Origin of the sequence: Arthrobacter sp. AZCC_0090, from assembly GCF_014207375.1 — a bacterium.
Lineage (GTDB): Bacteria > Actinomycetota > Actinomycetes > Actinomycetales > Micrococcaceae > Arthrobacter.
On record NZ_JACHEE010000004.1, the window covers coordinates 1 to 403,291 of the forward strand.

Genomic DNA, 403,291 nt, shown 5'->3' on the forward strand with positions numbered 1-403,291 from the left:
ACGATGACGCAGTTGCCATTGGCTAGAAGTTAAACCACCTTCTCCTTCAGAGGACTTTCACCTCCAAGCAAATGCCCATGCTGGGCATACCAAAAAAGCAGGGCCGGTCAATGGACCGGCCCTGCTTTTTGAAATCCGAAGCTTAGAGAGCCTGGATGTTTACTGCCTGGGGACCCTTGGGGCCCTGCTCGACGTCGAAGGAAACCTTCTGGTTCTCTTCGAGGGAGCGGTAGCCGCCCGAGTTAATTGCAGAGTAGTGAGCGAAAACGTCCTGGCTGCCATCTTCCGGGGAGATGAAGCCAAAGCCCTTTTCGGAGTTGAACCACTTGACGATACCTGTAGCCATTTTTTCAGTTTCCTTACTGAAGGTGGAGGTTGTCCCGACTGTCGGGCCTCCGGTGTGGGGTGTTCTCCACCGTTACTTCAGAAGGTCGCGGTTGATGAACCGCGGGAACTGCCTGAACTACCAAATGCCAAACACAACAACAGCTACAAGCATACAGGGGTTTGAGCAGATGGCTACTATTTGTCAAAATTCTTCGTCTGCTGCCCGCCTCCCACCGGGCGAGCGCTGACGTGGATCAATTGAGTGGCATGCCAAAATTCGGGAGTGCTACGATTGCTACGGAGGCAATGATGACTACGATCCCGCACCGCGAACTACGCAACAACAGCAGCAAAATTCTCGAGCGCGTCAAAAACGGCGAAGTCATCGACGTGACCAACAACGGGGAAATTGCGGCCACACTCATACCGCCGTCGGCGTCACCCTTCGAACGGTTGCTGCAGTCGGGCGCCGTCCGCCCCGCTACCGGGAGTCCTGTCGACTTCAGGCTTGTGCCCCGCATGAAGAGCGAGAAGAGCACGTCGGACATGCTGGCCGATCTGCGTGGTGATCGGTGATCACCTATGTGGACACCTCTGCCGTCCTCAAGCTTCTGGTCGAGGAATCGGAATCAGCTCGCCTCGCCGAGCATCTTTCTACTACTGCCGCAGCAACAGGGCATCGCCTTGTCGCATCAATGCTGCTCTACACCGAACTCCATTGCGCGGCGCGTCGGCGAGGCTTGGACGCGGAAGCGGTGAATACCGTGCTCGGCGGCATCAATCTGGTCGATGTTACTCGCTCTGACCTGATGTACGCGGCCGCCCTTCCTGGCCGCTTGCGGAGTGCTGACGCGATCCATCTCGCAACAGCCATCAGGCTCCAGGCGGATCTGATGATCGCTTACGACGTCGAACTCCTTGCCGCGGCTGTCGATGCCGGTGTCGCTGTCCTGTCGGCCGGAAAATAGCCCGCCTCCCCCTCCTTTGGCGCACCAACCGGCGTAGAGTTCCGCCATGGAGCCGATTCGGGTGGTCCTTCTTCCAGGGAGCGTTCTTCCAGCCCAACCCGCTTATGGCGCGCTGATCGAGGCGTTGGGGCCCGACGTCGACGCCGTCGCGAAGGACCTGGAGCTGTACGACGGCGATGATCCGCCGCCGGACTGGAGCCTTGACACCGAGATCGACGGCGTGCTCCGCGAGGCGGACGCGCGTGGGTGGGACACGTTCCATCTGCTCGGTTATTCGGGAGGCGGAGCCGCCTCTTTGGCGTTCACCGCCAAGCACCCCGAGCGCCTGCTTAGCCTTACGCTTCTGGAGCCCGCCTGGGCCGGCAGTTGGGACTGGAGTCCGGCGCACGCCCAGCTCTGGAAGGAATATGAAGCGCTGGAGGCGCTGCCACCTGCGCAGTTCATGGCCGCGTTCATGAAGCTGTCAGTGAAGCCCGACGTCGTCCTTCCGCCTCCGCCCGAAGGCGGACCGCCGCCGTGGATGGCCAAGCGGCCCGGCGGGATCAGGGCGTTCTTGCGGGACTTCAAGATTTACGATCTGGACCGGGCTCGGCTGGCCGCGTTTAATCGGCCGGTGTTCTTCGTCCTCGGCGGCCTGAGCAATCCAGATGACTACGGCGAGGTTGCCGAGCGACTGTCCACGGTATTCCCGGACTTCCGACTTGAGGTGTTCCCGGACCGCCACCACTTCGACCCCCCGCACCGGATCGAGCCCGACCGGCTGGGCGCGTTGCTGCGCGAGCACTGGGAACACGCGGATCGCGTCGTTTGACGTGGTCGGGCCGCGGCCAAGCAAGCTATCCCTGGGCTTGTTACACTGGATGATGAATCCATAAAACAGTCAAGCAATGGCTTGTTGTGTTGGGCAGGGAGGCAGGCATGGAAGAGTTCTCGGATTTCCGGGCACCGCTGTACGAGGTGAAGGCCAATCTGTTCAAAGGACTGGCCCACCCGGTGCGGATCCGGGTACTGGAGCTGCTGTCGGCGGCGCCCGAAGTGTCGGTGACGGAGCTTCTGGCCGCGACGGGGCTGGAGGCCTCGCATCTGTCCCAGCACTTGGCGGTGCTGCGCCGGTATCACCTTGTCAAGGGAGAGCGGCGGGCGCTCCAGATGTTCTACACGCTGGCGTACCCGCAGGTTGCGGAGCTCCTTTCCGTGGCGAGACTGCTGCTCAAAGAGATACTGCATACCACCAGGGAACAGCTTGAGTCCTCAGAGACGGCCCTTCCAGCAGCAACAACGGCAAGCACACGGTGAAAATCCTGGTCGCGGCCCGGGCATTCTTGCCAGGTCGGCAGGACTACGTGCTTTTGCCGCGTACCTGGAAAGGGGATCTAGTTGCCGGTGTCACCGTCGGCATCGTCGCGCTGCCGTTGGCTCTGGCGTTCGGGGTCAGCTCGGGCGCCGGTGCGGCAAGCGGGCTGATCACCGCCGTTATCGCCGGCGTCATCGCGGCCGTATTCGGCGGCTCCAACATCCAGGTTTCGGGACCCACGGGAGCCATGGTGGTGGTTCTGGGGCCGGTGATCGCCGCCCACGGGCTCGGTGCGCTGGCCGCGGTCTCGGTCCTTGCCGGGGTGATCGTGGTTGCCGCGGGGCTGCTCAAACTCGGGCGGGTGGTGACGTTCCTGCCGTGGCCGGTAATTGAGGGCTTCACCGTCGGAATCGCGGTGATCATCTTCCTGCAACAGGTTCCTGCCGCGTTCGGCGTCAAGCCGGGACCAAGCAGTAATGCTGTCGTCTCAGCCGTGCAGGCCCTCGGAACCGCGTCCCTGACCTCGATTCTTGCCCCGTTTGCCGTGGTGGGATTGGTGGCGGTGATCATGATTGCTGCGCCGCGGATCCACCCCCGGCTCCCGGGCTCGCTCATCGCGATCATCATCGCCAGTGTGGCCGCGCAGCTGCTGGATCTACCTGTCGCCAGGATCGGGGCCCTGCCCGATTCCCTGCCTGCCCCGCTGATGCCTGCCCTGGACCTGCCGACGATCACGGCGCTGGCCGGGTCTGCGGGCACGATCGCGGCCCTTGCAGCGATCGAGTCGCTGCTCTCGGCACGCGTCGCGGCGTCGATCTCCGATACCGGCCCCTATGACGCGGATCGTGAACTCCTGGGCCAGGGCTTGGCATCCGTTGCTTCCGGATTCTTCGGCGGCATGCCAGCCACAGGGGCCATCGCCCGCACCGCAGTGAATATCCGCTCGGGGGGCAGGACCCGTTTAGCCGCCATCACCCATGCACTGGTCCTCCTGGCCGTGGTGTACCTGGCCACGGGCCCGGTTTCCCGCATCCCGCTTGCCGCCCTGGCCGGTGTGCTGATGGTCACCGCGACACGCATGGTTTCCATCAGGACTCTGCGCAGCGTAATCGGTTCAACCCGGGCGGACACGGTCGTCTTCTTCGTTACCGCTCTCATCACTGTGTCCTTCGACCTGATCGAAGCCGTGGAAATCGGGATTGCCGTCGCCGCGTTCTTCGCCCTGCGCGCCTTGGTCCGGTCCAGCGGCGTTCACCGGGAAGAAATTCCCGGCCCGGTCCACGAAGGAGATGAGCACATCGCCGTCTTCCGGCTGGACGGGGCACTGTTCTTCGCCGCGGCCGAGCGCGTCCTGGAGCGGGTCAGCGCCATCCGGAACGTCGACGTCGTGATCATCCGCATGTCACAGCTGCAGATCCTGGACGCAACCGGAGCCAGAACCATCACAGACATCATCCAGGCCCTGGAACGCCGAGGAATCACCGTACTGATCAAAGGAATCCAGGACCGCCACCTTCGACTCGTCACCCAAGTGGGGGTCCTGGACTCCCTTCGCCACCACAAGCACCTCTTCACCGAACTTGACCCCGCCGTGGAACACGCCCGCAGCCACGTGGCCCGCGCAGCCACCGCGCGGGCTGGAAGAGGTCCCGAGCTAAACCGGGCCCCACGTCCGGCCATCGGTTACGACACCACCGAGGAATGAATCTGATGGAACCTCTGAGAACCACCCGCGTCCCGTTGACCGATCCCCGCGCTTGAAAGAAAACAAATGCCTTCCTTGAATGAAACCTTCGCCCGGATCCGGGCCGCCCACCTGCTCGTGCGCTCCATCGAGGAATGGGACACCCTCTCTGATGAGTTGCTCCGCGCTTACGACCTCAAAGACAATGAGAAATTCGAAATGCTCCGCGAATCTTTCGTTGCCGCCTGGAAGTCGGTCACTCGCAACCTCCTCACCGACACGATGAACGCCATCGGCATTACAGTCTCCCCCGCGAACCATCCGTGGGGCGTCGCCACCTTGGAACTAGACGGGCGCAGCTGCGAGCCGCTCTTGTGCTCCCCCGAAGAACTGGCTGCTCCCTCCGAGGCAGGCGACCTTTACGGCTGGCCGCGCTTACGGAGCTTCGAGGCGGTCATGGCCGGCTACGACCGGTGCCTGATTTCACTGCTCTGGCAGTCCGAGCCTGACTTCAATTCGGCGTATGAAACCAACAAGTGGTCCTAGCTGGGACTTTGATGCGTTGCGCCGATCGGCAGGTGCCGAATGGACATGACTCGATCCTGCCCCGGTGGACATGCTTGCCAGCAAAAAGGCCGAACTTTGCGTCATGCGGGTGAGTGGTAAATGTAAGCAAACTGAGTGCTCATCCGGCTAGTTTTAGGTGGCAAATGGCCGTTGCCGTGCACGCCTGCGGACTCTCACGAAAGATCAAGCTCCCGCATATAGACTCGTCGCAACGGTGCCCTGCCATGTGGCGGGCTCGGCCACCCTGAGGGGGATGCGGTCTCGATGAGTGAAGTGAATATGCCGGCACAACCGCCGGTCTTGGACATCAGCGGCTTGCGCGTCGCCTATGGCGAGCGGACCGTCGTCGACGGCGTGAGTTTTCAGATTCACCGCGGTGAGATCTTCGGCCTGCTTGGCCCCAACGGTGCAGGGAAAACGAGCACACTCAGTGCCATCGAGGGGCTGGTTAGCCCGAAGTCCGGGCAGCTGCTGGTGGACGGACTCGATGTTCGACAAGAGCCTTTGGAAGCGAAAGCGCGTCTCGGAGTCCAATTGCAGTCTTCCAGCTTCCAGGCCGAGCTCACTATTCAGCAGATCGCAAGACTCTATGGCGGCCTCTATGGGGTGAAGCTCTCGCGGGAGCAGATCCGCGAGAGCATGCGGACAATCGGGCTTGAGCAAGAACTGGGCAAGAGGTTCAAACAGTTGTCGGGCGGCCAGCAGCAACGGCTCGCGTTGTTCATCGCCACCATTCACAACCCCCTTCTTTTGCTCCTGGACGAGCCGACGGCGGGGCTGGACCCGCAGTCGCGCCGCGGACTGTGGCGTCGCATCGAAGAGCTTCGCGGTGAGGGCAACAGCATCCTCCTTACAACCCACTCAATGGAGGAAGCGCAGGCCGTGTGTGACCGGGTGGCGATCATCGACCACGGGGTGCTCCTCACGATCGGAAGACCATCGGAGCTGATCGACAAACACCGCGACGATCCACGCGTGCTTTCAGTCGCTCACGGTGCGCCCACCCTGGAAGACGTCTTCATAGGACTGACAGGAAGTGAGATCCGTGACTAACACCGGCGTCAACACTGCCCGCCCACCGCGCGGCCTTGCCATGAGCTCGCTGCTTCGCGCGGACTCCATCGTCATGCTGAACAGCAAGACCTCGCTCGTCTTGAGCGCCCTCCTGCCGATCGTCATCCTCGTGGTCACAAGCTTCGGCAAGGGACAATCACGGCTCGGTGGATCGAGCCTCCTCGTCAGCTTGGCCTTGACACTGGGCCTTCTCACCTCGTGCCTCCTCGGATACACCTTGGCCCTCGCCCACGACCGTGAGATCGGTGTGCTGCAAAGGCTCCGGGTCACGCCAGCTCCCAACTGGATGATCATAACCAGCCGCCTCGTCGTGCAGGTGGCCACCAACCTGCTCGCTTCCATCATTGTGGTCATCGTCGGCGCTATCGTTCACGGGCTGGCGCTCAACGTCGGCCAGTACCTTTTGGTGATCGCCATCGCGGTCATCGGAGCAGCCATGTTCCTGGCCATCGGGCAAGCCTTGGTCGGCTTGGTTCAGTCCACCAACGCCATCAGTGCGATCGGCCGGCTGCTCATGATCTTCCTGCTGCTCCTCGGCCTCCTCGGAGGCAGCGGCATCCTCGGCGACACGATGAAAACCATCGCCGACTGGTCCCCCGTCGGGGCCCTCCTCACACTCTTCTCCGACCTTCTGAACCAGTCTGCCTGGAGCGGTCAGGACACCAGCTCACTTCTGGCGTGCGTCGGATACATCGTCGTGTTCACCTCCATCGGAATCCGCTGGTTCCGATGGAACTCGCGTTAACGCCCGACGGCGGTTCTGCCCGGCCAGGGGTCCGCGGCACCGCTTCGGCACCTAGCCGCAGGAACGGAGCGCACTCACCGAGGCCGCGAGCGCTACCCAATTTCTCCCCCGCACCACCTACTCGCTCTTCCGGCAGCGGAGCACTGGAAAACAGTACGTAGACTCCTAAGCTGCCCGCACTCGACTGGCTGCGGCACCCTGTCCTAGGCACCGCACGGGAGCTATGCTCTGACCATTGGGGGGCGCAGGTGCTCCTGCACACCAGAAGGAGCGCTTCGGATGAGTGACTACCAGCGGCCCGACTACCAGCCCGACCAACGCCCGTGGCCGCCCCAGCCAACCGCGCACTACGAGACACAGCCAAGCCCCTGGCCCGATCTGCGGCCGGCCTATCCCCCACCGACTCGGCGCACCGAACCGCTGGCCATCGCCTCCCTCGTGTGCTCTTTCGTGATCAGCCTGCTAGGCATTGTCTTCGGGCACATCGCCCTCGCGCGAATCAGGCGGAGTGGCGACGGCGGCCGAGGCCTCGCCGTCGCCGGGTTGGTGGTCGGATACGCAGGCCTTGCGGGCGGTGTACTCGCGGCCGTACTCGCACTGACGCTCTTGTCCTCGGGAATGATCACCATGACCGCCCGGCAGTGGATCGGAAGCGGCCCGATCGAAATCAGTCCGTCGCCTACTCCACTCTTTCGGCTCCCCGACCGGGGACCGAGCCCGGCGAACATGAACGCAAACGGCGGGATCACCCTCACCGCAGGCCGACAGGTAGTGCCCGTTCCGGCGTCGAACGTCGACGCCACCACCCTCCCGTCGCCGGACCCCGCCGCCCCGACGTTCGGCAACCCGCATGCGCCAGGAATCGAGCCCGCGGCAAAGGGGCAGCCTGCCAAGGTGGTGGTGTACATGGACTTCATGTGCCCGGCCTGCGGCGCCTTCCACAGCTCCTACGTGCCCACTCTTGACCGGTTGCGCAATGAGGGGAAGATCACCGTCGAATACCGCCCCATCACCATCCTCGACAGCGAGTCGACCACCAGGTACTCTTCACGCGCGGCTGCCGCGGCCGCATGCGTCGCCGATGCGCACCCGGACAGGTATGCGGACTTCCTTTCCCAGTTGTGTGCCCACCAACCAGCCCAAGGATCGGCGGGCCTGAGCGACCAGGAGCTGAAGTCCCTTGTGGCGGCGGCCGGCGCCGATGCGTCGACGTGCATCGACAGCGGGAGGTTCCTTGCGTGGGCACGGTACTCCAACAGGCTCGCCTTGGATAGCGGGATCAATGGCGTCCCGTCCGCGTTCGTCGACGGCAAGCAGTGGGGCGGCGGCACCTCCACGGGTTTGGATTTCATCCGGTTCCTCCAGGCCGGCCTCAGCGCCCGCGAAGGCTCCGGAACATAGCGGGCGCGCGCTGACCTCCCGCCCAGATCAGGCCAATGCGGCCTCCCACGCGAACCCATCCGGATCGGTGAACGGACCGGCGTCGCTGCCGATCGCGAGTCGGTGCGATCCGGTGCCGTCGGGAGAGACTCCGGCGTCCTTGGCTAGGGCGCGTCGTGCGTAGAGGCCCAGCTTGACGGGACTCGACGGCATGGCGAACTCGACGTACTTACCGAAGCTCTTCCGTACGGCGAGGCCGCGGTCAACGTAGAAGCGTTTGCTCGCAGCGACATCCGCGGCCGCCATCAGGAGCACGATCTTGTCGACCTCCCGGGTAGCTGAACCGGTGTCCTTCTTCGCCGACGTCGCGACCTTCCAGATCGCGCCATCCGGAGCCTGCACGACGCCGCCGTAGCCCCACAACGACTTTTCGACCGGCTTCAGCGTCGTCGCGCCGGCTTCCACAGCGGAGTCGATCAGGCTGCTGACGGTGGACGGCTGCGCTACTACGAGCGAGAGTGTGAACCCACGGAACCCGGTAGTAGGCGCATCCGAGGCCCGCACGCGCACCCGCGGGCCCAATCCGAAGGCGGCGTCGTAGAAGGCGGTGGCGGCCGCGGGGTCAGGAACTTCGAGGGTGACTGATTCGATGGAGGTCATGGCAGGTCCTTCAGTGAGTTGGGTAGCTTCGTGCTTTTGACTTTATTCCGCGGCCTCCGGGATCGCTTCTCCGATCCTGACCGATGTGTTCCGTACCTAAAGACGGCGACGGCGACGACGGGTGGCGGACACCACCCCGGTGATCGCAATCGCGACGACGGCGAGGATCCCAAACCCGGACACTCCCTGTTCCCCCCAGCCGGCCCAGAGAGCAGCGCTCGGCAGCATGGCCACCGCAGGGATGGCGGCGGCGGCCAGCGCCGCGACGTTGACCGCCAGCCGAGCCCGTCTTCCCGTCCTCTGTTCACGTCGGGCGGTCCTGCGCCTCCAGTCATCCGCGATGACCTTAGGTACCCGTGCCGCATAGACGGTGACATGCACGATGATGAGCGCCAGCCAGGCCAGGAAGCTGATGACATGGATCCGCAGCAGGACCGCAGGAGCCGGCCCGGTGCCTGCGAGGGCGATGCCGCTTGCGATCACGGCCAAAGTGGAGGCCAGCAGGAGCGGTGAGAGAACCCGCATCGCCGGGCGGGGCGGTCCCTTGCGCCGGTACACCGGATCGCGGGCGTAGTAGCGCAGGAACCGCCAGCCTGTGCTGGCGGTTTTGACTGCCATGGGGCCGATGAGCAGCACGCCGACGAAAAAGTGGACAGGCATCAGGCCACGCAGCAGGACCACAGTGACGATCTCCGCCGCGAACAACACCAGCAGTACGGCACCCGTCAGCGCAGTGAGGCGCTCGTTGCCAGCCACGCCGGAGTCGCCGCGGGCTTGGGCTTCCGGGTCCTCACCGGGCGAGAGGGAATCCATTGGCATGACGGTTCCTCCTGCCTCTCACGCGTTGATGTCCTGTCACGCTTTGATGTCCTGCCGCGGGAGGACGAGGGCGCTGGCTGCGGCAAAGCCGGCAATCCACAGCACACTCGCGAGCAGGGCCGCCGGATACCCCTGGGCAGGGGCGGGGCCAACCAACGGCACCGTGGCTCCGACGATGGTGTTGAACACCCGGCCGGGGAACCATTGGGACACCTGCGGCGCCACCACGGCAATGATCCCCTCGATCACCAGGATGTAGGCGAGGGCAATCCCCACGGCGGCAACGACCGAACGGGTCAGCACTGCGATGAGCATTCCCAGGGCGCTGACGCCGATGAGGCAGAGCACCTCGTTACCGAGGAACTCCAGGAAGATGCGCAGCCCTTCGGCTGAGGTCCAGGCCGCGGTCTGGATGCCCTGTCCCTGGGCGAGGATGAGGACGAAGGCGCCGCCGACGATCAGGGTGAGCAGCATCGAGAGCAGAACGAAGAGCACGACGGCGAGCATCTTTCCCGCCAGCCACCGCAGGCGATGCGGCTCACGCACCAGCAGGTTGCGCAGCGTCCCCTGGGTCCATTCCGCCGCGAGGTTTGCGCTGACCAGAACGAGCGCAATGGCGATGATCAGGGATCGGGCCTGGCCCATGATGGCGACCAGTCCTTGGGGTGTGTGGAATGCCGCAATGAGGCCGGCCATCTCCTTGCCCGTGGCTCCGGAAGCGATCTGGTGAAAGGTCAGGTAGGCGATGAAAGTGCTCACCGCCACCATCGCCCCGGCACCGGCGAGGACACTCCAGCGCCGGAATTTCAGGACTTCGCTGAGGAACGCTCGGATGACGGAGGTCATGGACGGTCTCCTTTCACGAGAGCGAGGAACAGTTCTTCGAGACTGCCCTCTTTGACCCGGATGGCCAGATCGGTCACGCCGGCTTCGCTGGCCTTCCGATTCAGAGTCTCGGCGAAGCTTGCGGGGCAGGCGATGCGCAAGGCCCGCTCGTCCCTGGTGACCGCATAGCCGGCGCCCTCTGCGATCTGGACCACCAGCTCACGTCGGACAGCGTCTTCGGCTTCGACCGCGATCTCGACGCGCTGGGCCAGCAGGTCCCGGGCCGGGCCGCAGAACAGCGCTTTCCCCTCGTGGAGGATGACCAACCAGTCCGCGACCTGTTCCAGTTCTCCGAGCAGGTGGCTGCTGAGCAGGATGGTCTTCCCTTGGTCGCGCAGGTGGCGCAGCAGGTCACGTATCCAGATGACGCCCAGGGGATCAAGGCCATTGGCGGGCTCGTCGAGAAAGAGCAGATCCGGATCGGGCAGCAGGGCCATCGCCACACCGAGCCGCTGCTTCATTCCCAACGAATACGTTCCGACCCGATCGCGCGCCCGATCGGAGAGTCCCACCATCTCCAGCATTTCGCCGACGCGGGAACGGGAATAGCCGCCGAGGCGGGCGAGCACCCCCAGGTTGGTGCGCCCCGACAGGCTCGGGTAGAAGGCCGGGGCCTCGACTAACGCCCCTACGCGTGCAAGGTAACCGTCAGGCTCAGTCAGGGGCGAGCCCAGGATAGCCGCGCTGCCCGCATCGGCCCGCACGAGTCCCAGGAGAAGACGGAGGGTGGTGGTCTTCCCAGCCCCGTTGGGGCCGATGAAGCCCGCGATGGACCCTGCAGGAGTGGACATGGTCAGGCCATCGACGGCGGCACGCTTGCCGAAGTGCTTGCTCAGGCCCTGCGTCTCGATGGCATTCATGGGACATCTCTTCTTTCCGGACGATTGGCGATCCCGTCGAAGAAGATGCTGACCAGAGAGACTGCCCGATCGGGCGTCTGCAAGCCCTTCGCCCCCCGCATCATGCCCATGTAGAGGCCGACCAGAACGTTGACCGGCAGATCAGGGCGCACCTCGCCCGCCTCCTGCGCTTCTTCAAAGAGACCGGTGACGCGTCGCTTGATCCGGTCGAGCAAGGACAGGATCACCTGCTGGTGCTCCGGGTCTTTGAGATGTTCCCTGGCGTCGCGCAGCAGCACACTCAAACGATCATCCAGAGGCAGGGCGAGGAGTGCGGTGGTGAGCTTGGTCAGCCGTTCCCGGGCGCCTTGAGCCCCGGCAAGGGCCTGATCAATCCCGCCCACGCCCTCGTCCACGAACACCGTCCGGATCATCGTGATGAAGAGCTCTTCCTTCCCTTTGGGAAAGTGGTAATACAAGGCCGCGGACGTGACCTCGACCGCTTCGGCAAGCAGTTTCATGGACACCCCCTTGTAGCCCCTTGCCAGGAAGAGATCCGCCGCTTTGCTCAGGATCTGGCGCCGCATCTTCTGGTCCCCCGGATAAGCAGGATGATGCGTCTCCTGCTGCAATGCGCCCGCCATGATGCCCGATTCACCGCTGTTTACTAATCGATCAGTAAGTACGCGCAGAGTAACACGCGTGGACGGGGCGGGGAAGGCCCGCAAAGGGATCCTCCGGCGAGCGCAGCTACGGGTCCCGGGGAAAGTAGCGCACCAAGTGGCGCATGCCGCTGGGACCATCGAGCACACCTATACCGGCTTCTCGGTATCTCGTAAACTCAGGGGAATCGAGGGGGTGGGGCGATGAAGCTGAGGGTTCTGATGGCGGAGAGTGTCGAGGAAGCGGCCCAGCACACCATCACGGACAAGTTCACCACCGGCGAGTGATCTCTCGCCTGAGCGATGGTGAAGGGGAGAAGGGATCGAATCATGGAGACTGACCCGCTCGGACCCGCACCGGACAACCACGCGCGAAAAGTCGACACCCTTATAGTCGGCGGAGGCCAAGCGGGACTGGCCACGAGCTACTTCCTCAGCCGGGCCGGCGTCGGGCATTATGTCCTTGAACGGCGAGCCGCGCTGGGCGGCGCGTGGCAGGATCGCTGGGACGCGTTCGTGATGAACACCCCGAACTTCTCGCTGGACTTGCCCGGCATGCCGTACGCCGGCGCGGAGCCGGGGGCGTTCATGGCGCGGGACGACGTCGTGGACTATTTCCGGGATTACGCACAGAGGATCGAAGCCCCTGTCCGGACCGACATGGATGTCACGCGGATTTCGACGTCGGACGGCGGTTTCAGCGTTGAAACGTCAGGCGGTAGCTGGCGGGCACGCAATGTGGTGCTGGCGACCGGCGCGTATCAGGAACCGAAAATCCCGGCCCTTGCCGCCGGGCTTCCAAAGAGCGTCCTGCAGCTTCACACTCACGACTACCGCAATCCGGAGCAACTGCCGGACGGCGCGGTGTTGATTGTCGGGACCGGGCAGTCGGGCGGGCAGATCGCGGAGGACCTGCTCGCTGCCGGCCGTGAGGTACACCTTGCGGTGGCCACCTGTCCGGAGGCGCCGCGCCGCTACCGCGGGCACGACATCATCTACTGGATCCTGCGGGCCGGCATCCACGGACCGGAGTACGGGCTCAACACCCTGACGGTGGGGCAGTTGCCCTCCCCCGCGGCCCGGTTCGCCTGCAACCCCCTGCTCTCGGGCACCGACGGCGGCCACACCATCCACCTCCGCGAACTCGGCCGCCAGGGCATCCGGCTGCACGGGCACCTGGAGGCAGCCGACGACGGCGAACTCACGTTCACGGACGACCTCGCCGAACGCCTGGCAGCAGTCGAGGCCGGGTTCGGCCAGCGCATGGGTCGGGCGCTCGACGCCTACATCGCTGCCGCGGGGATCGACGCACCTGAACACCAGCCGGCACCGGCGGACGACTGGCTCCCCGTTTCCCCGCCCCGGGTCAACCTGGCCGCCGAGAACATCACCTCGGTGCTTTGGGCCACCGGCTACAAGCTGGACCTCAGCTTTGTGGACATCCCCGTTCTGGACGCATGGAGCTATCCACGCCACGTCCGCGGGGTCACCGAGCAGCCGGGGCTGTATGTGGTCGGGCTGCCGTGGTTGACGGGACACTACTCGTCGATCCTCGGCGGCGTGGGCGTGGATGCGGAGTATGTCGCGGGGTGCGTCGCGAGGTGCGTAGCGGGGCGGTGAGCCTGCCATACCCGAAGGTCTTTGGCCAGTATTCCACCGGCGAGCACATCGAGATTGAACGAGAAGTCTGAACTCACTTGGCGCCTGCAGGCACCTAGTATCGTCCTTTTCGACACTCATTTTCAGTCTTTTGGCACTCATTTTACGACTTTCACCACCTAGCTGCCGATTCTGGTCATAGCATTTGCCCACGGAAACTGTGGGTCTCGCTGGGACTTGTCACTGCGAGCCGGTCGCCGTGTGACAGCAAGGAAAATGACACGGCACGAGAGCGCCTTCTGAGTATCGTGCCCACGTCTGAACCTAAACCACTCATAGGGGGATTGAATGCAAGGAAAGACAAAAGCCGGACGAGCAGTCGCAGCCGGCATTATTGCACTTGGGTTGTGCCTCGCCCAGCCCACCGGTGCATTTGCAGCTTCACCCACATTGGAAGACGCTAACAACCGTGAAGCAGGGCAACGCCAAGGACTCGGCGGCCAATGTCGTCCCCACGACATTGGAAATTAGCTCTACTACCATCACCCAAAAGGCACAGCCGACGAGTGCAACGGTGTATCCGCTCGTCATGGCCGCTCCGTCGTGGGTGTACAACTTCGAGTTCCCGCTAGGCCACGGCAACAATGTAGAGCCATTTAATCTGCTCCGAACCTGTTTCAATTGCTATTTCCCGATCAACGGCGCAACATCAACCTACCCCTATGTCGGACAGGTCTTGAATCTAAAAATCCTGGTTGCCGGCGCAATTGAAGTCCCAGCACCGGTGAAGATTGGGTATGCGGGAGACTTTTATTTCCAATTCACGGCACTGGCAGGACATTTCGACGGCGAAGGATCCGTCATCAACTTCGCATCGATCCCCAAGCCCAACGGCGAGAGGGCATTGAACGTCAACGCGGCCATCGTCATTGACCGCGGGGTGTGGAACGCCGGGAACCAACTCGCCGCGCATGGCCAGTGGTACCAATTTGCCAGCAACATGTGCATGGGGCTTTGGAGGACGAATGCGTCAGCCTGCAACTGGCCTGCATTCTATCCGCCCTACTAACTAATAGGCCGTGGTTGGGGAGCCTATCGGGACTCCCCAACCACTGTCCTCTCCCGAGGCCACGCCAGTCCACCAATAACAGCTGCAACACCCGCCGGAACAAGATGCGTCCACCATGGCCACTTTGAATCCGAAACCGACGCCAAAGCCACAAGGATCAGCAAAGTCGAAGCCCCGGCAATCAAGGCCGCAATGGCCTTTTCACGGTCACGTCGAATTCTGGTCAGCCGACCGATGCCAAGGGCCAACGCAGCGATGATACAACCTGACACGGCACCGACCAGCGCGCCACCTAGCCCGCTGAGTATCGCCAAGCCCGGGCCACTGGACCCGCCCAAGAGAAGAACCACCAGCGCGTAGGCGCATCCGAACCCGGCCCCGAAGAATAACCCCCTGCTTACTGGACTGTTCAACGTTTTCTCCATCTCTGGCGGGTGTTCTGAATGCGGCAATAGTCAAAGTCTATTGCTGGCGCCACCCAAGTCGGCGCTGCACGATATCGGAATGGCAGACTCTGAAATAGTTGGGCTCTTCCCCGGCGTGGTGACGGGCGGCCCGTGCTGCGATGTGGACAAGACCGGGATTAGACAATTGTCGATCAAATCCCAGTTGGTGGCCCCGAGGACTCCGTGGGGATGGTTGTGCTTTTTTCGTGGCGTTGGTGTCACGTCGGCGGACAAAGAAGCGGTCGGGACTAGCCCGACGGGCGTCGAGGACTTCCCCCGAAACGCTCAGGGCACAACGCCCTGACGCTGGCAGCCCACATCCCGCCGTCGTATGCTTCAGGCAGTCTAGGCTTTCGATCCCCTACCCCGGAGCAGGCACATGCAGATCCCCAAACCGTCCGACGCCGACAAAGACCGCTTCCGCGCGGTGGTGCCAGACAACCCCGAAGTGGCCGTCAAGCCGATGTTCGGCAACCTGGGCGCCTTCGTGAACGGGAACATGTTCGCCGGGCTGTTCGGCCCGATGATCGGCGTCAGGCTTTCCGACGCCGACAAAGCGGCGCTGGAGGCCGAGCACCAAACGCTTCCGTTCGGCCCGGAAGGTCGTGCCATGGGCGGCTACGTCGGCCTGCCCGAGGCCTGGAGCGACAACGAAGAGCAAACGGCGGAATGGGTCGAGAAGGCCTTCGAATACGTCGCAACTCTTCCTCCGAAAGCCGCGAAACCGCGCTCGTCGAAGAAGTGATCGCCACGTTCGGCGGCCGTCAGGTACATCCGGCGCTGCCCCAGTGAACGATCAGTTCGCCAGCACGCTCAGCGGATTGGCGATGCGGAGCTGCCCGCGTTCGATCAGCCAGGTGATGGATTCCCGGACAGCTTGTTCGGGCTCGTACCGGGGAGCGTAGCCCAACAGGGACTTGGCCTTTTCGATCGTGAAGCAATGGCTGCGGTTGAGGTGGTCCCAGCTCGACTCGGCATACTCCGGTGTGGTCGATTCCCGGAAGTGTTCCCACGTGACCGTCTCCAAGGTGGCGGACTGGCCGAACCAAGCGGCGGCGATGTCGGCGTATCCGCGGACGTTGAGGGCAGTGGGGGCGACGATGTTGAAGTCCTCGCCGGCTGCCGCGTCGCGGTTCTGGATGGCTTTCTCGAACGCCTGGGCGACGTCGTCCGCGTGCACGTGGTGCATCAGTTCAGCGCCGCTTCCGGGGACTTGCAGCGGCTGGCCGGCAGAGAGTGTGTACCAAACGGCGGGGTCGAGGTTCCCGAGCGGACTGATCGGGTGCCAACCGGGCCCGACGATATGGCCAGGGTGCACGGACGTGGTGACCAGACCGCCGTCGTCGGTCTCCTCTTTCAGCATCCGTGCGATCCGGTCCTTCTGAATGCCGTACTCGCCGAACGGGGCTGCCGCCGATCCGGAACCCTCGGCGATCGGCAGCTTGAGGCTCTGGCCGTACCGCCACACCGAGCCGCAGTGCAGCAGGTGCCCGGCCTCCCCGCGGAGCCGGTTGACTAGCGAGCTCGCCGATTCGAACGTGAAACAGACCAGATCGACGACGACGTCGGCCTGCAGCGCCGCGACCCTGTCACCGAAGGTGCCGTCCCGGTCTTCCTGTTGCCGGTCGGCGACGACCTGGCGCACCTGCTGCCACTCAGGCGCGTCGCCATAGCTTTGGTGGGTGCCACGGCTGATGTTGATGACTTCATGACCGGCGCGCACCAGCCGGGGGACGAGGAAGGATCCGATGTGACCGCTGCCGCCGATGACGATGACCTTCATTGCTCTCCAGTGCTTCGTGATGATTTGGCGGTAAGCGTTTGGTTCTGGGCGGGGTGACCGGACGACGGCGGCGAGGGCCTTCGCGCGGCAAGCTGGTCGTTAGTGGCGGCCCAGCTGGCGAGGAGCGCCAACTTCTCCGCGGATTCGCTGCCCTCCTCGACGCTGTAGATCCCGATCCAGAGCCCCTTCTCCCCCGGCATCTCAAAGACGTCGTAGGTGACGTCCACGACCCCCACCACCGGGTGGTTGAACAGCTTCCGACCGGTGCGGTGCTCGTGCACGTCGCGCTCAGCCCAGTTCGAACGGAACTCCGGGCTGCGGGTGGAGAGCTCCCCGATCAATGCGGTCAGCTCGGCGTTCAGCGGATCGCGTCCCGCTTCCATGCGTAGCATTGCCGCTGTCATCTGCTTGGCCAGCGGCCAGTCCACGTAATAGTCCTTCGCCCGGGGGTCTAGGAAGATAAACCTCGCGAGGTTTGGACTGTCGGATTCGAACTGCGGTGAGTACAGCGCCCGCCCCATGAGGTTCGAGGCGACGAGGTCATGTTGACGGTTCCACACCACGGCCGGAACACTCATGCTGTCCAAAACTCGTTGCACCGATTCGCGCACTACCGGCTTCTTCTGCCCTGCCCGGGCAGGGGCGGCGGTCGTGGCGGTGCGGGCGAGTCCGAAGAGGTATTCCCGTTCGAGATCGTTGAGTTGCAGGGCATTGGCGAGGGCGTTGAGTACGTGTTCTGATGCCCCGCGGAGGTTTCCGCGCTCAAGGCGGGTGTAGTAGTCGAGGCTAACCCCTGCGAGCATGGCCACCTCCGAGCGCCGGAGGCCGGGTACGCGGCGCTGACCACCGAAATTCTGCAGATCGGTCTGGTCTGGGGTGATGTTTGCGCGGCGGGACATCAGAAAAGCCCGCACTTCATCTTTCGAACTCATACCTTCCACGGTAGGGGTTGGACCGGCAACAGTGGGAGGCCCTGCCGGGGCCCCCTTTTGGGCCTGGGTGGGGGGTCCTCAGGGGGCCTCTCAGTGTGCGCCTCGATTCGGATACCGTGAATTTGGGCCCGATGCTCGGATCGCCTCAGCGGCGCTCAGCCGTTCCGCGGTACCGCAGAGACGCGGCCCTCCCAATTCCTCAGCACGCCTCGGGCGTTGCCTTCTGTGTTCCCCAAGAAAGTGGTGCCTCAAAGCATGTCATCAACGGATCTGAAAACGGCCGGGTTGAAAAGGGCCGGGCATTCACGCGGTGGACTGCCTCCGGTGGTGTTCGTTCTCACTGCCGGGACGTTTCTGATGCAGACAACCGAGTTCTTCATTGCCGGTCTGCTGCCAGAGCTGGCGAGCGACCTCGGGGTCAGTGTTCCTCATGCGGGCCTCCTCATCACCATCTTCGCCGTGGGGATGATCATCGGTTCCCCGGCGATGATCATTCTGACCCTGCGCCTCCAACGTCGGCTGACCTTGATGCTCTCGCTACTTCTGTTCGCGGTCGGCCACGTCCTGGTCGCCGTGAGCCCGAGCTTCGAGGTCATTTTCGCGGCACGTTTTGTCACGGCCTGTGCCACGGGCGCTTTCTGGTCCGTCGCCGTCGTGGTGGCGACCCGCGCGGCAGGCCCCGCGGCCGGATCGCGCGCGCTCGGCGTCGTCATGGGTGGAGGTAGCCTGGCGACGGTGGTTGGCGTCCCGCTCGGGGCGTTCGCGGGGCAGATCGCAGGCTGGCGGGCTCCTTTCTGGGCGTTGGCCATCCTCGCGGCCGCCGCCGCGGTATTTATCATCCGCTTCGTCCCGCACGAAGGGCCTACCGGGGCGACGCCGTCCCTGAGCTCGGAGTTCGCGGCGCTCCGGTCGGGTCGATTGTGGTTGGCCCTGGCCTCCTGCGCCTTGATCATGGGAGGCGTCTTGGCGACCTACAGCTACATCGCGCCGCTGTTGACGGACCGCGCCGGCGTCCCGGCTGCGATGCTGCCGTGGGTGCTGTGCTGCTTCGGCGTCGGCGCGCTCCTCGGCAACTACACGGGAGGCAGGCTCGGAGACCACCGGCCGTACGCCACCACGATCACAGCCGCCGTTGCGGCCACGGTTTTCCTGCTCGCATTGTGTGTGTTTTCCGCGCAGGCCGTGCTTGTGGTTGTTTTGATCACGCTCGCGGGCTTTGCAGGCTTTGTGGTGAATCCCGTGGCATTCGCACTGGCGGTCAAGTTCGCGGGGAAGGCCCCGACGCTTGCGTCCGCGCTGACCACCGCCTCGTTCAACTTCGGCATTGCCGCTGGCTCGTGGGCGGCAGGCCTCGCCCTCAGCTCCGCGGCAGGCGAGACCGGGCCACCGGCAGTTGGAGCGGCGATTGCGTCTTTGACCATCGTTTCGCTCGGGGTGCTGGCGGCGAAGCAGCGACCTTCGGCATCGCTGTCCGGCGGGAACGCTGGCAGCGAGCCATCCGAGGAAACGCCGGAAGCTGTTGGCTCGTCGCGGTAATCATCCGGGCCACCGAACTCACCTTTCACGGACGACTTCCCAGAACGTCTGGCATCAGTCGAGGCCGGGTTCGGCCAGCGCAGGGGGCGGGAGCGCAAACCTAACCGACAACGTGTACGTGACGTCTACACTGAATGCAGCCGACTGCACAGTTGGCGGCCCAGCGCAAGCGGGAATTGCTTTCTCTTACGAGGCAAATCGTGGTGGAAGTATCGCTAACGTGTCTGTTGGTTGGGGTTTCTTGAACATTGGATACAACAACCAGGGCGATGTCCGGCGAAAGTCTCTCAACCAATCTATGGAGCTCTCTAACTTGGATCTTACTCTGACGCTATTCGTGCCGATGATCTTTGCTGCGATATTCCTGTACGTCCTATATGGTGTCATTTATCGTGCCGTAAAGAATGCAATCAGGGACGCTCGACGCGAACTTGATCAAACAGAACTGCCCGGTCATGATTCCGGCGGTAACGAATTGTAGGGTCTAGTGAGAAACGCATGAGTAGCAGTAATAGCAATGGCGATTCTGGCTTTGCCCCTTGTAGGCGCAGTCACCTGGATCGCTTACTGGCTGATCCGGCGGCGTAATACGGTAAAGCGCGAATCCCGAGCCCAAAGCCTTCGGTGAAGTTCGCACAGCCAGGAAGCGCCTTAGTTCATCCGAACGCTACGCCGCTACCTTCCGTCGCCTGCGGGCTGGAAGCCTTGGACGCACCGGACGCCCCGGGACAACCGCGACAACAGGCGCGCTGAAGCGGGAGGCGCGGCGGGAGATGTGGTGCGTATCCGGCCGACGACGGACAGGTGTGGGAATCTCCGGCAGCTGCTGTGCGGCCCGGGCGAAGAACCACTGCTTGGCGAATTCCACCATGACCATGTAGACAACGATCATTCCCAGTACGGCCAGAAAGAACGGGACCGGCAACGGGTCGAAGCCGAGCACGCCCGCCAGCGGTGACAACGGCAGGAAGATCCCCGCGGCGACGACGCCCAGGGATGCACTCAACAGGCCGGCCGAGGGACGGCTGCGGAAGAAGGGAACACGTCGGGTCCTGATGGCGAAAATGATGAGGGTCTGCGTGGCGATGGATTCGATGAACCAGCCTGCGCGGAACTCCCCCGGGACGGCGTTGAAGACGAACAGCATCAAGGCGAAGGTCGCAAAATCGAAGATCGAGCTGATCGGCCCGAAGAGGAACATGAACCGCCTGATGAATGCGATGTTCCAGTGCGACGGTGCCAGCAGCTGTTCCTTGTCCACGCGGTCACCGGGGATGGCCAGCTGGCCGCTGTCGTAGAGCAGGTTGTTGAGCAGGATCTGCCCCGGCAGCATGGGCAGGAAGCTCAGGACCACCGACGCCGTGGCCGCGCTGAACATGTTGCCGAAGTTGCTGGACGTTCCCATCAGCACGTATTTGATGGTGTTCGCGAAGATTCTCCGGCCCTCCATCACGCCTTCGGCCAGGACGCCCAGGTCCTTTTCCAAAAGCACCACATCGGCAGCATCCTTGGCGACGTCGGTTGCGCTGTCCACTGAGATCCCGATGTCCGCTTTGTGAAGAGCCAAGGCGTCGTTGACGCCGTCGCCCATGAAACCCACCGCCCCGCCGCTTTGGCGGAGCAAGGTGATGATGCGCGCTTTCTGCTCGGGCGAGACGCGGGCAAAGATGGTGGCTTCCCGGGCGGTGGCGGCCAGTTCGGTATCGGAGAGGGCGTCCACGTCCGCGCCGGTGAGGGTTCCGCCGGAGAGTACGCCGAGCTCGGAGCATACTTTTTCGGCGACTTTGGCGTTGTCCCCGGTGGCGATTTTCACGGAGATGCCTAGCGTGGCCAGCCGTTCGAGGGACTCTTTCGCGTTTGCCTTGGGCCGGTCGAGGAAGACGAGGAAGCCGGCCAGGACCAGGTCCTTTTCGTCATCGGGAGTGATGCGGCTCAGCCCGGCGGCTGGGCGGGTGGCCACCGCGACGACGCGCGATCCGGCGTCGAACTGTTCATCCAACATGGCCTGCACGGCGGGCGACGTCGGCCCGCAGAGGGCGAGGACATCCTCGGGGGCACCTTTGGTGACCAGGCGCGCCGGGCCGCCGGCCTCCCGCACCAGGACACTGGTGCGACGTCGCTGGTGGTCGAAGTCGATCAGGTCGAGGCGCTCGAAACGGGCGGGATCGAAAGCGTTCGCACCCGCGCTTTCCCAGAGTGCGGCATCCAGCGGGTTTTGCCCGGCGGCGGATTGTTTGGCCTCGGAGTAGTCGGTTTCGGTGGCCAGCAGACCCAAGGTGAGGAGTTCGACGTCGGACACTTCCGGTGAGGCGGGCAGCGCGCCGGTGAAGCTGATCCGCCCCTCCGTAAGGGTGCCGGTCTTGTCGGTGACCAGGATGTCCATGTCGCCCAGGTCCTCGATGCAGACCAGTCGTTTCACGAGGACTTTCCGCCGGGCGAGCTGACGCGTGCCGGTGGCGAGGCTGGTGCTCACGACGGCGGGCAGCAGCTGCGGCGTGATGCCGACGGCGATTGCCAGGGAGAACAGCAGCGACTCGATGAGCGGGCGGTGCAGCAGCAGGTTGGCGATGAAGATCAGCGTGGTGAGCCCGATGGCCACCTGCAGAAGAAGGAACGAGAACCGCTTCAGCCCGAGCTGGAATTCGGTTTGGGGCTGCCGTTCTCCCAGGCCCAGCGCGATCCGGCCGAATTCGGCGCGGCCGCCGGTAGCGACCACCACGCCGGTGCAGCCGCCGGACTGGATGACGGTTCCCATGAACACGCAGGATGCGAGGTCGCCCAGGGACGAGCCGGTCGCCACCGCGGCCGGATCCTTGCCGGCCGGGAGGGACTCCCCCGTCAAGATGCTTTCGTCGCAGAGGAGGTTCTTGGTGCTGAGGAGTCGGATGTCGGCGGGGATGATGGCGCCCAGACTCAGGTGCACGACGTCGCCCGGCACCAGGGCGGTCACGTCCACGTCCTGCGTGGTTCCGTCGCGGAGCACGACGGCGCGGTGGGTCACCCGGGAGTGCAGGGCTTCGGAGGCGCGTTCGGCGCGGAATTCGTTGGTGAAGCCCAAGCCCACGCTGACCAGGAGGATCACGCCGATCACGATCGAATTCGTGGCATCGCCCAGGAAGAGGGACAGCCCGGCCGTGATGATCAGCAGGATCAGGATGGGGCTGGCGAACTGCCGGCCCAACACCGCCCACCCGTTGGCCCGGTGGGTCCGCACGGCGTTCGGGCCGAGTTCTTCCAGGCGTTCCGCGGCTTCTTGGTTTGTCAGGCCCGCCGGGCTGGAGCCGAGGTGTTCGAGCACTTGGTCCGGTTGGAGGCATGCGGCTTCGGTGATCGGCAGCTGTGTGGAGTGCCGCTCCTGGACGTTGAGATCTGACATGCCGTATCCGTTCGAATGCAAGCCTGAGGGAGTCGCCCTTGGGATAAGGGTACGGCTTGGGGGTGGGTGGTTGGGGTGGGGCGGGAGAGTGTTGTGGGTTGGGTTGAGTGAGCGGTTGGAAGTGGGGGCGACGGCGGACGCGCGTTCACTGACAAGCGCGCCTAGGACCACGGAGTTTCTTTCGTCCAGCACTCAATTTCGATGGAAATGACACCTAAATCGGACCGGGTCCACACCTAACGGGGGCGAGGGCGCCTTATCTTGCTCTTGATGAAATTTCTCACTCTCTCCGCGGCGGTCGTGTTCCTGATCGCTGCGGTCATTGCGTTCTTCAACAACCTGGCCATGGCGGTCTTATCCCTGGCCGCGGCGGGGGCAAGCCTTGCGACGTGGTTTGTCTACAAGAAGCAATCAAAGTGAGTCTCCGTCGCAGCATCCAGGTAAAGATTGGAGCCGGACCATTGTCGGTCAAATCCAAGTTGCTAACCCCAAGGACCGTGCGGGGACGGCTGTACGTTCTTGTGGCCTCGGCGGGAGGGCTATGGGCAGCGCAATGGCTCGTTTTTTGGGTCACGTCTAGTTGGACACCCAAGCCGACAGTCGCGAGCCTGGTGATGTTCAGCATCATCTTCTTGTTCTTCGTCCTTACGCTCAAGCCGGGCGTTCCTTGGTTCCCGCCGAGAAGGGACTAGGCAGGGCATGTCGCAGCACCAACCCAGCCCGTCCGTTACGATTCCCCACAGAAAATTGCCGTGCGAATCTGCTGTGTAGCAGGGCGTTTTGGGGTTACGATCTGTCTGACCGGCACGTCGCATGCGGCACCAACTGAGCCGCGTTCCTTGGGGGCACGATGTTGGAACTGAAGCGCATCTATTGGACCCGCAAGTCGCTCCACCTCGCCATGCTCGCCTCAGTCATATGGCTCTTGGCCGCCGCCATCCTTGCCGCCACCCATTCTGCGATTAGCCAGCGACCCACCTCACTTATCGACGTCCTGCGTCCGCTGTTCGACGCCGTCCTTGCTGCGGATACCGCGCCGGGCCTGCTCATCATCGTCCTCGTTGTCGCTGCCGCCGTCATTCGCGGCAGTGACGTGCGACGTCGCGACCCGCTCCGTCGCTTCACCCGCCAGCAACGCCGGGAAGGCATGGCACGCGCCGACTGGCAGTGCGAAATGGAGGCTGGCTTTCACCGGCGCTGTTCGCGCCCTGTGGAACACGGCGATCATTTCTACCCGTGGTCAAAGGGCGGAGCAACCTCGCTACAAAACTTCGTTGCAGCGTGCAGCAGGTGCAACCGCGCAAAAGGGGCCCGGATCCCGTCCCCGGGCCAGCAGAAGAGATTGGAACGGCGGAGGTTGGTGTACGTCGACGCCCACGAACTCGTTGCGGTCGGCGAACGCAGGGAGTTGACCTAGCGGATTCTACCTTTTAGCCCCAAAATGTCCGATCTCCAAAGCAACAGATCCAGGAAGTGCGAGAGCGGGTCACCCCCTGACACTGATTGGATGAAGTCCGAGACGGGACCAGAATTTCAAGAAACGCCTCCGACGCTGCCGATGGTCAAAGTGCGGCTCCGACAAAGAGGCGACGGGGCATCCAAGAGACCGAGATAAAGCTCGAAGGCACGGATACGGGGCCGTCGAGGAATGCGTTTGCAAAGCTGCCGGGACCATTGGCAAGCGGACGAGAGCCCGTGTTGGCGGATTCCTGTCTGTGGTCCCGCGTATTCTTTCACCATGCCGCTATCAACCTGTGCCAACCCTCGCAAGAGACGAAGTCTGGCACCCTCGCTGTCATGGCGGTCACGGTTGTCCCAGCTGACAAAAGCTTGCCCGCCGTCTACGATAAAGCAATGACTCTTGAAGCGATCGACATCTACGTACCCAGCAGGATTCCCAGCACGCATCCCCTGCATGAACCGCAGATGTTGACCGCAGCTCGGAGGGAAGAGTTCCGTCGCATGGCCCGGGATTCAAGAGAAGCGAAGAACGCCGCGATGAGCGGAACGGGGCCGAAGTCGCTCCATCCCCTTTACACTCCCCGACTAGATCCGAACAGCTTGATGCCCAAGAAAAATCGATCCGGGTTAGTTTCGTTGTCTCTCTTCAGTGGTGGAGGCGGGCTTGACCTAGGATTCGAAAGGGCGGGTTTCCATCATTCAGCCTCATACGAGTGGCTTGATTTTGCCGGTGACACGCTACAAGCGAACCGTCCAGAGTGGAGCGTTTATAAGGGAGAAGCCGGGGACGTTCGAGGCGTCGACTGGACGCCCTACCGGCGTCAGGTTGACGTCCTTCATGGTGGGCCGCCTTGCCAGCCGTTTTCAATGGCAGGCAAGCAGCGCGGCGCCCTTGACCCTCGGGACATGTGGCCCGAGTTCGTTCGCGCAGTAATGTCTGTGAAACCACGCGCATTCGTCGGGGAAAACGTGGCAGCTCTGTCATCGGCGCGATTCGCCGAGTACGTCGACCAAGTGATCTTGAGCCCGTTAGCCTCTGAATACTCGATTCAAAAGGTCACGCTCTTCGCCCACGAGTTTGGCGTCCCCCAGTTGCGCAAGCGGGTATTTTTCGTTGGCTTCAGGACGAAAAGGGACGCAGCGGCCTGGGCGCCGCCCGCTGCATCGCACTTCCGCCCGGGCGGAAAGCCAGAAGAGGGCTTGCAGCCAACTATGGGAATCAGGGAGGCCCTAGGCCTTCCCGACATTGGACATGATGAACTGTCGCCGACCATCAGAAGCGGATTGTCTGGGCCAAGGCACACGACATCGATCATCAACAGTGTTTCGGCACAGAAGCGTTTCCGCGCCCTCCAGATCTGGGGGAACGGAGTAGCTGCAACAAGAGAAGCGGCGCAAGCATTCGTGGCGAAGCACGATGACTACAGACTAGCTGTGCCTGAGGTGGGCATCGTTCAAGGATTCCCGGAGGATTGGAGGTTTTCCGGAGCGACGTACATGCAGCTCGGACAGATTGGCAACGCCGTCCCACCCGCCTTGGGCTACGCGGTGGCTTCTTCGATCTCATCTGTTTTGGCGAGGTAATCCCTGACCAGTCGGCGCAACGTGGCCGCATGGTCGCTGGTAATCTTCTCAAACCTTTCGAAGTAGCTTGCTTCGATATGAGGATTATTGAGAGTCGCACCCCGGCGAATCACATATTCGCATCGCTGCTGGAGGATTTCCGTCATCCGGGCCAGAGAGTATCCGCCATGATTCTTCTTCGGGCGACCGGACGCGGTCACTTTCGGAAAGGCGGGGTCAACAACGACGTCGGCATGGTCTTGGTACTGCTGAGAGCTCCACTGTCTCTTCATGATCCGGAAGGCATCGAGCAGTGAATAGACCTCTTTTTCGCCCAGAATCTCGATAACCATCTCGGGAGTTACGAAAGCTGGAACGGTGTCGGCCAGGTACGCATCTGATTTGATGTATGCTTCTTTCCCCTCGATCCACTCCTCCATGTCCCTGGGCGATGCGTAGTAGCAGTGAAGGAGCTTCGATCCGTCCTTGTTGTAGAAGGCGAATATCCAGTGGAGCCCATCCCTCCATTTCCGAATGTGATCCGGGCCGAAGTCTCGCACCGTCGAAACGTTGCCGCTAGTCGACGACTTGAGCTCAAACGGGAGCAGAAGCCCATCGATGTCGAGATATGCATCAATGTCGGCCCGCTTTCGGTCGTCGGCCTGCGTCAGGTTAAAGCGCTGAATCGCTTCGGTTTCTCGTTGATCATCTTGGACTGCCACACGCTGATAATTGCATTAAAGTGGGAGTCGTCAAATTCGGGCCAGACATAGCCGGTGAACGCGACGACATATCCACCGGTCTCGACAGCTCTGGGCTAATAGTCCTTACCGTCTCCAAGCCCGACGCACGCTAGCTCTTCTCGAGCGCGAACGCACTCTGCCTTTCTTAGTCACGTCGCCGAGGGATAAACACGGTTTCGACGTATCCCGCGCGACTTCACTCCGCCCAAATGAGGTTAGATGTATGGCTTGACCAATGGGAAATGAAGGTACGGGCACTCCCGCATCAGGACAGCCTTCATCGGCTTTGACGATGCCTCGATTTTGTCGTGGTCCTTCCGATATCAGCCCTACGAAGCGTTGAGTCCGGAAGAACGTGAGCGGCAATTACCCGAAAAGTCCAGAGCACCCGCAAGATCATCCCGTAGCCATCGATGACCCCGACGTATCTGCTCCGCTAAGGCACCTCCTCGGGGTGTCGGGAAGAATGCAGAGGGTGGAAGCAGCTACGGCGTTCGATGAACGAAGCACGTCCTGGCCGAACAAGGCAAGGTCCACGCTAGCCGTTACTCCGGTAGGCGTCCCGGCTCTCAGGCACCACGGTCTCACGTCCATCGTCAACGCCCAGATGCAGAACTTATCGGGATTTGTACGTGCTGACCCTGAACTGAACTTGGCGGTGCTGAAGTCATTCCCGGCGCAAGAGCTACCGAAGGGGCGGAAAGTATGGGCGGACCGCGGTTGTCCAGCGGGCTTCCCGTTCGTCCGCGCGTCACGTGCAATAGCAGCAGGCTCGCGACTTCTATGACGCGCGGCTAAGAGCCCCATGCGGTCATCCACAATTTTCATGTGGCAACGATTGCTTCATGGTTTTGAGATCATCCCCGAGTGACGGCGAGCCCGCTTCGATAGCAGGCCTACCGCCTGCAAGAATCAATACGTGCTGCAGACTGACGCCCTTACTACTGTCCCATTTGCCCAGCTCGAAGCCGGAGACTGGGATTAGACCGCACTCGGAACGATCGCTACTGCCCTCGCGGCATTGGTCACGGCGATAACCATCGTCTTTGTAGCAAAACAAACCAGCGCCACTAGAATAGCCTCCCAGGAAGCCGAAAGGAGCGCTTGACGCGGCCAATCAGGCGCTTCAGCATTCACAAAGGCAACTTGAATCGACACCTAAATCCGGCTGGCGGCTAACCAGCCACTGATTCCTTGCCCAGCACCACGTTCACCAGCGCCTCGCCGGCGAGCAGCAACGAAATCTGCTTCTTGATCAGCCGGACCATCCGAGGGAACATCGCCGAGCTCGCCCCGCCCACGTGGGGTGTGATCAGCACACCAGGGACCGTCCACAAAGGATGGTCGGCCGGCAGCGGCTCCGGGTCGGTCACGTCCAAGGCAGCACGTAGACGTCCCGAAGAAGTCTCCCGCAGCAAGGCTTCCGTGTCGGCCACGGGACCCCGCGCCACGTTCACCAACAACGCTCCGTCCGGCATGGCGGCGAGGAACCGAGCATCCACCAGCCCGCGGGTTTGCTCGGACAGAGGTACGCTGACCACCACGATCTCGTTCAGCGGCAATTGTTCGTACAGTGAGTCGATGCCGTAGATCCGGCCATGTTCATCGTCCCGTTCGCGGCTGGCCATCCGCATCACCAGCGTTTCGAACGGCAACAGCCTGGCTTCGATGGCTTTCCCCACTCCCCCGTAGCCAACCAGGAGCACGCGGCGGTCCGCCAGGCTGGGACGCTGGCCAGCACCCCACGCACCGGTCGCTTGGTTTCGCACAAAGTCCGGAATACCGCGCTGGCTGGCGATCATCATTCCCAAGGCGAGTTCCGCCGTCGACGTCTCATGGACTCCTGCCGCGTTGGCGAAAACGCAACCCGACGGCAAGACGTCAGCGACGCCGTCGTACCCGATCGACTGGCTCTGCACCAACCGGACCGTCACGCCGTCCAGCGCCGCGAGCGCGTCCGGCCGGCCCATGTAGGGCGGCACCAGCAGGTCAAAACGGTCCGCAGGCTCGGGCCCCGTCAGGTCCCACACCACGAACTCGACGTCGGCGGACGGCTCCATGGCTTCGAGGAGCTTCTGATCAGGCAGGCAGACCCGCAGCCGGGCGGTCATCGTGCCACCACTCTGATGTTCGCGGCACGTAGCGCGGCATCGCTCATTTTCCTTTTCCTGCTTCCTTAGCCGGGCCAATTAGTCAGACGGCATGTTGTAGTTCCAGCACAAATCTACTGAGTGCCTTGCGCAAACGGTTCGTGATCAGGCCGGCGCACCAAAGCCCGCTACCCCAAACGTGTCCTGCGTCGACACCTAAATCGACGCTTCCTGGGGTAGCGGACTCCGCTGGACTAACTATTCGGCGGCGGGCTCGCCCTGCTTGACCAGGGCAGCCTCAAGGTTGATCTTCACCTTGTCGCTCACCAGGAAACCGCCTGTCTCCAGGGCTGCGTTCCACGTCAGTCCGAAGTCCTTGCGGCTGATGTCGGTTTCGGCGGAGAACCCGGCGCGTGTGGCGCCGAAAGGATCAACAGCGACGCCGGTGAACTCCACTTCCAGCTCCACTGGCTTGGTGATCCCGCGGATGGTGAGATCGCCCGTGAGAGTGTAGTCCTCGCCGTCGCCCTCCACACTGGTGGCCCGGAAGGTCATCTCCGGGAACTTCTCGACGTCGAAGAAGTCGGCGCCACGGACGTGGGCGTCGCGGTTGGCATCACCGGAGTCGAAGCTCGCGGTCTGGACCGTTGCGTGGAGGGAGGCGTCGGCCAGGGACTCGCGTATGCGGGCCTCGGCGCTCGCTTCCGTGAAACGGCCGCGGACCTTGCTGATGCCAGCGTGCCGCACGCTGAAACCAATTTCGCTGTGGGACATGTCCAGCAACCAGACGCCGGAAGTCAGACCTGAGGGAAGAGTCATGGTGGATCTCCTGATTCGCAAGAATTTCGCTTGGATCGGTCCTCTCCACCCTTGTAGAGCCACTCGATGAAGTCAAGGATTCCAGCGCTGGCCTCGGGGAACTCTCAGTTGTCGGAGGTTCGCGGACGCCGTGGTGATGGTGCGTTCAAACGGTGTATGCACGGAGTCACCCTTCGCGGCAGCGCAGGCGGGTAGGCTGAGGACCGCCAAGCCATTCGGGATGGGCGGCTTCCACGGCCGCCCAGACGCAGCCGTCGAACGCAGGCGTCGCCACGAGAACTGGAGACTGCACCATGCCACATGTGCGACGCTTCGACCACGTCGGCATCACCGTCGCAGACCTCGACAGGGCAACGGCGTTCTTCGTCGGGCTGGGTCTGGAGGTCGAGGGCCGGATGTTCATGGAGGGCGAGTTCGTGGACACCGTCATCGGCATCCCCGATTCCCGCAGCGAGATCGTCATGCTGCGGCCCCCTGACGGGGGCGCTGGTTTGGAGCTGTCAAGCTTCATCCGCCCCGCCCACGAACCCGGGTCTCCCGCCGCGATGTCCACCGAACTAGGGCTGCGCAACGTCGCCTTCGAGGTGGACGACCTTCAAGCAGCCGTCGACCGGCTGGCCGCCGACGGCTACGGCCTGGTCGGCGGTGTGGGCCAATACGAGCACGTCTGGCGCATGGCCTACGTGCGCGGACCGGAAGGAATCATCGTGGCCCTGGCCGAGCGGATCGGTTGACACCGCCGTCGGCGAGTGAGACCACTTTTCGCCTCGAGCCCACCCCACTGCCCCGCCATCAATTTCCAACGAAAGAACCGCGACATGGAATATTGTTGACCGATGTTTGAATCGCGCCAACTTAGTGAAAGCGTCAGCATGCGTGTGCTGCGCCCGAGTGATGCGGCAGCGCTTGCCACCGCATATGTGCGCAACCGCGCTTACCTTTCACCGTGGGAGCCAGTACGCCCCGAGGAGTACTACACCGAGGCATGGCAGGCCGCCGACATTTCCAACCGCCTCGTTGCGCATGAAGCTAAGGAGGGATATCCCTTTGCCCTGTTTGCTGGCGATATGCTCGTTGGCCGATTCAACCTGGCGGGGATCGTGCGCGGCCCCTTTCAGAGCGCCGGGCTGGGTTACTGGGTGGATAGCAAGTATGCGGGCCGCGGGGTGGCGACTGCTGCGGTCCAAGCGATCGTCGAAATCGCACGCGACGAGCTCGGACTGCACCGCATCGAAGCGAGCACTCTGCTGCACAATGGTGGCTCGCAGCGGGTGCTGCTGAAGTCCGGGTTCCGGCAGATTGGCATGGCACCGAGATACCTGCAGATTGCGGGGAAATGGCAAGACCACAACCTCTATCAAATAGTCCTGCACGACTAAAGCAGCCAGTTCATCCCGAACCGAGCACGGAATGCGCGGCGCCCGTCCCCTTGACTGACAACGCCCGCGGCCCGAGAGTGTCACATGTGAGGCGTGATGCCGTTCGGGAGTATCTGGCGAGTGCACTGTGGGCAATGCCGACGTGCGCTGTCGTCCTCGCGATCATCGCGGGGGCGAGCCTCTCCGCGGTGCAGCTCGACACGGCGTCGCCCTTCGCCGTCCTCCTCTTCCAAGGGACATCCGACGACGCGCGGAACCTGCTCATCGGGATCGCGAGCACCATGGTGACGGTCATCGCCGTCGTACTCGGCCTGACTGTGGTGGCACTGCAGCTCGCGTCGACGCAGTTCAGCCCGCGGCTCCTGCGGAACTTCCTCCGCGACATCCCCAACCAAGTGACGCTCAGCGCGTTCGTGGCCACGTTCGCATACAGCACGGCAGGGCTCTACACAGTGGGAATCGCAGCCGGTCAGCGCACCGAGAACTACCCCCGCCTCGCCGTCAGCGGTGCCCTGCTGCTCCTCTTCGTGAGCATGGTCATGCTCGTCTTCTTCGTCCACCACCTCTCGCATTCGATCCAGGTGGACCAAGTCATGAAGGGCGTCGAGCGGGCGACGCTCAAGGTGATCGAGCGATCGTTCGTCCCGGGCGATCCCGGTATTCGCATGCCAAACCCGCCGCCCGGCGCCACGGCGTTGCTGGCACCCCGATCAGGGTATGTCCAGGCCTTCCATGTCGAGGCGTTCGTCGAGGTGCTCGCGAGCCGCGGCCTCCGTGCCCGCATGGTGCCCATGGTCGGCCGACACGTCATCGCCGGGTCCCCGCTCGCTTGGGTGTGGGAAAACGCGGACGACGGCGGCCGTCCCCTTGCGCCCGACGGCGGCGCTGAACTTCGGCGCGCACTCGCACAAAGCGTGCGGATCGGCTACGAACGGACACTCGAGCAGGACGTCGCCTTCGGGATCAGGCAACTCGCCGACGTCGCGTCCAAAGCTCTCTCCCCCGCCATCAACGATCCCTACACCGCGAACCAAGCGGTGGACCATCTCGGCTCGATCCTCGCGGCACTCTCGCTCCGGCAGCACGGCCCGCAGGCCGTGGCGGACGCGCAAGGCACCGTGAGGCTGCACGTGCCGGCCCGCGATTTTGCCTATCTGGTGGATCTGGCCCTCGGACAGGTGCGGCGGTACGGCGCGAACGAACCTCGCGTGGTCCGGGCCCTTTTGCGAGTGTGCGGCGATCTCGCGTGGTTCGGCGATGAGGCCCACCGCGCCGTCGTACGGCAGTACGTCGAGACCCTCCTGAGCGATGCGACCAGGCTGGTCGCCCAGCCAGCCGATCGCGAACCCCTCCTCGCGGAGGGCGCGGCGGTGCTTGAAGCCTTCAACGCCTCGCACAAAAGGGGCGGCACGAGCGACTCCGTCTAGTTGAGGCGGTGGGTGCGTCATTCGGTTTCTGCTTCCGCTTCTGCGTTGCGGATGCCGCGCGGGCGTCCTGTTTTGGTCCAAGCCCGGTAGAGGACGCCTGCGATGGCGAGGGTAGCGACGAGACTGACGATCGGGAAACCGCGGGAGAGGTTGGCAATGAGAGTGAAGGCCACGACGAGGGCTCCGACGGTGTTCAGGATGAGGAATCCCGGTCGGTGGTGCTTGCGGGCAAACAGTGCCATGGAGACCATACCGGCGAGGAAGCTGAGGAAGATCGCGACCGCGTAGAACAGGACAAGCTCCTGGTCGTTGCCACCGGCAACGGCGGTGATGGCTCCGGCCAGGAACGTGAACAGGGCGACGCCCCAATAGGGCGTGTGATGGGTGTTGGTGCGGCCCAGGGCGGAAGGAAGGATGCCGACAGTCTCACCTTCGCGGTTGATGTGGCGTGCCAGAGCCTTGAGTAGGCCCGGTCCGGCCTGGAAGCCCGAGGAAGCCGCCGAGAGCAGCAGTAGGGCAGTGACGAGCTGGAAGGCGGCGAACACGGGTGCCGGGGCAGTGAGGCGGGCGAGTTCGGCGATCTGCGTGCTGTTTTCCGGAGGTATGCCTATTTGGAGTTGCGCGGCCTCAAGAGCGAGGCCCAGCGTGATGGTGCCGACGATGGCGAGAGTCAGCCAGAGGGTGAGCTGCCCGAAGCGGCGCTTCCCGTCATTGTCGAGCTGCCCGAGCTGGCCAACCGCCGAAGTCGCCGCTTCCACACCGGTGGCCATGGCCATGGCGACCGGGAAGGCAAGGACCACGGCAAGGACCGGTGGATGCCTAGGGAGGATTGTCGTCGTGACGGGCTGTTGAGGTGTTCCGCCGAGACCGTAGAGGAGGACTACGGCGGAAACGACGATGAAGGCCGCGGTCATCGCCGCGAAGACCAGGCGACCCAGGTGTCCGAACCAGCTCGCTGCACCGACAAGGACCACCAAGCCCAGCCCCAACAGCAGCCGCCACGGGGCAAGGGCAGGGAAATAGGCGATCACCGCCGAGGACCCCGCCGAAACGCTAATCGCGATGGTGAGCACGAAATCTACCACCAGCGCACCGATCGGGATGAAGGACCAACCATCTCCGAATGCCTCACCCACAGCGGCGGAAGCCCCGCCCCCTTGCGGATAGCGGGAGACTAGTTGCCGGTAGTTCACGATGACCAAGCCAACGATCGCCACCACCAGGACCATCGTCGGGACCAGCAACGCCAAGTCACCGTTCAGGGCGCGCAGGGCGGCTTCGATGGCGTATGCGACAGAGGAGACCGGGTCTGCCATGACCGCGAAGGCAAACGCCAACAGCAGCGCGGCGCGCGAGCGCAAGCCCCTCCCCAGGCCTCTCCGAGTGGACGTTCCGCGCAGGATCTTCACGGGGATCTCCGGTTCCATGACAGACTTATCGACCTGCCGACCAGACTTCCCGGCTCACCTGGGACAAACTCTACCGCCGACGCCATCCTCGGCGGAGGTCGAGTGGCACCTGTGAACCGGTGCCACTCCAAGTGCCTCCCGCCCGCAGGCTAGGAGCGCGGGCGGGAGACGCTATTGGGGAATCGCGCCGATCTGCTGCATGAGGCTGAGATTGTCCGTGGATCCCCAATGCTCAGCGACTTTGCCGTCTTCGACGCGGATGATGTCGGTGCTGCCGAACTCGACGCTATTGCCGGTCGCCGGAATGCCTGCCATTTCCCCACTGTGGGTGCCCGTGAGAACGACGTAGCACGCTTCCAGGTTTCCGTCAGTCAGTGCCGGCTCGATCGTCTTGACCTTGATATCCGGGAACGCAGCTCGGATGGCGTTGACGAAGAACCGTGCACCCTCCTTGCCGGGCGGTTGCCCAGGAAGAGCCCGTTCGTGATCGACGAGGTCCTCCGTTGCCAACTCATCAATGAGATCGAGATTTCCACCCTCGAGGATCTCCTTGTAAAAACGCTCAATCAGTTTACTGCCAGCCATTTCCGACTCCTTAAAGATTGAGACCGTCCCATTTTTCCCCCACGTGAACCTGGCGCTTCGGCGGAATCCCGGAGCCGCCGTCGCGCTCACCGCCGCGCCGAAACGCTCCGCATTTACATCCCAACTCCAGGCACCATCCCCGGCGCAAAGGCGACGGACACGGCGATCAGGCCCAGCGCCACCGCGACCGAGCGATTAGCGAGCCGTTTCCACGGGAGCATCTTCTCCAAAGCAATGAACACCCCGACCAATGCCATCCAGCCGACGCTCATCACGCCGAGCGCGAAGAGCGCCAACATCAGTGCCCAGCAGCACGCGACGCACCACGTGCCGTGCTCCACGCCCATACGCAATGCACCGAAGTAGGTCATTCGACTAGCGGAGCTCCCCCAGAGGCAGCGCCGAAAACACTCACAACGAGACCACGAACCTCGTAAGGCCGACGATATTCCGGCGCGAAATGGGTGTCAATATGATCTGCAAACCGGAAGAGCAAGCGCCGCGATGAAGCACTTAAGGTGACCGACCCCTCAATAAAGCCGCAGGTCAAAGGCGCAATCCCCTGGATCGGCCCGAGCCGCCGGTGACACAAACGTTGGCCAAGCCGCGCAGGCTTATCCCGGCCGTGCGGATTCCGTAGGCGAAGTCCTCCCCGCTCTCGGCGAGCCGGACGGCACAGACGGCCTCAAGCATCCTTCGACCAGATCCAGCAGCCTGGACATTGCCGGGGTCGTGGCCGACGGTCCTCCCGTGCGGCATCGAACAAGGAGGTCATCGGGACTGAAGCTGACCCCACGCTTCGACCTAGCTCCCGTCCCGGACAGGAGGCAGATGGCGGCACCTCTGGATTGCATTGTTTTTTGGCCACACGCAGGATTTCCCCCAGTCGACGATACAAATAGACAGAGGCTTCGCTTTGCCGCATTTGAATACAACATTGATCGACCCTACCTGAAGTACACAGCCACGACCCGCGTCAACACTCAATTTGCATTCCAGCACCACTCAAATTTGAGGTTTTAAATACTCAAAATCGCCCTTTCGCCACTCAATGGAAAGGAAGTGTGATAAATGGATGACGCTCGTTCGAGCGGTGATCGCGACACCAGTCGTTTGATTATCGAGACCGGACGGCCATCGCGAGGTGATAAAACCGACCGCGCCGCATGTCCTCGCATCAACAGAGGTGACAGACAGCGCAACAGGGGCCCGCCACATGCGAGCCCCTGTCTAGTGCATACGACAGCTTGTCAGCTTGTCGTGCCGTTCGCATAAACGCTCCCCCAGTGCGAAACCGTGTAGGAAAGTCCGAAGTAAGGCGGCCCCCAAGGCCAGGTAACTTGCCATTGAAAGTAGAAGTCGCGCTCGTAGTCGTTACCGACCTCATAGCAGTCCTGGGTACTGATCGCGACCACTACGGCGTAATTTACGAAACAATGATGCGAACCTTGGTACCCCGCATGGGACGAGGTTGCCCAAGCCTTTGAACCGTTGTAGTAGAAGGTGCCGTTGTGCGTGACGGTGTAACCACCACCCGTCGTAAACCAAGAGAAGTGCTTGGAATAGATGGTTGCGTACGCGGTTGCCAAAGTAAGCTCAGCGCGGTCAGCTGCGCTCAGCGACGCGTCGGCTTTGATGTCAGCGATCGAGACGACGCTGGCGCGGCTCGTCTTGGAAGTAGCATTAGACCGACCGCGACAAAAATCGAAGCTAATGCATGACGAAATCTCATTTCTCCCCCAATATCTGTTTGATGCCAAGTAAATTCGGTATCGAACAGCCTTCACGCTGATCCTTTCGCTTGTCAACACTCAATGTGCATTAATTTCGTCGCACAATCCGAGCCTTCGCGAAAATTAACCCTTGTGCAACGAGGAGCCGATGGTACGCTAATTAGAACAAGCGAGCTCGAGGGGGGCGACATGGAAGCTTGGCAATGGGTATTGGCCGTATTCGGCGGACTATCCGCGGTTTTCATAATGGGATCGGTTATCTGGGGAGTCTTCGACGTTATCCGGGAGGACCGATTAGATCAAACAGCTAAGGCTTTGTGGCTGCTCCTCTTGTTCGTCCTTCCCCTGTTCGGTATCGCGGCGTGGCTGTACGCGAAACCCCGGTTGGCAAACTCGGATAACAGCCTTCGCCTACGCAACACCCTTTAGCGAAGTCTGGGCGCCACCAATGACGGGACGGACGGTATTCTTCACCTTGGCGGCCACCGCGGCCCTCGTCCTTCTAGTCCCCTACATTTTGGCCGCATTCAAAATGGCGCCCGACGGGACCGAGACCTTGTTAGCTGTTGCCCTGCTGTGGACTGTTGTGTGGACGGTTAGCAGGATCCGTTCCAAAGCTAGCCATTGGCAGTTCCATCCTGGCGCCGAGGGACGCTGAAGAGCCGGACGTTGAGATATCGGTCCGGCTCTTCACTCCTCAATCCACAGCCCCCGGCTTCCGCCACATCACTGCCAACACAAACACCGCCGCGCTCAAGCCCAGCATGACCAGCACCATCAACCCCCAGTTCGGCTGATTCACTCCGGACCCATACAACACGCCAATGAGCACCGTCGCCGTGATGGCCCCGAGGTATCTGCACGTTTGGAAAATCCCGGCCGCCACTCCCCTGTCCTCGGGCCGTGCCGACACATACAAACCTTGGTTCGACGCCGTGCTGACCACGCCATATGGAACACCCATGAGCGCCGTAAGCACCAGAACCAGGGGAGGCCAGAAGGACAGCGTGAGTAAGCCCAGCGCCCCGGACGCGAGGGCCAAAAGCAAGACCCCGACGATCATCACGGAACGCACGCCGAACCGCTCAATGAACCGCACCGCCACCGGCGTCATGAAAACTGACATGGCGGCAAGGGGCAGCATCAGCAGGCCGACCACGCCGGCGTCGTACTTTCCCGCCTGCTGAAGCAACTGCGGAAGCCCGAAGAAGGCAAAATAGTAGACCGCGCTGAACACCGCAAAACCCAAGTACAACAGCAGCAGCGGCCGGTTCCGGCCGAGCAACCGCAGGTCCAGGAACGGCGGACTGAACCGCAACTCGCGCCACGCGAACAGCCCCGCCAAGACAACCGCGACGGCGATGAACCACCAACGGTAGGCCGGCATCACGTTGAGCAGAGCCATCATCGCCAACGTGAGCGAGGCGATGAAAGCAAGGATGCCCGGAATGTCGGAATCGCGCAGGAGGACGGAGAGCTTGCCGCTCTCGCGTCCGACGTCGGGCGGCGCCACCTGCCGCACCACAATCAGCGCCAGGAGCGAGATCGGCACGTTGATCGCGAACAGCGCCTGCCAGCCGACCAGACTCACCAAAAGGCCGCCGACGACGGGTCCCACCGCAGCGGCCGAGGTGTTCGCCATCTGGATGCGCCCCAGGGGGCGGGTGGAGCTGATGTTCGCCTGCCGGCTGAGCGTCGAGACCATGACGACGGCGCACGGGTACGCCGTCGCTGTCCCCACCGCCATGAGCGCCCGGGCCACGCAGACCAGCGCGAAGTTCGGCGAGAACGGCGCCAGAGCGCAGGCAATGGCCACGACCGCCATGCCGAAGGTGAACAGTCGCCGCGGACCGAAACGGTCAGCGAGCCTGCCCATCAGCGGCTGGCCCGCCGCAGAGGCGAGGTAGAAGGACGTGATCACCCAGGTGACAGTGGCGACGTCGAGCGCAAAGTCCTCGCGCAGCACCACCAGGGCGACCGCGATCATGGACGAGTTGAGCGGATTCAACGCCGTCCCGAGACTGAGTGCAGCGATCGCTAGGCCGGGGCGTGGTTTATTGCTCACGCCCCTAAGTCTGGTCCATGGTTGCCTTGGGTCACGAAACGCGGCGCGACACGGGCGTTTCAGCCCTGCGGCTGCAGCCGCAGCGGCTTCCGCTTCCCGTTAACATCCGTCGTTAGAGTCGGCACGGGCGGCTTCGGCGGGGCCACAACCGGTGCAGGCGGCGGGGGCGGTGGTGGTGCAGGCGGAATGCACGAGTAGTTGTAGTCGAAGTCCGTGGTGAACTGGGTGAGCGCAACGACACCGCCGGCCGTCAGCGGAGGGGCCGAGCAAAGTTCCACTGCGGACTCCGGTGACGTCGCTCCGGCAAGCCAGCTCTTCAACCCGTTCAGCCTGCTGCCTGCCAAAAGCTGACCGGCAATGATTCCGAACTGATACGAGGTGGAATAGATGCCCACCTGGGCACCGATGCTTTGCAGATATGCAGTCATGCCTTCGAGGTCGGCCTCGTTCGCAACCTGGTCAGAGGACCAGGCGTTCCCGGTCTCCACGTCCAGCCACCACAGGCGCTTGGCGGGGTCGCTGACGCCACTATAGTTCATGTCGTTAAAGGCCATGACGTAACCGTAGATGTAAGCGCAGGCCGCGGCGGCGCTCCCGTCACAGATCCCATAAGGATTGGGAACGTCCGCACCCCCGACCACGTTGGATGCCGGCCACCACGCGGACCCAGATTCCGCGGGATTGGCGGTATTGACATACAACGCGGCCGGGGGTTGGCTTGTCCCTCCCACCGAGCTGGCAGCCCACTGGAGCTGCTCGGCCAGGCAGGGGTTTGCATTGTCCGGCCGTCCGCCGTTCACCCCGACGATCCCGAACGCTTGGCCGCCAGGAAGCCCGCCCCCACATTGGGGCCAGGAAACGTCGTTGCCCAGCACGATGCCCGAGGCCTCCATGGGTGCGGCATTCGCGGCGGAGACCGGTGTTGCTGTCCAAGCAAAAAGGAAGCAAGCGAGAGCCACGAGCTTTGCAGTTTTCATGATGTGCATCCTCGGCAGGGTCAGGACCCAGACGGGTTGGTACTGCCGCACATTGCTTCCCGAAGCAATGGCAGTGAGCCCATTTCCGGCTCACTTTGGATGCTACGGAGCCCTTTCCGGGCAGCCGTGAGTGATTTCTACTGGAGTTAGTTAACGAGTTTGCGAGTAAGTGGTGCGTTGCACTTGGAGTACAGCTCGGACGCAGGAGTACTCAGCGGCCCCTTGTGCCGAGCGCGAAACGAGGGGCAACTTATGGTCGGGGTGAAGGGAGTCGATCTTCGCAGGATCGCGCTCCATGACAGGATCAAACAATCTCCTGCAGTCGGTTCAGTGACGGATTGCGAAGATGTTCTTCATGCGATCCCAAGCGTCTGCGCGGACAAACACCGGGATTCGGTTCAAGGGAGCGGGCGCATCTACTGTCTGTTTTCCCGCGTAGCTGTCCCCGGTCCACGCGTCGATCCAGTCCCCGGATGGCAGGTAGGTTGTCCAAGACCTGATCCCCTCCTGGGTTACGGGTGCAACCAGTAGGTCATCGCCGAGCATCCATTGCAGCGGGTGGTCCCAGACCACCTGGTCTTCGGCATAGTCGAAGTAGAGGGGCCGCATGAGCGGCGCCCCGGTGGCTATTGTCTTTCGGGCTTGCTCTGACAGATACGGGATGAGGCGTTCGCGAAGCTCGGTCAGTTCGCGGAATATCGGAACCACGGTTTCGTCGCCGCTTCTTTCCTGGATATTCCATGGCGTGCGGTCACGCGATGGCGTGCGGTGATGGTTGAATTCGGAGTGGTACTGCATGATGGGGACGAATACAGCCGCCGCTGCCGAGCGCAGATACAGTTCGGAAGTCGGCACATCACCGGAGAACCCTGCAAAATCCCAACCCCAGTAGACGATGCCACTCGCGGCGGCGGACAGGCCGGCAAACATTGACCAGCGGAATGCATCCCAGGTGGAGTCCTCATCACCCGCCCAAAAGGCCCCATGGGCCTGGGATCCAGTGAAACCGGCCCTGCTGAAAGTGACCGGAGCCTTGCCGGCAGACTCGAGCAGATCGCCATAGGCTTTGGCGTACGCGACCGGGAACAGGTTGTTCCCTTCGTCCCCCTTCATCCCATTGAGATAGTGAAGATCCTCGCCCCAGGCATGCTCCCCTCCATCAGTTTTGAATCCGTCGATGCCAAGTTCCTCGACCAAATATCGTCGTTTCTCCGTCCACCAGCGTGCCGCCTCCGGATCGGTCAGGTCCGGCATCAGTCCAAGGGGGAACCACCATCCACGGTTCCGGTAGGGCCGCAGGCTGCCATCCGGAGCCTCCTCACGAATGAGCCTGCCTTCACGGATCGCGGCATCGGCATCGTTCCGTGCCTGCCCTTGGGGGTGCGGTCGCATCTTGATGAGCGGGATCTGCCACAGGACAACACGAATGTCCCGGCGATGCAGCTCGTCAACCATCGCTTTCGGGTCCGGCCATGCTCCCTCTTCGGGGAAAGTGAAGTCATTGAGCCGGAGCGGGCCCCCATCGGGGCTGGGGTCATAGACGGCGTCACGGAACGCAGTGAAGGTTGCCTCGTCACTCCATGCCTCAATGACCACGGATCCCACAGGGATTCCAGTTTCGCGGTGCAGATCCATCTGCCGCATGACTTCTTCCTGGGTGTTCCATTCATTCCCGCTCGCCCAGAGCTTGAAGACCCAATCGGGAAGCGCTTTGGGTCCCCCTATTTTCGAGAGGCAGGATTGCAGGACCTCGGCGGGCGTTCCATCGAAGATCTGCACGCCCAGGAGGGCGTCACCGTGCACGGCGTCAGGGCCGACTTCGGCTTCAACGATGAGGCGGTTTTGGTCGGCTGCGCCGATGTCGTACCAAGTGCGCCGGGAAGTATCGAGGTGGAATCCCCAGCCGTCTCCGCCGACCACGTGGGCGAAGGGCATAGGCAAGTAAGTTTTCCGATGCGCGCCCTGGCTCTTGTACTGCTCGAAGACGACCGCATCCAACGTGGTACCCCGGTGGTCGAGGGCATCAAATCGTTCACCGAAGCCGGTCACCCGTTCGTTCGGGGCAAGGGGCAGCGCGAACCGGACCCGAAGAGGCCGGGAACCGTCACGCAGCACTTCGACGGAACCGCTGATCACCCGGTCGGTACCAATAATGTGCAGGGCACGTTTCGCAGGTTCCCACGTTGCCACTTGATAACTGAACCAGCGGGTACGTTCCTTCCTGCCCGCCGGGTTGTCGGCACTGAAACGATACTTGTAGCTTGTCAGAGGGTCGGCCGGCCCGAGGGTGGTCTGCCAGCCGCTGGCCGCACGGGCCAACTTGGCCTGGGCTGAGGCGAGATGGCCGCCGTCGACCACTTGTCCACGCGAGGCCGCGGGAACCCGGGTGAGCGGCACGGTTGAGTTGGTAACCGAACCGTCCCCGTGGATTTCCGCCAATTCACAGACCACATTTGTCAGCTCAGGCGAGGTTCGTACCCCCAAGGTGACGGACTCGCCAGCTTGGGGGCGGACTGGGCTGCGCTGATCGGTGTCGTTGACGTAGGGGTGTCCTGAGCCGAATGGTTTGTGGCGGATCAATTCAGAGTCCTTTTTCGTTCGTCTGGAGGCCGGATTCCGACCGGTCAATGGGGTGGACGGTCTCGAGTGCTATCGCGAGTCGGATGAACATGGCGTGGCTCCACAGCAGCGGACTGGCCGAGGGCCCCCACCGATCAATCCAGGGCTGCAGGTATTCGGCGTCGAGGAGGTTGTCTTCGACCTGTTCGGGGAGCTCGGTGCCGTCCCGTGCAACGGAAGCAGCCCAGAGAAGCAGTTCACGTGCCCGCGATCGGTTGCCGGCTGCTTCCTGCGCCAGTCCGAGGAAACAGCTGAGGAGGGGCCATTGGCCACCGCCGTAGTAGCTGTCTGCCAGATAACGGTGAACACCGTTGCGGACGGTGAGCTGCTCTTCGACGGCGGAGATGGTCCCTTTGCCTAGAGGACTGACCGGTTCAAAGAAGTTCATCGGAGCGATGAGCGCCAAGAGACTGGCGTCGACGGCTTCGGTTCCGAGCCATTTGGTGAGGTGCCCGTTCCTGACTCCGTCGTTCTGGACGCGACGTCGGATCAGTTTGACAGTCTTGGTGGCCCGCCGGGCTCTTGCTTCCTCCAGGTTCCCGCTCGCAACAATGCTGGCCAATCCTGAGGAAATGCAGCCAAGAGTGCTGACGTGCACTTGCTGGGCGGCTTCTTCCCACCAGTCGTAGCAGGGCCGGTCCCAGAAGCAGGTCAGATAGTCGACTGTGAGGGCAATGGCCTCGGCCCAGCGTTCCATCGACCGGCCATGGCGGACGCTGTGTTCAGCCAAGGCCCAAAGCCAGGTACCGTAACCGTCGAGCTGAAAGTCCCACCACTCGTCGTTTCCGTCGTCCCCTTCGACGGTGAATCGGGTTGGCAGCATTTGCTCATCGGCTGAAGGCCTGCCGGCCAGGCTTTCAGCCACGATGTACCGAATTTTTCCGGAGCGGGAAGTCAACACTTTCGAGCACCAGTCGAAGAACAGCTCGGCGGATTCGATATGCCCGGCGGCGGACATAGCGTCAGCGATGAACGAGCCGTCACGAAACCAGCAGTATCCGGCGTAGGCGGAAAACGATGGGCTCGCGGGGTATGCGCCACCCGAGGTCTGCTGTTCCAAAATGAGCTCCGTGCTTGCCCGGACTATCGAGCGGACAGTGGCATCGCCAATGGACGTCACAGTTGAACCTGGCATGGACTTGTCGATCATGTTTTTCTCTCTCAGCCGATGGGCCTTCAGGCAATGAGCGGGTCGCGGTGCCAGCAGTCAGGGTGACACCGCGACCCGTACGCCGTGCGTGTTCAGTTAAGCCCGGCCTATTTCAAGAGAGCGTTGATTTGGTCTGCGGCACCCTTCAGGGCATCAGAAGCGGTGGAGCGCTTCGCTTCGACTTCGCCAAGAGCGTTGGTGATGATGTCGACCATCTTTTGCTGGTTGTCGCCGATGACTGGCGTGAGAGCGACGTGGTCGAGTGCATCGAATATGGCCTTGCGGTTTGCCGGCTTGTCCTTTGCGAGATAGGGCTTCAGGAAGGACTCATCGGAAGTAGCAGGCAGTTCCCATCCGGCGCTGATGCGCGTCTGTGCCATGACATCTGAACTGGTCATGTATTCGGCCCATTTCTGGGCGGCAGCCTTGTTCTTGGAGTTGGCAGCTATCGCGATGGCGTTGGAGAACTCCGCACTTGCCTTCTGCGTGTCTCCCGGCTCAACGACAATGTCCCAGTTTTTGGGTGAGTCGGCGAAGCTGCTTGCCACCCAGATGCCGCTGTGGAGCATGCCAAGTTTGCCGTCCTTGAATAGCTTTGTGTCGAAGTCCGGGGTTCCTGCGCCCTGGGCGGGTGTAGGCATAGTCGTTCCGCTCTTGCCCGCCAGCCACTCGGCTGCCTTGATTCCCTGCGGCGAGTTGAACGCAACGGATTTGCCATCGTCGTTGAGGAACTTGCCGCCGGTCTGGGCCAGTGCTTTGTAGAACTCGTAGAAGCTCACGTTTTGGAAGTCTCCAAAGACGCCCGCGGCGCTGTCCGTGATCTTCTTCGCGGCAGCAGTCTCATCTGCCCATGTCCAGCTGGACGTGGGGTACGCGACCTTCGCGGCGTCGAAGAGCGCCTTGTTGTAGTACAGGACAACATCGGAGAAGGAACTGGGCAGCGCATACTGCTTGCCATCTGATTGGTAGGACTGAAGCAGAGACTGCTTGTACTTGGAACTATCAACTCCTTCGAGAGGAGCTACTGCCCCATTCGACACATAGGAGCGCAGGTTCGCATATTCGATATCGAAAGTATCGGCTTGGGTCCCAGCGGCCAGATCAGTCTGGAGTGCCGTGGCGTAGTCCTTGTAGGGCAAAGTGGTGACCTGGACCGTGATGTTGGGGTTGGCTTTTTGGAAGGCCTGAACAATGGTGTCCAAGTTCTTCTCGTTTCCCCCGTTGGACGTGAAGTTTGAATACCTGATGGTCACTTTTTCATTGCTTGAAGCTTCAGGACTTCCTGCGGAGCCGCAGCCGGTCGTTGCCAGGATTGCGGCCAGGGCGATGCCCAGAGCGGCCAAGGGCTTCTTGTTCATGTCTATCTCCATTGATAAGGGGGGAAGCAGGGCGGCCTATTTGAGTCCGGTTCCCGCAACCCCTTGGATGATGTACTTCTGGGTGAAGATATAGAGGGCAAGCATTGGCAGGACGCTGACCACGGATCCGGCCATGACGATGTCCCACTGGGTTGTGTACTGGCCCTGGAGTCCTGCCAGCGCAACGGGAAGGGTCTTCATCCCGGGAGTGCGCAGGATAATCAGGGGCCATAGGAAGCTGTTCCAGCTGTTCAGGAATGCGAACACGGTCAGCGTTGCCAGGGCTGGGCGGACCAAGGGCAGAACGATAAGCCCGAAGATCCGGAAGTGGCCCGCACCATCCAGCGTTGCTGCCTGATCGAGGTCCGTGGGAACGGAGTTCATGGCTTGGCGCAGCAGGAACACCCCGAATGCGCTGGCAATGCCCGGTAGGAGGACGCCCAAGTAGGTGTTGATGAGGCCAAGGCTTTTCATCTCAACGAACAAAGGAACAACGAGGACCTGCAAGGGAACCATCATGGTGGCCAGATAGACGGCGAACACGGCATTGCGCCCTTTGAAGGGCATCCGTGAAAAGACATAAGCGGCCAGGGAGCTCGTAGCGAGCTGGAACACCGTGGTGAGGACGGCGAGGATCAGGCTGTTAAGGACGATCTGAACGAACGGGAGCCGCTGGAGCAACTCAGCGTAGGCGGACAGTGAAGGGTTCTCCGGGACCAGCTGCGGGGTGGCGGACAGGCCAGCCCCTGGGCTGATGGACGTTACGAGCGCCCACAGGAAGGGAAACACCATCACAGCGGCGCCGACGACCACAAGGATGTTCAGGGCGATCAAGCGCGGGAACTTACGCATAGTTCACCCACTTCTTTTGGCCCCGCACCTGAATCAAAGTGATCACCAGAATGAAGAGGAATAGTAGCCATGACAGGGCGGATGCTTCGCCTGCCTTGCCGTAGCGGAACGTGAGGTCATAGATCTGCTGCACTACCACCTGGGATGAATTGTTCGGCCCGCCTCCGGTCATGGCATACACCTGGTCAAACACTTGAAAACCATTAATTAGTGACAGGACGATGACAAAGAACGTTGATGGAGACAGCATCGGGAGAGTAATGCTGAACAGGCGCCGCCAGGGGCCCGCGCCGTCCACCGTCGCCGCCTCATAAAGTTCTTCCGGAATGGCCTGCAGCCCGGCGAGCAGAATCACCATGACGAACCCAAGATCTTTCCACGCCGAGGCAAGGATGATCGCGGGCATCGACCAAGCCGGGTCTGTCCACCACCCCGGGCCGGCAATGCCGATCAGCCCAAGCAGCCAGTTCACGATGCCCGTACTGGGGTTCAGCAGCCAGCGCCAGACGAGCGCTACGACGATCCAGCTAGTTACCACCGGAAGGAAATAGAGGCCCCGAAGCATGCTGCGCCCTTTGATCCGTGTGTTCAGCGCCAGGGCGATGGCGAGGCCACCGCTATACACCAAGGGCAGGTAGCCGACGATGTAATAGACGGTGTGAAGGAACGCGCCCTGTGTGCCTGGGTCCGTGACGAGCCTGGCGTAGTTGTCCAGACCCACCCACTTCATCGGGCCCACCAAGTTCCACTGGTTCAGGCTGATCCAGAACGCGGACACCATGGGAACGATCGTGAAGAACAGCAGTGGCAGCGCGCTCGGCAGCAGGAACAACCCAACGGTCAGTGCGTACCGAAGACGCGGGGCCGCCTTCCGCCGGATGGGTGCAGGATTGAGTTTGCGAGCGTTGGTAACGCTGAGAATGCCTGGTTTGGAATTTCCAACAGTTGTCATGACCCGATGGCCTCCACTGCGGGCGTGCTGAGCCGTGCCCGCACCCTACGTCCTTGTTCGCCGGAGCTTTCACCGCTGTAGAACGGGGTGGATGCCACCAAGGCCGCGGCACCACGAGCCCAGCCTTCGTCGTCCCAGGACTCGACGATCACGGGAACGCTCCTTCGGTCGGAGGTCAGCGCAGAACGGAATGCCTGCTCAAAACCTTCCTTCCAATGGCTCCAGGCCATGGTGCCCTCACCGCTGACAATCACGATCTCCGGGTCAAGAACCTGTACTAGACCCGAAACGATCCGTCCCAGTGGCTGGCCCGCTTCGCTGAAAATGTCCTGTGCCATGGGGTTGCCCCTATCCGCTTCGGCTTGCAAGTCAGCCACCGTACCTGCGGGCTGAATCACGCCAGACCGGCGTGCCTGAGCGACGAGCGCCGCTTCACCTATCAATGCCTCGATGCAGCCACGGTTGCCGCAAGTGCACAGTGGTCCTCCCGTCACCGCAGCGATATGTCCGATTTCACCGGCACCGCCACGGCTCCCGCGGACAACTGTGCCTCCGGTCACAAATCCGGCACCGACGCCCTCACCGATGGTCACGACGAGAAAGTCAGCATGATCGCGACCGGGCCCGTAAAGCCGCTCGGCAACAGCGAGGGCGTTGACGTTGTTTTCGACCAACACCGGCACACCGAGCTCACGGCTCAGCATGGCCCCGAGAGGAACTTGCCGCCAACCAAGGAGGCTCGAATCGACCACGCCGCTTCCCTGGGCGTCGACGGAACCAGGCACGCCCACCCCAACGCCCAGAATTGGAACGACACCGCCGGAATCCCGGAACTCACGCACGAGTTCGACCAAGGCAGAGAGGAATGTGACCGAGGAGGCGTTGAACGGCCGGCTCTCGGCGCGCAACACCTGTCCCCCAAGCTCAGTTTCCACCAGAGCAACGTGGTCGTTGGCAACTTTCATGCCGATCACCCGCCCTGCCGAAGCCGCCAATCCCAGAAGGCGGGCAGGACGCCCGCCGTTGGATGGCGACATCGCCAACTCCCTCACGAGACCATCCGAGATGAGGTCTTTCACAAGCTGGGTCATGAGCGCCGGCGAGACCCCTAGCCCCCGCGCAAGGTCGGCGCGGGATGCGCCGCCAGAGGTGCCCAGGAATGCCAAGATCGCAGAGCGGGTAACGTCAGCGTTGCCACTCGGTCGCGACATGTGAACTCCTTTGTTTAGGACTAAATAAAGATTAGAACTATGTTGTAGGTCACGTCAAGAGATCAGTGAAAATCTGGAGCGTTCTGCGTGCCGCCGCGTCCAGGCCGTACGCCACGCCGTGCGCATCCGAGGTGAGGACGCCGCGGCCAAAGGCACCAAAAGTGCAGGAGGGTCGCCCGAAAAGGCACCAAAAGTGCAGGAGGATCGCCCCAAAAAGCACCAAAAGCGCAGGAGGATCGGGGGCGAGCTTGAACGCTCCCCCACGGCCGTCAGGAAGTGAGCAGTCCGTCCGCGACGATCTCGAGCATCGAGGCCGCTGCGTCGCCGGGAAGCTCGCTGTTGTCTACGACTGCGGCCACGCCGCCGACGAGACGGCTGATTTGCATCGCCTCAACCCCCGGACGCAGAGCCGAGTCCAACGCGTCGATCACTCGCTGGTTGGCACCGAGATAGGTCTGGCACTTCGCTGCAAACGGGGATCCTGGGTCGCCCAGCGCAGCGGTGATCCGCGCGGCGGCGCCTTTATGTTCTGTCAGCATCGCCGCATAGTCGGTCAACCACGTGACCAGCTGCTCCCGCGCCGGGGCGTCGAGGGTAAGCGCACGCTCGACGGCGGCGTTGACTTTCTCCGCCCATGCCTCGAGCACGGCGTCGTACAGCGACTCTTTGGTCGGGAAATGCCGGTAAAGCGTGCCAGGGCCTACCCCCGCCGCCTTGGCGACCTCGTCCATTGAAACGGATTCGAAGCCTTTGACGCGGAAGAGGGCACGTGCAACCTCCACGATTCGATCGCGGTTACGTTGAGCGTCGGCGCGCACGGAAACCAGCCTTCCAAATACATCCAAAACAAAACCGTTGCAAAACGGAGAGTGTCTCCGTATAGTACTAAACGGAGCATCGCTCCTATTAGTGTACGTCAGCCCCTCCGGCTAGAACAGGACACCTCCCATGACATCAACAACCGCCACACGCGCACCCGCCGGGATCGCCCGGAGAAGCGGTAATCCGCGCAGCCGCGCCGCTAGCATTGGCCTCTGGCTCGTCATGCTGGCCCAACTCATGCTTGTCCTCGACGCGACGGTCGTGAACGTCGCGCTCCCCCACATCGCCACGGACCTCCACTTCGATCGGGCCGAGCTCAGCTGGGTCTTGAACGGCTACGCCGTTGCTTTCGGCGGCCTCTTGCTGCTCGGCGGACGGATTGGAGACGTCTTCGGCCGTCGCCGCACCTTCCTCCTTGGCGTTGCAGCCTTCACGCTCTTCTCACTGCTCGGCGGGCTGGCCACCTCCCCGCTTCTCCTTGTCATTGCACGCGCGCTCCAGGGCCTCGGCGCCGCGTTCGCCGCGCCGAGCGTGCTCGCGCTCATCACCACGAGCGCACGGGACGACGGCGCGCGGAACCGAGCGCTCGCATTGTTCTCCGCCATTGCCTCGATGGGTGGCGCGCTCGGGCTCATCCTCGGGGGCTTGCTCACCGACACCACCAGCTGGCGGTGGACCCTCTTCATTAACGTGCCCATCGGCGTCGTGGTCCTCATTGCGGTGCCGCGCCTCGTCGCCGAAACTCCCCGCAGGCCTGGTCGTTTCGACATCCTCGGAGCGGTGACCGCCACGGGCGGCGCCGTCGCCATTGTCTGGGCCCTTATTCAAGCGGGCGACGTCGGCTGGTCCAGCCCGCGCACTATCGGCGGCCTCGTTGTCGGTGCGGCGCTGATCGCAGTGCTTGCCGTCACCGAACGCCGCGTCGCGCATCCGCTGCTCCGCCCCCAGCTGCTGCGCAGCCCCAGCCGCGTGGCCGCGCTGGCCGCGATGGCGGCGACCTACGGCGGGATGCTGGCGATGTTCTTCCTCATGGTCCAGTACCTCGAAGACGATCTGCATCTCACGCCCATGGTGACCGGGTTGGCGTTCCTGCCGATGCCGCTAAGCATCTTCGCGATGTCGAGGATCGTCCCGCGACTGCTTGAGCGGGTAGGTGCGGTCCGCCTGGTCATCTTTGGCACCGCCCTTCGGGTTGTTGCTTTCTTGCCGCTGACGCAGCTCAACGCGAACACTCCCTTCGCCCTTGTTGTACTGGCCCTTCTGGGTACCGGAATTTCTGCCGGCCTGACGTTCATGCCGCTCACGACTCTCGCGCTTCGCAACGTCCAACCCGAGCACGCGGGATCCGCCTCCGGGCTATTCCAGACAATGCAGCAACTTGGTGGCGCCATCGGCCTGGCCATCGTGGCTTCGACCTACGCGGCCTTCGCCATCCCCGGCGACTTCCTGATCGGCGGGCGTGCCGGGTTCTGGTCCGCAACCGTTCTCTCCGCGCTCGCGCTGGCGGCCGTCGTCGGACTGGTCTTCAAACCCCGGACGGTGGCTGAGTCAGCAATCAGCGCTTCCTCGCCGGAGGCATGACGTGGCAGACTTCGTCCCTAACCGCCCGAGTGCTTCAGGCCTTTGGCGTACGCCGCCTGCCCCACGTGCTGAAGGCAATCGGCAATAGTGCTGACCAGCCGCACCCCTAGAGTGACGGGCGGGTTCCAACGGGTGTCCACGATGCGATCGAGGTCCCCATCGCCGAGGGTGTCCAGGAACCCGACCGTCTGCCGGTGAACGGCGTCGTAGTATTCGAGCAACAGCTGCGGAGAGGCCTGCACCGCGTCGACCTTATCGCTCGAGTGGCCGTAGCCGGTATCGCGTTGGGGCAGTGGCAGGTTGAAACGGCCGGCAAACTCCTGCGAGGTCCAGACCTGTACCAGGCCGGCAGCGGAAGCGAGCTGCGCGTCCTCTACCCGGCTGAGGTGCCAGATCAACCACGCAATCGAGTTTCCCCTTCCTGCGGGGCGGCGGAGCAAGGATTCGTCGTCGAGCCCCTCAAGAGTGACCTCAACGATGTCACGGATCCTGCCAAAGGCATCCAGCAGCAGTTCGTTGGATTTCATGGAGTCCCCTCACTGTGCGTTCTCGGTGAGCCCCATGCTTCCATGATCTGCCGGCGCTCGCTATCGCGGCGACGGCCACGATCGTTAGAGCGGTGGTGCAGCCGTGACGGATCAGAGGCGGTCCGCGCGTCCTTGCAGGTAGCGGCGTTCCGGTGAACTCAGCGTCGCGCGGGCCGCCGCCTGGTAAGCCTTCCGGGCGGCACGAAAATCTCCCGACAACTCCAGGAGGTGTGCTCGCACCGAGGTCAGGCGATAGTGCCCGGCGATTATCGGTTCCTTCTCGAGTCGGTCGAGCAGCCTGAGCGCCGCTTCGGGGCCATCGACCATCGCCAGTGCGACGGCACGGTTCAAGGTCACCATCGGGTTGGACACCATGTGATCGAGGAGGCTGTAGAGCTGGAGGATCTCCTCCCAATCGGTGGTCTCGGTCGAGGACGAATCGGCATGGATGGCCGCGATCGCCGCCTGAATCAGGTATGGGCCTGCCGTCGAAGACTTCAATGCGGGGATCAAGAGTTCCTTGGCCTCCGTGATGGCCTGCCGGTTCCACAGGGAGCGATCCTGTTCATCGAGGGGGACCAAGTCGCCGTCGGGCGTGGTTCGCGCGGGTCGTCTCGCGTCCGTCAGAAGCATCAGGCAGAGCATTCCGATGCTTTCGCCGTCGCCCGGCTGAAGTCGCACGAGTTGCCTTGTGAGCCGGATCGCCTCGGCCGAGAGATCCACCCGCGTCAACTCGTTACCGGCAGCCGCGGTGTATCCCTCGTTGAACATCAAATAGAGAACCCGCTTCACGGCATCGGAACGCTCCTGCCTCTGTGTGGGAGAGAGCCGTCCGAACGCCGCGCCGACCGCTTTGATGGTTTGCTTCGCCCGGCTGATGCGTTGAGCCATAGTCGATTCCGGCACGAGGTAGGCAACGCTATCTCGCCGGTGGTCAGGCCACCTACTGCGCGCAAGGTCAACGCGATTTGAGATGAAGCGGTCAACGCGTCATGACAACACAGGAACAACAGGTCCAGGGTGTCGTCTTGGTTTGCTGCCGCCTCGTTGACCCCTTCGACTGCCGCGGGATCGTCCCTGACGTACTCCTCTTCCCTGCTCCGACGCGCAGCCTCACTCCGCACCACGTCGATAAGCCGGTTGGAGGCAACCGTGTACAACCAAGCAGCGGGGTTGTCCGGGACGCCCTGTTCCGGCCATATGGTCACAGCTTTGATCAGGGCGTCCTGCACCGCGTCCTCAGCGGTGTCGAATTGGTGGTATCGGCGGATCAACCGCCCGAGAACCTGCGGCGCAAGCTCGCGCAGCAGGCCCTCCACCGGGGTTGGCGTGCTCAGAAATCGGCCGCCTTCGAGAACATGATCGGCCGGACCTCGATGGCCAGGCCGTCGATCTTCGCGTCGGGGATCAACTTGGCCAGCTCGAGCGCGCGCTCCTTCGAGTCGACATCGACAAGGTAGAACCCACCCAAAAACTCCTTTGCTTCCAGGAAGGGGCCGTCGTGGATTTCCGGTACCCCACCCGAACTGCGAACAACGCTGCTTTTCGAAGGGTCGCCGAGCGCCTGGGTCAGAATGAACTCGCCGGATGCCGTGATCTCATCAATGAAGGCACCGTGGCCTTTCCCGATCTCCTCGCTCTGGCTGGCAGACAGCGACGCCAATACATCAGGATCGACCTGCATCATCAGGAGGTACTTCATGGTTTCCTCGTTTCATTAATCGCTGGTTCATCGTGCCGGAGAGGCGCGATCACCAAAGAGACGTAACGGAGCGCGGGACTTCGACACCACCCTACAGATTCTTCTGTCTCACCTGGTTTCTTTCTGTCTCACATGGCGAACCGCAGGCATAAACTACAAGCAGAACGCCTCTTCCGACGCCGGGGAGCTCATCATCATCATGGACACTGAATTCGCCGATGTCATTGGTCATGACGTCACCACCATCACGTGCTTGTGCGGTAACACCGTGAGCAAAGAGGGACTGATTCAGGCCAACTCAAACGGCATGCCCGTTCATATAGGTGGAAGCACCCCTGTCCCCGCCGGCCTGGCCGCATGGCCCGAAGATGAGGATCTCTACACCCTGTGTCCGTCATGCGGCCGGGTTTACCATGACACGGTCATTGAAGCGACAGGAACCGCGCCCGTGGCCTTCCAGGTCGACGTCACCACTGGCCCGATCGCCGAGGCGATCCGGATCCATTGGGACCTCAGCACCTAGTCCGCGGGGTTCGGCTTGTCCCACAGCCTTCGGCTTGTCCCACAGAGTTTGGTCGACCGGAATCGCGAGGCAACAATCGCGAGAGGGCTAATAATGTCCGACCCTCCTGACAGGGTTGGTTCATGGAAGGCATCGGTCAATTGGTGGCACGTCGGGCAGCCTCGCCCGATGGTGGGATGGCAGGGCTGGGACGTCTTTCCCGGCGCCTGAAGCCCGTCGCTGCCAGCCACGCCGGGCGTCAAAACCGGGCCACGGCCGTGCCGCCGCCCTCAAATGGCCTTGATCAGGCGGTGGCCGCTGTGGATGCGCTGCGTTCAGCCGCTGTCTCCGAGGCCCGCTTGTTTGGTTTCGCCGATGCCGCTGATTTCGCCGGCAAGGTCGAAGAGATCTCACGGACGGTGGAGTTTTTGCAGATCGTAGCAGCCGAGGCCGTGGAGCGGACGCGGCACGAAGCCCGGGCGGCACGGCAGTCATCCTCGACGCCCGCGTGGAGGACCGGCTGGACCGAGCCCACTGCAACCGACCCGGACGTCGCGGAAGTGCCGGGCGTCCCGGTGCCGGCACCGGCCGTATCCAGCCTCACGGCGGCAGCCGACGCGGTCGACGACGGTTACCGGAACGCGGCCGAATTCCTCCGGGCCAGCCTGCGGATCGGTATCGGCGAGGCGAGGCGCCGGCTTGCGCTGGCCGCCGGCACGCTCCCGCAGGCAGGAATCACCGGGCAGCACGTACCCGCACACCACCAGGTCCTCGCCGCCGCCCTCTCCTCCGCAGCCGTGCCCTCCCGTTCGGCCACGGTGATCAGCGCGGCCCTGGATCAGGTACGACACCTCGCCGACGAGGAAACAGCCCTGAAGATGGAACAGTCACTGACCAACACCGCGGCGCAGAGCGATCCCGATTTCGTGTCCCGGATGGCGAAGCGCTGGGTGGACGCCATCGACCAGGACGGATTCGAACCCAGCGAGGAGGAACTGCTCCAACGCCAAGGAGCATTCATCCGCAAACCCCGCCGCGGCCTGCACCACCTGGAAATCTTCGCCACCGCGGAACAATTCGAGACTCTCGCCACCGTCATGAACACCGCCACCAACCCGCGCTTGCGCCACGACACCGACGGACCACACGAGACGGATTCAGGCGACAACACCGGCGGCGGCTCCGCAGGGTTTTCGGAGCACGACGCCGTCGCCCGCCCGCCGCTGGACCGCCGCCCGCTGCTGGACCGCCGCTCGCTGCTGGATCGCCGCTCGCGCCCGCAGAAGCTGCTTGACGGGCTCATCGGGGCCTGCGCCGTGGCCCTGTCCACCGGTGACCTGCCGGCCACGGGTGGACTCCGGCCGCAGGTGATGGTGACCATCGACTACCGCGAGCTGCTCGAGCGCGTCGAACAGCAAACCACGGCTCCCGCAACCCCCGGTCCGGGCACCGGCGCGGCCACGTTCCAGGGCCCGATCCACCCCTCCGTCATCCGCAAAATCGCCTGCGACGCGGACATCATCCCCGTCCTGCTCGGCAGCGACAGCCGTATCCTGGACATCGGCCGCTCCACCAGGGTGTTCCCGCCCCACATCCGCAAAGCCATCACCGCCCGAGACCAAGGCTGCGCCTTCCCCGACTGCACCATCCCCGCACCGTGGTGCGAAGCCCACCACATCACCTACTGGTCCCATGGAGGCACCACCGGAACCGACAACGGCACGCTCCTGTGCAGCCACCATCACCACCTCATCCACCAAGAACGCTGGACCATCACCATGGACACCGGCGTGGCATGGTTCAAACCCCCATCCCATGTCGATCCCCGCCAAACACCCCGACGCAACCAGCACTTCAGACCCACCAGGACATGAACCCGCCCGGACATGAGCCTGCAGCGACGAAACGCGCATGGACGCGAACTAGTTCGCCGCGCCTTTCGGCCCTCGAACCATTGACATGTGACTAAATGGTCACCTATCCTGAATCCATGGACGCCGTCTTCAAGGCACTCTCCGACCCCACCCGCAGGGACCTGCTCGATGAGCTCTTCCGCGAGGACGGGCAGACGCTGAGCGCGCTTGAAGGACGGTTCGATATGACCCGTTTCGGGATCATGAAGCACCTCAAGATTCTTGAGGAGGCCGGGCTGGTTGTGACCCGCCGTCGTGGTCGCGAAAAGCTCCATTTCCTGAATCCGGTACCCATCAGGCTCGTCCACGACCGCTGGGTGAGCAAATATGCAGAACCATGGGCCGCTGCGTTGAGCGACCTCAAAACCAGATTGGAAAGTCCTGTGGAAAAGATCTTCGAAATCTACATCAAGACCACTCCTGAACGGCTGTGGGAAGCCATCACGGACAGCGACATCCGCAGCAAGTACCAGTTCGGAAACACCCACACCGCGGACTGGACACCGGGCGGCCACTACGAGATGCATAATCCCAAGGCTAATGGAATGGTCCTCGGCGAGGGCGAAAACGTGGAGGTCGATCCCCCACGCCGGCTCGTGCAGACCATGCGTGCACTGTGGGGCGAGGACGTAAAGGCCGAGGGCACCTCGCGCGTCACCTGGGAGATCGAACCGGTGGGCGATTCCTGCCACCTGACCGTCACCCACAGCGATCTGCGCGAAGGCGGCAACGACCAGATCTACGGCGGTTGGCCGATGATCCTCTCCGGCCTGAAGACCTGGCTGGAGACCGGCGATGTCCTCACCACGCCGGGCTCGCTCATGTACTTGTGAAGAGCCGACGACGGCGCGTGCCTCCGGCGGTCAGCGTCCGCCAAGGTCGAATGGCACTTCTTCGGAGCTTACGACGGCGAGATATCCCCCGGAAGCGAGCGTGGTGGGGAAGGTGATGGATCGTTTGGTCTTCGATTCGGACGTGGCGATCTGACTGATGACACCTTCGCCGCCTCTGGATACAAAGACCGTTTCCCCGTCTTTCGTGGCGGCGACAAAGCGGGTTTCGGCCGCCTTGCTGTCTTGTCCGGGCTTGGGTCCCGCCTTCAGGGGTTCAAGGGCAATTGCAGCCTTCCCGCCGTCGTAAAGCCCGGTTTCCTCATTGCGGTCAATCAAGATCAAGTTGTCGCCCCCGGCTTGAGTGAGCACGACGGCTGCGAAACGTGAACTCACTGCCGCCCTTGTTGCGATTCCCGCACCCAGCGGCACGGACGCAATCTTTCCCTGCGTCATGGAGCCGGACATCAAGAAAGCAGGAATGCTGTTCCAGGCCGCGCCCTTCTCGACCCGCGCGGCCTGGGCCCCCACGAAAGTGGTGCCGTCAGGCGCCATTCGCGGACGGTAACTCTGCCCGATTCCTGCCTGGTAGTCGGCCGAGACCGGCGTCCCGAATCCGTCCTTGGTGACGGGAACAGTTTCGACTCCGGCGTTCAAGGTAGATCCAATGGAATCGCCGGCATTGCTCATGACGGGTCCGTGGGGGTAGGCACCCAAGACCGTGGAACTATGGGGCGCGGGAGCGGCATTCCCGGAGGAGATGTCAGTGACAAGATAGGCATCGAGTTTCCCGCCGGAGGAGACGACGAGCCTCAGGGGATCGCCCGCGAGGAAGGTATGCATTTCCTCGGTGCCGGCCTTGCCCGTGGTGGCCAGGGTTACCTCGTTCGTGTGCAGCGAGACGGTCCACAGGCCGTTGTTTTCGAGGTCGACGAGAGTCACTTGCTGCTCGGTCGAGCCATCGAAGTCGGAACCGACAGCCACGTACCGCTTGGTCGCGTCGGTGGTTATCCATCCGGCGCGCTCCCATTTTCCTTTTGGATCAGGAATGTTGAAACTGCGCTCAATCTTCGGCTTGCCTTGCTTATCGATTTCAAGGATGTCGAGGCTCGGCTTCGACTCGTCGACGAAGGCCACCCTCCCGCGACCAAGCTGGATCGTGCCAGCATGAACACCGAGCTCTACGCCTCCGATTGAGCCTGTCGGATTCCCGTCGGACACGTCGTTGACGTAAAGCGTGCGCTCCTTGGGATCAGCAGTGAGGAGCCACTGACGATTCGCCGTCGCGTCAGGGCTCGAAGGAATCGACGGGGATCCTCCGGCCGCGCAACCTCCTAGAAGGAGGGTCATTGGAAGCAATATTGAAAGCGCTAGGCGGGGAACAGGCATGGGACTCCAATTGAGAAGGATCAGGGAGTCCGAGCCTATCAATAATCATTCTCATTAAGAATTGCAGGGCCCGTCAGCGGTTCTCCTCCCCTGCGCGGCCGGCCGCTGTTAGGCCCTGGCGGCCGGAACGAGCGCCGTCTTGAGATACTCCAGGTGCGCAGGCGTCGGGGCAGCCGTGTTCGCCGCATATTCCGGGTGCTTGGTGAGAAACTTCTTGATGAAGGGACACACGGGCACAATGCGCAGCCCCTCACTCACCGTTTCATTCAGGGCCACTTCGGCGAGCCGTCCGGCGAGCCCTTGTCCCCCGTACTCCTCATTGATCACGGTGTGGTAGAAAATCCGCTGCGGCGACCCGCCGTCGTCGTGCGTTTTGTACGCCGCCTTGCCGATAACACGTCCGTCAGCGAGCACTTCAAAGCGCTCGCGGTCAACGTTGTGGCGGATGGTGACATCAGTCATCGCTAGCTCCTTGGTTGAGGCCTTTGACATACCCTAACCTCGAAGCCGGGACGCTTTGTTCCCGGCGGCAGGCTTGTCCAGGCGGCCATCCACCAACCGGATGTGGTACCGAAGGCGCCTAGCTCCCTGCTCTCTCCAGCAATCCCGAATTGTTCCGTGACCACAAGTTGTTCTGCGCGTCCCGGAACGCGAGATGCGTTACGCACCAGTTCTCTTTGCGGGTGATCGGCCGGGTAAAGCCGGCCAGGGCGCTCGTATGCTCCGCCAGCGCCCAGCCGCTGCGGTCCTTGTGCGACTCGACGAAATACTGCCCGGGCGGGAGCAGCCTTAGAGTCAGTGGCCGGAGTTTGCCTGGGACGTCCTGCGCTTCCAGAACAACGTCAAAGATCGGCGTAGTCGAGCCATTGTTCACCACCACCCCGTAGGCCAAGGCCGATCCCTTTGCGTCAAGGTGGACCGCGCTCCAAGCCGCTACTCTGCCGGCTTGGGCCTTGAGCTTGTCCTCGTCAGCTTTGACGTCCCTGTCTCGTTCAATCTTGTGAACGCGGGCCGCAGTTAAAGCGGCCCACGCGGCCGCAACCAAGGCAAACAAACTGCAAAACGCCGAAATCCATTCAGGCATACGTATCCCCCTACGTGTAACAAATCCACGAGGAAGATTAGGGACTGGCGTGCTGCTTGTCGAGTCAAGTGGCGGGCGTTACACGCGAAAGCGGCTTCGCACGTCCAAGTTTCCTCCAAGTCCAAAGTTGGACTTGGAGGAAACTTGGAAAGCAGTTACGCCGTGACGATGTCGCGCGTGGCGTGATCGTACGTGAAGGTGACCTTGCCGCCGTCGTGCTTTAGCTCGTGGTTGGCGCCGTCACGCACGCCGAACGCGCCATAGTTCTCGTCCCACGAGCGGTTCAGCGCAATCTTGTAGGTGTAGAAACCGGCGGGCAGCGTTGCGGCGAGGGTCCAGACCTTGCGGCGTGCATTGAACTTCATCTGCACCTCGTCGTACTGCGGGGCCCAATCTTCCGCGGCACCAAGGATCGTGTTGAAGTCGCCAGCGATCGCGACGGCGGACGGCTGCTCGAGCTTCTCGACGGCGGCACGCGCTTTGGGTGCGGCAGCTTTCTTGGGAGCCGCCTTGGCAACCGGGATCTTTTCAGCCGCGGGGGCTTTCTTGGCCGCCGGCTTCCTGGCGGGAGCCTTCTTAACGGGGGCTGCCGGGAGCGGCGTATCCGCCGGGACAGGGGTTCCCTCAGCTAGGGCCGTGACGAACTCATCCGGCTTGGCGAAAGCGACCGTGGCACGAAGCCCGTCGTCGGTGATGGTCCAGCCCGAGCGGCCCTTGACCAGCCAGCCGGCCTTGACCAGCTTCGCGGTCTCGGACGTCAGGCTCTTGTGACCGCGTGGAATGCCTCCGCTGAGGAGCTCACTTTCGCGCTCATCCAGCGGGACACGGACAATCGCCTCTGCCAGGATCTCGCCGGCATTCAACGACTTCTCGGACCACGTTCCCTCAGCCAAGACGTCCAGAACGGTCTTGAGACGGGCACTGCTTTTTTCGACGGTGGACTTGGCCACTGGGTCTCCTTCAACGGCGAACATTCCTTCAGCAGTCTGCCAATGTTCTGTAAATTCTGGCGACTGTTCTTGGTAAACACCGTGTGTCGTGACCCACTATTACGCCCAAACGGGAACAAGTGATGGAGGGGTCTCGGATACCGGTCAGTAGCCAACGGATTGGGTATGCTGGACGGCCTTCGGCACGATAGCGAACCAAAGACAGTTCTGGCCTTGATTCGTGTGATCGGACAAACTGGCCTCATGGCCACTGTGGATCTTCGGATTTCTGATTTGGCGCAAGATTCGATTGAACGCAGCCGTCCGCATTTGGATCCGGACAGGGTGCGTTACTACCGCGAGCATCTGGACGAAGCCACCCCGATTGTGGTGTTCGACGTCGACGGAGTCTTGCTGCTCGCCGACGGTCATCATCGGGTTGCAGCGGCAGAACTGCTGGGACGGTCAACCGTCCGGGCCGATGTCCGGAAAGGCCATCGACATGATGCCCTGAAATACGCAGTGGAACACGGCAAAAACCAGCGCGGACTTACCGATCAGCAAATCATCGAGGCAATCGCGCGGCGCGGCCAGCGGCCCGAGCGGACTAATTGACGGAAGCCTTCTCCCATTCCGAAACCTCGGCCAACAGTTCAGCCTTTCGTACCTCGTCCGCGAACGATGAACGCACCGAATTCGCCGCCAAGCGGGCCCGATCCCCAACGGACAGCCCGTGCACTGCGACGAGTTGCTCGAAGTTGTCGTCCACGTAGCCGCCGAAGTACGCAGGATCGTCCGAATTCACGCTGACATTCAGCCCAGCAGCCAGCATCGCTGGAAGTGGGTGATCCGCCAGGGTATCGACCGCCCGCAGCCGTACATTGGACAACGGGCACACGGTCAACGGAATCTGCTCGGCCACCAACCGCTCCACAAGCGCGGCGTCCTCCATGCAGCGGATGCCATGATCGATCCTCTCAGCGCCAAGCAAATCGAGGGCCTCGTAAACATAGGAAGCCGGCCCCTCCTCGCCGGCGTGGGCTATCCGTCGCAGTCCGGCCCCCGCCGCGCGGCGGTACAGTCGTTCGAACTTCGACGGCGGATTGCCCACCTCAGCGGAGTCCAAGCCGATGCCGGCAATTGGCGCGTTCATGGCAAGAAGCTGTTCCAGAACCTCCAGCGCAGATTCCTCGGACATGTCCCTCAGGAAGGCGGCAATCAGGAGCGTCGAGACGCCGAATTCCTCCACCGACGTCGTGAGCGCAGACGCTACACCATTTACGCACGTCTCCAACGCCACCCCTCGGGAGATGTGCGCCTGTGGATCCATCATGATCTCCACGTGCCGCACGCCACCGGTCGCTGCCCGGGCCAAATATGCCCGGGTCATGTCCGCGAAGTCTTGCTCGGTCCGCAGCACGGCCATATTGGCATAGTACAAATCCAGGAACGACTGCAGATCCGTGAACTCGTACCGCGCGCGCAGCTCGTCCAAATCCGCGTACGGAAGCTCAATCCCGTTTCGCGCCGCGAGAGCAAAAATCAGCTCGGGCTGAAGCGTCCCCTCGATGTGCAGATGCAGTTCGGCAACCGGGGGTGCCGCCGTCGTCGTCGTTTCGCCAAAAGTTTCCACCCGACAAGAGTAGGACGGATACCCAAGCAAGCAGCGGCAGGACGGCCCGCAAAGCGGAGTTCAGGGCAAGAATCGGTTGATCCAGCGCAAAAGGAATCCGAAGATGGGGTGGTGCTGCAACCGGCGCTTCATGACCGCGGCCCGAGCGCGGTCGACCGCACTGAGAACCGTCCGCCCAGGCCATTTCGCGGCCCGAGGCTCCCGGCGACGGGCCGCGCTCCGAAGGGAAACAGTGCATGAAAGGCACACGCCCGCCTCCGGGCGTGCTCCAAGCCGGATGATGCGGGCCTCCGGGTACTCGGTTCCACAGCACCAGCATGCAAAACCGTTCTGTCCGATTCTGACTTCAGACGACGCATCCATGGGACAAGTATCCCTGCCCGTGGCGATCATCAGGCCCCGTTAGCACCCCGAGGGGAAGACCACACCGCGCCAACTTGGTTCTGCGCCCTCCGGCCCTCAAACTGAAAGGATGCAGACCTTCCTCCCGTTCCCCGATTTCAAGCAAAGTGCTGCCGTCTTGGACACCGCCAGGCTTGGCAAGCAGCGTGTCGAAGCACTGCAGATCCTCCGCGCACTGGTGATCCCCGAGTTCGGCCGACCCTCCCACCCCGCTATCCGCATGTGGATGGGCTACGTCCCCGCACTCACCCTCTACGGCCTGGCCATGGTGGACGAATGGGTAGCGCGCGGCAACCCGGACAACACCCGCGCCAGCATCACCGAGTTCGCTCCCCAGGCGGCCCACCCGGACTATGCCTCCAAGATTCCGATGCCGCCGTGGCTCGGCGACGCCGATTTCCACTTGAGCCACCGCTCCAAGCTGCTCCAGAAAGAGCCCCGCTTCTACGCCGAGCTCTTTCCCGACACTCCGACGGATCTGGAGTACCTCTGGCCCGAGCCCAGCCACGAGTTCATTCCCGAAGACCCCTACGAGGACTTTGTCTGGGTGCTTCGCGCCCCCTTGGGCGACGTGGAACCCGAGAAGATCGACAAAGTGGGGATGCCCGCGGCAGGCAAGGCCAAGGCTGCCAACAGCGACGGCGACGGCTACCAATTCGTCTACGAGTCCGAGAAGTCCCGCCGCCCCGGCAAGACCGCCCGCAAGGCACCCAAACAACTGGTGAAGAAGCCCACCCGCAACCGCCAGCGCCAAGACGATGCCTTCAGGACGCTTCCCGGGAACACCCCCGTCCTTGTCCCGGTGGAGGGCGGCGCCAAGTTCGCCCTGGGCAAGATCCACGGACGGCCGATCACCCTGGAAGACGGGCGTTTCGGCCGCAACTTCGAGGTCACCAAGATCATCGACCGCTCGGACTTCGACTACCCAGCACTGTTGCAGGATCCGCGGGCGTTCTTCCCGATTCCCGCGCCCTAACGGGTCGCTTTAAACGCGCACGACGGCGGCGCTCCGGTTCCTGATGAAAGGAACCGGAGCGCCGCCGTCGTTATCTGTTACTTGTTCTGCCGACTTACTTGTTCTCCCGACGGACCAGCGCCCGGATAACCAAAACCTCATACGCTACCAAGGCAACGATCCAAATGTAGTCGTACCAGCGAGCGTCGAATCGAACGAGCAACGCCAGTAGCCCGAGCGCCGCAACCAGCTGGGTTGTGATGATGGCCTGCCACGGCGTGGTTTTCATTTTATCCACGATATGTAGCCTCCTCACGCATCTTGAGGACCACCATAAGCGCATCGATGACGCGGCGGTTCAGAATAGGTGCTCCGACGTCCGTATTGAGTGTTGGTTGGCGGCAAATGAGTGCCGGCACCGCTTAACCCCTAGGGTCGCAAATCAGCGGCCCTCGGATTCATCAAGGTCCCCGCCTCGTCCCACCAGCGCTTCGTCAGGCTGCGGCTCGCCCCATTGCGCCCAATCCCCCGGTTCTACAGAGGGCCGCCCAAGGAGGTAGCCCTGCCCTGCGGTCATACCGAGCCTGGAGACGGCGGTCAGCTCCGCTTCGGTTTCGATCCCTTCGGCCACCAAGCCGGCTCCGATCTCCCGGGAGAACCCGACCATCGCAGCTCCCAAGGCGCGTTGGCCGGGGTCCGTGTCGATCCCGGCGATGATATCCCGGTCCAGTTTGATCAGCTCCGGCTTGAGCAAAAGTATGTGGCGCATGGACGCGAAGCCCGCTCCTGCATCATCTACGGCAATCCTCAGGCCGCTGTGCCGTAAGGGTGCAAGCGCAGCTGCGAGGGGGCCGTAATCAATAACCTGGTGCCGTTCCGTCACCTCAAGCACGATCCGCTCTGTCGAAATGCCGGAGTTCGCAAGAATGTCGGGAAGCCGTGCATCAAGGCATGCCCGGGGTGAAAGATTTATGGAAACAGACAACGTGGACGGCAGCCCGATCGCAGTCGCGAGTGCGGTCTCAAGGGCAAGGATCTCAAGATCAACGTCCAGCCCCACCGCCGCGGCCTCAACGAACCACGCCTCCGGCGAAAGGCCCGGAGAGTCCAGAAACCGGGTCAAGGCTTCGGTCCCAATGATTGAGCCTGTCTCCAGGGAGCATATGGGTTGGAAGGCTGTCAGCAAGGAACGCTCAGCCAGTACTTCTTCGATCCGGCTCTTGATCTCCCCGGCAGCAAGCGCGTCGGTCATACCGGGATCAAGGATCCTGCTGGTTCCTTCGAAACCATTGGGTCGCCCGGAAGCGTCGCTAAGTGACCTTCCCGATACGTCAACCAGGACCCTGCTGCCGTCCTTGCGGCGGCACACGGCGTGAAGTCCAGACCAGCCGGCATCTGCGTCCTGATTGGAATTTCTCAGCTCAAGGGCGTCGGCCAGATCATCAGGATCGATGATCAGACCGACATGTCTGCCCAGCAGTTCGGAAGGCTCGTATCCGGTCAGCTCCACGCATGCCGGGCTGGAGAAGGTGAAGCGTCCGTCGGGTCCTATGGCCCATAACCACTCCCGGCTGGTGGTCAGCACCGTATCCATCAGGCGTTTCGCCTGGGACGCCTGAGCCCGCTCCCGGAGCTGCTGCCGTACCAAGGAAAACGACGCATAAACCACGATAGGAACCACCAGCAAAGCAGTAACATCCGGAATCCAGACGGGCCAGCCGAAGGCGTCCCAAGGTTCCTCGCCGATGACGATGGGAAGGCCGACTGCCAACGCAACACCGGTCTCCATGACAATGATGACGAGCAGCCACCATTTGGGCATGGACGCCTGAATACTTCTCTCCGGCCTGCGCATTTGAATCATGCCTCCCCCTGGCACATAAACTAAGGATGCTGATCTTCTACATGATGCCACTCGTAGTTCGAGAATCAGCAGCCGTTCTTCGAATCATCGGGCCTCGGGCGTCGCGGCTACTTCCCCAGCCCGGCCCGGCGGAGCGCTTCCGCCATGGCCGTGGTGACCGGCGCCTTGAGCGCAGCCTTCGCCGGCGCCCCCTCTGCCGGAACCGCGTTGCGACCCGACGAACCCTGCCCAGCCTGCGGCACCGAACGCCGCTGGCCGCCGCCACGCTCGCCTCCACGCTCGCCGCGGTCACGTCCGCCGCCACGCGAACCGGAGCCGCCCGCGGTGCCGGGTTCGTCGTCGAGCCTTAGCGTGAGCGAAATCCGCTTCCGCTCCGGATCCGCCTCCAGGACCTTCACGCGCACTACCTGTCCGGATTTCACGATCTCGCGGGGATCGGACACGAACTTATTGGCAAGCGCGGACACGTGGACCAAGCCGTCTTGGTGCACGCCAACATCAATAAACGCGCCGAATGCCGCCACGTTGGTGACAGTACCCTCGAGGATCATGCCCGGCTTGAGGTCCGAGATCTTCTCGATGCCCTCGGAGAAGGTGGCCGCGGCGAAGGCAGGGCGGGGGTCGCGTCCGGGCTTTTCGAGCTCGGACATGATGTCGCGCACGGTGGGCAGGCCGAACGACCCATCCACGAACGCCTGCGGATCGAGCGAAGACACGGCAGCCCCGCGGGAAGCAGCCACGATCTTCCGGGCCACCGAATACGCCTCCGGGTGGACGCTGGACGCGTCGAGCGGTTCTGCTCCCCCGGTGATCCGCAAGAAGCCGGCACACTGTTCAAACGCCTTGGCACCGAGCCGCGGCACCTTCTTGAGGTCGGCTCGCTTGGCGAACGGACCGTTCTCGTTGCGGTACGCCACAATATTTTCGCTCAGGAGCGGTCCGACGCCAGCCACCCGCGCCAGCAGCGCGGGCGACGCCGTGTTCACGTCCACGCCCACCGCATTCACGCAGTCTTCGACGACGGCGTCCAGGGAACGGTCCAGCTTCGCCGCCGTGACATCGTGCTGGTACTGCCCCACACCGATCGACTTGGGCTCGATCTTGACCAGTTCCGCCAGCGGGTCCTGCAGGCGCCGAGCGATAGAAACAGCTCCGCGCAGCGACACGTCCATTCCCGGTAGTTCCGCAGCCGCGAGCGCAGACGCCGAGTACACGGAAGCACCGGCCTCGGACACCACGAGTTTCTGCAAAGTAGGACCGCCGGATGCTGCCAGCGCTTTGATGAGTTGAACGGCGAGCTTGTCCGTTTCGCGCGACGCCGTGCCGTTGCCGATCGCTACGAGCTCGACGCCGTGCTGCCGCGCCAGGCGCTCCAGCGTTACCAAGGCCTCGTCCCACTTCTTGGCCGGGGCATGCGGATAAACAGTATCGGTGGCCACGACTTTGCCAGTGCCATCGACGACGGCCACTTTCACACCCGTGCGCAATCCCGGGTCCAGGCCCAGGGTGGCACGGTTTCCAGCTGGCGCGGCGAGGAGCACGTCGCGGAGGTTGGCTGCGAAGACCCGGACGGCTTCGTCCTCGGCCTGTGCGAACATGCGGCTACGCAGATCGTTACTCAGGCGGTCCAGGATCCTCGAGCGCCATGCGATCTGTGCGGTCTGCACAAGCCAAGCATCGGCGGGCCGGCCACGCTCGGCGACCCCAAGGCACTTGGCCACAGCGTTCTCGTACCGGCCGCGCGCGGCGGCCAGGGCGTCGTCGTCGGCTGGTTCTGCCTCGGCGAGATCCAGCTCGAGGACGCCGTCGTTCTCGCCCCGCAAGAGCGCGAGCACGCGGTGGCCGGGCATGCCGGAAGGCACCTGAGAGAACTCGAAGTAGTCCTTGAACTTCTGCCCCTCGACTTCTTGGCCCTTCTTCACCCGCGAAACCATGCGGCCCTGCGTCCACAAGCGTTCGCGCAGCGTCTCGGCGAGGTCGGGGTCCTGGGAGACCCGCTCCACAAGGATCGAGCGCGCACCGGCGAGCGCCGCGGAGGCATCGTCGATGGAGTGCTCGGCGTTGAGGTACTTGGCGGCCTCGCGCTCAGGTTCGAGCTGCGGGTTCGCGAGAAGCGCGTCGGCGAGCGGCTCGAGGCCGGCTTCGCGGGCGATCTGCGCTTTGGTGCGGCGCTTGGATTTGAAGGGAAGGTAGATGTCTTCCAGCCGGGACTTGGTTTCCGCGCCGACGACGGCGGCCTCCAGTTCCGGAGTCAGCTTTCCTTGCGCGGCAATCGCCTCCAGGACCGTTCGACGCCGGTCCTCCAAGTCCCGCAGGTACCGGAGCCGTTCATCGAGCTCGCGCAACTGGGTGTCATCGAGCGTCCCGGTGGCCTCCTTGCGGTACCGGGCGATGAACGGGACGGTGGATCCGGCGTCGAGCAGTTCAACCGCGGCTTTGACCTGCCAGGACTTCACGCCGAGTTCTTGGGCGATCAGGGCGTGGATGGCGGCGTCTGCTGACTGGTGCTGTGGAAGATGAGTCACCCTGACATTTTGCCCTACCTAAAGACGGCGCGGAGTGCTGTAGTGGAAGAGCCCCCGTTGATCCGGTCAGGAATGCTACTCAAGGAAGAGGCGCATCATGCAAGAACTGCTCATCATCCTGCAGGACGGCTTTGACGCAGACGACGTAGAAGTCACCGTCAACCACAAAGAGGCCCATCACGAGCGCGATGTGTCCACCAGGACGATGCTGGGAATGGCGGCGGAGATCTCCGTGGAGTTGCCCGCGAAAGGGTCCACCGTGGGCGTCGAGGTCACCAGCCGCAAGCTAAGCGCGAGCAAGAAGCTCCATGGAAAAGCAAAGAGCCTATTGGTTTCCATTGAGGACGGGGAACTGGTGCTGCGCGAAGGCACCGGCCGGGAGGCATTTCTTTAGCCTGGTGTTCTAGGTGCGTCGGTCTCCACCTGCAGGTCTTGGCCTGCAGGTGGAAGCGCCACGGCTTGAGAGCCGTGGCGCTTGATAGTACGGAAGTTGCAGTTAGCCCAGTTGCGCCATAGGAGTCTTGGCCGAGATGTGCTCCACCAATTCACCCACACGCTCCTCGGTGTAGTTGCGGGCGATGTCGCCCTGGCTAATGATGCCCACCAGCTTGTGGTCGGTGATGACCGGAAGGCGCCGGACCTGGTGCTTCTCCATCAGGTCGATGGCGGCGTCGATGCTGGCATCAGCATCAATCCAGATTGGCGTGCCTTGGGCGAGGTCGGCCGCTGTCTTCTGGCCGGCATCCCATCCCTCGGCAACGCATCTGACCACGATGTCGCGGTCAGTGATGAATCCCTTGAGTCTTCCATCGCTGCCGCAGATCGGCAGGGAACCGACGTCCAGATCGCGCATCAGGACAGCCGCGTCACGCAACGACTGTTCTTCCTTGACGCACTGGGCATTGGTGGTCATGAATTCGCGCACAACACTCATGAGTCCTCCTTCATCGATTGGGTATCGACGCGGACCCCCCGGCACCGACGCCGATGCTGTCAGCCTACGCTTGGGGTTTGGCTGTGGCCAGATGTTGTTTGCTTCCCCACGCCGCCCGCCGCCAGCTATTCGGCGATGTCCTCCGCCCACAGCTCCGGATTCTCTTCCTGGAAGGTGCGCATCATGTCCACGCACCGCTGGTCATCGAGGACCACCACCTCCACGCCGCGGGACCGGAGGAGCTCGAATTCGCCGTCGAACGTTCGGGCCTCCCCCACCACCACGCGCGGGATCTTGAACTGAATGATGGTTCCTGTGCACATCGCACACGGCGCGAGGGTCGTATAGAGGGTTGTGTCCCGGTAGCTCTTCTGCCGACCGGCGGCGCGGAGGGCCGCCATTTCCCCGTGCGCGATGGGATCGCCGTTTTGGACGCGTTCGTTGTGCCCGCTCGCGATGACCACCCCATCACGCGCAAGCGCTGCACCGATAGGAATGCCACCTTCGCCAAAGCTCTTCCGGGCTGCCTGGTACGCGGCTTCGAAGGCCGGATCTGGTGAAGGTTGCGCGTCGGGCTGGGTCATTCGTCTGGACCTCATCTCAGTGTCGAACGACACCTGCGCGGAACGGATCTTCGCCAGCTCGTCGTGGTCTCCGAAGGCGGCCTGCATCTCGGATGGAGAGACGTCCCGCTGGTGGGTTTGCACCCACCAGACGTTGCCGATCGGGTCGCGGAGGCGACCGCCGCGATCGCCGGTGATTGCGGACTCCATTACTTCGGTGACAATGCTGGCTCCCGCGCTGACCGCGCGATCGATGGTGGCGTCCACATCGTCTACATACACGCTCAGAAAACTTGGCGTAGGAGGCCAGTCCGGTGATGCGTCGAAAGTCATCAGTACCGACGACCCGATCTTTGCTTCGGCGTGCCCGATGCTCCCATCTGGGTTGGGGACCCGGAGGTAGACGTCGGCGTCGAACGCCTTCTCAATGAACGCAAGGAAGGCATCGGCACCGTGCGCCACGACATAAGGGGTCACGGTGGCCTTGCCACCAGGAATACTTGGCACCAGAATCTCCATTCAGCGGAATCCGAGTTGTTTCGCCCACACTATGCGGCAAATAGGTCAACTATTGTCCTAATTGAACGTGGCGACTACGCAGCCTTCGCGGGGTGCTATCTTGTCGTTCCCCACTGATAGCTTGGCTTCATCAGCTCAACGGTCTGGGGGCACGGTGTTTTTTCTCGATTCAGAAGTTGCAGGGCACGCGCAGGACCTGGTGTTTTCCGCCAGCGACCTCGTCACGGCTTCCACCTGCGAGTACCAGTTGCTGCGCAAGTTGGACGAGAAGATGGGCCGATCCCCGAAGCCGGCCTTCGACGTCGACGAGATGCTGGAGCGGACCGCCGCGCTCGGCGACGTTCACGAGCACAGGGTGCTCGACCGTTTCGTGGCCGAGTTCGGCACCTGGGATCCGCTTACCGGGAAGGGGGTGTTCGACGTCGTTCCCGCCGAAGCGATGGACCGCGCCACCCTGCGAGCGAAGCATGCGGAGTCCATCGAGGCGTTGCGCTCCGGCGCGGATGTGGTCTTCCAAGCGGCGTTCTTCGACGGTCAGTTCCACGGACGGTCCGATTTCCTCGTCAAGCAACCCAACGGAAGCTACGCGGTTTTCGACACCAAGCTCGCCCGCCATGCCAAGGTCACGGCCCTGCTGCAACTGGCTGCCTACGGCGACCAACTGCTCAAGGCGGGGATTGCTCCCGCGCCGGATCTGGCCTTGGTCCTCGGGGCTACCATTCAGCGGGACGTTCCCGGCCCTAACGCTGGCGTGCCGGACGGCCGGGCCGGCTTCGACTATGTGCACAGCAACCACCGGCTCGCCGATGTCCTGCCGGTGTTCCGTGAACGCCGGGACCGCTTCCTGGCGTTGACTGACCGACACCGCTCGCAGCTTGAGCCTATCCAATGGGGTTCGCCCGGAGTCACCGCTTGCGGCCGCTGCGACTACTGCAAGGAACAAGTTCGCCTGCACCAGGATCTGCTCATGGTGGCGGGGATGAGAATCACCCGCCGCAAGAAGCTCATGGAAGGGGGCATCTTCACGATCGACGCGCTTGCTCGGATGCCCGACGCCGCCGATTCCGCTACGCGGCGCTTGCAGGAACAAGCCCGGCTGCAGACCGGAACTGCCACACCTGATGGCACCGTCAATTACACCGACAAATCCGGCGAGGCCAAGAGCATCAGCTATTCCGTTCTGGAATCCAACTCCCTGGCCCGGCTGCCCCGGCCCGACGCCGGAGACATCTTCTTCGACTTCGAAGGAGACCCGCTGTGGCAAGACCCCGTGACCGGCCGCTGGGGATTGGAGTACTTGTTCGGGGTGGTCGAAAATCCCACGGAACCGGGCGGAGAGCCTGTTTTCAAACCGTTCTGGGCACACTCCCGGGCTGAGGAGCGGCAGGCGTTCGTCGACTTTCTCGACTACGTGGAAGAACGCCGCATGAAGTATCCGGACATGCGGATCTACCACTACGCCGCCTACGAGAAGACCGCACTGCGCAATTTGTCGGTCTTACACACCGTGGGCGAAGCCGCCGTGGACAACCTCCTTCGCGAAGGCGTCTTGGTCGACCTCTACGACACGGTGCGGCACAGCATCCGCATCTCCGAAGACTCCTACAGCATCAAGAAACTCGAGCCTCTGTATATGGGCGAGCATTTGCGTTCGGGTGACGTGACCGACGCCGGGGCCTCCGTGGTTGCCTACGCCAATTACTGCACGGCCCGGGACGCGAACCGCGAGGATGAAGCGGCAGCAATCCTGGCGGGGATTTCCGACTACAACGAATACGACTGTCTTTCCACGCTGGAACTGCGGAATTGGCTGCTGGGCTTGGCCGCGGAGCGCTCGATTGAGCCCGGGCTGGTGAGTGCTTCAGGACCGGAATTGCACACGGAGACCGAACCTGCCAAATATGAGGCGGCGCCCGAGGAGACGGCGCTCCTCGACTACCTCGCGGAATTGCCGGACGACTCCGTTCCCTCCGATGACAAGCGTGCGGTGGCCATGGTGGCGGCCGCGGTCGGCTTCCACAGGCGGGAGGACAAGCAGTTTTGGTGGAGCCACTTCGATCGGCTCGACCGGCCAGTTTCCGAATGGGAGGACACCCGGGACTGCTTCATCGTGGAGCACGGCGAAGTATTGCAGGACTGGGCCAAGCCGACTCCCCGCAGCAACCCGGCGCGGAAAGTGCTGCTCTTCGGACACGCCGCAGACGGCTCGGGTTTCGCGCCCGGTAAGAAGTACTTCCGGATGTACGAGCCTCCGCTCCCCGACGCCTTCCTGGGCAAGAACGAAAGCGCTCTCGGCAGATCGGGAATGTCCGGCACGGATGTGATCGAGGCCGGTGTCATCGATGTCCTCGATGAAGGCATCACCCTGGCTGAACCCGACGACGTTTCGGATGTCGTGACCATTTCGGAACGATTGCCCAAGGGTGCGGCCGGATACTCCCAGCTACCCATGGCCTTGACGCCCGATGCTCCGGTCAACACAGATGGGCAGAGAAAAGCCTTGAGCGAACTGGCCGTCAAAGTGCGTTCCAGCCTGCCAAGGTGGCCGAAGGAGCCGGCCCTGGACCTGCTGCGCCGCGTGCCGCCGAGGCTTGCCACACTCGCGGCGTTGCCCGCCGTCGGACCTGGCGACGACGGTTATGTGGATGCGATCACCGCGGCCGTGACGGATCTGGACCAGTCATACCTAGCCGTCCAAGGGCCACCAGGGACGGGTAAGACCCACGTGGGCTCGCACGTCGTCGCCCGGCTGGTGCTCGAGGGCTGGAAGGTGGGCGTTGTTGCGCAGTCCCATGCCGTGGTGGAGAACATGCTCCATGCCGCGGTGAAGGCCGGGGTCGATACGGATGTCATTGCCAAGGAAATGAAACACGATGACCCCGTCCCGTGGAGCCAGCAGACGAAGGACGACATTGAGCTCCTGCTCGGATCCACGGGAGGCTGCCTCATCGGCGGCACGGCGTGGACCATGACGGGCCGAACAGTCTCCGCGGGATCCCTGGATCTGCTGGTCATCGACGAGGCCGGGCAGTTCTCGCTCGCCAACACCCTCGCCGTGAGCCGCGCAACGAAGAGGCTGCTGCTCCTCGGCGATCCCCAACAACTGCCCCAAGTCACGCAGGGCAAACACCCCGAACCGGTGGATGAGTCTGCCCTCGGCTGGCTGGTCCACGGGCTGCACACCCTCCCCCTGGAACTCGGGTATTTCCTGGCGACCTCGTGGCGGATGCACCCGGATTTGCGCTCCGCGGTGTCTGAGCTCTCCTATGACGGCCGGCTGCATTCGGCACCAGCTGCCTCCACGCGGAAGCTGTCCGGAGTTGGAGCCGGCGTCGAATGTGTCTACGTTCCACACAGCGGCAACTCCACCCAGTCGCCCGAAGAAGCAGCGGAGGTAGTCCGGCAAGTCAAGGAACACCTCGGCTTGGCGTGGCTGGACCCTCGTGAATCGCAGGAGGAACGGCCGCTACTCGAAAAGGACATCCTCGTGGTGGCGGCGTATAACGCCCAGGTTCAGCTCATTCAGCGCGAACTGAGAGCGGCCGGACTCCGCGGTGTGCGGGTCGGCACCGTAGACAAGTTCCAAGGCCAGGAAGCTCCGGTAGTGATCGTTTCCATGGCCGCGTCCGCTGCAGCCGAGGTGCCTCGCGGTATGGAGTTCCTTCTTTCGCGCAACCGGATCAACGTGGCGATATCGCGCGGTCAGTGGCGGGCCGTCGTCGTACGCTCGCCGGAGCTGACCAACTACCTGCCGACCCAGCCGGAAGGGCTGGAACAGCTGGGCGGTTTTGTGGGACTGTGCCAGCGTGGCGGCCCCAACTGACTCGCATTAGTTGTCGCTCTGAGGGCTGAAAACGACAACAACTGCGGGGGCCCACGCCGCCAGGGTTCCCTGGCCGAGCTTGCGAGGCGAGGGCGGCGGTGGGGATCAGTTGGGCAAGCTCAGCGCTTCGTCCAAGACCGCCCCGAAGTTCGCGGGGTCGTGGGCGAAGCGGCCCAGGAAGAGTCCGGACACGCCCCGCAGTTCAGGCAGGAGCCCCGGTTTGGCCGAGCCACCGTAAATGATCGGCAGCCCGGCGAGGCCATGCTCGGCGAGCGATTCGCGGAGATGAGCGACGACGTCGGACACGTAGGCTACGCCGGCCGGCTCGGCAGCGCCAATAGCCCACACCGGTTCGTACGCGATAACCAAACGGGCCGCCGTCGTCCAGTCGTCCCGGACGGCGGCCAAGATCTGCCGGAACACGAACGACGCCGACACCGCCGGATCGGCGACGGCTTCCTCGCCGACACACAGCAGCGGGGTCAACCCTGCGTCCACCGCGGCCCGGACCTTCAATGCGACCACTGCGTCGTCCTCGGCGAAGTGCCGGCGTCGTTCCGCGTGTCCGATCTCCACGAGCCGCGCACCGAGCTCCGCCAGCAAGGACGGTGACACTTCCCCGGTCCACGGGCCCTCGGCCCACCCACAGTTCTGCGCGCCCAGGATCAGCGGAGAGCCTTCCAGTATCCGGGCCGCGTCGGGCAACATGGGGAACGACGGGATCACAAACGGGACCACCCGCCCGGCCATCAGGGCCGGACGGGCGTCCACTTCACCTCGCAATTGCTCCAGCCAAGACATGCTGTGCCGGTAGCCCATGTACATCTTGGTGCTGACTCCGACGTGCAACGGACTACTTGCCCAGGAGATCGTCGGCCTTGTTCCTGAATACCCGGGGTGCCGTACATCATGGCCGCCGCCAGGAAGGGAAGGATTCCCAGTGCATAGACGCCAGCCGATCCCGTGGGGTCGGCGGTGGCGCTGTTGACAGCGGTCCGCAGGATCGGGGCCACGAAACCACCCAGGTTGCCCAACGAGTTGATCAGACCAATACCGGCCGCAGCAGCCGAGCCGGCGAGGAACGCCGTCGGGTAGGCCCAAACGACCGGCCCGACGGCCAGGAAGCTGCACACCGCGAGTGTGATGAAGATCAGCCCGAGCACCGGCTGGTGGTTAGTTCCGGCCCAAGCCGAACCGAGGATGCAGACACCCGTGGACACGAACAGCACCGTGCCGAACATGCGGCGCTTGGCGACGGTGTTGGCTGCCCGGCCGATCAGGTAGCAGGAGAAGATACCGAAGAACCACGGAACCGCGATCAGCAGGCCGACGGCGAGGCCCACCTTCTGGCCGGTCAGCGAGGAAACCTGCTGTGGCAAGAAGAACGTGACACCGTAGACGGCGATCTGCAGGCAGAAGTAGATGAGGGTGAAGTACCACACGCGGCCGTTGCGCATCGCGGCGAACACGCCCCGCGGCCCGGTTTCATCCTTGACGGTGTCCTCCTGCGCCATGATCTCCTTGAGCGCGAACTTCTCGTCTGAGTTGAGGAACTTGGCCTTCTCCGGGCCGTTGATCAGGAAGAAGAACGCCGCAACGCCAGCGAGCACTGCCAGGATGCCCTCGGTGAAGAACATGACCTGCCAGCCACGGACGCCGGGAATCTGGTCGCCGATGTTGATGAGCCAGCCGGAGAGCGGGTTGCCGATCATCTGGGAGAACGGCTGGGCAAGGTAGAAGATCGCGAACATCTGCACTCGCACCTTGTTCGGGAACCACTCAGCCAAGTACATGATGACGCCTGGGAACAGCCCCGCCTCGGTCACACCGAGCAGGAACCGCAGGATCACGAAGGACGTCTCACCCTGCACGAAGGCAAAGCAGGCCGAGACGAGTCCCCAGGTGATCGCGATGCGGGCAAGCCAGATCTTGGCGCCAACCTTCTTGAGCAACAGGTTGCTGGGGATTTCAAAGATCGCGTAGCCGATGAAGAAAATGCCGGCACCGAGCGCGAACGCGCCGGCCGAGACGCCTTTGTCCGCGCCGAGGGCGGCTTCAGCGAAACCGACATTGGTGCGGTCGAGGAAGGAGACCACATAGAGGATGACCAGCATCGGCATGAGCCGGGTGGCAGCCTTGCGGATTGCCGATTTCAGAACCGGCGAATCCAGCATCTCCTTCGTGGATGAAGTGGCAAGGGACATCGAAACTCCTCTTTGAGTAAAGACTGTTGAGTAATGACTGTTGAGTAATCAGAGCTGAGTAGTCAGGGGTTGGGGCATTTCAAAGGGTGATGCGGTCCCGGTTTAGTGCATGTAGAGTCCGCCGTCCACATTCAGCGTCTGGCCGGAAATGTAGCCGGAGTCCTCGCTGATGAGGAAGGCGATGGCGGCGGCGATGTCCCGCGTGGAACCCACGCGGTTCACCACGAGGTCCTTGGTCAGTTCGTCCTTGCGTTCCTCGCTGAGGGTGCCGCCCATGATGTCGGTGTCGATGGGGCCGGGAGAAATAGCGTTGACGGTGATGTCGAACTCACCCAGTTCGCGGGCAGTGGCGCGGGTCAGGCCGATGACACCGGCCTTGGCCACCGAGTACGGGGTCTTGGAGAACGTGCCACCGCCGCGTTGGGCGGAAACCGAAGAGATGTTCACGATGCGTCCGATCCGGTTCTTGACCATCGATTCGGCAACGCGGCGGGTGGCGTAGTGGACTCCGTTGAGGTTGATGTTCAGGACACGGTTCCACTCGGCGGGCTCGAGTTCCAGGTACGGAATCGGTGAGCTGACGCCGGCAACGTTGGCCAGGGCGACGATCTGCGGCAACTCGGCCTCGAGCGTGTCGATCGCGGAGCGTACGGATGCTTCATCGGCCACATTGGCGCCCACACCGTAGGCCTTGACGCCATATTCGGCGACGATTTCCTTGGCGGTGGACTTGCAGAGGGCGTCGTCGAGGTCGATGATGCCGATGTTCCAGCCTTGCGCGGCCAGGTAGTTGACGGTGGCTCTGCCGATGCCGCGCTCGGAGACGGCGCCGGTGACAATCGCGGTTCGTTCTGCGGGGAAGGTGCTCATGTGTATTCTCCTGTGAATGGTGGTGCTAGTTGATGGGTGCCGGGCCGAGCTCGTCGAGGAGCTTCTGCATGGCCACGTAGGCCTTGTTCCGGTAGGCGATGAGTTCGGGCGTGCGTTCGGCAGGGACGTTAAGGAAGCCCGCCCCGGTCTTGGTCCCGAGCTTTCCTGCCTCCACGAGGTCACTCAGGATCTTCGGCGTTGCAAACCGTTCCGGGAATCCGGTCTGCAGGGATTTGTAGCAGAAGTTGTAGACGTCCAGTCCAGCCATGTCGGCGATCGCGAATGGACCAAAGAACGGCAAGCGGAAGCCAAACGTCGTGCGGACCAGGGTGTCGACGTCGTCGGCTGTTGCGATCCCCTGCTCCACCAGCTGCGCGGCCTCGTGGAAAAGGGCGTACTGGAGCCGGTTGAGCACGAAGCCGGTGACGTCCTTGACGACGGCGGTCTGCTTGCCTGCCGCGTGGACCAGTTCGCGGGAAGCAGCCACCGTCTCGGCAGTGGTGCCAGCGTGGGGAATGATCTCGACGCCCGGAATGAACGGGGACGGGTTGGAGAAGTGGACGCCGAGGAACCGCTCAGGACGTGCCACGGCCTCGGCGAGATCGGCGATGGAAATCGTGGAGGTGTTGGAGCCGATCAGCGCGTCCGGACGGGCGGCCGCGCTGATCCGGGCGAGGGTCTGCTGCTTGATGTCGAGCACCTCAGGGACGGCTTCTTCAATGAAATCGGCGTCCGCCACGGCCTCTTCGATGTCCTTGGCCGCCCACAGATTGGCCTTCAGGATTGCCGTGGAGCCTTCAGGAAAGAGGCCTGCGGCCACGAATTCGTCCGACTCCACCAGCAGGCGGTCGTAGTTCTTCTGTGCGATTTCCGCGGACACATCCGCCAACGCCACGCGGGCCCCGCCAAGGGCGAGGACCTGCGCGATCCCGCCGCCCATGTAACCGGAGCCGACGACGGCGATCTTCCGGGCCGCCGTCGTACCGACGGAGCTCTTCTGTGATTCAGTCATGTCACACTGCCTTTGTGTAATCGGGCTCGTAGGAGCAGATGGCGTCCACCTTGGCGGCGGAGGATGATGTTTCGTCGAAGTGGTGGCCCAGCCATTCGCCCACGAGTTTCTTGGCCAGTTCCAAGCCAATCACCCGCTGGCCCATCGTCAGGACCTGGGCGTTGTTGCTCAGAACCGAGCGCTCCACGGAGTAGCTGTCGTGTGCGGTGACGGCACGGATTCCGGGGACTTTGTTGGCGGCGATGGCCACGCCCAGGCCCGTTCCGCAGATCAACAGGGCGCGGTCTGCCTCGCCTTCGGCCACTTTGCGCGCCGCGTCCACGGCAACGTGCGGGTAGGCCGTTGAGTCGTTGGCGCCCACGCCGACATCCTGGACGGACGTCACCCGAGGATCGGCCTCAAGCAGCGCCATCAGGGCCTGCTTGTATTCCACGCCGGCTTCGTCATTGCCGACGACGATCCGCCAGCCCGCTGAACTGCTCATGCTCGTGCTCCGTTTCCTGCCGGTACAGCTTGTGAACCGCCCAGCCGTGAATCGATATGTTGTGAGATCCTCGCCGTGATCAGGCCGAAGGAGACCGCGCCAGGATCAGGGTGGCCCATGCTCTTCTCGGCGAGCGGACGGGCGCGTCCCTTGAGCGGACGCAAACGCGCCGTCTCAGCCGCCGCGGACTCCGCCGCCGCAGCAGCGGCCGCAAGGGCCCGGTCAACCGGCGCTCCGGCGTCGAACTCTGTCAGGAAGGCATCCCGGAACGGAAGCAGCGCGTCCACCATGGTCTTGTCGCCAGGATCGGCTTTGCCGAGTTCCGTGATGGCCGAAACGAAGGCAGTGACGGCGGCCGCCGCGTCCTCGCCCGAGTAACCCGCCTTGTTGCCGAGCGCCTGCCCGGCCGCAATGATCGCCGAGCCCCACAGAGCGCCCGAGGTACCGCCGGCGCGTTCGCTCCAGGCTTCCCCCGCCGTCGTCAGGATCCGCCCGACTGATGCTCCGCGTGCCGTCCCGGCGGCGGCGAAAGCCGCGTCAACGCCGCGGCGCATGCCGATGCCGTGGTCGCCGTCGCCGGCAATCGCGTCCAGTTTGCCGAGTTCCTCTTCATGCTCGACGACGACGTCCCGCACCTGGGCGAGCACGGCCACGGCCTGCCGCCCGAGTTCGGCAGCAGCTTCCGTGGGCTGCTCGACGTCGGACTCGTCCGTCGCGGTGACGCTCGCTTGGTTGCGGGGCGGGCGGGGCGCGAGGTTGCCCTTGCGGAAGGCGGGGGTGTCCGCGGGCGCCGCCCAATACTGTTCGAGTTCCTCGTCCAGCCACAGCAGCGTCAGCGAGAGACCGGACATGTCCAGGCTTGTCACGAGCTCACCGCACTCGGGTTCCACCACCGTGAGTCCTGCTTTGCCGAGGAGCTTCTCGATCTTGCCGAAGAGCAGGAAGAGCTCGTCGTACTTGACAGTGCCGAGGCCGTTGACGATGGCCACCACGCGGTTACCAGCGTCGTCGGGCTTGTCATTGAGGAGCTTCGAAACGAGCAGTTCGGCGAGCTCGGAAGCGGTGGGCATTTTGTGCTCGGAAATGCCCGGCTCGCCGTGGATGCCCAGGCCGAGGGACATTTGGCCCGCCGGAACGTGGAACAGCGGGTCCTTGGCGCCCGGAAGAGTGCAGCCGTCGAAGGCCACTCCCAGCGAGCGTGTGCGGTGGTTCGTCTTGATCGCCAAGCGCTCGACGGCGTCGAGGTCCAGTCCCGCTTCGGCCGCGGCGCCGGCGATCTTGAAGACCGTCAGGTCTCCCGCGATTCCCCGCCGCTTTTCGATCTGGTCCAGCGGAGCGCTGGCGATGTCGTCGGTCACGGTCACAGTGCGCGTTTCGATGCCTTCGGCGTTGAGGCGCAACTGGGCCTGGCCGAAGTGCAGCACGTCGCCGGCGTAGTTGCCGTAGCTGAGCAGGACGCCGCCGCCGGCGTTGGCTGCTTTTGCCACGCGATAAACCTGGCCGGCAGCAGGGGACGCGAACATGTTGCCGCACGCCGAGGCTGTTGCCAGTCCGGGGCCGACCAGCCCGGCGAAAGCAGGGTAGTGTCCCGATCCGCCGCCCACCACGAGGGCAACCTGCCCGGCGGGGACTTCAGTGGAGCGGACTACTCCGCCGTCCACCCGGGCAACATACCCGCGGTTCGCGGCGACAAATCCGTCCAGCGCATCGTCAGCAAAGTCTGCGGGGTTATCGAAAATCCTTGTCATGGTCTACACGCCAGCCAGTTGGGAGGCTTCGGCCTGGGCGTGGCCGGGCTGGGTGCGGCCGGAGGGCTGGGTGCGGCCGGAGGGCTGCTGCCGCCCCTGGGCGACCTGGCTCTGGCCCAAGGCGTAGTTCTCCGTCTTCGGGAGGACCTGGCGACGCAGGTATTTCTGGTTGCTCGCCGTAACGCTGAGCCCGTCGCCTCCGTAGTGCTCGGTGCACAGGATGCCCTGGAAACCCACCGACAATGCGACCTTGAAGGCTTCGCGGTAGTTGATGAGGCCGCTCTCCATCGGAGCCGGCATGGTGATGTAGCTGTCGCGGGCCACGTCTTCGTCGCGGATGTAGTTCTTCATGTGCCAGTAGTTGGAGTACGGCAGGGTCTTGGCCACCATCTCGCGCCAGTCCTCGATGGGCCGGTGGAGACGGATCAGGTTTCCGAGGTCCGGATTGAGGCCCACGTTGTCGAGCCCGATGTCCTGGACCAACTGCACCGAGGAGTCGGCGGTGCCCAGGAACGTGTCCTCGTACATTTCAAGGGACAGGAGGATCCCGACTTCCGCGGCGTGCTCACCGAGTTCCCGCAAGCGTGCGACCGCGTTGCTCCAGGCTTCTTTGTCCCCCGCCGGGTCCTTGTAGCCCTCCACGGTCCAGAACCACAACTGCTTTTGCTGTTCGGCGGTGATCGCCTGGTGGAGTCCGAAGGAGACAACCTCGCAGCCCAGCTCGGCCGCGGCGTCAATGGTGCGGTGGCTGTACGCCAGATTGTCGGCCCAGTCCTGGGCGTGAATGACGCTGCGGCGAATGGCAGAGATGACCGGGGTGCCAACGCCAACGTGGTCTGCGGTCTGTTTGAACTCGGCGAGGCGGGCCTTGTTCAAGTCTCCCGGGCGGACCCAGCTGTCCGTGAGATCGGCGTTAGAAAATCCTGCGTCCTTGACTTCCTGTAGGACATCGGCCCAAGCGGAGGCATCGGCGTCGTTGATGTGCCGTCCCGTGGCGTCGGTACCGGGGAACTGCAGCAGGGCCGCGGTGATGGGCCAGTTTTCGGCGGTGTACGCCATAATCGTCACTCCTTCGTGGATCCTGTTTCCTATAGGATTTACTATCTGCGCGAGGCTGTCAACATATTTGTGTGGAGTTTCTGTTGACCGGCCCCGGTTCTCCGCGTCATCGAAGATCCTATATGTCTTACATATGTTTGTGAAGTGGGTCACCAGGCACGGGCTGCAAGAGGCACGCAAAAGGCCCGCCTATCGACGGGCTTTGTGGTTCTGGTGGCTTCGAGGCGCTGTCTTGGATCGACGTCGGGCGCGTGGCCTGACGGCGACGGCTCAGTCGGCAGGCGCGTCGGCGATGGCCCGGGCGCGGACCTTCTGCACGTGATCCTCCATGGCAGCCGCGGCTTGCTCCGGGTCCCCGCTCGCCAGTGCTTCGAACACGGCTTGGTGTTCGGCGATGGCCTGCTCTGCGTCTGTGATGCCCACTCCACCGAAAAGCCGGAACCGCTGGACCTGTCCCCCGAGGGCGTTGTAGGCGGAAAGCATGAATTGGTTGCCAGACTGCTCGGCGATCAACTTGTGGAAGCGCTCATCGGCCTCGAGATAGTCCCGGAATTCGGCGAAGGACGGGCCTCGAGGAGCCGTCTCCAGATCCTTTACGGCCCCGCGAAGGTCCGCCAATCCCTCGGGCGTCATCCGGCTGCACGCCAATCGTGCATTGACCGGCTCAATCGCCAACCGGGCCTCCATGAGTTCGGCGAAGTCTTCACGCGTAAAAACCGGCGCCACGCGGTAGCCCTTCAACGCCACCCGACGGACCATGCCAGTGTGTTCAAGCCGCGCCAACGCCTCGCGCACGGGAGTGGGCGAAACGTCCAGTTCGCGCGCCGTCCCGTCGATGCTGACTGCGGCTCCGGGTTCCAATCGGCCGTCCATCAGCCAGGCAAGCAGTTCCTCGTAGACGTGGTCGGCGAGAACCTGGCGGCTGACGGGTCGGCCGGGGGCGCGGTCCCGTGAGGAAGCGAGTTTCATAGACAAATCCTATAGGAATGGGGCCTCCGCGGCGGCTTTTGGGGTCTTGGGCCGACTCGGAGGCCTCATACGCAAGGGAGAGCGATACATTCTGCTGGATCATTCCACTCGCTCGAGGTGAATTCCCCGGGATTCCGGCGCTCCGAAGCATGCCAGCTCGAATGATCCAGCAGAATCCGTCGCCATGGCAGGTGGAACTCCATCGCCAAGGCGTTAAACTGCGACGGCGGCACCTCCGCAGGTGCCGCCGACGCAGTTCGGGGTTCTAGTTGGCGTAGAACGGGTAGTCGGTGTATCCCTTGGCGCCTTCACCGTAGAACGTGGAGGGATCCGGCTCGTTGAGCGGGAGGCTCTCACGCCACCGGCGCGCCAGGTCCGGGTTGGCAATGGCCGGACGGCCAACCACCACGGCGTCGGCGTGTCCATCAGCCACGAGTGCCAGGGCTTCGTCCCGCGTGGTTACTTCGCCGAAGCCAGTGTTCACCAGGAATGTGCCTTTGAAGCGCTCGCGCAGGTCTTGGACAAGTGTGGCCTTGGGATCGTGGTGGAGGATGCTGAGGTAGGCCAGGTTGAGCGAGGCGATGGTGTCCACCAAGACCTCGTACGTTGCCCGAACATCGGCGGGATCGGTTTCGGCGATTCCCTGGACCGAGTGCTCCGGGGAAATCCGGATGCCCACCCGGTTGGCGCCCAAAGCTTCAACCACCGCGTTGACGGTCTCGATCACGAAGTGGGCGCGGTTTTCCGGAGAGCCACCGTAGCTGTCGGTGCGGACATTGGTGTTAGGGGCAAGGAACTCGTGCAGCAGGTAGCCGTTGGCCGAGTGCAGTTCAACGCCATCGAATCCTGCCTCGATGGCGTTCCGGGATGCCGTGACGATTTCCTGGATCACTGCAGGAAGTTCATCGGTGCTCAGTTCGCGCGGCACGGGGTAGGGCTTCTTACCGTTCGGTGTGCGGACTTCACCGTCGATGGCCACGGCGCTTGGTGCCACGATCTCGCGACCTCCGGTGATGTCCGAGTGAGAAACGCGCCCGCCGTGCATGATCTGGGCAAACATCCGGCCGCCTTCGGCATGGACGGCGTCGGTCACCTTCTTCCAGCCCGCGATCTGTTCATCCGTGACCAGACCGGGCTGGCCCGGATAGGACTGGCCTGCCGGCGTCGGGTAGGTGCCCTCGCTGACAATCAGCCCGAGGGAGGCACGCTGCCGGTAGTGTTCCACAACCAGCGGGCCGGGAATGCCTTCGGCGCCCGACCGGACACGGGTCAGGGGCGCCATGACCAAGCGGTTAGGAAGTTCAAGTTCGCCGAGCGTCAATGGGGAAAACAACATGAGCAGTGCCTTTCAAACGGGAACGGATCCACTGGCGGCAACTGCCCCGCGCCTGCAACTATTCCTGTTGAGACGGGGATCACACGATAATGGCGGTGCCCCGCCTTCCGCATTCGCCCCAGCGAGGCACGGTTCGAACTTGTACGGACTCGAAATGGACCGGATCGGCGGGGAAATTCGGAGTATTCACTCCTGGCTATTTCTCGGGGACGCCCGGGCAGCCCTCGCCTTGTGGATTCACGATGCAGTTGTCTGCGTAATTACGCGTGATGGACCGCCAGACGCTCACGTTCTGTGGCGGCGAGCCAAACTGACCCGTGCCCGGAATCGGCAGGCTCGGACCGCCGTTCACGGAGTAGGTACCTCGGAAGGTGGTGGTCAACACAACACGGTAGTCAGATGTCCCGGTGTAGACATGGCTTGTGCGCGTCTTTTCGCCCCATCTTTCTTCTGGAAGTGGACCACCCATAGTTTGCACTGGCCCGAACTTAGTGCCGTCGCCGTAGTCCCATTGGTATTCGACTGGCTCGGCATTTATCACCACTTTTTGCCCGAGCATGTTAACAGTGAACGTCTGCTCCGATGCCTCAGCGAAGAAGTTTGTTTCTGCTCCCTTGAGTGTGTGCGGAAATGGCTGAATACCTGATGCAGCAGGAGAGACTGGCAGTTGCTGGAATTTTGACCGGATCTGGGCAGCAATTTGCTCCAAGACATCAGTCGGCTTTTCCGAATACATACAGCGGTCCGGCCGCATGGCAGTCCATGCCGGTGGATCAAAAGCCTTGAGCGACTCGAACCAGCGGACTGGCCTCCCGTTCTCTCCGTCCTTGCATTCCGCTGCCCCCGCTAGACACGCTTTGTCGAAATTGTTTTGACCGCTGTCGAGGCATAACAGCTCGAACTTGTACTGTTTGGGATCCTCAGCTCCAGCCGCTGGCAAGTCCACCCACGACCCGCTGCCGGCGTCATATCTCCAAACACCAATGCCGCGTTGACTCCACGAAATATCTGAGTCACCCTGCTGAGCATTTGAAGGCGAGGCGATGAACAGACCACCCACAACAAGGCACAAGCTGACCAGACTTCGGGTTGCAGTTCGGACCCAGACGGTCACTAGCTACCCAAGCGGTCAACGTTTGAAGCGAACCATCTGCCATCCACGTATCTGGCGATGACTAGATCACCGAGAACGCCGGAGGCCGCGACACTCTGCCCGACACTCCCATCGGCATTGTGCAAGGTTCCAGCTGATTGTTGGGACTGTACGGCCACTTGGTACTCCCCGCTAACCGTGGCCGCGAATTTCGATGTGACAGCCTGAACCTGGATTTCGCTTCCGACGATCCATCGACCGTTGGAGCTCCACTTCTCGATCCCAGGAAAGACCTTGCCACACATCGCGCAGGTCGAGTTTGTGACTTCTCTAATGGGTCCCAACTGGCCAGTCTCAAACCCGTAGTTCAGCAGGTCATACCAGTACCTAGCAAACGCCTCCACCCCCTCCTTGCTATTCGCCTTCGCGGCCTCCGGCAGCACCGGGACGGGCACATTCTGCGCTTTTCCCTTGGAGTCGGCCGGTTTGTAGGCAGCAGTCGGACTGGGTGTAGCTGTGGCACTGGCAGAAGCAGTTGGCGACGCCGATTGTTCGGCCTGCGACTGGCCACTGTTCCCGCAGGCAGTCAGCGTCAACCCTGCCGCAAGGGTGGCAATGAGGATGAGTCGGGCGCGGGCGAAAATGGAAGTGCGTGGAGTCATGGTTTGCTATCCCCCAGATAGTTTCAAGACTGAGCATTTCCCAAAAGGGTAACCCAATTGCCAACTTTGCCTTAAAAGTTATCCACAGCCCGGACTCGCTCCCCCACCGGAGCGCAGCAGCACAGCCGAAGCGCAGCAGCAGAAACGACAAACCAAAGGCCTCGACGACGGGACCGCGGCCAGGCCGCCCATCCGTCGTCGAGGCCCATGGGGCCTTTTACCTTTGCGCCTTACCTCTGCGCCGGCAGCACCAACTCCCCCGACTTATCCGTCGACAAAGCGAGCGAAGAGATGTACTGCGGCTCGCCGTCGGGCCCGTCCTGGGCGGAACGGACCATGTCCGGTCGTTCGAACTCCAGTCTTGTCACGTGGCACGGAAGCTTGGCGTCGCTGGGGTTGCCGTCGGCGTCGAACATTGGCAGATCGATGCCGTCGTCGGAACGGCGCAGGTAGTACTTCCCCCGGGTCAACACAGCCAGCGCGGGCGGCAGGACAAGGGCCAGCCCGACGGCGAAGATCGGCGAGTACGGCTGAACAGCAGCACCGAAAGCACCGAAGAACACGGCAATCGAGACAACAGCTGATACCAGCATCGAGATAAAGCCGACCGGGTTGACCGCATAAAGCATGCCGCGCCGGAACTCGGGAACTTTGGGTGAAATCTTGAGCAGGTATTTGTTGATGGCGATATCGGACGCGACGGTGACAACCCATGCCATGGCACAGTTCGCGTAGAAACCAAGGATGGTGTTGAGGAATTCGAACATATTCGCTTCCATCAGCACCAGGGCAATCACCAGGTTGACCACCACAAACACCATCCGGCCCGGGTAGCTTTTGGTCATGCGGGTGAAGCTGTTGGTCCAGGCTAGGGAGCCGGAGTAGGCGTTGGTCACGTTGATCTTGATCTGTGAAATGACCACCAGCACCACGGCCAAGGTCATCGCCAGCCAGGCCGGCATCATTTCCTGGTACACGCCAAGGAACTGGTGCACGGGCTCGTTCGCGTGGACGGAGGCCGCCGGATCCAGCGTAGCGATCAGGTAGATGGCGATGAACATTCCGACGATCTGCTTGATCGCGCCGAAGATCACCCAACCCGGACCGGCCAGGATCACGGCGCGCCACCATGCACCGCGGTTCTCTGCGGTCTTGGGCGGCATGAAGCGCAAGTAATCAATCTGTTCCGCGATCTGCGCCATGAGTGACAGGCAGACACCTGCGGCCAGCATCACGGAGGCCAAGTTGGTCCCTTCAGCCCCCGATTTGCCCGTGAACGCGAAGAAATCCCCGATGCTGTCGGGGTGCGAAATCACCAAATACCCCACCGGCACCACCATGAGCAGGAGCCACAAAGGCGTGGTCCACACCTGCAACTTGGACAGGGCTTTCATCCCGTAAATCACCAGCGGAATGACAATAAGCGTAGACGCCGCATAGCCAAGCCACTGCGGAATACCCAGGCCAAGTTCCAGGCCTTGAGCCATGATGGAACCCTCGAGTGCGAAGAAAATGAACGTGAAGGTCGCAAAAATAACGTTGGTGACCACCGAACCGTAGTAGCCGAAACCGGAGCCCCGGGTTATGAGGTCAAGGTCGATGTTGTACCGGGCGGCGTAATAAGCCAAAGGAAATCCCGTGGCAAAAATGACTACGGCCGCCACCACAATTCCCAGAATCGCATTCACGGTGCCATACGAAATACCGATATTCGCGCCGATGGAGAAATCCGCCAAATAGGCGATTCCACCGAGGGCACTCGTCGCCACCACGCCCGCGCCCCATTTGCGGTAGGACCGCGGCGCGAACCTGAGGGTGTAGTCCTCCAGGCTCTCCTTCGCTGCGCTCATCGCATCGGCGTTGCCCGCCGCGCGGCTCCCAGCCGTCCGGTTGCCCGCCGCGCGGCTCCCGGCCGTCCGGTTGCCCGCCGTTCGGCTCCCGGCGCCTAGCGCCCCGGAAGGTTCGACGACGGCGACCCCCTCTGGGGAGCGGCCCGCCGTCGGGAGTTCAAGCACTTGTGTTGTCTTCGAATCGTCAGTCATCCCCGCAACTTTCCTCGTCTGGACATGCGCTCGACGCTATCGACCGGAAGGCACCACGGAGTCACCACGATGTTTCCGCGCTGTAACTTATCCAGCGAGTCGGCCGCCAAGATTGCGGCTCCGGGTTTGTGGACGTCCAACAAAATCACGATCCCACAGGCCCATTACCGTCGAGAAGGAACGCACCATCCCCTGCAAGTAGCGGCCGAGGAGCACCATGACCACCCAGCCAAACCCAAGGCGTACGTCCACCTATCAGATTCTGGAAACAGCCCGCGAGCAAGTCCTCGCGAAGGGCGAAGGCCTCAGAGAATCCCAGTTGCTCGAGATCCTGGAGCTCCCGGACGAGGCCATTCCCGAGGCCCTCCAGCTTGCCCACGAAGTCCGTTTGGAGCACTGCGGCGAAGAGGTCGAGGTGGAAGGCATCATCTCCATCAAGACCGGAGGATGCCCGGAAGACTGCCATTTCTGCAGCCAATCGGGCCTGTTTGACAGCCCGGTCCGCGGCGTCTGGCTCGACATCCCCGAGCTCGTCAAAGCCGCCAAAGAAACCGCCGCCACCGGGGCAACGGAGTTCTGCATCGTAGCTGCCGTCCGTGGCCCGGACATCAAGCTGATGAACCAGATCAAGTTCGCGATCGACCGCATCAACGCAGAAGTGAACATCAACATCGCCTGTTCCTTGGGCATGCTCACCCAGCGCCAAGTGGACCAGCTCGCCGAATGGGGCGTCCACCGCTACAACCACAACCTCGAAACAGCTCGCAGCTACTTCCCCGAGGTCGTCACCACCCACAGCTACGAGGAACGCCTGGACACCTGCAATATGGTCAAGGCCGCCGGCATGGAACTTTGCTGCGGCGCCCTGATCGGGATGGGCGAAACCACCGCCCAGCGGGCCGAGCTCGCGAGCCAACTCGCAGCCCTCGAACCCCACGAAGTCCCACTCAACTTCCTCAATCCGCGCCCGGGAACACCTCTCGAAAACCAGGGAATCATGGACGGCAAAGACGCCCTCCGAGCGATCGCGGCGTTCCGTCTCGCCATGCCGCGGACCGTCCTGCGCTACGCCGGCGGGCGGGAATTGACCCTGGGCGATCTCGGCACCCGCGAAGGCCTCATGGGCGGCATCAACGCCGTGATCGTCGGTAACTACCTCACCACGCTGGGGCGTCCGGCCGACGCGGACCTCAACCTCCTCGTGGAGCTGAACATGCCCATCAAGGAACTCCAGAAGTCGCTGTGAGCACGACTGAGACGGCAAGCTTCTGCGGGCACTGCGGCGAGCCCGCCGCGCAACGCGAGCCCGCCGCGCAGCGCGAGCCCGCCGCGAAAGGCGACCCGGTAACCCAAGGTGAGCGCCCGACGTCGGACGCTCACCAAAGCTGTCGGCAGCGCCTCGCGATGGAGCCTCCCCGCTATTGCGCCGCGTGCCGGCGGCGCATGAAAGTCCAGGTCACGCCGCTCGGCTGGACCGCCGAGTGCTCGCGTCACGGACGGCTCACGCCATGAGCGTCATCCAGCGAGACCTCATCCAGCGAGACCGCGCAAGCCTTTGGCATCCGTACGCTCCTGCGTCGGGGACGCTGCCATTGTGGGAAGTCGAAGACGCCGACGGCGTGATGCTGCGGCTACGTGACGAAGCCGGCGGCGGGCATGAGGTGCTCGATGCCATGTCCTCGTGGTGGTCCGTCATCCACGGTTACCGGAACCCCGTCCTCGACGCCGCGGCGAAGCGCCAACTAGACACATTCAGCCATGTGATGTTCGGCGGCCTCACGCACGAACCAGCTGTGCAATTGGCTGAACGGCTCGTGGCCATGGCTCCTTTCGCCGCAGATCGTCCACGGTTGGAGCGGGTTTTCCTTGCGGATTCGGGGTCGGTGTCCGTGGAGGTGGCGCTCAAGCTGGCGGTGCAGTTCCAGACCGCATCGGGGTTCCCCAAGCGGCAACGTTTCCTCAGCATCCGCGGCGGTTACCACGGCGACACCTTCGCGGCAATGGGGGTCTGCGACCCCGTGGAGGGCATGCATTCGGCCTTCCCGGGCCTGCTCGCTCCCAATGTGTTCGCCGCGAGGCCACCCGCAGTGGGCTCACCGCCGGAGGAGATCGCGGAGTGGCAGGCCCAGGTTGAAGGCCTCGCAGCGGAACACGCCGATGAACTGGCGGCGATCATCGTAGAGCCCGTGCTTCAGGGCGCCGGCGGCATGTTCATCTACGCCGCCGAATGCCTGCGCATCCTCCGCGACATCGCCGATCGGCACGGGATCCTCCTGATCCTCGACGAGATCGCCACGGGTTTCGGCCGCACGGGAGAGCTGTTCGCCGCGGAACATGTGGGCGTGGTTCCGGACATCATGTGCGTCGGCAAGGCGCTCACCGGCGGCTACCTTACGCTGGCGGCAACGCTGTGCACGGGCGACGTGGCGGCCCGGGTTTCGGGCGGCAGCGCGGGCGCCTTGCTGCACGGCCCCACGTTCATGGGCAATCCGCTCGCGTGTGCCGTGGCCAATGCGAGCCTGGGAATTCTCGACGGCGGCGCGTGGCGCACCGATGTGGCCCGGATCGGCACGGGCCTGGCCGCTGGTCTCGAAGCCGCTCATGCGCTCGACGCCGTCAAAGAGGTCCGCACGATCGGCGCCGTGGGCGTCATCGAGCTGAACACGGAAGTGGACGTCGCCGACGTGACGAGTGCCGCCGTCGGGCACGGGGTCTGGGTGCGGCCATTCCGGAACCTTGTCTACGCGATGCCGCCATATGTCAGCACCGCGGAAGAGGTCCGGCGGATGGCCGACGGCATGGTTGCGGCTGTCGCCGAGGTGTACGGCCCATGAGCACGTCCATGACCGCATGGTTGGAACAACAGGCTGCGGTCCGCGAGCGCCGGGGCTTGGTCCGGACTCCTGTGACGCGAGGTGCGGCAGACACCTCCGTAGATCTGGCGAGCAACGACTATCTTGGCCTCGCGACGGACCCGAGGCTGGCAGAGGCTGCCCGGGAAGCGATCGGTCGTTGGGGAACCGGTGCCACCTCCTCGCGACTGGTTGCCGGAACCACGGCGTTGCACCTGGAACTCGAAAACGAGCTTGCGAAGCTGACAGCCATGGAATCCGCGTTGGTCTTCTCGTCCGGGTACTTGGCCAATCTGGGGGTTACTACGGCACTCGGCGGCCCTGGAACACTCATTGTGGCCGACGAACATTGCCACGCTTCGCTGATTGACGGTTTTCGCCTGAGCCGTTCGAGGGTGGAAACGGTCCCCCACAACGATCTCCTCGCAACCGAGCACCACCTGCGCAAGCGCACGGAACCTCGAGCCCTGATCGCGGTCGAGTCCATCTACAGCGTCTTCGGCGACGCCGCCCCGCTCTCCCAGCTGTTGGCACTGGCCGAAGAGTACGACGCGATGCTGCTCGTGGACGAAGCCCATAGCCTCGGCGTTGCGGGACAAGGAGCGTTTCAGGGGTTCGGCGCGGTAGCGGGAACGGATCTCTCAGGCCACCCCAACGTGGTCCTGACGGCGACGCTCTCCAAGTCGCTCGGCAGCCAGGGCGGTGCCGTGCTGGGCAGTGCCCTGCTTCGCGAACACCTCGTCAACAGGGCACGCAGCTTCATCTTCGACACCGGGCTCGCGCCGTCTTCGGCCGCAGCCGCGCTGGCCGCCGTCGGGATCATCCGCACGGAACCCTGGCGGGCTGCCGCCGTCCACCGGAATGCTGCCAGCCTTGCGGCGGGTCTGGCGCCGGCGGTCGAGGCGCCGGTGCTGCACGGGCGGGGCATCGCCGTCGCGCCCGTTCAGCCAGCCGGCGCCGTGCAATCGATACCCACGCCGTCGGCCGCTGCCGCACTTGCGGCAAGCCAGGCCGCGCACCGGGCGGGTGTCAGGGTCGGCTGCTTCCGGCCGCCGTCAGTCACCGACGGCGTCTCGCGCCTCCGGCTGACCGCCCGCGCCACCCTGACACCTCACGACATTGACTACGCGTGCGCAACGTTGCGCAGCATCTTGGAGGAAACTCAGTGAAACTACCCCAAATTGTGCTGGTCACCGGAACGGACACCGGCGTCGGCAAGACGGTCACGACGGCGGCACTTGCCTCTGCGCTGCAAGCTGAGGGCTGCTCGGTGGCCGTGTACAAGCCGTGCCAAAGCGGCGCTGCAAAAGGTGACTCTGACTGCGCGGAAATCACCCGTCTGGCCGGACCGCTGACTGTCGAGGCCGGCGTCGTGCTTCAAGAACCCCTCGCCCCGGTTCCCGCGGCCGCGTTGGATGGAGTCAAGCTGCCGCCGCTCGCGGCACATGCCAGACGCGTCCGCAAACTCGCCAGCGCCCATGACCATGTCCTCGTGGAGGGCTCCGGCGGTCTCCTCGTGGAGCTAGATCACGACGGCGGCACGCTGGCAGATCTGGGCGAGCACCTTGGGCGGGACGCGACTTTTGTGGTGGTTGCGCGTCCCGCATTGGGAACCTTGAACCACACAGCACTGACGCTCGAGGCCTTGGATCGCAGGGAACTGGCCGTCCTGGGTGTGGTCCTGGGAACGTGGCCGGATGAACCGGGCGTCCTGGAACACGGCAACCGGGCAACCCTGGGCTCGCTGCGGCCGCTTCTCGGGGTGTTGCCCGAGCGTGCCGCCGACCTTCCATCAGTGACGTTCAGGGCAGCGAGCACACACTGGTTGAGCGGAGTCTGGTCATGAACGCCACTTCTGCCAGCGCCCGGACATGTCCCTATCTGGTGCTGCGCGAGCCGGCGGCGGTGCGGGAGGTCCTGCATCGGCCGGAGGACTTCAGCCCGGCGAATGCCCTGATCGCTGTGACGCCGCTGTCCGGACCTTCGTTGCGCGTGCTGCAGTGTGCCCGCTTCGCCTTGCCGCCGGTGCTGGCCAGCAACGATACCTCTTCCCATGCGGGCATCCGCAAGGTGGTGGCGGGGTTCTTCACCCCGGCAACAGTGGGGGCTTTCGAGCCACGGATTCGCGAGATCGCGCAGGATGCTGGTGCCTCGGCGGTCGGGCTGCTGGAGACGACTGGGCGGGTGGATCTGGTGCAAGTCGTGGCCGCCTACCCGCCGGCAATCGTGATGTTGGAGCTTCTAGGTCTTCCGGTGCGCGATCTTCCTGAGTTGAAAGCCTGGAGCCTGGACTCCTTGGAGCTTTTCTGGGGTTGGCCGGATCCTGAGCGTCAACTGGAACTGGCCCACAGCGCCGCCAAGTTCTATGGCTGGCTGCGCGAGCTTGTCTTTGAGGCTGTGGCATCTTCCGGACGGAACCTCTTCAAGTCGTTGGCGGAGCACGGTCTCAGCACTCCCGAGATCTGTTCCTTGGGCTACTTCCTGCTCATCGCGGGGCAGGAAACCACCACCCAACTCATCAGCACGGCGTTGTTCCGGCTCGCCGAGGGATCAGCGGGCATTTCTTGGGATGACGCCGCGTCCGGCTCCACGGCCCGGGACCTCATCCGCCACGTCCTCGCCACCGAGTCTTCAGTCCCCACCTGGCGCCGGATTGCCACCCAGGACACCATGCTCGACGGCGAGCGCATCCCCGCAGGCGCCGAAATCCTGCTGAAGCTCACGGGGAACCACGCGCTGTCGGAGCAGGGTTCGACAGCCCGCGGGCTCGGCCCAACGGCCTTCGGGCTCGGCCCAACGGCCTTCGGGCCCTGTCCAACGGCCTACGGTCTGGCCTTCGGCTCAGGGATTCACCGCTGCCTCGGTGCGAAACTCGCGGAACTGGAGGCCGCCGTCGTTGTGCAGGAAACCGCGGCAGCGCTACGAGGCGTTCGCTTGGCGGACGCGGAACCCGAATGGATCCGTTTGTTGTCCTTCCAGGCGCCGCGGACGGTCAGCGTCGAGTTCTGACGAAATCCGTGGCTTCGTTCACGGCCGGAGCGTCCGGGTGGATGCTCCGGGTCTCCGATCGCTGGTTCCGGGTACGAATCCAGTCGCCCGGGTGCACCTTCGGCAAAATTTTTGCGATGGCCAACGCGCCATACATCAAGGTATTGATCGCAACGAAAGTCGCCAAAATGGCGAACCACTCGGAATGTAAGATTTCCTCGGGAAAAAGGATTCCGGCGGGAAGGGAAGTGGAAATAGCCATGGTTACGCCGCCTTCGAAAATTCGCCCGCCGGCGAATGGTTGAGGTGTTTCCACTTGGCTTGCCGGCCTAGGGAGATGTCGATTATTCCTTTGACATAAACCACGTTGAGGAACATATCGAAGAACAACTCCGGAAAGAGCGTGACGGCCAAAAGACGTGCCCGCCAACCACCCTTCCACACTGTGACAACCCGCTCGATCGAGAAGACGGTCCCGAGTCCCAGCCAGAACGGGAACCAAACCCAGCTATCCAGCGACAACACCATCAAGAGGATCAGGAGAAGGTAAGCGCTAAGGGCAATGACCCCATACCCGATGCCGAATTGCTGCGCCCAGTAGCGAAGTGTCTGCGGCGTGGCGCCATAAGCGCCGAGGTTTTCCAAGGCCCCCCGCTGCCAACGTAGTCGCTGTGCCCACAGCATACGGAAATTAGGCATCAATTCGGTGACCACTGTGCACTGCATGGGGGAAATCATGAGGCCGCCGAGGGACTTCAAGGAAATCGTCAGCTCATTGTCTTCGGTCAGCGACGCAGTGTCATAAACGTCGCCGTGAATTCCCGGGATCGACTCACCACGGCTTTGCGCAACAGTGCGCAATGCACGGGGGCGGAAGATCGAAGCCGTGCCCGTCAATACAAAAACACGGCCGCGCCTGCGTCCGATTTCACGGGAGTACCGTATGTATTCGTTGCGTTGGAACTGGCCGACAATTCCATGTCCTTCTTCCCCGTAGAAAAGACCTCCGACAGCCATCAATGCCCTGTCATTGCTCATGCGCGAAACCGCGGCCTCCAGGAATCCATCGTCGAGCCTGGTATCAGCGTCCATCACCATGACGACGTCGTTGTCCCCCTGGTCCGGGAGCAGCCACTTCAGCGTTTGGTTAAGGGCGCCGGCCTTCTTCTTCGTGTTGTTCATGGATTCAAAGACCTCAACCCCGGCCTCACGGGCGAGGGCGACAGTTGCGTCCGTGCAGTTGTCGGCAACGACGATCACGCGTTCCGGGCGATGCGATTGGGACAAAAGGGAAGCAATAGTGAGCGGCAGCGAAGCTTCTTCGTTGTGCGCCGGGATCAAGACCGTCACCGTTACCGGGCCGGCGTACACGCCGCGGGTTTCCGCCATGACAATTTTCGGAGCCAGCGGTGTCTGCGGATTCGCGGAGCGACGTGATCTGTTGGCGATGCGCCGCTCCAATAAAGCCACGCCAGCGGAAAGCAGAAGCGCAAAAGCGATAGCCATGAGAATCACTCGTGGTTCCGGCGCCACCGAATCGTAAAGAACCCTCCAAACACCAATAACGATGCCCTCGGCCCGCGACCCCGCCGCTGAATTTCCCGTTGAGGCTACAGCCAACCACAAAAGGGCCGCCGCACCGCTAACGGTTACCGCGATAACAATGCCGACCAGACGCTGAAATATTCCTCGACCCACCGGCGAATGTTATCAGTCGCCCGCCACATGAAGAACTTTTACGATTTTCCCGGAGCCAGACGATAGCCCACCCCGCGTACTGTTTGGAGCCAGCGCGGATTCTGTGCGTCGTCACCGAGTTTGCGGCGAAGATTTCCGATATGTACTTCCACGGACCGTTCGTCAGCATCGCTCGTGTAAATCCCGACGTCGTAGGGTTCATTCCGGAGGCGACGTACAAGGTCCGCTTTACTCAAAACAGTCCGGCCTGCTTCAAGGAACGAGTGCAAAAGGTCGAACTCCGTCGGGGTTAAGCTGACGTCTTCGCCGTCGATGGAAACGGTCCGGGTCGCGTAACTGAATTCGAGACCGTTGTGCCGAAAAGTTCGGGATGACAGGGCCTCGTCCGGGTGGACTGCCGTTGCCAAAACTCCCGAGCGCGGGCGGCGCATCATGGCCGCCACCCGGGCACGAAGCTCCCGGGGGCGGAAAGGCTTGGTCAAGTAGTCATCAGCACCGGATTCCAAGCCCAGGAGGGTGTCCAACTCTTCGGCCTTGGCCGTCAGCATGACGATATATGCGTCCGAAAATTCCCGGACCTGGCGTGCCACTTCGAAGCCGTCGATATCCGGCAGGCCCAAGTCCAGGGTGATGACATGGGGCTGTAAATCACGCGCCGCCTGGATACCGGCTGTCCCGTTCGTAGCCACATGAACCTCGAAGCCGGCTTGGCCCAAGACAACGCGGACCAGTTCTCGGATGTCGTGGTCGTCTTCTACGACAAGTCCAACCCGCAGTTCAGTCATCCCAGCCCTCTCAGCCCTGCTACGGATGGAAGTATATCGGGCGACCGGTATCCTTCAGGCATGCGACGTGACCTCGAGCAGATGCGAACTTCAGCAGCATGAAACGTCCATTTGAATGGGACGCCAAGAGCGGCCGGGTGATGTTCTTTCAGCACGCCTTCCATGAGTATTCGCTCACGGACCGTGTTGCCCTCAGTCAGTTGCCCCTCACTGTGACGGTGTGCCTCACGGCGGCCCTTGTTGCCCTGCATTTCCCCGCAACCCTGGGCAATCCATTCTTCGTCGTCTTCCTGGCAACCCAAGCTGCTGCCTGGGTCCTCTGCCACGCGGTTCCGTGGGACAAACTCCCTTTTCCCACCTTCCTCGCGATCCCGCTCCTGGATATGGTGTCCATCAGTTTGGGGCGTGAAGGCGGCCAGGACAGCCCCATCGGTATCAGCCTCCTGACCGTGTTTCCCGTCATCTGGCTGTGCGCCTCGGGGTTGTTCCGGCGCTCTGCCATGGTTATTTCATTCCTAGGGCCGCTCGCCATGATCTGGGTCCCGCAATTCCTGCATGGAACGTACACGCCGCAGGATCTGATGCGCGGTTTGCTGCTGCCCATCATGATGTTTGGCATCGGAGTGTCCATCAGCGTCATGACCCAGAGCATGGTCCTGCAGCAAAAGAGCCTCGAGGAAAGAGACGCCGCGCTGCACCGGGCCCTGGCGGATAGCCAACAGAAGGAGCGTTTGCTCAACACAGTTCTGGAAACCGTCCATCTTGGGGTTGTCGCCATCGACGCTGACGGCCGCGAAATGATGATGAACCGCAAACAGCGGAAAAACCATGTGCTTGGAACGCCTGGAGGTACAGGCGGCCACGGTGAATCGCAGCTTTTGGTTTTCGACGCGGACCGCACCACCCCCACGGCGGCGGATCGCAGGCCGATACGCCGCGCTGCCCTGGGACAGGAGTTCACCGACTACCTCATCTGGGTCGGGACGGGCAGTGAACAGCGCGCTTTCACCACCAGTGCACGCTCCATGAAGGACGACGACGGCAGCTACTCGGGTTCAGTGATCGTTTTCAGCGATGTCACGGTCCTGATGCACGCTTTAGCCGCGAAGGACGATTTCGTGTCGAACGTGTCGCATGAGTTCCGTACCCCGCTGACGTCCATCACCGGGTACGTGGAGCTTGTCCTGGAGGATGCCGAGGACTTGCCGCAGTGGGTAGTACAGCAACTCGAGATTGTTCAGCGAAACGCCGAGCGGCTCCTCTCCCTGGTCTCGGACCTGTTGGCTGTCCGCTCGGGACACATGATCGTTCTGCCCCACGCGGTGGACCTCTCCGAACTGGTCAAGACGAGTGTTGCCTCCGCCGAGCCAAAAGCCAACGACGGCGGCGTGCGGCTTCACGTCGACGCCCCCGAACGCTTGGAGGCACATGTCGACGCCAACCGTATTTCCCAAGTCCTGGACAACCTCATTTCCAATGCCATCAAATACTCCCCCGACGGCGGCGACGTACACGTCACGCTGTTGCAGGAGGAAAACGCAGTAGTGTGCCACGTCAAAGACACCGGTATGGGCATGGGCAAACAGGACCAGACGGATGCCTTCACCCGGTACTTCAGGGCCGAAAACGTTCGCAATACGGCCATTCACGGCGTCGGTTTGGGACTTTCCATCTGCAAGTCAATCGTCGACGCCCACGGCGGGACCATCGGCCTGGAGAGCGTTCCCGGCGAAGGAACAACGTTCACGTTCCGCGTTCCGACCTGACCCCAGCCGACCCCCGCTCACCTATGGGCCACGTCCGGCAAACGCTCGTTCACGTTTGGCGGGTTTCGGGCCGACCCGCGCTCACCTATGGGGCACGTCCGGCAAACGCTCCTCCAGATGAATAAGTGCCCGAGCGTCCGCCATAAACCCAACATAAGTGCCCGAGCGTCCGTCAAAAACCCAATATAAGTGAGCGAGCATCGCTGGGGAGGGCCTGCGTAGACTGAGGATATGGGCGAGAGCCGTGATCTGCTGACGCCTGAGCAACGCAGCCTGAACATGTCCAAGATCCGGGGCAAGAATACCAAGCCCGAGCTCTTGGTCCGTCGGCTCCTGCATGCCAAGGGGTACCGCTACCGGCTCCACGGGCGAACCGCGGGCGGGAAGTTGCCCGGCAGTCCGGATCTCGTATTTGCAGGCCGGCACAAGGTGATTTTCGTCAACGGATGCTTCTGGCACTTCCACGATTGCAGGGCCGGCCAGCACGCGCCAACGGCCAACGCGGACTTCTGGGAAGCAAAGCGGAACCGCACCCGGGAGCGCGACGCCGCGCAACGGGAACTGCTGAGAGCCTCAGGTTGGGAGGTTCTCACCGTGTGGGAGTGCGAACTGCGGGACAGTTCGGCTTTGGAGAATCAGCTCACGCAGTTCCTCGACGGCGGCCGAACAGGAAGTAGCTCAGCGGCCCAAAGAAGTTGATGAAACTCGCTGCCCTCCACAGGGCTTTACTCCCTCGGATTTGGGCCGCGGGGGTCCTGGAGATGCTGCGTTGTGCCGCCACTAGGAGCGCCAATTGCCCTGCGCCCACCACGACCACGCCAGCGCGTTGCCCTGGGGTCATGTCTTTCCAGGATTTCTTCTTCCTGCCGTGCATATTCTTGCCGCGCATGATGCCTCCGTCTGCAAATGACTGCCCTCTCAGGCTAGTCCGACAGCCGCCTTGACGGAACAGGTCCCCACCACCTCCCTAACCTCGCTGCGCTCGGCCAGGGAACCCGGGCGGAGGCCCCTCACAGACGAGCCTGGCGGACCACTTCTCCCCAAGACTGCTGGGCCAGGTCCGTGACAGAGGCAAGGATCTCCGCCGGTGGCCGCGACAAGTCAAGCGGATACTCCACAATGTCGATGTCCGTGTTGAGGATCCTCCGCAGCTTCATCTCGCCCTTGCCCGCGTAGACCAGCCATGCAGTGGGCACCTGCAGGGCAGTGCAGTAAGCCAGCATTTGGTAATGGTCCGCGTTGAGCGAAGCCCCGGAATCCGTCGCAGCCTTGTATTTGGAGCCGTACGCCACCACGGGCCTGCCACCCAGGAAATGCACAGCGTCCGGGCGCACCGTGAGCCGATCCGAATCCCGCACGGCCTCATTAAGGGTGGCACCATATTGAAGCCGCATTTCGCCCGGATGTGCACGCATGGCCTGGCGTAGCGCAACGCCCACGAATTCCTCAAACACAGTGGACATGTCCACTACGAACGAGGCTGTCTGCTGCTTCCCCTCACCCGCTTCGGCCGAGGCATTCCGCAGGATCAACTCAGCCAAACGGAGCACAGGATGGTAGCGGAGATTCATCCGGTTGGCCTGCCACTTCGGGAGGGGCGCCCCGGACTGTAGCCGCGTGACGGCGTCGAGCTTTCCCTTAAGCTGCCTCAAGCGGCTGAGGACGTTCTGCCGTACGCCAGGCACCTTGCCCATCCGCTCAAGCGCGGCACGCAGAATACGGTTTTCGGCAATGTCCTCGGTGAATTCATCGTAGGAAACTTCCAGCGGAACCAGCATCCCGGGGCGGCGTGAGATCTGGTCCGAGATCCGGATTCGGCCTTTGACCGTCCGGAGGGACTCGTCCACGGTCAGGTATCCCTGCAACGGACCACGGCTGAGGGCCCGCTCCGCCAGTTGGGCGAGTGATTCCGCGAGCGCGCTCCACAAGTCCTGATGTTCGACGGCGGCCACCGCGTCCTCGCGGAAGCCTTGATCCCCGGCGTAGCTGAGCAGGAACAGGAGCCGGCTCAAGCCGAGGCGGTCCTTGGGCCGTACCTCGAACTGGGTGGTCGGCGTCCGCACGGAACCGACCTTGCCCACGGGCTCGATCCGGTAGAGACCCATCCCCATGGGTGAGGCCTTCGCGAGCCCGCTGGAGTTGAGCAGCGCGGCGGTGTCCGGATCAAGCTTGTCCACGATGCCGCCGGAGAGCTCGTCCATGACGATGTGCCGAACAGCCGGGACCTTTGTGGAAGCGCGGGCGGCGGGCCGTCCGATACCCGGTGCGCGGGCGGGCCGGGGTGGAGCTGCCTTAGCGGGCCGCAAGTCGACCCAACAACTGGTCCAGGCCGAAGCGCTCCTCCAGCTGGGCTCGGTTCAACTGACCGTGGTAGTGCTCCTCCAAGAGCGGCATGAGCTCGTACTTCCAGATCCGGCGCAGCCCGGCGGGGTTCTGGGCCGCGTTCTTCATGAAATAGGAGGGTCCGATCATCAGGTCCCGGTCCCAGTCGTCAATGGAGTCGTTCAAGGCATCAAGCAGGTCCGCGTTGAGGGTATCCAGGCCGCGGGCAGCGAGGAAGCGACGAAGCGAGCCGCGGATCGGTTCCACCTTCGGGTGCAATTCGACGAAAGCGAAACGGCGGCGGATGGCCGCATCCATCATGGCGATGGAGCGGTCTGCCGTGTTCATGGTGCCGATGATGTAAAGGTTGTCCGGCAGGCTGAACGGCTCGTTGGGGCTGTACTGGAGATAGATGCGGTCGTCGCGGTACTCCAACAGGAAGTACAGCTCACCGAACACCTTGGCCAGGTTTGCCCGGTTCATTTCGTCGATGATGAGGAAGTAGGGCTTGTTGGAATTCCCGGGTTTCGCGGCTTCTTCCGCGAGGCGTCGCAGCGGTCCGGCCACGAGCTTGAACGAAACCTGGCCGTCGTCGGTCTTGTCCGGCCGGTAGCCCTCGAAGAAGTCCTCGTACGCGTATGACGGGTGGAACTGCACCAGCTTGACACGTTCGTCGGTGCTATCCCCCGCGAGCTCGGCAGCCAAGTGCTTGGCGAGGTAGGTCTTGCCTGTCCCCGGCGGCCCATAGAGCACCAGTTGGCGGTTCTCCTCCAGAAGCTCGGCGATCTCCTTGAGCGGCTCGAGTTCCATGTGCAAGGAGGCAGCGAACTCGTCCGTGAGGGGGCGGAACCCTTCCAAGACGGGCTCGACGACGGTGTCCGGGGCGGCGGTGTCCTCGCCGTCGGATTCGGCTTCGGCAGGCAGGAGCGACTGCAGCGACTGGATAACCTTGGTGACGTCCACGACAATCCCCGGCGTGGAGAGCTGGCGTTGGACGTGCCGTGGAGCCTCCGCGATGGGGTGGGTCTCGTCAAACCAGCGCACTTTGCGGCGCAGCCGGCGGTTATCTCCGTTGTGTTCAGGTTCTCCCAGGACCACGCCGATCCTGACGGCTCCGGAGCTCTGGAACAGGGCGAGATCGCCCGGCTTCATCACGGTCAGGAATGCGAAGACCGCGGTCTTGGTATCTTCACGCTCCACATAGCCGAGATGTTTGTAATCTTCGTCCACCGCATGCTGGACCACACCAGCTGTGACGCCGGGGTTGAGTTCGCGGAGGTGTTCGACGTCGAGGGTTGACTTTTCTTCGTCCTGCCACCCGGCGAGGAGCTCGGCGGAGTCTTGGTGCGTGCGTAGCAGCCATGCACGGCGGCCGGGATCTCCCACTTTGCGCCATTGGCTGACGAGCTGCCGATCGTACCAATCGATGCGCTGGCCCGCCTGTTCGTCCAGGTGCAGCCGGATCCGGTGGACGTCCGCGGTGATGTCGTTTTCGGTTTCGCCGTGGGCGCCGCCTACGAGAGAAGCGAATGCGTCCCGGATTTCGCGCCGCTCCACATCAGCCACCACGGGCTCGAAGTAGCTGGGCCATGCCAGGTATTCGATGCTTCGCCGGATGGCTGGCTGGTCCTCGGGTGTTGCCGCGGCGAGTTCGTGGAATTTCAATGGGTCTTTGAGGGCTTTGGTGATGCTCGCGTTGGACTGGCCGTCCACGTGCGCCACGAAACGGCATAGCCAGGTGAGGTGGTCCCAGATGGTCCAGTTGAACTCTGCGGTCCGGTCACGGATGACGCCGTGATCCGTCATGCCTTGGTACAGCTCCTTGGGCAGCTCGAGCTCGGGATCGAGCCAAGACGCAGCCTCGGCAACGCGGGCACGCTTCACCTTGAGCGACTTGACCTCATGGGCCAGTGGCAGGGATTGGAGGAAGAGGAGCTCCACGGCGAGCAACTTGGCTTCCCGCGATGCCCCTTCCAGGTTTTGGCGCAGGTTGGTCATCATGGGCGCTTTGGAGTCCGCGACGCCGCGCTCCAACCGCTCCAGGAGCTCGGCGGCGGCGTCCACGGTCCAGGTACGGGTACCGGAGTCGAGCGCAGAAGCCTTGCCTTGCAGCCCCGGCCCCAGCACGAACCACGCCGCATCTTCGATCTCCTTGGAGATACCGGGGGCACGGGTCAGCGGGGTTTTGGTGGAGGGAGTCACCCTGCCAACTTACATGGTTTGGCAGGGTGACGGCATCAGGAAAGCTGGCGTCCCCGCCTCATGCGCCCCACCTCATGTCTTCTGCCACATGCGTCCCGTCTCTTGCCTTCTGCCGCACGCGTGCCGCGCCGGTGCACTCAGCAAATCAGTGCATTCCGAACCGATAGCTGGCAGGCACGGGCTCGCCTGGGCACACTTTCTGCCAGAGGTCCGCGATCCCGTCCTCTCCTTCGCGGATGTCCGGTATCTCGACGCCGTCCCGCAACATCCCCGCTGCTTCCAGGCCCCTGCCGACGCCCGCAAGGGCGAGTGCCGTCAAGAAACGAACGCGTCCGACGTCGGACATTCCGGCAGGTGCCTCGCTCGCCAACGCGAGTGCTTGGGCGGGGTTTCCGTGCCGGATGTTGAGGGTCATGGCTTCGCTGAGCAGGGGGATGCTGCTCAGCTCCAGCCGGCTTGCGGCGGCCAGTTCAGCCAAGCCTTCGTCAATGTTGTTGGTGGCGAGCAGCGCAGTGGCCCGGCCCCGGTGGGCGAGGACTGTGGAACGAGGCGAAAGCGAGGCGGTTCCGAGGGCGTCACCATACCCGGTGATCGCGCCGGCGAGGTCTTGGCGGGCGTGCTTCATGGTGGCCAGGTGGAACTGGGCCTCTGCTCCCCCATCCTTCGCGAGGAGTTCTTCCCAATCGGTTCCAGCCACGAAACTCTTGGCGCCAAGGAAACTCGCTCCATCCAACAGGCTGTGCCAAGGACCTGTTTCCTCGATGGCCTCCGGGGTTGCATCATCGGCGAAGGGTGTACCGATTTCGTCCAGCCACCCGCGGCCTGAGCGTCGCCGTCGGGCACTTTCCAAAGCACCCCAGGCGCTGCCGCGCACCAGCATCTCGTCCGGAGGCAGCCCGTAGTTCCGCGTGGCTTCGGCGAGCGCGTCTTCAAGCTCCGCGTCCGGGACGAGGTCTTCGAGCCGGGCGCTGGCGTGGGCCACAGCCCCATCCCAATCCTGTCCATGGGAGGTTCCGGGATCCAGTTTGGCGTTGCCGTAGGCCTCCACCCAGCTCCACTCGGCGCCGGCAGGCATGACGAGGTGCTCGAACTGGGTTTGCGCCAGCCCAGCCTGGATCTCCGCGTACGGGCCGGCTCCGGGGCTGAGCCATTCCTGCCAGCGCTTCCCGCCGTCGCCCTGGCCCCAGACGAACAGCTTCTTCCCCCGCAGGAGGCTTGTGGACAGCATGGCCAGGCCGTCGCCGTCGCGGTCTACCGCGGCTATCCAATGCCGATGTCCCGGCTGGATGTCGAAGAAGAAGTCCGCCGCGTGCGGGCTGTTGACGAGCCACGTGGCATCCGTTCCTTGGTGCTCCGTGGGCCGGACGCGGGCGATGTCCGTGGTGTAGTCACTGCCGAAGGCCTCGGAGGCGGGCGCAATCACCCGTGTTTCCGGCGTCTCCGGAACGGCGGCGTTGCTCCACCAGTACATGGGGACGTCGTGGTCATGGGGGTTGCGGATCCGGACCGCGGTGAGGAGAACGTCCGAGTCCTCCGGAAGCCACATGTCGACCTGGAAAACCACTTCCCGGAGGCGTTCGAACTCCCACATCCGCAGCACGTCGTGCCCCTCGGGCGTTTTGACGATGGCGGTGTGCAAAGGATCGCACGTGGTGGGCGAGTGCCCGCGGGTGCCAATGTTCCATTCGAGGCCGCCGGCGAACCAGGCTTTGCGGAGCGCGATGTTGGCGAACTGCAGGGTTCCGTGGGTGTGAAGAAGCTGTTTACCCGAGGCTTTGTCGAGGAGCTCCCAGAGCCTGCCGCCCAAGGTCGGGAGGACAACTGCCCGCAGCTTGCTGTTTTCGAGCACGACGGCGGGCACCTCGTGGGCGGTCCGCTCACGCGAGTAGCCGTCCTGCATCAGGTACGGGAACATGTTCGGCACTTGCCCATAGCGGGCGGCGGCCTGCAATTCCTCCGGGACGCCGTCGCCGATCCTGTAGGGCTGGTCCAGTTCTGCCATGACCACCGGCAGCGGGCTGTTGGGACCCAACTCCGCCATGTTCAGGGTGACGGTGGAGAAGCCCAGGGTGCTTGCCTTGTCCGTCTTCTCGGTATTTTCGAACATCAGTGTTTTCCAATCGTCAACAGAAGCCCGCGCTTCGGCTCAAGGGTGATGGGCTGGCCGGACCCGTAGCTCGCAGCCGTTTGAAATCCTTCGATGGGCTGCACCGTCACCGGGCTCGCGGCGAGGCCCGCAGCCCCATCAGCCGACAGCGCTGAGGCCGCTCCGCCGTCGAACACCAATGACACGTCCACCGGTTCAGCCGCCCACGACGCGAGCGCCACTACCGCTGAGCCATCCGACGTCAGCCAGGTGGTGGTCAAAACCTCCGGGTTGCTGCTCCGGATCGGGGCGTCGCTGGCCCAATGGCCGATCATGGTGGCTTCCTCCAGGCCGTTGTCCGCCCAGAATCGCCACAACGGCCGGTTGTCGATGGCGGGTGCCCGGCCTGTCATGGCGAACACCATGCCGCGCCAGGGATTGCCGCCACCTTCCAACATCTCCCCCATCAGGCCAAAGGGAATCCCGGAAAGCTCCACGAGCCAGTATTCGGGAGAGGTATTTTCGTAGTCGAAGTACTCCCCGAACCACAGCCTGTCCACATAGGGCATGTGCTCCATGTACAGGTTCGCCGAAGAAGCGAACCCGTCCCGAGCGGTGAACTGATTGGCCGAATGCAGGTCGATGTCCGGTCCCGATGTTTCCCCGCAATTTCGCTCCAAGACTTTGCGGACGCGGAGCATGCTGTGGCGGTCGTAGGCGATGTCATCGAGGTAGATGCCGTCTATGCCGGTGCGACGGACCAGCTCGGCCAGGCTTTTCACGTAGAAGTTCTCCCAACGCGATTCCCCGCTGGTGACCACCGCGATGTCATCCACGTCGGGGGCGAACCACGCGGACACATAGCCGCTGCCAACGTGTTCCTGCAACCAGATGTGGCCGAGGCCCGGTCCGTCGCTGAACACTTCGTGTCCCAGGGAGAGCAACGGCAGCAGCTCGGGGCTATGGAAGGTCAGTTCCCGGACGGTGTTGTAGACCTTGGCCTTGAGACCGCTCCGGTGAGCTTCCTCGACGTAGTTGGCCAATCTTCCGGCCGTGAGAAGGGGATCGTTGATGTACGGGGCCGGTGCCGTGGCGTGATGGACATTGACCATGGTGGCGCCAGACGCAGCGATGGCCTCCGGCTCGGCAGGGGCGTGGAAGAAGCGATGAGCCAAATGCTTGGCAGGGGTAATGGGCTTGAAAGGAGTGAGCAAGAGCCGGAAGTCGAAGTCCAGCGTCTGCCCCGCGGCCAAGCTGCGGCTGCCGCTGAAGGCAGAGAGCGTGACTGTTTCGCCTGCAGTCCGCAGCGCCACACCACCCTGCACCGAGGCGCCTTGCCGGTTGGCCCACGACGCCGGTTCCACCAGCGGCTTCTCTCGGTAAAAGTTGGTGTTGAGTGGCCGTTGATAATTGCCGTCGCGCAGGGCAAGTTGCAGGCCTGCGTTTACGCTGCCCAGCCAGAAGGAGTCCTGGTTGTGATCTGCCACGTCCCAGGTCCAATCAAGGATTTCGGGTCGGCGGCCGCCGGGAACGCCGAGCCCCATGGCGAGCGGAACAACGGCCTCGTGGAAGTCGAGCCGCAAGCCGGCGTCGTCCACCTCCAGCGGTTGCCCGCCGGTGAGGCGCAGCGAAATGGTACACGCGCCGTCGGCCTCCAAGGTGCCGCGCAGCTCTGCTGAGAGCCCGACGTCGGTCGGCTCGCCGGCTGTCCACTGCGAGCGCCACGACACTTGGGCGGGGCCGTCGACCGTGAACTCCAGGGTCGAGTAGCTCCATCGCAACGGCCCTTTCCCGCCAGGGAGGTCGGCAAGGGTGATGTCGAAATGGAAAGGCGCGGCGAGCAGTTCGACGGCGGGGCCATCACACGCGGTGACCGCAGGAGTGAAGGTCGAGGTCAGCTGGGCCGGGAGGCCGGACTCCGCAAGCTGCACCTGGCGGCCGAGGATGCTGAGCCTGCGGCCCGGTTCGTCAAGAAGCACAGACGTGAACGGGGCGACGAGTTCGCGATCCTGGGCTGCCGCCGAATCCAGCCAAGCAAGGCGGCGAAGGTACTCAGGCCTTCCAAAGCCGCCTTCGAGAATGTCCGGATCAGCGTCGTCGAGCGTCAGGACGTCCAAAGAGATAACCACGGTACTGGCCGCGCCGCCATCCGCCGTCACGATGACGCTTGCCGTGAGGGTGGTTCCGGCGGCGTCGAACGGGATGGACAGCACGGTGTACAGGGCCTGCACGCTGCCGCGCGGAACGGTCAACGTGCGGGACATGGGCTTCCCCAAACGGTCCGCGCCACCGGTGTTGATGCAATGTCCAGCCGTGGGCGGCTGCACTTCCACCGTGACACCCGCGAGGTCCTGGATGGCGTAGAGGCCCAGCTGAATAATGTAGTCCTCGCCGGGCTGCGCAGTGTCGTTGAATTCCGTGCATGGACCATCGATGGCCCAGTGCGCCGGGAGGGCGTCCCGCATGGAGATAGGGGTGAGCCGGTTCTCCGGGAAGAGCAGGAAGGGTTCCGCAGGGTGCCGTTCGTGCAACGCGGCCACTTCGTCCGGGGTGGCGGTGAAATTCATGGGAGCGAAGGAATCCCGGGCACTTGCGGCCTCATAGCGGATCACCCGCGCGTTCCGGATCTGTTGTGATGGCTCGCCACCTAGCGCTTTCAGACGCCGGGCGGACTGCTCGACGGCGGCGGCCCACTGCGGTTCCGCGGACGGCCTTCGAGGCAGGTACTGAGCCTGGGGGTAGTGGGGCTTTCCAAGCATCGCGTACGGAAGGTAGTAGAAGTAGTAGTCGCCGGGTCCATCCACTGGTTCGAAGACGATCTGGCCGGACTCCCGCTCAGCGCGCTCCACCACCACATTGCGGACCCGGCGACCGCTCTCCGCAGAGACCACCACGATCTCCACGCTCGCTGGTTCATCGTCATGGCGCCGCCAAGGCAGGATCACCCGGCTCGCGGCAACTCCCGCGGTAGGGGGTGCCCCATGCGCGCGCCCGCCTCCCCCGCCGACGAGCTCGGCCTCCCCGTCCACGATGGCCACCCGCACGACGAAGCGGTGGTTGCCATAGAGCAGCTTGTCCCACGCTCCTGTGCCACACTCCACCTCCGGATGGCCCGAAAGGTCCGAGCGGATAGCAGTATGGCCGAATTGCATCTTTATGACTCCTGAGTGGCATTTTCAATCGGAATGTTGCAACTATCCTTGACCCCACAGGGCGTCATGTAAAGGGTCATTGCGAAGCGCAATCGGAGTCATAGCGGCCAGAGCGTTCAGAATTGCCCAGGGGCATGCTGGTGCGGTTCCTCCCGCACCTATTCAGCGGTGTGTTCAGCGGATCTCATCCGACAGCTGCGCGAGCTGCCTTCACCACATCGCGGTCGGTGACCATGTATGCGGTCGGGTCTAACGGATCCGGCGTCTCGACGGAATTGTCCCGGCTGTTAAGGGTGGAAACCGTGGACTTGGCTGAAAAGTGGACCGCGCTCAGTCCTGCGGCGTGCAGAGCCGGAATATCGTCTAGGGCGAGTCCACCGCCTGCCATGACCTCAAGCCGCCCCGCTGCCCGCTGGGCCATGCGTCCAAGAGTGGCAAGTCCCGCTCCCACGGTAGGGGCACCCCCGGAAGTGAGCACTCGGGTGAATCCGAGTTCCACGAGCTGCTCGACGGCGGCCACAGGGTCCGGTGTCTGATCGATGGCCCGGTGGAATGTCAGCTGGGCTTTGGGGTTGGTCACCAGGGCCGCGTCCGCAAGCCTCCGCGTGGCTTGGACGTCGATGTCGCCGATGGCGGTCAGAACCCCGACCACTACCCCGTCCGCTCCTTGCGTGAGCAGGAATCGGATCTCGCGGGCCATGGTGTCCAGTTCGGCAGCCGAGTACAGGAAATCACCTGGACGGCTGCGGACGAGCGGGTGTATCTCCAGCCTTCCCGCTACAGCTTCCTGCGCCGCATCCATGAGGCCTTGGCTTGGGGTCAGTCCGCCAAGTTCCAAGGCGCTGCAGAGTTCAATCCGGTCCGCGCCCTCTTCGGCAGCAACGGTGGCACCTTGGACACCGACGGCGACGATCTCGAGTTTCATGGGGAAACTCTACGGCTACCCGGCGCCGAGACCGCGGGTGTGGACCGTGGGCTGCGTTCCGGAACGCAGCCAACGGTCCACACCCGCGCATTCGAACGGGCGGAGAGGAATAGACAGCAGCTAGGCCCGGTAGGGTTCCAACTGGTGCTTTTGCTCCGGCGTGAGCCTGCGGACCCGGCCGGTGGACTCATCCACAAAGGCAAGGTGCGTGCTGGCTTTGACGCAGTCCTCGCCGGTCACCGGATCCTTGATGACGTAGTGGAGGTCAAAGCTGGCACCCTTCACGGCACCCACCCAGATCTCAACCACTGCCGGTACGTTCCGGTACTCCAAGGTGCGGACGTACCGGACCTTGTGCTCCACCACAAGGGTCATGACCCCATCCTCAACATTGTTGAAAACGGAGACCGGCGGTTCAACGCCAGGCAAACCGGCACCGCGGGGCGGACCGAAGGCCGCGATACGGGCTTCCTCCAACATCCGGACAATCTGGACGTTGTTGATGTGCCCGTAAGCGTCCATATCGCCCCAACGCATAGGGACTTGGACGGTGATTGGCTGGGCGTGATGCGGGCTCAGCTGTGCACCGCCGTCGAATCATCCACGGCGACTTCCTCGGCATCCTCACCGGCAAACTGCGACATGTACAGGCGGTAGTACGCTCCCTGCAATGCGAGCAGTTCGTTGTGGTTGCCCTGCTCCACGATGCTCCCGTTTTCCATCACCAGGATGGTGTCGGCATCGCGGATGGTGGATAGCCGGTGGGCGATGACGAAGCTGGTGCGATCCGTGCGGAGGGCAGCCATGGCCTTCTGCAGCAACAGCTCGGTACGGGTGTCAACAGAGCTGGTGGCCTCGTCCAGGATCAGCAGCGAGGGATCGGAAACGAAGGCCCGGGCGATGGTGATGAGCTGTTTCTCGCCCGCACTGACGTTGTTGCCTTCCTCGTCGATGATGGTCTGGTAGCCGTCCGGCAGGGCACGCACGAAACGGTCCACGTAGGTAGCCTTGGCCGCCTCCATGATCTGTTCCTCGGTGGCGTCGAGGTTGCCGTACTTGATGTTGTCGTAGATGGTCCCGCCGAACAGCCAAGCGTCCTGGAGAACCATTCCCACCTTGGAGCGAAGCTCGGAACGGCTCAGCTCCTTGATGTCCACCCCGTCCAGGGTGATACGGCCTGAGTTGAGCTCGTAGAACCGCATGACGAGGTTGACCAGGGTGGTCTTGCCGGCACCCGTGGGCCCGACAATCGCCACAGTGTGTCCGGGCTCCGCGCTGAGCGAAAGGTTCTCGATCAGCGGTTTGTCGGCAACGTAGCTGAAGGACACGTTCTCGAATTCAACGTGGCCGTCCGTGCGCGGGGGCAGGTGACGGGCCGCGTTTTCCGGCATTTCCTCATCGGCATCCAAGAACTCGAAAACACGTTCAGCCGAGGCGACACCGGACTGCAGCATGTTCGCCATGCCTGCGATCTGGCCGAGGGGCTGGGTGAATTCACGCGAGTACTGGATGAATGCCGTGGCGTCGCCAAGGCTCATGGAACCGGAGGCCACACGCAAACCGCCGACGACGGCGATGCCCACGTAGCTGAGGTAGGAAACGAAGTTCATGGCCGGGAAGATGATGCCGGAAACAAACTGCGCCCCGAACGAGGCCTTGTAGAGGGCTTCGTTGCGCTCGTCGAAGCGTTCCAGCATGTCCGCGTCACGCCCGAAGACCTTGACGAGCTCGTGGCCGGAGAACGATTCCTCGATCTGGCCGTTGAGTGAGCCCGTGTTCTTCCACTGGGCGGCGAAGAGCTTCTGGCTGCGCGCGCCGATCACGCCGGCAAGCACACCGGAGAGCGGCAAGGCAACCAGGGCGATCAGGGCCAACTGCCAGGACACGATGAACATCATCACGGTGATGCCCAAGACCGTCAGCACCGAGCTGACAAGCTGAGCGAACGCCTGCTGGAGCCCTTGCTGGACGTTGTCGACGTCGTTGGTCACGCGGGAGAGGATGTCGCCGCGCTGACGGGTGTCGAAGTAGTTCAGGGGCAAGCGGTTGAGCTTGGCCTGGACGTCATTGCGGAGACGGTTGATGACCTTCATGACGATCTTGTTCAGGATGTAGCCCTGTGCCCACAAGAAGATGTTGGCCACGAAGTACATCAAGAGCACGATCGAGATCAGGAACGTGAGCTTGGAGAAGTTGATCCCGTTGGTGAGCTCCATCTTGGAGACCATGTCAGCGAAATTGTTCTGGCCCGCTTGGCGCAGTCCTTCAGCGAAAACCGCTTGGCTCACGCCGGGAGGCAACTGCTTGCCCATGACACCGCCGAAGATGACGTCCATGGCGCTGCCAAGGATCTTCGGGGCGATGACGTTCAGGACAACGGAGACCACCACCAGGCCGATCACGAAGACTACTCCGGCGGCCTCGGGCTTGAGCAGCCCCAGGAGTCGCTTCGCCGACGGTCCGAAGGCCTTGGCCTTCTTCGCCGGAAGGTTGCCGAACATGCCGCCGTCGGCTTCTCCTGGCGTATATTCGGTTTCTTCGAGGTCGTCATCGTCCACCGCGACGGCACCGACTGCGGCTGCATCCTTCTCTTCCGCAGCTTCGCGCGCTGCTTTCGCGGCTTCGGCTTTCGCGGCCCAGCCGCGCTTTTGCTGATTCTGTTCGCTCATGCCACTTCCTCCGCGCTCAGCTGGGATTCGACGATTTCCTGGTACGTGGGTGACGTCTCCAGTAGTTCGTCGTGGGTGCCCCGGTCAACGATTCTGCCGTTGTCCAGGACGAGGATCTGGTCCGCGTCCGCGATGGTTGAGACGCGTTGGGCCACGATGATGACCGTGGCATCCTGCGTCTTTTCCTTGAGCGCCCTGCGAAGCCGGGCGTCCGTGGCCACATCCAAGGCGGAGAAGGAGTCGTCAAAGAGGTAGACCTTGGGTTGTGTCACCAGGGCCCGGGCGATACAGAGGCGCTGCCTCTGGCCGCCGGACACGTTGGTGCCGCCCTGTGCCACCCGCCTGTTAAGGCCGGAAGACTTTTCCATCACGAAGTCCTTGGCCTGTGCAGTTTCCAAGGCATCCCAGAGTTCCTGGTCCGTGGCATCTGTCTTCCCGAAACGCAGATTGTGCTCGATAGTTCCGGAGAATAGGTAGGGCTTCTGCGGCACGGTGGCCACCCGGCTGGTGATTTCGTCGCGGTCCAGGCTGGTGACCGGAACGCCGTCGAGCAATACATCGCCGGACGCGACGTCGTACAGGCGCGGCAACAGCGACACCAAGGTGGTCTTGCCCGCGCCGGTGGAGCCGATGATGGCGAGGGTCTGGCCCGGCTCCGCGGTGAAGGAAATGTTGCTCAACACGGGAGCTTCGGCGCCGGGGTATTTGAACGTGACATCGCGGAATTCGACGCGACCCTTCTTTTCCGCGGGCGCTACGGGCGCCTCCGGATCGTGGATGGAGGGTTCGACGTCGAGAACCTCGCCGATGCGGTCCGCACACACGGAGGCCCGCGGGATCATCATGGCCATGAAGGTTCCCATCATGACGGCCATCAGGATCTGCAGGAGGTACTGCAGGAACGCCGTCAACGAGCCCACCTGCATGTTGCCCGCGTCCACTCTTTGGCCGCCGAACCACAGTACTGCCGCCGTGGAAAGGTGCAGGATCATTCCGATAGCCGGGAACATCAAGACAAACAGATTGCCGATCTTGACCGACACCAAGGTGAGATCCTTGTTGGCGTCGCCGAAGCGCTTGGCCTCGTACGGTTCACGAACGAAGGCCCGCACCACGCGGATACCGATGATCTGTTCGCGCAGCACGCCGTTAATGGCGTCGATCTTCTTCTGCATGGAGCGGAAGAGCGGCATGAGCCTGACCACGAGGTAACCAACAACGGCCACGAGGACCGGCACCGAAACCCAGACCAGCCAAGAGAGGCTGAGGTCCTCGCGCAAGGCCATGATGATGCCGCCAACACACATGATGGGCGTGGACACCATGAAGTTGAGGCCCATCAGCATGAGCATCTGGACTTGCTGGACATCGTTGGTGCCGCGGGTGATCAATGTGGGTGCGCCGAAGCTGTTGACGTCCTTGGCCGAGAAGCTGCTGACCTTGCGGAAGACATCCCTGCGCAAGTCGCGGCCCATGGCCATGGCCACACGGGAACCGAAATAGACGCCTGCGATGGCCGCAACAACCTGGCCAAGCGCGACAGTGAGCATCAGGGCACCGGTCTGCCAAATGTAATTGGTATCTCCCCGGGATACCCCTTCATCGATGATCTTGGCGTTGAGGCTTGGAAGGTAGAGCGTTGCAATGGTGGATGCCAACTGGAAGATGATGACGGCCAGTATCTGCGGCGAATACGGCTTGGAGTAGCGCCGTATCAGGGTGACAAGCATGCCCACGGATCCTTAATGAGAGAGTGCGCGAATGAGTGAGTACCAATGAGTAATACAAATAGCGGCAGGCGCTGACAGTATTAGTCCCTCAACTCTACGAAATCCGTTGCCTCAGCGAAATATCGATAGCTCAATATCATCCTTGCGGCGTATCTTGGCCGTCGCAGCGCTTCCAAGGTCGCTGCGACGCGCTCCTAGCCCGCGTGGCGCCCGGTTTCCCCTGCCCTCGAAGCGTCGCCCGTAAGGAGCAGGAGGGCTGCCCTTTCCTGGCGGCGACGCTCGCGCTTGAGTTCCTTGCGCAGCGCAGCCAACTCCTGAGCGGTCCGTGACTGCTCGACGGCGGTGGCCTGCTGTTCGTGCACGCGCGCCTGGAGCTCGCGCTGTGCTTGGCTCAGCTGAAGCTGTTGCTCAGCCAGCAGCCTCTGGGTCCGGGCAAGCTGGTCTTGGACCTCGCGCAGGCCAGCGGCCGGGTCTGGCCTTTCCTGCGTCAGGATCCGCGCGAACTCGAGGTCCAGGTCATCGTGCTCTTTCTCGGCCGCCGCACGGGCGCGGCTGGCACCCAAGGGGGTGCCGCCGTCGTCGGCTGGCTGGGGAAGCTCATCGGCTACCTCGATAACGGGCAGCGCGGAGGTGTCCAGTGTCATGGCGGCCTCGCCGGAAGCGTTTGCCAGTAGTTCCTTATCCGGCGAAGCGTCCACGGTCTTCCGCAGCGGAACTTCCTTGATGAAGAGGACCGCGAGGAAAGCGACCACGGCAATGGCCGCTGAGATGAGGAAGATCTGGGCGGTTGCATCGCCATACGCGGCGCGCATGATGTCCCGGATCGGGGCAGGCATGTCGGCAAGATCCATGCTTCCACCGCTGGATCCGCCGCTCACCGGAATGTGGGCTGCGGCGAGGCCTTGGGTTGCAAGGTCCTTGACGTGAGTGGCCATGATGGCGCCAAGCACCGAGACGCCGATCGCACCGCCGAAGGAGCGGAAGAATGCGACGGACGCGCTGGCCGTACCGATGTCCTGGGCGCGGACGGTGTTCTGGACTGCGAGGACCAGGTTCTGCATCAGCAGGCCGAGGCCCAGGCCAAAGATAGCCGTGTAGCAGCAGGTAATCCAGAGTTCGGTGGTGTGGTCGATCGTGCCCGTGAACGCAAGTCCGCCAGCGAGCAGTACGGTGCCTGCCAGGAGGAACCGCTTCCATTTGCCGTAGCGGCTGATGAGCTGGCCAGATGCGACGGAGCCCAAGAGGTTGCCGGCAATCATGGGGAGTGTCAGCAGGCCTGCCTCGGTGGGCGTCGCGCCGCGGGCCACCTGGAAGTACTGGCCCAGGAACGTCGAGGAGCTGAACATCGCGATGCCGACAACCACGGATGCGAGGATCGCCAAGGCTGTGGTGCGCTCGGAGATGATCTTCAAGGGGATGATGGGCTGGGCAACTTTGGATTCAACCAGCACCAACAGGGCGAGCAGAAGCACGCCGCCGCCCACCATGAGGGCCGACTGCCAAGAGACCCAGTCGTAGTAGTCAGGGTTGCCGGCGAAGGAAACCCAGATGAGGAGCAGGCTCACGCCCGAGGTCAGCAGGATGGAGCCGAGCCAGTCGATCTTGGCGGGGCGCTTGATGTGCTGGATCTTGAGGGTCACCTGGAGCAGGATGAGCGCAACGACGGCGAGCGGCACGCAGACGAAGAACGTCCAGCGCCAGCCGAGCGGGCTGTCAACGATGAATCCGCCAAGGAGCGGTCCGCCGGCGGTACCCACGGCCATGACGGCGCCCATGTAACCCGAGTACCTGCCGCGGTCCCGCGGCGGAATCATGGTGCCGATGATCGCCTGGGCCAAGGCGGTGAGCCCACCCAAGGCGACGCCCTGGATGACGCGGGCGGTCAAAAGGAACGGAATGCTCTGGGAGAAGCCGGCCATGACCGAGCCGGCTACGAAGATCACGATGCTCAGCTGGACCAACAGCTTCTTGTCGAAGAGGTCCGCGAGCTTGCCCCAGATGGGCGTGGTGGCGGCGTTGGCCAACAGTGCGGCCGTGATGACCCAGGCGAAGTCGGTCTGGGTGCCGTGCAGGTCCGACATGATGGTCGGAAGGGCGTTGGCCACGATGGTGCTGCTCAGGATAGCGGTGAAGAATGCCGCGAGGAGGCCCGTCAAAGCCTCCATGATCTGGCGGTGCGTCATCGGTGCGGATGACGCCGGCACCGCCGTCGAACGTTCTTGTATTCGGGTTGCCATTGCTGCTGCTCCTAAGCTTTGTGGTTCAAGTGGTGGGAGCCGGCCGCCGTTGCCCGGACTGAGTGGTTGAGTGATGCGGTCAATTTCTCCAGGACGTGACCGGCTTCAAGGGCGTCTTCCTCGCTCCACTCTTCGAGGTAGGCCCGCAAATTGAGGCTGCGCTGTTCTTCGAAATCCCGGACCTTTTCAATGCCGGTCTCGGACAAGGCCACCAACTGGGCGCGTCCGTCCGCGGGATCGGGACGTCGGACTACCAGACCGAGTTCTTCCAATTCGGCGATGTGCCGGCTGAGGACAGGCGGGCTGACACCGAGGCGCGAAGCGAGCTTCGTGGCCCGGGACTCCCCCTCGCCGATGAAGCGCAGGACTCCTTGCAGGGCGAAACCGACGTCCCCGTCCTTTCCCATGCTCGTGGTCACGATGCAACGCAGGACCCGCTGGAGATCGAAGATCTGATGGACGAGCTCGGTTGCGGTGCTGGATGCGACAGCCATGAAAGACACCTCACTTTTGTTTGCCTAAAGCAACTATACGCCTAAATGATTGCTTTGGGAAACTAATGATGTGTGAGCTGCGTTAAACACCAAGCGCGAGCTGGCAGCTAACGCCCTTATTTTTCGAAAAAAGGGTCATTAGCTGCCAGCTCGCGCTGGGGTGTGGGGTGTCTGGGGGTGCGAAGCGTCTGGAGGGTCAGTCGCCGAGGTGCGTGGGACCGAACATCTTCAGGAGGGTTTCAACCACGACGACGTTGGGGCCGTCCGCGGCGAAGCCTTCCCTGAGCGCGTCCCCGACGTTCTCAGGGGCAACGCGGCGGGCCGGGACGCCAAACGCCTCGGCGAGCTTGACGAAGTCCGGGCGCGACAACTCGGTGGCGGTGGCCTTGCCGAAGGCGCCCACCATGTATTCGCGCAGGATGCCGTAGCCGCCGTCGTCCACGATCAGCCAGGTGACCGGGATGTTGTGCTGCTTGGCGGTGGCCAGTTCCGAGATCGAGTACATGGAGGAACCGTCGCCGGAGACTGCCAGCACGCGGCCGGGTTTGCCCACGGTTTCCAGTCCCACGGCACCGCCGATGGCTGCCGGGAAGCCGTAGCCGAGCCCGCCGGCGCCTTGGGCCGAGTGGAACTGGCCCTCGCGGGAATCCCAGCAACTCCATCCCCAGTAAGCGGAGATGGTCATGTCCCAGAAGGTCTGCATGTCCGCCGGAACGGCCTCGCGAATATCGGCCATGAACTTCAGTTCCTTGCCGAGGTCCTGCGCTTCAAGGCGCGCCGTGACCTTGGCCAGGGACTCCTTGACGAGGTCCTCGGGCGTGGTGCCATGCCAGTCCGGTGCCGCCGCGGTCGGAGCCAGCGCCTCGTCGAGGGCTGCAAGGGCTTGGCCGGCATCGGCGCGGATGCCCAGGCCGGGCCGGTTGGACTCAAGGACCCGGGGTTCGGCGTCGATCTGGATGATGCGTCCGCGCGGCTCGAAGGTGAAGTAGTTGGACGTCACCTCGCCCAGGGATGAGCCGATGACGATCAGCACGTCGGCGTCCTCGAGGACGTCGGTCATGTAGCGGTCTTCAATCCAGGACTGCAGGGACAGCTCGTGAGTCCATGGGAAAGCGCCATTGCCGCCCGGGGTACAGATGACCGGGGCGCGGAGTTTCTCGGCGATCGATAGGAGCGATTTTTCCGCCCGGCCACGGCGCGTTCCGCCGCCGGCGATGATCGCGGGGCGTTCCGCCGTCGAGAGCCATTTGACGGCTTCGCGGATCAGTTCCACGCGCGGCGGGTTGTCGGCCGCTTCGGCGAGGGCATCCTCCACGGGCGGGACCATGATGGGGTCCAGGAGCACATTCTGTGGAATCTCGATCCACACTGGCCCTTGCGGGGAGGAAATGGCCTCGGTCCAGGCATCCTGGATGGCCGAGGGGATCCCGGACGCATGCTGGATGAGGCGCTGGCTCTTGGTGACATTCGCGGCAGAGGCCTTCTGGTCATCGAGCTGGTGCAGCATGCCCTTGCGGCGGGCGCCCAAGCCCTCCAAGGGAATCTGGCTGGCCACCACAACCATCGGCACACCGGTGGCATAAGCCTCCTGGAGCCCAGCCAGGGACGTCAACGCGCCCGGACCGGTGGACAGGAACAGCACCCCCACCTCGCCGGTGGCACGGGAATACCCGTCCGCAGCGAAGGCGGAGTTGTTCTCCACACGGGAGGATACGAAGTGCAGATTGCCGCGGCCCATCGCGTCGAACAGGCCCAGGGCGTGCTGGCCGGGGATTCCGAAGACCGTCTTCGCGCCGAGCGCTTCAAGGGTCTCGACGACGAGGTCCCCGCCGTTGCGCTGGTCCGTCACTTCGTGACCGCCGGGGCGAAACCGGCCGGGCGCCGGGATTCCTGGCCAAGGGCCTGGGCAGCGTAGCCGTTCGCGGCGCCCTGGCGGTTGCCTTCGACAGCGTTGTCGGCCATGAGGGTGACGAGCTCGTAGGCAACGTGGCTGCCTGCGACGCCGGTTATTTCGGCGTGGTCGTAGGCCGGGGCGACCTCGACGATGTCTGCGCCCACCAGGTTCATGCCACGGAAACCGCGGATGATTTCAAGGAGTTCGCGGCTCGTGATGCCGCCGGCTTCCGGCGTGCCAGTGCCCGGCGCGTGGGCCGGATCCAGGACGTCGATGTCCACGGAAATGTACAGCGGGCGGTTGCCGATCCGGTCGCGGATCTTCGCCACAGTTTCCAAGACGCCCTGGTAATAGACGTCCGCCGAGGTGACGATGCCGAAGCCGAAGCGGTGATCGTCGTCGAGGTCTTTCTTGCCGTAAAGCGGTCCGCGGGTACCGACGTGGCTGATGGCCTCGGTATCCAGGATGCCTTCTTCGACGGCGCGGCGGAACGGAGTGCCGTGCGTGTACTCGGCGCCGAAGTAGGTGTCCCAGGTGTCCAGGTGGGCATCGAAATGCAGCATGGCGACGGGCTCGCCGGCGCGTTCGGCGGCCGCGCGGAGCAGCGGGAGGGCGATGGTGTGGTCGCCACCGAGCGTCACGAGCTTGCTTCCGTTGGCGGTGAGGTCCAGCGCGTTCTGCTGGATGGTCTCGATGGCCTCGTTGATGTTGAACGGGTTCACAGCCATGTCGCCGGCGTCGGCAACCTGGATGTTCTCGAAGGGGCTGACGTCCCACGCGGGGTTGTACGGGCGGAGCAAACGGCTGGCTTCACGCACGTGGTTTGCGCCAAAACGGGCGCCGGGGCGGTACGAAACACCGGAGTCGAAAGGGACGCCAACGACGGTGACGTCGGCCTTGGACACCTGGTCCAGCCGGGGCAGGCGGGCATAGGTGGCAGCACCGGCGTAGCGCGGGATTCGGGCCGAATCAATGGGACCAAGGTTGCCATTGGCCTCAATACGAAGCTCTTCCAAAATGCGCCACTCCTTTAGTGAATAGGTGAGATCGGGGTGATGACTGTGACACCAATCATACACTCAAAGTTGCCCTATATGCATCGCCTGTTTACAAACAAGTTCCGCCGATCCTTCCGACTAAGACCGGAACATGGGACGTTCTCTACGCTACGTGACGCTCATCACACCACAAGTGCTTGAATGTGTCGCGCCCAAAGGTGACCACCATCACAAGAGGCGTAAAGATTCCATAAAAACCGGCCTCCCCTCCCCCAACGCGCCCGTACGCTCCATCTGGAGCAGCTTCCAGGCTGCGCGAAAGGACCATGTGACAACGCTGACCAGGCCGCCCGCCGACCCCACTGACAGGCGCAAACCCGCAGGGCAATTCAAGCGATGGCTGCTCGATGGAATGCCCGAGACGTCGGGAAAGCGGCAAGGTCCGCACGGAAAACCGGACGAGGACCACACGCCCCAGTCTTGGTGGAAGGTCATGTGCCTCACCGGCGTCGACTACTTCTCCACGCTCGGCTACCAGCCAGCCATTGCGGCGCTTGCCGCGGGCATCGTCTCACCGCTGGCCACGATCGTCCTCGTGGCCGTCACCCTCCTCGGCGCCTTGCCGGTCTACCGCCGGGTCGCTTCCGAGAGCCCCCGCGGCGAAGGCTCCATCGCAATGCTCGAACGGCTTCTCCCCCGCTGGGGCGGCAAACTCTTCGTCCTGGCGCTGCTGGGCTTCGCCGCCACGGACTTCATGATCACCATGACCCTCTCCGCCGCGGACGCGAGCGCCCACGCGATCGAAAACCCGTTCGCGCCGGAATGGCTCCACGGACAAGAAATCGCCATCACCTTGGCGCTCATCGCAGGCCTAGGCGTCGTGTTCCTGCGTGGCTTCAAGGAGGCCATCAACGTCGCCGTCGTACTGGTGGGCATCTATCTGGTGTTGAACGCCGTCGTCGTCGTTTTCGGCCTGACGCACGTGGTGACCGAGGCGCATGTGGTGACCGACTGGTGGGCCGCCCTAAACCAGCAGCACGGCAACCCGTTGATCATGGTGGGAATCGCCCTCCTGGTCTTCCCGAAACTTGCCCTGGGCCTCTCAGGCTTCGAGACCGGCGTCGCGGTGATGCCGCAGATCAAGGGCAGCCCGAGCGACACGGAAGAGAATCCCGCGGGCCGCATCCGCGGCACCCACAAACTGCTCACGACGGCGGCGCTCATCATGAGTGCCTTCCTGGTGGCCTCGAGCTTCATCACGACGTTCTTGATCCCGGCCGCCGAATTCCAGCCGGACGGGAAGGCCAACGGGCGCGCCCTCGCATTCCTCGCCCACGAATACCTCGGCGACGGGTTCGGCACCGTCTATGACATCAGCACCATCGCCATCCTGTGGTTTGCCGGCGCCTCCGCAATGGCCGGCCTGCTGAACCTGGTTCCCCGCTACCTGCCGCGCTTCGGCATGGCCCCGGCCTGGACCAAGGCCGTCCGGCCACTGGTCCTGGTCTTCACTGCTGTTGCCTTCATCATCACGCTGGTCTTCGAAGCCAATGTGGAAGCCCAAGGCGGCGCCTATGCCACTGGCGTGCTGGTCCTCATGACCTCGGCTTCGATCGCCGTCACTCTGTCCGCCCGCAGGAAGATGCAGAAGGGCAAGACCGTCGCTTTTGGCGCGGTGGCCGTCGTTTTCGCCTATACCACGGTGGCCAATGTGGTGGAGCGACCGGATGGCATCAGGATCGCGGCGCTGTTCATCCTTGGCATTGTCCTGGTGAGCTTCGCGTCGCGGGTACGCCGTTCCTTCGAACTGCGCGCCACGCACATCAAGATGGACCAGACGGCGCTCGAATTCACTGCCGCGAATGAGGAAGGTCCCATCCGGATCATCGCGCACGAGCCCAAGCGGCTGAGCGCCGACCGGTACCAGCTGAAGCTGCAGCACGCCCAGAAGGCCAACCACCTGCCGGAAGACAGCGACGCGATCTTCATCGAAATCATCGTGGATGATAGTTCCGACTTTGAGCAGGAACTCCTGGTGGAAGGCAAGCGCCGGCACGGCTTCAAGATCCTCGAGATCCACAGCAACAACGTGCCCAATACGTTGGCCGCGGTGCTGCTCCACATCCGCGACGTCACGGGTCTCATGCCGCACATCTATTTCCGCTGGACCGAAGGCAATCCGATTGCCAACCTGAGCAAATTCCTGTTCTTCGGCGAGGGCGAGATTGCCCCGGTGACGCGCGAAGTGCTGCGTGAGGCCGAACCGGACATCACGCGCAGGCCATGGGTGCACGTGGGCTAGACATGGCAGTGTTGGTGCCGCACCTTCCGGTGCGGCACCAACACAGTCTTTCTGGCTGATCGCCTAGCTGATCGCGGAGGCGCCACGCTCCCCGGTCCGGACGCGCACCGCCTGGGACACTTCGACGGTCCAGATCTTGCCGTCCCCAAACTGGCCTGTACTGGCTCCGGAGATGATGGCGTCCACGATTCCGTCCACCAGATCGTCGGTGGCCAGGACCTCCACCCGGATTTTCGGGAGGAGATCGGAGTTGTACTCCGCGCCGCGGTAGACCTCGATGTGTCCGCGCTGTTGGCCGTAGCCGTTCGCTTGGCTCACCGTCATCCCGTTGACCCCAAAACGTTCCAAGGCGTCACGGACCTCGTCGATCCTCTCCGGCCGCACTATGGCGGTAACGAGCTTCACGTGGAGGCCCTGCTGCGGGTCCGCTCCGTTTCCTCGACTCTTTCCTCGGCGGTGCCCGCCGTCACGGGCGTTTTGCCATTCGATTCACCCGGGTGGAATGTTCCGCCGACCATGGCCAGCTCGTAGGCGGTTTCCGCGTGCTCAGTGATATCGATGCCCGCCAGTTCTTCGTGCTCCTTGACGCGCATGCCCACTGTCTTGTGGATGGCCAGCCCAATGAGCGTGGTCATGATCGCCGTCCACGCGGTGACCACCAGAGCCGTCAATATCTGGGGCCAGAACTGGGTCAAGCCGCCACCGTAGAAAAGGCCACCTTCAGTCTTGGCCGAGGGTACGGCGAAGAATCCGAGGGACAGGGTCCCCCACAGGCCTCCGACGAAGTGAACGGCAACCACGTCCAGGGAATCGTCCAGGCCGATCTTGAACTTCAGGCCGATGGCCAGCGCGCAGACGGCGCCGGCGATCACGCCGATGACGATTGCGCCCACGGGGTCCACGAATCCGCACGCCGGGGTGACTGCTACCAAGCCCGCGACGGCGCCGGATGCGGCACCGAGGGATGTCGCGTGGCCATCGCGGAGCCTCTCGACGAGGAGCCAGCCCAGGAGCGCGGCACTGGTGGCCAGGAGGGTGTTTGTCCAGGCGAGCGCGGCAATTCCATCAGCAGCCAGTTCCGAACCAGCGTTGAAGCCGAACCAACCGAACCAGAGCAGTCCCGCCCCGAGCATCACGAAGGGTAGGTTATGCGGCCTGATGTTGGGATCTTTCATGAATCCGAGCCGCTTGCCGAGCACTACCGCAAGCATCAGCCCGGCCATGCCTGCGTTCATGTGCACTACGGTGCCACCGGCAAAGTCGAGGGCCGAGATCTTGCTGCCGATGATCCCGGTGGATCCGAAGAGGCCACCGCCCCAGACCCAGTGGGCAATGGGCGCGTAGACGAGAGTGACCCAGAGGCCGGCAAACAACAGCCACGGACCAAACTTCACGCGTTCAGCCACCGCGCCGCTGATGAGGGCGACCGTGATGATGGCGAAAGTGGCCTGGAATCCGATGAAGACCATGTCCGGCAGCCCGGGGGCTTTCCCGCCGATGACACTGGCCAAACCGCTGAGTCCGAAGTTTGCGAACGGGTCCCCAATGAAGCCGCCCAAGGTATCCGGGCCGAACGCGAGTCCGTAGCCCCACAGGGCCCAGACCACCGCGACCACGCCAATGGCGCCAAAGCTCATCATCATGATGTTGAGGACGGATTTCATCCTGACCAGGCCGCCGTAGAAGAACGCCAAACCTGGCGTCATGAGAAGTACGAGGGCGGAAGCTGCAAGCATCCAGGCTGTGGCGCCGGGATCCAGGGTCTGGGGATTCACATCCAGCCCTACGCTAAGAAATGCTGAGTCCATTTTGGGAGCCTTCCTGCATATACGGCGCTCCATGGCGCCTGCACGGCGAGACCATTTTTAAAACGAACAGGTCCTGATACCTGACGAGGTACCGACCTTGACGAGTTGCGTTGACTCGAAGGTACAGCCGCCCTGTTTCGGCATCCGGCACGAATCATTTCAAGCACGTAACACAGAACGTCCGTGGGTTAACTTCTGAAGTCAGCCAGGTTTCCGGCTTGTTACGCGCCGGGCGCCGTAAGGAGCCAGCATCAATGGCCGCAGCCAGCGTCAGCGGCTACGGCGTCAGCGGCTTGCTGCAGGCACCAGGATCCAGAGCACCTCGACAGGCTCGTCTGTGGGGTTGACCCAGGTGTGGGGTTCGCGCCCCGGGAAGGACAGGGTGTCTCCCTCTTCGAGGTCATACTCCTCGTTGGTGAGGATCAGCTTGATGCGTCCCTTGACCACATGCAGGACATCGACATCGCAATCAACGGCGTAAAGCTCGGCTTCTCCCCGGCCGCGGGGCTCGATGGAGGCCTGCAGAATCTGCAAGCGCCGCTCCGAGCGGGCCGTCAAGAGCCGTTCCACGATCCCTTGCCCGCCAAGTGAAATCCGCGGACCGTCGTCGCGCCTGGTCAAATGTGTTTCCGGCGCGGCAAAAAGCTCGCCGATGGATACCGAAAGGACTTGGCAAAGCGTCACAAGCGAAGCAACCGACGGCGATGTCAGGTCCCGCTCGACGCGGCTCAGGAAACCCTTGGTCAAGCCGGTGGCATCCGCAACCTGTTCGATGGTGAGCCGCTGCGATTGGCGGGCGGCACGGATTCTGGAACCGATGGCAACGGGTACGTTGCTCGGTTCAACGGGGAGAGCCTTCATTCACGAACCTTTCAGGCCGTTGCTGCGGCCCTGTCATTGCAGCAATAGTAGCCGGATCGCCGGCGGGGCGGGTCTTTTTTGGAGAGAGTCGGCAATGCTGGAGCATCTCGTGGGAACGCCGGCGTCTTGACTGTTACTCGCATCACTACGTATCCTCATAGGCAACAAGTGTTGTTTGTAAGGCACACTTCACAGACTACTCTCCCCAATCACCAGCGCAGAGGCCTTCCGCAAACCCGCAACAATACCCAGCGGGACCGGCGTCGGAATCCCCAAGAACTCTCTGTGCATCACTTTCAGGAGCCAACCATGGACTTCATCAATATTGCGATCGTGGTGGTGTATTTGCTTGCCATGCTGGCCTTCGGCTGGTGGGGCAAGTCGCGCACCAAGAACAACAGCGACTTCCTGGTGGCAGGACGCCGCCTCGGTCCGATGCTCTACACCGGCACCATGGCCGCCGTCGTCCTCGGCGGTGCATCGACGGTTGGCGGCGTCGGCCTCGGCTACAAGTTCGGCATCTCGGGCATGTGGCTCGTAGTGGCCATCGGCTCGGGCGTGCTCCTCCTGAGCCTGCTTTTCGCCGGCACGATCCAACGGCTGAAGATCTACACGGTCTCCCAGATGCTGAGCCTGCGCTACGGCCAGCGTGCCACGCAGACCTCGGGCATCGTCATGCTCGCCTACACCCTCATGCTGTGTGCCACGTCCACCGGCGCCTACGCCACCATCTTCGTTGTCCTCTTCGGCTGGGAGCGCTGGCTGGCCATCGCCGTCGGCGGCGCGATCGTCCTGGTCTACTCCACCATCGGCGGCATGTGGTCCATCACCCTCGCCGACCAGGTGCAGTTCATCATCAAGACGGTGGGCATCTTCTTCCTCATGCTCCCGTTCGTCCTCAACGCCGCAGGCGGCCTCGACGGGATCCGTGCCCGTGTTGACGCCAGCTTCTTCCAACTGGATGGCATCGGAGCGCAGACCATCATCACGTACTTTGTGGTCTACACCCTTGGCCTGCTGATCGGCCAGGACATCTGGCAGCGCGTCTTCACCGCCAAGACCCCGAAGGTGGCCCGTTGGGGCGGCGCCACTGCCGGCATCTACTGCGTCCTCTACGGCGTCGCCGGCGCCCTGATCGGCCTGGCCGCCCGCGTGGCCCTGCCCAACATCGACGTCAAGGCACTCGGCAAGGACGTCGTCTACGCCGAGGTGGCAACGCACATCCTGCCCATCGGCATCGGCGGCCTCGTCATGGCCGCGGCAGTCGCCGCCATGATGTCCACCGCCTCCGGCGCCCTCATCGCAGCAGCCACCGTGGCCCGCGCCGACGTGGTCCCGTTCGTGGCCAGCTGGTTTGGCAAGACGATCAACACCGATGACACCGAAAACCCCGAGCACGACGTCAAGGCCAACCGCTACTGGGTACTCGGCCTGGGCATCGTGGCCGTGTTGATCTCCATGGCGGCGCAAGACGTCGTGGTAGCCCTGACCATCGCCTACGACATCCTGGTGGGCGGCCTCCTGATCGCCATCCTGGGTGGCCTGGTCTGGAAGCGCGGCACGGGCATCGCCGCTGCGTGGTCCATGGCCGTCGGCTCTGTCCTGACTCTGGGCTTGCTCATCGGCTACGCCACGGGAATCATCCCCAGCGAAGACGGCGTCTACGCCAACGATCCCATCTACTGGGGCCTCGGCGCCTCGTTTGTCATCTACGTGGTCGTCTCCCTCCTGACGCCCCCCACCGAGCCCGAGGTCCGCGAAGCCTGGGACCGCCGTGTTGCCGGAGCGGTTACCGAGGAACTCCCCCTGGAGGCCCACCCGGTGGCCACGCACTAGCTTCCAAAGAGTTAATCACGACGGCGGCGCCGCACCTTCTTTCGGGAGGGCTGCGGCGCCGCTGCTGTGTTTGGAGTCCTTAATAGAGAGGCGCAGGGGGCTTTAATACAGAGGCGCCGAGGGCTGGCATGCCTGTACAGTAGGAACAGCTTCAAGAGATGTGGCGCCAAGCTCCGACTTGCCATACGCCAACCCCATGTTCACGGGTGGTTCGGATGAAGAAGCGGCCCGACCCGGACCAGAGACAACCGAGCGGGCAAGAGCAACTCCACCAGGAGAAGGCAATGCCTTTGGAAACCGGCGCTACCGCCAGAGCCAACCACACCGCACAGCCAAGCGCCTTTGCCGCGCCCCGCGCCAGGCGGGTTGACGAATTCGTCCGGGTGATTCCGGGCGTCGATCTCTCCCAAGGTTCCATCACGTTCGTGGTGGACGGCCGGCTAGAACGCCACTGGCACCACGAGCCGCGGCTCATCACCCAAGCCCTCTCACAAGCAGTCCAGCCTGCCCGCTGGTTCCCGGCCACGCGGAAACTCACGCTCACAGTGGCCGCCACCGGGCACCGGGCGGGCGTAGAGCGTCACTTCATCCTGAGCGCGTTTTAGCAAGCCCCAAGGCTCCGGGCTAACCGGTACTATTCGAGCTCTTCGTCCTCACGGTGTTCGTCGACGTCGAGCGGAACGGGCCGTTCGTCGTCGTCGAGGACCTCGGATTGTTCTTCCCAGTCCTCGTCCACCTCCAGGTCCTCGCTGTAGTCGTAGGCGGGATCGGCCTCGACCGTGGGACGGTCAGGGTGGCGGGCGTGGGTCTCGGTGCTGTCCATGGTGCAACCTCCGTTCGACGTGCCGCTGAGCCCATCGCCAGGCAGATCAGGCAGCCAGTCACCACGCCACCCCGCCAATTCGTGGACCCTGTTCATCCATCCCAGCACTGCCCCATCCGGTGGTCAAGGCCTCGCGGGGGCCCCTCCGTTTTTGAGGCGTACCTAAAACGTCGAGTAAGGATTACCGGCCGAAAAACCGCGGAAATTGGCGATAAAGTGGACGTGCAATGAGGCGATGAAGCCCGCCCCAGCAACCCAGGAGTCCCGGTGCACCCGCACGCAAAAACCCCGCATTCAGACAGTCCGTTGGACTCAAGCAGTCCATCGCGAGACGCAGCAGCCACCAAGTCTCCCCCGTCGTCGTCGGACATCAAGCGCTGGCGGCAGTACTTGGCCGACGAACGCGCCGAGGCCGCCGTATACCGCGAACTGGCTCAGCGCCGCGAGGGTGAAGAACGCGAGATCCTTCTGGCCCTCGCAGAGGCCGAAGGCCGCCACGAGGCACACTGGCTCAAGCTCCTCGGCGAACACGCAGGCATGCCGAAAGCTGCCTCCACCCGTAGCCAGATGCTTGGCTTCCTGGCACGGAATTTCGGTTCTGTGTTCGTCTTGGCCCTCGCGCAAAGGGCGGAAGGCCGCTCCCCTTACGCGAAGGATCCCGCTGCAACCCGCGCCATGGCGGCCGACGAACAGATCCATGAAGAGGTAGTCCGCGGCTTGGCGACACGCGGCCGCAACCGATTGTCCGGCACCTTCCGGGCCGCGGTATTCGGTGCCAACGATGGCCTGGTCAGCAACCTTTCCCTCGTCATGGGCATGGCCGCCACCGGTGTGCCCGCCACGGTGGTCCTCTTCAGCGGCATTGCGGGCCTCTTGGCAGGCGCCCTGTCCATGGGCGCCGGCGAATATGTCTCGGTCCGCTCGCAACTGGAGCTCCTCAAGGCCACCCGTCCCACCCAGGCCACGTTGACTGCAGCCCCGTCCCTGGACATCGAACACAATGAGCTGGTCCTGGTGTATCTCGCACGGGGCATGTCGCATGAAGCCGCCGAACACCGGGCTGCCGAACGCATGGGACTCTACAGCTGCGATTGCGATCCCAGCCTCTCGCTCCACCCAGAAGTGGAGGAAACGGTGAATGAGCACGAGGCCGTCGGCTCCGCCTGGGGTGCTGCCATCTCCAGCTTCTGCTTCTTCGCCTCGGGCGCCATTGTGCCGATCCTGCCGTTCCTCTTCGGCATGACGGGCTTCGCTGCGCTGGCTGTGGCCGGTACGCTGGTGGGCATCGCGCTTCTGTCGACTGGCGCCGTCGTCGGCCTGTTGTCCGGAACTTCACCGCTGACCCGCGGCCTCCGGCAGCTCGCCATCGGACTCGGTGCGGCCGCGGCCACATATGGGCTGGGCCTCGTCTTCGGCGCTGTCATCGGTTAGTAGCGCTTGCCCGCTTGGGGCGCGGGGATCAGGGACTTGGGGGAAGGCTTGCATTCGAACTACGGGTACGACGGCGGTCCGACGCCTCCCAAGCGGCGGTCCAGTACCGCCGTCGCGCTCTTCCGAAACTTGATGGTGGTGGCGATCGTCGCGGCCGTGGCCGTGCTTGTGAGCGGTTTCCTCCGGGGCGATCCCCGCATCCTGGGCCTGCTTCCGAACCTGGGTTCCTCGGCACAGCCACCAAGCACTGACTCCGCCCGGGGCGCCGATCCAGGGCAGAGCACAGCTCCCGGGCAGGGCGTTGTTCCCGGGCAAGGGGCGCGAAAAGCCGCGCGTGCCCCGGACACCCCGCCACCTGGCTTGGAGGAAGCCGGCCACGCGCTCGGCTCCCCCGCCAAGCCAGCCGTGGCAAGCACCTCCTACAAATTCTTGGCCACCAACGCCGATGGCACACCCGTGGGCTATTCACCGTGCCGGCCCTTGCACTACGTGGTCAACGCGGCCCTCGCCCCTGCCGGGTCCGAGGGGCTCATTGCCGACGCCATCGCCAAGATCGCCGCAGCTACGGGCCTCAAATTCGTCGACGACGGCGCCAGCACGGAAAGCCCTTCCGAGAAGCGCAAGCCATACCAGGCAGCGCTCTACGGGGATCGATGGGCGCCCCTGCTGATTTCCTGGACCACTCCCGAAGCCGCCCCGGCATTGGCTGGATCCGTCATAGGCACCGGCGGCAGCACCATGTACAGCTTTGGCTCCGGTCCCAAGAGCTACGTGACGGGAAGCCTGGACCTGGACGCTCCGCAAATCACGGAACTCCTGGGCGTCCCCGGCGGTGCCCACTATGTCTCGGCGGTGGTTCAGCATGAACTGGGCCATGTGGTGGGCCTTGACCACGTAGAGGATCCAGTCCAGCTCATGTACCCGGAAATCGGGGCTCCTGACGGCTTGGCGGCCGGAGACCTGAACGGCCTCTACAAGCTCGCATCCGCGCCATGTCGGAGCGACCTCTAGCCCTCCAGCCCACCAGCCCAAATCTGCCCAGCCCACCAGCCCAAATCTGCCCCGCCCACCACTGGACATGCCCAGCCCACCAGCCCAAATCTGCCCAGCCCACCACTGGACATGCCCAGCCTTAGGTTCGAGCAGTGGACATATGAGTACTATGTCCACTGCTTGAGGCCAAGGCTGGGCATGCTCAACGGACCCCAAGCATTATGTCCAGTGCAACTCGCCAAGGCTGGGCATGCTCAACGGACGTATAGGCATTATGTCCGTTGCTGTTGGTCAAGGCTGGACATGCTCAAAGGGAGTGCGCGCGTGCACGCTGGACATGTCCCTAGTTCAGGGCGGTTTCCCGCACCCGGACGGGCCTGAAGCTGGCCCCCGCGCCTGGATAGGACGGGACCTCGATCCGGGCGTGGCTGTGGATCTCGCTCAGGGTGCCATTGGTGTGTTCGGCAATCTGTTCCAGGGTGGTCACCCACATCCGGTCCATGGCTTTGACTCGTTCGATCAGTTGCTCCAAGGCCAGCCTTGGAGGGGCGGCCGGAGATGAACGGGTGGTTGGTCAAGACGAAGCAACTACCTTGGGCGTGGTGGGCCTCGGCTTCCAGGGTCCACATCTCCAGGACCTTGGCCGGGCTTTCGATGACGCCACTACCTGTCACTCCGGGGTAGAACGCGTATTGTTCCCAATCGTCCAATGCCCGGTCCACGGGGATCTCCACGACGTCCCGTGAATCGATGTCCCGTGAATCACTGTCCCGTGAACCGCCCGAGGCAACCGCGATGCCGTAGGGGGCATCGCCGTCGAGCAGGCTCGAATCGTAGAGGAAACCACGGTCCGCGAGCAGCGCAGGCGAATCCCAGTTCAGCTCCCACCACGGTGCCCTGTAGCCCCGCGGCCGGACCCCGGCCACCTTCGCGAGGGCTTCGAGCCCGCGGTCCAGGTAGCTGGCCTCGGTGGCGGCGCCGATTCCTTGCATGGGCTCGTGCAGGTGGGCGACTTCATGGCCGCCGTCGACGATCCGGCGGACCACGTCCGGGTAGCTTTCCGCCGTGAACCCCGGGATAAAGAAGGTTCCCTGGACCTCTTGTCGCTCGAGGATCTTCAGGAGCCGCGGGACGGCGATTCTGGGTCCGTAGGACTGGTGGCTCATGAGGGACATGCGCCGCGTGCTCGTCGGATCGTGGGCGATGGTGCAGGATTCGTAGTCGCCGTCGTGGTGAGTTCCTCAGCGGCCGGCAGCTCCGGGCACAGTTGGACAGCATCCTGCAGGCCTCCGTTCAACAAAGTGCGAGCTATGCGGACAACGCCGAGTTGATCGCGCTTGCGGCACTCCCCCAGGCCGCGGCAGCTCGGCGCCGTCGTCGAGCATGACGAACAGCGGCGCTCGGAACTGATGCGGACCTTGGCGGTATGGCTGGATACCGGGTGCAATACCGCGCAAGCGGCACGGGAACTGCACTTGGAACGGCAGTCGATGCACCACCGGCTCCAACGGATTTTCGAGTTGTGCGGCGGAGACCCGCGCGGAACGGGCCGGCTGGTAGCGTTTCACCTGGCAACCCGCCTGGCGCGCCTCTACTCTGCGCGCCCGATCACGGCCTTTTCCACCGGATCCCGGGGTGCTTCACTGGAAAGAACGACGGCGGCCACGTCGCCTTTCGCCGCAACGGGAGGTACTCGAATGCGCAAGATCATCCTGATGATGTCGGCGTCTTTGGACGGATTCTTCGAGACGCTCGACCGGGACATCAGCTGGCACCTCGTCGATGACGAACTCCTCGGTTTCTTGAACGAGCAGTTCCGAGGGATGGGGGCCTTCATGTTCGGGCGCATCACTTACGATGTGATGGCCGATTACTGGAACACGGCCGCGCCGGATCCGGACATCTCGGCGCACATGTTCGAGTTCGCGGGGATCTGGCGCGAGATGCCCAAGTTCGTGTTTTCGCGGACCCTCACCCAGGCAGGCTCGAACACCACGGTGATTCACGACGTCGTGCCCGAACAAATAGCGGAACTGAAGGCGCAGCCCGGCGGCGACATCGTCCTGAGCGGCGCAAATTTGGCTTCCGCGCTAATGCAGCACGGCTTGATCGACGAATTCCGGATTCGCGTAAATCCCATAGTCCTCGGGCAGGGCCGGCCGCTGTTCGAGGACCCTGGTGTGCGGATGGGCCTCAGGCTGGAGGGGACACGCACCTTCCGCAACGGCGTGGTTTTGCTTCACTACTCGCGAAACGGCGCCTGAACGGCCCACCGTTTGGTGGGCCGTTCAAACCCTACTTCAGCACCACGGTCCTGCTCCCTTGCAGGATCACACGGCCTTCGCAGTGCCAGCGCACGGCGTTGCTGAGTGCTTTGCACTCGGTGTCGCGTCCGGCCGCGACCAGTTCGTCCGGCCCGAAGGTGTGGTCCACCTCCACCACTTGCTGGGCGATGATGGGTCCTTCGTCCAATTCCCCGTTGACGTAGTGGGCGGTGGCCCCTACCGTCTTGACGCCCCTGGCATGCGCTTGGTGGTACGGCTTGGCACCTTTAAAGCTGGGCAGGAACGAATGGTGGATGTTGATGGCACGGCCGTCCAGCTTCCGCGCGAGATCGTCGCTGAGGACCTGCATGTAGCGGGCCAGGACCACCAGTTCGACGTCCAAGCGATCGATGAGATCAAGGAGTTGCCCCTCGGCCGCTGCCTTGGTGTCCGGGGTGACGGGCACATGGAAGAACGGAATGCCGTGCCATTCGACGGTCCGCCTGTGGTCCGGGTGGTTGGAGACTACCCCGACAATCTCGACGGGCAGTTCCCCGACGCGAGCCCGGAACAGGAGGTCGTTGAGGCAATGCTCGAATTTGGAGACCATGATCAGCACCCGCCGTTTGGCCCCGTGGCGATTCAGCTGCCAGCGCATGCCGAACTTCTCGGCAACAGGGGCGAAGGCTTCCCGCAGCGCGTCAATCGTCGATTCGTCCCCTTCCGAGGCGAAATGGACCCGCATGAAGAAGTGGCGGTCCAGCTGGGAGTCGAATTGCTTGCTGTCGATGATGTCGCAGCCGTGCTCCAGGAGGAAGCCGGAAACGGCGTGCACGATCCCCCGTGTCTCCGGGCAATCGAGCGTCAGGACATGCTCAACGGTGGTAGCCGGCAGCGCCGCTTCATGTCGCGGGGCGGTTTCATTTTGGGTCACAGTCATGGCTAGCACTCCACTACGTTGACGGCGAGGCCTCCGCGGGAGGTCTCCTTGTATTTGATTTTCATGTCCGCTCCTGTCTCTCGCATGGTTTTGATGGCTTTATCGAGGGATACTTTGTGGCTGCCGTCGCCGTGCAGGGCAAGGCGGGCGGCGTTGATGGCCTTCACGCTGGCGATCGCGTTGCGCTCGATGCACGGAATCTGCACCAGCCCGCCCACGGGATCGCAGGTGAGGCCGAGATTGTGTTCAATTCCTACTTCAGCGGCATTCTCCACTTGCTCGGGAGTGCCTCCGAGGACCTCGCAAAGGCCCGCGGCGGCCATCGAGCAGGCCGAGCCCACCTCACCTTGGCAACCGACTTCGGCACCCGAAATGGACGCATTGATCTTGAACAGGATCCCGACGGCGGCCGCGGCGAGCAAGAAGCGGACCACACCGTCGTCGTCGGCTCCTTGCACGAATTTCGTGTAGTAGTGCAGCACCGCCGGCACAATGCCGGCCGCACCGTTGGTCGGTGCCGTGACGATGCGGCCGCCCGCGGCGTTTTCCTCGTTCACGGCCAGCGCGAACAGGTTCACCCATTCCATGGCGAGCAGTGGGTCTGCCGAGCTTGAGCCCTGCAGTCCGGCGTCGGTGGCGGCGAGCGTCTTGAACAACGACGGCGCCCGTCGCCTCACGTTCAAGCCTCCTGGAAGGATGCCTTCCGCGGCGCAGCCATTGTCCACGCATTCGCGCATGACGGCCCAGATTTGCAGCAATCGCTCGCGAAGTTCGGCCTCGCTCCTCCACACGAGCTCGTTGCCGAGCATGACGTCCGAAATGGACATGTCCTCCCGTGCACAGATCGCAAGGAGCTCGTCCGCGGTGCTGAAGGGGTATGGCAGCACGGTGTCGTCAGCAACCACTTTGTCGCTTCCAGACGCATCGCCGTCCACCACGAAACCGCCGCCGATCGAGTAGTAACTGCGCTCGCGCAGGACTTTCCCGGTGTGGTCCAAGGCGCGGAAAGTCATGCCGTTAGGGTGGGCAGGCAAAGATTTGCGCCGGTGAAGGACCACGTCTTCGTCCCAGTTGAAGTCCACGCGGTGGTGTCCGGCTATCCGCAATTCGGCGTCCAGGGCGGCCGCGGCAACCTGATCGTCGGCAGTGGACGTGTCCACCGTTTCCGGCGATTGGCCCTGCAGCCCGAGTACCACGGCCTTGTCCGAGCCGTGGCCGCGGCCGGTGGCGCCCAGCGAGCCGAAAAGCTCTGCCTGGACGCGCACCGTTGCCGCGAGTTGCCCGGAGGATTCCAGGCCGTCGGTGAACTGCTTTGCCGCCCGCATCGGGCCGACCGTGTGCGAAGACGACGGCCCGATGCCAATGGAAAACAGGTCAAGCACGCTCAGTGCCATCAGGGGACCTCAGGAGAGGCGAATTCCCTCATGCCGTCAAGCAGCCAACGGCCCAGGAAATCGGCGAACGAAGCCCTCGGGAAGATCCGGAAGCTGTCCTCCCCGGTCTTCAACAGCATCGCCGGGATGTTTCCGATTTCCGTGGCCAGGGCCGTCCCGGTGCGGAAGGCGCGGGGGTGCAAGTCCAGCGAGCACCCCTTCTCCAGGACGTCCCGGGCACGGATGCCGGAAAGCTCGAAGGTGGTGCGGTTGGCGGACAAGTCCACCACCTGGCCCGGGTCGTCGCCCAAAGCCTCGACCAATGCGCGGACAAGGTCTCCGCCCAGGGAATCGTGGGCCGATTCCGGTGCGACCACCAGGAATTCGTCCGGCCCAAGCCACAAGGTGGTGGCCCTCTCGTCCCCACTGACCTCACCGCATGCCGCCGGCAGGCCGCCGGTCACGGACGCGAGGCGGGCTCCGGCGTCGGACGCCCGGTCAACCCGGACACCCACCATGGTCTGGAACGGGATCTCCTTCAACGCGACGGTTCCGGCCACGGAACCGGACTCGAAGGTCGGTGCCAGGTGCGACGCGGGGCTGCGGCGTGCCGCACGGAGCGTCTCGGGGTTTGCGGGTGTTGCTGTTTCAGCCATCTTTACGGGTCCCTTCAGCGTCGAAAAGTACGGTTTCTCCCACAACGACGTCCAGCAACTGGTCGCCGACGGAGGCCACCAGGGTCTCGCCGATCCGGTTGCGGCCGTTGGTGATGAGTGCCAGGCCGAAGGACCGGCCCAAAGCGGCACTGTGGTAGCTCGAGGTCACGAAGCCCTGCATCGGCACGGGGCCGTAAGCCGGGTTGACGGGGATTCCCTTTTCCACGAGCTGGGTGCCTTCCGGAAGACGGAACGAACCGTCCGCCGGAAGGACGCTGACCAGGTGCTTGCGGTCAGTGCGAACAGCATCCTCGCGGCTGTAAGAACGCTTGCCGATGAAGTCCTTGGCCTTGGAAACGATCCACTCCATCCCGGCATCCTGCGGGGTGACTGTACCGTCCGTGTCCTGCCCGACAATCGGGTAGCCCTTCTCGGCACGAAGAACGTGCATGGTCTCCGTGCCGTACGGGGTGATGTTGAACTCGGCACCTGCGGCAGCAACAGCTTCCCAGGTGTTGAGCCCATACCAGGACGGAACGTTGATTTCGTAGGCAAGCTCACCGGAGAACGAAATCCGGCAAACCCGTGCCTGAACTCCGGAGGCCAGCGTGGTCTCGCGGAACGTCATGAACGGGAACGCTTCGGCGTCCAGCCCGCCGTCGGCCGCCAGTTGCGGCGCAACTTTGGCGATCACGGCGCGGGATTTGGGTCCGACGACGGCAATCGTCGTCCACTGTTCGGTCACCGACGTGCACACCACATCGAGTTCCGGCCACTCGGTCTGGTGCCACTCCTCGAGCCAGTCAAGGACCTTCGCGGCGCCGCCGGTGGTGGTGGTCATGAAGTAGCGGCCCTCGTCGAGGCGCAAGGTCACACCGTCGTCGAAGATCATGCCGTCCGGGGTGCACATGACCCCGTAGCGGGCAGAGCCCGGAGCGAGCTTCTTGAACGCGTTGGTGTAGATGCGGTTCAGGAATTCACCGGCATCCTTGCCACGGATCTCGATCTTGCCCAAGGTGGTAGCGTCCATGAAGCCCACGGATTCCCGGACTGCCGCGCATTCGCGGAGCACGGCGGCGTCCATGTCCTCGCCCGCTTGCGGGTAGTACCACGGCCGCTTCCACTGGCCAACGTCCTCGAAGAGCGCTCCCTGGGCGACATGCCAGGGGTGGATGGAGGTCACTCGGGCGGGATCGAAAAGCTCGCCGCGCTGGCGTCCGGCCAACGCCGCGAAAGCCACCGGCGTGAAGGGTGCGCGGTAGGTGGTGGTGCCGATCTCGCCGATGCCGCGTTCAGCCTCGCCGGCCTGCTTGAGGGCCGCCGCGATCACGCCGATGGCGTTGACGCCGGAGGTCTTGCCCTGGTCGTTGGCGGTGCTGATGGAGGTGTACCGCTTGATGTGTTCCACCGAGCGCATGCCTGCCCCGGTGGAACGGAGCACGTCCGCCACGGACTGGTCGCGCTGGAAGTCTACGAAGTGGTGGTGCCATTCCCCCGCGTTTCCGCTCTGGCCCGGCACCAGCCACAACTGGCGGGTCGGGGCGGAGGCGACGGGCTCCTTGATCTCCGCGGGCACCGTCTGGGTGCTGAACCCCGCGGCGACCGCTGCGGCGGCTCCAGCGGAGATGCCATCGCCGAGGCAGTCCCCGAGCTCGTAGCTTCCGCGTCCTGCGCCGGCCACGTGCTGGTCCTTGACGACGGAGCTCGGCACGAAGCCAGCCAGGTCTTCGTCCCAACGCAACTTCCCCTGGCGCTGGCTGTGGAGGTGAACTACAGGACTCCAGCCGCCGGAAACCGCCAGCAGATCGCAAGCGAGCCGTTCGACGCCGGAGGTGACTTCGCCGTCGTCGTTGAGGCTGCGGATGGTGACGCCGTCGATCCGGCCGTTCTCCCCCGCGCCAGAGGTATCGGCGACGGCGCTGCCGACGAGGACGCGGATGCCGCTTTCAACGGCGGCTGCCGCTTCGTCGCTGAGCTTCGGACGGGCGTCGACGACGGCGGCGACCTTGATGCCCGCGGCCAGCAGATCGGCGGCCAAAAGGTAGGCGGAATCGTTCGTGGTGCCGATGACGACCCGGCGCCCGGCAGCGACGGCGTAGCGGTTGAGGTAGCTCCGCACGGCGGAGGCCAGCATGATGCCCGGGCGATCGTTGTTTTCGAAGACGAGCGGACGCTCGTGCGCGCCGGGGGCCAGGATTACCTGCTTAGCACGGATGTGCCAAATACGCTGGCGGGAGACACCGTCCGCGGCCGGGCTGCTGAGGTGGTCCGTACGGTTCTGTGCCGCGATCACATAGTTCGCGTCATAGGAGCCGAATGCCGTGGTGCGGTTGAGGACGGTACATTCGGCGGCGGAAACGAGCTCGGCCTCCACGTCCGCGATCCACTCCAGTGCCGGCTTGCCTTCAATCACTTCGGCGAGATCCGGCGCAGTGGAACCGGACAGCAGCGAGCCGCCGAGCTCGGGCTGGTCATCGATCAGGATGACCCTGGCGCCGGTGCGGACCGCCTCACGGGCTGCCGCGAGGCCGGAAACGCCGCCGCCAACCACCAGGACGTCGGTGTGGACGTATTTCTTATCGTACTCGGCGCGGTCCTCGTTGGGATCGAGCTTGCCCAGGCCGTTCAGGAACTCAACGCTGAGCCCGTCCACGAGGGACACGGCGGTCGCGGGAAGCATCGACTCGGCGACGTGGCCGGGGAAGCGGGCAGCCACCTTGACCAAGGCGTTGGATTCTTCCACTCCGGCGGACATGATGCCGCGGGGGCGATTCTCATAGAGCGAGTTGCCGACGCTGATGCGGCCGTTGGCAAGCAGTGCCGAGGCAATGGTGTCTCCCGGGTGTCCGGTGTATTCCTGGCCATCGACGGTGAACTGCCAGGCGATGCTGCGGTCGATGCGGCCGCCGGTGGCGAGGCGGGCGTTCTGCGGGGTCACTTTGTCGCTCCTTCCGAAGTGGTGGCTGCTGTGGTGTTCGCATCAGGGCGCGGCTCGCCCATTTTGTAGATGGCCTGGATGTCATAGCTGACGGTGTCGCGGAGCATGTTGAACCATTGGCGGCAACCGGTGCTGTGGACCCAGCGTTCGGCGAAGGCACCTTTCGTGTTGTCGCGGTAGAACAGGTACTCGGCCCATTGGCGGTCCGTCAGCGCGTCCGGGTTCTCCGGGTACGCCACGTGGGCCTGGCCGCCGTAGTGGAATTCTGTTTCGTCTCGTGGCCCGCAATTGGGGCAGCTGATGAGCAGCATGGTTGGTCTCCTAAAGGGCTGCGGCTAGTGGGCTGCGGCTAGTGGGCGACGGCGGCGGCGCCGTGTTCGTCGATCAGGGCACCGGTCTCGAAGCGTTCCAGCGAAAAAGGCTTGTTGAGCTCGTGCGGAGTGCCGGTGGCGATGGTGTGGGCGAAGGTCAAGCCGGCAGCGGGCGTGCCCTTGAAGCCGCCCGTTCCCCAACCACAGTTGACGAACATGTTCTCCACCGGGGTGGTGCCGATAATCGGCGAGGCATCCATGGTGGTGTCCACGATTCCGCCCCAGGTCCGGAGCACGTGGGCGCGGGCAAAGATCGGGAAGAGTTCGACGCCGGCGGCCATCTGGTGCTCGATCACGTGGAAGGAGCCGCGCTGGCCGTAGCCGTTGTAGGAGTCGACCCCGGCGCCCATGACCAGTTCGCCCTTGTGTGCCTGGGAAACGTAGACATGCACGTGGTTGGACATGACCACCGTGGGGTGGACGGGCTCGTGCAATTCGGACACCAACGCCTGGAGGGGGTGCGACTGGATCGGGAGGCGGAAACCGGCCATTTCGGCGAGGACCGAACTGTGGCCCGCGGCGGCGAGGCCAACTTTTTCGGTGTGGATGGTGCCTTGGTTGGTCTGGACGCCCACCACGCGGTTGCCGTCCTTGAGGAAGCCCGTCACTTCGCAGTTCTGGATGATGTCCACGCCGAGTTCATCGCACTTGCGGGCGAAAGCCCAAGCGACGTGATCGTGCTTAGCGATGCCGGCCCGGGGCTGGTACGTGGCACCCATGACCGGGTAGCGGATGTTGTCGCTGATGTTCAGGATGGGGCAGAGTTCCTTCACCTGCTGCGGGTCCAGCCATTCGGCGTCGACGCCGTTGAGCTTGTTCGCGCCGACGCGGCGGACGCTTTCGCGGACGTCACCCAAGGTGTGGGCGAGGTTCATGACGCCACGCTGGCTGAAGAGGAAATCGTATTCGAGCTCCTCGGGCAGGATCTCCCAGAGCTTGAGGGCGTGCTCGTAGATCGCGGCGCTCTCGTCCCAAAGGTAGTTGGAACGGATGATGGTGGTGTTGCGGGCCATGTTGCCACCGGCCAGCCAGCCCTTCTCAAGAACGGCGATGTTAGTCATTCCGTGGTTCTTCGCAAGGAAGTACGCGGTGGCCAGGCCGTGGCCGCCGCCGCCCACGATCACGGCGTCATAGGAGGACTTGGGCTCCGGGTTACGCCACAGGAAATCCGGGTGTTCGGGGAGGTGGTCTGCGCTCACTGGGCTGCTCCAATCATTTCTGCTTCAAGTTCAGTGGCTGCGGCGTCGTTGCCGGTCTGGGAAAGATGCGGGTAAAGGGGGAACTTCTCCGCCAGCGCGGTAACCCTCGCACGGAGTTCGACGGCGGTGTGGTCACCCAGGGTGCCGCTGGTTGCCGCGGCGATGAGCGCCGTCGCAATGATGTCTGCCACCTCGGCGAATTCCTCGGCCCCGAAGCCGCGGGCGGCGAGTGCCGGGGTTCCGATCCGGAGTCCGGATGAGACCATTGGCGGGCGGGGGTCGAACGGGACAGCGTTGCGGTTGACAGTGATGCCGATACGGTGAAGCGTGTCCTCGGCCTGCTGGCCGTCGAGTTCCGAGTGGCGCAAGTCCACGAGGATCAGGTGCACGTCGGTGCCGCCGTTGACCACGGAAATTCCTGCCGCGGCGACGTCTTCTTTCAGTAGCCGCTCCGCGAGGAGCTTGGCGCCTTCCAGCACACGTACTTGACGTTCCCGGAATTCGGGCTCTGCCGCCATCTTGAACGCGACAGCCTTGGCCGCGATCACGTGTTCCAGAGGCCCACCCTGCTGGCCCGGGAAGACTGCGCTGTTGATCTTGCGAGCGTACTGCTCCTTGGAGAGGATCACCCCACCGCGGGGGCCGCCGAGGGTCTTGTGGGTCGTGGTAGTCACGACGTCCGCGTACGGCACCGGGTTGGGGTGCAGGCCCGCGGCGACGAGGCCGGCGAAGTGCGCCATATCCACCATGAGGTAGGCGCCCACGAGGTCGGCGATGCGGCGGAATTCGGCGAAATCCAAGTGGCGCGAGTACGCGGACCAGCCGGCAACGATCAGCTTCGGGCGGTGTTCCAGGGCCAGGGCTTCAACTTCCGCCATGTCCACCCGGAGGTCGGATTCGCTGACGTGGTACGGGATGACCTTGTACAGCTTTCCGGAGAAGTTGATGCGCATGCCGTGGGTCAGGTGGCCGCCGTGTGCGAGGTCGAGGCCCATGATGGTGTCCCCCGGCTCGAGGAGCGCGAACATGGCCGCGGCGTTGGCCTGGGCGCCGGAGTGCGGCTGGACGTTTGCGGCTTCTGCACCGAAGAGGGTCTTCACGCGGTCGATGGCCAACTGTTCGATGACGTCCACGTGCTCGCAGCCGCCGTAGTAGCGCTTGCCCGGGTAGCCTTCGGCGTACTTGTTGGTCAGAACCGAGCCCTGTGCCTGCATGACGGCTGCAGGGGCGAAGTTTTCGGAGGCGATCATTTCCAGCGTGGACTGCTGCCGGATGAGTTCCTGGGCGATCGCCTGCTCAACCTCCGGGTCCGCCTCAGCGAGCGGGCGGATCAGCGGTTCAACCATCATGTTCTCCTTTTGAGATACTTATATTTACTGACTAATCAGCAACTGATATATTAGAACTATTGCCATAGTATGTTGAAGATCACAGAACCGTCAACAGCCCGGCAGCAACTGATCCGCCAGACTTGAAAGTGCGGCAAACGGGAGAGAGCACATGAGCACAGCATTGGAAGCACTGGACACGGGCACACAGGGAGCGTCCTTGGCGGAAAACGCCTACCTGCTCCTCCGCGACCGGCTCATCATGCTGGACATCAAACCCGGCGATCCCATCAACGACGGGCAGATTGCCGCCGAGCTCGGCATCGGACGGACACCCGTGCGCGAAGCCATCAAGCGCCTCGAAAGCGACCACTTGGTGGTGTCATACCCCCGCCGCGGAACCTTTGCCACCGGCGTCGACATCACCCAACTAGCGGACGTCTCCGAAATCCGGGAGCTGCTTGAGCCCCTGGCCTCACGTCGGGCAGCCCGCATGGCCAGCCCCAAGCTGCGGGAAGAACTGCGCGAGGTCGCCGCCGCCATCAGCGGCCTGGAAGCACACGACGCCGGCCAGCAGGAACTCATGCGCTACGACATCCAGGTGCACCGGCTCATCTACAAGGCCGCGGCCAATCCGCACCTTGAGGACGTGCTGATCCGCTACGACAACCTCGCAACACGCATCTGGTGCCACATGCTGGACAAGATGCCCTCCGTGACGGGCCACGTCGCAGAGCACGCGGAATTGCTCACCGCGATCGCCGACGGCGACGAAGACCGCGCGGCCGCGCTCGCCCTGCACCACGTGGTGAGTTTCGAAGAGACGATCCGCAAGGTGCTTTAGGTTCGGCGGGTGCTTTAGGTTCGGCGGGTGCTTTAGGTTCGGGGCATACCCCTGTCTAGCCGTTTCTCTTCCAGTGCTTGGGCCACTTCACGTTCAACAGCAGCAACCCCAGCAAGAGCGAGTCGACTGTCATTACTCCCGCCATGAAGTATGCCCAACCGGCCATCATGGCTCCTTCACCACCAGTCGGCCCGAGGTGCGGGGTTGCATCAGAATACGCATACCAATCTCCTGACTTGGATCCCCCAGTCAATCGATAGTCCACCAAGTGTGGCACGACGGCGCCTAAGAAGGAACGGTTTTAAGCGATCGACGGCGGGCCGCACTGAAAGGTGTGGGCCGCCGTCGTGCGGGTCTAAGGGTTGAATATGTGCGGTCGATGGGGCCGGCCAGCCTCACGCGTCAGGGGCCAGGCCAGGAAGTCGGGATTGTTGCCGCCGGAATTCAGTGGGCGCAACGCCGACATGCTGGGTGAACAACCGCGTGAAATACGCGGGATCTTCATAACCAACGCGGCTGGCCACCTTCCCAACGGGCAACGAACCCTTCGGCCAGCAGTGACTGCGCCTGAGAGATCCGTGTCCCAAGGATGTAGTTCAAGGGGCTCAGGCCGGTCGATGCACGGACGATGCACCTCAACTCGGTGAGCGAGACCCCGGCCGCCCTGGCACGGTCGGCCATGGCCATGGGCCGGAAAGCTGTGCTTTTCAAAGTGGCCAGTACCTGACGGTCCCGGCCCATGGTTGCAGCATCCGCAACTCCCGAGGCCAGAAAGGCGAGGAGCAGACGCTGGGTGGCAACCGACGCTTCGACGCTCCCACGCAGCCCCACCGTGGACAGGGCGGCGTGAAGTTCAGCAAACACGGCCGCAACCCGCTCCGGCATTGCCCGCAGCCCAGTGACTGGCCGACCCGGGTCAAGAATTCCCAGATCTCGGTAAAGCTGGACACCTGCACCAGTGAACAAAACCCAGTGTTCGGTCCACCCATCCTTGTCGGGACCATAGGTGTGGGGAACGCCTGGAGGCACTGAGATCAAGGCCGGAGCACGTACCGCCTTTTTGGGCTCTCGCGGCCCCCCCGACGTACCAGCCCGTCCCCGATGAAATGTAGACCACCGCGTGGCAGGGGAGCTTCCTGTCCCTCGGGGATGGGGCCGTGGCAACCTGCTCTCCCGCCCCGAGACAGCCGACAGCCGCGTGGCCCAACGTTAATGGCGACGTCGAATAGAGCGCCCAATGTTGCGAATAATCCAAGGCGTGGTCCTGACCCGCGAAAATCCAACGATTTCTGACAATAGTCCATGGAGTATTGTCCAAGCCTGAACGAGGCCATCAGCATGGTCACATCAAACGGATACGAATTGGACGATTCACCGGTACGCCTCGGCTACCTTAATCCGGTCCCCACAGCGGAACGCGACGATAGGGGTTCCCTGTGGTCCAGGCTTCGCCGGGACGGCTACCTCTATCTCACCAACCATCTTGACCCGAGCATGGTCGAATCGTTCCGGGAGTACTACTTTTCACAGATGGTCGGCACGGGGCTGCTCGAACCCGGAACCGATCCGGCCACCGGGGTCGGCGCGAGCGGCGCCGTCAACCTCGGGAAGGTGCGGGAAATCCTCTTCGGCGAGATCGTCCCCGGTGCCGTTTACGCGGCGTTGACCAGCCATCCGGCCATCCGCGGATGGTTCGAATGGTTCCTGGAAGGTGAAGTCCACCTTCACAAGCGCAAGATTATCCGCCACATCCGTCCGGGAGAGGCCGGCATCGGTACGGCAACCCAGGCACACTACGACTTGATCTATCTACGCGAAGGCAGCGAACGTGTTCTTTCCATGTGGATCCCGCTTGGTGACTGCCCCGTCGAGATGGGCGGGCTGACCTATCTGGAAGGAAGCCACCACTGGGCGATGGCCGACGAACGTGAGCGTGGACTGCAGCGTCCAGCTGCCTCAATGACCGCGGACCTGCCAGCGCTGGCCAACGAGCACGACGGCCGCTGGCTACTCGCCAACTACCGCGCTGGCGACGTTATGGTCCATTCCTCGTACATGGTGCACGCAGGGAGCGACAACGTCGACTCAGCCAACCGGATCCGCCTCTCCACCGACATTCGCTACCAGCGGGCTTCGGAACCGATCGATTGGCGTTGGCAGGAGCACTGGAACTACGACGATGGCCTCTAGGCTCCACAGTCACCCAGGGCGCTGCCTCAGCCCGGGGTGAGGACGCAGAACTCGTTGCCCTCAGGGTCGGCGAGGCACACCCACGGCACATCGCCCTGGCCGACGTCGGCGTCCGTGGCGCCCAGGGTCCGCAGCCGGGCCACCTCCGATGCTTGATCGTCGCCGGGGTACGGCCTCAGGTCCAGATGGACACGGCCATACACGGAGTTCACGGTGGGTGTGCGAACGAACTCCAGATACGGCCCGACACCCTTGGCCGAACGGAGCCTCGCAAGATCGTCGGTCACCTCGTGCAGGGTCCAGTCCATCGCCTCGCCCCAGAACCGGGCCATGGCCCGCGGATCCGCACAATTGACTACCACCGCGGCGATCGGCCCGGTGTCCCCGTAGATCGATCGAGGTTCCAGCACGCAGAACAGGTTGCCCTCCGGATCGGCCAGAACCCTCCAAGGCACATCCCCCTGGCCGACGTCGGCGGGTGTTGCACCGAGCTCCACAAGGCGCGCAACCAGCTCCGCCTGATGGGCCTCAGAGGTGGTGGCGAGATCGAGGTGCGCGCGGTACCTCACCGTCTTGGGGTCCGGGACGGTGACGACATCGACGCAGACGGCAACGGGATCCGGCAAGACGACGCCCACGGGTTCAACATTTGTCACACCGGGTCCTTCGCTGGAAACACCCCAGCCGAGGGCGTCCGCCCAAAACCGGCCGAGCGCCGAGTCATCCCGAGCCTTGAAATTCACCTGAACAAGTCTCAACGCCATACCGCCCGATCCTATAGCCACGAAAATCCCGATATGGGAGGCACGCCAGCGACACGAGACACGCAGCCCAGAGTGGCCGCCCACTTGACCGCGTTTGAGACGATGAACCACATGGACGCTGACTCACTGCTTGCCAACGACCCCGACACCGATTCCGCCGGCGCGCACCATGCCGGTGTGCAGTCCGTGGACCGGGCCATCACCGTGCTCGAAATCCTGGCCCGAAACGGTGACGCCGGCGTGAGTGAGATCGCGGAGGAAATGGGCGTCCACAAATCAACGGCGTCGCGACTGCTGAGCGCCCTGGATGCCCGCGGCATGGTGCAGCAGAACCACGAGCGCGGAAAATACCAACTCGGTTTCAACATACTGCGCTTGGCTAGTGCCATCCCGGCCCGCCTCAGCCTGGTCAGGGAGGCCCGGGAAGATCTCGAAGCCCTCGCCGAAAAGTTCGCTGAGACCGCGAACTTGGCCGTGCTGCGGTCAAACTTCGCGGTCAACGTGGACCAGGCCATTGGCCCCAACACGCTCGGCACGCAGGACTGGATCGGCGGCCTCACCCCGCTTCACGCCACATCCAGCGGCAAGGTCATGCTTGCCGCCCTGCCACCCGCGACGCGCGACCGTGTCCTCAGGGAGGCCGGCCAGGCCCAATACACGGCACAGACCATCACGGACCGCGACGAGTTGGAGCAGCAAATGCCAGTCATTGCGGAAGCCGGGTACGCCGTCACCTACGAAGAACTCGAACGCGGTCTCAACGCCGTCGCCGTTCCCATCCGCAACCACAGCGGCACCGTGATCGGGGCGATCAGCCTTTCCGGCCCCGCGTTCCGTTTCGAACCCGAAAAAATACCCGGCCTCCTTGATGCGCTCAAGCAGGCCGGGCATTCAATCAGCGTGAAGATGGGTTACACCGCAGCCAGCGGCGGCTAGCCCTCCACCGGGACGTCCGCGATCTTGCTGGTGACCCAGCTGTGGAACGCCTCAATGTGGTGCTCGCTGGGCACCAGGACGCCGCCCTTGGCATAGATCTTGGAGCCCATGGCCGGCTGGCAGCGTTCGCAGGCGTCGAAGTCCTGCTCGTTGACCCGGTGGAACAGCTCAACCGATGCCGAGACGTCCTTACCTGATTCCACCACGCTGGGCAGGTACAGCCAGTCGCACTCGACGATCGTGTGGTCCGCCGCCAGCGGAAACATGCGGTGGATGATGACGTGGTCCGGGACCAGGTTGACGAAGACGTTCGGCTTGATGGTCACTGCGTAGTAGCGGCGATCCTGGTCATCGCCGACTCCGGGAATGCGGTCCAGGCCCTCGGAGCCGTCAATCGTGAAGCCCTTGATGTCCTCGCCGAACTCGGCGCCGTGGCCCACAAAGTACTGGGCCGCCAGCCCGTCGGCGAACTCCGGCAGCACTTCGGTCAGCTCGGGGTGGATCGTGGCGCAGTGGTAGCACTCCATGAAGTTCTCAATGATGAGCTTCCAGTTGGCCTTGACGTCATACTTGATGCGGCGGCCCAGGCTCAGGTTGGCGATGTCGTAGTCGTCAACGGCCCGCAGGTCCCCGAGGCGCTCCTCGATGGCACCCATCACGTCTTCTTCGAACGACGGCGGCTCATCCGCGAGGCAAACCCAGACGTAGCCCATGTATTCACGGGCGTGGACCTTGACGAGTCCGTATTCGTTGCGGTCGATGTCCGGCATCTTGGTCAGGTTGGGGGCGGCGATGAGCTTCCCCTCGAGGTCGTAGGTCCAGGCGTGGTAGGGGCACTGGAACGAACGGTTGGCTTCGCCGGATTCCTCCATGCACAGCTTCACGCCGCGGTGCCGGCAGATGTTGTAGAACGCGCGGATCTCTCCCTTGCGGGTGCGGTTGATGAGCACGCTCTCGCGGCCGATCTGCACGGTTTTGAACGAGCCGGCTTTTTCCAGGTCCGCGGTCCGCACTGCGCAGAACCACATTTGTTCAAAGATGTGTTCCTGCTCGGCACGGAAGATGTCTTCGCTGACATACGTGTGGCCGGGGAGAGTGGGGATCAGGCTGGGGGAAACAACTTCAGTGGTCATGCTGACTCCTATTCAGTGATGAACGTGGTTGAGGCTTGGAAATGCTTATGGGGTTGCCAGGACGGTCTGGGCAGTGCGCGCGTTGTGCGCATTGAGTTGCCGGCGCCAACGGGTGAACAGACGCGGCTGGTTCACCCCGAGGACGCCCACCGGTTCATCTCCCCGGTAGTACACGGCGAGGAAGCTGTGGTTCTCGAGCTCCCCTGCCTCGATCTGGACGCGTTCGGCGTCCCGGGCGTGGCCGGCGAACTGAAGCGTCACCCCGTACTGGTCGGACCAGAAGTACGGCAGGTTGAGCGGTTGGGCTGCGGCTGAGTGGTCCAGGAGGCCGGCGACGGCAATGGCTGCGCGTTCCTGGGCACCGCTCCAATGCTCCACGCGGTGGTGCCGGCCACTGCGTTCGTCGAACCAGGCCGCACAGTCCCCCACGGCAACCACCCCGGGCACATTGGTTCGGCCCATCGAATCGCACGTGACGCCGTCGTCGATCGCCAGGCCCGAACCGGCCAGCCACCCGACATTGGGGACGGCCCCGATTCCGAGGAGTACGACGTCGGCGGAACGGTACTGTCCGTCGCTCAGCCGGACGCCTGTCACATTTCCTTCGCAGCTGTAATACGAGTCGATTCCAGTGTCACAAATCAGTTCCACACCATTCATTCCGTGGAGCGTGGCCAAGGCGGCAGCCATCTCCGCGCCGAGCGGAGCGCTCAGGGGCATCGGGCTTTTGCAGATGATGGTCACGTCCATTCCAAGGCCCTTGGCTGTTGATGCAACCTCCGCGCCGATGAATCCGGCGCCCACTACCAACAGGCGGCTACCAGGAACGAGTTCCGGAGCCAGATCTTGGGCATCCTCGAGGGTCCGCAGCGTAAAGACATTGGACAGGCCCGCAAGTTCGGGCAGCGTGCGGGCAGACGCTCCCGTGGCAATCACGACGCCGTCAGCCACCACCGCGCGTCCGTCTCCGAGGGTGATGGTCCTGGTGGCTGCGTCAAAGCTCCGCGCAGGCGTGCCCAGCAGCCATTCAGCCTGCAGGGGATCATCCGCTCCGGGTTCTTCCGCTTCCAACATCAAGTGGTTGACACCGATTTTTCCTGCCAGGAATTCCTTCGACAGGGGCGGTCGGTCATAGGGCCGCTGCTGTTCATCGCCAATGATGAGCAGCCGGCCACAAAAGCCTTGCGCCCTGGCTGCGCGGGCAGCGGAAAGACCCGCCAATGATGCCCCCACAATCGCCAATGTCTCCATGGCTTCCTCCTCGCCGAGCCGTTCGAAAATTCATTGCGCATTACGCAACAAACTTCATTATGCGAAACAGCGTGACGGACTTCACAACGCGTGTCAAGGAATCGGCCGGGAAAGTTCAACCTCTTGACAAGCCCCTGTGAGGTCAATCACTCTGTTGCGTATTGTGATCAGCGTTGATCATGAGACAACCGCCCCACAGGCTTCGACCCCGCCCGGTGAAAGAGGTTCTTGAGATGCACAGTGCTTGCCCGCTCAGCTCGTTGGCCCCGGGGGACGCAATTCGACTCGAGACGTCCCCGCCCATTGCCGTATTTCACACAGAAGAGGGCGAACTCTTCGCCCTCGACGACACGTGCACGCACCAAGACGCCTCACTCGCCGACGGCTGGGTTGAGGACTGCTGGGTAGAGTGCCCCCTCCACGCTTCCAAGTTCAACCTCCGCACGGGAGCCGCCGATGCGCCTCCCGCCAAGCTGCCCGTCCGGGTCCACGAAGTCTTGGTGGTGGACGGCCAGATCATGGTCAAGGAATCCGAGGACGCCCCCAACCTGCCGCCCGGGCTCACTGTGGACGGTCACGTCTAGGTTCCGCCACGCTCGTTCCACCGAACTTCCAGACCCCGCACTTCAACTTCAGGAGCTTCCCGCATGTCCACAACACCCCGCGTCGTTATCATCGGAGCCGGCATAGTCGGCGCGAATCTCGCGGATGAGCTGTCCTCCCGCGGCTGGACCAACATCACCGTCGTCGAGCAGGGCCCGCTGAAGCTGGCAGGCGGCTCTACCTCGCACGCCCCCGGACTGGTGTTCCAGACCAACGCTTCGAAGACCATGACCCAATTCGCGGCCTACACCGTGGAGAAGCTGCTCTCACTCAACGAATCCGGTGTCTCCTGCTTCAACCAGGTGGGCGGCCTCGAAGTGGCAACGACTCCGGAACGCTTGGCGGACCTCAAGCGCAAGCTGGGCTACGCGACGTCGTGGGGTGTGGAAGGCCGGCTCATCGATCCGGACGAGTGCGCCAAGCACTACCCGCTGCTCAACCAGGAAAAGGTGCTCGGCGGACTCTACGTCCCCTCTGACGGTCTAGCGTCCGCGGCCCGCGCCGTTGGCCTGCTCATCGCTAAGGCTAGCGCGGCGGGAGTCACATTCCGCGGTTCCACCCCCGTCACCGGCATCGAACAGTACGGCGGCAAGGTCACCGGCGTCGAAACGCCCGACGGCGTGATCCCGGCAGACATCGTGGTCTCCTGCGCCGGGTTCTGGGGTCCCAAGGTCGGCGCCATGGTGGGCATGTCCGTACCGCTCCTTCCCCTGGCCCACCAATACGTCAAGACCACCTCCGTGCCGGAGCTCGTGGGCCGAAACGATACCTCGCGGCTCCTGGACCCCGCCAACGGCGCCTGGATGCCCATCCTCCGCCACCAGGACAAGGACCTCTACTACCGCGAGCACGGGGACCGGATGGGCATCGGCTCCTATGCGCACAAGCCCATGCCCGTGGACCTCCGCGAGCTGCCCGAGGTTGCTGCGGCTGACATGTCCGAACACCGCATGCCGTCCCGCTTGCCGTTCACCGAAGAGGACTTCCTGCCCTGCTGGGAAGACTCCAAGGAACTCCTTCCGGCACTCGCAGGCGCCCAAATTGCCGACGGTTTCAACGGGATTTTCTCGTTCACACCGGACGGCGGTCCCCTCGTCGGCGAATCCAAGGACGTCGCAGGCTTCTTCGTGGCCGAGGCCGTGTGGGTGACGCATTCCGCCGGCGTGGCCCGTGCCCTGGCGGAGCGCCTCATTGAGGGCCAGTCCCACATTCCGCTCCACGAATGCGAGGTCTCCCGCTTCGAGGAAATCCAGACCGCCGAGAGCTACGTCAACGAGACGTCCCAGCAGAACTTCGTGGAAATCTACGACGTCCTGCACCCGCTGCAGCCGCGGGTCTCCCCTCGTGAGCTGCGGGTCAGCCCTTTCAATGCACGCCAGAAGGAGCTCGGGGCGTTCTTCCTCGAAGCCCACGGCTGGGAGCGCCCGCACTGGTTCGAGGCCAACCGCGAGCTACTGAACGAGCTCCCGGAAGAATGGCAGGCGCCGGAGCGCGAGCCCTGGGCAGCGATGTTCCACTCCCCCATTTCCGCCGCCGAAGCGTGGAAGACGCGCACCGCCGTCGCGCTCTATGACATGACGCCGCTCAAGCGGCTGGAGGTTTCCGGCCCGGGCGCCGTAACCCTCTTGCAGCGCCTCAGCGCCGGAAAAGTCGACAAGAAGCCGGGTGCGGTGACGTACTGCCTGCTCCTCAACGACGACGGCGGCATCCGCAGCGACATCACGGTGGCCCGCCTCGACGAGACCACCTTCCAGGTGGGCGCCAACGGCAACATCGACTTCGATTACTTCACCACGGAGGCCCGTAAGCAGACCGCCGAGGACGTCACCCAGTGGGTCCAGATCCGGGACATCACCGGTTCCACGTGCTGTGTGGGGCTCTGGGGACCGCTGGCCCGCGAGGTCATCGCGAAAGTCAGCGACGACGACTTCAGCAACGACGGATTGAAGTACTTCCGCACCAAGAAGGTCCGGATCGGCGGGATCCCGGTCACCGCGATGCGGCTGTCCTACGTGGGCGAGCTGGGCTGGGAGCTGTACACGACGGCGGAAAACGGCCAAAGGCTCTGGGACCTGCTGTTCGAGGCTGGGCAGGAGCAAGGAATCATCGCGGCCGGCCGTGGCGCGTTCAACAGCCTGCGCCTTGAGAAGGGCTACCGGCTGTGGGGCACAGACGTGACCCCGGAGCACGAGCCTTTCCAATCCGGCTTGGGCTTCTCCGTCAGCAAGGACAAGGAAGGATATGTCGGCGCCGAGGCCCTCAAGGCCCGCAGAGAATTGCCCGTCAACCGCCGGCTGCGTTGTTTGACGGTCGACGACGGCACGTCAGTGGTGTTGGGCAAGGAACCTGTCTATTTCAGGGGCGAGCCTTCCGGTTACGTCACGAGCGCCGCGTACGGCTACACCGTCCGGAAGCCCATCGCCTACGCTTGGCTACCCGCCGAAGCGGGCGAGGGTGACGCCGTCGAGATCGAATACTTCGGCAAGCGTATCCCGGCCACCATCTCCGCCGATCCCCTCGTGGATCCAAACATGGAAAAGCTGCGGGGCTGACGCCTCCCTGGCTACTGGACAAAGCAATGGGGATCACTTCAAAGGAGTTCAACTAATGGCCAACGAAAAGTTCGACTACGTCATTGTGGGTGGGGGCAGTGCCGGATCGGTCCTGGCGGACAGGCTCAGCGCCGATCGCACCAAGACCGTCCTGGTCCTGGAGGCCGGCCGCAGCGACTACCCCTGGGACCTGTTCATCCAGATGCCCGCGGCGCTCACCTTCCCCAGCGGGAACAGGTTCTACGACTGGCGCTACCAATCCGACCCCGAGCCGCACATGCACGGACGCCGGATCGCGCACACCCGCGGCAAGGTTTTGGGTGGCTCCAGCTCCATCAACGGCATGATCTTCCAGCGCGGCAACCCCTTGGACTACGAACGCTGGGGAGCCGACGCCGGCATGGAGACCTGGGACTTCGCCCATTGCCTCCCGTACTTCAACCGCATGGAGACGGCCCTCGCGGCGGATCCCAGCGATGAACTGCGGGGACACAGCGGACCGCTGGTCCTGGAACGCGGTCCCGCCCGCAATCCCCTCTTCCAAGCCTTCTTCCGCGCCGCTCAACAAGCCGGTTTTGCGCGGACCGACGATGTCAACGGGTACCGGCAGGAGGGCTTCGGCCCCTTCGACCGCAACGTGCACAAGGGCCAGCGGCTCTCCGCGTCGCGGGCTTACTTGCGGCCAAACCTCAACAGGCCAAACCTCACGGTCAGGACCCGGGCGCTCGTCTCGAAAATCAACTTCGACACCACTGGTACTTCCGGAGTCAGGGCCACGGGCGTCAGCTACCGACGGAACGGCAAGAATCACAGCGTCGATGCCCAGGAAGTCATTCTGTGCGGCGGTGCCATCAACACTCCGCAGCTCCTGCAGTTGTCCGGCGTCGGGGACTCCACGCACCTCAAGTCCCTGGGGATCAAGCCTGTGGTGGACTTGCCGGGCGTGGGCGAAAACCTGCAGGACCACCTGGAGGTCTACATCCAGCACGCCTGCACCCAGCCGGTGTCCATGCAGCCGAGCCTGAGCCTGTGGCGCTATCCGTGGATTGGCTTGCAGTGGCTGTTCGGGCGCAAGGGACCTGCGGCCACCAACCACTTCGAAGGCGGCGGCTTTGTGCGCTCCAACGAAGACGTGGCCTACCCCAACCTCATGTTCCACTTCTTGCCGGTCGCCGTCCGCTATGACGGCCAGAAGGCCGATGCCAAGCATGGCTACCAAGTGCACATCGGGCCCATGTACTCGGATGCGCGGGGCAGCCTGAAGATCACTTCCACGGATCCAACCGTCCACCCGTCCATGAAATTCAACTACCTTTCCACGGAGCAGGACCGGCGCGAGTGGGTCGAAGCCATCCGGATTTCCCGGCACATCCTGGAGCAGCAGGCCATGGCGCCTTTCAACGGCGGTGAGCTCTCCCCCGGCCCAGCCGTCCAGACCGACGAGGAGATCCTGGACTGGGTGGCCCGGGATGCCGAGACCGCCCTGCACCCGTCCTGCACAGCCAAGATGGGCCCAGCCACGGATCCCATGGCCGTGGTGGACCCGCTCAGCATGAGAGTGCACGGCACCTCGGGCCTGCGGGTGGCTGACGCTTCGGCAATGCCCTACGTGACCAACGGCAACATCTACGCGCCGGTCATGATGCTGGCCGAGAAAGCGGCGGACTTGATTCAGGGCCGCAAGCCGCTCGAGCCGATCGCCGCCGAGTTCTACCGGCACGGCGCGGTTCCGGGGGGCGCGGAGAGCCTGGACAACCAGCCCGAAGCCACCTCGGCGCGGAACTAAGGAGCGGAATGAACAGCCCACAACTCACGCCAACGCGCACTATCCGCGGCAGCTACGTTGACGGCGGCTGGCGACAGTCCGCCGGAGGAATCCGCAGCATCAGCTGCCCGGCGGACGGCACGCATGTTGCCGACGTCGCCGAGTGCACCTCGGCCGACGCCGAAGCCGCTGTGGCGAGTGCCAGGAAAGCGTTCGACGACGGCCGCTGGCCGAGCACGCCGGAACTGGAACGCGGCGCAATCCTCCTTCGCGTGGCCGGGCTGCTCCAGCGGGACAAAGCCGACTACGCCGCGGCCGAAGCCCTCGACACCGGCAAGCGCCTGATCGAGGCCGAGTACGACATCGACGACGTCATTGCCTGCTTCCGCTACTACGGCAGCGTGGCAGGCACGGACGCGGGCCGCGTGATCGATACCGGCCGGCCCGGAGCCATCAGCCGGGTCGTCCATGCACCCGTGGGCGTCTGCGGCCTCATCACTCCGTGGAACTATCCGCTCCTGCAGGCTTCGTGGAAGGTTGCACCAGCGCTGTTGGCCGGGAACACCTTTGTCCTCAAGCCCAGTGAGCTGACGCCTTCGACGTCCATCCTGCTCATGGACACGCTGCACGAAGCAGGCGTGCCCGACGGCGTCGCGAACCTCGTGACGGGAACGGGACCCGAAGTGGGGGCCGTCCTTAGCTCGGATCCGCGGGTCGATCTGGTCTCCTTCACGGGCGGACTGGAAACAGGCAAGCGGATCATGGTGGTTGCGGCGGAGACGGTCAAGCGCGTGGCCCTCGAGCTCGGCGGCAAGAACCCGAACGTGGTATTCGCGGACGCCGACCGGGAGGCCGCGATTGACAACGCCTTGACGGCCGTCTTCCTGAATTCCGGCCAGGTCTGCTCGGCCGGCGCGCGCCTTATTGTCGAAGAATCCATCCACGAGGAATTCGTGGCCGAAGTGGTCCGCCGTGCACAACAGATCCGGCTGGGCGGCCCCTTCGACCAGGAAGCACAGACAGGTCCGCTGATCTCCACAGCCCACCGGAACAAGGTCCACGCTTACGTCCACGCCGGGATTGCGGAGGGCGCCCGGTTGCTGTGTGGGGGCTTCATTCCGGACAGCCCGCAGCTGGCCGGTGGCAGCTTCTACCCGCCCACCGTATTGGACGGGTGCACGACCTCGATGCGCGTGGTCCAGGAGGAGTCCTTCGGTCCCGTCATGACCGTGGAAACGTTCACCACCGAAGAGGAGGCCATCCGGCTGGCCAACGACACTGTTTACGGACTGGCCGGCGCAGTGTGGACAGCCGACGCTTCGAAGGCCCAGCGGGTCTCCGAAGCCCTGCGCCACGGGACCGTCTGGATCAACGACTACCACCCGTACGTTCCGCAGGCCGAATGGGGCGGCTTCGGACAGTCCGGCAACGGCCGCGAATTGGGGCTCGCAGGCTTGGCCGAATACCGAGAAACAAAACACATCTGGCAAAACATCAGCCCCGGGCCTAGCCATTGGTTCGAGCCGCCACAGGCAGGAGTACAGCAATGAATAGTCCTGACATATCAGTGCGCAACCTCTGGAAGGTCTTCGGACCGGGAGGTGAAAAGATCCCCAAGGATCCCGAACTGTCGAGTTTGGGCTCCGCCGAATTGCTTGAACGCACCGGATGCAATGCTGCCGTGCGGGACATGAACTTCGACGTCGCCAAAGGCGAGGTGTTCGTGGTGATGGGCCTGTCCGGATCCGGAAAGTCCACCTTGATCCGGTGCCTCACCCGCCTGATCGAACCGACATCGGGGCGCGTCCTGGTGGACGGCAAGGACGTGTTGGAGGCGGGAACCGGCGAGCTTCGCGAGCTGCGACGGCGGAAAATGTCCATGGTCTTCCAGCATTTCGGCCTCCTGCCGCACCGAACGGTCCTGGACAACGTGTCCTACGGGCTGCAGATCCGCGGCACCGCGAAGAATGAGCGCTACGCCAGGTCCCGCGAAATCATCGACCTCGTGGGGCTGAAGGGCTACGAGCAGCATTTTCCCGATCAGCTCTCCGGTGGAATGCAGCAACGTGTCGGACTGGGCCGCGCCTTGGCCGGCGACCCGGACACCATTCTCTTTGACGAACCGTTCTCGGCCCTGGACCCGCTCATCCGGCGCGACATGCAGGCAGAGGTCATCCGGCTGCACAAAGAGATGGGCAAGACGATGGTGTTCGTCACCCATGACTTGTCCGAAGCGCTCAAACTCGGGGACCGCATCCTGATCATGCGCAACGGCGAGATGGTCCAGTGCGGCACCGGCGATGACCTCGTCGGATCGCCCGCGGACAAGTACATCGCCGATTTCGTCTCCGAAGTACCCCGCGCAGATGTCCTGACGCTCAAGTGGATCACCGATCCCGTGGCTTTGGGCACTCCCGGGGATGCTCCTGTCCTGAGCGCAGGCATGATCATCCGCGACGCCATTCCCACCGTCATGAACTCATCGTGTCCTGTCCTGGTGGAAGACTCCGGCAAGATCACCGGCCAGATCGACCGCGACAGCATCTTGTCGGTCATCCGCAGCACGGAAGTTGCGGCGTGATGTCCACTCTCGTTCGCGATCGCGCCCCGGTTCAGACCGGTCTCGTTTCCGTCCGCCCACCGCGCAAACGGCTCAGCCGCCGCACCCTGCTTCTGGGCGGGGCCGGCGTCGTCTGGCTTGTTGGATTCCTGTTCCTCCACGGCACATCCACCCTCACGCTGCCGGCGTCGGAATTGACTGACCTGCACCGTTCGCTCAACCAATTCAACGCCTGGGTCGCATCGAACCGAGCAGACAATCCGGTCTTCCAATACGTCTTCACTCCCTTCCGCTCCGCCGTCGATTCAGTCGCAAATCTGTTCGCCAGCACATTTGCTGCCAGCTCTACCGGGCTTCGCCTACCGGAAATCGGCTGGCTGGGAACTGTCGGCCTGCTCAGCTGGATCGCCTTTGCGGTCGGCAATGCCCGGGTGGGATTGCTGACGGCAGCCGCATTCACGTTCTTCGGCCTCCAGGGTCTGTTTACGGAAGCGGCTTACACCTTCGCCCTCGTCCTCACAGCCGTGCTGTTCAGCCTCCTGATTGGCATCCCGCTCGGAGTCTTGTCCGGGATCTCGGGCCGGGTTTCCCAAGTGATCACTCCGGTGCTCGACTTCATGCAAATCCTCCCCACGTTCGTCTATTTGGCTCCTTTGGCCCTCATCTTCCTGATCGGCCCGGCCTCCGCGGTCATCGCCACGGTGATCTACGCGGTGCCTCCACTCATCCGACTGACGGCACACGGAATCCGGAACATCCCGGAGAACACCAGGGAAGCCTCCGACTCCTTGGGCACCACGGGGTTGCAGCGGCTTCTGACCCTGCAACTCCCCCTGGCACGGCGCACCATCGTGATGGGGATCAACCAAAGCACCATGGCTGCTTTGTCCATGGTCACCATCGCAGCGCTGATTGCGGCGCCGGGGCTGGGACAAGTTGTTGTCCGTGCCCTGCAATCCCTCGACGTCGGGACGGCGGTCAACGCCGGCCTGTCGATCGTCCTCTTGGCCATTGTGCTGGACCGGGTCACCACGGCTGCCAGCCGCCGGGCCGAGCCCGGGGCAGCCCGCAAGCGCCGGATATCGCGGAGAAGCAGGTACATCCTGCTCGCTGTCAGCCTCGTTGTTGTCCTTGTCATGGTCCAGCTTTCCCGGACGATGCTCTGGGCCGCAGCCTTTCCGAAGAACCTCAACTTTGGCCCGGACATCGTCAGCGGAGTCGGCGCTGCCAGCGAATGGCTGCAGACAAATCTCTCCCTGTTTACGGTGTCCTTCCGCGAGGCCCTGACCAACGGGATCCTCAACCCGTTCCAATCCCTTCTGACCGAGACCCCCTTCTACCTCCTGGTCGCGGTTGTCCTCGTGGCGGCTTACGCACTCGGTGGTTGGAAGCTGGCACTGGTCACCGCCTCATGCCTGGCCGCGATCATTTACCTCGGCCTGTGGAGCGATGCCATGGTCACCCTGGCGAGCACACTTGTTGCCACGGCCGTGGTCATGGTGCTGGGCATCATCTTCGGTGTGGCGATGGGCAGGTCCAACAAAGTGGACCAGATCATGCGGCCCATGCTGGATGCGGGCCAGACCATGCCTGCTTTCGTCTACTTGGTTCCATTCCTAGGCCTCTTCGGCGCAACGAGGTTCACGGCCATCGTCGCCGGAATTATCTACGCAGCGCCTGTGGCCATCAAGATTACGGCCGACGGCATCGCAGCGATCTCCCCCACCGTCATGGAGGCTGCGGTATCCAGCGGGTCAACCCCGTGGCAGGTCATCACCAAGGTCCAGCTCCCCATGGCAAGGAAATCCCTGGCCCTCGCCGCAAACCAAGGCTTGATCTACGTCTTGGCCATGGTGGTCGTCGGAGCACTGGTCGGTGCAGGCGGCCTGGGGTACGACGTCGTCGCTGGCTTTGTCCAGAGCTCGCTGTTCGGCAAGGGCCTTGCCGCCGGTCTGGCCATCGTCTTCCTCGGCATCCTGCTGGACCGCATGACCCAGGCTGCGGCAGCCGACCCCGTCCGTAAAATCCGCTCAGCAAGATCGAGCGCGCACTAATTTCCTCCCGTTCACCGCCCCAACAAGGAGACCCCAACCATGAGTAGAACCAGACAGCTTTTGAAACGAACAATTCCCGTACTCGCCGGAACCGCTGCTGCAGCCCTTTTGCTAGCCGGCTGCGGAGGCGCTTCCGTGAACCAAGCCGCAGCCGCAGGCTCCTCGGATACGCCCTGCGGAACCGTCAATGTCGCCCTCAACGCGTGGGTCGGCTACACGGCAAATGCGGCCGTCTACAGCTACGTAGCCCAAAACAAGCTCGGTTGCACGGTAGTCCAGAAGGACCTGTCGGAGCAGATCTCCTGGCAGGGCTTTGGTTCCGGTGAAGTCGATGTCATCCTCGAGAACTGGGGTCACGCGGACCTCACGAAGCAGTACATCACGGACCAGAAAGTGGCTGTGGACGCCGGCCCGACGGGCAACGAAGGGCACATCGGCTGGTACGTACCACCATGGATGGTCCAGAAGTACCCGGACATCCTGGACAGCAAGAACCTGAACAAGTACGCCTCACTCTTTGCCACCTCCGAATCAGGCGGCAAAGGCCAGGTCCTGGACGGCGACCCCGCCTTCGTGACCAACGACGAAGCCTTGGTCAAGAACCTTGGCCTCGACTACAAAGTGGTCTTCTCGGGCTCGGAAGCAGCTCTGATCCAGTCGTTCCGTACGGCCGAAAAGAACAAGACACCCCTGCTGGGCTACTTCTACGAACCGCAATGGTTCCTCTCCGAGGTCCCCCTCAAGAAGGTCAGCCTGCCCGCCTACACGCCGGGCTGCGATGCCGACGCCGAAAAGGTGGCCTGCGACTACCCCGATTACAAACTGAACAAAGTGATGGCCAAGAAGTTCGCGGACAGCGGTTCTCCCGCAGCGAAGCTGCTCAAGGCCTTCTCGTGGACCAACGCTGACCAGAACTCGGTCGCAACGGACATCCAGGGCGGCATGAAGCCAGACGCCGCCGCAAAGAAATGGGTGGATGCCCACCCCGATGTAGTGGCCGCCTGGCTCAAGTAGCACTTCAATCCATCTCGCTTTGAAGCTCCCCGGATCAATCGATCCGGGGAGCTTCTTTGTGTTCCAGGGCGGAATTTTACTCACACTACGCAACAGAGTTGCAGTGAATGTGCCACCCTCCCGACTAGCTCGCACTTGTTGTCGTTGAGGACGCCTCATACGACATCTACTGCACGTGAGTTGGGACGCGCCTATGGACCCTTGACGGTGACGTGCAACACACATCGATTTTGGTGCAACAGCGTTGCATTGAATGCAACCCCAAATTTCTTGGTGGATTCCTACGGCCACTCGTTCGGCGTGCTCAGCCACTACTACGGCCGCGAAGCCGGACTGGAGTTGCGCGAGGACATCGACACGGTGCTGGAGCCGGGCATGGTGGTCTCCATGGAACCGATGATCACGGTCCTCGACGGCCAGCCGGGTGCCGGCGGGTACCGGGAACACGACATCCTGGTGGTCGGTGAAGACGGTGCCGAGAACATCACCAAGTTCCCGTTCGGCCCGGAATACAACATCATCGGCGCCTAGCACCACGTCCTCCACTGGACATGCCCAGCCTTGAATCTGAGTGATGGACATATGCTGCATATGCTCATTGCCGAAGACCAAGGTTGGGCATGTCCCCCTTAAAAGGGCCATATAGTGACCATCATGACCTCAGTGAACACCAACGAAACCGCGGCTAACGGCGATTCCAAAGGCGCTTCGGTCCTCGAGAACGCCATTGCTGTGCTCCGGAGCTTCACCGCCGAGGAACCCCTGCTGGGAGTCACCGAGATCGCCGGCAGGATCGGCCTCCACAAGAGCACAGTGTCGCGCATTCTGGCGACCTTTGAACAGGAACACCTGGTGGAGCGCGACTCCGATTCCCGGCGCTTCCGGCTGGGCCTGGGAATGATTGCCTTGGCTGGTCCGCTCCTTGCCGAGTTGGAAGAGCGGCGGGTGGCCTACCCCGTGCTGCGCGAGCTGAGCGAACGGACGGGCGAGACAAGCGCGCTCATGGTGTGGAACGGGAACGAGTCCATGTGCGTGGAGCAAATCGCGAGCCGTCACCAGGTCAAGCATCTTGCCCCGTTGGGTGCCCGCTACAACGAGGCACTCAGCTCCTCGGTGCAGGTCTTCCTTGCCGCCGAAGACGCCGACCGCGTGCGCAAGCTCCTGCGAAGCGGCTCCATTACCTTGCCTGGTCTCGACGAGGAAGCCCTCGAGGCTTACCTGCTCCGCCTCCAGGAGTCGGTGAAGCGCGGCTGGGCCGTCAATTTCGGCGAAACCTCCATCGAAGAAGTGGGCGTGGCTTCGCCTGTGTATGATCACCGCGGAGACATCGTGGCCTCGGTCCTGATTCCCGCGCCCAAGTTCCGTGTCTCCCAGGACACGCTGGCCAGCCTCGGCGAGGCCTGCCAGGATGCGGCCCGGAAGATCACGACGCGCTTGGGTGGCCGAGCCCCGCACTAGCCCAAGCACTGGACATGTACACCCTTACCCCACCGGACATGCCCAGCTCCAACCCCTAGCAGTGGACATGTCCACCTCTATTCCACGGGACATGCCCAGCCTTGGAGTCGAGGGGTGGACATATTCGCAATATGTCCCTTGGTCCAAGCCAAGGCCGGGCATGTCCCTTGGTCCAAGCCAAGGCCGGGCATGTCCCTTGCTCCCGGGCCGGGGAGAGGCGGCTCGAAAGCCAAGGCCGCGAGAACGTTAGTCCGCGACCACGGCGAGCGCCTCCTCCACCGTGTCAACCAAGAAGATCCGTCCTTCCATCACCTTCCCTGCTGCCAGCCTCTGCAACATCGGCCATGCCGGATATTTGTGCTCCCAGTGCTCGCGTCCCACGAGGACCATGGGCTTGACGGTTTCCGGGGCGCCGTAGAAGTTCTCGCACGCGTCCTGGAAGATTTCCTGCACGGTGCCGGCGGAGCCCGGAAGGAACACGATGCCACCGTTGCACAGTTCCAGCAGGATCGCTTCGCGCATGGAATTGGCGAAATACTTGGCGATGTGGGTGGCGAAGAGGTTGGGCGGCTCGTGTCCGTAGAACCAGGTGGGGATGCCCAACGACGTCGTCCCGCGCGGATTGTGCCCGACGACGGCGGCCGCCGCCCGCGCCCAAGCGGTCACCGAGGGACGGAAACCCGGCACCGCCGCGAGCGCTTCGAGCGCGGCCGCGAAGTCGCCGTCGGGCAAGCCGCTCAAGTAGGCACCGAAGTTGGCGGCTTCCATGGCACCCGGCCCTCCACCTGTAGCAACCGTGAAGCCGGACAGGGCCAAGAGCCGCCTCAGGCGCGCGGCGTCGTCGAAGTCTTGTGTTCCGCGTTGCGCGGCATGCCCGCCCATGACTCCCACGATCTTGTTCCCGGCGAAATCCCCGTTGCCCAGGAGTTCGTCCAGGGCGTCCCCGATGGCGTGATCATGCAGAGCGGCAGCCAGGGTGGCATCCAGGCTGGTCCGTTGCCCCGGCATGATGCTCCATTGATAGACCTGGGCATCCAGGGTGGCCTCGTACTCCGTGGAATCAATGTCCTCGTAGAGTTCGGCGGCACTGTAGAGCCTGCCCCGGTAAGGGTTGAACGGCACGCCACGCAGCTTCGGAAAGATGAGCGCACCCCGGCTGCGCAGGGAGTCCTCCACGCCGTCGTCGAAGGTGCAACCCAAGAAAATAGCGCCTTGGGGATCCAGCCTCTGCAGGTCCGCGCCCCGACCCCTTAGGTCCAGCGACTGGGCGTGCCATCCGTGCATTGTTGCCGCGCCGGAACTGAGCAGCCGGTCGAAATGGGCCACGCTCTCAATGTCGAGCGTTCGGGGGCTGGGAGTCAGGGCGCGGGACGGATTCATGGCATCAGCGTAAGCCCGCGGTTATGTTGCGCAGGAGTCATCCGGCCGGTGCATCATGGAGCATGCAGACTTCCGAACAGCACAACAGCGTCCGGCCCCGGATCGGCATTCCGGTCCGCCTCAGCAGCTCCGAAGCGGCCGATGCCCGCGTGGGAGAGGCGAATGAACTCTTCGATTTCATCGTCGAACTCGTGCGCGACGCCGGTGCGGAGCCGGTACTCCTGGACGCCTCCTTTACCGATGAAGCCGGGCGCTTGTCGGCCGAGCTCCGTTCCCTCAACGGGGTCCTGCTGCCGGGCGGCGGGGATCTGGATCCGCGCCTTTACGGCGAGGAAGCGATTGAAGCCTGCTACGACGTCAACCCGGAACAGGACCGCCTGGACTTGGCGGTCGCCCGCGAATCGCTCGACGCCGGTTTGCCCACCTTCGGCATCTGCCGCGGCCACCAGCTCCTGAATGTGGTCTATGGCGGTTCCCTCATCCAGGACATGCACCCGTCGTCGGTGGATCACAACGGCCTGACTCCGACGGAGGGCGAGTTGAGCGCCTGGGCGTGGCACGACGTCGAACTTTCACCGGATTCCAAAGTGGCCGGACTCTATGGTTCACGGAACTCGGTGCGGATCGCTTCAGGGCATCACCAGGCTGTTGCCCGGGTAGGCGATGGCTTGGTGGTGACGGCGGTCGCTGAGGACGGGACGGTGGAGGCCCTTGAGGATCCGCAGCGCTGGGTGGCATCGGTGCAGTGGCATCCCGAGGCCTCGCAGCTGCCTGAGGAGGAACGGCTCGCCCCGTTCAAGGCTTTCGTGGAGGTCTGCAGGACGCTGCGTCCCGTGGGGTGATCGGGTGAGACGCTACCCGCCGGAGGCAAATTCCTTTTCCGGTGAACCTGACCTCGCCGGAATTCGTCTCATCAATGTGGCAAGCAATTTCCGCCCGCCGGATTGAGAAGTCAGGAACCAATCATGAGACAGAACCCCAAGGCCATGATGGTCATCGTTGCGGCGGCCGCCCTCATCGCTGTAAGCGGGTGCGGAAGTCCCGGAACCGACGGCTATGGCGCATCATCGAGCCCACCTTCCGGCGCGTCGTCCAGCGCTCCGCAGTCCGGCACCGCCACCATCACCATCACCATCACCATCAAGGATTTTGGCTATCAAGGACCCGTCTCGGTCAGTCCGGGTGCCAAGATCACCGTAAAGAACCAAGACGCCCAGGCCCACACAGTCACTTCAGACGATGGCAAGGCCTTCGACGCCGCGGCCGATGGAGGGGGCGGAACAGCCACATTCACCGCACCAACCACCCCAGGCAGCTATCCCTACCATTGCGCCTATCACTCGAACATGCATGGAACGCTGGTCGTGAAATGAGCGCAGTCAAATGAGCGCCAGCCTAGCGACACGCCGCAGGCCCAGGGACATCGTGCTGCGGCTGCTTGTCGTGACAGCCTTGGTCATCGACGCGGTGGTGCATTGGCAGCTTGCCCCCGGCTACCAGTTGGCTGCCCCGGCCGGAATCGGGCAAGGCAACTTGTTTCGCCTTGAAGCGGTCGCCGCGGTTCTCGTTGGCCTGTACGTCCTGGTGCGCGGCAGCCGACCGGCCTACGCGGCCGCCCTGCTCGTCGCCGGGAGCGCCTTCATAGCCGTCCTCCTGTACCGGTATGTCGACATACCGGCCCTAGGTCCGATCCCGTCCATGTACGAGCCCGTATGGTTTTTCGAGAAGGCCCTCAGCGCCGTCGCCGAAGGACTCGGCGCGGCCCTGGCAGGTGTCGGCTTCCTCAGGCAACGCGGTAGCGCCCGGCGTCGCCGGCGCTGAGACACAAGGTTCTGATGACTGGACATGTCCCCAAAGTGCGCCCGTAAGCGGCGCAAAACACCCAGCTCCGGCACCCTTGACCAGCCCAAGGCTCCTGCTATCATCGATAAAGCAGTATGTCCTATCAAGCGAACATGAGCGGACATGCTGCCACGTTCGGGATAGTCCCGGAACACGAGGGAGCATGCAATGGCGAATCAACTTGGCCTCACTATCGACCGCTCTTCCCCCGTGCCCTTGTACCACCAGGTGGTCCAGGGCATCGAGGCCGCCATCCACAGCGGAGTGTTGGAGCCCGGCAGCCGTTTGGACAACGAGATAGACCTCGCCGCCCAGCTCAACCTCTCCCGGCCCACCATGCGCAAGGCCATGGATGAACTCGTCCGCTCGGGCCTGTTGGTCCGCAAGCGTGGCGTCGGCACGCAGGTGGTGTCGAGCCAGGTCCGCCGGCCCCTGGAGCTCTCCAGCCTCTACGACGATCTGACCAACAACGGCAAGAAGCCCACCACGGAGGTCCTCAGCTTCTCGCACATGGAGGCAGACGCGGCCACGCTGACCGCCCTCCAACTGCCGGCCGGCTCCAAGGTTTACCACTTCACCCGCCTCCGCAAAGTGGGAGGCAAGCCGCTCGCGCTCATGGAGAACTGGGTCCGGGACGACATCGCCACCATGGACGAGTCCATGCTCGCAGCGGAAGGCCTCTACGCTATCCTGCGCCGCGGCGGCGTCAACTTCCGCCTCGCCTCGCAGCGAATCGGCGCCATGATCGCCAACGACTACCAGGCCCCGCTCTTGGAGGCGGAGGTCGGTTCGGCTTTGGTCACCATGGAGCGCACCGCCGTCGACGACACCGGACGCATGGTCGAGACCGGCCACCACGTGTACCGGGCGGATTCCTACAGCTTTGAAATGACACTCGTACAGCGCTAACGCAAGGACTTTAACTCCATGGCCAATTGGGTCTATCCATTGGGAACCGCCAACGACGGCGATTGGGACATTTCGCTCGGAACCTCCGATTCCGCCTTGGCCGTGGATGGTTGGGCCCACACCGGGATCAAGGTCGCCACGCTCGCCGCGGGCACCGCCGTCGAGCTCCCCGCCGCTGCGGAGGAGCGGATCGTTGTGCCGCTCAACGGCGCCTTCACGGTGACGGTCGACGACGTCGAGTATCCCCTCGCGGGGCGGGCGTCGGTTTTCCACGGACCCAGCGACGTCCTGTATTCCGGCACGAACACTGCTGTCACTATCAGTTCGCCCGACGGCGGCCGCGTCGCCGTCGCAACCGCCCCCGCCCACGCTTCGTATCCCACCCGGCTGGTCACCGCCGCGGAAACCCCTGTTGAGCTGCGTGGCGCAGGCAATTGCTCGCGCCAGGTCCACAACTTCGGCACTCCTGCCGCCCTCGAGGCGGACCGTTTCATCGTCTGCGAAGTGCTCACCCCCGCGGGCAACTGGTCCTCCTATCCCCCGCACAAGCATGATGAGGAAAAGGACGGCGAGACGGAACTCGAGGAGATCTACTATTTCGAGACCCGGGTGGCCGAAGGCTCCGGCGCCCCTGCTGACGCCGATGCGATCGGCTACCAGCGCGTCTACGCTTCCGATGACCGTCCGATCGACGTTGCGGCGGAGGTTCGCACAGGCGACGTCGTGCTGGTTCCCTATGGTTGGCACGGTCCCGCCATGGCTGCTCCCGGCTACGACCTGTACTACCTGAACGTCATGGCCGGCCCGGGCCCGGTGCGTGAATGGCTCATCAGCGACGACCCCCACCACGGGTGGGTGCGGCAGAGCTGGGATGGACAGGACATCGACCCCCGCTTGCCGTTCGGCGCCTGAGGCAACTCGGCGGCACGCGCCATTGGAACTCATCGCAAAAACGCTCTTCCGGAACGAAAGTTTCGGAAGAGCGTTTTTGTGATGGATGGTTTCTCGAAAGGGGCTCGTATCTGCAGAAGCGTTCGTCGAAAGGCGTGTGTTTCTGCAGGAGGGTCGGGGGAATTTAGCTCATTTGTGGAGGAGCGTTCCTGCCGGTGCTACCTTGCCCAGGGCCACCTTGACCGGAACCCCGCGTGCCAGGGACTCCTGCGCGGCATCGGCCACGCGGGAAGCCGCGACAGCGTCCTCCGGTGTGCACGGATTCTTCCGTAGACCCAGGACCAGCTCAACGAATGCTGCCATTTCCGAGCGGTAGGCCTGGTCGAAGCGTTCGGCGAAGGTCTTGTGGGGTTCTCCGGACGGGAAGGCGATCCCGGCTTCGGCCGATTCCATGGCTGTTTTTTCGTCGAGGCCAACCATGAGGGAACGCTTGGAGCCCTGAATTTCGAGGCGGACGTCGTGCCCAGCACCGTTGTATCGGGTGGCGGACACCGTGCCAACCGTCCCGTCGTCGAACGTGATCAAAGCCAAGGCCGTGTCCACATCGCCAACCTCGCCAATGGCGGGGTCTCCGTTGTTGGAGCCCTTGGCGTAGACCTCCACGATTTCGCGGCCGGTCAGCCAGCGCAGGATGTCGAAATCATGCACTGAGCAATCACGGAACAGCCCGCCGGACGTTGCCAGAAATTCCACCGGCGGCGGAGTCATGTCGCACGTCACGGCCCGCAGCGAGTGGATCCAGCCGAGCTCCCCGGCCTGGTAGGCGCGCTTGGCCTCGAGGTAGCCGGCATCGAAGCGACGCTGGTGGCCGATCTGCACCACGCCGTCGTTGGCACGGATGTGCTCCAGGACGGGCAGCGAATCGGCCACATTCATGGCCACGGGCTTCTCGCAGAAGACCGGGATGCCGGCGTCCACTCCCGCCCGGATCAGTTCCGGGTGCGTGCCCGTTCCGGTCGCGATAACCAGTCCATCCACTCCGGAAGCAATCAAAGCCTCCACCGACGGCAGGAATTCGGCGCCGAGCCCGGCCGCCACCGCGCGGGCGTGCTCTTCGGCGACGTCCGTGAGCCGTAACTCCACGTTGATGCCCTGCGCATTCAGTTCCCCGTTGAGTGCCGCGATGTTGCTGGCATGCATGACCCCGATTCGCCCCACGCCAACCAGTCCGAGAACGACGTCCTTCACAGTGCTACCTCCGTTGAAAAAGCAGTTGCGTTCTGGGATGTAACGCCCTCAACCGTGAACGCCCTACGGAACGCCTCAAGCGCCTCCATGTCGTCTCCGCTGGCCCATGCCTCCATGCCGACGGTACCTTCATAGCCCACAGCAACGAGCGCCCGGGCCACAGCCGAGTAGTTGATTTCGCCGGTACCGGGCTCGCAGCGACCGGGGACGTCCGCCACCTGGATCTCGCCGATGTGTGGCAAGGCAGAACGGACCAGTTCGATGAGGTTCCCCTCCCCTAACTGTGCGTGGTACAGGTCGAGCATCGTTTTCACGTTGGGATGTCCTGCCGCTTCCACCAGCGCCAAAGTGTCCTTGGCACGGGCCAGCGGAATTCCGGGGTGGTCCAGCACGGTGTTGAGGTTTTCGAGGCAGAACGTCAGTCCGTGCTTTTCCCCGAGCTCGCCAAGGCGCTCCAAGGTCCGGGCCCCCGTGATCCACATGCTCCCGTTGGACCGGTAGATGGGGCGGGCTGCTTTTCCGTCGATCAGTTCCGCCGAGTGAACCACCATGCGGCTGACGCCGAGTTCCAACGCGGTCGTAATCAGCGTTTCGGCCGTCCTCACCACCTCATCGGCCGTGTCCGGGTCCACCAGGCTCCCGGAGGTGTATCCGGTCATGGAGGAAAAGACCGCGCCACTCGCCTTGAGAGCCGCAATGTCCTTGTTCCTCGAGTCCCAGAGTTCGACGTCGAATCCGGCTTCGTGGATCCGCCGCACCCGTTCGGTGAACGGCAGCTCCGTAAAAACCATTTCCGCGCAAACAGCCAGCCGCATCAGACACCGGCCTTGCTGTCGCTCGACACGGCGGGTACGGCCACCGGGGCGCCTTGCTGGACCGACTCGATGCAGGCCAAAGCCATCGCGAGGGCGCGGCGCGCGTCAGCGGCTCCCGGGGTGAGGGTGAAAGCGCCCGACGGCGGCTGCGTGCCGTCGCGGCGCGCGCGGACTGCCGCCGCGAAGTCCACGAGTTCATCGGTGTAGGCATCGCGGAACAGTTCGACGTTGAGCCTCGGGGTTTCGGCGGAAAGACCCTCTGCCGTGTACCTCAGGGCAGCCGTTTCAGTGGGTCGTCCGGCTTGAACCATGCCCTTGGAGCCGAAGACTTCGCCCCTGACGTCGTAGCCGTAAAGGGCGCTGAAGTTTGCTTCGGCCACCGCCAAGGCTCCATTGCTGTAGCGGATGGTGACCACGGCGGTATCCAGGAATCCCTGGTCACGCAGGCTCGGTTCCACCAGGGCGTCCGCGACCGCGTAGACCTCCACTGGCTCGGCGCCTTCGTTGAACCAGTTCAGGGTGTCGAAGTCGTGGATGAGGGTTTCCAGGAAGATCGTCCAGGCCGGAATCCTGGCCGCATGTCCGATGCTCCCGGTGCCCGGATCCCTCGTCAACGAGCGCAAGAGCTGCGGCTCCCCCACAATTCCTTCGGCCAGGTCCTTCTTCGCGGCCTGGAAGTCGGTGGCGTAGCGGCGGTTGAAGCCAATCTGGAAATGCACCCCTGCCGTTTCGACGGCGAGGAGAGCGGCGTCAAGCTCTTCAAGGCTCTGCGCGGCAGGCTTCTCGCAAAACACGTGCTTGCCGGCGGCAGCGGCCTGGGCAATCAAGGATGCATGGAACCGTGCCGGGCTGGCGATGATCACTGCGTCGATGTCCGGATCGGCCATGATGTCCGCGGCGTCAGCGGTGACCTTTGCCGTTCCAAGCCGGGCTGCCACCGACGCTGCCGAGTCAACGTTGGGATCGGCGACGGCGGCCAGGACCGCACCGGGAACCCGGCGGGCTATGCTTTCGCCGTGGAACGCTCCCATCCAGCCGGAGCCGATGAGCCCCAGCCGCACGGGGGTGGGGAGCTTGGCTGAATGCTGTTCGATGTAGGCCATGGGCCCGTCCTTTCGATAGTCAGTACAACAAAAATTGCTCAGGCAGGCGCGTTGCCTTCGCCCGGGAATTCAATGCCCACTTGGCGGCGGATTTCATCGGCAACGTCCATCGTCCGGATGGAGGAGGCCAGGGGCCGCTGTTGGGTTTCCATCTCACCGACAGCGATGGCGCGGGCCACCGCTGCGGCTTCGTAGTGCAAGCCTTCCAAATGCCCGCCCGCAGCCTCGTCGTGTCGAAGTCGCGTACCGTCCGGGAACCGGATCTCGAAACCGCCGGGCATGTTGAAGGGTCCGTCGATGGTCAACGTGGCCTCGGACCCGACGATCGTTGCCGCGGTGGGAGTGAAATTATGCAGGTGCGTATTCATCACGGCCTGGCTTCCGCCGGGGAATTGCATGATCGCGGAGAGCTGCGCGTTGACACCCGATTCGTGGTGCTGGCCGAAAGCGCTCAAGCGTTCCGGCGCCCCCAGGACTTCGGTGATGAGGGCCAGCGGGTAGGTGCCCAGGTCCAGCAGCGGTCCTCCGGCCAATTCAGGATCGAAGATGCGGTGGTTGCGCTCGAAGCGCTCGCCGTATTCCGCCAGGACCGTTGTCACGGTACCCAGCATCCCGGCGTCGAGCACTTGCCGGATCACGTCGAACTTCGGAAGGAAGAAGCTCCACATCGCCTCGGCGGCGAAAACGCCAGCCGCCTCGGCCCGCGTGGTGATGTCCTGCGCCTGCGCCGCGTTGAGCCCGATCGGTTTCTCGATCAGGACGTGTTTGCCGGCGTCGATGGCCAGCACGGCAGCCGCGTGGTGGAAGTTGTGCGGCGTGCACACGTACACGATGTCTATATCCGGAGCCGCGGCCAGCTCTTCGTAGCTCCCATAGGCGGCGGGGACGCCGAAAGCGTCCGCGAATGCCTTCGACCGGTCCAAAGAGCGGGAGCCGACGGCGGCGATCACCTGCCGTGAGTAGGCCTGCACAGATTCCGTGAACTTTTCGGCAATCCACCCCGGACCCATGATGCCCCAGCGCAGCGCGGGAGCGTCACGGGAATCCGGCACGCGGGACCCCGGCAGGCCGGATATCGCAAGCCCAGATGCTGGCAGACCGGATGCAACCATCAGTAGATCACCTTCGTGTAGGCTCCGTCGCTGTGGAGCGAACGGATCATGGCTTGTGCAAGCTGCGATGCCCGGAGGCCATCCTCCCCCGTGGCGAGCGGCGCAGGCTCCCCCTTTTCGAGGGCTGAAATCCAGGCCTGAAGTTGCAAGCGGTAGGCGTCGGCAAACCGCGGGCGCCAGTCAGCGGGGATTTCGGAACTGCGCCGCCCTTCCTGCTGTATCGCCAAGGCAGCCGGTTCCGGGAGTGCTGTGGTGCCAAACTCTGAAACGACCTCACACTGGGTGGTGTAGCCGTACTGCGCATTGAGGAAAAGTTCGAGGGTGGCCAGGGTGCCGTCAGCAGCGCGCAAGAGCATGAAGGCGGGGTCCCTCAGGTCACCGGTGCTATGCCGGGAACTCCGCCCCGCTTGCCACGACACCTCAGTGATGGGTGAGTCCAGCAGCCAAGGAATGATGTCGAGCTCGTGGATGGCCGAATTGGTGATGGCGGATTCCGAGCTCGCGCCCGGTCCCGCGGATGCTGTCCGGCTAGTGCAGTGCACCTGCAAAGGCTCGCCTTGGATGCGTGCCCGGGTGGATTCGCGAAGGGCGACATAGCCGGGGTCGAACCGCCTCATGAAGCCCATCGACAGCAGCCGGGCACCCGTTGCGGCCAAAAGGTCGGCTTCGGCCTCCACTACTCCGCGGCTTTCCAGGAGCGTGGGCGCCAGCGGTTTTTCGCACAGTACCGGGGTCATCGCTTCGAAGCATTCCAGCACTAGTCCCGCATGGGTGGAGTCATGGGAAGCGACGACGACGGCGTCAACCTCGCTGGAGTTGATCAGCTCGGAAGGATCGGTGGTGATGCGTGCGGACGGCGGCGCCGCGGCTGCCGCCCGTCCGGCGTCGAGGTCTGCCACGAAGGTGACTTCGGCCCCGCTGATGGTGGTGGAGAGGTTCCTGATGTGGTCTGCGCCCATAACACCGGCGCCGATAACGCCAACCCGGATCGGCATGCTGTCTTCCCATCTGCTTCGTTAACGTTCCCGCGGTGGCACGGCGAGCGGGGGGCCCGTCCGGACTTCCGGCGGACCCCCGTCTCCCGTCCGCGCTGTCTCCCTGCGCGCTAGGCGTGCCTCGGGCTGTTTTCCCTCGAAGCGTCGGAAGTGTCAGCGGAGTCGGCAGCGTCGGCTACCCCGGCGACTTCGGCCTGGACTTCCTTGAGGGCCTCCGTGTGTCCGCCGAGCTGCTCGAGTTCGTGGGCGAGTTCCGCGAGCTCGGCGCCGCCGGCCATCTGGGCGGTGAGTTCGTCCAGGGTGATGTCTTTCTTGTCGTAGTAGCCGATCGACTTGCCGCGCTTGAGCAGCAGGAACCGGTCACCCACGGGGAAGGCGTGGTGCGGGTTGTGCGTGATGAAAATGACCCCCAGCCCGCGGTCGCGGGCCTGCAGGATGTAGCGGAGCACGACGCCGGACTGCTTCACACCCAGCGCGGCCGTCGGTTCGTCCAGGATCAGCACCTTCGCCCCGAAATACACGGCCCGGGCGATCGCCACGCACTGGCGCTCACCGCCGGAGAGCTGGCCGATGGGCTGTTCCACATCGCGCAGGTCGATGCCCATCTCGGCCAGTTCCTTCAGCGTGATGTCCTTCATCTTCTGGACATCCATGGACTTGAACGGCCCCCAGCCGGTGGTCAGTTCCGAGCCGAGGAAGAAGTTCCGCCAGATCGGCATCAACGGGACCACGGCCAGGTCCTGGTACACGGTGGCAATGCCGACGTCGAGGGCGTCCCTGGGCGAGTTGAACTTCCGCTCCTCGCCCATGATGTGCAGCACGCCTTCATCATGCTGGTGCAAGCCCGCGATGATCTTGATCAGCGTGGACTTGCCTGCACCGTTGTCCCCCAGGACACAGGTGACCCTGCCGTTGTCCACGGCCATGGTCACATCGCGCAAGGCGATGATGTTCCCGTAGTGCTTTCCGATCTTGTCCAGGGACAGCAGGTGCACGGGGGTGTGGGTCAGCGGATCCTTTTCATCCTTGAGCAGTGTCTGTTGGTCGATCTGTTTGGCATTCATTGGTCCGCCCCTTACTTGAGATCTGCGCGGCGCTTGACGATGAGGTTGACGATGGTGGCCAGCAGCAGCATCAGGCCCAGGAAGAACTTGAACCAGTCCGGGTTCCACTGCGCGTACACGATGCCCTTGTTGGCCATGCCGAAGATGAACGCACCGATCGCACCGCCCACCGCCGAACCGTAGCCGCCCGTGAGGAGGCAGCCGCCGATGACCGCCGCGATGATGTAGAGGAACTCGTTGCCCACGCCCTCACCGGACTGAACGGCGTCGAAGGCGAACAGGTTGTGCATGCCCAAGATCCAGCCACAGAAACCCACCGCCATGAACAAGCCGATCTTGGTCTTGGTCACCGGCACACCCACCGCACGGGCAGCGTTCGCGTCGCCGCCGACGGCGAAGATCCAGTTGCCCACCTTGGTGCGCAGCAGGACCCAAGACGCAATGGCAACGAGGATGATCCAGAAGAACACCGTGATCTTGACCTCGACGCCGCCGATGCTGATGGACGAGGCGAATACCGCGTGCGCGGAATCGAATCCGTCGAGCTTGGAGATGGACGGCGAGGACACGCTGCCGCCGATGAGGCGGGTCAGGGCCAGGTTGAGGCCCGTCAGCATGAGGAAGGTCGCGAGCGTGACGATGAAGCTGGGAAGTTTCGTCTTGACGAGGATCCAGCCGTTGATGAAACCGATGCTGAGGGAGACCACAAGCGCCAGCACAACGCCGACCCATGCGTTCAGCGAGAAGTTCCAGCTGAATAGGGAGGCAGTCAGTGCGGACGAGATCACGGCCACACCGGTGGAAAGGTCAAACTCTCCGCCGATCATCAACAGCGACACCCCCACCGCCATGATCCCGATCGTCGAGGAACCATACAGGACCGTAGCCAAAGCATTCGGCTGCGTGAAGGTCTGGGACACCGAGGCGAAGAAAATGAACAGGACAACGGCCCCTACCAGGGCACCGACTTCGGGCCTCGCCAAAAACTTCTGGACCGGGCTGCGTCTGCCGATCCGCTCATCGCCGGGCGTCGAAGCCGGCGCCGGCGGCAGGGTTGCTGTGTTTGCCATAGGAAGAACTCCTTGTTGGTCAGGCCGCGCGGCGGTCACCCGCCGCGCGGCCAGAATCCTGGATCTAGCGGACGCCCTGCTGGGCGAATTTGAGGACATCGGAAGCGTTGGACTTGTCCACGATGGTGGGACCGGTCAGGACAGGCTGGCCACCGCCGAGCTTGAATCCTCCGCGCTTGGCCTGCCAAAGGGAGTCAACCGACATGTAGCCCTGAAGCCACGGCTGCTGGTCCACAGTAAAGATCACCGCGCCATCCACGATCTTTTGGGCGAGTTCCGCGTTCAGGTCGAAGCTGGCCACCTTCGCAGAACTGCTGGCGTCCGTGACCGATTTGAGGAGAGTGAGGGTGATCGGCGCGCCCAGACCGATGATGACATCTGCATCCTTGGCTGCCTGGAGCTTCGCGGTGGCGGTGGACTGGACCGCGGTCATGTCCTTGCCGTCGACGTACAGGATCTCCGTTCCGGGCACCTTCTCCTTGACGCCGGCACACCGTGCTTCGAGGCCGACGTGGCCCTGCTGCTGGATCACGCAGACTGGGTGCTTGAAGCCCTGGGAAGCGAGCCTGGTACCCACTGCCTCGCCAGCGAGCTTCTCATTCGAACCGAAGTGAGTGAAGGCCCCGAGCTGCGCGGAGACACCCTCACCGGCGTTGAGGCTCACCACCGGGATACCGGCATCGACGGCCTTCTTGAGGACGTCCTTGAGGGCATCCGGAGTGGCGAGGGTGACGGCGATGCCGTCAACTTTCTGGTCGATGGCCTGCTGGACGAGCTGCGCCTGGCGCCCGGCTTCAGGGTCGCTTGTGTAGAGGAGGTCAACATTGTCCTTCGCGGATGCTTCCTCTGCGCCTTTGCGGACGATGTCCCAGAACGTGTCTCCCGCGGCGGCGTGGGTGATGAGGGCCACCTTCATGCGCGGAGTGCTCACGGCCTGTCCACCACCGGCGGCGTTGCCGCTGTCAGCCGGCTTCCCGCCTTGGCTGGAACAAGCACTAAGAGCCATCATCGGAACGACGGCCGCCACAAGTGCCGCCTTCCGCCAGGAAAACTTCTTCACGATTTATCTCCTTTGATAGGGGTTGCGGCCCTGCCACTCTGCAGGAGCTCAAAGCCCTCTACACAGATCATGGTGACTCGGCTCACAGATGTCAATACTTTGTCCTGACATTAGGATGTTTTTACGTGAGATAGTCATGCGAGCTCCCGCGAACAGCGCCGAATGGGAGCTAGCGGGTCACCCGGGCCGTGGTACTTCGCAGCACCAGAACGGGTTCGATCAAGGTCTTCTGGGGCTCAATGGCCGGATCCTCGATTCTGGCGAGCAGCCTGTGCGCGACATCAATCCCGACAAGGTCGCTGCGGTTGTCCACTGAGGTGAGGTCCAGGTACCTCGACTTGGCCAACGGCGAGTTGTCATAGCCGATCACGGAAACGTCGCTCGGCACGCGAAGGCCCCGGGCCTTGAGGACGGCAAAGGCGCCCATGGCCATGGTGTCGTTGGCCGCGAAGATCGCGGTAATGTCCGGATAGCGTTCCAGGAGCCAGGAGGCGCCAGCGTAGCCATCTTCCTCGGAAGTGCCTTGGGACTCGGCAATCAGAAGCTCGACGCCGGCGGCCCGGATCTCCCGCCGGAAACCGGCGCGCCGGTGGGCTGACGCGCCGTCGGCCCCTGACAGATGGCCGATGCGGGTATGGCCCAGCCCCAGCAGATGGTTGGCAGCCATGCCGCCCCCGCCGTCGTCGTCGTTGGTTATCAGGTCGGCGCCGATCGGCACCCCCTTGCGCCACCCGGCCACCACCGTAGGAACCCCCGTCCCGTCAAGCATGGACTCACTCGGCTCCGCGGCAATGACAAGCGCGTCAACATGCAGAGCGAGGAGGCCGTCCGTGGCATCCTTGATGCGGTTCTCGCCAGGCCGGGAGTCGGCCAGCATGACGTGGTAGCCCAGGTCAGAGAGGACGGACTCCATGCCCCTCAGGAGGTCCACGAACCACAGGTTTCGGTAGTCGTCGATCAACAGCCCGATACTCTTCGTCCGGTTGCTCGCCAATGCAGTCGCGGCACGGCTGGGACGGTAGCCGAGCTCCGAAATTGCCGCCTGGACGGCTTCACGGCGCTTGTCGCTAACCCTCTCCGGCGACTGCAACACCAAGGACACCAACGACGGCGAGACGCCGGCATGTTTGGCAACGTCATAGATGGTCGGGCGGCGGGTTTTGGGACGTGTCGCGCTCATGTTCGGGGAACCTTTCTTCTCTTCTGCCTAGACTATCCATCGGACATTGACAGGACATACTCACATGGTTAGGCTTTGAGTCCAGTGCTAAATTGTAGCGCTCCAAAATGCCAGAGGGGTGTTCGGCACCCAGGCTGAATTTCGAAGGAGAAATCAATGGCTGAGAGCCTAGGGGTCGCCGTCATCGGCGCAGGAATGGCCGGCAAGGCACACGCGGCGGCGTACCGCACAGCGTCTACCCTTTACAGCCCGGCGCTTCCGCCGGTGCGCCTCGTATCGATCGGCGACGTGAACGCGGAGTTCGGATCCCTCGCTGCCCGCCGATTCGGCTACGAACGCAATGACACCTCGTGGCAGGCGATCGCAGAAGCGGACGACATCGACGTCGTGAGCGTGGTCATCGCGAACTCCCTCCACCGCGAGGTGGTCGAGGGTCTCCTCGCCGCAGGTAAGCATGTCCTCTGCGAGAAGCCACTGAGCGACTCCCTCGAGGACGCCCGTGCCATGGCGGAGGCCGCCCGCAACTCTTCAAGCATCGCGCGCATTGGCTTCACCTTCCGCCGCACGCCCGGCATCGCCTACATCCGCGACCTCATCCACAACGGGGTACTCGGAAACGTCCTGCACTTCAGCGGCCGCTACTGGACGGACTACGGATTCAGCCCCTCGGCTCCCATGAGCTGGCGCTACAAAGGCGGCCCCGGCTCAGGTGCGCTGGCCGACGTCGGAAGCCACCTGGCGTACGTCTCCGAGTTCCTTTGCGGCGACATCAAGTCCATCACCGGTGGCCGCCTCAGCACCGTGATCGGCAAGCGCCCGCTGCCGCTCGGCGCTGTCATGGGACACGACCACGCAGCGGTGAGCGACACCTTTGAGGCTGTTGAGAACGACGACTACGCGGCCTTCAACGCGGAGTTCGAAAGCGGAGCGGGAAGCTTCGAGGTCTCCCGCGTTGCCGCCGGGCACGCCAACAGCCTCAACTTCGAAGTGTTCTGCGAGAACGGCGCCGCCAAGTTCGACCAGCGCCGCCCCTCCGAAATCCAGCTGTTCCTCAACGATGGCTCGGGCAACGAGAACGGCTACCGCCAGGTCATCCTCGGCCCGGGCCATCCCTACATCGCCGGCGGCCTCGCCATGGACGCTCCCGAGGTCGGATTCGGCCAGAACGACGCCTTCGGCTACCAGGCCCGGGCGTTCCTCGAAGAGGTTGCCGGCCTTCCGGAGGCCGAGTCCCTCCCGCGCTGCGCGACGTTCGACGAGGGCGTGCGCAACATGGAGCTGCTCGGCGCCGTCACCGAATCCGCGCTCAACAACGGAAAGAAAATCACGCTATGAAACTCGGCGTCTACAACGCAATCCTGCACGACCGGCCGCTTCCCGAGGCCCTCAAAGTCATTGCCGACCTCGGGCTGACGGGCATCGAGATCAACACGGGCGGATTCCTGCCCGCCGTCCACGTGCCCACCATGGACCAGATCCTCGTCTCGGATGCCGCGCGGGATGACTACCTCGGCATCTTCGAAGGCACCGGCGTCTCGATCGCGGGCCTCAACTGCAACGGCAACCCGCTGCACCCCAAGCCCGAGATCGGTGAGAAGCACGCCGAGGACATCCGCCGCTCCATCCGACTCGCAGAGCGCCTCGGCCAGAACCGGGTAGTGACCATGTCTGGCCTGCCCGGCGGTGAGCCCGGCGCGACCGTGACGAACTGGATCGTGAACGCGTGGAACTCTGCTGCGCTCGATGTCCTTGACTACCAGTGGGGCGTCGCAGCGAAATTCTGGCGCGAGACCGACCGCCTGGCCGCGGACCACGGCGTCAAGGTGGCCCTCGAACTGCACCCGCAGAACATCGTGTTCAACACCGCCGACGTCCGCAAGCTCATCGAACTCACGGAAGCCACGCATGTGGGCGTCGAACTGGACGCATCGCACCTGTTCTGGCAGCAGATGGATCCCGTCGCGGTGGTCCGCGAACTCGGCCCGCTGGTTTTCCAGGCAGCCGCGAAAGACGTCCGCGTGAACACGGAGAACGCCGCCCTCTACGGTGTCCTCGACAACAGCTTCCGCCGGCTCTCGCCGGAGGAAAACCGCACCAACCTCGGCGGCGACGAGTGGGCCAACGAGTGGCCCAAGAACTCCGCGTGGGACTTCGTTGCCCTCGGCCGCGGCCACGACACCGCCTACTGGACCGAGTTCCTGCGCGCCCTGCACGAAGTGGATCCCGGCATGCTCGTTAACATCGAGCATGAAGACACCTCACTCGGCCGAATCGAAGGTCTCGAGGTCGCCGCCAAAGTCCTGCAGGACGCCGACGCAGCGCTCACCGAGTCGCTGAACGTCACGGCTTAGCAACTCAGCGAAACCAGCCAGCGCCAGTGGGGGCTCCATCCGATGTTCGGATGGAGCCCCCACGAGTTTTGGTACACGACGGCGGCCCGGGTGACCGCGATTCTGCCAAGAGATCGAGAGCGAGCGTCGCTCAAAAGGGCGTCAAAGGTGAGCGAGCGTCGGTCGATGCAACGCTCGCTCACATATCCGGCCTTAAACACCAACGCTCGCTCACATATCCGGCCTTAAACACGAAAGGGGGCGGCGAGAAAATCGCCGCCCCCTTTCCGTGTCCCCTCTACTGGACCTTGGCGATGTACTTGCCCATCGCCTCCAACTGGTATCGGGACACCTCGTTGGCGTTGTCGTCCTCGGCGAAGACGCTGGACACCATGACCGTGTTGTCCTTGTCCAGGAAGCCGATTTCCTTGAGTCCGCCGAAGAACTCGTCCCAGTTGACGTCGCCGTCGCCGATCTTGAGGTGCTGGTGCACGCGCACGGCGTTGCCGGGCGGGTTGGTGATGTAGCGCAGCCCGTGGGAGGCGTGGTGATCCATAGTGTCGGACACGTGGACCAGGCGCAGCTTGTCCCCCGCGGCCCGCATGATGTCGAGCGGCTTGTTGCCCATGTGGAAGGTGTGCGAGGCAACGTAGACCATGCCAATATTGGGCGAGTTCACGCCACGTATGACACGGAGGGCTGCAAGTCCATCCTCCACGAAGTCGTCCGGGTGCGGGTCAATGAGGACGTCCAGGCCCTCGCGTTCGATGATCGGAAGGAGCTCTTCCATAGAGCGGTAAAAGGCCCTCTCGGACTCCTCGGCCTTTTCCGGGCGCCCGCTGAATTCGGTGTTCACGGTCTGCACGCCAAGATCGACCGTGATCTGGATGGCACGCTTCCAGTAGCGCACAGCGGCCTCGCGAGCGTCTTCGTCAGGCCCGGACCAACGCAGCACAGGAAGCACCGAGGCGATCTGGACGTCGGCGTCCTTGCAGGCCTTCTTCAACTGGCCCACCAGTTCATCGTCGGCCTTGGGGTGGTTGAAGAACGGGATGAAGTCAGCGTGCGGGGTCAGCTGGAGGTATTTGTAGCCGAGATCGGCGGCCAGCCTCGGGAACTCCAGCAGGCCGTGGCTGTGGTGGAACGGCGTCGGGTCAAGGGCAATCTTCATGGTCACTCCTACTTGTACAGCTCAGGCTTGGCATTGAGCTGTACTGCGACCTTTTCGCCCGACTTCTGGGCTTCGACGCCGGCTTCGCAGCAAGCAGCGGTGGCGTAGCCGTCCCAGGCGGTAGGGCCGCCGATTTCGCCGCGGCGGGCGGCGTCAACCCAAGACTGGACCTCGACGTCGTACGCGGCACCAAAGCGCTCTTCGAAACCTGGGGTGACCTTGCCGCCCCAACGGCCGGCGCTGCGGACGTAAGGACCGCCATCGCCGCCGATGTTCACGATGCCGTCCTCGAAGGACGCCTGGGTGGCGACTTCGTAGCCGAACTTCGCGTTCACGTAGATTTCGACGTCGGCCAGGACGCCGGACTCGGTCTCAATCAGGACGTGCTGGGGGTCGTGCTGGCCGTTCGGGGCGTTGCGTGTTGCCTTGCCCAGGCGGACCTGCACGGAGGTGATTTCCTCGCCGGTGAAGAAACGGATGGCGTCGAACTCGTGGACCACGGAGTCGTTGATGAGCATCGCGTTGGTGAAGCCCTCGGGGGTGTTCGGGTTGCGGTGCTGGTGGTGCAGCATGAGCAACTCGCCGAGTTCACGGTCGCGGATCACGGAGCCCAAAGCCGCGTATTCGGCGTCGAAGCGGCGCATGAAGCCCACCTGGATGCGCTTATGGCCGAGGGCGGTTTCGGCCTGCACAACTTTCCAGGCGCTCTCGGCATCCGGAGTAAGGGGCTTTTCGCAGAGGATCGGGAAGCCCTTCTCCAGCGACTTGTAGAGGATTTCCTCGTGAAGGAATCCGGGGGTGGCAATCAGCACGGCGTTGACGTCGCCGTTGTTGAGGGCCTCGTCGGCGCTGGCGAGGGCCACCGCGCCGTCGATCCCTTCGATGGCGGCCTGCGCGCGGGCGAGGTCGACGTCGACGACGGCGGCCACTTCGGCGCCGTGGATGCGGGTGCTGAGCCGCTTGATGTGGTCGGCGCCCATGCGGCCTGCGCCGATGACGGCCACGCGGAGAATGTCAGTCAATGTTCTGTCCTTAGGTGTCTGGGCTGCTGTGCTACTGCACAGTGGTGCGGGAACCGCACGAGAGCAGGTAGTTGCGGGTGCGCTTGGCGATAGGCATAGGGACGTCGAAGGCCACGGGGTACATGTCCTGTTCCACAATGCCAAAGATTGGTCGGTTGAGTCCTTCAACGGCTTCGATGACAGCGCGGAGATCCGGGAGGCCGTTCGGCGGTTCGGTCATGACGCCGGCCAGGTTGGCTGCGGCCCAGGTCATGTTCTCCTCGTTAACTTGTCTCAGGACGTCCGGGTTGATCTGCTTCAGGTGCAGGTAGCCGATGCGGTCCGGGTAGTTCTTAATCAGTTCCAGGCTCGACGCGCCGCAGTATTCGGCGTGTCCGGTGTCCAGGCAGAGGTTCAAGTACTGGGGATCGGTCTCGGCGAGCAGGTGCTCGATATCCGCTTGGGCGCCGACGTGGGAATCGGCGTGGGAGTGGAATTGCTGCTTCAAGCCGAAGTCTTCGAGCAGCACCTTGCCCATGCGGTTGTGGCCGGCGAACAGGTCATCCCACTGCTGCTGAGACAATTCGCCGCTCTCCACAGCCTCGCCCGTGACGTCGTCGCGCCACATGGCCGGTATGACGACGATGTGCTCACCACCCATGGCCGCGGTCAGCTCGGCAACCTTGCGTGCAGGCTCCCAGGCTTCCTCGTATTGTGCGGCACCACGGTGGAACGCCGTGAAGACCGTTCCCGCCGTCACCTTGAGGTCGCGCTGCTTGAGTTCCTCGGCCAGGCGGGCGGGATCGTTGGGCAAGTAGCCATAGGGGCCAAGTTCGATCCACTTGTAGCCGGACTCGGCCACTTCATCCAGGAAACGCTCCCACGGGGTCTGCTGGGGGTCATCCGCGAACCAGACGCCCCAGGAGTCTGGCGCTGTACCGATGATGAGTTTGTTCTCTGTCACTGCGGACTCCTCAGTTGGACGGGAAGTTGTAGGAGGCGCCGGAGGCGTGGGTGGGCTCGGGCCAGCGGGAGGTGATGACCTTGCCACGTGTGTAGAAGGAGACGCCCTCGGGTCCGTAGATGTGCTTGTCGCCGAACAGCGAAGCTTTCCAGCCACCGAAGGAGTGGTAGGCCACCGGTACCGGCAGGGGCACGTTGATGCCCACCATGCCTACTGTGACTGCGCGCTGGAACTTGCGGGCGTTCGCGCCAGAGGACGTGAAGATCGCGGTGCCGTTGCCGTAGGGGTTGGCGTTGATCAGCTTGATGCCTGCGTCCAGGTCCTCCACCCGGACCACCACGAGGACGGGGCCGAAGATTTCCTCCGTGTAGGCGGTCATTTCGGTCTTGACGTGGTCGATCACGGTGGGGCCGACCCAGAAACCTTCCTCGTGGCCTGGGACCACGAGGTCGCGGCCGTCCACTACCATCGCAGCTCCCGCGGCTTCGGCCTCGGTGACGATCCGCACGATGCGTTCCTTGGAGGCCGGGGTGATGACCGGGCCCATCTCGGCGTCGGGCTCGGTGCCGTTCTTGACCTTCACGGCCAGGGCGCGCTCTTCGACCTTCTTGACGAGCAGATCGGCGGCATCGCCGACGGCGACCGCAACGGAGATGGCCATGCAGCGTTCCCCGGCGGAACCGAACGCGGCAGCGGCCAGGTGGTCGGCAGCGTTGTCCAGATCGGCGTCGGGCATGATGATCGCGTGGTTCTTCGCGCCGCCCAAGGCCTGGACCCGCTTGCCGTGCGCCGTCGCGGTCTCGTGGACGTACTTGGCGATCGGGGTGGAGCCGACGAAGGAAATGCCGTCCACGTCCGGGTGGGTCAGGAGGCCGTCCACGGTTTCCTTGTCGCCGTGCAGAACCTGGAACACGCCGTCGGGCAGGCCGGCCTGCTTCCACAGCTTCGCGAGCAGCATGGACGCGGAGGGGTCGCGTTCGGAGGGCTTGAGGATGAACGCGTTGCCGGTGGCGATAGCCATCGGGGCCATCCACAGCGGCACCATGACGGGGAAGTTGAACGGGGTGATGCCGGCCACGACGCCGAGCGGCTCGCGGAAGGAGAACACGTCGATCCCGGTGGAGACCTGGTCCGAGTAGTCGCCCTTGAGCAGTTGCGGGATGCCACAGGCGAACTCGATGACCTCCAGGCCGCGTCCGATCTCGCCCTTGGCGTCGGAGATGACCTTGCCGTGCTCTGCCGTGATCAGGGCTGCGAGTTCGTCCACGTGCGAGGCGACGAGTTCGCGGAACTTGAACAGGACCGCGGTGCGCTTGGCCAGGGAGAAATCACCCCACTTTTCGCTGGCGGCCTTGGCTGCGGCAACGGTGGCGTCCAAATCGGCCCGGTTCGCCAAGCGCAGCTCCGCGGAAACTGCGCCGGTGGCCGGGTTGTAGACCGGCTGGCTGCGATCGCCTGCGCCGGCAGTTTCAACACCGTTGATGAAATGCTTGATAGTGGTCAGGGTGGTCGTCGACATGTGCGGACTTCCTTGTCTGTAGCTTGAAGGGAGCTTGAGGGGTTAGCCGAGCAGCTTGCGCTGGCGGTTCTTGTGGCCTGTGTACGTCTGGTAGGCCTGCTGGGTGGATTCGAGTTCGGAGACCTGCGAGACGGGAACGTCCCACCAGGATTCGGAGCTCGGGGCGTCCAGCAAGGGGTCCGATTCGACGTGGATGACGATCGGCCCGCTGTCTTCCGGTGCCGCTTTCGCGTCGCGGATTGCCTCTTCCAGTTCGGCGATGACCTTCTCGCCCGGCTCGATCCGGATCACCTTGGCACCGAGGCTTTCGGCGTTGAGGGCAAGGTCGATGGGCAGGTTCGCGCCGGCGTCGAACGAGTGCTGTTCCTTGTCCAGGACCCGGTACTGCGTCCCGAAGCGTTGCGAACCCAGCGACTCCGAGAGCGAGCCGATGGAGGCGTATCCGTGGTTCTGGATCAGGACCACGATCAGCTTGATGCGTTCAGCGACGGCGGTGACCAGTTCGGTATGCATCATCAGGTAGGAGCCGTCCCCCACCATCACGACGACGTCGCGATCCTTGCCGCCCGCGGCGGCCTCGGCCAACGCGGCGCGCTTGACGCCCAGGCCACCGGGGATTTCGTAGCCCATGCAGGAGTAGGCATATTCGACGTGGTAGCCGAACGGATCCCGGACGCGCCACATTTTGTGCAGGTCACCCGGCAAGGACCCGGCGGCGCAGATGACTACGTCTTGCTCATCCATGGCCCGGTTGGTGGCGCCGATGATCTCGTTCTGGGCCGGCAGCGGGGTGTGGCGGGTATCGAAGGCCTCGTCCACGATGCCGTCCCAGCGCTTCTTCTCCGCCGCGATCTTCCGCTCGAGGTCCGCGCCAACGCGGTAGCCGCCCAGCGCCTGGTTCAGCTTGACGAGCGCCTTGCGGGCGTCGGCGACGATCGGCAGCACGGTGCCGTGCTTGTAGGCGTCGATCGCGGCCACGTTGATGTTCACGAACGTCACGTCGGGGTTCTGGAAGGCAGTGCGCGACGCCGTCGTGAAGTCCTCGTAACGGGTACCGATGCCGATGATCAAGTCAGCCTCGGCAGCGATCGCGTTCGCCGCCGTCGTGCCCGTGGAGCCGATGGCTCCGAGGGAGAACTGGTGGTCCCACGGCAGGACGCCGACGCCGGCCTGGGTGTTGCCCACCGGGATGCCGGTCAGCTCGGCGAACTTGGCCAGTTCCTCGTTGGCGAAGGCGTAGAGGACACCACCGCCCGCAATGATCAATGGCCGTTTAGCTGCACGGATGGCCTCGGCGGCGCGGCGGATATCGTCGTCGTCGGCTTCGGGGCGGCGGATCCGCCACTCACGCTCAGCCAGGAATTCCTCGGGTACGTCCAATGCCTCGGCCTGGACGTCCTGCGGCAGCGAAATGGTCACCGCACCGGTCTCGGCCGGGTCCGTCAGGACGCGCAGGCCGTGGTGGAACGCGGAGAACAACTGCTCCGGGCGGGACACCCGGTCGAAGAACTTCGAGAGCGGACGGAAGGCGTCGTTGACCGTGATGTCGTAGGCGTAGGGCAGCTCGAGCTGCTGCAGCACCGGGTCCGCCGCGCGGGTGGCGAAGGTGTCGCTGGGCAGCAGCAGGACCGGCAGCCGGTTGGTGGTGGCCAGCGCCGCACCGGTCAGCAGGTTCGACGAGCCGGGACCGATCGAGGTACTGATGGCGAAGGTCTGACGGCGGCGCGTGTGCCGGGCGTAGCCAACGGCCTGGTGCGCCTGGGCCTGCTCGTTGCGGCCTTGGTAGTACGGCATGATGCTCGGGTCTGCGGCCTGGTACTGCTTGAGCGCCTGGCCCACACCAGCAACATTGCCGTGGCCGAAGATCCCAAAGGTGCCCGGGATCAGGCGCTCCCGGTACTCGTTCCCGCCCACGGTATCAACCGTGTACTGCTTGGACAGGAACTCGACAACCGCCTGGGCGACCGTCATTCTGCGCGTTGACATTACTCTTACTCCGATACTTTCGCAGGTGTCTTCAGCAGCTCCGCCGTCTTCAAGAGCGAGGCGGCGGTGGCCACGGCCCCGGCAACGTCTCCGTCGGCCGGATACAGAAGGGTCCGTCCCACAGTCAATCCCTGGACTCCCGGCAGGGCAAGGGCTGCCTGCCAGCTGGCAAAGACCTCATCCTGGCCCGCATCCGGATCCCCGCCCAACAGGACCGTGGGCAGCGTGGTAGCGGCCATGACTCGCTCCATCTCCGCCACAACCGGGAGCTTCATCCAGGTGTAAGCGCTCGTGGAACCCAGGCCCTCGGCGATGGCCACGGACTTGATCACGGCGTCCGGGGAAAGGTCATTGCGGACCTTGCCGTTTGCCTCGCGGACCGACAGGAACGGTTCCACCATGGCGATCAGCTTGCGCGCCGCGAGGGAGTCCACCGCCTTCGCCGTGGCCTCCAGGATCTTCGCCGTGTCCGGGTCCCCGAGGCAGATGCGAGTGAGCATCTTGCCGCCATCGGCGCCCAGGGCGTCCAGGGCAGCTGCGGTGTGGCCAGTGAAGCGGTCATCGATTTCGTTGACCAGGCCGGCCAAGCCGCCGCGGTTCATTGAACCGAAGACGAGCTTGCCCTCGAGGGCGCCGAGGAGGAGCAGGTCATCCATGATGTCGGGTGACGCCAGGACACCGTCGACGGCGGGATTCGCCAAAGCGATCTGCAAGCGGTCCAGGAGCTCGCGGCGGTCGGCCATGGCCACCGGATCCGAACCGACGCTCAGGGCGCCGCGGGCAGGGTGGTCGGCGGCCACGATGAAGTTCTGGGTCCCGTACTTCAGGCCGGGGTGGCGGCGGCGCGCGGCGGCGGCGCGGGCAACGGCGTCGGGATCTTCAAGCCGGATGGCGCTCAGGTGCTCGTAACGGCGGGGATCATCATTGAAGCTCAACGTGTTGCTCCTTCGGAAACTGCTGCGTGCGAAGCCGCGGCATTGGGGCCGGCCGGCGTCAGGCGGCCGCGTTCGACGAGCAATGAGGTGACTTCTTCCGGCGTCGGCATCGCGTCCGCGCAGGAGACGCGGGAGGCGACGATCGCGCCGGAGGCGTTGGCGTAGTCCAGGATCTGGGCCAACGGCCAGCCGGAAAGCAGTCCGTGGCAGAAGGCTCCGCCGAATGAGTCGCCCGCGCCCAGGCCGTTGACGGTCTCCACAGGGACCGGTGCGGAGACGACGCGCTCGGTGCGGGTCTTGGCCATGACGCCTTCGGGGCCGAGCTTCACGACGGCTATCTCGACGCCGGCGGCCAGAAGGCGGTCGGCCTGTTCGTCCGGGGTTCCTTCACCGACGGCGACGGCGCATTCCTTGTCATTGCCGATGGCCACCGTGACGTGCGGAAGGATCTTGGCGACCTCCGCCCGGGCCTCGTCCTCGGAAGCCCAGAACATGGGGCGGTAGTCGAGGTCCAGGATGGTGTACTGGCCCTCGTTCAGGCCGGTGCGCGGCCGGGCTTCGTGCGCCGCGAGGTGGGCGGAACGGCTGGGCTCCTGGCAGAGGCCGGTCACGGTCGACCAGAAGATGCCGGCGTCCTTGATGGCGTCCAGGTCCAGTTCCTCGGCCTTGATCTGCAGGTCCGGTGCCGTGGGGAAACGGCCGTAGAAGTAGAGCGGGAAGTCGTGCGGTGGCTGGATCGCGCAGAAGGTGGCCGGCGTTTGAAGGCCCGGCACCGGGGTGACGAAAGCGTCGTCGACCTTGAACTTGCGCAGTTCGCGGTGCAGGTAGATACCAAAAGGGTCATCGCCAGTGCGCGTGATGACGCCGCTGCGGCGGCCGTGGCGGGCGGCAGCGACGGCAACGTTGGACGGCGAGCCGCCAAGATACTTGCCAAAGGACTGCACGTCCTCCAGTCCCACACCGATGTCGTTCGGGTAGATATCAACGCTGATGCGCCCGATGGTGAGCAGTTCGTGGGTCACGGTGATCGCGGACCTTTCTGTAGTGAACTCTTCTTGCGGGACGGTGAGAGCTCCGGTGCTTTTGCCGGCCCGCAGTGAGCGGGGCCACAAGCACTACTTTGCACCAGAATTCATGTCCTGTCAAAGGTTTGTACTGACATATTTACAACGAAACGTAATGACTGGGATTGCGTCTTGATTTGGGCGTGAATCCGCGCCAAACCCCGGAGTTAGCGGGCGGGAACGGCGAGCTCGCCCGTGACATACTGTGCGCGACCGAACCCAAAGGACCAGTCATCAGCGGTGTTTTCGACGTAACCCAGGAAGACGTCCTCGCCGGCAACACCAATCTCACCAAGCTCGGCGGCAATGGCGGCGAAGAGGGACTGCTTTGCCTCGCGACTACGGCCACCCTGGGTGAAGATCTGGATCATGATCACGCCGGAACTTCGCTCGAAGCCGAGCCCGGCATCTTGGGCGAAGATCTGGCCTTGGGGGTGTTCGGTGATGATGTGGAAGTAGTCCCGCTCGGGGATGCCGTACTCGGCGAGGATTGCGTCATGGATCCGGCGGCTCAGTTCGGCGAGCCGCTCCGGGGTGCGGCCTTGGTTGACGTCGATGCGAACGAGGGGCATATGCTCTCCTTGAGTAGTTTGTCCTGACATACTAACAAACTCTCTCAGGAGCTCACAAGGGAGGGTTAGTCGCGCCACTCTCTCCTCGGGCGGGGCACCACCGACGCCGGATCACATATCCGGCCTTAAACAACGACGCTCGATCACATGATGTGATCGAGCGTCGTTGAAACGACCGCCAGATGTGAGCGAGCGTCAGCGGGAAACACCCCAAAAGTGAGCGAGCGTGTGTGCTTAAACGACGACGGCGCCTGTCACCTTCACGTGGAAGGTGACAGGCGCCGTCGGGCGTGTTTTGGGGATTACCCCGGAACTAGAGGGCTGCGAAGACCTCACGGAGCAGCTTGGCGGTCTCGGACGGCGTCTTGCCGACCTTCACGCCTGCAGCTTCGAGAGCTTCCTTCTTGGCCTGTGCCGTACCCGCAGAGCCGGAGACGATGGCGCCTGCGTGGCCCATGGTCTTGCCCTCGGGGGCGGTGAAGCCCGCAACGTAGCCGACAACCGGCTTGGTGACGTTGGCCTTGATGAAGTCGGCTGCGCGCTCTTCAGCGTCGCCACCGATTTCGCCGATCATGACGATTGCCTTGGTCTCCGGGTCAGCTTCGAACGCAGCCAAGGCGTCGATGTGGGTGGTACCGATGACGGGGTCGCCACCGATGCCAATGGCCGTGGAGAAGCCGAGGTCGCGCAGTTCGTACATCATCTGGTAGGTCAGGGTACCGGACTTGGAGACCAAGCCGATGGGGCCCTTGCCCGTGATGTTTGCCGGGGTGATGCCAACCAGTGCTTCGCCCGGGGTGATGATGCCGGGGCAGTTCGGCCCGATGATGCGGGTGATCTGCTTGCCGTCAGCGTCCACGGTGGCCTGGGCGAGCGCCCAGAACTCGGCGGAGTCCTGGACCGGCACGCCTTCAGTGATGACAACAACCAGGCCGATGCCTGCTTCGATGGCTTCAACCACGGCGGACTTGGTGAATGCCGGCGGAACGAAGACGATCGAAACGTCGGCACCGGTTTCCGCAATGGCTTCCTTGACGGTGCCGAAGACGGTGATTTCCTTGTCGCCGTGCAGCACCGTGGTGCCTGCCTTGCGGGCGTTGACGCCACCGACGATGTTGGTGCCGGCCTTGAGCATCAGGGCCGTGTGCTTGGTGCCTTCGCCGCCGGTGATGCCCTGGACGATGACCTTGGAGTCCTTGTTCAGATAAATAGACATAATTTAAGTCGCCTTACTTCCCGGTGCTTATTTGGAGTTGGCGAGCTCGGCGGCCTTGTCGGCGCCCTCGTCCATGGTGGCTGCCAGGGTAACCAGCGGGTGGTTGGCCTCGGCCAGGATGCGGCGGCCCTCTTCGACGTTGTTGCCATCGAGACGGACGACCAGCGGCTTGTTGGCGTTGGAACCAAGCTCGGCCAGTGCGCCGACGATGCCCTTTGCCACAGCGTCACACGCGGTGATGCCACCGAAGACGTTCACGAAAACGCTCTTGACCTGCTCGTCGCCAAGGATGACGTCCAAGCCGGCGGCCATGACCTCAGCGGAAGCTCCACCGCCGATGTCCAGGAAGTTGGCCGGCTTCACGTTGCCGTGGTTTTCGCCTGCGTACGCAACGACGTCGAGGGTGGACATGACAAGACCGGCGCCATTGCCGATGATGCCCACTTCGCCGTCCAGCTTCACGTAGTTGAGGTCCTGCGCCTTGGCCTTGGCCTCGAGCGGGTCAGCGGCGTCCTTGTCCTCGAGCTCGGAGTGGTGGACGTGGCGGAAGTCAGCGTTCTCGTCCAGAGAGACCTTGCCATCAAGGGCAACGATGTCGCCGGCGCCGGTCTTGACCAAGGGGTTGACCTCAACCAGGGTTGCGTCTTCCTTCTTGAAGACGTCCCACAGCTTCAGGATGACGGAAGCAACCTTGCCACGCAGTTCCTCGGAGAAACCGGCAGCGGCAACGATTTCGTCAGCCTTGGCCTGGTCGATGCCGACTGCGGGGTCGATGGCAACCTTGGCGAGTGCCTCGGGGCGCTCAACAGCAAGCTGCTCGATTTCCATGCCGCCTTCAACCGAGCACATGGCCAGGTAGTTGCGGTTGGCCCGGTCCAGCAGGACGGAGAAGTAGTATTCCTCAGCAATGTCGGCGCCCTGGGCGATCATGACCTTGTTGACGGTGTGGCCCTTGATGTCCATGCCAAGGATGTTGGTGGCGTGCTCAAGCGCTTCGTCAGCGGACTTTGCGACCTTGACACCGCCAGCCTTGCCACGGCCACCGACCTTTACCTGCGCCTTGACGACGGTCACGCCGCCGATGTTCTCGGCTGCAGCCTTTGCTTCTTCAGGAGTGTGCGCCACGATGCCGGCGAGCACGGGTACACCGTGCGCTTCGAACATATCGCGCGCCTGATATTCAAACAGGTCCACGGTTTAGTGTCCTTCTACGTCGAAGTAGTTTCTGTACAGCCGGAAACCACGGTGACCGCGAAAACCGGCTGCGGATAGGTGCGCATCGAACGGCCGTCAGGCAGCCGGTCACATTGCGCAAGTTCCTCTCGAACTTTAGCCCCCCGGGGAGGCCAGCCGGTTCTACAGTACCCGTTAAGTGAGTAACCACACACTTCTATCGGCCGTAGAAAAACCGCTATATGACGCGGTTTTCCGGACCATCCGGCCCGCGTTGTGTTAGGACGGCCTTGTGTAGGACGGCTGTGGCGAGGACGACGGACCCGGACCCCCGGCGGGCTTTCCGCCGTCGGAAATCAGCTGGTAGTCGGTTCGGCTGACGAAGAATGCCACGCCAGCGGAAACGTTGCCGCAAGCGACGCCGCCGTTGTACGCAGAACAACGCAGGCCGTTACGCTCAATGTTCTGCCCGTCTTCCAAGACGGGCAGCCGCGAAATGGGCCCATTGCGGCTTCCTTTGGGTCCGAATTCGGATTCCATGTGGGTCACCCCGGAACGGCACGCACCGTATACGGCTTTGTCTGGGCGCAGGAGTACCGTTCCGCCAAGGTAACCCAGCCCCGTCCCGCCGCAGTCATCCTTGATGTCCGCCGCCTGCGGCTTGGGGTAGACGGCCAGCTCGCATTGCACCACCGGCACGATCGCGAGCTTATTGTTGGCGTTGTCCGCGTAGGAGTTGGGCTCGTAGGGAAGGTCCAGGTGCTCGCCGCGGGCCGACGTCATGGCGCACACCACGTTGTGATCGGCCGTGACAAACGCCAGCGTTCCATCGGTGGACGCCAGCGTGCTGGGCTGCGAAACGGGTACCTGGCGGAGCTGCTCCAAGGGAGGCAACGGCGCCGGAGGAACATAGTTCGGGTCCTTGGTGGACACGGAGCAAGCCGTTGCCAACAACACCAAACAGGCGGCCAGAATCCCCAAGACAGTCCGTCGCATGGCTCCCATTATGCCCTGCGGGCGGAACTGGCCTTAGGAGTCCAGTTTGGTCAACGGCGCGTAACGCAACAGCAGCCGTTTCTCGCCGACGTCGAACTTCACCTTCGCCACAGTCTTGTCACCGGCGCCCTCGACGCCGATCACGGTGCCGTTGCCGAAACTGGTGTGGTTCACCTTGTCCCCCACCACGACCGCCACCACTTCCTTCTGCGGCTGCACACGATTGCGTACGACGGCGGCCGGCACGTCGGCGTCGAACCCTGCGGTAGCGCTGGCGGCGGCCCCTCGGGAGGTGCCAGCGCCCCAGAAGGACCCGCCGTAACGGTTGGAACCAATGGGCGCGTTTCCCCAGCCGCCCCCTTGGCGGGACATGCCTTCTCGCTTCCACTCGACGAGATCGGTGGGGATCTCCTCAAGGAATTGGCTGGCGGGGTTGTATTGACTCTGGCCCCACATGCTGCGGACTTCCGAGCGGGTCACATACAGGCGCTTCCTTGCACGGGTGAGTCCCACATAGGCCAGGCGGCGTTCTTCCGCCAATTCCTTGGGATCCGTAGCGGAGCGCTGATGCGGGAAGAGCCCGTGTTCCATGCCGGTCAGGAAAACCACGGGGAATTCCAGGCCTTTGGCCGTGTGGAGGGTCATGAGCGTGACCACGCCCATCCGCTTCGCCTCTGCCACCGCGGCGGCTGCGTCCTCGGAGGATCCCTCCGGGGCGTCGGGGATCTGGTCGGCATCGGCCACGAGCGAGACTTGCTCCAGGAACTCGCCCAGCGAGCCTTCGGGGTTGTCTCGCTCGTATTCCCGGACCACGGCCACCAACTCGGCCAGGTTTTCCACCCGCGATTCGTCTTGCGGATCGGTGCTGGCCCGAAGCCCGGCAAGGTAACCGGTCTGTTCGAGGACAGCCTCAAGGGCGGCCGCAGCACCTGAGCCGGTCGCCACCTCCGCCAGGTCATCCAGGAGCTTCACGAAGCCCAGAACCGCGTTCACGGAGCGGGTGGCCATGCCGGGAGCCTGGTCCGCCTTGCGTGCCGCGGACATGAACGACGTACGCTCGCGCTCGGCGAGGGCGGCCACTGCGCCCTCGGCACGATCGCCGATACCGCGCTTGGGTTCGTTGAGGACGCGACGCAAATTGACGTCGTCGTCCGGGTTCACCAGGACGCGAAGGTACGCGAGGGCGTCCTTGATTTCCTTGCGCTCGTAGAAGCGGGTGCCACCCACCACCTTGTACGGAAGGCCCACGCGGACCAGCACGTCTTCAATGGAACGCGACTGTGCGTTGGTGCGATAGAAGATGGCGACATCGCCGGGACGCAGGCCGTCCTCGTCCTGGAGCCGGTCGATTTCCTTGGCGATGAACTGGGCTTCGTCGTGCTCGTTCTCGCCCACGTAGCCGATGATCTTCTCGCCGTCGCCCTCGGCCGTCCAGAGTTTCTTGTCCGGCCGGTTCGGGTTGCGCGAAATGACGGAGTTGGCGGCGCTCAGGATGTTCTGCGTGGAGCGATAGTTCTGCTCCAGCTTGATGGTGCGGGCGTCCGGGTAATCATTCTCGAATTCGACAATGTTGCGGATGTCCGCACCACGGAAGGCGTAGATGGACTGGTCTGAATCGCCGACGACGGTGAGCTCGCTCGCGTGGGGACCTTCACCGACGATTTCGTGGACCAAAGCGTACTGGGCGTGGTTGGTGTCCTGGTATTCGTCCACGAGGACATGCCGGAAACGACGGCGGTAGGACTCTGCGAGCGCCGGGAAGGCCCGGAACATATAGACCGTTTGCGCGATGAGGTCGTCGAAGTCCATGGCGTTGGCCTGGCGCAGCCGCTGGGTGTAGCCCTTGAAGACGTCCGCGACAGCGCTTTCGAACGGCTCGTTATGGTTGGCGGTTGCCGCGAAGGCATCATCGTCGATGAGCTCGTTCTTCAGGGCGGAGATCTTGTGCTGGATGGCCTTCGGCGCGAACCTCTTGGGGTCCAGGTCCAGGTTCTTGGCCACGAGCGTGATCAACCGCAGGGAGTCCGCGGAATCGTAGATGGAGAAGTTGGAGTTCAGCCCCACGTTGGCGGCCTCGCGGCGCAGGATGCGCACGCAGGAGGAGTGGAAGGTGGAGATCCACATGGACTTGGCGCGGCCGCCCACCAAGGCCTCGATGCGTTCCCGCATTTCCGCGGCCGCCTTGTTGGTGAAGGTAATGGCCAGGATCTCGCCGTGATGGGCCCGTCCGGTAGCGATCAAGTAGGCAATGCGGTTTGATAGCACGCGGGTTTTACCCGAACCTGCGCCAGCCACGATCAGCAAAGGGCTGCCGGCATGTTTGACGGCTTCCTCCTGCTGCGGGTTCAGTCCTTGGAGCAAAGCCTCGGCAGAGGGCAAGCCCGAGTGGCCCCGACCGTGCCCACCACTGGATGCGTCGCCGTCGGGAGTCCCGCCCCAGGACGCACCGCTACCGCCACCGGCCGCACCGGGTTCGGCTTGACGCCCAAGCTGCGCGCCGGCGTCGGGCAAGCCTCGCTCGAAGTCCGGCAGGCCACCGCCGGCGCGCGAAAGCATGGCTGGAGCGGCCTTGGTGGCAGCTCCGCTGGCAGCTTTGAAGGGGCCATCTGCGTACGGGTCAAACAACATATCCATGGTGTTTACCAGTCTAGGCGGTGGCTCTGACACTGGATGTCCGGATACCGTTCCCGAGCGCGAAACGCCTGAAGCGTGCCCTGGCGGGGAAGACATTGACGCAAGACCTGCTGATCTTTCGCAATGTCCCGTCAAATAGCAGCTCTGCCGGGGAATAACGAGGTTCGGGTGGCCTCCCCCACTTATGCTTCTTAGAAGCCACAAGTTCACAGGCTTAGGGACACATCCGGGGGAACGGCATGCGCAGAAAACGAGGGATTTGGCGTACGCGCCGGCCCGGGGTGGTGTCGAAATTCGGCACCACCCTGGGATTGTGCATCGCCACGGTGGCAAGTTTGTTCATGGCTGCGACCAACCGGCTCCAGCCTTGGGAATTCGTGGCCTCATACCTCGTCTTGGCCGCGCTCTTCTTTTGCTTTGCACTGATGCTCCACTCGGATGCGTGGCCCCAGCGCGTGGGGATTCTCGTCGGCCTGATCCTGCTCGCTGAACTGTTGGGCTCCTCGGAACAACGCGACGAGCTCAACCCCACTTTCCTCCCCTACAGCCTGGTCCTCGCGGCAAGTTCCGTGCTCGTCTTTTCGATGCGCAAAACCTGGCGCTCGGTGATGTTCACAGCCATGACGTTCTTGCTCGTCCTTGGATACACCGTCCTGTCCGCCTTGGTGATAGGCGTCCGCCCGGCGAGCGCTTTCATTCTGGCAGCGGCGTGGGTTATCACCTTGGCAATGCGGCTTGGCGGACCACGCGCTTTGGCCCAGTACTGGGGCGATTTCGCCGTGCGCCAAGAGTCCGTGGCGGCCCACATCGTCGCACAGAACCGGCGCAGTTCCGCAGCCTGGAACGCGAGGCATCTGCACGACACCGCCTTGCGCACGCTCACCGTGATCGGTCGCCAAGGGGCCGGGGCTTCCTCGAAGGAGCTGAGGGAAATGCTCGACGGCGGCGCCTCCGCAGAAATCGCGGCGCGGCGTGCGTCCCCCTCCCCGGGCACAGCCGGCGCCAGTTTTGCAGCAATGTCGCCGCCCAAGGTGACCGAACCCGGCGACCTCGCCGCTCGACTGCGGCTAATCGCCGAGAAGCGGGCACGGGACGGTTTCAGCGTCGAGATCCATGGGATGACCGGACCACTGACCGCGACTGTCCAGGCTGCCTTGCTGGCGGCCGTGGATGAATGCATCCTGAACGCCGACAGGCACGCTGGCGCAGGGCATGTGGATGTGCTTCTGTCCCGGACTTCGGACCACGTGTCAGTGGTAGTCAGCGACTCCGGTTGTGGATTTGATCCTTCGAAGCTCCCCACCGACAGGTTGGGCGTCAAGGAATCCGTCCTCGCACGGATGCGCGATGCCGGGGGCCGCGCGCGGGTCTTTTCCGCCCCTGGGCGAGGAACCACGATCCTGTTGGAAGCGGTGAACGCATGACGATGCCGGCTATGTCGCGGACCAGCGTGGAGGGACCACTTTTCGTGTCCCGGGAGATTTTGGCGACAGCCTGTTTCGTGCTGTGGATCCTCAACTTCTATCTCGCACTAGGAACCGGCAACAAAGGCGGCGCTGCCCCTTGGCACGTCTTTGCTTCCGGTTTGGACCTTTTAGGGCTCCTCGTCGCCGTGCGCGCATCCGATGCCGGCACCCAGCGGGACCGGCTGACCACTCTTCGTGCCACGTGGCTGGTCCTGATTCTGGGCGCCAGTTGGTGCGCAATGTTGGCTACCACGCCGGACACGGGTCTGGCGCTGATCGGAGCGAACGCGCTCTTCTCCGCGGTCTCTGTTCTTCTTGTCTCCCATCTCTGGAACCTTCGTGGATTCATCGCCCTCACTGTCGCGATTGGAATTATCAGCACAGGCCTCTACACCGTCACTCCTGGCGCCGACCCGCGGGCAGCATGGAACATCCTCTTCCTGTCGCTCCTTCCCGGTTTCGTCGGATCGGTGAGCGTGTTGCTGCGCAGGGACGCTATCCAACGGAAGGGTGCTGGCTGCCTGAGTGAGCGGCTGGACGCTTTGACAGAGGCCATCGACGCCACGACTTCAGTGCGCGAGCTTGAGCTGGCCAGCACCAAGGCGCAGATCGATGAGCTGTTTGCCAAAGTGGCGCAGGCACCGTCCGTGCCCTTGGACCCGGAAGTGGCCCGGGAAGCGCGGGAACTTGCGGGTAATTTGCGCCAGTTATTGATGGAGGAATGGTCCGACAATTGGCTCACAGAAGCATTGGAACTGGAGGGCCTCGGCGGCGGTGCGATTTTTGCCCAGGCCGCTGACATTGTGGAAGAGCTGCCGGAGAGCTCACGCCCGGCCATCCTGGCCGCCACCATGCTGATGACTGCGGGCACCACGTTGCGCGGCACACACCTAGGCGGCATGTACCGGCCAGGCACCGCTCCACGGCCAACGGCGGCACACCGTATCCATTTCTTCGCCGAGAAGTCCGGCCAGGACGGGTTTCGCCTGACATGGCGCATCAGCGGAGTTCACAAGAGCCATCTCTCCCCTTTGTTGTGGACCGAGCTGGCTTCGCTAGGCCGTCCAGCAGTGCGCAATGACCGTGGGGGCTGCAGCATCGTGGTTGAGACGGCAGGGTGGCGACGTTGAGCACTATTGAGTTCGGACCTGTTGAGTTCAGCACTGTTGAGTCGGCCGCGGTACAGTCCGGCTCCGTCCCAGCAACCGAACCGGTTCCGGGCATCCGGGTTCTCATCATCGACCCCCATCGGCTCTTGATCGACTCTTTGTCGCAATGGTTGCTCGTGAACGCTCCCGGGATCACCGTGTTGGCCGGGACCACTGCCTGGCCACTTGGAGGCCAGGTGCCCGGCGGCGCTGGAGCCAGCGCGGATGTCGCCGTCGTCGGTGAACTGCGCGGGGGCGAGCCCGGCAGTATTGCCGATGTTGTGACTTCGCTGCGGGAATCGGGAATGCAGGTGGTCCTTCTGGCGGACCAGCAGCCTGCGATGGCCATCAGTTCAGCCCTCGACGCCGGTGCTCTGGCCATTGTGCCTAAGTCGGCTGATCCCAGCCACACCGCTGCCGCAATCCGCGCCGCGGCAGCCGGCCGCCGATACTTGCACCCGGACGTCGAGGGCATGCTTGAGTCGACTGCCCATACGAGGGTGGAGCTGTCGGCCAGGGAGCGGCGGCTCGTGGAGCTGTACCTTGGACCCATGCCTCGAGGCACAAGGGAAGTCGCGGAACATTTGGGGATCAGCGAGCAGACGGTCAAGTCCCACTTGCATCGGGTCCGCCAGCGCTATGGCGCCGCAGGCTTCAGCGTGGGGAACATCATCAGCCTCCAGGATCAGCTTCGCAAAGACGGCTGGCTTGGCTAACTGACCTGCGGCTGGGGCCGGGAGGTCGACGCAAGGATGCTCACCAGGGCAACCAAGAGCGGAACGCACAATGCCGACATGAACCCGGCCACAATCATCTGGCTGTGGATTCCCGGCTGTCCTTCCATCATCAGGACAACCCAGAATTGCGCCCAGCAGCCGGTGACCATCACCACGGCAAGGCGTCCGATTCCCGAGCTGCGTCGAGCACTCACGGCGAACCCCAGCAGCAAGGTCAAAAAGTGGAGGCCCACCAACGCAACTGGCGCCGCCTTCATGGCCGTGTACAGGCCCAGGACCAGGGGCACGCGGCGTTCTTTGACGCCCGGTCCTTGGCCCGAATCCGCCAGGTACGATCCCGCATAGCTGAATTCGGGCGTGAGCAGAGCGCTGATCCCCCGCTCTCCCAGGCCGATCAGTCGTTCTGGGTGCGTGACAAAAAACGCGGCGACCTTGCCGAGGTTGATCTGTTCCCCAAACTGCGGATAGCGGGGGTTGTACACCGCAGAATTGATGGAGTCCATGCTGCTGCCTGCGGCCGTCAGAAAACTCCGGTCCAGTCCCAGCCACTCCAGATCCTCGGCGGGATCCGGGCTGCTGGGCAGGATCGTCGCGAAGACAGTGTTGTAGAGGTTTACTTCCGTGGCGCGTTTGGGCTGCTCCGCGAGGAACGCCAGGGCAACCGCCGCGATGGCAACCACGGCAGCCGCAGGCACCACGAACGCCCGCCACCGTCGGGGAGCCCGCCCGGGCGGCGCAAGCCCGACGGCAGGTGCCTCTCCGACGGCGGTTGCCGGACCGCCGTCGGGCCCTTCCCGAAGCGACCCTTCCGGAAGCGCACGTTCGGCTTCCGCGCGCCTCCGGGCGCCCACCGGCAGCCAAAGGAGCGCGAAGGCAACCACCGGCAGCCAAGACACCATCTCCGGCTTGGCCCAGACCGTGAACGCGGCTGCAAAGACCACCATCAGCGCCGATGCCCATCGCGGCCCGCGGCCGTTCCAATAGTGCAGCAGGGCCACGGACAGGGCAAGTGTCCCGAGGAATGCAGCTGGCTCGGCGTAGGGCGACACGAAGAAATCCGAGAAGACCCCGTCCGCCATGACCAGAGTGACTAGCGCAGCGATCAGCACGCGAAACAGAGTCCGCCCCGGCAACGCCACCACGAGCCCGGCAACGAGGGCGCCGAAAATAACGCAGCAAACAATCCCCACGGCGCGCGTATCAAGGCCGGATCCCCAACCAAACACCGGCGTGAGCCACTTGCCGAGCCACAAGAGCAGCAATTGCGAGGAATAGACGGGTTCTCCGGATCCAGGGAAACCGCAACCCTCACCGTAGTACTGTTGCGGCACCCAGCCCGGATGGATGAACTGGGCGAAGTCCTGGTAGCCCCACGGCCTGACGTTCCGAAGGCCCAGTGAACAAACGAGCTGATGACCGGATCCTTGGTCAGCCATGCCAACGGGTTCGGGAAGGAACAGGCGGAGGATCATTGCGAGCGCCGCAACTGTGCCGGACAACCCGGCAACTCCGCGAACGCGGGGTGAGCCCAGCTCACCAGGCCCGAACATCCTGGCCAGATAGGCGGCAGCGGAGCGTAGCGCCTCAACAGTCCCGCTCTTCCGGCGGACCGGTTCCGGTGCGAACGTTGTTGCTCGCGCGCGGGTCTCTGAAGCATCCGGCCTGGCTTCAACCATGTTTCTGCCCTCCTGCCGGCGCGAGCGTGCCGGTGATGGTGCTTGGACTGGACTGGGACTGCAAGGGCCCGACGGCGCACCGGACCGTGTACGCGTTGCCCACCGTCCGGATGACCGGACGCAGCACGATTCCGGCGGGCAGTACGTCCGCGCCGAGGAACTGCAAGGCATACGGCAGGCAACGCGCGTTTCGCGCGGCCGGTGTGGTCATGCTGCCATCGAGGTTGAACCACGCGCTGATGTCTTCGCCGGTGTGGGGCTCCGTGCAGGGAACATCGACGCCGTCGTCGCTCAACCCGCTGCCCACGGGTTCCTGCCGATAGCACAGGCGCAATGTGGCCGAGTCAGGGCCAGCCATAACGCCCCTCAAATCCAGGGTGGTGGCGAGCGGGGTGCCGTCTTTCGCGGCCACGAGCACGTCGCAGCGCACCGCCCGAGCGCCGCGCTCCCAGTCGTCGCGGCTCGGGGCGTACGCGGCGATGACCAGGCCCGTTGTACCGTCGCGTTCACCGGCGGCCAAGTACTTCCGGAGCGAGGCAACATCGCACAGCCGGGCGGTGACCGTCTTAAGCTCTTGTTGTCCGGGCCGTGTTCCCCGTCCAGCCAAGGGAGTCGGAACCTGCGTGATCTTGAATGTCTGGGCCGTGTGCGCATCCCCACAGGCAACAGGCGGGCTGGGTTCGCTGACGGCGTCAAACTGTTCCGGGGACACAATCAGGTGGCAGTCGCCCACCGCGGGGTTCCCGGTCGATGCTCCGGGCAGGGTCTGGTTGCATCCGCTGAGGACCCCGGCAAGCAGTAACGCTGCTACCGAAAACCTTCCCCATCCCGCTAAGCTACGCGGCACGCCGCCCCCGGCTGGTCTTGCCTGCGCGGACCAGGACGAGGATGGCCGCCACAAACCCGATGATCACCACAAACGAACCGAAGAAATGGTGCATGATGCTGAACCCTTGCTCGCCCCACGCCTGCTGCGCGCCGGCAATCATGAAATACCTCAAGGCGTTGCTGAAAACCACAATCAGCAACGACGCAAAGGCAGCACGGGCCAATCGTGGCACCGCGATGCGGCCCATGAGGAACAAGACGCCAGACAAGGCCAGGATGGGAGCTATCAGGACCGAGCTGGAACACAATCCCGTCACCATCAGGGCGAACGGGTGACCGCCGCCGATGTTGTGGAAGATGATGTCGCGAACGCTGTAGGACGAGCCGCCGAGCGCCCGGTCGAACACCCAGGCCATGGCCCACGCTTCGAAACTACGGATGTGCTCTTGTTGCAACATGGCCAGGACGGCCGCCGCCAAACACGCCACGCCCGGGAGGAGACCGCCCTGGCCCGTCTGGAGCCTTGCGGAACGTGGTCCCTGCGGGATCCCCGCGGAGTAATCGGCACTCGTGGACACTAGGCTTCCTTCGCTAGCAACTGGGCGTCATTCTCATTGTTGCGGCGGGTTTTTGCCCAGCCGTGCCGTCCGGTGACCAAGCGATATGTTGCCCTCAACACGGATACGTAGTTTTGGTACATGTAGAGCCAATAGCCCACTCCCCAGAGGATTCCCACTGCCCAGTTCCTGTCCGGGGCTGCCTGCAGGCGGTAGACGGGACCCCACAGGGCGAAAGGCGCAATGCCCGTGACGACGATGAGCGGGATAATGAACCAGGACGCGGCCAGCCAAGCCTGGAAGCCGCCCATCGTGAGGGAGCCTTGGGCCACCATGCTGACGAACAGAGTGGGCCACAAGACCAGGCCCAACATCTGAATGAACGGTTGGACCAGGAAATAGCTCGACTCGATGGCCCCGATGTTGCTGAAGTATGGAGAATCGAAAATCCGCCCGAGATAGCTGCTGCACTGCATCCCTCCGTGGCACCAACGGGTCCTCTGCGTCACCAGACGGCGTAGCCCAGGGAGCGCTTCCTGGGCCACATGCGTGTCATGCATGTACACGGTTTTGTAGCCGCTCAGCATCACGTGTATCGCCAGCTCGTAATCTTCCAGGAGGGCACCGTGCCACGGCTGCCCGGAAGTCCTGGCAATCGTGTCGAGGGCCGAAAGCCGGGTGAACTGGCCATTCCCACCCAGGCCAACCGTCAGGGTGTGGCGGCGGAGGGACTGCATAGCGGCGATGGTGGTGCGGAACTCCATGTCCTGCATGAGGATGAGGTACCGGGCGAATCCCTGCTTCACGCGAGCCAATCCGGTGGCCGTCTTCAGTGACGGGTCATCCACGTTGGACATCCACACGGCGGTCTGCGCGGCTCCCACTTCAGGATCACCGAAAGCGAGTGGTCCTGCCGCCTGCCGGAACGCATTCCCCGCCATCAGCCCGTCGGCGTCGAGCACCAGGACGATCACCGAGGCGCGGTCGGTTTCGGATGGCAGCCACGAGTCGAGGGCCCGATATGCGGTGTTCAGTGCATCGCCTTTGCCGGTGCGGGCCATGGGCCGGAAGCGGCGCGCCAGATGGATCAACGGATCCGCCTCCGATGCATCCTGCACGATCCGGGCCGTGTTGTCGTCGCTCGCGTCGTCCACTACCCAGACGTGGGCCTCGGGAAATTGTCCCCTGAGCTTCTCAAGGGTGTGTCCGATGACCGTTTCCTCGTCCCGGCACGGAATGAACACGTGCCAGGCGAAGCTGCCCGGTGCGCCCTCCGGATCCGGCTTGCGGCGTAGGAACGGAACCAGGATCACGCTGATGTAGGCGAGGAAAACCACCAACAGCACGAACGCCAAAGCTTGCGCGGACTCGAGTACTGACATATCTCCCCGATGGTGCTTTGCGGCTGTTTGGGCCGTTTCAAGAAATGGTGAAGCGGGGCGGCCCCTGGTGTGGGGCCGCCCCGCGTTTGCCGTACTAGGAGTGCTTGCGGCCGGCAGACCGTTGTGCGGTCTTGAGCCTGCTGTTGCGCAGGATCACGAAACCGGTCACCAGCAACGCGACGCCCAGAAGGATGGCCCAGCCGAGGACCGGTGCACCGGTGAGGGCCAACGTTCCGCCGCCTGCCACCGCTCCCCCTGTCGTCAAGCTATTTCCGTACATGTGGGAAGTCCCTTCCGTTGTTCTTGGCTGATGCTGCAGATGCAATCAGGCAGCCACAACGGCGGTCCGACGGCGTGCACGGAAGAACAGCCAGGCAAAGAGCGCGAGCAGTGCCGCAGCACCGCTGATGGCCAGGGTGTCCTTGTTGACCACCGGGATGGCTGCTGCATCCAGGTTCGGACCGACGACGGCGTTGGCCAGGTTGACCGTGGCGATGTTGCCGCCAGCCACGCCTACCTGCAGGGCGCGCTGCGTGAAGACGCCTCCGTTGCTTTCCTTGATGTTGACCTTTGCCGAGACCAAGGCGGTCAAGGCGTTGGACAGCGGGGTGACGATGGTTCCGGACACTCCCGAGACCACGCCGTTCAGGGCGGTAGTCAGGACAGCCAGTGCGGGGCCGGCAGTAATCTGCGCGATCGGTCCAAGAGCGTTGACTGCAGTGGTCGCGCTAGCCAGCGTGGAGTTGACCAGGCTGGTGATCTTGTTGGCAACAGCCTGCGGCAGGAACGAAATGAGGTCCGTTCCAGGGGGTAGCGCGTTCAGGTTCGGCACACCCGCAACAGCCAGGAGGTCTGCCTCGGTGATGGAGATGGTGCCGCCTGCAAGCGGGTTCGCGACGGTGACGCCCAAGGGAGTCAGAACGAGGTTGGCGGTGCTAATGGCGGTACCAACCGTGCCGGCAACTCCGCCAATGACCGTTCCGCCCAGATCCGCGGAAACACCCGCGATTGCTGATTCGCCGACAGCGGCCGAGCCCTGGTCCTTCTTGGCTGCGGCGGCCAGCGTGGTGATCTTGAGATCGACATTGACGAGGTCCGCACCACCAAGGATGTTAGCGGTGCCTAGTTTGACCTCGGCGGCAGGGATTCCGGTGGTTCCCGACGTCGGCAAGCCGCCAGGCAGGGAGACGAGTCCGGGTGCTCCGGAGACGGTGCCGGAGAACGCCGCCGAGGATCCGTCGTTGACGGCCTTGCCGTACTGGCTGACGGCCCCTACGGTGATGACGCCGTTGTTCTGCAACAGCGGAACATTGCCCGAACCGACGTTCACGACGCCGAAGACGGAGGAAAGATCCAGCGGTGTGCTGTTTTCAATGACCGCCGGGCCGGACGGGGGTGTGCCAATCTGCTGGGCCGTTGCTGCCCCATTTGATGCCAGGCTGGCAAAGTTCGGCATCGCGAGGACGCTGCCGTCGATGATCTGTCCACTGCCTGAGGAAATAACGTCGGTCGGTGCTGCGGTAGCTGCGGGTGCCGCCACCAAGCCGAGAGCCAGCGCTGTGACGGCGCTGACGCCCACCGCGGCAGACCATGTTTTGTGTCTGGTATTCAAGTATTGCCCCCTTGTGAGAGTCGCAGGCACGCGAGGAGTGCTGCAACTGAAACCTGGGAGGACAATTTCCCCCCAACGTGAAAGTTAACAAGGCCCGTGGCAAGCGCCCGCGGAAGGTACCCGAATGGGTTAAGCCACGAAGTCAGGGCGTCGCTGGCCCATCCCCAGCATGGAGTCGATGGCCGTCACTGCGCGGTCGGCCGCCCCGCCGTCGATTTCGGGCAGGACAGCCTCCCGGACAGCCGGATTCCGGTGCAGGGGAAGGACGATCTCCACTGCCGTCCGGAGATTAGCAGCCGTCCGCCGCGCCGCGCGGGGTACTCCCTAATAGGGTCAATCCACCCGAGTGGACATGCCCCCTCCTCGCTTGAACCACTGGACATAACAGCACTATGTCCAGTCCTCACACCAAGGACAGCGCATGCTCAGAGAAACCGCGGCACTATGTCCACCCCTCACACCATGGACAGCGCATGCTCAGGCAAGCCCAACGCGGAATGACCACCGCAACCCGAACTCCGCACCTCCCCCAAGGGACATGCCCCCTCCTCGCTTGAACCACTGGACATATCAGCACTATGTCCACCCCTCGCACCAAGGAGAGCGCATGCTCAGAGAAACCGCGGCACTATGTCCACCCCTCACACCAAGGAGAGCGCATGCTCAGAGAAACCGCGGCACTATGTCCACCCCTCACACCAAGGACAGCGCATGCTCAGGCGAATTGCGGCACCGAGGTGAGCGCCGCGCGCAACTCGCGGACCGCCGTCGGGCCTCCCGCAATGAACCAATCCAGTCCGTTGACGCGCACGACGCCGGTGTCCCCGCCCGCCGCGCGGACAATCGCCTTTCCGGGGAGCCAGTCCCACTCGGGGCAGCTGTGTTGGAACCAGCAGCCCAGCTCACCGTCGGCCACCCTGCCGAGATCGCAGGAGCCGGATCCGAACATGCGCAGCGAGGCCGCGGACACCGCGGCGGCGTGCCAGGGCATGGCCGCGCGAGGATCGGCCAGCCAGGTGGGGTGGATGTAGGTGGCGGCGCCGAGTTCGCTCAGGGCCGCACCCGATGGTCCGGAGATCCGCTCATCGTTGAGCGTCGCGGGGTGGCCTTCCCCGCCGATCCAGAGCTTGTCCAGTTCCGGCTGGTAGATGGCGCCGAGGATGACGTCGGGATCGGAGACGACGCCGTGCGGTGCCAGCTGCTCGTGCTTCAAGGCGATTGCCGAGCACCAGTATGTAGAGCCGTGCAGGAAATTGTAGGTACCGTCCACGGGGTCGATCACCCAGGTACGCCCGCTGCTTCCTACCACCGAGCTTCCTTCTTCGCCAAGGATGCCGTCCGCCGGGCGGCAGCGGCGCAGCTGCTCAAGGACATAGGCCTCCGCCGCGTGGTCCGCCGCGGTCACCACGTCCGAAACTGAGGTCTTGCGTTCCCCCTGCAACCCACCCATCCGCATCAGCAGGGCAAGTTGCCCGGCCTCCCGGACCAGGGCGGCAGCCAGTTCGTAGTCGTCGAGCGAAGGATCAAGTTCTGTGGCGGAGTGCCTGCCAGTGGTCATGGGTCCAGCTTATGTGGCGGGATAATGATTCATATGGCCAAGACCCCAGCCCAACGCATCAAGAAGCACGGCGCGAATGCTGCCGTCCCGCAGCACCACCTGCCGTCGGTGGTCAATCCGACCACCCAGCGATCTCCCGAGAAGGCGCAAAGCAATGCAAAACTCGTGGTGATCGCCGGCATTGTGGCCAGCCTTTTCCTGTTCTGGTACGTGCATCTCCTGACCCTGAACCAGATGACCCAGTTGTCCGGCGGCATGGCCATGCCCGATTCCCTCATTGGCGGATTTTCCACGGACTACGTCCAACAACTCCACGGCGCCATGACTGATGATGCCCGCGGACAACTCAGCTACATCCACAAGACCGCCGGAACCCTGTTTCCCCTGATCTTCGGCTTCACGTGGCTCCTGCTGATCGGCACCAATGTTGCGGGCAAGGCACTGCGCTGGGTTCTGTGGGCCCCTCCCCTGCTGTTCGCAGTGGTCCGTTTGTGGGGCAACGTCGCGGTCGACGCCGCGTTGGGAGCCGCAGAGCCCGACGCCGGACAGGTGGCTTTGGCGTCCACGCTCACCGTCTTGGGCTGGGTGCTTTTCCTGTTGAGCCTTGTGGTTGGCGGCGCGGCTGTGTTTATGGGGCGTCGGCGTTCAAAGAGCGCCTGACGAGCTTCCGCTCCTGAGGCGGGGGAAGGCCCAGGCTCGCCGGGAAAGAAGACGCGCCGCAACGAAGGGACCCGCGGTCAGGGACGCTATTCCGGTTCTGGCTGGGTTCCCGGAGCGAGCATCTCCCGCGCTTGGAGCGCACGCTGGTGGGCGCCGGCTTTGTCGAAGCGGTCAGCCGCTTCGAGCAGGCTTTCCTTTGCCGACTGATTGCTTCCAGTATCGGCTTGGGCACGCGCCATCAAGAGGAATATTTCGCCTGCGATCTGGGGAGGCAACTGATCAGCCCGGCCCTTGATTTCGTCCAGCAGTTCAAGTGCCGCCCCGGCGTCTCCTGCCAGATAATTCCAATGCGCGCGGTTGAGCCGAAGTAGGAGGATATCCTCTTCGCTGCCTCCCACCACGTCCGTGGCAAGCTCGGCCCTCTCTATGCACCGCAGGGTGGCGGCATCTGCTACTTCAGCGGCCAGCCTCATCGCGGCCGACGCCTTATTGAATTTGGCCCAGACATCGAGGTTCCGGGAAGGGGAGAAGGTTTCCGCGGCGAGCTCGTGATAGTGAAGCCCCTCATCCACCTTGTCGCAAAGGAAAGCCACATTGCCGATGACCCAGTAGGCTTTGCCAGCGAGTTGGTCATCCATTTCATCAGAGATTCTTTCCGAGAGGGACAGGCACTCCTCCCATGCCTCCTCCAGCTTGCCGGACTCGGCAAACGCGGCGATCAGGGCCTGCCGGGCATGGACGTCGATTTCCATGTCCGCATCATCATCGACCAATCCGACTGCCGATGCCGCGGCCTCGATGGCCATCTCCAGGAGCCCTTCACCGCGGAGGGAATTCGCCATCAAGATGAGTGCCTGAGCCCGGTATTGGGGTGAAGCCGCAGCCAACGATGCCTCGGAAAGGGATTTCGCCAGGGCCGTGGCCTCAGCGAAATCACCGGCGTCGAGAAGGTTCTCCGCCTGAAGGAAAGTCATGTTCCACCACCCCGTGGAATCACCCTCATCACGGGCAATATCAGCGGCCGAGCGTGCACCATCGGCGGCCTTGGTGAAGTCATGGCTGGCCCGGTGCCCCCTTGCCTGCAGTTCCGCGGCGGCGTACGACGGGGCAACCTTCTTTTCTCCCATAGCTCCATTATGTCTCTGAGACACTCCGCCGATGATTCAGGCGAGCGTTTAGCATGTTTCTGCACCGTGTGGACGAACTGATGACACGGCGTGTCGTTGCTCTTTATAATGAGCATGCTTCACTTCGTTCACTCCAGTCGCATCAGTCACTCTTATCAGGAGCTTCCGCATGAAAAGAACCATCGCCGCTCTCCTCGCGGCCGCAGCAATCTTGTTTGCCGGAATTTCCGGCTCAGCAGCCGTTTCCGCCAGCAGCGAGCGTCCCTCGCAGGACTCGTCCGTAGCCACCGGCTGGTGGCCGAACTTCGCCCAGGACGCGGCTCAGGCTACCGGCTGGTGGCCGAACTTCGCCCAGGACGCGGCTCAGGCTACGGGCTGGTGGCCGAACTCCACCACCCAGGGTTCGGCTGAAGCCACCGGTTGGTGGCCAAACTCCACCACGACTTCCACCACCAACTAGCAATACGTGAAGGGCACCGGACCGAGGTCCGGTGCCCTTCACACATCCTCAACGGGGCCTCAGGCGCCGCGCAGCAGTTTCGCGAATTTCTCCGGCGGCATGGGTCGTCCGAAGTAGTACCCCTGACCACTCGCGCAACCCAAGCGGGAGAGCTCAGCCGCTTGCTCTGCTGTTTCGATGCCTTCCGCGACGGCCTGCATTCCGCACGCATGGATGAGCTGAAGAACCGCCGCCACAAAGTCCCGTTCTTTGTCGTCCGTACCCAGTCCTTGGATCAGGGACCGGTCAATCTTGACCACGTTGACGGGGAGGTTGCGTAGATAGCTGATGGACGAATAGCCTGTGCCGAAATCGTCGATCTCCAAGCGGATTCCCAAGCGCCGGAGGCCTGTCAGCGAGTATTTGTCGATGTCGCTGCCATTCACCGCCATCGACTCCGTGAGTTCGATAACAAGGCTGGATGCTTCCACTCCGGTTTCGGCGAGCACTTCCCGCACATGCTCAATCAATTCCAGGCTTTGAAGTTCGGTGGTCGAAATGTTGACCCGCATGCTGAAGTCGTCGTCCACGCCCGGGCCATCCTGCCACTCGCGCAGTTGCCACATCGCTTGGCGAAGAACCCAATAGCCGAGATCGATGATGATGCCCGTTTCCTCGGCCAACGGTATGAACGCATCCGGCATCAGCAATCCCCTGTCGGGGTGGTTCCACCGCACCAGCGCCTCGGCGCCTTCAATCCTGCCCGAGCTCAATTCAACAACAGGCTGGAAGTGGAGGACCAACTGATCTGTCCGGATCGCTTCACGCAGCTCCGAGATCATGAGGCCTTGGAGTCGGCGTGCATACAACAATGCCGGCTCGAAGACCCTGACAGTGCTTCGCTGTTCGGCTTTTGCCGCATACATGGCCGTATCGGCTTCCATCACGAGGTCGTCCACTGACTGCCCTGGTTCGCCAACCGTGAGCCCGATGCTGGTTCCGCAGATGATTCGAACTTCACCGATCTCGATGCTCTCGCCCACCGCCCGGAGGATCCGTTTGGCCACTCCGCGCGCGTGCGCCGCATTGGATTTGGGCAGCATGACGGCAAACTCATCCCCGCCCAACCTGGCCACCGTGTCGCCGTCGCGGACTGCGGCAAGCAAGCGTTTGGCGGTGACCTGCAGGACAGTATCGCCAGCCCCGTGTCCCAGGGTGTCGTTGATCCCCTTGAACGAATTCAGGTCCAAAACGAGCAGCGCGGGGGGAAGTTCTCCGCGCTCCGCCTCCAGGAGTTCGTGGCTCAGGGCCCGGTTGAGCGCAGTGCGGTTGGCCAACTGTGTCAGGGGATCGGTGAGTGCCATCCGTTCAAGTTCGATTTGGGCCTCGCGCAGCATGGCGGTGCGGCTTTCGACCCGCTCCTCGAGCTCCTGGTAGATGGCCTGGAGATCGTCCGCCATGAGATTGATACCGGTGATGACGGCGGCCACTTCGTCTCGCGGGCCAGAGACTGGAATCCGCGTGCTGAGGTCGCCGTCCGCAATCCGGACCACCCCTTCAACCAGGGCGAGGAGTCGTGGATCCTGGGGCTCATGATCCACGGTGGTGCTCTCTCAACCAGTCGCGGGCTTCTGCCTCGGAGGTGAAGAACCGGGCCGGAACCGAGTCCGACTTTGCGCGCAGGAGGTAATGCGCGATCACCCGATCCACGGGGCTCTCCCCCAGCAAGGCACATGCCGAAACAACCGTGGAATTCGTGTAGGCGAGGCGCGCGTCGTTCGTCACTGACAGGACTCCGGTCACTGTCAGCAACAGCGGCACCCTTCGTCCTTCCGCAAAAGCGCGGACAGCGGCTGCGCAGCCCGCGCTTCAGGCGAGCGGACCACCGTGTTGGGCGGCAGGATGACCTCAACGATGCCGTCGTCCGACAAGTCGACGGCGATCCGTTCCGCAGCGGCGAAGACCACTTCCGCAGCGGCGTGCAGGGCGTCATCAGGAAGCCGGGATTCCTGGGCGGGCAGTGTCTGGGCGCTCATCGCTATGTGGCCTGCCGCCGTCGGGCGATCGGCCCACGAACGTCCCGAAAGGCACAAACCGAGAGGTAGGACGTTGCCTTTATGCGGAATATGAAGCCTGCGTGTCCCGGACGACGCAGAACAAGCTGATGAGTCATGGGTCCTATGTTCTGCTGTGTCGATCAATCTAGTCGGCGCCAAGACTGCGTGGAACCCTCAGCCCGGCGCCATTCCGGTGAGTGCACTCATGATACACAGACTGCCCGCTCACAGACATGAGGGTACCCCCGAAAGCTCAGCGTCATGCAACCCGCGCCGCCGTCCGTCGTACTTCACGGACGCGCTGCGCCACCACCAGCCCCGCAGCGCAAAATCCGACGGTGATCGGATATGCCATCAGGCGTTCCAAGGTTCCGGGTTCGGGGACGTCCATCCGGGTCAGTCCACCTACCACGAGGGCTCCCAGCGACACCGTTCCACACACCAGAATGAACCAACTCATAGGCGTATGCGGCAGCCAGAGCAGCCCGAGGAGCACCAGGGCGAATGCCCCGCCGATGAAGAACATGAGGGCGCCAACAAGATGCAGAGGAGAGCGGAGGTCTTCCGGCACAAATCCGACAACCACGGTTCCCAGCCCGGAGATGCCTGTCAGAATGCGGACCACGACGGCGGAGTTCCACGCTTTGCGATAGGCGGCGCCTTGCTGGATCCGCACGCCGGGACGGGCAGCAATACACAGGAGCGCGGAGCTGAGCAGCAGTGCCCCGAACAGCATTCCGAGGCCCTGCACCACGAAGGACGCGTTCATGAGCAGATGGAGCGGCGAACAGATGTCGCGGTGCTCGTAGATCCCGCAGTTGATCGCGCCAAGGTCGCTGATGAAACCGGTCCGGCGATCATAGGCCTCGAGCCCGTGCCAGGCTTCGATCACTGCCGATTCGGCCACGAAATACTGCACCACGCTCAATTGCGCCCAGCCGCCAATGAACGAGCGGGTCGAGGCCAGGTCCGGCAGGTAGTCGCCGGGGGCGGCCGGCACGGTCATCTGCTCTCTCATGCCCGCCAGCCTAGCGGCAGTGCACCGACGTGCCGGGCTGTCGGTGTTGCCGACGCTCGGTGTTCGGGGGCTGCCCCGGCAGCTTGTATGCTTGTATGCGTGCCCAGCCAGCGGCTCCCCGGAGCGTTCAGGACGTGCACAGGCCCTCGTAGCTCAGTGGATAGAGCACGGCTCTCCTAAAGCCGGTGTCGTTGGTTCGATTCCAATCGAGGGCACGTGAAAGACCAGCCGTGCAATTCGTCTCCGACGCAGGACCTGCGGGCCTACTTGCTGGGCGGCTGGACCGTGGAACGGTCCCTGTGGGACCGGGCGAGCGGCACCCGCGGTACGTTCACCGGCGTCGTGCGCTATTCAGGTACCCCCGACGGCGGGCTCCTCCTTCGCGAGGACGGCACCATGACCTGGCCTACCCACACCGGCCCCGCCTTCCGCGAATACCTCCTGCGCCCCTCGGACTCCCCGGCCGCAATGGACGTCTACTTCCCGGATGGCAAACCTTTCCACCGCATGAGCTTCATCGGCCGTGCCAACGAAGACCGGCACTGGTGCGATCCCGATGACTACAAGGTCAACTACTTCTGGGGCGGACCCGATGCCTTTAGCTACGCCTGGGACGTGCAGGGACCAGCCAAGGATCTGCTGCTGGAATCGCAGTTGAGGAGAGAGCGATGAGCCAAAACAGCCCGGCCAAGGATCTGCTCGTGGTCAGCGCGGTCTGCGTCTACGACGACGCCGGGCGGCTGCTGACGGTCCGAAAGCGCGGTACGGACAAATTCATGCACCCTGGAGGCAAGCCGGAACCCGGAGAAACCGCGGCCGAGGCGGCATCCCGCGAGCTGGCCGAGGAAGTGGGAATCACCATCGGCTCCGCGGACTTGGAGCCCCTGGGCAGCTGGCTCGCCGTCGCCGCCAATGAGGCCGCCACGGACATCCAGGCCACCGTCTTCACCGCTCCGGGCACCTGGGAGGCCCACCCCTCGGCCGAAATCGCGGAGATCCGTTGGCTAGACCTCGTGGCTGAACTTCCGGACGATCTGGCCCCGCTCCTGACGGACCATGTGCTGCCTTTTCTCTCGCGAAAGCAAGGCCTTTCCGCTCCGCGATAATTCTCCTTCTGGTTGGGCGTAAACTTCACCGTTTTCCCATGAAAATACGGTGGGAACTGGCTATAGTGGTCGCACAGTTTGTTTTAACTTGATACAGGCTGCATTGTCAGATCCAGCTGGGGGATCGCATGCAATCTCTTGAACAACGCCGACGCGCCCGGGGAACCGTCGGTGGAGAAGTCGGCGGAGAGGCCGGTGGAGAACGGACACCGTTCCGTGACACTCCGCTGGAGGTCAAGACCTTCTCGACGGCGGGAATCGCAGCTTGGGCAGCGCAGCTGGGTTCGCCCGCGCCCGAGGCTCCGCGTTCCCGCAGAATGGCCAGGACCGGCGGGATAGCTTCGATCGCGGCCTTGTTGCTCTACCTGACCTGGCGCATAGCGTTCACCATGCCGCTTGGAGGCTGGGATCATGCCATCGCCTGGACGCTGGTGGCGTTTGAGGCCCTCCCGCTTGTGGGGCTGGTCCTGAAGTCCATCACGCTGTGGAACATCGACTGTCATGCGCCGGAGCCGGTTGCCGAACCGCCCAATGGCATGAGGGTCGCCGTGTTGATCCCCACCTACAACGAGCCGGTGGAGGTTCTTGCCCCCACCATCGCGGCGGCCTGTGCCCTCCAACCGAGCCACGAAACATGGGTGTTGGATGACGGATCCCGCCCGTGGGTTGCCGAGATGTGCGCATCTTTCGGCGCGAGCTTTGTCACCCGCGCGGAGCATGACCATGCCAAGGCGGGCAACATGAACCACGCACTGGATCTGATGGCTGCGGAGGAAGCAGCCGGCAAAGACCCAATCGACATCATTGCCGTGCTGGACTGCGACCATGTCCCCCTGCCTACATTCCTGACGGCCACCTTGGGATGGTTCGCCGACGAGGAAATCGCCCTCATCCAGGGGCCACAGGCTTTCTATAACTCGGGAGCCTTCGACGACGACGGAATCTCCGGCGAGCAAGGGTTGTTCTTCAACGTCCTCATGCCCTCACGCAACATTCCCGGCGCGGGGCCGTTCTGGTGCGGGTCAACCTCGCTGCTCCGGGTCAAAGCGCTGCGTGAGGTAGGCGGAGTAGCCACGGAAACCATCACCGAGGACATGCACACCACCCTCAAGCTCATCCGGATCGGATGGAAGACCGTGTACCACCATCAAACACTGGCAGTGGGCCTGGCCCCGGCAACGGCCGATCAGTACCTGCTGCAACGCCGCCGTTGGGGTATGGGCGCTATGCAGATCCTGACTTACGAGCGCCTTTGTTCCGCCAAGAGCTGGATGACTTGGCGGAACTTCCATGAATACCTCAACGGAACTTTATGGTGGCTGGAAGGCATTGCCACCTTGGTTGCGTTCTTTATTCCGATGGCGGTCATGATCTCGGGAGCCCAGACTTCCACCGCCGGTCCCGTGGAGTTCACCCTCGTTTTTGGAGCAATGTTCTGGATCCGTTTGTGGGGCGCCAAAAGACTCATGCGCCACCAGATCCATTGGCCGACGGCGTTCGCCCTGAGGATCTTCCGGGTCCCCGTGGGCATGGCTTGCCTCTGGTGGCTCGTCTCCCGCAAGACCTTGGAGTTTCAAGTCACTCCCAAAGGCGCCGCGGAACTTCGACTCCGCGGGCGGGCCCCGCGAATCCTTCTTGTGTTGATCTTCATCGTTGCCGCGATCATTCTCTACGCAACCGCGGGAGTCCTGGGATGGGTGCCCTGGCGGACAAGTCCCGGCTCCACGATTGCCGCCGGCGTCTGGCTGGTGTTGGCCGGAGCAGTCCTGGTGCTGGGAACACTCCGGATCCGTGCCGCCGAATTTGCCACGTCACGAAGGAGCGCCCACCGGGTCACCGTCAACCTACCCGTCACTGTTGAGGGGGTTCCAGGAGAACTGCTTGATATCTCCATGGGTGGTGCCGCCGTCCGGGTGGAGGCCGACGCACTGCCAGAGGCCGGCCGCGTTCATGTGGCGCTGCCGGGGGCCGAACCGATTGCCCTGGACATCGTTCGGGTCTGGTCCACGTCAAGGGACAGCCGCACGGCGTCGCTGCGGGTTCGCGACGGCGACTGGGCCGCGTATCGAGGCCTCGCACTCTGGCTGTTCCACACTCCGGACAACGTGCTTCCCGGTTTTCCCGCAGGTGTTCCCGCCATTGCAACACGGGAGTCGGCATGAGCGGGCACGGGAGGCGAAAGCCCGCCCTATCCTGGATGGTCATTGGCATCAGCATGGCGGTGGTCATCCTGGCTGTTGTCCTTGGAGCAAATCCGGGGACGTCGGCCGCACAGTCAGCGGGTGACCTCGCTATACTGGCAGCCGCACTGACCGCTTTAGCCAGTTGCGCACGCGCAGCACGGCGCAAGGACGAAAGCGCACGTGCTTGGTGGGTCATGGCCCTTGCGATACTCGTCTGGACCATCGGTCAATCAATTTGGTCCTTCTACGGGCTCACGCTGGACCACGACTACCCCTACCCTTCCATAGCCGACGCCGCTTTCGTCGGCTATTCGATCCCGGCCGCGATCGCCCTTTACTTGTTCCCGCGTCCCCGCGTTTCCCGGGTAGCCTTCCTCCGCGGACTGTTGGATGCGGCAGTAATCGCCTCCGCCGTGCTTTTCATGAGCTGGGCCACGGTGCTCGGTTCCATGTACAAGGCCGAAGGGCAGGACATCCTCGTCCATCTCACCGGCCTCGCCTATCCTGTTGCCGATTTCGTCATGGTCTCCATCGTCCTCGTACTGACCATGCGGAGGGCACCTGGAGAGCGCCTCAGGTGGGTCTGCCTGGGCGGCGGACTCCTGGTCCTGGCGTTCACCGACAGCACCTATGTGAAGATGACCTTTGACGGCGTCACCGGATTGACTGGAACACCCTTGGCCGCGGGCTGGATCGCAGCGTTCCTGCTGATCGCCCTCGCCCCGCTGGTCCCCTACTCGGCACGTTCCCGGAAAGACCGGCGCTTCTACACCTTGGCGTTGGAGCTACTCCCCTACGTGCCTGTTTTCGGAGCGGTCATGGTGGCGCCCATACGGGTCGGGCGTCCCAGCGACCCGTTCCTCCAGTCCGTAGGCCTTACCGTGTTGGCCCTGGCCATCACCCGCCAGACCCTCATCATCCTGGAGAACATCGCGCTGACGCGGGACCTGGAATCCAAGGTTGCCCAGCGCACGGCGGAACTCGAAGGCCTGGGGGCGATCGTCAACTCCTCGGCGGACGCCATTGTGGGCAAGACCTTGGAAGGTGTCATCACCAGCTGGAATCCGGGGGCGGAGCGCATCTACGGTTATAGCGCAGCCGAGGCCATCGGCACGCATGTTTCCTTCCTCATCCCGGATGAACTCCAAGGTGAAGAAAAATCGCTGCTCGCCGCCATTAGGGCCGGCGGGGAGAGGCATAGCTACGAAACGTCACGGATCCGCAGTGACGGTTCCATCTTTCCTGTCTCCGTTACGATGTCCCCCATCCGCGGCACGGACGGCATCCACGGAGTCGCCACAATATCCCGCGACATCACCGAACGCCGCCAGGCCCAGTCCGAGCTGGTTGCGGCCCGCGAGGCCGCCGAGGAAGCCAGCCGCTTGAAGTCGGAGTTCCTGGCGACGATGAGCCACGAAATCCGCACACCGATGAACGGCGTGATCGGATTGACCGGATTGCTGCTGGACACCCCCTTGGAGGAAACCCAGCGGCAATATGCGGAAGGAGTCAAAGGGGCGGGCGAAGCCTTGCTGACCCTGATCAACGACATTTTGGACTTCTCGAAACTCGAAGCGGGCAAGGTCGACCTGGACCCCGCCCCCTTCAACCCACGCACCCTCGTGGAGGAGCTCGCGGCCCTCTTGGCCGAAGCCGCCCAGGCAAAAGGCCTGGAACTGATCGCGTACTGCCGGCCGGAAGTTCCCGCGATGCTCGTCGGCGACGCCGGTCGCATCCGGCAGATTCTCCTCAACCTGGCCTCAAACGCCGTGAAGTTCACTCCTTCCGGGGAAGTCGTCATCAGCGTGAAGGTCATGAAGCAGGACGCCGCAAACGTTCGGGTGCGCTTCGAAGTCCGGGACACCGGGATCGGGATCGAAGCAGCCGATCACCTCAGGCTCTTCGAGTCCTTCTCCCAGGCCGACGCCTCCACCACTCGGCGCTATGGCGGAACCGGCCTGGGACTGGCGATCTCGCGGAGGCTCACAGAAGTGATGGGTGGCGAGATCGGAGTGGACAGCTCCCTGGGGAACGGCAGCACCTTCTGGGCCACCCTTCCATTAGGAGTGACAAGCCCAGCCGCAGCTCCGCCGTCGATCTCTCCCGACCAACTGACCGGACTCCGGGTCCTGGTGGTGGACGACAACGCGACCAACCGCTTGGTGCTCGAGGGGCAGTTGGCGGGCTGGCGGATGAATCCTGAGGCTGTAAGCAACGCCCAAGAGGGCCTGGACCGTTGCCGCGAGGAAGCCGCCGCCGGACGTCCCTTCGACATTGCGGTGCTCGATATGTGCATGCCCCACATGAACGGCCTGGAATTGGCCCACACACTGAGTACCGACGTCGAACTGGAATCCACCCGGATCATCATGCTGACATCCACCATGAACGTGGACAAAGCCGAACTCGTAGCGGCCGGGGTCCAGGAGTGGCTCACGAAGCCCGTGCGCAGTTCCGAACTCTACGATCGGCTCATACGCCTTGTGGCGACCCATCCAATCGGCGCTCCCAGCGTTTCTCCCGCAGTCCCCGTGAGCATCAGCCAGCCTTCCCGCGGCCTGATCTTGATCGTCGAGGACAATGAGGTCAATCAGCTCGTGGCCCGGAGCATGGTCGCAAAGCTAGGGTACGAAGCAGACGTCGTTGCCGACGGAAGTGAAGCAGTCGCCGCCACCGCGGCGAGCAAGTACGCGGCGGTCCTGATGGACTGCCACATGCCCGTCATGGACGGATTCGAGGCCACCAAGGCCATTCGGGAACGGCAAAATGGCCACCGCAGGCTCCCCGTCATTGCCATGACCGCCGGGGCCCTGGATGAGGACCGTGACCGGTGCCTTGCCGCCGGGATGGATGACTACCTCACCAAACCGGTGGACATGGACAAATTGGACCAAGTTCTCTCGCGGTGGATTCCCGAGGCACCGAAGGAGAGCACAGAACCTGCCCTCGACCCCGCAAGGCTGGAAACATTGCGCGACCTCGGCCCGGCGGGCGGGCTGGGGCTGCTGCCCGCCGCGGCACGTGCCTTCCGGAAGGACATTCAACCAACCTTGGAAGCACTCCGGCACGCTTTGGACAACGGGGGCGGAGACGCTTTCCGCCAGATAGCCCATAAATTGAAAGGCTCGGCAGCGAACATTGGAGCCGCACGCGCGGCCCGGATGTGCGAGGAAATGGAACACAGCTCGTCGGACGGAGCGCCTGTTGATCGCGCCCTCCTCGCCAGTCTTGAGGCCGAGCTGCTCCTTGTTGACAAAGCACTGGACGACGCCCTGTCGGTGGCCCCATGAAGGTGCTGGTCGCGGACGACGACTTCGGTTCGCGTCTGGTAGCCAAGGCGGCAGTGGAGCAGTCCGGCCACGAGTGCATCGTGGCCGCGGACGGCAGCTCTGCCTGGGAACTGTATAGGAAGCACCGCCCGCAGGTGGTCGTGACTGACCTGATGATGCCTGGACTCGACGGTCTGGACCTCTGCCGGGCCATCCGCTCCGCGGAAGAAGATTCCTACACCTACCTTGTCCTTGTCACCTCGAAGGACTCACGGGAGGACGTCGTCGCCGGCATGAAGGCCGGCGCCGACGACTACGTCGCCAAGCCACTTGATCCGTTCACGCTGCATACCCGCCTCCTAGTGGCGCAAAGGGTTACTTCGCTGCATGCGGACCTTGCGCGCTACCGCGCTGCGCTCGCGGAGCAAGCCCGGACCGATCCCCTCACAAAGCTGCATAACCGTCTGAAGCTCTCGGAAGACCTGGAACAGTTGCACCACAAATGCGCACGCTACGGGACGGACTACAGCCTGGCCATCTGCGACGTGGACAATTTCAAGAGTTACAACGACATCTACGGCCACCAAGCGGGGGACCTGGCGCTGCAAGCCGTCGCGGCTTCCCTCGCAGGCCAAGGGCGTCAAAGCGATGGAATCTACCGGTTCGGCGGGGAGGAATTCCTTTTCCTGCTGCCGGACCAGACTGTGTCCGGGGCAGAAACGAGGCTGGAGCGCGCCCTGGCGGCAGTGCACAGCCTGGGCATTGCGCATTCCGGGAATCCCTCGGGGACCCTCACGGTGAGCGCTGGGGTTTCGGCCTACGTTCCCGACCACCGGGTCAGTAGCGAACGGCTCCTCAAAGAGGCCGACATGGCACTGTATGCAGCCAAGTCTGCTGGCAGAAACCGCGTGGAAGTTGCGCCGGAGGTTCGTCAACACACCCAAAGCTGAAGCAGCCGCACTAGCGTCACTTGGCGCAGGTTTTTGGCCGTGACCGACTCCCGAACCCCCGAGTTTCCAGGGTTGGCTCCGGCGCTGGGCGCCAAAAACTGGCTCAGCGTGACACCGTCGAGGCCGGTCGAACCAGCCAGCCCCGGCCAGGTGGAGACGCCCCGCTCCTACAGCTTCGGAAGAGCCTCTTGGGCCACGGCTGTGGCCTCGGCGAACTGCGTGTTGTACAGCTCTGCGTAACGACCGTCCGCCGAGAGAAGCTCTGCGTGCGTGCCTCGCTCAACGATGGACCCGTCCTCCACCACCAGAATGACGTCAGCGGCCCGGATGGTCGAGAGCCTGTGAGCGATCACGACGGCGGTGCGTCCCTGTAGTGCCTCGCCCAGGGCCGCTTGGACAGCGGCTTCACTCGTGGAGTCCAAGGCCGCCGTGGCTTCGTCCAGGATGACAACCCGCGGTTGCGCAATCAACAGGCGTGCGATGGTGAGCCGCTGGCGTTCCCCGCCGGAAAGGCGGTAGCCGCGCTCCCCCACCACGGTTTCCAAGCCGTCCGGCAGCGAGCGGACCATGGCTTCGAGCCGCGCCCGCCCGAGCACATCCCACATTTCTTCATCCGTGGCCCCGGGCCTGGCGAGTCGCAGGTTGGAGGCGATGCTTTCATGGAACAGGTGCCCGTCCTGCGTGACCATGCCCAGGGTCGCGCGAAGGGAGTCAAAGGTAGCGTCACGGATGTCCAGGCCGGTCCCCTGCCCGTGCCCGCCCAGGCGCACGGTGCCGGAGTCGACGTCGTAAAGGCGGGACAGCAACTGGGCCACCGTGGACTTGCCCGCGCCCGAGGACCCCACCAGCGCCACAGTCTGCCCGGGCTCCACACGGAAGCTGATTCCGTGGAGGACTTCCTCACCGCCGCGGGTATCCAGCGTGGCGACGTCTTCCAGCGACGCGAGGGAGACTTTGTCCGCGGACGGGTAGGCAAAGCGGACGTCGTCGAACTCCACCGCAACAGGTCCCGGCGGCACCGCGACGGCGTCGGGCTTTTCCTGGATGAGCGGCTCCAGGTCCAGGATTTCGAAGACCCGCTCGAAGCTGACCAGCGCGCTCATGATTTCCACACGCGCGTTGGACAGCGCGGTGAGCGGCGCATAAAGGCGCGTGAGCAAGAGCGCCAGGACGACGACGTCGCCGGCTGCCAGCTGACCGCCCAGCGCAAGCCAGCCGCCCAGTCCGTAGACGAGCGCGAGGGCGAGGGCCGAAACGAGTGTCAGCGCCGTGATGAACGTGAACTGCAGCATGGCGGTGCGGACGCCGATGTCCCGCACGCGGCCGGCGCGCAGGGCGAACTCCGCGGACTCCTCGTCGGGGCGGCCGAACAGTTTGACGAGCGTGGCGCCAGGGGCCGAGAAGCGCTCGGTCATCTGGGTTCCCATGGCGGCGTTGTGTGACGCGGCTTCGCGGCGCAGGTCGGCCAGCTTGGAGCCCATGCGGCGGGCGGGGATGAGGAAGATCGGCAGCAGCACCATCGCCAGCACCGTGACAAGCCAGGACGTGTTGAGCATGACCACGAGCGTCAGGGCCAAGGACACGATGTTGCTGACCACTCCGGAGAGGGTGCCTGCGAAAGCCGACTGGGCTCCGATGACGTCGTTGTTGAGCCGGCTGACCAAGGCTCCGGTGCGGGTCCTGGTGAAGAAGGCGATGGGCATGCGCTGCACGTGGTCGAACACACGTGTCCGCAGATCCACGATCACGCCTTCGCCGATCACTGAAGACAACCAGCGGGTCAATAAGCCAAGCCCGGCATCGGCGACGGCCACAGCGGCGATGAGCGCGGCCAGCCCTATCACCACGTCCACTCCGGAGCGGGCAATGATCGCATCGACCACCCGGCCAGCGAGCACCGGGGTGGCCACCGCAAGGACTGCGCCCACAATGGAGGCCAGCACGAACGCTATCAACTTGTTGCGGTGCGGCTTAGCGAACGCCAGCACGCGTTTGATGGTCTCCCGGGAGAACGGCTGGGAGCCGCTCTTGGCCCGGGTCATGTTGTAGAGCGAGCGCCAGGCGACGCCATCCATGCTCATGACTTGTGATTCCCCATTCCGGAAGTGTGCTGCAGTTCAGTCACGGTGCCGTTGTCAATGTGCCAACGGGAATCGAGCCGGACGTTTTCGAGCAAGCGGCGATCGTGCGTGACCAGTAGGAGTGCGCCGTCGTAGCTGTCCAGTGCATCCTCCAGCTGTTCGATGGCCGGCAAATCGAGGTGGTTGGTGGGTTCGTCCAGGACCAACAGATTGACACCGCGAGCCTGGAGCAGCGCGAGCGCCGCCCGGGTGCGCTCGCCCGGGGACAAGGAATCCACGGTCCTGGACGTGTGGTCCGCCTTGAGGCCGAATTTCGCCAAGAGAGTACGGACGTCGGCTGAGTTCCATTCGACCAGGACGGATTCGACGGCGTCTGCCAGGGTGAGGTGCCCCGCCAGCAGTCCGCGAGTTTGGTCGATCTCGCCGATCGCCACGGACACGCCCATGGAGGCGTCCCCGGCGTCGGGCTGTTGAAGCCCTAGCAGGAGCCGCAGGAGGGTGGACTTTCCTGCACCGTTGGGTCCGGTGATGCCGATGCGTTCGCCCGCGTTGAGCTGGAGATTGACGGGTCCCAGCGTGAAATCGCCCTGATGCGCGACGACGTCGCGCAAGGTTGCGACGACGGAACTGGAGCGCGGAGCTTGGCCGATGCTGAACTGCAGCTGCCATTCCTTCCGCGGTTCTTCCACCTCGTCAAGCCGGGCGATACGCGACTCCATCTGCCGGACTTTCTGGGCCTGCTTTTCCGAAGACTCAACGCTGGCAGCGCGGCGGATCTTGTCGTTGTCCGGGTTCTTCTTCATGGCGTTGCGGACGCCCTGCGAACTCCATTCGCGCTGGGTCCGGGCCCGGGACACAAGGTCTGCCTTGGTGTTGGCGAATTCCTCGTACCGTTCGCGGGCGTGCCGCTTTGCTACTGCCCGCTCTTCGAGGAAGGAATCGTAACCGCCGTCGTAGACCGCCACACTGTTCTGGGCCAGGTCCAGTTCCAGCACCTTGGTGATGCAACGTGCCAGGAACTCGCGGTCATGCGAAACCAGCACAGCGCCGCCCCTCAGGCCTTGGACGAAAGACTCGAGCCGGGCGAGTCCGTCGAGGTCCAGGTCATTGGTGGGTTCGTCGAGAAGCACCACATCGAAGCGGCTCAGCAGGAGCGCGGCCAAGGCAACGCGGGCAGCCTGCCCACCGGACAGTCCCGTCATGGGGGCGTCCGGACCTGATTCCAGGCCCAGTTCCGCCAACACCCCGGGGATCCGGTCCTCCAGGTCGGCGGCACCCGATGCCATCCAGCGGTCGAAAGCCAGGGAGTAGGCGTCATCGGCCTCCGGGGTCCCGGCGGCGAGACCGTCGGCGCCAGCCTCCATGTCCGCCGTGGCTTGGGCGCAACCCGTGCGGCGGGCAATGTAGCCGGCAACCGTTTCGCCTGGAGTGCGTTCGTGTTCCTGAGGTAGCCATCCCACAAAGGCGTCAGCGGGAGCGAGGCTGACTGTGCCCTCTTGGGGACGGTCAGCTCCGGCAAGAATGCGCAAGAGCGTGGATTTCCCGGCACCGTTGGCGCCGACGACACCCACGACGTCTCCGGGCGCGACTGTGAGGGAGAGCTTCGAGAACAAGGTGCGGTGACCGTGGCCGCCGGAGAGCTCTTTGGCGACAAGCGTTGCAGTCATTGGTCTATCCTCTCACTGCTCCGCCCCTCAGCGGAAAGGGCCAGCACGGAAAGGGCCAGCGCAGAAAGGAAGGCCGGAGCATGGAAGAACCCGCTGGTCCGTACTTGGGGGGTGTGCGGACCAGCGGGTTCGAGAATCAAGCATAATTCAATGTGCCCGCATCGTAAAATCGACCTCTCTCCTGTCAGAAACTGCCCACCGAAAACCGTCTATCAGAAAGTGGTTCATGTCCCTCCCTTCCAAGGCATTCCAGCGCTGGTTGCACGGGATCGCCCCGAACACCAGCACGGCCGATGTCTGCCGTTTCTCGGGAGTGAAACGCACTACTTTGGCCCAGCAACTGGTGCGCGGCAAGGTTGCGGAGACATCGCTCGTGAGCATCAGCCGGGCCTTCGACGTGAATCCATTCGATGCCTTGGCGCAATTCGAAGCCTACGCGGCGCTTCGCGGGACTCCGGTTCCGCCCACTGCCGCGGAACTCATCAGCCAGGTCTCCACCATGGATCTATTGCGGGCCGTCGTGGAACGTTCCGAACCCCAGGACGGCCGCCCGCCCCTGATCCTGGCAGACACACCGCACGCGACGTCAGTCAGGAACTGGGTGGATGCGATCGACGGCGGCGAGCTGCGTCACCGGGTCAGCGACGCTACGGGAATCGCGCCACAGAACTTCTCCGCTCATCTGACAGCTAACCGGCTGCCCCCGGAACTGGCCTTGGCAACCTCGCGCGCCGCCGGCGTCGGACCGGCGGGAGGCCTCGTGGCCAGCGGCCTCGTCACGGAGTCTGAAGCTGGCTGGCCCCCCGGAGCGCGGCGGGAGGCCCTGGACCGGCTGAGTGAAGGCGAACTGGCTTTGTTGGCCAGCGAGCGGCTACAGGCCCGTGGCAAGACCTTGCGCCGCCAAGAGCAAGAAGCTGACCACACCAACAGAATCTGGGAGAACCTGGGATGATCGCCGTCCTGCAGTGGACCACGCTCTCCGTTTGCCTCGCGTTGACGGCCCTCCGCATTCCCAGCGCCATACGGGGCGAGAACCGGATGATGTTGGTCCTGTTCGCGCTGATTTCACTTGACATCCTGCTCAGCATCGAGGGTCCCTACTTGCTGATCGATGCGTGGCTCGGCAATGTCAATGTCTGTAACCTGCTTCTCCGGTTCCTGCTCTACGGGACGTTACTTCTCATGGGCATCAAGGTGGCCAAGGCCTTTGCTTCGCCCGGCGGCGAACGCGCCATCAGGGGGCCAGTAGGCTTGGCCGTTTTGGGAGCCACCGCGGTCCTCACGGCGTCCTTTTTCTTCTCGATGGACACGAGGGACTCCACTGTTGGCCTGAATGATCTGGACCCAGGACCCGCCGTTGATATCTATGCGGCCTTGGGCAGGTTCTATCCGGGCTACGTTGCCGCATGCCTCGTCCCGGGCATGTGGCGTTCCGTGCGGCGCTCCGGCCCTGCCCTACTGCGGGCCGCCTCGGCCACACTGCTCTTGGGCCTCGGATTGCTGATCGTCTCGCAGGTCTTCCCGCTCATCCCGGCGGCGTTCGCGTGGCTGCGGCCGCTCATCAACTACTCGGCTGCGTTGGCGAGCGCGCTCGGTTTGGGAGGCATCTGGCTTTCCAAGGTCATTGCGCGCCGGGCTAGCCGCGCGGTAATGTCAACGCAATAGTAAAAACATACCGCGTAACCTCTTTCACAAATCTATTATATCGTGACATAATCATGGATGTGTGAAGGCGACGCAGCCTGACCTTTGAATCAATGAACGGGTTTCCAAGGTTCGTGGCGCGTGCGGGAGCACATTTGGGGGGATGAGTGGTGGCGGGCTGTTGGGGACCGCCCCCACTCAGCCTTTTTAAGCGTCCATTTCGGAACAGGAGCCGGAAGGGGCCCCTGCAGACGAGACCCATGAAGTCCAGGCCCGTGACTAAGATGGCTTTCATGAAGAGCCTGCCCACTCGCCGCACAGCACTGTCCGCAACCCTTGCCGCCGTCGCGCTGGCGCTGTCCGCTTGCGGCGGCGGGCCATCGCCGTCGTCGACGTCGGGCGGAGACACGTCGCTGTCCGCCATCAAGTCCAAGGGCGAGATCGTTATCGCCACTGAGGGCACGTACCGTCCATTCAGCTTCCACGAGAACGGTGCAGGTCCGCTCACGGGCTTCGACGTCGAAATCGCACAGGCCGTGGCCGGGAAGCTCGGAGTCAAAGCGACCTTCCAGGAAACCCAGTTCGATGGCATCTTCGCGGGCCTTGATTCCAAGCGCTTCGACACTATCGCCAACCAGATCTCCATCAACCCCGAGCGCACGGCCAAGTACGATTTCTCGGCGCCATACACGGTGTCTACCGGAGTTGTGGTGACCAAGTCGGACAACACGTCCATCAACAGCTTCGCCGATCTCAAGGGCAAGACCACCGCCCAGTCGCTCACCAGCAACTTCTACAAGATGGCAGTTGGCGCAGGAGCCAACGTCCAGGCCGTCGAGGGCTGGGCGCAGGCCGCAACCCTGGTCCGCCAAGGACGCGTGGATGCAACCGTGAACGACAAACTGACCTACCTCGACTACGCCAAGACCACCCCGGACTCCGGCTTGAAGATCGCGGCGGAGACAAGCGACAAGACCCAAAGCGCTTTGGTCTTCCGCAAGGGATCCACCGAGCTCAAGGCCGCCGTGGACAAGGCCCTGGCGGATCTCCAAGCCGACGGCACCCTGGCCAAGATCTCCCAGAAGTACTTCGGCGCAGACGTCACCAAGTAGCCGGCGGCCACACAGATGACCTTCAACTGGGATCTCGTCTGGAGCTCCTTCGGGCCAATCATCGGCGGCGCCGTCACGGGCACCATCCCCCTGACCCTGGCGTCGTTCGCCCTGGGCCTGGCGCTGGCACTCCTTGTTGCACTCTTGCGCTTGAGTCCCAACCGGGTGTTCTCCGGCGTCGCACGCTTCTACGTCTCCGTGATCCGCGGCACTCCCCTGCTGGTGCAGCTGTTCGTGATCTTCTATGGCCTTCCGAGCATCGGCGTGAAGCTGGAACCGTGGCCCAGCGCCATCATCGCGTTTTCCCTCAATGTGGGCGGCTACGCGGCGGAGGTCATCCGCGCCGCGATCCTCTCCGTGCCCAAGGGCCAATGGGAGGCAGGGCACACCATCGGAATGTCCCGGCCGCAAACGCTAGTGCGGATTATCCTCCCGCAGGCGGCCAGGGTCTCGGTGCCCCCGCTCTCCAACACCTTCATTTCCCTCGTGAAGGACACCTCTCTGGCTTCGCTCATCCTGGTCACCGAGCTCTTCCGCAATGCCCAGCAGATCGCGGCGTTCAGCCAGGAATTCATGATCCTGTACCTCGAAGCCGCTTTGGTCTACTGGGTTATTTGCCTCGTCCTCTCCACGGGCCAGTCCGCCCTGGAGCGCAGATTGGACCGATATGTCGCCCACTGAGCCCAGCTACGCCTCCCCAGCAGGCACCGGGCTGGTTTTGTCCGCCCGCAGCCTCGCCAAAGCATTCGGCAGCAACGTGGTGCTGCGCGGCATCGACATCGATGTCCTGCGTGGCCAGGTGGTTGCACTGATCGGGCCTTCCGGTTCGGGGAAGACCACCGTTTTGCGCTCGCTCAACGGCCTCGAAGTGCCCGACGCCGGGACCGTCACCTTCGGGGACGCCGACGCCGGTACGGTGCGGGGGTCCGGCGCGGGACTGACCCTCGATTTCGCCGGCACGGTGGGCAAGCGGGAGATCGCTGCCCTGCGTGACCGCAGTGCCATGGTGTTCCAGCACTACAACCTTTTCCCGCACATGACGGTGCTGAAGAACATCATCGAGGGACCTGTCCAAGTCCAGAAACGGCCGCGGGCGGAAGTGGTGGCCGAGGCGGAGCGGCTCCTGGCCCGGGTAGGGCTCGCGGACAAGCGCGATGCCTACCCCTTCGAGTTGTCAGGCGGGCAACAACAACGTGTGGGAATCGTGCGCGCGCTGGCCCTCAAACCCCAGTTGTTGCTCTTCGACGAGCCCACCTCGGCCCTGGATCCAGAGCTCGTGGGTGAGGTACTTGGTGTCATCAAGGAACTTGCCGACGAGGGGTGGACCATGGTGATCGTGACCCACGAACTCGCCTTCGCACGTCAAGTGGCCGACGAAGTCATCTTCATGGACGGCGGCGTAGTGGTGGAACGCGGGCCCGCCGCGGAGGTCCTGAGGGCCCCGCGGCAGGAACGCACCCAGCAATTCGTCAAGCGGCTGCAGCACGACGTCTGAGGCCCAACTAGCTCGCATTTGTTGTCGTTTTTGGCCCCCAAAGCGACATTAACTGCGAGTTAGTTGGGTGGGTGAGCACGGCTCAGCTGCTGAAGCGCAAGGTCACCAACTGGAACGGACGTAGGGTGAGTTCGGCGGCACCAGCTCCGGGCGTCACGCCGGGAGCTTCGACCGGGCGCTCCAGGAGGTCCACGGCGCGCACCTCCTTGGAATCGAAGTTGGCCGTGATCATGCCTATGGAGCGTTCTCCCAGCGATTCGTAGAGCCGCACGATCACGTCTCCGGAGCCATCCTCGGCCAGTTTGACTGCCTCGACCACCAACGCCTGGTTGAACACGGTGAAGAGCGGTTCCACAGACTTCGCGCCCGCCAGCAGCCTCGGCTTGAGATTGGTCCGGTATCCCTCTTCCACGGCATCGCCAATGCTGGCGCCCGGCCGGATGCTCAGTTCCAGGACGTGCACACCGAGGTCGGACTGCGGGTCCGGAAACTTGGGTGCCCGCAGCAAGGACAAGCGGACGTTGGTGGTGGTTCCGCCGTCGTCGCGGATGGTCCGGGTGACATCATGCCCGTAGCTTGATGAGTTGGTGATGGCCACACCGTAGCCGGGTTCAGCCACATGGATCCAGCGGTGGGCGCAGAATTCGAACTTGGCTGCCTCCCACGACGTGTTGGTGTGGGTGGGCCTGAAAACGTGTCCGAACTGGGTCTCGGAAGCGGAACGGTCCGCACGGACGTCCAGCGGGAACCCGATCTTCAGCAGTTTCTCGCGTTCCTGCCAGTCCACAGTGGTGGAGATTCCGAGGGACTCCGCGCCCGCTTCGAGGGAAATGCGCTGTGTGATGGTGGAGGAACCGACAGTCCGCTCCACCACGACGACGGCGTCCCAGCCTGCGCGCTCCAGCGTCACCGAACGCGCCTCGACTACAGAGACGACGTTCCGGCGGTAGAATTCGTCGATGTCCCACGCGTCCCACTCGTTGGGCGTATCCCGGTGGAGTTCAAGGTGGTTGCCGAACTGACCGGGAGCGATGGCTTCCCGGCCGCTTGCGTAGTCCACGAGGGAAATCAGCAGTCCGTTGGCGTCGAGCACGGCGCGGATGATGCCGTTGTCCAAAACGTAGCCACCGGCCCGTTCCGTGACATTGACGGGGCTATCCGAGTGAACCGCTTCGGCGGCGGCGAGTGGGGGTACGCCGTTTCGCTCATGTGGGGCCGCATTGAGGAGGAACATTGTGTCCCCCTTACCCAACAGGGCAGCGGCGGCGGTCGCGATGATGGCTTCCAGTTCCCGGGCGATCGCGGCATAGTTCCGCTCGGCGTCCTGGTGCACCCACGCAATGGCGCTGCCCGGCAGGATGTCGTGGAACTGCTGCAAAAGCACAAGTCGCCACAAGCGCTTGAGGTCCGCTGCCGGGTAGGTGAACGAGCCGGCTGTCCGCACGGCCGCCGTCGAGCACCAAAGCTCTGCTTCCCGCAGCAGGTGCTCCGAGCGGCGGTTGCCCTGCTTGGTGTTTGCCTGGCTGGTGTAGGTGCCCCGATGCAGCTCGAGGTACATCTCCCCCACCCAGACCGGAAGATTGTGGTATTCGGCCTCGGCCTGTGTGAAGAACTCCTTCGCGGTTCCCATGCGTACCTTCGGCGAGCCTTCCAGATCAGCCGTGCGGTGAGCTGCGGCGACCATTTCGCGCGTGGGTCCGCCACCGCCGTCGCCATAGCCGAACGGGACCAAGGAAATGGTGCCCCGGCCATGCTCCCGATAGTTGCGCTGGGCGTGCGCGAGTTCGCGTCCATGAAGCTCGGCGTTGTAGGTGTCCACGGGGGGAAAGTGAGTGAAAAGCCGCGTGCCGTCGATGCCCTCCCAGTTGAAGGTGTGGTGGGGCATCTTGTTGACCTGGTTCCAGGAGATCTTCTGGGTCAGGAACCATCGGGATCCCGCGGATTTGACGATCTGGGGCAAGGCCCCGGAATATCCGAAGGAGTCAGGCAGCCAAGCTTCCTGACAGTCGATGCCGAACTCCTGGAGGAAGAAGCTCTTGCCCTCGACGAACTGGCGGGCCATGGCCTCGCCGCCGGGCATGTTGGTGTCCGATTCCACCCACATGCCGCCCACCGGCATGAATTGCCCGGCCTTCACTTTCTCGCGGATCCGGATGAACAGTTCAGGATAGAACTCCTTCATCCACGCCAGTTGTTGCGCCGAGGAGCAGGAAAAGACGAAGTCTGGGTTCTCATCCATGAGGGCGACAACGTTGGAGAAGGTGCGGGCGCACTTGCGGATGGTTTCACGGACCGGCCACAGCCAGGCTGAATCAATGTGGGCGTGGCCAGTGGCCAGCAGTTCGTGGGCCGAGGCGTACGCGGGCCGGCTCAAAACCTCGGCGAGGGCTTCCCTGCCGGCGGCCGCGGTACCCGCAACGTCATCAGGATCCATGACATCCAGCATGCGTTCGAAGGCGCGGAGGATTTCGTGCCGCCGTGGCAATTCGAAGGGCAGTTCGTGCATGAGTCCGCTGAGGGTCCAGACATCTTGGTAGAGCTCCCAGACCATCTCGTTGAGTTCGGCTATGGCTATGCGTCCCAGCCGATACCGAGGCTCGTCCCCGGACGTGGACTTGTCCCCCAGAGGTGTTGCCGCGAAACTCCATCCTTGGGTGAGATCAGGATTGGCGGCGGCTTCGACGTAAAAGTCCACCGAGAGGCCACCACCGAGGAGCTTCAGCGGGACGTGCTGGTTGCGGGGAGAGATTGCCTTGATGATGGTGCCGTCTGGTCGCCAGGCAATGCCTTCGCATTGGAATCCGGGGGCATCGTTGCTGAAGCCGAGATCCACCACAATCTCCACCGTGGTGCCTTCGGCCACTCCCCAGCCCTCGGGAACCTCGCCCCGGAGCCGTAGCCACTTGGTGCTCCATGCCTTGCCCCACGCAGCGCCGTGCGCCTGGGGTTCAAAGACCTGGTGGAGGGCCTCGGAAACCGGAACCGGTTCCCCCGGCACATCCCAGCTACTCAATTCCAAAGGCAACGCGCGGCCATAAATGGCGGGGGCTATCCGCTCCCGGACAAAACGTTCGAGCCGCTTCTCAGTGATCAGGCGGTCGTCGTGCAATTCAGGTCCCCTTTAGCGCTGGGCTGGGTTGAGATGCTTCCATACCGTTACAAGCAGCCTACTAAGCAAGGTTACTGTTCGGGGAAACAACGATTCCATTCGATGGATAAAATCTACGTTGTTCCGGAGCAATTACCAAGTGATTGACGACTATCCGTACAAGTCCCTAGATGTTTGCTGGAACGCCCACCCGTCCACTTCCTGTGTACACGTTCAGGCTGGTCCCCCGGCTGAAACCCACCAGCGTCAGTCCGGTCTCCTGGGCGAGTTCCGCGGCGAGGCTGGAGGGTGCGCTCACGGCGGCAAGGACCGGGATTCCGGCGAGGGCAGCCTTCTGGACGAGCTCGAAGGACGCCCTTCCGGAGACCTGAAGGACCGTGCCGCTCAGGGGCAACAGTCCTTCGCGCAACGCCCAGCCCACCACTTTGTCCACGGCATTGTGCCTGCCCACGTCTTCGCGCAGGCACAACAGCTCAGGCTCGCCGTCGTCGTGGATTTTGAAGAGACCGGCAGCATGGACCCCCCCGGTCTTGTCAAAGACCGCTTGCGCCTCACGGAGACGGTCAGGCAGCGAGGCGAGAACCTCCACCGGCACGCGCAGGGCATCGTCCGCCGGGCTGAAGTGCGAGGACTTGCGCACTGCCTCGATGGAGTCGGTGCCACAGATCCCGCACGAGCTGGAGGTGTAGACGTTGCGGCCCGTCTCCGGCAGGACGACGTCGGGCCGCAACTGGGCCTCCACCACATTGAAGGTCTGCACGCCGTTCTCGTCCTCGCCGGCACAGAAGCGCAGCGAAATCAGCTGGGCCGGGTCCCAGATGACGCCCTCGGAGACCAGGAAGCCCGCCACGAGGTCAAAGTCGTCGCCAGGGGTCCTCATGGTCACGGAGAAGGACATGTGCCCCAGGCGTACCTCGAGCGGTTCTTCGACAGCCAGGAAGTCCTCGCGGTAACGGACCGGGTGCTCCAACGCCTGGGCTGAACCGTCCAGGACAAACTTGTGCACCTTGCGGCGCTGGGTCACCCGTCCCATCTCAGATACCCACCGTCTCGGCGGCTTCCCCGTGCTTGACGGCTTCCCCGTGCTTGACGAAGCGCACCGTCATGGCCTTGTAGCCGGGCGTATTGGATTCACGTGCCACGAGCTCCCGGTGCACCAAGGCGTTGGCCTCCGGGAAGTACGCGGCCGCGCAACCCTTGGCCGTGGGGTAGGCGACCAGCCGGAACTTGTCCGCCCGGCGTTCGGTTCCACCGAAGGTGGAGATCACGTCCACCAGGTCCCTGTCTTCGAAGCCGAGTTCGCCGAGGTCGTCCTCGTGGACCAGGATGACCCTGCGGCCTTCGGAAATGCCCCGGTAGCGGTCGTCGAGCCCGTAGAACGTGGTGTTGTACTGGTCGTGGCTGCGGACCGTCTGGAGGATCAGGTGGCCTGCCGGGGCTTCAAGATATTCCAGCGGGCTCACGGTGAAGCGCGCCTTGCCGATATCCGTGGCGAATGTCCGGGTGTCGCGCGGTGGATTGGGAAGCACAAAGCCGTTCTTGGTGCGGACACGCGCGTTGAAGTCCTCGAAGCCGGGGATCACCCGGGAGATGTGGTCCCGGATGACGTCGTAGTCCTCGGCCATCTCCCGCCAGTTCACCGCATGATCATCGCCGAGGACTGCCTGGGCCATCCGTGCGACGATGACGGGTTCACTGAGCAAGTGCTCCGAGACCGGGGTCAGCCGGCCCTGGGTGGAGTGGATGACGGACATGGAGTCTTCCACGGAAAGGAACTGTTTTCCACCGGGGTGCTTGTCGTCCGTGTCCGTTCGGCCCAGGGTAGGCAGGATCAGGGACGTCTTGCCGTGCACCGCGTGGGCGCGGTTGGGCTTGGTGGAGATGTGCACCGTCAGCCCGGCCCTCTTGAGCCCTTCCTCTAGAGCGACGGTATCCGAACCCGCCGCCGCGAAGTTGCCGCCCATGGAGACGAACACATCAACGTCGCCCTTCTCCAAGGCGTGTTGGGTTTCCACGGAGTCGTAGCCGTGTTCCCGCGGCATCGCGAATCCGAACTCCTTGTCCAAGGCTGCGAGGAATCCCTCCGAGGGCTTCTCCCAGATGCCCATGGTGCGGTCGCCCTGCACGTTGGAGTGCCCGCGGACGGGGCAAGCTCCAGCTCCACGCTTGCCGAAGTTTCCCTGCAGGAGCAGCAGGTTGATGATTTCCCGCAAGGTGTCCACGGAGTGCGGCTGCTGGGTCAGGCCCAGCGCCCAGCAAATGATGGTGCCCTTCGAAGCGGCCAGCATGCCGGCCACCTTGGTGATTTCGATGCGGCTCAGGCCCGTCGCGCGTTCCGTCTCGGCCCAATCCAGCGTGGACCGGGCTTCGGCGTAGGCTTCGAAGCCGTCGGTCTGTGCTTCGATGAAAGCGCGATCGACCACCGTGCCCGGCTGCCGCTTCTCTTCCTCCAGCAGGAGGTGGCCCAATGCCTGGAACAGGGCGAGGTCGCCGCCGACCTTGATCTGCAGGAACTCATCGGCGATGTCCGTGCCACCGCCAACCACGCCATTGAGCGACTGGGGATCCTTGAAATTCAGCAGCCCGGCTTCCGGCAAAGGATTGACTGCGACAACCTTGCCGCCATTGTTCTTGCAATCGCGCAGGGCGGAGAGCATGCGCGGATGGTTCGTGCCCGGGTTCTGGCCCACAACAAGCACCAGTTGCGCTTCGTGGATGTCCTCCAGGGAGACAGTGCCCTTGCCGATGCCGATGGTCGGGTTGAGCGCGCTGCCGGACGACTCGTGGCACATGTTCGAGCAGTCAGGGAGGTTGTTGGTGCCGAGGCTCCGTGCGAAGAGCTGGTACATGAACGCGGTCTCGTTGGCCGTGCGCCCCGAGGTGTAGAACACGCAGCGGTCCGGCGTAGTGGCATTGACGTGCTCGCCGATCAGGCTGAAAGCATCCGTCCAGCTGATCGGCGAATAGTGGGTGTCGCCGGAGCGGATGACAACGGGTTCGGCGATGCGGCCTTGGCTGCCTAGCCAGTATTCGGTCTTGCCTTCAAGCTCGGCCAGGGAGTGCTGGGCCCAGAACGCCGCATCGACCACGCGGGTTGTGCTTTCCTCGGCGATGGCCTTGGCCCCGTTTTCGCAGAACTCGGCGGGGCTGCGTTTTCCAGTAATGGACTCCGGCCAGGCGCAACCTGGACAGTCGAAACCGTCCCGCTGGTTGACGCGCAGCATCGACTTGACGGTCCGGCTCACACCGGCTTGGGCCCAACCCCTTTCCAATGCCACGGTGACAGCCTTGACACCGGCGGCGGAGCGCTTGGGCGGGTGGATCTGAAGGTCATCTTCATTGATGTCCTGCTCGGGAGCATGCCTGTTCATGTCCCCATCATTGCAAGGCGTGACTCACGATTCCACCCGTGTCCATTTGGCGCCCGAAATTCTCAACCGGTCAGGGCACTCCAGTCCACCGGTCCAGACGGAACTTTGCGCGCTGGCCTGGCAGGAGGCTTCTTGGCTATGTCCTCCGGAGACTTAGGCTGGGGAAGCGGCGGCCCCCAGGGCAAGGGGAAAGCGGGCACTGCCTCGCCCAGTTGCACACCGTGAGGCGGTACCACCATGACTCCGTCCGCACTCGCGAGGCCACGCATCATCCCCGGCCCGGCGTGTTGTGCCGGTGAGGCCAATCCGTACACGAATCGGAAAGGAAGCAAGCGCGTCCGGCCGGGGTCGGCGTCGAGCATTGCACCGCAAGGCACCTCCCCCACCTCGGGCAGCTTTCCGTGCCCCAGCCGCGCGAGCAGCGGAGCGCCGATCGTGAAGAGAACCATCATTGCCGCGAGCGGGTTGCCGGGGAGCCCCAGCACAAAACGCCCGTCCGGCAATTCGGCCAAGACGGCGGGATGTCCCGGCCGCATCGCAATGCCATCAATCAGCAAGCGGCCGCCGAGCTCCGCAATGGCCCGCCGGAAGTGGTCCGTCCCCGAACGGCCCGTTCCCCCGGTGGTGATGACGACGTCGGCGGGTGGCGTGTCCGGAGACAACTCGCCTTCCTCGAGACCCGCGAGCCATTCGTCGTAAGAGTCGCCCACTTTGAGCTGCCCGCCGCGGATCCCGCCAAGGAGTTCGACGACGGCGCCAAGCTGGGGACCGAAGGTATCCCGCACTCGGCCGGGGGCCGGGACACCCGCGGTCACCACTTCGGAGCCGGTCAAGAGCAGTTTGACGACGGGCTTGCCCAGGACGTCCAGTTCATCCCGGCCGGCGAGGGCTGCCAGCGCGAGGTGGGCCGGGTTCAAGACAACGCCGGATTTGATGAGCAGCTCGCCCGCCCCGGCTTCTTCTCCGGCATTCCGGATGTGTTGCCCGTTCCGCGGCTCGCCAGGCTTTGCGTTGCCGCCGAGCGCGAGGACCGGTAAGCCATCTTCGTCCGTAGTCAGGACCCCGCTCTCGCTGCGGAGCACGGCCTTGGCCCCCGGCGGGATCAGGCCGCCGGTGACGATGGGACTCGCCTGGTGTGGGGCCAGCCGGTGGCCCGGCTCGGCGAGGATCCAAGGGCCGCCGCCATTGACAGCCCAGCCATCCATCGCCGAAGACGCGTAGTGCGGCAGGTCCTGCAGGGCGTGGACATCTTCGGCCAGCGTCCTGCCGACCGCGTCTTTCAGGGCAACGGGTGCGGCGGGAATGGGCGCGGCACAGTCGAAGGCAAGCTGCCGGGCTTCCGCCCACAAGTGGTCAGCGTGCGGGACATGCTCAACGTTCGGGCCCGGTTCGGTCACGGAGGGAGGGTGCTGGTTCTCGGCGCGCAGTTCCTCGCCGCCCTGGTTCTCGGCGCCCTGTTCGGGGGCATCGGTCATCCGGCGACGGTTCCCGGGTTCGTATAGTCCTTGGCGAGTGTGCGTGCCAGGCCCATCGCCGCATCCATCGACGCGGTTTCGCTCGCTTGGCCCGAACCCGCTGCAAGTCCGGCAGCGAAGCCGGCAATGAAGGTGGTCAAAGGAGCTGCCGGGCGAACGACTGAATGCGCCGCGACGCCGGCCAAGGACAAGATCTCATTGATGTCGATTTCGACGCCTTCAAGCTCAAATGCTTGCATCAGGCTCCTGCACCACTCCTCAAGCGTTTCTTCCTGGGTCTTCACGATCCGCCTCCACAGTCCGGTACAGCTTTTGTCACGGCAGGTCGCCGTCCACTCCAAGCGCCGCGGCATCGTCCCAGGTATCCACATCATCGGTGGAGCCAGCAGGAACAGGTACGGCCAGCAGATCAAGCCTAGCAAGCAGGCGGAACACCGCGGCGTTGGCCAGGCCACCCTGTTCTGCCGCGGCCAGCACTTCCCGTTGCAAAGCAGAGAGCCGGTAGATTCCGAGCAGTGGCTGCTTCCGTCCATCGGCGGACACAGCCATGGCTCCTTCCGCGTTCTGGCGACCGGCAAGTTCCCGGAGGAGAACCGGAACAGCCACGCCGGCGAGGGGCATATCGCACGCCATGACGAGGATCCAGGGCGCGTGCTTCGTGGACGGGCTCTGGCGGTCTTGCGCCTCTAGCGCGGCGAGTCCGGCTTCGATCGCTGCTGCCGGTCCGGCGAACGGCGGGTCCTCGCGGGCGGTCAATGTGCCTTCCGGTAAACCGCCGGGATCCGGCCCGACGACGACGACACACCCGGCCCCGTACGCGGCCGCGAGGGCGCGCTCAAGGAGCGTGGCGCCGTCGTACGTCAACTGGGCTTTTGGCACGCCACCGAGGCGGGAGGACTTGCCACCCGCCAAGATCACCGCATCAAAGTCCACCAGCCCAGATTACCCGGGAAGCAGTCTCAGTTCCGGTTCAGGCCGCCGATTCGGGCAGGAGGAAGGGATCCCATGCGGGCGCAGGTTTCTCAAGCTCCTTGATTTGCCAGATAGTCCCGGTGGGCGCCGCCGGAGTGAACCTCAGTTTCCAACCCATCTCGGCCGGTGTGTGGTCACTCTTGGCGTTGTTACAGCGTAGGCACGCCGCCACCAGGTTTTCCCAGGAATCCGCGCCGCCCCTGGATTTGGGGTGGACGTGGTCAATAGTGTGGGCTGCTTTCCCGCAGTAGGCGCAACGGTGACCGTCGCGGCGCAAGACGCCGCGGCGTGTAACCGCCGTGATCGTGTTGTACCTCGGCCGGATGTAGCGATTGAGCAGAATCACGGAGGGACGTCCGAGAATCTCCTGTGGCCCGACGACAGGCTCGTCGCCTTCGGCCACTACGCTCGCTTTTCCGGTGAGCACAAGGACCAGCGCCCGGCGGAAGGTGACTACCGCCAGCGGTTCATATCCAGCATTCAGAACGAGTGTGCGCATGCACGTACCTCTTCACGGCCGCACCCGTCAGGGGCGCGAGGGCCGGCTGCCCTCTGCATGTACGGGCTGTGGATCGACACCACAAGAGTAAACACGGAGAGGCCAGATCAACGAATCCGTGGGTGGGTTCAGGCGCTGTGTCGGGCAAAGTTCATGTGCCGGACATGTGGCGGGAACCTCCAAACACCCAAGGACAGCGCGCCCGGACTCGCCCCGGCAGACCCCTGGGGACGTGATGTAGGGCGACGTGAGGTAGCGCATGCTGGCTAAAACAGAACATCCCCGCGGGCTGACCAGCGGGGATGTTCCAGTAAGACTATTCAGACGAAGCTATTAGCCACCAACGCGGATGAAGACCGGGCCGGAGCCGATGTTGACGCTGTACAGGGCAGTGGTGCCACCGTTCCAGCCGCCGTGGACCGCCATGCCATTGCCGACGTAAACGGCGATGTGGGCCATGCCCATGCCACCGTTCTGGTAGTAAACCAAGTCACCCGGCTGCGCTTCAGCAGCGCTGACCGTGCGGCCAAGGGAGAGGTAGTCTGCCGGCCAGCCGTGGAAGTTGATGCCAACAGCGGCCAGGGAGTTCGAAGCCAGGGCGGTGCAGTCCTGGGCAACGCCGAGCTGCGCATAAGCTGCGGCAGCAATTGCTGCGCCCTTGCCGCTGGCAACCTTCGTGGCGGGGGATACAGCGGCGGAAACAGAAAGCGTTGCGGTGCCCGCAGCGGTTCCGGTCTTGGGAGCGGCGACAGCCTCCTGAACGGCAACCGGAGCTTCGACAACCGGAGCAGCTTCAGTGGAAACCACCGGGCGCTCGTACTTGATGGCGACCGAGGAATCGGCCGCAATACTGGCTTGGGCGATGGACTGGACTTCCAAGGTGGACGTCGCAGTGGACTCGCGGGGAACGTTGGTTTCGGCAGCGTTGGCTGCGATACCGCTAGTGAGGACCAGTCCGGACGCAGCAGCGATAACTGCTGCCTGACGGCCTACGCCACCGGCATTGCTGCCGACGGTCTTAGCGATGACGGCAAGCGAGTTGGTCTTGGTGACCGCGGCGCGGTGGCGCGCAAGAGTAGAGCGTGAAGACACGTTAAAAGGCCTCTCCCTATGCCCGCGAGGTAAGCTGTCGGATTCGGATGGGAGTCATCCGGCCGCAATGCTTCCCGTGGGAAACAAGTGCGACTTAACCCCAAGGCCATCGGTGAAGATGACCAAAAGTGGGTCCCCCGCCTCTGCCAGACGATGTTTTGCGAACGGAACCTCGGGCAGTGGCAGAGCTAGGCAATCCACCCGAGTGCATCAACTCTCTAAAAGTTGATGCGAGTTAGACGGTACATGAGTTTTGGCTGAATGTCACATTCAGGTCACGGAGCGTGACAAGCATGCGAGAGACGGCCATCGGATTGGCTTACAGCCAGCCCAGGGGATCAACGACATCGCCGTTGACCATGACTTCAAAATGGAGGTGGCAGCCGGTCGAGGCGCCAGTTGTGCCGCTCAATGCGATGACGTCGCCACGGTTGACCGTTTGGCCCACCTGGACGTTGAACGAGGACAAGTGGTTATACGTGGTTTCCAGGCCGTTGCCGTGGTCCACCACAATGCGGTTTCCACCGCCATATGGGTGCCAGCCCGCGAAAGTAACCTTGCCGGCGGCAGCCGCGTGCACCTGGGTGCCACATTGGGCCACAAAGTCCTGGCCACGGTGGAACTCCCCCAAGCCTCCCGTAATGGGGTTCACGCGGTAACCGAACGGCGAGGCCGTAGTCAGAGTGTCCAACGGAGCCCCGAGGGTCCCTTTGGAGGACGACGTCTTGATGCTGCCGACGGACTGCGCGCTCAAGAGCTGCTTGAGCTTGCTATCAGGATCCGCCGTGGTGGATACCGCAGCGCGGCTGAAATCGATCGTGGCACTGGCCGCAGCCGGAATCTCGGGCTGCGTCCCCGTCAAAGCAGCCGAAGCCTGATTCGATTCCGCAGTGGCCGTCAATGCGCCCGTACCAGGCATCGCAACCGTCAGGATGAGGCCCGTGGCGGCGAGGGCGACACCAGCCTTCTGTCCCGCACCGCTCGCGGCGGCGAAATCGGCCATTTGCCGCAAGGGGCCTTTGCGGCGGCGCACTTCGCGATGCGGATCGCGGGGTCGGTCGTGCGCAACGACTTGCGTGGTCCGCAGCTCAGCAGTAGGACCGGACGCGCGTCTGCGGCCCCTAGTGTTCTGCGTGGTCAAAGTTTTCCTCTCTGGCAAGCCTGCGAAGTTAGCTGTCGGATTCGGGTCAGAGAGTTCTTGGACCCGGTCCGCACGAAGTCCTCGAAGCACAGAAGAGTCCCCGGAAAGGGTTCTGCGCTTTGTGCACTTCCGCTGCGGACTTCACCCCAAGGCCGTCTTTCGACCGCCGCTGGTGGTTCCCCCGCTTCTGCCAATGAATGGACTAATCCACCCGATCCGTTGGCAGAACTAGGCTTCGGATCAGGTAACGCTTTGGTATCGGCGCCAGTAGTCAACTATAGGGGATTAACCCCCGCAGTAATAATTTCGTTATCTCGGCCAGGAGCCTGGCAGAAGAGCTAAGCGACGGTGACGAACACGTGCGACGCAACCTCAGGCGGCAGCTCCAGCGCACCGTCAATATTGGGCACGCGAACGGAGATGTACTCCCCCACCCGCTCCAGGGAAACCCTGGCTCCGGGCCGAATTCCACCCTCGTCCAGCTGCACCAGAAGCTCCGGTTCCACCTGGATCGGTTCAGCCAACCGGCTGACAGTGACCCTGTTATCCGGTGAGTATCCGTTCATCGCTTCAAGAAGGTTGACCACACCATCCGTAAAGGCGTGGGACGGGACTCCGCCCAATGCTTCGAGTCCCGGGATGGGGTTGCCATAGGGAGATTCCGTGGGGTGGTCCAGGAGCTCGTAGAGCCGCCGTTCCACGCGCTCGCTCATAACGTGTTCCCAACGGCATGCTTCGTCGTGGACATAGGCCCAGTCCAGTCCGATGACGTCGGCCAGGAGCCGCTCGGCGAGACGGTGCTTGCGCATGACCTCGGTGGCACGTTTCCGCCCGGTTTCGGTCAGCTCAAGGTGCCGATCGTTGGAAACAATCACCAGGCCGTCGCGCTCCATCCGCCCGATCGTCTGGGAAACGGTGGGACCAGAGTGCCGCAGGCGCTCGGCGATGCGTGCGCGAAGAGCCACAATGTTCTCTTCTTCAAGCTCCAAAATGGTCCGAAGATACATCTCAGTGGTATCGATCAGATCCGTCATCCAGCTCAGCTCCTCGAGCGCAGTATCTTGCGTATTTTCCACCGTACCGCAGCCGGCCAGGCGGTCGACCCGCCGGTCGTCCTGGGCCGGGCGCCAGCTCCAAGCTTAGCTTATTTAGAATTACTCTGGATAATTCTTGGGCCCACCCTCGCGTCCCGGTCCTGCCCACCGGACGAACGCTTTCCACGTGGCGGACTATGAAGCGTTCAGTTCTGTCCCCGCCCGCAGAGTCAGGCAGAATTGGGGAGTCGAAGGGGGCAGCTTGCCACCTGCCACGACCCATCTAGGCCGCTACTTCACCATTGGAGCATCCCGTGAGCGACAACAGCATCACTATCCCCGCCGATTTGCTGCCCAAGGACGGCCGCTTCGGCGCCGGGCCCTCCAAGGTCCGCCCGGAGCAGATCGAAGCACTGTCCGCTGCCTCAACAACAATCCTCGGCACCTCCCACCGCCAGGCCCCAGTCAAGAACCTGGTGGGATCCGTCCGCGAGGGACTCAGCCAGTTCTTCCGTGCGCCCGAGGGGTACGAGGTGATTCTCGGCGTCGGAGGCTCCACCGCGTTCTGGGACGTCGCCAGTTTCGGCCTGGTGGAGAAGAAGGCACAGCACCTCTCCTTTGGTGAGTTCGGCTCCAAGTTCGCCTCGGCCACCAACAAAGCGCCTTTCCTGGAAGCCTCCTCCATCATCAAGTCCGAGCCCGGCACGCGCCCGGTTTCCCATGCCGAGACCGGCGTGGACGTTTACGCATGGCCGCAAAACGAAACCTCAACTGGTGTGGCTGCTCCGGTCAAGCGCGTTGAGGGTGCCGACGAGGGTTCACTTGTCTTGGTGGACGCGACCTCGGCCGCCGGCGGCCTGGATGTGGACGTTGCCGAGGCTGATGTCTACTACTTCGCACCGCAGAAGAACTTTGCCTCCGACGGTGGCCTGTGGCTTGGCCTCTTCTCCCCTGCCGCCCTTGAGCGCGCCGCACGCGTCAAGGCAAGTGGCCGCTGGATCCCCGATTTCCTTGATCTGCAGACGGCTATCGACAACTCGAAGCTCAACCAGACCTACAACACGCCGTCTCTGACGACCCTGGTGACGCTTGACGCCCAGGTCCAGTGGCTCAACAAGAGCGGTGGCTTGGACTTCGCAAGCAAGCGCACTGCGGACTCCGCAGGCCGCATCTACAACTGGGCCGAGGCTTCCGAGTACGCCACCCCGTTCGTGGCAAAGACTGAAGACCGCTCCAACGTCATTGCCACGATCGACTTCGATGATTCAATCGACGCCGCGGCCATCGCGAAGGTGCTGCGCGCCAATGGGATCGTGGACACGGAGCCGTACCGCAAGCTGGGCCGCAACCAGCTCCGCATCGCTACCTTCGTTGCCATCGAACCGGACGATGTTTCGGCCCTGCTCGCCAGCATCGACTTCGTAGTGGGTGAACTGAAGAAGTAGGAGCCCACCGCGGCGTTCCCGCGGTCAGGAGTTGTCGGCGTCGTCCGGGTGAGGATCCTGGGCGACGCCAGCCCTCTTAACGGCGCCGTTCCCTTTAACACCATTGGCACCTTGGGACTCGATACGGAAGAACCGCATCCCGCGGGCGCTCCTGTCGAAACGGAGCCGCAACTGGCGTGCGCGGATGATCCAGATGATGCCGACGACGGCGGTGCTGGCACCGGCAGCCGCTGCCACGCCAACGGCCCAGCGGGCTCCGGCCACGTTGGACACCCAGCCGACGAAGGGTGCCCCGATGGGCGTTCCTCCCATGAAAATGGCCATGTACAGCGCCATGACCCTGCCGCGCATGACAGGTTCGGTAGTGGACTGCACATAGCCGTTGGCGCTGGTGATCATGGTCAAAGCGAACAGGCCGCACGGAATCAGGGCCAAGGCAAACATGGTGTAATTCGGCGCCAGGGCGGCAAATCCGCTAGCGATGCCGAACCCGCCGGACGCGGCGAAGATGAGCCGCATCCGTGGCCTGCCGCGCCGGGCGGCCAGCAACGCTCCCGCGACTGAGCCGATTGCCATGACCGAGTTGAGGAGCCCGAATGCACCTGCGTCCATGCCGAATTCCGTGCCGACCATCGCCGCGATGAAGAGGACGAAGTTCAGGCCGAACGTGCCCATGATGAAGATCGCGACGAGGACCACCATGATGTCCGGGCGGTTGCGCACATAGCGGAGCCCTTCACGGATCCGTCCTTTGCCCGCGGCCGCCCGGGGCTGGACGCGGAGAGAGGAGAGGGGGATCGCGCGAATCGCGCCAAGCATCGCCACAAAGGTCAGCGTATTGATCATGAACACCCAGCCCGGCCCCACGGCGACGGTCAACATGCCGGCCACGGCTGGACCGATCATGCGGGCAACGTTGAACGATGCACTGTTCAACGCAACGGCGTTGGAGAGGTAGTCGTCCTTGACCAGCTCCGAAACGAACGTCTGGCGAACCGGGGCGTCTAGCGCCGAGACGACGCCGAGCACCAAGGCGAACACGTAGACATGCCACAACTGCGCTGCGCCACTCAGCACCAGGATTCCCAAGCCAGCGCTCAGGACTGCCATGGCCGATTGCGTCATGAGCAGGAGCCTGCGCCGGCTGTAGCGGTCGGCGAGCAGTCCGGCCCACGGAGCCAGGAACAGCTGCGGGCCCAGTTGGAGCGCCAGGGTAATGCCCATTGCACCGGCGTCGTGGTTGCTCAGATGGGCAAAGACCAGCCGGTCCTGGGCGGTTCGCTGCATCCATGTGCCGATGTTGGAAATAAGGGCGCCAAGGAACCAAATGCGGTAATTAAGGACACCCAGCGATTTGAAGGTGGACATCAGGTTCCACCTTCAAACGAGTCACTCGCTGGGTCCGCCAAGGGCTAGTCAGCCTCGACTTCGTCGTCCTCGTCGTCGTCGGAGGGCGCCTCGTCGTCGTCGGAGGGCGCGTCGTCGTCAGCGGAACTGTCCGCGATCGAGAAGTCTTCCTCTGCCAGCTCCTCGGGAACCGCTTCGTCCTCCGGACGGACGCGCTTTGCCCAAGGCACCCATTCAGGGGCGAGGATGGAATCCTCGGACGGCAGCAGGCCGAGCTCGCTGACCGTGACCACTTTGGAGCGCGAGTTGCGGGTCACGACCGCGTACCACTGCCAACCGCCGTAGCCGGCCAGCCGCGATTCGAACAGGTGCGTGACGACGCGTTCGCCTTCGGAGCGCGTGCCAATGTGCGGTCCGATTTCACCCGGTTTGGCAATGGTCTCCACTGCATTGCGGGCGACGTCGACGGCGGCCGCCAGGAAGGCGTCAGGCTTGCCGACGCGCCACACGGGAATGCCGGCGCGAGGTTTCGCCGTGGCCGGCTTCCGCCCAGCACCGGTATCAGCCGTTCCTGCCGTTTCAGCCGTTACAGCAGCGGCATCATTTCCGGCCACTTCAGGACTGGCTTCAGCGGATTCCGATGTCATGGCTGGTTTAGGCTTCCAGCTCGTCGGCAACCTTGCGCAGCGCTGCCGCGATGGCCTTGCCTTTGGCGCCTTCAGGGTATTTACCGGCCGACAACGTCCCCGAAAGGTTGTCCAGGACGGACACAAGATCCTGGACCACGGGCGCGAGCTCGCGAGCGTTCATGCGCTTGGCCTTGGCGATGGACGGCAACTTATCCAGCACGCGGAGGCCCAGTGCCTGGGCGCCACGCCGACCGTCGGCAACGCCGAACTCAACCCGGGTGCCTGCTTTGAGATCCGCTACGCCTTCGGGCAGGGCGGATTTGGGCAGAAATACTTCCTGGCCGTCCTCTGCAGCGAGGAATCCGAAGCCTTTGTCCTTGTCATACCACTTGACCTTGCCGGTGGGCACGTAATCAACCTTCTTCGTTCTTGCTTGGGAGACACAGCCGGCGCGCCACCGCATCCGCAGAATACTGCGGGAATAGGGGTAACTGCCTGGTCCGTGTTGGTCTATTGCTTCAAGGTTATCCTGCCCGGCCGCGGATTCGCGCTTTGAGACCACGCGGAGCAGCTCCCGTCGCCTTATGTTCCTGCGCAGACCCGGCAACAGCGCATGCGGTGCGGACTGTTAGCGTTGCTTCTATGATTCCCCACGGCTACCGCCGCCCGCTCATGATTGTCGCCGCCGTCGTCGCCGTGCTGTCCCTGGCCGCCGTAGGCACCGTCATGGCTGTTGCTTTTGCCCAGGGCGTGGCACCGGTTTGGGTGACATCCACGGCCCTTTATGGCCTGCCGCTCGCCTTCATTTTGATGGCCGCGTTGGTGGTGGACGCCGCATGGGCTCGACGTCGCCAATGAGCCACCAGAAAGCCCTACGGCGGGCCCGGCTGGCGGTAACGTTGAACTGATGTCCCTTATTCGCGCGCTCAGCAAGGAACTGGAAGCGCGCAGCGATGATTCGCTGCGGGCCCTGTTTGCCGCGCGGCCGGACCTTATTTCCCCCGTCGCCCCGGACTTCGCGGCACTGGCCGCGAGGGCGAGCGCACGCGTCAGCGTGCAACGCGCCCTCGAACGTCTCAACAAGCCCGAAATGCAGGTACTGGAGACACTCCATCTCTGCACCAACGCGGACACGGGCCACAGCGTCTCTGCGGCGGGATTGAAAAAGTGCATCAACGGCTCCACGCTTGCCGCGCTTGAGCCGATCTTGAACAAGCTCCAAGAACTGGCCCTCATACACCGAGCCGACCCACCGGCCACGGTACACATCCCCGGTCGGCAGCGCTTCTACTTGCCGGTGGGCAGCCTCAAGGACGTCATCGGTATCTACCCCGCCGGCTTGGGCCGGAGCTACACGGAGCTGGTACGGCTGCAACCGGCCTTCGCCCAGCGCGTGGTGCAACTCGTTGCCGAACTTCACCAGAGCGGCGCCAATGTCCTGGCTGCCACCACGCCCATGGACGCGGCGTTGGCCCTTCAGCGATGGACCTCGACCCCCGAGAATTTGCAGCACATCTTGTCCGAGGCACCCATACGGACCCGTCCCCTTTTGAACAAGTTTGGTAGCTGGGCCATGGGCGCCGTTCCGCAGGCCCAGCGCAAAGCCTCCGTGCTCCATGAAGGCCGCGACGTCGGTCCGGTGGACTGGCTTTTGGCTCGTGGATTGCTTGTCCCCCTCGACGCCGGACACGTAGAGCTGCCCCACAGCGTGGGTTTGTCACTGCGCGGCGGCGCAATCGTGGACCACTTCACTTTGAGGCCGCCCGTGCCGGAGCTCGGCCAGACAAGTGCCGCCTTGCGCCGGAATGCCGCCATGGGTGCCATTGCCGAAGTACTCCGTCTGGTGGGCGAACTGCTGCATGCGGTCCGGGAGCAGCCGGTGGTTACCCTGCGCAGCGGCGGAGTGGGCGTGCGTGAGCTCAGACGCCTCGCCGATAGCCTCCGATTGGAGTTGCCTGAGACTGCGCTGATCCTTGAGCTCAGCGCCCTGTCCGGATTGTTGCGCCTCGATGTGGACAGTTCCATGTGGGTCCAGCCGCCCACGGTGGAGTGGCTCACCCTCCCCCGCCAGGAACAGTGGCTCTGGCTGGTCAACGCTTGGCTGGCCAGCGAGCGCGCTCCGTCACTCGTGGGCCTGACGCTCCCCGGTCCTGCCACGACGGGATCGCGGCCTGGTTCTGCGGGAACTTCCATCAACGCGTTGTCGGCCGAAGCCCAACGCCCTGACGCCCCGCTGGTGCGCAAGCGGATCCTGGAGATCCTTGACGAGCTCACCCGCGAAGTCGAGGCACCGGACGGCAAGGCCCCCGTGCTCAACGCGGAGGCTGTCATGGAACGGGCGGAATGGACCCAGCCCCGCATGTCTCGTCGGTTCAGCTCCCTGGTCCGCGGCATCCTGCATGAGGCGGAAATCCTGGGGCTCATGGGTTCAGGCGCCCTCACCCAGCTAGGCTCCGCCATCGCCACCGAACAGCCCGATCTTGCCCTGAGCATCCTCGGCGAACACCTGCCTGCCGCAGTCAACCACGTCCTGCTCCAAGCAGACCTGACCGCCGTCGCCCCGGGATACTTGGCACCTGAACTGAGCGAAAAACTGCTCCTGATAGCTGAGGCCGAAGGCCAAGGCCCCGCCACCATCTTCCGCTTCTCCGGAGATTCAATCCGGCGTGCGCTCGACGCCGGCCAAGACGCGGAGGCCATCCTCGCGTTCCTGCGCACCATCTCCGCCACTGACGTTCCCCAACCGCTCCAGTACTTGATCAAGGACATCGCCTCGCGGCACGGCCGGCTCCGCGTCGCCAGCAGCGCCAGCTTTATCCAAAGCGACGACGAGGCCGCCATTGCCGAACTCCTTCACGAGCCCGGGGCCGCGAGCCTGGGCCTCGTCAGGATCGCACCCACGGTACTGACCTCCGCGGCGAGCCCGCGGGAGACCGCGAGGGTGCTGCGCGAGCTGGGACTCTCGCCGGCCATGCAGGAGGCCGAGCCCGCCGTCGTGCGCTATAAGAGGACGACGGCGGTGGCCGGCAATGCCCGCCCCGTTTACACGGCGCCCCGCACTGCCCCGCCGGACGACGACGTCGACGCCCAACTTGAGGTCCTGAGGCGCCATCGCGGGGTCTCGGGCGGGATGACCGGCGAAGCGGCAACGCAACTGGGTCTCGAAACGCTGCAGAGGGCCATCCGGCTGAAGCAAGCGGTCACCATGAACGTGGTGGACGGCTTGGGGAATTCCAACACGGAGACTGTTGTTCCCGTATCGGTGTCCGGTGGGCGGGTCCGGGTGTTCGACGCGGCCAGGGACACCGAAAGAGTCTTGTCCATCCACCGCATCATCGATGTGGAACCTGCGGGGGATCCGCACAAGTGAGGAAGCAATAGTGAGCGACGGTCCGCTGATCGTACAGAGCGACAAAACCATCCTGCTGGAAGTCGACCACGAGCTCGCCACCGAGGCACGGCATGCGATTGCGGCATTCGCCGAGCTGGAGCGCGCCCCCGAACACGTCCATAGCTACCGGCTCACTCCTTTGGGTTTGTGGAATGCCCGCGCCGCTGGGCTCGACGCCGAAAAGGTCCTCGATACGCTCCTGCGGTACTCCCGTTTCCCGGTGCCGCATTCGTTGCTGATCGACATCGAAGAGACGATGTCGCGTTACGGCCGGCTGCGCCTGGAAAAGGACCCGCAGCACGGATTGGTCATGCGGACCACCGACTACCCCGTGCTTGAGGAAGTCATCCGGGCCAAGAAGATCGCACCACTGCTGGGGCCGAGGATCGACGGCGAAACCGTGGTGGTGCATTCCTCCCAACGCGGGCAGCTCAAGCAGTTGCTGCTCAAGCTCGGGTGGCCGGCCGAGGACCTCGCAGGCTATGTGGACGGCACTCCGCACCTGATCGCCTTGAACGAGGACGGGTGGCACCTGCGGCCCTACCAAAAACTTGCTACGGAAAACTTTTGGGCGGGCGGCAGCGGCGTCGTCGTGCTTCCTTGCGGTGCGGGCAAGACCTTGGTGGGCGCGGCAGCCATGGCTACCAGCTCCACCACCACCCTGATCCTGGTGACCAACACAGTGGCCGCCCGGCAATGGAAAGACGAACTCCTCAAGCGGACCTCGTTGACCGAGGAGGAGATCGGCGAGTATTCGGGCGCGGTCAAGGAAGTCCGGCCAGTCACGATCGCCACCTACCAGGTGCTGACCACCAAGCGTGGGGGCCTCTACCCGCATCTCGAGCTCGTGGACGGGCACGATTGGGGTCTCATCATTTACGACGAGGTCCACCTCTTGCCGGCGCCCATCTTCCGGATGACGGCGGACCTGCAAGCCCGGCGGCGGCTCGGACTGACGGCGACCTTGGTGCGCGAAGACGGGCGGGAGGGCGAGGTCTTCAGCTTGATCGGCCCCAAGCGCTACGACGCACCGTGGAAGGACATTGAGGCCCAGGGCTATATTGCGCCCGCAGACTGCGTAGAGGTCCGGGTGGACCTGCCGAGGGACGAACGCGTGGCCTACGCGATGGCGGAGGATGCGGACAAGTACCGATTGTGCGCGACGTCGGAGACCAAGACCCACTTGGTGGAGCAGCTGGTTGCGCTGCACCAAGGCGAGCAACTGCTGGTGATAGGCCAGTACATCGATCAACTGGACGAGATCGGCGAGCGCTTGGACGCTCCCGTGATCAAAGGCGATACAACCGTCAAGGTGCGGCAGAAGCTGTTCGACGCCTTCCGTGCCGGTGACATCAAGACCCTCGTGGTGTCCAAAGTGGCCAACTTCTCGATCGACCTACCGGAGGCCTCCGTGGCAATCCAGGTATCAGGTTCCTTCGGTTCCCGGCAGGAAGAGGCGCAGAGGTTGGGGCGCCTGCTTCGCCCCAAGCAAGACGGCCGTGCGGCGCGCTTCTATTCCTTGGTGGCCAGGGACACCCTCGACCAGGACTTTGCCGCCAAACGGCAGCGCTTCCTCGCCGAGCAGGGCTACGCGTACCGGATCATGGACGCCAAGGACGTACCCGCCGGGTAGGGGCTAGGCAACTTAGGCGCTAGGCAACTTAGGCGCTAGGCAACCAACTGTTGCGCGCGCTCCTGTTGCCGCGCCGGTTGCAGCGCAACGACGTCGACGACGGCCCAGGCCTCCTCGTCATTGAGCTGCGCGTCGGCGAAGCGCTCAGCGGAAGCCCTATCGCTGAACTCCTCATGCCCGATACGCCCGGACTCCCCGTCCAGATAGCTGACATGGAATTCGATGTGCTGAGGTTCCGGTGCTTGTTCGTTCTTCATGGCTTGTTCGTTCTTCATGGCTCCAGTGTGAAACGGGGCTCCGACAATTTAGGACTGTGCCGGCGGCGTGTTGGGTTTTGGCCGGCCGAGTTGCCGAAGCGCGCTTCAGCGCAGCACTTCCGCGGCGGTGCTGCGGACCGCTTCAGTCACTGCGTCGAGTATTCGCGACGGCGTCCTCCACCGTTGCCAGTACAAGGGCACGTCCAACGGCCGCTCCGGCGCGAGTTCCACCAAGTCTGCTTTGGCTATGTCCGGGCCGCACTGCGCCTCAGGCAAGAGTCCCCATCCGAGCCCCAAGCGAATGGCCTCGGCGAATTCCTGGCTGGACGGAACGTAGTGGCGCGGTCCCGCCGGTTCCGTCCCACGTGCCGCCCCGCCCATGAGTTCCAGGAAACGGTGCTGGTATTCATCCTTGCGATCAAAGTCCACGGCCGGGGCTGTACGCAGAGTGGCGGCGTCCACACCGTCGGAAAGCCACCGTGCCCTGAATCCCGGAGTGGTGACGGCGCAGTATCGCATGCTCCCGAGCGCTTCCACCCGGCAGCCCTGTACCGGCTCGGGGGTCGCCGTCACCGCGGCCATCACCGTTCCTGCGCGCAGCATGGACGTGGAATACTGCTCGTCGTCCCGGTGGAGGTCGAAGACAGCGTTCAGCTCTGCAGGGACCCGGGTGAGGGCCTTGAGGAACCAGACGGACAGGGAATCGGCGTTGACCACAATCGGAACCGAGACCATCGGCGATTCGCCTGGCAGGCCTAGCTCGAGTTCGGCGTCGGCCTCCAGCTGGGCGAGCTGTCGCGCCAGCCTGAGCACTACTTGTCCCGATTCTGTGGCCTGGACCGGATTGCTGCGCTGCAGCAATACCCTGCCAGATGCTTGTTCCAGCGCCTTGAGGCGCTGGGAGACCGCCGACGGCGTGATGTTCAGCAATCGGGCAGCTGCGTCGAGCGTACCTTCCGTAAGCACGGCGGCGAAGGTGTGCAACTGCTCAGAAGAAAATCTAGACATAAGAGAATCTTACGATGCCTAAGAATGTTTAGCTGGACTAATGCCTGCGGCGAAACCTAGCCTCGAAGTATGAACTTCCCCGACGTCTTTCATGCTGCTGGCCTTGGCCTCGGCACTGGTCTGGCCCTCATTGTCGCCATCGGCGCGCAAAATGCCTTCGTCCTCCGGCAAGGGATCCGTGGAGAGCACGTTGGGCCAATCGTTGCCGTGTGCGCCATTTCCGACGCCGTGCTCATCGCAGCGGGGGTGCTTGGCACAGGCGCCCTGCTCGCCGCGGCGCCTGCCGCCGTCGTCGTTCTCCGCTATGTCGGTGCGGCATTCCTGGTCACGTACGGTGTGATGGCGGCACGGCGAATCCTCAAGCCGAAAGCGCTCGTGTCCGCGGAGCCTGGGCCTTCGGGCGCCGGTCGAAGCGGACTGGCGCCAGCGTTGGTCACCGTCCTGGCACTTACCTGGCTCAATCCCCATGTCTATCTGGATACGGTGCTGCTTCTGGGGTCCGTGGCGAACGCGCAAGCCGACGGCTTGCAATGGTGGTTCGGCGCCGGAGCCATGCTGGGTAGCATTCTGTGGTTCTGTTCGCTCGGGTTCGGCGCGAAACTGTTGCGCGGCTTCTTCGCGCGCCCGGCGTCATGGCGGATCCTGGACGGCGGGATCGCCCTCACCATGGTGGGACTCGGCGTCGGGCTGGCTCTCGGCAGCTAGCCAGGACCACGACACCCCGGTAATTCTCACAACAAGCATCCAGTAAACTCCCAGAAACTGAGAGCATCATGAATGCATGAAAAAGAACGGCCCCGAAGCCAAGCTCCTCGTCGTCGACGACGAACCCAACATCCGTGAGCTGCTCTCGACCTCGCTGCGCTTTGCTGGCTTTGAGGTCGTTGCGGCATCGAACGGCCGTGAAGCCCTCGCAGCCGCGGATCTCCACTCCCCGGACCTCGCGGTCTTGGACGTCATGCTCCCCGACATGGACGGGTTCACTGTCACCCGCCGCCTCCGTGCCGCGGGTAAGCACTTCCCTGTCCTGTTCCTCACCGCCAAGGACGACACGGAAGACAAGGTTACAGGCCTGACCGTGGGAGGCGACGACTACGTCACCAAGCCTTTCAGCCTGGATGAAGTGGTGGCGCGTATCCGCGCCGTGCTGCGCCGCACCCAGCCCATGGAAGACGACGACGCGGTCATCCGGGTCGATGACCTGGAGCTCGACGACGACGCCCACGAGGTCCGCCGCGGCGGCACCATCATCGAGCTGTCGCCCACCGAGTTCAAGCTGCTGCGCTACCTCATGCTGAACCCCAACCGGGTGCTCTCGAAGGCACAGATCCTTGACCACGTCTGGGAGTACGACTTCAACGGCGACGCCTCCATCGTGGAGTCCTACATTTCCTATCTCCGCCGCAAGGTGGACATTGACCCGGACGCCGCCGCCTTGATCCAGACCAAGCGTGGCGTGGGTTACGTACTGCGGACGGCCGAGAAGCGCTGACCTTGTTTAACCGTTGGAAGTCGGCCTCCCTCAGGTCGCAGCTGGTCGCCATCATCATGGGGCTGTTGCTCCTTGCCCTGGCCGCCACGGGCGCGGGGACGCTGACGCTCGTCAAGAGCTACCTCCAAGGGCAAGTGGATGACAAACTCAAGGCCGCCGTCCAGATCGCCCAGCAGCAGCAATCGTTCGCCAACCTGTCAGAGGGCAGCCCCGCCGTGCCCACTGACTACTCACTGACGCTGTACGTGCAGGGTCAGCCACCCTATCCGTTCGGCGGCAGCAAGAGCGACCGGCCGAGCATCGCCAATATCACGCCCGTCGAGGCCAAGGACCGCAACTACGCACCCTTCCAGGTGGGCGGCACGGCCGGCGGCAATTGGCGTGTCGTAGCGGTCAATGTGGTCGACAACCGGACGGGGCAAAACGCTGTGGTGATCGTGGGGCTGCCCCTGTCTCCCGTGGATAAGGTCATGGAACACGCCACCCTCGTGGTGGTCGGCGTCGGACTCTTGACCCTGGTGCTCGCGTTCTTCATCGCCACTTGGACCGTTGCGCGTTCCTTCCGTCCCCTCGCCCGTGTGGAAAAGACGGCCGCCGCCATCGCGGCGGGTGATCTCTCCCGCCGCGTCGAGATCGAAAACCCGGTTACCGAAGTCGGACGCCTGGGTGGCTCCCTCAACGCCATGCTCGCCCACATCGAGTCCTCCTTCGCGGCACGGGCAGCTTCCGAGGCCAGGATGCGGCGATTTGCCGCCGACGCCTCACACGAACTGCGAACCCCTTTGGTCACTATCCGCGGCTTCTCCGAGCTCTACCGGCACGGAGCCCTTGCGACGCCGGAAGATGTGGGCACCGCCATGGGCAGGATCGAGAGCGAAGCGAAGCGCATGGGATCCATGGTGGAAGACCTCCTCTTACTTGCCCGCCTGGACGAACAAAGGCCTCTCCAGCTCAAACCTGTGGACCTGCAGCTGTTGGCGAACGACGCCGTCGTAGACTCCCTTGCGACGTCCGGCGAGCGGAAGATCTCGCTGACAGGGCTCGACGGCGGGGCGGCGGCGCCTGCCCCGGTCCAGGGTGACGAGGCCAAGCTTCGGCAGGTCCTGGGAAACCTGGTGGGCAATGCCTTGCGATACACACCCGAAGGAACGCCGATTGAGCTCGCCGTCGGAGTTCGGAACACTCCGACCGGTCTGTTCTCTGTTCTTGAGGTGCGGGACCACGGCAGTGGCATTCCGGCCGAGGAACTGCCCCGGATTTTCGAGCGCTTCTACAGGGCGGATACCTCGCGCACTCGGGAGACCGGCGGCAGCGGCCTCGGGCTCGCCATTGTGGCCGCCATCGTGGGCTCCCATGGCGGTACGGTCCGGGTCGAAGAGACCGACGGCGGCGGGGCCACCCTGGTTGTCAGCCTCCCATTCCAAAACGACGTGTCCGAGGTGCCTGAGGACGCGAGCGTTACTGAGGTGGAAATCTCCGACTAGCGCTCGTTGGGCGCAGCATTCAGGGTGGGGGCATTGTGGGCTGCCGCGGATTCTGGGCTGCCGTGGCGAGTTGTCCACATAGGCAGGTTCGGCTCTGGCAGGGCCGTTTGGCGGATTCTAGGCTCACTGTGTGGACCACAAAAGCCAGCCGCACCTGCGGACCCCCTTTAGTTGAAAGGCAACGCCCCATGAGCGTTATCTCCGTCGATACCGAACTGCTCCAGCTCAAGTCCGCCAACGTCAAGGCCACCGTGGATCGCATCAGCGCCGACGTCCAGGCGATGAAACGTGGCCTGGACGAGCTCCAGGCCACATGGAAGGGATCGGCGGCCAACAATTTCCAGGCCCTGGTCTCGGAGTGGACGTTGACCCAGAACAAGGTCGAGGCCTCGCTCGCTTCCATCAACCTGGCGCTGTCCTCCGCCGCGTCGACTTACCTGCAGGCCGAACAAGGCAACACCCAGCGGTTCACCTACTAGGCGCCGTGCCGGTGTCCGGTGGGGCGGCGCCTGCGCTTCCCCGCCGGATTCCGGACCGACAACCACCCAGCGCTGGGGGTGATTCTTCGGCGCCGATTCTCCGGCGCTATTTCTCCGGCGTCGACTGGTGGAACCGCAAGCGCCACCGGCCCTCGTCGAACAACCAGATCGAAGTCCTCAGTGCCGAGCCGGTTCGCCCATGGCTCCTATAACTGAGCAGCATGGTGTTGCTTGAGATACGATCCGCGGAAATGACCTCTACGTCGGCGGTTTCCCCTGGGTTATCTTCCAACGCCATCATGAGCTCGTCGCGGGACCAAACACGCCCGGAGCTACCAATCTCCGTGAAATCCGGGTGAAGCAGCATCCCCGTACGTCCAAGATCCCCCCTGACATCAGGCCTCAGGAGCTCCTTCTCAAGGAGAACAACGGTGTCCTCGTCTGAGCGCCCGCCACTCTGTCCAAGGCTTGCAGTCTCTTCATACTCTGCGAACAGCGTGGGCTCGATGAAGGTGTCTTGTTCTGTGAACGCCTCCCGCCCAGTACTTGGCGCGGGCTCGCTGGAAAGGTCCTGACCGCCAAACAGCGTGAGGTCTTCGTCCGAGGCATCAGCGTCTTCGTTGGCATTAGCATCTTCGTCGGCATCGTCAAAAAGGAAGGGCGGTTCCACGGGTACTGCGCGAGCCGAGGGCCCGGTCTGGCGGGCAGCGCCGTCAAGGGGCATGGGCCGTGCGGCTTCGCCGGCTCCCGGATAACCTGGTCCGCCGGGAGCGGCAGTTCCTTGCTGAAATGCCGTGGCGACGGCGCGGGCGCGATCGTCGGCAGCCTCGTTGAGGTCGTGGCCCGCATGGCCCTTGACCCACTCAAACGTGTACTTGCGGCCGATGATGGCTTGGTCGATCTCCTTAAGCAGATCGACATTCAAGACGGGCTTTCCGTCGGCTTTTCGCCATCCCTTGCGCTTCCAACCCGGCATCCACTTGGTGATGCAGTTGATGACGTACTGACTGTCGCAGAGGATCTTCAGCTCTTCGTGGGGGACGTGTGCCGTGGATCGGAAGAGGTCCAGCACCGCCATGAGTTCGCCCTGGTTGTTGGTTCCGTGCGGCCACCCGCCAGCCCTCCAACAAGAGTCGTTCACGTACCAGGCCCAACCAGCGGGCCCGGGATTGCCGAGGGCAGAACCATCGGCGGCAGCAATAATCGTCATGGTTTCCATCCTGCCAGACCACCCCGACACTCCAGACCTCAAAGCTCTCAGGCCCCCGCGTCCAAGTCACACCCCTCCCCAACGACGCTCGCTCACATATGGGCCCAAAACTCCAAACCCTCCTGCAGGTTTAGCGCCCAATTCCCAAACCCTCCTGCGACATAAGTGAGCGAGCGACCGCCCAAAACCCGACAAACGTGAGCGAGCGACCGCCCAAAACCCGACAAACGTGAGCGAGCGACCGTCCAAAACCCGACAAAAGTGAGCGAGCGTCGGCCCAAAACCCGACAAACGTGAGCGAGCGTGTTAAACGCCGACGGCGGCCCCCACCTGAGGTGGGAACCGCCGTCGTACGTGTGGCTACTGAGCTAGCGCGGGTGCTTAGAAGCCGCCCATGCCGCCCATGTCGTCGCCGCCACCCATGGCCGGAGCGTTCTTCTCCGGCTTGTCGGCAACAACGGCCTCGGTGGTCAGGAACAGACCAGCGATGGAGGCAGCGTTCTGGAGAGCCGAGCGGGTGACCTTTACGGGGTCGTTGACGCCGGCAGCCAGCAGGTCCTCGTAAACGCCGGTTGCAGCGTTCAGGCCGTGGCCCGACGGCAAGCCGCGGACCTTGTCGATGACAACGCCCGGCTCAAGGCCAGCATTGTAAGCGATCTGCTTGAGCGGAGCGTCGATGGCAACGCGGACGATGTTGGCGCCCGTTGCTTCGTCGCCTTCGAGCTGCAGGTTGGCAAATGCCTTGGCACCGGCCTGGATGAGGGCAACGCCACCACCGGCGACAATGCCTTCTTCAACAGCAGCCTTCGCGTTGCGGACTGCGTCCTCAATGCGGTGCTTGCGTTCCTTGAGCTCAACTTCGGTTGCGGCACCGGCCTTGATGACTGCAACGCCGCCGGCGAGCTTGGCCAGGCGTTCCTGCAGCTTCTCGCGGTCGTAGTCGGAGTCGGAGTTCTCGATCTCGGCACGGATCTGTGCAACACGACCGGCGATGGCGTCGGCGTCGCCGGCACCTTCGACGATGGTGGTCTCGTCCTTGGTGACAACAACCTTGCGGGCGTTGCCGAGCAGTTCGAGGGTTGCGTTCTCGAGGCTGAGGCCGACCTCAGAGGAGATGACCTGGCCGCCGGTGAGGATGGCAATGTCGGCGAGCTGTGCCTTGCGGCGGTCACCGAAGCCCGGAGCCTTGACGGCAACGGACTTGAAGGTGCCACGGATCTTGTTGACGATCAGGGTGGCCAGGGCCTCGCCCTCGATGTCTTCGGCGATGATCAGCAGCGGCTTGTTGGACTGCATGACCTTCTCCAGGACCGCAACGAGTTCCTTCACGTTGGAGATCTTGGAGTTGACGATCAGGATGTACGGGTCTTCGAGGACCGTTTCCTGGCGCTCTGCGTCGGTGACGAAGTAAGCGGAAATGTAACCCTTGTCGAAGCGCATGCCTTCGGTGAGCTCAAGCTCGAGGCCGAAGGTGTTGGACTCCTCGACCGTGATGACGCCTTCCTTGCCGACCTTGTCCAGGGCTTCAGCAATGAGGTTACCGATTTCGGAGTCGCCGGCGGAGATGGAAGCCGTGGCCGCGATCTCTTCCTTGGTCTCGATTTCCTTGGCGGAGGCGAGCAGCTCGCGGATGACTGCCTCAACAGCCTTCTCGATGCCGCGCTTGAGGGACAGCGGGTCGGCGCCGGCAGCTACGTTGCGCAGGCCTTCCTTGACCAGGGCTTGGGCCAGAACGGTGGCTGTGGTGGTGCCGTCGCCAGCGACGTCATCCGTCTTCTTGGCAACTTCCTTGACCAGCTCGGCGCCGATCTTCTCGAACGGGTCGTCCAGTTCGATCTCCTTGGCGATGGAAACACCATCGTTGGTGATCGTGGGGGCGCCCCACTTCTTTTCGAGGACGACGTTGCGTCCACGCGGGCCGAGGGTGACCTTGACGGCGTCGGCGAGGATGTTAAGACCCCGCTCGAGACCGCGGCGTGCCTCTTCATCAAATGCAATGATCTTGGCCATAACGGCGGTAGTCCTTTCGGGACAGTCGTTAAGAAGGTGCCTTCACTGCGGTGCCCGCGACGGACGATCCTTTACATTCGGCCTCTGTACGCCGCGTGCTCCGGACCTCACCCCAGCAAGGTTTTCTTTGTTCCCCCAGGCACCGCCCCTACTTCCATACGGCCGGAGCCGCGAAGAATTAGCAGTCAGTGCTTGAGAGTGCTAATCAATAATTAGCACTCACCCGAGGAGAGTGCAAGCAGGAAGAGCCGGAAACTGCTCGCCACGCCAAGGGAATTCGCTGTGGGCACAGCCCATCACGGAGTCCGTGAGGCCGTTTCCTTGCCACTCACCCGCGCCGTGTTGTCCGCACCGTACGTGAAGACCATGTAATTGGATGAAGTAACGTCCCCGTTGGCGTCGAATCCGATGGTGCCGGACTCACCGTCGTAGTCCGGGAGCTTGGCCCCCTTCAGCACCTCCACGCAATCCTTGTATGACGCACAGGACGTGCGCTCTTTCGACGCCGCATCACCCGACGTCGGACGGACCCCGCCGGACACGGTGGTGAGCCAAGCGGCGATCGAGGCCCCGGCGTCGTCGTTCGCGGCCGCCGCGGCAAGCGCCGCGAGAGTGACGGCGTCGTACGTTTCGGCTGCGTACGTCGTGTCCTTGAGTTTGGGGTCGATCCCCGTCAGACCGGCTTGGAACTCCACACTCGGGAAGACGCCTGGAAGAATTCCGCGCGCACCGTCGAGGCCACCGGCACCGAGCGCGGTTCCGTATTGGCGAATGGCGCCGTCGCTCAAGAGCAGCTTCTTGCCACTCAGCCCCGCGTTGAGAAGCTCTGCCAGGGCACCTTGGGCACCGCCACGGGCAACCACGACGACGGCGTCCGGCGTGCCGGACTTGATGCTCGCCGCAGCCGGAGCTGCTTTGCCGGCCGCGAATTCCACGTTGGACACGGCATCCATTCCGAGGTTGCGGGCAGCGTCCATGACCGCTCCGGAGACGCGTATGCCGTAGTCCCCGGCTTCGTGCAGGACCGAAAGCCTTTTGGCGCCGGCATCGTGGGCCAGCTTCGCCAGGACGCTGCCTTGCGCGGCGTCGGTGGCCGAGGTGCGGAAGTAGAATCCGCCACTCCTGTAGCTGCTGAGTCCGGAGGCGGTGTTGGCCGGCGAGATAAGCGGAATCCGGGCGGGAGCCATCACATCGATAGCGGCGGGCGCATGGCTGGAATCGGTGGGCCCCACCACGACGTCGGCGTGTGCAGCAAGCAACGCCTTGGCTTGCGCCGCAGTGTCGGCAGTGAAGGCCGCTGCGCTGGCCCCTTGGCTAGCGCTGCTGCCTTCATTGACCGCCGACGCCGGAAGCAACTCGACGGGGTGGCCCTTGTATCCACCTGCGTCGTTGATTTGTTTGACAGCCAACTTGGCGGCTGCCAACTCGGACTCGTTGAGGAAGGCGGAACTGCCGGCATTGTCCAGGATCACGCCGATGCGCAGGACGCCGTCGCCGCCCGGGGTAACGGAGCTGAGCCTGGCGTTGCCGATGGGGGCGGAGCATCCGGCGAGGCCCAGGGCCAAGGCTGCACAGCCTGCGAAAAGTGGCGCCGCCAGCGAAATTAGCCGAAACCAGCGCCCTTCAAGGGGCTCTGCTTCAAAGGGCTTCGCTCGAAAGGGCCGGGACAGCCTTGTTGCCGCAACACCCACTAGATAAGCCGCACGCTTTCTGCCTGCGGGCCTTTCTGGCCCTCGCCCAGTTCGAAGTCGACCCGTTGTCCTTCTTCGAGCGCACGGAAGCCATCCATCTGGATAGCGGACCAATGCACAAAGATGTCGTCACCGGACTCATCCACGGTAATGAATCCGTAGCCCTTTTCGGCGTTGAACCATTTGACGGTTCCCAAAGCCATGATCCCCACACTTTCAACTAGCAGTGGCCGGCTTCCGGGATCTCCGGGCCAGCTCACAACTACTGTAACCACAGTCACGTTGCAGTAGCGCAACCTGGGGTATGGGTGGCTGCAATGTTATTGAGGCGTAACCGAGTTCTACTTGTATCCCGGCCCCAGGATGACAACCACGGGCTGCTGGAATTCGGCACTGTCCACAAGGTTTGCGATGCCCAACAGCTTGCCGAGAGCTTCAGCGTTACCCTTCTGGGCGGGGCCCTTGTAGAAGACCGACGACGTCTGCTGGGGCATGCCGCCCCAGTTTGCGACGGTGGACAACGGCCAGCCCCCGCCTTGCACCACGCCGGCCACGCGGGCAGCCAGGCCGCTGGTGGTGGTGCCATTGTAGACCGCTACTACGGCAGTCTTGTCCAACGGCGCAGTGGTGGGCGTCGGCGTGCTGGAAGGAGTGTCGCTGGGGCTCGGCTGGCCGGCGGCCGGGCTGCTCGCAGAAGCACTTGCCGACTGTGCCGGAGCGGACGCCGAGGGGCTTTGCTTGGAAGTGTCCGCGATGACGGCAGCTTGCGGCGTCGTCGAGGAGGTGAACCCCAGCTTGGGGAGGATAAGGAACGCAACGAGGCCTACAGCCAGCGCAATCCCACCCAAGAGAAGCACCGGCCACAGGGCGGGACGGGAAGCGGAGGCGACGAGCCGGTGGACACCCTGCCGCGATGAGCTCTGCGGGACGCGGTCGAATTCATCCCGGGCAAATTTGGTCATGGTGGGGCCTTGTCCTTGCTGCTTGCTTGCTGGGGGATCAGCGTGTGCTTTACGCGTCAGAACCAAGGCGGCGCGCCGTGCGTGCCCTCTGACGTGACATACGTAGTCTACGCAATCTCTTGACCAGCATGGGATCGTGCGCCAGTGCTTCCTCGGTATCGATGAGAGCATTGAGGAGCTGGTAGTAGTGGGTCGCCGAGAGATCGAAGAGCTCCCTGACGGCTTGTTCCTTGGCCCCGGCGTACTTCCACCATTGCCTCTCCAAGGCGAGCATCTGCTGCTCACGCTCGCCCAAAGGCGAGTCACTGCGGAGCCCGGTGGACAGGTCTTCCAGCACCAATCCAGTTGCTTCGGACGCCATGGGTTCCCGTGCGGGTTCTGCCACGACACACTCCTTCGACGCATTGCCTGAAAATTGTCCCACCCCCATGGTAACGGGCGAATAACATCGATGTCATTTGCCTCGCCGCCTTCCCGTGGAGTCACAGCCGTCCCGCGGAATCGCTTTCCTACAAACCCCAAGTGCAGGGACAATGGCTGGGTGGTAGGCGAAGAAGCGTTGTTCCAGCTTGAATCCGAGGATCACTCCCCCGAATTCGAGGCACTTCCGGGAAAGGCCCTGGAGGATCTGATGGCCCCGGACTGGGCCGAAGCGCTTTCCGGCGTCGAGGGCGAATTGCGTTCCGTGCTGGCCTTTGTGGCGGGCGAGGCTACTCGCGGCACCCACGTGCTGCCCGCGGCGTCGAATATCCTCCGCGCCTTCCGGCAGCCGCTTGCCGACGTCAAGGTGCTGATCCTGGGGCAGGACCCCTACCCAACGCCGGGACACGCCGTCGGGCTCTCTTTCGCGGTTTCCGGCCAAACCCGGCCCATCCCCCGCAGCCTTGCAAACATCTACCGGGAGATGGAATCCGATCTCGGCCTGCCGCCCCGGGTGCACGGCGATCTTTCCGCATGGACAGACCAAGGGGTACTTCTGCTGAACAGGGTGCTGAGCGTCGCGGCCGGCGCCGCCGGCTCACACCGCGGCAAAGGCTGGGAGGCCATCACGACGGCGGCAGTCACCGCCGTCGCCCGTCGCCGCACGGCTGCCGGGCAGCAGAGTCCGCTCGTAGCGATCCTGTGGGGCAAGGACGCCGAAGCGGTGCAGCCGTTGCTTGAAGGTGCCCCCGCAATCACCTCCGCGCACCCCAGTCCTTTGTCCGCATCGCGGGGTTTCTTCGGCTCGCGCCCGTTCAGCCGGGCCAACGCCCTGCTACACCAGCAAGGCGCGGATCCCGTCATCTGGGAACTACCGCCACTGCCTAGCTTAGGCTTGCCTACATGACATCTTTGCCCGCCACGTCGTCCGCTTCCCGCAATACCCGCCCCCAGGTGAACCTGACGGTACTGCGCACGGAACAGCTTTCGCCCCACATGGTGCGCGTCATCGCAGGCGGACCCGGGTTTGCCGGTTACGCGAACAACGACTTCGTGGACCGGTACGTGAAGATCGTGTTCCCGCAGCCGGGCGTCGACTACGAGTTGCCGCTGGATCTCTGGGCCATCCGCGAGACCATGCCGCGCGAACTGTGGCCCTACACGCGCACGTACACCATCCGCTGGGTGAACGAAGCCGCGCAGGAGCTGGCAATCGACTTTGTGGTCCACGGCGACGAGGGCCTTGCAGGTCCATGGGCCCTGGCTGCCCGGCCCGGCGACGCGCTGGTCTTCACGGGCCCGGGCGGCGCTTACAACCCGGCGCCCGACGCCGACTGGTACCTTTTCGCGGGCGACGACGCCGCGCTGCCGGCGATTGCCGCCTCGATCGAAGCCCTTCCGGCCGACGCGAAAGGCCTTGCTTACCTTGAAGTCAACAACGACGCCGACATCCTTGATATCGCGGCGCCCGACGGCCTCGAGCTGCGCTGGCTCCTCCGCTCCGGCGTCCCGGCAGGATCAAGCCACATCCTGCTCGACGCCTTGAGCGAAGCAGAGTGGCTGCCGGGACGGGTCGATGTGTTTGCACACGGTGAACGCGGCTACATGAAGGGCCTGCGGGATATCTTCTTCAAACAGCGTGGGCTGGAGCGTTCCCAAGTATCGCTCTCCGGATACTGGGCCCAGGGCCGCGTGGAGGACGATTTCCAGGCCGAAAAGAAACTTCCGATCGGGCAGATCTAGCTTCGGACATTTCCAGGCGGGCACAAAAACCGGGGCTTGTTTCTCATTCCGTTGCTTCAGGCCTCGGGTTCGGAAACAAGCTCCGGTTTTGTTCTGCTAGCGCCTGCGGACGCGGCGTTACCGCCTGCGCACGCGGCGGCGCTCGTTGCTGGCCAGCCCCTTGGTCAACGGCCGGGCGAGATTGTCGCCCAGCACAATTCCCGCTGCCACGCCCAGCACGATTGCTGCCGCATTGAGCATGCCACCCGAGCCGAGCAGGATGTCCGCTTCCTGCACCGTCAACACATACATGGAACGGAATATCTTCAACCCGGGGAGCAGGATGAGGGCCGCGGGGACGGCGACCACCAGTTGCGGTGCCCCGAGTCTGAGTGCCACCATGCGGGCCAGCAGGCCGATGACCACAGCGGAAATCGCGGGCGAGAGCCGGTCTCCGAGGCCGAGGTTGGAGGCCCCCCACAAGACGAAGTAACCCACCAAACCGACTGCCGCCGTCGGGAGTAGAAGTTTGAGCAGGGTCTGCTCCGTGATGCCGATGGCAATCACGGCAACGGCGATCAGGATCGCCTGGCCCCACAATGGATACGCCTCGGGGAATGTTTGGGTGACGTCGATCGCGACGCTGCCGATGAGGTCACCCACGACCACCGCGACGGCGATGCCCGCAACGATCGCGCCGAAGGTCAGGATGGTGGACAGGAAACGTCCTGCCGCAGTGACGGGGAATCCGTTGATCGCGTCTTGCACCGAGGAGACGAGCCGCCCAGTCGGCAACAGCAGGAGGATACCGCCCGCCACCACAATGGACGGCGGGATATCTGCCCCGGCCCAGCGGAGCATGAGCGCGATGAAGGTGACCAGGAAGGAGCAGGCCGCCGTCACGAAGAAGTCCGGCGTGCGCCATTTGCCCAGTTGCCGGGCCACGAGGTTGATGAGCATGTTGGATACGAAAGCGAGAGCGGATGCGCCCAGTCCCCCGCCGAGTACTCCGACGAAAACAGCGGAGAAGACACCGAACGCCACGGTGACCATCCACCGCGGGTAGGGCTTGCTGCTGCGGATGATGTCATCCAGCCGGCGCACGGCTTCCGCCCTGCCCACCCCGCCGGCCACAATGTCGGTGACGAGTTGGTGGACCTGGGCCAGGCCTGCGTAGTTGTTGGTCCAGGAGCGGACTACCCGGAGCAGGGTGAGCGGGGTCTGGTCCTTGGGCGCATAGTTGATCTGGACCGACTGGTTGGTGATGTCGACTTCAATGTTCTTCAAGCCGAGGGCGGCCGTGACGGCGATAATGCTGGTTTCGACTTCCAGTGCACCGGCTCCGTAACGGAACATCGATTCGGCCATGTGCAGCGCGAAGTCGATGGTCTTGCGGGCCGAAGCATCAACACCGCCCACTTGGATGGTGGGGTTGGCGTAGGGGCTCCCGGCTAGGCGGTCCACGATGCTCAAGGGGGCGGTAGGAGGATTCTCGCCCTGCACGAGCCTGCGGAGCATGCGTTTGGCATTGACGTTCTGGCGCACCTGGGATGGCTTGAGCGGCTGTGTCTTGGGCAAGCCGTCCGTGCTGGGCCTATTGTCGGGGCGGTCAGTCACGCGGGTATTCCTCCAAAGAGCGGGGTTCCTCCAAATACGGTATTTTCCACCGGCGGTAGACGGCGCAGAGCTGCGATTCTAGTAGAACTGCTGGCCCGTGCGGCGGGTGTAGAGCTGCCGTGCGATGCGTTCTCCGGCGGCGGTCCAGAGCTTGTACTTCAGCGGGCTGATGACCTGGTCGTAGCAGCCCACGAAGTCGGTCACGGTCTTGCTGAAACTGGTCTTGAACAGGCCGAGTCCGTGGAACGGGTGCGAGGTGTCCTTGAGCCGGTCCGCAGGCGGAGTGCCACAGAAATCGTATTCCGTGCAGCCCAGTTCCTTGACTTGGTTGATGGCCGTCCACTGGACCAGGTGCGAATCACCGTACTGTGAGCGCTTCTGCAATGATCCACCGTCCTTGTACGTGCCTTTTCGGCCGTAGTTGATGACGAAAGCCCCCACCGAAGGAACACCGTTTTCGAAGACAAACAGGAGCCGGCCCTGGCCGCGCTCGATGAAATTGGTCCAGAATTGGCGGTAGTACCCGAATTCGCGGACCCGCACTTGGGATTTCGCTTCGACGGTGTTGGTCATCAGCGCGTACATGGAACGGAAGTTCTCTTCCGTAGGTTCCATGGTGTGGACTTCGACACCTTCGCGGATGGCCCGGCGGACGGCGTTGCGGCCGCGGGAATGGAGGTTGCGGAGAAGCTGGTTCTCCTCCGGGGAAATATCCAACAGGGCGGTGGAGTCGTTCGGCTGCAGGTTGGGCGTCTTGATCACTCCAGTGGCCTCGATCGCGTCCCGGGCCTCGTCACTGAGGACGATGTCAGGTTCGATCTTGACGGCGAATACCCCTAGCTTGCCCCGCTTAACGAATTCCTCGTTAGCCTTGATGATCCCCGGGATGTCCTCGACTCCGGCAACATCCGGGCCTTTGATGAGGTACCAGAGCTTGCCGAGCATCGGGAAGGACTTCTCCAGGACAAGGTTGTAGCTGCTGTAGTCCGGGGTTTCATAGACGAGATGCAACGGCTTCCAGCCGAAGTGCTGTTTCACGTCTGCGAAAGCCTCGGATTGGAGGAGGTTGCCGCCGTTGGGATTGGCCGTGACGTGTTTGTCCCAGTGTTCGATTTCCTCGGCGGTGGCGAAGCGTGCGGTAAATTCTCGCAAGGGGGCCGTGTCCAATCAGTTGCGTACTTGAGGCAGCAGGCACCGCTGTGCGGCGCAGGCGTTCAGCCTCAAGTCTATCGGCCCCCAGGGAGCGCTACAGCCTGATCTGTTCCAACGCCTCCAAGTGGATGGCCTTCGGTTTCTCGCCAAGCTCCCTCTGGCCCCGTGCGAGGCGATCGGCCTTGACGAGGACTTCGAGCGGCAGCCCTGTGATGTCCTCGATGTCCTGGATTGGCACCTGGAACGTTCGGAACGGCCCCAGTGGCGGCGGTTCTTCCGCGAGAAGGCGTTCCTTGGTGACCTTCTCCATTTCCACCTCATCGAGGAGCGGGGTCTGATCCACGACGAAGCCGGCGGCACCGAGTTCGGCGTCGTTGGTCCACGCAGCAATCTTCCAGAACTTCCGCGGCACGTGCACACCGCGGTAGGGAGGATCGTCATTCCGGAAGACCGGCCCCGTAAACACGCTCATCCTGGCGCCAAAGGCGCCGGCATGGCCAAGAACGTGGTCCTCGAGTCCCGACCACAATTGCTTACCCTGGTTGAATTTATCGATCTGCGGTGCCGCGTTGGTGAAGACGAATGTTTCCTGGTTGGCGGTCTTGGCCGTAGCGGGATCCCCCCATACGGGGTCCAACCGGCGCACAAGATGCCCACGGTCGAAGGCATTGTTCGCATAGACGTCCGGACCGGCCTGCTGTTCTTCGGGAACCCTGGAATCGAAATGCCACGTCCCTTCGCGTGCCAGAGGGTCGAGCTGGCTGCCTTCGATGTTGACGGCCACAATCGCGGCCAGCTTTCGGTCCGGACGGAACCGCACCGAAAAGTGGGTGTAATCAAGAAGAATCGTCGTCTCCGACGGACTGGGCAGCTCAAGGCCTGCCCGCAAAAATTCACTGCTGTATCCCCCGCTCATGGATACATGATGGCACTGGGGTCCGACACCTCATAGGCCGAATCCGTTCCATGCCAAGAGAAATCCGGGCCTCGCGGCCCCTCAGCACTCCACGACGTTGACGGCGAGGCCTCCCATGGCGGTTTCCTTGTATTTGGAGGACATGTCCTTGCCGGTCTCCCGCATGGTCACGATGACCTCGTCGAGGGACACCCGGTGCGTGCCGTCGCCCCAGAGCGCCATTTTCGCGGCGTTGATAGCTTTGGCCGCGGCGATCGCGTTGCGTTCGATGCAGGGGATCTGCACGAGCCCGCCGATCGGATCGCAGGTCAGGCCCAGGTTGTGTTCCATCGCGATCTCGGCCGCGTTCTCCACCTGTGCCGGGGAGCCGCCCATGACTTCGGCCAGGCCCGCGGCGGCCATCGAGGACGCGGACCCGACCTCGCCCTGGCAGCCGACCTCGGCGCCGGAGATCGAGGCCTGTTCCTTGTAGAGCACTCCGACCGCGCCCGCGGCAAGCAGGAACTTCACCACGACGTCGTCGCGGTCGGCCTGGGTGGCCTTATCCATGCCCGGGGCGAAGTGCAGGGCGTAGTAGAGCACGGCGGGGATGATCCCGGCGGCACCGTTCGTGGGGGCGGTGACCACGCGCCCGCCCGAGGCGTTTTCCTCGTTCACGGCCAGCGCGATCAGGTTCACCCACTCCTGCCAGTACTTCGGGTCCCGGTAGTCGGGGTCCTGGTCCTTGGTTTCCTTCAACAGGCGTTCGTGCCAGTCGGGGGCCCGACGGCGGACCTTCAGTCCGCCGGGCAGCACGCCTTCGCGCTTGAGGGACGTTTCGACGCAGGCTTCCATGACGGACCAGATGTGCAGCAGGCCTTCGCGGATTTCCTCTTCGCTCCGGGAGGCGCGCTCGTTGATGAACATGATGTCCGAAATGCCGAGTCCCTTGGAGGCGCAGCGGCCCATCAGTTCGGCGGCGGTGCGGAAGGGCAGCGGGAGTTCCTTCTTGGACTCCTCCAGTTCCTTCCGGGCCGCGTCCTCCTCGCCCTCGCGGACAATGAACCCGCCGCCCACGGAGAAGAACGTGGCCTCATGAAGCACCTCGCCGTCGGCGCCGGAGACGGAGAACTTCATCCCGTTCGTATGCCGGGGCAGAACCGTGAGGGGGTGCAGGATCATGTCCGACTCCCCGTACGGCAGGGCCACCCCGGACTCCGGGCCGGCGCCGGGATCGACGGCGCCGGCCAGGTTCAGGGTGCCGGTTCCGGCGATCGAGGCGAGCCGTTCCTCCACTTCCTCGGGGAGGATGACCTCGGGGTGGTAACCCTCCAGACCGAGCAGCACCGCGGTCATGGTGCCGTGGCCCCGGCCGGTAGCCGCCAACGAACCGTACAGATCAACGCGCAGGGAAGCCACACGGTCCAAGGCACCGGACTCCTTCAGCTCGCCCGCGAACACCGCCGCGGCACGCATCGGCCCCACGGTATGCGAACTCGAAGGACCAATCCCAATGGAAAAAAGATCGAAGACGCCAACAGCCATTGTCGGTTCCTAACTAGATAGTAATGGTGAGGTGACCAGCAGGCCCCTTCGGGCCCGGCCTCCGGCAGCATGCGTCTAAGGGAGCGTCACGTCCGCCCAGCGGGCGTCTACGCGACCGAGCATGCAGAGGAGGTCGGACCCGACGGGCTTACCGATCCGAACCCGGACTACGCTAGGTTCGCAACGCCCGGGTAGAGCGGGTGCGCGGCGGCGAGGGCCTCCACGCGATGACGCAGACCGGAGAGCTCGGCGTCGGCGTCGGCGATCAATGCCTCGGCGATGATGTCCGCAACTTCACGGAACGCCGCTTCACCGAAGCCGCGCGTGGCCAGTGCCGGGGTGCCGATCCGCAGACCGGACGTCACCATCGGCGGGCGCGGGTCGAACGGAACGGCGTTGCGGTTGACGGTGATGTCGATCGCAGCGAGGCGGTCTTCGGCCTGCTGGCCGTCGAGCTCGCAGTTGCGCAGGTCCACCAGCACCAGGTGCACGTCCGTGCCGCCCGAGATCACGGAGATCCCCTTGGCCGTGACGTCGGGCTGGACCAGGCGCTCGGCCAAGATCCGTGCACCGGCCAGCACGCGCTCCTGGCGCTCCTTGAACTCTTCCGAGGCGGCGATCTTGAAGGCCACGGCCTTACCGGCAATCACGTGCTCCAGCGGGCCACCCTGCTGGCCCGGGAAGACCGCGGAGTTGATCTTCTTGGCGACGTCGGCGTCGTTGGTGAGGATGATGCCGCCGCGCGGACCGGCGAGGGTCTTGTGCGTCGTCGACGTCGTCACGTGTGCGTGCGGTACCGGGGACGGGTGCAGCCCCGCGGCCACCAGGCCGGCGAAGTGCGCCATGTCCACCATGAGGTACGCGCCCACCAGGTCGGCGATCCGGCGGAACTCAGCGAAGTCCAGCTGGCGCGCATAGGCGGACCAGCCAGCAACGATCAGTGCGGGCTTGTGCTCGAGCGCGAGGCGCTCCACCTCGGCCATGTCGATCCTGTGGTCCTCTTCGCGAACCTGGTACGGGATCACGTTGTACAGGCGGCCGGAGAAGTTGATCCGCATGCCGTGGGTCAGGTGCCCGCCGTGGGCCAGGTTCAGGCCCATGATGGTGTCGCCCGGCTTGATGAGTGCGTGCATGACCGAAGCGTTCGCCTGGGCGCCCGAGTGCGGCTGCACGTTCGCGTACTCGGCGCCGAAGAGGGCCTTCACCCGGTCGATCGCGAGCTGCTCGATGACATCCACGTGCTCGCAGCCACCGTAGTAGCGCTTGCCCGGGTAACCCTCGGCATACTTGTTCGTCAGGACCGAGCCCTGCGCCTGCATGACAGCCACGGCAGTGTGGTTCTCCGAGGCGATCATTTCCAGGCCCGATCGCTGACGGTTCAGCTCGTCGTCGATCTTCGCCGCGATCTCCGGATCCAGCTCGGAGAGCAAGGTGTCCAGGCTCGGCGACACAACCTGCTCGAATACAGCGTTCTCGGTGCCTGCGGCCCCGGTTGCGGCGCTCACAGCTCGCCGCCGTTCTTGGAAGCGTATTCCTCAGCAGAAAGCAGCGGGCCGTCGGACTCGGCGGCCACCTTGAAAAGCCAACCCGCACCGTACGGATCGTTGTTGATCAGGGCAGGATCGTCGACGACGGCGGAGTTCACTTCCGTGACCTCGCCAGTCACCGGGGAGTACAAGTCCGAAACGGACTTCGTGGATTCAACCTCGCCGCACGTCTCACCAGCGGTCACAGCAGAACCGACCCCGGGCAAGTCAACGTACACGATGTCGCCGAGGGCATCGGTGGCCACGGCGGAGATACCGACAGACACGAGGTTGCCGGCCTCCCGGGCAACCCACTCGTGCTCGTCGGAGTACTGCAGTTCAGGTGCAACTTTTGCCATGTGTTTTTCCTTTGCGTTTGAAACTCTTGGTCAATCAATTGTGGTCGGTTACGCGGCGCGAGTGCGCCATCCTCTGCATGCTCGCTCGTTCCTCGCTTAGACGCATGCTGCCGGATACCTCACTCCCGCCGCTAGAAGTCAGTTCAGTTTTCGGGGCCCACAGTTGCGGAAAGAAACATGGGCCTTTCGGTTTGGCTGTTGACCCGTGGTTCTCGTGGGCCTGTCGGTCCAACCTGCGGCAGGTGGCTCATTATCCAGCACCTTTGGCTTTCGAAAGCGAGAGCCAAAGGTGCCGGACTGAAGCTGAACCTAAGGCGAGCTACCGAGCCCCTTCGGGTGCCGGCATCCGGCAGCATGCGTCTAAGGGAGCGACACGTCCGCTCAGCGGGCGTCTTCGCGACCGAGCATGCAGAGGATTGGACCCGACGGGCTAAACGCAACCACGGCCACTCGCCCAGCGGATCCGACGGGCTTAAGGCGAGACGACTTACTTAGCTCGCTTGTAGAAAGGCAGTGCCACGACTTCGAAGGGCTCCGACTTGCCGCGCAGGTCTACGTCCAGGGCCGTGCCGAGTTCTGCGTGTTCGACGTCGACGTAAGCCAGCGCGACAGGGTAGCCGAGGGTGGGGCTGGGCTGGCCGGAGGTGACCTCGCCGACCACCACGCCGTCCTTGAGGACCGGGTAGTGGCTGCGCCCGGCACGGCGTCCCAGGCCTTTGAGGCCCACGAGCTTGCGGCCGCTGGTGGAACCAGCGCCCTCAGCCTTAAGGGTTTCCAGGGCGGCGCGGCCCACGAAGTCGCTTTCCTTGGCGAGCGATACCACCGGGCCCAGGCCTGCTGCGAAGGGGTTGCCTTCGCGGGAGAGCTCGTTGCCGTAGAGCGGCATGCCGGCCTCCAGGCGGAGGGAGTCGCGCGACGCCAGGCCGGCGGGGATCAGTTCGCCGTCTTCGGCGGCGGCTGCGATTGCTTGCCACAGGGCCGCGGCGACGTCGTTGTCCACGAAGATCTCGAAGCCGTCCTCGCCGGTGTAACCCGTGCGGGCGAGCAGCAGGTCCGCAGTGTTCCCGGCAAAGGTGAAGGGCACCTCGACGGCGGCGTAGTACTTCAGCTCGGTGACCAGGGAGTGCTGGGCGGCAGGGACCAAGCGGAGGAGGATCTCCTCCGCTTGGGGGCCCTGGACTGCGATCAGCGAAGTTGCCGCGGAGGCATCCTGGACGACGACGTCGAAGTTGGCGGCGCGCTCGGCGAGAGCGGCCGCAACCACGGGAGCGTTGCCGGCGTTCGGAACCACGAGGAACTTGGAATCGCCACGGCGGTACGTGATGAGGTCGTCGATGATGCCGCCGTCTTCCTGGCAGATCAGGGAGTACTTGGCCTTGCCCACGGACATCGCGGAGATTTTGCCGACCAGCGCATAGTCGAGGAAAGCGGCGGCGTCGGGGCCGGTGACCCAGACTTCGCCCATGTGGGAAAGGTCGAACAGGCCTGCGGACTGGCGGACGGCGTGGTGTTCGGCCAGCTCGGAGGAATACTTCAGGGGCATCTGCCAGCCACCGAAATCAGTGAAGGAAGCGCCGAGTTTCTTGTGCTCTTCGTAGAGCGCAGTGTAGTTCTCAGTCATCGTGGGGGTCCTGGTTCTCGAAGTCTTCGATCGGAGGGCAGGAGCAGACCAGGTTGCGGTCGCCTGCGGCGCCGTCGATGCGGCCTACGGGCGGGAAGTACTTGTCCTGCTTGAGGTGGTGGACCGGGAAGACGGCCTGCTCGCGGGAGTATTCACGGTTCCAGTCAGAGCTCACGACGGCGGCAGCGGTGTGCGGTGCGTGGCGCAGCGGACTGTTCTCCACCGTGAAGTCGCCGTTGGCAACCTGGTCGATTTCTTTGCGGATGGTGATCATGGCTTCGATGAAGCGGTCGATCTCGCCAAGGTCCTCGGACTCCGTGGGCTCCACCATGAGCGTGCCCGCGACGGGGAACGCCAGGGTTGGGGCGTGGAAGCCGTAGTCGATGAGGCGCTTGGCGACGTCCTCCGCCGTGACTCCGGTTCGAGCGGTCAATTCGCGCAGGTCCAGGATGCACTCGTGGGCCACAAGTCCGCCTTCGCCGGTGTAGAGAACCGGGAAGTACTCGTTGAGGCGGGAAGCGATGTAGTTCGCGGCCAGCAGCGCGGACTTGGTGGCCTCGGTCAGGCCTTCGCCACCCATGAGCTTCACGTAGGCCCAGGAGATCGGAAGGACACCCGCCGAACCGTAACGCGACGCGGAAATCGCAACGCCATGTCCGTCTTCGTGTGCTGCCTTATTGGCGTCGCCGGGCATGAACGGTGCGAGGTGGGCCTTGGCCGCGACCGGGCCTACGCCCGGTCCGCCTCCGCCGTGCGGGATGCAGAACGTCTTGTGCAGGTTCAGGTGGGACACGTCGCCGCCGAACTTGCCTGGCTGGGCCAAACCCACCAGTGCGTTCAGGTTGGCGCCGTCTACGTACACCTGGCCACCGGCCGCGTGCACGGAGTCGCAGATTTCGCGCACGTCGGCATCGTACACGCCGTGCGTGGACGGGTAGGTGATCATGATGGCCGAGAGGACGTCCTTGTTCGCGTCGATCTTGGCCTGCAGGTCCGCGTGGTCGATCGTGCCGTCGGCCGCGGTGGCCACCACAACCACTTTCATGCCGGCCAGCACGGCCGAGGCGGCGTTGGTGCCGTGGGCCGAGGCCGGGATGAGGCAGACGTTGCGCTGGAGGTCGCCGCGGGAGTGGTGGTAACCGCGGATGGCCAGCAGGCCCGCGAGCTCGCCCTGGGACCCGGCGTTGGGCTGGATGGAGACCTGGTCGTAGCCCGTGATCTCGGTGAGGTCAGCTTCCAAACCCTCGATCAGTTCACGCCAGCCCTCGGTCTGGGAATCCGGGGCGAACGGGTGGATCGAGGCGAACTCCGGCCAGGAGATCGCTTCCATCTCGGCCGTGGCGTTCAGCTTCATGGTGCACGAGCCGAGCGGGATCATAGTGCGGTCCAGCGCCAGGTCGCGGTCCGAAAGCTTGCGAATGTAGCGCAGCAGCTGTGTTTCGGAACGGTGGGTGTTGAACACCGGGTGCTGGAGGTAGTCGGAAGAGCGCTCGACGGCGGCCTCCAGCCCGAAGTCCTCTTCCGCGTCGGCGAGCGAAGCGCCGAAGACACCGACGACGTCGGCGAGGATCGCCGTCGTGGTGGTCTCGTCGACCGAGACGCCAACAGTGTCGGCGTCGATGCCGCGCAGGTTGATGCCCTTGGCCTCGGCAGCGGCAATGATCCCGGCAGCCTTGCCCGGGACGCGGACGGTGACGGTGTCGAAGAAGCTGCCGTGCAGGACCTCAAGGCCGGCGGCCTTCAGGGAAGCAGCGAGGGTACGGGCGTGGTTGTGCGCAGTCTCGGCGATCGCCTTCAGGCCATCGGGGCCGTGGTAGACGGCGTACATCGAGGACACGATCGCCAACAGGGCCTGCGCGGTGCAGATGTTGGACGTGGCCTTTTCGCGGCGGATGTGCTGCTCGCGGGTCTGGAGGGCGAGGCGGTAGGCGGGAGTGCCGGCGTCGTCCTTGGAAACGCCCACCAAGCGGCCCGGCATCGAGCGCTCGAGGCCCTTCTGGACAGCCATGTAGGCGGCGTGCGGGCCGCCGAAGAACAGCGGCACGCCGAAGCGCTGGGTGGAGCCGACGGCGATGTCGGCGCCCTGCTCGCCCGGAGGCGTGATCAGGGTCAGGGCGAGCAGGTCCGCGGCGACGGTGACGAGGGCGCCGCGTTCCTTGGCGGCGGCGATCACGGCGGAGTGGTCGAATACCCGGCCGGAAACGCCCGGCTGCTGCAGCACGATGCCGTTGATGTCGCCGTCGGGCAGGCCCTGGGACAGATCGGCGATCTCCACCTCGAAGCCCAGCGCCTCGGCGCGGCCCTTCACGATCGCGATGGTCTGAGGAAGGCAGTCGGCGTCAAGGACGGTCTTGCCGTCGTGGGCCGTCTTGTCCTTGTTGGCGCGGCGCATCATGAGGACGGCTTCGGCAACGGCCGTGGCTTCGTCCAGCAGGGACGCGTTGGCGATCGGCAGGCCCACGAGGTCCTGGACCATGGTCTGGAAGTTGAGCAGTGCTTCGAGGCGGCCCTGGGAAATTTCCGGCTGGTACGGGGTGTAGGCCGTGTACCAGGCCGGGGATTCGAGGATGTTGCGGCGGATCACCGGCGGCGTGACGGTGTCGTAGTAGCCCTGGCCGATCATCTGCACGGCCGTCTTGTTCTTCGCCGCCAGCTTGCGAAGTTCAGCGAGAACTTCCACCTCGCTGAGGGCGTTCTGGAGCGTCAGTGCGACGTCCTGGCGGATGTCATTGGGAACCGCGGTGTCCACGAGCGAATCGACGCTGTCGTAGCCGACAGACTTGAGCATGATGTCAATGTCGGCCTGGCGACGGGCGCCTATATGCCGATCTACGAACGTAGTGGAGGTTGAACTAACCGTCACGAAGGAACTCCATTAATAAGGCGGCGCAGGGTACGCCACAGCTAATTGGGTTCCTCCCCGCTCTGTATTGGACCTGAGAGTTTCCGCGAATCCGTGCTTGTGGCACTGCTTCGCTTGCACCGTCGGTGAGCACAGCGTGGTCGGGTGTCAGGGACACCCGTGGACAGCTTGCTGCTTTCCAGAGTTGCCTTGCCGCGGCGGTACATGGGCCTGAGAGATTCCTGGGGAGGGTTTGCTCCTACGGCGCCTGCATCACATGCCTGCAGGACTCTCCCGCCGCAGATCAAAGGCGTATTCAGTTATGTGAATCAAGAGTGGTTGCCGGTGACGGCTGCCACAACTGTCAATTGTCCTATGGACTGCTCGCGTCCGCAAATGTTCCGCGCCGCCTCAGTCACGGAGGCGCTCGACGGCGGCCAGCAGCGCGCCGACGTCGGCGTTCCTCTCGCTCGCATTGGCTCCCGGGCCGCCTTCAAGCATTGCGTTGAAATAGAGTCCGTCGCCCATATACCGGACCGCCCTGGCCATCTCCGGACCCACTTCCTCGGCGAGCACATCCAGCCATTGCTGCTGAATCCCCGCAAAGCGCCTGCGGGTTTCCTCGTGCGCTACTTCCGCGAGTCTCGTGGCGGCCACGAACACCCGGTCCATGGGGGTATCGGCCCAAAGGGAGGACTTGATGAAGAACGCCGAGGCGCCCTCGGGAGCCGCCTTCATGGCCTCGATGTCCAGTGCCGCGAGCGCGTCCATGCGTTCGAGCAGGGCGCTGATCATGGCTTCCTTGTTGGGGAAGTGATAGAGCAAGCCACCTTTGGAGACTCCTGCGCGTTTGGCGACGGCGTCGAGCGTGGCAGCCCGCTCCCCCACCTCGATCAGCAAGGCTTCAAAGGCATCCAGGACGGCGTCCCGGGCAATAGGTTTTCGCGGCATGGTGTCCATCATCCCCTAGTTGGATACGTCGGTTCGATATCGAAGTCGATACAGCAAGTTGAAACTATACCGTCCAGACGGTACAGTTATGTTCATGTTCAGCCCATCCACAACCCAGTACCCCCGCATCCCGACCACCCAATCCGCACCGTGGCGCGATTGGGCTGCCCTGGCACTCTTGATGTTCCCAGTGCTGCTGGTGGCTGTGGACAATACCGCGCTGACATTTGCCTTGCCGGAAATTGCCCGGACACTGGACGTCGGGGGCGTTCAGCTGCTGTGGATCGTAGACGTCTACGCACTGGTGCTCGCCGCACTGTTGGTGTCCATGGGAAGCCTGGGAGACAGGATCGGCCGCCGCCGCTTGCTGTTGATCGGCAGCACGGGCTTCGCCGCCGTTTCCGCGGCTACCGCCTTCGCTCCGTCGCCCGAATGGCTGATTGCTGGACGCGCCGGCATGGGCATCTTCGGAGCCATGCTCATGCCGTCCACGCTGTCCCTGATCCGCAACATCTTCCCGGACCCCAACCGTCGCCGGCTTGCTGTCGCCGTGTGGGCCGCGGGATTCTCCGGCGGAGCCGCGCTCGGGCCGATCTTCGGCGGCTGGCTCGTGGAGCACTTCTGGTGGGGAGCCGTGTTCCTGGTTGCGGTGCCCTTGTTGCTGCCGCTGCTCGCCTTCGGCCCATTCCTCATTCCTGAGTCCAAGGACCGCAATCCGGGCAAGCCGGACGTCCCGAGCATCGTGCTGTCCATCCTCACCATGGCGCCAGTGGTCTATGGCATCAAGGAAGTCGCAGTACACGGCTTCGGCCCTGCCCCCGCAGCCTTCATCGCGTTTGGCCTGGCCATGGGAATCGTCTTTGTCCGCAGGCAGCGCACTTTGGCGTCGCCCATGTTGGACGTGGGGCTTTTTGGGAACAAGGTGTTCAGCACGGCCATCATTGCCAACGTCCTGTCCCTGTTTTCCATGACGGGCTTCATCTACTTCTTCGCGCAACACTTGCAGCTCGTGGAGGGCCAGTCCCCCATGGAGGCAGGAATCGCCATGGTTCCGGCACTGCTCGCCACCATCGTGGCGGGCCTGGTGGTGGTTCCACTCGTCAAGCGGATCCGCCCAGGGCTGGTGGTGGCATCCGGCCTGACGTTGAGCGCCGTGGGGTATCTCGTGGCGGCACTGGGCAACCATGGCCAGGGTCCGGGTTATCTTTTGACGGCACTCTTGCTGCTGGCCATCGGGGTTGGATCGGCGGAGACCATCTCCAACGACCTCATCCTGGGGGCCGTTCCTGCCGACAAGGCCGGCGCGGCCTCGGCGATCTCCGAGACAGGCTACGAGCTCGGTTCGCTGCTGGGCACTGCCGTGCTTGGCTCGATCCTGACTGCGTCCTATCAGCACCACCTGCTGCTTCCTGTTGAGTTGTCCGGCCATGCTGCCGAACGCTCACGGGAGACGCTCGCCGGAGCCGTGGATACCGCCGCGACACTTCCCCAGCCGCTGGCGGGGGCCCTGACCGCCGCGGCACGTGCCGCCTTTGAATCGGGTGTCCACATCACCGCGGCGATCGGGCTGGTACTGATGGCAGGCGCGGCAGTCCTTGCCGCCGTCGTGCTCCGTCGCGTGCCGACCGCAAAGTAGGCCGCCAGTTGCCTTCGGCGAAGGCTTTGAGGGCATCGAGGAGTCCCTCGGTGCCCTCTTTGCGGCCTTCAACGGTCCTCCGCAGTGAAGTAGGCATCTTGCTCGGTCCGGGTGAGGCGGCACCCACAAGGTTCCACAGGGAAGCACCGCTAGGCTGGGCACCATGAGCACAGCCGAACAAAAGTCCACGTGGCACGCCGAACACAAGGCGACCTTGAGTTCGGGTCAGCGGGCCGCCGATGTCATGCGCAATGGAATGGGCAGCTGGCCGTTTGTTGGCGGCTTCATCCTCTTCATGCTGGTGTGGGCGGCCATCAATACGTGGGTCCTGCAAGGCCACGCCTGGGACCCCTACCCGTTCATCCTGCTGAACCTGTTCCTGTCCATGCTGGCCGGGCTTCAGGGAGCGATCCTCTTGATCGCCGCCAAACGACAGGATGCGATTGCGGCCGCTATGGCCCAACACGACTACGACACAGACGTCGCTGCGCGGTCGGACATTGGCCTGCTGTTGAAGATTAACGAACAACAGCTGGAGATCCTGCGTGAGCTTCGCAGGATCACTCCCGATTCGGTTTCCGTCCCGCCGACGGCGCGCTGAGGTTAGACGGCGCTGAGGTTACCCGGCCCCCAACTAGACAGCACGGTTCAATGCGGGATCATGCGAACTGAACCCCCGGGTAATTCCGCCCAAAGTCGCCGTGGCGAGCGTCGAGAGGTAGTCGTGCCGGCGTCGGGCAGTAATCCGCGACTGTGGCTCGAAGACTTGCTCGGGGTCGTCTGCGTAATGGGCTGAGAGTCCATCGCGCATGAGCCGGATACCCTCGGCGCGCTGCTGGGACACTGCAGCGTGGGTGGAACCAAGCTCTTCGGCGAGCTCCTTGACGGACCTCCCGGCGAAGTAGATCTCTTCGACGACGTAGCGCATCTTTTCCGGCAGGGCCTCGACGGCGGCGCGAAGGTACTTGAGGCGTTCATCGGCCAGGACGGAGTGTTCAGGGGAGACGGTGTCCGCGGCGACCGTGTCTACGACGACGTCGTCCAGCGGCGACAGCGTCCGGGCGGCATCCGCGAGGGCGGCCTCCACTACGCTGCGCTCGACGCCGAGGGCTGACGCCGTTTCCGCCACCGTAGGCGTACGGCCAAGGATGCCGGACAGCGTTTCCTGGACCGACATGGTCTCCTTGATGCGTTTTCGCGCCGAGCGGGTAGCCCAATCGCTAGCCCGCATCTCGTCCGCAAACGCTCCGACGATCCGGCGGCGAGCAAATGCTCCGAAGGGAACTCCGAGATTCGGATCGAAGGAATCGGCGGACGTTATCAACGCCACGGACCCTACCGACGCGAAATCGTCGCGCGACAAATGAGAAGCTCTCGCACAGAGCTCAGACACCAAGTAGCCAACGAGCGGTAAATGCTGCAGCACCAACTCGTTGCGTTCTTCGCGATTCAAAATTAGTCCCCCCATGAGACCGGATTATTGAGTTGCAAAAGCCTGATTCCAGGGATCCTCCGGCGAGCTGCTGAGACGAGGCAGCAGGCCAAAGAATACCTGGAACAGACACGTATTCAGTGAACATACCATCTGCCATATAACAATGCGTGTACGCTCGTGAAAAAGATGCAAAACGGGCCGCGGGATCACGTTCCGCAGGCCAAACGGGAATGGGGAACCGTGGGGGCGGAAGAGCTATCGGCGATGCTGTGGCGGGAGCGGAGGCAGCTGGAACTGCTGTTGTTCCGGCTCGAAACACAACTCGTGCACATTCGGGCCGGCAATTGGCATTGGCTGAAATTCACCGCGTCCGACGTGGAAAAGGTCCTGGAAAACCTTCGGTTCGACACCCTTGCCCGGAACATCGAGTCGTCGGCCGTGGCCATCGAATGGCGTGCTTCGGCGAACGCAACCCTGCCTAGGATCGCGTCGGTGGCGCCACCCGGAATCTGGGCGGAACTGCTTCAGGAACACCACCACGCCTTGGTGCGTCTGCTTAAGCAAGTAGACGCTGCCGTCGCCGCCAACATCGAGGCGCTCCTGCAGGGGCCAAGCGGGGACGTGCCCCTTGGGTCCGGGCAGCCCGGGGACGTTGTGGCCCCGGCTGCATCCGGAACCCCGGGTGCATGCGGAACAGAGGCACCGACAGACACGGCCAACACTGCGGATGACGTGATGCTGCTAGCGGAAAACGCCAATATCGAGCGCGCCTTGGCCGTGACGAGGGATTGTTCGCTGCCACTCCTTGAGGAATTCCTGGGCCCTGCCTAGCGATTCTCACCTCGCCGCCCTAGGACGCTCGCTCACCTTTGACAAATTTTCGACCGACTCTCCTGCACATATAGCAGTACGTGGGCCGACGCTCCTTCACCTTTGGGGGTCGAATGGCGAACCCTCCTGCACATCCGCCGCGACGCCGTCGTAAATGTGCAGGAGGATCGGCGGTTTTTGCCTTAAAGGTGAGCGAGCGTCTGAAGAAAACCCGACAAAGGTGAGCGAGCGTCGGGACTATGGTGCGGCCCGCCGTCGAGCCCCACCGCCTTCCTGACCCCGGCTAGTCAGGCTTTCGTCGTGATGCAGGCGGCCGCAGCCCGGCAAGGAGTTCCTCGGCCTCGGGCCCGGCCTTAGCTGCCGCGAGATTGGCAGCGGCGATCGCTTCAACCACTTCGCGACGCTGGATGGACACTCCGCGAGGCGCCTCGATCCCAATCCGCACACCGTCGCCGCGGCCCTCCATGACGGTGATGACAATGTCATCGCCAATCATGATTTGTTCGCCCGGCTTGCGTGTCAGTACCAGCATGCTCTCAATCTACCTTTCCAAACACCGCGACGCGGGCGGGCTTGCCGTCCACCCAGCCGATGGGAAGGCCGAGTCCGTTGACCGTCTCCGGACTCGCGGTCTCCGCCGCACCGAAAACGGCGAGGGCATCGAGAGTGACACGCTCGGCGGCCAGCGCGGCCGAGAGTGCCCGCACCCAGGCCTCCGTGTCTTCCGCTTTCCGCCCGGCGTCGGCGACCAGCCACAGCTGATCTGCGGCGAGGCCGGCGATGTGCGCCGCCTGCGGCGCGGCTTCGCTTGGCCTCCCGAGTCCATACGCCACGAGCACCGTTTGGCCGGTGAGCACGGCTTGGGCGCGGGCCGCCGTCGCGCCCTGGCGCCCTGCCACGTGGAGGTGCCCGAACGCAGTCAACTCCCCCGCTGTCCGGACGTCGGATCCACCCTCCGCGATGGACATCTCCAGCGCCGGACCCAAGGCGTCGTCGCCGAGGCCCAGCAGGATGATGAGGTTGCCGCTGCCGGCTAGCAGCACGGGTACCGGCACGGACGCGGGTGCCGGTACCGGGACAGCGTGCCCGACGGCGGCGGCCGGCAATGCGGTCAGCACACCTTGGGGCCTCGGTTCAGTTGCAGGCGGCTGGAACTCCCTGCCTAACTGTTCCAAGAGCCCGGCGAAATCCGGCGAGTCGGTCGAAACAGCCGCCGCGGGTCGGTGAAGGTCCACTTCAGCCGCATCGGCCTGCTCAAGCAGCGCGGCGATGGCAGGCCCCTGCAGCGCGTGCGCCGCGGCGCCAAGGTGGGCCACCGCCGTCGTGTCCCCTTCGCTCTTGTCCGAGACGACGAGGGGAGCTGGAACGACGGCCGGAACTTCGATAGTGGCCTCGTAGCGATTAGCGGCGAAGAGCCCGGCGATCCCCGGATTGGTGACTTTCTCGGCGGAGACGATCCGTGCCCCCGGACCGTACTGCTGCTCGGCTTTCTGCCGGATGACGTCCAGGGACGTGCCCTTAAGCTTGTATTGCTTCGGCATGGCGGACCACCCCCACGGTTTCGATCTGGATGTTGGCCGACGTCACTTCACGGTAGGACAGCACGGTAACGCCGCCGTCGGGAGCCGCCACAAGCCGCCGCACGGCTGGCCGCAAAGCCGGCGCACAGACCAAAACGGCCTGTCGTCCGGCGGCGGCCGCGGCGTCCACCGAAGCCTGTACGGAAGCCAGAACGGAGTCCAGGCGCGCTTGGCCCATGACGATCTGGGTGCCTCCTTCGGCCGGGCGCATGTCCTCGAGCATGGATTGTTCCAGGAGCGGATCGATCATGATCACATTGAGCACCGTTCCGTCCAGGAACTTGGCTGCGAGCGCTGGTCCCAGGGATTGCCGGGCGGCTTCCACCAACGCCTCGGGTTCGGTGGAAACCTTGGCGCGCAGGGCGAGTGCCTCGTAAATGCGCGGAAGATCGTTGATGGGAACCTGTTCTTCGAGGAGGCCTTGCAGCACCCGCTGCACTTCGGCAAGGGACATGAGCCCGGGGATGAGTTCCTCGACGGCGGCAGGGCTCTGCTTGCGCACACCTTCCGTCAGCACGCGGACGTCCTCGCGGGTAAGGAGCCTTGCGGCGTTGGCGGAAACGATCGATGACAAATGCGTCACCAGCACGGAAACCCGGTCGATCACGGTTGCCCCGGTCATTTCGGCACTGTGCCGCATTTCCGTGGGAATCCATTTTCCCGCCAGCCCGAAGACCGGTTCCACGGTGGAGGTGCCGGGGAGCGCGTCAAGGTAGTCGCCGAGGGCGAGCAACTTGCCCGACGGCGCCGTGCCGCGTCCTGCTTCGACGCCGGCAATGCGGATGGCGTAGTTCGCCGGTGGCAGCTCCACGTTGTCGCGCGTGCGGACGGGCGGGATCACGATCCCCAACTCCATGGCGATCTTGTGTCGCAGTGAACGAACACGGGCCAGGAGATCGTCCGATGCGCCGGAGACCATGTCCACAAGGCCCGGGGCCAACAGGATCTCCACAGGGTGGACACGCATGTCCTGCATGAGCCGTTCGTTGGGGTCTTCTTCGGAGCTCAGGGTGGCTGCTTCCTCGGCGTCCTGCTCCTTGAGCTGCTTCTTCTGCTGCGCCGCCAAACGCCGGGAAGCGAACAGAAGGAAGGCGCCCACCAGCAGGAACGGCAGGATGGGCATACCGGGGATCAGCGCCATGGCCACTGCGGCCAGTCCGGCGATGAGCATTGCGTTGGGTGACTGCATGAGCTGCGAGGACGCCGTGCGGCCCATGTCCTCCTCGGCATTGGACCGGGTCACGATCATGCCCGTGGACACGGCCATGAGGAGGGCCGGGATCTGGGTGACGAGCCCGTCGCCCATGGTCAGCAGGCCGTAGGAGTTCAGCGCGTCGCCTACGTTCATGCCGCGTTGCAGCACGCCGATGGCGATGCCGCCCACGAAGTTGATGATGATAATGATGATGCCCGCGATGGCATCGCCCTTGACGAACTTCGAAGCGCCGTCCATGGCACCGTAGAAGTCGGCCTCGGCGGACACCTCGGCGCGGCGCTTACGGGCCTGCGCATCAGTGATGAGGCCGGCGTTGAGATCCGCGTCAATGGCCATCTGCTTGCCCGGCATAGCGTCCAAGGTGAATCGCGCACCCACCTCGGCCACGCGTTCGGCACCTTTGGTGACCACCACGAACTGGATGACCACCAGGATCAGGAACACGACGGCGCCGATGATCATGGAACCACCCACGGTGACCTTGCCGAAGGCGTCGATCACTTGTCCGGCGAAGCCCTGGCCCAGCACCAGCCGGGTGGAGGCGACGTTGAGCCCCAGCCGGAACAGCGTGGCCACCAGCAGCAAGGACGGGAACACCGAGAAGTCCAGCGGCTTCTTCACGAACATGCTGGTGAGCAGGATCAGCAGGGCCAACAGGATGTTGCAGACGATCAGGAAGTCCAGGAGCGGCGCCGGCACGGGAACCACCAGCAGCAGCACGATGCCCACGATTCCCACCGGCACGGTGAGCCTGGCGAATCTGTTGTTCATTGCTTTGTCCTGTCCGGGGTGGAGGGGCTGCTGGGTGCGATCTGCGAGCTACGGCTCATGCGGGGGCTCCTGCGGTGGCTGGTGCGGGGATTCCCGCAACGCCTGGCATACGATGCATTCCCCGTGCAGCGCCCCTGGCCTTGAGCGACATCACGAACGCCAGGACTCCCGCCACGGCCCGGTACAGTTCCACCGGGATTTCCTGGCCTAGCTCGCAGGCCGAGTGCAGCGCCCTAGCCAGCGGGATGTCCTGCACCATCGGAACCGATTTCGCCTCGGCTTCTTCCCTGATGCGGGCAGCGATGACCCCCGCTCCCTTGGCCACAACGCGCGGTGCCGCTTTGCCGGCGTCGTACTTCAGCGCAACGGCGACGTGCGTCGGGTTGACGAGAACGACGTCGGCGTCGGCGATGGCGCCGATCATGCGGTTCCGGCTCATGGTCAGTTGGCGCGAGCGGCGCTGCGACTTGATGAGGGGATCGCCGTCGCTGTTCTTGTTTTCGTCCTGGATTTCCTTCTTGGACATACGCGTCTTCTTGCGGTTCCGGCGCATGACCACAAAGATGTCCGCGGCGGCCAGGACCAAGCCCGCCAGCACGGCGAACTGGATGAGCGAACCGATGCCGCCTGCCGCGGCGGAAAGGACGCCGGACACCGGCAGGCCCCCGGCGGTGAGCAGCACCGGGATGAGGCCCTCCACCACCGTGTACAGGACAAGCCCGACGACGGCGGTCTTCAGCAGCGCTTTGAGGCCGCCCCACAGCGCTTGCCCACCGAAGATCCGTTTGATGCCGCTGACCAGGTTGAAGTGCTCAAACTCAGCCCGGAACTTCTTGAAATGGATGCCGCCCTGCAGCGCGGATCCTGCCAGGACCACCACCATGACCACCACGAACAAAGGCCCCAACACCTGGGCCAAGGAACCCAGCCCGGCTTCAAGCGCTGCGACGGCCTTGGCGGGCTCGGGGTGGGCAATCACGCTGCGGACGCTGAACAGTTGGTCCGCCGCCGTGTTGGACGCCCGCTCAATGGTCGAAGGAATCATGGCAGCCGCGGAACCGACGGCGAGCCAGGCGGTGAGGTCCTGCGAACGGGAAAGCTGCCCCTTGGAACGGACTTCCCGCATTCGTTTGTCAGTGGCTAGCTCGGTTTTTTCCTGTGAATCCGACATCAGCCCACCCCCATCAGCGTGTTTGCCGTTTGTTCGGCGAGCATAGCGACGAGCCGTGGCAGGGCGAGGAAGAGGAACCCGGCAAGCGCCAGGGTAATGAAGATCTTGAGCGGGAAGCCCAGAGCGAAAGCATTCAAAGCCGGTGCAACGCGGGTGAGGAGTCCTAGTCCGATGTCGGCGAGCACCAGGACCACCAAAAGCGGCCCTGCGATTTGCACCGCCGAAAGGAACATTCCGGTGACGGCGGAGACCATCGCTTGCACAGGCTGTGCCAGGTCCAGTCCTCCGGCCAGCGGCAACGCGGTGAAGCTCCCGGTCAGGCCGCCGATCACCAATTGGTAGCCGTCGGAGGCAAAGAGGAGGGCGAGCGCGGCCATTTGCATCAACCTGGTGAATTGGGCGCCGTTGACCATCATTTGAGGATCGAAGCCCTGGGCCATCTGGAAGCCGCTGAAGAGGTCCAGCAGGCTGCCCGCCGATTGGATGGCCGCGAACACCAAGGAAACGAGGAAGCCCAGGACAAGTCCAGTCACGAGCTCAAGGACAACGGCCGTCATGAAGCCGGCGGTGTCCTTGGGGGTATAACCCACCGAGAGCCGCTGCGACACGGCCAGTCCCAGGCCGAGGCCCAGCATGGCCTTGATGCGCGCTGGTATGGCGTGGTGGGAGAAGGGAGGAGCCACCATGAGGAAAGCAATCATCCGGATGGAGGCCAACAGGAGGACCTCCAGCCCCGATTGGGTGATGGGGAGCTCCACTTCACGCTCCCCCGATCAGCCCGGGGATCCGGGCGAAGAGCTCGTTGGTGAAGGAGACCATCTCCGTGATCATCCAGTGCCCGCACACCACCAGGGCAACGGCCACGGCCACGGCTTTGGGCACGAAGGACAGGGTGGCTTCCTGTAGCTGGGTGATGGACTGCAAGAGGGAAATGGCCAGTCCCACTACCAGCGCGGTGACCAGGGCTGGCGCCGCAAGCTTGGCGGCCACGATCATGGCCTGGAGGCAGATGTCCAGGACTGCGTTGGTATCCATCAGCCGCTCGAATAGCTCTGGATCAGGGCTGTAATCACCAGGCCCCAACCGTCCACCAGGATGAACAGCAGGATTTTGAAGGGCAGCGAGATCATCACCGGCGGAAGCATCATCATGCCCATGGACATCAGCGCAGCCGAGACCACGAGGTCGATCACGAGGAACGGGATGAAGATGACGAAGCCGATGATGAACGCGGCGCGGAGCTCGGAGATCATGAACGCCGGGATGAGGGTTTGCAGCGGGACGGATTCCGGGTTGGCCGGATTGGCTAGTTTGGCCGCTCGGGTCATCAGGGCAATGTCCTCTTGCCGAGTGTGGGCCACCATGAAGTGCTGAAGCGGGGCGGATCCGGCAGAAACGGCGCCGTTGAAGTCCAACGTCCCGTTCAGGTAAGGCTGGATTCCGACGTTGTTGATCTCCGAAACCACGGGCCACATGACAAAGAGGGACAGGAAGAGCGCCAACCCGGCCAGGACCTGGTTGGGCGGGATGGATGGCAGGGACAAGGCATTGCGGGTCATTGCCAGCACCACGAAGATCTTGGTGAACGAGGTCATCATCAGCAGCAGGGCAGGAGCGACGGAGAGCAGCGTGATCCCGATCAGCGTCACTACTGCGGTGGAAGGCTTACCGTCCAGCCCGTTGATGTCGATGCTGACGTTGCCGCTGGACGGCTGGGCCGGCGCGCTCGGCACCGCGGGAGCGGTGGGTGGCGTCGGGGCGATCGGGGCCGCATGTCCGGCGGACATGCCCAGCCAAAGGAACAGGGCCGTGAGCAGCAGCACACAGAGCACCGCGGGCAGCGGCATGCGCACTGCGAGCAGCACTTTGGCCATGCGGCGGCCATCGACAGTCCCAAAAGTCAGGATCAACTGCGGCGTCCCCTGATGGCCTCGGCGGCCTGCCGCCACGTTGAGCCGGCGAGGATGGATCCGTGCAAGGCTTGCCCTTGCTTGTCCAGCTCGCTGCGGCGGTGGATCTCGCTGCGGCGCGTGAGCCTACCGGCTTGGGGTTCAGTGGCTTCGGGCCAATTTTCCGCCAGCGGTGTACTGCTGGCGTCGCGGAAGATGTCGGCAAAGCTTTCCGGTGCCGGATAGCTCTGCCGCACCAGTTCCTGGCGCTCTGCAGGAACCCGCGCCGCCCCCGGAACCCGGGCCTCCGCCGTCGTGGTTTCCGGAAGCTCCACGGGGACGTCGCTGGTGTGCAGGACATTGATCGCGTGCTCTGTGACGCCCAAGAGGAATCGTTTGTCCCCCGCGTCGACCACCACTACCGAGGCCTTTTGGCCGACGGTCTGCCGGCTCACCACCGCCAGGGTGGTACTGGCCCGGCGCCGGCCTTTGCCTTTGCCCTTGAGAAGGCGGCGTTGCAGGAACCATATGAGGCCCAGCACCGCACCCAGGGCCACGAGCACACGCAGCCCGAGGATAAGCGAATCCATCTAGTAGATTCCCTCGGCGACGTCGAGGATGCGGGTGATGCGCACCGCGTAGTCCTGGTCCACCACAACAACTTCGCCGTGGGCGATCAATCGGCCATTCAGCAGGACATCCGCGGGCGCACCGGCCGAGCGGTCCAGTTCGATCACTTTGCCCGGTTCCAGGGCGAGGGCGTCGCGCACGGACATGCGGGTGCGTCCGATCTCCACTGTGAGGGCCATTTCGACGTTGCTGATCAGTCCGAGGCGGGAAGAAACGGCGCTGGCCTGGCTGGCACGAGCGGCCGGAGTATCCTGCACGGTTCCGTGTTCTCGGACCCGGACGGCGAACCAGCCGAATGCCTGTCCGCCACCTGCCGGGGACTGGCGAAGTTCAAAAACAGCGGTTTCGGGGTCGGAGAGCAGCCCCGCGGCGTCTTCCTCGCGCAACTCGCCCAGCACGCCGGCGTCGAACGCCTCAGCTGCTTGTTCCATCGCGGGGCGCAGCACGTCGACGGCGGAGACTGCGCCACCGGGCAGGGCCCCTTGAAGGGCGCCACCTGCAGCGGCCAGGAAGGAACGGTCCGTGAGGATGAGCGCGAAGTCCGCCGTCAGGGCGCCCACGAAGGTGGCCGTGATCGCCAGGGGTGCGCACGGCGCAGCCCCCTGGGAGGGGACGATGCCGGCGACGTGCAGCGCGGCAGGAGTCGGCAACTGGGCGGCCAACCGCTCGGCCGCGGACTCGTGCAGGGTCAGGGTGATGCTCATCGCTGGTTCTCCTCGATTGTGACGATGACTGCGGCTGCACGCGAGCCGTTGCGGGCGGGGGCGGCGGTAGCCAGCCGGGTGCCGCTGATGGCGACGTCGAACGGCCGGTTCTCCAGGTGCGGCAGCGGGATGACGTCCCCGACGGCGAGGCCCAGGATCTGTGCCGGCGTCACCGGTGTGGGGCTCAACTGGATGGCGACATCCACCGGCACCTGGGCGACCTGGGCGCGGACCAACGCCTCGGCGTCGCGGCTGTGGACCGTGGGATTTACGTCGCCGAGCCCGGAAAGGAGGACGTCGGCGGGAATCGCGAGACTAGCTGCGGCAAGGCTTTCGCCCACTTTGACGGTGAATGATGCCACGATCATCAGTTGCGCCGGAGCCGCTGCCTGGGCGAACTGGGAGTTGTACTGGATGACGTCCATGCGCACAGGAGTAGTCAGAAGGGCGCCGAGCGAATAGCTCAGGTCTTCCAGCCCGTCTTCTACCATGCGGCTGATGAGGGCCTGCTCGATCTGGGTGAACTTTCGATCCGGGACAGCCATCTCGGTGCCTCCGCCCAACATGCGGGTCACCCAGGACAGGGCTGCCGTGGCGGGAAACTGCATGACGAGCCGCGACTCGCTGCCCTCAATACGGCACAGCACCATCGAGGTGACGGAAGGCAGGGAAGCCGCGTATTCGTCATAGCTCTGCATGATGAGCTGTTCCAAGGTGGCGGTGGATTTCACGCGAACCTTGGCCGTGAGCTGTGTCCCCCATTGGCGCGCGAAGGTCTCGAAAGCGACCTCCAGGACGCGGCTGTGCTGGCGCGGCAAAGTGGTGGGCCTGCGGAAGTCATAGACGTCCACGGTGCGCTGCCGTCCCGCCAACTGATCTTCCTGTTCACTCACGGTTGCCACTATCGGCAAGGAAAGGGCGGGCGTAAGGGACTACTTATTGGGCGGACGCGAGTCACCTATGTTCGTTGGCGACACGGGTAAATGCTGGCGACACTGAAAATCACTGGCTGACACACAGGGCGTCTCCGCGTCGCAGGCAATACAGGGTGTCGAAAACGCGACGGAGGTCCCGCTCCGGATGTGAAACGAGACCTCCGATAGTAATGAATGGCTGGCCTAGGCCGCCGGTGCTTGGTTGATCCTCACCATGTTGCCCGAGGGATCGCGGAAGGCGCAGTCGCGGGGACCCCACGGCTGGTCGATGGGTTCCTGCATGACCTCCGCGCCGGACGCTCTGACCTTCTCGAAGAGAGTGTCGACGTCGTCGGAGCGGAAGACGATGGGCCCCAGGACTCCCTTGGTGAGCAACTCCTGGAGGGAATCGCCGTCGGCCTTGGAACGGCCGGCGTGCGGTTCGGAAAGCACGATTTCAACACCCGGCTGGTCCGAGCTGCCGAGCGTGACCCAACGGAAGCCGCCCTGCGCGACGTCGTTGAGCACCTCGAGGCCGAGGGCGTCCCGGTAGAAGGTGAGAGCTTCGTCGGGGTCGTTGACAGTGATGTGTGAGTACTGAAGTGAAATGGTCATGACAATGACGTTAGTCCGCGGCGATAACGAGCGCTTCTTGAATCCTGCTCTCTTCTTTTCGGCTGGACCGTTCGTGTTTACTGGGCCGGGTGCGGATCTTCGCCACGCAGGCAGGCATGGCTGCCACTGCGAGGTGCTCGCGCGTGCGGTAGATGCTGGGCGTCACTCCCACGAGTTCGGTGAACCGCGAGCTGAAGGAGCCGAGGGACGTACAACCGACTTCCATGCAGGCGTCGGTGACGCTCATTCCGCCGCGCAGGAGTGCCATGGCGCGCTCGATCCGGCGGGTCATGAGGTAGTTGTAGGGGGTCTCGCCATAAGCCGCCCGGAACTGCCGCGAGAAGTGTGCCGGTGACATGAAGGCATGGCTGGCCATGGTCGGCACGTCGAGGGGCTTGGCGTACTCGCGGTCGATCAGGTCACGGGCCCGGCGCAAGTAGGTGAGCCTGGCAAGATCCTCCGGGGTCATGCCACGAGCGTACCTCGGCACGCTGGGCTTTACCACGGAGTCCGACGCCGTCCCGCACCGGCCGCTCGCGCGTGCGGGCCCGCTACTGGCCCGCCCTCGCCTTGAGCGCCTCGGGGATCAGCGCGCGGACCACTTCTGGTTTGTCCGAGAGCACGACGACGTCGACGCGCCGGTTGAGCTCCATCAGCGCCTCGGTGGAATCGTCATTCACCTGCCGGGCCGAGCCGAATGCGACCGCACCTATGTGGGCTGCTGGAATGCCTCCATGGTCCACGAGGTACCTGAGGACGTTGACGGAACGCGCTGAAGAAAGCTCCCAGGTAGAGGGGTAGGAGGTGATTCCGTTGGCGGCGTGACCTTCCACCATGACTTCAAGACCCGCACTGACCATAGCGGGGGAAATAGTGCCAAGGACCTGGCTTGCGCGGGCAGTGAGCTCCGGCCGGTCGGGTTCGAAGAAGGTCTGTGATCCTACGAGTTTCACGGTGAGTCCGCGTTCGCCGATCTGGAACTGCACGTTGGCCCCTAGCCCCGCGGCGTCGAGCTTTGACTTCATGTCGTCACGCAAAGCGGTGAGCCGGTCCACTTCCTTGAGCGCGAGGTCCAAGGAAGAGAATCCTTGGGCGTCGGCGTGGGTGAACTCCGGCGGAACCACCGTGCCGGTGGCCGTGTCCACCTTCTGGCTGGCGACGGTCCCGAAGCCGGTCGCGAGCGAATTGCGGAGTTTGTCGAATTTGGCCTGGTCCACCGTGGACATCGCGAACAGGACGATGAACATGCACATTAGGACAGTGACCATGTCCATATACGAAGCCATCCAGCGTTCGTCGACGTGCTCCTCCGCCGGAGGTGAGCCACGGCGGCGCCGGGACCTCATGCGGCCTTGGACGAAGCGAATTTGCCGGGGCGGCCTTCGTCGTCGTTGCTCTTCTTTGCGGACTTCTCCTTGCCGAGCTTCTCAGCGGGGACCATGGCGCGGAGCCGCTCGGCGAGCAGCAGCGGTTGGGTCCCATTCTGCACTGCAAGCATGCCCTCCATCAGGAGCGTCATGCGTTCGATTTCCAACTCGGACAGGCGCTTGAGCCGGGAACTGAACGGCAGCCAGATGAAGTTGGCCGACAACAAACCCCACAGGGTAGCCACGAATGCCGAGGCGATCATGGGTCCCAAGTGGTCCGGCGAGGAAAGGTTCTCAAGGACGTGGGTCAGCGATACCACCGTGCCAATGATGCCGATGGTGGGTGCGTAGCCGCCCAGGCTGGCGAAGAATTTGGCAGAGACGTGATCGCTGCGCATCTTGGTGTCGATCTCGTCTTCCATGAGGATGCGCAACTCCTCGGCATCCGTTCCGTCGGCGATGTTCTGGAGGGCCCGGGCCAGGAAGGGATCCTTTTCCTGGGTAGCTGCCTCTTCAAGGGTCAGCAGTCCCTCGCTGCGGGCCTTCTCGGCAAATCCGATCAGCTGATCGATGCTGTCCTGGGGCTTATCCGTCTTCCCCTTGAAGGCCTTGGGCAAGTCCTTGAATGCCCGGATGGTGTCGCGGAAAGTGTTCCCAGCCAGGCCTACGGCCAAGGTGGCACCGAAAACCAGGACCATCGGCGCGGGAAGCAGGAGTGCCATGAGGTTGGCGTCTTCGAGGGTCACCATGGCGACCACGGAGCCGAAGGCCAGGAACAGGCCAATGATTGTTGAGGGATCCACGGCTTACCTTCCGTCCGGGTCCGGTGTTCGAACGAGGCTCAAGGGGTAGCCCGTCACGGTGGGGAGATCCTGTGCCCGCCGAAGGATATATGCCCGGTAATTCGCAATCAGTTCCACGACGTCGGCGAGGCTCTCCTGCACAACGTAAGCAGCGCCGTCGAGGGTCACCAGATGGGTGTCCGGACTTTCGTGGATCCGTTCAATGATGTCCGGATTCACGGCAAAGCGGGTGCCGTTCAGGCGGGTGACAACGATCATGGGCCGTTTCTGCTTTAGGTAGGAAGGCACTGTGGGGAGGGCGGTTCAGTTCCTACTGTCGGCCGGAGGCTCGCTCGCGTTAGCTTGCCGCAGATCCGCGTCGCTCCAGTCATCGAACGCCGTCCATGATTTATCGGTCCGCGATCAGCGCATTTTCATACAGAATTGCGTGAATACATCGAACAATGTACTTTGAGGACATGGAGACCATGACTCATGCTTCCGTGCTGGCACGCTTCGGTTATGCGGTGTCAGATCCGACCCGGGCACGCATCCTTCTGGCTTTGGCGGAAGCAGCCGCTTACCCGTCCGATCTCGCCGAGTCCTTGGGCGTCTCGAGGCAGAGCATGTCCAATCACCTGACCTGCCTGCGGGGCTGCGGGCTCGTGGTCGCCGTCCCGGACGGGCGGCGCAGCCTCTATGAGTTGGCCGATCAACGCCTGGGCCACGCGATCAAGGATCTGATCGGCGTCGTACTCGCAGTCGATCCGTCATGCTGCGCCCCGGACGGCCGGTGCCTCACGTGACGGTTCTCATGCACGCTCCGACGCCGGAGCGCAAGGCCGTCCTGAGCCGGAGGATCCAGCTTTTCGCAGCGGCCACCATCACCTACAACGTCGTTGAAGCCGGGGCGGCGCTCTGGGCAGGCGATGTCGCCGATTCCTCGGCGCTCATCGGATTTGGGTTGGACTCGGTGATCGAGGTGGCCTCTGCGCTGGCGCTTTCCTGGCAGTTCTCCGCGAAGGATCCGGAACGGCGCGAACACCTGACCCTGAGAATCATCGCCATATCTTTCTTCGCCCTCGCAGCATTTGTGTCAGTCGAGGCGGTACGTTCCCTCACTGGCGCGGGTGAAGCCCGGCACTCCACGGCTGGGATCATCATCGCCGGCTTGAGCCTGCTCATCATGCCTGTCCTATCTTGGGCTCAACGGCGGGCCGGCCGGGAGCTTGGCTCCAACACCGCCGTCGCCGACTCCAAGCAGACCCTCTTGTGCACGTACCTCTCTGCGGTCCTGCTCGCGGGCCTTGTCCTGAACAGTCTGCTGGGCTGGTGGTGGGCCGACGCCGGCTCGGCCTTGGTGATCGCAGCAATCGCAGTCCGGGTGGGCTTCAGCGCATGGCGCGGAGACGTCTGCTGCGCCGTGCCGGGCGTTCCCGCAGTTCAAGGATCCGGAGCCGACGACGGCTGCTGCGTTGAGTGCGGAACCGGTCCTGAACCCGTCAATCTTTCCGTTCGAGCGGGGCCTCAGGTTCACCAATCCGACAAGCCGGAAACCGCCGGCTAGCCGGTGTCAGCGGAGCGTCGCCGGACGGACGCGTACCGGAGCGAGGATGCCGATGATCATCACGGCCGTCATGGAGCCGGCCGCCATGATTGCCGCGAGCACCACAATCTGGAAGCGCCCCGCTTCGAGCGGCGAGACCCCGCCAAAGATCGCCCCGACGAACGCACCGGGCAACGTGACGAGTCCCGTCGTCTTGGTTTGATCGGTGGAAGGAATCAAGGCCGAGTAGACCGTGCGCCGCGCAAGATCCAGGGTTGCCTGCCTCGGGGTGGCGCCAAGTGCGAGCCAGCCTTCCACCTCCTCCCAATGCTCATAGACCGATTCCTTGAAGCGCCGGCCGGCCAGGACGGCGATGGTCATTCCGTTGCCAATCACGATCCCGCCAATTGCGAGCGCGTAGCGAGGGGTGAACGCGATGGCACCCGTGGCGAAAATGACGGCGAGAGTTATTGCTATGCCTCCGGCCATCGAGCCACTGACCAAGCCCAAGTGGGGCAGGCTCCATCCGATGCGCCGGGTGGCACTCGTCGCGGCCACCGCGAACATGACCAGAAGCGCGACGGCGACCCACAGTGGGCTGGTAATCACGCCACCCAGAACGAAACTGATCGCGGCGAGTTGGACGGCTCCGCGGAGAATGGCGAGTGCGGGTGCGAAGGGATGCGGGGCGCGGAACGCCAAAAGCAGTGCCAACGTGACTGCCATCAAGACGCCAACGCCGAGGAATGTCGGCGTGAATTCGGCGAGTCCGGGCATGGGGCCAGCTTATCGAGTGCCGCAAGAAATCCGGCCCGCCTTGCCGTCAATATCGATAAGTGTAAATATATACGCGTGTCTATACCTCTGGAGTTAGCTCCCGTCCAGGCGGTGGCTTGTTGTTCACCGCTTTCCCGGGAACCGTTGTCTGAAACGGAAGCCGACGGAATCGTTCCGTTGCTGAAAGCGCTGGGCGATCCGGTGCGGCTACGGCTGATGTCCCTCGTGGCGTCCCACGAGGGCGGCGAAGCCTGCGTCTGCGATCTCAATGACGCCTTTGAGCTGTCCCAGCCGACCATCAGCCACCACCTGAAAGTCCTGCACGAAGCGGGGTTGCTGGAGCGCGAAAAGCGCGGCGTGTGGGTCTACTACCGGGCGCGCACCGACGCTCTGGAAAACCTTGCCGCCCTCATCGGGGGCCAGAGCCGGTGAGTGTGCTGAGACGGAAGGTGCTGGCGGAGTTCGCGGGCACCGCTTTCCTGGTCACGGCCGTGGTGGGGTCCGGCGTCATGGCCTCGCGTCTTTCGCCGAACGACGTCGGCCTGCAGCTTCTACAGAATAGCGTCGCCACCGGCGCCGCACTGGTGGCACTGATCCTAGCCCTGCAACCTGTCTCGGCATCCTTCAATCCCGTGGTGACTTTGGTGGAACGGGCTCTCGGGATGGTGGACACGCGCACCGCTGCGGGCCTGATCGCCGCCCAATTCGGCGGCGGCCTGGCCGGGACCGTGATCACCAACCTGATGTTCGGTCTCGACGCCGTAACCTTGTCCACGCATGAACGCGCCGGGACGGGGCTGTGGCTTGGCGAGATCATCGCGACTATCGGGTTGATCCTGGTGATTTTCGGGACCGTCCGATCGCAGCGGGCCGAGCGGGTGGCCTTCGCAGTGGGTGGCTACATCACGGCCGCGTACTGGTTCACCAGCTCCACCAGCTTCGCCAACCCCGCCGTGACCGTGGCCCGGACCCTCACCGACACTTTCGCGGGCATCGCTCCGGCCTCCACGCCGGCCTTCGTCCTCGCCCAACTGTTGGGCGGCACTGCCGGGTTCTTCCTGATCCGCGCCCTCTACCCCACCACTCCCACCCCGGCCGTAGCTGCGGCCGATCGAAAGGTCCTCTCATGAGCGCTGAAACCGTGAAGAAGCCCTCCGTCCTCTTCGTCTGCGTCCACAACGCCGGCCGCTCCCAGATGGCCGCCGCCTTCCTCACCACCCTTGGCGAGGGCCGGATCGAGGTCCGCTCTGCCGGCTCGCAACCCGCGGACAAAGTCAACCCGGCCGCCGTCGAGGCCATGGCCGAGGTGGGCATCGACATGTCCGCCGAGATCCCCAAGATTCTCACCACGGAAGCCGTGAAGGAATCCGACGTCGTGATCACCATGGGCTGCGGCGACGAATGCCCCTACTTCCCGGGCAAGCGCTATGAGGACTGGGTCCTCGAGGATCCTGCTGGCCAGGGTGTGGACGCCGTGCGCCCCATACGCGACGAGATCAAGACCCGCATTGAGGGCTTGATCGAATCCCTCACGCCGGCAAAGTAGCGCTAGACCGCTAGAAGACTCTCGGATGAAACAGAGGACAGCATGGATGCACAAAACATCCTTCCGATTGCCGTGATCGGCGCCGGACCCATCGGCCTGGCCGCCGCCGCGCACCTGCTCGAACGCGGCCTGGAACCTGTCATCTTCGAAGCGGGTCCGGCCGCGGGTGCCGCAGTCGCACAATGGCGGCACATCCGCCTGTTCTCGCCCTGGCGGTTCAACCTCGACGCCGCCGCCGTCCGTCTGCTCGAGGCCTCCGCTTGGGAGAGCCCCCGCCTGACCGCATTGCCCTATGGCGGGGAGATCATCGACCACTACCTCGCGCCTTTAGCCGCACTTCCGGCCATCAGCTCCCGCCTTCAGACAGGTGCCCGTGTCATCGCGGTCACCCGTGCCGGCCTGGACAAGACGCACGTCCGGGACCGCGACAACACCCCTTTCCTCGTCCGCGTCGACCACGGAGCCGGAGAGGTCCGGGACCACACCGTGGCAGGCGTCATCGATGCTTCCGGAACCTGGTCCACCCGCAACCCACTGGGCACCTGCGGACTGCCAGCCATCGGCGAAAACACCGCTGTGCACCGGATCTCCTCGCCCCTGCCCGACGTCACCGCACGGGATCGTGTTTCCTTCGCCGGACGCCGCGTCCTCGTGGTCGGCGCGGGGCACTCGGCAGCGAACACCCTGATTAACCTAACGGAGCTGGCTAAGGACGAACCCGGAACCCGGATCATGTGGGCCGTGCGCGGTGCGTCCGCAGAAAAGGTCTATGGCGGCGAGGACGCCGATGGGCTGCCCGCGCGAGGCCAGCTTGGCGGAAGGCTGCGCCGCCTGGTTAAGGCCGGAAGGATCGAATTGCATACCGGATTCGGCATCGCGGCCCTGAAATCCCTGGACTCCCACGTGAGCGTCGAAGCCGTCAACGGCCGCACCCTCGAGGCCGACGTCGTCGTTCCCTGTACCGGCTTCCGCCCCGACCTGGGCATCCTGAGCGAGCTCCGCCTCAATCTGGACCCCGCGGTCGAAGCACCGGTCGAATTGGGTCCGCTCATCGACCCCGAATTCCATTCCTGCGGCACCGTGCCCCCGCACGGCGACAAGCTGCTCGCCCATCCGGAGAAGGACTTCTACATTGTCGGCATGAAGTCATACGGCCGGGCCCCGACCTTCCTGCTGGCCACCGGTTACGAACAGGTCCGCTCCGTTGCCGCCGCCCTCGCCGGAGACCAGGCAGCGGCCGACACCGTCCAGCTCGAACTGCCCGAGACCGGAGTCTGCTCCACCGATGCAGGCAACAGCTGCGACGCACGCGCCACGGACCCCGCCACCGCAACCGCAACCGCAACCGCAACCGCAACCGCAACCGCAACCGAGGAAACCGGCTGCTGCGCCGCCCCGGAACCGGTCCTTGTCGGGTTCCGCACCGGACTGTCCCATGGACGCTCCGGCGAACTCTGACCCACACACCTGATAGCGGGCACATCCAAACCTTGGCACGTCCAAACAGAAGGAAGAATCATAGGCATGACTGAAATCAGCAAGGTACCGAGTGTCCTTTTCGTCTGCAGCAAGAACGGCGGCAAGTCCCAACTCGCAGCAGGGCTCATGCGGGATCTGGCCGGAGACGCCGTCGCGATCCACTCCGCCGGAACCAAGCCCGGAAACTGTTTGAACCCGGAATCCGTGGAGTCCTTGAACGAACTCGGCATCGACATCACGGGCGAGCACCCCAAACCCGTCACGGACGAGGTACTTGAGGCCGTGGACGTCGTTGTTGTCCTGGGTACTGAGGCCAAACTTGAACCCCACGGCACGGCCCGTTTTGAAACCTGGGAAATCGACGAGCCTTCCAGTCGCGGCATTGAAGGGATGGATCGCATTCGCCTGGTCCGCGACGACATCCAGGCCCTCGTCCAAAAGCTCTATACCGAGCTCGCGGAAAAGTAGGCCGCAGGAGAGGTCGTGGATGCAGAGTCCGCGCCCGATTCGCGGAACACCAACGGTCCAGTAGGCCAGGCACCAGTAGCGGGAGATTAGGTCACGTAAACCTTGCGTAATACATGTGATTCCCGTCACGATCAGGCATTCTGGATGGAAATTTAGGTATGGCTAACCTAAAGTTTCAACCTGTGAGCCCGCATTTCCTTCCCCCGGGCTCCCCAGGACTTGCTCGCAGAAAGTAGCCCTCATGAAGATTCGCGCTAAAGCGCTGGCCGGCATCGCACTCGCCGCCACCACCGCCCTCAGCCTTGCCGCTTGTGGCAATGGCGCCGCCTCCTCCGCAGCCACCGGCTCTGCCTCCGCTGACGCTAAAGTGGCTGGCGAAATCACCGTCTACAACGCCCAGCATGACACGCTGACCAAGGAATGGGTGGACGCGTTCACCAAGGAGACCGGCGTCAAGGTCACCGTCCGCCAGGGTTCCGACACCGAGCTCTCCAACCAGATCGTCCAGGAAGGCGCGGCGTCCCCGGCCGACGTCTTCCTCACGGAGAACTCCCCCGCCATGGCCCAGGTTGAGAACGCCGGCCTCTTCGCCGACATCGACAAGGCCACCGTGGACCAGGTCCCGGCCGAGTACCGCCCCTCCACCAACAAGTGGACCGGCATCGCCGCCCGCTCCACCGTTCTGGTTTACGACAAGAACAAGATCAGCGACGACAAGCTGCCCAAGTCCATGCTGGACCTGGCCAAGCCGGAGTGGAAAGGCAAGTGGGCCGCTTCGCCGACCGGCGCTGACTTCCAGGCGATCGTTTCCGCGCTGCTGGAGCTCAAGGGCGAGGCTGCCACCACAGAGTGGCTCAAGGGCATGAAGGACAACTTCAAGGCGTACAAGGGCAACAGCACCGCCATGAAGGCAGTCAACGCCGGCGAGGTCGACGCGGCGCTGATCTACCACTACTACTACTTTGGCGACCAGGCCAAGACCGGCGAGAACTCCAAGAACGTCACCCCGTACTTCTTCAAGAACCAGGACCCGGGCGCTTTCCTGTCCGTTTCCGGCGGCGGCGTGCTGAAGTCCTCCAAGAACGCTGCAGCTGCGCAGGCCTTCATCAAGTTCATCACCGGCAAGCAGGGCCAGGAAGTCCTCAAGAACGGCACCTCCTTTGAATACGCCGTTGCTTCCAAGGTGGACTCCAACGCTAAGCTCGTTCCCATCAAGGATCTGCAGGCTCCCACCGTGGACCCCGCCAAGTTGAACTCCGCGAAGGTAACCGACCTGATGACCAAGGCAGGACTGCTGTAATTCTGTGACCACTGATCTATCGGCTCCCGTAGTTTCAAAGACTTCGAAGAGCACGACGACGGCGGGCCGGGGCAAGCGCCCCCGCCCGCCTTTCGGCGTTTCCGCAATATCCCTCATAGCGGTGCTAATCGCACTGTTTTCGCTCATCCCGCTGGGGTACGTCGCTTACATGACGGCTGCCACCGGCTGGAACACCGCCGTCGGGCTCATCTTCCGGCCGCGCGTCGGCGAGCTGCTCCTGAACACCGTCATGCTGGTGGTCTTCACAGTGCCCATTTGCCTGGTGCTCGGAGTCGGCGGCGCGTGGCTCGTGGAACGCACCAAACTGCGGGGGCATCGCTGGTGGGCTGTGGCCCTGGCGGCCCCCCTAGCCATTCCGGCCTTCGTCAACAGCTATTCGTGGGTGTCCGCGGTCCCATCGCTTCAGGGCATCTGGTCCGGCGTGCTCATTGCCACGCTGTCCTACTTCCCCCTTGTCTACATTCCTGCGGCGGCAACGCTGGGGCGCCTTGATCCAGCCATTGAGCAGTCCGCTGCATCCCTTGGCCTGGGCCCCTGGGCCGTCTTTTTCCGGGTTGTCCTGCCGCAATTGCGGATCGCGATGACTGGTGGCGGACTCTTGGTGTCCCTGCACCTGCTGGCCGAATACGGTGCGTTCGCGATGATCCGCTTCGACACGTTCACTACGGCGATCATGACCCAGTTCCAGTCCACGTTCAACGGCACCGCGGGCAACATGCTGGCAAGCGTCCTGGTGTTCTTCTGCCTCATCCTGCTCCTGGTGGAAGTCAGGAGCCGCGGTAGCGCGCGCTACGCCCGCGTTGGTTCCGGGGCCCAAGCCAAGCCGATTCGGTTGCCGCTGCGCCACTACCAGATTCCCTCCCAGCTCGCCCTGCTGGCCCTCACGGTGTTGGCCTTCGGATTGCCGATCTGGTTCGTCCTGCGCTGGGTGTTTGCGGGCGGCGCCCGCGTCTGGTCTGCCGACGAGTTCCTTCCGGCGCTGCTCCAGACCCTCGCTTATGGCACCGTCGGCGCCGCGGCGACAATCGTCGTCGGCTTCCCCATGGCGTATCTGGCCGTGCGGCACCCCAGCTGGTTCAGCAAGATGCTGGAGCTCTCCAACTACATCACCAGCTCCCTGCCCGGGATCGTGGTGGGCCTCGCGTTCGTGACAGTGAGCATCCGAATGGTCCCGGGAATCTACCAGACCTCGGGGGTCCTGATTGCTGCCTATGTGCTCCTGTTCCTGCCGCGCGCCCTGGTCAACATCCGCTCCGGCCTGGCCCAGGCTCCCAAGGAACTCGACGAAGCCGCGCAGTCGCTCGGCAAGACACCCCTCGCGTCCTTCCTGAAAGTAACCCTGCGGCTCACCGCTCCCGCTGCCGCAGGCGGAGCAGCGCTGGTCTTCCTTGCCATCGTCAATGAGCTGACGGCAACACTGCTGCTATCCCCCAACGGCACGCACACCTTGGCCACCGAATTCTGGAGCAAGAGCAGCGAGATCGACTACTCGGGCGCGGCGCCCTACGCCCTGCTCATGATCTTGTTGTCCGCCCCCATGACGTACTTGCTTTTCCAACAGTCCAAGAAAGTAGCCGGACAGTGACCGAACAATCCCCCTCAAGGCTTCCGGCACCCCGCGTCGCGGCGTCAGTGGCGCCCACCACCAACACGCACCTGGACATCGCCGAGGTCACCAAGAACTTCGGTTCCCAGGCCGTGTTGAAGGGCGTGAACCTGTCCGTGGCGAAGGGCGGGACCACCGCGATCGTTGGGCCTTCCGGATCCGGCAAGACCACCCTGCTGCGCCTGATCGCCGGTTTTGAACACCCGGCTACCGGCTCTATCAGCCTCAATGGCACCACGGTGGCCGGGAACGGCGTCTGGTTGCCTGCACACAAGCGCCACGTTGGCTATGTTGCCCAGGACGGCGCGCTTTTCCCCCACCTTACGGTGGGGCAGAACATCGCGTTCGGTCTGGACAGCTCAGCGCTCGACGGCGGCCGCCGCGCCGTGAAGACTCGGGTCCAGGAGCTGCTGGAGATGGTTTCCCTCGATGCGGACATGGCCAAGAGGCGGCCCCACCAGCTCTCGGGAGGCCAGCAACAACGGGTTGCGCTTGCCCGCGCCTTGGCCCGCGAACCGGAGCTCATGCTGCTCGACGAGCCGTTCTCCGCCCTCGACGCCGGCCTCCGCGTAGCCACCCGACGCGCAGTGGCCAAGGTGCTGAATGAGGCTGGAGTCACCACCATCCTGGTGACGCACGATCAAGCCGAGGCCCTCTCCTTCGCTGACCAGGTGGCCATCATGCGCGGCGGGAAGTTGGCGCAGATCGGCAACCCGTTCGTGGTGTACACCCGTCCCGCCGATCGGGCCACGGCCGAGTTCCTGGGTGACGCCGTCATCCTGAACGCGTGGATGGAAGGCTCCCTGGCCACGTGTTCGCTGGGCGGAATTCCCGTACGCCGTCCGCCGGCGCAAGGCCTGGTCCAATTGATGCTTCGTCCGGAACAGATCCGGATTGCCCCCGACGGCCCCATCCGCGGCGTGGTGGTGGATACCGACTACTTCGGACCCGAGACTACGGTGCGGATCAAGCTCGCACCGCGCGTTGCCGCGGCCGGCGCCTCCTTGGCCTACCCGGGAGGTGGCGAAATCATCACCATCCGCCACTGGAACGCTTCGATCACCAAGCCCGGCACGGAACTGTGCCTCCGCGTGGTGGGCGAAGGCGTGGCGTTCCCTGTGGAGGATTAGGGGACCGCCACAGATGAGGGCGCAGCGGTCGGCGGCGTGTCGCGTCGCGGGCGAGCTCCGCATACCCCAGAAGGCGTCCTTGTGCCACTGACCCGGGACGGGCATAGCCTTACGTCATGACGGCTAGCTACAGATACGACGTCGAGATCCTTCATCTGCTGGTATCACCGGGGCACGCCTACTTCGGACGTGCACGTGACGGTGCCGCTGAAGTGCCCACCACGGATGCCGAGCAGGTGGAAGTCGTCAATGGTAAGGGCATTGTCGGCGACCGGTTTTTCGGCAAGGCCGCGCACATGGATGCCGCAGTCACTCTCATCGCCGTTGAGGCCCTCGAAGCCATCGCCGCGGAGCTCGGCGTCGCACCCTTCGACCCGCTCATCCCTCGCCGCAATGTGGTCCTCAGGGGAGCGCACTTGGCTCCCCTGGTAGGCGAGGAGTTCGCCTTGGTATCCCGCGATGGTCTTGTGCGGCTACGGGGAGGGCGGCCCGCCCACCCCTGCGCTTGGATGGACCAGGTGCTGGCTCCAGGGGCTCATGCCGCAATGCGTGGGCGGGGCGGCATACGCTGCCAGCCGCTTTCGGACGGCACCCTGTTTCGTGGCCCAGCTGTGCTAATTAGCCCCGTGCCGCTCGAACCCGAAAAGGCCGGTCAGGCCGCGGTGCTTCGAGCTTCACGGCTGCCGTAGGCCTATAGCTGTTGGGTTTCCGCGTCAGATGTGGCAGTCGCGGCGTTGGCCTGATCGGCCAGGGAGCCGCGCCGACGGCTCGCCAGCAGGAACGGCACGGCGATCAACTCGATCACACCGCTGATCGCCAACGAGGTGGGGTAGCCATACACATCGGCGGCCCGGCCGAGCAGCGGTTGCACTACCACGCCGCCGCTTGATCCCATGAGTGAGTCGAAGCTGAGCACTGTTGCCCGCTGTTTCGAGGGGATCATGTCGTTCAGGTAGGCCTGCCGCACCGGGGTGCCCGCCGATTCGACCATTGCCCAGAGCGTCAAGAGCACCAGAGCCGCCCAGAACACCTGGGTGATTCCGAGCACCACCAGGATCAAGGCGCCCACCACGCCGCTCAGGATCAACACCGTGGTGCGCTTGCGAACGAGGCGCCGGATGCGGGGTGCAATCCACCCGCCGAGCACCTGGGCTCCGGCCACGATCGCCGCTGCCAGACCCGCCACGGAATACGCGCGCGGGTCTCCGAAGAGCTGAAGGAGGAACGGTTGCAGGGCGTAGAACACATAGATCCCGACGCCGGCACTGAACGGCGCTGCCAGCATCACGTACCGTACGGGTGGATTTTTCAAACCGTTCTCGATTGAGGCGTCAAGGACGGCGCGGGTCGCCTGAAGGGGATGAGTCGAGCGTTCGGGGGTGAACCCGACGTCGCGCATGAGCAAGAAGGCCACGACGAACATGGCCACCAGCACGCCCACCCGCACCAGGAAGGGCACTCCCAGGTTGGTGACCTGCGCGATCACGCCTCCGGCTACCGAGCCCACCAGCATCGCGACGCCGGACACCATCTGTCCGCGTCCAAGCACCGTCTCAAGTCCGCCTTCGTATCCGGTGAAGCGCAACGCGTCGACGAGCCACGCCTCCACCGCACCCGAGAAGAAGGTGAAGCCCAGGCCGAGCAAAACCGATACCACCGCCCACCACCAGAACGGGGCGGAAAACTGCCAAAGCAAATAGTAAAGGAAGGTTGACCCCGCCAGTGTCACGGTGCCAAGCAGGAACGAGACGCGACGGCCCCAACCGTCGGCCACCACCCCAGTGGGCACCTCGAACACCACCATTCCGGCCGTGAAGAAGGCGTTTGCAGCAAAGGCTTCGAGGTTGCTTAGCCCGGCATCCAACAGGAAGAGTGTGTTGATTCCCCAGATGAACGAGGCCGCAAGGGTATTGCCGAGGGTCAACGTGAGGTAGACACTTTGAATCTTTCGGGCGGCGGCGTTCATCAAGACGCCGCCCCCTCCAGCGCGAGGGGTACGCACGAGCCCATTCTCGTCCCCTTCGGCTGACCACGCTAGAGCCGAGGGTGAGTTGCGCGCCCGCGAAACACCTTCGGTGCCCAGCATAAGGAGGCAGGCGAGGCTGGATCCCCAAACTATCGATGCCCGCTTGGGGAGGGCTGCTGATCTTCGATTTTCGGCCGGACTGGTTGTCCGCCTATTACTGTCGCACCCCTCTGGAATGCTTTAGTTATGGACGGCATTCAGGGAGATCGACTGCTCGGAGCGGCAAAGCCATCTCGCCATGCCGTTCCGAGTGCGGCCGCCGTGTGCGACTTGATCACTGATGCTCAGGTGGCGGCCGCGCAGTCTACAGGTGCCCGGGTGCAGGATCTGTTCGATGCCGTGAACTCCCTTCGGCCAGGCGCCCCCCGCGCCACGGCATCGGCCACCAGCGCAGAGTTGCCAGACCCCGCCGAATTGATCGACCTGTTGCGCGGCCTGGAGGATTTGAAGTCGGCGGTCGCGGGTTTGCAGGCCCGGATCGCTGTCGCGTTCGATGCCGCCCAGCGCAGCTCCGAGGCCGACCTGGGCGTTCCGGCCGACGAACAGGGACGCGGCGTCGGAGCGCAGATTGCCTTGGCCCGGCGGGAATCCCCCGCTCGCGGGTCCCGGCTCTGCGGGCTCGCGAAGGCACTCGTGACGGAAATGCCGCACACCCTCACCGCCCTCGACACCGGGCGGCTGAACGAATGGCGCGCCACCCTGCTGGTGAAGGAAACAGCCTGCCTGTCCGCCGAAGACCGCTGCGCCGTGGACGAGGAACTCGCCGCCGACACGGGAGTCTTCGACGGCGCCGGAGACAAGGCGATTATCGCCGCGGCCCGGACCGCGGCCTACCGGCGGGACCCCCGCTCCGTCACCCAGCGCGCCAGCCACGCCGCCACCGAACGGCACGTCAGCCTCCGCCCGGCCCCGGACACCATGACCTACCTCACCGCCCTGCTCCCCGTCGCCCAGGGCGTGGCCGTGCACGCGGCCCTGTCCCGGCACGCCGACACCCTCCGCTCCGGCGGGGAGCCCAGGTCCCGGGCCCAGATCATGGCCGACACCCTCGTCGAACGCACCACCGGCACCCCTGCGGGGATCAGCGGGGGGGAAGTCCAACTCGTCATGACCGACCGCACCCTGCTCCAGGGCGACAGCGAACCGGCCCGGCTCCCGGGCTACGGCATCGTCCCCGCAGCCTGGGCCAGGACAATGCTCACGGCAGGCGAGCCGGAGAGCGGTCAAGAACTCAAGCTCTGGCTCCGGCGCCTCTACACCGCCCCCGGAACCGGCGAACTTGTTGCCGCCGACTCCCGTGCACGGCTCTTCCCCGCCGGGCTGCGGCGCTTCATCCAAGCCCGCGACGATACCTGCCGCACCCCCTATTGCGACGCGCCGATCAGGCATTTCGACCACATCGTCCCCTGGCACAGCGGCGGCACCACCAGCCTGACCAACGGCGCGGGCCTGTGTGAAGCCTGCAACCACACCAAAGAACTCACCGGCTGGACAGCACAAACAGGGCCCGGGGGCAGGCATGTCCTCGAAATCCGCACCCCCACCGGACACCACTACCGATCAACAGCCCCGCCCCTCCCCGGCAGCAATCCACGAGGCACAGACCCGCCCGATACCGCGGCACCACATTCCAGGCGCCACCGACGCAAGCTAAGACACCACGCCAAGGCCCTCAAATACGCCCAACCCGCCAAGCTTCAGGCCGCCTAGGAAAGCTATGCCGAGCGAGGAGTCGCGTCTTTCGGGGCAAGCGGCAGGGTGATCTTCATGACCGTTCCCCGTGGATCGCTGCGCTCAACCTCGACAGTGCCTCGGGCCCCGGTGATGATTTCACGGACCAACGCCAAGCCGATTCCGAAGCTGCGTTGGCCCGGCGCGCCCTCCGTGCTGTGTGTTCTCACGAAGCGGTCAAACATCCTTGTCTGGTCCACACCCTTGATCCCGGCCCCGGAGTCCGAGACGGTGACAACAGCCCGGTTGGCGAGCACCGCCGTCGTGATCCCGATGTTTCCGCCGGGAGGGGTGTGTGCCAGCGCATTGTCCGCCAGGGCGAGGAGGGCGCGGCGGAACCCGTTGCCGTCTACGAGCGCGAAGGGTCGGTCTTTTTCCGTGAGGGTGACTCGGACGTCCTTCTCCCCCGCGAGCTGCTGCAAGCTTTCGACGACGGCGGCCGCTACGTGGGCGAGATCGATTGGCTCTGCAGAGACGCCCGAAGGCGAGCCGGTGGCCGTTACAAGCAATTCGTTGACGATGCCGGTGAGGGTCGCCGTGTCGTTGCGGATGCGGGCGAGTGCCTGCCCCGTTTTCGAGTCCGGAGCGGCATCACGTTGGGCAAGCTGGACGCGCGCATCCAGGATGGCCAAGGGTGTGCGCAGTTCATGGCTGGCGTCCTGCACGAACCGTCGCTGCAATGCGAGCGCTTCTCCCAGGGGCCTGATGGCACTCCGCGCGCTGAGCCACCCGATGGCCCCGGCGAGGAGGATCCCCGCAATGCCGGCAACGATCATGGCCTTCAGGAGGTCTTTTGTATCCAGATACGCGTAGACGGAATCGGTTTCGCCTGGTCCAGGCAGCGTTGGATGCTGTGCCTGGTTGAAGAGGTAGATCGCGGCCGCCGCCAGGAGGCACAACACTAAAACCGCGCATGCGGCACTGATCCGTGCGGCGATCTTCAGGGAAGCTCTGCGGAGTGTCGCCTGGTCCAGGTTCTCACTCATGGGGATTGTTCTCAGTCACGGGAATTGTTCTCAGTCATGGGGATTGCCAATCTGGTATCCGAGGCCGTGGACAGTCCGGATCACGGTCTTGGAGATCTTGCGGCGAAGGTGGTGGACGTAGGTGTCGATCACGCCCGGCTGGTCCGTTGGGTGGAACAGGGCGTTGATGAGGTCTTCGCGGGTGAAGACCCGTTCCGGTTCGCTGGCCAAGGTTTCGAGGAGCCCGGCTTCCTTCGCCGTCAGTGTGACCACGGAACCGTACACGGAGCGCATGGAGCGGGCACCGGCGTCGAGCTCCCAGTCTCCGATTCCCAGAGTCGCGGGCGGCGGGGCGTACGTCCTCGTGAGGGCTCGCAAGCGGGCGGCCAGCTCCATGGCGTCGAACGGTTTGCTCATGTAATCGTTCGCCCCGGCGTCGAGGCCCCGGACCTTCTCATCGGTAGCACCGAGCGCCGTCAGGATGAGGATCGGAGTGGCAATTCCCTTGGACCGAAGAGCTTTGATCAAGGCAAGACCGTCCATGACGGGCAGGCCCCGGTCTATGACCATCGCGTCCCAGCTCTGGGTCAAGCCGAGGTGGAGTCCGTCGCGCCCATTGACAGCCAAGCGGACGGAAAAGTCCGGCTCCAGGAGTTCGCTGATGAGCGGCCCTAGGGCGGCGTCGTCTTCGACCAGGAGGAGGGACGGCCGCTCAGCTGTTGTCATGCTGTCTATTCTTCCCCTGTGTGTCCGCTCGTGGCGCCCACCGTGACCTTGCGCCGCTTTTTGAGCAACTCGATTCCCCAGGGCACCACCGAGATCAAGACCATGATGACGGCAATGGCGTCGATGTTGTTGGCGACGAATTCATAGTGCCCCAGCCAGGAACCCAGAAGCGTCACGGAGGTTCCCCAAATGACGGCGCCGGTGACGTTCCAGAGGGTGAAGGACTTGTAGTCGTACCGGGCGATGCCTGCGCTCAGCGGGGCAAATGTCCGCACAATGGGCACGAAGCGGGCCAAGACGATCGCTCGGCCGCCGCGGCGTTTGAAGAATTCCTCGGCCTTGTCCAAGTGGGCGGTCTTCAAGACCCGGGCATCGTCCTTGAACCAGCGCCTTCCGAACTTGCGCCCCAGCATGTACCCGATCTGGTCTCCGGCGATGGCAGCAGCCGACACAACCGCAATCAACACCGGCAGTTCAAGCTGAAGTTGCTGGTGCAACAGCCCGGTAGTGAACAGCAAGGAGTCACCAGGCAAGAAGGGGAACAGGAGACCGGATTCGATGAACACGATCAGGGCTACGACGCCCAACGCCGCAGGGCCCAGCCCCTGGAGCATGGTGGCGGGATCCAGGAATGCCGGCATGGCAGAAAGTACGTGCATTGGTCCTCCTCAGGATCCGTGAGCTTGTGTTGCGGCTGTTTCTGAAGCCGCTTCGTCCGAGGCGGTTGCTTCTGAAGAAGCCAGTCCTGACTGGGCTGCTTCTGAAGCGACGCCGCGCGGGAAACTCCCCAAGACCCGTGGCGCGTGCCGGTTCCAGAGCCCGGCCAGGAAGATGACCGCGGCGCTGGTGGCGAGGAACGACGCCACCACGTCGCTGGGGTAATGGACTCCTATGTAGATCCGGGACCAGGCAACCACGATGGCCAGGGCTGCCCCGGCCCACGCGGTGATGACGCCCCATCGGGTGCCCCGAACCAAGAAGTACAAGGCAAAGGCGAGTGCTACGGCGAAGGCCGTGTGGCCGCTGGGGAAGCTATTGGAACCCGTTTCCGGGGCCAGGGGATCGAAAAGAAGCGCAGGATTGGGCCGGTGGCGGGCAACGATGAGTTTGAATACCTCGCTGGCAACCCACCCCGAACAGGCGAAGAGCACAAACATGACCGCACGCACAAAGGACTTGCGAACCAGGAAAAGGTACAAGGCGATCACCAAGACAATGCAGACTCCTGCTACAGGGGCGAAGAGAAAGTTGAGGGCCATGGCCAACGTTGTCAGGGCGCCCACGTGGTGGCGGCTGAGTTCCTGGTCAACGCCGAACTCGTTGGTGGTCAGGCCCGCTACCAATTGCACGCTGAAGCCGATAGCAAGGACTGCCGCAGCGAGGGCAACCGCCCACAGCAGCCAGTACCTGGGCTGCGGAAGCAACGGCACACCGTGGCGGACGACGGCGGAACTGGCTTCCGTGGGAGCGTTCTGCTTGGTGTGTGGTGGCATGAGTTTCTCCGACGTGAGGTGGCGGCCGTTGTGCGGCCTGCTTCCACTCTCCCGCGAGGCATTTAAGAAGCTCTTAAGAACTCCCCCGAATCCGGAGGTTCCCTTGGTCCTACGAGGGGCCTTGACCCGTGAGATGCCTAGGCACAGAGTTGAGGAACGTATGCCCGCCACGTCAAAAGGATTTGGGATGTCCGAATTTGCGATTTCGAAAGACGGTACCCGCATCGGGTATGAGCAGCACGGCGAGGGACCGGCCGTGATCCTGGTCGGCGGTGCGATGCAATTCAGGGGATTCGACCCCACCACCGTGGAAATGGCGAAGCTCCTCGCAGCCAAGGGGTTCACGGTCTTGAACTACGACAGGCGCGGCCGTGGGGAAAGCGCCGACGCTCCATCATTCACTTTGGAAGACAACATCGACGATCTTGCCGCGCTCATCGACATCGCAGGAGGCACGGCCGCACTCTTCGGGAGCTCTTCCGGCGGCGCGATTTCCCTGGCAGCAGCGGCAGCAGGCCTGCCCGTCACGAAGCTTGCGCTCTGGGAGGTGCCACTGAGGGCCGATGGCGGCACGGAATGGACCGAATTCCTCGCCGGATTCCGGGAACGCGTTGCATCCGGAGACAAGGCCGCCACCATCGAGTACTACATGAAGGATATGCCGCCAGAGTGGCTCGAAGGCGCCAAGAACAGCCCGGGGTGGCCCATCATGCTTGAACTGGGACCCAGCCTCTCGGCCGACGCCGAATCCCTCGCGTGGGCCCAGTCCGCACCGCGCGCCGAACTGTGGTCCGGCGTCACCCAGCCCACGCTCGCCATCGTCGGCGAGCAAACCCTGCCGATCATGCCGGAGGCCGCCGATTCCATCGTTGCCAACATCCCGAGCGCCCGCAAAGCGACCATTCCCGCCGCCAACCACGGCTGGGAACCCGGAGTCATGGCTGACGCGCTGGCTGAATTCTTCGCCGGCTAATACGGCGCTGGATTCGCCATGGACCTGGCCGCGACCGCCGTCGAACTCTACACCTTGGTTCCCTCGGCGTTTACGGCAGCCCGCACCGCACGGGCCAAGGAAGCCAAGTCTGCCGGGAACGCCGAACTGGCGAAACAGATAGCCCAGTTGCCCAAGCCTTCGACGGCAGCGTGGGCGGTCAACATGCTCGTCCGGCGCGGGACCAAGGAATTCGCGGGTGTCCTGGAGCTTGGGGCATCGCTCGGGAGGGCCCAAGAGCAGCAGGACCACGACCGCTTGCGAACGCTCGGCCAGCAGCGCCCGCGCGTGCTGGCAGCCGCCGTCGAGCAGGCCCGCGCCGTGGCGGAAGGCCTGGGCGTCAAGGTGAGTGGCGGCGCCGCGCTGGAGATCGAAGCCACGTTGAGGGCCGCGATGACGGATCCGGCCGCCGCCGCGGCGCTCCGCAGTGGGCAACTGGTGCGCGCGCTCTCCACGAACGGCTTGGAACCCGTGGATCTCTCGGGCGCCGTGGCGGTGCCTGGTTCTGTCGCGGTAGCGGGCGCCCGTCCCGCCGGGGATGCCGCCAAAGAAGAGCCCGACGACGGCGGGCGGCAGCGCGAGCGCGCCGACTCTCAGCGCGAACGGGAGAAAGCACAAACCGCACTCGTGGAGGCTGAGCGCAATGCAGACAAGGCCGACATGGAACTCGCCAAGGCCGAGCGCGAAAAGGCGGAGGCCGTACGTCGAAGCGAGCAACTCGCCGCCGAGGTCAAAGCTGCCAAGGACAAACTGGCTGCGTTGCAGCAGGAGCTTGCCTCCACAGAATGGGCAGTCACCTTGGCCGAGCGGGACCGCAAGCTGGCATCCCGGCTGGCCGGCCGGGAACGACGGGCGGCGGAAACGGCGCGGACCAGGTTGGAGGGGCTGTCCTAAAGCGGGCATCCAAAGCGTCCGATATACCGGACAGTTGGGGGCGTATTCTTGGACGATGAACAGTCATTCCGTGCGGCCTAAGGCACCGGCTGCAGCCCAGGTGTTGGCGGTTCTCAGATACGTCGCGGGCCAGGCCGGTCCGGTCAGCGCGTCCATCATCGCGCGCGATGTTGGCTTGCCGCGGTCCACGACGTATCAGCTCATTGCCTCGCTGATCGATGACGGGTTTTTGGTCCATCTCCCGGAGGAGCGCAAGTACGCCTTGGGGGTGACCGCTCATGAGCTAGGGACGGGGTATTCGCGGCAAGCCCCGATCCAGCGGATTGCCCGGTTCCCGTTGTCCCGGCTCGTCGCCCGGACCCGTCGGACTGCCCATCTAGCCGTGATGCACGGGCGCGATGTCGTTTACGTGATCGAGGAGCGCGCACCGCGGCAAAGCCCCCTGGTCACCGACACCGGGGTCCGACTTCCGGCCCACCTGACGGCCAGCGGCAGGGCGATGATGGCCCAGATGGACCCCGCGCAGGTGGCTGCGCTTTTCCCGGGACCGGAAGCCTTCGCGGAACGCCACAGCAAAGGCCCGCAATCCTTGCCCGCGTTGCAGGATCTCTTGGCGCGAGCACGGTCGCTCGGATACGCGTGGGAGCAGGACGAGGTCACCGAGGGGTTCTCCTCCGTGGCCGTCGCCGTCCTTGACCGGCAGCGCTATCCGGTGGCCAGCGTGACGTTGACGGTATCCAATCGCGCGTTTCCCGGCGGGGGCATGAGGCACCGGAGTAAGGATGCCGAGACGGCCGAGGAAAGGGCCGTCCGCATTGAAGACGTCGCCCGGGAGTGGATTCCGGAAGTGACCAGATGTGCCAGGGAAATTTCCCGCAGGCTGGGCACCCAAGCCTGATCCCGACGTCGTTCCCTCCGAAGCGCAGGGACGCTCACTCACTTATAAGGCCAAATGCCGCGACGCTCGCTCACCTAAGGTGAGCGAGCGTCCGCCGGAAACACCCCAAAGGTGAGCGAGCGTCTGGGGGCGGGGCAGAGCCTAAACTGCTGCGTTGTTCGGCACTGACCCGGCTAGCGGAGCTACTGCCTCCGAGCCGAGTTCCGTCGGGTAGACCATCTCAGCCGGAGCGTTGGAGTTCCTCTTCCCCAGCGGGTAGAAGACAAGCGCCGTGACAACGAGTCCTACAAGCCAGGAGATATCGGCCCCGCCGAGCAACTCGGTCATCGGGCCGGTGTAGAGGGTCTGCGCCAGGAACGGGATCTGGACAACGATGCCGATCGCGTAGCTGAACAACGCTGTCTTGTTCCAACGCCCGTAGCGGCCGTTCACGTCGTAGAGTGCCGGAATGTCCACCTTTTCCTTCGAAACCAGGTAGTAGTCCACGAGGTTGATCGAGCTCCACGGGATGAAAACCATCAGCAAGAGCAGGACGAAGTTCTTGAAATTGGCAATGAAATCGGGCGAAGCCAGGACTGCGATGAGTACCGAGAGTCCAATGAAGCCGATCACATAGGCAAAACGAGTCCAAGATGCCACTGCCGACTTTCGAGTGAAGGCCGTGACCGAGGTAAGCATGGTCATGTAGCCGCCATAGGCGTTAAGCGTGTTGACCGTCAGTTTTCCGGTCACGATGACGAGGTAGATGACCACGGCGATCAGTCCGCCGCCGCTCAAATTCCCGAGGAAGGCGACTTGGCCATCCAGGAACCTCGCACCCTTAGGCAAGGCGAGGGCAGCGAAGAGCGCGCCGAGGGTCATGGACCACTGAGAACCAAGCACCGTGCCGAGGTATGCCGACATGAAGGTCTTGCGCGCAGGAGTGTTGGCGGGCAGGTACCGGGAGTAATCGGCCACGTACGGACCGTACGTCAGCTGCCAGCCAGCGCCAAGCGAAATGGCGAGCAGGAACGTAGGAAACTCGAAACCGCCAGCTCCCAGGAGTGCGCCGACGTCCTGGGTGACCAACAACCTGATGCCCAGGTAGGTGAAGCCAAGGACACCCACCACAGTCGCAATACGGCCCAACATGTGGATGTATTTGTAACCCAGGGTCGCCACGATGATGGTCAGCACCCCGAAGACGATCATGCCCACGGCCGGGGTGCCTGTATGGAGGATGAGGCTGATGGCCTGTCCGGAAAGGACGGTACCGGTTGCAGCGAAGCCGAGGTACATCACGACCACCAGCACCAAGGGAATCACCGCACCGAAGATTCCGAACTGTGCCCGGCTGGAAATCATCTGTGGCAAGCCGAGCTTCGGACCCTGGGCCGCGTGAAGCGCCATCACCGCGCCCCCCAAAAGGTTTCCGATCAAGAGACCGATGATCGCCCACAGGGCATCAGCGCCGAAGACCACCGCCAGCGCGCCGTCGACAATGGCGGTGATCTGCATGTTCGCCCCGAACCAGAGCGTGAACTGCTGGACCGGCGAACCATGCCGCTCGTTCCCCGGGACAAAATCAATGGAGCGGCGCTCAACGCGCGGCCCGCCTGTTCCCGTGTTTCCTGTGGCCTGCATGCCTGTTCCTTACTTTGACAACCGAAGTCCGATGTCCCCAACTGAGAATCAATCAGAGCATGCGAAGTGACGGCTATCACCGAAAGGCAGCCATATTTAGTCCGATATACCGGACTATAGGGCGAGAGTTGTGATTTACCCCATTTGGTTGCCGGTACCGCTGGCCAGGCCCATGAACATCGTCTTGTGCAGCACGTCCACATGCCGCCGTGACACCTCGACGGCGCCGCGATCGTCCCGTGCGCGCAGCGCGTTCACGAGCGCAATGTGGTCTTGGTTGGATTTGTGCAGAAGCTCGATCGGGTACGGGATGAAGTAGGCATAGAGTTCCGCCAATGTCTCGTTGTAAGCGTCCACTGCCGGGCCTAATCCCGAGGACTCCGCGACTAGTTGGTGAAACCGCTCGTCGGCCTGGTGATACTCGGACCAGTTGGTCGATCCAGCCATCTCTTGGGTGAGCCGCTCCAGCTCATCGAGTTGCTCGGCAGAGGCATTGGCCACGGCAAAGTGCGTCACCGCGCATTCGAACAGCAGCCGCCGGTCCACCAGCCTGTTCACCGCGTGGGATTCGGCGGGCGACGCAGCAAGCTCCTCGAGCACGTTCCGCGGTGGCTCGTCAGCGACAAACGTTCCGCCACCTCGTCCGCGGCGGCGGACCACTACGCCCTGATCGGCCAGGCTTGCCAAGGCCCTACGGGCAGTGATCGGACTGACCGAGAGACCCAGCGCGACGTCCTGCTGGTCAGGCAATCGCTCCCCCGGCTGGAGCAGTCCCAGCGATATGGCCATGCCGATCCGCAGCCGCACGGCGTCGATCGCGCTCCTCCGGTCGATACCGAGCAAAGGGGCGGCATCGATGGGTGAGTCGCCGGTAGTGTCCTCAAGCTGACGGGTCATATCCGCTACTTTACGGGGCAAAATCCACCTTTCATTTATTTGATCATTATGATCTAATATGAGGCGAGTCACAACGACAACGTGGAGAAAACAGTGCAACGCATCCTTCCCCTCATCGCCGCTCAAGCGCCGCCCCGACTGATCGGCGAGCCGATCCAGGCGTTCGCAGACGAGGTCGCCGCCGCCGTCGCGATCCAACCGCAAAGCAAACTTGTGGTCTTCCCGGAGCTGCACCTCTTCGGGGACACCTACCCGGATCAGCAGCGCACTGAAGTGTTGCAGGACTCTGCCGAACCGCTGGACGGTCCGCGGGTCAACGAGTTGCGACAGCTCGCGGCGGATTTGGGTATCTGGCTGGTTCCGGGCAGCGTCTGCGAGCGCGGCCCCGAGGGGCAATTGTTCAACACCCAGTTGGTCCTCTCCCCTGCCGGAGAGCTTGCGGGCTACTACCGCAAGGTCTTCCCTTGGCGCCCCTTTGAGCCCTACGACCCCGGCGATCGATTCACGACAGTTGACCTGGAAGGGATCGGAAGGGTGGGCCTGAACATTTGCTACGACGCCTGGTTCCCCGAGGTAAGCCGCCAGCTGGCGTGGATGGGCGCCGAAGTCATCCTCAACGTCGTGAAAACCACGACGCCGGACCGCAAGCAGGAACTCGTCCTCGCCAAGGCGAACGCAATTGTGAACCAGGTCTTCATGGTCAGCGTCAATTGCGCTGGCCCCACCGGCAAAGGCCTGAGCCTGATTGTGGACCCCGAGGGAAACACCATAGCCGAGGCCACCGACGACGCCCCGACCCTGCTCGCCGCGGAACTGGACCTTTCCGCCGTCGAGCATGTCCGCACTCACGGAACCGAAAACCTCAACCGTCCCTGGTCCCAATTCCGCCCCGGCGAGCCGGCCATCGACCTGCCCATCTACCAAGGCCGCATCGACCCGGCCACTTGGACCCCACGGTCCTCCAACTCCTAAGGAACCATCGGTGACAACACAACCGAGCCTCACGCGCGCCCTGAAACTGCCCTCGCTGGTCCTGTTCGGGCTCGCCTACCTGACCCCACTCATCGTGCTGGCAATCTTCGGAGTGATCGCCGAAACTACCGGGGGCGCATCGCCGTCGGCCTATCTGGTGGCCATGGTAGCCATGCTCTTCACTGCACAAAGCTATGGACGCATGGCTGTTGCCTATCCGGTGGCCGGCTCCGCGTATACCTATATCCGGCGCTCCATCGATTCCCGGATCGGATTCCTGGCCGGTTGGGCTGTCCTGCTGGACTACCTGTTCCTGCCGATGGTCATCTGGCTGATCGGCGGCTCCTACCTCACCGCCCAGTTCCCTGACATCCCCATTGGGGTCTGGATTGTCGCGTTCATCGCCATCACCACGCTACTGAACGTGGTTGGCGTCAAGGCCGCGGACAAGGCCAACTATCTGCTGATGGCGTTCCAGCTTCTGGTGATCGTCCTTTTCGTTGCCCTCTCCGTTGGAAACTTGCTCTCCACGTCCGGAGCGAGCGCCCTGGTCAGCACCGCTCCCTTCTTCAACGACACCTCGAGCTTCGACAAGATCACCGCGGGAGCGGCAATCGCTGCGTACTCGTTTCTCGGCTTTGACGCCGTATCCACGCTCACCGAGGAAACCCTCGAGCCTAAGAAGACCGTCCCGAAAGCAATCATGCTGGCGGCACTCATCGGAGGCGCGATCTTCGTCGTCGTGTCCTACACGACCCAGCTGATCCACCCCGGCGGAGTGTTCGACGATTCGGCGTCGGCGGCGTCGGACATAGCCCTGAAGATCGGTGGGCAATTCTTCGGCGCAGTGTTCCTGGCGGGACTCGTGGTGTCCCAGTTTGCCTCCGGGCTCGCGGCACAGGCCAGCGCCTCACGCCTGCTCTACGCCATGGGCCGGGATTCTGTCCTGCCCAAGAAGATCTTCGGAGCGCTGAATAGGTCCTTCCACACGCCCGTATTCAACCTGGTCATTACCGGCGCAGTGGGACTCGTCGCCATGTTCTTGGACGTCGCCACGTCCACGTCGTTCATCAACTTCGGTGCGTTTACGGCCTTCACCCTGGTCAATATCTCCGTCATTGCCTACTACGTGCGCCAGCGACGCTCAGGGCACCGGCTCAACCTATTGTTCTATGTGGTCATGCCGGCGGTGGGAGCCATCATCGACGGGTTCCTGCTCTCCCAGCTGGATTCGAATGCCATCACGCTTGGGCTGATCTGGCTCTGCGTCGGCGTCGTGGTACTCGGCATCATCACCAAAGGGTTCCGGAAGGCACCACCGGAGATGGTGATGGAGGAAAAAGAAGCTGCCCTGGTGTGATGGCTGATCAACGAGAGATTGGACTGCAGTGCGCATCACCCTAGCCCAGATCGATTCCGGCACGGACGTCGGCCGCAACCTCGCCCTCATCGAGGACTACTGCGCCCGAGCCGCCCAGGAGGGGTCTGACCTCATCGTGTTCCCGGAGTACTCGACGTACGAGAAAAGCCGGGTGGACCAGAGCTTCGTGGACATGGCCGAACCCCTTGACGGCCCGGTGGCCGCCAAGCTCCACGCGACGGCGGCACGTTACGGGATCACCGTCGTCGCGGGCCTTCTCGAAGCGTCAGAGGAACAGGACGCTTTCGAGGAACGACGCCGGGCCTTCAACACGCTGGTGGCCATTGGTCCGGACGGTTCCCGCCTAGCCAGCTACCGGAAAATCCATCTTTTTGACTGCCAGGGATTCCGTGAGTCGGAGTACATCAAACCTGCCCCGGAACCAGTGCCTGCCACTTTTTCCTGCGGCGGCATGACCTTCGGGTTGATGACCTGCTACGACCTGCGCTTTCCTGAGCTTGCACGCATCTTGGCCGAGGCTGGGGCCCAGTCGCTCCTCGTCTGTTCCTCCTGGGTTCCCGGTACTGGCAAGTCCGAGCAATGGGCCACCCTGGCAAAGGCCCGGGGCATTGAGAACGGAATGTACGTGGCGGCTGTCTCCCAAACTCCGCCTGTGTCCATCGGCTACAGCATGCTCATCGATCCGCTGGGCACCGTGGTGCACAGCCTCGGCACCGAGCCGAGCATCGCAACGCTGGATCTCTCACCACATGCAGTTCAGGAGGCCCGGGAGCATTTCCCCACGCTGAGGCATCACCGGCTCCTCTGATATCGACCTGCTGCCAACTCTGTGCTAAACCAAAGTGCGAGATGCACTCACGCATCGAAGGAGAAATGCCATGAGCACAACGACGGATAAGGGATCGGGCCGCGGGCTGGAGATCCGCTCGATCGACTACGTTCCCCTGAATGAACGGCACGGCAAGGTCTCCCACATCGGACCGCTATGGTTCGTCAGCAACGCCCAGATAGCTACCTTGGCCGTGGGGTTGATCAGCATCACCACGGGGGGCAACCTGATCTGGTCGCTTCTCGCGATCGCCATCGGCGTCCTCGTCGGCACACTGTTCATGGCCGCGCACTCCTCCCAGGGTCCCCAGCTCGGCCTGCCCCAGATGATCCAGTCCCGGCCGCAATTCGGCTATATCGGCGCCCTGCTAGTTTGGCTCTTTGCCTATCTTCAGTACGCGGGATTCAACATCTTCAACACGATCTTGGCCGGCGAAGCCATCCAGGAATCGGTCAACGTCGGGTCCCAAACCCTCTGGTTTTGGGTGGTCACCATTGTTGCCGTTGTCATCGCACTTTTCGGCTACGACCTCATTCACGCGTTCGAGCGTTACCTGACCTACCTGACCATCATCATGCTGGCGCTACTCACGGTGGCGGCCGTCAAGCTAACCATACCCGCCGACGCATACAACCTGGCCAACTTCCATTTGGTGCCGTTCCTGGGCCAACTGGGGGTCGCCGCCGGCTACCAGATCTCCTGGGCCATCTACGTCTCGGACTACTCCCGCTACCTCCCGCCGGCAAGCGGACGGGGCACCTTCCGGTGGACGTTCTGGGGTAGCGCCCTGGGCGGTATTTGGGTGATGTTCCTGGGCGCGTACATTGGCGCTGCGGCCGGGGAGAACTTCGAGACCATCGGCTCCATCAAATCCACCGCCGACCAGCTCTTCGGCGGATTCGGTGGCATCGCCTTGTTCGTCGCCGCCCTGGGCTTGCTGTCCGTGACTGCCCTGAACATGTATGGCGGTTCCCTCACCTTGATATCGTCCATCGACAGTGTGCGGCAGATCCGGCCGACCCTGAGGCTCCGGATCATCACAATCGCCATCACCGCGCTCATTTCCGTGGTCCTGGCGAACCTTGCTTCAAGCGACTTCCTGGCGAATTTCAACGACTTCCTGCTGCTGGTGCTGTACTTCTTCATTCCGTGGACGGCCGTTAACCTCACCGACTACTTCATTGTCCGCAAGGGCCACTACGCCATCGCCGAGATCTTCAAGCCCGACGGGATCTACCGACGCTGGGGCTGGCCCGGAATCATTTCCTACCTCGTCGGCTTTGTGGTGATGATTCCCTTCTTCTCCGCCGGGAAGCTTTTCGTCGGGTTCATCGCCCACGCCATCGACGGCGCCGACATCTCCCTGTTTATCGGACTTCCCGTGTCCGCCGGGCTGTACTGGCTGATGACCCGCCGTATCGACGTCGACGCCGAAACGCGCTTGGCCAAGGCAGAGGCCGACGCCCTGGAGGCAGCCGCGCACGAACACATCCTGCCGTAGCTGCGCTGGAAGGCGGTAACGGCGTCGGGATTCACGCGGTGGCGATGACTGCGGACGTCGATCAAACGCTTTCCCCGCGCTGGACCCATCAGCCTTGGGGTTGTCAGACGGGCGCAGATACGAACACCTGCACGCGAAGGTCGGTCACACCAGAACCTGTCGGTTCCATCCATACCGGCTCCCCGCGATTGTCCATGATCAGCCATTGGCGCCGTGGCCCATCGGCCCGACGAACAGCAGGCCCGCACCCGTGGGCCCGGCAGACCAACTGGCAACGTGCGGAGCGGTTAAGGCAGTAGACACGAAGCTGCGGATCACAGGCGACGAAGCAGTGGAAGTCGACGACGGCGACGGCGACGCTGCCGGGGTAGGTGCGGAAGCGGTGACCGAGGCCGGGACTCCGGGCAGCAAGCCGGTCTTGGCAATACCCAGCCCCGCAACGACGCCCGCGCCCGCCATCCCTGCCCCTGAGAGGAACCTTCGACGGCTCATCCTGAAGTGGGCCTCGCGCTCGTCCCGCGGGACAGTTCGGTCGCCGTTCCCAGACCCCGTATTCCGCTCCACCCCCTCAGGATAGAACCGGAACATAATGCGGGAACCGGGCAGAAGCTGCAAGTTTGCTGTAAGGGGGCGGGGCACGACGACGGTGTGTGTTGCTGGCCGGCACGGCGTCACACGGAGCAGGTTTTTGGGGCGTCGAATCGGCCGCGAGCTCAAGATTCCGGGGCCTGGGATGAGTCGGCGTGCTAGAAATGTGCGCCGCGTGACGCGGCGCGAGTCACCTCCGGCGCCGATCACCGCGGCGCCGATCACCCTTGGAGGAGCTGGGTCCGCCGCAGCCACGATTCGATGTCCAGTCCGGAGTCGCGGACATGCTCGCCGCGCACGGCGAGTCCTTCGCCGATGATCGCGCCGGGGCACGATTTGGCGTAGTCCTTCTCCGTGGTTCCGAGACCGCTCATGGCGTGGGTGGTGATCGGGTGGATGGTCTTGCCGGTGAAATCGTGGCTCTCGGCGAACGTGGTCATGATCATGGGTGCCCGGACGTTCCAGATGCCGCTGTCGAGCAGCACCGTGTCGTATTGCTCGATGGACGGCAGCGGGGTCGCGATGGCCGGGCGGGCGTTCGCGTTCTGTTCCCGGACATTGCGCGCCACGGTGGCATCGTAGTTGTCGGAATAGGGCTCGGCGGGATCGATCCGGTGTGCGTCGCAGGTGATGAGTGCGCTGATCATGCCGGCCAGCACCTCAGTGTTGCCGACGTCGAGGTGGATGCGCCCGCCGTCGTAATAATTCTCCCCGGCGCGTGAGAAGCAGGAGAGCAAGACGCGCCCGCCGTTGCCGCCTGGCTCGGAAGTGGTTATCTGTGGCTTCTTTTCGTGGGAGGTCATGGTGTTGTTCGGCGCTCCTGGGGTGCAGCTTGAGGTTCCGGCGACAGCCGCCGCACCGGCCAGCCCCACGACGGCGGAGCGCAGCACGGTGCGCCGGTCGATGGCTGGCCCGTGCGGGGGCATGTCAGTCGATCCTGCGTCCGCCCAGCCAGCTGACCTTCTCGGGGTCGCGGTGGTCGAAGAAGAGGCTGGCGCCGGTGCCGAGGGTGGCGATCTGGCCCATCTGCTCCTCGGTGAGGGTGAAGCCGAAGACGTCGAGGTTCTGGGCCATCCGTTCCGGGCGCACCGACTTGGGGATGACGACGACTTCGCGCTGGATGAGCCAGCGGAGCACCACCTGGGCGGCGGACTTGCCGTGCGCTTCGGCGATGGTGCTGAGGACCGGATTCGTGAAGAGTCCGTTCTTGCCTTCGGCGGGGACCCCAGGATTCGATTTGGACGCCGCGTTCGCGCATCAGCGCCTGGTCGACGGCGCGCTGGTGGAAAGGGTGGGTTTCGAGCTGGTTGACGGCCGGGACGATCTCGCTGTGGTCGATGAGGTCGACCAGCCGGTCCAGGTGGAAGTTCGAAACCCCTATCGCGCGGGCGAGGCCGTCCTTGTGGATTTCCTGCATGGCGCGCCACTCGCTGTAGTAGTCCCCGAGCGGCTGGTGGATCAGGTACAGGTCGAGGTAGTCCACTCCGAGCCGGCTGAGCGAGTTGTCGAAGGCGCGCTTGGTGTCGTCTTGAACACTGCCTGTCGGGGCGTGCTGGATCCAGAGCTTGGTAGTGATGAACAGTTCCTCACGGGCGATGCCGCTGTTCTTGATGCCGCGCCGACGGCGGCCTCGTTGCCGTAGGAGGCGGCGGTGTCCAGGTGGCGGTAACCGGCGGCGAGGGCGGCTTCGACGGCGGCTTGGGTTTCGTCGTCGGGAATCTGGAAGACGCCGAAGCCGAGGATCGGCATCTCGACGCCGTTGTTTGGGTGACGTTGTCCATGGGATCTCTTTCCGGTTGTATCGGGTTATCGGTTGGCTTGGGCGTGTGCGGCTTCGTAGTCCTGGTCGCTGACGGGTTCAAGCCACGTGGCGCTCTCCCCGTTGTCGTGTTCGACCAAGGCCATGGCACATCATGTTGTCTTTCGTAGCGCCATGCCAGTGTTCCTCGCCGGGCGGTGTGTGGTGTCCCCTGCGCGCATAAGGATCACACTGCCGTCCCGCGTGGCAACGAGACCGATGCCGTCGGTGCAGTGCAGGGTCTGGCCAAGGGGATGGGAATGCCAGTTGGTGCGGGCGCCAGGAGTGAATCGGACCATCGCCGCCACGAGACGCGAGGGAGCCTCGCCGTTGTGCAGAGGGTTAAGGTAGACCTTCCCGGTGAACCTTTCGATCGGGGCTTTGGCCGTTGGCGTGGGAGGTACGAGTTTCATCCTGACTGCCATTTCGCTAGTGCTGTGATTGCTTGGTGTGCCGTAGCGGCAGGGATCCCACTAGGAGGATTTGGGTGAGAACGCCGCCCAGCACCGGTCCGGCAGCAGCGGCGACCGAGCCGCCCAAACCCCAATACACGATTGCCCTTCGACGCCGCGCGGGGTCGTGGTACGCCTCACGGATGAGCGCGAGGGAAGTAGGGGTGATCATGGCCGCGCCAATGCCCTGCAACACGCGTCCGGCGATGAGAGCCGGAAGACTGGGGCTGAAGCCGCATGCCACCGAAGCAACGGTGAACAGGGTCATGCCAATGCCGTAGGCTCGCCGGGCGCCGACACGGTCTGACAACGTCCCGGCGAATAGCTGCAACGCGGAGAACATCAGGGTATAGCCGGTGACGATCCATTGCAGGCCGGAGAGTCCGCCGCCGAAATCGTTCCGTATCCCCGGCAGGGCGACGTTGACGATTTGGGCATTCAAGGCGACGACGAAGAATCCCAGCATCGCAACCGCCAACGACCCGCGCGGCCGGGCGAGGGTCGCCGGAGGAGATTTGATGGTGGTCGGAGACATGTGGCCTTCCAAACGGAGAAACAAGGACTGATTCAAGAAAACCCGTCCCCGCGTCCGCGTGGGAGTGCCTGTTGTACCGTGTACTGCCAGTGCCTGTTAGGGCGTCCCTCGCCGGCCTAGCGAACCGAAGTTAGCAGTCGCTAACCGGAATTGCCGGAGCTTGCGGGCGGCTCGCGCGGCCCCTGGTCCAAGCGGAAGGGCGGATAGTTGTCGCTCATCAACGCGACATACGTTACGGTCCTGTAGACCCATCGGTTGATTCCCATGATCAAGTTGAAGAGTCCCAATCGGTAAACGCCTGTGAACAGCAGGATCACGGCCGTGATGAACACGAGAACGCCGAGCAGCGATATCCCGTTAGTGCCGCCCTCAGTAGAGGACCTCCATATGCTGCCAGCGAGCACACCGACAATGATCAAGTGCGGCAGGGCGAGCAGCCAGGACTTGACCAGTACCCGCCAGTGGGAGAGTTTTTCGGGATACGCAACGTCGAATGTGGCCGGATAGTCCGCGTGGGCGAGGGTAAAGGGCGGGTAGTGGTCAGTGCCGAGGACGCCGTTGGCGTAGAAAGCCACCCGCCAATTCCACCGCATGACGCCAACAGCGAATTGGAAGAGCGAGGCCGGGTAGCGGCCGGTAAACAGGATCACAACCCCCGCCGCGACAGTCACCACGACGAATGCGAGCCCGAGGAAGGCGAGAACGATGTAGTGCGGAATGGCCAAGAACCATTTGACGAGCCACATCCACCGCGAGAGGTTCGGATCCAACTGCCCCTCCAACCGCGCGGGATAAGCTCCTCCGCTGATTCCATTCATTCCCAACGCGGACGAAGGGAGCATTCTCCTGCCGAGTCCGGCAGCCCCGATGATAATCAGAGCAAGCCCGACCGCTAGCATGGCGATCCCTACGAGGACGGGCCCGGAGTTGGCGAAGACACCAAAGGAGCCAGCGGCGAGCAGGTCTCCCAGCATAAGGACGAGCATGTGCGCGGGACTCATTTTCTCGCTTGGAGGGTTGGCATGCGCGAACGTTCCGGCAGGATTGGTATTCATGGTGTGATCCTGGGCTTCTTAGATGGTGATCGCGATTTTTCCGCGGGCTTTCCCGGCGTCGAAATAGCGCATCGCATTGGAGACTTGTTCCAGCGGATAGCTTCGGCCGACGGCAGGAACGAGGGTTCCGGCTTCGATGAGTCCGGCGAGGTGCTCAAGGTCCGCCGAGCCTTGTGTTGCAAAGACCATGGTGAGCCGCTGACTGATGAACGGGGACAGCGCTAGTGCGCGGAGCTGCCGGTCCATACTGCCTGTCCAGGAGCCGCCTTCCTCGCCGCCGGTGATGACGGCGGTGCCGGTGGCGGTAAGCGCACGGCGGAGGCGTGACAGGGTGGGGTTCCCGGCGATATCCAGGATCAGGTCATAGTGTTCAATTCCGTCGGCGAAGTCCTGCTTGGTGTAGTCGATGACGTGGTCGGCCCCGAGGGAGCTCACCAGGTCCACCTTGCCGGTACTGCACACGCCTGTGACCTCGGCACCGGCCGCCTTGGCGAGCTGCACCGCATAGCTGCCGACTCCGCCCGAGGCACCAAGGACCAGCACCTTCTGTCCCGGGGTTATCTGGCTGGCCGCGCGGAGGGCCTGCAGGGCAGTGCAGGCCGAAACCGGGACCACCGAGGCCTGTTCGAAGCTGATGTTCGCCGGTTTGCGGGCGAGCTGGCTTTCGCGGGCCGTCGCATATTCGGCAAAAGAGCCCTTCCCGACGCCGAAGACCTGGTCCCCGGCGGCGAACCGCGTCACTGCCGCGCCGATCGCCACGACGGTGCCCGCCAGGTCCAGCCCAGGCACAGGGTTTTTGGGGGCTCGCAAGCCGTAGGCCAGACGTAGTGCGTAGGGCAGGCCCCTGGTGACATGCCAAGTCCCGCGGCCCAAGCCCGCAGCGTGGACCCGAACAAGCACTTCGTTCTCGGCAATCTTCGGCTTGGGGATCTGCGCCATGTGCAGGACGTCGGCGGAGCCGTAAGCCTCCTGCACAATGGCCCGCATCGTAGAGGACGCTTGCTGCTCCGCCGTTGGCGAGCCGCCCGAAAGAGGAGTCTCCGCAGCCTGCTGACCAGAGGTCATAGCCGTTCCTTTCACAACATTTGGGGTGCGCAGCCTACGTTTCGTACGCTGTACTAAAAAGAATATCGTACAATGTACTAAATCGCTAGAGCCCAAGGAGTCCCCATGCCAGCAACGACGCAGCCGCTCGCCGAACGGCGCCTTCCGCTCAGCCGGGAAAGGGTGCTCCGTTGCGCAGTGGATCTCGCCGACCAGTCGGGAATCGCCGCGTTGACCATCCGCTCGCTCGCACAGAGCATGGGAACCAAGCCCATGTCCCTCTACTACTACGTAGCCAACAAGGATGAAATTCTGGACGGCATCGTGGACATCGTCTTCAGCGAAATCGAACTCCCATCCCCCGCAGGCGACTGGCGGGAGGAAATGCACCGAAGGGCGCACGCCGTCCGCGCAGCGCTCAAACGCCATCCATGGGCGGTCGGGCTACTGGAAAGCCGCTCCTCCCCAGGTGAAGCTAACTTGCGCCACCACGAGGCGACACTCGGCACCCTGAGGGCAGCGGGCTTCTCGGTCAAGATGACGGCCCATGCGTACGCCTTGCTCGACAGCTACATCTACGGATTCGCGCTCCAAGAAGCGGCCCTGCCTTTCGAGGGCCGGGACACCGCCCCCGAGATCACGACGCCGATCATCGAGCGCTTTTCGACCGGCCAATACCCCCACATGATGGAGATTGCCACCGAGCACGTCCTCAAACCCGGCTACGACTTCGGGGATGAATTCGACTTCGGGCTAAACCTCATCCTTGACGGCCTCAGCCAATCGGTTCCGGTCACCGGCGGAGATCCGGGGCAGCGCTAGCGAAGTCCTGTCAAACACGCGGATGATCGGCTACACCGGCGTCACGCCGAGCAGGCTTTTGGCGCTTTGAGCCAGCCGCGATCCCGAAATCCCGGGGCTCGGGAGGAGGCGGGGCGCCAAAAAGGTGCTCAGCGTGACACGGCACCAAGCCCAGGAGCCCAACCCCTACCTCTTCAGGTTGCTCAGCTCCTGCAGAACCTCGTCCGAAGTAGTGATGATGCGGGCGTTGGCTTGGAAGCCGCGCTGGGCCACGATCAGGTTGGTGAATTCCTGGGACAAGTCCACGTTGGACATTTCCAGTGAACCGGCAGTCAAGGTGCCGATTCCGGCGTCGCCCGGTGCCCCTACCTGGGCCGCGCCGGAGTTGGCGCTGGCCACGTAGGTGGAGCTGCCGGCTTTCTCGAGGCCACCGGGGTTGGTGAAGCGGGCGAGTGCAACGCGTGCAAGGACCTGCTTGCTGCCGTTGCTGAACGAACCGATGAGCGAGCCATCCCCACCCAGGGTGAAGGACTCGAGCTTGCCTGCTTCGGAGCCGTTCTGGCTGCCGACGGTGAGTGTGCTCATGGCCGCGAAGCCGGTAACGCCGGTCATGTCCACCGTGATCCCGCCCACCGTCATGGTGCCACCCGAGGTCAGGGCACCGCTCGTGAACGCGAGCGTCGAGTTGCCTGTGGCTCCGTTGGCGTCTGTCCCGGCCACGTCCCAGCCGGCCGCGGAGCGGCTGAACGTCAGGGTCAGGCTGCGGGAGGCGCCGTCGGCGTCGTACACCTTGATCTGGCGCTCCACGCTGGTCCCGACGCCGGCGTCCGACGGCAGGTTGCCGTCCAGCGAAGTCTTGGTGGTGGCGACGGCGGCTGCCGTGGTGTTGGGCGAGAGGGCGATAGGCCCGGTGGGACCTCCCACGTTTACGGCGCCGTTGACGGCGGACCAGCCCTGGAGGATGCCGCCGTCGGGGCTCACCAGGCGGCCGGCGGCGTCCATGTCGAAGGCTCCGGCGCGTGTGTAGAGTTGCTGGCCGCCCTTGCTGGTGATGAAGAAACCGTCGCCGGAGATCATCATGTCCGTGGCACGCCCGGTGTTCTGCGATGAACCCTGGCTGAAGTTGGTGCTGACCGCGGCCACTCGCACGCCCAAACCGATCTGGGCAGGGTTGGTGCCGCCGGTCTCGGTCTGCGGGGTACCGGCGCCCTGCGTCATCTGGGAGAGGGTGTCCTGGAACTGGGTGGAAGAAGCCTTGAAACCGGCCGTGTTCACGTTGGCGATGTTGTTGCCCGTAACATCCAGCATGGTCTGGTGGGCTCGGAGGCCGGAGATTCCGGAGTACAGCGAACGAAGCATGGTGTGGCCTTTCTTCGGGTGGTTCGGGGCGGAAGTTGGTGGAGCGTCAGGCGGTGGGTGCGGGCGAGGCTGCGGCGGTCATCCCGCTGATGGAATCGAGCGGAATGTTCACACCCCCGACCGCCACTGTGGGGACTCCCCCGGCGAAGGAAACCGAGCTCGCAACGCCGGATCCCTTGGTTCCGTCCGCGAGCGCGTAGCTGATGTTGTGTCCGATGATCTGCGCCGCAGCTGTGCGCATCTGGAGCGAGAAACTCTCCTTGGCCCCCGTGGAGAGTTCGGTCATTTTCTCCATCATGGACAGTTGGATGGTCTGCCCCATCATCTGGTTGGTATCCATGGGCGCGCTGGGGTCCTGGTTTTTCAGTTGTGTCACCAGCAAGTTCATGAACATGCTCGAGTCCATGGTCTGCGCGGGCTTAGGCGCGGTGGTTCCAGACGCGGTGGTTCCAGGCTGGACTCCGCTGTTTGCCGCGATGGCTTGGATGGTCACTCTTGGTTCTCCTTCATCAGACGAGAATGTCCAGGCTGCTTGTACTGCTTCGTGGAAGCACGACGGCGGTCCGCGGCAGGCGAACCGGCTCGCCGCCGCTGCCCTGTGGGAAGGCCGGGCTTTCCGCCGGGCGCCGGTCCCGTGTATCAGAACCCCGGGCGTCCGAGCCACTCGTCCCGGCATCGGCAGGGGTGTTGTGTTCGGACAAGTCAAGGCTGGCGCCGAAGCCTGATTCCCCAAGTCCGCGCCGCAGTTCCGGCAGGATGCTGCGCACTGCCTCCCGGCCAACCTCCCCGGGGGCGAATAATTCGATCCGCACGCCCGAGCCGTCTATGTGCGCCCGGACGGTCAGGGGGCCCAGGTCTTCCGGGGACAGCCTCAGCGTCATCACGTGCTTTCCCGGGTCCGCTGCGGCAAGGGAGAACAGCCGTCCGGCTACCTGGGGCAGCAGCTTGGCTGGATCTGCCTGTGGTGCCGGCGTAGCCATGCCGGGAGTAGCGGGCGAGGGAACCTGCTGGAGGGGCGATGCCGGCTGCGTGATGGCCGGAAATCCGGCCTGAGTGCCGGCCGCCGTGGCAACGATACCCTGACCGCCGGGCTGTTGGGGGTCCTGTTGCGTCCCGGGTTTCCGGGGAGGAAGTACGACGGCGGTGCCGGCCTCATCCGCCAGGGCTGCGGTGGCGGTGGGCGCAGTTTTGGTGCCGACGGGGGCCGGGCTGGCGGATGACGCAGTGATCGGCTGTACCGGAGCTGACGGGACTGACGGGACTGACGGTACCGGCGCTGTGCCCGGCTGGACCGTGCCCGGGTGGATTGTGCCCGGGGGGATTGTGCCCGGCTGGATTGTGCCCGGCTGGACTGTGGTCAGCTGGACTGCGCCCGCGTTTCCGGCCGGGAGCGCTGGCGCCGCCGACGGAGCACCCTGGGTTTTGGAAGCTGCTATGTTCCCCCAAGACGCTGCGTTCCCCGAGGACAGCGTGCTCCCCGCAAGCATGGCAACACCACCCGGTCCCGAAGGAACTCCTGCATTTTCCGGCAGCGTTACCGGCTGAGTTGTTGGCTGCGTCGCCAAGCCCGGCCCGCCAGAAGCCGAGCCCCCAGCCAGGGCCGCAACATTGCCTGTTGCCGAGGTGCCCGCGATCGACCCGAGCGGCGCCGTTCCCGCGGAGACACCCTCTTTGCCTGGCACAACGCTCGATCCGGACCCGGGACCGGGCGCAATCCCCTGCGCCGCAGCGATTCCGGCAATCGCGAGTCCGCTGGGAGCACATACGCCCGCACTGGCCGCCGCGCTCGCGGGTTCAGCCGAACCTTTGGCGCCCTTCGCTTCTCCCTGTTCACCCTGCCGGGATTCACCAAGCCGGGATTCAACAGCGTGGGATTCACCAGCCCGGGATTCACCAGGGTGGGCAACCGTCCCGGAACCGTCGGCGGCAGATTTTCCCGGCCCGCCGTCGTCGGACGCTGGCTGTTCCTTCGCTTCGGGCGCCTTCCCCGAAGCTTTCGCACCGGACGCCAGCACGCCGCCCATCACGGCATCAAAACCGGCGGGCGAGCCGGAATGCGAAGCCGTCGCGGGTCCAGAAGACGGCAGACGAGGCGAAGCGGCACTGGCGGGAGGCAACTGCATCACGAGCCTCCCGCTGGGACGATGCGGCGGATGGCGGTCAGATTGGACTGCTGCTCCCACGCATCGCGGATCTGGATGGTCTGTCCGGGAACGGGCGCGTCAATCGCTTTGCCGTTGCCGAGATAGATGGAGATGTGTTCGCCGCCGAAACTGACCAGCAGGTCGCCGGGTTTGGCTTGAGCCAAGGTAGCCACCGGGGTGCCTTGCCGCATCTGATCGCTCACCACGCGGGGAAGATCAACGCCGAGATCCTTGAAGACGCGTTGCACGAAGCCGGAGCAATCCATGCCCACGGCGGGGTTCGTGGCGCCCCAGACGTAGGGCACTCCCACGTATTTCTTGGCATCGGCCACCACGGCATCACCCGTGACGCCGGTGGCCGTGCCGCTGGCTATGCCCGAGAGCGCACCCGCCCCCGCTACACCGCTGAGGGCCGTGGCGCTCCCGAGCCCCAAGGAAGAGGCGAGTTGCGAAATGCCCGACGCCGAGCCTGTCGAATCCCCGACGGCCGTGCTCAGCGCCTGCGCGAAGGACGCCGCGTCCGCGGATGAAGGCGCACTTCCAGAGGAGGACGCACCTCCGGCCGTCCCCGTGGACTGCGGACGAACGCCCTGTGTCAGTTGCTGCAGCATCGATTCGATGCTCTGGATGCGGCTGATGGCCTCGGTTACGCTCATGAGCCGGCCTTCCGCGCTGCTGGAGCCGGCTGTGCGGAACTTCGGTGCCATGCGGAGGAGGCGATCTCGTCCAGCACGCCTTGTTCGGCGCGCAGCGCGGAAGCCTCGAAGGCGGCTCCGTGTCGGTTTTCGAGCTTCTCCAGCCCCACCGCGCGACGCTTGGCTTCGGTGTATTCCGCGCGGGCCTGTTCGGCGTCTGCCTCCGCGCTGGCGGCCAAGGCGTCAAGCTCGGCCAACATGCTTTGCGCGGACGCGCGGGAGGCTGCGATGGCCAAGAGTGAGGCGGAGCTTCCAGCAGCTCCGGCGGACTCGGCCAGTTCCTCGCGGGCGGTAGCTCGGCGGGATCGCAGGGATGCGGTCCGGGAGTTGGCGCGGGCCAGTCCGCTGGCGGCGGCGTCCTGCTGCGTTTGGCGCAGGCGCAGGAGCCCGGCCAGGGAGAATTGACGGTTCACGCGGCTCCTTCGAGGCTTGCTGAGAGTCGGAAGAGTTCGGGCCATGACTCGCTGTACGGGGTGGATTCGTCCATGCTTTGCCGCAGGAACCGGTTGATGGCGGTTTCGTGGTCCAGGGCCGCATCAACCAAGGGGTTGCTGCCGCGGTGGTAGGCACCGACGTCGATCAGGTCCTGGGCGCTGCGCCGCGCGGCGAGGATCCTGCGCAGGGATGCCGCGAGCGCCGTGCGATCGGCGGTGTTGACCTTGGAGGCCACGCGGGACACTGAACCGAGCACGTCCACCGAGGGGAAGTGCCCTGTGACAGCAAGCTTCCTGTCCAGGACCACGTGCCCGTCCAGGATGGAGCGGGCGGCGTCGGCGATCGGTTCGTTGTGGTCGTCGCCGTCCACCAGCACCGTGTAGATCCCGGTCACGGAACCGGTCTCGGCGGTGCCGGCACGTTCCAGGAGCCGCGCCAGCACCGAAAAGGTCGACGGCGGATAGCCGCGGGTGGCGGGCGGCTCACCGGCGGACAGGCCGATTTCGCGCTGGGCCATGGCTACGCGGGTGAGCGAATCCATCATAAGCACAACGTCCTGTCCGGCGTCGCGGAACGATTCGGCGATCCGGGTGGCCGTCACTGCTGCACGCAGGCGCATGAGGGCGGGCTCATCGGACGTGGCAACAACCACCACGGAACGTGCGAGGCCTTCGGGGCCAAGGTCGTCCTCCAGGAATTCGCGCACTTCGCGGCCGCGCTCCCCCACCAGGGCAATCACGGAGACCTCGGCATCCGTGCCGCGGGCGATCATGGACAGCAGCGAGGATTTGCCAACGCCCGAGCCTGCGAACAGTCCCATACGCTGTCCGCGTCCGAGCGTGGCCATCGTGTCCAGGACGCGGACGCCGGTCTGCAATGGGGTGTCCACCCGGGCGCGGTGCATGGCCGACGGCGCTTCGTTGTCCAAGGAGACCATGGGACTGGCGGGCAGCGGGCCTTTGCCGTCGATCGGACGCCCGAGCCCATCCACCACGCGCCCGAACAGACCGCGTCCGGTGGGGACCAGGATCGGGCTGCCCTTGGCATGTGCCGCGTCTCCTGCCGCAACTCCGGCCAGCCGTCCCAGCGGCATACAGCGCACGGCACCACTGAGCGACGCGACCACTTCGGCGTCGAGCCCGGGCGCATCGCCCACCGTCACCAGATCGCCCACGGCACAGTCCAGCCCGGAGACCTCCAGGCCAAGGCCAAGCACGGACGTTACCGTGCCCACGCGTTGCGGGGCCGCGGCCGCGAGCGCCGCGCCGAATCGGCCTGCGTGCGGCCGGTACGCGGTGATGCTCATGCGTCAATCCCCAGCAGCGCCCTTTTGGCCCTGTCCAACGCGGTGCTGAGCCGGGCGTCCAGCCAACCCTGCGGATATTCCGCGATCGCGTCCCCGGGCTTGAGCGACGGATCGGCTTTGAGTTCGACGCCGGCCACGTCCACGACGTCGACGGCGGCCACCGCGGCAAGATCTGCCGGGTGGAGGCGGACGGAAGTCACGGTTTCCGCACCGGACACAGTGCCCAGGGCGCGGGCCAGGGCGGCGCGCGCAGTGTTCTGGCCCTTGTCGAGTTCGTAGCCCAGGATGGCTTCGGCAAGCTCAATCGCGCTGGCCGCCAGCACGTCTTGCGCTTCTTCCAACGCAACGCCGCGGTGTTGCCGGGACGCGGCGGCGGAAGCTTCGAGCGCACGGACAGCGTGCGCAACCGTCTGCCGCCCGGCGTCGAGCATTGCGCGGTGCTCGGATTGGAGTTTTTCTCGAAGGCGCTGCTGTTCCAGCGCCGCAGCCTGGATCCCCGCAGCGTAACCCGCCGCGTGTCCTTGGGTGTAGCCCCGGTTCTCCTTGAGGGACCGAGTGGCTGGCTGGATGTCGGGGAAGACGACCCTTTGGAGCTCAGCCTCAGTAGACATAGTCGTCCTCCTCGCCGCGTCGGACCACGATTGCACCTTCGGCTTCCAATTCGCGGATCGAACGGACAATCTCGGCACGGGCTTCTTCAACCTGGGACGCGCGTACCGGCCCGGCGGAGGCCATCTCGGCTTCGAGGATTTCGAGATTGCGGCCGGACACGTTGGTGCGCACGGCCTCCAGGACTACGGCGGGCGCACCCTTCATGGCGACGGCGAGCACTTCAGCATTGACTCCGCGCAGGATCTGCTGGATGTCGCGGCGTTCCAGTTTCACGATGTCCACGAAGGTCAGCATCCGGGCGCGCACTTCGGTGGCCAGCTCCGGGTCGAGGGTCTCCAAACCGTCCAGCACGGAGCGTTCCGTGTTGACGTCGGATCGATTGATGATGTCTACGAGGGGTTGGATCCCACCGACGATCTCGCTCGATTTCCTTTGCGACATGACCGCACCGGCACGCACTTTGAGGGTTTCGGCCACAATTCCCACGGCCTCCGGCGACGCCATTCCCATCGTGGCGATACAACGTGCCACCTCGCTCCGTTGGACGTCACCCAGACCTGCCATGACCGCGGAAGCCTTGCCGGGCCGCAGGTGCGCCAGGATCAAGGCAATGGTCTGCGGCATTTCGCTGTCGATCAGCGCCAGGAGCTGCCCAGAGTCCATCATTTCCAGGAATTCGAAGGACTTCCCGGCCATGGTGGACGCAAGACGGTCCATGAAGCCTGCTGCTTTGTCCGCACCGAAGGACGCTTCCAAGAGGCCGACGGCGAATTCCTGGCCGCCGCGGGCAGTCCGGCGTCCGCTGATCGCAAGTTCGTGGAACTCGGTCATGACGTGGTCCGCCACCGCTGAGGAGACGCGGCGCAAGCGCACGATCTCGGCTGCAATGTCCTCGGCCTCGGACTCTGAAAACTGGGTCATGACGGAGGCTGCGCTGGCCGGGCTCATTTGCATGAGCACCACGGCCACCTTTTGGGCACCGGTCAAGGCGCTCACCTCGTATCCGAGCTCTGCGGCCCTCATACCGGCTGCTTTTCGTCCATAAGCCCGCGCAGGTACTCGGCGGTTCGGGCGGGGTTCTCGGCGACCATGGCTTCAATCTGTGCGCGCCGTCGCTCGCCGTCGAGCGCTTCGGCTCCCGCCATCGGCAAGGCCGGAACGGGATGCACCGGCGGCAATTCAATCGCCGTCGTCGCGGGAGGTCCTTCGAGCGCCGGTGCGGTGACGGCGTGGGGAAGCATCTCGTAGTCAAGCCGCTCACCAAGATCAACAGGCTCGCGTTGCTGCCTGCGCCGCAGGAGGATGAGCACCAGCACGATCAGGGCAACCACTGCCAGCAGGATGCTGCCAGCCAGGATGAGCGTATTCATCAAGTCCGATTGTTGCTTGGCGTCGGCCTGGGCCTTGGCCGAGCCCAGCGCTTGCGCCGCTGCGTCCGCAGCCGACGTGCTGAAGGGCAACACTTCAACCGTGACCACGTCGCCACGCGCAGGGTCGATGCCGGCGGCTGACGTGACCAGCGCCTTGACCGAGTTGACGTTGAGTCCCCCCGCCGCGGACTGGTTGATGGCGACGGAAATGGTTTGGCGCTTCACGGCACCTTGCGGAATGGTGCGGTCTTCGGTGACCTTGTTGACCGCGTTGTTTTTGGTGGTGTCACTGGAATCGAAGGTTCCGTTGCCGTTGGTGCCGCCCGGCACGGCGATGTTGTCCGGTCCCAAGACGCCGGAGGCACCGCCCCCGGTCCCCGTGTACTTCTCGGTCTTGGTGGTCTCGCTCAGCGGAACAGCGTCCTTGGCGGTGGAGAACGTCTCACTGCGCTGTTGCGCGGACTCTGCGGTCACGTCGGCGGCGACGGCAACGGTGGCGTTGCCGGGTCCCACCACCCTGTCCAGGACGGCTTTCACCGAATCGGACGTGCGCTGCTGGTAGTCGGCGGCTTGTTTGGACGAGGAACCCGTGGCTCCGCCTCCCACAGTGGAGAGGACGTTGCCTTGGGAATCCACCACGGACACGTTCGTTGGCTTCAGGTTTTCGATCGAGGCGGACGTCAAATGCACGATCGCCTGGACCTTGTCTGCGGACAGGGTCACGCCCGTCTGTGTTTCGACGAACACGGATGCCGTGGCGTCCGGGGTCTTGTCCACGAATACTGTTTTTGCCGGAATGGCGAGCTGCACGGCTGCGGTCTTGACACCATCCATGGCCTGGATGGTGGAAGCGAGTTCGCCCTCAAGCGCGCGCTTGTAGGTGACTGATTGCTGGAACTCGGATGAGGTCACCCCGAGCTTGTCCAGTAGCGAATAGCCCGTGGCCGCGGCCGCCGGGAGGCCCGCTGCGGCCGCCTTCAGCCGTTCATCGTTGACCTTGTTGTCGGGAACCAGGATGGTGGAACCCCCATTGCTGAGCTCATACGGGACATTGTCCTTGCGCAGCTGCTCCACGATCCCGTTGGCGTCTGTGTCCTTCAATCCGGAGAACAGGGGTGAGTAGGACGGCTTGCCCAACCATGCTGACAGGGCAACGCCGCCCAGGACCAAGACGGCGATGCCGATGATGGCGACAGTGCGTTGCCCGGCGGTGAACCCCTTGAATCCATCGCCGAGCTTGCGAAAGAAGGCGGCAATCTGCGGAGGCATCAGGCCTGCATCCTCATGATCTCGTTGAACGCATCAACGCCCTTGTTCCGTACGGTGGCCACGAGTTCCATGGTGATCTGGGCGCGGGTTGCCGCGATGGTCGCCTTATGGATGTCATCAAGGTTGCCCGTGACTGCGGAGACTGCCAACTGGTTCGACGTCGATTGCAGTGACTGGAGGTTGTCCACTGCGCCGGTCAGTGCAGTAGCAAAACCGTTGCCGTCCGCCGTCCCAGTGACTCCACTGACATTGCCCCCGCTATTTGCGTAGCCGGTGCCGCTGACACCCCGCACGCCAAGCCCGCCGCCAGCGCCTTGAATTGCACCGATCGGGTCCAATGCCATCAGGATTTTCCTATCTCAAGCGCTGCAAGGTAAGTCTCTCGGGCACGGTCCACCACTTGGGCGTTGGCCTGGTAACCGCGTTGGGCCACAATCAAGGAACCCATCTGTTCGGCGAGGTCAATATCCGGGTAGCGGACATAGCCTTGGGCATCAGCCAGCGGATGATCAGGTTGGTACACGAGCCTGCCTGTCGCATTGCCCTGGGGTGTGCTCTTGACGTACACACCGGTTCCATCGCTACCCTCGGCGGCCTCGATGTAGCGGGCTTGGAACGCCTTGCCACTACTGCGGGTCGCGGTGTTCATGTTGGCCAGGTTGTCCGAGACGGCGTCAAGCCACTTGCGGTGCACGGTCAGGGCGGAACCGGCAATGCCGATCGCATCAAAAGTCATCAGCTGGTCCTCATGGCCGTGCGTAGGGCCGTGAATTCGCTGCCGGCGGCCCGGGCCGCGAACTGGTACCGGAGCACCGTGTCGATGTTGGAGAGCGTTTCGGTATCGAGGTTCACGTTGTTGCCATTGAGCTGGGTGGGCTCCTGCGACGTCGAGATTGTGGGCGCGGCGTATCCGTCACCCGAACGCACGGAGGCTGCGAGCGCATCTTCGAACTGGACTCTTTTGGCGTGGTAGTTCGGTGTGTTGATGTTCGCGATGTTGTTGGCGATGGTGCGCTGGCGCAATGTCAGCCCGTCGAGCGCGCTACCAAGGGCAACAGAAGTCACTGAATCGAACACGACGGCCTGCCTTCGCGAATAGATATGAAGAGGCCGATCCGTGGCCGCGCATCGAGCAATCCCTGCTCAACTTCCACCATCGGCACGGGCGGGGAATCCGTTAGCCGATCGTGGGAATTGTTTTCGGTGATTTCTCTTCAGCCTTGCACGTCAAGGAACAGCGGGCGCGCGGAATTCCGGGCTTCCGGGACGGTACTGAGGGCGTCCAGATGTGCGAGTGCGCCGTTGCGGACCTTGCCGAGCATGGTCATGGATTCCAGCTGGGCATCGAGGATCCGCCGCGCCCTGCCAGCCAATTCCACGGGAAGGGGACCAGCCCCGGCGGGGGGATCCCAGGGCATGGGTTCACCCCCGGAAACAGCCAGGGCGATGTCAGCTTCAAGCCGGTCGAAAATTTCCGACCATTCCCGAACTGGATCAGCCGACACCGAGCGTGCCGTTCGCCCTGGCTACGGTGCCTTGGACTGACAGTTGCGAGGCAGCCTCGTGCCAGCCTTGCCGGAGCGGTTCCAGAAGCGCGATGCATTCCTTGGTCCGGTTGACGTCCCGGTAGATGTTGGCCCCGATCATGGCTTCCATCGAGTACTGATAGATGCCCAACAGCCCGGAGGCGCCATCCCAGGCATCGGTCTTCAAGGTGGAGGACAGCTCCGTGACGATCGCCTGGGCGTGCAACAGGTTTTCGCTTGCGACGCTCCAATTGGCGTTCTCCTGGGCGAATTGGGCTCGGTTCAGGTCCAGGAGCAACCGGTCATACAGCATTGTCAGCAAGCGGGCCGGCGGGGCCGAAAGGACCGCGTCATCGTTATACCGGGAAAGCTGGCTGGCGCGGAGGGCTGTGGAGGTCATGCTTTACGCTCCTGTCGAGGACTTGGGAAGGCTGGAGATCTGTCCGGAGAGCCACGAGGACTGGGATTGGAGCCCTCCGAGCAGGACCTCCATGTTGGTGTAGACGGCTTGCAGCGTCGCACGACGGCTGGCCAGCCGCTGATCCCAGTCCGAGATTTGGTTGCCGAGGTCCGTTACTTCGGCCTGTTGTCCCTTGATCAGGCCAGTGACGGAGCCGCTGAACGGGTCGGTCGCGGCGGTTGCGGCGTCCGCAACCCGGGACGCGATCGTTTGGAGGGCGGCTTGGGTCCCGGCAGGATCCGCCGCCAGGGCCGTCGCGAGCTTGGCGGAGTCGAAGGTGAAGTCGCCGGACTTGGTGATGTTGATTCCGTAAGCAGACGGGGACTGCCCGTTCACGGGCATCGCCAAGGCCGTGAGGACCTGGTCGTTGACCGAGCGGACGCTACTGTTACCGGTGAATATCCCGCCTGTCGGGGCCGTCACTCCGTTGGCGTCCGTCTTGCTGCTGACGGCGCTGTAGATCGAGACGAACCCGAGCACATCGTTGACCGAGGCCACGAGGTCCCCCGCCTTTTTGCCGATCCCGGCGGTGTCGCTGGTGATGGTGACCGTCACGGGCGCCGCAGTCACGGCGGTTGCGGTCACGGACACGCCTGGCAGGAGATCGGCGAACGTGTTGGACGAAGAAGTCACGGTCTGGGCGGCCGCGGTGCCTGCGTACAGGGTCGCTTTGGCGTCCTGGGCGGCCTTCACGACGGCGGCTGAAGGATCAGCCATCAAGTCCGTGGCAGTTCCGGCGGTCACTTGGGTCGACGTTCCTTGGTACGCAGTGAAGGCTCCAGCCGCGCCAGAGGTTGTGGCCGTCAGCTGAAGCCGGTAGGTGCCGTTACCCGCAGGGACTTTCACGGCGCGGGCTCCGCCGGAAGCGTTGTTGATCGCCGTCACGACGTCGTCAAGGGACGTGCTGGCGGGAACAATCTCGGTCTGTTTCCCCGTGGAGTCCACCAGCGTCAGGTGTGCGGGGGCGCCCGTCCCGTCAACCGGCCAGGTGGCCATGGCAGCGGTGACATCCACTTGGGTCTGGGCGAGTTGTGTGACGGTCACATCAACGGAGCCGGCAGTAGCTGAGGTAGTTGCCGTGGCGGTAACGGCAGGGGACGTCGTGCTTGCTGTGAACAAGTTCAGGGCATTCGCCGCGGAGTCACCGGTGGCGAGATCGCGCAACGCCGCCAGTTTCGTGTTGAAGGACTGCAAGGTGGAGATCATCGTCTGGTCCGAGGCCAGTTTCGTCTTGAGCTGCGTCTGCGGCAGCGCTTCGACGCTCATGAGCGAGTTGATGATGGACGTGGTGTTCAAGCCACTGGCGAGGCCATCAATCGAAGTTCCCACGGGACGTTCCTTCCGGGTCTGTGAATGCCGTAAGCGGCCATCGGGCGGAATGCCAATGGCGGCCAAGGGAGCAAGTTGCCCGTCTTGGCCGCCGTTGGAGCTAACGCAGTTCCGCTACAAGTTGTCCTTTACCCGGAGGGCTTAGCGCAGGAGGGAAAGAACACCCTGGCCGGACTGGTTCGCCTGGGCCAGCATGGCCGTGCCCGCCTGGGACAGGATGTTGGCCTTCGTGTACTTGACCATTTCCGCAGCCATGTCGGTGTCGGCAATACGGGACTGAGCAGCCTGCAGGTTCTCACCGGAGACGTTCAGGGTCTTGACCGCGTGCTCCAGACGGTTCTGGTTGGCGCCAAGGTCGGAGCGCTGGGCAGAGACAGCCGTGATGGCGGCGTCGATCGCAGTGATCGTGGTCTGGGCAGCAGCATTCGAGGTGACGTCGAAGCCGGTGGCGCCCGTGTTGGAGGACAGGGTGCCGGCCGCGGTCGCCACGTCGCCGAGGTTTACGGAGATGGTGTCGTTGACAGTGCCGCCGGTGCCTACCTGGATGTTCTTCGATCCAGCCTGGAGCAGGTTGATGCCGTTGAAGTTCGTGGACTGCGTGATACGGTCCAGTTCCTTGCCCAGCGAGTCGGCTTCCTTCTTGATGGCGGTGCGGGACGCCGCGTTGTTCGTATCGTTCGAGCCCTGGACAGCCAGGTCCCGCATGCGCTGGAGGACGGAGGTGACTTCGCCCAGTGCGCCTTCAGTGGTCTGGATGAGGCTAATGCCGTCCTGCGCGTTGCGGGAGGCAACTGCCGAGCCGCTGACCTGGGACTTCAGGCCTTCCGAGATCGCGAGGCCCGCTGCGTCGTCAGCTGCACGGTTGATGCGCAGGCCACTGGAGAGCTTCTCCATCGACTTGGACACATCGTTCTGCGTGTTGTTGAGGTTGCGGTATGCGTTGTTAGCCATCAGGTTGTTGTTGATTGCCATGCCCATGGTGTTTCCTCCGTGATTGGGTCTTCTACTTCCAGGCCATCCGTGGCCTGTCACTTCTGGTTATCGGAACCGGGAAGCCCGTGGTTAGCAAAAACCCGCTAGGAATCTGCTGCAGCACACAAATCGACCGACTGCCGTTTGACTGGACAAAGCGCACAAATCATGCATGAACGACTCCTAACGCATGCGACAGGGCGGCCGATAGTTGTCTTTAACGCGATGAAGGCACGGGGGAAGTGCTTTCTCGCGGGAACGCACCCAAAAACCAACCCGGAACTGGAGTTGACCCGCCATGGCCATCCATGAACTGTCGGCCCTGCTGTGGCGAGAACGTGAGCTACTGGATCTGCTGACATTCAAGCTGGAGGAAGAGCAGCTCCTCCTCACAGCAGGCAAATCCCGCTGGTTGCCGCATGGCACGCGGGAAGTGGAACAGGTCCTGGAGCACCTGTCCAAGGCCGGCCTGGCCAGGGCTGTGGAAGTAGCGGCGGTGGCTGAGCAATGGGGCCTCTCTGCAGAGTCCTCGCTCGGCGAGCTGGCCGCTGCCGCCCCGGAAGAAGCTTGGGCTGATGTCCTGTCCGCACACCTGTACGCCATGCAGCAGCAGACCGCCACCATCAAGGAGCTGCGCGATTCCAACGAGCAGTTCCTGCGCGCCGCCGTCCGCTCCACCCAGGAAACCATGGCGGACCTGAAGCCGGCGGCCGGGACGTATGACTCCCACGGCCGGACGGGCTCCCAGGGCAGGACCGCGGAACCAGTGCCGTCCCGCTTCTTCGACCAGCAATTCTGACCGAAACCCGGCCGGACCACCAAAGGACAAGCAGTGAGCACATTCGGCGGACTCAACACGGCCTACCTGGGCCTCACCGCAGCGCAGCAGGGCATCAACCTTGCCGGGCAGAACATCGCCAACGCCGGGACTGACGGCTACACGAGGCAACGCATCGAACAATCGGCCGTCGGTTCACCCGTCCGCACGGGCCTCAGTGCCGCCGGAGCGCAGGCCGGCCAAGGCGTGTCAGTGGACGGGATCGCCCGCCTCGGCAACAGCTTCCTCGACGCCGGCGTGCGTTCCAGTGCCGCTCAGGCCGGCTACGCCGGCTTGAGGTCCACGGAACTCCAGCGGATTGAGGGGTCCCTCAACGAGCCCGGGGCTGCCGGGATTTCGACGGCGCTGCAGGCCTTCTGGTCTTCATGGCAAGGAATCTCCAACCACCCCGGGGAGGCAGCGCCGGCCGGCGCGGTGCTTCAGTCCGGCGCAACCCTTGCCGCGACTGTTTCAACGGGCTACCGGGCGTTGGATTCCCAATGGACGCGCGTTCGTGGGGAAGCAGCAACCACCGTCACCACACTGAACGATGCCGCAGCCCGGGTCGCAGGACTCAACGCGACCATCCGCTCCGTGGCGGCCTCGGGCGGCTCTGCCAACGAGCTCATCGATGCCCGCAGCCAGGTGACTGAAACCATCGCATCCCTGGCCGGGGGAACCATCCGGGAAAACACCGATGGGACGGTGGATGTTTTCGTCGGAGGCAACGCCATCGTCTCCGGCACTTCGCACCGCGATCTCATCTTGGGGGGCCAAACGACCATGGGCGCGCCCGGTTCAGCAGTGCAGTTGGAATGGGCCGATCGACCCGGTGCAGCAGTTCCCCTCGACGGCGGAAAGCTCGCCGGTGCGGTATCCCTCCTCGCTCCCGCCGCAGCTGGAGGGACAAGAGGCACCATCTCCGAGGCCGCCGCTTCCTACAACGCCTTCGCCACCAAACTCATGAACGACGTCAACGCCGTTCACCGCACGGGGCAATCCACCACCGGCGCCACCAACCTCGATTTCTTCACCACCACCCCGGGTATCCCTGCGGCACTATCCCTCGGCGTGGTCCCGAGCAGTGCCGTGGGGATCGCTACCGGCGTTCCAGGTTCCGGCGCCCTCGACGGCAAAATTGCTGATGCCGTGGCCCAGCTTGGTGCCTCCCCTGGATCCCCCGACGCGTTCTGGGCCGGGATCGTGACCGGCATTGGAACGGTTTCCCGTTCAGCGCAGCAGCACGAGCAGCTCGCCGACGCCGCGAGCGCGGCCGCCGTCGGGCAGCGTTCCTCGGGCGCGTCGGTCAGCCTCGACGAAGAAAACATCAGCCTGCTCACCAACCAGCACGCTTACCAGGCGGCTGCACGGGCGATGACCGCAGTAGACGAAGCCCTCGATGTCCTGATCAATCACACCGGATTGGTGGGAAGGTAAAGCATGCTGAACCGTGTCACGAACCTGACGATGTCCGCGGCCGCTCAACGGAACCTCCAGGCCGGGCAGTCCAAACTCGCCGCCTTGCAGGACAAAGCGAGCAACCTCAAGAACATCACCCGACCCTCGGACGATCCCGCCGCCACGGCGAATCTCCTTGCCACGAAGAGCCAACTCAGCGCGGCGGGGCAATACGGAAACAACATCAGCGACGGCAACGGGTGGCTCACCACCGCAGACTCGGCCCTCGGCATGTCCACCAACATCCTCAACCGCGTCCGGGACCTTACTGTCCAAGCCGCCAACGGCTCCCTCAACGACACCGCCAAGGAGGCGATCGCCGTCGAACTCGAAGGCCTCAACAAGGATCTCCTCGCCCAGGCGAATACCCAATATCTGGGCCGAAACATCTTCGCGGGAAGCTCCGATTCCGCAGGGGCGTTCACTAGCGCCACCCCGCCTGTGTACAACGGAACGCCAGGAAGCACCGTGGAACGCCGGGTTGATGCGTCACAGACAGTGCGGGTAGATGCCGACGGCGGTGCGATCTTCGGCGACGGCGCCGGCTCGGTTTTCGCTTTGGTGAGCAACGTCGTGGCCGACATCCGCTCCGGCGCCAATGTCAGCAGCCGTTTGCCGGCAATCGGTGACAGGATCAAAACAGTCATCGAGGGTCGCGCCGAGGTGGGCGCGAGGCAAGCCAAGCTCTTGAGCGCCCAGGATTCCGTCGATGGGCTGAAGTTGACGCTGGACGCACAGCGCTCCGGAATTGAAGACGCCGACATGGGAAAGACGGTCCTGGACTTGAAGCTGCAGGAAACCAACTACCAGGTTGCCCTCGCGGTCACCGCCAAGGCACTTCAGCCCACGCTCATGGATTTCCTGCGATGAGCACCGCACTGGCGTTTGGTGAGCTGAGCTTCACAGCACCGATGCCTGGGCTTGAAGCCGCAGAGGGGTTCGCCTTGCGGGGAATCGACGGCGCCCCCGGACTTTACGCCATGGAGTCAGCCAGCCCGCGCATCCGGATGTTCCTGGCCGATGCCGCAGTCTATGTTCCGGACTACGCCCCGGCCATCCCCCACTCAACGCTGGAGGTTCTCGGCTTGGAGCGGACTGGGCTGGACCGGACTGGCTTGGACGGGACTGGGTCGGAGCGGACTGGGCCGGACCGGACTGGGCGGGCAACCGTTCTCGTGGTGGTCAACCCGACCTTGGAAAAGACCACGGTCAACCTCGCGGCACCGATTGTGCTGAACCCGGAAACCGGACGCTGCACCCAGGTTGTCCTGGACGGCGAGGACTACTCCCTCCGGGCCGAACTGAGCGCCTAAGCAGCCCACTCCCCATTTTGACACGTGAGATCTCGGCTCTTTCAACCCGCGAAAGAGCCGAGATCTCACTTTTCGCGCGCCACAAACCAAAATTGTTTGGTAAAACCACTTGCGCCACGGGCTCTCCACGTCCATACTAAATGAACGTCATTCATTTAGTGACTCTCGTCTCACTGAAGAACGATCTGCATGACCGGATGCCACAGCATCACCCAGCAACACCTCTCGGCCATCTAGAAAGAGCCAATCACATGACTCAAATAACCCGCCCAAGCGCAAGGAAAACCGTGGAGGCCCACGATCCCGCCGGCACCGAACACGGCATCAGCGGCAAAGGACTCAAGACGGGGCAGCTGGGGCTCCTCGCCGTCGTCGTCCTTGGCATTTCCTCCGTGGCACCCGCCTACAGCCTGACCAGCTCGCTTGGCCCGGCAGTCAACGCAGTGGGACTGCAGTTGCCCGCCATCTTCATCGTTGCGTTCATCCCGATGATCCTGGTGGCCTTCGCCTACCGCGAGCTCAACGCGGACTCCCCTGACAGCGGCACCACCTTCACCTGGGCCACCAAGGCCTTCGGCCCGTTCATCGGCTGGATGGGCGGCTGGGGACTGCTGGCCGCCAATATCATCGTCCTTTCCAACCTGGCCGGCGTCGCGGTGGACTTCTTCTACCTCTTCCTTGCCCAGGTTTTCGGCAATCCCGATCTGGCCGATCTGACGTCCAACAAAGCCTTGAACATCGCCACCTGCCTGGCCTTCGTGGCACTGGCCGTCTGGGTCAGCTACCGCGGCCTGCACGCCACCAAACTGGTGCAGTACGCCATGGTGGGATTCCAGGTAGTGGTCTTGGGCGTCTTCATCGTCATGGCACTCACCCACGCATCCTCCGGCGACACCCCCACGGCCATTGCTTTCAGCTGGGACTGGTTCGACCCCACGAAGATCAGCAGCTTCGAGCAATTCGCCGCCGGCATGTCCCTGGCAGTCTTCGTCTACTGGGGCTGGGACGTCTGCCTGACGGTCAATGAAGAGACCAAGGGCGGCAAGGGTACCGCTGGCAAGGCCGGCACGACGACGGCGATTGCCGTGCTGGGACTTTACGTCGCGGTGATCGTCGCCACGATGATGGTTGCCGGCATCGGCGGCGACGGCATCGGGCTGAACAACCCGGACAACCAGTCGAACATCTTCGCTGCACTGGCGTCGCCGGTCATGGGCCCGCTGGCCATCCTGATGTCCCTCGCTGTACTCGCAGGCACGGCGTCGTCCCTGCAGTCCACCATGGCCTCCCCCGCCCGAAGCCTCCTCGCCATGGGACACTACGGCGCCCTGCCGCAGAAATTCTCCACCGTCAGCAAGCGTTTCGGTTCCCCGGGCTACGCGACCATCGTTGCCGGCGCGATCTCCGGCGGGTTCTACGCCATCATGAAGGTGGTCAGCGAGAACGTCCTCAACGACACCATCCTGGCGCTTGGCTTGATGATCTGCTTCTACTACGGAATGACCGCATTTGCCTGCGCTTGGTACTTCCGGCACAGCGTGTTCAGCAGCGTCCGCAACTTCTTCATGCGCCTGCTCTTCCCGGTGGTCGGCGGCGTGGTGCTGACGCTGGTCTTCATCCAGACGGCTGTGGACAGCTGGTCGCCGGACTTCGGCAGCGGGTCCGAAATCTTCGGCGTCGGCCTGGTGTTCATCATCGGCATAGGCATCTTGGCCCTCGGAGCGGTGGTCATGGTGATCATGGCCCGCGTCCGCCCCGGCTTCTTCCGCGGCGAAACCCTCCGCAAGGACACCCCGGCCCTCGTAGTTCCCGAGTAGCCTCCAACATGAAGGAAGCCCTGTTCCGGACTCGGCGGAACAGGGCTTCTGTCATGTGTTGGTTGGTTCACCACATGTGGGCCACATCAATCACCAGGCGCGATCCCGTTCCGGGGCCGGCCAGTGTGAAGACCCTGAAGGGGAGCCGGGCACGGACCCCCAGGCCAAGGCTGGTGTAGCCCTCGAAGCTTCCCGCGTACGCCACCTGCCGGAAGGTCTTGTACCCGGAGACGTTCGTCAGTTCCGCTTTGTTGGCCGGGTTGTACGTTGCACTGCCGCTTGGGTTGTACGCCGGCGCGTTGACCGTGACTTGCAAGAACGCGTTACCCCTCAACTCAACGGGAAGTCCGGAGCCGTCCTGAACTACCTGCGGAACGTAGCGGATTGAGTAGCCGGCAACCGTGCCGTTCAGGTCGATCACCAGACGGTCAAAGCAGGTTTGCTGACCCGTCCTGACATTGACGACTTGCGCCTGGGTCAACGCAGGGGTGGACTTCGACAATGATCCCCAGACGATCCCGCAATACGGGGCGGCGGACGCCGCCCCCGGAGCCACGAAACCAAGTCCGGCGGCCACCATCAAAGCTGCCAACCACACTTGAAACTTTCTCACTGGGCCCACTCCTCCGAGTGCTTGAGCGATTTGATACCTCAAGCGTAGGAGCGTGGGGGCCCTTTAAGGGACTTCGTATCCGCTTCGGCGCCCAACTGTTAGTGGGCCTCGATTAGGGTCACAATGCGTCATTCATCCGCCCGGTTTCGGCGGTTTTCTCGAGTTCCGGCGCCGTTCCGCGCCTCTGTTCGTTATCCCGGATAACGACGCCGGAGCGGTGCCTTCTGAGGGGCCGGTGGCCTGCGTCACGCACGGCAACTTTTTAGGGGTCTGCAGCCTGCCAAACCCCGGGATTCCGGGACCTTCGCGGGCGCGATCTGCCAAAAGTCTGCTGGGCGTGACATGCAAAAGCCCCACCCGGCTGGTTTGGCGTTGCTGGTTTCCAGTCGAGAGGGGCTGCTTTGCGTACGGGGTTTAGCCTTCGCAGTCGCGGCAGTACTTGAGGCCGTTCTTTTCCAGTGCGATCTGCGACCGGTGACGGACCAGGAAGCAGGATGAACACGTAAATTCATCGGACTGCTCCGGGACAACGATGACGGTCAGTTCTTCGCCGGACAAGTCGGCACCCGGAAGGTCGATGCCCTCGGCTGTGTCGTTCTCGTCGACGTCGATCACAGCAGTCTGGGCACCGGAGCCGCGCGACGCCTGAAGGGCCTCGAGCGATTCGGCGGGAGACTCTTCTTCGGTCTTGCGTGGGGCGTCGTAATCGGTAGCCATTGTTGTGGTTCACTTTCGTTGCTGCATAGTGCCATTTCAGGCACCTCAGTGAAGCAGTTTAGGGCATAGTACACGCCATCAACGAATAGTGTGTTCAACAAGACATTTGGCCACATGAAAACCCCGGAATCTCGGGGTTCTAGCTACTCCCCTGGGCGGATTTTCCGGGCCTGGGCCTCGGCAATGGCAACACCGCTGAGGGCCGGGAGCCAGCCGTACCGGGTGGATTCCGTGGCGCCCGAGGCCCCCAGCTCGGCGGCTTCGTAGAAGTAGGCGGCCTCGATCCAGGCACTGACCTTGGACATGATGGATACGATCATGCGGCCACGCTATCCACGCCCGGTTCAGGATCCGTTTCCGGTCTGTCACGGCTGTGTTAAATGATCCGGTAGCTCAGGATCCGTGTTCCTCCGGGGTCGTCACCGTCGTCGGGAGCAGCATGAAGCAGCAGCCCGGATTCATCTGCGGTGATGGTGACAGGATTGCGGGTGATGACGTGACCCGCACCGCTGAACACGCTGATGGGCACGTCCAGCCTGATGCTTTGCCGTAGCGGTTCCACCAGGGCCAGTCCCCCGAGTTCAAGGGCAGTGCCATTGGCCTGCGGCAACAAGGAAATCCCGCTGCACAGCAGGAGGCCCGGCCCCAGGAGCTGGGCATCCTGGTAGTCGACGAAGTGGCCGGGGTTCTCCCACTGGTCCACCAGGCGGCCTTCCGTATCCCAGGTGAAGAGCTGCCGGGAACCCCAGCTTCCGCCGAACACCAGGTCCAGTCCCGGGTCGCGGAGAATCCAACCGATGTGGTCATCCACGCGGAACCGCTCGCGGACCTCGAAGGTGTCCGGATCGATCGTATAGACGATGCTTCCACTCGCGGCGCGGTATTCGGCCACCGAGACCCAGATGTGCTCGCCGTCGAAATCGATGCCGCCGGGGTGGTAGACGGCGCCCTCGCCGACCGGGATATCGCGGATCAATTCGCCGCCCTCGCCGAGGACGAAGACGTGCCCGCTTCCCCGCCCGGGAGTGCGCAATGCCGGATCCGCCGCGGGGTACGGCGCTTCGAGGATCTCAACGGACGACAAGAACGTCAGCCCTTTGGCGAAGGCCATGCCCTGTGGGTGATGGGTCGGGAAGTCGAGGGGGATCTCCCCGATCAATTCGAAGCGGCTCCGCCGGTCAAGCGTGGAAAGGGCGCCGGCGAGCGGACCCGCTTTCTCAGTTGCCCGCACCGGCATGTGCCTGGCTCCACAGTTCGTACAGCTCGGCGGAGTATTCCGGACGAGCCGCGAGCACCCCGCCCTGTTCCGGGAATGTGTCCATCTCGCCTTCGGAATTGAGGACGACGCCTCCAGCCTCTTGGACAACGAGCGTCGCAGCCAAGTGGTCGATCGGGCTGAAGCTCCCGATGATGGCCCCCGCACCACGCCCGGCAGCTACGCCCACCACCGTCATGGTGGCCGAACCCATGATCCGCATGATGCTGTGCCGTTCGCCGAGTTCCGCGAGCAGTTCCAGCATTCCGGGCCACGGCAAGTGCCCCGCGAGTTCGGTCGCCACGACGGTTCCGGCCAAAGCCGCCGACGCCGAATCCAGCGGAGCCAGCGACAGCGGATTTCCGTTCAGCCAGGCACCATGACCGGCCCACCCCTCGAAAATCTCGCCACGCCACGGGTCAGCGACAACTGCCACGGCCGGCTTGCGGTCCACGGCCAAGGCGAGCGAGAACGCCGTCCAAGGAAGGTTGTTCACATAATTGGTGGTCCCGTCGACGGGGTCAAGGTACCAACACGGCGCGCCAGGCACAGCGACTCCGCCCATTTCCTCGCCCACCACCGTGTGGCCGGGAAGGCGGGCGGCAATCACTTCGCGGACATGGCGCTCGACGGCGACATCGACTTCCGTGACCAGATCGGCAGGGTGCGCTTTGGTCGAGACCTGGCCGCGATCGGCGTCGCGCATGTACCCGACGGCCCATTCGGCCAGTTCCAACGCGACTTTCCGGGACTCAAGTACCTCATCTCCGGCCAGTCCCCCGGGAGCCTGGGTCGAAGCCCATGCCTGCGGGTCTTCGGCGATGGCGCTTTGCAACAGATCCAACTGGTTGCTCGTGATCGAATCCACGCCAAGTCCCAAGGCCCAGCGCATGGTTTCCAAGTCGTCCACGGTCCAGCACGCAACCTTGGCTCCCGCGGCGTGGATCTGTTCGACCATGTCCTTGCTGAGAACAACGTGCTCGGAATTGACGAACTCGGGACTTAGTTCAGTAAACAGCTCCTCTGGCGGGGCGATCCTTTTGCTCCACGGCAGCCAGATCCGGGCGTCCTGGTCGAGGGCGCGGATGGTCCGCATTCCGTCCAGGTTCCCGCACCAGGCCACTTCGACGCCGCTTTCGCGTACGACGGCGGCAGCCGCCTCTGCGGGGCCCGGCTCGTCCATGTCGATGAGCAGCTTAGACGAGCTCCCGCGGAGTAGTTCGAGGGCTTCGGACAGCAGCGGAATCCGTTCCTCGCCTGCCCCCAGCCGGCTGATTTGGTCATAGTCGACGTCTGCAGCGTCGCAGTCCAGGCCCCAAATCCTGAGCAGCGAGGCGTCGTGGAGCAGGATCACCTGGCCATCCTTCGTCACCCGGACATCCACTTCCACGAGGTCTGCACCCGCGTCGATGGCTGAGGAGATGGCGGGCAGGGTGTTCTCCAGGTATTTGCTGGAGTCACCCCGATGGGCTGTGGCGCGGGTCCTTTTGGTGTCAATGATGTTGCTCAAAGTGCGGCACCCGCCTCTGCTACCAGGCGTCCGTCCCGGAAAGTCATGGCCTTGCGAATCCCGGCATAGGTCTGTTGGCCTGGCTGCATGAGCTCGCCGCTCACAAAGCTGCGGAGCTGGGCGTCGGCCCTGCGCACGTACACTTCCTGGAAATGTCCGCGGGGGACGACCCTCTCGACCGTCGCCGGGACCGCACCCGCGAAGGGCGCGGCTGCCAGGATGACGTCCTCGGGCCGGATCCCGAGAATGTCCGGGCCCGCGGTGATGAGTCCGTTGTTGAGCGAGCCTTCCAGGCGGTTCATGCTGCCGATGAAGGTGGCCACAAACTCGGTTTCCGGGCGGGCATAGAGCGCCTCCGGGGTGCTGTATTGCTCGATCTTGCCCGCATTCATGACGGCGATGCGGTCGGACATGGACATCGCTTCTTCCTGGTCATGCGTGACGATGACGGTGGTGATGCCCAGTTCCTGCTGGATCTTGCGGATGTCTTCACGGACTTTGACACGCAGTTTCGCGTCCAGGTTGCTCAAGGGTTCGTCGAGGAGCAAGAGCTTCGGCTCCTGGACGAGTGCCCTGGCCAAAGCCACGCGTTGCTGCTCGCCGCCGGAGATGCGCGCGGGCTTGGAATCCTTGTGGTGCAAAAGGCTGACCAGCTCCAGGACGGCTTCCACCCTGTCCTTGATCTCAGCCTTCGACATCTTGCGGAGCTTCAGCGGGAAGCCGACGTTCTTGGCCACGGTCATGTGGGGCCATAGGGCGTAGTTCTGGAAAACCATGGCGCTGGGGCGGTTCTCCGCGCCAAGGTGGGACACTTCCTGGCCTTCCACCTCAATGGAACCGGAATCGGGTTCCAGGAAGCCGGCGATCATCCGCAGCGTCGTTGTCTTGCCGCAGCCGGAGGGCCCTAGCAGGGATACCAGTTCGCCCTCTTGTACCGAGAGATCGAGGTTGTCGATGATGGTGCGGCCACCCAAGACCTTGTGCAGGCCGCGGATAGTCAGGCCACCGCCCGACGCCGCAGTTCCCGGATTTGTGGTGCTGGCGGGTGGTTCAGTCAATGGTTCATGAATTGTCATCGGTGTTCTCTGTCTGACGTTGAGCGCGGGGCGCTATTTGATCTGGAAGCCTTCGGCGAGCTGGCCGCCGAGGATGTGCTTGTGCGCCGCGAGCATGAGGGCGACGGAGGGGATGGCCAGCAGGATCGAGAAGACGGCAGCCACCTGGGTGGGGTAGTTCAGGACAAGGCTGTACATCTGGGTGGGCATGGTCATGAAGGCCGGCGCACCCACCAAGTACGTTCCTTGTGCTTCGTCGAAGGACGCCAGGAAGGACATCACGGCCGCGACGATAATGCCGGGCAGCGCCATGGGGAGCGTCACGGAGGCGAACACGCGCAATTTGGAGGCTCCGGCGTCGCGGGCTGCTTCCTCCAGGTTGCGCGGCACGGCAGCGAACGCTGCCGCCGGAATCCAGGTCATGAAGACCACTGTGCCCAGCACGTGCACCACCAGGATTCCCAGCACGCTGTTCATGAGGTTCAGCGCGTAGAAAAGAGCCGCCAGGGTGACGAACAATCCCATCTTGGGAAAGGCGTTGGTCGCGAAGAGACTGATCAGGAAGAAGCGGCGTCCGGGAAAATCGAAGCGGGCGAAGGCGTAGGCCGCGGGCAAACAGATGATCGCAGAAACCAGCACAGTCAGCGGAGCGAAGAACAGTGAGTTCTGCACCGCGATGCCGAGCGCGCCGTCGTTGATGACAACCTGCCACCAGCGCAGCGTCCAGTCATCGGGAAGGAGGTTGGGGAACGTCCAGTTGCCGGCGAAGGCGCGGACGCCCAGCCAGAGCAGGGGGCCCAGGATGAAAACGACCATGAGGACCACGAACAGGCCCACCAGGGCACTGCGGACCATCGAGTCGAGCGTGAGCGGCCTGCGGGAGCGGGAAGCAGCGGTGGTCGCCATCAGACTTTCCCCTGTTCCTTGGCGGAGCGGAAGTTTGCCCACACGTAGAGTGCGGCGATTCCGGAGGCAATCAGGAAGACAGTGAAGGCCATGACAGCCGACTGCTGCGGCTGGTTGAAGGACGAGAAGTAGTTGGACATGTCCACTCCGAGCATGTTCGGTGAATTGGGCCCGGTGAAGTAAGGGACCGTGAACGATCCGACGATTCCGATGGCAGTAAACGTCGTCGCGATGATGATCGGAACGGCGGCCATGGGAACGATCACTGAGACGATCGTGCGCAAGGCGCCGGCACCGGCGTCGCGCGCTGCTTCGATCATGGCGTTTGGCACGGACTGCAGTCCGGAGGAGACCATGAGCACAGCGAACGGCAGCGACGTCCAGACCGAGCCGATGATGACCGTGACCATGGTGAAGGCCCACACGGGGAAGTCGAGCCCGGCAAGCGCGAAAACGCTCCGCAGGAAACCCGTGCCGGAGTAGAAGGTCAGGATGGCCCAGGAAGCGATGACCACCGGGATGAACAGCGGCACGATCGCCAGGCCGGAGAGCACGCGGGCCATTCGGCCACCCTTGAGCTTGAGGTAGAGCCCGATCCCCAGCGCCAGGAAGATGACCGTTGCCGTGCTCACGAGCGTCACAATGACCGTGACGAGAAGGTCACCAAGGAAACGCTTGTTGGTGAACATTTCCTGGTACGCGGCCAGGGTCCCCCACCAAGCGTCCGCCTCGTGCACGTTCTGGCCGATGGTGGCAATCGTGTGGTTCAGCCCACCGGTCAGTCCGATGCTGAAACCGAAGGCGAGCACGATCGGGAATCCGACAAAGAGTGCGATCAGGAGGATCGGCGGGAGTGCCATGAAGAACCCGACGGCGCGCTGGCCCAGGCGCTTCGGGCGCCCGACGGGAGCCGGCGGAACTGTCTGTTGCAGTTCCGCCGGCTTGTGAAGCGTGGTTGTCACTGCCCGGGAACCTTCTGGTCCCAGAGGTTGTTCAGGTCTTTGCCCATCTGGTCGAAGTAGCCCTTACGCAGGTTGTTCGTGTCTGCGTCCTTGAACTTCTCCTTCACATCCGCCGGCAGCTTGTCCAAGCTGATGGCCGGGAAGCCGGACATTTCCTTGATGATCATGGACTGCGCGTCCGGCGTGAGGACGAAGTTGGCAAGCTTCAGTGCCGCCTCCTGGCGGGGCGAGGACTTGGGGATGCCGAGGTAGGCAGCGCCGCCAGTGAAGGACGGGTTGCTGATCTGGGTTGCCTTCACGGAGGACGGAATCTGGCCGTTCGTCAAGCCGGTGATGAACTGGTCCGACCAAACCGGAGCCATGGAGATCTGTCCCTTGGCGAGCAGGTCAAGGGTCTGCTGGTTGCCGTTGGGGTAGACACCGCTTTGGAAAACGGAAGAGTTGAGGTCCTTCAGCGTTGCGAAGCCTTGGTCCCAGTACTTCTCCAAGTCCTTCTCGTAGCCCACCGTCATCTTGGCGCGAGCGTCGGCCGGGACGAACTTGTCCAAAACAGTGGCGACGAATGCGCCGCCAGACCCTCCCGACTTGGGCGAGTTGTAGGTGAATTTGCCCGGGTTTGCCTTGATCCAGGCGAGCAGCTCATCAAGGGTCTTCGGCGGAGTGGCGACTGTCTTGGTGTCATAGGCCAGGAGCACCGCGGAGCCGCGGTACGGGATGCCTCCGGTGCCACCGGCTTTGATGACGTCCTGCGGGACATCGTTCAGGGCCGAAATTGTCTGGGAGCTCACGGAGGTCAGCAGATTGGCTGCGGAGGCCTTGGAGACGAAGCCGCCATCCACCAGATCAAAATCGGGTTCTTTGTTCTGCTCCGTGGCACTGGTCAGTTTCGCCAGGGTCTGGGCATCGTGCTCGCCGTGCAGATCCAGGGTGACCTTCACGTGGTAGCCAGGGTTGGCCTTTTCGAACGCGGGAACAAGGCTCTTTTCCCACAGATTCTGGACATTGGTGTCCCCGCTGATGAACACGGTGATCGACTTGTCCGGGGATGCGCTGGCGCCATTGTTCTGGGCCGATGCGGTACTGCTTTGTGCGCAGCCGGTCACAGCGGTGGCTGCAACAACGGCGACGGCGGCCGCGGCTAGGAAGCGGTTGGTCATGGGTGTTCCTTCATCTTGTTTGAAAAGTCCCCCGAATGCAGGAACCACCATCCAAGGGCAAGGTGAAGGGGCGAGACACGGCCTGTGAATCAGGGATTAACCGAAAACAGAATTCTCGCAAACATGTCAGGACATACGAACAACAGCATGAAAGGTGCGGTCAAACCTGGACGGCTGGGAGAACTTCCTCTTCTTGCTGATCCAAGGGAGCATCGCCGTTGAATTTTTCAAGATCGGTGGCCAGTCCCTCGTACACCGCGGGCTTCGATCGTTTGAGATAGCTTGCGTAGAGGAGGCCCCCAATGAGGGCACCGACGAGCAGCAATGGCATGAGCCGGATGCTGATTTCCGAGGACCCGGCGACGACGTCGAAGTTCGTGATTGCCAGGACGACTATCGCCAGCAGTCCGATGAAACCGATGCCGGGAGCGATCAAGGTGCTCCAAAGGCGCGGGTCACGTGCCCGACGGAAATAGACAACGATTGACAGGGCCGCGAGTGCCTGGAGGACAATCACGCAGAGGGTTCCGAAACCGAGCATGCTCGGCACCAGTGCGGTGATCGGATCGAGTCCGGCGAGCGCGAAAAGTCCGGCGGCGATTGCGGCGAACGCTATTTGCACGACGCCGGCAAACTGGGGAGCGCCGTTATGCCTGGTCCGTGCCAAGGCCGAAGGAAGAACCTTCGCCCTGCCCAAGGAGTAGAGATATCGGGTTGCGGAGTTGTGGAAAGCCAGCATGGCGGCGAAGAGACTAACGAGCAGCAAGACCATCATGATGTCGGTCATGGCGGAACCCAGATAACGCTGCGAAAGGCTGAAGAGAAGATCTCCCGCGGGCATGTGGTCCACTGCTGATGCTTGTGCCTGGCTTACTCCTGTGGCACTGACAACTGCCCACGTCGTGACCCCGAGGACAAGTCCGATGGTGCAAATCGCAACATAGGTTGCCCTGGGAATGGTACGCAGCGGGTTCTTTGCTTCTTCGCCGAAAAGGGCGGTTGCCTCAAAGCCGAGGTAGCCCGTCGCTGCGAGGAGCAGGCCGATGGGCAGGGAGCCGGAGAACACCGCGTCGGGGCTGAAGGCGGACACGTCAAATCCGGTTTGCGAGAGGACCGAGATGTCGAAAATAACCAGAATGAGGGTTTCCAGCACCAGGGAAACGCCCAGGATCTTCGAGCTGAAATCGACCCCCTGCCGTGCCATGAAGAAGGACACGGCGATCGAGGCCAATCCCCAGACGTACCAATGAAGATCGAAACCGGTGAGGCCCGCGATGATCGATTGCATGAAGAACCCGCTGGTACCAATGGTTCCCACGACGAAGAAGTTGTAGCCAAGTGTGGCGATCAGGCCCGCGATGAGGCCGCCGGTCCGGCCCAGACCCTTCACGACGAAAGCGTAGAAGCCTCCGGCATTGACAAGTTGTTTCGACATCTGTGCGTACCCGACGGCGAACAACATGAGGATCACCGCGACGATCAGGAACGACGCCGGGGCCCCGCCTCCATTGCCAAGCGCAACCGCGAGGGAAGCAACCACAACAATTCCGGTGAGGGGTGCCACTGCGGCCAGGACAAGGAAGACAATGGCCGCAACTCCGAGGGTGTTACGCCTCAACTGGGTATTTTGGGTCGTTTCGGACACGTTAGCTCCTTTGCTGATCGGTGGCGGGTGCGTTCACCTTGGTCAATCTTGTTCCGGTATGGAACCGAACGGCTTGACTCAGGGCGAAGGGAGCTATTGAAGGAGAGCACGAAAACCGCGCACCCGGAGACTGCTTCGCTTACATTCGCGGGATAATGGAAATATGGCCGATCAGGATCAGGATCCTTGGGATGAGTTCGACAGGCTGAAGCCCGCTGGACACGATCGTGTCCAGGGATACCCCGGAGGAGAACCTTTGGGCTTTGGCATCCGGACAGGTGTGCGAAGCGCAAGAGTGGCCTTCGGTTTCGCCGTCTATGCGCTGGTCCTCGGAACCGTGCTCGTCCTCGTCGGTGCCATCGACTTTATCGGCAAGGGTGAGTTGCTGTGGCTGGGATTGATGGCGCTCATCGAGGCCGCCTTCATCTATGGCTTCATCCAGCTGGCGCACCAAGCGCGCAACCGGCGCTCTACTTAGACCATCCAGTCGTCGAAAGAGCTACAGTCCCTCAAGCCTTCCTGGGCAAGTACGTATTGACCGGGCGCCCGGTGGCGCCGTAGGCCAAATGCAGGTCAACGAGTCCCTTGCGTTCGAGCTCACTGAGGTAGCGCTGGGCCGTGGGGCGGCTGATGCCGACGCTGCCCGCAATCTCGGAAGCTCCCAAGGGCTCGGTGGCGTGGATGACCATGTCGAGGACCTTTTGCATGGTGGGCGGCAGGCGTCGGGGACCTTGGGCGGGGGCAGCCGTCCGCCGCAGGCTGAAGAGCTGGTCCACCGTCGCCTGATCGGCCACGGTCCGGGATTCCGCCTCCCGCCGCCAGCGCCGGTAAGCCTCCAGCTGCGTTTGAAGCTGCTCGAAGCCGAACGGTTTGACGAGGTAGTACACCGCTCCCCCGCGCATGGCAGCCCGGACGGTCTCAAGGTCGCGCGCGGCGGTGATCATGACGGCGTCGAGCTTTTCACCGGCTCCCTGGAGTGACCGCAACAGGCTGATGCCGTCTTCATCGGGGAGGTAGACATCGAGGAGAAGCAGGTCCGGCTTGAGCCGTTGCACGGCTTCCCTGGCCTCCGCAGCGGTGTGCGCCTCACCGACGCACTCGTAGCCCTCTATTTTTGCCACGCGGCTGGCGTGGATGCGCGCTACGCGGAAGTCGTCGTCGACTACCAATGTGCGGATCATTCGATCGATTTTCCTGTCATTACTTGGCTTTCGGTTTCCACGTGCGGCTCCGGCAACCAGATTTCAAAGCGTCCCCCGGGACCCGGGAAAACATCCATAGTGCCTCCCGCACGGTGAACGATCCTGCTCACCAACGCAAGGCCTATCCCTCGACGCATTCCGGGCCGCGGTTCCTTGGTGGTGAACCCATCGGCGGTGATCGTGCCCACCAATTCTGCAGGAACACCGGGCCCGTTGTCGGTCACGCAAATGAAGATACCGGAGGAATCGTCCAGCTGGATGGTCACCTCGCGGGGCGCAGGTTGCTCCGAGAGGATCTCGACGGCGTTGTCCAAGAGGTTCCCGACGATCGTCAGTAGCGCTTGTGTTTCCAGGAACGGTTGGCGCAGCTGCGAATCGTCAGTCACCGAGATCTCCACGTCCTGCTCGTCAGCCACGGTGATTTTCGCGAGCAAGAGCGCAGCGAGTTCCGGAGGTTCGATCCGCGAGCGCAGGCCCTCGCCGAGCGATCGCGAGGTGTCCGAAATCCGCGAGACGAAGTTCCGCGCCTGGTCCACGTCTCCGAGCTCCAAGAGTCCGTCCACCACGTGGAGGCGATTGGCGTACTCATGCTCCTGGGCGCGCAACGCTTCCATCAGGCCTTCGACGGAGCGGAGGTCACGCACCAAGCCCTCGACTTCAGTACGGTCGCGCAGCGTGACCACCGAGCCTATGCTCCTTCCGGCCAAGGCGACGGACATCCGGTTCACCACCAGCAAAGCGTCCTCGGTGATCACGATCTGGTCGGTTCCGCTGATCTGCCCGGTCAGCAGGGAACGGAGCCTTCCGGGCGGCAGAAGATCCTCGATTTTCTCTCCCAGTACGTTTTCTTCCAGGTGCAGCAAGGAGCGCGCCTCGGAGTTGATAACGGTGACCCGCCCGTCGTCGTCGAACCCGATCATCGCTTCCCGGATGCCGTGCAGCAGCGCTTCGCGCTCTTGCAGGAGGGACGCAATCTCCACCGGTTCGAGATCGAAGGTGACCCGCTTGATCCTGCGGGCCAGCAGCGCCGAACCCGTGGCGCTGATCAAGAGCACCACGGCCGAATAGCCGGCGATCAGCCACACCTGCTGGGCCAGTTCACTGCTTTCCTTGGTCTCCAGGATTCCCACCGAGACCTGCCCGACGACGGTTCCGTCCGCCGCGCGCACGGGCGCTTTGGCGTTGACTGAGTCACCCAAGCTGCCTTTGTCGATTCCGACGTGGGTCTGCCCGTCAAGGACAGCAACGGGTTCTTCCAGGGTCCGGCCAATGAGATCCGGGTTCGGGTGGGAGTACCGCTTCCCATTGCGGTCGCTCACGACGACGTAAGCCGGTTGCGCTTCGGCCTGCACTTTTGTGGCGATCGCCTGGATGGTTTGCTTTGGATCTCCATTGCCCAGCGACGTCACGATTTCGGGCATTTGCGCCACTGTCGTGGCAATCCCCAAGGCCCGGAGCCTGTACTGGTCCTCAAGGGTCTGGTTGCTGATCTGGGTGTAGAGAAGCGCACCCAGAGTGACGGTGACGAACAGGATGCAGAGCAACCACACCAGAATCTGGGAGGCGAGGGGACGGGCCTTCCAGCGTGCACTGAGGGCTTTCACAGGCGCCAACAACCCTGCGTGCATTGCCACCCTCTTCCTCATCTCCAATTAGAAGCTTATGTGACAAAGTTCACGGCCACCATGCGGGAAGCGGTGCCTTCCGGCGATTCACGGCCGTGCATAAAGGCTCAAAACATGCACTTTTGCTGTTAATCCCCACAACTTACTGAAGCCTTCTGGCGCGGGCTTTCGCTTTCTAGGCTCTACATAGTTTCCGTGATCCGGATCACGCACACACTAACCAAAAGACAGAGAGGTCTTAGCAGATGGAAGCCAACGATCGCCACCGGCCGCCCGGTGCACTCAAGAAGGTCGACGACAGTGCGGGCATCGACATCGTCGGATTGACCAAGCGCTATCTCACCCCCAAAGGCGAGACGTTCACTGCCATCCGCGATGTGTCGCTCAAGGTGGAACCCGGCCAGTTCTGCTCGATTGTCGGACCGACCGGCTGTGGCAAGTCCACCACGCTCGCCCAGGTCTCGGGCCTGGAAAGCCCGAGCGAAGGCTCCGTCAAGGTGGGCGGCCAGACCGTGGAGGGCATCACGAACGGCGTGAGCTACATGTTCCAGGCAGACGCACTGTTCCCCTGGAAGAGCGTGCTCGGCAACGTGATGATGGGCCCGATCCTCCTCGGCACGCCCAAGCGGGAAGCCACCGCGCTAGCCATGGACTGGCTGCGTCGGGTCGGCCTGGCCGGCTTCGAGGATCGCTATCCGCACCAGTTGTCCGGGGGTATGCGCAAACGCGTAGCCATGGCTGCGGCGCTCATCAACAATCCTCGGATTCTCTTGATGGACGAGCCGTTCGGCGCGCTCGACGTGCAGACCAAAGCCATCATGCAGAACGAACTGCTGAAGCTCTGGGAGGAGCTGCGCCCTTCGGTCCTGTTCATCACTCATGACCTCGACGAGGCGGTGGCGCTCTCCGATCGGGTGGTCATCATGACGAGCAGCCCGGGCTCGGTCAAGGATGTCTTCGACATCGATCTACCGAGGCCGCGCGGGAATGTCCAAGAGATCAGGCACGAGGAGCGCTTCCTGGAACTCCAGGGGCACATTTGGGAGTCCTTGAAGGACGAGGTCACCCGCGCCTATGCGCGCACGGCAGGAGCAGCAGCATGACTACCCTCACCCATCATGAAACGCGCAAGAGCGAGAAGCCAGTGGAAACCGAGACAGCAGCAAAGAACGCCGGCCGGAGCAAAGCCCGGCGCCGCACGACATCGATCTGGATAGGCCGCGTGGCGCTCGCCTTCATTGTGGTTGGCGGCTGGCAGTGGTTCACCGAGCAAGGCTGGGTAGACAAATTCTTCTTCGGCCAGCCCTCGCAGATCTGGGACAGCCTCGTCAAGCTCTTCACAGAGGGAACCGCGTTCGGCACCATTTGGGAGAACCTCGGGGTCACAGCCCAGGAAGCGCTCCTTGGTTTCGTGCTCGGGACGCTCGTCGGTGTGGTGCTCGGCATTCTCCTGGGCTCCAACAAGTACCTCTCGGCGGTCGTCGGGCCGTACATCCGGATCGTGAATTCGATTCCCCGTATTGTGCTCGGCTCGATCTTCATCGTGGCGTTCGGCCTCGGGGTCTTCCCGAAGATCCTGCTCGCAGCCGTGCTCGTGTTCTTCGTCGTCTTCTTCAACGCGTTCCAGGGCGTCCGGGAAGTGGACCAGAACCTCGTGGCGAACGTGCGGGTGCTCGGCGCCTCCCCGTTCCAGGTAGCGATGCACGTGACGATCCCGTCGGCCATGACGTGGATCATCGCGAGCCTCCATACGGCGTTCGGCTTCGCGATCATCGGAGCCCTCGTCGCGGAGGTGCTCGGCGCCCAGAAGGGCATCGGCCTCATCATCAGCCAAGCCCAGGGCACCTTCGATCCGGACACAGTCTTCGCCTGCATGGTGATCATTGCCGTCATCACGCTTGCGGCCGAATTCCTCATCGGGCTGCTTGAGCACAAGCTCCTCAAGTGGCGTCCACCGAACCGCTCCGAGGCGCAGTCGATCTAGGGCCGAAAGCTATTTTCCCACCCAGCAATTCCGTTCCACCAAACACCCACATCCCTTCGGGGATCAACAAAGGATGCGTAAAACAATGATGAAGCGCTCTATCTTTGCCGTCGCCGCTACCGGAGCCGTTGCGCTCAGCCTCGCGGCATGTGGCGGCAATGCCCCGGCCGCAAACGGCGGCGCGGCCACTACGGGATCCGGCCCGATGCCCACTGTGAAGATGATGATCGGCGGCATCGACAAGCAGATCTACCTCCCGTACAAGCTCGCGGACCAGCTCGGCCTGTACAAGAAGTACGGCGTCAATATGGAGCTCTCCACCGAGACCGACGGCGGCGTTGGCGCCGAGGACGCCATGGCGTCTGGCCAGGTCGACATGTCCGGCGCGTGGTACATCCACACCTTCGACTTCCAGTCCAAGGGCAAGAACATCATCAACCTCGTGCAACTCTCGGGGGCCCCGGGCGAACGCATCATGTGCAGCCCCAACGCAAACGTGCACTCCGGCGCCGACATCAAGGGCAAGAAGATGGGCGTCACCGACCTCGGATCCGGCACCGACACACTGACACAGTTCATCGCTGCACAGGCCGGCGTCTCGCACAAGGACTACACCACCGTCAAGGCAGGAGCCGGCGCTACCGCCGTTGCCGCCATCAAGACCGGTGCGGCCGACTGCGTCATGACGACCCAACCGACTGTCGCCGCACTGGAGGGCCAGGGCATCGCGCAGTCGGCGATCGACCTCGCGACGACCGACGGCGCGACCAAGGCCGTGGGCGGCACCTGGCCGGCTGCGGGCGTCATCGCCAACGCCGACTGGGTCAAGACCCACGAGGACGCCGTTCAGCGGGTCGTCAACGCGCTCGTGGAGACGATGCACTGGATCGCGACGCACTCGGCCCAGGACATCGCCGACAAGCTGCCCCAGGACTACGTCCAGAACAAGAACGTCAAGAAGGAGGATTACGTCAAGGCCCTCGAGCAGGACAAGGGCCAGTTCCTCCCGGACGGCATCATGCCTGCGGGTGGCCCCAAGACCATCGCTTCGATGGAGAAGCTGCTCGGCATGGACACCTCGAAGATCCCGCTCGGCGGCACGTTCACGAACAAGTACGCGATCGAGGCGAACAAGGTTGGCGGCTTCGCGACCACCTCGACGCCTGCCGGCGACAACGGCTGATGTGATCTCGGCATAAAGGTACCGGCGTCACCATGCCACCGAGCACATGACGCCTCAGGATCGGCCTGCGTGGTACTCCACGCAGGCCGATCGTGCTGTGAGCCGGCAGATATTGTCACAGTCCAGGCACAGGGTAGGTACAGAGGTACGAAAGCGTGGGGTTCCAGGATAGGGATAGCTTCGAAACCGTCGGAGTTGAAATTCTAAGGAGCACCAACGTGAACAAAGTCCGGAAAATCGCTGCGGGCGTTGCCCTGATGGGCGCCGTCGCAGGCGGCGGCGCTCTCACCGCCATGGCCCTGCCGGCCACCGCCGCAACCACTGACACTTCCACTGCCAGCCCGTCCACACCCGCCTCAAACGGCGGCACGCACGGGAACGAAACAGCTCTGACCGGTGACACCGCAACCAAGGTCAAGGACGCCGTACTGGCCGCCAACTCCGGCGCCACGGTCGAGAACATGACCACCGAAGACGACGGCAGCGCCGCCTACGAAGCCCACATCACCAAGTCGGACGGCACCCACGCCACCGTCAAGCTCGACGCGAGCTTCAAGGTCACCGCAACCGAAACCGGCGGGCCGGGAGGCGGCAAGGGCGGCCACGGCAACCACGGGAACGAGACCGACCTCACCGGTGACACCGCAACCAAGGTCAAGGACGCCGTACTGGCCGCCAACTCCGGCGCCACGGTCGAGAACATGACCACCGAAGACGACGGCAGCGCCGCCTACGAAGCCCACATCACCAAGTCGGACGGCACCCACGCCACCATCAAACTCGATGCAAACTTCAAGATCACAGCAACCGAAACCGGCGGCCCCGGCGGCCCCGGGCACTAACTCCCAACCTAACTACCCACGTGGGCGGATATGGCACCAGCCGCATCCGCCCACGCCCTTGTGCCCCGCGAACCGTGTACTGGCAGGACCTCCCACAGTTCCACCCCCGGAAGTAGCCTGAAACCATGGACAGTCGAAACGATGTGAGTGAGTTCCTGCGCTCCCGCCGGGCCAAGGTGACACCCGATCAAGTTAATCTCATAGTGGGTGCCCGGCCAATCCCGGGTGGACAATGTTCGCGTACACCGCGGAGCCCGGGTCGGCGAGTGACGAACGTCTGAAACTGCTCGCCAGCTGGGCGGCGACCAGCGCAACCGAGCTGGCCGCACCGGCGTCGATCTCCGACTGACCGTTCAGGGCCGCCGTTCGGCCGCGCGCGGTCAGGGTGGGACCGTCAGTCCTAGGAAAAGCAGGGAGCGGCACAGCTGCTGACATCGTCTTCCGGAACGCTTAGCGTCTTTAACAGAACCTTGAACGACGGCGGTTCCGCCTTTGAGTCTTCGGGTTTCTTCCAGCCGCAAAACTGATTTACCAGTTAAGGGCTCCACGCTTAGATGAGAAGAAGATGACCATGGAATTTTCGTTGATGATGGCTTGCGCAGTCATCAGCATTGTGAACAATGACAGCCGCAGTGCCCTGCCGGGAGCACCGGTTGTTCCGGCACGTCCGGCAAGACGCCTGCGGCTGGCACGACTGCGGGGTTGGATCGCGACCGCTCTGCACCGGGCCGCCTGGGCGGTTGAGCCTAAGGCGCCGGCGTTCGTGGAGCCCTAGCAGGTTCCTCCGTCACGTAGACGAGCTGCCACAGATGTGGCGGAGGAAGGATCGCCGTCGCGTAGTCCCCGTCGAGCTCCACGGGAACCTCGACGAGCTTAGCCTGCTGGTCCGGATCCGCATACCGAATGCGCGGTACCGTACCCCGGGTCCTCCGGATCCGCAGGCGCCCCTCACCCGGTGATTGCGGCACTGCACGCGGCTCATCCCACTCGGTGTCTGTTTGGCCCAGCAAGTTGATCAGATGAATGGCGAAGCCGCCGGGCACGCTGGTGACTCGACGCCAGACGGTCCCTGGCTCAGGACGGTCCGATACCACCGCGTTTTGGTAGGAAATGTCCAGATCGTCGTTGTACATACCCGCATAGGAGCCCGTAACATCGCAGATCCTGGGATCCAGGGTCAGCTCGTCATGTTCCACCAGGAAGTCGTACCAACGGGCCAGGAACGCCGCTGTGTCCCGGTTGATGGGGTGGTTGCGGACATAGTATGGGTCAACCAACACTCGATCCCCTTCGCCGGCCAGGAGCTGCGTTGCTCCGTGCGAGAACAGCGTGGCCATGGTCAGCGCGGTAGCCCGGTCGGCAGCTTGCTGGTCGGCGGCGTCGTACACATGCTGGTAGGCAGCGATCACCACCGGTTGGTCCCGGCGCGCCGCTTTTGCCCGGTTGACGACGTCGGCCAGGGAACCCAAAGTGGTGTGCGGGGGCCAGACTTCGATGTAGACGGCGTCCTGGGGAGTCGGTGCCGTGCGCCATGTGGGAAAGTCATTGACGTTGTTGAAGACCAAGTGGCTGGCGGGTAGCGCATTCCGGACGCCCTCGATCAACTGGACGAATGAATCTGCGACGTCCACCAGGGCACCGTCCGGAGTGGCTGCGCGTTTCGGATATCCGTATTGATCCAGGTGGAAGCCGTCGAATCCGATGGATGAGGTGGCGTCGGCCAGTTCCTTGGTGAAATGGGCAAGCCACGGTTGGGCTGCGGGGTCCAGGAGGAAGAGAAAGTCGCCCAACGCATAGGTTTCGCCGCTCGGCGTGAGCATGGCGTGTTGCTCCCAGTTGTGCCATTCCCCGGGACCGGCCGCGTACACGGCGGCGTAACCGAGTGCCCGGGATCCCGCCGCTTGGACAGTCCTCACAAGTTCCTTGACCGTGGCGAGGGAAACAGGCTGGCCGAGGGCGTCCGAATACTCCGGGCCGCCGCCCATCAGATCCGCGTGCCGGTAGGCCCAGTCGTAGAACTGGACGCCGTTCAGGTGCAACCGGCGGACGAGCTCGGCAACTGGCTGCACGTCCTTGTCAGGCCCGTAGCTGGCCACAAACCCGTATCTCAAGCGTGCCCTCGGGTCCGCGGCGACCTCGATGGCAGTTCGGACCGTTTCGCCGCCGGACTTGAGTTCTATGCCGTAGCCGCCCGGTCCCAGACTGTCCAGGGTGAGAGTTCCCGAGGCGCATCCTTCGTGCGTCTGGACCCGCTCGCCAAGGTGCCAAACCGTCAGGACGGCGGTACCGCCGTCGGGAATCCAGAGTTCGACGGCGGCTGGTTCCGCGGGAGAGTAGCTCGCCTTTGTAGGGAGAATGTCGAGGGGTTGAACCATGTGGGAGTCCTAAGTTGTTGTGACGCTTCGCGCCTATTTGACGGCGCCGGTGGTGATTCCGGCGATGAGGTGTTTTTGTCCGGCGACGTAGACGGCGATCACCGGGATGACAGCGAGAGTGGATGCCGCGAAAACGAGGCCCCACGCGGTCGAGTGTTCGCCCTGGAATGCCGCGATGCCGAGGGGAAGCGTGCGCTTGGTGGCGTCGCTGATGACAGTCAGGGCCCATACGTATTCATCCCACGCTCCGAGGAAGGAAAAGACGGCGGCGGTGGCCAGGGCGGGACGGGCAAGGGGGATGTACAGAACCAGGAATTTGCGGAGGATGCCCGCGCCGTCCACCGTCATGGCTTCGTCCAATTCCCTGGGAACTCTTTCGAAAAAGGCCCGCAACAGAAATGTGGTGAAGGCGATCTGCCCGGCCGTGTAGAAGAACACCAGGCCTTCCAGGGAGTCGAGCATGTTCAGGCTTTTCGCCAAGACGAACTGTGGGACGATCACCACAATGCCCGGGATCATCAAACCGGCGAGCAGAAGGGAGAACATGAAGTTCTTGAGTGGAAAGTCGAAACGGGCGAAGGCGAAGGCCGTCATGGACGAAATGACCACTGACGCCACGGTGGTGAGCACTGAAACGTAGGCTGAGTTACCAAAGAATCCGGCGAAATTGTTCTCCGTCCAGGCTTCCTCGTAATTTGCCGAGGTGAGGGTCTGGGGCAGGAAATGCGGAGGATTCGGAAGGGTGGCCGTGTTGGGCTCCAGTGAGGTGGACACCATGATCATGAAGGGCGCAACCATCATCACGGCTCCGCACAAGACGATCGCGACGCGGACTAGTAGCCAGATGTTCAACGGCCGCTTTGGGCGTTCGTTCCTGGACGGATTGTCCGCCTCGCGCGAGCCTTTGGGCTTGAGGGAAATCGCCGTCATCGCAGGGCCTCCTTCTTCTCACCAAAGAATTTGAACTGGGCGAACGACACAACAAAGATGAAGATCGCGAGGATGAAGGACATGGCCGAGCCATAGCCGAAGTCCAGGAACGAGAACGCCTGCTTGTACATATAGGTCAGGGGAACCTCCGTGCTTCCCGCCGGTCCGCCGTTGGTCATGAGAAGGACCGAGGGGAAGACATTGAATGCCCCGATCACTTGCAAGACGAGCACAAACAGTAATGTTCCTCGAATTCCGGGGAGCGTCACGTGGACGAACTTGTGCCAGGCATTGGCGCCGTCCAGCGCGGCCGCCTCATACAACTCCTCCCCCACACCGCCCAACGACGCCAGGAACACCACCAAGCACCATCCGAGGTTCTTCCAGATCCCCAGGAGGGAAATGGCGATCAGTGCCGTCCAGCGTTGTTCAAGCCACGGCACGGCATGGGCGGAAAGAGACAGAAAGTCCGTCATGAACCAGTTGACCGCACCGTTGTCCGTGGTGAAAAGGAACTTGAACAGAAGCGAGACCACTACCCAGCTGGTGACCACTGGGATGTAGAACAGGACCCGGAAGAGGGTACGGCCAGGCATCTTCTTCTGGAGGAGGACCGCGAAGAACAGGCCTAGTGCCACAGTGGCTGGAACGGACATCAACAGGTACACGCCGGCGTTGACCACGCTCGTCCAGAACTGGGGATCGGCCAGGGCCCGAACATAATTGTCCAGTCCGATGAACTTGCTTGCCTGGGTGGGCAGCACAGACCACTTGTAGAACGAAATCTGCAGGGAACGCACCAGCGGATACCCAGTGGTCAGCAGAAACAGGATCAACCCGGGAGCCGCGAATGCCCACGGCACCCACCAATGGGAAGGCGTGCGGCTCGCCCCCCCACGGCCCGGTTTGCGAGGCCGGGCCGCGGAGGGGGTCGAAACTGTTTGTTTCCGGAGAACACCTTGTGACGTCATGTATCAGCCTTGCGCCAAGAGCGGATCGATCTGTGCCACGGCCGCATCCATTGCCTCCTGGGCGGACAGTTTGCCCTGAAGCGCAAGCTGGGTCTGCTTGGTGAAGATGTCATCCACCTTTGCCCACTGTGGCGTGGCGGGCCGTGGCTTGGCGGTCTTGAGCTGCTCCAGGAAGGCACCGTAGTAAGGCTGGATGGATGCCATCGATTCAGCCATGTCCTTCTCCGCGGACAGCTGGCCCACCTGGCCCATCGACTTCTGGGCATCCGGAGACAGCATGTAGCGGATGAACTCGGCCGCGAGCTCCTTGTTTTTGGACTGCTGCGTCATGACGATGTCTTCGCCGCCCACCACGCTGACGCTGCCGCCATCGCCGCTGAACATCGGTGACGTTTTTGGCTGGAAATTCGGGTAGGACGTGGCCATGTTGGGGAAGGTCCACGGACCGTCCACAATGGTCGGGTACATACCCTTCGGCAAGCCGTCGCCCGTTGGCGTTCCGCCGCTGCCCCCGAGAATGACTCCAGGAATGGCCTTCTTGTTGTAGAGATCAACGATCATCTGTAGGGCAGCAACGGATTTTGGCCCGTTGAGGTAGCCTGAGGACTTCTTCACGTCGGGATCGGTCATGTCGCCCCCGTTGGACCAGATATAGGGCAGCATCTGCCATGCTCCGGAGCCGCCTTCAGCGAGGATGTACTTGCCTCCCACCTTGTCCGCAGCTGCCTTCAGTTCGTCCAGCGTTTTCGGAACGGAGGCGATGCCGTTGGCCTTCAGCGCCTCATCGTTGTAGATGACCACCTTGGTGTTGGTGTCCAAGGGAAGACCCCACAGCTTGCCGTTGTACTTGTTCGTTGCGAGCGGACCGGGGAACATCTTGTCGGCCCAGGACTGGAAGTCCGGCATGGCCTCGCTCAGCGGGGTCAGCACGCCGATCTTGGCCAGCTCAGGGACGGTGACAATGTCAGCGCGGATGACATCCGGCAGGCTGGTACCTGCAGCCGCCGTGACGAGTTTCTGGTGCATGTCCTTGTCGGGGATCTGCACAGCCTTGACTTTGACGCCAGGGTGGAGCTTCTCGAAGTTCGGGATGATGGTCTTCTCCAAGGCCTTGATCTCACCGCCGCCCGCACTGTAGGCGTGCCAGAAGGTGATTTCTCCGGACACAGCGGCCCCCGTTGACAGGGTGGACACCGCGGCGGGCTGCGCACCACCGCCGCCGGTGTCACAAGCCGTGAGGCCGGCGGCCGCCAAAAGGGCTAATGAGGAGAGCGTGAAGAGTTTTTTCATCATGGCTGGACCTTTCGCATTTTCGGGCAGCGAGTACCCGCAGGGTTGTGATGACGGATTGGGGAGGGGTTCGGGGGGCAATTCACGCGCTGCGGCGGAAGACTTTGAGTTCCCAAGGGCGAAGGCGCAGCGACTTCTCCACCGGATAGTTGGCCAGTACCTGTTCTGCGGCGGCCCACGAATCATCGCCGACGTCGGCCAAGCGCTCTGTGGATGAGAAATTGCCAATGATCAGCAACTCTGTGCCATGGAGCGAGCGGCTGAAGGCATATACGTGTTCGTCCTCGGGTAACAGCATGGTGAAGTCGCCGTGGGAAACCACGGGATCGCGGTGGCGCAGTGCGATGACTTCGCGGTAGAAGTTGAAGACAGAGTCAGGGTCCTCAATCTGGGCGGCAGCGTTGATGGAACGAGCGTTCGGGTTGACCGCGATCCACGGGGCTCGGGTGGTGAAGCCTGCGTTCCGGGTCCCGTCCCATTGAACGGGAGTCCGTGCGTTGTCCCGGTTCAAGGGCGCCAGGGCCGCAAGTACTTCGGCATCGGTATGGCCCAGATGCGTGGTGGCCTCGCGATGGTGGTTGAGGACTTCGATGTCCCGGTAATCGCTGATCGCGCCGAAGGACATATTCGTCATGCCCAACTCCTCTCCTTGATACACGTAAGGAGTGCCTCGGTGCAGGTGCAGAATACCGGCCAGCATCTTGGCCGACACCTCCCGGTATTCGCCGTCGTTCCCGAAGCGGGACACGGCCCGGGCCTGATCGTGGTTTCCCCAGTACAGGCTGTTCCAGCCGTGGGCCGCCAGCCCTTCCTGCCAGCGGGCCAGCGACTTCTTCAGTTCCGTGAGCAGCAACTTCTTTGGCCGCCATTTGTTGCCCTCTTCCTGATCGAGGGCGACGTGCTCGAATTGGAACACCATGTCCACTTCTTGCCTTGCGGGATCAGTGAAAAGAGCCGCGTCCTCTACCGTGACTCCAGGCATCTCACCGACGGTGAGGAGCTGCCTGTCCCGCCCCGCGAACACCCTTTGGTGCATCTCCTGCAGGAATTCGTGAATCCTGGGCCCGCAGATGAAGTGTGCACCGCCGTCGCCGTAGAGCTTGTCGTCGGACGTGGGTCCGTCAGGTAGCTGCTGATCCTTCGAGATGAAGTTGATGACATCCATCCGGAAACCGTCCACGCCCCGGTCGAGCCACCAATTCATCATGCTGTAGATGGCCGCCCGCACTTCCGGGTTTTCCCAGTTGAGGTCGGGTTGCTTCTTTGAGAACAGGTGGAGGTAATACTGGCCTGTGGTCTGCTCGTATTCCCATGCCGGCCCTGAGAAGGCGGATCCCCAATTGTTCGGTTCGGCCCCCGGGGAACCAGGCTCCGCACCGTCCCTCGGAGAACGCCACCAGTACCAATCCCGCTTCGGGTTCTCCAAGCTGGAGCGCGATTCCGCAAACCATGGGTGTTCATCGGAAGTGTGGTTGACGACCAAATCCATGACGAGTTTCATCTCGCGGGCATGCAGGCCGGCGATCAGTTCGTCGAGAGTCTCCAGGTCTCCAAAGATCGGATCGATGTCTTGATAGTCGCTGATGTCGTAGCCATTGTCGTCTTGCGGCGAGCGGTACACAGGCGACAACCACAGAACGTCCACGCCCAGCTTGTTCAGGTAATCGAGCCGGCCGATAATGCCGCGAAGGTCTCCCACGCCGTCGCCGTTCGAGTCGGCAAAGCTGCGAGGATAGATCTGGTACACCACCGCGCTCTTGAACCAGTCATGGCCTGTGTTCGTGGGAGGGTCGGCGTGGGTTTCTTGAATCGTCATTGATGAGTTCCCTTGCTGGGCGACTATGCCGTAAGTGAAGTATTGAAAGTTTTGCGGTAGAAGTCTCAACTGTCAATAGCTCATAGAAATGTGATGTAGGCCATCAATTTGCTCAAGATTCCCTCAAGTTAACTTTTGATACAAAAATCAGAGATCCTGCGATAGTCTTTCACAAGCCCATCGATGAGGAGGCGACATGGACTCGCAGCCAACCCCTGCCCACCCCACGTGGCTGGGTGCGCCAAGCTCCGCCCGGGACGTTCTGTACCAACTGCTCGTAGACGGGCCGCTGTCCAGGAGTGCACTGGCCGAAAAGCTGGGCCTGTCTGCCGGAAGCCTCACGCGGGTCACCAAACCCTTGCTGACTTCAGGCGAAATCATTGAGACGGACTCACGGCACGTCGGCCCCACCGGGCGCCCCACTCAACCGCTGGAAATCGTTGCGGGCCGTCACTACTTCGTCGGTGTGAAGCTCACTGGAACGCATGCGTCCGCTGCGCTGGTCAATTTGCGCACTGACGTGATCGCCACGGCAGAAGCACCGATCGGCTCGCTGCAGCCCCAAGCCGTTGCCGATCTCGTGGCGGACCTGGTCCGCAGAGTTGAGAAATCAGCTCCCCAACCTGTTGCCGCGGTTGGAGTGTGCCTCGGCGGCCAGGTCACGGACGGCGGGAAAATCAGTTGGGCACCTTTCCTCAAGTGGGAAGACGTTCCGTTCGGTGACCTGCTGAAACAGCGGCTGGGTTTGCCTGTCAGCATCATCAACGACCTCAGCGCCTTGACCTTGATGGAACATTGGCTGGGCTCCGGCCGCGGCATTGCGAATCTCGTGGTTCTCACCATGGGCGCGGGCGTCGGCTACGGTCTGGTCATCAACCACCAGATGATCACCGATGCCAACTCCGGCTTGGGCACTGCCGGCCATATTCCCCTGGATCCATTTGGGCCGCCGTGCGATCTGGGCCACCGGGGTTGCGCCAATGTCATGCTGAGCCAACCCAGCCTCGAGTCAAGGGCTCTGGCTTCCATGGGTAGGCCCGTGCCATACGCGGAACTGCTCGAACTCTCGGCCCACGGAGGGGTCGCCAAAACACTCGTCGACGAAGCTGGATTCGCCTTGGGCCGTCTGCTCACCATCGCTTCTGCCCTGGTCATGCCAGAATTGATCATCCTCAGCGGGGAAGGCGTCGGCCTAGCAGCGGCAGCCCGGGAAGCCATTGACGCCGGCCGGAGGCACGATCGCGAAGCCCATGCCCGCGAAGTACCCATTGTCGTCATCGACGTTGACGACACTCACTGGGCCCGTGGCGCAGCGATCGGCGCGATGCAGCAACCGGCGCCCTAGGTCAGGCGGCATCCTGCGGACCAAAGGTTACGGCGTTCCATTCCCGGATCTCGCCGGGAACTGCCAGTCCTTCCAGTACGAAGGGATCCCCCGCGATGAACTGCTCCGCCCTCTCCCTGCTGGTGAAGATACCCATCGAACCGTTCACGGCGGGATTGTCGAAGGTCCCGATGCCGATCAGGCCGCCCTCCGCGGCGAAGGCCTGAAAGTATGCTGCGTGACGGGGATAAACGGCTTGGAGTTCGGCAAGGGCCGACGGTTCCGAGCTGTAGAAAACGACGAATTGCATTACTTGCCTTCGGGTTCAGCGCTATCGGGTTCAGCGCTGCCCAGTTCAGCCAGGGTCTGAGCGAGCCGCGGGAGCACCTGGTTTCGCCATCCGCCACTCATGATGCGGTGCGATGCGACGTGGGTTGGTTCGTTGGGATCGAACCCGTCGTGGACAAGCGACAGCCGGGTGCCGGCGCCTTCCGGGGAGACTGACCACGTCACGGTGCTGTTGAGGCTGTTGCCGGAGTTCGCGTCCCGCCACGAAATACGCAGCCGCTTCCCGGCGTCCACTTCAAGGACTTCGCTGGCCACCAGGCCGCTAAAACCGACGGCCGGGACGGGAATGCCGCGCATCTTGAATTGGTGCCCGACGATCGCTTGGAAGTCGTTCTCCATCAACCAGCGGGCAAGCAACTCGGGCTCCGTCAGTGCCCGCCAGACCTTCGCCGGCGGATACGGCAAGAACTCTTGGACCTCGATTGTTGTAAGTTGTTCGTTCATTAGCTGTCCTCCATATCCTTCAGTGTCGTCCAATTTCCTCGGGAGGCATCGGCCGCGAGATCAAATAGCCTTGGGCTGTGTCATAGCCGAGATCGTGCGAGATATCCGACTGCTCCTGCCGTTCCACTCCTTCGGCCGTGACCCGGACCCCCATGGCGTTGAGGGTTTGGATCAGCCCTTGGACAATAGTCGCAGTGTGCGGCTCAATATCGATGTCCCTGATGAACGCTTTGTCGATTTTTAGCGTGGTCAGCGGCAGGACCCGGAGCATTGCCAGCGACGAATAGGCGCTTCCGTAGTCGTCCAAGGGCAATACCAAGGCCCATGTCGATCAGTTCCTGCAACTGCGATGCCGCGGAGGGGACGTCCACTATCTCTGTGCCTTCTGTGATCTCAACCTCCAACATCCGGGCAGGGACACCGTGGCGGTTCATGGCGGCCCGAATGTCGGATGGATGGGTTCCGGCGGCGAACTGGACTGGAGAGACGTTCACCGCGATCTTCCGGGGTGTCCCGGCGTCGATCCAGGAGCGGGACTGGGCGCAGGCCTGGTCCAGGACCCATGCCCCGATCCTGTGAATCTCGCCCGTGTGTTCAGCGACGGGGATGAATTCATCGGGGGCCACCGGACCGATTTCCCGATCGTCCCAGCGCAGGAGCGCTTCGACGCCGGCGCCCTCTCCCATCGCCAGGTCCAAAACAGGTTGGTACTGGAGAGTCATGGCGGAGGCGCACCAATGAGCCGAGCGGTCCGACGCTGCGCGCCAGGCGTCAGAACACACGTCCTTCTTCTTATCACCCAGACGTGAACCCCTCGTTCCACCCTTGCTTAACGACACTCACCGATATATCGTTAACTATCGCAGAACACACTGTGGGCCCATCAGGGCAACACACAACACTGGAAGGACGATGCCGTTATGAAAGGCATTCACGACAACAAACTCACAGACTGCGGTCCGGATATGGAACGCTTCGGACGCGGCCGGAGCCGTCGCGGACCCCACGGACACGGCGGATTCGGGCCGGGCCGCGGTTTTGGGCCGGGCCGCGGTTTCGGACCGGGGTTCGGGCCGGGCTTTGGACCAGGTTTTGGTCCCGGTGGTCCCCGTCGCGCAAACAAGGGTGATGTTCGCTTCGCGATCCTCTCCTTGCTCGCCGAATCACCATCCAACGGATACGGGTTGATCAAGACGATCGCCGAGAAGACGTCCGGATCCTGGCGCCCCAGCCCGGGTTCCGTCTATCCGACGCTGCAGCAACTCGTTGACGAAGAGCTCATTACACCCGTCGGCGAAGGCCGCCGCACTGAGTTCACTCTCACCGACGCCGGGAAGGCCTACGTAGCCGAGCACGCCGAGGACCTGGAAAATGCGTGGAACATCGATCAAGAAGGATCGGGGCCCGCCTTTCACCAGAGCGTGGCAAAGCTCATGGGGGTTATCCACCAATTCCGCTTCGCCGCAACCGAGGAACAGCGCACCGCAGCGATTGAAAAGATCGACGAAACACGGCGCGCGCTCTACCACATCCTCGCGGATTAGTACCGACCCTTTCCGAGGTGGGGCTCCTCCCTCACTCGTCGCTAGCCGCCGCTGCCATGGTCTACCCAGGGCGCACGGGGTCGCCATCGGCGAGAATGAGCCGAAGGGAGCGTCCGTCGGCAAGGATCCCGATGTCCGCAAGCGGATCTCCCTCGACGACGACCAGGTCGGCGTACGCACCTTCGGCCACGATGCCGGCGCGGCCCACTTCCCCAACGATCTCTGCCCCGACCAGGGTAGCCGAGCGGAGAACATCGAGAGGCTCCTGCACTCGCGTGCGCAATCGGAATTCCTCGAGCTGGAACCGTAGCCCCTCACCGTGGAGATCCGTTCCGTATCCGATTCGAACCCCTGCGGCCGAAGCCTTCGCGAGGGATTCGAGGCCGCGCTCGAAGATGTCCTCCACTGCCGCCCTCTTGGAGGCGGCGAGGCCATGGCCTGCCGCCCCGGAGATGATCGCCCAGTACGTGACGAGCGTCGGGACGTAAAACGCGTCCCGCTCAAGGAACAGCGCGGTGCACTCGTCGTCGAGGAGGTTGCCGTGCTCGATCGTGCGTACACCGAGACGCAACGCCCGCGAGACTGCCTCGGCCGTGTATACGTGCGCGGCTATGTACCGGTGCGCGAGGCGGGCCTCGTCGACGGCGGCAAGGACCTCCGCGTCTGAGAAGCCGAGGGCTTCAAGGCGCATCTTGGACACGACTCCGCCCGAGAGAGTGAGCTTCGCGTGGTCGGCACCATCACGGAACTCCGCCCGGAGGGCCCTGCGAAGTTCCACTTCACCGTCGCAGACTTTCGTGAGGACGTGCCCACCGGTGGGGGCGAAGATCGGGCCACCGGCCTTGAGCCGAGGGCCTGTCACGAGCCGCTCGTCGACGGCACGGGACAAGCCCGTGTCCGCTCCTCCCATGTCCCGGACCAGGGTGAAGCCGCGAAGGAGCATTTCGTGCATCACCCAGGACGTGCGGGCCGCGTGGTACTGCGGAGACCAGGACAGGATTTCGTTGAAGTCCCCGGACGCTTGGGTGACGTGGGCGTGCGCATCGATGAGGCCTGGGAGGACCGTCTGGCCTTCCACGTCAATTTCGACTGCATCAGCCACTGTGCGGGTCGAGTCTGAGATCTCGGCGACAACGCCGTCCCGCGCAACAATGGTCCGCGGGGCGCTAAGCTCCCCACTCGCGACGTCCAGGATCTGCGCCCGCCGCAGGACGACGGCGGTGGGGCGGGAACGCCCGGGGTCAGCGCGAACTGCCACGGCCGCTTTCCTCTCCGGTTCGCACCGCGCCGGGCATACCTGCGATGGTGGCCGGGCTGCCGCCGTCGGGCGCTGCGCCCTCCGTTTCACCGGCAGAATCGGCGTCGATCTCTTCGAGGGAACGGCCGCTCGTCGAAACCCCGAAGACGAGAACAACAAGCGCGGCACCGCCCAGGACAGCCATGATCATCGTGAACACGCCCCCGAAGCCCAGTACCGGGAAGGCCGCCCCGACCAGGATCGGGGCAGTGATGCCGCCGATCCGCCCGAACGCGGAGGCACTCCCCATGCCCGTTGCCCGCAGCTTGGTCCCGTAAACCTCGGGCGTGTAGGCGTAGAGGCCGGCATAGCAGCCGTTCATGAAGAACGAGAGGAGCGAGCCTGTGAGGAGGACAGCGCCCTCGCTCGAGGTCTGGGAGAGAAGGAAGGCCGCGCCCGCGCCACCAACCAGGTAGAGCGCGATTGTGACGCGTCGGCTGAGCCGCTCGTTGAGGAACGCCGCGCTGTAGTAGCCCGGGATCTGCGCGACGGTGATGATGAGGGAGTAGGTGAAGCTGCCGGTGATCGTCATTCCCTTGGCCACCAGGAGCGAGGGAATCCAGACAAAGAAGCCATAGAAGGAAAAGGTAACGGCAAGCCAGAGCAGCCAGATCACCGCGGTACGGCGGGCGTTCCCGTGCCGCCATAGATCAGCGTGCTGGAACAGGGGCGGGGCTTTCGGTGCCGCGATTCGGGTAGCGGCCTTAAGCCCGCTCCATGCGCGGACGAGGCGCCCTTCCTCGAGGCCGCGCACCACGTCTTCCGCTTCAGCTTCCCGGCCGCGGGTCAGCAGCCACCGCGGGGACTCGGGCAGCACCCGCCGCCACCAGAGCAGCATCACGACGGGCGCGGCCGTGATGAGCTGACCGATCCGCCAGCCCTCCGGGAGCCCCGCGACCACCGTGGTGCCGATCAGGGCGGCACTCACGTAGCCAAGTGCGAAAAACCCAGCCACGGCGCCAACGAAGAAGCCGCGGCGGTATTTGGGAATGAACTCCGCAATAAACGTCGGGATGATGGCTGATTCTGCGCCGATGCCGATGCCGGCGATGACCCGCAGAATGAAGAAGATCTCCCAGTTCGGTGAGAAGGCTGCAAAAATTGTCGCCGCCGCGTAGAGCGCGAGAGCGTACATCATGACCTGTCGGCGGCCGATTCGGTCACCGAGCACTCCTGCGGCGATCGAGCCGATAAAGATGCCGATGAGGAGTGAACTTCCGATCAGTCCGGCCTGGACTCCATCCATGTGCCAGAGCGGTTTGATGATCGGCATGACGTAGGAGACCAGTGAACCGTCCATGCCGTCAAAGAGAAGCCCGAGGCCTCCGATAAAAGCGAGCTGGACGTGAGGCCTGCCGACCCGCATGCCGTCCATCCGCTCGGGGAGTGATCGCGTAGATGCCATCACTATGCCTTTCTGTAAGAGGAAGTGGTTCTTGAGGAGGTTTGGTATACACCATTCCACTTAACGTGAGTAATGTCACCATATTTTGGAGATTTTCCTCATTTTGGCATGCCAAATGTCTTTTGGGACTCAGGCGGAGAGATCAACCCGCACGCCAAGGCCACGCTCAAGCGCCGCGTCGTAGAGGAGCCTCCCGATAGCCAGATCCAGCAGCCCTATGCCCACGGAGTTGAAGACGGTCACTTGGCTCGGATCCTCCCTCCCCGCGATCGAGCCGATGATCACCTGGCCAAGCTCTCCCGCGACGTCGACGGCGGACAGCGCTCCCTCTCCCATCGCCAGGAGCAGGTCCCCAGACTTGGCCAGCGCTGTATCCAGGTTGTCCACGACGACTCGCGATCGCGACATCGCTTCGGCGTCGAGCTCTCGATGATCGGGCCGGGGACGCGCTCCAACCGCATTGATGTGCTGTCCGCCCCGGAACCAACGACCGAGGACAACCGGCGACTCCGAGGGGGTGAGGGTGCAGACAACATCGCTCGCACCCATGACGTCGCGCACGGTCGCCGCCCGGACCACCTCGATGCCGTAGTGTTCCACCTCCCGGCGGAACGCATCCACGGTCCCGGCGGTACGCGACCACACGACAACCGTGTCGATGGGGAGAACGGACCTCATCGCTTCGACGTGCGCCACCGCGAGGGCGCCGGCCCCGACGAGGCCGAGGATGCTACTCTCGGGCCGTGCGAGGTGCCGCGAAGCGACCGCCGTCATGGCCGCCGTGCGAATCCGCGTTGGCACGCGGCCGTCGAGCAGCGCGAGGGTCTCCCCCGTTGCCCGGTCGGCCAGGACGATCGATGAGCGCTGGCTGGGGAGGCCTGCCTTCCCGTTATCCGGAATGTCACTGAGCAGCTTCGACGCGACCAAGCCTTGCGGGGCCGATGCGGCCGCCATGACCAGATACCGCGCGTCAGTATCGGGAAGTTGCATGGAAAGCGGGCCAGGCTGGGCGGCCGAGCCGCGCGCCTGGTCTGCCAGGCTGGCCTCGATTGCGCGAATGGTCGCGCCCATGTCCGCCGAAGCGGCGAGGTCCGAGGCGCTGAGAATGAGGGTCACGGGGACTCCTTCCGAGTATGGTGCTAATCACCATAGACCACTTTTGGTATACCAAACAGTGCTGTATGTGGAATTTGTTGCAATATTTCCGGCTTCGGGAGGATGATTGGCATGCCAAGGGAGTTCTGCTTGCTAAGCAGGCCCGGCCAGAGGGGAATCACGTGACAGCAGAAGCAACGAGCGGGGCAATCACCACGTCACGCACCGGCAACGTGTACGAGTGGATCCGAGAACGGATTGTCGACGGGACATTCCCGCCGGGACAGCGGATCCGCGAGCGGGACGTAGCGCTCGAACTCCAGGTGTCGAGAGTGCCCGTACGCGAGGCACTCCCCCAGCTCGAGAGCGAAGGCTACATCGAAAGCCTGCCCCGGCGCGGCGCCGTCGTGACCCACCTGACGGTCCAGGCCGTCACCGAACTTTTCGACGTCAGGGCGAGCCTCGAAGTCCTCGGCGCTCGGCTCGCAGCCCAGGCGTGCGCGAGCGGCACCGACGCAAGTCGACTCACGGACCTTCTGGGTGCCGCCGAGACCGCCCTCTTGGACAACCATGAGCACCTCATCGCGGACATCAACTCAAGAATCCATGAAGAGATCCTCGAACTCAGCGGCAACCACCTCCTCCGAAGGCTCATGTCGCCAGTGAATGGCCACGTCCGCCGGCTCTTCCACGTCGCCGCAGACCGTGACCAACTCGTGCAGCACCACGAGCACAGCGCCATCGTCCAGGCGATCACCGAGGGGCATTCCGAGCTCGCCGCAGCCCTCGCCTTCGCGCACGTTGAACACAGCCGCAATGAATGCCTGCCCATCGTAGAGAAGAGCCTCGGGGCTTAGGCATGCGCCCTTCAGCCGGCACCCGGGCTGCTGGCGTCGGGCTCCAGCGGCAGCGCAGCCCGGCGCCGCGCAGCTGGTGTCCGGGCTCCAGCGCCAAATGATCAAAGATGATGCAATTGGTCACAAATCAATCATCTTTAACCTATAAGGCCCTTGTAATCCACATCACTTCAGTGCCATAGTCTTTCGTGTTATCCATAACATTTGCGTGGTCCAACCCGGTTTGAAGCCGCTCTGGACTATATGCTCCCCGGCACGAAGGACATCGCATGATCTATCCGCCATCCTCATTACCCCCACTACGCGGGGGCGCGTTCCAGCGCCTGACCATTTGCACGGTAACTGCCGCACTCGTCGCGGCCCTCAGCTTGGCAACGGGAACGGTGGCCGCCACGGCCGCCCCTGATTCAAGCGGCACACCCGTGAGCGCGAGCCAGTACACACTGCTCGGCACGGATTCCCAGTCACCGGCTTACCCGGCACCACCCGCGCTGGACGGTACGGCCGCAGGCGCTTTCGACAACGACTACTCCTCACAGTGGACCGTCGCCTACAAGGTGGTTAACGGAGTGGGCGTGGCCGATCCGATGCCACATTGGATCTCCTGGAACATGGGCGGATCGTTCACTTTGACCGGCTTGGACTACTCCGTCAAGAACCAGGCCAACGGCCCGGTCAAGGATTTCAAAGTCTTCGCCACCGACGACCGTGCCGTGGCAACTGACCCGGCCGGCAACTGGGGTGCCCCCGCGGCCACAGGCAGCTTCACCCAGCCAAGCAGCAACACCCAGGTCCAGACCGTGCTGTTCAACACTCCGGTCAAAGCACGGTACGTGAAGTTTGAGGCGGACAGCGCCATCAACGGAAGCAACAACGTGTCAGCATCTGAGCTACGCGTGCGGGCAATCGGCGACACTACGCCACTACCTGTCCCACCGGCCGCGCCCGCTGACCCCGCCACGCCCATGACCATCAGCAACGGCATAGGCCTCGACGTCCAAGTGGGCAAGGAATTCCCGCAAGCCATCTCCTACTCGCTGGACGGCAAGCATCTCTCCGGCCAGGCAACCCTGCTGAAGGACTTCGCCATCAACGGCAAGAACCACGCCGCCACCACCACGTCGACCGCAGCGCCTGACTCAGTCGCATACAGCTCAACGTTCGCCGACTTGCCGAACCTGGCAATCGAGTCCTCGCTGACCGTCACGCCGAAGAACACGGTGGAATTTGCGGTCACGAAGATCTCCGGCAGCGCCGCTTCGACAGTGGACCAACTGTCCATTCCGAACCAGTCCCTCGTGTCGGTCGACTCGGGTGATGCACAATCCCAGCTAGCCCGTACCAAGATCTCCACCGATTCCACCACCACGGCCGACCAGTTCGTCTCCATCGCCGCCGCCAGCAAGACTGACGCTTCTCCAGTAGGCACGCCCTACGGATTCGTCAGCAACTCGCAGCTATCCGCGGGTCTCATGACCAATGCCACCGACGATTCCGCCCAGGACTCCAACGGCAACTGGAACTCGCGGCTGCAGTCGCAGATCGTGGACGCCGGCAACGGGGCAAAGCGCGCCGAGCTGTCTGTGGGCAACTACACGTATGCGGCGGCTGGAGCTACCGATCCCCGCCTGCAGTTCTACACCCTTCCGAAAACCACCGTGGTTCTCTCCGCCGATGCCAACGCTGATGGGAAGGTGACGTGGGAGGACGGCGCGATCGCTTTCCGGAACGCCATGACCGCACCGCTGGGCGCCAGCCGCGTGCCCGAGCGCGTCGTCCAGCACATTCCGTTCAATTTCGCTTCCCAAGCCACCAACCCGTTCCTGAAAACCCTCGACAACGTCAAGCGGATCTCCATGTCTACGGACGATCTCGGCCAGTGGGTGTTGGAGAAGGGCTACGCAAGTGAGGGCCACGACTCTGGCCACCCGGACTACGGCGGGGACTACAACACACGCGCCGGAGGCCTGGCCGATCTGAACGCGCTCACGACCGGCGGTGCGCAGTTCAACGCCGACGTTGCCGTCCACGTGAACGTCACCGAGGCCTATCCGCAGGCCAAGAGCTTCAGCGATGGCATGATCTCGGGGCAGGTCAACGGCTGGGACTGGCTGAACCAGTCGTACCACATTGACCAGCGCACGGACCTGGGCTCGGGCGCCATCTTGGACCGCTTCGCCCAACTCCGCAAGGAAGCTCCCGGTATCAAGACGGTCTACATTGACGCCTACTACTCCAGCGGCTGGCTGGCCGACCAGCTCGCTATGCAACTGCACAAGATGGGCTTCGAGGTGGCCTCCGAATGGGCTTACAAGTTCGAGGGCAACTCCGTCTGGTCGCACTGGGCTAACGACAAGAACTACGGTGGCGCCACCAACAAGGGGATCAACTCCAATATCGTCCGGTTCATCAGCAACGCCCAACGCGACGTCTGGAACACCGATCCACTTCTGGGTGGCTCCCAGGTCAAGGAATTCGAGGGCTGGACCGGCCAGGATGACTGGAACACCTTCTACAACAACATCTTCACGTCCAACTTGCCCACCAAGTTCATCCAGCACTTCGACGTCACCCATTGGAACTTCGGCCAGTCAGCCCAGCTGACCGGCGGGGTCGCCATCAACATGGTGAACGGCCAGCGCCAGATCACGATGGGCGACGCCGTCGTCCTGCAGGGCGGCACCTACCTCCTGCCGTGGCAGGACGCTAAAGACAACAGCAAGACCACCTCGCCCACCACCGCGGACAAGATGTACTTCTACACTGCCGACGGCGGCACTACTACCTTCACGTTGACCAGCCACTTCGCCAACAAGCGAAATTACACGCTGTACAAGCTCACCGATCAAGGCCGGGTCAAGGTTTCCGAAGTGACCGCCAGTAACGGACAGGTCACCCTGACCGGCGACAAAGGCACCCCCTATGTGCTCTCCCCCAGTAGTGACCAGCCTGTCAACAGGGATGCCAGCTACGGAGCCGGAACCCCGCTGGCCGACCCAGGCTTCAATGCCGCCAACCTCGACGCTTGGAGCCCAACCGGCGGAGCGGCGATCTCGCGCACCGCGACAGGCGACAACGTAGCGGTGCTGGGGACCTCGGCGTCGTCCGTTTCCCAATCGGTGAAGTCGCTGGAGAAGGGCAAGAAGTACACGTTGAGCTCCAATGTGGAGATTGCGGTGGGCAGCCGCCGCTCTGTCACGCTGGGCGTCTCGGGCAAAGACCTGAGCGTTTCCAATACCTTCGACATCACCCCGGCCAAGAACCAGGTGGCTGCCGACTCGAAACAGGGCACCTATTCGCAGCGCGCCTCTGTGCAGTTCACCGTCCCCGTCAACCAGAATGTGGACGTATCCATCAGCGCAGTGGCCGGATCGGCCGCGGTTACCCTCGACGATGTGCGGATCATGGAGGATACGACGACGCCGGTGGCCGGCGCGCAGGCAGGTCCCGGAACGCTTGTGGCCAGCGCCAACTTTGAAGGCAACCAGCCCGGCTGGGGCCCGTTCGTCAAGGGTGACGCCGGCGGTGCCACCGATCCGCGCACCAGTATCAGCGACCTCAACGCCCCCTACTCGCAGAAAGATTGGAAAAACACCCACAGCCCCTACAACTCCGGCGCACTCAACGGCCAGGCTGTAGACGACGTCCTGGATGGCAACAATTCGTTGAAGTCGCACGAGGAAAACAGCGGCTTGGTGTACCGGACAGTGCCGGCTACTGTCCCGTTCACGGCAGGCCACTCCTACAAGGTGCAGTTCACATACCAAACGAATGTTGCCGGTCAGTGGCAATGGGTGACCGGCGCCGACACTGTGGACTCGGGCACCGTGACCTCGCGGGACCTGAAGGACGGAGCCATGGCCCCTGCCCTGAACACCGCCACCTACTCCCGGACGTTCACGGCCGGATGCGGTGACAACTGGGTGGGCCTGCGCAAGACAGGCGGCGCGAACGGCGCGGACTTCGTGCTCGACGACTTCACGGTCACCGATCTCGGTGCTGTCGGCGGGGGTGCGGCCTGTGCAAGCGTAGCCGGACCCGCCAATGCGGACCTCAGCCCGGGCACCACAACCAGCTACGTCACCACGTTCACCAACAATGAGACGAGCGAGGCCACCAATGTCGCCATGTCGTTGGGCGCGCTGCCCGCAGGCTGGAGCGCCCAAGTTGCCGCCAAGGACGGCAACCTGGCGGGCACTGTAAAGCCGGGTGCGACGGCAAAGACCACGTGGATCATCACGACGCCGGCCGCCGCAGCCGGGACCGCGACCTCGATCCACCCATCGGCCACGTACTTCAACAACTGCGCCACCAAGACCGTGGACTCAGACTCCAACTTGCGGGTGGGCACCCAGCCGATTGTGCCGACGTCGTCCATGACGGCGACGGCGGATTCGGAGAATCTGACGTCCGGGACGGGTGAGGGACCAGTGGGCAACGTGCTGGACGGTGACCCGGGCAGCATCTGGCACACACAGTACGATCCCACCATCACCAATTACCCACACTGGGTTCAGCTCAAGCTCGACGGCGAATACACCGTCAACGGCTTCGGTTACCAGGGGCGCCAGAGCGGCGGCCAAAACGGCAAGGTGAAGGGCTACACGATCTTCACCTCCAAGGACGGCACCACGTGGACCCAGGCAGCCACGGGCAACCTGATCGACACGACGGCGATGCAGAACATTACCTTCGCGCCGGTCCAGGCGAAGTTCGTGAGGTTCCAGGCGAACAGCTCCATCAACGGCCAGCCGTTCGCTGCGGCCGCCGAGATGCGCGTGTTCGGTCATTCCTCGGCCGTGGCCACGGGATTCGACCCGTCGCCGCGACCTTCGGACTCGGGCTGCACTCCATAATGGCCTAAGCATTCGAGGGGCCGCGGTGGCCGGTGGTTGAGCTTTATCGAAACCCCGGCCGCCGTGGCCCTTTGCCGTCCGACGATGCTTGACCTTAGTTCCAAGGAGCAAACTGTTATGGGTAACAACGGCTCATATACTGGACTTGACCTTAGCGGCAGACGGACGAAACGGGGCACGATGGCGGATGGGAAGCGCTCGCCAGCGATGCGTGATGTCGCATCGGCAGCATCCGTCTCGGCCCAAACCGTCTCCCGGGTGTTGAGTGGCCACCCCAATGTCCAAGAAGCCACCCGGGCAAGGGTATTGGCCGCCGTTGAACGCCTTGGCTATCACCGCAACAACACGGCCCGGGCCCTCGTCACGGGCAAATCGAAGACGGTGGGCGTCGTGTCCCTCGCCTCAAGTTTCTATTCGCGTGCCTCGCTGGCATTGGGCATAGAGCACGCCGCCCGCCAATCCGGCTATACCGTCAACACGGCGACGACGGCGACACTGGACACTTCGGCCGTGAGCGAGGCCATCAACCGGCTCATCCTGCAGGGCGTCGACGGGCTCATCATCGCCGTACCGCTGCTCGACGTCGATGACTCGCTCGAGGCGCTCACGCGCCTCAAGCCCACGGTGACCCTCGATGGCTCGCGCACTTCGGCGGCGGACGTCGTCGCAATCGACCAGACCACCGCAGTCCGGATCGCTACGAAACACCTGCTCGACCTCGGCCACCGGACCGTCTGGCACGTCGCAGGTCCCGAGGAGTGGAATGACGCAGCGAGCAGGGTTGCCGGCTGGCGTGCCACCTTGGAGGAGGCCAACCGTGAGGTCCCGCCGGTACTGCACGGCGATTGGTCACCCGAGTCCGGCTATAGCAACGGACTGATCCTAGGCAGGATGCCGGAGGTCACGGCCGTCCTGGTTGCCAGTGACGAGATGGCGTTCGGTCTCATGCGCGCAATGGCCGAACTGGGCCGCCGCGTGCCGGAAGACGTGTCCGTGGTCGGCATCGATGACATAGCGCTGGCCGCCTACGCGACGCCCCCGTTGACCACCGTCAGCCAATCCTTCGAGGCGACGGGACAGCGCGCGTTCTTCCACTTGTTGCGGCAGATGAGGGACCCGGAAACGGTGCAGGAACCTGAATTGGTAACACCGAGGCTCATCGTGCGCGGGACGACGGCGGCCGCTAGGGACGGGGCGCAGGGTTGATTGAGGCGAAATAGGGGTGAGTCGGTATGCGCTTCATTTCCGGCGTCGGAGCGCCGCTCGGTGTCTGCATAAGTTCGTCCGGAGTGGCCTGCTGCAAGCCGGGTGTCATCGTGTTTCCTGGATTGCTTTTTGGTTCCGTTTGATCCGGTCGCTTGGGGATGGGGCGGGGAGCAGTGTGCCTGCTCCCCGCCCCCTTGGCAACGGACCCGGGCTCCTGCGCCCGACTTTCGGGTTACCTGTTGCGATGGAATATGCAGGGTCTGGTGTCCGATGCGGCTTTGTGGGGGCCCGCGATGGCAGCTGTTGGGCGAGTCAGGCTCCGGCCCTGGGCAGTAACCTGGCTGATGGGCTCTCTCAGCGGGTCAGGGCTGGTTCCGTGAGCTGGAGTTTTTCCGCCTCGGTGGGCACGAAACCTGCTTTTAGCTCGGATTGGAGCTTCTCGGTGTCGAGCGCGTGCTGCCACTTGGCGACGGCGACGCACGAGACGATATTGGCCACAGTGCTCGTGAGGGCGCGGGCTTCGCTCATGAAGCGGTCGATGCCGACGATGAGGGCCACGCCCGCAACCGGAAGCGTGGGCATGATCGTCAGGGTCGCGACGAGGGCGACGAAGCCGCTGCCCGTCACGCCCGCTGCGCCCTTGGAGGTCAGGAGCATCATCCCGAGCATGAGCAGGATCTGGTCCCAGCTCAGGTGGATGTCGCAGGCCTGGGCGATGAACATCGAGGAGAGCGTGAGATAGACCGCGGTGCCAGTGAGGTTGAAGGAGTAGCCGGTCGGGACCACGAGGCCGACCACGCCACGGTCGCAGCCGATGCGCTCAAGTTTGGAGAGCAGGCGCGGAAGGACGGGTTCGCTTGAGGATGTGGCGAGGACGATGAGGAACTCGTCGCGGAAGTAGCGCAGGATCCGCCAGAGGCTGAAACCGGTGAGCTTCGCCAGGATGCCGAGGGCTACGACCACGAAGATGATGCATGCGGTGTAGAAGGCGAGGATCAGCATTCCGAGGTTGCCGATCGAGTGCGCTCCGTACTTGCCGACTGTGAACGCCATGGCGCCGAACGCCCCGATGGGAGCGACCTTCATGAGGTAGCCGAACACGACGAACAGCAGCTTGTTGAAGCTGTTGACCACGTTCAGGGCCACCTGGCCGGGTGCGCCGAGTTTGCTGAAGGCGAAGCCGCAGAGCAGCGCGATGACGAGCACGGGCAGGACTTCGCCGTCGGCGAAGGCTCCGATGAAGGTGGTGGGGATGATGTTCAGCAGGAAGTCCGCCGGGTTGCTGCTGGGCAGCTGGGTTGTGTACTTCGAGGCGACCGAGGTATCGAGGTGGGCTGGGTTGATGTGCATGCCCGCGCCCGGCTGGAAAAGCATGACCGCGCCCAGGCCGATGGCCAGTGCCACCAACGTGAGCACGTAGAACAAGCCCAGTGAACGGATCAGGGTCGGGCCGACCTTCTTGGTGTCGGTAAGGGAGGTGATGCCGCTGACGATGGTGCAGAAGACGATCGGCGCGATCATGAACTTGACGAGCTTCACGAAGCCGTCGCCGAGGGGCTTGAGGGAGGAACCGAGGTCGGGCCACAGCGCGCCAACGAGGATGCCGAGCGCGACGCCGATGAGTACCTGGACGTAGAGATGTCCGAGGATGGATTTGATCTTCATTGAACAACTTCCTGGGTGAGTGCCCGTTACATTCATGATGACAGGGGCGGGTTGTAGGTGCTATGCCGTCTGTGCCACAGGCTGTGCGACGTCGATGTCGGCGACGGCGAGATGGCGGGCCGCCCTGTGGAGGGCGACCTCGCTGACGTGACCGTTGTCGTCTGTGACGACCTCGGTGGTGATGACACCGGCAGGCGTTCCGATGCGCAGAAGCCGACGCCCTTGGTGAGCGCTGTCTGCCGGGCGCAGCGCTTTGGCCACTACCGATCCAGGCAGGGCAGCAGCGAGGGAGACTGCAACGGCCGAGGTAAGGCCGATGGCGGGGTGGGGCGCGAGCATGGAGAGCATCCGCACCCGCAGATCGTGGCTGTCGGCCGCGATCCGCGTTCCGTCGGCCGCGGTGTAGTCGCCCGGCGCTGCCACGACGCCGACCTTTGGGACGGCATTCTGCGGAGGATCTTCAGGATTCCTCAACCCCATCATCAGACCGGCCGACGCCCGAGCTGCCACGAGCCTGGGCAGGTGCTCGGACAGATTGCCGGTCATCGACGATAGGTCGATGCCTGCCCCGTCAGCCGGAATCAGCACCGAGGGCGCCCCGGCGTCAACCAGGGTCGCCGTAAGAATAAGCCCGTCAGCAGAGACTTTGTCGGCTGCCCTCCCCGTCGGCAGAACCGCGCCCGTGGTCCGCCCCCACGGGGAGTGAAACGAGAGGCTAACGGGAACGCCCGGCGCGCTGCTGCCCGGAACACTGGCCAGGCCCGACGTCGGGATGCGGCCGCCCGGGGTGGCGATCGTGCCGCTCAGCACGGCGCCTGTATTGAGGTTGCGCATGCTGACCCTCGTTGTTCCGTTGCCGGGAGGGACGATGCCCGACTGGACGGCGTACAGGGCGATCGCCGTGGCGCAGTTCCCGCAATTGGAACCGAGTTCCACGGTGGGGTCCCCGATCCCGACCTGGGCGAAGAGGTAGTCCAGGTCCGCCGGCCCCTCGGGAGTGGCCCCGACCACCGCGGCCTTCGACGTCGTTGAAGTGCCGCCGCCGACGCCGTCGAGCTGGCGGGCATCCGCAGCGCCGAAAGCATCGGCCAGCAGGGTGCGGATCTCCTCGCGGCTCCCGGCGTGGCGGGCCACGTCTTCGGAGTCGAAGAGCCAGCACTTGCTCGTGCCGCCCCGGTACCAATGACCGCGGAGTTGCATGGTCTTTTTTCCTTCACGTGTCGTGTCACGCCTCACGGCGCCTGCTCCTTCTACGATCCACGCCCCGATAGTTCAGCACAATCACAGGATTCTCGACTGCCCTTCACTTTTGCTAAACTCAATGCATGGCCGACCTTGACCTGCACCGACTCCATCTGCTCCGCGAGGTAAGCCGTTCTGGCTCCCTGACGTCCGCCGCGACGGCCCTGTCCTTCACGACGTCAGCCGTCTCCCAGCAGATCGCGAAGCTTGAACACGAAGTGGGCGTCGCCCTGATTGACCGCCATCCAAGGGGCGTCGTGCTCACCGATGCAGGTCAGGCGCTCCTGCGATATGCGGACGACATCGACAGGACAATCGAGGCCGCTCGGGCGGAGATGGGCGAGTTCGCCGGGCTGAGGCGAGGCCAACTGCACATGGGGACGTTCCCCACCGTCGGGGCTTCCCTCATGCCTGACGTCGTGCTCGCCTTCCGCGCGCGCCATCCGGAGGTCGCCGTCACGGTGGTCAGCGCGCGACGTGACGGCCTGCTCGAACGGCTGCGGCGAAGGGACATCGAGCTCACGCTGCTGTGGGACTACCCATGGGAGCGCATCGAGGACGAGGACCTGAACGTCGTTCGGCTCATGAATGACCCCACCATGCTGCTCGTACCGTGCGACCACCCTGTAGCGGCGCGTCGCGCCGTGCGGATCGACACGCTGAGAGACCAGGAGTGGGTCGTCCGCGACGAACACCCCGTGGCCGACGTCCTCCGACGGGTCTGCCGCGATGCCGGCTTCGAACCGCGTATCGCCTTCGCGGCCAACGACTATCAAGAGACGCAGGGCATGGTCGCCGCGGGCATCGGCATCGCCCTGGCCCCGCAGCTCGCCCTGAGTGCGCTCCGTCCAGACATCATCGCCATTCCACTCGCCAGCTCCCCGACGCGGAGGATCCTCCTCGCCCACCTTGCCAACCGCAGGCTCAGCCCCGCCGGCCAGCAAGCCGCATCCGTATTCCGGTCAACGGCGAAGCGTTTGCAAACCCCCGCAAGGGCAGCACGCAACCCCGTTAGCAGTACTTAACTGGGTCTTGGCAAGTGTGCTCACGGCCATGGATCATGCCGCGCCTATTCGTTCCCGGAGCGCGTGGACGAAACTCGAGTGGACACGACCGAGCGGCACTCGAGAGATACAGGCGTTCTCTCGCAACCGATCGGCTGAAAGACGCATAAGGGAGTAGATGCTGCCACTTTCCCGTTGGCTCTTTGCTGCTGGCCCGACATACGAGGCCTTACCGGCGTTCGATTCTTGACCGCAGATCTTAGGGACGACGAACGGTTTAGGTTGCCAAGAACCAATCCGCTTACACAGCAATACCGGCGACTCAGGTGAGTTAAAGGTGAGTCCGGCACCTGAAAGTTCAAATGGCTCTGACCAAGATCGGTAAACCCGCAGCTCAAAGCCACAATCGGAGCCCCCTGTCGGCTTCGAACCGACGACCCCCGCTTTAGCCTCAGACGACTGCGTGCGCCGTGAATCCCAGGGTTTTCGCCCGGATTCTCGGGGTTTTGCGGGCAACGATGGGTGATGAAGTGTCATTGGTTGCCGCTCATTAAGGTGAGTTAAAGGTGTCATACTCTCATTGGTCAGCTTCCTGCCTGGCGTCTGCGAAACGGTGAGTATTTTCGGGGTGGTGAATATCTTCCATGTGTGTAGAGTCCACTAGTGGCCGTCATCTAACGGCCGACCAGGCCGGCGGGGCCATGACGGAATCGATGCGGTCTCTGAGGCTGACGATCGGCTGGTTGAGCGAATCGATATGGTCCAGGTGCATCTGGGCCGCGTAGGCGTGCTGGTCGTTGAACGGCCCTTGAGGGCCTCTGCTAGCTGGGCTGTCTTGTTTTGAGCTGTCGATGGGCCGAATCTGCCAACAGCAGCGGGTCACTCGGCACCGACGAACCGTTCGATCCCGATTTACGATAACGTAATCGCTCGTCATTCCGGCTCCCGTTTACGACGTCAATTGCGTGATCGTTGCGGACCGTTAAAGGATTCTCTTAGCGTTCGTAGGCGTTTGCCTCGTTTCGGGTGCCGACACGGGGTTCCAGTCCGATGGCTTTGTAGCATTGGTCGATTAGTTCCGTGGTTTGGACGGCGTCGTCGCTGTCTGTGGGCATGGGGATTCCGTGCCGGATCAGGGCGGCGAAAGCGTCCAGCTGATAGGTGTAGGAGGATCTTGTGCCCGGGTGCTCGATCCGTTGACCGTGAGTCGTTTTCACCTCGAGGCTGTCATCGGTATGAGGGAGGATGAAATTTGCCACGGTGGCTTGTCCCTTGCTTCCAATGGCGCGGTAGGTCATTTCGGCCCGGGCCCCGTTCATATTGCATCGTGCCGTTGCGGTGATTCCGGAGGGATAGACCAGATCAGCGTCAACCCATTCGTCCACTCCGGGCAAGCCGGTCCGTTCGCCTCCCCGGGCCTTGATGAGCGTGGGATTCCCTCCTGCCAGGGGCGCCATGGCCCGGATGGCATGGAGGCTGTAGCAGCCCAGGTCCATGAGTGCTCCGCCCGCGAGTGGCAGTGACCACCGGGGGTCTCCGGGTGGCGGGGGCGGAATCATCACCATGGTTTCCACACGCTGCAGCTCGCCGAGTTCCCCGGAGGCGACAAGTTCGTGGAGTCTCTTCGTGACAGGGTGGTAAAGATAGTGGAAACCGTCGACGACCTTGACGCCCGCACGTTTGCCGGCGTCCCGCACTTCTCTGGCTTCAGCTGCGTTTGCGGCGAACGGTTTCTCTGACAGGACGTGTTTTCCCGCCGCGATGGCCGCCAGGTTCCATCTTGCGTGCAGCGAGTTGGCCAGCGGATTGTAGACCGCTTCAATCTCCGGGTCATTGACAAGATCTTCGTAGGAGCCGAGTACCCGTTCGACGCCGTACCGGTCGGCAAAGTCCTGTGTCCGGTCCCGGTCGCGGGCTGCGACGGCCACCAGCCGCGCACCTGTCAGCCTGGCAGGTTCAACGATGGATGTCGGGCTGACGCGGGACGCTCCCAGGATGCCGATGCGCAGCGGTGCTTCTTCTGGATCCATTTGTGGAATCCTTTCTGGTTTCTGATGTCGCCTTCGCCCCGCCGTAGTGGTCGCGGCGCGTCCCGCCACGGTGAGCTACTGGCTGAAGGCGGCGTCGAAGGAGGTCTGCGACGGCGGGAAGTCGAACTTTTTGAGGGCGGCGAGGGCTTCGGGGGCGCCGTGGAGGCGGTCCATGCCGGCGTCTTCCCATTCGACGGAGATCGGTCCGTTGTAACCGATGGCGGTGAGGGCGCGGAAACTCGATTCCCAGGGAACGTCGCCGCGTCCGGCCGAGACGAAGTCCCAGCCCCGGCGCGGGTCGCCCCAGGGCAGGTGGGAGCCCAGGACGGTGTTCCGGCCGGTCGGGCGCAGCTTGGTGTCCTTGCAGTCCACGTGGTAGATCCGGTCCTTGAAGTCCCAGATGAAGGAGACGGGATCGATGCCCTGCCACATGAAGTGGGAGGGGTCCCAGTTCAGCCCGAACGCTTCCCGGTGCCCGATCGCTTCCAGGGTCCGCACGGTGGTCCAGTAGTCGTAGGCGATCTCCGAGGGGTGGACTTCGTGGGCGAAACGGACCACGTGTTCGTCGAAGACGTCCAGGATGGGGTTCCAGCGGTCCGCGAAGTCCTGGTAGCCGGCCTCGATGACCTTCTCCGGGACGGGCGGGAACATGGCGACGTACTGCCAGATGGAGGAACCGGTGAACCCGACGACGGTATCCACCCCGAGCGCCCGGGCCAGGCGGGCGGTGTGCTTCATTTCCTCGGCGGCGCGTTGGCGCACGCCCTCGGGCTCGCCGTCACCCCAGACCTTGGCGCCGACGATCGCCTGGTGGCGGAAGTCGATGGGGTCATCGCACACGGCCTGGCCCTTGAGGTGGTTGGAGATGGCCCAAACCTTGAGGTTGTATTTGTCCAGGATGGCGAGTTTGTTCTCGACGTAGCCGGGTTCGTCCCAGCGCCAGGCGTCCAGATGGTCGCCGGACACGGCGATTTCCAGGCCGTCGTAGCCCCAGCCGGAGGCGAGCTTGGCGACTTCCTCGAAGGGCAGGTCGGCCCACTGGCCGGTGAACAGGGTGTACGGGCGGGGCATGTCAGGCTCCTTGGCTTTACTGGATTGTCCGGTTTGGGACCGGATCGCCGGTTTCGGGCCGACGCGTCCGGATCAATGGTCGTCGGTCCGGCTATGACAGCACTTGCTGCATTTTCTGATTTCCGCTCTTGAGGTCCGGGGACTGCAGATCGGGTTCAGCCAGGAAAATACCGGCGATTGCCGCTGCAGACCCCGGACGATGAGGTGAGTCCGGGATCCTCAGAGGGCGTGGGATTTTTTCATGCAGTCCCTGATATAGGCGTCAGACGCGCGAAGGTGTGCACTGATTTTTTCGAAGCTCCATCCCTGGGTCCCGTGGCATTTGAGGCTGGCGACACCTTCATATCCGACCCGGCGGAGTGTTCCTAGCATCACGGAGTGGTCAAGTGTGCCCTCGGGGCGGGGAAGTTGCTGATCGGCGGGACCGAAGTTCAGCCCGTCGGTGCCGTGGCGGTAGGCGCGATCGATGTCCCAGATGTAGTAGTAGAAGAGCCTCTTGCGTTCGGCGAGGAAGGTGATCGCTTCGCTGATGGTGTCCTGCATCACCCACAAGTGAGGGGGCGCGATGCAGACGCCGAGATAGGGGTCGTCGATGTCGCGGATGAGCCGTTTCATCTGCGCGAGTGTGTCAACGCCTTCGTCCCATCGCTGGTCTTCGTTGGCGCCGGATTCGAAATCGGCGGCGAAAGGGACGGTGAGATGGTTTTCGACCGCGATCCGGACTCCGCGGCGCGCTCCTGCTTCGACGATGGGTGGCAGGAAGGTTGAGACGAAGTCGGGGTAGTTGGCTTCGCAGTCGAAGATGAGGGTGTCGATGCCGAGGTCTTCGGCGAATTCGACGCGTTCAAGGATCTCTTCCTGGGTCTTTCCATACACCGTGAGGCCGCAGGGTTTGACCCCGTATTTGTCCAGCACTCCGAGGATTTTCCCGGGGTCATCTCCCGGGTTGACGTGGTGGGCCAGCGGAGCGGCGGAGGACCAGAGGTTGACTTCCTTGAAGCCGATGTCGGCAAGGTCGCGGATCGAGTCTTCGAAGCCGTGGTCGTGGTAGGGGACGAGCTCGGCGGCATATCTGAACATGGGTTCTCTCCTTGGGAGGGTCTGACGGGGTCTACCAGACGAAGACGGCTTTTTCGGTTTCGCGCTGGTCGAAGGCGCGGAATGCTTCCTCGGCCTGCTCGATGGAAAAGTCGTGGCTGATGAGTTTTTCGACCGGGATTTTCTGGTCGATGACGAGGCGGACGATTTCTTCCCAGTCGCTGATGGGGAAGTACCAGCCGCCGACGACGGTGAGCAGCTTTCTGAGCATCTGGTCGCTGGGGTTGATCTGCGTGGCCCGCGACTCACCGACGAAAGCGACGGCACCTAGTTTGACGGCGGCGTCCAATGCCGAGTTCTGCCCGGCTGGGTTGCCGGAACAATCGATGCAGATGTCCGCTCCGCGGCCCTGGGTGAGGTCCCGGATCTGCTGGACGGCGTCGGCTGTTGTGCTGTTGATGACGGCGTCCGCGCCAAGGGAGCTGGCCTGTTCGAGCCTGTGGTCGATGACGTCGACGGCGATGACGCGGGCGCCGAAGGCCTTGCCGATGAGTACCGCGGCGGATCCCATTGGTCCCATGCCGAAGACGGCGACGGTTTTTCCGCCGGACACGCCGAGCTGCTTCTGCACGTGGTACTGGCTGCCGACCATGTCGGTCATCACCGCGCCAGCGCGGAAGCTGAGTTCGTCGGGGAGCTGAAGACAGTTGCGCTCGGGCAGGACGAAGTAATCGGCGTCACCGCCGTGGACGTCGAAACCGAAGCATTTCCACTGCTCACACAGCATCATGTAGCCGCTGAGGCAGTACTCGCAGAATCCGCAGCCCACGGCGAGGTAGCCGGCGACGCGGTCGCCCACTTTGACGTGGGTCACGGCGTCCCCGACCTTGACGACCTCGCCGGCTGCCTCGTGCCCGGGGATCACCGAACCGTGGCCGGCGCCTTCGCCGCCGACGATCGGGGTGCCGTAGTAGATGCTCATGTCGCTGCGGCAGATCGCGGAGGCACGGGTCCTTACCAGCACCTCATGCGGTCCCGGCTCCGGGAGCTCGCGTTCCACGACGGTGACTCTCTTGTCACCGGGGAGAATGACTGCTTTCATTTTTTCTTCTCCAATACTCATTTACTTGACGGCACCGAAGGTCAGGCCGGCGACCATCTGGCGGCGCAGCACGACCATGAGCACCAGGATGGGCGCGACGATCAGGGTCGCGGCGGCGGTGATGTTGCCCCAGTCCGTGCCATACATGCCGGTGAACTGCTGCAGGCCTACCGGAGCGGTCTTGGCTCCGCTGCGGGTCAGGGAAAGCGCGAACAAGAACTCGTTCCAGGACAGGACGATAGTCAGTACGGCGGCCGTGGCGACGGACGGCACGAGCAGGGGCCAGATGATCCGACGGAGGACCTCCCAGGTCGAAGCCCCGTCGACCATGGCTGCTTCCTGGATCTCATAGGGCAACTGCAGGATCGAGCTGCGCAGGATCCAGACCACGATGGGCAGGTTGAAGGCGGCGTACGGGATGATCAGGGCCGGGTAGGTGTCCATGAGCCCGAGCTTGCCGGCGAAGACGAAGACCGGGATGACGGCGACGATAGGAGGGAACATGTAGGTCGACAGGATCCAGGATGAGAGTCCCTTGCGGGCCCGGAAATCCCGCATGGTCAGGGCATAGGCGGCAGGGACCCCCACGACGATGGCCAGGGCTGTGGCGCCGAGGCTGACAATGGCACTGTTGGTGAGCAGCTGACCGAAGCTTTCGGATTTCCCGCCGCCGGCTGACAGCACGGAGGCGTAGTTGTCCAGGGTGGGCTGGAAGATCCAGGCCGGGGGGACCTGGTTGGCGATCCCGGCCGGCTTGATGGAGGTGATAAGCATGAACAGCAGCGGCACGAGGCCGATCAGGAGCCATGCCCACAGGAAGGTACGTCCGATGATGAGGCGTGCCACCGCACCGCCGCGGCGGGTTGATGATGTCGTTGTCATTACATTTCCTCAGGGTCTGCTCGGCGGCCGATGATCCGCAGCATGAAGGGGATAAGGAGCGAGAGGATGATCAAGAAGACCACGCCCAAGGCGCAGGCGAGACCGACGTTGAAGCTTTGAAGGCCGACGCGGAAAATGCCCAGGTTGATGATTTCGGTGGACTCACCGGGACCCCCGCCGGTGAGGATCTTGAACGAATCGAAGGTCTTGAAGGCCTGGATGGTCCGCAGCACGGCCGCGATGGCAATGAACGGCACCATGGCCGGAAAGGTGATGTGCCGGAACATCTGCCATGGGGTCGCTCCGTCGACCATGGCTGCTTCCCGGGGTTCGCCCGGCAGGGACTGGAGGCCGGCCATCAGGATCAGGGCGATGAACGGGGTCCACTGCCACATGTCGAGAATGACCAGGACGATCCATGCCGATGTCGGATCACCGAGCAGGTCGATGCCTTTGGGGAATCCGAAGACGCCGAGGTAGTAACCTACCCAACCGTAGTTGGGGTTCAGCAGCTGCTTGAAGACCATGGCCGCGACCGCCGGAGTGACGGCGAACGGAAGCAGCATGAGAGCGGCCCCGACTTTGTTGACGCGGGTCTGGGCGGCCAGCGGGAGTGCCAAGGCGAAACCGAGGATCATCTCCAGGATCACCGCGACCGCGACGAAGCCGAAAGTGATGAGGAATGCGTGCTGGACCGAGGCATTGGTGACCGCCTCGATGAAGTTGTCCAGTCCGACGAATTTGCCCACGCCTCCGAGGATCTTGTCGTTGCGGAAGGCCGAGTAGAAGATGAAGATGGCAGGGGCAACCGTCATCAGCAGCAGGACAATCATGGCCGGGGCCATGTAGATCCACGGGGTCGAACGTTTTTTCCAGGTCAGCGGCTTCCTGCCGCGCGGATCGGCCGAGGTACGGCCGGCCGCGCGGCAGGAAGCGTCAACCGTCAAGGTCGCATCCGATGGTGCGGCGGTTGCTTTCATTGTCGATACTCCTTGGGCGACCTTGAGCGGTCCGTTGTGTTAGTAGCCGGCCGATTTGAGGAGGGCCGAGACCTTGTCTGACGCGGATTTGAGGGCGTCCGATGGTGAGGAAGCGCCTGTTGCTGCGTTGTTCACCGCGACGGCCACTTCGTGGCTGACTTCCGTGTAGTTGGTCAGCCGCGCACGGCCAACGCCGACTGCGAGGGATTTCCCGAGGGTGTCGTAGAAGGGTGCGAGGGGGTTATCGCTCTTGATACCGGCAAAGACGGAGGCCCGGCTGGGGTGCAGGGACTTGGCGGTCATCGTCGTTTGCTGTTCGGCGGCGGTCAGCCAGCTGATCGCCTGGTAGGCCCATTCCTTGTTCTTGGAATTCTTGTTCACGCTCAGCATCCAGGTACCGAAGTGGGGACCGGCAGCCTTGCCGATGGGGACGGGAGCGTAGCCGATGGTGCCGCCCTTGACGTTGTCAGCGAGCTTGAGGTCGTGATAGTTGATCGTCATGGCGGTCAGGCCGCTGCCGAACGATTCGGCTGTCGTGCCCCAGTCCGCTGACGTGCTGCCCGGGGGGACGTGTCCGCTTTGCGCGAGCTTGGCGTAGTAGTCCAGTGCCTGGGTTCCTTCGGGAGTGTTGAACGCGGGCTTGCCACTCTCGTCCGCGAGTGTCCCGTCTCCGCCGTATGATGCCAGCAGGGTCTTGAAGTCGTCCGTGGCCCAGTCTCCGACGCCTGCCATGACCGTCGTGCCGTAGAGCTTCTTATCGGGCTGGGTGAAGAACCCTGCCACCTGGGCATAGTCATCCCAGGTCTTCGGGACAGCGAGGTCCTTGCCGTACTTGGCTTTGAAGTTCGCCTTTTGGGTCGGGTCGTTGAACAGGTCGCTGCGGTAGGCCATGACGGCCACATTCGACTGGATCGGCATCCCGTACACGTCGAATCCGGCGTTCTTGATCGCGGACACGTCCGGCTTCGCGGTGGGATCGGGGTAGCGTTTGATCGGGGAATCAGCGTTGTAGACGGCAGTGTCGTAGAACACCTTGGGGATGAAGTCGCCCACGTTAGATTGCGGGCTGCCGGGGTTCAGGGCGTCGTTCTGGATGTACTGGCTCAGAGGTTCGAGGTTCTGCACCAGGGCCGGCGCCCACGGGGTGTCGACGACGACGATGTCGTAGTAGCTGCTGCTGGACGCGAACTCCGAGAAGACCTTCTGCTGCAATGCGTCGTACGGCTGGTTGTCGATCTTCAGATCGATGCCGAACTTTTCCTTGAACTGCGGCACCAGCGATGCGACGGCGGCGCTGTTGGCTTCATCGGTGGTGTAGAGCATCCGCAGTTCCGTCGGTTTGGCCGCGGCGGTGCTGGGTGCTAATGACCCGCCCGTGCATGCGGTTGCCAACAAGGTCACGGTGAGCGCGGCTCCCAGGCCCGCTACGATGCGGGATCGCTTGACGCGATCGAGAGATCGGATCATCCTACTGCCTTTCCTTAAGGGTTAATAGAGGTGTTTTGTGCCCGGTCGATTCCGGGTCGTTCTGTGGAACTTCTTGCCATCCGCCCTCCCGGGCGGAGCGTTGGACGGCCGCTGTGAGACGGGCAGCCCGCAGGCCGTCCTCGAACAGGGGCAGGCCATCCGGAACCGTACCGGATCTCACCGGGAGGTAAACATCGGATACGAAGGAGTTGAAGGCGTCCTGATAGCCCTGCGAATGGCCTGCCGGTAGGCTGCAGTATCGCGCAGCCGATGGATCAAGGGCGGCCGGATCGCGGACCAGCAGTTGGGAGCCCGAGCGGCGCCCGACCCACAGAGTTTCCGGTTGCTCCTGATCAAAGGTCAGTGTTTCCATCGTTCCTGAAATTTCCAGAGCGAGGCGGTTCTTACGCCCCGGGGCGACCTGGCTGATCAGGAGCGTCCCCACGGCCCCGCCGCAGGTCTCGAACACCACGGACACGATGTCCTCGGTCCGGACGTCCCGGCCACCCCGTTGATTGAAGGCGGTCCGGGTCAGGGCGGCCAGGCGGCTGATCCGGTCATCAAGAATGAATTCGATGACGTCGCACAGATGCGAGCCGATATCGGCGAAGGCCCGTGAGGGTCCTCCGAGGCTTTCATCGACCCTCCAGTCGTCGTCTTCGCTGGACAGAAGCCAATCCTGAAGAAATGAACCCTGGATGGTCAGGACACGTCCGACTTGGCCAAGGCGCACCCTGGCCCGCGCTTCCCGGACCATGGGATGAAACCGGTAAATAAAGGGCACGGCGGCGACGCGCCCCAGGCTGCCGGCCAGTGCGGTTAACTCTTCAGCTTCCTGCACGGAGGTGGCCAGCGGTTTTTCACAGACCACGTGTTTGCCTGCCTTCAGCGCTGCCTCCGCTAGCGCGACGTGGGTGGTGTTGGGAGTGCACACGTGGATGACGTCGATCGCGCCGTCCTCGACGAGGTCCTGGACGGAGGCGTAAGCCTGTATGGCGCCCAGACGGTCTTTGGCGCGGGCGGCGCTGGCATGGCTCGAGGACGCGATGCCGGTGATTTCCGCCCCTGCGGCACGGGCGGCTCTGCTGTGCACCTCAGCCATGAACCCGGCACCGACAAACCCGGCCCGTAACCGGGAGGGGGATGTCGTGGTTCTGTCGTTTTCCATGCCGAAACAGTGACACGCACCACGTGGCTTTAGTCAGTCATCAAGCAAAAGTCTGCACCTTTTGACGCTCTTGGCGATGGAATGCACACCGAAGTTGCACCTTTTGATGCTACGGGCGCCAACGAGTGGACGAGAACGAGCGGGCACCTTAACACTGAGTGGAGGCAAGGTCCCCCTTTGGGGCCTGTGAGCGCGATTTGTCAGACCTCAAGCTCACCAGTCACCTCTTTCGAGCCCCCGAAATGGAGAGATATGGACAACGGCGGCCCCGGCGAACTTTTGCGTATTCTGCGGGACGGGCGCCCGCGAACCAGGGCCGACCTGGCTGCGATAACGGGCTTGGGGCGAGCTGCCATCAGTTCCCGCCTCGAGGCGCTCTTGGAACTCGGGCTAGTTGTACCGGTGTCGGATGCGGCTTCCACCGGAGGCCGCCCCTCGGCGCGACTAGCCTTCAACCCAGGTGCAAGGCTTGCCGCTGCCGCCGACGTCGGTGCCACACACGCAACCGTGGCTCTCACGGACCTGTCGGGAAAGATTCTCCTGGAAACCACTGAACGACTGCAGATTTCATGCGGACCGGAAGCTGTTCTGGACCGGCTAGCGATGACGCTGCAGGGTCATTTGGAAACGGTGAAGCGTCCGGCAACGGACATCGTCGCTGTCGGCATCGGGCTTCCCGGTCCCGTTGAACACTCCACGGGAAAACCGACCAGCCCCCCGATCATGCCGGGATGGGACGGATTCGATGTCCCCGCTTACGTTCAGCAGACCTTTGACGTGCCCGTACTGGTCGACAACGATGTCAACATCATGGCCCTCGGCGAGCGGGCTACACGCTGGCCCAATGAGGAAAACATGATCTTCCTTAAAGTCGCCACCGGCATCGGCTCCGGGATTATCAGTGGAGGAATATTGCAACGAGGCGCGGCAGGAGTCGCAGGAGACGTCGGTCATATTGCCGTTTCCAAGGCGGCAGGAATTCAATGCCGCTGCGGCAAGGCCGCCTGTCTGGAAGCCATCGCAGGCGCTCCGGCCGTCGCCGCCCATCTCCGCGAAAACGGACTCGAAGCGACCACCGCGAACGACGTCGTCTCACTCGTCCGTTCCGGCGATTTGGCTGCTATTCAAGCCGTCCGGCAGGCCGGCCGCGACATCGGAGAAATGCTCAACATGTGTGTGAGCCTCATCAACCCTTCCCTGATTGTCGTCGGCGGATCCCTTGCACAATCCGGAGAACATCTGATCGCCGGAATCCGTGAAACCGTCTATGCACGCTCAACGCCCTTGGCGACCCAGCACCTGAATATCACCCGATCCGAAACAGGCCCGGAAGCTGGAGTGGTTGGGGCCAGCATCTTGGCCATCGAACATGCCCTCGCCCCTCAACGACTCAATGATCTCGCAACCACGCTGCATCCCGGCAGACACCAAAATATCGATCTGCAGAATGTGGAACGCGTCGCCCACGCCTCCCGGTCTTCACTCCGTCACCCCGTGGCCGGTTAATTGCACCGCGCATTTCCTTGGCCACGTCCCCAAATGAAGAGCTGAAGGACACACGCGCCGTGGCCTAACAGCTCCTCGTGCCCGAGCCCTATCAACGGCATGCTCACCCAAGCCGTGGCGGCGACAAACTGGTCACGTGGGGGCGCGGGACTGAAACAATCAGCGCACCAAATAGAGATGTACACAGGTAGAATACACGTAACAGCTGAGCTCTTTTCGGGCCGGCCTTGCATGCCACCGCAACCGCTGCCTCAAGACGTCGCGCTCAAGACGTCGCGGCCATTCCAAGGGACCGCCATGAAGGTTCGCGCTGGCAAAAAAGGAGGATGGCATGCCTCAATCTCCTACTGAGAAGAGCGGTCAGCTGCGACGATATGCAGTACCGGAGGGGCTCAGTCCGGAACAAAGGTTCGAACATTGGCGAACGTGGTACGGCAGTGCTGTCGAAACTCCGATGCGGTTGGAAAAGTCGAAAGATGCTGCGCCCCTGCCTTTCAGTCCTTCAGCCATTAGTCTTGCCGGGCCAGGCTTCAGCCTCATAGAAATGTACAACGCCCCTGCATTGGGCTCGTGGGCGCCTAATCCCGACACCAGGGATCTGCGGCTGGCCTACTTCAGGAAGGCGCCGGCCCTAACCCTCGCTCTCAACGGCGTGCCTGAGCCAGTACCACCGGGCTCAGTCAGGTTCATCGATACCTCGCTGGGCGGCAGTTTCGATGCGCCCGAGGGCTTTCACGCCTTGCAGATCAACATCGACCGCAGCAGCCTAGATGTGAGCGATGCCGCGCTAGCCTCCCTGGTTCGCCTGCCTGACCTCGCAAAGCATCCCATCGTGGGCACTTTCGTGATTCCTGCGTTGTTGAGCTGGAAGCGGCCCGGCATCGACCGAGAGGCATTGGGAACCGCAGACATCCTCCGATCCGTGATGGCGACCTTGGTGGGCTCCCTGCTTGAAACGCCGGTCGACAATGAGGCGCAGAAGCCGGCCCTAAGTCGGGCGGTGAAGAAATACCTTGATGCCAGCTATGACAACCCCGATCTGGACGTGGCAATGGTCGCCGAAAGGTTCAATCTCTCCCGTCGCTCTTTGTTCTACTTTTTCGAGAATGAAGAACTCCACTTGGGTGAGCGTATACGCGCCTTGAGAACTCGAAGAGCGCTGGAGCTCCTCCTTCAGGCCGACGCGCAAAAAATAACCTTCTCAGAAATTGCGACATCGTGCGGATTCACCAACGTGCAAAGCATGCGCCGTGCGGTGAAAGAGTTTACCGGAATGAATGTGAGGGAGATCCACCGATCCGAGACCGTAGTTCGTGTTGCGCTGCAACAACTGCGGGAGTCGCTGATCCCCTAGCGCCTGAGCCAAACAAGCATTGACAAGTGCCATGCCGCACCGGCTCGCCGCCGCGCTCGTCCAGCCGGCGGCCCACTAGAACACCCGGCATGCCCTGCGGCTTCTGAAAGACCTTCTCAGCGATTGCTCACTCGCCGCAAGTGGTCGCAGCCCTTCCCTGTCGCCTGGGAACGCCTTCCCCGGGGCGGTCTGCGGGTTTTTATGAGTTGTCACTTCCCGCCGTTGGACGCGCCGCCGGCCGGGAGGACACCCTTGTTCTGTCAGAATATCGGGGTCACCGACTCGGCATGCTCCTCAAAGCTGCGAATCTTCGGCGGCTGGGGCTCGGGCGGAGCTCATCTACACCTTCAAATGCCGAGGAGAAAAGCCCGATGCCGACCGCGAATGAAGCGGTTCGCTATACCCGCTGGGCTTCAACCATCGGCTTTCAAGGCGATGGATATCGCGGGGTCATCCGTAAGGAGGTTTAGGGCTCAAGGCTGCTTCAGGCGGACGTCCTGCTGAGCCATAGACCGGCTCAGCAGGCTCCTGCTCTTCTGCCGGGATGTCTGCAGGCGTCGCCGCGTGGCACAAGCTGAATCGGCCGATGTCGTTGCTCATGTCAGAACCTTCTACCTGAGACCCAAGCACTTTTTGCTCTTCCCGCAGGAGTAACCCCGCAGGTCAAACCCCAATTGAGAGCCCCCTGTCGGATTCGAACCGACGACCCCCGCTTTACAAGAGCGGTGCTCTGGCCAACTGAGCTAAGGAGGCGCGCTCCGGCGGACCGGAGCTAGGTGCCACGGCGAACCGGGACTGGCGCTCCGGCAAGCCGGAGCTGGTGTGCGAGAGCGCTAGATAAGGGTAGCCCAAGAACTCCCGCCCACGGAAATTCCGCGCGGTCGGAGGTGGGCGCCCTGAAGGCCCCGCGATCCCCACCCCCACACAAAACCAAAACGCCGGCCCGGCCGTCACGCACTGTCCCCAAAACAGCGCGCACCGCCCGGACCGGCGTCAAAATCCTTGCAGAGCCCTCTACTTCTTCGCTGCGGCAGCGGCGTTCAGGTCGGCGATGGGGTCCGTCTTGCCGTCCCACTGCTTGCCTTCGACGAAGACCGTGGGCGTACCGGTGACTCCGATGACGGCAGCCTCCTTGGTAACAACCTTGACGAACGGGCGGTAGGTCTTGCTGTCCACGCAGGAGTCAATGTTGGCGGCGCCTGCTTCGGTGGCCATCTTCTTGAGGTCGTTGTCCGAAAGGCCTGCGCTACCCTCAGCGGGCTGGCGTGCGAACAGCAGGTCAACGAAGGCCGAGTACTTGTCCGGCGAAGAGTTCACCACGCAGGCCGCGGCGTTAGCAGCGCGGGAGGAGTAGTTGGTGCTTGAGCTGGCGTCGAGGAAGCCGAGCGGACGGTACTCCAGGCTGATCTTGCCATCGTTCCGCAACTGGGTCAGCTGCTGGTTGTACGTGGCTTCGAAGTTCTTGCAGACGGGGCAGATGAAGTCGATGTAGGCCACCACCTTGACCGGCTTGCCGGCTTCAGCCTCGGCACCGGGAGCGGTCACGGTGGCAGGCTTGGTTGCCGGGGCGGACGGCAGGTCGGCCAGGTTGACCGTGGCTGCCGCGGCCTTCGTCACGTCGGTGCCCTTCAGGAGGGTGACGCCGCCGTGCACATTGGAGTTGGCCGGCGTCGGGCCCTGATCGGCAATGGGTGCGTTGTTGGCAATGTTCTGGCTGACCACCAAGGCAACCACGGCGAGGATCGCCACGACGGCAACCACAATTCCCCAGCCGATGAGCAACTTATTGCGCTTGTCCTTCTTCAACTGAGCTTCGCGGATCTCGCGGGCCTTTTCGCGGGCCTGGGCGGTGCGCTCTGCCTTGGACAGGCGTGGTTCGTTTGCGGGGCTCATCAGTTCCTCGTGATTGATCGACGGCGTTGGTCTGGTGGGTCTAGCTAAGGCAACGGGGCCAGTTTACGGGAGAAGACTGACAGACAAGCTGGGGTCTTGGACTCCAGTCTGAGGAACGAGCAAGTGTCCTTGATGATTCCCGCCGGTAGGGTGGGATGTGAGTCACAAGCAACTCCAAGGGGCAGCAATGCAAGAACTGGCAAGCGAAAAACTCAACACCACGCCCGGGGGCAGACAGGCTCCAAAGGCAGCGAAATACGATTTCATGGTGGTCTCCAACCGCCTTCCTGTAGACCGTTACTCCAGCGATGACGCGGAAAGCAACGACGACGGATGGCGCCGTTCTCCCGGCGGCCTGGTGACAGCCCTCGCCCCGATGATGACCAAGACGGACGGCGCGTGGGTCGGCTGGCATGGCGCCCCGGACGAGCCCCTTGAGCCTTTCAGCCACGAAGGCATGGACTTGGTTCCCGTGGAACTCAGCACGGACGATGTTGAGCTCTATTACGAAGGGTTCTCCAACGCAACCCTCTGGCCGCTCTACCATGACGTCATTGCCCCGCCGGAGTTCCACCGCACCTGGTGGGACACCTACCGACGGGTCAACCGACGGTTCGCCGACGCCGTCATCCAGTACGCCGATCAGGGAGCCACCGTATGGGTCCAGGATTACCAGCTCCAGCTCGTGCCGAGCATGCTCCGCGCAGCGCGCCCGGACCTGAGGATCGGTTTCTTCAACCACATCCCGTTCCCACCCCCGGAGATCTTCGCCCAGTTGCCGTGGCGCCAGGCCATCATCGAAGGCTTGCTCGGGGCCGACTTGGTGGGCTTCCAGCGCCCGAGCGACGCAGCGAACTTCATGCGCTCGGCGCGCCGTTTCCTCGGCGCCAGCGTCAAGCAGCAGCAGATCCATGTCAAAGGGCCGGACGGCCAGATTACGCATATTGCCCGCGCACAGGCCTTCCCGATATCCATCGCCGTAGACCGGATCAGCGAACTCGCCGAACGACCGGACATTATTGAACGCGCCCGGCAGATCCGTCGGGACCTTGGCAACCCCAGGACCATCCTCCTGGGCGTGGACCGCCTGGACTACACCAAAGGCATCCCCCACCGTTTGAAGGCCTTTGAGGAACTCCTCAAAGAAGGCCGGCTCAAAGTGGAGGACGCGACGCTGATCCAGGTGGCGAGCCCCAGCCGCGAACGCGTCCGGCAGTATCGGCTCCTGCGCGAGGAAGTCGAAGGCACGGTGGGCCACATCAACGGAAGCTACGACACCATACAGAACACCGCGGTCCGCTATCTCCACCACAACTACCCCGTCGAGGAGATGGTCGCGTTGTACCTTGCTGCCGACGTCATGCTGGTCACGGCCCTGCGCGACGGCATGAATTTGGTTGCCAAGGAATATGTCACCGCGCGGACAGACAACACGGGCGCCCTGGTTCTCAGTGAATTCACCGGCGCGGCGGATCAACTCAAGCAGGCCCTTCTCATGAATCCGCACGACATCGACGGACTCAAGAGCACCATCATGAGGGCCGTGCACTTGTCACCGAACGAATCCCGTCGCCGGATGAAGTCCATGCGCAAACAAATCCTCGATCACGACGTCGACCATTGGTCCGCAGACTTCCTCTCGGCCCTGGCGGAAATCGTGGTGCGCGATGACTCCTGACACAGCAGCCACTCCCCCGCTGAGCCTCCCGCCCGAACTACTCGACGCCGTCCGCCGGATCGCCGGAACAGACCATCTTTTGGTGGCGATGGACTTTGACGGCACCATCTCTCCGATAGTCGACCACGCCGGCGACGCACGCCCGCTTCAGCGATCAGCCGCCGCTTTCGCCGAACTCGCCAAACTTCCGAGGACGACGACGGCGCTCATCTCCGGGCGCGCATTGGCCAGTCTGCGGGCGGTCGCCTCACCTCCCGAGGCCACGCTGCTGATTGGCAGCCACGGCGCAGAGGCTTGGCTAGGCCCCGGTTCGGCAGAACTCCAACTCGATGATGCCCAACGGGAGCTCCTCGCGGAAGTCCGCGAGGTTTTGGCCGGAATCTCGCAGGAAGCTCCGGGGACAGTCCTCGAAGACAAGCCCGCCGGCGTCGTACTCCACACCCGGCGTGCCGCCGACGACGTAGCGGAGGACGCCGTCGCCGCTGCGAGGACGGTCCTTGAAGGCCGCCCGGGCGTCTTCCTCAAGAATGGCAAGCGCGTCCTTGAGACCTCGGTGGTGCACTCCTCCAAAGGCGAGGCCGTCGAGTTCCTGCGCCAGGCCACTGGGGCCACTGGGATCCTTTTTGCGGGCGACGATGTCACTGATGAAGACGCGATTGCCCGGCTGGGCACTGGCGACGTCGGGGTGAAAGTCGGGCTGGATTTCACACAGGCCGAATTCCGGGTCGAAGCGCCTGTTCACGTTGCCGAACTCTTGGAAGCGGTCCTTCGCGAACGGCGCCGAGAAGTCTCGGGAGACACATCTCACATGTGACATCCGTAACATTTGCGCGAATAACGGAAGTTACTGCCATACTCTTGGTTGTGATGTGACGCACAACTACCGTGCGACGTCACACGAACTCCCCTGCCTGGGCTCCAGCTCTGGGCGGGGAGTCCAATTGAATAAACATGAACCATTCACAACGGATCGTCCGGCACGTACCTGCCGGTGAAGGGATTGATAACTGTGGCTACAGTTACTTTTGATAACGCTACGCGTCTGTACCCGGGCACAGATAAGCCCGCCGTCGATAAGCTCAACATCGACATCGCCGATGGCGAATTCCTGGTCCTCGTTGGACCCTCCGGTTGCGGTAAGTCGACCTCCCTGCGCATGCTCGCAGGTCTTGAGGATGTGAACTCCGGCCGCATCCTGATCGGCGACCGCGACGTCACGGACGTCCCGCCGAAGGACCGCGACATTGCCATGGTCTTCCAGAACTACGCTCTGTACCCGCACATGACGGTCGCGGACAACATGGGCTTCGCACTCAAGATCGCCGGCGTCTCCAAGGAAGAGCGCGCCGAGCGTGTCCGCGAAGCAGCCAAGCTTCTTGACCTCGAGCAGTACCTGGACCGCAAGCCGAAGGCACTCTCCGGTGGCCAGCGTCAGCGCGTTGCCATGGGCCGCGCAATCGTCCGTAACCCGCAGGTCTTCCTCATGGATGAGCCGCTTTCCAACTTGGACGCCAAGCTCCGCGTCCAGACCCGCACCCAGATCGCGTCCCTGACCCGCCGCCTCGGCGTCACCACGGTCTACGTGACCCACGACCAGGTCGAGGCCATGACCATGGGTGACCGCGTTGCCGTTCTCAAGGACGGCCTGCTGCAGCAGGTTGACACCCCGCGCAACCTGTACGACCGCCCGAAGAACGTCTTCGTGGCCGGCTTCATCGGCTCCCCCGCCATGAACCTGCTGGAACTGCCGGTCGTCGACGGCGGCGTCCAGTTCGGTGGCACGGTTTACCCGGTCCAGCACGACGTCCTCGAAGACGCCACGGGCAAGACCGTCACCCTCGGTTCCCGTCCGGAAGACCTCGAGACCGTCGGTGCCGGTGAAGGCCTTCAGGTTGAGGTCGACGTCGTCGAAGAACTCGGCGCCGACGCCTACGTCTACGGTCACACCACGCTTGACGGCAAGAGCCACGACATCGTGGCACGCGTCGACGGCCGCCGTCCCCCGATGAAGGGCGAGTCCATCTGGGTACGTCCGCAGTCGGGCCACGTGCACCTGTTCGACACCAAGACGGGCCTGCGCCTGGGCGACTAGTCCCCACCAGCCCCCTAACCTCGCTCCGCTTCGGCCAGGGAACCCTGCCGGCGTGGGCCCAGCATTACCGACGGCGGCCCTTCCGAGTGGACGGGCCGCCGTCGTCGTTAACAGCAGCCTCCATACGGAAGAATTGACCCATGAGCGAGCAAAGCGGTGCCCAGTGGCATGACGAACCCACCGACTACGCGCAGATCGGCAAACTCCCGCGCACTGAGGCCGCCAGTGCGAATGACGCCGCCCCTCCGGTGGGCGTCATCGGATCCCTCAACATCACCGCTGCAGCAGCTGATCCCGAGCTCCTCGACCTGCCGTGGCACATCGCGCTCGAAGACTGGCCTGCCGAGAACCTGGCCGCCCTGCCCCGCGGTATTTCCCGGCACATCGTGCGTTTCGCGCACCTGGGCGGTTCCGTCATCGCCATCAAGGAGACGTCCGAGCACGTTGCCCGGCACGAGTACCACATGCTCCGCAAGCTGGCCCGGATGGACGTACCGTGCGTCGAACCGGTCGCCGTCATCACGGGCCGCACCACTGTCGACGGCAAACCGCTCAATCCCGTGCTGGTCACCCGGCACCTCAAGTTCTCCATGCCGTACCGTGCGCTCTTCTCGCAAATGCTCCGCCGGGACACCCTGACACGGCTTATCGACGCCCAGGCGCTGCTGCTGGTGCGCCTGCACCTGATCGGTTTCTATTGGGGCGACGTTTCCCTGTCCAACACTTTGTTCCGTCGCGACGCCGGCGCGTTCGCCGCGTACCTGGTGGACGCCGAAACCGGCGAGCTGTACCCCGATCTTTCGGTGGGCCAGCGCGAGTACGATCTCGAGATCGCCCGCGTCAACATTGCCGGGGAACTCATGGACCTGCTCGAAGGCGGCCTGATCGAGGAGAAGGTGGACCCGGTAGCGACGTCGGAGCTCATCATGGACTCGTACCGCCGGCTGTGGGCCGAACTCACTGAAAAGGAATCCTTTGAGCTCGGCGAGCGCTGGCGCGTGGGCGCACGCATCCGCCGCCTCAACGAGCTCGGCTTCGACGTCGAAGAATATGCCATCAAGACCACCGCGGACGGCTCCACCATCCAGCTTCAGCCCAAGGTGGTCGACGCCGGACACCACCAGCGGCGGCTGCTCCGCCTCACAGGCTTGGACGCCCAGGAGAACCAGGCCCGACGCCTGCTCAACGACATGGACTCATTCCGGGCGGACAACAACCCGGACATGGACGAAGAAATCAGCGCCCACACTTGGGTCAGCCAGATCTTCGAGCCGATCGTCCGGTCCATCCCCCGCGACCTCGCAGGCAAGCTGGAGCCGGCAGAAGTGGTCCACGAAGTCCTGGAACACCGCTGGTACATGAGCCAGAAGCAGGACAGCCACATCCCCTTGGCCGAAGCGGTGCAGTCCTACCTGGACACCGTGCTGCGCCACCGGCGCGACGAGGCAGCCATCATGCTCAATCCGGACACAGCGTTGCTGAAGATCCTGGAAGTGGAAACCGAGGAATCCCGGTACGAGCAGGACGAATACCCGGACTCGGACGACTAGCAGGGGTTCAGGGCTCCAGCGTCTCCGCGAGTCCCGCCAACACAGGTTCGCGTCCGAGTTCGATGTGTGAATACGCCAGGGTGTAGGCGAGCTCTGCCTTGCCGGCAAGGATGGCGCTGCACAGTTCCGCGTGCTCGTCGCGCTGGAGTTCGTTGCTTCGATTATGGGCCAACCCGAAGATCCAGCGCATGCGGCCAAACAACGGCTTGACGGATTCGATGAGCAGCCGGTTGCCGGAGAGTCGGACGATTTCGGCGTGAAACGCCGCACTAAGGCGCACGACGTCGTCAGTCCGGCCGTCGTCGATCCCTTGCCTTGCCTCGTCCAGCAGTTTCTGAAGACGCCCGCCCGGCTCGCCCTCCGCGACGCGGACGGCCGCCATGCGGGCGGCAAACGTTTCCAGGCACAGCCGGACGTCGAAAAGTTCATTGACGTCGGTGAGCGTCAATTGGCGGACGATGGCACCCCTGCGGGGGAACGTTTCAACGAAGCCATCCTGCTCAAGGCGTTGGATGGCTTCGCGAACAGGGATTCGCGAAACGTTGTAGAGCTCAGAAAGCTCCCGCTCGCGCAGCCGCCCGCCCTGCTCGTATTTCCCGGCCACGATTCCCTCGAGAACCAGCTGGTAGACCTGTTCAGCCCGAGCCTCGTCGTCGCGGCCATTCAGGGTTTCCGACATCGGCTTTGGCCACCCTTCCATTCTCCATCGTCTCGTCCATGGAGTGCAGTTGTCCTTGGATCCGGGCGGACGTTGCCGCTCGGCGTTCCACCCGAGCATACACGGGCGGAAACAGCTTATCCGTAGCTGATCGAGGGCTAGGGTAGTTTTACAAAACTGCCAAGACTCTCCCAGGTTTTGGTCTCATTGTTGAGAACGGTGGTCGCACGCTGTTGCAAACGGTCCCCCTGCTGATTTGACTCAAGATCGACAGACTTGGGTGCTATCGCCACCGGGGGTGCACTGATGGCAAGAGCGCCCGCTGTTGCGCCGCCCAGGAGAACTGCCGCTAAGGATGGATGGTCGCTTGGTATTCCAGAGTCGACAACGTTGTGATTTACATCCCACAAAACGTGCTCTAGTCTATTTTTGGTATACAAAACGTTCCGGAGCTTGCTCCTTGGGCCATGAATCGAGCACGCCCGTTGACTCAGCTACAGTCCAGCGTCGAACCCACGGCTGCGAGCCCGTCCCCGTACCAGCCAGCAGCTGCTCCTGCCTGCCACCATTCGGGTCTGGCAGCCGGAGCCAGCGCTGGTGTGCAATAGACCCACTACCAAAGGAGCAATACCTTGAACACCCTGATCCGCGCCGTCCGCCCTTGGGGACAAGCATTGAGCGACATCCTCATCACGGACGGCAAGATCGCCGGCGTCGAGCCCCATGACCCGGCACGCACCGCGGGCGCAGCCGGAGCGCAGCCGGGAGACGTCACCGTCGTCGAAGGCCGTGGCCGTCTCCTGGTGCCATCGTTCTCGGACGTCCATGTGCACCTGGACTCCACCCGCATAGGGCTGCCGTTCCGCGAACACACCGGCGGGCCCGGCGTGTGGACCATGATGATGAACGACCGGAAGAACTGGCGCAACGCCGAGGTCCCTCTCCAAGAACGCGTCAACAACACCCTGGGCCGGATGATCGCGCGCGGCACCACACGCGTACGTTCCTACGCCCAGGTCGATGTGGACTGCCGCCTTGAGCGCTTCGATGCCGTGATGGCTGCCAAGGAGCAGTTCAAGGACCAGGCCGACGTCGACATCATCGCGTTCCCGCAGGCCGGCCTCCTCCTCGAGGAAGGCACCGTCCCCCTCATGGACGAGGCCCTCAAGGCCGGCGCGAATGTCATGGGCGGCATCGACCCCTGCAGCCTGGACCGCGACCCCGCGAGGCACCTGGACATCGTGTTCGGGCTGGCTGAGAAGTACCAAGTCCCCATCGACATCCACCTCCACGAACCCGGAGAACTCGGCGTCTTCAGCACGGATTTGGTGATCGAGCGCACCCGCGCACTGGGGATGCAGGGCAAGGTCACCATGTCCCACGCGTACCAGCTGGGCAGTGTCTCCGAGGCCACTACGCGCCGGCTCATCGAGGAGTTCGCCGAGCTGGACATCTCCATGGCGTCCGTGGCGCCCTCGATTTCCGGCCAGTTGCCCATACCCCTGCTCGCCGAGGCCGGCGTCCGCATGGGCTTGGGCGAAGATGGCCAGCGCGATTACTGGTCCCCCTACGGCAACACGGACATGCTGGACCGCACATGGCAGTTGGCCTTCACCCACGGCTTCCGCAAGGACGAGCTCATCGAGCACGCCCTCGCGATCGCTACCGTGGGTGGCGCCAGCATCCTGGACCCGTCCGCCACCCGCCTGAAGGGCACGGCACACCGCCCGGGCATCGAGGTCGGCGATCCCGCCGAACTCCTGCTGCTCGACGGCGAAACGGTCGCCTCCGCCGTCATGGACCGCGGCGGCGACCGTACGGTGATCCACCGCGGCAAGGTCGTGGCAGACCAGCTCGAACTCGTCTAAGCCGCCCGGTAGAAAGTGGCCGGTCCCTCTGTGAGGGACCGGCCACTTTCTGGTTACCGGGGCTGCCGGACGCCGTCGCCCTGATGCCTAAGCTAGCGCCGCTGGCCTTAGGCTAACGCCGCTGGCTTGAGGTTAACGCGCGACGGCGGCGGGCTCGTTCAAGTGTTCGGTTTCGGCGATTGCCCCGGACACCGCAGGCCCGCGCACGGCGAGGAATCCGGCCGCGGCGAGGAGTACCGCTTCTGCGGTCAGGGCCCAGAAAGGAACGTCCCAGCCACCGGACCATTCGTGCAGGAAACCCGCCCCCAAGGGCCCAAGGGAGGCCAACGCGAAGCCCAGTCCCTGGCTCATGGCGGACAGGCTGCCCGCGCTCTGTGGTCCCGTGGATCGGATGACCACCAGCGCCATTCCCAATCCGAAACCCGCGCTCTGAACGATCCCCAGCAGGCCAACCATCAGGAACTGCAAGCTCGCGGACGCCGTCAGGACCCCCATCAAGGCCGCCGCGACGAGCAGTCCCAGCCCCGGAGCCATGAACTTCAGGACCGCGGGACGTCCCGCCAGGACGGGGGCCAGCAGGCTCGCAGGCAGCCCGGCAACGCTGAACCAAGCCAAGAGCGCAGCTGCGTCGGCCGCCGTCTGGCCCTTCGCCACCAAGAACACTGCCAGCCACGAGGTAACGGCGAAATACAGCATGGCCTGCAGCCCGAAGAAGGCAGTCACGGCCCAGGCCGTCCGCTGCTTCCGCAGCGGCACTGTGCGGAAGCTGCCCGCGGCGCCGCCCGCCGTCGTCGTCTTCTGTGCCATTTCCAGTGACGCCGCCGGGAAACCAACCCCCGACGCCGGGCGGCCAGTCCCGTCGGAGCGTCCAGTTGCTCCACAGGTGCGGTGGATCAACGCGGCACCCATCACGGCAGGAACAGCCCAGACCGCCAACGCCCAAGCAAGGCTTCCGCCGAACACGTGTTGCAGCGGCTGCACGAGTCCCGCACCGAGGGCGGCGCCCAACCCGAAACCCATGGTGCTCAGCCCCGTCCACCAGCCTGTACCACGGTTGGCCTTCACGATCTGTGGGACCAGCACGCTGGCGGTCATGATCGAAGCCCCTGCAACGAACGTGCCGGGCAGCAGTAGTCCGGGCACCAGGACACGGACGAGAAGCGCAACGGCCAGCACCAATAGCGCAACAGCAACCGCCCTGCCTGTGCCGAGGCGACGGGCCAGCCATGGACCGCAAGGGGCCGAGACGCCGAAGGCAAGGACAGGCAGGGCGCCCAACAGCGGCAGCAAGTGCGCGTCCAATCCGAACCCTTCCTGCAGCTGCCCCATGGTGCCCGCAATGGTGGTGATGGCTGGACGAAGGTTGATGGAGACAAGGGCCAGTGCAACGAGGACCCAGGCCGCGGTGAAGCCTGCGTCCTTCACGGAAGAACCGCGGCGCGGCGGGCGTACTTGTCCCATTGATCGTCTCCTTGAATCCATTTGGTATACCAAATAAGATTATGGGTTCAAGGGAGCAAAGTAAACTACCGTCATCGCGGTTGTATGGCGTGACGCTGGATTGACAGTCCCAAACTTGGGATACCAAGAGTCTAAATGGCTTTACCCGGGTTGAGGATCCCGGCGGGGTCGAAAAGCTCCTTGACGCGGTGCTGCAACTCGCGGATAGGCTCGGCCTGCTCGAGGCCGAGCCATCGCAGCTTGTACTGCCCTACCCCGTGCTCGCCGGTGATGGTTCCGCCCATCTCCAGTGCAGCGTCGATGGAGTCGTCCAAGGCCTTGTTGAGGCGGGACATAGCGTCCGCGTCTACTTCCGTGTCCACCCGGTCCACCCAGAACGTGGGGTGGAGGTTGCCGTCGCCAGCATGGGCCACTACCTTGAGCTGGACAGCGTGGTTGACGGCCATGGCTTCGAGCGCAGCCACGTAGTCCACCAGTCGCGACCTCGGAACGGCGACGTCCTCGCCCACGCGGTATTCATTGTCCACCTCGTCGCCTCGGCTCGAGCGCCGCATCTCGATGAGGCGCTCGGCTTCGGCATTCGCTCCCGCCATCACCTTGGCACCGCCAGCTGACAGGACTTCCCGCACCAGCGTGGCCTCCGCGGCCGCCCCGAATCCGTCTGTCTGGATCAGCAGCAGGGCCTGTCCGCGCTCACCGAGGTCAGAGCCGTACAGTTCGTCGAGCTGGGCCAGTGTTCCGGCGTCGAGCATTTCCATGATGGCGGGCTGGACGCGCGCCTTGCCAACCGCCAGGACGCCCGCGGCGGCGCCACGGAAATCCGCATAGAAAGCCGCCACAGTTTGTACTTCCCGGGGCAGGTAGCGCAGGCGTACCGTCACGCCCACCACAATCCCCAAGGTGCCTTCCGAGCCCACAAACAGGGCCGTGAGGTCGTAGCCTGCCACGCCTTTGAAGGTCTGGTGTCCGGCGTGGATGAGCGATCCATCGGCCAGGACGACGTCGAGCGCGAGCACCGAGTCCCTGGTCACCCCATACTTGGCGCAACGCAGGCCGCCGGCGTTCGTGGCCACATTGCCGCCGATGGTGGATATCTTGTAACTCGCGGGGTCCGGCGCATACATCAGGCCGTGTTCGGCCGCCGCAACGTTCAGATCGGCATTCACCACACCAGGCTCGACGACGGCGGTCTCGTCGTCCGCGTTGAGCTGCAGGATGCGGTTCATCCGTTCCAGGCTGAGCACGATGCATCCCTGGCTGGCATGGGCACCACCCGAAACACCGGTTCCGGCACCACGGGCAACAATCGGAACCCCGTGTTTAGCGCAGCTGCGCACCACGTGCTGGACGTCTTCAACGGATTTCGCAAACACCACCGCGACGGGCAGGTGATGGTCCAGGACGGGTCCTTTGTCTGCAGCGTACATTACGAGCGTGGGTTCGTCGACGGCCACCTGCCCAGGGGTGAGAGCCGCGGCAAGCTCATCCAGGAACCCGCTGGTGCTTTTGGTTTGTCCGGAAACGGCCGTGTAGTCCGACAAGATGGATCCCTTCGCAGCTGAGCACCGCGGACACGCCAATTCGGCAGTCTTCGCGGTGTTTTTCAGTGCTTCGAGTCTAGTACGCGGCGATCGCCTGATGTCCCGGATGGCTTGGCCCGGAAAGCAGCCGAATCCGGCGGGCCATGACGATTTCCTGCTTGGCTTCATCCTGCGGATAGGGCCGCGAGGCGCCTGTGACTTCAAATCCGTGCCGGGCATAGAACTTCTTGGCGCGCACGTTGTCTTCGTGGACCCCCAACTCGATCACGCCGGCCCCGAGCTCGGAACTCGCTGCAGCGCAAGCCTCATCAAGCAACTGGTCAGCAAGGCCCAAGCCCCGGTGCTCAGGGGCCACATAGACGCTGATGAGCATGGCTTGCCGCGCCTGTGAGGGGTCTTGCGGCTGCTTGATGACCACGCGCATGAGTCCCCTGATCCGGCTACCGTCCGCGCCGTCGTCCGCCACGAGGGTAATACTCGAGTCGCCCGACATGGTTGCGGCGCGCTCTTGCCATTGGGTGTCCGTCTGGCGCCGAGCGGCCGCGATGCTCTCCCCGTAGGCCATAGGGGTGTCCGAGAGCATCTCAAGGCGTACCTCGCGAAGCAACCGCCAGTCGGCAGCTTGGAGGCGACGGATTCTATTCACTTCCGCCGCCCATGAATCGGACATAGCGATCAAGAACTCCGGGCCAGTCAGCCGCGTAGTCCGCGCGGGTTTGAGCGGGGTCCTCGGCGCCTTCCCAGCCAGTGTGGACCAGGCGAACCTCTGTGCCGCCGTCGACCGCCCTGAACGCAACCCGAAGCTCGGTAGACCACATCGCCGTGCTCCCCGGATACCAGCTCGCATGGAAGGACAACGGCGGTTGCCAATCGTCGATCGTCGCCCATACTGAGGTGCGGCCGTCGTCGGCCGTCTCCAGGACCAGATTCTCCTCGAACTCGACGTGCGAGCCCACGCCGTAGACGCTGTGGTCCTCCATTGGCCACCACAAATGCGGGTGATCGGTAAAGCCCATGAAAGCGTGCGCCACCGGCGAAGGCACGACGACGGTGCAGACTACGGGGTCCAGCTCACCGGGCTGCTCTGGCTGGGGTTCGGAGTCCGACGCGGCGTGACTGAAAAGGCTCTCCATGTGCACCAACATTACCGCTCGGCGACGCAAGCGGCTCGAGACTAGTTGCACTCCCCTACCGACGCTCGCTCACTTATGGGGCCTTCCGGCGGGGCGCTCGCTCACGTATGGGGGCTTCCGGCGGGACGGTCCTGCAGTTATCGGGCGTCCCGGGTGCGGGCCGGGGGTCTGGCCTGCGCATAGGTGATGGAGGGTTTGGGTCCGGCGGGGCGCCCGCTCGCTTATGGCGCCTTCCGGCGGGGCGGGTGCCCGGGGGCTGGGTGCCCGGGTGTGTAGGGGGGGTGGTTTAAATGGTTCAGGCCCCGACACTGGTGTGTCGGGGCCTGGACCGTTAATGGTTGTCCGGCGGTGTCCTACTCTCCCACACCCTCCCGGGTGCAGTACCATCGGCGCTGTGGGTCTTAGCTTCCGGGTTCGGAATGGGACCGGGCGTTTCCCCCACGCTATGACCGCCGTAACCTTGTTACCCGGTCCTCCGCACGGGGTGCGGGGGCGGGAAGTCTGTGTGGTTACAACTTCGGTTCCCTGGGGAACTGTGGTGTTGTTATTGAGTTGT

At 63.6% G+C, this 403,291-nt stretch carries 367 protein-coding genes, 2 tRNA genes, 1 rRNA gene, 5 pseudogenes and 4 riboswitches; of the genes and pseudogenes, 134 read left to right on the plus strand and 241 right to left on the minus strand.

The features are described 5' to 3' along the window. Nucleotides 1-142: 142 nt before the first annotated feature. Entirely contained in the window at nucleotides 143-346 is a 204-nt protein-coding gene (locus HNP00_RS07330) for a cold-shock protein (protein WP_028266315.1), read from the minus strand. A gap of 290 nt (nucleotides 347-636) precedes the next feature. On the opposite strand from HNP00_RS07330, the gene HNP00_RS07335 reads away from it, so the two are divergent. The 9 genes from HNP00_RS07335 (at nucleotide 637) to HNP00_RS07375 (ending at nucleotide 8,060) form a co-directional block, all read left to right on the plus strand. Further along, nucleotides 637-903 carry a type II toxin-antitoxin system Phd/YefM family antitoxin gene (locus HNP00_RS07335; protein ID WP_184737507.1) on the plus strand — a complete coding sequence of 89 codons (267 nt, stop codon included), beginning with the start codon at nucleotides 637-639 and terminating at the stop codon, nucleotides 901-903. Continuing rightward, nucleotides 900-1,295, plus strand: coding sequence for a type II toxin-antitoxin system VapC family toxin (locus HNP00_RS07340; RefSeq protein ID WP_184737509.1), 396 nt, complete (start codon nucleotides 900-902; stop codon nucleotides 1,293-1,295). Before HNP00_RS07335 ends, HNP00_RS07340 begins: the two co-directional genes overlap by 4 nt. 46 nt (nucleotides 1,296-1,341) lie before the next feature. Next, the gene (locus tag HNP00_RS07345; RefSeq protein ID WP_184737511.1) at nucleotides 1,342-2,106 is read left to right on the plus strand and encodes an alpha/beta fold hydrolase; all 765 of its coding nucleotides are present in this window, start codon (nucleotides 1,342-1,344) and stop codon (nucleotides 2,104-2,106) included. 107 nt (nucleotides 2,107-2,213) lie between these two features. Further along, the gene (locus tag HNP00_RS07350; RefSeq protein WP_184737513.1) at nucleotides 2,214-2,591 is read left to right on the plus strand and encodes a metalloregulator ArsR/SmtB family transcription factor; all 378 of its coding nucleotides are present in this window, start codon (nucleotides 2,214-2,216) and stop codon (nucleotides 2,589-2,591) included. After that, nucleotides 2,588-4,294, plus strand: coding sequence for a SulP family inorganic anion transporter (locus tag HNP00_RS07355; RefSeq protein WP_184737515.1), 1,707 nt, complete (start codon nucleotides 2,588-2,590; stop codon nucleotides 4,292-4,294). Before HNP00_RS07350 ends, HNP00_RS07355 begins: the two co-directional genes overlap by 4 nt. A gap of 66 nt (nucleotides 4,295-4,360) precedes the next feature. After that, complete coding sequence (locus tag HNP00_RS07360; RefSeq protein WP_184737517.1) at nucleotides 4,361-4,819, plus strand: hypothetical protein; 459 nt, start codon at nucleotides 4,361-4,363, stop codon at nucleotides 4,817-4,819. A 285-nt stretch (nucleotides 4,820-5,104) separates the two neighbouring features. Next, nucleotides 5,105-5,893, plus strand: a complete 789-nt coding sequence (locus tag HNP00_RS07365) for an ABC transporter ATP-binding protein (protein WP_184737519.1) — start codon at nucleotides 5,105-5,107, stop codon at nucleotides 5,891-5,893. Then, nucleotides 5,886-6,659 carry an ABC transporter permease gene (locus HNP00_RS07370; RefSeq protein WP_184737521.1) on the plus strand — a complete coding sequence of 258 codons (774 nt, stop codon included), beginning with the start codon at nucleotides 5,886-5,888 and terminating at the stop codon, nucleotides 6,657-6,659. The genes HNP00_RS07365 and HNP00_RS07370 overlap by 8 nt, the downstream gene beginning before the upstream one ends. A 279-nt stretch (nucleotides 6,660-6,938) precedes the next feature. Next, the gene (locus HNP00_RS07375) at nucleotides 6,939-8,060 is read left to right on the plus strand and encodes a thioredoxin domain-containing protein (RefSeq protein ID WP_184737523.1); all 1,122 of its coding nucleotides are present in this window, start codon (nucleotides 6,939-6,941) and stop codon (nucleotides 8,058-8,060) included. A 27-nt stretch (nucleotides 8,061-8,087) separates the two neighbouring features. On the opposite strand, the gene HNP00_RS07380 is transcribed toward HNP00_RS07375, so the two are convergent. The 5 genes from HNP00_RS07380 to HNP00_RS07400 form a co-directional block, all read right to left on the minus strand. Then, a complete protein-coding gene (locus HNP00_RS07380) occupies nucleotides 8,088-8,699 on the minus strand; it encodes a glyoxalase (RefSeq protein ID WP_184737525.1) in 612 nt (203 codons plus the stop codon). A 96-nt stretch (nucleotides 8,700-8,795) separates the two neighbouring features. Next, complete coding sequence (locus HNP00_RS07385; RefSeq protein WP_184737527.1) at nucleotides 8,796-9,518, minus strand: hypothetical protein; 723 nt, start codon at nucleotides 9,516-9,518, stop codon at nucleotides 8,796-8,798. Between the two features lie 36 nt (nucleotides 9,519-9,554). Then, nucleotides 9,555-10,364, minus strand: a complete 810-nt coding sequence (locus HNP00_RS07390) for an ABC transporter permease (RefSeq protein WP_184737530.1) — start codon at nucleotides 10,362-10,364, stop codon at nucleotides 9,555-9,557. After that, nucleotides 10,361-11,263, minus strand: a complete 903-nt coding sequence (locus HNP00_RS07395; protein ID WP_184737532.1) for an ATP-binding cassette domain-containing protein — start codon at nucleotides 11,261-11,263, stop codon at nucleotides 10,361-10,363. Before HNP00_RS07395 ends, HNP00_RS07390 begins: the two co-directional genes overlap by 4 nt. Continuing rightward, on the minus strand, nucleotides 11,260-11,886 hold the full coding sequence (locus HNP00_RS07400; RefSeq protein ID WP_184737534.1) for a TetR/AcrR family transcriptional regulator: 627 nt from the start codon (nucleotides 11,884-11,886) through the stop codon (nucleotides 11,260-11,262). Before HNP00_RS07400 ends, HNP00_RS07395 begins: the two co-directional genes overlap by 4 nt. A 348-nt stretch (nucleotides 11,887-12,234) precedes the next feature. On the opposite strand from HNP00_RS07400, the gene HNP00_RS07405 reads away from it, so the two are divergent. From HNP00_RS07405 to HNP00_RS07415, 3 genes are all read left to right on the plus strand, one after another. Continuing rightward, nucleotides 12,235-13,524, plus strand: coding sequence for an NAD(P)/FAD-dependent oxidoreductase (locus HNP00_RS07405; protein ID WP_184737536.1), 1,290 nt, complete (start codon nucleotides 12,235-12,237; stop codon nucleotides 13,522-13,524). Between the two features lie 448 nt (nucleotides 13,525-13,972). Next, a complete protein-coding gene (locus tag HNP00_RS07410) occupies nucleotides 13,973-14,572 on the plus strand; it encodes a hypothetical protein (RefSeq protein WP_184737538.1) in 600 nt (199 codons plus the stop codon). An 825-nt stretch (nucleotides 14,573-15,397) separates the two neighbouring features. After that, a complete protein-coding gene (locus tag HNP00_RS07415; RefSeq protein ID WP_184737540.1) occupies nucleotides 15,398-15,763 on the plus strand; it encodes a TfoX/Sxy family protein in 366 nt (121 codons plus the stop codon). 51 nt (nucleotides 15,764-15,814) lie between these two features. Here the strand turns inward: HNP00_RS07415 and HNP00_RS07420 are convergent, their stop codons facing one another. Together HNP00_RS07420 and HNP00_RS07425 are read right to left on the minus strand one after the other, a co-directional pair. Continuing rightward, the gene (locus HNP00_RS07420; protein WP_184737542.1) at nucleotides 15,815-16,801 is read right to left on the minus strand and encodes an NAD(P)-dependent oxidoreductase; all 987 of its coding nucleotides are present in this window, start codon (nucleotides 16,799-16,801) and stop codon (nucleotides 15,815-15,817) included. After that, a complete protein-coding gene (locus tag HNP00_RS07425; protein ID WP_184737544.1) occupies nucleotides 16,798-17,733 on the minus strand; it encodes a helix-turn-helix transcriptional regulator in 936 nt (311 codons plus the stop codon). Before HNP00_RS07425 ends, HNP00_RS07420 begins: the two co-directional genes overlap by 4 nt. Before the next feature lie 255 nt (nucleotides 17,734-17,988). On the opposite strand from HNP00_RS07425, the gene HNP00_RS07430 reads away from it, so the two are divergent. Next, a complete protein-coding gene (locus HNP00_RS07430; RefSeq protein ID WP_184737546.1) occupies nucleotides 17,989-19,269 on the plus strand; it encodes an MFS transporter in 1,281 nt (426 codons plus the stop codon). Nucleotides 19,270-19,936: 667 nt separating this feature from the next. On the opposite strand, the gene mgtA is transcribed toward HNP00_RS07430, so the two are convergent. Next, a complete protein-coding gene (mgtA, locus tag HNP00_RS07435; protein WP_184737548.1) occupies nucleotides 19,937-22,645 on the minus strand; it encodes a magnesium-translocating P-type ATPase in 2,709 nt (902 codons plus the stop codon). Nucleotides 22,646-22,915: 270 nt separating this feature from the next. On the opposite strand from mgtA, the gene HNP00_RS07440 reads away from it, so the two are divergent. From HNP00_RS07440 to HNP00_RS07450, 3 genes are all read left to right on the plus strand, one after another. Then, on the plus strand, nucleotides 22,916-23,065 hold the full coding sequence (locus HNP00_RS07440; RefSeq protein WP_184737550.1) for a hypothetical protein: 150 nt from the start codon (nucleotides 22,916-22,918) through the stop codon (nucleotides 23,063-23,065). 430 nt (nucleotides 23,066-23,495) lie between these two features. After that, nucleotides 23,496-24,062, plus strand: coding sequence for an HNH endonuclease signature motif containing protein (locus HNP00_RS07445; RefSeq protein ID WP_184737553.1), 567 nt, complete (start codon nucleotides 23,496-23,498; stop codon nucleotides 24,060-24,062). A 437-nt stretch (nucleotides 24,063-24,499) separates the two neighbouring features. After that, nucleotides 24,500-25,690 (plus strand): DNA cytosine methyltransferase, encoded by a 1,191-nt coding sequence (locus tag HNP00_RS07450; protein ID WP_221451309.1) that lies wholly within the window; start codon nucleotides 24,500-24,502, stop codon nucleotides 25,688-25,690. On the opposite strand, the gene HNP00_RS07455 is transcribed toward HNP00_RS07450, so the two are convergent. From HNP00_RS07455 to HNP00_RS07465, 3 genes are all read right to left on the minus strand, one after another. Continuing rightward, nucleotides 25,648-26,391 carry a hypothetical protein gene (locus HNP00_RS07455; RefSeq protein ID WP_184737555.1) on the minus strand — a complete coding sequence of 248 codons (744 nt, stop codon included), beginning with the start codon at nucleotides 26,389-26,391 and terminating at the stop codon, nucleotides 25,648-25,650. The two genes, HNP00_RS07450 and HNP00_RS07455, sit on opposite strands and share 43 nt — an antisense overlap. Before the next feature lie 1,196 nt (nucleotides 26,392-27,587). Beyond that, complete coding sequence (locus HNP00_RS07460) at nucleotides 27,588-28,523, minus strand: 2-hydroxyacid dehydrogenase (protein ID WP_184737557.1); 936 nt, start codon at nucleotides 28,521-28,523, stop codon at nucleotides 27,588-27,590. Nucleotides 28,524-28,760: 237 nt separating this feature from the next. Beyond that, nucleotides 28,761-29,321 carry a YceI family protein gene (locus HNP00_RS07465; protein WP_184737559.1) on the minus strand — a complete coding sequence of 187 codons (561 nt, stop codon included), beginning with the start codon at nucleotides 29,319-29,321 and terminating at the stop codon, nucleotides 28,761-28,763. A 293-nt stretch (nucleotides 29,322-29,614) separates the two neighbouring features. Between HNP00_RS07465 and HNP00_RS07470 the strand changes: the two genes are divergently transcribed. From HNP00_RS07470 to HNP00_RS07480, 3 genes are all read left to right on the plus strand, one after another. Then, entirely contained in the window at nucleotides 29,615-30,055 is a 441-nt protein-coding gene (locus HNP00_RS07470) for a VOC family protein (RefSeq protein WP_184737561.1), read from the plus strand. A gap of 102 nt (nucleotides 30,056-30,157) precedes the next feature. Continuing rightward, the gene (locus tag HNP00_RS07475; RefSeq protein ID WP_260404836.1) at nucleotides 30,158-30,700 is read left to right on the plus strand and encodes a GNAT family N-acetyltransferase; all 543 of its coding nucleotides are present in this window, start codon (nucleotides 30,158-30,160) and stop codon (nucleotides 30,698-30,700) included. A gap of 86 nt (nucleotides 30,701-30,786) precedes the next feature. Further along, complete coding sequence (locus HNP00_RS07480) at nucleotides 30,787-32,127, plus strand: DUF2254 domain-containing protein (protein ID WP_184737563.1); 1,341 nt, start codon at nucleotides 30,787-30,789, stop codon at nucleotides 32,125-32,127. A gap of 17 nt (nucleotides 32,128-32,144) precedes the next feature. On the opposite strand, the gene HNP00_RS07485 is transcribed toward HNP00_RS07480, so the two are convergent. The 4 genes from HNP00_RS07485 to HNP00_RS07500 form a co-directional block, all read right to left on the minus strand. Next, nucleotides 32,145-33,554: an APC family permease gene (locus HNP00_RS07485; protein WP_221451310.1), complete on the minus strand. Its 1,410-nt coding sequence runs from the start codon at nucleotides 33,552-33,554 to the stop codon at nucleotides 32,145-32,147. A gap of 153 nt (nucleotides 33,555-33,707) precedes the next feature. After that, complete coding sequence (locus tag HNP00_RS07490) at nucleotides 33,708-34,121, minus strand: ester cyclase (RefSeq protein ID WP_184737565.1); 414 nt, start codon at nucleotides 34,119-34,121, stop codon at nucleotides 33,708-33,710. A 113-nt stretch (nucleotides 34,122-34,234) separates the two neighbouring features. Continuing rightward, nucleotides 34,235-34,570, minus strand: a complete 336-nt coding sequence (locus HNP00_RS07495; protein WP_311770538.1) for a DUF2182 domain-containing protein — start codon at nucleotides 34,568-34,570, stop codon at nucleotides 34,235-34,237. Nucleotides 34,571-34,667: 97 nt separating this feature from the next. Continuing rightward, nucleotides 34,668-34,814 (minus strand): hypothetical protein, encoded by a 147-nt coding sequence (locus HNP00_RS07500; protein WP_184737567.1) that lies wholly within the window; start codon nucleotides 34,812-34,814, stop codon nucleotides 34,668-34,670. Between the two features lie 1,286 nt (nucleotides 34,815-36,100). Here HNP00_RS07500 and HNP00_RS23750 point away from each other — a divergent pair. Then, complete coding sequence (locus tag HNP00_RS23750) at nucleotides 36,101-36,283, plus strand: PLDc N-terminal domain-containing protein (RefSeq protein ID WP_184737569.1); 183 nt, start codon at nucleotides 36,101-36,103, stop codon at nucleotides 36,281-36,283. A 268-nt stretch (nucleotides 36,284-36,551) separates the two neighbouring features. On the opposite strand, the gene HNP00_RS07510 is transcribed toward HNP00_RS23750, so the two are convergent. The 9 genes from HNP00_RS07510 to HNP00_RS07550 form a co-directional block, all read right to left on the minus strand. After that, entirely contained in the window at nucleotides 36,552-37,919 is a 1,368-nt protein-coding gene (locus tag HNP00_RS07510; protein WP_184737571.1) for an MFS transporter, read from the minus strand. 59 nt (nucleotides 37,920-37,978) lie between these two features. After that, nucleotides 37,979-38,896 (minus strand): hypothetical protein, encoded by a 918-nt coding sequence (locus tag HNP00_RS07515; protein ID WP_184737573.1) that lies wholly within the window; start codon nucleotides 38,894-38,896, stop codon nucleotides 37,979-37,981. A gap of 327 nt (nucleotides 38,897-39,223) precedes the next feature. Next, on the minus strand, nucleotides 39,224-41,476 hold the full coding sequence (locus tag HNP00_RS07520; RefSeq protein ID WP_184737575.1) for a TIM-barrel domain-containing protein: 2,253 nt from the start codon (nucleotides 41,474-41,476) through the stop codon (nucleotides 39,224-39,226). A 1-nt stretch (nucleotide 41,477) separates the two neighbouring features. Then, a complete protein-coding gene (locus HNP00_RS07525; protein ID WP_184737577.1) occupies nucleotides 41,478-42,650 on the minus strand; it encodes a glycoside hydrolase family 15 protein in 1,173 nt (390 codons plus the stop codon). Between the two features lie 122 nt (nucleotides 42,651-42,772). Beyond that, nucleotides 42,773-44,023, minus strand: coding sequence for a sugar ABC transporter substrate-binding protein (locus tag HNP00_RS07530; protein ID WP_221451311.1), 1,251 nt, complete (start codon nucleotides 44,021-44,023; stop codon nucleotides 42,773-42,775). A gap of 36 nt (nucleotides 44,024-44,059) precedes the next feature. After that, nucleotides 44,060-44,875, minus strand: coding sequence for a carbohydrate ABC transporter permease (locus tag HNP00_RS07535; protein ID WP_184737579.1), 816 nt, complete (start codon nucleotides 44,873-44,875; stop codon nucleotides 44,060-44,062). Beyond that, nucleotides 44,868-45,707, minus strand: a complete 840-nt coding sequence (locus HNP00_RS07540) for a carbohydrate ABC transporter permease (RefSeq protein WP_221451312.1) — start codon at nucleotides 45,705-45,707, stop codon at nucleotides 44,868-44,870. Before HNP00_RS07540 ends, HNP00_RS07535 begins: the two co-directional genes overlap by 8 nt. A gap of 116 nt (nucleotides 45,708-45,823) precedes the next feature. After that, the gene (locus HNP00_RS07545) at nucleotides 45,824-47,038 is read right to left on the minus strand and encodes an ROK family transcriptional regulator (protein ID WP_184737583.1); all 1,215 of its coding nucleotides are present in this window, start codon (nucleotides 47,036-47,038) and stop codon (nucleotides 45,824-45,826) included. 269 nt (nucleotides 47,039-47,307) lie between these two features. Beyond that, nucleotides 47,308-47,856, minus strand: coding sequence for a TetR/AcrR family transcriptional regulator (locus HNP00_RS07550; protein WP_184737585.1), 549 nt, complete (start codon nucleotides 47,854-47,856; stop codon nucleotides 47,308-47,310). A gap of 130 nt (nucleotides 47,857-47,986) precedes the next feature. On the opposite strand from HNP00_RS07550, the gene HNP00_RS07555 reads away from it, so the two are divergent. Further along, a complete protein-coding gene (locus tag HNP00_RS07555) occupies nucleotides 47,987-49,441 on the plus strand; it encodes an MFS transporter (protein WP_184737587.1) in 1,455 nt (484 codons plus the stop codon). A gap of 17 nt (nucleotides 49,442-49,458) precedes the next feature. Here the strand turns inward: HNP00_RS07555 and HNP00_RS07560 are convergent, their stop codons facing one another. The 4 genes from HNP00_RS07560 to HNP00_RS07570 form a co-directional block, all read right to left on the minus strand. Then, the gene (locus tag HNP00_RS07560) at nucleotides 49,459-49,968 is read right to left on the minus strand and encodes a mycothiol transferase (RefSeq protein ID WP_184737589.1); all 510 of its coding nucleotides are present in this window, start codon (nucleotides 49,966-49,968) and stop codon (nucleotides 49,459-49,461) included. A 111-nt stretch (nucleotides 49,969-50,079) separates the two neighbouring features. Beyond that, nucleotides 50,080-50,859 (minus strand): RNA polymerase sigma factor, encoded by a 780-nt coding sequence (locus tag HNP00_RS23180; RefSeq protein WP_260404877.1) that lies wholly within the window; start codon nucleotides 50,857-50,859, stop codon nucleotides 50,080-50,082. Continuing rightward, nucleotides 50,757-51,287, minus strand: coding sequence for a sigma factor (locus tag HNP00_RS23185; protein ID WP_311770525.1), 531 nt, complete (start codon nucleotides 51,285-51,287; stop codon nucleotides 50,757-50,759). Before HNP00_RS23185 ends, HNP00_RS23180 begins: the two co-directional genes overlap by 103 nt. Nucleotides 51,288-51,301: 14 nt before the next feature. Beyond that, nucleotides 51,302-51,670 (minus strand): YciI family protein, encoded by a 369-nt coding sequence (locus tag HNP00_RS07570; RefSeq protein WP_184737591.1) that lies wholly within the window; start codon nucleotides 51,668-51,670, stop codon nucleotides 51,302-51,304. 199 nt (nucleotides 51,671-51,869) lie between these two features. Between HNP00_RS07570 and HNP00_RS07575 the strand changes: the two genes are divergently transcribed. From HNP00_RS07575 to HNP00_RS07585, 3 genes are all read left to right on the plus strand, one after another. Then, nucleotides 51,870-52,193, plus strand: a complete 324-nt coding sequence (locus HNP00_RS07575) for a hypothetical protein (protein ID WP_184737593.1) — start codon at nucleotides 51,870-51,872, stop codon at nucleotides 52,191-52,193. Nucleotides 52,194-52,315: 122 nt separating this feature from the next. Then, a complete protein-coding gene (locus HNP00_RS07580) occupies nucleotides 52,316-54,046 on the plus strand; it encodes an HNH endonuclease signature motif containing protein (protein ID WP_184737595.1) in 1,731 nt (576 codons plus the stop codon). Nucleotides 54,047-54,162: 116 nt separating this feature from the next. Further along, a complete protein-coding gene (locus tag HNP00_RS07585) occupies nucleotides 54,163-54,918 on the plus strand; it encodes an SRPBCC domain-containing protein (protein WP_184738152.1) in 756 nt (251 codons plus the stop codon). A 30-nt stretch (nucleotides 54,919-54,948) separates the two neighbouring features. Here HNP00_RS07585 and HNP00_RS07590 read toward each other — a convergent pair whose 3' ends face one another. From HNP00_RS07590 to HNP00_RS07605, 4 genes are all read right to left on the minus strand, one after another. Further along, on the minus strand, nucleotides 54,949-56,265 hold the full coding sequence (locus HNP00_RS07590; RefSeq protein WP_260404838.1) for a hypothetical protein: 1,317 nt from the start codon (nucleotides 56,263-56,265) through the stop codon (nucleotides 54,949-54,951). Between the two features lie 147 nt (nucleotides 56,266-56,412). Beyond that, entirely contained in the window at nucleotides 56,413-56,766 is a 354-nt protein-coding gene (locus tag HNP00_RS07595; protein WP_184737599.1) for a GNAT family N-acetyltransferase, read from the minus strand. A gap of 118 nt (nucleotides 56,767-56,884) precedes the next feature. Continuing rightward, a complete protein-coding gene (locus tag HNP00_RS07600; protein WP_184737601.1) occupies nucleotides 56,885-57,388 on the minus strand; it encodes a hypothetical protein in 504 nt (167 codons plus the stop codon). 155 nt (nucleotides 57,389-57,543) lie between these two features. Beyond that, entirely contained in the window at nucleotides 57,544-58,338 is a 795-nt protein-coding gene (locus tag HNP00_RS07605) for a glycosidase (RefSeq protein WP_184737603.1), read from the minus strand. 243 nt (nucleotides 58,339-58,581) lie between these two features. Here HNP00_RS07605 and HNP00_RS07610 point away from each other — a divergent pair, with 243 nt between their 5' ends. Continuing rightward, a complete protein-coding gene (locus tag HNP00_RS07610) occupies nucleotides 58,582-58,932 on the plus strand; it encodes a ParB N-terminal domain-containing protein (RefSeq protein WP_221451315.1) in 351 nt (116 codons plus the stop codon). Here HNP00_RS07610 and HNP00_RS07615 read toward each other — a convergent pair. After that, nucleotides 58,925-59,950: an adenosine deaminase gene (locus tag HNP00_RS07615; RefSeq protein ID WP_184737607.1), complete on the minus strand. Its 1,026-nt coding sequence runs from the start codon at nucleotides 59,948-59,950 to the stop codon at nucleotides 58,925-58,927. The two genes, HNP00_RS07610 and HNP00_RS07615, sit on opposite strands and share 8 nt — an antisense overlap. A gap of 472 nt (nucleotides 59,951-60,422) precedes the next feature. On the opposite strand from HNP00_RS07615, the gene HNP00_RS07620 reads away from it, so the two are divergent. Beyond that, a complete protein-coding gene (locus HNP00_RS07620) occupies nucleotides 60,423-61,328 on the plus strand; it encodes an MSMEG_6728 family protein (RefSeq protein ID WP_184737609.1) in 906 nt (301 codons plus the stop codon). 94 nt (nucleotides 61,329-61,422) lie between these two features. On the opposite strand, the gene HNP00_RS07625 is transcribed toward HNP00_RS07620, so the two are convergent. From HNP00_RS07625 to HNP00_RS07635, 3 genes are all read right to left on the minus strand, one after another. Further along, the gene (locus HNP00_RS07625) at nucleotides 61,423-61,605 is read right to left on the minus strand and encodes a hypothetical protein (RefSeq protein ID WP_184737611.1); all 183 of its coding nucleotides are present in this window, start codon (nucleotides 61,603-61,605) and stop codon (nucleotides 61,423-61,425) included. A gap of 144 nt (nucleotides 61,606-61,749) precedes the next feature. Then, on the minus strand, nucleotides 61,750-63,129 hold the full coding sequence (locus HNP00_RS07630; RefSeq protein ID WP_184737613.1) for an EAL domain-containing protein: 1,380 nt from the start codon (nucleotides 63,127-63,129) through the stop codon (nucleotides 61,750-61,752). A 149-nt stretch (nucleotides 63,130-63,278) separates the two neighbouring features. Further along, nucleotides 63,279-65,696, minus strand: a complete 2,418-nt coding sequence (locus HNP00_RS07635) for a Tex family protein (protein ID WP_184737615.1) — start codon at nucleotides 65,694-65,696, stop codon at nucleotides 63,279-63,281. Nucleotides 65,697-65,793: 97 nt separating this feature from the next. Here HNP00_RS07635 and HNP00_RS07640 point away from each other — a divergent pair, with 97 nt between their 5' ends. Beyond that, nucleotides 65,794-66,090 carry a hypothetical protein gene (locus tag HNP00_RS07640; protein ID WP_184737617.1) on the plus strand — a complete coding sequence of 99 codons (297 nt, stop codon included), beginning with the start codon at nucleotides 65,794-65,796 and terminating at the stop codon, nucleotides 66,088-66,090. Between the two features lie 102 nt (nucleotides 66,091-66,192). Here HNP00_RS07640 and HNP00_RS07645 read toward each other — a convergent pair whose 3' ends face one another. The 3 genes and pseudogenes from HNP00_RS07645 to HNP00_RS23755 form a co-directional block, all read right to left on the minus strand. After that, nucleotides 66,193-66,630, minus strand: coding sequence for a CBS domain-containing protein (locus HNP00_RS07645; protein WP_184737619.1), 438 nt, complete (start codon nucleotides 66,628-66,630; stop codon nucleotides 66,193-66,195). Nucleotides 66,631-66,755: 125 nt separating this feature from the next. Further along, nucleotides 66,756-67,214 carry a nucleoside deaminase gene (locus HNP00_RS07650; RefSeq protein WP_184738154.1) on the minus strand — a complete coding sequence of 153 codons (459 nt, stop codon included), beginning with the start codon at nucleotides 67,212-67,214 and terminating at the stop codon, nucleotides 66,756-66,758. A gap of 132 nt (nucleotides 67,215-67,346) precedes the next feature. Beyond that, nucleotides 67,347-67,712: pseudogene (locus HNP00_RS23755) on the minus strand (VOC family protein); the annotation flags it as partial. 154 nt (nucleotides 67,713-67,866) lie between these two features. Between HNP00_RS23755 and HNP00_RS07655 the strand changes: the two are divergent. Further along, nucleotides 67,867-71,535, plus strand: coding sequence for a bifunctional RecB family nuclease/DEAD/DEAH box helicase (locus HNP00_RS07655; RefSeq protein ID WP_184737620.1), 3,669 nt, complete (start codon nucleotides 67,867-67,869; stop codon nucleotides 71,533-71,535). 105 nt (nucleotides 71,536-71,640) lie between these two features. Here HNP00_RS07655 and HNP00_RS07660 read toward each other — a convergent pair whose 3' ends face one another. The 12 genes and pseudogenes from HNP00_RS07660 to HNP00_RS07710 all read right to left on the minus strand — a co-directional run bounded on the left by HNP00_RS07660 (nucleotide 71,641) and on the right by HNP00_RS07710 (nucleotide 85,014). Next, nucleotides 71,641-72,360, minus strand: coding sequence for a triose-phosphate isomerase family protein (locus HNP00_RS07660; protein WP_184738157.1), 720 nt, complete (start codon nucleotides 72,358-72,360; stop codon nucleotides 71,641-71,643). A 28-nt stretch (nucleotides 72,361-72,388) separates the two neighbouring features. Further along, nucleotides 72,389-73,739 (minus strand): annotated as a pseudogene (locus HNP00_RS07665) (MFS transporter). Nucleotides 73,740-73,841: 102 nt separating this feature from the next. Further along, nucleotides 73,842-74,609, minus strand: a complete 768-nt coding sequence (locus tag HNP00_RS07670; protein ID WP_184737622.1) for an SDR family NAD(P)-dependent oxidoreductase — start codon at nucleotides 74,607-74,609, stop codon at nucleotides 73,842-73,844. A 25-nt stretch (nucleotides 74,610-74,634) separates the two neighbouring features. Beyond that, complete coding sequence (locus tag HNP00_RS07675; protein ID WP_184737624.1) at nucleotides 74,635-75,621, minus strand: 3-hydroxyacyl-CoA dehydrogenase family protein; 987 nt, start codon at nucleotides 75,619-75,621, stop codon at nucleotides 74,635-74,637. 1 nt (nucleotide 75,622) lies between these two features. Then, nucleotides 75,623-76,105 (minus strand): ribose-5-phosphate isomerase, encoded by a 483-nt coding sequence (locus HNP00_RS07680; protein ID WP_184737626.1) that lies wholly within the window; start codon nucleotides 76,103-76,105, stop codon nucleotides 75,623-75,625. Further along, a complete protein-coding gene (gene dhaL / locus HNP00_RS07685) occupies nucleotides 76,102-77,853 on the minus strand; it encodes a dihydroxyacetone kinase subunit DhaL (RefSeq protein ID WP_184737629.1) in 1,752 nt (583 codons plus the stop codon). The genes HNP00_RS07680 and dhaL overlap by 4 nt, the downstream gene beginning before the upstream one ends. A gap of 3 nt (nucleotides 77,854-77,856) precedes the next feature. Continuing rightward, nucleotides 77,857-78,912: a sugar phosphate isomerase/epimerase gene (locus HNP00_RS07690; RefSeq protein WP_260404839.1), complete on the minus strand. Its 1,056-nt coding sequence runs from the start codon at nucleotides 78,910-78,912 to the stop codon at nucleotides 77,857-77,859. Nucleotides 78,913-79,182: 270 nt separating this feature from the next. Next, a complete protein-coding gene (locus HNP00_RS07695; RefSeq protein ID WP_184737631.1) occupies nucleotides 79,183-79,881 on the minus strand; it encodes a GntR family transcriptional regulator in 699 nt (232 codons plus the stop codon). Nucleotides 79,882-80,146: 265 nt separating this feature from the next. Further along, nucleotides 80,147-81,217 carry an alkene reductase gene (locus HNP00_RS07700; protein WP_184737633.1) on the minus strand — a complete coding sequence of 357 codons (1,071 nt, stop codon included), beginning with the start codon at nucleotides 81,215-81,217 and terminating at the stop codon, nucleotides 80,147-80,149. 196 nt (nucleotides 81,218-81,413) lie between these two features. Then, on the minus strand, nucleotides 81,414-82,289 hold the full coding sequence (locus tag HNP00_RS23190) for a PKD domain-containing protein (protein WP_260404840.1): 876 nt from the start codon (nucleotides 82,287-82,289) through the stop codon (nucleotides 81,414-81,416). A 41-nt stretch (nucleotides 82,290-82,330) separates the two neighbouring features. Then, the gene (locus HNP00_RS23760; protein WP_395893797.1) at nucleotides 82,331-82,972 is read right to left on the minus strand and encodes a DUF6318 family protein; all 642 of its coding nucleotides are present in this window, start codon (nucleotides 82,970-82,972) and stop codon (nucleotides 82,331-82,333) included. Between the two features lie 230 nt (nucleotides 82,973-83,202). After that, nucleotides 83,203-85,014: a cytosine permease gene (locus tag HNP00_RS07710; protein WP_184737635.1), complete on the minus strand. Its 1,812-nt coding sequence runs from the start codon at nucleotides 85,012-85,014 to the stop codon at nucleotides 83,203-83,205. A 217-nt stretch (nucleotides 85,015-85,231) separates the two neighbouring features. Here HNP00_RS07710 and bioB point away from each other — a divergent pair, with 217 nt between their 5' ends. From bioB to HNP00_RS07735, 5 genes are all read left to right on the plus strand, one after another. Beyond that, nucleotides 85,232-86,260 carry a biotin synthase BioB gene (gene bioB / locus HNP00_RS07715; protein ID WP_184737637.1) on the plus strand — a complete coding sequence of 343 codons (1,029 nt, stop codon included), beginning with the start codon at nucleotides 85,232-85,234 and terminating at the stop codon, nucleotides 86,258-86,260. Between the two features lie 262 nt (nucleotides 86,261-86,522). After that, complete coding sequence (locus HNP00_RS07720; protein WP_184737639.1) at nucleotides 86,523-87,848, plus strand: adenosylmethionine--8-amino-7-oxononanoate transaminase; 1,326 nt, start codon at nucleotides 86,523-86,525, stop codon at nucleotides 87,846-87,848. A gap of 8 nt (nucleotides 87,849-87,856) precedes the next feature. Then, entirely contained in the window at nucleotides 87,857-89,035 is a 1,179-nt protein-coding gene (locus HNP00_RS07725) for an 8-amino-7-oxononanoate synthase (protein WP_184738161.1), read from the plus strand. Then, nucleotides 89,032-89,712, plus strand: a complete 681-nt coding sequence (gene bioD, locus HNP00_RS07730; RefSeq protein WP_184737640.1) for a dethiobiotin synthase — start codon at nucleotides 89,032-89,034, stop codon at nucleotides 89,710-89,712. The genes HNP00_RS07725 and bioD overlap by 4 nt, the downstream gene beginning before the upstream one ends. Continuing rightward, a complete protein-coding gene (locus tag HNP00_RS07735) occupies nucleotides 89,709-90,875 on the plus strand; it encodes a cytochrome P450 (protein WP_184737643.1) in 1,167 nt (388 codons plus the stop codon). Before bioD ends, HNP00_RS07735 begins: the two co-directional genes overlap by 4 nt. Here HNP00_RS07735 and HNP00_RS07740 read toward each other — a convergent pair. The 3 genes from HNP00_RS07740 to HNP00_RS07750 all read right to left on the minus strand — a co-directional run bounded on the left by HNP00_RS07740 (nucleotide 90,859) and on the right by HNP00_RS07750 (nucleotide 93,337). Further along, nucleotides 90,859-91,116, minus strand: coding sequence for a hypothetical protein (locus HNP00_RS07740; protein ID WP_221451319.1), 258 nt, complete (start codon nucleotides 91,114-91,116; stop codon nucleotides 90,859-90,861). The genes HNP00_RS07735 and HNP00_RS07740 overlap by 17 nt on opposite strands. Nucleotides 91,117-91,118: 2 nt before the next feature. Further along, nucleotides 91,119-92,360 (minus strand): glycosyltransferase, encoded by a 1,242-nt coding sequence (locus tag HNP00_RS07745; RefSeq protein ID WP_260404842.1) that lies wholly within the window; start codon nucleotides 92,358-92,360, stop codon nucleotides 91,119-91,121. Nucleotides 92,361-92,590: 230 nt separating this feature from the next. Continuing rightward, a complete protein-coding gene (locus HNP00_RS07750; RefSeq protein ID WP_184737645.1) occupies nucleotides 92,591-93,337 on the minus strand; it encodes a response regulator transcription factor in 747 nt (248 codons plus the stop codon). Between the two features lie 98 nt (nucleotides 93,338-93,435). Between HNP00_RS07750 and HNP00_RS07755 the strand changes: the two genes are divergently transcribed. Further along, nucleotides 93,436-95,103 carry a cell wall metabolism sensor histidine kinase WalK gene (locus HNP00_RS07755; protein WP_260404843.1) on the plus strand — a complete coding sequence of 556 codons (1,668 nt, stop codon included), beginning with the start codon at nucleotides 93,436-93,438 and terminating at the stop codon, nucleotides 95,101-95,103. Nucleotides 95,104-95,334: 231 nt separating this feature from the next. Continuing rightward, the gene (locus HNP00_RS07760) at nucleotides 95,335-95,802 is read left to right on the plus strand and encodes a very short patch repair endonuclease (RefSeq protein ID WP_184737647.1); all 468 of its coding nucleotides are present in this window, start codon (nucleotides 95,335-95,337) and stop codon (nucleotides 95,800-95,802) included. Here the strand turns inward: HNP00_RS07760 and HNP00_RS23195 are convergent. The 13 genes from HNP00_RS23195 to speB all read right to left on the minus strand — a co-directional run bounded on the left by HNP00_RS23195 (nucleotide 95,744) and on the right by speB (nucleotide 115,830). Continuing rightward, nucleotides 95,744-95,992 carry a PLDc N-terminal domain-containing protein gene (locus HNP00_RS23195; protein ID WP_395893798.1) on the minus strand — a complete coding sequence of 83 codons (249 nt, stop codon included), beginning with the start codon at nucleotides 95,990-95,992 and terminating at the stop codon, nucleotides 95,744-95,746. The genes HNP00_RS07760 and HNP00_RS23195 overlap by 59 nt on opposite strands. Nucleotides 95,993-96,113: 121 nt before the next feature. Further along, a complete protein-coding gene (locus tag HNP00_RS07770; RefSeq protein WP_184737649.1) occupies nucleotides 96,114-97,304 on the minus strand; it encodes a 5-methylcytosine restriction system specificity protein McrC in 1,191 nt (396 codons plus the stop codon). A gap of 91 nt (nucleotides 97,305-97,395) precedes the next feature. Beyond that, nucleotides 97,396-99,627, minus strand: coding sequence for an AAA family ATPase (locus HNP00_RS07775; RefSeq protein ID WP_184737651.1), 2,232 nt, complete (start codon nucleotides 99,625-99,627; stop codon nucleotides 97,396-97,398). Nucleotides 99,628-99,772: 145 nt separating this feature from the next. Beyond that, nucleotides 99,773-101,734: a DUF5107 domain-containing protein gene (locus tag HNP00_RS07780; RefSeq protein WP_260404844.1), complete on the minus strand. Its 1,962-nt coding sequence runs from the start codon at nucleotides 101,732-101,734 to the stop codon at nucleotides 99,773-99,775. Beyond that, nucleotides 101,734-104,865, minus strand: coding sequence for a glycoside hydrolase domain-containing protein (locus HNP00_RS07785; protein WP_184737653.1), 3,132 nt, complete (start codon nucleotides 104,863-104,865; stop codon nucleotides 101,734-101,736). Before HNP00_RS07785 ends, HNP00_RS07780 begins: the two co-directional genes overlap by 1 nt. 184 nt (nucleotides 104,866-105,049) lie before the next feature. Next, nucleotides 105,050-105,790, minus strand: coding sequence for a copper homeostasis protein CutC (locus HNP00_RS07790; RefSeq protein ID WP_184737655.1), 741 nt, complete (start codon nucleotides 105,788-105,790; stop codon nucleotides 105,050-105,052). A gap of 120 nt (nucleotides 105,791-105,910) precedes the next feature. Next, the gene (locus HNP00_RS07795) at nucleotides 105,911-106,327 is read right to left on the minus strand and encodes a thioesterase family protein (protein WP_184737657.1); all 417 of its coding nucleotides are present in this window, start codon (nucleotides 106,325-106,327) and stop codon (nucleotides 105,911-105,913) included. Between the two features lie 38 nt (nucleotides 106,328-106,365). Beyond that, a complete protein-coding gene (locus tag HNP00_RS07800; RefSeq protein WP_311770526.1) occupies nucleotides 106,366-108,459 on the minus strand; it encodes an ABC transporter ATP-binding protein in 2,094 nt (697 codons plus the stop codon). Continuing rightward, nucleotides 108,456-110,189, minus strand: a complete 1,734-nt coding sequence (locus HNP00_RS07805; protein ID WP_184737658.1) for an ABC transporter ATP-binding protein — start codon at nucleotides 110,187-110,189, stop codon at nucleotides 108,456-108,458. Before HNP00_RS07805 ends, HNP00_RS07800 begins: the two co-directional genes overlap by 4 nt. Nucleotides 110,190-110,383: 194 nt before the next feature. Continuing rightward, complete coding sequence (locus tag HNP00_RS07810; RefSeq protein WP_184737660.1) at nucleotides 110,384-112,426, minus strand: MDR family MFS transporter; 2,043 nt, start codon at nucleotides 112,424-112,426, stop codon at nucleotides 110,384-110,386. Nucleotides 112,427-112,437: 11 nt separating this feature from the next. Continuing rightward, nucleotides 112,438-112,920: a MarR family winged helix-turn-helix transcriptional regulator gene (locus HNP00_RS07815; RefSeq protein WP_184737662.1), complete on the minus strand. Its 483-nt coding sequence runs from the start codon at nucleotides 112,918-112,920 to the stop codon at nucleotides 112,438-112,440. A 196-nt stretch (nucleotides 112,921-113,116) separates the two neighbouring features. Next, nucleotides 113,117-114,769, minus strand: coding sequence for a thiamine pyrophosphate-binding protein (locus HNP00_RS07820; RefSeq protein ID WP_184737664.1), 1,653 nt, complete (start codon nucleotides 114,767-114,769; stop codon nucleotides 113,117-113,119). Further along, the gene (gene speB, locus HNP00_RS07825) at nucleotides 114,766-115,830 is read right to left on the minus strand and encodes an agmatinase (RefSeq protein WP_184737666.1); all 1,065 of its coding nucleotides are present in this window, start codon (nucleotides 115,828-115,830) and stop codon (nucleotides 114,766-114,768) included. The genes HNP00_RS07820 and speB overlap by 4 nt, the downstream gene beginning before the upstream one ends. Before the next feature lie 310 nt (nucleotides 115,831-116,140). Here speB and HNP00_RS07830 point away from each other — a divergent pair, with 310 nt between their 5' ends. Further along, on the plus strand, nucleotides 116,141-118,114 hold the full coding sequence (locus HNP00_RS07830; protein ID WP_184737668.1) for an APC family permease: 1,974 nt from the start codon (nucleotides 116,141-116,143) through the stop codon (nucleotides 118,112-118,114). Between the two features lie 63 nt (nucleotides 118,115-118,177). Here HNP00_RS07830 and HNP00_RS07835 read toward each other — a convergent pair whose 3' ends face one another. The 3 genes from HNP00_RS07835 to HNP00_RS07845 all read right to left on the minus strand — a co-directional run bounded on the left by HNP00_RS07835 (nucleotide 118,178) and on the right by HNP00_RS07845 (nucleotide 120,783). Then, the gene (locus tag HNP00_RS07835; RefSeq protein WP_184737670.1) at nucleotides 118,178-118,519 is read right to left on the minus strand and encodes a P-II family nitrogen regulator; all 342 of its coding nucleotides are present in this window, start codon (nucleotides 118,517-118,519) and stop codon (nucleotides 118,178-118,180) included. Continuing rightward, nucleotides 118,516-119,922 carry an ammonium transporter gene (locus tag HNP00_RS07840; protein WP_184737672.1) on the minus strand — a complete coding sequence of 469 codons (1,407 nt, stop codon included), beginning with the start codon at nucleotides 119,920-119,922 and terminating at the stop codon, nucleotides 118,516-118,518. Before HNP00_RS07840 ends, HNP00_RS07835 begins: the two co-directional genes overlap by 4 nt. 285 nt (nucleotides 119,923-120,207) lie before the next feature. Continuing rightward, nucleotides 120,208-120,783 (minus strand): helix-turn-helix domain-containing protein, encoded by a 576-nt coding sequence (locus tag HNP00_RS07845; RefSeq protein ID WP_184737674.1) that lies wholly within the window; start codon nucleotides 120,781-120,783, stop codon nucleotides 120,208-120,210. Nucleotides 120,784-121,092: 309 nt separating this feature from the next. Here HNP00_RS07845 and HNP00_RS07850 point away from each other — a divergent pair, with 309 nt between their 5' ends. Continuing rightward, entirely contained in the window at nucleotides 121,093-122,619 is a 1,527-nt protein-coding gene (locus HNP00_RS07850) for a sodium:solute symporter (RefSeq protein ID WP_184737676.1), read from the plus strand. A 149-nt stretch (nucleotides 122,620-122,768) separates the two neighbouring features. Further along, nucleotides 122,769-122,888: riboswitch (SAM riboswitch) on the plus strand. A gap of 15 nt (nucleotides 122,889-122,903) precedes the next feature. After that, a complete protein-coding gene (locus HNP00_RS07855; RefSeq protein ID WP_184737679.1) occupies nucleotides 122,904-123,224 on the plus strand; it encodes a hypothetical protein in 321 nt (106 codons plus the stop codon). 29 nt (nucleotides 123,225-123,253) lie between these two features. Here HNP00_RS07855 and HNP00_RS07860 read toward each other — a convergent pair whose 3' ends face one another. Beyond that, nucleotides 123,254-123,442, minus strand: coding sequence for a hypothetical protein (locus HNP00_RS07860; RefSeq protein WP_184737681.1), 189 nt, complete (start codon nucleotides 123,440-123,442; stop codon nucleotides 123,254-123,256). A 306-nt stretch (nucleotides 123,443-123,748) separates the two neighbouring features. Here HNP00_RS07860 and HNP00_RS07865 point away from each other — a divergent pair, with 306 nt between their 5' ends. Then, a complete protein-coding gene (locus HNP00_RS07865) occupies nucleotides 123,749-124,873 on the plus strand; it encodes a VIT1/CCC1 transporter family protein (RefSeq protein ID WP_221451340.1) in 1,125 nt (374 codons plus the stop codon). Between the two features lie 48 nt (nucleotides 124,874-124,921). Next, complete coding sequence (locus HNP00_RS07870) at nucleotides 124,922-125,884, plus strand: matrixin family metalloprotease (protein ID WP_395893799.1); 963 nt, start codon at nucleotides 124,922-124,924, stop codon at nucleotides 125,882-125,884. Nucleotides 125,885-126,209: 325 nt separating this feature from the next. Here the strand turns inward: HNP00_RS07870 and HNP00_RS07875 are convergent. Next, nucleotides 126,210-127,095 (minus strand): annotated as a pseudogene (locus HNP00_RS07875) (polysaccharide deacetylase); the annotation flags it as partial. 129 nt (nucleotides 127,096-127,224) lie between these two features. On the opposite strand from HNP00_RS07875, the pseudogene HNP00_RS22930 reads away from it, so the two are divergent. Then, nucleotides 127,225-127,458, plus strand: a pseudogene (locus tag HNP00_RS22930) (helix-turn-helix domain-containing protein); the annotation flags it as partial. Nucleotides 127,459-127,509: 51 nt separating this feature from the next. After that, nucleotides 127,510-128,130 carry a dihydrofolate reductase family protein gene (locus HNP00_RS07885; RefSeq protein ID WP_395893804.1) on the plus strand — a complete coding sequence of 207 codons (621 nt, stop codon included), beginning with the start codon at nucleotides 127,510-127,512 and terminating at the stop codon, nucleotides 128,128-128,130. A gap of 31 nt (nucleotides 128,131-128,161) precedes the next feature. On the opposite strand, the gene purU is transcribed toward HNP00_RS07885, so the two are convergent. Genes purU through glyA (HNP00_RS07920) form a run of 7 tightly spaced genes read right to left on the minus strand, consistent with a single transcriptional unit; the run spans nucleotide 128,162 to nucleotide 136,953 of the window. Beyond that, complete coding sequence (gene purU / locus HNP00_RS07890; protein ID WP_184737686.1) at nucleotides 128,162-129,070, minus strand: formyltetrahydrofolate deformylase; 909 nt, start codon at nucleotides 129,068-129,070, stop codon at nucleotides 128,162-128,164. Nucleotides 129,071-129,072: 2 nt separating this feature from the next. Then, nucleotides 129,073-130,464 carry an L-serine ammonia-lyase gene (locus HNP00_RS07895; protein WP_184737688.1) on the minus strand — a complete coding sequence of 464 codons (1,392 nt, stop codon included), beginning with the start codon at nucleotides 130,462-130,464 and terminating at the stop codon, nucleotides 129,073-129,075. Beyond that, the gene (locus tag HNP00_RS07900) at nucleotides 130,464-131,099 is read right to left on the minus strand and encodes a sarcosine oxidase subunit gamma (RefSeq protein ID WP_184737690.1); all 636 of its coding nucleotides are present in this window, start codon (nucleotides 131,097-131,099) and stop codon (nucleotides 130,464-130,466) included. The genes HNP00_RS07895 and HNP00_RS07900 overlap by 1 nt, the downstream gene beginning before the upstream one ends. After that, nucleotides 131,092-134,037: a sarcosine oxidase subunit alpha family protein gene (locus tag HNP00_RS07905; RefSeq protein WP_184737692.1), complete on the minus strand. Its 2,946-nt coding sequence runs from the start codon at nucleotides 134,035-134,037 to the stop codon at nucleotides 131,092-131,094. The genes HNP00_RS07900 and HNP00_RS07905 overlap by 8 nt, the downstream gene beginning before the upstream one ends. Beyond that, the gene (locus HNP00_RS07910) at nucleotides 134,034-134,348 is read right to left on the minus strand and encodes a sarcosine oxidase subunit delta (protein WP_184737694.1); all 315 of its coding nucleotides are present in this window, start codon (nucleotides 134,346-134,348) and stop codon (nucleotides 134,034-134,036) included. Before HNP00_RS07910 ends, HNP00_RS07905 begins: the two co-directional genes overlap by 4 nt. A 38-nt stretch (nucleotides 134,349-134,386) precedes the next feature. Further along, nucleotides 134,387-135,607 carry a sarcosine oxidase subunit beta family protein gene (locus HNP00_RS07915; protein ID WP_184737696.1) on the minus strand — a complete coding sequence of 407 codons (1,221 nt, stop codon included), beginning with the start codon at nucleotides 135,605-135,607 and terminating at the stop codon, nucleotides 134,387-134,389. Continuing rightward, nucleotides 135,604-136,953: a serine hydroxymethyltransferase gene (gene glyA, locus HNP00_RS07920; protein ID WP_184737698.1), complete on the minus strand. Its 1,350-nt coding sequence runs from the start codon at nucleotides 136,951-136,953 to the stop codon at nucleotides 135,604-135,606. Before glyA (HNP00_RS07920) ends, HNP00_RS07915 begins: the two co-directional genes overlap by 4 nt. 154 nt (nucleotides 136,954-137,107) lie before the next feature. On the opposite strand from glyA (HNP00_RS07920), the gene HNP00_RS07925 reads away from it, so the two are divergent. Continuing rightward, nucleotides 137,108-137,779, plus strand: coding sequence for a GntR family transcriptional regulator (locus HNP00_RS07925; RefSeq protein ID WP_184737700.1), 672 nt, complete (start codon nucleotides 137,108-137,110; stop codon nucleotides 137,777-137,779). Nucleotides 137,780-138,174: 395 nt separating this feature from the next. On the opposite strand, the gene HNP00_RS23765 is transcribed toward HNP00_RS07925, so the two are convergent. Both HNP00_RS23765 and HNP00_RS07935 read right to left on the minus strand, forming a co-directional pair. Then, a complete protein-coding gene (locus tag HNP00_RS23765) occupies nucleotides 138,175-138,303 on the minus strand; it encodes an AraC family transcriptional regulator (protein WP_184737702.1) in 129 nt (42 codons plus the stop codon). Beyond that, a complete protein-coding gene (locus HNP00_RS07935) occupies nucleotides 138,281-138,808 on the minus strand; it encodes an AraC family ligand binding domain-containing protein (RefSeq protein WP_311770539.1) in 528 nt (175 codons plus the stop codon). Before HNP00_RS07935 ends, HNP00_RS23765 begins: the two co-directional genes overlap by 23 nt. Nucleotides 138,809-139,117: 309 nt before the next feature. Between HNP00_RS07935 and HNP00_RS07940 the strand changes: the two genes are divergently transcribed. Further along, nucleotides 139,118-139,969 (plus strand): phytanoyl-CoA dioxygenase family protein, encoded by an 852-nt coding sequence (locus HNP00_RS07940; RefSeq protein WP_184737706.1) that lies wholly within the window; start codon nucleotides 139,118-139,120, stop codon nucleotides 139,967-139,969. 26 nt (nucleotides 139,970-139,995) lie between these two features. Here HNP00_RS07940 and HNP00_RS07945 read toward each other — a convergent pair whose 3' ends face one another. After that, nucleotides 139,996-140,733 carry a VOC family protein gene (locus HNP00_RS07945; protein WP_184737708.1) on the minus strand — a complete coding sequence of 246 codons (738 nt, stop codon included), beginning with the start codon at nucleotides 140,731-140,733 and terminating at the stop codon, nucleotides 139,996-139,998. 111 nt (nucleotides 140,734-140,844) lie between these two features. Between HNP00_RS07945 and HNP00_RS07950 the strand changes: the two genes are divergently transcribed. Then, nucleotides 140,845-141,669 carry an IclR family transcriptional regulator gene (locus HNP00_RS07950; protein ID WP_184737710.1) on the plus strand — a complete coding sequence of 275 codons (825 nt, stop codon included), beginning with the start codon at nucleotides 140,845-140,847 and terminating at the stop codon, nucleotides 141,667-141,669. Here the strand turns inward: HNP00_RS07950 and HNP00_RS07955 are convergent. Together HNP00_RS07955 and HNP00_RS07960 are read right to left on the minus strand one after the other, a co-directional pair. Beyond that, the gene (locus tag HNP00_RS07955; protein ID WP_184737712.1) at nucleotides 141,666-142,802 is read right to left on the minus strand and encodes an aromatic ring-hydroxylating dioxygenase subunit alpha; all 1,137 of its coding nucleotides are present in this window, start codon (nucleotides 142,800-142,802) and stop codon (nucleotides 141,666-141,668) included. The two genes, HNP00_RS07950 and HNP00_RS07955, sit on opposite strands and share 4 nt — an antisense overlap. A gap of 45 nt (nucleotides 142,803-142,847) precedes the next feature. Beyond that, entirely contained in the window at nucleotides 142,848-144,053 is a 1,206-nt protein-coding gene (locus HNP00_RS07960; protein WP_184737714.1) for an NAD(P)/FAD-dependent oxidoreductase, read from the minus strand. Between the two features lie 233 nt (nucleotides 144,054-144,286). On the opposite strand from HNP00_RS07960, the gene HNP00_RS07965 reads away from it, so the two are divergent. From HNP00_RS07965 to HNP00_RS08005, 9 genes are all read left to right on the plus strand, one after another. After that, complete coding sequence (locus HNP00_RS07965) at nucleotides 144,287-144,637, plus strand: bifunctional 3-phenylpropionate/cinnamic acid dioxygenase ferredoxin subunit (RefSeq protein WP_184738179.1); 351 nt, start codon at nucleotides 144,287-144,289, stop codon at nucleotides 144,635-144,637. Nucleotides 144,638-144,700: 63 nt separating this feature from the next. Next, nucleotides 144,701-147,208: an FAD-dependent oxidoreductase gene (locus HNP00_RS07970; RefSeq protein ID WP_184737715.1), complete on the plus strand. Its 2,508-nt coding sequence runs from the start codon at nucleotides 144,701-144,703 to the stop codon at nucleotides 147,206-147,208. Nucleotides 147,209-147,263: 55 nt separating this feature from the next. After that, a complete protein-coding gene (gene betA, locus HNP00_RS07975; RefSeq protein ID WP_184737717.1) occupies nucleotides 147,264-148,994 on the plus strand; it encodes a choline dehydrogenase in 1,731 nt (576 codons plus the stop codon). Nucleotides 148,995-149,002: 8 nt separating this feature from the next. Further along, on the plus strand, nucleotides 149,003-150,523 hold the full coding sequence (locus HNP00_RS07980) for an aldehyde dehydrogenase family protein (RefSeq protein ID WP_221451320.1): 1,521 nt from the start codon (nucleotides 149,003-149,005) through the stop codon (nucleotides 150,521-150,523). Continuing rightward, nucleotides 150,520-151,554, plus strand: a complete 1,035-nt coding sequence (locus tag HNP00_RS07985; RefSeq protein WP_184737719.1) for a glycine betaine/L-proline ABC transporter ATP-binding protein — start codon at nucleotides 150,520-150,522, stop codon at nucleotides 151,552-151,554. The genes HNP00_RS07980 and HNP00_RS07985 overlap by 4 nt, the downstream gene beginning before the upstream one ends. Then, the gene (locus tag HNP00_RS07990; RefSeq protein WP_184737721.1) at nucleotides 151,554-153,587 is read left to right on the plus strand and encodes a proline/glycine betaine ABC transporter permease; all 2,034 of its coding nucleotides are present in this window, start codon (nucleotides 151,554-151,556) and stop codon (nucleotides 153,585-153,587) included. Before HNP00_RS07985 ends, HNP00_RS07990 begins: the two co-directional genes overlap by 1 nt. Nucleotides 153,588-153,626: 39 nt before the next feature. Then, entirely contained in the window at nucleotides 153,627-154,601 is a 975-nt protein-coding gene (locus HNP00_RS07995; RefSeq protein ID WP_184737723.1) for an ABC transporter substrate-binding protein, read from the plus strand. Nucleotides 154,602-154,808: 207 nt separating this feature from the next. Further along, nucleotides 154,809-155,132 carry a M24 family metallopeptidase gene (locus tag HNP00_RS08000; RefSeq protein ID WP_395893800.1) on the plus strand — a complete coding sequence of 108 codons (324 nt, stop codon included), beginning with the start codon at nucleotides 154,809-154,811 and terminating at the stop codon, nucleotides 155,130-155,132. A 123-nt stretch (nucleotides 155,133-155,255) separates the two neighbouring features. Next, nucleotides 155,256-156,059, plus strand: a complete 804-nt coding sequence (locus HNP00_RS08005; RefSeq protein ID WP_184737726.1) for an IclR family transcriptional regulator — start codon at nucleotides 155,256-155,258, stop codon at nucleotides 156,057-156,059. A gap of 246 nt (nucleotides 156,060-156,305) precedes the next feature. Here the strand turns inward: HNP00_RS08005 and HNP00_RS08010 are convergent, their stop codons facing one another. After that, a complete protein-coding gene (locus HNP00_RS08010) occupies nucleotides 156,306-157,439 on the minus strand; it encodes an LOG family protein (RefSeq protein ID WP_184737728.1) in 1,134 nt (377 codons plus the stop codon). Between the two features lie 62 nt (nucleotides 157,440-157,501). On the opposite strand from HNP00_RS08010, the gene HNP00_RS08015 reads away from it, so the two are divergent. From HNP00_RS08015 to iolB, 5 genes are all read left to right on the plus strand, one after another. Continuing rightward, nucleotides 157,502-158,281: a gamma-glutamyl-gamma-aminobutyrate hydrolase family protein gene (locus HNP00_RS08015; RefSeq protein ID WP_184737730.1), complete on the plus strand. Its 780-nt coding sequence runs from the start codon at nucleotides 157,502-157,504 to the stop codon at nucleotides 158,279-158,281. Between the two features lie 123 nt (nucleotides 158,282-158,404). Beyond that, on the plus strand, nucleotides 158,405-158,812 hold the full coding sequence (locus HNP00_RS08020; RefSeq protein ID WP_184737732.1) for a cupredoxin domain-containing protein: 408 nt from the start codon (nucleotides 158,405-158,407) through the stop codon (nucleotides 158,810-158,812). 10 nt (nucleotides 158,813-158,822) lie between these two features. Then, nucleotides 158,823-159,260 carry a hypothetical protein gene (locus HNP00_RS08025; protein WP_184737734.1) on the plus strand — a complete coding sequence of 146 codons (438 nt, stop codon included), beginning with the start codon at nucleotides 158,823-158,825 and terminating at the stop codon, nucleotides 159,258-159,260. A 189-nt stretch (nucleotides 159,261-159,449) separates the two neighbouring features. Beyond that, nucleotides 159,450-160,190 carry a GntR family transcriptional regulator gene (locus tag HNP00_RS08030; RefSeq protein ID WP_184737736.1) on the plus strand — a complete coding sequence of 247 codons (741 nt, stop codon included), beginning with the start codon at nucleotides 159,450-159,452 and terminating at the stop codon, nucleotides 160,188-160,190. 18 nt (nucleotides 160,191-160,208) lie between these two features. After that, nucleotides 160,209-161,102, plus strand: coding sequence for a 5-deoxy-glucuronate isomerase (iolB, locus tag HNP00_RS08035; protein WP_184737738.1), 894 nt, complete (start codon nucleotides 160,209-160,211; stop codon nucleotides 161,100-161,102). 168 nt (nucleotides 161,103-161,270) lie between these two features. Here iolB and HNP00_RS08040 read toward each other — a convergent pair whose 3' ends face one another. From HNP00_RS08040 to HNP00_RS08080, 9 genes are all read right to left on the minus strand, one after another. Then, entirely contained in the window at nucleotides 161,271-162,329 is a 1,059-nt protein-coding gene (locus HNP00_RS08040; protein WP_184737740.1) for a Gfo/Idh/MocA family oxidoreductase, read from the minus strand. Further along, on the minus strand, nucleotides 162,326-163,144 hold the full coding sequence (locus tag HNP00_RS08045; protein WP_184737742.1) for a TIM barrel protein: 819 nt from the start codon (nucleotides 163,142-163,144) through the stop codon (nucleotides 162,326-162,328). The genes HNP00_RS08040 and HNP00_RS08045 overlap by 4 nt, the downstream gene beginning before the upstream one ends. Next, nucleotides 163,144-164,247, minus strand: a complete 1,104-nt coding sequence (locus HNP00_RS08050; RefSeq protein ID WP_184737744.1) for a Gfo/Idh/MocA family oxidoreductase — start codon at nucleotides 164,245-164,247, stop codon at nucleotides 163,144-163,146. The genes HNP00_RS08045 and HNP00_RS08050 overlap by 1 nt, the downstream gene beginning before the upstream one ends. Before the next feature lie 38 nt (nucleotides 164,248-164,285). Continuing rightward, nucleotides 164,286-165,359 (minus strand): Gfo/Idh/MocA family protein, encoded by a 1,074-nt coding sequence (locus tag HNP00_RS08055; protein ID WP_184737746.1) that lies wholly within the window; start codon nucleotides 165,357-165,359, stop codon nucleotides 164,286-164,288. Beyond that, nucleotides 165,359-166,354 carry a Gfo/Idh/MocA family oxidoreductase gene (locus HNP00_RS08060; protein ID WP_184737748.1) on the minus strand — a complete coding sequence of 332 codons (996 nt, stop codon included), beginning with the start codon at nucleotides 166,352-166,354 and terminating at the stop codon, nucleotides 165,359-165,361. Before HNP00_RS08060 ends, HNP00_RS08055 begins: the two co-directional genes overlap by 1 nt. Nucleotides 166,355-166,464: 110 nt before the next feature. Beyond that, nucleotides 166,465-167,418: an ATP-binding cassette domain-containing protein gene (locus tag HNP00_RS08065; RefSeq protein WP_184737751.1), complete on the minus strand. Its 954-nt coding sequence runs from the start codon at nucleotides 167,416-167,418 to the stop codon at nucleotides 166,465-166,467. Nucleotides 167,419-167,429: 11 nt separating this feature from the next. Then, complete coding sequence (locus HNP00_RS08070; RefSeq protein ID WP_184737753.1) at nucleotides 167,430-168,488, minus strand: ABC transporter permease; 1,059 nt, start codon at nucleotides 168,486-168,488, stop codon at nucleotides 167,430-167,432. Between the two features lie 64 nt (nucleotides 168,489-168,552). Further along, nucleotides 168,553-169,548: a substrate-binding domain-containing protein gene (locus HNP00_RS08075; protein WP_184737755.1), complete on the minus strand. Its 996-nt coding sequence runs from the start codon at nucleotides 169,546-169,548 to the stop codon at nucleotides 168,553-168,555. Between the two features lie 169 nt (nucleotides 169,549-169,717). Beyond that, the gene (locus HNP00_RS08080; protein ID WP_184737757.1) at nucleotides 169,718-170,728 is read right to left on the minus strand and encodes a LacI family DNA-binding transcriptional regulator; all 1,011 of its coding nucleotides are present in this window, start codon (nucleotides 170,726-170,728) and stop codon (nucleotides 169,718-169,720) included. A 156-nt stretch (nucleotides 170,729-170,884) separates the two neighbouring features. On the opposite strand from HNP00_RS08080, the gene HNP00_RS08085 reads away from it, so the two are divergent. Both HNP00_RS08085 and HNP00_RS08090 read left to right on the plus strand, forming a co-directional pair. After that, nucleotides 170,885-172,063: a Gfo/Idh/MocA family protein gene (locus tag HNP00_RS08085; protein ID WP_184737759.1), complete on the plus strand. Its 1,179-nt coding sequence runs from the start codon at nucleotides 170,885-170,887 to the stop codon at nucleotides 172,061-172,063. Continuing rightward, nucleotides 172,060-173,079 (plus strand): sugar phosphate isomerase/epimerase, encoded by a 1,020-nt coding sequence (locus HNP00_RS08090; RefSeq protein WP_184737761.1) that lies wholly within the window; start codon nucleotides 172,060-172,062, stop codon nucleotides 173,077-173,079. The genes HNP00_RS08085 and HNP00_RS08090 overlap by 4 nt, the downstream gene beginning before the upstream one ends. A gap of 277 nt (nucleotides 173,080-173,356) precedes the next feature. Here the strand turns inward: HNP00_RS08090 and HNP00_RS08095 are convergent, their stop codons facing one another. The 12 genes from HNP00_RS08095 to pcrA form a co-directional block, all read right to left on the minus strand. Next, complete coding sequence (locus HNP00_RS08095; protein ID WP_184737763.1) at nucleotides 173,357-174,229, minus strand: sugar phosphate isomerase/epimerase family protein; 873 nt, start codon at nucleotides 174,227-174,229, stop codon at nucleotides 173,357-173,359. Nucleotides 174,230-174,237: 8 nt separating this feature from the next. Beyond that, nucleotides 174,238-175,251 (minus strand): Gfo/Idh/MocA family protein, encoded by a 1,014-nt coding sequence (locus tag HNP00_RS08100; protein ID WP_184737765.1) that lies wholly within the window; start codon nucleotides 175,249-175,251, stop codon nucleotides 174,238-174,240. A gap of 31 nt (nucleotides 175,252-175,282) precedes the next feature. Beyond that, nucleotides 175,283-176,194, minus strand: a complete 912-nt coding sequence (locus HNP00_RS08105) for a sugar phosphate isomerase/epimerase (protein WP_184737767.1) — start codon at nucleotides 176,192-176,194, stop codon at nucleotides 175,283-175,285. A gap of 10 nt (nucleotides 176,195-176,204) precedes the next feature. Next, on the minus strand, nucleotides 176,205-177,713 hold the full coding sequence (locus HNP00_RS08110) for a CoA-acylating methylmalonate-semialdehyde dehydrogenase (RefSeq protein ID WP_184737769.1): 1,509 nt from the start codon (nucleotides 177,711-177,713) through the stop codon (nucleotides 176,205-176,207). A 42-nt stretch (nucleotides 177,714-177,755) separates the two neighbouring features. Further along, nucleotides 177,756-179,684 (minus strand): 3D-(3,5/4)-trihydroxycyclohexane-1,2-dione acylhydrolase (decyclizing), encoded by a 1,929-nt coding sequence (iolD, locus tag HNP00_RS08115; RefSeq protein ID WP_184738183.1) that lies wholly within the window; start codon nucleotides 179,682-179,684, stop codon nucleotides 177,756-177,758. 20 nt (nucleotides 179,685-179,704) lie between these two features. Further along, a complete protein-coding gene (locus tag HNP00_RS08120) occupies nucleotides 179,705-180,634 on the minus strand; it encodes a deoxyribose-phosphate aldolase (protein ID WP_184737771.1) in 930 nt (309 codons plus the stop codon). After that, nucleotides 180,631-181,656 (minus strand): 5-dehydro-2-deoxygluconokinase, encoded by a 1,026-nt coding sequence (gene iolC / locus HNP00_RS08125; protein WP_184737773.1) that lies wholly within the window; start codon nucleotides 181,654-181,656, stop codon nucleotides 180,631-180,633. Before iolC ends, HNP00_RS08120 begins: the two co-directional genes overlap by 4 nt. A 209-nt stretch (nucleotides 181,657-181,865) precedes the next feature. Beyond that, a complete protein-coding gene (locus HNP00_RS08130; protein WP_184737775.1) occupies nucleotides 181,866-182,270 on the minus strand; it encodes a tautomerase family protein in 405 nt (134 codons plus the stop codon). 313 nt (nucleotides 182,271-182,583) lie between these two features. Continuing rightward, complete coding sequence (sucD, locus tag HNP00_RS08135) at nucleotides 182,584-183,486, minus strand: succinate--CoA ligase subunit alpha (RefSeq protein WP_184737777.1); 903 nt, start codon at nucleotides 183,484-183,486, stop codon at nucleotides 182,584-182,586. A 27-nt stretch (nucleotides 183,487-183,513) separates the two neighbouring features. Beyond that, nucleotides 183,514-184,680 (minus strand): ADP-forming succinate--CoA ligase subunit beta, encoded by a 1,167-nt coding sequence (sucC, locus tag HNP00_RS08140; RefSeq protein WP_184737779.1) that lies wholly within the window; start codon nucleotides 184,678-184,680, stop codon nucleotides 183,514-183,516. A gap of 258 nt (nucleotides 184,681-184,938) precedes the next feature. Continuing rightward, on the minus strand, nucleotides 184,939-185,664 hold the full coding sequence (locus HNP00_RS08145; protein ID WP_184737781.1) for a hypothetical protein: 726 nt from the start codon (nucleotides 185,662-185,664) through the stop codon (nucleotides 184,939-184,941). A 24-nt stretch (nucleotides 185,665-185,688) separates the two neighbouring features. Beyond that, nucleotides 185,689-188,289 carry a DNA helicase PcrA gene (gene pcrA / locus HNP00_RS08150; RefSeq protein ID WP_184737783.1) on the minus strand — a complete coding sequence of 867 codons (2,601 nt, stop codon included), beginning with the start codon at nucleotides 188,287-188,289 and terminating at the stop codon, nucleotides 185,689-185,691. A 341-nt stretch (nucleotides 188,290-188,630) separates the two neighbouring features. On the opposite strand from pcrA, the gene HNP00_RS08155 reads away from it, so the two are divergent. From HNP00_RS08155 to HNP00_RS08165, 3 genes are read left to right on the plus strand one after another with little or no spacing between them, the layout of a single operon-like run. Next, nucleotides 188,631-189,713: a sensor histidine kinase gene (locus HNP00_RS08155; protein WP_221451321.1), complete on the plus strand. Its 1,083-nt coding sequence runs from the start codon at nucleotides 188,631-188,633 to the stop codon at nucleotides 189,711-189,713. Between the two features lie 11 nt (nucleotides 189,714-189,724). Continuing rightward, the gene (locus tag HNP00_RS08160) at nucleotides 189,725-190,885 is read left to right on the plus strand and encodes a hypothetical protein (protein WP_184737787.1); all 1,161 of its coding nucleotides are present in this window, start codon (nucleotides 189,725-189,727) and stop codon (nucleotides 190,883-190,885) included. Beyond that, the gene (locus HNP00_RS08165; protein WP_184737789.1) at nucleotides 190,882-191,619 is read left to right on the plus strand and encodes a sigma-70 family RNA polymerase sigma factor; all 738 of its coding nucleotides are present in this window, start codon (nucleotides 190,882-190,884) and stop codon (nucleotides 191,617-191,619) included. Before HNP00_RS08160 ends, HNP00_RS08165 begins: the two co-directional genes overlap by 4 nt. Here the strand turns inward: HNP00_RS08165 and HNP00_RS08170 are convergent. The 8 genes from HNP00_RS08170 to HNP00_RS08205 form a co-directional block, all read right to left on the minus strand. Further along, complete coding sequence (locus HNP00_RS08170) at nucleotides 191,616-193,316, minus strand: hypothetical protein (RefSeq protein ID WP_184737791.1); 1,701 nt, start codon at nucleotides 193,314-193,316, stop codon at nucleotides 191,616-191,618. The genes HNP00_RS08165 and HNP00_RS08170 overlap by 4 nt on opposite strands. Then, the gene (locus HNP00_RS08175; RefSeq protein ID WP_184737793.1) at nucleotides 193,309-194,163 is read right to left on the minus strand and encodes a septum formation family protein; all 855 of its coding nucleotides are present in this window, start codon (nucleotides 194,161-194,163) and stop codon (nucleotides 193,309-193,311) included. The genes HNP00_RS08170 and HNP00_RS08175 overlap by 8 nt, the downstream gene beginning before the upstream one ends. Further along, nucleotides 194,153-194,722: an exosortase S gene (gene xrtS / locus HNP00_RS08180; RefSeq protein WP_184737795.1), complete on the minus strand. Its 570-nt coding sequence runs from the start codon at nucleotides 194,720-194,722 to the stop codon at nucleotides 194,153-194,155. Before xrtS ends, HNP00_RS08175 begins: the two co-directional genes overlap by 11 nt. Then, nucleotides 194,722-196,083, minus strand: a complete 1,362-nt coding sequence (locus HNP00_RS08185) for a glycosyltransferase family 2 protein (RefSeq protein ID WP_184737797.1) — start codon at nucleotides 196,081-196,083, stop codon at nucleotides 194,722-194,724. The genes xrtS and HNP00_RS08185 overlap by 1 nt, the downstream gene beginning before the upstream one ends. A gap of 94 nt (nucleotides 196,084-196,177) precedes the next feature. Beyond that, a complete protein-coding gene (locus tag HNP00_RS08190; protein WP_184737799.1) occupies nucleotides 196,178-196,363 on the minus strand; it encodes a hypothetical protein in 186 nt (61 codons plus the stop codon). Nucleotides 196,364-196,408: 45 nt separating this feature from the next. Then, complete coding sequence (locus HNP00_RS08195) at nucleotides 196,409-197,695, minus strand: choice-of-anchor G family protein (protein ID WP_184737801.1); 1,287 nt, start codon at nucleotides 197,693-197,695, stop codon at nucleotides 196,409-196,411. A 129-nt stretch (nucleotides 197,696-197,824) separates the two neighbouring features. After that, on the minus strand, nucleotides 197,825-197,971 hold the full coding sequence (locus tag HNP00_RS08200) for a hypothetical protein (protein WP_184737803.1): 147 nt from the start codon (nucleotides 197,969-197,971) through the stop codon (nucleotides 197,825-197,827). A gap of 439 nt (nucleotides 197,972-198,410) precedes the next feature. Continuing rightward, nucleotides 198,411-199,253 (minus strand): inositol monophosphatase, encoded by an 843-nt coding sequence (locus HNP00_RS08205; RefSeq protein WP_184737805.1) that lies wholly within the window; start codon nucleotides 199,251-199,253, stop codon nucleotides 198,411-198,413. 33 nt (nucleotides 199,254-199,286) lie between these two features. On the opposite strand from HNP00_RS08205, the gene HNP00_RS08210 reads away from it, so the two are divergent. Beyond that, a complete protein-coding gene (locus tag HNP00_RS08210; RefSeq protein ID WP_184737807.1) occupies nucleotides 199,287-199,913 on the plus strand; it encodes a hypothetical protein in 627 nt (208 codons plus the stop codon). An 86-nt stretch (nucleotides 199,914-199,999) separates the two neighbouring features. On the opposite strand, the gene HNP00_RS08215 is transcribed toward HNP00_RS08210, so the two are convergent. Then, complete coding sequence (locus HNP00_RS08215) at nucleotides 200,000-201,040, minus strand: hypothetical protein (protein WP_184737809.1); 1,041 nt, start codon at nucleotides 201,038-201,040, stop codon at nucleotides 200,000-200,002. A 169-nt stretch (nucleotides 201,041-201,209) separates the two neighbouring features. Between HNP00_RS08215 and HNP00_RS08220 the strand changes: the two genes are divergently transcribed. Further along, on the plus strand, nucleotides 201,210-201,500 hold the full coding sequence (locus HNP00_RS08220; RefSeq protein WP_184737811.1) for a hypothetical protein: 291 nt from the start codon (nucleotides 201,210-201,212) through the stop codon (nucleotides 201,498-201,500). A gap of 59 nt (nucleotides 201,501-201,559) precedes the next feature. Here HNP00_RS08220 and HNP00_RS08225 read toward each other — a convergent pair whose 3' ends face one another. From HNP00_RS08225 to HNP00_RS08240, 4 genes are all read right to left on the minus strand, one after another. Next, nucleotides 201,560-203,080: an EAL domain-containing protein gene (locus tag HNP00_RS08225; RefSeq protein ID WP_184737813.1), complete on the minus strand. Its 1,521-nt coding sequence runs from the start codon at nucleotides 203,078-203,080 to the stop codon at nucleotides 201,560-201,562. Then, nucleotides 203,070-203,300, minus strand: a complete 231-nt coding sequence (locus tag HNP00_RS08230; RefSeq protein WP_184737815.1) for an STAS/SEC14 domain-containing protein — start codon at nucleotides 203,298-203,300, stop codon at nucleotides 203,070-203,072. Before HNP00_RS08230 ends, HNP00_RS08225 begins: the two co-directional genes overlap by 11 nt. Further along, a complete protein-coding gene (locus tag HNP00_RS08235; protein ID WP_184737817.1) occupies nucleotides 203,285-203,515 on the minus strand; it encodes a hypothetical protein in 231 nt (76 codons plus the stop codon). The genes HNP00_RS08230 and HNP00_RS08235 overlap by 16 nt, the downstream gene beginning before the upstream one ends. A gap of 280 nt (nucleotides 203,516-203,795) precedes the next feature. After that, nucleotides 203,796-204,554, minus strand: coding sequence for a hypothetical protein (locus tag HNP00_RS08240; protein ID WP_184737819.1), 759 nt, complete (start codon nucleotides 204,552-204,554; stop codon nucleotides 203,796-203,798). 142 nt (nucleotides 204,555-204,696) lie between these two features. Between HNP00_RS08240 and HNP00_RS08245 the strand changes: the two genes are divergently transcribed. The 6 genes from HNP00_RS08245 to HNP00_RS08270 all read left to right on the plus strand — a co-directional run bounded on the left by HNP00_RS08245 (nucleotide 204,697) and on the right by HNP00_RS08270 (nucleotide 212,062). After that, nucleotides 204,697-204,769: transfer RNA gene (locus HNP00_RS08245), tRNA-Arg, on the plus strand. Nucleotide 204,770: 1 nt separating this feature from the next. After that, on the plus strand, nucleotides 204,771-205,226 hold the full coding sequence (locus HNP00_RS08250; RefSeq protein ID WP_184737821.1) for a DUF6314 family protein: 456 nt from the start codon (nucleotides 204,771-204,773) through the stop codon (nucleotides 205,224-205,226). After that, on the plus strand, nucleotides 205,223-205,660 hold the full coding sequence (locus HNP00_RS08255; RefSeq protein ID WP_184737823.1) for an NUDIX domain-containing protein: 438 nt from the start codon (nucleotides 205,223-205,225) through the stop codon (nucleotides 205,658-205,660). The genes HNP00_RS08250 and HNP00_RS08255 overlap by 4 nt, the downstream gene beginning before the upstream one ends. 128 nt (nucleotides 205,661-205,788) lie before the next feature. Continuing rightward, a complete protein-coding gene (locus HNP00_RS08260; RefSeq protein WP_184737825.1) occupies nucleotides 205,789-207,822 on the plus strand; it encodes a glycosyltransferase family 2 protein in 2,034 nt (677 codons plus the stop codon). After that, a complete protein-coding gene (locus HNP00_RS08265; protein ID WP_184737828.1) occupies nucleotides 207,819-211,133 on the plus strand; it encodes a response regulator in 3,315 nt (1,104 codons plus the stop codon). Before HNP00_RS08260 ends, HNP00_RS08265 begins: the two co-directional genes overlap by 4 nt. Then, nucleotides 211,130-212,062 carry a diguanylate cyclase gene (locus tag HNP00_RS08270; RefSeq protein ID WP_184737830.1) on the plus strand — a complete coding sequence of 311 codons (933 nt, stop codon included), beginning with the start codon at nucleotides 211,130-211,132 and terminating at the stop codon, nucleotides 212,060-212,062. Before HNP00_RS08265 ends, HNP00_RS08270 begins: the two co-directional genes overlap by 4 nt. 167 nt (nucleotides 212,063-212,229) lie before the next feature. On the opposite strand, the gene HNP00_RS08275 is transcribed toward HNP00_RS08270, so the two are convergent. Both HNP00_RS08275 and HNP00_RS08280 read right to left on the minus strand, forming a co-directional pair. After that, nucleotides 212,230-214,143, minus strand: coding sequence for an ABC transporter ATP-binding protein (locus tag HNP00_RS08275; protein WP_184737832.1), 1,914 nt, complete (start codon nucleotides 214,141-214,143; stop codon nucleotides 212,230-212,232). Next, nucleotides 214,140-215,810 (minus strand): ABC-F family ATP-binding cassette domain-containing protein, encoded by a 1,671-nt coding sequence (locus HNP00_RS08280; RefSeq protein WP_184737834.1) that lies wholly within the window; start codon nucleotides 215,808-215,810, stop codon nucleotides 214,140-214,142. The genes HNP00_RS08275 and HNP00_RS08280 overlap by 4 nt, the downstream gene beginning before the upstream one ends. A gap of 226 nt (nucleotides 215,811-216,036) precedes the next feature. Between HNP00_RS08280 and HNP00_RS08285 the strand changes: the two genes are divergently transcribed. The 5 genes from HNP00_RS08285 (at nucleotide 216,037) to HNP00_RS08305 (ending at nucleotide 220,061) form a co-directional block, all read left to right on the plus strand. Beyond that, nucleotides 216,037-216,762 (plus strand): hypothetical protein, encoded by a 726-nt coding sequence (locus tag HNP00_RS08285; protein WP_184737835.1) that lies wholly within the window; start codon nucleotides 216,037-216,039, stop codon nucleotides 216,760-216,762. Further along, the gene (locus tag HNP00_RS08290) at nucleotides 216,759-217,475 is read left to right on the plus strand and encodes a hypothetical protein (protein WP_184737838.1); all 717 of its coding nucleotides are present in this window, start codon (nucleotides 216,759-216,761) and stop codon (nucleotides 217,473-217,475) included. Before HNP00_RS08285 ends, HNP00_RS08290 begins: the two co-directional genes overlap by 4 nt. 272 nt (nucleotides 217,476-217,747) lie before the next feature. Next, on the plus strand, nucleotides 217,748-218,566 hold the full coding sequence (locus HNP00_RS08295) for an amino acid ABC transporter substrate-binding protein (RefSeq protein WP_184737840.1): 819 nt from the start codon (nucleotides 217,748-217,750) through the stop codon (nucleotides 218,564-218,566). Nucleotides 218,567-218,581: 15 nt separating this feature from the next. Then, nucleotides 218,582-219,247: an amino acid ABC transporter permease gene (locus HNP00_RS08300; protein ID WP_184737842.1), complete on the plus strand. Its 666-nt coding sequence runs from the start codon at nucleotides 218,582-218,584 to the stop codon at nucleotides 219,245-219,247. Then, nucleotides 219,234-220,061, plus strand: coding sequence for an amino acid ABC transporter ATP-binding protein (locus tag HNP00_RS08305; RefSeq protein WP_184737844.1), 828 nt, complete (start codon nucleotides 219,234-219,236; stop codon nucleotides 220,059-220,061). The genes HNP00_RS08300 and HNP00_RS08305 overlap by 14 nt, the downstream gene beginning before the upstream one ends. Nucleotides 220,062-220,143: 82 nt before the next feature. On the opposite strand, the gene HNP00_RS08310 is transcribed toward HNP00_RS08305, so the two are convergent. From HNP00_RS08310 to HNP00_RS08355, 10 genes are all read right to left on the minus strand, one after another. Then, nucleotides 220,144-223,170, minus strand: coding sequence for a glycoside hydrolase family 38 C-terminal domain-containing protein (locus HNP00_RS08310; RefSeq protein WP_184737846.1), 3,027 nt, complete (start codon nucleotides 223,168-223,170; stop codon nucleotides 220,144-220,146). Between the two features lie 166 nt (nucleotides 223,171-223,336). Next, nucleotides 223,337-224,203 (minus strand): formate dehydrogenase accessory sulfurtransferase FdhD, encoded by an 867-nt coding sequence (gene fdhD, locus HNP00_RS08315; protein ID WP_184737848.1) that lies wholly within the window; start codon nucleotides 224,201-224,203, stop codon nucleotides 223,337-223,339. Between the two features lies 1 nt (nucleotide 224,204). After that, entirely contained in the window at nucleotides 224,205-226,541 is a 2,337-nt protein-coding gene (locus HNP00_RS08320) for an FdhF/YdeP family oxidoreductase (RefSeq protein WP_184737851.1), read from the minus strand. 62 nt (nucleotides 226,542-226,603) lie between these two features. Continuing rightward, nucleotides 226,604-228,016, minus strand: coding sequence for a molybdopterin molybdotransferase MoeA (locus tag HNP00_RS08325; RefSeq protein ID WP_184737853.1), 1,413 nt, complete (start codon nucleotides 228,014-228,016; stop codon nucleotides 226,604-226,606). Beyond that, complete coding sequence (locus tag HNP00_RS08330; RefSeq protein ID WP_184737855.1) at nucleotides 228,013-228,300, minus strand: DUF6457 domain-containing protein; 288 nt, start codon at nucleotides 228,298-228,300, stop codon at nucleotides 228,013-228,015. The genes HNP00_RS08325 and HNP00_RS08330 overlap by 4 nt, the downstream gene beginning before the upstream one ends. 31 nt (nucleotides 228,301-228,331) lie before the next feature. Beyond that, entirely contained in the window at nucleotides 228,332-228,949 is a 618-nt protein-coding gene (locus HNP00_RS08335) for an NTP transferase domain-containing protein (protein ID WP_184737857.1), read from the minus strand. Between the two features lie 37 nt (nucleotides 228,950-228,986). Then, nucleotides 228,987-229,487: an HNH endonuclease gene (locus HNP00_RS08340; RefSeq protein ID WP_028266173.1), complete on the minus strand. Its 501-nt coding sequence runs from the start codon at nucleotides 229,485-229,487 to the stop codon at nucleotides 228,987-228,989. Between the two features lie 333 nt (nucleotides 229,488-229,820). After that, the gene (locus tag HNP00_RS08345) at nucleotides 229,821-230,579 is read right to left on the minus strand and encodes an NlpC/P60 family protein (RefSeq protein ID WP_184737859.1); all 759 of its coding nucleotides are present in this window, start codon (nucleotides 230,577-230,579) and stop codon (nucleotides 229,821-229,823) included. Nucleotides 230,580-230,584: 5 nt separating this feature from the next. Next, a riboswitch (cyclic di-AMP (ydaO/yuaA leader) is annotated at nucleotides 230,585-230,767 on the minus strand. 131 nt (nucleotides 230,768-230,898) lie between these two features. Continuing rightward, nucleotides 230,899-231,720, minus strand: coding sequence for a M23 family metallopeptidase (locus tag HNP00_RS08350; RefSeq protein ID WP_184737861.1), 822 nt, complete (start codon nucleotides 231,718-231,720; stop codon nucleotides 230,899-230,901). Between the two features lie 2 nt (nucleotides 231,721-231,722). Further along, nucleotides 231,723-231,934, minus strand: a riboswitch (cyclic di-AMP (ydaO/yuaA leader). Between the two features lie 124 nt (nucleotides 231,935-232,058). Further along, the gene (locus HNP00_RS08355; RefSeq protein WP_184737863.1) at nucleotides 232,059-232,754 is read right to left on the minus strand and encodes a metal-dependent transcriptional regulator; all 696 of its coding nucleotides are present in this window, start codon (nucleotides 232,752-232,754) and stop codon (nucleotides 232,059-232,061) included. A 314-nt stretch (nucleotides 232,755-233,068) separates the two neighbouring features. On the opposite strand from HNP00_RS08355, the gene serC reads away from it, so the two are divergent. Continuing rightward, a complete protein-coding gene (gene serC / locus HNP00_RS08360) occupies nucleotides 233,069-234,199 on the plus strand; it encodes a phosphoserine transaminase (protein WP_184737865.1) in 1,131 nt (376 codons plus the stop codon). A gap of 24 nt (nucleotides 234,200-234,223) precedes the next feature. Here serC and HNP00_RS08365 read toward each other — a convergent pair whose 3' ends face one another. From HNP00_RS08365 to HNP00_RS08375, 3 genes are read right to left on the minus strand one after another with little or no spacing between them, the layout of a single operon-like run. Then, entirely contained in the window at nucleotides 234,224-235,567 is a 1,344-nt protein-coding gene (locus tag HNP00_RS08365) for an MFS transporter (protein ID WP_184737867.1), read from the minus strand. A gap of 44 nt (nucleotides 235,568-235,611) precedes the next feature. Further along, complete coding sequence (locus HNP00_RS08370) at nucleotides 235,612-236,193, minus strand: DUF3027 domain-containing protein (protein WP_184737869.1); 582 nt, start codon at nucleotides 236,191-236,193, stop codon at nucleotides 235,612-235,614. Nucleotides 236,194-236,200: 7 nt separating this feature from the next. After that, nucleotides 236,201-236,584 carry a cold-shock protein gene (locus HNP00_RS08375; RefSeq protein ID WP_078106274.1) on the minus strand — a complete coding sequence of 128 codons (384 nt, stop codon included), beginning with the start codon at nucleotides 236,582-236,584 and terminating at the stop codon, nucleotides 236,201-236,203. A gap of 233 nt (nucleotides 236,585-236,817) precedes the next feature. Here HNP00_RS08375 and HNP00_RS08380 point away from each other — a divergent pair, with 233 nt between their 5' ends. From HNP00_RS08380 to HNP00_RS08390, 3 genes are read left to right on the plus strand one after another with little or no spacing between them, the layout of a single operon-like run. After that, nucleotides 236,818-237,033 (plus strand): hypothetical protein, encoded by a 216-nt coding sequence (locus HNP00_RS08380; RefSeq protein ID WP_184737871.1) that lies wholly within the window; start codon nucleotides 236,818-236,820, stop codon nucleotides 237,031-237,033. 49 nt (nucleotides 237,034-237,082) lie between these two features. Next, nucleotides 237,083-239,545 carry a helicase-associated domain-containing protein gene (locus HNP00_RS08385; RefSeq protein ID WP_184737872.1) on the plus strand — a complete coding sequence of 821 codons (2,463 nt, stop codon included), beginning with the start codon at nucleotides 237,083-237,085 and terminating at the stop codon, nucleotides 239,543-239,545. A 10-nt stretch (nucleotides 239,546-239,555) separates the two neighbouring features. Next, nucleotides 239,556-241,199 carry a DNA repair helicase XPB gene (locus tag HNP00_RS08390; RefSeq protein WP_184737874.1) on the plus strand — a complete coding sequence of 548 codons (1,644 nt, stop codon included), beginning with the start codon at nucleotides 239,556-239,558 and terminating at the stop codon, nucleotides 241,197-241,199. A 35-nt stretch (nucleotides 241,200-241,234) separates the two neighbouring features. Here HNP00_RS08390 and HNP00_RS08395 read toward each other — a convergent pair whose 3' ends face one another. Both HNP00_RS08395 and HNP00_RS08400 read right to left on the minus strand, forming a co-directional pair. Next, nucleotides 241,235-241,474: a hypothetical protein gene (locus HNP00_RS08395; RefSeq protein WP_260404846.1), complete on the minus strand. Its 240-nt coding sequence runs from the start codon at nucleotides 241,472-241,474 to the stop codon at nucleotides 241,235-241,237. An 87-nt stretch (nucleotides 241,475-241,561) separates the two neighbouring features. After that, the gene (locus HNP00_RS08400; RefSeq protein ID WP_184737876.1) at nucleotides 241,562-242,464 is read right to left on the minus strand and encodes a LysR family transcriptional regulator ArgP; all 903 of its coding nucleotides are present in this window, start codon (nucleotides 242,462-242,464) and stop codon (nucleotides 241,562-241,564) included. Nucleotides 242,465-242,533: 69 nt separating this feature from the next. Between HNP00_RS08400 and HNP00_RS08405 the strand changes: the two genes are divergently transcribed. The 4 genes from HNP00_RS08405 to HNP00_RS08420 all read left to right on the plus strand — a co-directional run bounded on the left by HNP00_RS08405 (nucleotide 242,534) and on the right by HNP00_RS08420 (nucleotide 245,919). Continuing rightward, entirely contained in the window at nucleotides 242,534-243,169 is a 636-nt protein-coding gene (locus tag HNP00_RS08405) for a LysE/ArgO family amino acid transporter (RefSeq protein WP_184737879.1), read from the plus strand. A 76-nt stretch (nucleotides 243,170-243,245) separates the two neighbouring features. Continuing rightward, nucleotides 243,246-243,956: a response regulator transcription factor gene (locus HNP00_RS08410; protein WP_184737880.1), complete on the plus strand. Its 711-nt coding sequence runs from the start codon at nucleotides 243,246-243,248 to the stop codon at nucleotides 243,954-243,956. A gap of 2 nt (nucleotides 243,957-243,958) precedes the next feature. Continuing rightward, entirely contained in the window at nucleotides 243,959-245,440 is a 1,482-nt protein-coding gene (locus HNP00_RS08415; protein ID WP_184737882.1) for a cell wall metabolism sensor histidine kinase WalK, read from the plus strand. 188 nt (nucleotides 245,441-245,628) lie between these two features. Further along, nucleotides 245,629-245,919: a WXG100 family type VII secretion target gene (locus HNP00_RS08420; protein WP_184737884.1), complete on the plus strand. Its 291-nt coding sequence runs from the start codon at nucleotides 245,629-245,631 to the stop codon at nucleotides 245,917-245,919. 106 nt (nucleotides 245,920-246,025) lie between these two features. Here HNP00_RS08420 and HNP00_RS08425 read toward each other — a convergent pair whose 3' ends face one another. From HNP00_RS08425 to HNP00_RS08450, 6 genes are all read right to left on the minus strand, one after another. After that, a complete protein-coding gene (locus tag HNP00_RS08425) occupies nucleotides 246,026-247,129 on the minus strand; it encodes a ribonuclease HI family protein (RefSeq protein ID WP_184737886.1) in 1,104 nt (367 codons plus the stop codon). 381 nt (nucleotides 247,130-247,510) lie between these two features. Then, entirely contained in the window at nucleotides 247,511-249,139 is a 1,629-nt protein-coding gene (gene groL, locus HNP00_RS08430; RefSeq protein ID WP_184737888.1) for a chaperonin GroEL, read from the minus strand. 296 nt (nucleotides 249,140-249,435) lie between these two features. Continuing rightward, nucleotides 249,436-250,704: an ABC transporter substrate-binding protein gene (locus HNP00_RS08435; RefSeq protein ID WP_260404847.1), complete on the minus strand. Its 1,269-nt coding sequence runs from the start codon at nucleotides 250,702-250,704 to the stop codon at nucleotides 249,436-249,438. A 125-nt stretch (nucleotides 250,705-250,829) separates the two neighbouring features. Then, the gene (locus HNP00_RS08440) at nucleotides 250,830-251,033 is read right to left on the minus strand and encodes a cold-shock protein (protein ID WP_059388209.1); all 204 of its coding nucleotides are present in this window, start codon (nucleotides 251,031-251,033) and stop codon (nucleotides 250,830-250,832) included. Nucleotides 251,034-251,171: 138 nt separating this feature from the next. Beyond that, on the minus strand, nucleotides 251,172-251,792 hold the full coding sequence (locus HNP00_RS08445) for a LytR C-terminal domain-containing protein (protein ID WP_184737889.1): 621 nt from the start codon (nucleotides 251,790-251,792) through the stop codon (nucleotides 251,172-251,174). Between the two features lie 49 nt (nucleotides 251,793-251,841). After that, complete coding sequence (locus HNP00_RS08450; protein ID WP_028266152.1) at nucleotides 251,842-252,177, minus strand: DUF3263 domain-containing protein; 336 nt, start codon at nucleotides 252,175-252,177, stop codon at nucleotides 251,842-251,844. 156 nt (nucleotides 252,178-252,333) lie between these two features. Here HNP00_RS08450 and HNP00_RS08455 point away from each other — a divergent pair, with 156 nt between their 5' ends. Continuing rightward, nucleotides 252,334-253,119, plus strand: a complete 786-nt coding sequence (locus HNP00_RS08455) for a uracil-DNA glycosylase (RefSeq protein WP_311770527.1) — start codon at nucleotides 252,334-252,336, stop codon at nucleotides 253,117-253,119. After that, the gene (locus HNP00_RS08460; RefSeq protein WP_184737893.1) at nucleotides 253,116-253,955 is read left to right on the plus strand and encodes a siderophore-interacting protein; all 840 of its coding nucleotides are present in this window, start codon (nucleotides 253,116-253,118) and stop codon (nucleotides 253,953-253,955) included. The genes HNP00_RS08455 and HNP00_RS08460 overlap by 4 nt, the downstream gene beginning before the upstream one ends. A gap of 117 nt (nucleotides 253,956-254,072) precedes the next feature. On the opposite strand, the gene HNP00_RS08465 is transcribed toward HNP00_RS08460, so the two are convergent. The 9 genes from HNP00_RS08465 to HNP00_RS08505 all read right to left on the minus strand — a co-directional run bounded on the left by HNP00_RS08465 (nucleotide 254,073) and on the right by HNP00_RS08505 (nucleotide 266,442). Continuing rightward, nucleotides 254,073-255,551, minus strand: coding sequence for a threonine/serine exporter ThrE family protein (locus HNP00_RS08465; protein WP_184737895.1), 1,479 nt, complete (start codon nucleotides 255,549-255,551; stop codon nucleotides 254,073-254,075). Nucleotides 255,552-255,629: 78 nt separating this feature from the next. Then, nucleotides 255,630-256,703 carry a peptidoglycan bridge formation glycyltransferase FemA/FemB family protein gene (locus HNP00_RS08470; protein WP_184737897.1) on the minus strand — a complete coding sequence of 358 codons (1,074 nt, stop codon included), beginning with the start codon at nucleotides 256,701-256,703 and terminating at the stop codon, nucleotides 255,630-255,632. A gap of 94 nt (nucleotides 256,704-256,797) precedes the next feature. Continuing rightward, on the minus strand, nucleotides 256,798-257,619 hold the full coding sequence (locus HNP00_RS08475) for a DNA/RNA non-specific endonuclease (protein ID WP_184737899.1): 822 nt from the start codon (nucleotides 257,617-257,619) through the stop codon (nucleotides 256,798-256,800). 81 nt (nucleotides 257,620-257,700) lie between these two features. Further along, nucleotides 257,701-259,143, minus strand: coding sequence for an L-serine ammonia-lyase (locus HNP00_RS08480; protein WP_184737901.1), 1,443 nt, complete (start codon nucleotides 259,141-259,143; stop codon nucleotides 257,701-257,703). A 167-nt stretch (nucleotides 259,144-259,310) separates the two neighbouring features. Beyond that, complete coding sequence (gene glyA, locus HNP00_RS08485; protein WP_311770528.1) at nucleotides 259,311-260,648, minus strand: serine hydroxymethyltransferase; 1,338 nt, start codon at nucleotides 260,646-260,648, stop codon at nucleotides 259,311-259,313. Then, nucleotides 260,645-261,028: a glycine cleavage system protein GcvH gene (gene gcvH / locus HNP00_RS08490; protein WP_184737903.1), complete on the minus strand. Its 384-nt coding sequence runs from the start codon at nucleotides 261,026-261,028 to the stop codon at nucleotides 260,645-260,647. Before gcvH ends, glyA (HNP00_RS08485) begins: the two co-directional genes overlap by 4 nt. Nucleotides 261,029-261,515: 487 nt before the next feature. Then, complete coding sequence (gcvT, locus tag HNP00_RS08495) at nucleotides 261,516-262,649, minus strand: glycine cleavage system aminomethyltransferase GcvT (protein WP_184737905.1); 1,134 nt, start codon at nucleotides 262,647-262,649, stop codon at nucleotides 261,516-261,518. Then, nucleotides 262,642-265,512, minus strand: coding sequence for an aminomethyl-transferring glycine dehydrogenase (gene gcvP, locus HNP00_RS08500; protein WP_184737907.1), 2,871 nt, complete (start codon nucleotides 265,510-265,512; stop codon nucleotides 262,642-262,644). The genes gcvT and gcvP overlap by 8 nt, the downstream gene beginning before the upstream one ends. A 188-nt stretch (nucleotides 265,513-265,700) precedes the next feature. Then, nucleotides 265,701-265,798, minus strand: a riboswitch (glycine riboswitch). 104 nt (nucleotides 265,799-265,902) lie between these two features. Then, entirely contained in the window at nucleotides 265,903-266,442 is a 540-nt protein-coding gene (locus HNP00_RS08505; protein WP_184737909.1) for a TetR/AcrR family transcriptional regulator, read from the minus strand. 94 nt (nucleotides 266,443-266,536) lie between these two features. On the opposite strand from HNP00_RS08505, the gene HNP00_RS08510 reads away from it, so the two are divergent. Together HNP00_RS08510 and HNP00_RS08515 are read left to right on the plus strand one after the other, a co-directional pair. Further along, nucleotides 266,537-268,078: an MFS transporter gene (locus tag HNP00_RS08510; RefSeq protein WP_184737911.1), complete on the plus strand. Its 1,542-nt coding sequence runs from the start codon at nucleotides 266,537-266,539 to the stop codon at nucleotides 268,076-268,078. Between the two features lie 163 nt (nucleotides 268,079-268,241). Then, nucleotides 268,242-268,679 (plus strand): DUF1003 domain-containing protein, encoded by a 438-nt coding sequence (locus tag HNP00_RS08515; protein ID WP_260404848.1) that lies wholly within the window; start codon nucleotides 268,242-268,244, stop codon nucleotides 268,677-268,679. Between the two features lie 33 nt (nucleotides 268,680-268,712). Here the strand turns inward: HNP00_RS08515 and HNP00_RS08520 are convergent, their stop codons facing one another. After that, nucleotides 268,713-269,531 (minus strand): sigma-70 family RNA polymerase sigma factor, encoded by an 819-nt coding sequence (locus HNP00_RS08520; protein ID WP_184738193.1) that lies wholly within the window; start codon nucleotides 269,529-269,531, stop codon nucleotides 268,713-268,715. A 159-nt stretch (nucleotides 269,532-269,690) separates the two neighbouring features. On the opposite strand from HNP00_RS08520, the gene HNP00_RS08525 reads away from it, so the two are divergent. After that, entirely contained in the window at nucleotides 269,691-270,344 is a 654-nt protein-coding gene (locus HNP00_RS08525) for a hypothetical protein (protein WP_184737913.1), read from the plus strand. Nucleotides 270,345-270,627: 283 nt separating this feature from the next. Here the strand turns inward: HNP00_RS08525 and csrA are convergent, their stop codons facing one another. The 15 genes from csrA to HNP00_RS08600 form a co-directional block, all read right to left on the minus strand. Then, nucleotides 270,628-270,876 carry a carbon storage regulator CsrA gene (gene csrA, locus HNP00_RS08530; protein WP_184737915.1) on the minus strand — a complete coding sequence of 83 codons (249 nt, stop codon included), beginning with the start codon at nucleotides 270,874-270,876 and terminating at the stop codon, nucleotides 270,628-270,630. A gap of 4 nt (nucleotides 270,877-270,880) precedes the next feature. Further along, a complete protein-coding gene (locus HNP00_RS08535) occupies nucleotides 270,881-271,885 on the minus strand; it encodes a hypothetical protein (RefSeq protein ID WP_184737917.1) in 1,005 nt (334 codons plus the stop codon). After that, nucleotides 271,863-273,911, minus strand: a complete 2,049-nt coding sequence (locus HNP00_RS08540; RefSeq protein ID WP_184737919.1) for a flagellar biosynthesis protein FlhA — start codon at nucleotides 273,909-273,911, stop codon at nucleotides 271,863-271,865. The genes HNP00_RS08535 and HNP00_RS08540 overlap by 23 nt, the downstream gene beginning before the upstream one ends. A gap of 55 nt (nucleotides 273,912-273,966) precedes the next feature. Continuing rightward, a complete protein-coding gene (locus tag HNP00_RS08545) occupies nucleotides 273,967-275,082 on the minus strand; it encodes a flagellar biosynthesis protein FlhB (protein WP_184737921.1) in 1,116 nt (371 codons plus the stop codon). Beyond that, on the minus strand, nucleotides 275,082-275,840 hold the full coding sequence (locus tag HNP00_RS08550) for a flagellar biosynthetic protein FliR (RefSeq protein ID WP_184737922.1): 759 nt from the start codon (nucleotides 275,838-275,840) through the stop codon (nucleotides 275,082-275,084). Before HNP00_RS08550 ends, HNP00_RS08545 begins: the two co-directional genes overlap by 1 nt. A 1-nt stretch (nucleotide 275,841) precedes the next feature. After that, the gene (fliQ, locus tag HNP00_RS08555) at nucleotides 275,842-276,117 is read right to left on the minus strand and encodes a flagellar biosynthesis protein FliQ (protein WP_184737924.1); all 276 of its coding nucleotides are present in this window, start codon (nucleotides 276,115-276,117) and stop codon (nucleotides 275,842-275,844) included. Next, nucleotides 276,117-276,929, minus strand: a complete 813-nt coding sequence (gene fliP / locus HNP00_RS08560; RefSeq protein WP_395893805.1) for a flagellar type III secretion system pore protein FliP — start codon at nucleotides 276,927-276,929, stop codon at nucleotides 276,117-276,119. The genes fliQ and fliP overlap by 1 nt, the downstream gene beginning before the upstream one ends. A gap of 59 nt (nucleotides 276,930-276,988) precedes the next feature. Continuing rightward, nucleotides 276,989-277,561 carry a flagellar biosynthetic protein FliO gene (gene fliO / locus HNP00_RS08565; RefSeq protein WP_184737926.1) on the minus strand — a complete coding sequence of 191 codons (573 nt, stop codon included), beginning with the start codon at nucleotides 277,559-277,561 and terminating at the stop codon, nucleotides 276,989-276,991. Continuing rightward, the gene (gene fliN, locus HNP00_RS08570) at nucleotides 277,562-278,305 is read right to left on the minus strand and encodes a flagellar motor switch protein FliN (protein WP_184737928.1); all 744 of its coding nucleotides are present in this window, start codon (nucleotides 278,303-278,305) and stop codon (nucleotides 277,562-277,564) included. Then, a complete protein-coding gene (locus tag HNP00_RS08575) occupies nucleotides 278,302-279,198 on the minus strand; it encodes a flagellar motor switch protein FliM (RefSeq protein WP_184737931.1) in 897 nt (298 codons plus the stop codon). The genes fliN and HNP00_RS08575 overlap by 4 nt, the downstream gene beginning before the upstream one ends. Nucleotides 279,199-279,423: 225 nt before the next feature. Continuing rightward, nucleotides 279,424-279,834 carry a VOC family protein gene (locus HNP00_RS08580; RefSeq protein ID WP_184737933.1) on the minus strand — a complete coding sequence of 137 codons (411 nt, stop codon included), beginning with the start codon at nucleotides 279,832-279,834 and terminating at the stop codon, nucleotides 279,424-279,426. A 10-nt stretch (nucleotides 279,835-279,844) separates the two neighbouring features. After that, on the minus strand, nucleotides 279,845-280,303 hold the full coding sequence (locus HNP00_RS08585) for a helix-turn-helix transcriptional regulator (RefSeq protein ID WP_184737935.1): 459 nt from the start codon (nucleotides 280,301-280,303) through the stop codon (nucleotides 279,845-279,847). A gap of 82 nt (nucleotides 280,304-280,385) precedes the next feature. Continuing rightward, on the minus strand, nucleotides 280,386-281,180 hold the full coding sequence (locus HNP00_RS08590) for a flagellar motor protein MotB (RefSeq protein WP_184737937.1): 795 nt from the start codon (nucleotides 281,178-281,180) through the stop codon (nucleotides 280,386-280,388). Next, nucleotides 281,177-282,004 carry a motility protein A gene (locus HNP00_RS08595; protein ID WP_184737939.1) on the minus strand — a complete coding sequence of 276 codons (828 nt, stop codon included), beginning with the start codon at nucleotides 282,002-282,004 and terminating at the stop codon, nucleotides 281,177-281,179. The genes HNP00_RS08590 and HNP00_RS08595 overlap by 4 nt, the downstream gene beginning before the upstream one ends. Nucleotides 282,005-282,007: 3 nt before the next feature. After that, nucleotides 282,008-282,262 (minus strand): flagellar FlbD family protein, encoded by a 255-nt coding sequence (locus tag HNP00_RS08600; RefSeq protein WP_184737941.1) that lies wholly within the window; start codon nucleotides 282,260-282,262, stop codon nucleotides 282,008-282,010. A gap of 200 nt (nucleotides 282,263-282,462) precedes the next feature. On the opposite strand from HNP00_RS08600, the gene HNP00_RS08605 reads away from it, so the two are divergent. Together HNP00_RS08605 and HNP00_RS08610 are read left to right on the plus strand one after the other, a co-directional pair. Beyond that, nucleotides 282,463-282,789 carry a helix-turn-helix transcriptional regulator gene (locus HNP00_RS08605; protein WP_184737943.1) on the plus strand — a complete coding sequence of 109 codons (327 nt, stop codon included), beginning with the start codon at nucleotides 282,463-282,465 and terminating at the stop codon, nucleotides 282,787-282,789. Nucleotides 282,790-282,797: 8 nt separating this feature from the next. Next, nucleotides 282,798-283,550, plus strand: coding sequence for a cation transporter (locus tag HNP00_RS08610; protein WP_184738197.1), 753 nt, complete (start codon nucleotides 282,798-282,800; stop codon nucleotides 283,548-283,550). Nucleotides 283,551-283,556: 6 nt separating this feature from the next. On the opposite strand, the gene HNP00_RS08615 is transcribed toward HNP00_RS08610, so the two are convergent. Then, nucleotides 283,557-284,306, minus strand: coding sequence for an ABC transporter permease (locus HNP00_RS08615; RefSeq protein WP_184737945.1), 750 nt, complete (start codon nucleotides 284,304-284,306; stop codon nucleotides 283,557-283,559). Between the two features lie 81 nt (nucleotides 284,307-284,387). Here HNP00_RS08615 and HNP00_RS08620 point away from each other — a divergent pair, with 81 nt between their 5' ends. The 9 genes from HNP00_RS08620 to HNP00_RS08660 all read left to right on the plus strand — a co-directional run bounded on the left by HNP00_RS08620 (nucleotide 284,388) and on the right by HNP00_RS08660 (nucleotide 292,545). Next, nucleotides 284,388-284,738, plus strand: coding sequence for a helix-turn-helix transcriptional regulator (locus HNP00_RS08620; RefSeq protein ID WP_184738199.1), 351 nt, complete (start codon nucleotides 284,388-284,390; stop codon nucleotides 284,736-284,738). Then, the gene (locus tag HNP00_RS08625) at nucleotides 284,735-285,436 is read left to right on the plus strand and encodes an aquaporin (RefSeq protein ID WP_184737947.1); all 702 of its coding nucleotides are present in this window, start codon (nucleotides 284,735-284,737) and stop codon (nucleotides 285,434-285,436) included. The genes HNP00_RS08620 and HNP00_RS08625 overlap by 4 nt, the downstream gene beginning before the upstream one ends. After that, nucleotides 285,433-285,852, plus strand: a complete 420-nt coding sequence (locus HNP00_RS08630) for an arsenate reductase ArsC (RefSeq protein ID WP_184737949.1) — start codon at nucleotides 285,433-285,435, stop codon at nucleotides 285,850-285,852. The genes HNP00_RS08625 and HNP00_RS08630 overlap by 4 nt, the downstream gene beginning before the upstream one ends. Before the next feature lie 42 nt (nucleotides 285,853-285,894). Continuing rightward, entirely contained in the window at nucleotides 285,895-287,310 is a 1,416-nt protein-coding gene (locus tag HNP00_RS08635; protein WP_184737951.1) for an FAD-dependent oxidoreductase, read from the plus strand. Between the two features lie 66 nt (nucleotides 287,311-287,376). Beyond that, on the plus strand, nucleotides 287,377-287,799 hold the full coding sequence (locus HNP00_RS08640; RefSeq protein WP_184737953.1) for a low molecular weight phosphatase family protein: 423 nt from the start codon (nucleotides 287,377-287,379) through the stop codon (nucleotides 287,797-287,799). Between the two features lie 241 nt (nucleotides 287,800-288,040). Further along, a complete protein-coding gene (locus tag HNP00_RS08645) occupies nucleotides 288,041-289,099 on the plus strand; it encodes an iron ABC transporter substrate-binding protein (RefSeq protein WP_184737955.1) in 1,059 nt (352 codons plus the stop codon). Nucleotides 289,100-289,103: 4 nt separating this feature from the next. Continuing rightward, nucleotides 289,104-290,705, plus strand: coding sequence for an iron ABC transporter permease (locus tag HNP00_RS08650; protein ID WP_184737957.1), 1,602 nt, complete (start codon nucleotides 289,104-289,106; stop codon nucleotides 290,703-290,705). Beyond that, nucleotides 290,702-291,856 (plus strand): ABC transporter ATP-binding protein, encoded by a 1,155-nt coding sequence (locus tag HNP00_RS08655; RefSeq protein WP_184737959.1) that lies wholly within the window; start codon nucleotides 290,702-290,704, stop codon nucleotides 291,854-291,856. The genes HNP00_RS08650 and HNP00_RS08655 overlap by 4 nt, the downstream gene beginning before the upstream one ends. Nucleotides 291,857-291,972: 116 nt before the next feature. Beyond that, entirely contained in the window at nucleotides 291,973-292,545 is a 573-nt protein-coding gene (locus tag HNP00_RS08660) for an MOSC domain-containing protein (protein WP_184737961.1), read from the plus strand. 2 nt (nucleotides 292,546-292,547) lie between these two features. On the opposite strand, the gene HNP00_RS08665 is transcribed toward HNP00_RS08660, so the two are convergent. After that, entirely contained in the window at nucleotides 292,548-293,822 is a 1,275-nt protein-coding gene (locus HNP00_RS08665; RefSeq protein ID WP_184738201.1) for an MFS transporter, read from the minus strand. A gap of 246 nt (nucleotides 293,823-294,068) precedes the next feature. Here HNP00_RS08665 and HNP00_RS08670 point away from each other — a divergent pair, with 246 nt between their 5' ends. Beyond that, complete coding sequence (locus HNP00_RS08670) at nucleotides 294,069-295,592, plus strand: HNH endonuclease signature motif containing protein (protein WP_184737963.1); 1,524 nt, start codon at nucleotides 294,069-294,071, stop codon at nucleotides 295,590-295,592. 5 nt (nucleotides 295,593-295,597) lie between these two features. Here the strand turns inward: HNP00_RS08670 and HNP00_RS08675 are convergent, their stop codons facing one another. Genes HNP00_RS08675 through HNP00_RS08690 form a run of 4 tightly spaced genes read right to left on the minus strand, consistent with a single transcriptional unit; the run spans nucleotide 295,598 to nucleotide 298,797 of the window. After that, nucleotides 295,598-296,599, minus strand: a complete 1,002-nt coding sequence (locus HNP00_RS08675; protein WP_184737965.1) for a sensor histidine kinase KdpD — start codon at nucleotides 296,597-296,599, stop codon at nucleotides 295,598-295,600. A 30-nt stretch (nucleotides 296,600-296,629) separates the two neighbouring features. Beyond that, nucleotides 296,630-297,304, minus strand: coding sequence for a response regulator transcription factor (locus HNP00_RS08680; RefSeq protein WP_184737967.1), 675 nt, complete (start codon nucleotides 297,302-297,304; stop codon nucleotides 296,630-296,632). Between the two features lie 5 nt (nucleotides 297,305-297,309). Beyond that, nucleotides 297,310-297,963: a DedA family protein gene (locus HNP00_RS08685; RefSeq protein ID WP_184737969.1), complete on the minus strand. Its 654-nt coding sequence runs from the start codon at nucleotides 297,961-297,963 to the stop codon at nucleotides 297,310-297,312. 9 nt (nucleotides 297,964-297,972) lie between these two features. After that, a complete protein-coding gene (locus tag HNP00_RS08690; protein ID WP_184737971.1) occupies nucleotides 297,973-298,797 on the minus strand; it encodes a phosphatase PAP2 family protein in 825 nt (274 codons plus the stop codon). 187 nt (nucleotides 298,798-298,984) lie between these two features. Between HNP00_RS08690 and HNP00_RS08695 the strand changes: the two genes are divergently transcribed. From HNP00_RS08695 to HNP00_RS08705, 3 genes are read left to right on the plus strand one after another with little or no spacing between them, the layout of a single operon-like run. Continuing rightward, nucleotides 298,985-299,770 (plus strand): alpha/beta fold hydrolase, encoded by a 786-nt coding sequence (locus tag HNP00_RS08695; RefSeq protein ID WP_184737974.1) that lies wholly within the window; start codon nucleotides 298,985-298,987, stop codon nucleotides 299,768-299,770. An 18-nt stretch (nucleotides 299,771-299,788) separates the two neighbouring features. Next, the gene (locus HNP00_RS08700) at nucleotides 299,789-300,682 is read left to right on the plus strand and encodes a hypothetical protein (protein ID WP_184737976.1); all 894 of its coding nucleotides are present in this window, start codon (nucleotides 299,789-299,791) and stop codon (nucleotides 300,680-300,682) included. Between the two features lie 55 nt (nucleotides 300,683-300,737). Further along, the gene (locus tag HNP00_RS08705; RefSeq protein ID WP_184737978.1) at nucleotides 300,738-301,580 is read left to right on the plus strand and encodes an IclR family transcriptional regulator; all 843 of its coding nucleotides are present in this window, start codon (nucleotides 300,738-300,740) and stop codon (nucleotides 301,578-301,580) included. A 141-nt stretch (nucleotides 301,581-301,721) separates the two neighbouring features. Here the strand turns inward: HNP00_RS08705 and HNP00_RS08710 are convergent, their stop codons facing one another. Both HNP00_RS08710 and HNP00_RS08715 read right to left on the minus strand, forming a co-directional pair. Then, nucleotides 301,722-303,203 carry a cytosine permease gene (locus tag HNP00_RS08710; RefSeq protein WP_184737980.1) on the minus strand — a complete coding sequence of 494 codons (1,482 nt, stop codon included), beginning with the start codon at nucleotides 303,201-303,203 and terminating at the stop codon, nucleotides 301,722-301,724. 135 nt (nucleotides 303,204-303,338) lie between these two features. Then, nucleotides 303,339-304,100, minus strand: coding sequence for a FadR/GntR family transcriptional regulator (locus tag HNP00_RS08715; protein ID WP_184737982.1), 762 nt, complete (start codon nucleotides 304,098-304,100; stop codon nucleotides 303,339-303,341). Between the two features lie 93 nt (nucleotides 304,101-304,193). On the opposite strand from HNP00_RS08715, the gene HNP00_RS08720 reads away from it, so the two are divergent. The 5 genes from HNP00_RS08720 (at nucleotide 304,194) to HNP00_RS08740 (ending at nucleotide 309,360) form a co-directional block, all read left to right on the plus strand. Then, entirely contained in the window at nucleotides 304,194-305,072 is an 879-nt protein-coding gene (locus tag HNP00_RS08720) for a carbon-nitrogen hydrolase family protein (protein ID WP_311770530.1), read from the plus strand. Between the two features lie 10 nt (nucleotides 305,073-305,082). Continuing rightward, nucleotides 305,083-306,432, plus strand: coding sequence for an APC family permease (locus HNP00_RS08725; RefSeq protein ID WP_311770531.1), 1,350 nt, complete (start codon nucleotides 305,083-305,085; stop codon nucleotides 306,430-306,432). A 28-nt stretch (nucleotides 306,433-306,460) separates the two neighbouring features. After that, nucleotides 306,461-307,261: a carbon-nitrogen hydrolase family protein gene (locus tag HNP00_RS08730; RefSeq protein WP_184737986.1), complete on the plus strand. Its 801-nt coding sequence runs from the start codon at nucleotides 306,461-306,463 to the stop codon at nucleotides 307,259-307,261. Nucleotides 307,262-307,331: 70 nt separating this feature from the next. Beyond that, nucleotides 307,332-308,783, plus strand: a complete 1,452-nt coding sequence (locus tag HNP00_RS08735; RefSeq protein ID WP_184737988.1) for a cytosine permease — start codon at nucleotides 307,332-307,334, stop codon at nucleotides 308,781-308,783. 205 nt (nucleotides 308,784-308,988) lie between these two features. Further along, nucleotides 308,989-309,360 (plus strand): hypothetical protein, encoded by a 372-nt coding sequence (locus tag HNP00_RS08740; RefSeq protein WP_184737990.1) that lies wholly within the window; start codon nucleotides 308,989-308,991, stop codon nucleotides 309,358-309,360. Between the two features lie 232 nt (nucleotides 309,361-309,592). Here HNP00_RS08740 and HNP00_RS08745 read toward each other — a convergent pair whose 3' ends face one another. The 6 genes and pseudogenes from HNP00_RS08745 to HNP00_RS08770 form a co-directional block, all read right to left on the minus strand. Continuing rightward, nucleotides 309,593-310,297: a flavodoxin gene (locus HNP00_RS08745; protein WP_184737992.1), complete on the minus strand. Its 705-nt coding sequence runs from the start codon at nucleotides 310,295-310,297 to the stop codon at nucleotides 309,593-309,595. 1 nt (nucleotide 310,298) lies between these two features. Further along, nucleotides 310,299-311,152 (minus strand): annotated as a pseudogene (locus tag HNP00_RS23770) (aldo/keto reductase). 130 nt (nucleotides 311,153-311,282) lie between these two features. Continuing rightward, on the minus strand, nucleotides 311,283-311,582 hold the full coding sequence (locus HNP00_RS08755; RefSeq protein WP_311770533.1) for a cupin domain-containing protein: 300 nt from the start codon (nucleotides 311,580-311,582) through the stop codon (nucleotides 311,283-311,285). A 16-nt stretch (nucleotides 311,583-311,598) separates the two neighbouring features. Next, a complete protein-coding gene (locus HNP00_RS08760) occupies nucleotides 311,599-312,156 on the minus strand; it encodes an MFS transporter (protein ID WP_260404851.1) in 558 nt (185 codons plus the stop codon). 140 nt (nucleotides 312,157-312,296) lie between these two features. Further along, nucleotides 312,297-313,211 (minus strand): DUF4389 domain-containing protein, encoded by a 915-nt coding sequence (locus HNP00_RS08765; protein WP_184737994.1) that lies wholly within the window; start codon nucleotides 313,209-313,211, stop codon nucleotides 312,297-312,299. An 18-nt stretch (nucleotides 313,212-313,229) separates the two neighbouring features. Next, nucleotides 313,230-314,276, minus strand: a complete 1,047-nt coding sequence (locus HNP00_RS08770; RefSeq protein WP_260404852.1) for an NAD(P)-dependent alcohol dehydrogenase — start codon at nucleotides 314,274-314,276, stop codon at nucleotides 313,230-313,232. Between the two features lie 105 nt (nucleotides 314,277-314,381). On the opposite strand from HNP00_RS08770, the gene HNP00_RS08775 reads away from it, so the two are divergent. Further along, complete coding sequence (locus HNP00_RS08775) at nucleotides 314,382-315,077, plus strand: TetR/AcrR family transcriptional regulator (RefSeq protein WP_184737996.1); 696 nt, start codon at nucleotides 314,382-314,384, stop codon at nucleotides 315,075-315,077. A 165-nt stretch (nucleotides 315,078-315,242) separates the two neighbouring features. Here the strand turns inward: HNP00_RS08775 and HNP00_RS08780 are convergent, their stop codons facing one another. The 16 genes from HNP00_RS08780 to HNP00_RS08850 all read right to left on the minus strand — a co-directional run bounded on the left by HNP00_RS08780 (nucleotide 315,243) and on the right by HNP00_RS08850 (nucleotide 328,539). After that, complete coding sequence (locus HNP00_RS08780; RefSeq protein ID WP_184737998.1) at nucleotides 315,243-316,415, minus strand: flagellar hook protein FlgE; 1,173 nt, start codon at nucleotides 316,413-316,415, stop codon at nucleotides 315,243-315,245. 46 nt (nucleotides 316,416-316,461) lie between these two features. After that, on the minus strand, nucleotides 316,462-316,908 hold the full coding sequence (locus HNP00_RS23215) for a flagellar hook capping FlgD N-terminal domain-containing protein (protein ID WP_311770534.1): 447 nt from the start codon (nucleotides 316,906-316,908) through the stop codon (nucleotides 316,462-316,464). 16 nt (nucleotides 316,909-316,924) lie between these two features. After that, entirely contained in the window at nucleotides 316,925-318,538 is a 1,614-nt protein-coding gene (locus HNP00_RS23220; protein WP_260404853.1) for a flagellar hook-length control protein FliK, read from the minus strand. Next, entirely contained in the window at nucleotides 318,538-319,215 is a 678-nt protein-coding gene (locus HNP00_RS23625; protein ID WP_184738002.1) for a C40 family peptidase, read from the minus strand. The genes HNP00_RS23220 and HNP00_RS23625 overlap by 1 nt, the downstream gene beginning before the upstream one ends. Continuing rightward, the gene (fliJ, locus tag HNP00_RS08795; protein WP_184738004.1) at nucleotides 319,212-319,667 is read right to left on the minus strand and encodes a flagellar export protein FliJ; all 456 of its coding nucleotides are present in this window, start codon (nucleotides 319,665-319,667) and stop codon (nucleotides 319,212-319,214) included. Before fliJ ends, HNP00_RS23625 begins: the two co-directional genes overlap by 4 nt. Further along, nucleotides 319,664-320,995 carry a FliI/YscN family ATPase gene (locus HNP00_RS08800; RefSeq protein ID WP_184738006.1) on the minus strand — a complete coding sequence of 444 codons (1,332 nt, stop codon included), beginning with the start codon at nucleotides 320,993-320,995 and terminating at the stop codon, nucleotides 319,664-319,666. The genes fliJ and HNP00_RS08800 overlap by 4 nt, the downstream gene beginning before the upstream one ends. Beyond that, nucleotides 320,992-321,606, minus strand: coding sequence for a FliH/SctL family protein (locus HNP00_RS08805; RefSeq protein ID WP_184738008.1), 615 nt, complete (start codon nucleotides 321,604-321,606; stop codon nucleotides 320,992-320,994). Before HNP00_RS08805 ends, HNP00_RS08800 begins: the two co-directional genes overlap by 4 nt. Beyond that, nucleotides 321,596-322,630, minus strand: a complete 1,035-nt coding sequence (gene fliG / locus HNP00_RS08810) for a flagellar motor switch protein FliG (protein ID WP_184738010.1) — start codon at nucleotides 322,628-322,630, stop codon at nucleotides 321,596-321,598. The genes HNP00_RS08805 and fliG overlap by 11 nt, the downstream gene beginning before the upstream one ends. Beyond that, on the minus strand, nucleotides 322,627-324,246 hold the full coding sequence (gene fliF, locus HNP00_RS08815; protein WP_184738011.1) for a flagellar basal-body MS-ring/collar protein FliF: 1,620 nt from the start codon (nucleotides 324,244-324,246) through the stop codon (nucleotides 322,627-322,629). Before fliF ends, fliG begins: the two co-directional genes overlap by 4 nt. Then, entirely contained in the window at nucleotides 324,246-324,590 is a 345-nt protein-coding gene (gene fliE, locus HNP00_RS08820) for a flagellar hook-basal body complex protein FliE (RefSeq protein ID WP_184738013.1), read from the minus strand. Before fliE ends, fliF begins: the two co-directional genes overlap by 1 nt. After that, entirely contained in the window at nucleotides 324,590-324,982 is a 393-nt protein-coding gene (locus HNP00_RS08825) for a flagellar basal body rod protein FlgC (RefSeq protein ID WP_184738015.1), read from the minus strand. Before HNP00_RS08825 ends, fliE begins: the two co-directional genes overlap by 1 nt. Beyond that, nucleotides 324,982-325,323 (minus strand): flagellar basal body rod protein FlgB, encoded by a 342-nt coding sequence (locus tag HNP00_RS08830; RefSeq protein WP_184738018.1) that lies wholly within the window; start codon nucleotides 325,321-325,323, stop codon nucleotides 324,982-324,984. The genes HNP00_RS08825 and HNP00_RS08830 overlap by 1 nt, the downstream gene beginning before the upstream one ends. Nucleotides 325,324-325,460: 137 nt before the next feature. Next, nucleotides 325,461-325,751: a hypothetical protein gene (locus HNP00_RS08835; protein ID WP_221451327.1), complete on the minus strand. Its 291-nt coding sequence runs from the start codon at nucleotides 325,749-325,751 to the stop codon at nucleotides 325,461-325,463. Continuing rightward, the gene (gene fliS, locus HNP00_RS08840) at nucleotides 325,741-326,172 is read right to left on the minus strand and encodes a flagellar export chaperone FliS (RefSeq protein ID WP_184738022.1); all 432 of its coding nucleotides are present in this window, start codon (nucleotides 326,170-326,172) and stop codon (nucleotides 325,741-325,743) included. Before fliS ends, HNP00_RS08835 begins: the two co-directional genes overlap by 11 nt. Before the next feature lie 3 nt (nucleotides 326,173-326,175). Beyond that, nucleotides 326,176-327,561, minus strand: a complete 1,386-nt coding sequence (gene fliD / locus HNP00_RS08845; RefSeq protein WP_184738024.1) for a flagellar filament capping protein FliD — start codon at nucleotides 327,559-327,561, stop codon at nucleotides 326,176-326,178. A 141-nt stretch (nucleotides 327,562-327,702) separates the two neighbouring features. Next, nucleotides 327,703-328,539 (minus strand): flagellin, encoded by an 837-nt coding sequence (locus tag HNP00_RS08850; protein WP_184738026.1) that lies wholly within the window; start codon nucleotides 328,537-328,539, stop codon nucleotides 327,703-327,705. A 292-nt stretch (nucleotides 328,540-328,831) separates the two neighbouring features. Between HNP00_RS08850 and flgN the strand changes: the two genes are divergently transcribed. The 5 genes from flgN to HNP00_RS08875 all read left to right on the plus strand — a co-directional run bounded on the left by flgN (nucleotide 328,832) and on the right by HNP00_RS08875 (nucleotide 333,938). Then, nucleotides 328,832-329,332, plus strand: coding sequence for a flagellar export chaperone FlgN (gene flgN, locus HNP00_RS08855; RefSeq protein WP_184738028.1), 501 nt, complete (start codon nucleotides 328,832-328,834; stop codon nucleotides 329,330-329,332). Between the two features lie 33 nt (nucleotides 329,333-329,365). Next, complete coding sequence (gene flgK, locus HNP00_RS08860; protein WP_184738030.1) at nucleotides 329,366-330,787, plus strand: flagellar hook-associated protein FlgK; 1,422 nt, start codon at nucleotides 329,366-329,368, stop codon at nucleotides 330,785-330,787. A 3-nt stretch (nucleotides 330,788-330,790) separates the two neighbouring features. Then, nucleotides 330,791-331,678: a flagellar hook-associated protein FlgL gene (flgL, locus tag HNP00_RS08865; protein ID WP_184738032.1), complete on the plus strand. Its 888-nt coding sequence runs from the start codon at nucleotides 330,791-330,793 to the stop codon at nucleotides 331,676-331,678. Further along, nucleotides 331,675-332,121 (plus strand): flagellar assembly protein FliW, encoded by a 447-nt coding sequence (locus HNP00_RS08870; RefSeq protein WP_184738035.1) that lies wholly within the window; start codon nucleotides 331,675-331,677, stop codon nucleotides 332,119-332,121. Before flgL ends, HNP00_RS08870 begins: the two co-directional genes overlap by 4 nt. 251 nt (nucleotides 332,122-332,372) lie before the next feature. Further along, complete coding sequence (locus HNP00_RS08875; RefSeq protein ID WP_184738037.1) at nucleotides 332,373-333,938, plus strand: APC family permease; 1,566 nt, start codon at nucleotides 332,373-332,375, stop codon at nucleotides 333,936-333,938. Nucleotides 333,939-334,005: 67 nt separating this feature from the next. Here the strand turns inward: HNP00_RS08875 and HNP00_RS08880 are convergent, their stop codons facing one another. From HNP00_RS08880 to HNP00_RS08925, 10 genes are all read right to left on the minus strand, one after another. Then, complete coding sequence (locus tag HNP00_RS08880; protein ID WP_184738039.1) at nucleotides 334,006-334,551, minus strand: hypothetical protein; 546 nt, start codon at nucleotides 334,549-334,551, stop codon at nucleotides 334,006-334,008. A 414-nt stretch (nucleotides 334,552-334,965) separates the two neighbouring features. After that, nucleotides 334,966-335,268 (minus strand): DUF4193 domain-containing protein, encoded by a 303-nt coding sequence (locus tag HNP00_RS08885; protein WP_028266109.1) that lies wholly within the window; start codon nucleotides 335,266-335,268, stop codon nucleotides 334,966-334,968. Nucleotides 335,269-335,411: 143 nt separating this feature from the next. After that, nucleotides 335,412-335,588 (minus strand): hypothetical protein, encoded by a 177-nt coding sequence (locus HNP00_RS08890; protein ID WP_184738042.1) that lies wholly within the window; start codon nucleotides 335,586-335,588, stop codon nucleotides 335,412-335,414. 56 nt (nucleotides 335,589-335,644) lie between these two features. After that, on the minus strand, nucleotides 335,645-336,499 hold the full coding sequence (locus HNP00_RS08895; RefSeq protein WP_184738044.1) for a DUF6454 family protein: 855 nt from the start codon (nucleotides 336,497-336,499) through the stop codon (nucleotides 335,645-335,647). Next, the gene (locus HNP00_RS08900) at nucleotides 336,486-338,033 is read right to left on the minus strand and encodes an inositol monophosphatase family protein (RefSeq protein WP_184738046.1); all 1,548 of its coding nucleotides are present in this window, start codon (nucleotides 338,031-338,033) and stop codon (nucleotides 336,486-336,488) included. Before HNP00_RS08900 ends, HNP00_RS08895 begins: the two co-directional genes overlap by 14 nt. Further along, the gene (locus tag HNP00_RS08905; protein WP_260404855.1) at nucleotides 338,030-339,091 is read right to left on the minus strand and encodes an ABC transporter ATP-binding protein; all 1,062 of its coding nucleotides are present in this window, start codon (nucleotides 339,089-339,091) and stop codon (nucleotides 338,030-338,032) included. Before HNP00_RS08905 ends, HNP00_RS08900 begins: the two co-directional genes overlap by 4 nt. A gap of 51 nt (nucleotides 339,092-339,142) precedes the next feature. Continuing rightward, on the minus strand, nucleotides 339,143-339,994 hold the full coding sequence (locus HNP00_RS08910; protein ID WP_260404856.1) for an ABC transporter permease: 852 nt from the start codon (nucleotides 339,992-339,994) through the stop codon (nucleotides 339,143-339,145). After that, nucleotides 339,994-340,956, minus strand: coding sequence for a sugar ABC transporter permease (locus HNP00_RS08915; RefSeq protein ID WP_311770535.1), 963 nt, complete (start codon nucleotides 340,954-340,956; stop codon nucleotides 339,994-339,996). Before HNP00_RS08915 ends, HNP00_RS08910 begins: the two co-directional genes overlap by 1 nt. Then, complete coding sequence (locus HNP00_RS08920; protein WP_184738050.1) at nucleotides 340,953-342,113, minus strand: extracellular solute-binding protein; 1,161 nt, start codon at nucleotides 342,111-342,113, stop codon at nucleotides 340,953-340,955. The genes HNP00_RS08915 and HNP00_RS08920 overlap by 4 nt, the downstream gene beginning before the upstream one ends. Nucleotides 342,114-342,273: 160 nt before the next feature. Further along, nucleotides 342,274-343,758 (minus strand): APC family permease, encoded by a 1,485-nt coding sequence (locus tag HNP00_RS08925; RefSeq protein WP_184738052.1) that lies wholly within the window; start codon nucleotides 343,756-343,758, stop codon nucleotides 342,274-342,276. A gap of 163 nt (nucleotides 343,759-343,921) precedes the next feature. On the opposite strand from HNP00_RS08925, the gene HNP00_RS08930 reads away from it, so the two are divergent. Next, a complete protein-coding gene (locus tag HNP00_RS08930) occupies nucleotides 343,922-344,236 on the plus strand; it encodes a hypothetical protein (RefSeq protein ID WP_184738054.1) in 315 nt (104 codons plus the stop codon). Nucleotides 344,237-344,267: 31 nt separating this feature from the next. Here HNP00_RS08930 and HNP00_RS08935 read toward each other — a convergent pair whose 3' ends face one another. Beyond that, nucleotides 344,268-344,939, minus strand: coding sequence for a response regulator (locus tag HNP00_RS08935; RefSeq protein WP_184738055.1), 672 nt, complete (start codon nucleotides 344,937-344,939; stop codon nucleotides 344,268-344,270). Continuing rightward, entirely contained in the window at nucleotides 344,936-346,588 is a 1,653-nt protein-coding gene (locus tag HNP00_RS08940; protein WP_184738210.1) for a sensor histidine kinase, read from the minus strand. The genes HNP00_RS08935 and HNP00_RS08940 overlap by 4 nt, the downstream gene beginning before the upstream one ends. Before the next feature lie 242 nt (nucleotides 346,589-346,830). Here HNP00_RS08940 and HNP00_RS08945 point away from each other — a divergent pair, with 242 nt between their 5' ends. From HNP00_RS08945 to HNP00_RS08960, 4 genes are all read left to right on the plus strand, one after another. Beyond that, the gene (locus HNP00_RS08945; protein ID WP_184738058.1) at nucleotides 346,831-347,688 is read left to right on the plus strand and encodes an ABC transporter ATP-binding protein; all 858 of its coding nucleotides are present in this window, start codon (nucleotides 346,831-346,833) and stop codon (nucleotides 347,686-347,688) included. Further along, nucleotides 347,685-348,569, plus strand: coding sequence for an ABC transporter permease (locus HNP00_RS08950; RefSeq protein ID WP_184738060.1), 885 nt, complete (start codon nucleotides 347,685-347,687; stop codon nucleotides 348,567-348,569). The genes HNP00_RS08945 and HNP00_RS08950 overlap by 4 nt, the downstream gene beginning before the upstream one ends. A gap of 85 nt (nucleotides 348,570-348,654) precedes the next feature. Beyond that, nucleotides 348,655-349,752, plus strand: coding sequence for an ABC transporter substrate-binding protein (locus tag HNP00_RS08955; RefSeq protein WP_221451329.1), 1,098 nt, complete (start codon nucleotides 348,655-348,657; stop codon nucleotides 349,750-349,752). A gap of 218 nt (nucleotides 349,753-349,970) precedes the next feature. Beyond that, a complete protein-coding gene (locus tag HNP00_RS08960; RefSeq protein WP_184738062.1) occupies nucleotides 349,971-350,594 on the plus strand; it encodes a PepSY domain-containing protein in 624 nt (207 codons plus the stop codon). A gap of 746 nt (nucleotides 350,595-351,340) precedes the next feature. Here the strand turns inward: HNP00_RS08960 and HNP00_RS08965 are convergent. The 5 genes from HNP00_RS08965 to HNP00_RS08985 all read right to left on the minus strand — a co-directional run bounded on the left by HNP00_RS08965 (nucleotide 351,341) and on the right by HNP00_RS08985 (nucleotide 357,976). Then, nucleotides 351,341-352,969, minus strand: coding sequence for a glycoside hydrolase family 66 protein (locus HNP00_RS08965; protein ID WP_184738065.1), 1,629 nt, complete (start codon nucleotides 352,967-352,969; stop codon nucleotides 351,341-351,343). A 33-nt stretch (nucleotides 352,970-353,002) separates the two neighbouring features. Further along, a complete protein-coding gene (locus HNP00_RS08970) occupies nucleotides 353,003-353,899 on the minus strand; it encodes a carbohydrate ABC transporter permease (protein WP_184738067.1) in 897 nt (298 codons plus the stop codon). Next, the gene (locus HNP00_RS08975) at nucleotides 353,896-354,762 is read right to left on the minus strand and encodes a carbohydrate ABC transporter permease (protein ID WP_184738069.1); all 867 of its coding nucleotides are present in this window, start codon (nucleotides 354,760-354,762) and stop codon (nucleotides 353,896-353,898) included. The genes HNP00_RS08970 and HNP00_RS08975 overlap by 4 nt, the downstream gene beginning before the upstream one ends. 111 nt (nucleotides 354,763-354,873) lie before the next feature. Continuing rightward, nucleotides 354,874-356,163, minus strand: coding sequence for an extracellular solute-binding protein (locus tag HNP00_RS08980; protein ID WP_184738071.1), 1,290 nt, complete (start codon nucleotides 356,161-356,163; stop codon nucleotides 354,874-354,876). A gap of 79 nt (nucleotides 356,164-356,242) precedes the next feature. Next, entirely contained in the window at nucleotides 356,243-357,976 is a 1,734-nt protein-coding gene (locus HNP00_RS08985; protein WP_184738073.1) for an alpha-glucosidase, read from the minus strand. Nucleotides 357,977-358,172: 196 nt separating this feature from the next. Here HNP00_RS08985 and HNP00_RS08990 point away from each other — a divergent pair, with 196 nt between their 5' ends. Further along, a complete protein-coding gene (locus HNP00_RS08990) occupies nucleotides 358,173-359,321 on the plus strand; it encodes an ROK family transcriptional regulator (RefSeq protein ID WP_184738075.1) in 1,149 nt (382 codons plus the stop codon). 1 nt (nucleotide 359,322) lies between these two features. Here HNP00_RS08990 and HNP00_RS08995 read toward each other — a convergent pair whose 3' ends face one another. The 4 genes from HNP00_RS08995 to HNP00_RS09010 are packed head-to-tail and all read right to left on the minus strand — an operon-like array spanning nucleotide 359,323 to nucleotide 360,814. Continuing rightward, the gene (locus HNP00_RS08995; RefSeq protein ID WP_184738076.1) at nucleotides 359,323-359,610 is read right to left on the minus strand and encodes a YciI family protein; all 288 of its coding nucleotides are present in this window, start codon (nucleotides 359,608-359,610) and stop codon (nucleotides 359,323-359,325) included. Next, nucleotides 359,610-360,092: an SRPBCC domain-containing protein gene (locus HNP00_RS09000; protein ID WP_184738078.1), complete on the minus strand. Its 483-nt coding sequence runs from the start codon at nucleotides 360,090-360,092 to the stop codon at nucleotides 359,610-359,612. The genes HNP00_RS08995 and HNP00_RS09000 overlap by 1 nt, the downstream gene beginning before the upstream one ends. A 19-nt stretch (nucleotides 360,093-360,111) precedes the next feature. Continuing rightward, nucleotides 360,112-360,363, minus strand: a complete 252-nt coding sequence (locus HNP00_RS23775) for an EAL domain-containing protein (protein WP_184738081.1) — start codon at nucleotides 360,361-360,363, stop codon at nucleotides 360,112-360,114. Then, nucleotides 360,296-360,814, minus strand: a complete 519-nt coding sequence (locus tag HNP00_RS09010; protein ID WP_184738083.1) for an EAL domain-containing protein — start codon at nucleotides 360,812-360,814, stop codon at nucleotides 360,296-360,298. The genes HNP00_RS23775 and HNP00_RS09010 overlap by 68 nt, the downstream gene beginning before the upstream one ends. 198 nt (nucleotides 360,815-361,012) lie before the next feature. Here HNP00_RS09010 and HNP00_RS09015 point away from each other — a divergent pair, with 198 nt between their 5' ends. Then, a complete protein-coding gene (locus HNP00_RS09015) occupies nucleotides 361,013-361,636 on the plus strand; it encodes a PadR family transcriptional regulator (RefSeq protein ID WP_184738085.1) in 624 nt (207 codons plus the stop codon). A gap of 61 nt (nucleotides 361,637-361,697) precedes the next feature. Here HNP00_RS09015 and HNP00_RS09020 read toward each other — a convergent pair whose 3' ends face one another. The 3 genes from HNP00_RS09020 to HNP00_RS09030 form a co-directional block, all read right to left on the minus strand. Continuing rightward, nucleotides 361,698-362,894, minus strand: coding sequence for an amidohydrolase family protein (locus HNP00_RS09020; RefSeq protein WP_184738086.1), 1,197 nt, complete (start codon nucleotides 362,892-362,894; stop codon nucleotides 361,698-361,700). After that, nucleotides 362,878-364,338: an MFS transporter gene (locus HNP00_RS09025; RefSeq protein WP_184738088.1), complete on the minus strand. Its 1,461-nt coding sequence runs from the start codon at nucleotides 364,336-364,338 to the stop codon at nucleotides 362,878-362,880. Before HNP00_RS09025 ends, HNP00_RS09020 begins: the two co-directional genes overlap by 17 nt. 129 nt (nucleotides 364,339-364,467) lie before the next feature. Next, nucleotides 364,468-365,454 (minus strand): ornithine cyclodeaminase family protein, encoded by a 987-nt coding sequence (locus HNP00_RS09030; protein WP_184738090.1) that lies wholly within the window; start codon nucleotides 365,452-365,454, stop codon nucleotides 364,468-364,470. Nucleotides 365,455-365,615: 161 nt separating this feature from the next. On the opposite strand from HNP00_RS09030, the gene HNP00_RS09035 reads away from it, so the two are divergent. The 3 genes from HNP00_RS09035 (at nucleotide 365,616) to HNP00_RS09045 (ending at nucleotide 372,352) form a co-directional block, all read left to right on the plus strand. Then, the gene (locus HNP00_RS09035) at nucleotides 365,616-366,290 is read left to right on the plus strand and encodes a GntR family transcriptional regulator (protein WP_311770536.1); all 675 of its coding nucleotides are present in this window, start codon (nucleotides 365,616-365,618) and stop codon (nucleotides 366,288-366,290) included. Between the two features lie 269 nt (nucleotides 366,291-366,559). Then, nucleotides 366,560-371,146: an endo-alpha-N-acetylgalactosaminidase family protein gene (locus HNP00_RS09040; protein WP_184738094.1), complete on the plus strand. Its 4,587-nt coding sequence runs from the start codon at nucleotides 366,560-366,562 to the stop codon at nucleotides 371,144-371,146. A 207-nt stretch (nucleotides 371,147-371,353) separates the two neighbouring features. Next, complete coding sequence (locus HNP00_RS09045) at nucleotides 371,354-372,352, plus strand: LacI family DNA-binding transcriptional regulator (protein WP_184738096.1); 999 nt, start codon at nucleotides 371,354-371,356, stop codon at nucleotides 372,350-372,352. Nucleotides 372,353-372,706: 354 nt separating this feature from the next. Here HNP00_RS09045 and dctA read toward each other — a convergent pair whose 3' ends face one another. Beyond that, nucleotides 372,707-374,017, minus strand: coding sequence for a C4-dicarboxylate transporter DctA (gene dctA, locus HNP00_RS09050; protein WP_184738097.1), 1,311 nt, complete (start codon nucleotides 374,015-374,017; stop codon nucleotides 372,707-372,709). A gap of 60 nt (nucleotides 374,018-374,077) precedes the next feature. Then, entirely contained in the window at nucleotides 374,078-375,217 is a 1,140-nt protein-coding gene (locus HNP00_RS09055; protein WP_184738099.1) for a PrpF domain-containing protein, read from the minus strand. 125 nt (nucleotides 375,218-375,342) lie between these two features. On the opposite strand from HNP00_RS09055, the gene HNP00_RS09060 reads away from it, so the two are divergent. Further along, nucleotides 375,343-376,284 carry a LysR family transcriptional regulator gene (locus HNP00_RS09060; protein WP_184738101.1) on the plus strand — a complete coding sequence of 314 codons (942 nt, stop codon included), beginning with the start codon at nucleotides 375,343-375,345 and terminating at the stop codon, nucleotides 376,282-376,284. A gap of 974 nt (nucleotides 376,285-377,258) precedes the next feature. Here HNP00_RS09060 and HNP00_RS09065 read toward each other — a convergent pair. The 8 genes from HNP00_RS09065 to HNP00_RS09100 form a co-directional block, all read right to left on the minus strand. After that, complete coding sequence (locus HNP00_RS09065) at nucleotides 377,259-378,293, minus strand: Gfo/Idh/MocA family protein (RefSeq protein ID WP_184738103.1); 1,035 nt, start codon at nucleotides 378,291-378,293, stop codon at nucleotides 377,259-377,261. A gap of 75 nt (nucleotides 378,294-378,368) precedes the next feature. Next, the gene (locus tag HNP00_RS09070; protein WP_184738105.1) at nucleotides 378,369-379,364 is read right to left on the minus strand and encodes a sugar phosphate isomerase/epimerase; all 996 of its coding nucleotides are present in this window, start codon (nucleotides 379,362-379,364) and stop codon (nucleotides 378,369-378,371) included. Between the two features lie 219 nt (nucleotides 379,365-379,583). After that, nucleotides 379,584-380,444: a sugar phosphate isomerase/epimerase gene (locus HNP00_RS09075; protein WP_184738107.1), complete on the minus strand. Its 861-nt coding sequence runs from the start codon at nucleotides 380,442-380,444 to the stop codon at nucleotides 379,584-379,586. A 31-nt stretch (nucleotides 380,445-380,475) separates the two neighbouring features. Further along, nucleotides 380,476-381,504, minus strand: a complete 1,029-nt coding sequence (locus HNP00_RS09080; RefSeq protein ID WP_184738109.1) for a zinc-binding dehydrogenase — start codon at nucleotides 381,502-381,504, stop codon at nucleotides 380,476-380,478. A 21-nt stretch (nucleotides 381,505-381,525) separates the two neighbouring features. Further along, nucleotides 381,526-382,386 (minus strand): carbohydrate ABC transporter permease, encoded by an 861-nt coding sequence (locus HNP00_RS09085; protein WP_184738111.1) that lies wholly within the window; start codon nucleotides 382,384-382,386, stop codon nucleotides 381,526-381,528. Next, a complete protein-coding gene (locus HNP00_RS09090) occupies nucleotides 382,386-383,366 on the minus strand; it encodes a carbohydrate ABC transporter permease (protein WP_184738114.1) in 981 nt (326 codons plus the stop codon). Before HNP00_RS09090 ends, HNP00_RS09085 begins: the two co-directional genes overlap by 1 nt. A 39-nt stretch (nucleotides 383,367-383,405) precedes the next feature. Next, the gene (locus HNP00_RS09095) at nucleotides 383,406-384,833 is read right to left on the minus strand and encodes an ABC transporter substrate-binding protein (RefSeq protein ID WP_184738116.1); all 1,428 of its coding nucleotides are present in this window, start codon (nucleotides 384,831-384,833) and stop codon (nucleotides 383,406-383,408) included. A 1-nt stretch (nucleotide 384,834) separates the two neighbouring features. Further along, a complete protein-coding gene (locus HNP00_RS09100; protein ID WP_184738118.1) occupies nucleotides 384,835-386,001 on the minus strand; it encodes a Gfo/Idh/MocA family protein in 1,167 nt (388 codons plus the stop codon). Between the two features lie 252 nt (nucleotides 386,002-386,253). Here HNP00_RS09100 and HNP00_RS09105 point away from each other — a divergent pair, with 252 nt between their 5' ends. Both HNP00_RS09105 and HNP00_RS09110 read left to right on the plus strand, forming a co-directional pair. After that, the gene (locus HNP00_RS09105; RefSeq protein ID WP_184738120.1) at nucleotides 386,254-387,507 is read left to right on the plus strand and encodes an ROK family transcriptional regulator; all 1,254 of its coding nucleotides are present in this window, start codon (nucleotides 386,254-386,256) and stop codon (nucleotides 387,505-387,507) included. Between the two features lie 331 nt (nucleotides 387,508-387,838). Further along, on the plus strand, nucleotides 387,839-388,861 hold the full coding sequence (locus HNP00_RS09110; RefSeq protein ID WP_184738122.1) for a helix-turn-helix domain-containing protein: 1,023 nt from the start codon (nucleotides 387,839-387,841) through the stop codon (nucleotides 388,859-388,861). A 450-nt stretch (nucleotides 388,862-389,311) separates the two neighbouring features. Here HNP00_RS09110 and HNP00_RS09115 read toward each other — a convergent pair whose 3' ends face one another. The 3 genes from HNP00_RS09115 to HNP00_RS09125 form a co-directional block, all read right to left on the minus strand. Further along, nucleotides 389,312-389,461, minus strand: coding sequence for a hypothetical protein (locus HNP00_RS09115; protein ID WP_184738124.1), 150 nt, complete (start codon nucleotides 389,459-389,461; stop codon nucleotides 389,312-389,314). Nucleotides 389,462-389,540: 79 nt separating this feature from the next. After that, nucleotides 389,541-389,614: transfer RNA gene (locus tag HNP00_RS09120), tRNA-Thr, on the minus strand. Nucleotides 389,615-389,875: 261 nt separating this feature from the next. After that, the gene (locus tag HNP00_RS09125; RefSeq protein ID WP_184738126.1) at nucleotides 389,876-390,754 is read right to left on the minus strand and encodes a thioredoxin domain-containing protein; all 879 of its coding nucleotides are present in this window, start codon (nucleotides 390,752-390,754) and stop codon (nucleotides 389,876-389,878) included. 187 nt (nucleotides 390,755-390,941) lie between these two features. On the opposite strand from HNP00_RS09125, the gene HNP00_RS09130 reads away from it, so the two are divergent. The 4 genes from HNP00_RS09130 to HNP00_RS09145 all read left to right on the plus strand — a co-directional run bounded on the left by HNP00_RS09130 (nucleotide 390,942) and on the right by HNP00_RS09145 (nucleotide 396,074). After that, nucleotides 390,942-392,432 (plus strand): trehalose-6-phosphate synthase, encoded by a 1,491-nt coding sequence (locus tag HNP00_RS09130; protein ID WP_184738128.1) that lies wholly within the window; start codon nucleotides 390,942-390,944, stop codon nucleotides 392,430-392,432. Next, nucleotides 392,422-393,246, plus strand: a complete 825-nt coding sequence (gene otsB, locus HNP00_RS09135) for a trehalose-phosphatase (RefSeq protein WP_184738131.1) — start codon at nucleotides 392,422-392,424, stop codon at nucleotides 393,244-393,246. Before HNP00_RS09130 ends, otsB begins: the two co-directional genes overlap by 11 nt. 195 nt (nucleotides 393,247-393,441) lie before the next feature. Beyond that, nucleotides 393,442-394,524: an ABC transporter ATP-binding protein gene (locus tag HNP00_RS09140; RefSeq protein ID WP_184738133.1), complete on the plus strand. Its 1,083-nt coding sequence runs from the start codon at nucleotides 393,442-393,444 to the stop codon at nucleotides 394,522-394,524. A gap of 140 nt (nucleotides 394,525-394,664) precedes the next feature. Next, nucleotides 394,665-396,074, plus strand: a complete 1,410-nt coding sequence (locus HNP00_RS09145) for a DUF4032 domain-containing protein (protein ID WP_184738135.1) — start codon at nucleotides 394,665-394,667, stop codon at nucleotides 396,072-396,074. A gap of 7 nt (nucleotides 396,075-396,081) precedes the next feature. Here HNP00_RS09145 and HNP00_RS09150 read toward each other — a convergent pair whose 3' ends face one another. Continuing rightward, a complete protein-coding gene (locus tag HNP00_RS09150; RefSeq protein WP_260404857.1) occupies nucleotides 396,082-396,753 on the minus strand; it encodes a GntR family transcriptional regulator in 672 nt (223 codons plus the stop codon). Nucleotides 396,754-397,364: 611 nt separating this feature from the next. Between HNP00_RS09150 and HNP00_RS09155 the strand changes: the two genes are divergently transcribed. Next, nucleotides 397,365-398,600 (plus strand): amidohydrolase family protein, encoded by a 1,236-nt coding sequence (locus tag HNP00_RS09155; RefSeq protein ID WP_184738139.1) that lies wholly within the window; start codon nucleotides 397,365-397,367, stop codon nucleotides 398,598-398,600. Nucleotides 398,601-398,732: 132 nt separating this feature from the next. Here HNP00_RS09155 and HNP00_RS09160 read toward each other — a convergent pair whose 3' ends face one another. From HNP00_RS09160 to rrf, 5 genes are all read right to left on the minus strand, one after another. Further along, nucleotides 398,733-400,061 (minus strand): MFS transporter, encoded by a 1,329-nt coding sequence (locus HNP00_RS09160; protein ID WP_260404858.1) that lies wholly within the window; start codon nucleotides 400,059-400,061, stop codon nucleotides 398,733-398,735. A gap of 131 nt (nucleotides 400,062-400,192) precedes the next feature. Next, entirely contained in the window at nucleotides 400,193-401,602 is a 1,410-nt protein-coding gene (locus tag HNP00_RS09165) for an FAD-binding oxidoreductase (RefSeq protein ID WP_221451330.1), read from the minus strand. A 76-nt stretch (nucleotides 401,603-401,678) separates the two neighbouring features. Beyond that, nucleotides 401,679-402,248, minus strand: coding sequence for an N-acetyltransferase (locus tag HNP00_RS09170; protein WP_311770537.1), 570 nt, complete (start codon nucleotides 402,246-402,248; stop codon nucleotides 401,679-401,681). After that, nucleotides 402,241-402,735 (minus strand): hypothetical protein, encoded by a 495-nt coding sequence (locus HNP00_RS09175; protein WP_184738141.1) that lies wholly within the window; start codon nucleotides 402,733-402,735, stop codon nucleotides 402,241-402,243. Before HNP00_RS09175 ends, HNP00_RS09170 begins: the two co-directional genes overlap by 8 nt. 340 nt (nucleotides 402,736-403,075) lie before the next feature. Next, nucleotides 403,076-403,192: ribosomal RNA gene (gene rrf / locus HNP00_RS09180) — 5S ribosomal RNA — on the minus strand. Nucleotides 403,193-403,291 lie beyond the last annotated feature (99 nt).

Excerpts from the sequence above, each read along its gene's own strand:
- HNP00_RS07585 (WP_184738152.1), top strand. The coding sequence starts at position 54,163 with ATGGACGCCGTCTTCAAGGCACTCTCCGACCCCACCCGCAGGGACCTG.
- HNP00_RS07475 (WP_260404836.1), top strand. The coding sequence starts at position 30,158 with ATGTTTGAATCGCGCCAACTTAGTGAAAGCGTCAGCATGCGTGTGCTG.
- HNP00_RS08955 (WP_221451329.1), top strand. The coding sequence starts at position 348,655 with ATGATGAAGCGCTCTATCTTTGCCGTCGCCGCTACCGGAGCCGTTGCG.
- HNP00_RS08130 (WP_184737775.1), bottom strand. The coding sequence starts at position 182,270 with ATGCCCCTCGTTCGCATCGACGTCAACCAAGGCCGCACCCCGGAGCGG.
- HNP00_RS08380 (WP_184737871.1), top strand. The coding sequence starts at position 236,818 with ATGATTCCCCACGGCTACCGCCGCCCGCTCATGATTGTCGCCGCCGTC.
- HNP00_RS08685 (WP_184737969.1), bottom strand. The coding sequence starts at position 297,963 with ATGCACGTACTTTCTGCCATGCCGGCATTCCTGGATCCCGCCACCATG.
- HNP00_RS08715 (WP_184737982.1), bottom strand. The coding sequence starts at position 304,100 with ATGACCCGTCAGCTTGAGGACACTACCGGCGACTCACCCATCGATGCC.
- HNP00_RS08660 (WP_184737961.1), top strand. The coding sequence starts at position 291,973 with ATGACGGCTAGCTACAGATACGACGTCGAGATCCTTCATCTGCTGGTA.
- HNP00_RS08690 (WP_184737971.1), bottom strand. The coding sequence starts at position 298,797 with ATGCCACCACACACCAAGCAGAACGCTCCCACGGAAGCCAGTTCCGCC.
- HNP00_RS08935 (WP_184738055.1), bottom strand. The coding sequence starts at position 344,939 with ATGATCCGCACATTGGTAGTCGACGACGACTTCCGCGTAGCGCGCATC.
- HNP00_RS08060 (WP_184737748.1), bottom strand. The coding sequence starts at position 166,354 with ATGCCGATCCGGGTTGGCGTTATCGGCGCCGGTGTTATGGGCGCAGAC.
- HNP00_RS08015 (WP_184737730.1), top strand. The coding sequence starts at position 157,502 with ATGCAGACTTCCGAACAGCACAACAGCGTCCGGCCCCGGATCGGCATT.
- dhaL (WP_184737629.1), bottom strand. The coding sequence starts at position 77,853 with ATGACAAGGATTTTCGATAACCCCGCAGACTTTGCTGACGATGCGCTG.
- HNP00_RS09015 (WP_184738085.1), top strand. The coding sequence starts at position 361,013 with ATGAAAGGCATTCACGACAACAAACTCACAGACTGCGGTCCGGATATG.
- HNP00_RS07575 (WP_184737593.1), top strand. The coding sequence starts at position 51,870 with ATGGACACTGAATTCGCCGATGTCATTGGTCATGACGTCACCACCATC.
- HNP00_RS07660 (WP_184738157.1), bottom strand. The coding sequence starts at position 72,360 with ATGTACATGGGCTACCGGCACAGCATGTCTTGGCTGGAGCAATTGCGA.
- HNP00_RS07400 (WP_184737534.1), bottom strand. The coding sequence starts at position 11,886 with ATGGCGGGCGCATTGCAGCAGGAGACGCATCATCCTGCTTATCCGGGG.
- HNP00_RS07720 (WP_184737639.1), top strand. The coding sequence starts at position 86,523 with ATGAGCGTCATCCAGCGAGACCTCATCCAGCGAGACCGCGCAAGCCTT.
- HNP00_RS08395 (WP_260404846.1), bottom strand. The coding sequence starts at position 241,474 with ATGAAGAACGAACAAGCCATGAAGAACGAACAAGCACCGGAACCTCAG.
- HNP00_RS08770 (WP_260404852.1), bottom strand. The coding sequence starts at position 314,276 with ATGACCTCTGGTCAGCAGGCTGCGGAGACTCCTCTTTCGGGCGGCTCG.
- HNP00_RS08045 (WP_184737742.1), bottom strand. The coding sequence starts at position 163,144 with ATGCGGCTGGCTGTTTGCGCGGAAATGGTTTTTACGGAGCTGCCGTTC.
- HNP00_RS07500 (WP_184737567.1), bottom strand. The coding sequence starts at position 34,814 with ATGCTTGAGGCCGTCTGTGCCGTCCGGCTCGCCGAGAGCGGGGAGGAC.
- HNP00_RS08020 (WP_184737732.1), top strand. The coding sequence starts at position 158,405 with ATGAGACAGAACCCCAAGGCCATGATGGTCATCGTTGCGGCGGCCGCC.
- HNP00_RS08080 (WP_184737757.1), bottom strand. The coding sequence starts at position 170,728 with ATGAGCGCGACACGTCCCAAAACCCGCCGCCCGACCATCTATGACGTT.
- HNP00_RS07805 (WP_184737658.1), bottom strand. The coding sequence starts at position 110,189 with ATGCTTGTCACCCTGATACGGCGCTACTCCAAGCCGTATTCGCCGCAG.
- HNP00_RS08980 (WP_184738071.1), bottom strand. The coding sequence starts at position 356,163 with ATGATGAAAAAACTCTTCACGCTCTCCTCATTAGCCCTTTTGGCGGCC.
- HNP00_RS08325 (WP_184737853.1), bottom strand. The coding sequence starts at position 228,016 with ATGACCGATGCCCCCGAACAGGGCGCCGAGAACCAGGGCGGCGAGGAA.
- HNP00_RS08945 (WP_184738058.1), top strand. The coding sequence starts at position 346,831 with ATGGAAGCCAACGATCGCCACCGGCCGCCCGGTGCACTCAAGAAGGTC.
- HNP00_RS09060 (WP_184738101.1), top strand. The coding sequence starts at position 375,343 with ATGGCCGACCTTGACCTGCACCGACTCCATCTGCTCCGCGAGGTAAGC.
- HNP00_RS23180 (WP_260404877.1), bottom strand. The coding sequence starts at position 50,859 with ATGGCTCAACGCATCAGCCGGGCGAAGCAAACCATCAAAGCGGTCGGC.
- HNP00_RS08610 (WP_184738197.1), top strand. The coding sequence starts at position 282,798 with ATGCACGCTCCGACGCCGGAGCGCAAGGCCGTCCTGAGCCGGAGGATC.
- HNP00_RS08030 (WP_184737736.1), top strand. The coding sequence starts at position 159,450 with ATGGCGAATCAACTTGGCCTCACTATCGACCGCTCTTCCCCCGTGCCC.
- HNP00_RS08185 (WP_184737797.1), bottom strand. The coding sequence starts at position 196,083 with ATGTCAGTACTCGAGTCCGCGCAAGCTTTGGCGTTCGTGCTGTTGGTG.
- HNP00_RS08645 (WP_184737955.1), top strand. The coding sequence starts at position 288,041 with ATGAAGATTCGCGCTAAAGCGCTGGCCGGCATCGCACTCGCCGCCACC.
- HNP00_RS08640 (WP_184737953.1), top strand. The coding sequence starts at position 287,377 with ATGACTGAAATCAGCAAGGTACCGAGTGTCCTTTTCGTCTGCAGCAAG.
- HNP00_RS07470 (WP_184737561.1), top strand. The coding sequence starts at position 29,615 with ATGCCACATGTGCGACGCTTCGACCACGTCGGCATCACCGTCGCAGAC.
- HNP00_RS07405 (WP_184737536.1), top strand. The coding sequence starts at position 12,235 with ATGGAGACTGACCCGCTCGGACCCGCACCGGACAACCACGCGCGAAAA.
- HNP00_RS08420 (WP_184737884.1), top strand. The coding sequence starts at position 245,629 with ATGAGCGTTATCTCCGTCGATACCGAACTGCTCCAGCTCAAGTCCGCC.
- HNP00_RS09055 (WP_184738099.1), bottom strand. The coding sequence starts at position 375,217 with ATGCAACTCCGCGGTCATTGGTACCGGGGCGGCACGAGCAAGTGCTGG.
- HNP00_RS07860 (WP_184737681.1), bottom strand. The coding sequence starts at position 123,442 with ATGGACAGCACCGAGACCCACGCCCGCCACCCTGACCGTCCCACGGTC.
- HNP00_RS07600 (WP_184737601.1), bottom strand. The coding sequence starts at position 57,388 with ATGCCTGAATGGATTTCGGCGTTTTGCAGTTTGTTTGCCTTGGTTGCG.
- HNP00_RS08370 (WP_184737869.1), bottom strand. The coding sequence starts at position 236,193 with ATGACATCGGAATCCGCTGAAGCCAGTCCTGAAGTGGCCGGAAATGAT.
- HNP00_RS07610 (WP_221451315.1), top strand. The coding sequence starts at position 58,582 with ATGGCCACTGTGGATCTTCGGATTTCTGATTTGGCGCAAGATTCGATT.
- HNP00_RS09085 (WP_184738111.1), bottom strand. The coding sequence starts at position 382,386 with ATGACAACGACATCATCAACCCGCCGCGGCGGTGCGGTGGCACGCCTC.
- HNP00_RS08700 (WP_184737976.1), top strand. The coding sequence starts at position 299,789 with ATGGACCTGGCCGCGACCGCCGTCGAACTCTACACCTTGGTTCCCTCG.
- HNP00_RS08580 (WP_184737933.1), bottom strand. The coding sequence starts at position 279,834 with ATGACCATTTCACTTCAGTACTCACACATCACTGTCAACGACCCCGAC.
- HNP00_RS07960 (WP_184737714.1), bottom strand. The coding sequence starts at position 144,053 with ATGGAGACATTGGCGATTGTGGGGGCATCATTGGCGGGTCTTTCCGCT.
- HNP00_RS08605 (WP_184737943.1), top strand. The coding sequence starts at position 282,463 with ATGGAGACCATGACTCATGCTTCCGTGCTGGCACGCTTCGGTTATGCG.
- HNP00_RS07785 (WP_184737653.1), bottom strand. The coding sequence starts at position 104,865 with ATGCAATTCGGCCATACTGCTATCCGCTCGGACCTTTCGGGCCATCCG.
- HNP00_RS08155 (WP_221451321.1), top strand. The coding sequence starts at position 188,631 with ATGGCTGCGACCAACCGGCTCCAGCCTTGGGAATTCGTGGCCTCATAC.
- HNP00_RS07465 (WP_184737559.1), bottom strand. The coding sequence starts at position 29,321 with ATGACTCTTCCCTCAGGTCTGACTTCCGGCGTCTGGTTGCTGGACATG.
- HNP00_RS08920 (WP_184738050.1), bottom strand. The coding sequence starts at position 342,113 with ATGACCAACCGCTTCCTAGCCGCGGCCGCCGTCGCCGTTGTTGCAGCC.
- HNP00_RS08235 (WP_184737817.1), bottom strand. The coding sequence starts at position 203,515 with ATGAGCGCCCAGACACTGCCCGCCCAGGAATCCCGGCTTCCTGATGAC.
- HNP00_RS08400 (WP_184737876.1), bottom strand. The coding sequence starts at position 242,464 with ATGTCTAGATTTTCTTCTGAGCAGTTGCACACCTTCGCCGCCGTGCTT.
- HNP00_RS09110 (WP_184738122.1), top strand. The coding sequence starts at position 387,839 with ATGCCTCAATCTCCTACTGAGAAGAGCGGTCAGCTGCGACGATATGCA.
- HNP00_RS08745 (WP_184737992.1), bottom strand. The coding sequence starts at position 310,297 with ATGCCCCCGCACGGGCCAGCCATCGACCGGCGCACCGTGCTGCGCTCC.
- HNP00_RS09105 (WP_184738120.1), top strand. The coding sequence starts at position 386,254 with ATGGACAACGGCGGCCCCGGCGAACTTTTGCGTATTCTGCGGGACGGG.
- dctA (WP_184738097.1), bottom strand. The coding sequence starts at position 374,017 with ATGAAGATCAAATCCATCCTCGGACATCTCTACGTCCAGGTACTCATC.
- fliS (WP_184738022.1), bottom strand. The coding sequence starts at position 326,172 with ATGACCTCCACAGCCCTCCGCGCCAGCCAGCTTTCCCGGTATAACGAT.
- HNP00_RS07535 (WP_184737579.1), bottom strand. The coding sequence starts at position 44,875 with ATGCGTAAGTTCCCGCGCTTGATCGCCCTGAACATCCTTGTGGTCGTC.
- HNP00_RS07560 (WP_184737589.1), bottom strand. The coding sequence starts at position 49,968 with ATGAAATCCAACGAACTGCTGCTGGATGCCTTTGGCAGGATCCGTGAC.
- HNP00_RS08445 (WP_184737889.1), bottom strand. The coding sequence starts at position 251,792 with ATGACCAAATTTGCCCGGGATGAATTCGACCGCGTCCCGCAGAGCTCA.
- HNP00_RS08410 (WP_184737880.1), top strand. The coding sequence starts at position 243,246 with ATGAAAAAGAACGGCCCCGAAGCCAAGCTCCTCGTCGTCGACGACGAA.
- HNP00_RS07955 (WP_184737712.1), bottom strand. The coding sequence starts at position 142,802 with ATGACCACTGAAGTTGTTTCCCCCAGCCTGATCCCCACTCTCCCCGGC.
- sucD (WP_184737777.1), bottom strand. The coding sequence starts at position 183,486 with ATGTCTATTTATCTGAACAAGGACTCCAAGGTCATCGTCCAGGGCATC.
- HNP00_RS23220 (WP_260404853.1), bottom strand. The coding sequence starts at position 318,538 with ATGCAGTTGCCTCCCGCCAGTGCCGCTTCGCCTCGTCTGCCGTCTTCT.
- HNP00_RS23775 (WP_184738081.1), bottom strand. The coding sequence starts at position 360,363 with ATGCTCCGGGTCCTGCCGCTGACCACGCTAAAAATCGACAAAGCGTTC.
- HNP00_RS08025 (WP_184737734.1), top strand. The coding sequence starts at position 158,823 with ATGAGCGCCAGCCTAGCGACACGCCGCAGGCCCAGGGACATCGTGCTG.
- HNP00_RS07530 (WP_221451311.1), bottom strand. The coding sequence starts at position 44,023 with ATGAACAAGAAGCCCTTGGCCGCTCTGGGCATCGCCCTGGCCGCAATC.
- HNP00_RS08585 (WP_184737935.1), bottom strand. The coding sequence starts at position 280,303 with ATGACCCCGGAGGATCTTGCCAGGCTCACCTACTTGCGCCGGGCCCGT.
- betA (WP_184737717.1), top strand. The coding sequence starts at position 147,264 with ATGGCCAACGAAAAGTTCGACTACGTCATTGTGGGTGGGGGCAGTGCC.
- HNP00_RS08480 (WP_184737901.1), bottom strand. The coding sequence starts at position 259,143 with ATGGCTGTTGGCGTCTTCGATCTTTTTTCCATTGGGATTGGTCCTTCG.
- HNP00_RS09090 (WP_184738114.1), bottom strand. The coding sequence starts at position 383,366 with ATGAAAGCAACCGCCGCACCATCGGATGCGACCTTGACGGTTGACGCT.
- HNP00_RS07710 (WP_184737635.1), bottom strand. The coding sequence starts at position 85,014 with ATGACTGACGATTCGAAGACAACACAAGTGCTTGAACTCCCGACGGCG.
- HNP00_RS08885 (WP_028266109.1), bottom strand. The coding sequence starts at position 335,268 with ATGGCTACCGATTACGACGCCCCACGCAAGACCGAAGAAGAGTCTCCC.
- HNP00_RS07725 (WP_184738161.1), top strand. The coding sequence starts at position 87,857 with ATGACCGCATGGTTGGAACAACAGGCTGCGGTCCGCGAGCGCCGGGGC.
- HNP00_RS08085 (WP_184737759.1), top strand. The coding sequence starts at position 170,885 with ATGGCTGAGAGCCTAGGGGTCGCCGTCATCGGCGCAGGAATGGCCGGC.
- HNP00_RS23625 (WP_184738002.1), bottom strand. The coding sequence starts at position 319,215 with ATGAGCGTAACCGAGGCCATCAGCCGCATCCAGAGCATCGAATCGATG.
- HNP00_RS08515 (WP_260404848.1), top strand. The coding sequence starts at position 268,242 with ATGAGCACAGCCGAACAAAAGTCCACGTGGCACGCCGAACACAAGGCG.
- HNP00_RS07855 (WP_184737679.1), top strand. The coding sequence starts at position 122,904 with ATGCCTTTGGAAACCGGCGCTACCGCCAGAGCCAACCACACCGCACAG.
- HNP00_RS09145 (WP_184738135.1), top strand. The coding sequence starts at position 394,665 with ATGAGCGAGCAAAGCGGTGCCCAGTGGCATGACGAACCCACCGACTAC.
- HNP00_RS07385 (WP_184737527.1), bottom strand. The coding sequence starts at position 9,518 with ATGCCAATGGATTCCCTCTCGCCCGGTGAGGACCCGGAAGCCCAAGCC.
- gcvT (WP_184737905.1), bottom strand. The coding sequence starts at position 262,649 with ATGACTGAGAACTACACTGCGCTCTACGAAGAGCACAAGAAACTCGGC.
- HNP00_RS08205 (WP_184737805.1), bottom strand. The coding sequence starts at position 199,253 with ATGACCACTGGCAGGCACTCCGCCACAGAACTTGATCCTTCGCTCGAC.
- HNP00_RS08910 (WP_260404856.1), bottom strand. The coding sequence starts at position 339,994 with ATGGCGACCACCGCTGCTTCCCGCTCCCGCAGGCCGCTCACGCTCGAC.
- HNP00_RS08985 (WP_184738073.1), bottom strand. The coding sequence starts at position 357,976 with ATGACGATTCAAGAAACCCACGCCGACCCTCCCACGAACACAGGCCAT.
- HNP00_RS07335 (WP_184737507.1), top strand. The coding sequence starts at position 637 with ATGACTACGATCCCGCACCGCGAACTACGCAACAACAGCAGCAAAATT.
- HNP00_RS08275 (WP_184737832.1), bottom strand. The coding sequence starts at position 214,143 with ATGAGCATGGATGGCGTCGCCTGGCGCTCGCTCTACAACATGACCCGG.
- HNP00_RS09025 (WP_184738088.1), bottom strand. The coding sequence starts at position 364,338 with ATGGCATCTACGCGATCACTCCCCGAGCGGATGGACGGCATGCGGGTC.
- HNP00_RS07445 (WP_184737553.1), top strand. The coding sequence starts at position 23,496 with ATGTTGGAACTGAAGCGCATCTATTGGACCCGCAAGTCGCTCCACCTC.
- HNP00_RS07945 (WP_184737708.1), bottom strand. The coding sequence starts at position 140,733 with ATGGCGTTGAGACTTGTTCAGGTGAATTTCAAGGCTCGGGATGACTCG.
- HNP00_RS08540 (WP_184737919.1), bottom strand. The coding sequence starts at position 273,911 with ATGAACAACAGATTCGCCAGGCTCACCGTGCCGGTGGGAATCGTGGGC.
- fdhD (WP_184737848.1), bottom strand. The coding sequence starts at position 224,203 with ATGGGACGGGTGACCCAGCGCCGCAAGGTGCACAAGTTTGTCCTGGAC.
- HNP00_RS07555 (WP_184737587.1), top strand. The coding sequence starts at position 47,987 with ATGACATCAACAACCGCCACACGCGCACCCGCCGGGATCGCCCGGAGA.
- HNP00_RS08510 (WP_184737911.1), top strand. The coding sequence starts at position 266,537 with ATGTTCAGCCCATCCACAACCCAGTACCCCCGCATCCCGACCACCCAA.
- HNP00_RS07545 (WP_184737583.1), bottom strand. The coding sequence starts at position 47,038 with ATGTCGCGACCGAGTGGCAACGCTGACGTTACCCGCTCTGCGATCTTG.
- HNP00_RS08365 (WP_184737867.1), bottom strand. The coding sequence starts at position 235,567 with ATGTCCACCTTCAAATCGCTGGGTGTCCTTAATTACCGCATTTGGTTC.
- HNP00_RS08850 (WP_184738026.1), bottom strand. The coding sequence starts at position 328,539 with ATGGGCATGGCAATCAACAACAACCTGATGGCTAACAACGCATACCGC.
- HNP00_RS08930 (WP_184738054.1), top strand. The coding sequence starts at position 343,922 with ATGGCCGATCAGGATCAGGATCCTTGGGATGAGTTCGACAGGCTGAAG.
- HNP00_RS07640 (WP_184737617.1), top strand. The coding sequence starts at position 65,794 with ATGCAAGAACTGCTCATCATCCTGCAGGACGGCTTTGACGCAGACGAC.
- gcvH (WP_184737903.1), bottom strand. The coding sequence starts at position 261,028 with ATGGCAAAAGTTGCACCTGAACTGCAGTACTCCGACGAGCACGAGTGG.
- HNP00_RS07570 (WP_184737591.1), bottom strand. The coding sequence starts at position 51,670 with ATGAAGTACCTCCTGATGATGCAGGTCGATCCTGATGTATTGGCGTCG.
- HNP00_RS07450 (WP_221451309.1), top strand. The coding sequence starts at position 24,500 with ATGACTCTTGAAGCGATCGACATCTACGTACCCAGCAGGATTCCCAGC.
- HNP00_RS08600 (WP_184737941.1), bottom strand. The coding sequence starts at position 282,262 with ATGATCGTTGTCACCCGCCTGAACGGCACCCGCTTTGCCGTGAATCCG.
- HNP00_RS08145 (WP_184737781.1), bottom strand. The coding sequence starts at position 185,664 with ATGGGAGCCATGCGACGGACTGTCTTGGGGATTCTGGCCGCCTGTTTG.
- glyA (WP_184737698.1), bottom strand. The coding sequence starts at position 136,953 with ATGGTTGAACCGCTGATCCGCCCGCTCGCTGAGGCGGACCCGGAGGTT.
- HNP00_RS07990 (WP_184737721.1), top strand. The coding sequence starts at position 151,554 with ATGTCCACTCTCGTTCGCGATCGCGCCCCGGTTCAGACCGGTCTCGTT.
- HNP00_RS08210 (WP_184737807.1), top strand. The coding sequence starts at position 199,287 with ATGGCCAAGACCCCAGCCCAACGCATCAAGAAGCACGGCGCGAATGCT.
- HNP00_RS08215 (WP_184737809.1), bottom strand. The coding sequence starts at position 201,040 with ATGGGAGAAAAGAAGGTTGCCCCGTCGTACGCCGCCGCGGAACTGCAG.
- HNP00_RS08405 (WP_184737879.1), top strand. The coding sequence starts at position 242,534 with ATGAACTTCCCCGACGTCTTTCATGCTGCTGGCCTTGGCCTCGGCACT.
- HNP00_RS08890 (WP_184738042.1), bottom strand. The coding sequence starts at position 335,588 with ATGATCGTATCCATCATGTCCAAGGTCAGTGCCTGGATCGAGGCCGCC.
- bioB (WP_184737637.1), top strand. The coding sequence starts at position 85,232 with ATGACCACCCAGCCAAACCCAAGGCGTACGTCCACCTATCAGATTCTG.
- HNP00_RS08055 (WP_184737746.1), bottom strand. The coding sequence starts at position 165,359 with ATGGTTGCATCCGGTCTGCCAGCATCTGGGCTTGCGATATCCGGCCTG.
- HNP00_RS07580 (WP_184737595.1), top strand. The coding sequence starts at position 52,316 with ATGGAAGGCATCGGTCAATTGGTGGCACGTCGGGCAGCCTCGCCCGAT.
- purU (WP_184737686.1), bottom strand. The coding sequence starts at position 129,070 with ATGACTGTGACCCAAAATGAAACCGCCCCGCGACATGAAGCGGCGCTG.
- HNP00_RS08995 (WP_184738076.1), bottom strand. The coding sequence starts at position 359,610 with ATGCAATTCGTCGTTTTCTACAGCTCGGAACCGTCGGCCCTTGCCGAA.
- HNP00_RS07850 (WP_184737676.1), top strand. The coding sequence starts at position 121,093 with ATGGACTTCATCAATATTGCGATCGTGGTGGTGTATTTGCTTGCCATG.
- HNP00_RS07770 (WP_184737649.1), bottom strand. The coding sequence starts at position 97,304 with ATGGACGAGCTCTCCGGCGGCATCGTGGACAAGCTTGATCCGGACACC.
- HNP00_RS08695 (WP_184737974.1), top strand. The coding sequence starts at position 298,985 with ATGTCCGAATTTGCGATTTCGAAAGACGGTACCCGCATCGGGTATGAG.
- HNP00_RS08160 (WP_184737787.1), top strand. The coding sequence starts at position 189,725 with ATGTCGCGGACCAGCGTGGAGGGACCACTTTTCGTGTCCCGGGAGATT.
- HNP00_RS07440 (WP_184737550.1), top strand. The coding sequence starts at position 22,916 with ATGAAATTTCTCACTCTCTCCGCGGCGGTCGTGTTCCTGATCGCTGCG.
- HNP00_RS08775 (WP_184737996.1), top strand. The coding sequence starts at position 314,382 with ATGCCAGCAACGACGCAGCCGCTCGCCGAACGGCGCCTTCCGCTCAGC.
- HNP00_RS07815 (WP_184737662.1), bottom strand. The coding sequence starts at position 112,920 with ATGGCTGTCGCATCCAGCACCGCAACCGAGCTCGTCCATCAGATCTTC.
- HNP00_RS08170 (WP_184737791.1), bottom strand. The coding sequence starts at position 193,316 with ATGGTTGAAGCCAGGCCGGATGCTTCAGAGACCCGCGCGCGAGCAACA.
- HNP00_RS09100 (WP_184738118.1), bottom strand. The coding sequence starts at position 386,001 with ATGGAAAACGACAGAACCACGACATCCCCCTCCCGGTTACGGGCCGGG.
- HNP00_RS08240 (WP_184737819.1), bottom strand. The coding sequence starts at position 204,554 with ATGAGAGAGCAGATGACCGTGCCGGCCGCCCCCGGCGACTACCTGCCG.
- HNP00_RS07950 (WP_184737710.1), top strand. The coding sequence starts at position 140,845 with ATGGACGCTGACTCACTGCTTGCCAACGACCCCGACACCGATTCCGCC.
- HNP00_RS07790 (WP_184737655.1), bottom strand. The coding sequence starts at position 105,790 with ATGAAACTCGAGATCGTCGCCGTCGGTGTCCAAGGTGCCACCGTTGCT.
- HNP00_RS07430 (WP_184737546.1), top strand. The coding sequence starts at position 17,989 with ATGTCATCAACGGATCTGAAAACGGCCGGGTTGAAAAGGGCCGGGCAT.
- HNP00_RS07925 (WP_184737700.1), top strand. The coding sequence starts at position 137,108 with ATGAGCACAGCATTGGAAGCACTGGACACGGGCACACAGGGAGCGTCC.
- HNP00_RS07645 (WP_184737619.1), bottom strand. The coding sequence starts at position 66,630 with ATGAGTGTTGTGCGCGAATTCATGACCACCAATGCCCAGTGCGTCAAG.
- HNP00_RS08050 (WP_184737744.1), bottom strand. The coding sequence starts at position 164,247 with ATGGCCTACATCGAACAGCATTCAGCCAAGCTCCCCACCCCCGTGCGG.
- HNP00_RS07360 (WP_184737517.1), top strand. The coding sequence starts at position 4,361 with ATGCCTTCCTTGAATGAAACCTTCGCCCGGATCCGGGCCGCCCACCTG.
- HNP00_RS07425 (WP_184737544.1), bottom strand. The coding sequence starts at position 17,733 with ATGAGTTCGAAAGATGAAGTGCGGGCTTTTCTGATGTCCCGCCGCGCA.
- HNP00_RS08990 (WP_184738075.1), top strand. The coding sequence starts at position 358,173 with ATGGACTCGCAGCCAACCCCTGCCCACCCCACGTGGCTGGGTGCGCCA.
- fliP (WP_395893805.1), bottom strand. The coding sequence starts at position 276,929 with ATGCCGCTGCCCGCGGTGCTCTGTGTGCTGCTGCTCACGGCCCTGTTC.
- HNP00_RS08940 (WP_184738210.1), bottom strand. The coding sequence starts at position 346,588 with ATGCACGCAGGGTTGTTGGCGCCTGTGAAAGCCCTCAGTGCACGCTGG.
- HNP00_RS07970 (WP_184737715.1), top strand. The coding sequence starts at position 144,701 with ATGTCCACAACACCCCGCGTCGTTATCATCGGAGCCGGCATAGTCGGC.
- HNP00_RS07750 (WP_184737645.1), bottom strand. The coding sequence starts at position 93,337 with ATGACTGAACTGCGGGTTGGACTTGTCGTAGAAGACGACCACGACATC.
- HNP00_RS07390 (WP_184737530.1), bottom strand. The coding sequence starts at position 10,364 with ATGACCTCCGTCATCCGAGCGTTCCTCAGCGAAGTCCTGAAATTCCGG.
- HNP00_RS07800 (WP_311770526.1), bottom strand. The coding sequence starts at position 108,459 with ATGAGCGAACAGAATCAGCAAAAGCGCGGCTGGGCCGCGAAAGCCGAA.
- HNP00_RS07330 (WP_028266315.1), bottom strand. The coding sequence starts at position 346 with ATGGCTACAGGTATCGTCAAGTGGTTCAACTCCGAAAAGGGCTTTGGC.
- HNP00_RS07755 (WP_260404843.1), top strand. The coding sequence starts at position 93,436 with ATGAAACGTCCATTTGAATGGGACGCCAAGAGCGGCCGGGTGATGTTC.
- HNP00_RS08425 (WP_184737886.1), bottom strand. The coding sequence starts at position 247,129 with ATGACGATTATTGCTGCCGCCGATGGTTCTGCCCTCGGCAATCCCGGG.
- HNP00_RS07760 (WP_184737647.1), top strand. The coding sequence starts at position 95,335 with ATGGGCGAGAGCCGTGATCTGCTGACGCCTGAGCAACGCAGCCTGAAC.
- HNP00_RS08255 (WP_184737823.1), top strand. The coding sequence starts at position 205,223 with ATGAGCCAAAACAGCCCGGCCAAGGATCTGCTCGTGGTCAGCGCGGTC.
- HNP00_RS09080 (WP_184738109.1), bottom strand. The coding sequence starts at position 381,504 with ATGAAAGCAGTCATTCTCCCCGGTGACAAGAGAGTCACCGTCGTGGAA.
- HNP00_RS09045 (WP_184738096.1), top strand. The coding sequence starts at position 371,354 with ATGCGTGATGTCGCATCGGCAGCATCCGTCTCGGCCCAAACCGTCTCC.
- HNP00_RS08385 (WP_184737872.1), top strand. The coding sequence starts at position 237,083 with ATGTCCCTTATTCGCGCGCTCAGCAAGGAACTGGAAGCGCGCAGCGAT.
- HNP00_RS09075 (WP_184738107.1), bottom strand. The coding sequence starts at position 380,444 with ATGTTCAGATATGCCGCCGAGCTCGTCCCCTACCACGACCACGGCTTC.
- HNP00_RS07795 (WP_184737657.1), bottom strand. The coding sequence starts at position 106,327 with ATGCGTTGGGGCGATATGGACGCTTACGGGCACATCAACAACGTCCAG.
- HNP00_RS08950 (WP_184738060.1), top strand. The coding sequence starts at position 347,685 with ATGACTACCCTCACCCATCATGAAACGCGCAAGAGCGAGAAGCCAGTG.
- HNP00_RS08290 (WP_184737838.1), top strand. The coding sequence starts at position 216,759 with ATGATCGCCGTCCTGCAGTGGACCACGCTCTCCGTTTGCCTCGCGTTG.
- HNP00_RS07940 (WP_184737706.1), top strand. The coding sequence starts at position 139,118 with ATGGTCACATCAAACGGATACGAATTGGACGATTCACCGGTACGCCTC.
- iolD (WP_184738183.1), bottom strand. The coding sequence starts at position 179,684 with ATGACGGTCGCCCAGGCGGTTGTCGAGTTCCTGTCCAAGCAGTACACG.
- HNP00_RS08010 (WP_184737728.1), bottom strand. The coding sequence starts at position 157,439 with ATGAATCCGTCCCGCGCCCTGACTCCCAGCCCCCGAACGCTCGACATT.
- iolB (WP_184737738.1), top strand. The coding sequence starts at position 160,209 with ATGGCCAATTGGGTCTATCCATTGGGAACCGCCAACGACGGCGATTGG.
- HNP00_RS07590 (WP_260404838.1), bottom strand. The coding sequence starts at position 56,265 with ATGACCCTCCTTCTAGGAGGTTGCGCGGCCGGAGGATCCCCGTCGATT.
- HNP00_RS08440 (WP_059388209.1), bottom strand. The coding sequence starts at position 251,033 with ATGGCTTTGGGAACCGTCAAATGGTTCAACGCCGAAAAGGGCTACGGA.
- HNP00_RS08780 (WP_184737998.1), bottom strand. The coding sequence starts at position 316,415 with ATGCTTCGTTCGCTGTACTCCGGAATCTCCGGCCTCCGAGCCCACCAG.
- HNP00_RS07735 (WP_184737643.1), top strand. The coding sequence starts at position 89,709 with ATGAACGCCACTTCTGCCAGCGCCCGGACATGTCCCTATCTGGTGCTG.
- csrA (WP_184737915.1), bottom strand. The coding sequence starts at position 270,876 with ATGCTGGTACTGACACGCAAGCCGGGCGAACAAATCATGATTGGCGAT.
- HNP00_RS08590 (WP_184737937.1), bottom strand. The coding sequence starts at position 281,180 with ATGAGGTCCCGGCGCCGCCGTGGCTCACCTCCGGCGGAGGAGCACGTC.
- HNP00_RS08735 (WP_184737988.1), top strand. The coding sequence starts at position 307,332 with ATGAGCACAACGACGGATAAGGGATCGGGCCGCGGGCTGGAGATCCGC.
- flgL (WP_184738032.1), top strand. The coding sequence starts at position 330,791 with ATGCTGAACCGTGTCACGAACCTGACGATGTCCGCGGCCGCTCAACGG.
- HNP00_RS07900 (WP_184737690.1), bottom strand. The coding sequence starts at position 131,099 with ATGGCTGAAACAGCAACACCCGCAAACCCCGAGACGCTCCGTGCGGCA.
- HNP00_RS07365 (WP_184737519.1), top strand. The coding sequence starts at position 5,105 with ATGAGTGAAGTGAATATGCCGGCACAACCGCCGGTCTTGGACATCAGC.
- mgtA (WP_184737548.1), bottom strand. The coding sequence starts at position 22,645 with ATGTCAGATCTCAACGTCCAGGAGCGGCACTCCACACAGCTGCCGATC.
- HNP00_RS07810 (WP_184737660.1), bottom strand. The coding sequence starts at position 112,426 with ATGGCAACCCGAATACAAGAACGTTCGACGGCGGTGCCGGCGTCATCC.
- HNP00_RS08635 (WP_184737951.1), top strand. The coding sequence starts at position 285,895 with ATGGATGCACAAAACATCCTTCCGATTGCCGTGATCGGCGCCGGACCC.
- HNP00_RS23195 (WP_395893798.1), bottom strand. The coding sequence starts at position 95,992 with ATGCGCGGCAAGAATATGCACGGCAGGAAGAAGAAATCCTGGAAAGAC.
- HNP00_RS08765 (WP_184737994.1), bottom strand. The coding sequence starts at position 313,211 with ATGAATACCAATCCTGCCGGAACGTTCGCGCATGCCAACCCTCCAAGC.
- HNP00_RS08005 (WP_184737726.1), top strand. The coding sequence starts at position 155,256 with ATGACCTCAGTGAACACCAACGAAACCGCGGCTAACGGCGATTCCAAA.
- HNP00_RS07985 (WP_184737719.1), top strand. The coding sequence starts at position 150,520 with ATGAATAGTCCTGACATATCAGTGCGCAACCTCTGGAAGGTCTTCGGA.
- HNP00_RS07675 (WP_184737624.1), bottom strand. The coding sequence starts at position 75,621 with ATGACTGAATCACAGAAGAGCTCCGTCGGTACGACGGCGGCCCGGAAG.
- HNP00_RS07485 (WP_221451310.1), bottom strand. The coding sequence starts at position 33,554 with ATGGAACCGGAGATCCCCGTGAAGATCCTGCGCGGAACGTCCACTCGG.
- HNP00_RS08680 (WP_184737967.1), bottom strand. The coding sequence starts at position 297,304 with ATGACAACAGCTGAGCGGCCGTCCCTCCTCCTGGTCGAAGACGACGCC.
- fliF (WP_184738011.1), bottom strand. The coding sequence starts at position 324,246 with ATGCCTCCGCAGATTGCCGCCTTCTTTCGCAAGCTCGGCGATGGATTC.
- HNP00_RS09150 (WP_260404857.1), bottom strand. The coding sequence starts at position 396,753 with ATGTCGGAAACCCTGAATGGCCGCGACGACGAGGCTCGGGCTGAACAG.
- HNP00_RS08505 (WP_184737909.1), bottom strand. The coding sequence starts at position 266,442 with ATGCCGCGAAAACCTATTGCCCGGGACGCCGTCCTGGATGCCTTTGAA.
- HNP00_RS08340 (WP_028266173.1), bottom strand. The coding sequence starts at position 229,487 with ATGCGCACACTCGTTCTGAATGCTGGATATGAACCGCTGGCGGTAGTC.
- HNP00_RS09160 (WP_260404858.1), bottom strand. The coding sequence starts at position 400,061 with ATGGGACAAGTACGCCCGCCGCGCCGCGGTTCTTCCGTGAAGGACGCA.
- HNP00_RS07995 (WP_184737723.1), top strand. The coding sequence starts at position 153,627 with ATGAGTAGAACCAGACAGCTTTTGAAACGAACAATTCCCGTACTCGCC.
- HNP00_RS08475 (WP_184737899.1), bottom strand. The coding sequence starts at position 257,619 with ATGAGCGGGGGATACAGCAGTGAATTTTTGCGGGCAGGCCTTGAGCTG.
- HNP00_RS07895 (WP_184737688.1), bottom strand. The coding sequence starts at position 130,464 with ATGGCACTGAGCGTGCTTGACCTGTTTTCCATTGGCATCGGGCCGTCG.
- HNP00_RS07630 (WP_184737613.1), bottom strand. The coding sequence starts at position 63,129 with ATGCCCAAATGGTGGCTGCTCGTCATCATTGTCATGGAGACCGGTGTT.
- HNP00_RS07375 (WP_184737523.1), top strand. The coding sequence starts at position 6,939 with ATGAGTGACTACCAGCGGCCCGACTACCAGCCCGACCAACGCCCGTGG.
- HNP00_RS08295 (WP_184737840.1), top strand. The coding sequence starts at position 217,748 with ATGAAGAGCCTGCCCACTCGCCGCACAGCACTGTCCGCAACCCTTGCC.
- fliG (WP_184738010.1), bottom strand. The coding sequence starts at position 322,630 with ATGAGGGCCGCAGAGCTCGGATACGAGGTGAGCGCCTTGACCGGTGCC.
- HNP00_RS07680 (WP_184737626.1), bottom strand. The coding sequence starts at position 76,105 with ATGAGCAGTTCAGCGGGCTGGCGGATCGTCGTCGGCAATGACGAAGCC.
- HNP00_RS08665 (WP_184738201.1), bottom strand. The coding sequence starts at position 293,822 with ATGAACGCCGCCGCCCGAAAGATTCAAAGTGTCTACCTCACGTTGACC.
- HNP00_RS07345 (WP_184737511.1), top strand. The coding sequence starts at position 1,342 with ATGGAGCCGATTCGGGTGGTCCTTCTTCCAGGGAGCGTTCTTCCAGCC.
- HNP00_RS08970 (WP_184738067.1), bottom strand. The coding sequence starts at position 353,899 with ATGACGGCGATTTCCCTCAAGCCCAAAGGCTCGCGCGAGGCGGACAAT.
- HNP00_RS08110 (WP_184737769.1), bottom strand. The coding sequence starts at position 177,713 with ATGTCGACGACCACCCTGACCACTATCAAGCATTTCATCAACGGTGTT.
- HNP00_RS07670 (WP_184737622.1), bottom strand. The coding sequence starts at position 74,609 with ATGAGCACCTTCCCCGCAGAACGAACCGCGATTGTCACCGGCGCCGTC.
- HNP00_RS08355 (WP_184737863.1), bottom strand. The coding sequence starts at position 232,754 with ATGACGGATCTGATCGATACCACTGAGATGTATCTTCGGACCATTTTG.
- groL (WP_184737888.1), bottom strand. The coding sequence starts at position 249,139 with ATGGCCAAGATCATTGCATTTGATGAAGAGGCACGCCGCGGTCTCGAG.
- HNP00_RS07740 (WP_221451319.1), bottom strand. The coding sequence starts at position 91,116 with ATGGCTATTTCCACTTCCCTTCCCGCCGGAATCCTTTTTCCCGAGGAA.
- HNP00_RS08710 (WP_184737980.1), bottom strand. The coding sequence starts at position 303,203 with ATGCAGGCCACAGGAAACACGGGAACAGGCGGGCCGCGCGTTGAGCGC.
- HNP00_RS07395 (WP_184737532.1), bottom strand. The coding sequence starts at position 11,263 with ATGAATGCCATCGAGACGCAGGGCCTGAGCAAGCACTTCGGCAAGCGT.
- HNP00_RS08270 (WP_184737830.1), top strand. The coding sequence starts at position 211,130 with ATGAAGGTGCTGGTCGCGGACGACGACTTCGGTTCGCGTCTGGTAGCC.
- HNP00_RS07650 (WP_184738154.1), bottom strand. The coding sequence starts at position 67,214 with ATGACCCAGCCCGACGCGCAACCTTCACCAGATCCGGCCTTCGAAGCC.
- HNP00_RS08260 (WP_184737825.1), top strand. The coding sequence starts at position 205,789 with ATGCAATCTCTTGAACAACGCCGACGCGCCCGGGGAACCGTCGGTGGA.
- HNP00_RS08800 (WP_184738006.1), bottom strand. The coding sequence starts at position 320,995 with ATGAGCATCACCGCGTACCGGCCGCACGCAGGCCGATTCGGCGCGGCG.
- HNP00_RS07965 (WP_184738179.1), top strand. The coding sequence starts at position 144,287 with ATGCACAGTGCTTGCCCGCTCAGCTCGTTGGCCCCGGGGGACGCAATT.
- HNP00_RS08870 (WP_184738035.1), top strand. The coding sequence starts at position 331,675 with ATGAGCACCGCACTGGCGTTTGGTGAGCTGAGCTTCACAGCACCGATG.
- HNP00_RS09115 (WP_184738124.1), bottom strand. The coding sequence starts at position 389,461 with ATGAGCAACGACATCGGCCGATTCAGCTTGTGCCACGCGGCGACGCCT.
- HNP00_RS09070 (WP_184738105.1), bottom strand. The coding sequence starts at position 379,364 with ATGCCCCGCCCGTACACCCTGTTCACCGGCCAGTGGGCCGACCTGCCC.
- HNP00_RS07845 (WP_184737674.1), bottom strand. The coding sequence starts at position 120,783 with ATGAAGGCTCTCCCCGTTGAACCGAGCAACGTACCCGTTGCCATCGGT.
- fliQ (WP_184737924.1), bottom strand. The coding sequence starts at position 276,117 with ATGGATACCAACGCAGTCCTGGACATCTGCCTCCAGGCCATGATCGTG.
- HNP00_RS23750 (WP_184737569.1), top strand. The coding sequence starts at position 36,101 with ATGGGATCGGTTATCTGGGGAGTCTTCGACGTTATCCGGGAGGACCGA.
- HNP00_RS07515 (WP_184737573.1), bottom strand. The coding sequence starts at position 38,896 with ATGAAAACTGCAAAGCTCGTGGCTCTCGCTTGCTTCCTTTTTGCTTGG.
- HNP00_RS07460 (WP_184737557.1), bottom strand. The coding sequence starts at position 28,523 with ATGACCGCCCGGCTGCGGGTCTGCCTGCCTGATCAGAAGCTCCTCGAA.
- HNP00_RS08705 (WP_184737978.1), top strand. The coding sequence starts at position 300,738 with ATGAACAGTCATTCCGTGCGGCCTAAGGCACCGGCTGCAGCCCAGGTG.
- HNP00_RS07525 (WP_184737577.1), bottom strand. The coding sequence starts at position 42,650 with ATGCCAGGTTCAACTGTGACGTCCATTGGCGATGCCACTGTCCGCTCG.
- HNP00_RS08305 (WP_184737844.1), top strand. The coding sequence starts at position 219,234 with ATGTCGCCCACTGAGCCCAGCTACGCCTCCCCAGCAGGCACCGGGCTG.
- HNP00_RS08190 (WP_184737799.1), bottom strand. The coding sequence starts at position 196,363 with ATGTACGGAAATAGCTTGACGACAGGGGGAGCGGTGGCAGGCGGCGGA.
- HNP00_RS08755 (WP_311770533.1), bottom strand. The coding sequence starts at position 311,582 with ATGAAACTCGTACCTCCCACGCCAACGGCCAAAGCCCCGATCGAAAGG.
- HNP00_RS07620 (WP_184737609.1), top strand. The coding sequence starts at position 60,423 with ATGCAGACCTTCCTCCCGTTCCCCGATTTCAAGCAAAGTGCTGCCGTC.
- HNP00_RS08615 (WP_184737945.1), bottom strand. The coding sequence starts at position 284,306 with ATGCCCGGACTCGCCGAATTCACGCCGACATTCCTCGGCGTTGGCGTC.
- HNP00_RS08065 (WP_184737751.1), bottom strand. The coding sequence starts at position 167,418 with ATGAATGCCAAACAGATCGACCAACAGACACTGCTCAAGGATGAAAAG.
- HNP00_RS07910 (WP_184737694.1), bottom strand. The coding sequence starts at position 134,348 with ATGCTGCTCATCAGCTGCCCCAATTGCGGGCCACGAGACGAAACAGAA.
- HNP00_RS08760 (WP_260404851.1), bottom strand. The coding sequence starts at position 312,156 with ATGTCTCCGACCACCATCAAATCTCCTCCGGCGACCCTCGCCCGGCCG.
- otsB (WP_184738131.1), top strand. The coding sequence starts at position 392,422 with ATGACTCCTGACACAGCAGCCACTCCCCCGCTGAGCCTCCCGCCCGAA.
- HNP00_RS08285 (WP_184737835.1), top strand. The coding sequence starts at position 216,037 with ATGTCCCTCCCTTCCAAGGCATTCCAGCGCTGGTTGCACGGGATCGCC.
- pcrA (WP_184737783.1), bottom strand. The coding sequence starts at position 188,289 with ATGGATATGTTGTTTGACCCGTACGCAGATGGCCCCTTCAAAGCTGCC.
- HNP00_RS08630 (WP_184737949.1), top strand. The coding sequence starts at position 285,433 with ATGAGCGCTGAAACCGTGAAGAAGCCCTCCGTCCTCTTCGTCTGCGTC.
- HNP00_RS07980 (WP_221451320.1), top strand. The coding sequence starts at position 149,003 with ATGAACAGCCCACAACTCACGCCAACGCGCACTATCCGCGGCAGCTAC.
- HNP00_RS08535 (WP_184737917.1), bottom strand. The coding sequence starts at position 271,885 with ATGCCGAAGCAATACAAGCTTAAGGGCACGTCCCTGGACGTCATCCGG.
- fliE (WP_184738013.1), bottom strand. The coding sequence starts at position 324,590 with ATGGCATTGGACCCGATCGGTGCAATTCAAGGCGCTGGCGGCGGGCTT.
- HNP00_RS07380 (WP_184737525.1), bottom strand. The coding sequence starts at position 8,699 with ATGACCTCCATCGAATCAGTCACCCTCGAAGTTCCTGACCCCGCGGCC.
- HNP00_RS07350 (WP_184737513.1), top strand. The coding sequence starts at position 2,214 with ATGGAAGAGTTCTCGGATTTCCGGGCACCGCTGTACGAGGTGAAGGCC.
- HNP00_RS09125 (WP_184738126.1), bottom strand. The coding sequence starts at position 390,754 with ATGAGCCCCGCAAACGAACCACGCCTGTCCAAGGCAGAGCGCACCGCC.
- HNP00_RS09010 (WP_184738083.1), bottom strand. The coding sequence starts at position 360,814 with ATGACTCTCCAGTACCAACCTGTTTTGGACCTGGCGATGGGAGAGGGC.
- HNP00_RS07690 (WP_260404839.1), bottom strand. The coding sequence starts at position 78,912 with ATGGCGTACACCGCCGAAAACTGGCCCATCACCGCGGCCCTGCTGCAG.
- HNP00_RS08675 (WP_184737965.1), bottom strand. The coding sequence starts at position 296,599 with ATGAGTGAGAACCTGGACCAGGCGACACTCCGCAGAGCTTCCCTGAAG.
- HNP00_RS08090 (WP_184737761.1), top strand. The coding sequence starts at position 172,060 with ATGAAACTCGGCGTCTACAACGCAATCCTGCACGACCGGCCGCTTCCC.
- HNP00_RS09000 (WP_184738078.1), bottom strand. The coding sequence starts at position 360,092 with ATGAACGAACAACTTACAACAATCGAGGTCCAAGAGTTCTTGCCGTAT.
- HNP00_RS07840 (WP_184737672.1), bottom strand. The coding sequence starts at position 119,922 with ATGGACTCAGCATTTCTTAGCGTAGGGCTGGATGTGAATCCCCAGACC.
- flgN (WP_184738028.1), top strand. The coding sequence starts at position 328,832 with ATGGCCATCCATGAACTGTCGGCCCTGCTGTGGCGAGAACGTGAGCTA.
- HNP00_RS09130 (WP_184738128.1), top strand. The coding sequence starts at position 390,942 with ATGCAAGAACTGGCAAGCGAAAAACTCAACACCACGCCCGGGGGCAGA.
- HNP00_RS08805 (WP_184738008.1), bottom strand. The coding sequence starts at position 321,606 with ATGTCTACTGAGGCTGAGCTCCAAAGGGTCGTCTTCCCCGACATCCAG.
- HNP00_RS08300 (WP_184737842.1), top strand. The coding sequence starts at position 218,582 with ATGACCTTCAACTGGGATCTCGTCTGGAGCTCCTTCGGGCCAATCATC.
- HNP00_RS08095 (WP_184737763.1), bottom strand. The coding sequence starts at position 174,229 with ATGAAGATTGCCCTTGACCCGACGCCGTTCCACCACAGCCACGGCCTG.
- HNP00_RS08280 (WP_184737834.1), bottom strand. The coding sequence starts at position 215,810 with ATGACTGCAACGCTTGTCGCCAAAGAGCTCTCCGGCGGCCACGGTCAC.
- HNP00_RS08545 (WP_184737921.1), bottom strand. The coding sequence starts at position 275,082 with ATGTCGGATTCACAGGAAAAAACCGAGCTAGCCACTGACAAACGAATG.
- HNP00_RS08220 (WP_184737811.1), top strand. The coding sequence starts at position 201,210 with ATGAAAAGAACCATCGCCGCTCTCCTCGCGGCCGCAGCAATCTTGTTT.
- HNP00_RS07745 (WP_260404842.1), bottom strand. The coding sequence starts at position 92,360 with ATGGCTATCGCTTTTGCGCTTCTGCTTTCCGCTGGCGTGGCTTTATTG.
- HNP00_RS09175 (WP_184738141.1), bottom strand. The coding sequence starts at position 402,735 with ATGGAGAGCCTTTTCAGTCACGCCGCGTCGGACTCCGAACCCCAGCCA.
- HNP00_RS08460 (WP_184737893.1), top strand. The coding sequence starts at position 253,116 with ATGACATCTTTGCCCGCCACGTCGTCCGCTTCCCGCAATACCCGCCCC.
- HNP00_RS07415 (WP_184737540.1), top strand. The coding sequence starts at position 15,398 with ATGCAGATCCCCAAACCGTCCGACGCCGACAAAGACCGCTTCCGCGCG.
- fliN (WP_184737928.1), bottom strand. The coding sequence starts at position 278,305 with ATGAGCATCACCCTGACCCTGCACGAGTCCGCGGCCGAGCGGTTGGCC.
- HNP00_RS08070 (WP_184737753.1), bottom strand. The coding sequence starts at position 168,488 with ATGGCAAACACAGCAACCCTGCCGCCGGCGCCGGCTTCGACGCCCGGC.
- HNP00_RS07700 (WP_184737633.1), bottom strand. The coding sequence starts at position 81,217 with ATGTTGTTTTCCCCATTGACGCTCGGCGAACTTGAACTTCCTAACCGC.
- HNP00_RS07695 (WP_184737631.1), bottom strand. The coding sequence starts at position 79,881 with ATGAAACTCGCTTCCTCACGGGACCGCGCCCCCGGCCGACCCGTCAGC.
- HNP00_RS09095 (WP_184738116.1), bottom strand. The coding sequence starts at position 384,833 with ATGATCCGATCTCTCGATCGCGTCAAGCGATCCCGCATCGTAGCGGGC.
- HNP00_RS07595 (WP_184737599.1), bottom strand. The coding sequence starts at position 56,766 with ATGACTGATGTCACCATCCGCCACAACGTTGACCGCGAGCGCTTTGAA.
- HNP00_RS07490 (WP_184737565.1), bottom strand. The coding sequence starts at position 34,121 with ATGGCTGGCAGTAAACTGATTGAGCGTTTTTACAAGGAGATCCTCGAG.
- HNP00_RS08965 (WP_184738065.1), bottom strand. The coding sequence starts at position 352,969 with ATGGTTCAACCCCTCGACATTCTCCCTACAAAGGCGAGCTACTCTCCC.
- fliO (WP_184737926.1), bottom strand. The coding sequence starts at position 277,561 with ATGGATTCGCTTATCCTCGGGCTGCGTGTGCTCGTGGCCCTGGGTGCG.
- HNP00_RS07780 (WP_260404844.1), bottom strand. The coding sequence starts at position 101,734 with ATGTTCGAAAATACCGAGAAGACGGACAAGGCAAGCACCCTGGGCTTC.
- HNP00_RS08825 (WP_184738015.1), bottom strand. The coding sequence starts at position 324,982 with ATGACTTTTGATGCGATCGGCATTGCCGGTTCCGCCCTGACCGTGCAC.
- HNP00_RS08265 (WP_184737828.1), top strand. The coding sequence starts at position 207,819 with ATGAGCGGGCACGGGAGGCGAAAGCCCGCCCTATCCTGGATGGTCATT.
- HNP00_RS08670 (WP_184737963.1), top strand. The coding sequence starts at position 294,069 with ATGGACGGCATTCAGGGAGATCGACTGCTCGGAGCGGCAAAGCCATCT.
- HNP00_RS08320 (WP_184737851.1), bottom strand. The coding sequence starts at position 226,541 with ATGAACAGGCATGCTCCCGAGCAGGACATCAATGAAGATGACCTTCAG.
- HNP00_RS23760 (WP_395893797.1), bottom strand. The coding sequence starts at position 82,972 with ATGACTCCACGCACTTCCATTTTCGCCCGCGCCCGACTCATCCTCATT.
- HNP00_RS07420 (WP_184737542.1), bottom strand. The coding sequence starts at position 16,801 with ATGAAGGTCATCGTCATCGGCGGCAGCGGTCACATCGGATCCTTCCTC.
- HNP00_RS09040 (WP_184738094.1), top strand. The coding sequence starts at position 366,560 with ATGATCTATCCGCCATCCTCATTACCCCCACTACGCGGGGGCGCGTTC.
- HNP00_RS09065 (WP_184738103.1), bottom strand. The coding sequence starts at position 378,293 with ATGGATCCAGAAGAAGCACCGCTGCGCATCGGCATCCTGGGAGCGTCC.
- HNP00_RS08875 (WP_184738037.1), top strand. The coding sequence starts at position 332,373 with ATGACTCAAATAACCCGCCCAAGCGCAAGGAAAACCGTGGAGGCCCAC.